Raw genomic sequence first — 461373 nt, forward strand, 5'->3', positions numbered from 1 at the left:
CGCCGCCAGCGCGAAAACCACCGCGAGCTCGACGACGGCGTAGCTGAGCAGCAGCCGCGACACCACGTGACGCCAACGTCTGCGGGCTAGGCCCGAGTTCCTCGGGGGCGGACATCGAGGCTGCAGTTAGATGACGCTATGACAACGATAGAGATCGACGCTCCCGCCGGACCCATTGATGCGCTGCTGGGCCTTCCCCCCGGCCAGGGCCCGTGGCCGGGTGTGGTGGTGGTGCACGACGCGGTCGGGTATGTCCCCGACAATAAGTTGATTTCCGAGCGTATCGCCCGGGCAGGCTATGTGGTGCTCACCCCGAACATGTACGCCCGAGGCGGCCGCGCCCGATGTATCACCCGAGTCTTTCGCGAGCTGTTAACGAAGCGGGGCCGCGCGCTCGATGACATCCTGGCCGCCCGCGATCACCTGCTGGCCATGCCAGAATGCTCCGGTCGGGTTGGCATTGTGGGCTTTTGCATGGGCGGTCAGTTTGCGCTTGTCTTGTCGCCCAGAGGTTTTGGCGCCACCGCGCCCTTTTACGGCACTCCACTGCCGCGCCACCTCAGCGAGACGCTAAACGAGGCATGCCCGATCGTCGCCAGCTTCGGCACCCGCGACCCGCTGGGTATCGGCGCAGCCAATCGACTACGTAAAGTGACCGCGGCCAAAAACATCCCCGCCGATATCAAGTCCTACCCGGGCGCCGGGCACAGCTTCGCGAACAAACTGCCCGGTCAGCCGCTGGTGCGCATCGCGGGATTCGGCTACAACGAGGCCGCGACCGAAGACGCGTGGCGTCGGGTCTTTGAGTTCTTCGGCCAGCACTTGCGCGCCGGCTCGCCTGGTGAGCCTTAGGTACGACTTCGACTCCCCGCGGATGCCGATGACCTTGTCCCGTCGGAGGGCGGCGGGGCTGTCATGTCCGCGTGCACCCCGAAGGCGAGATGAACATGATTGTCATCATGAAGTAGTGGGCCACAGCTGCGGGTGTCAGCTAGCGAAAAATGCGCGCGGCGCCCTCTTCGTTGCCTGACGTGTGCGGCGCGCCGACATGGGTTTGGCGAGCATGGCCTCGGTAAGTTCCCCGGCTTGCCGGATACGGGTCATGGGCACAGTGCGGCGCGTCGCTGCCTGTCCTGGCCCGGGTAGGGCAGTGTCGGCGGCATCTCGCGGGCGTTCTTGATCGCCTGGGCGACTTGGCGTTGCTGCTGGACTGTCAGGCCGGTCACTCCCCGGGAGCGAATCTTGCCTCGGTCAGAGATGAACACCCGCAATGTTGCGGTGTCTTTGTAATCGACGCTCTCGACGCCGAGGCTATCGAGCAGGTTTTTCTTCGCCTTCGTCGGGCCCTTTCGCGCGGATTTGGCGGCCATCTACCAGCTGGCCTTCCGGACACCGGGCAGGTGTCCGTCGTGGGCCAGTTGGCGGACCCGCACACGGGAGAGCCCGAATTTGCGGAGATGTCCGCGCGGCCGGCCGTCGATGGCATCGCGGTTGCGTAACCGCACGGGACTGGCGTCGCGGGGCTGGCGGGCAAGGGCTCGCTGGGCGGTACTGCGCTGTTCGGGGGCGCTCGATGGGGATCGGATGATGTCTTTGAGCGCGGTGCGACGCGATGCGTAACGGGCGACGGTGGCCGCCCGCCGCTGATTCTTGACGATCTTGGACTTCTTGGCCACGTCAGCGTTCCTCGCGAAAGTCCACGTGACGCCGCAGGATCGGGTCGTATTTGCGCAAGATGAGACGGTCGGGGTCATTACGGCGGTTCTTGCGGGTGGTGTAGGTGTAGCCGGTGCCCGCCGTGGAACGCAGCTTCACAATCGGCCGGATGTCGGTGCGCGCCATCAGATCCGCTGCCCCTGGCGACGCAGGCGGGCCACGACCGCTTCGATACCGTCGCGGTCGATGACCTTTATACCCTTTGTGGACACCCGCAGCCGAATGCGACGGCCCTCGGAGGGCAGGTAATACGTTCGTTGCTGAATGTTGGGCGACCATCGCCGACGGCTTCGGCGATGGGAGTGCGAGACGGTGTTTCCAAATCCCGGCTTGCGGCCGGTGACTTGGCAGTGGGCGGACAAGGGGCACCCTTCCTTCGAAGCTCCGCTTATTGAAAATCATTTTCGACAACAGCTAGGTGGCACTGTACCGTCGACGTCGCAATAATGAAAACTGTTGTCGATAAGGAGGACGGTGGCCACCCCGGTGATCCTTGTCACCGGACACGAGGGCACCGCCGCCGTGACCGCTGACCTGCTGGGCCTGCTCACCGATCACGGCACTGCGACACTTCGGTCAGTGGCACCAGGATCCGTGCGGCGAGACGATCCCCGCCCACGGTGTCACCGCCGAGAACAACGACGACGACACCGGGCATCCATGAAATCCGCCATCCATCCCGACCACCACCCCCGTCGTCTTCCACGGTGCCCGATCCTCCGCCGCGACCAAGTTGTACTGGAAATGATTGTCATTACGATGGTCGGGCGGCCGAGCGGGCCGGGCGAAAGGAAATGGGATGTGTGGGGCAGCGTGGCACGCGCGGTCACCGGCGGGCATGTACCCGTCAAATCCATCCTCACCGGCGCCCATGCCGACCCGCATTCGTACCAGGCCAGCCCCGCGGACGCCGCCGCGATCGTCGACGCGGAGCTGGTGATTTACAACGGCGGCGGGTACGACCCGTGGGTCGACCAGGTGTTGGCCGGCCATCCTGGTGTCCAGGCGGTCGATGCCTACTCGCTGCTCGGCGCCGTGGGCGACGACGACGCGCCCAACGAACACGTCTTCTACGACCCCAATGTCGCCAAGGCGGTCGCGGCAACGATCGCCGACCGGTTGGCGGACCTCGACCCGTCCAATTCCGGGAACTATCGAGCGAACGCCGCCGAGTTCAGCCGCGGCGCCGACGCGATCGCAATTTCCGAACACGCGATCGCCACCACCTATCCCGACGCCGCGGTCATCGCGACCGAACCCGTCGTGCACTACCTGCTGGCGGCAGCCGGCCTGAAAAATCGAACCCCGGCTACCTTCATCGCGGCCAACGAAAACGGCAACGACCCCACCCCGGCCGATATGGCGGCCGTGCTCGACATGATCGCCGGCCGTGAGGTCGCGGCGTTGCTGGTTAACCCGCAGACACCTACCGCGGCGACCGACGAACTGCAGGTGGCCGCCCGGCGGGCAGGAGTGCCAATCACCGAGGTGACCGAGACCTTGCCCAGCGGAACCGACCGGGACCAGTTTTGCGCTGCTGACCGGCCAGATCGTCGGGGTCGGTCAATCCGGGCTGACCATGCTGACCGTGGTTTGTCTGCTCGTGGTCACCGTGTTGGCGATCTGCTACCGACCGCTCTTGTTTGCCACCGTCGATCCGGAGGTCGCGGCCGCCCGCGGCGTGCCAGTGCGCGCCCTGGGAATTGTGTTCGCCGCACTGATGGGCGTGGTAGCCGCCCAGGCTGTCCAGATCGTCGGGGCACTCCTCGTGATGTCTTTGCTGATCACCCCCGCCGCGGCGGCCGCCCGGGTCGTGGTTGCCCCGGTCGCCGCGATCGCGACCTCGGTGGTCTTCGCCGAGGTTTCCGCCGTCGGCGGCATCCTGCTGTCGCTGGCGCCTGGAGTCCCGGTGTCGGTGTTCGTGGCCACCATCTCGTTTGTGATCTACCTGATTTGCTGGTTGCTCCGGCGGCGCCGCTAACTAGCCGGTCTCGCTTTCGGCCACTTTGAGCTCTAGGCCAATGTTGTTCCGCATGCCGCCGCGCAGCTTACTGACGAAGGTGAACAGCTTGCCCTGGATGCCGTAGCGCTTGACGATCGCGTCGTAGACGGCGCCCGTTTGGGATTCGTCGAGGATGGCCGCGGTGGCTTCGACGGCCTCGCTGGTCGGCCGGCCGCGCAAGGTGCAGGTCGCCAGCGTCACCCGCGGCGTGTTGCGGATCCGCTTGACCTTCCACGATTTCTTCTCGGTGATGACCAGCAGTCGATCCCCGCGGTCGGTGTCCAAGGCGGCCCAGATGGGAACCGGCTTGGGCCGGCCGTCCTTGGTGAAGGTGGTCAGCAGCAGGTACTGCGCCTCGGCAAGGTCAGAAAAGGTAGGGGTCACGGGTGCCAACCTACCGCGCGAGCAGACGCAGAATCGCACTGCGCGGGGTCCCGCGCATGCGATTCTGCGTCTGCTCGCCGTACTCAGGCTTCCAGGTCGCCCTCGGTTTCCAGCAGCACCTGGCGCAACCCGTCCAGGGTTTCCGGTGCCGGCTGTGCCCACAGGCCGCGACCGGCCGCTTCCAACAGCCGTTCGGCCATGCCGTGCAGCGCCCACGGGTTGGACTCGGTCATGAACGTGCGGTTCTGCGCGTCCAGGACGTAACGCTGCGTGAGCTGCTCGTACATCCAGTCCGCCATCACCCCGGCGGTGGCGTCATAACCGAACAGATAGTCGACGGTGGCCGCCATCTCGAATGCGCCCTTGTAGCCGTGCCGGCGCATCGCGGCCATCCACCTCGGATTGACCACGCGGGCGCGAAACACCCGCGTGGTCTCCTCCGACAGCGTGCGGGTGCGGATCGCGTCGGGTCGGGTGTTGTCGCCGATATAGGCGGCCGGTGCTTGGCCCGTGAGCGCCCGCACGGTGGCCACCATGCCGCCGTGATACTGGAAGTAGTCGTCGGAGTCGGCGATGTCGTGTTCACGGGTGTCGGTATTCTTGGCGGCCACCGCAATACGCCGGTACTGGCGGTTCATGTCGTCGATCGCCTCGCGGCCATCCAGGTCGCGCCCGTAGGCGAATCCGCCCCAGGCGGTGTACACCTGGGCGAGGTCGGCGTCGTCGCGCCAGCTGCGGCTGTCGATCAGCTGCAGCAGCCCGGCGCCGTAGGTTCCCGGTTTGGATCCGAAAATCCTTGTGGTGGCTCGCCGTTGATCTCCGTGGTGGGCCAGATCCGCTTGGGCGTGCGCGCGCACGTAGTTGTCCTCGGCGGCCTCGTCGAGGTCGGCGACCAACCGCACCGCGTCATCGAGCATGGTCACCACATGCGGGAAGGCATCACGGAAAAAGCCGGAGATCCGTACCGTCACGTCGATGCGCGGGCGGCCCAGCTCGGCCGGCTGCATGGGCGCCAGGTCGATGACCCGCCGCGAGGCGTCGTCCCATACCGGCCGAACCCCCAGCAGCGCAAGCACTTCGGCGATGTCGTCGCCGGCCGTGCGCATCGCCGAGGTGCCCCACACCGACAGCCCCACCGACCGCGGCCACCGCCCATGCTCATCGCGGTAGCGCGCCAGCAGCGAATCGGCCAGTGCCACACCGGCTTCCCACGCCAGCCGGGACGGCACCGCCTTGGGATCCACGGAGTAGAAGTTGCGCCCGGTGGGTAGCACGTTGACCAGGCCGCGCAGCGGCGACCCCGACGGCCCGGCCGGGATGAACCGGCCGTCCAAAGCTCTTAGCACCTGCTCGATTTCGGTTGCGGTGCCAGCCAACCGGGGTATCACTTCGGTGGCGGCGAACCGCAGCACCGCGGCGGCGTCGGCGTTGCCGGTGAGTCGGTCGGCGGCGGAGGGGTCCCAGCCGGTGGCCTGCAGGGCCGCGACCAGTTCGCGGGCTTTCGCCTCGGTCTGGTCGACTGTCGCGCGTTCGTCGGTGCCATCCTCGGCCAGGCCGAGTGCCTGCCGCAGGCCGGGGATCGCGTGCGCGCCGCCGAACAGCTGGCGGGCCCGCAAGATGGCCAGCACCAGGTCGAGTTCTTGCTCCCCCGTTGGGTTTTGCCCGAGGATGTGCAGCCCGTCGCGGATCTGGACGTCCTTGATCTCGCACAGCCAGCCGTCGACGTGTAGCAGCATGTCGTCGAACGAGTCCTCTTCCGGGCGTTCGGTCAGTCCCAGGTCGTGGTCCATCTTGGCGGCGCGGATCAGCGTCCAGATCTGCTGGCGGATGGCGGGCAGCTTGCCGGGATCCAGCGCGGCGACGCTGGCATGCTCGTCGAGCAACTGTTCCAAACGCGCGATGTCGCCGTAGGTTTCGGCGCGGGCCATCGGAGGAATCAAATGGTCGACTAGCACCGCGTGCGCGCGCCGCTTGGCCTGGGTGCCCTCGCCGGGGTCGTTAACCAGAAACGGGTAGATCAGCGGCAGATCGCCCAGCGCGGCGTCGGGTCCGCAGGACGCCGACATGCCCAGCGTCTTTCCCGGCAACCATTCCAGGTTGCCGTGCTTGCCCAAATGCACCACGGCGTGCGCCCCGAAACCGTTCGAGAATCCGGTATCGAGCCAGCGGTAGGCGGCCAGGTAGTGGTGGCTGGGCGGCAGGTCCGGGTCGTGGTAGATCGCCACCGGGTTCTCCCCGAAGCCGCGCGGCGGCTGAACCATGAGCACCAGGTTGCCCGCTCGCAGTGCGGCGATGACGATCTCGCCGTCCGGGTCGTGGCTACGGTCGACGAACAGCTCACCGGGTGGCGGGCCCCAGTACGCTGTTACCACGTCTGTCAGTTCGGCGGGCAGGGTGGCGAACCAGTCCCGATACTCCTTGGCCGACACCCGGATGGGGTTGCCGGCCAGCTGGCCTTCGGTGAGCCAGTCGGGGTCGTGTCCGCCGCATTCGATCAACGCGTGAATCAGCGCGTCGCCGTCGTTTGATTCGACACCCGGCAGATCACCCACCCGATATCCGCGCTGCCGCATCGCTTGCAGCAAGGCCACCGCGCTGGCCGGGGTGTCCAGGCCCACCGCGTTGCCGATGCGGGCGTGTTTGGTCGGGTAGGCCGAGAACACCAGGGCCACCCGCTTGTCGGCGGGGGCGACCTGGCGCAGCCGTGCGTGCCGGACCGCCAGGCCCGCGACCCGGGCGCAGCGCTCCGGGTCGGCCACATAGGAGATCAGCCCGTCGTCGTCAATCTCCTTGAACGAGAACGGAACCGTGATGATGCGGCCGTCGAACTCGGGCACCGCCACCTGGCTGGCCACGTCCAGCGGCGACAGGCCGTCGTCGTTGGCGCACCACTGATCCCGCGGGCTAGTCAAACACAGGCCTTGCAGGATCGGGATGTCCAGCGCCGCCAGGTGCTCAACGTTCCAGCTGTCATCGTCGCCGCCGGCCGAGGCGGCGGCCGGCTTGACTCCCCCGGCGGCCAGCACGGTGACCACCATGGCGTCGGCGCCGCCGAGCCTTTCCAGCAGCCGCGGCTCGGCGGTGCGCAGCGACGCGCAGTAGAGCGGCAGCGGGCGTCCGCCGGCGTCTTCGATCGCCCGGCACAGCGCCTCGACGTAGCCGGTGTTGCCGGCCAGGTGCTGGGCACGGTAGTAGAGCACCGCGATCGTCGGGCCGGTCTTGCCGGCGTCCCGGCGCTCTAGCACCCCCCAGGTCGGGGTGGCGACCGGCGGCGTGAACCCGAAGCCGGTCATCAGCACGGTGTCGCACAGGAAGGCGTGCAACTCGCGCAGGTTGTCGACGCCGCCGTGGGCCAGGTAGATGTGGGCCTGCAGCGCGGTGCCGGCCGCGACCGTGGAGCGGTCGGTCAACTCGGCATCGGCGGCCTGCTCTCCGCTGACCAGTACGGCCGGTACCCCGCCGGCGATCACCGTGTCGATTCCGCTCTGCCAGGCGCGGTAGCCGCCGAGAATCCGGATCACCACGATCGACGCTTCGGCCAGCAGGTCGGGCAGTTCCAGGTCAGACAGCCGCGAGGGATTCGCCCACCGATAGTTCTTGCCGCTGGACCGGGCGCTAATCAGGTCGGTGTCGGACGTCGACAACAGCAGAACGGTCGGTTCCGGCACCAATTCTTCTTACCCGAGCAGGACTCGAACGGTGGCGTCGGGCCCGCGACCCTTGTAGCCACGACTAGACTACAAACGTGTCTACATCCACGACGATTAGGGTGTCAATCCAGACTCGGGACCGTCTGGCCGCCCAAGCCCGCGAACGAGGAATCTCGATGTCGGCTCTGCTCACCGAACTGGCCGCCCAGGCCGAGCGCCAGGCAATCTTCCGCGCCGAACGCGAGGCCTCACACGCCGAGACGACCACCCAGGCAGTCCGCGACGAGGACCGCGAGTGGGAGGGCACGGTAGGCGACGGCCTTGGCTGAGCCACGGCGGGGAGACCTTTGGCTAGTCAGCCTCGGCGCCGCTCGCGCGGGTGAGCCCGGCAAGCATCGGCCCGCGGTGGTCGTTTCCGTGGACGAGCTACTCACCGGAATCGACGACGAACTCGTTGTCGTCGTGCCGGTGTCAAGCTCGCGCTCCCGCACCCCACTCCGGCCACCTGTCGCGCCCTCAGAAGGTGTAGCTGCCGATAGCGTCGCGGTGTGCCGCGGCGTCCGCGCGGTCGCTCGTGCCCGACTCGTGGAGCGACTCGGCGCCCTCAAACCCGCCACGATGCGCGCAATCGAAAACGCCCTGACCCTGATCGTCGGCCTCCCGACGGGACCTGAGCGCGGCGAGGCGGCAACCCATTCTCCCGTACGGTGGACGGGTGGCCGGGACCCGTGACGCGGACGCCTGCCCCGGTGCGTTGCGGCCGCACCAGGCCGCCGACGGGGCGCTGGCGCGGATCCGGCTGCCCGGCGGGATGATCACCGCCGAGCAGTTGGCGACCCTGGCCAGCGTGGCGAACCGCTTCGGTTCCGCAACATTGGAGCTGACCTCGCGCGGCAACGTGCAGCTGCGCGGAATTACCGACGTCACCGAGGTTGCGGACGCCCTCGCCAACGCCGGGCTGCTGCCGTCGGCGACGCACGAGCGGGTGCGCAATATCGTCGCCTCGCCGCTGTCCGGCCGGGCCGGCGGGCTAGCCGACGTGCGGGCATGGGTCGGTGAGCTCGACGCGGCGATCTGCGCCGAGCCCCGGCTGGCGAAGCTGGGCGGCCGGTTCTGGTTCGGTCTCGACGACGGCCGAGCCGACGTGTCCGGCCTGGGTGCCGACGTCGGGGCGCATGTGCTGGACGACGGTGTTGCGCTGCTGATCACTGGACGCGACACGGGCGTGCGGGTTACCGATGTCACCGAAACCCTGATCGAAATCGCGTTGCGTTTCGTCGAAATCCGTGGCAATGCCTGGCGGGCAACAGAATTGGCTGACCCGTGCGCGCTGCTGCCCGGTGCCGAACTGGGCGCGCGCTTTGCGCCCGTCAGCAGGCCGCCGGTCGGCTGGATACCCCAGGACGACGGCCGCGTCGCGCTGGGCGCCGCGGTGCCGCTGGGGGTCTTGCCCGCCCAGGTCGCGCAGTACGTCGCCGCGATCGAGGCCCCGTTGGTGATCACCCCGTGGCGATCGGTCCTGGTGTGCGATCTCGACGATGGCGTGGCCGACGCCGCGCTGCGGGTGCTGGCGCCGCTGGGCCTGGTGTTCGACGAGCACTCCCCCTGGCTGAACATCAGCGCCTGCACCGGCAGCCCCGGCTGCGCGCACTCGGCCGCCGACGTGCGGGCCGACGCCGCGCGGTCACTGGACGTGGAGTCAGCCGGGCATCGGCATTTCGTCGGCTGCGAGCGGGCGTGCGGCAGCCCACCGGCCGGCGAGGTGCTGGTCGCCACCGGCGGTGGATACCGGCGATTGCGGCCGTAGGGTGAGCGAGTGCTCGACTACCTCCGCGACGCCGCGGAAATCTACCGGCGGTCTTTCGCGGTCATCCGCGCCGAGGCCGATCTGGCGCGGTTCCCCGCCGACGTCGCGCGGGTGGTGGTTCGGTTGATTCACACCTGCGGGCAGGTCGACGTCGCCGAGCATGTGGCCTACACCGACGACGTCGTCGCGCGGGCGGGTGCCGCGCTGGCCGCCGGTGCCCCGGTGCTGTGCGATTCGTCGATGGTGGCCGCCGGGATCACCACCTCGCGGCTGCCCGCCGACAACGAGGTGGTCTCGCTGGTCGCCGATCCGCGCGCCGCCGAGCTGGCCGCCCGTCGGCAGACCACCCGCTCGGCGGCCGGGGTGGAGCTGTGGGCCGAGCGGCTGCCCGGCGCGGTGCTGGCCATAGGAAACGCGCCCACCGCGCTGTTTCGGCTGCTCGAACTGGTCGACGAGGGGGCGTCCCCACCGGCGGCGGTGCTGGGCGGACCGGTGGGTTTCGTCGGCTCGGCACAGGCCAAAGAGGAGCTCATCGAGCGGCCCCGCGGGATGTCCTACCTGGTGGTGCGCGGTCGCCGCGGCGGCAGCGCGATGGCCGCCGCCGCCGTCAATGCGATAGCCAGCGACCGCGAATGAGCGCTCGGGGCACGCTGTGGGGAGTCGGGCTGGGGCCCGGCGATCCGGAGTTGGTGACCGTCAAGGCCGCCCGGGTGATTGGCGAGGCCGATGTGGTGGCCTATCACAGCGCCCCACACGGTCACAGCATCGCCCGCGGCATCGCCGAACCGTATCTGCGTCCCGGTCAGCTCGAGGAACACCTGGTCTACCCGGTGACCACCGAGACCACGAATCATCCCGGCGGCTACGCCGGTGCGCTCGAAGACTTCTACACCGAGGCGACCGAGCGCATCGCCGCGCACCTGGACGCCGGGCGCAACGTGGCGCTGCTCGCCGAGGGCGACCCGCTGTTCTACAGCTCCTACATGCATCTGCACACCCGGCTGACGCGGCGGTTCAACGCCGTCATCGTGCCCGGTGTGACGTCGGTGAGCGCCGCGTCGGCGGCCGTCGCCACACCGCTGGTGGCCGGCGACCAGGTGTTGTCGGTGCTGCCGGGCACGCTGCCGGTCGGCGAGCTGACCCGCCGGCTGGCCGACGCCGACGCGGCCGTGGTGGTCAAGCTGGGCCGTTCGTATCACAATGTGCGGGAGGCGCTTTCGGCGTCCGGCCTACTCGGCGACGCGTTCTACGTGGAGCGGGCCAGCACCGCCGGCCAACGGGTATTGCCGGCCGCCGACGTCGACGAGACCGGCGTGCCGTACTTCTCGCTGGCCATGTTGCCGGGCGGGCGGCGTCGTGCGTCGCTGACCGGCACCGTCGCAGTGGTGGGCCTGGGGCCCGGCGACAGCGACTGGATGACACCGCAGAGCCGGCGTGAGCTGGCCGCCGCGACGGATCTGATCGGCTATCGCGGCTACCTGGACCGGGTCGAAGTCCGCGACGGCCAGCGGCGCCATCCCAGCGACAACACCGACGAACCCGCCCGGGCGCGGCTGGCCTGCTCGCTGGCCGATCAGGGCCGGGCGGTGGCGGTGGTGTCCTCCGGCGACCCAGGGGTATTCGCGATGGCCACCGCCGTTTTGGAGGAAGCCGAGCAGTGGCCGGGGGTGCGGGTCCGGGTGATTCCGGCGATGACCGCCGCCCAGGCCGTCGCCAGCCGGGTCGGCGCGCCGCTGGGACATGACTACGCGGTGATCTCGTTGTCCGACCGGCTCAAACCCTGGGACGTGATCGCCGCGCGCCTGACCGCCGCGGCCGCCGCCGACCTGGTGCTGGCCATCTACAACCCGGCTTCGGCGACCCGCACCTGGCAGGTCGGCGCGATGCGCGAGCTGCTGCTGGCCCATCGCGACCCTGGCATACCGGTGGTGATCGGCCGCAACGTCTCCGGACCGGTTTCCGGACCGAATGAGGACGTTCGGGTCGTGAAGTTGGCCGACCTGAACCCCGCCGAAATCGACATGCGCTGCCTATTGATCGTGGGGTCCTCGCAGACCCGGTGGTATTCGGTGGATTCGCAGGACCGGGTGTTCACCCCGCGCCGCTATCCCGAGGCGGGCAGAGCTACCGCGACAAAGTCGAGCCGCCACAGCGACTGAAAGAGCTTGCGGCCGAATTCCTCAAGGTCGGCCAGGCTGCCTCCGGAAGGCTCGCCAGTTCGCGCCACGCACCCGGCAATCTCCCGAATCGTGCGGCGACCGTCAACCTGCTGCAGAAAGGCCAACTGGGCGGGGCTGGGCGCCATGCGCCAACCCGGCCAAAACATATCGGTGCCGGAGACACCGCAACGCGTGCGCATCAGCGGTACGTAATCGAGCGCGGCAACCGTCGAAAAATCGATCGTGTACTGCTCCTTAGGTCGGTCACGACGGCACGCCATAAAGAGATGGGTAGCGTTCAAGGTCTCCAGACGTTCCATCACGGACCATGCCTTGACCTCGGGTAACGTGTTCACGGCCGCATAAAACTCGCTGTTCGGGACGAAAAAATCGTGCGGGTAATACGGCGCCTTGTGGAACCATCCCTGAAATACCAGTCCGGCGGACGTGACCAGATCGACGCATTCCTCGACGGTGTAACTGCGTTGGCGACCATGCAAGAACGTATCGACGAGGGCGCTATCGGAAAGTAAATCCCGAGCTTTCGTGAGATAGTTTCGGAGCGGATGATACGTCGGTAGTAGCGAGATTGCTTCCTTCGCCAATTTGATCGATGCATCGTCCTGCCCTAATCCAAGATCACGAAAGACCGAACCGAGCAGTTCGACTCCGATCCGACCGTACTTCCCGTAGAGCATCGCCGCCACGACGCCATCCCGGCGCAGGCAGTGGGCGAGTTCTTTCATGCCCGCCCGCGGATCTGCCAGGTGATGTAAAACGCCGGTCGATACCACGAGGTCGAAGTCGCGTCCCAGCGTCGCCAGCTCTTCGATCGGAAGCAGATGCAACTCCAGATTCGCCAGCCCGTGCTTGTCTTTCAGATATCGCTGATGGTCCAGTGCCGGTCGACTGATATCGATCGCCACTACTTTCGCCGCACGATTGGTGAATGCGAAAATCGCCGCCTGGTTGGTTCCGCAACCGGCGATCAGAATATCCAGATCGGGCCGGTATTCGCGGTCCGGCCATAATATCCGGTGGGAGTGCACCGGGTCGAACCATTCCCAATTCGCTGTGGTCCACGCCTCAAGATCGGCGATCGGGTGCGGGTACAACCACCGGTGGTACTGCCGGGACACAATGTCGGCGCGCGGATGATCGTCGGTCACTTCGGTCCCACGAGCCTATGCAAGCACACCGGCAACGCACGTCGCCGCCTCGGCGAGCAGCGCCTCACGGGGCTCGGCGTCATACCCGCCGCCGGCACGATCGGACATGACGGCCACCACGTAGGGCACGCCGGTCGGTGACCACACGACCGCGATGTCGTTTGCTCGTCCGTAGTCACCGGTCCCGGTCTTGTCGATCACCTTCCAATCGGCGGGAAAGCCCGCTCGGATCCGCTTGGCTCCGGTGGTGTTGCGCGCCATCCAATCGGTGAGCAGTGCCCGCTTGTCGGGCGGCAACGCGTTGCCGAGAACAAGCTGCTGCAACACCAGGGCGATGGCGTGCGGTGTTGTGGTATCCCGTTCGTCCCCGGGCGGATCGCGGTTCAACTCCGGTTCCTCGGCGTCCAACCGGCTCACGGTGTCACCCAAGCTGCGGAGGTAGCCGGTAAATGCCGCGGTGCCGCCCCCGGGACCGCCAAGATCGGCCAGCAACAGGTTGGCGGCGGTGCCGTCGCTATAGCGTATCGCCGCATCGCAAAGCTGCCCGATCGTCATCCCGGTCTGAACGTGTTGTTGGGCCACCGGGGAGATCGACCGAATGTCGTCACTGGTGTAGGTGATCAGTTTGTCCAGATGCGTGAGCGGGTTTTGGTGCAGCACCGCCGCCACGAGCGGCGCCTTGAACGTGGAGCAGAATGCGAACCGCTCATCGGCGCGGTATTCGATCGCGGCGGTGGTGCCGGTGGCGGGCACATACACCCCAAGCCGGGCATCGTATCTGCGCTCCAGCTCGGCGAAGCGATCCGCCAGATCCGCTCCGGCCGGCAAGGTTGTCGATGCCGGACGGGCCCCGCTCGCATGCCGTGCACACCCCGTCACGGAAACCAGCATTGCCATCGCTACCAGCAGTTCGCGACGACCGAATCCTCTGTTGCGCATGCCGTAGTATCACACGCGCGCAGATGGCAGGCGCCAAAGCGCATTCGACGCCGCGCTCCCCCGGCTGCTCGGCGGCGGGATCTACGACGACCGGTCGTAGACTGACCGGACCTGCCGGGCTATGGTTTATGCCCATGACCGCGACGGCAAGCGACGACGAGGCCGTTACCGCACTCGCCTTGTCGGCGGCCAAGGGGAACGGGCGGGCCCTTGAGGCGTTTATCAAAGCCACCCAGCAAGACGTGTGGCGGTTCGTCGCCTATCTGTCCGACGTGGGCAGTGCGGACGATCTCACCCAAGAGACATTCCTACGAGCGATCGGCGCCATCCCGCGGTTTTCCGCACGCTCCAGCGCCCGAACTTGGTTGCTGGCCATCGCGCGCCATGTCGTCGCCGATCACATCCGCCACGTCCGATCCCGGCCCCGCACCACCCGCGGCGCGCGTCCCGAACATCTCATAGACGGCGACCGCCATGCCCGCGGATTCGAAGACCTCGTCGAGGTAACCACGATGATCGCCGACCTAACCACCGAGCAACGGGAAGCGCTGCTGCTGACCCAGCTGCTCGGGCTGTCCTATGCGGACGCCGCGGCGGTGTGCGGCTGCCCGGTGGGCACCATCCGATCCCGTGTCGCTCGAGCGCGCGATGCGCTGCTTGCCGACGCGGAGCCCGACGACCTCACCGGCTAGGCAGACCGGCCACCCACATGGCGGCCCGGTGGACAGAATCGACCGCCGCTACCCCAGCCGGCAGCAGCGGGCGCGCTATCATGACCACCGAAATACCCAGCGCAGCAGCGGCATCCAGCTTCGCTCGGGTCATCTTGCCACCGCTGTTCTTGGTGACCAATGCGTCGATGCGCTGCTCACGCAGCAGTGCGAACTCATCGTGGTAACCATATGGCCCGCGAGATAGCACCAGTTTGTGCCGCCGCGGCAGGGCGGTGCCATCGGGCGCGGTAACCAGGCGGATCAAAAACCACGCGTCGCTGTTGGCGAAGGCCGCAATACCCGAGCGTCCGGTGGTCAGGAACACTCGCGAATAACCTTGTTCAGCAACAACGTCTGCAGCCTCGATGTCCGATACCGCGATGATGGCGGTACCGGGATCCCACGGCGGGCGAGCCAGTACCAGGTACGGGAGCCCGAGCTCACCGCACACCTGCGCGGCGTGCGCGGTGATGGTTACCGCGAAGGGGTGGGTGGCGTCGACGACGGCATCGATGCGCTCCTCTCGCAGCCAACCGCGCAGCCCCTCGACACCGCCGAACCCGCCGATGCGCACCGGACCGATCGGCAGGGCAGGGTTGGGTACCCGGCCGGCCAGCGAGCTGACGATCTCAACGTGTGGGTGCAACTCTTTCGCCAGCGCACGGCCCTCGGCGGTGCCGCCGAGCAACAACACCCGGGTCACTGTGCATACCGACCGTGCCGTGCCACCGAATATAGGTAGCTGTCGGTAAAGCCCTCAGCGGTCAGCACGTCGCCAACAACGATCACGGCGGTCCTGGTGATCTTGGCATCGTGCATCCGCGCGGCGATATCGGCCAACGTGCCGCGTAGCGTCCGCTGTTGCGGCCAACTCGCGAAAGCCACCACCGCAACCGGCGTTTCGGGTCGGTAACCACCGTCTAGCAGTCGCGGAACGATGGCGTCGATCTGGGCTGCGGCCAGGTGCAAGACCAGAGTGGCGCGGGATCGGGCGAGCGCGGCCAGGTCCTCACCGGGCGGCATGGGTGTGGACAGCGTCGCCACCCGGGTGAGCGTCACCGTCTGCGCCACGCCCGGCACGGTGAGTTCGCGCTTTAGCGCCGCCGCGGCTGCGGCAAAAGCCGGTACGCCCGGCACGATTTCGTAGCCGATGCCCAGCGCGTCGAGTTCGCGGCACTGTTCGGCCAGCGCGCTGTACAGCGACGGGTCGCCGGAATGCAGCCGGGCAACGTCGCGGCCGTCGGCGTCGGCGTCGGCAAGTTTGCGCACGATTTGTTCGAGGGTCAGCGGACCGGTGTCGACAATCGTCGCGCCGGGCGGACACTGCGCCAACAGGTCGTCGGGCATGATCGAACCCGCATACAGGCACACCGGGCATCGTTGCAGGAGCCGTTGGCCGCGGACGGTGATTAGGTCGGCGGCGCCGGGGCCCGCTCCGATGAAATAGACCGTCATCGCTTGGTCACCGACCACTGGGTGACCGGCAGCTGTGGGCGCCAACCGGTGAAGCCGCCCAGCGGTTCGCCGAGATAGTGCTGGAATCGTCGTAGCTCGCCACCGAGGCGCGAATATGCATGCGCCAGAGCGGCTTCCGATTCGACGGTGACAGCGTTGGCGACCAAGTTCCCGCCTGCGGGCAGGCTGTCCAGGCAGGCCTCAAGCAGGCCTGGCTGGGTTACACCACCGCCAAGAAAAATCACCGACGGCCGTGCGGCGTCGTCGAACGCATCGGGCGCGTCGCCGCGCACGTCGACGCTCACCCCGAAGGCCGCGGCATTGAACCCAATGTTGCGGCGGCGCCGTTCGTCGCGCTCGAACGCCACCGCGGTGCAGCCCGGCCAGCTCCGACACCACTGGACCGCGATGGCGCCTGAGCCCGCGCCGACGTCCCATAACCGCTGCCCGGGCCTTGGCGCCAGCGCAGCCAGGGTCAGCACGCGGATCGGGTGTTTGGTGATCTGCCCGTCGTGCGCGAATGCCTCGTCGGGTGCCCACGACGTGCGCTCGTCGGGCAGGTAGCGCACGGCGATCACGTTGAGCTCATCGACATCGAGGGGTGGGTCGCAGGCCCATGCCCGGGCCGTACCGTCGCGGCGGCGTTCGGCCGGGCCGCCAAGCTGTTCGAGCACGCTGAACTTGGAGTCACCGCGACCGTGCTCGGTCAGCAGCACCGCCAGCGCCTGCGGGGTGGACCGATCGCCGGACAGCACGATGGCCCGGCCGCCGCGGCGCACCGCGGTGTGTGGTTGCGCGGTGACCAGGCTGATCACCTCGGTGTCATACACGTTCCAGCCCATCCGGGCGCACGCCAACGTCACCGCGGACACGTGCGGCAACACGGTCACGTTGTCGTGGCCGAACAGCCGGATCAGGGTGGAGCCGATACCATGCAACAACGGGTCGCCGCTGGCAACCACGTGTAGGTCAGCCCCATCCGGTGACAGGCCTTGCACCGCGGGCAGCATCGGCGTCGGCCACTCCCAGCGCTCGGCGGTGACGGTATCGTCGAGCAGGGCAAGTTGCCGTTTCGAGCCGTAAATTACTGTGGCCCTGCGTAATTCGGAGCGAGAATGCTCGGAGAGACCGGTCATGCCGTCGGCGCCGATCCCGACAACGATGATCATCGGCGCCGCTCTCCCCCGCAAGCGGGCGGTACCCCCACCGCATCGCTGCGCTCTGCATCGTCGCGGATCATCGCGGCATCCTGCGCCAGACGAACCGGGGAAGCAACCGCAGCGCAACAAACATTGGCCGCAGCGCCCACGGAATCCACACCACGCGCTTACCGTTGACCAGCGCACGCGCGGTCGCGGCGGCCACCCGCTCCGGGGTGACCGACAGGGGTGCGGGCGTCATGCCCTCGGTCATGCGCCCGATGACGAATCCCGGCCGCGCGATCAGTAACCGCACCCCGGTGCCGTGCAACGCATCGGCCAGGCCGCTGGCGAAGCCGTCCAGGCCGGCTTTGGCCGATCCGTAGACATAGTTGGCGCGGCGCACCCGAATCCCGGCGACCGAGGAGAACACCACCAGCGATCCCCGTCCGGCTGTGCGCATCGCCGCTGCCAGATGAGTCAGCAGGCTGACCTGGGCGACGTAGTCGGTGTGCACGATGGCCACCGCGTGCGCCGCGTCTGTCTCGGCGCGGGCCTGGTCGCCGAGTATCCCGAAGGCCAGCACCGCGGTGCCGATGGGGCCGTGCTCGGCAACGAGCGAAGCGACCAACGGGCCGTGTGCGGCCAGGTCGTCGGCGTCGAACTCCCGGGTGTGCACCGCTATAGCGCCAGCTGCGCGGAGTGCGGCGGCCTGGTCGGCGAGTTGATCGGCGTTCCGCGCGGCCAGCACCATCGTCGCCCCGGCAGCCAGGCGTCGCGCGAGTTCGCCGCCGATCTGGCTGCGGCCGCCGAAAATTACTACCGGAGCAGCGCCCGTGTCGTCCACGGCTGCGATTATTGCCTGCGCTAGCGTGAGTGGCGATGGTCAACACCACTACGCGGCTTAGTGACGACGCGCTGGCGTTTCTTTCCGAACGCCATCTGGCCATGCTGACCACGCTGCGGGCGGACAACTCGCCGCACGTGGTGGCGGTAGGTTTCACCTTCGACCCCAAGACTCACATCGCGCGGGTCATCACCACCGGCGGCTCCCAAAAGGCCGTCAATGCCGACCGCAGTGGGCTTGCCGTGCTCAGCCAGGTCGACGGCGCGCGCTGGCTCTCACTGGAGGGTAGGGCGGCGGTGAACAGCGACATCGACGCCGTGCGCGACGCCGAGCTGCGCTACGCGCAGCGCTATCGCACCCCGCGTCCCAATCCACGCCGAGTGGTCATCGAGGTCCAGATTGAGCGCGTGCTGGGATCCGCGGATCTGCTCGACCGGGCCTGACAACCGAGGTCATGGCGGCAGTAGGTAATGCACCCAGGCGCCACCGGCGGGCCCGGCCACGGCGTGCAGACGGGCGTTCTGATTGCCCGTTCGGGGCAGGGTAAAGTCCGCGCCGATGGCTGTGCAGGCTAGGGCAGCCCCGGCGAAGACCACGGGTGCCGGCGTCACGGTCCACCTGCCTGCCGCGTCCCGACAGGCCGCAGGGTGTGGGTCCCCGCACGATGCGGCGACCCAGCGGCCATCCGCGCCCTGCAGGGCGCATGCTCCGGCACCGGCACGCGGTTCGTCCGGTGCCCAGCTCCACAACGACGCCTGAATGCGGCCGTCTTCGGGGAGCAGCTGATCGAAGCCGAACAGATTGACCCCGCAATCGGTCATCGCCTGCACCTTCGGCGGGGTAAGCGCCTGCGGATTGGCCGGTGGACGGGTCGGGTTGGCCAACGCCGTGGCCAGCGTGGAGTCCTCGTAATAGCGGACCAGTCGCCAAGCGTAGACACCGCGGCCATAGGTGGCATCGCAGGCCGGGTATGGCCGGTAGCCGGAGTTCGAGCCGCTTTCCAGCTCAACGCCGCTCCAGTCGAAGACGGCGGCCGACCAACCTGGCGCACAAGACCCGACGAGCACGGCTCGTGCGCCGGATGCGCGGATTTCCTCCCGCGACACGTCGAGTGGAAGCGGGACACAGCCGTTGGTGGCACGCCGGGCCGGGTTGGGACGGTAGATAAGGCTTGTTCCGTCCGCACGCCGCAACACTTGGTCGAGGGTAGCCACCACCGACGCATACGCCGACGCGTTCTTCAGCTGGTCCTCCAGGTAGAGCAGGATGACCTCCTCGGTATGCCCGGGTGCGTTCAACCAGTTGGCGATCTGCGGCAGCACTGTGGCCAGCAGAGGTTCGACGGTGCAGCCTAGGTTCGCGTTCTTCGGTCCCAGCCCGTGACACACGGTGACGCCGGGGGCGCCGTGGCCCTCGAGGCGGGGCAAGTAGTGCAGGTCTAGCTCGAGCGCGCGGACGTCGATGTCGAGCTGTTGGGCCAACGACAGCTGCTGGTTTGAGTCTGCGTGCGAGACCGTGAACGAATCGCTGAGGCTGTTGAACGAGTTGTGCGTGCCGAGCCACTGAGTTTCCCGCAGCGGCACCGGGTCTTGCAACGCATCCTGGAACCGCGCGGTGCGATGCACCCAAGACTGTAGGTAGGCATCACGCGCGGCCTGGGTCACCCGGTGCGCGAGCGGAAGCACGCACCGCGCATCGGGCACACCGACGCGGCGACACTCCGCAGCGACCGCGTCGGCGAACTTGCCGAGCGCCACGCAGGGGATCGCAACCGGGCTTATTACGTCACAGGATGCGGTGGGCGAGGGCGGAGCGGGCACCTGGTAGGCATCGGCGGCCACCGGTGCCGCGGTTATCAACACCACGGCCAAGGCGCCCATGAGGGCCGCGCTCTGCAGCCATCGGGCGCGGGGCATGCGCTACTTTGGCACGTCGATACACCGCTTACCAGGGGTGTTGTCGAAGTGTTGCGTGGTCTCGTCGAAGCCGTGCCCTCGCTCCGGCCGGTGGCAGCATCGTTGAAGTGATCGGATCGGGTCCGTCGGCTCCACCAGGCGGGTGTGGCGCTCCTGGCGGTGTGGGTGTTGGGGTGTCTTATTTGAAGAAGTCGTCTAGCTGAACCTCGCTGTGGGCAACAACCGGGGCGCCCGCGAAGCGGACATTACGGTGCTCGGTGATCGCGCCGACACGTCGTAGCGGATGTCACCGGCCGACGTCTGAGCCTGGGCTTGTCGTGCGGACTGCACGGCGACGCCACAACGAGTTTCAGCATCACGGACCAGTCGTGCGCATCATGAGGACTGCCGCGCCGCTGCGCTCACCGCGGTCGTCAAAGCATTGGATCCAATGACGCCATCGCGGTGGCGCCCGGTGAGGTGCGTGACCGTGGTCTCCGGTTATACCTTCGGGCCGACCGCAGGGTGACTTGATCGTCAAATCCACGACAGTAGCCTTACACCAAGTCCGAAGGGAGTAGCGGTGTTTGTCGATGTTGGACTTTTGCATTCGGGGGCAAATGAGTCTCACTACGCCGGTGAGCACGCCCACGGTGGTGCTGATCAGCTGTCGCGGGGACCCCTGCTGTCGGGGATGTTCGGTACATTTCCTGTCGCCCAGACGTTTCACGACGCGGTCGGCGCGGCCCACGCACAGCAGATGCGAAACCTGCACGCTCACCGGCAGGCGTTGATCACGGTGGGCGAGAAAGCGCGCCATGCCGCGACGGGGTTCACCGACATGGACGACGGCAACGCCGCTGAGTTGAAAGCTGTGGTATGCAGCTGCGCCACATAAACATCCGGGCGCTGATCGCCGAGGCCGGCGGCGATCCCTGGGCGATCGAGCACAGCCTGCACGCGGGTCGGCCGGCTCAGATTGCCGAGCTGGCGGAGGCGTTTCACGCGGCGGGTCGATGCACCGCCGAGGCCAACGCGGCCTTCGAGGAAGCCCGTCGCCGCTTCGAAGCGTCCTGGAATCGAGAGAACGGCGAGCACCCGATCAACGACTCCGCCGAAGTGCAGCGCGTGACCGCGGCGCTGGGTGCGCAGTCTTTGCAATTGCCCAAGATCGGTGTCGATTTGGAGAACGTTGCGGCCGACCTCGCCGAGGCGCAACGGGCTGCGGCCGGGCGGATTGCGACGCTCGAAAGTCAACTGCAGCGGATCGACGATCAGCTTGACCAAGCGCTGGAACTCGAGCACGACCCCCGACTGGCCGCGGCCGAAAGATCCGAACTCGATGCGCTGATCACCTGCCTTGAGCAAGACGCCATCGACGACACGGCGTCAGCACTGGGCCAGCTGCAATCGATACGCGCCGGATACTCGGATCACCTGCAGCAATCACTGGCCATGTTGCGTGCCGATGGCTACGACGGGGCGGGGCTGCAGGGATTGGACGCACCGCAATCGCCGGTGAAACCCGAAGAGCCGATTCAGATTCCGCCACCAGGAACCGGGGCACCAGAGGTGCATCGGTGGTGGACGTCGCTGACGTCTGAGGAACGGCAGCGTCTGATCGCCGAGCACCCGGAACAGATCGGCAATCTCAACGGCGTTCCGGTCAGCGCGCGCAGCGATGCCAACATCGCGGTGATGACGCGGGACCTGAATCGGGTACGTGACATCGCCACCCGGTACCGCACGTCGGTTGACGACGTCCTGGGTGATCCGGCGAAATACGGTCTGTCCGCCGGCGATATCATCCGCTACCGCAACGCCGATGAGACCAAGAAAGGCCTCGACCATAACGCCCGTAACGATCCCCGGAACCCCTCCCCGGTATACCTGTTCGCCTACGATCCAATGGCATTCGGCGGTAAGGGACGAGCCGCGATCGCTATCGGCAACCCCGACACCGCAAAACACACCGCCATGATTGTGCCCGGCACCAGCAGCAGCGTGAAAGGCGGCTGGTTGCATGACAATCACGACGACGCGCTGAACCTCTTTAACCAGGCCAAGGCCGCCGACCCGAATAATCCGACCGCGGTGATCGCGTGGATGGGATATGACGCCCCGAACGACTTCACCGACCCGCGTATCGCCACTCCGATGCTGGCCCGAATCGGTGGTGCGGCACTGGCCGAGGACGTCAACGGTTTGTGGGTAACGCATCTCGGAGTCGGCCAGAATGTCACCGTGTTGGGCCACTCGTACGGCTCGACCACCGTGGCCGACGCGTTCGCCTTGGGCGGCATGCATGCCAACGATGCGGTGCTACTGGGCTGCCCGGGAACCGACCTGGCCCACAGCGCCGCGAGCTTTCACCTGGACGGAGGCCGGGTGTATGTGGGTGCGGCCTCTACGGATCCGATCAGCATGCTCGGGCAGCTCGACAGCCTCAGCCAGTATGTGAACCGTGGCAACCTTGCGGGTCAGCTGCAAGGTTTAGCCGTCGGCCTGGGCACCGACCCCGCCGGCGACGGATTCGGTTCGGTGAGGTTTCGCGCTGAGGTGCCCAACTCTGATGGCATCAACCCCCACGACCACTCCTATTACTACCACCGGGGCAGCGAGGCGTTGCGCAGCATGGCAGACATCGCCTCCGGTCACGGCGACGCGCTAGCATCCGATGGCATGCTGGCCCAACCACGTCACCAACCCGGCGTCGAGATCGACATTCCAGGTCTTGGGGCGGTGGAAATTGACATACCGGGCACGCCGGCCAGCATTGACCCGGAGTGGAGCCGCCCTCCGGGATCTATCACCGACGACCATGTTTTCGATGCCCCACTCCACCGCTGATCGACGGCTTCGGCTGACGCGGCAGGCTTTGCTCGCCGCGGCCGTGGTGCTGTTGCTAGCAGGATGTGCGCTGGTGATGCACAAACCCCATTCCGCGGGTTCGTCTAATCCCTGGGATGATTCCGCGCACCCGCTCACCGACGATCAGGCCATGGCCCAAGTCGTCGAGCCAGCCAAACAGATCGTCGCCGCCGCCGACCTGCAGGCTGTCAGAGCGGGATTCTCGTTCACCTCGTGTAACGACCAAGGCGATCCGCCTTATCAGGGCACCGTCAGGATGGCCTTTCTCTTGCAGGGCGATCACGACGCGTACTTTCAGCACGTCCGTGCCGCCATGCTGTCGCACGGCTGGATCGACGGCCCCCCACCGGGACAGTACTTTCACGGCATAACCCTGCACAAGAACGGAGTGACCGCGAACATGAGCTTAGCGTTGGACCACAGTTACGGAGAGATGATCCTTGATGGTGAGTGCCGCAATACGACCGACCACCACCATGACGACGAGACCACCAACATCACCAACCAACTCGTTCAGCCATGAAGGCGTCGGGTGCCTTCACTGTTCCCACATCGATGTCAGTGATCACCAACCCGTGTGGCACGTGGCGACCGGAGACCGCACAGCCCGCATCGCACCCACAATCGACGAACTCGGACCCACCCTGGTCGAAACGGTACGCCGCCGCGACACACTGCCCCGCATCGCCCAAGCCGTAGCCGTGGCCGCCACCCGCAACTACGGCGTCCCCGACAACGAAACGGACCTACTGCGGTCGCCCAGGCCAAGGTGGCCACCAAACGCTGCTGACATGCAGTGGAGTGCACAGACACGACAGCTGCAATAGCCTTACGCGGGTGACCAGCACCCCCCACCCACCACAGGACAATGGACACCAACCCACCCCCCAGCGCCGCCGCGTTCACGCAATTGGCCGTTGGCGGCCGTGGCCAGCGTCGCGATTGCCGCGGTTGTGCTGGGTGCCGCAGCTTTAATCGTGGCACTGACGCGCCCGACGGCCAGCGGTGCAGCCACCGCCGCTGGCACGACCACCGAGCCGACATACACCGCAGCAGAAACCGCCGCCGCGCACCAAAAGTTGTGTGAGGTGTACAAACTGGCAGCGCGGGCGGTCCAAATACAAACCCATGGCGACAACCAGGCGCTCGGTGTCGCTGCCTTAGTCAACGGCGCGGTTATGCTCGAACAGGCAGTGAGCGCGGCCCCGGCTCTCACGCCAAACGATCGTATCGCTGCTCTCGCGCTCGCCGACGCGTTCACCAACGTTAACGCCGTAGGCAGCTATGCGCCTATGAGCGACCCGGCGTCGCAGGCAGCGCTAAATGATGCCAACGCCAAGGATGCGCGCATGAAGGCCATCTGCGGTGGCGGGTGATCTGCCACCCGGCAGGTGGTCGGCGCTCTTGGTGGGTGCGTGGTGGCCGGCGCAGCCCGATGCGCCGATGGCCGGGGTGACGTATTGGCGTGAGGCAGCACAGCTCAAACGCAACGAGGCCAACGACCTGCGCAACGAGCGATCCCGGTTAGCGGTAAACCAAGGGCGCACCGCCGACGATTTGTTGGAGCGCTATTGGCGTGGCGAACAACGGCTGGCCACCATCGCGCATCAGTGCGAGGTCAAAAGCGACCAAAGCGAGCAAGTCGCAAATGCAGTGCACCATGTGCGGGATCGGCTGACCGAGATCGCACAATCCGGCAATCAGCAAATCGACCAAATCCTCGCCAGCAAAAAACCGATCGAAGCGAAAGTTACCGCGGTAAACGCCGTCATTGAACGATCAAACATCGACGCCGCTAATGCCGGAAGAACCGCGATGTCGAACATTATCGACGCGACACAACGAGTGCTCGACGAAACCATCGGCGGCGACGCCCACACCTGGCTACGTGACCACGGTGTAACCCTCGACACTCCCGCGCGGCCGCGCCCAATCACTGCTGAGGACTTGAATCCCAGTTTTCAGTCGGCGCCCGCGTTCGGTATTGGTCAGGTGCCCGCCGCATCGGCACCGGACCACGTCGGCGTGCCGCCGGCGTCACCAGCAGGGTCAGCGTTGGGTGCTGGTCAGGTGCCCGCCACATCAGCACCATATGGCATTCATGTGCCGCCGGTGTCACCACCAGCGCCAGTTGTTGGCGCTGGTCAGGTGCCCGCCCCATCATCACCACCGGGTACCGTCGCACCACCCTTACCCCCCAGCGCGCCGGCCGTTGGTGTTGGTGGCCCGTCGGTGGCGGGCGCAGCTATGCCGCCAGCGGCGGCAACAGCGCCGTTATCCCCGCAGTCGTTGGGTCAGTCGTTCACCACCGGGATGACGACGGGCGCGCCGGCCGCGGCCGGTGCACAGGCGCTGTCGGCAGGGGCGCTGCACGCGGCAACCGAACCCCTGCCGCCACCGGCGCCACCCCCGACGACACCCACGGTCACCACACCGACAGTCGCGACCGCCACCACGGCCGGGATTCCCCACATCCCCGACAGCGCGCCGACCCCCAGCCCGGCACCGATCGCGCCACCAACCACCGACAACGCCAGCGCCATGACACCCATCGCGCCCATGGTCGCTAATGGCCCGCCAGCATCCCCGGCCCCCCCGGCCGCCGCCCCCGCGGGGCCACTACCCGCCTACGGCGCCGACCTGCGCCCACCGGTAACCACACCCCCTGCCACACCACCCACCCCAACCGGACCCATCTCCGGTGCCGCGGTCACACCCTCCTCACCCGCAGCGGGCGGCTCACTAATGTCACCCGTCGTCAACAAATCCACCACACCAGCCACCACCCAGGCCCAACCCAGCAACCCAACACCACCGCTAGCCAGCGCCACCGCGGCCGCCACCACCGGCGCCGCAGCCGGAGACACCTCCCGCCGAGCCGCCGAACAACAACGCCTACGCCGCATCCTCGACACCGTCGCCCGCCAAGAACCCGGATTATCGTGGGCTGCCGGGCTACGCGACAACGGCCAAACCACACTGCTGGTCACCGACCTCGCCGGCGGCTGGATCCCCCCACACATCCGCCTACCCGCCCACATCACCCTGCTCGAACCGGCCCCCCGACGCCGCCACGCCACCGTCACCGACCTACTGGGCGCCACCACCGTAGCCGCAGCACACCACCCCCACGGCTACCTCAGCCAACCCGACCCCGACACACCCGCGCTCACCGGCGACCGCACAGCCCGCATCGCAGCACGAATCGAGGAACTCGGACCCACCCTGGTCGAAACGGTACGCCGCCGCGACACACTGCCCCGCATCGCCCAAGCCGTAGTAGTGGCCGCCACCCGCAACTACGGCGTCCCCGACAACGAAACCGACCTCCTGCGGTAGCCCAGGCCAAGGTGGCCACCAAACGCTGCTGGCATGCAGGTGGAGTGCACAGACACGACAGCTGCAATAGCCTTACGCGGGTGACCAACACCCCCCCACCCACCACAGGACAATGGACACCGACCCACCCAGCGCCGGCAGGTTCACACAATTGGCCGTTGGCGGCCGTGGCCAGCGTCGCGATTGCCGCGGTTGTGCTGGGTGCCGCAGCTTTAATCGTGGCACTGACGCGCCCGACGAACAGCGGTCCAGCCACCGCCGCTGGAACGACCGCCGAGCCGACATACACCGCAACAGAAACCGCCGCCGCGCACCAAAAGTTGTGTGAGATATACACACTGGCGGCGCGTTCGGTCCAAATAGAAACCAATGGCAACAACCCGGCACTCGCGGCCGCTGCCTTGGCCAATGGGGCACTGATGCTGGAGCAAGTGGTGAATACCGCGCTTGCGCTCCCGCCGGGCGATCGCGCTGATGCACTTGCGCTGGCTGACGCGTACACCAGTACTAACGCCATGGGTAGCTTCCTTGGTCGCGACGATCCGGCGCTACAAGCAGCGCTCAACGATGTCAATACCAAGGATGGGCGGATGAAGGCTGTGTGTGGTGGCGGGTGATCTGCCACCCGGTCGGTGGTCGGCGCTCTTGGTGGGTGCGTGGTGGCCGGCACGGCCCGATGCGCCGATGGCCGGGGTGACATATTGGCGCGAAGCCGCACAACTGAAACGCGACGAGGCCAACGACCTGCGCAACGAGCGATCCCGGTTAGCGGTAAACCAAGGGCGCACCGCCGACGATTTGTTGGAGCGCTATTGGCGCGGCGAACAGCGACTAGCCACCATCGCGCACCAGTGCGAGGTCAAAAGCGACCAAAGCGAGCACGTCGCCGATACGGTGAACTATTTGCGGGATCGCCTGACCGAGATCGCACAATCCGGCAATCAGCAAATCGACCAGATTCTCGCCGGCAAGGACTCGATGGAAGCGAAAGTTACGGCAGTGAACGCGGTCATCGCGCAATCAAACGCCATGGCTGACCACGTGCGAGCAACCGCCATGTCCAACATTATCGACGCGACACAGTGTGTGCTGAGCGCGACCGTCGGCGGTCACGCCCGAGCCTGGTTACGTGACCACGGTGTAAACCTCGACAAACCCCCACGGCCGCGCCCGATCACAGCTGAAGACTTGAATTTATCTCTGGCCTCATCAACAGCGCCCGCTGTGGGCGCGCCTCGGGGCGGGTCCGACGCACCGTTGCCGGACACCGGAATAGCCGCGGGCTCACCAGCATCACCAGCGGTGAGCGGTCCACGAGGAGTCTCCACCGCATCACTGTCGGAAGCAGGCATACCTGCGGGCCCCCCAGCATCGCCAGCGGTGGGCAGTCCTCGCGGGGTACCCGCCCCGCCCCCGTGTCCCGTCGCACCACCCTTACCCCCCAGCGCGCCGGCCGTTGGTGTTGGTGGCCCGTCGGTGGCGGGCGCAGCTATGCCGCCAGCGGCGGCAACAGCGCCGTTATCCCCGCAGTCGTTGGGTCAGTCGTTCACCACCGGGATGACGACGGGCGCGCCGGCCGCGGCCGGTGCACAGGCGCTGTCGGCAGGGGCGCTGCACGCGGCAACCGAACCCCTGCCGCCACCGGCGCCACCCCCGACGACACCCACGGTCACCACACCGACAGTCGCGACCGCCACCACGGCCGGGATTCCCCACATCCCCGACAGCGCGCCGACCCCCAGCCCGGCACCGATCGCGCCACCAACCACCGACAACGCCAGCGCCATGACACCCATCGCGCCCATGGTCGCTAATGGCCCGCCAGCATCCCCGGCCCCCCCGGCCGCCGCCCCCGCGGGGCCACTACCCGCCTACGGCGCCGACCTGCGCCCACCGGTAACCACACCCCCTGCCACGCCACCCACCCCAACCGGACCCATCTCCGGTGCCGCGGTCACACCCTCCTCACCCGCAGCGGGCGGCTCACTAATGTCACCCGTCGTCAACAAATCCACCACACCAGCCACCACCCAGGCCCAACCCAGCAACCCAACACCACCGCTAGCCAGCGCCACCGCGGCCGCCACCACCGGCGCCGCAGCCGGAGACACCTCCCGCCGAGCCGCCGAACAACAACGCCTACGCCGCATCCTCGACACCGTCGCCCGCCAAGAACCCGGATTATCGTGGGCTGCCGGGCTACGCGACAACGGCCAAACCACACTGCTGGTCACCGACCTCGCCGGCGGCTGGATCCCCCCACACATCCGCCTACCCGCCCACATCACCCTGCTCGAACCGGCCCCCCGACGCCGCCACGCCACCGTCACCGACCTACTGGGCGCCACCACCGTAGCCGCAGCACACCACCCCCACGGCTACCTCAGCCAACCCGACAGGCAATCCCCTGTAACCGTAGAGACTTGTTTGTAGGGATTTGATCTTGATAGGAGCCGGGCGCCGTGGCGGGTCTGGTGGGCAGGGCTGCTGCTCCTGCCCGTGCCGCTGTGCGGGAAGGGGCCGTAGAGGCTCCGGGGTCAAGGGCGGGCCGTAGGCCCGTCGCGTAGCGATCGCGGTAGCGACCCTTGAGGCCGGAGGGGCGGCCCCGTAGCCTGCCGCGGCGCTCGGCGGGCAGGACAGCGGCGGCGAAGCCGTCTCCTTCTGGGTTCATGCCGCCCGTTTCTGGGCGTGCTGTTCACCGGCTGGTTGCTCACTCCGTTGTTGACCACAGGCGCGTTCGTAGTCGACGGGGCTGAGCATGCCGTTCGTGGAATGCCGACGTTCAACGTTATACTCGTCGATCCAGGCGGCGACCGCGTGACGTGCCTCTTCACGTGTGTGGAAGTGGTTGTTGCGCAACAATTCCCATTCCAGGGTCGAGTTGAACGATTCCGCGGCCGCGTTGTCGAGAGCCGACCCGGTACGCCCCATCGATTGGGTGACGCGAGCGGATCGGCAAGCGCTGGCGAACAGTTCGCCGGTGTATTCACCGCCCTGGTCGGTGTGGAAAATGACCCCGGCCACCGACCCGCCGCGCACCGCAATGGCCATGCACAGCGCCGCCCGCGCCAGCGCGGCGTCATGGTGCACCCCCATGGCGAACCCGGGCACCCGCCGCGAATGCAGGTCAATTACTGAGGCGAGGTGCAGTTTGCCCTCATCGGTGGGGATTTCGGTCAGATCGCCCACCCAGGCGAGGTTGGGGTGGTCGCGCGGGGAAAAGTCTCGGCCCAGCAGATCGGGGGCCTTACGCGCGGATTTGTCCGGTTTCGTGGTGCCGTGCCGGCGGCGTTTGCGCCGCGCTACCAGACCCTGCTCGCGCATCAGCGCCGCGACGGTGTTCACCGACACCCGCCACCCCATATCCCGTAGGTCAGCGGTAATCCGCGGTGATCCGTAGGTCCGCTTGTGCTTGGCGAACAGATACCCGATGGTGGCCGCCAACGCTTTTCGCCGTGCACGCCGTGGTGAACCATCGCTATGGCACCACTTGTAAAACCATGCCTGCGACACGCCCAGCGCGCGGCACGACACCGCGTGCGGGATACCGTGTTCTACCCTCTGAGTGGCGATTACAGCGGCCAGGCCTACCGATGCATCGCTTCCTTGACCCAGAGGGCGACCGAGCGTTTGAGAACATCGCGCTCCATCGCCAGCTCCGCATTCTCCGCACGCAACCGCTTGAGTTCCTCGCGTTCGCTCTCGCAAAGCCGCCCGTCACCACCGTCTCGGGCGCGCTCATCCTGCCTGACCCAGCTACCCAGGGTGCCGTCACTGATCCCGAGCTCACGAGCAACCTGCGCGATCGGTTTGCCGGTCTCCCGAACGATCCGGACGGCGCCTTCCTTGAACTGGGCATCGAACTTCCGCCGTGCCTCCATCGCCTAACCTCCTCATGGCGATGTCTCCACGATAAGAGGGGAAGCCCAGACCCCGACACACCCGCGCTCACCGGCGACCGCACAGCCCGCATCGCAGCACGAATCGAGGAACTCGGACCCACCCTGGTCGAAACGGTACGCCGCCGCGACACACTGCCCCGCATCGCCCAAGCCGTAGTAGTGGCCGCCACCCGCAACTACGGCGTCCCCGACAACGAAACCGACCTCCTGCGGTAGCCCAGGCCAAGGTGGCCACCAAACGCTGCTGGCATGCAGGTGGAGTGCACAGACACGACAGCTGCAATAGCCTTACGCGGGTGACCAACACCCCCCCACCCACCACAGGACAATGGACACCGACCCACCCAGCGCCGGCAGGTTCACACAATTGGCCGTTGGCGGCCGTGGCCAGCGTCGCGATTGCCGCGGTTGTGCTGGGTGCCGCAGCTTTAATCGTGGCACTGACGCGCCCGACGAACAGCGGTCCAGCCACCGCCGCTGGAACGACCGCCGAGCCGACATACACCGCAACAGAAACCGCCGCCGCGCACCAAAAGTTGTGTGAGGTGTACAAACTGGCAGCGCGGGCGGTCCAAATACAAACCCATGGCGACAACCAGGCGCTCGGTGTCGCTGCCTTAGTCAACGGCGCGGTTATGCTCGAACAGGCAGTGAGCGCGGCCCCGGCTCTCACGCCAAACGATCGTATCGCTGCTCTCGCGCTCGCCGACGCGTTCACCAACGTTAACGCCGTAGGCAGCTATGCGCCTATGAGCGACCCGGCGTCGCAGGCAGCGCTAAATGATGCCAACGCCAAGGATGCGCGCATGAAGGCCATCTGCGGTGGCGGGTGATCTGCCACCCGGCAGGTGGTCGGCGCTCTTGGTGGGTGCGTGGTGGCCGGCACGGCCCGATGCGCCGATGGCCGGGGTGACGTATTGGCGCGAAGCCGCACAACTGAAACGCGACGAGGCCAACGACCTGCGCAACGAGCGATCCCGGTTAGCGGTAAACCAAGGGCGCACCGCCGACGATTTGTTGGAGCGCTATTGGCGCGGCGAACAGCGACTGGCCACCATCGCGCATCAGTGTGAGGTCAAAAGCGACCAAAGCGAGCACGTCGCCGATACGGCGAACTATTTGCGGGATCGGCTGACCGAGATCGCACAATCCGGCAATCAGCAAATCGACCAAATCCTCGCCAGCAAAAAACCGATCGAAGCGAAAGTTACCGCGGTAAACGCCGTCATTGAACGATCAAACATCGACGCCGCTAATGCCGGAAGAACCGCGATGTCGAACATTATCGACGCGACACAACGAGTGCTCGACGAAACCATCGGCGGCGACGCCCACACCTGGCTACGTGACCACGGTGTAACCCTCGACACTCCTCCGCCATCGCGCCCCCTCACCGCCGACGACCTGGATTCGTTGATGTCACCAGCCGGGTCGACCGTCGGCGGTGCGTCGATGGCACCACCCGGTGCGTCAGCGCCATACGCACCTGTGCAGCCGCCTCAAGCTACGTCAACGGTCGGCGGTATTCCGATAACATCCGGTGCTTCGACGCCTGGCGGCGGCGCGCTGGGCGCGCCGCCGGCAACGTCAAGGATCGGTGGTGCGCCTATTGTGCCCGACCCGCCGCCCCCGCGTACCGTCGCACCAGCGTTACCGCCAAGCGCCCCCGCCGTTGGTGTTGGTGGCCCGTCGGTGGCGGGCGCAGCTATGCCGCCAGCGGCGGCAACAGCGCCGTTATCCCCGCAGTCGTTGGGTCAGTCGTTCACCACCGGGATGACGACGGGCGCGCCGGCCGCGGCCGGTGCACAGGCGCTGTCGGCAGGGGCGCTGCACGCGGCAACCGAACCCCTGCCGCCACCGGCGCCACCCCCGACGACACCCACGGTCACCACACCGACAGTCGCGACCGCCACCACGGCCGGGATTCCCCACATCCCCGACAGCGCGCCGACCCCCAGCCCGGCACCGATCGCGCCACCAACCACCGACAACGCCAGCGCCATGACACCCATCGCGCCCATGGTCGCTAATGGCCCGCCAGCATCCCCGGCCCCCCCGGCCGCCGCCCCCGCGGGGCCACTACCCGCCTACGGCGCCGACCTGCGCCCACCGATGACCACACCCCCTGCCACGCCACCCACCCCAACCGGACCCATCTCCGGTGCCGCGGTCACACCCTCCTCACCCGCAGCGGGCGGCTCACTAATGTCACCCGTCGTCAACAAATCCACCACACCAGCCACCACCCAGGCCCAACCCAGCAACCCAACACCACCCATCACCAGCGCCACCGCGGCCGCCACCACCGGCGCCGTAGCCGGAGACACCTCCCGCCGAGCCGCCGAACAACAACGCCTACGCCGCATCCTCGACACCGTCGCCCGCCAAGAACCCGGATTATCGTGGGCGGCCGGGCTACGCGACAACGGCCAAACCACCCTGCTGGTCACCGACCTCGCCGGCGGCTGGATCCCCCCACACATCCGCCTACCCGCCCACATCACCCTGCTCGAACCGGCCCCCCGACGCCGCCACGCCACCGTCACCGACCTACTGGGCGCCACCACCGTAGCCGCAGCACACCACCCCCACGGCTACCTCAGCCAACCCGACCCCGACACACCCGCGCTCACCGGCGACCGCACAGCACGCATCGCAGCACGAATCGAGGAACTCGGACCCACCCTGGTCGAAACGGTACGCCGCCGCGACACACTGCCCCGCATCGCCCAAGCCGTAGTAGTGGCCGCCACCCGCAACTACGGCGTCCCCGACAACGAAACCGACCTCCTACACCACAAAACCACCGAGATCCACCAAGCCGTACTGACCACCTACCCCAACCACGACATCGCCACGGTGGTCGATTGGATGCTGTTGGCGGCGATCAACGCACTGATCGCAGGCGACCAGTCGGGGGCGAACTATCACCTTGCCTGGGCGATCGCCGCGATATCAACGAGGAGATCCAGATGACGTCAATCGAATCGCATCCCGAACAATATTGGGCGGCGGCCGGCAGGCCAGGGCCGGTGCCGCTGGCGCTGGGACCCGTTCATCCCGGTGGACCGACGCTGATCGACCTGCTGATGGCGCTGTTTGGCTTGTCCACGAACGCCGATCTGGGAGGCATTAACGCCGACATCGCGGGCGATGACGCCGATCGGCGGGCACATGCGGCCGATGCCGCGCGCAAGTTCTCGGCGAACGAGGCCAATGCGGCGGAGCAGATGCAGGGGGTGGGCGCGCAGGGAATGGCGCAGATGGCGTCAGGCATCGGCGGAGCGCTCAGCGGCGCGCTCGGCGGCGTCATGGGGCCGCTGACCCAGCTCCCGCAACAGGCGATGCAAGCCGGGCAGGGCGCCATGCAGCCGCTGATGAGTGCAATGCAACAGGCCCAAGGCGCTGACGGACTGGCGGCCGTGGACGGGGCGCGGCTGCTGGACAGCATCGGGGGCGAGCCCGGTCTTGGCAGCGGTGCAGGTGGCGGTGACGTCGGGGGCGGGGGCGCTGGCGGCACTACCCCCACCGGCTATCTGGGTCCACCACCCGTACCGACGTCGTCACCGCCGACGACTCCCGCGGGGGCACCGACCAAGTCGGCGACGATGCCCCCGCCCGGCGGCGCTTCACCTGCCTCAGCGCACATGGGTGCGGCCGGGATGCCGATGGTGCCGCCGGGCGCGATGGGCGCCCGGGGCGAAGGGAGCGGCCAAGAAAAGCCGGTCGAAAAGCGCGTGACCGCGCCTGCGGTCCCCAATGGCCAGCCGGTCAAGGGCCGCCTGACGGTGCCCCCGAGCGCACCGACCACGAAACCCACCGACGGCAAGCCCGTAGTTCGCAGGCGCATCCTGCTGCCCGAGCACAAGGACTTCGGACGCATTGCTCCCGACGAGAAGACCGATGCCGGTGAGTGACGATTCGTCGTCGGCGTTCGATCTGATTTGCGCCGAGATCGAACGCCAGTTGCGCGGCGGCGAGCTGCTCATGGATGCCGCAGCAGCATCCGAATTACTACTCACCGTGCGGTATCAGCTCGATACCCAGCCGCGGCCACTTGTCATCGTGCATGGACCGCTGTTTCAGGCTGTCAAAGCGGCCCGCGCACAGGTGTACGGACGCCTGATACAGCTGCGACACGCGCGCTGTGAGGTGCTCGATGAGCGATGGCAGCTACCGCCGACGGGTCAGCGCGATGTGCGCGCACTGCTGATCGATGTGCTGAACGTGTTGTTGGCGGCCATTACCGCCGCAGGCGTGGAACGGGCATACGCGTGCGCGGAGCGGCGGGCGATGGCCGCCGCGGTTGTCGCCAAGAATTACCGGGACGCGTTGGGTGTCGAGCTGCAGTGCAATTCCGTATGCCGAGCCGCCGCCGAGGCGATCCACGCGCTGGCGCACCGCACAGGGGCTACCGAGGATGCCGACTGCCTCCCGCCGGTTGATGTGATACACGCCGACGTTACTCGCCGCATGCATGGCGAGGTGGCGACCGACGTTGTCGCGGCCGGCGAACTGGTGATAGCGGCGCGACACTTGCTGGACCCCATGCCCAGGGGCGAGCTCAGTTACGGCCCACTCCACGAGGGGGGAAATGCGGCCCGTAAATCGGTCTATCGACGCCTGGTTCAGCTATGGCAAGCGCGCCGGGCTGTTACCGACGGCGACGTCGACCTGCGCGACGCTCGCACGCTGCTGACCGATCTGGATAGCATTTTGCGTGAGATGCATACGGCCGCAACCATTCATCAGGCGTACACACGAGCGGAACGGCGGGCGATGGCGGCGGCGGTCGTCGCCAAGATTCGCGGCGACGCAATGGGCCTCGACGCCCAGCGCGACGCGGTACATCGCGCGGCCGCCGATGCGCTCCACGCGTTGCAATCGGTTGGCATACACCAATAGGCGACCCTTTGGCAGTTGAGGGTATAGCGGAGATCGGCGCGTCGTTGCCGGGGCGGGAGTCGACGCCTTCCGATGATGGAGGTTCCCTACACCCATCAGCAAGACCTCGACGCGTCCAGGGCCACCGGTGGTGCGGGCTTGGCCTGTGCAGAGCTGGACCCCATCGGTTGGACAGGCCGCGGCGGTTCGTAGGTGGAGGGCTGCTGCTGGTTATGCCGCTTGCGGTAGCGACAGGGTCTGATGGTAGACCTCGTCAGGGGTACGGTGGTTCACATCCTGGTGACGTCGTCGGCTGTTGTAGAACTCGAAGTAGTCGCCGAGCCCTTTCTTGGCCTGGGTGCCGTTCTCATATGCCTTGAGGTAGACCTCCTCGTATTTGACGCTGCGCCAAAGCCGTTCGATGAATACGTTGTCCATCCACCGGCCCCGACCATCCATGCTGATGGTGATGCCGTGGCGGTTCAGCACCCCGGTGAATGCCTCGCTGGTGAACTGGGCGCCTTGGTCGGTGTTGAACATTTCCGGAGCGCCGTAGGCTTCGATCGCCGCGGTGAGGGCATCAATGCAGAAACTGGTGTCCATCGTGTTGGACAGCCGCCAGCACAGCACCTTGCGCGAGTACCAGTCCATGACTGCAACGAGGTACATGAAGCCGTGGGCCATCGGCAGATACGTCACGTCCGCGCACCACACCTGATTGGGCCGGTCGATTTTCAGCCCGCGCAGCAGGTACGGGTAGATCCGCTGCCCGAGCGCCGGGATCGTGGTCCGTCGCTTCGGATACAAAGCCGCCAGCCCCATGATGCGCATCAGGCGCACCACCTTCTTGCGATTGACCACCAAGCCGTCGTCGGCAAGGGCGTCGACGATGCGTCGACTGCCTAAAAACGGGTGGGTCAGGTGGATTTCATCGATCCTGCGCATCAGATCGATGTCGCCGGCCGGCGTCGGCTTGGGCTGGTAGTACACCGTTGAACGCGCCACATCCAGCAGCTCGCACTGGCTGGTGACGGGCAACCTGTCGTCGCGGTCGATCATGGCACGCCTCACTTGGGGTCCAAGCGCGCGAGCCCGCGATCTAAAAAATCGCGCTCCATCGTCAGCTCACCGATCTTGGCGTGCAGCTCCTTGATCTTGGCCTCGCTATCGGCGACTGGCCCCGAGCCGGACCCGAACATGCCAGCAGCGCCTTCCAGCAGCTGCCGCTTCCACGCCGTGATCTGGTTCGGGTGCACATCGAAGCGCTGCGCCAATTGCGCCAACGTCTGCTCTTCGGTCAATGCCGCCAACGCCACCTTGGCCTTGAACTGCGGCGAATGATTCCTACGCTTGCGCCTTGCCATGAGATCCGCTCCTTCGACTGTTCAGCCATCATCGAAGCAGCCCCCACTTAACCCACTGTCCAAGAACACGGGTCCATCTCTTGCTGACACATGACCGCTTTCCGCCGCCTTGATTGTTGACCGGCACTGGGTTTGGGGGCGGCCGCGTCACTGTAGGTGAGTATGGGACGTGAGCGACATGTGCGACGTGGTGTCGTTCGTTGGCGCCGCCGAGCGTGTTCTGAGGGCGAGATTTCGGCCGAGCCCGGAATCTGGCCCCCCAGTTCACGCTCGGCGGTGCGGTTGGTCTCTGGGGATCAGCGCGGAGACGCTGCGCCGGTGGGCAGGTCAAGCCGAGGTCGATAGCGGTGTGGTGGCCGGCGTGTCCGCCAGCAGAAGCGGGAGCGTAAAGACCAGCGAGCTTGAGCAAACCATCGAAATACTCAAGGTCGCAACGAGTTTCTTCGCGCGGAAGTGCGACCCACGACACCGCTGATCTGCGCGTTCGGCGACAAGCACAAGCACACCTACGGGGTCACACCGATCTGTCGGGCACTGGCCGTGCACGGCGTGCAGATCGCCTCGCGCACCTATTTCGCGGATCGCGCGGCAGCGCCTTCGAAACGCGCACTGTGGGACACCACAATCACCGAAATCCTGGCCCGCTACTACGAACCCGACGCCGAGGGCAAACGCCCACCGGAATGCCTGTACGGCAGCCTGAAGATGTGGGCGCACCTGCAGCGCCAGGGCTTCCGGTGGCCCTCTGCCACGGTGAAGACGATCATGCGGGCCAACGGTTGGCGCGGAGTGCCCCTCGCAGCGCACGTCACACACCACCGAACCAGACCCGGCCGCGGCCCAGGCCCTAGACCTGGCGGGTCGGCAATGGCGGGCTTTAGCAACGAACCTGCTGGAAGCGGCCGACTTCACCTACGCGCCGATGACGTGGAGTTCCGGCTACACCGCGTTCGTGGTCGACGCCTACGCCGGTGTGATCGCGGGCTTGGAATGCTCGCTGACCAAAGACGCAGCGTTCGTCGAACGCGCATTACGCCACGGCCTTCCAGACTCACCGAGGTCGCCCGTTTGGCGGAGCTATTCATCATCGCGACGCCGGAAGTCAGAGATGGACCCGTGTTCTTGGACAGTGGGTTAAGTGGGGGCTGCTTCGATGATGGCTGAACAGTCGAAGGAGCGGATCTCATGGCAAGGCGCAAGCGTAGGAATCATTCGCCGCAGTTCAAGGCCAAGGTGGCGTTGGCGGCATTGACCGAAGAGCAGACGTTGGCGCAATTGGCGCAGCGCTTCGATGTGCACCCGAACCAGATCACGGCGTGGAAGCGGCAGCTGCTGGAAGGCGCTGCTGGCATGTTCGGGTCCGGCTCGGGGCTAGTCGCCGATAGCGAGGCCAAGATCAAGGAGCTGCACGCCAAGATCGGTGAGCTGACGATGGAGCGCGATTTTTTAGATCGCGGGCTCGCGCGCTTGGACCCCAAGTGAGGCGTGCCATGATCGACCGCGACGACAGGTTGCCCGTCACCAGCCAGTGCGAGCTGCTGGATGTGGCGCGTTCAACGGTGTACTACCAGCCCAAGCCGACGCCGGCCGGCGACATCGATCTGATGCGCAGGATCGATGAAATCCACCTGACCCACCCGTTTTTAGGCAGTCGACGCATCGTCGACGCCCTTGCCGAGGACGGCTTGGTGGTCAATCGCAAGAAGGTGGTGCGCCTGATGCGCATCATGGGGCTGGCGGCTTTGTATCCGAAGCGACGGACCACGATCCCGGCGCTCGGGCAGCGGATCTACCCGTACCTGCTGCGCGGGCTGAAAATCGACCGGCCCAATCAGGTGTGGTGCGCGGACGTGACGTATCTGCCGATGGCCCACGGCTTCATGTACCTCGTTGCAGTCATGGACTGGTACTCGCGCAAGGTGCTGTGCTGGCGGCTGTCCAACACGATGGACACCAGTTTCTGCATTGATGCCCTCACCGCGGCGATCGAAGCCTACGGCGCTCCGGAAATGTTCAACACCGACCAAGGCGCCCAGTTCACCAGCGAGGCATTCACCGGGGTGCTGAACCGCCACGGCATCACCATCAGCATGGATGGTCGGGGCCGGTGGATGGACAACGTATTCATCGAACGGCTTTGGCGCAGCGTCAAATACGAGGAGGTCTACCTCAAGGCATATGAGAACGGCACCCAGGCCAAGAAAGGGCTCGGCGACTACTTCGAGTTCTACAACAGCCGACGACGTCACCAGGATGTGAACCACCGTACCCCTGACGAGGTCTACCATCAGACCCTGTCGCTACCGCAAGCGGCATAACCAGCAGCAGCCCTCCACCTACGAACCGCCGCGGCCTGTCCAACCGATGGGGTCCAGCTCTGACATCATGACGCCCGACACCAGCCGCGGCCAGCAGGCGGTCATCGGCATCACCAACTACATCCTCGCCAAGATACCCGGCTGAGCGCGACACCATTGGCCTAGGACACCGGCACCACGATCAACTCGTGCGGGCAGTTGTTGACAGACACAGCACCGTCCTCGGTCACGATCACGATGTCCTCGATGCGGGCGCCCCACCGGCCCGGGAAATAGATTCCCGGCTCGATGGAAAACGCCATGCCGGGAACCAACACCAGGTCATTGCCGGCGACGATATAGGGCTCCTCGTGCACGCACAGCCCGATGCCGTGCCCGGTGCGGTGCACAAAATACTCCGCGAGCCCGGCCTCGGCGAGCACGTCACGCGCGGCGGCGTCCACCTGCTCCGCTGTCACCCCTGGGCGGATGGCCTCGAACGCCGCCCGCTGGGCTCGCTGCAACATCGAATATGACTGCGCTACATCAGAATCAGGCTCGCCGATGCTGTAGGTTCGGGTGGAGTCGGAGTGGTATCCAGGCCCATACGTGCCGCCGATGTCGACGACAACTATGTCACCCTCCCGCAATTCGCGGTCCGAATATCCGTGATGCGGGTCGGCGCCGTGCGGCCCGGAGCCCACGATGACGAACGCTACCTCCGAATGCCCTTCGGCGACAATTGCTTCGGCGATGTCGGCGGCTACGTCGGCTTCCGTTCGGCCCGGGACCAGAAACTCCGGCACTCGGGCATGCACTCGATCGATCGCCGCGCCGGCCTTACGCAGCGCGTCGATCTCGGTTTCCTCCTTGACCATCCGCAGCCTGCGCAGCACGTCGGTGGCCAATACCGGCAGCACACCCAGTGCGTCGGCCAGCGGCAACATGTGCAACGCCGGCATGGAATCGGTGACCGCGGTCGCTACCGGAGCTCCGCCCAACACCGCACTCACCAACCCGTAGGGGTCGTCACCGTCGACCCAATCGCACACGCGCAGACCCAATTCCGCTGCGGCGGATTGCTTGAGGGCGGCGAGCTCCAGCCGCGGCAGCACAACCGCCGGCGCACCGGCGGCCGGCAACACCAACGCGGTGAGCCGCTCGAACGTCTCCGCTCGCGACCCGATGAGGTAACACAGGTCGTAGCCGGGAGTTATCACCAGACCCGCCAGACCGGCGTCCGCCGTCGCGGCCGCCGCTAAAGCCAGCCGCCGTGCATAAACCTCGGCGTCGAATCGGCGAGAACCCATGTCAGCCAGGTTAACCGCGCGTTCGCGAGCGCTGGCAAGATAGCCCGCATGCCCGCACCCGATCCGATGCGTGACGACCCGCCGCACCCGGCTCCGCCGCGCTTGCGATCGCCACTGGACCCAACAAGTGGCGACCCGCCGCACCCGGCTCCGCCGCGCTTGCGATCGCCACTGGACCCAACAAGTGGCGACCCGCTGCACCCGGCTCCGCCACGCTTGCGATCGCCACTGGACCCAACAAGTGGCGACCCGCTGCACCCGGCTCCGCCACGCTTGCGATCGCCACTGGACCCAACAAGTGGCGACCCGCTGCACCCGGCTCCGCCGCGCTTGCGATCGCCACTGGTGCTACTGGACGGCGCCAGCATGTGGTTCCGCTCGTTCTTCGGTGTGCCATCATCGATCACCGCTCCGGATGGCCGGCCGGTCAACGCCGTACGCGGCTTCATCGACTCCATGGCGGTGGTGATCACACAGCAGCGGCCAAACCGGCTGGCGGTCTGCCTCGACTTGGATTGGCGCCCGCAGTTCCGGGTGGACCTGATCCCGTCATACAAGGCACACCGGGTGGCTGAGCCTGAGCCCAACGGCCAGCCCGACGTCGAGGAGGTGCCCGACGAGCTGACCCCGCAGGTCGACATGATCATGGAGTTACTGGACGCGTTCGGGATCGCGATGGCAGGCGCCCCGGGATTCGAAGCCGACGACGTGCTGGGCACGCTGGCAACCCGGGAGCGCCGCGACCCGGTAATCGTGGTCAGCGGAGACCGCGACCTGCTGCAAGTGGTCGCCGACGATCCGGTCCCGGTCCGGGTGCTCTACCTGGGCCGCGGCCTTGCCAAGGCCACCTTGTTCGGACCGGCCGAGGTCGCCGAGCGCTACGGGTTGCCGGCACATCGCGCCGGCGCGGCCTACGCCGAACTCGCGCTGCTGCGTGGCGATCCGTCCGACGGCCTACCCGGCGTGCCAGGCGTCGGCGAGAAGACCGCCGCTACCCTACTGGCCCGACACGGCTCGCTAGATCAGATCATGGCGGCCGCCGACGACCCCAAGACCACGATGGCCAAGGGCCTACGTACCAAACTGCTTGCCGCGTCGGCCTACATCAAGGCCGCCGACCGGGTAGTGCGGGTCGCCACCGACGCACCGGTCACGCTGTCGACACCCACCGACAGGTTGCCGCTGGTCGCAGCTGACCCGGAGCGCACCGCCGAGCTGGCGACCCGATTCGGGGTTGAATCCTCGATCGCGCGACTACAAAAAGCGCTCGACACGCTGCCCGGATGACGATTACTGTGGCCGGCCGACCTCGTAGGTGCCCTTGTTGTCCTGGAAGGTCACGGTCACGCGCTTTGAGGTGCCGTCGATGCTCACCGTGCATTCGAAGGTGGCGCCCTTTTTGACCGTGGGGTCTGAACCGTTGTTGCACTTGACGTCTTTGACGTTCTTGGCGCCGTACCCCGTGGTCTCATCGGTGAGAACCTGCTGCACACCGGCCTGCGCCTTAATGACGTCCAGCTTGGTGGTGACGAAGAATCCGGGTGCCCAGAAGCCGAGTATCAGAACCGCGCCGATGAACAGCACGGCCATCACGGCGATCACGCCGCCGATCACCGCAACCGAACGCTTCGACCCCTGACCCGACTGGCCATACGGGCCGTATTGCCCGGGGTACTGACCGGGCGGTGCGTACTGGCCGGTCTGGCCGTACTGTCCCGGCTGGCCATATTGGCCCGGCTGCTGGTATTGGCCGTACTGACCGGGCACGCCGAGCTGGGTGGGCTGTGCACCGAACTGTTCGGGCTGCGCATAGCCGGGTGTGGGCTGCGGGTACTGCTGCGGGTACGCCGGGTCAGCCGGCTGTTGGTACTGCGGTGTGTACGCCGGGGCCTGCCACGTCGCCTCCTGGGTCGGCTGCTGCTGCCAGGGATATCCCGCGGCCACGGTGGGGTCCGAGGAATGGTCGGCGCCCTGGCCGGGCGGCTGCCACGGCTGCCTTGGGTCCGATCCCTGCGGTCCGCTCATCGCTTCTCCTCAGTCTGTGTTAACCGTAACTCTGGCCCAGCCTACCCGGCGTCAACCGCGACGACGCCGCGCCGAATGTCACCGATAGCGCGCTTTGCGGTAGCCCGCAGTTCGGGGTTGGGCGCAGCGTTACGAACTTGGTCCAGCAGATCGAGCACCTGGCGGCACCAACGCACGAAATCCCCTGCCAATAACGGTGATCCGCTGCCGTTCACGTCGGCAGCGGCCAATGCCGCCGCTAGATCACCGGTTCGCGACCAGCGGTAGATGACTCTGACAAAGCCATCGTCGGGTTCGCGACTCGGGGTGATGCGGTGTGCCTGCTCGTCGGCGCGCAATGTCGTGGACAGCCTTGATGTCTGAGTCAGAGCCTGCCGTAACCGCGGTGTGGGCACATCGGCTCCGAACGGGGCGCCCGGGCCGTCACCACCGCGCGTCTCGTAGACCACCGCCGACACCACCCCCGCCAATTCGGCCGGCTTTAAACCCTCCCACGCACCTGTACGTAGGCACTCGGCCACCAACAGGTCGCTCTCGCTGTAAATCCGCGCCAGCAGCCGGCCGTCGTCGGTGACCACGGGATCAGTGGCCGGGCCATCGATGAACTCCCGTTCGGTGAGCAGCCCGACGAATCGGTCGAACGTGCGGGCCAACGAGTTGGTGGCGGCGGCGACCTTCCTCTCTAATTGCGCGTTGTCGCGTTCGATGCGTAAGTAACGCTCGGCCTGGCGGATCTGGTCCTCGAGCCCGGGCGAGGTATGCACCGGATGACGGCGCAATTGTTCGCGCGACGACTCCAGCTCCGGATCGTGAAACCCGCCGGCCTCGCTGACGCGCCGGGCGGCTGGAATAACCAGACCCGCGGCTGCCGATCGCAGCGCCGAGGCCAGGTCGCGCCGGACCCGCGGCTGGCGGTGCTCCACCCGCTTGGGCAGCGTCATCGACCCCACCGGCGTCGTGCCCGAGTAGTCGGCCGAGGAGATCCGTCCCGCCCATCGGTGTTCGGTTAGCACCAGCGGACGCGGGTCGTCGCGGTCGCGGGCTGATTCCAGGACGACGGCCAGACCACCGCGGCGGCCGTGGGTGATGGTGATGATGTCACCACGGCGCAGCGCGGCCAGCGCATCGGTGGCCGCCTGCCGTCGCTGTAACCGCGACGCGCGGGCCTGCGCACGTTCCAGCTCGGACACCCGCGCGCGCAATCGAGCGTATTCGAGGATGGGCGCATCAGATCCGCCCAGTTCGGCTGCGATTTCGCCGAGTATCCTGTTGCCCCGCTCAATTCCGCGGACCAGTCCGACCACGGATCGGTCGGCCTGATATTGGGCGAACGACTGCTCGAGCAGTCGGTGCGCCTGTTGCGGACCCATCCGGTGCACCAGGTTGATCGTCATGTTGTACGACGGGGCAAACGAGCTGCGCAGCGGAAAGGTGCGGGTGGAGGCCAGGCCCGCCACCTCGGACGGTTCAATTTCCGGGTGCCAGATCACCACCGCGTGACCCTCGACGTCGATACCGCGCCGGCCGGCGCGACCGGTCAGTTGGGTGTACTCCCCCGGCGTCAGCGGCATGTGCTGCTCACCGTTGAACTTCACCAGCCGCTCCAGCACCACCGTGCGGGCCGGCATGTTGATACCGAGCGCCAGAGTCTCGGTGGCGAATACAGCCTTGACCAAACCGGCGGTGAACAGCTCCTCCACCGTGTGCCGGAAGGCCGGCAACATGCCCGCGTGGTGGGCGGCCAGACCGCGCAGTAACCCTTCCCGCCATTCGTAGTAGCCGAGTACCGCCAGGTCGGAGTCGGCCAGGTCACCGCAGCGGTGGTCGATCACCTCGGCAATCCGTGCGCGCTCCTCTTCGCTGGTCAACCGCAGCGGTGACCGCAGGCATTGGGTGACCGCGGCGTCACAACCGGCCCGGGAGAACACGAAGGTGATCGCCGGCAACAGCCCTTCAGCGTCGAGTTTGGCGATCACCTCGGGTCGGCCGGGTGGCCGGTAGAAGCCGGGCCGGCCCGAGCCTCGGCGCCGAGGCTGCCAATCGGCCATCCGGTCGGCCTCACGGCGATGCGCGATGTGGCGCAGCAACTCGCGGTTGACTTGGGGCTGCCCTTCGGCTTCGCCGATCCGGTAATCGAACAGGTCGAACATACGCTTGCCCACCAAGACGTGTTGCCACAACGGCACCGGCCGATGCTCGTCGACCACCACCGTGGTGTCGCCCCGCACCGTCTGGATCCAACCGCCGAACTCCTCGGCGTTGCTCACCGTCGCCGACAGGCTGACCACCCGCACGTCGTCGGGCAGTTGCAGGATCACCTCCTCCCACACCGGACCCCGCATCCGGTCGGCGAGGAAATGCACCTCATCCATCACCACATAGGAAAGCCCCTGCAGCGCAGGCGAATCCGCGTAGAGCATGTTGCGCAGCACTTCGGTGGTCATCACCACCACCGGCGCGTTGCCGTTGACCGACAGGTCACCGGTCAGCAGCCCGATCTGGTCACGGCCGTAGCGTGCTGTGAGATCGGTGTGCTTTTGGTTGCTCAGGGCTTTCAGCGGCGTGGTGTAGAAACATTTACTGCCGGCCGCCAGCGCCAGGTGCACGGCGAACTCGCCGACCACCGTCTTGCCAGCGCCGGTCGGCGCGCACACCAGCACACCGTGGCCGCGTTCCAGCGCGCTGCAAGCCCGCTGTTGAAAGTCGTCGAGCGAGAACGGCAGGTCCGCGGTGAACCGGTCCAGCTCGACCAGCTCAGTCACGTCGCCGCCGCCTCGCCAGTTGACCGCGCCCGCTCGCGGCTAGCGGGCCTACGTGACGTCGTCATGAGATCCGATGACCGACGGCGCCGGCACCGGCGAGGGCGGGTCGATGACCGAAGCTTCGTCGTCGGGAATCGCGCCTTCGCGCTTGGCTTTTCGCTTGTCATGCACGCGGGCGATCTGAATGGCGAGCTCTAGCAGCACGGTCAACGCCGCACCGAGCGCGGTCATCGAGAACGGATCGGATCCGGGCGTGAAGATCGCCGCGAAGACGAACATCGCAAAGATCAACCCGCGCCGCCAAGACTTGAGCCGCTCATAGGTCAGCAGGCCCGCCAGGTTCAGCATCACGATCAGCAGGGGGAATTCGAAGCTGACCCCGAACACCACCAGCAGGTTGAGCAGAAAGCCAAAGTAGCGGTCGCCAGACAGCGCGGTCACCTGCACGTCGCTGCCGACGGTCAACAAAAAGCCCAACGCCTTGGACAACACCAGGTAGGCCAGTACGGCACCGGCGACGAACAGCACCGCTGCCGGGATCACGAACGCCACCGCGAAGCGGCGCTCCTTCTGGTAGAGACCAGGCGTGATGAACGCCCACAGCTGGTAGAACCACACCGGGCAAGCCAGCACAATCCCGGCGGCCATCCCGACCTTGAGCCGCAACATGAACTGGTCGAACGGCGCGGTGGCCAACAAACGGCACTCTCCGTCGGCGCTGATATCCGCCCGGGCCGACTGCGGCAGGGCACAGTAGGGATGCCGCAGCCACTCTCCGAGGCTGTCCAACCCGAAAATCGAATGCGAATACCAGACGAACCCGAAGATTGTGGTGACCAAGATCGCGGCCAGGGAGATCAGCAACCTGGTGCGTAACTCGGTCAGGTGGTCGACCAGCGACATCGTCGCGTCAGGATTGACGCGGCTGCGCCTGTTACGTGGGTTGAGCCGTTTGAGAAGACCGGCGGCGCGCACTGAAGCGACGCCCGGGCTAAGCCGGCCGAGCCTCGGTGCTGTCTTGACCAGACGCCGCTGAGGGGTCGACACGCTGCGATTGCACCGGCGTGGGGGTCTCGATAGACGCTTCCGCTTTGTTCTCGTTCTGCAGTTCACGGACCTCGGACTTAAAGATTCGCAACGACTTGCCCAACGAGCGCGCCGCATCGGGGAGCTTCTTGGCACCGAACAACACGATCACCACGACAGCGAGGATCGCCCAATGCCACGGACTCAGACTGCCCACTTTGATTACCTCCAGACGTTGACCCGATGCTACCGCAGCGGCCGCGGCACCCGGAGATTTCGCGCCGTCACGGCGGCGCAGCTGCCTGGTATGCATCCAGCGCGGCCGTCGCGGCGTCGCGAACCCGCTGAGCGAGCGACTCCGGCGCCAGAACGCGCACGTCCGAACCGAAGCCCAGCAATAGGCGCGTCATCCAATCCTCAGAGGCGTAGGTCATGGCCACCTCACAGGAGCCGTCCGGCAGCTGTCGTAGCTCCCGAATCGGGTAGTACTCCAACATCCACAACGCCGACGGTGCCACCCGCAACGTCGCCGACGGCAGCGATAGGTCACCGTCGAACAGCGACGTGTCCGGTGGCGCCTGCCGTGCCGGTTCCGGCGGAACCGCGGGCTCGCCCAACTCGGCGGCATCGACAATCCGGTCGAAACGGAACAGGCGGACCCCTTCGGCCTCACGTGACCAGGCCTCCAAATAGCTGTGCCCGCCGATCAACAGCACCCGGATGGGATCCACGATCCGAGTGGTGAGGGTGTCATGCGACGCGGCGTAATAGTCGATGGTCAGAGCCCGCCTGTCCCGCACCGCGGCCCGTACGGCCGCGGCGGCCGGGCTTTCTGTGGGTACCTGTTCGGCAACGGCGGCCACCGCGCCGGCCGCGGCGGCGATCTTGGCGATGGCGCTGCGCGCCGCCTGCGGGTCGACCACGCCGGGAATGTCCGCCAGCGCCCGCAACGCCACCAGCAGCCCGGTGGCCTCCGGCGATGTGAGCTTTAACGGCCGGTCGATGCCCGCCGAGAACGTCACCTCGATGGTGTCACCGCAGAATTCGAAGTCGATGAGGTCACCCGGGGAATAGCCCGGAAGGCCGCACATCCACAGCTGGTTGAGATCCTCCTCCAGCTGCTTGGCGGTGACACCCAGCTCGGCGGCGGCCTCGGCGCGGGTGATCCGGGGGTTGGCCTGGAAGTACGGCACCATGTTGAGCAGCCGCACCAGCCGGGTGGACAGGGCGCTCATGCCAGTGCTCCGGCTTGCGCGCGTAGTCGGGCCAGCACATCGTTGCGCAGAGACCCGGGCTGCAGCACGATTGCGTCGGCCCCATAGCCGGTGATCTCACGCGCCAGCCGGTCGCTGGATCGAATCTCAAGCTCGATCACCTCGCCATCGCGACCGCCAAGTTGTCGCGGCCCGGCGGACCGCCCGGCACGTCGCAACGCGGTGGCCCGACCCTCGGCTACCCATACCGTGGCTTGCTCACCGGTCGGCGCCTCCGTCACCTTCTGCGCCACGATGCTGCGTAGGTCCACACCGGCAGGCACGGTGGTTGCGCCGGCCGGCCCGATTGGCGTCACCTGCGCTCCGATCCGGGACAGCCGGAAGACGCGGGTTGCATCCCGGTCGCGGTCGTGGCCGACCAGATACCAGCGGCCCTTCTCGGTAACCACACCCCACGGCTCGACGGTCCGAACGGTGTACGGCTCTGCGCGCGACGATCGATGAGAGAACTGCACCACCTGCCCGGAATCGATGGCCGACAACAAGATTCCGAGAACGTCCTCAGAGCCGCGCAGTCCCGAAACGGCCGCCGCCGACGCGATGGCCACCGGTGCCCCGGTATCCAAGGGATCGACGTCCACCCCGGCGGCCCGCAGCTTCAACAACGCGCCCTGGGTCGCGGTGATCAACTCCGGTGACTCCCACAGCTGGGTGGCGACGGCTACCGCGGCCGCCTCATCCGGGGTCAGCTCGACAGGCGACAGGGCGTAGGCGTCGCGGTTGATGCGATAGCCCTCGGTGGGCTCCAACGCCGAGACCCTGCCGACCTCGAGCGGAATGCCGAGGTCACGCAGCTCGTTCTTGTCGCGCTCGAACATCCGGGAGAACGCCTCAGCGCTGGGGCTGTCCGAATAGCCTGCCACGCTGGACCTGATCTTCTCCGCAGTGATGTAGCCGCGAGTGGACAGCAAGGCTATGACGAGATTGACCAGCCGTTCGACTTTCGAGGTCGCCATTGGTGGTGCTACATGCTCGCGATCAGCCGCTTAACCCGCTCATCGACCGCCCGGAATGGGTCTTTGCACAGCACGGTGCGCTGCGCCTGGTCGTTGAGTTTGAGATGTACCCAGTCGACGGTGAAATCACGTCCCGCCTCCTGCGCGGCGCTGATGAACTCACCGCGCAGCCGGGCCCGGGTGGTCTGTGGGGGCTGATCGACGGCCTCCGCGATTTCTTCGTCGGTGGTGACGCGCGCGGCCAACCCTTTGCGCTGCAGGAGATCAAAGATCCCGCGTCCGCGCTTGATGTCGTGGTAGGCCAGATCCAGCTGAGCGATCTTCGGGTGGGACAACTCCATGTCATAGCGGTCCTGATAACGCTGAAACAGCTTGCGTTTGATCACCCAGTCGATTTCGGTGTCGACCTTGGCGAAATCCTGGCTTTCGACGGCATCGAGTTGGCGGCCCCACAGGTCGACGACCTGCTCGATCTGCGCGTTGGGCTCCCGAGTCTGCAAGTGCTCGACTGCTCGGGTGTAGTACTCCCGCTGGATGTCCAGCGCGCTGGCCTGACGGCCTCCGGCCAACCGCACCGGCCGGCGACCGGTGACATCATGGCTAACCTCACGGATGGCGCGGATCGGGTTATCCAGGGAAAAATCACGGAAGGCGACTCCACTTTCGATCATTTCCAGCACGAGCGCCGCGGTGCCCACCTTGAGCATGGTGGTGGTCTCGGACATGTTGGAGTCGCCGACGATGACGTGCAGCCGCCGGTACTTCTCGGCGTCGGCATGTGGCTCGTCGCGGGTGTTGATAATGGGGCGGGATCGGGTCGTGGCGCTAGAGACGCCCTCCCAAATGTGTTCGGCGCGTTGGCTTAAGCAGTAGGTGGCGGCCTTGGGGGTCTGCAGCACCTTGCCGGCCCCGCAGATCAGCTGGCGGGTGACCAGGAAGGGCAGCAGCACGTCGGAGATCCGGGAGAACTCACCGGCCCGCACGATCAGGTAGTTTTCGTGGCAGCCGTAGGAGTTGCCCGCCGAATCGGTGTTGTTCTTGAACAGGTAGATGTCGCCGCCGATGCCCTCGTCGGCCAGCCGCTGCTCGGCGTCAACGAGCAGGTCTTCCAGCACCCATTCACCGGCCCGGTCATGGGTGACCAGCTGCACCAGGCTGTCGCATTCGGCGGTGGCGTACTCGGGATGACTGCCCACGTCGAGATACAGGCGCGCACCGTTACGCAGGAAGACGTTGGAGCTGCGGCCCCAGGACACCACACGGCGAAACAGGTAGCGGGCCACCTCGTCCGGGGACAGCCGACGGTGACCGTGAAATGTGCAGGTGACACCGAACTCGGTTTCGATGCCCATGATTCGACGCTGCACGTATTTGAGGGTACTGGTTGTTGGTTGGCGGCGGCGCGATAGCCACGCCCGTTACCCGTCCGGGCCGGACGGGCCGGGGACTCCGAACAGCAGCCCGCCGGTGCCGCCGCTGCCGCCGGGCCCCGCGGCCCCGTCCGGAGTACCGGGTCCGCCGGCGGCGCCAGCCCCACCGGCGCCACCGTCGCCGAACAAGATGGCGGTGCCGCCGTGCCCGCCGACACCGCCCGGCCCGCCGGGCGAGGTGGTGTTCATGCCGGGCCCCCCTTGGCCGGCGGCCCCGCCGGCGCCACCGTTGCCGTACCACACGCCGCCGTTGCCACCGCTGCCGCCGGGGTTGCCCGCGCCCCCGACGCCACCGCTGCTGACCGAGCCAGGCGCGCCGCTCCCGCCGCTACCGCCGGCACCACCGTTGCCGATGAGCCGCGCGCTGCCGCCGTTGCCGGCGTTGGTGGAGCCAATAAATGGCAGCCCCCCATTACCGCCGTCGCCGCCGCCGCCATCGCCGTACAGCCACCCGCCGACCCCACCGTCGCCGCCGCGACTACCTACCTGGAACAGGCGCGCACCGAGCCCTGGGTCGCCGCCGTTGCCGCCGCCGCCGACACCAATCAGCCCCGCGTCGCCGCCCCGGCCACCGCTGCCGCCCAACCCGGCGAAACCGTCGCTGGAGACGCCGGTACCTGCATCGCCACCGTTGCCGCCGGAACCGGCCGCCCCTCCATTGCCGTACAGCAGCCCGCCGGCGCCACCGAACTGGCCGAAGCCGCCACTGCCGCCACTGCCGCCGGCCTTGCCGCTCCCGCCGTGCCCACCGTCCCCACCGTTTCCGCCGGCACCGCCGTGACCGATCAGCCCCGCCCGTCCACCCAAACCGCCATCGCCTCCCCCGCCGCCAGCACCGAGGTCTCCCACACCGTTGTCACCGGTACCGCCGACTCCCCCGGCACCCCCGTTGCCCAGCAGCAATCCGCCCAGGCCGCCATTGCCTCCTGCACCGCCGGGCGCACCGTTGCCGCCCCTGCCGCCGTTGCCGATCAGCCCCGCTGACCCGCCGGCTCCCCCGGCAACCCCGGGGCTCGTGCTGTCGCCACCGTTGCCGCCGTTGCCCCACAAGATGCCGCCGTCCCCGCCGGGCTGTCCCACCGGACCACTGGCCCCGTCGGCGCCGTCGCCGACCAGCGGACGCCCCAGCAGCGTCTGGGTGGGCGCGTTCACCGCGTTCAGCAGGTTCTGCTGCGCGTTGGCAATCTCGGCGCTCGCATATGAACCTCCACCGGCGTTAAGCAGTTGGACGAACCGGTCATGAAACGCCGCCGCTTGGGCGCTGACCGCTTGATAGCTCTGGGCCTGGGCGCCAAATAGCGCCGCTATGCCCGCCGACACCTCATCGGCGGCGGGCGCCAACGCCCCCGTCGTCGGGACCGCCGCCGCCGCGTTCGCTGCCCTGATGGTCGAACGGATGGCCGCTAAATCCGTGGCCGCAGCCAGCAATGCCTCCGGGCTCGCAATCACAAACGACATTGCGCACCTCCCACCAACCCGCGATAACCCGGCTGCGCCGGAACCGTCGATGCGTATGGCAGGAATATCGTATTGCGATCCCCCACCCTCAGTCGGGGTGTTCGCCACATTCGTCGCAGCTCAGCGCTGCGCCGGCGCCAGCATTGGCGATGGCTGGTGGTTAACGCGAGTGGTCGAAGGTGATGGCCGGGGCACTGTTCGAACCGTCGTTCGCCGCAGCGCACCCAGCGGGGCTTCTCAGACGACCCGTGACGCGAACCGTCGTGCTGTCGGTGGCCGCTACTAGTATCGCACACATGTTCGAGATATCGCTGCCGGACCCGACGGAGCTGTGCCGATCCGATGATGGCGCGCTGGTGGCCGCGATCGAGGACTGCGCTCGTGTGGAGGCGGCTGCGAGCGCCCGGCGGTTGTCGGCGATCGCCGAGCTGACCGGCCGGCGCACCGGCGCGGACCAGCGGGCCGACTGGGCGTGTGACTTCTGGGACTGCGCGGCCGCGGAGGTGGCTGCGGCGTTGACTATCAGCCACGGCAAAGCCTCCGGACAAATGCATCTGAGCCTTGCCCTGAACCGGCTGCCCCAGGTGGCGGCGTTGTTTTTGGCCGGGCATCTTGGTGCGCGGCTTTTCTCGATCATCGCCTGGCGGACCTACCTCGTTCGCGACCCGCACGCACTGAGTCTGCTCGATGCCGCCCTGGCCGAACACGCCGGCGCGTGGGGGCCGCTGTCGGCCCCCAAACTGGAAAAGGCCATCGACTCCTGGATCGATCGCTACGATCCCGGGGCGCTGCGGCGCAGCCGTATCTCGGCCCGCACCCGCGACCTATGCATCGGTGATCCCGATGAGGACGCCGGCACCGCCGCGCTGTGGGGCCGGCTGTATGCCACCGACGCCGCGATGCTGGATCGCCGGCTCACCGAGATGGCCCACGGCGTGTGCGAGGATGACCCGCGCACCCTGGCCCAGCGCCGCGCCGACGCGCTGGGCGCGCTGGCCGCCGGCGCCGACCACCTGGCGTGCGGCTGCGGCAAGCCCGACTGCCCCTCCGGTGCCGGCAACGACGAGCGGGCCGCCGGTGTGGTCATCCACGTCGTCGCCGACGCCTCAGCACTTGACGCACAACCCGACCCACACCTATCCGGCGACGAACCCCCTTCGCGGCCCCTCACCCCGGAGACGACCCTGTTCGAGGCGTTGACACCCGACCCCGAACCCGATCCCCCCGCCACCCACGCGCCGGCCGCGCTGATCACCACCGGCGGCGGTGTGGTGCCCGCGCCGCTGCTGGCCGAACTCATCCGGGGTGGGGCCACCATCAGCCAAGTGCGCCATCCCGGCGATCTCGCAGCAGAGCCGCACTACCGGCCGTCGGCCAAGCTGGCTGAATTCGTCCGGATGCGGGATTTGACGTGCCGGTTTCCCGGGTGTGACGTGCCCGCCGAGTTTTGTGATATCGACCATTCGGCGCCCTGGCCGTTGGGGCCGACGCATCCATCAAATCTGAAGTGCGCGTGTAGAAAACACCACCTTTTGAAAACTTTCTGGACGGGCTGGCGGGATGTGCAGTTACCCGATGGCACGGTCATCTGGACCGCGCCCAACGGCCACACCTACACTACCCATCCCGGCAGCCGCATCTTCTTTCCCACCTGGCACACCACCACCGCCGAACTACCCCAAACACCAACGGCAGCAGTCAACGTCGACGCACGCGGCCTGATGATGCCGCGACGGCGCCGGACCCGAGCCGCCGAGCTGGCCCACCGCATCAACGCCGAACGCGCCCTCAACGACGCGTACATGGCCGAACGCAACAAGCCACCACCGTTCTGATGGGCGGCTATTCCCACCTCATGTCAAACACCCCTTCTGGATGTCACGCCCCTTCTGGACACCACCGACGAGTTCTCGTGTCGCCGCACCTATCCAAGAAGACCAACCGCTACGATCGGTCGATGTCGCAGCGCCGCAGTCGACGCAGGAGAACCGCGAAACGTGCCGGCCGCTCCGTCGACAAGAGAGAAGGACTGCATGCTGGTTTTGCACGGCTTCTGGTCCAACTCCGGCGGGATGCGGCTGTGGGCGGAGGACTCCGATCTGCTGGTGAAGAGCCCGAGTCAGGCGCTGCGCTCCGCGCGGCCACACCCGTTCGCGGCGCCCGCTGACCTGATCGCCGGCATACATCCGGGCAAACCCGCAACCGCCGTTTTGCTGTTGCCGTCGTTGCGATCGGCGCCGCTGGACTCGCCGGAGCTGATCCGGCTCGCCCCGCGCCCGGCCGCGCGAGCCGATCCGATGCTGTTGGCGTGGACGGTACCGGTGGTGGACCTGGACCCCACCGCGGCGTTGGCCGCCTTCGACCAGCCCGCCCCCGACGTCCGCTACGGCGCGTCCGTCGACTACCTGGCCGAGCTGGCCGTTTTCGCGCGCGAGTTGGTCGAGCGTGGTCGCGTGCTGCCCCAGCTGCGCCGCGACACCCACGGCGCGGCCGCCTGCTGGCGTCCGGTGTTGCAGGGACGCGACGTGGTCGCGATGACCTCGCTGGTCTCGGCGATGCCGCCGGTCTGCCGCGCCGAAGTTGGTGGGCACGACCCGCACGAACTGGCAACCTCGGCTCTGGACGCGATGGTCGACGCCGCCGTGCGCGCGGCGCTGTCACCGATGGACCTGCTGCCCCCGCGACGGGGTCGCTCCAAACGGCATCGGGCCGTGGAGGCTTGGCTGACCGCGTTGACCTGCCCGGACGGCCGGTTCGACGCGGAGCCCGACGAACTCGACGCGCTGGCCGAGGCGTTGCGGCCATGGGACGACGTCGGTATCGGCACGGTCGGCCCGGCGCGGGCGACGTTTCGGCTGTCCGAAGTCGAGACCGAAAACGAGGAGACGCCCGCGGGCTCGTTGTGGAGGCTGGAGTTCTTATTGCAGTCGACGCAGGACCCCAGCCTGCTGGTCCCCGCCGAGCAGGCATGGAACGACGACGGCAGCCTGCGCCGCTGGCTGGACCGGCCGCAGGAGCTGCTGCTGACCGAACTGGGCCGGGCCTCTCGGATTTTCCCCGAGCTCGTCCCGGCGCTGCGCACCGCGTGCCCGTCCGGGCTTGAGCTCGACGCCGACGGCGCCTACCGATTCCTGTCGGGTACGGCCGCGGTGCTCGACGAGGCTGGGTTTGGCGTGCTGCTGCCGTCCTGGTGGGACCGCCGCCGCAAGCTGGGCTTGGTCCTGTCCGCATATACCCCGGTCGACGGCGTGGTGGGCAAGGCCAGCAAGTTCGGCCGCGAGCAGCTCGTCGAGTTCCGCTGGGAGCTGGCCGTGGGCGACGATCCGCTCAGCGAGGAGGAGATCGCGGCGCTGACCGAAACCAAGGCCCCGCTGATCCGGCTGCGTGGCCAGTGGGTGGCGCTCGATACCGAACAGCTGCGCCGCGGGCTGGAGTTTTTGGAGCGTAAGCCCACTGGCCGCAAGACCACCGCCGAGATCCTCGCGCTGGCCGCCAGCCACCCCGACGACGTGGACACCCCGCTCGAGGTCACCGCCGTACGCGCCGACGGCTGGCTCGGGGACTTGCTCGCCGGGGCCGCCGCGGCGTCGCTGCAGCCGTTGGACCCGCCCGACGGATTCACCGCGACGCTGCGTCCCTACCAGCAGCGCGGTCTGGCGTGGCTGGCGTTTTTGTCCTCGCTCGGTTTGGGCAGCTGCCTGGCCGACGACATGGGCCTGGGCAAAACGGTGCAGCTATTGGCGCTGGAAACCTTGGAATCCGTTCAGCGCCACCAGGATCGCGGCGTCGGACCCACACTGCTGCTGTGCCCGATGTCGTTGGTGGGCAACTGGCAGCGGGAAGCGGCCAGGTTTGCGCCCAACCTGCGGGTGTACGCCCACCACGGGGGCGCCCGGCTGCACGGCGAGGCGTTGCGCGACCACCTCGAGCACACCGACCTGGTCGTGAGCACCTATACCACCGCCGCCCGCGACATCGACGAGCTGGCGGAATACGAGTGGAACCGGGTGGTGCTGGACGAGGCGCAGGCGGTGAAGAACAGCCTGTCCCGGGCGGCCAAGGCGGTGCGACGGCTACGCGCGGCGCACCGGGTGGCGCTGACCGGGACACCGATGGAGAACCGGCTCGCCGAACTGTGGTCGATCATGGACTTCCTCAACCCGGGCCTGCTCGGATCCTCCGAACGTTTCCGCACCCGCTACGCGATCCCGATCGAGCGGCACGGGCACACCGAACCGGCCGAACGGCTGCGCGCATCGACGCGGCCCTACATCCTGCGCCGGCTCAAGACCGACCCGGCGATCATCGACGACCTGCCGGAGAAGATCGAGATCAAGCAGTACTGCCAGCTCACCACCGAGCAGGCGTCGCTGTATCAGGCCGTCGTCGCCGACATGATGGAAAAGATCGAAAACACCGAAGGGATCGAGCGGCGCGGCAACGTGCTGGCCGCGATGGCCAAGCTCAAACAGGTGTGCAACCACCCCGCCCAGCTGCTGCACGATCGCTCCCCGGTCGGTCGGCGGTCCGGGAAGGTGATCCGGCTCGAGGAGATCCTGGAAGAGATCCTGGCCGAGGGCGACCGGGTGCTGTGTTTTACCCAGTTCACCGAGTTCGCCGAGCTGCTGGTGCCGCACCTGGCCGCCCGCTTCGGCCGTGCCGCCCGAGACATTGCCTACCTGCACGGTGGCACCCCGAGGAAGCGGCGTGACGAGATGGTGGCCCGGTTCCAGTCCGGTGACGGCCCGCCCATTTTTCTGCTGTCGTTGAAAGCCGGCGGTACCGGGCTGAACCTCACCGCCGCCAATCATGTGGTGCACCTGGACCGCTGGTGGAACCCGGCGGTCGAGAACCAGGCGACAGACCGGGCGTTTCGGATCGGGCAGCGGCGCACGGTGCAGGTGCGCAAGTTCATCTGCACCGGCACCCTCGAGGAGAAAATCGACGAGATGATCGAAGAGAAAAAGGCGTTGGCCGACCTTGTGGTCACCGACGGCGAAGGCTGGCTGACCGAACTGTCCACCCGCGACCTGCGCGAGGTGTTCGCGCTGTCCGAAAGCGCCGTCGGTGAGTAGCACCTGGTACCCACCGCCGTCGCGACCGCGCCCGGTCGAGGGTGGGATCAAGGCGCGCAGCACCCGCGGCGCGATCGCGCAGACCTGGTGGTCGGAGCGGTTCGTTGCGGTGCTAGAGGACATCGGCCTGGGCAACCGCCTGCAACGCGGCCGCAGCTATGCGCGCAAAGGGCAGGTGATCTCGCTGCAGGTGGATGCCGGTTTGGTCACCGCGCTGGTGCAGGGCAGCCGGGCCCGGCCGTACCGGATCCGCATCGGCATTCCGGCGTTCGGCAAGTCGCAATGGGCGCACGTCGAGCGAACCCTGGCCGAAAACGCTTGGTATGCAGCAAAATTGCTGTCCGGCGAAATGCCCGACGACATCGAGGACGTCTTCGCCGGCCTGGGCCTGTCGCTATTCCCCGGCACCGCCCGAGAGCTGTCACTGGACTGCTCCTGCCCCGACTACGCGGTCCCATGCAAGCACCTGGCCGCCACCTTCTACCTGCTCGCCGAGTCCTTCGACGACGACCCGTTCGCCATCCTGGCATGGCGTGGCCGCGAGCGGGAGGACTTGCTGGCCAACCTGGCCGCCGCCCGCGCCGACGGAGCGGCACCGGCCGCCGACCACGCCGAACAAGTGGCCCAGCCGCTCACCGACTGCCTAGATCGCTATTACGCCCGGCAGGCCGACATCAATGTCCCCAGCCCGCCGGCAACGCCATCGATGTTGCTCGACCAGCTGCCCGACACCGGACTCAGCGCCCGCGGACGGCCGCTGACCGAGCTGCTGCGGCCCGCGTATCACGCCCTGACGCACCATCACAACAGCGCGGGCGGCTGATCCCAGCGCACCCCTGCGAATCGGCCGAAGTCACTGTCGTAGGACACGATGCTGGCGCGATGCTCGACGGCAAGCGCGGCCAGATGCGCGTCGTTGACCAGGTTGGCACCGGTTCCGACGTACGTCAGCATTCTCGCCAGGATATCGGCGTGCCGGACGGTCGGATTCACCAAGACGGCGCTGGGTGCGGCTAGCCAATCCGCGACCTGGGTGATGGCCGCCTCCCGCGGAAGCGGACGGGGGAACAACCCCACCTTGGTCGCCAATCGCACGAACGACAACAACGGCACCCAGGCGAACCCGACGCGGTCGGCGCCCGACAGCGCACCGTCAAGCCAGCGCAGCGACGGCTTGTGGTGCTCACTTGTGGTGTTCACGGCGTAGAGCAAGACGTTCGCGTCGACGATCTTCATCAACCGCTATGACCCGCGGCGTTGACGGCGCACAAGCTCTTCGTCCTCGAGGTCGGCCGCAAGCTGCAAGGCCCGGTCGAGGTTGACCGCAGGGACGCCCAAGTCTGCCGTGCGGGTGCTGAAGTGACTCGGCGCAGGTCGCCCGGAGGCGCCGTCGCGAATCGCGTCGTTGAGGGCCTTCTTGAAGGACACTTGCCGCTCGGCCATCCGGCGCCTTACCAACTGCTCGACGTCGTCATCCAATGTGACAGTCGTCCGCATTTTGATAGCATAGCATCAGGATTGTCGACAGCATCTCGTCAATCGGCGCGCAGGCCCGTCACTAATCCATCGATTCGCCGTCGGACTTGGAGTCTTTGGCGCCCGTGGAACCCCCTTGTGTCCCTTGGCATCTTTGCGATCCAGTTCCCGCAGCCGTTTTCCCAACGCGGCACCCGCGATGCGCCGAAACGCGCGCCGTAGCCGGTCGGCGTCGAGCACGGCCACCTCCAGGGTGGCCAGGGGTGGGTTGAGCACCACGGTCGTGTACGTCATTCGCGGTAGCCTGACTCGGCGACCTCGAGCAGTCGACACGCCTTCTGCACGGGAAGTCTTTCTGCGGCCATCGTTGCTATGGCCGCTTACTGCCGTCTAGTCCGTGCGGCTCTCGCAACAGCTCACGGGACCTTTTTGAGGATCGCCACTTCAGGTCTTCAACTCGCGGATGCCCTCATTGGCAACGTTTGCGCCTGCCTTGGGGCGGCCGGCAGCCACCAAGTCGAGCACTTTGCGGCGGAACTACTCGGGGTAACACTTGGGCACGGACACGGCTTGTTCGACGGACGTCGTGACCAGAAGTCGAGCAAACCGACTCCACTCTAGTGATACAAGCCCTTTTTGTAGCCGCGCGATTGGGCCGCCCGTAAGGAATGCGTCATGAGTGACTTCGCATCACGGGCGACCAATCATTAATTTGTCAAACCCTTTGACATGCACTGCTTGTCCACATTTTGTACACGAAATACCTAACACACTATGGTACACATCACGCGCTTCCACGTTCCGTATTCGGTGTACGATTTTGTCACGCAACTAAGCGTTCAAGAGGGAGTACTATGACTCATCCAAAAGTAAAAGATGACATAGAAATAGAAGAGTCGTGGTTCCGGTGCGGGTAGATCCCGATGGCTTGACTGGGGTAAGCACCAGTGGCGTGTTCCCCGTGGTTGAGACCAGGAGGTTTTAAAGTCCTACAGCCCGCGGCATTCCGCAGAGGACATTGTGTGCATTTCGCACCTTCGGGTGGGAGAAATCGGGATGATCTCACCACCGGCCACCGGTGGGCGCACTTTGTACCCTTCGATTCCGTTATTCGGCGGATTTAAGCAGTTCGCACCATTACCAAGCAGCCAATGAGATAGAGCGCAGGTGACTAGGTCGCTTGATCTTTCCCTGTGCAGTAGCTCGGGTTCTTTGAGTTTCGAGGAGGAGAAACCACATGTCCTTTGTGAATGTAGACCCATTTGGGATGTTGGCGGCAGCTGCGACACTGGAGTCCCTTGGTTCCCACATGGCGGTAAGCAATGCCGCGGTGGCCTCGGTGACCACCAGGGTTCCTCCCCCGGCCGCCGACTACGTATCAAAAAAGTTATCGCTGTTCTTTAGTAGCCACGGGCAGCAGTACCAGGTGCAAGCCGCTCGGGGCACGGCCTTTCATCGAAAATTGGTCCGGACCCTGGCGAATGGCGCGCTTGCGTATGAGGAAGTCGAGATCGCCAACAACAAAGGTTTCTAACGTGTCGCCAGTTACGCACGAGTGGCTACCAGCGAGTACAAGGGAGTAACGAATTATGCCCAATTTCTGGGCGTTGCCGCCCGAGATCAACTCCACCCGGATATATCTCGGCCCGGGTTCTGGCCCGATACTGGCCGCCGCCCAGGGATGGAACGCTCTGGCCAGTGAGCTGGAAAAGACGAAGGTGGGGTTGCAGTCAGCGCTTGACACGTTGCTGGAGTCGTATAGGGGTCAGTCGTCGCAGGCTTTGATACAGCAGACCTTGCCGTATGTGCAGTGGCTGACCACGACCGCCGAGCACGCCCATAGGACCGCGACCCAGCTCACGGCAGCGGCGAACGCCTACGAGCAGGCTAGAGCGGCGATGGTGCCGCCGGCGATGGTGCGCGCGAACCGCGTGCAGACCATAGCGTTGAAGGCATTCAACTGGTTCGGGCAATTCTCCACCAGGATCGCGGAAAAGGAGGCCGACTACGAACAGATGTGGTTCCAAGACGCGTTAGTGATGGAGACCTATTGGGAAGCCGTGCAAGAGGCAATACAGTCGACGTCGCAGTTTGAGGATCCACCGAAGATGGCCGACGACTACGACGAGGCCTGGATGCTCAACACCGTGTTCGATTATCACAACGAGAACGCAAAAGAGGAGACCATCCATCTCGTGCCCGACGTGAACAAGGAGAGGGGGCCCATCGAACTCGTAACCAAGCTAGACAAAGAGGGGACCATCAGACTCGTCTACGATGGGGAGCCCACGTTTTCATACAAGGAACATCCTAAGTTTTGATACGGGAACATCCTAAGAAACGGGGGGCGTCGCCGTTGGAGACGTCGCAACGTGTCCGCAGTCCCAAGGGCAACAGTGAAGGGCCCACGGTGCGATCCCCAACACCCGGCTAGAGTGCGCATATATTTTCCCGCCTCGGCTCAAGGCGTGCACCCCCATCACCGCTAACCATGCTGTGTATCAACAGATTTCATTGTCCCGGCCGTCGCGCGACCGACCAATAGGGTGAGTTCCATGTGCGACATCGCCTGATAGCCGGCTCCCGTACTCCCGTGGCCGATGTGATTATTGATTACGTGGATCACCATGTGGGTGATCGCGGTCGACAGCTTTGGTACCGAGCACATCGCCACAACGCGCGGTACGAATCTAGTGCACAAATCCGCACCAGCAGCCATGCGACTTTGCAGGTCATAGCCCCGCAGAGTCGCCGAACCTGCCGCAGTGACAAAAGTCAGGACGGTCGGCGACGCGTCGAGCCGGGGTTAGGCGCAGTTAACGCGTCGCAGCGGGGTCCCAGGCACGCGTCGGACTTTCGGACTCAGCCCGACGATTCGCCGTCAGACTGCGGGCTTTCCTGGTCTACCAGCAACGCTTGCAGGGCGGAGCCGGTGATGCGCCGGAACGCGCGCCGTGGCCGGTTGGCATCGAGAACGGCCACCTCTAAGCTGGCCACGCCAAGGGTGGGTTGATCACCACCCGAGGTGTCGGCACTGCCGGCCCGCAATGCAGCAACCGCGATACCCAGGGCGTCGGTCAGGCTGGCGTTCTCGGCATACGACTCTTTGAGCGCGTTGGCGATCGGCTCCGTGGTGCCGCCCATCACCACGAAATGCGGCTCGTCGGCGATCGACCCGTCGTAGGTAATCCGATACAGCTCAGGGGGTTTCGTCTCGCCGTAATGCGCGACCTCGGCCACACACAACTCAACCTCGTAGGGCTTGGCCTGTTCGGTAAAGATGGTGCCTAGAGTCTGCGCGTAGACATTGGCCAACTGCCGACCCGTGACGTCACGACGGTCATAGGCGTAACCGCGGGTGTCGGCAAACTGGATCCCGCCGCGGCGCAAATTGTCGAACTCGTTGAACTTGCCCGCGGCCGCAAAACCCACCCGATCGTAGAGCTCACTGATCTTCTGCAGCGACCGCGACGGATTCTCCGCGACGAACAGCACACCACCGGCATAGGCCAGCGCCACCACGCTTTTGGCCCGCGCAATGCCCTTACGCGCCAACTCGCTGCGCTCGCGCATCGCCTGCTCAGGCGAGATGAAATACGGAAAACTCACTTCTCACCGCCATCGGAGCCGAAAGTATCCGCACCCGAACGGCTTTCGATGATCGCGCGGGCCAACTCGGCAATCCGGCTCTCCGGCACGTCAACCGCCCCGTCGGCGTCGATGATCACCGCCGTCGGAAAGATGCCCCGCACCAGGTCCGGACCGCCGGTGGCGGAGTCGTCGTCGGCGGCGTCGTAGAGCGCCTCCACCGCCACCCGCAGCCCCGAATCACCGTCGGTAACCTGCGAATACAACTTCTTCATCGACGACTTCGCGAACAGCGAACCCGAGCCCACCGCCTGATAGCCCTCTTCCTCGATGTTCCAACCGCCGGCGGCGTCGAACGAAACGATACGACCCGCGCTCTGCGGGTCAGAAGCATGAATGTCGTAGCCCGCCAGCAACGGCAACGCCACCAGACCCTGCATCGCGGCCGCCAGATTGCCACGCACCATAATCGCCAGCCGGTTGATTTTGCCGGCAAACGTCAGCGGCACACCCTCGAGCTTCTCGTAGTGCTCAAGTTCCACGGCATACAGACGGGCAAACTCAACCGCGACCGCAGCCGTGCCAGCGATGCCGGTAGCGGTGTAGTCATCGGTGATATACACCTTGCGCACATCACGCCCAGAAATCATGTTGCCCTGCGTCGAACGCCGGTCACCCGCCATGACAACACCGCCGGGGTATTTCAGCGCGACAATGGTGGTGCCGTGCGGCAGTTGCGCATCGCCGCCTGCGAGTGGCGCACCGCCGCTGATGCTTGCCGGCAGCAACTCCGGCGCCTGGCGGCGCAGGAAGTCAGCGAAAGAAGATAGGTCTACAGCGGGTGTTCCAGATAGCGAATTAATGGACAGGCGATCGGGCAACGGCCAGGTCACTGTCCGCCCTTTTGGACGTATGCGCGTACAAAGTCCTCGGCGTTCTCCTCGAGGACGTCGTCGATTTCGTCGAGCAGATCGTCGGTCTCCTCGGTCAGCTTTTCGCGACGCTCCTGGCCCGCGGCGGTGCTGCCGGCGATGTCGTCATCATCGCCGCCGCCACCGCCACGCTTGGTCTGCTCTTGCGCCATCGCCGCCTCCTGCTTCCTCATGGCCTTTCAAAAGGCCGCGGGTGCGCGTCACACGCCCGCTGTCTTTCTCTACCCTACCGGTCAACACCAACGTTTCCCGGCCTAACCAGGCTTAGCGAGGCTCAGCTGGTCAGTTGCTCTACCAGCTCCACGGCACTGTCCACCGAGTCCAGCAACGCACCAACATGCGCCTTACTACCCCGCAACGGCTCCAGCGTCGGGATGCGAACCAGCGAGTCGCCGCCCAGGTCGAAGATCACCGAGTCCCAGCTAGCCGCGGCGATATCAGCCCCGAACCGGCGCAGGCATTCGCCGCGGAAATACGCGCGGGTGTCGGTCGGCGGGTTCTCCACCGCACTCAGCACCTGGTGTTCGGTGACCAAACGCTTCATCGAGCCGCGCGCGACCAGCCGGTTGTACAGGCCCTTGTCCAGCCGGACATCGGAGTACTGCAGGTCGACGAGGTGCAGCCGGGGCGCCGACCAGCTCAGGTTCTCCCGCTGCCGGAAACCGTCGAGCAGCCGCAGTTTGGCCGGCCAGTCCAGCAGCTCCGCGCAATCCATCGGGTCACGCTCGAGCTGATCCAGCACGTATGCCCAGGTTTCCACGATGTCGGCCGCCCGCGGGTCCGGGTCGCGGCTATCCACCAACTTAGCCACTCGGTCCAGGTAGATCCGTTGCAGCGCAAGACCGGTCAGTTCCCGGCCGTCGGCCAGCGCAACGGTCGCTCGCAGCGACGGATCGCGGGAGATTGCGTGCACCGCATGCACCGGGCGGGCCAGCGCCAGGTCGGTCAGATCTATTGCGTGGGCTGGTCCTTCTTCGATCAGGTCGAGCACCAGCGCCGTGGTACCCAGCTTCAGATAGGTCGACGTCTCGGCAAGGTTGGCGTCGCCGATGATGACGTGCAGCCGGCGGTACCTGTCGGCGTCGGCGTGCGGTTCGTCGCGGGTGTTGATGATGCCGCGCTTGAGCGTTGTTTCCAGCCCTACCTCGACCTCGATGTAGTCCGAGCGCTGGGATAGCTGGAAGCCGGGCTCATCACCCGAGGGCCCGATGCCGACCCGGCCCGAGCCGGTCACCACCTGCCGGGATACCAGAAAGGGGGTCAGCCCGGTGATGATCGCCGAGAACGGTGTCTGCCGCGACATCAGGTAGTTCTCGTGCGACCCGTAGGAGGCGCCCTTGCCGTCGACGTTGTTCTTGTACAGCTGCAGTTTCGCGGCCCCGGGCACGCTGGCGACATGGCGGGCAGCGGCCTCCATCACGCGTTCGCCCGCCTTGTCCCAGATCACTGCGTCCAGCGGGTCGGTGCATTCGGGCGCGGAGTATTCCGGGTGCGCGTGGTCGACGTACAGCCGCGCCCCGTTGGTCAGGATCATGTTGGCCGCGCCCACCTCGTCGGCGTCGACCACCGGCGGCGGCCCGGCCGAGCGACTCAAATCGAAGCCCCGGGCGTCGCGCAGCGGCGATTCCACCTCGTAGTCCCAACGGGTGCGTTTGGCACGCTGAATGCCGGCGGCGGCGGCGTATGCCAGCACCGCCTGCGTCGAGGTGAGGATCGGGTTGGCGGTCGGGTCCGACGGCGAGGAAATGCCGTACTCGACCTCCGTTCCGATAATCCGCTGCATGCCGTAGAGCCTAGGCCCGCCGACGATGCGGGCCGCGCAGCGGGCCGCTGAGGAGGCGGGCAATCAAGCAGGGCCCGCCGACCCAGGACATCGGAGCGGGCCGCGCAGGAGGCGGGCAATCAAGCAGGGCCCGGCGCTAGGGTAGGCCGGCATGAGCCTTTCCGTCCGTCGCCCCCCGGCGGCCCGAGCAGCGGCCATTGTGGAGGCTGAAAGCTGGTTCTTGAAGCGTGGTCTGCCCTCGGTGCTGACCATGCGGGGCCGGTGCCGTCGGCTGTGGCCGCGGTCGGCTCCGATGTTGGCCGCCTGGGCGGTGGTCGAGGGCTGCCTCATGGCGGTCTTCTTCGTCACCGACGGCGGCGAAGTCTTCATCAGCACGACGCCGACGACAGCGCAATGGGTGATCCTGGCGCTGCTCACGGTTGCTCTGCCGCTGGCCTCCCTCGTCGGCTGGTTGGTGTCGCAGATGTCAAGCGGGCGTGGCCAAGCGGCGGTGGCGACCATGGCGGTGGCCTTCGCGGCCGCATCCGACGTCATCGAATCCGGCCCGATCCAGCTGTTGCGGACCGCCGTCGTGGTGGGCCTGGTGCTGCTGCAGACCGGCTGCGGCGTCGGGTCGGTGCTTGGCTGGGCGGTGCGGATGACGCTGGAGCACCTTGCGACGGTCGGCACGCTGGCGGTCCGGGCCCTGCCGATCGTGCTACTGACGGCATTGGTGTTCTTCAACACCTATGTCTGGCTGATGGCCGCCAACATCAACGGCGAGCGGCTGACGCTGGCGATGGTTTTTCTGCTCGCCATCGCCGGGGCGTTCGTCGTGTCCAAGACGGTGGAACGGGTGCGTCCGCTGCTTCGCTCAACGACGGTGATGCCCCAAGGCAGCCAAAGCCTGGCCGGCACACCCTTCGCGACCATGGGCGACCCCTCTCCCGGCTTCCCCCTCACCCGGGCCGAACGCCTCAACGTGGTCTTCCTGCTGGCGGCCTCGCAACTCGTCGAGATCCTGGTAGTGGCGTTCGTCGGCGCCGCGATATACCTCGTTCTGGGCATGATCATTCTCACTCCGCCGCTGCTTCGGGAATGGACGCACTACGATTCGATGACCACGACGGTGCTCGGCATGACGTTCCCGGCGCCGGATTCGCTCATCCGTATGTGTCTTTTCCTGGGCGCGCTGACGTTCATGTACATCAGCGCCCGCGCGGTCGACGACGCCGAGTACCGCGCGATGTTCCTCGACCCTCTGATCGACGACCTGCACACCGCGCTGCTCGCGCGCAACCGCTACCGCAACAACGTGGTGACCGCGCCGTGCGCCGGTGTTGACGCCGGTCACGTCGATGACTAGGTTCACCCTGATGTCGGCTCCCGAACGGGTAACCGGCTTGTCCGGGCAACGTTACGGGGAAGTCCTTCTCGTAACACCCGGGGAGGCCGGTCCACAGGCCACCGTTTACAACAGCTTCCCGCTCAACGATTGTCCGGCCGAGCTGTGGTCCGCGCTCGATCCGCAAGCCCTAGCCACCGAACACAAAGCGGCCACCGCCCTGCTCAACGGTCCGCGCTATTGGTTGATGAACGCCATCGAGAAGGCGCCCCAGGGCCCGCCGGTGACGAAGACCTTCGGCGGGATCGAGATGCTCCAGCAGGCCACGGTGCTGCTGTCATCGATGAACCCTGCCCCATACACCGTCAGCCAGGTCAGCCGCAACACGGTCTTTGTGTTCAACGCCGGCGAAGAGGTCTACGAACTGCAGGACCCCAAGGGACAGCGCTGGGTGATGCAGACGTGGAGTCAAGTGGTGGACCCCAACCTGTCCCGAGCCGACCTGCCCAAGCTGGGTGAACGGCTCAACCTGCCAGCCGGGTGGTCCTATCATACCCGCGTGCTTACCAGCGAGTTGCGGGTCGACACTACCAACCGGGAGGCCCGCGTCCTGCAAGACGACCTCACCAACAGCTACTCGCTGGTGACCGCCTGAGCCCTACAGGTACTGGCCGAGGTTGGACTCGGTATCAATAGCCCTGCTGGCCGACGAGCTCTTTCCGGTGACCAGGGTGCGGATGTAGACGATCCGCTCCCCCTTCTTGCCCGAGATCCGCGCCCAGTCATCGGGGTTGGTGGTGTTGGGCAAATCCTCGTTCTCGGCGAACTCGTCGACGATCGAATCGAGCAGATGCTGTATACGCAGTCCCGGTTGGCCGGTCTCCAGCACCGATTTGATGGCGTTCTTCTTGGCTCGGTCGACGACGTTCTGGATCATCGCCCCGGAGTTGAAGTCCTTGAAGTACATGACTTCCTTATCGCCGTTGGCATAGGTGACCTCCAGGAACCGGTTGTCGTCGATCTCGGCATACATCCGGTCGACAACCTTCTCGATCATCGCCTTGATGCAGGCCGAACGGTCACCGTCGAACTCGGCGAGATCGTCGGCGTGCACCGGCAAGAACTCGGTCAGGTACTTCGAGTAGATGTCCTGCGCCGCTTCGGCATCAGGCCGCTCGATCTTGATCTTCACGTCGAGGCGCCCGGGCCGCAGGATGGCAGGGTCGATCATGTCCTCTCGGTTGGAGGCGCCGATCACGATGACATTCTCGAGTCCCTCCACCCCGTCGATCTCGCTGAGCAGCTGCGGGACCACCGTGGTCTCGACGTCCGAGGAAACGCCGGTGCCACGGGTGCGAAAGATCGAGTCCATCTCGTCGAAAAACACGATCACCGGAGTGCCTTCCGACGCCTTCTCGCGGGCCCGTTGGAAGATCAGCCGGATGTGGCGTTCCGTTTCCCCGACGAATTTGTTCAGCAGCTCGGGGCCCTTGATGTTGAGGAAGTACGACTTCGCCTCGTGGGCATCGTCGCCGCGGACCTCGGCCATTTTCTTGGCCAACGAGTTGGCCACAGCCTTGGCGATCAACGTCTTACCACAGCCGGGTGGGCCATAGAGCAACACACCCTTGGGCGGGCGCAGCGAGTACTCCCGGTACAACTCCTTGTGCAGGAACGGCAGCTCCACGGCGTCGCGGATCTGCTCGATCTGGCGGCTCAGACCGCCGATGTCGGCGTAGCTGACGTCCGGCACCTCTTCCAGCACCAGGTCTTCTACCTCGGCTTTGGGGATGCGTTCGAAGGCATAGCCGGCTTTGGTGTCGACCAGCAGCGAGTCGCCGGGGCGCAGCTTGCGCGGCCGGGTGTCATCGTTGAGGGCCTCAGGGAGGCCGTCTGGCAGGTCCTCGGCGATCAGGGGATCAGCCAGCCAAACAACGCGTTCCTCGTCGGCGTGGCCGACGACCAAAGCCCGATGACCGTCGGCCAGGATCTCGCGCAAGGTGGATATCTCGCCGACCGCCTCGAATGTGCCGACCTCCACGACGGTCAGGGCCTCGTTGAGCCGGACCGTCTGCCCCTTCTTCAGCGATGCAGCGTCAATATTCGGTGAGCACGTCAGGCGCATCTTGCGACCCGATGTGAACACATCGACCGTGTCGTCGTCGTGCGTGGCCAGCAGGACGCCGTAGCCACTGGGCGGCTGCCCCAGCCGGTCAACTTCCTCGCGCAGCGCCAGCAGTTGTTGACGGGCTTCTTTAAGAGTTTCCATTAATTTGGAATTGCGGGCAGCAAGTGAGTCGATACGGGCTTCGAGTTGATGTATGTCGCGGGCAGAGCGCGTCGGGGCATGTGATCCGACGGCGTTCTCAAGTTGCTCGCGCAGGACCGCAGCCTCGCGCCGCAGCTGTTCTAATTCGGCGGCATCACCGCTGGACAGCGGGCTATCCCGGGGGATGCCGAATGCCTCAGAACGCTCTGACTCACCCATGTTGCGCTCCTTTCCCACGCCAGGAATCGCGCGGCGGATACTCCAACGCTACCGGCGATCGGCCCTTCATGTTGGCAGTCGAATGCCCATGGAAAGTAACAACTTGTGTCGCTGGTAATCTCGGCCCCGAATCCGGCCGATCAAACGAACCTTGAGAGGAGCACTGTGACCGCGAAATCCCTAGCCACAGGCCTAGCGGGCGACGCGGCGATCAGTGCGGCGGCCGCCGCCGAGACTTCTGCTGCATTCACAAGCGGCCGGTAGCCGAGCGTGTCGCTGGATGCGCCGAAACATCCGTGTAACCCTGGGCGCCGCTACCATCGTGGCGGCGTTAGGGCTCTTTGGGTGTTCACACCCTGAGTTCAAGCGTTCGTCGCCGCCTGCCCCGTCACTGCCGCCCGTCACGTCGAGCCCGCTCGCGGCCGCGCCGATCACGCCCCTGCCCGCACCCGAAGCCCTGATCGATGTGCTGTCCCGGCTCGCCGACCCGGCCGTACCAGGCGCCAACAAGGTGCAGCTTATCGAGGGCGCGACCCCCGAAAGCGCCGCTGCCCTGGACAAGTTCACCACCGCACTGCGTGACGGCGGCTACATGCCCATGACCTTCGCGGCCAACGACATCGCATGGTCGGACAACAAGCCGTCCGCCGTGATGGCCACCGTCGTCGTCACCACTGCCCATCCGGACAACCGCGAGTTCACGTTTCCCATGGAATTCGTGTCCTTCAAGGGCGGCTGGCAGTTGTCTAGGCAGACCGCGGAAATGCTGCTGGCCATGGGTAACTCACCGGATTCGACTCCGTCGGCTACCAGCCCGGCGCCGGCCCCATCACCGACTCCCCCTGGCTGAGCTCCCGATGTGGATTGGCTGGCTGGAATTCGACGTGCTGCTGGGCGACGTGCGCTCACTCAAGCAGAAGCGGTCGGTGACCCGCCCCCTGGTCGCCGAGTTGCAGCGCAAATTCAGCGTGTCGGCCGCCGAGACCGGTTCGCATGATCTGTACCGGCGGGCGGGCATCGGTGTGGCCGTGGTGTCCGGTGACCGCAGCCACGCCGTCGATGTCCTCGACAACGCCGAACGTCTGGTAGCCGCACATCCGGAGTTCGAGTTGCTGTCCGTGCGCCGGGGCCTGCACCGCAGTGACGACTAAGTGGACTGGCTCCCAGCTGTGTCTCCCGCTACCCGTCGCGTCCCTCGCGCTTACGACCTAGCGGCGCCGGAGCCACAGCCCCCGGCGCCAACCGGCGCGTTGCTACCAGGAACGCGGTATGCCCGCGCATCGAATGCTGCGGCCGAACCGCCAACCCTACGACGTTCCAGCCCCGCTGCAGCGTCTCCCAGGCTCTCGGTTCGGTCCAGCACTGCTTGGCCCGCAGTGCCTCCACGATCCTCGACAGCTGAGTGACGGTGGCCACGTAGACCATCAGCACTCCGCCGGCGACCAGCAGCCGCGATACCGCGTCGAGCACCTCCCACGGCGCCAGCATGTCGAGCACGGCCCGATCAACGGATCCGTCGGGCAGTTCGGAGTCGGCGAGGTCGCTGACGACCAGTCGCCAGTTGTCCGGCGGCTGGCCGTAGCAGCCGCTCACATTGCGCCGGGCGTGTTCGGCATGATCGGCGCGCTGTTCGTAGGAGATCACTTGTCCGGCCGGCCCAACCGCCCGCAGCAAAGACAAGGTCAGAGCACCGGATCCGGCTCCTGCCTCCAGCACCCGCGCGCCGGGAAATATGTCGCCCTCATGCACGATCTGGGCCGCATCTTTGGGATAGATCACCTGCGGGCCGCGCGGCATCGACATGACGTAGTCGACCAGCAGCGGGCGCAGCACCAGGAACAGGGCGCCGTTGCTGGATTTGACCACGCTGCCTTGCTCCAACCCGATCACCGCGTCGTGGGCGATCGAGCCACGATGAGTGTGGAATTCGGCACCGGGAGTCAGCGACATGGTGTAGCGGCGCCCCTTAGCGTCGGTGAGCTGAACACGTTCGCCGATGCTGAATGGGCCGGTTGCTGACACGCCGTCTAGCGTGCCAGCCGACTCGCCGCGATCGGTGCTCGGGGTTGTCGGCGCCCAACCCTAAGCTGCGGACATGGCCGACCAGCCGGACCCGCCCACACCACGGCCGGCGTTATCACCGTCACGGGCGACGGACTTCAAGCAATGCCCGCTGCTATACCGGTTTCGCGCGATCGACCGGCTACCCGAGGCGACGTCGGCGGCGCAGTTACGGGGTTCGGTGGTGCACGCCGCGCTTGAGCAGCTCTATGGGCTACCCGCGGGGCTGCGCAGCCCGGATACTGCGAGGTCACTGGTGCAGCGCGCTTGGGACCAGATGGTCGCCGCGGAGCCCGAACTGGCCGGCGAACTGGACCCCGGACAACCAACCCAACTGCTGGAGGACGCCCGCGCGTTGGTGTCCGGCTACTACCGGCTGGAAGACCCGACTCGGTTCGACCCGCAATGCTGCGAACAGCGGGTGGAGGTCGAACTGGCCGACGGAACTCTGTTGCGCGGCTACATCGACCGCATTGACGTCGCCGCCACCGGCGAGCTGCGGGTGGTCGACTACAAGACTGGCAAGGCGCCGCCGGCGGCGCGGGCGTTGGCGGAGTTTAAGGCGATGTTTCAGATGAAGTTCTACGCGGTGGCGCTATTTCGGTCGCGCGGCGTGCCGCCCACCCGGCTGCGGCTCATCTATCTGGCCGACGGCCAGCTGCTCGACTATTCACCGGACCGCGACGAGCTATTGCGTTTCGAAAAGACGTTGATGGCGATTTGGCGTGCTATCCAATCCGCAGGCGAGACAGGCGATTTCCGCCCCAACCCATCGCGGCTCTGCGATTGGTGCCCGCATCAACAGCGCTGCCCGGCCTTCGGCGGAACACCACCGCCCTATCCAGGGTGGCCCACCGAGCCGGCGGCATAAACGATCGCGTCGAAGTGCGGTGTCATAGGGCCGCCGCGGCGGCGACGATGGCAAACCCGCCCAATACCGCGACCGAATCCTCGAGCAGCGCGATCGGCAGGTCGTGGCCGCCACGGGCAGCCACCAGCCTCGTACGTGCCTGATAGCCGCCCATGGTGCCGAGCACAGCGCCGATAACCCCAGCGCCAAGCCCGCCCCACCGGTAGCCCCACGCGGTGCCGATGACCGCGCCGGCGAACGCGCCCAAAATGATCCGGACAGCGAACACCGGCGTCACGGTACGCGGCGGTGTTTTGGGACGTTTGTCGTTAACGAGTTCGGCGACCGCAAGAACGCTGACGATCACCACGGTCACGAAATTGCCCATCCAGGATGCCCAGGTTCCATGCAGGTTGATCCAGCCGAGAAAGGCGGCCCAGGAGACCACGGCCGGGGCCGTCAGGGAACGCAACCCGGCAACGACACCGATAAGCAGCGCCAGCAGCAGAACAAGGACATGCGTCACAGCGATCCCTCCTGAGACAGACGTTATGGGCAATCAGGCCCCAGCGGACGCTAACACAGCGTGGGCCCCGCCACAGGATCAGAATCGGCAGAACCTGATGTCCGACGCCAGAATCGCTTTGGCCCCGATCGCGGCGAGCTCATCCATGATGCCGTTGACGTCCCGGCGCGGCACCAGGGCGCGGATTGCCACCCAGTCCGGGTCGGCCAGCGGGGCGATGGTCGGTGACTCCAGCCCCGGCGTGATCGCCGTGGCCTTCTTCAACGCCGAGCGCGGGCAATCGTAGTCGAGCATCAGATACTGCTGGCCGAAGACCACCCCCTGCACCCGAGCGACCAGTTGATCGCGCGCCTCGGTCTGGTCTTGGCCGTCCGTACCGGCCCGCTCGATGAGCACCGCCTCCGAATCGCACAGCGGCTCACCAAAGGCCACCAGGTCGTGCTGGCTCAGCGTGCGACCCGACCCCACCACATCGGCGATGGCATCGGCCACCCCGAGCTGCACCGAGATCTCCACGGCACCATCAAGTCTGATGACCGTTGCTTCGATTCCCTTGGTGGCCAGATCTTTCCGGACCAGATTCGGGTAGGCGGTGGCGATCCGCATCCCGGCTAGGTCGGCAGTCGTCCAGTTCCGCCCGGCGGGAGCGGCATAGCGGAAGCTGGACGACCCGAAGCCCAGCGCCAGGCGTTCCCGAACCTGTGCACCGGAATCGCACACCAGGTCGCGTCCGGTGATCCCGAAGTCGAGCTCTCCCGAACCGACATATATGGCAATGTCTTTGGGCCGCAAGAAGAAGAACTCGACGTTGTTGACCGGATCGATGACGGTCAAGTCTTTGGAATCGGTGCGGCGGCGGTAGCCGGCCTCCGCGAGGATCTCGGTGGCCGGCTCGCTCAGCGCACCCTTGTTGGGAACCGCGACCCGCAGCATGCTCACAGCTTTCGATAGACGTCGTCGAGGGACAGTCCACGGGAGATCATCAGCACCTGCGTCCAGTACAGCAACTGGCTGATCTCCTCCGCCAGTGCGTCGTTGGATTCGTGCTCGGCAGCCAGCCACACCTCGCCGGCCTCCTCGAGAAGCTTCTTACCCAGAGCATGAACCCCGCCGTCCAATGCCGCCACCGTGGTGCTGTCGGCCGGCCGAGTGCGGGCACGATCGCCGAGTTCGGCGAACAGATCCTCGAAGGTCTTCACGGCCAGCGATTGTTGCACGTGTCAGCCAGCCAAGTCACGGCGGTTTGACGCCACACGTTCGCCACCGCCGCGCCGCGCATTAGGGCATCCTAATATAGGTTAGGCTAACCTAGTTATTCCTGTGGTCGAAGGAGGCAGCCGAACGTGACCTTCCCGATGTGGTTCGCAGTTCCGCCGGAAGTGCCGTCAGCATGGCTGTCCACCGGCATGGGTCCCGGTCCGCTGCTGGCCGCGGCCAGGGCGTGGCACGCGCTGGCCGCGCAATACACCGAAATTGCAACGGAACTCGCAAGCGTGCTCGCTGCGGTGCAGGCAAGCTCGTGGCAGGGGCCCAGCGCCGACCGGTTCGTCGTCGCCCATCAACCGTTCCGGTATTGGCTAACCCACGCTGCCACGGTGGCCACCGCAGCAGCCGCCGCGCACGAAACGGCCGCCGCCGGGTATACGTCCGCATTGGGGGGCATGCCTACGCTAGCCGAGTTGGCGGCCAACCATGCCATGCACGGCGCTCTGGTGACCACCAACTTCTTCGGTGTCAACACCATCCCGATCGCCCTCAACGAGGCCGACTACCTGCGCATGTGGATCCAGGCCGCCACCGTCATGAGCCACTATCAAGCCGTCGCGCACGAAAGCGTGGCGGCGACCCCCAGCACGCCGCCGGCGCCGCAGATAGTGACCAGTGCGGCCAGCTCGGCGGCTAGCAGCAGCTTCCCCGACCCGACCAAACTGATCCTGCAGCTACTCAAGGATTTCCTGGAGCTGCTGCGCTATCTGGCTGTTGAGCTGCTGCCGGGGCCGCTCGGCGACCTCATCGCCCAGGTGTTGGACTGGTTCATCTCGTTCGTGTCCGGTCCAGTCTTCACGTTTCTCGCCTACCTGGTGCTGGACCCACTGATCTATTTCGGACCGTTCGCCCCGCTGACGAGTCCGGTCCTGTTGCCTGCCGGGCTGACCGGGCTTGCCGGGCTCGGTGCGGTATCGGGGCCGGCCGGACCAATGGTCGAAAGTGTGCACTCCGATGGTCCCAGCCGGCAAAGCTGGCCTGCGGCCACCGGAGTCACCCTGGTGGGTACCAACCCGGCTGCCCTGGTTACCACGCCCGCACCCGCTCCGACCACGTCCGCGGCACCGACGGCACCGTCGACTCCCGGATCCAGTGCCGCCCAAGGCCTTTACGCGGTCGGTGGTCCCGACGGGGAAGGGTTCAACCCGATCGCCAAGACGACAGCACTCGCCGGTGTTACCACCGATGCCGCCGCACCTGCCGCCAAACTGCCCGGCGACCAAGCTCAGAGCAGCGCCAGCAAAGCAACAAGACTGCGGCGACGTCTCCGGCAACACCGCTTCGAGTTTCTGGCCGACGACGGCCGCCTGACCATGCCAAACACACCGGAGATGGCAGACGTCGCCGCCGGCAACCGTGGATTGGATGCGCTGGGGTTCGCCGGCACGATCCCAAAATCGGCGCCCGGATCAGCGACCGGGCTCACTCACCTAGGCGGCGGATTCGCCGACGTCCTGTCGCAGCCGATGCTTCCGCACACGTGGGACGGGTCAGATTAAACGTTGAAGTACTTGGCTTCCGGATGGTGCAGGACAAAGGCGTCGGTCGACTGTTCGGGATGCAGCTGTAATTCCTCGGATAACGTCACACCGATGCGTTCGGGCTCCAGCAGCGCCATCATCTTGGCGCGGTCCTCCAGATCCGGGCATGCGCCGTAGCCGAAGGCAAAGCGAGCACCGCGGTAGCCGAGCTTGAAATAGTCTTCTTTCGCCTCCGGATCCTCGGCCGCCATCGCCCGATCCCCGGAGAACTTGAGCTCCTCACGGATCCGCCGGTGCCAGTACTCGGCCAGCGCCTCGGTGAGCTGCACGCCGATACCGTGCACCTCCAGGTAGTCGCGGTAGGCGTTGGACGCGAACAGCTCGTTGGCGAAATCCGCGATCGGCTGACCCATGGTCACCAGCTGGAACGGCAGCACGTCAACCTCGCCACGCTCGGCGGCCAGCTCCCGCGAGCGGATGAAATCGGCAATGCACAAAAACCGACCGCGCTGCTGGCGCGGGAAGTGAAACCGGTAGCGCACCGGGGCGTCGGGCTTGGGCTCGGTGAGCACCACGATGTCGTTGCCCTCGGACACCGCCGGGAAATAGCCGTACACCACGGCGGCGTGCGCCAAGATGCCGTCGGTGGACAGCCGGTCCAACCAGTACCGCAGCCGCGGCCGGCCCTCGGTCTCGACGAGATCTTCGTAGGACGGACCCTCACCGCCGCGCTGGCCGCGTAAACCCCACTGGCCCAAAAACAATGCGCGCTCATCGAGCAGACCGGTGTAGTCGGCCACCGCCAGGCCCTTGACGATCCGCGAACCCCAGAACGGCGGCGCCGGGACCTCGATGTCGGCCGCGACATCGGAGCGTTCGGGCACCTCGACTGGTTCTTCGGCGGCTTTGCGCTGTGCGGCAATGCGTTTGGATCGCTGGTGGCGGGCCTTACGTTCGGCTTCTTTCTCACGCGCCTTAATGGCTTCCGGGCTGTTTTCGTCGGGCGCCTCGCCGCGCTTGGCGCTCATGATGGTGTCCATCAACTTCAGGCCCTCGAAAGCGTCTCGCGCGTAATGCACTTCGCCCTGGTAGATCTCGGCCAGGTCGTTTTCGACATAGCTGCGCGTCAACGCCGCGCCGCCGAGCAGCACCGGGAACTTTTCGGCGACTCCCCGGGTGTTCATCTCCTCGAGGTTTTCCTTCATCACCACGGTCGACTTCACCAGCAGGCCCGACATGCCGACCACGTCGGCGCTCTTGTCCTCGGCGACTTCGAGGATGGTGGCGATTGGCTGCTTGATGCCGATGTTGACCACTTCGTAGCCGTTGTTGCTCAAGATGATGTCGACCAGGTTCTTGCCGATGTCGTGCACGTCGCCCTTGACGGTGGCCAGCACGATGCGTCCCTTGCCCGAATCGTCGTCCGAGCGCTCCATGTGCGGTTCCAGATACGCGACGGCGGCTTTCATTACCTCCGCCGACTGCAGCACGAACGGCAGCTGCATCTGGCCGGAGCCGAAGAGCTCGCCGACCGTCTTCATGCCGGCCAGCAGATGTTCGTTGATGATCTGAAGCGGCGGCTTTTGCGTCATCGCCTCGTCGAGATCGGCGTCCAGGCCGTTGCGCTCGCCGTCGACGATGCGTTGGGCCAGCCGTTCGAACAGCGGCAGCCCAGCTAGTTCAGCCAGTCGGTCCTCTTTCGAGGAGGCCGCCGACACGCCTTCGAACAGCCGCATCAGCTCCTGCAGCGGATCGTAGTCCTCGCGGCGGCGGTCGTAGACCAGATCCAGGGCGACGTTGCGTTGCTCCTCGGGAATCCGGTTCATCGGCAGGATCTTCGACGCGTGCACGATCGCCGAATCCAGCCCCGCTTCTTGGCATTCGTGCAGGAACACCGAGTTGAGCACCTGGCGCGCTGCGGGATTGAGACCAAACGAGATGTTGGACAGACCAAGTGTGGTCTGCACATCCGGGTGGCGCTTTTTCAGTTCGCGGATCGCCTCGATGGTCTCGATGCCGTCGCGGCGGGACTCCTCCTGACCGGTGGCGATGGTGAACGTCAAGGTGTCGATGAGGATGGATGATTCGTCGACGCCCCAGTTGCCGGTGATGTCGTTGATCAGCCGCTCGGCGATCTCGACCTTCTTCTGCGCGGTGCGGGCCTGGCCCTCTTCGTCGATGGTCAGCGCGACCACCGCCGCGCCGTGCTCGGCGACCAGCGCCATGGTCTTGGCAAAGCGCGATTCCGGGCCGTCGCCGTCCTCGTAGTTCACCGAGTTGATCGCGCAACGGCCACCCAGATGCTCCAAACCCGCCTGCAGCACCGCGGTTTCGGTGGAGTCCAGCATGATCGGCAGCGTCGAGGACGTGGCCAGCCGGCTGGCCAGCGCCTTCATGTCGGCCACGCCGTCGCGGCCCACGTAGTCCACACACAGGTCCAGCAGGTGGGCGCCGTCGCGGGTCTGGTCCTTGGCGATGTCCAGGCACTTCTGGTAGTCCTCGGCGATCATCGCCTCACGAAAACCCTTGGAGCCGTTGGCGTTCGTTCGCTCCCCGATCACCAGAACCGAGGCGTCCTGGGCGAACGGGATCGCGGTGTACAGCGACGACACCGACGGCTCGTAGCTGACCTGTCGCTCGGGACGCTTGATGTTCGCAACCGCGGCAGCCACTTCGCGGATATGGGCCGGGGTGGTGCCGCAGCAGCCACCGACCAGCGAGAGCCCGAACTCGGCGATGAAGCCGGCCAGCGCCTCGGCCAATTCGTCGGGCAGCAACGGATATTCGGCGCCCTTGGCGCCCAGCACCGGCAACCCGGCGTTGGGCATCACCGACACCGGGATGCGGGCGTGCCGGGACAGGTGGCGCAGGTGCTCGCTCATCTCGGCCGGACCCGTCGCGCAGTTCAAGCCGATCATGTCCACACCGAGCGGCTCGACAGCGGTCAACGCCGCCCCGATCTCGCTGCCCAGCAGCATGGTGCCGGTGGTCTCGACGGTGACGTGGGCAAACACCGGAATGTGCCGCCCGGCCCGCGTCATCGCCCGCCGCGACCCCAACACCGCCGCCTTCAGCTGCAGTAGGTCCTGGCAGGTTTCCACCAGGATGGCGTCGGCTCCGCCGTCCAGCATGCCCAGCGCGGCCTCGGTGTAGGCGTCGCGGATCACCGCGTATTCGGTGTGGCCCAGGGTCGGCAGCTTGGTGCCCGGCCCCATCGACCCCAGCACGTAGCGCTTGCGGTCGGGACTGCCCAGCTCGTCGGCCACCCGGCGTGCGATCGCGGTGCCCTTCTGTGATAGGTCGCGGATCCTGTCGGCGATGTCGTAGTCGCCGAGGTTGGACAGGTTGCAGCCAAACGTGTTCGTCTCGACGGCGTCGGCGCCCGCTTCGAAATAGTTGCGGTGAATGGTTTCCAGCACGTCAGGGCGGGTTTCGTTGAGGATCTCGTTGCAGCCCTCCAGGCCGCGGAAGTCGTCGAGCGTGAGGTCCGCGGCCTGTAGTTGGGTTCCCATTGCACCGTCGCCGACCATCACTCGCTGCGACAAGACGTCGAGCAGATCGGTGTCGTAGAGGTGCTTGTCGGCCGCAGTCACATGGCAAGGATAGTCGGCCTATGAAATTTCCTCAGTCGTTGACAGCGCTCTGCCAGGTACCGCGACGTCGCATCGGTCACAGCTGCCACAGGAGTCTCAGCTGAGGCAGGCACACAACGTGCCCACCTCAGCGCGACAAAGCGTGGCCATCGCTACTAGCCGGGCCGCCTCAGACGACGTGCACGGTTCGCATCGTCGCCCAAGGTGGACGCCGTAGGCTGACCAGGTGACCCCATCGGAGGGCAACGCACCGCTGCCCGAACTGCACAACACCGTCGTCGTGGCGGCGTTCGAGGGCTGGAACGACGCCGGCGACGCGGCCAGCGATGCCGTGGCACACCTGGCGGCCAGCTGGCAAGCACTGCCGATTGTCGAGATCGATGACGAGGCCTACTACGACTACCAGGTCAATCGGCCGGTCATACGCCAAGTCGATGGGGTCACCCGGGAGCTGCAGTGGCCGGCGATGCGGATCTCATACTGCCGCCCACCCGGCAGCGACCGCGACGTGGTGTTGATGTGCGGGGTGGAGCCGAATATGCGCTGGCGCACGTTTTGCGACGAGCTGCTGGCGGTCATCGACAAACTCAACGTGGACACCGTGGTGATCCTGGGGGCGCTGCTGGCCGACACCCCACACACCCGGCCGGTGCCGGTCTCGGGTGCGGCCTACTCCGCGGCGTCGGCGCGGCAGTTCGGCCTTCAAGAAACACACTACGAGGGCCCCACCGGCATCGCCGGCGTCTTCCAATCTGCCTGTGTGGGGGCCGGCATCCCGGCGGTGACGTTTTGGGCGGCGGTGCCGCATTACGTGTCGCACCCGCCGAACCCGAAGGCGACGATTGCGTTGCTGCGCCGGGTCGAGGACGTGCTCGACGTCGAGGTGCCGTTGGCGGACCTGCCCGCACAGGCCGAGGCGTGGGAGCGCGAGATCACCGAGACGATCACCGAAGATCACGAGCTGGCCGAGTACGTGCAGACGCTGGAACAGCACGGCGACGCCGCGGTGGACATGAACGACGCGCTGGGCAACATCGACGGCGACGCGCTGGCCGCCGAGTTCGAGCGCTATCTGCGCCGGCGCCGCCCGGGGTTCGGGCGCTAGAGGGAGGTTGCGCTGCGGCGGACGACGGTGTCAGCCGGGCGGCCCAGGATCGCCGGAATCACCCTGAGTGCCCGGAGCGCCGGCTTTGCCGGGATTCGTGCCTGTCGACGTACCACCGCCGGCACCAGCCTCGCCGCGCGCACCGCCGCCGCCGCCGGCCCCGCCCTCGCCACCTCCGCCCATGGCGCCGTGGGCGCCCGAGTGGCCACTGAGCCAGCCGCCCGCCCCGCCCGCGCCACCGGCACCGCCGGCAGCTCCGGCGCCGCCGGTGCCACCATCGCCACCATCGCCGCCGTCACCGCCGCGGCCACCGAAGGCGTTACCACCCCCAAAGGCGCTGGCAACGCCGCCGCCACCGGTCCCGCCGGCCCCTCCCCCACCGCCCACACCGCCGGCACCGCCAATCCCGCCGGCGCCGCCGGCCCCGCCGTCACCGATCAGCAGACCGCCGGCCCCGCCAGCCCCGCCCGCGCCGCCGGCACCACCCATGCCGCCAGAGGCTCCGGTATTCCCGTTGCCGCCGAAGCCACCGCGGCCACCTTGGGCAAAGCCCCCAGTGAACTCGTCGGCGAACCCACCTTTCCCGCCGTCGCCACCGAGGCCGCCGGGAGCGCCGGCGCCTCCGATGCCGCCATTGCCACCGGCGCCGCCGGCCCCGCCGTTACCGATCAATCCCGCACTGTTGCCGGCCCCACGGTCCTGACCGGCGGCACCCGCCCCACCGTGCCCGCCATTGCCATACAGCAATCCACCCGGCCCACCGGGCTGGCCCGGCCCGCCGTTAGCGCCGTCGCCGATCAACGGCCGGCCAACAATGCCTGGGTGGGCGCATTGACGGCATTGAGCACTTCGTGTGCCAACGTGGCGTTGGCGGTCTCGGCGGCCGCGTACCACCCGCCACCCGAGGTTAGGGCCGCGACAAACTGCGCGAGATACGCGGCCGCCTGCGCGCTGATCTGTTGGTATTCCTGCGCATTCGCGCCGAACAGCGCCGCGATAGCCATCGACACCTCGTCGGCGGCGGTCGGCCGCCAACGCCGTCGTCGGGCCTGCCACGAGCGCATTGGCCGCGCTGATCGCCGAACCGATCCCCGCCACATCCGCGGCGGCCGCGGTCAGAAAGAAGGTTGCGCGATTACGAACGACATGTAGTCTCCAACCGTTTACGGCCGCCCGGCAAGGACCTAACGAACCGTTAAGTAGGCGGCGACAGCGCGAACGCTACCGTGACCGCACTCGCGCGACCCCACACTAGGAAGCAGCACTAATGATTTTCTTATCTTCTCCGCAGCATCGACGGCGCCAGCCGACGTTGCGGTGTGTGCGGGTACGATTCCGGTGGAGTTGCCGCCACCCCTAGAGTGGGCGAGGATCGCAAGAGCAAATTCCGCGCCGGTAGGACAACGATAGGACCGCCATTACGAAGCCGCCCGAGACTCCTGAATTGAGCGCGGCCTCACAGCGTGTCGACGCCTTCGGCGAAGAGGCCGGCTATCACAAAGGCCTCAAGCCCCGACAACTGCAGATGATCGGGATCGGCGGCGCGATTGGGACCGGCCTGTTCCTCGGCGCTGGCGGCCGGCTTGCCAAGGCCGGACCTGGGTTGTTCTTGGTGTACGGCGTGTGCGGGGTTTTTGTCTTCCTGATCCTGCGGGCGCTGGGTGAGCTGGTGCTGCACCGTCCGTCGTCAGGCTCGTTTGTGTCGTATGCACGTGAATTTTTCGGCGAGAAGGCCGCTTACGCGGTGGGCTGGATGTACTTCCTGCACTGGGCGATGACGTCGATCGTGGACACCACCGCGATCGCCACCTACTTGCAGCGTTGGACGATCTTCACGGTGGTCCCACAATGGATTCTTGCCCTGATCGCCTTGACGGTGGTGTTGTCGATGAACCTGATTTCGGTCGAATGGTTCGGCGAGCTGGAGTTTTGGGCCGCGCTGATCAAGGTTCTCGCGCTGATGGCGTTCCTAGTGGTGGGAACCGTTTTTTTGGCCGGGCGATACCCCGTCGACGGCCACAGCACCGGATTGAGCTTGTGGAACAACCATGGCGGGCTGTTCCCGACAAGCTGGCTGCCGCTGCTGATCGTTACCTCGGGAGTGGTGTTCGCGTACTCAGCAGTCGAATTGGTAGGGACGGCAGCCGGGGAGACCGCCGAGCCGGAGAAGATCATGCCGCGGGCGATCAATTCGGTGGTCGCTCGCATCGCGATCTTTTATGTCGGGTCGGTGGCCCTGCTAGCGCTGTTGCTGCCGTATACCGCCTACAAGGCCGGCGAGAGCCCGTTCGTCACGTTCTTTTCCAAAATCGGTTTCCACGGTGCCGGTGACTTGATGAACATCGTTGTGCTTACCGCCGCGCTGTCGAGCCTGAACGCGGGGCTGTATTCGACCGGCCGCGTCATGCATTCGATCGCGATGAGCGGCAGCGCCCCAAGGTTCACCGCGCGAATGTCGAAAAGCGGTGTGCCCTATGGCGGGATCGTGTTGACCGCGGTCATCACCCTGTTCGGTGTCGCGCTGAACGCCTTCAAGCCCGGTGAAGCCTTCGAGATTGTGCTCAACATGTCCGCGCTGGGCATCATCGCGGGTTGGGCCACCATCGTGCTGTGTCAGCTTCGACTTCACAAGCTGGCCAACGCCGGGATCATGCAGCGGCCGCGGTTCCGCATGCCCTTCTCCCCCTACAGCGGCTACCTCACCTTGCTCTTCTTGCTTGTCGTGCTGGTTACGATGGCGTCCGACAAACCGATCGGCACCTGGACGGTGGCGACACTGATTATTGTCATTCCGGCCCTGACCGCAGGCTGGTACCTGGTACGCAAGCGTGTCATGGCCGTCGCCCGCGAAAGGCTGGGTCATACCGGGCCATTTCCGGCGGTCGCCAACCCGCCCGTGAGGTCAAGAGACTGATGCTTCGAAGAGGTGAATCGATCATCCGCAACCGTTACGCCAGTAAGCCACCACTGTACGGAATGGCAATGGTCTTCTTGGCCATGGCCGTCGTCGCCGTGACCGCGTACTTTCGCATGGGCTGGTGGTCGATCATCGGTTACGCCGCCGCTGCCATTATCGGAGTGATCGGGTTCGCACTCGCCTTCCGCGACCTGTCCTGAATCGAGCGCGGCAGAACCTCTAGGAATTCTCGAGTGATTCGGTGTAGGCGCTGGCAAAGCGGCCGAGCGCGGCGACCTCGGCATCCATCTGGGGCATCAGCTTGGCAACGGTGTTGCGGATGGGACGTTGGCCTACCCGGGTGGACAACAACGGCTTGAGCCAACGGAACAGGGCCACCCAGCCCGGGCAGTACACGCGATCTTTTCGGCCCTCAATGCCGTTGACGAATGCGGCCGCACACTTGTTGACCGACGTGGTCTTGTTCAACGGCCAAGGGAGGCGCGCCAGCAATTCGGCGAACGCAGGCAGGTCGGCCTTGGTATCGCGAACCAACGCGGTGTCGATCCACGACATGTGCGCCGAGCCGACGCTGACGCCCAGGTGTGCGACCTCGAGTCGCAACGCGTTGGCGAAGTGCTCGTTACCCGCCTTCGACATGTTGTAGGGCGCCATCCCGGGCGGCGCCGCGAACGCGGCAAGCGACGAGACGATCAATACGTAACCGCGGCGGTCGATCAGCGCGGGCAACGTCGCCCGCACCGTGTGGAAGTTACCCAGCAAATTGACGTCCAACACCCGCCGGAACGCCTGCGGGTCGACCTTCAGCACGGAGCCGTAGCTGGCGATGCCGGCGTTGGCCACGACGACGTCGATGCCGCCGAATCGTTCGACGGCCGTCTCGGCTGCGGCCTGCATGGCGGGCAGGTCGCGCACGTCGGCTACCACGGTGAGTAGGCGGTCGTCGCCGCCGAGTTCGGCGCCCATCACCGCCAGCTCTGATTTGCTCAGGTCGGTCAGCACCAGTTTGGCGCCCTTGTTGTGCAGCCGACGGGCGACCTCAGCCCCGATTCCCCGGGCAGCACCGGTAATGAAGACGACCTTGCCTTGCAGCGATGTCATGGCCGAAAACGTACCGCCGCGCCGGCTACAGGTCCACCCCGAGCAGGGCATCGATCGCCGTCGCCACCAACTTCGGCGCCCCGGCATCGTGGCCGCCGTACTCCACCGCATCGGTGACCCAACCATCCAGTGCGGCAATCGCTTTGGGCGTATCGAGATCGTCGGCCAGGTAGCGGCGCACCCGAGCGACAACGTCAGTTGCGGCCGGACCGGCGGGAAGTGCGGTTGCGCTGCGCCAACGGTGCAGCCGGGCGGTCGCCTCGTCAAGCACCTGCTGGCTCCAGAACCGATCGGCTCGGTAGTGTCCGGCGAGCAAACCCAGCCGAACCGCCGATGGCTCAACGTCCTGCGCACGCAGCGCCGACACCAGCACTAGGTTGCCGCGGCTCTTTGACATCTTGTGCCCGTCCCAGCCGATCATCCCGGCATGCACGTAGTGCCGCGCGAATCGCCGTTCGCCGCTGACACATTCGGCGTGCGCAGCGGTGAACTCGTGGTGCGGAAAGATCAGGTCGCTACCACCGCCCTGGATGTCGAGGCCGCTTCCGATACGACTGAGCGCGATGGCCGCGCACTCGACATGCCAGCCTGGCCGGCCAGGCCCGAACGGGGACGGCCAGCTGGGCTCACCGGGCCGCGCGGCCCGCCACAACAACGCGTCGAGTTCGTCGCTCTTGCCGGGGCGCCGCGGATCGCCGCCACGTTCCTCGCACAGCCGCAGCATGGTGTCACGGTCATAACCTGACTCGTAGCCGAACTGCAGGGTGGCGTCAGCGCGGAAGTAGATGTCCTGGTACTCTCCCATTTCCCGGTCTATGACATAGGCCGCCCCGCACGCCAGCATTTTTTCGATGAGCTCGACCATTTCAGCAATCGCTTCGGTGGCCCCCACGTAGTCTTGCGGTGGTAGCACCCGCAGCGCCGCCATGTCCTCACAGAACAGGGCGACCTCGGCTTGGGCAAGGTCACGCCAGTCGACACCGTCGCGATCCGCGCGCTCAAATAGTGGATCGTCGATGTCGGTGATGTTCTGGACATAGTGCAATTCATGACCGAGATCCAGCCACAGCCGATGGATCAGGTCGAACGTCACATAGGTGGCAGCATGGCCCAGATGCGTGGCGTCGTAGGGCGTGATCCCGCAGACGTACATGGTGGCCTTAGATCCGGGCGCCACCGGACGGACCTGCCGGTCGGCGCTGTCGTACAGCCGTAGCTGCGGGCCTCGTCCCGGCAACACCGGAACCGGTGGGCAATACCACGACTGCATGTCCTCGACTCTAAACGGCCCGGTGACCCCAGCCTTTCTGAGCAGCCCGCGCGCCGATCAGCGCCACGCGTCGGCGATGGCACCGAGCAGGATCGGTGCCACCTCGGCTCGACACATCAGCAGATCCGGCAGGTAGGGGTCCAGTTGGTTGTATCGCAGCGGCGAGCCATCGAGTCGTGACGCGTGCATGCCGGCGGCCAACATCACCCCAGCCGGCGCCGCGGAATCCCACTCCCATTGGCCTCCGGCGTGCAGGTAGGCGTCGACGTAGCCGTCAATGACGGCCATCGCTTTGGCGCCCGCCGAACCGATCGACACCGGTTGGATCGCCAGCGTCTGGCGGATGCGGTGCAGGACTGCCGGTGGCCGGGTGGCGCTGACGGCAATCCGCAAGGTGCCAGGAACGCCGGCCGGCGCGGCGCCGGAAGTCACCGTATCGGTGCGGTACACCACGTTGCCACGGGCCGGCAACGCCACCGCGGCGTCGGTGATCTCGGGCTGGCCATTGGAGGAACGCCGCCACAGCGCAATGTGTACCGCCCAGTCGTCGCGACCCGGTGTGGAGAACTCGCGGGTGCCATCCAACGGGTCAATAATCCACACCCGATCGGATTTCAGCCGGGCCAGATCGTCGTGGGCCTCCTCACTGAGCACTGCGTCACCCGGCCGTTCGGCCTGCAGCCGTCGCAACAGCAGCGAGTTAGCCTGGCGGTCACCGGCTTCCCCGAGCGTCCATGGCTGATCGAAACCGATCTCCGCACGCACCTGGAGCAACAGCTTTCCCGCGTCCGCCGCCAGGTCGGCGGCCAGCTCGGCGTCAGTCAGGTCGTCCGTCAGATCAGGTGCGGCAGGGCTCACCACTTCAGTATCGCCGAGCTGAACGCAGGCATTTGACAATGGGGCTTCACATCATGATGCTCTATAATTCGCATCTTGATGCACAATAGTGGGATGCGAACCACGGTCAGTCTCGCCGACGACGTTGCCGCTGCCGTGCAGCGCTTGCGGAAGGAACGCTCGATCGGGCTGAGCGAAGCCGTCAACGAGTTGATCCGTGCCGGGCTCACGAAACGACAGGTCGCAAATCGGTTCCAGCAGCAGACGTACGACATGGGCGAGGGAATCGACTACTCCAACATCGGCGACGCGATCGAAACACTGGACGGCCCGGCAAGCGGCTAATGCTCATTGACGCAAACCTCCTGCTCTATGCCGTCGACGAGCGTGCCGCGCGGCACCGCGCCGCGGTTGGCTGGCTTTCGGAACAACTCAACGGCTCCCGTCGGGTCGGCTTGCCGTGGCAGAGCCTGGCCGCCTTCCTGCGGATCGGGACTCATCCACGTGCGTTCCCGCGACCACTCACACCTGCCGCGGCATTCGACATCGTCGACCTAAAACGCCGGCCAGGGAATGGGACGATGCCCATTCGGCCCGGGCATCACCGGTTGGTCCAGCAGCGATTGCGCGCGTCGGCGCAGCGCGCCGATTTCGGCTGCGGCGATTCGCCCGGCCAACGCCTCGGCAAGCGGGCCGCCAAGAGCATCGGCGAGCCCGGCAACCGCCTGCAGAATTTGGTCGTCAATCGGCTTGCCGGCCCAACCCCACAGCACGGTGCGCAGCTTGTTCTCGACGTGCAGACACAATCCATGGTCGACCCCGTAGACCTGGCCGTCGATGCCGCACAGGATGTGACCGCCCTTGCGGTCGGCGTTGTTGATAAGCACGTCGAACACCGCCATCCGGCGCAACCGGATGTCGTCCGCGTGCATCAAAACGACCTCGTCACCGGCGTAGTCGTAGGCCCGCAGCACCGGCAGATAGCCCGGCCGCGGCCGGTGGGCGGGAAACAGGTCGACCAGGTCGGGCCCGGGCAGAGGGTCGGAGTCGACCGCGTCGCCGGGTTGCTGCACCCAGAGCTGTAGCATGCCTATGCCCGCCGGACCGTCTCGGATGATGGTGTGCGGCACCAGGTTCCAGCCCAACTGTGTCGACACCAGATAGGCGCTGAGTTCGCGGCCGGCCAGCGTTCCGTCGGGGAAATCCCACAACGGCCGCTCGCCCGAGACCGGCTTGTAGACGCAATGCAGGCTGCGCAGACCCAGCGTGGACTCACACAAAAAGGTGGCGTTGCTCGCCGAGCGGATCCGCCCGAGGACTGTCAGCTCGCCGTCGGCCAACACCGCATGCTCGTCATCCCGCAGGGTCATCGCCAGACCCGAGCAGCACATCGCGCCGGTAACCGTTGGTGCGCGCACAGATGTGTCCCTCGGGATCCAGCGGTTCATCGCAGAGCGGGCACGGCGGGCGTCCCGCAGAGATGACGCGGTAGGACCGAGTAGCGAACTGTCGGGCGGACTCCGGCGTCAGAAATACCCGCACCGCGTCGGGCCCTTCCTCGGTGTCGTCGAGCACCACGGAAGCGTCGAACTCCGCGTCGGTGACGGCCAGCAGTTCGACCACCACGCTCTGCGCCTCCGAATCCCAGCCCAGCCCCATCGTCCCGACCCGAAACTCGGCATCCACCGGCATGATCAGGGGGCTGAGGTCGTCGATCTCAGTGGGTTCCGGGGGCACCGGGGTGCCGAACCGGCGGTTAACCTCGAACAGCAGCGCTCCGATGCGCTCGGCGAGCACCGCAACCTGCTGCTTCTCCAGGACCACCGACACCACCCGGGAGTCGTGCACCGCCTGTAGGTAGAACGTGCGGTTTCCGGGCTGGCCAACAGTCCCGGCGACGAAACGGTCGGGTGTGCGGAATACGTGAATTGCGCGGGCCATGGCACCTCCAAAATACCGCGCAGACGCCGTTGCCGCGTTCTTCGTCGACGGTCACCCCACACGCTAGTCGGTGGAACCGCCGATCACCGCGTCGCCGGGTGGCACCGCCGCGTTCGGCTCCGGTGACGCACCCTGGGCGGAAGCCGCGGCCTGCAAAGCCGGGGCCAGCCGGGCGCCGGTGTGGTTGACGTGCAGCACGAACGGGCGCAGCTGGGTGTAGCGGACGACACTCACCGAACCCGGGTCGGCGGTGATTCGCTGAAAGCTGTCCAGATGCATACCGAACGCGTCTGCGATCACCGCCTTGATGACATCGCCATGGGTGCAGGCCAGCCACAGCACGTCGTGGCCGTGCTGATCGGCCAGCCGCCGGTCGTGGTCGCGGACGGCTGCCACAGCGCGAGTCTGCACCTGCGCCAAACCCTCACCGCCGGGAAACACCGCCGCGCTGGGGTGGGCCTGGACTACCCGCCACAACGGCTCGTCGACCAGGTCACCGATTTTTCTGCCAGTCCATTCGCCGTAGTCGACTTCGGAGAACCGGTCATCGATGAGCGGCTCCAGGCACAGCGCCTCGGCCAGCGGTTCGACGGTGCGTTGACACCGCAGCATCGGAGAAGACGCGACCGCCCGGATCGGCAGGTCACCAATTCGATCGATCAACCCGGTGGCCTGCTCGCGCCCCTTCTCGTCGAGGTCGACGCCGGACCGGCCGGCCAGCACGCCCGCGGTGTTCGAGGTGGAACGGGCATGGCGTAGCAAGATGACGGTCATGTCGCGGCTACCGTCCCGGTAGCCAGCAGCACGAGCATGCCCGTCCCGACGAGCACCCGGTAGCCGACGAACCAGTACATGTTGTGTCGCACCAGAAACCGCAGCAGCCAGGCCACCGCGGTCAGACCGAGGACGAACGCGATCAGGGTGGCCACCAGCAACTGCGGGCCAGTAGCGCTCATGCCCTCGGTTACCGGGTGGAATGCGTCGGGCAACGAGAACAACCCGGAAGCGAACACCGCTGGAATGGCCAGCAGGAATCCGAATCGGGCGGCCAGTTCACGGTCGAGTCCGAGAAACAGTCCAGCGCTGATGGTCGACCCGGACCTGGATACCCCGGGGACCAGCGCCAGGGTTTGGGCAATACCAACCACCACGGCATCCCGCCAGGTCAACCGCTCAATGTGACGACTCTGGCGCCCCACGTATTCGGCGAGTGCGATCACCCCGGAAAACACCACCAGCGCGGTCACCACGACCCACAGGTTGCGGACGCCCGACCGGATGTCGTCTTTGAAGAACAGGCCCAAAATGCAGATCGGGATTGTGCCGATGATGACATACCAGCCCAGCCGATAATCGGTGTTTCGATGTGCCTTCACGACCAGGCCGTGCAACCAAGCGCTCAGGATGCGCACAATATCGCGCGCAAAGTAGATCACTACGGCGGCCTCGGTGCCCAACTGGCTCACGGCGGTGAACGAGGCACCGGCGTCGCCGCTGAAGAAGATCCGCGACACGATCGCCAGATGTCCCGAGGACGACACCGGCAGGAACTCGGTCAAACCCTGGGCCGCGGCCAACACGATGACTTGCCACCAAGACATCGCCGGAGCCGCGGTCACGACGACGACGGTACCCGGTTACCGGCGGCCGGTAGACGGATGCGCCTAACGCGACACCGGCGCCGCGGATGCCACCGAGTCGCGCACGGCCGCAGCAAGGCTGCGTTCGTCGGTCAGGTCAATGTCGACCAGGCCACGGACCGCCATCGCGACCACGTCCTCAGCCTGCGGCACCGGACCGGCCACGCGCGGTCGATAGATTTCGACGACGAGCGAGCGATGCTCGATGTGGAAGGAGAAACTGCGTCCATCGCCGACTTGCCCATACCCGCTGGCGAAAATTCCCGTCGATATATCTTCAACAGCAAACTCTTCGCGCTTGTCTGCGAGATGCCGGTCAGCGGTGACGGTCATGCCCAGAGAATACCTCTGGAGTACCATTTCCCGTGGGCGACATGACGAGATTTAAAGCAACTTGCCAGATTCGGATTCGTGAGAGGTTGACTTCATGTTTCGCATCCGAAGGCTGACCGTTGCTAACAGGGAATAAACCAGCAGTTCAACGCCGCTTCATCGGCCTGTTGATGTTGTCAGTCCTGGTCGCAGGCTGTTCTTCGAACCCGCTGGCTAACTTCGCACCCGGGTATCCGCCCACCATCGAACCCGCCCAACCGGCGGTGTCACCGCCTACTTCGCAAGACCCGGCCGGTGCAGTGCGACCACTGAGCGGCCACCCCCGGGCGGCACTATTCGACAACGGCACCCGCCAATTGGTGGCTCTGCGCCCGGGCGCCGATTCGGCGGCACCCGCCAGCATCATGGTCTTCGATGACGTGCACGTTGCACCGCGCGTCATTTTTCTGCCGGGCCCGGCAGCCGCGTTGACCAGCGACGACCACGGCACGGCCTTCCTTGCCGCCCGCGGCGGCTACTTCGTGGCCGACCTGTCCTCCGGTCACACCGCACGAGTGAATGTCGCTGACGCAGCGCACACCGATTTCACCGCGATCGCCCGCCGCTCCGACGGCAAGCTGGTGCTGGGCAGCGCAGATGGCGCCGTCTACACGCTTGCCAAGAACCCCGCAGTTGACCCGGCGTCCGGCGCCGCCACCGTAGCCAGCCGGACCAAGATCTTCGCGCGCGTGGATGCCCTTGTAACACAAGGGAATACAACCGTTGTTCTGGATCGTGGCCAGACCTCGGTGACCACGATCGGCGCCGACGGTCATGCCCAGCAGGCACTGCGCGCCGGCCAAGGTGCGACGACCATGGCCGCCGATCCGCTGGGCCGGGTGCTGATCGCCGACACCCGTGGTGGCCAACTACTGGTGTACGGCGTCGACCCGCTGATCTTGCGCCAGGCCTACCCGGTGCGGCAGGCTCCGTACGGGCTGGCCGGATCCCGCGAATTGGCGTGGGTGTCCCAAACCGCGTCCAACACCGTCATTGGTTACGATCTGACCACCGGAATACCCGTAGAGAAGGTGCGTTACCCAACCGTGCAACAACCCAACTCGTTGGCCTTCGACGAAACGTCGGACACCTTGTACGTGGTGTCGGGATCCGGTGCCGGGGTCCAGGTCATCGAACACGCGGCGGGCACCCGATGAGCAGCCGACCCGCGGCGCGGCGGACCTGGTTGCCTACCGGCTGGGATTCCGAGATGTCCGACGAGTACGAGTGGGCGCCATTGCGCCTACCGCCAGAAGTGACCAGGGTCAGCGCGTCCACCCGGCTGTCCATCGAGGCCGAATACCGCGGCTGGGAGCTAGCACGGGTACGCCTCTATACCGACGGCAGCAGGCGGGTATTGTTGCGCCGCAAGAAATCTCGCTGGGCAGACGCAGAGGCGAACCGCCGGCCAGACCAGCCGCAGCTGTGGCTCTGAAGGCCGGGGCCAGCCCGCGCGCAGACCGCTATCGGATGTATCCCCTGGTGCGTCGGCTGTTGTTCCTGATCCCACCCGAGCACGCGCACAAGTTGGTTTTCGCCGTGCTGCGCGGCGTGGCCGCCGTGGCGCCAGTGCGCCGGCTCTTGCGCCGACTGCTGGGCCCGACGGATCCGGTGCTGGCCAGCACGGTGTTCGGGGTGCGCTTCCCGGCACCGCTCGGGCTGGCCGCGGGGTTCGACAAGGACGGCACCGCACTATCCAGTTGGGGTGCGATGGGGTTCGGCTACGCCGAGATCGGCACCGTCACCGCTCATCCGCAGCCCGGCAACCCGGCCCCCCGCCTGTTCCGGCTAGCCGACGACCGCGCCCTGCTGAACCGGATGGGATTCAACAATCACGGTGCCCGGGCACTGGCGATCCGACTCGCGCGGCACCGACCCGAGATTCCGATCGGGGTGAATATCGGCAAGACCAAGAAAACGCCGGCCGGCGACGCGGTCAACGACTACCGGGCCAGCGCCCGGATGGTCGGCCCGCTGGCGTCGTATCTGGTGGTCAACGTCAGCTCTCCGAACACACCGGGGTTACGCGATCTGCAGGCGGTCGAATCGCTGCGGCCCATCCTGTCTGCCGTCCGCGCCGAGACTTCGACGCCGGTGCTGGTGAAGATCGCGCCGGACTTGTCCGATTCCGACCTCGACGACATCGCGGACCTGGCCGTCGAGCTAGACCTGGCCGGCATCGTGGCAACCAACACCACGGTGTCACGCGACGGCCTGACCACACCGGGGGTCGACCGGTTGGGTCCCGGCGGCATCTCGGGGCCACCGCTGGCTCAGCGCGCGGTCCAGGTGCTGCGTCGGCTCTATGACCGGGTCGGTGATCGATTGGCGCTGATCAGCGTGGGCGGCATCGAGACGGCCGACGACGCGTGGGAGCGCATCACAGCGGGCGCATCGCTGCTACAGGGCTATACCGGCTTCATCTACGGCGGGGAACGGTGGGCCAAGGACATCCATGAAGGCATTGCCCGCAAGCTGCATGACGGCGGGTTCGGCTCGCTGCACGAAGCGGTCGGCTCGGCAAGACGTCGGCAACCCAGCTAAAGCGCTAACGCTGCTCGTAGGTGCCGAAGATGACCGCTCGTGCAATCGCGTGCTGGAACAGGTTGAATCCCAGATATGCAGGACTCGCGTCCTCGGGGAGGTCGAGCTTTTCGACCTTCACCGCGTGTACCGCGACGTAGTAGCGATGCACCCCATGACCGGGAGGCGGCGCTGCACCCACATACCGGCGCATACCGGCGTCGTTGACCAATGTCAGTGCCCCGCCCGGCAGTTCGCGGCCATCGCCGACACCCTCGGGCAACTCGGTGACGTTGGCAGGCAGGTTGGCCACCGCCCAGTGCCAGAACCCGGACAGGGTTGGGGCATCAGGGTCGTAGACGGTTACCGCGAAGCTGCGGGTCTCGCTGGGAAATCCCGACCACCTCAGCTGCGGACTGGCATCCGCCCCGCCCGCACCCATGATCCCGCTGACCTGGGGTGTAGCCAGCGGCTGCCCATCGGTGATCGAGGTTGACGTCAGGCTGAAGGACGGCAGCTTGGGCAGCGCGGCATACGGGTCGGGTGAAGTTGTCATGGTCAGTCCTCTCGTGTGATCGACGTTGCGACTAGCCTCGTTTTCGATTAGCAGTGTGTCAGCAAGTGCGTTAGCACCTCGGTGCCGAACCGCAACGCATCGATGGGTACCCGCTCGTCGACGCCGTGGAACAACGAGGTGAAATCCAAGTCCGGCGGCAAGCGCAGCGGGCTGAAGCCAAAGCACCGAATACCCAAGCGCGCGAACGCCTTCGCGTCCGTTCCACCGGACAGCATGTACGGCACCGTGCGACCGTCTGGGTCGACCGCCAACACCGCGGCGTTCATGGCGGCGACCAGATCACCGTCGAAGGTGGTCTCATATGATGGCAGATCGCTGACCCACTCCCGGGTCACGTCGGGTCCGATCAGCGCGTCGACTTCGGCCTCGAACGCCGCCCGGCGACCCGGAAGCACGCGGCAGTCCACAACTGCCTCCGCGGTCGCCGGGACGACGTTGGCCTTGTATCCGGCCTTGAGCATCGTAGGGTTCGCGGTGTCATGTAGCACTGCCTTCAACATGCGGGCCATCGGGCCAAGCTTGTCGATCGTCCCGGCCAGGTCCGGCGAGTCAAGGTCGAAGGCCAGTCCGGTCTCCTCTCCGACTACGGCCAAGAACTGGGCGACGGTGTCAGTGCAGACCAGCGGAAACTGGTGGCGCCCTAGGCGAGCGACCGCCTCACAAACGGCGGTGACCGCGTTCTGGTCGTGCACCATCGAGCCGTGCCCAGCCCGGCCGCGTGCCGTCAGCCGCATCCACTGGATGCCCTTCTCGGCGGTTTCAATCAGGTACAGGCGACGTTCGCCACCATCGTGCCGGGGCACGGTTAGCGAGAAACCGCCGACTTCACCGATTGCCTCGGTGATGCCGTCGAACAGATCGGGCCTATTGTCGACCAGCCAGTGCGACCCGTACTTGCCGCCGTGCTCCTCGTCGGCAACGAACGCGAACACCAGATCCCGTGGCGGCACGATAGCGGCCTGACGAAGGTGGCGGGCAACCACAATCATCATGCCCACCATGTCCTTCATGTCGACCGCGCCACGACCCCAGACGTAGCCGTCTTCGATGGCGCCGGAAAACGGGTACACACTCCATTCGGCCGGTTCAGCCGGCACCACATCGAGATGCCCGTGGATCAGCAGCGCGCCGCGAGAACTATCGGCGCCCGCCAGCCGGGCGAACACGTTGCCGCGGCCGGGCGCACCGGATTCAACGTATTCAGGTTGGTAGCCGACTTCGGCGAGCTGCTCGGCGACCCAGCGTGCGCACTCGGCCTCACCCTTGGTGGTCCCGGGTTCGCCACTGTTGGTGGTATCGAACCGGATTAGCCTGCTGACGACCTGGGCGACATCATCGCTGTGGTCGCTTGAAGCCCCGGTCTCATCTGTCACAGTCACCTTTCCTACCACTCGTAACCCTGGCGAGCCGATCGCCCCTGGCGCGCCGGGCCCGCGTCGTCGCCGAGCTGGATTTGCTTACGTGGGCTGATTGCCCGGCTCCTCCTCACCCCGTTACCCGGGGCGCATCGTCGCCGAGCTCGATTTGATTGCCCGGCTCCTCCTCACCCCGTTACCCGGGGCGCATCGTCGCCGAGCTCGATTTGATTGCCCGGCTCCTCCTCACCCCGTTACCCGGGGCGCATCGTCGCCGAGCTCGATTTGATTGCCCGGCTCCTCCTCACCCCGTTACCCGGGGCGCATCGTCGCCGAGCTCGATTTGATTGCCCGGCTCCTCCTCACCCCGTTACCCGGGGCGCATCGTCGCCGAGCTAGGTTGGGCCGGTGCGGGGCAATCCGATAGCCTTAGCTGCCAGCCCCGGTGGTTGGTTGGTCCGAGTGGCGGAATGGCAGACGCGCTAGCTTGAGGTGCTAGTGCCCTACTAATGGGCGTGGGGGTTCAAGTCCCCCCTCGGACACAACTTCTTAGCTCTATAGATCAAAACCAAGCCTTGACCTCGTCAAAAACTAACGTTATGAGTTTGCTCATACCGACGATGGGCATCTCGTTGATGTCCTAATACCTAAGAACTCACCGATCACTCGAAGGTGCGGCCAGAGATCTCAGCCTCGACCGCGTTCGGGTTCTCCATTCCGTGCCGAACAGCCAGTATGTCGATAGCCTCGTCGGTCGTCCGATAGGCAACGTAGTACCTGAAGGGCCGGAGGTAGATGTGTCGATAGTGCTTGAATAACGGCGCAAACGCGTTCGGAGCCTGCGGAATCCGCTTCGTCACGGCATCGACAAACAAGTTGTAAAGCCGATCGATCTGATCTGGCGCCGCGTCCGCGTAGTAGGAAAACGCCTCGAATAGGTCGTCTTCAACCCCGTTATGGACGCGCAGCCTGCGCGTCATCCGAGCCGGGCGCGGATCCGCTTGTCGAAGTCATCAATGGTGGACCAATGAGCATCGTCGGTGTCATTGGCCCGCGCTTCGATGAGCGCCTGGTTGGCCTCGCTGATATGCATGCCCTCGGCTAGGTTTCCGTTGATGTGCTCGACGAGCTCAATCTGCTCATCACGCGACAGTGCGTCGACGCTCGCCAGCAATGCCCGGTTGACCACCACTCAACGATACCCAAGGCAGCCAACGCCGGCAGCAGCGCAGCATTCGGAGGCCAGGCCGAACTTCAAGCTGGCAGGTGTCATCCGCTCAGTTGAAAGACCTCAACCCGGGTCGCAGGTGGCCAAGTCCCCCCTCGGACACCACATGTGACGGGTCGAAGACGAGGCACGCCGCGGACGACTTCGAGGGTAAGCAGCCGTATCCCGGGGAGGCCTGCCATGACCACTTCTGGGCCTATGGCAGCTAGCAAACGTCATGAATGGAAGCGCCACCATATGCCGGCGATCCGACGTTCGAGCGTTTGCGGCGCTCGTTTCAGCCAGCCGATCTACTGCCGGAACTGCAAGCGGCAGGAGTGCATTACACAATCGCTGTCGAGGCGGCGGACGATCCGGCCGAGAATGAGTCTCTGTTGGCCACTGCGCGCCACCATGATTGGATAGCGCGCGTGATCGGTTGGGTCCCACTCGCCGATCCGGATGAGGTTACCGAGAGCTCGACGCACGGGCGGCACCGCCCGGACGCCTCCTGGCGACGAGATCTGCGGTGCCCCGGCCTGCTGCCGCCCGGGTGCCACCAGCCAGTCTTGGTCGTAGGCTTGGTAGGTCAGCAGCCGGAAATGCGACCGATGAATCCACCAAGTGGTTTTCTCCGGCGGACGCCGACCCGCAGGTTTCGCGACCGCCGCGATGCTGGTCGCGTATTGGCCGACGAACTTGCGTCCTATCGCGGCAGGGACCGGTTGCTCGTCCTCGGCCTTGCCCGCGGTGGCGTCCCCGTCGGCTGGGAAGTCGCGTCGGCGCTAGGCGCCGAATTGGATGTATTTCTGGTTCGCAAGCTCGGCGTGCCGCAGTGGCGCGAGCTGGCGATGGGCGCGTTGGCCAGTGGGGGCGGGGTCGTGATGAACGACGACGTGGTTTCCAGCTTGCGCATCACCGACCAGCAGGTGCGTGCGGCGATCGACAGCGAGACGGCAGAGCTGCAGCGGCGCGAGCTGGCGTATCGCGGCGGACGCCCTGTCGTCGATCCGCGCGCCAGGATCGTGATCCTGGTTGACGACGGCATCGCCACCGGCGCGAGCATGCTGGCGGCGGTGCGCACCATCCGTGCCACCGGACCGGAGTCGATCGTCGTCGCGGTCCCGGTCGGTCCGGCCACAGCCTGCCGCGAGCTCGCGGCGGAAGCCGACGACGTGGTGTGCGCAACCATGCCGGCAGCGTTTGAGGCCGTCGGCCAGGTCTATAACGACTTTCATCAGGTCACCGACGACGAGGTCCGCGAGCTGCTCGCGACGCCAACCACAGGCGCAGCGACCTAACGAGAGGATTCTCGTGAGGTGACTGGGATGGTCAGGATGCGTGGTCGAGGGTCTAGATCCGGAGCTGGGCGACAAACCACCCGATAACCTCCCACGACGCCCCTACCGAGGTCGGTGTCGCTGACGACCCTACTTGGCGCTGTCGTCGCTTCGGTCCGCCGATACCGCCGACTCCTCGGTCGCTTCGCTGGCCTCCTCCGATGGCTCGTCACTGCCGATGACACCGGCGTCGACGGCTTGGCTCTCCTCGGGGGCTTCCTCCGGGTAGTCGACGTCGGCTTCCTCCGCGACACCCGTTTCCCCAGCCCCATCAGCTTCGTCCGCGCCACCTTGCTGGCGTTCTCGCAACGCATCGACGATCAGCAACGCCACACCCAGCACGCTGGCCCCGATGCATACCCAGGCCACTAGCTGGTTGCTGGTGACCACCGCGAACACCAAGGCCAGGAGCCCAATCAGGGCCAAGACCAGCGCAATGATCAGCATCGGTCATCCTCCAACCGGCTAGCAGCGACTGCCCAACCTACCAGGATCTGGCTGCCGACCTCGAAAACTGGCGCGTGTCCGGCACGCCTGGTGGCTAGTTTTTGCCCCGGTTGAATTGATCGAAGCCACCGGCATCCGCATTGGAATCGACCGGCGCCGCCGATCCACGCTGGCCGAGTTCCTCCAGCTGCGATTCCAGGTAGGTCTTGAGCCTGGTGCGGTACTCACGTTCGAAGGTACGCAGCTGCTCGAGGCGGCCTTCAAGCACCGTGCGCTGCTGGTTGATGGTTCCCATGATCTCGGAGTGCTTGCGTTCCGCATCGGCCTGTAAGGCATCGGCCTTCTCCTGCGCCTGGCGCAACTGGGCCTCGGATCGGGATTGGGCATCGGCCAGCATGGCATCGGCACGCTGGCGGGCCTCGGCGACCGTGGCGTCGGCGGTGTGTCGGGCCTCACCGAGGATCTGCTCCGCATTGGCACGGGCATCGGCCAGCATCTTGTCCGACTCGGCTTTGGCGGTGCTGGTAAGCCGGTCGGCGGTGTCTTGGGCCAGACTCAGCACTCGCGCCGCCTTCAGGGCCTGTTCCTCGTTCATCCCCGCCGAGACCGCCGCCGGCGCCGGCTTGCCCGGTTCGGGCTCATACGCCGGGATTGCCTGGGTGGCCTGCGGCGTAACGCCGGCACCGCCGCCCGCGGCGAGCTCTTGATCCAGCTCGTTGATCCTCTGACGCAGATCGGAGTTCTCTTCGATCAGGCGGGTCAGCTCGTTTTCCACCAGGTCGAGGAAGGCGTCGACCTCATCTTCGTTGTACCCACGTTTGCCGATAGGCGGCTTACTGAACGCCACATTGTGGACGTCGGCAGGTGTAAGCGGCATTGTTTGTCCCCTCGAGTTCCTGGACGGTCAAACGATCTGGAAGTGTAGAACGGAGTGGTAGCCGTGGTGCAACTACCGTCCATCCTGTCACACCAGACTCGGCGGTTGCCGATTGGACTAAGTAAATAAGGACCAATTTCAAACTCTAAGACCAAATAAATCACAATCCTTAGATTTGAAATCGTGCGCGCCAAACTTGTCCCCAAATCGTGGCCGAACCGTCTCTCAATCCTCGTCATGCACCCGGCCGTGTGACCGCGCCGCGGCTCAGGCCGCAGCACCAAACGCCAGTTGCATACCGATGAACGCAACCAGCAGCAGCACCATGATCGACAGGTCGAACCGGACCGCGCCGATCGTGAGTTGCGGGATCAGCCGGCGCAGCACCTTCACCGGCGGATCAGTGATCGACATGATGATCTCCAAGATCACCACGGTGACACCGGTGGGACGCCAGTCACGGCTGAACGAGCGGATGAACTCAACGACGACCCGAGCGATCAGCAGCAGCCAGAAGATGAACAGCGCGAACCCAAGGATCTGAAAAAACACCACCAACGAGAGCCCCGACCTTACTGAGGAGGATGAAGAAATGTTGCGTCGCCACCGATGCGGGCGGCAACGCCAGCCTACCGACTCGGGTGGCGTGCCCACATCTCATGGCGGGCCACGCCCCGCCCAGCGTGGATGCCCCAATGGGTCTACAGGCGACCGTCGCGTCTATTGGTAGGCGTAGAACCCGGTTTCGGCGATCCTGCGGCGCTCCTCGGGGGACACATCGACGTCTGCAGGCGAGAGCAGGAACACCTTGGTCGCGACCTTGTCGAACGAGCCGCGCAGCGCGAAGGCCAGGCCGGCCGCGAAATCGACCAGCCGCTTGGCATCGGCGTTGTCCATCGACACCAGATCCATGATGACCGGGCTGCCGTCGCGGAACCGCTCACCGATGGTGCGAGCCTCGCTGTAGTCCTTGGGCCGCAGCGTGGTGATCTTCGAGAGCGGATGGCCATCCTCGAACATCATCGCCATCCGGCGGGGGTCCATCGCTAGCGCGCCGCGGGTGGAGTTGCGCAGCCACGATCCGAAGCGCGGCCGTGTCATCTCCGCGCGGTCGAACTCCCGGGGCCGGAAACGTGGTTCGTCCGCGTACCCGCCGCGATATCCCGGTGGTGGATAGTCGGCCGGCTCACCGCGCAGGTCACCGCGTGAATCGCTGCGCGCGTCGTCGTAGTCGCGCCCATCGTAGCGGCCGTAGTCGTCGTCGAATCGGGGCCGCGCATACCCGCGCGAGGGAGCGCGGTCGTCGTAGTACTCGTCGTCGTAATCCTCCATGGGAGCCATACCGAAGTAGGCCTTGACCTTGTGCAGTGTGCTCATTGCGTGACCCCTTCTAGCCCTGGGAGATCTGTTGTCTGTGATGAAGGTGTGACTACAGTGACTATTCACGGTGACCGTAACCGCCGCGGACCCAATAGCGCGGTACCGACACGCACACAGGTCGAACCATGTTTGACGGCGACTTCAAGGTCGTTGGACATGCCCGCCGACAGACCGATCGCGTGCGGGAACATCGCACGCACCCGGTTGTGCTCCGATTGCAGCCGGTCAAAGGCCTCGTCCGGGTCCCAATCCAGCGGCGGAATGCCCATCAACCCGACCAGTTCGAGGCCCTCTGACTCCTGCACCTGCGCGCAAATCCGGTCTACGGCGCCGGGCGTCGTGCTGTCGACACCGCCCCGGGATCCGTCACCGTCGAGGCTGACCTGGACGTAAACCCGCAGCCGCTCGCCACGACGGTGTTCGGCCAGCGCCGCAACAACCGCCCGATCCAGCGCGGCCACCAACCGCGAGCTGTCCACCGAGTGAGCGGTGTGCGCCCAGCGAGCCAGCGACCCGGCTTTGTTGCGTTGAATCCGGCCCACCATGTGCCAGTGCACACCCCCCGAGTGACCCAACTCGGCAGCCGCCAACAACCGATTAAGTTCGGCCATCTTGGCTGAAGCTTCCTGTTCGCGCGATTCGCCAACGGACCGACAACCCAATCGAAACAAAATCGCAACATCGGTTGCTGGAAAGAATTTGGTAATCGGTAGAAGTTCAATTTCGCCGACATTGCGACCCGCCGCCTCCGCGGCCGCCGCAAGTCGCGATCGCATTGCCGCCAACGCATGCGTCAATTCCGATTCGCGGTCTGGATACGCCGAAAGATCCGCCGCCATCGCGGTCATTCCATCCACACCAACGACGCGAACCGTCCGGTGGGCGCATCGCGGCGGTGGCTGAACAACGTCGGATCGGCCACCGTGCAGCGGGGATCGACGTCGATAGACTCAACACCCAAATCGCGGAGCTGGCAAGCGATTCCGGCGCGCAGGTCGACTCCGGGAGTGCCGGCAGCGGTGGTGGTGCGGCTGCCCGGCAACGCCGCCTCGACCTCATCGGCCATCGCTGCGGGCACTTCGTAGTTGCGACCACTGACCGCGGGACCCAACAGTGCCGAGATGTCGCGGACCTGGGCACCCAGGCTCAACATCACCTCCAGCGCGCGAACCACCACACCGCGCTGCGCGCCTGCCCGACCGGCATGAACCGCGGCGGCGATACCGGCCCGTGCGTCGGCCATCAGCACCGGCACGCAGTCGGCGGTCACAACCGCCAGCGCCAATCGGGGTGTAGCGGTCACCAATCCGTCGGTGTCATCGAGTGCCGTATTGCGCGGCTGGTCGACCAGCTCGACCCGATCCCCGTGCACCTGGTTCATCCACACCACTCGGTTGCCGGGCAGTCCGATGGCTGCGGCCAGCCGAGCGCGGTTTGCCGCCACCGCGGCCGGGTCGTCACCAACGTGGTCGCCGAGGTTGAAGGTGTCGAACGGTGGGGCCGACACACCACCTGCCCGGGTGGTGGTGACCCGACGGATGCGAACACTCACGTTCCCAGTATCGCCGCGGGCGATGTGCCGCGTACTGGCGAGCAAGCCGATGCTCTCAGCGGCGCATGAAGGGCGGCACGTCGACATCGTCGTCATCACCGCCGATGCTCAGGGTTGCGCCGTTGGTGTGCAACGGCACGCTGACGGCGTCGACCGGCTCGAACAAGGTCGAGGTGAGCTTGCCTGCCTTGGCTGACTCGATCCGGTGGGCGCCGCCGGTCTCGCCCATCACCGGCTTGCGGCCGGGACCGCTGACGTCGAAGCCGGCCGCGATCACGGTCACCCGCACCTCGTCACCGAGCGAATCGTCGATGACGGTGCCGAAGATGATGTTGGCATCGGGGTGAGCGGCGTCTTGTACCAACGAGGCCGCCTCGTTGATCTCGAACAAGCCCAAGTCGCTGCCGCCGGCGATCGACATCAGCACGCCTTGCGCGCCCTCCATCGAGGCTTCCAGCAACGGCGAGTTGATGGCGATCTCGGCCGCTTTGAGCGACCGGCCTTCGCCCCGGGCCGAGCCGATGCCCATCAGTGCGGTGCCGGCACCGGACATGATGCCCTTGACGTCGGCGAAGTCGACGTTGATTAGACCCGGGGTGGTAATCAGGTCGGTGATGCCCTGCACGCCGTTGAGCAGCACCTCGTCGGCGCTACGGAAAGCATCCATCAGCGATACCGCGGCATCTCCCATCTGCAGCAACCGGTCGTTGGGAATCACGATGAGGGTGTCGCAACTCTCCCGCAGCGCCGCGATGCCATTTTCGGCCTGATTGCTGCGTCGCTTGCCCTCGAACGAGAACGGCCGGGTGACCACACCGACGGTCAACGCGCCCAGCTTGCGGGCGATGCTGGCGACGACGGGTGCCCCCCCGGTGCCGGTTCCGCCCCCCTCGCCGGCGGTGACAAACACCATGTCGGCACCGCGCAGCAGCTCTTCGATCTCGTCCTTGGCGTCCTCGGCGGCCTTACGGCCGACCTCCGGATCGGCGCCGGCGCCCAGCCCGCGGGTGGAGTCGCGGCCGACGTCGAGTTTGACGTCGGCATCGCTCATCAACAACGCCTGGGCGTCGGTGTTGATCGCGATGAATTCCACGCCTTTGAGGCCCTGCTCGATCATTCGGTTGACGGCGTTGACACCGCCACCACCGATACCCACGACCTTGATGACGGCCAGGTAGTTGTGCGGGGGGGTCATCGTTCGGCTTCCTCCCTGGTGGGGCTCGGTTCTTCGGTGTGTCTGCTAGCAAACTCTCAACCTCAACCATAGGCTTAGAGTTATGTCAAGTAGTTGCTCGTAGTCAGAACCGTATGGCTACGACGGTTGCTAACCGTGCAGGCGCGCCGATACGCGGCGGGCATTTTTTCGGCTATTTCACGGTCGGCAGGTCGGGGCTGGACACGTCGTACGTTCTGCCAGGCTGGGTCAACAGCGCCGCCAGCTTTTCGGCCTTCTCTTCGCAGCGGTCGGTGGTTCCCCAGATCACCACGCGGCCATCGGCCAACGTCAGGGTGATCGAGGCCACCGACGGGGCCGCGATCCGCCCCACCTGGCTTGCAACTTCAGGATGCAGCGCGGTCAACACCTGCAGCGCCGCCTTGGTCGTCGGATCGCTAGGACCGGGATTGTCCACATCGAAATAAGGCAACGCCGGCGGTGGCGGATCGGTCGCGAAGTCGACGCCGTCGCGGTCAAAAAGGTGCGGGCCGTCCGGAAAATCCTTGACCACCACCGGGACCCGCTCGACGATGGTGATCCGCAAGGCCGACGGGTACTGCCGCTGCACCCGCGCACTGGCCACCCGCCGGATCGTGGCCACTCGGTCAGCAACCTGTTGGGTGTCGATCTGCAGCAACGGCGTTGCCGGCCGCACTCTGGCGGCGTCGAGAACCTCCTCGCGGCTCACCGCCCCGATCCCGATGATCACGATCTCGCGGGCCGACATCGCCGGCGTGAAGTACAGCGCGAGCCCAAGCCCGATCCCGACGACGGCCAGCACGACCGTCGCGAGCAGCGCCTTCAGCCCTCGAACAACACCTCGGGCGGCCGGTTTGGCGGGGTTCTGCTCACTGACGATCTGCCCGCGGGCTCGCCGTTTGGCCGCGCGGCGAGCCTGCTCGATCGCGGTAGCTCGAGCCTGCGCGGCGCGACGTTCGGCACGTTCGCGGCGGGCGCGCCGACGCGGCCCTTCGAATTCTGGGTGCTCGGCCGGTTCGTCCTGCGATTCGGTGGCCAACGGCTCCGTAACCGCCTCCTCGTCGGCGGCGTCGTCGGCCACGCGCTCGATCTGTGGGTCCTCGTTGTGTTCCGTCATCCCAGCACCCCCGGACGGCCGGGGGCGCTTCGGTTGGCCCGGACCCGAAGGGCGGTCAGGATTTCCGGGCCCAGCAAGGTCACGTCTCCGGCACCCATCGTGACGATGACGTCGCCCGGACTAGCGGCGGCGGCCACTTGCTGTGCGACCGCCGAAAAATCCGGGACGTAGCGCATCGGCACAGTGACGTGCTCAGCGACGCTGGCTCCGCTGACACCGGCCAGCGGTTGTTCACGAGCTCCGTAGACGTCGAGTACGAACACCTCGTCAGCGGCATTCAGCGCACGCCCAAACTCAGCAGCGAATGCCTTTGTCCGCGAATACAAATGGGGTTGAAACACAACCATGCAGCGGCCACCGTCGTCCTGTTCGAGCACCATGCGCGCCGCCGCCAGTGTCGCGCTGATCTCCGTCGGGTGGTGGGCGTAGTCGTCGAACACGCGCACCGACGCCTTTCCGACGCCGCAGGTCCCAACCAGTTCGAATCGTCGCCGCACTCCTTCGAAGCCGGCCAGCCCGTCGAGCACCTCGTCGGCCGGGGCGCCGATCTGCACCGCGGCCAGCAGCGCTCCCAGCGCGTTGAGCGCCATGTGTCGCCCGGGCACCGACAGCCGCATCACGCGGGGACCCTGTGCTGTGGCTAGTTCTGAGGCCAACCGGATATGTGCGACCGCGCCGACCCCCTGTTGCTGCCACGAGACCAACGTGGCTGCCATGGTCTCACCCGGCACCGACCCGTATCGCAGCACTCGAATTCCCAGCTCAGTCGCGCGCTGAGCCAGCGCGGCCCCTCCGGGGTCGTCAGTGCACACCACCAGCGCACCCCCGGGGACAATGCGCTCCACGAAGGAGTCGAACACCGCAACATACGCCTCGACGCTGCCGTAGAAGTCCAGGTGATCGGACTCGATGTTGGTGATCACCGCGACGTGGGGTGTGTACTGCAACAGCGAGCCATCGCTTTCGTCGGCTTCGGCGACGAAACAGTCGCCACTGCCGTGATGGGCGTTGGTACCGGCCTCCCCCAGCTCACCGCCGACCGCAAAGGACGGGTCAAGCCCGCAGTGCTGCAGGGCGACGATCAGCATGGACGTCGTCGTTGTCTTCCCGTGCGTGCCGGTGACCATCAATGTGGTGCGCCCGGCCATCAACTTGGCCAGCACGGCCGGCCGCAGCACCACGGGAATGCCGCGGCGCCTCGCTTCGACGAGCTCGGGGTTGGTTTTGGGGATGGCGGCATGGGTAGTGACGACCGCCGTGGCGCCACCGGGCAACAGGTCCAGCGACGACGCGTCGTGTCCGATCCGGATCAACGCGCCCCGCGCCCGCAGCGCATGCACACCGCGCGACTCCTTGGCGTCTGACCCGGAGACCAGCCCGCCGCGGTCCAGCAGGATTCGGGCGATGCCCGACATGCCAGCTCCGCCGATGCCGACCATGTGCACCCGCCGCAGATCGGGCGGCAACTGCTCGGTGCTCACGTCGTTGTCCTGGCACCGGCCCCGGTGGCGATGGCCAGCGCGGCCCGGGCCACCTGGCCCGCGGCATCGCGATGTCCCACCCTGGCTGCGGCCGCGGTCATCGCGGCCAGCCGCGCGGGGTCGGTGAGCAGCCCGGCAACCTGGCGGGCCACCAACTCGGGGGTCAGGGCGGCGTCGGCGACCACCATGCCGCCGCCGGCATTGACTACCGGCAACGCATTCAGCCGCTGTTCACCGTTGCCGATCGGCAGCGGCACGTAGATGGCCGGCAGACCGACGGCGGATACTTCGGCGACCGTCATCGCCCCGGCCCGGCAGATCACCAGATCGGCGGCGGCGTAGGCCAGCTCCATCCGGTCCAAATAGGGCACCGCCACGTACGGTGGGTCACCTTGAGCCCGACGGCGCAACTCCAGCACGTTCTGGGGTCCATGGGCATGCAGCACGCAAACACCGGCGGCGGCCAGGTCGGCGGCGGCGCCGGACACCGCCCGGTTGAGCGAGACCGCGCCCTGCGAACCCCCGAACACCAGCAGCACCCGCGCGTCGTCGGGGAAGCCGAAGTGTGCCCGCGCCTCGGCTCGCAGCACCGCGCGGTCCAGCGCGGCGATCGACGCACGGACCGGGACCCCAACCACCTCGGCGCGCCGCAGCCCGGAATCCGGCACCGCGGAGAGCACCCGGTCCGCGGTATGGGCGCCGACCCGGTTGGCCAGTCCCGCCCTGGCGTTGGCTTCGTGGATCACCACCGGGATCCGGCGCCGGCGCCGGGGCGGCAAAGGCAGGCCGCGAGCGGCTAGGTAAGCCGGTAGCGCGACGTACCCACCGAAACCGACGACGACGTCGGCGTCGACATCGTCGAGCACGTCCCGGGCCTCCCGGACGGCGCGCCACACCCGCGACGGCAGCCGGGCCAGGTCGCCGCCGGGCTTGCGCGGCATCGGCACCGCCGTGATCAGCTCCAGGTGGTAGCCGCGCTGGGGCACCAGCCTGGTCTCTAGTCCACGGAGGGTGCCCAACGCGGTAATCCGGACGCGCGGATCCAACGCGACCAAGGCGTCGGCGACGGCCATGGCGGGCTCGACGTGCCCGGCGGTCCCGCCGCCGGCGAGAACGACCGACAAGGAATCAGCAGACGGCGAGGAACCACAAGACGGCGAGGCGGCATCGGCGGGCCGGGGCGCCGTTGCCCCGCGCCCGCCGGCCGGCTGGCTGACCGTGTCCTTCACCCGTAACGCTGACCTTCCAATGCCCGAACGCGCCGTGTGCGACGCTGGCCCGCGTACCGCTGGCCAGCTCCATGATGCACTGATCGACGAACCGGCGGATCGGCCGTGCGGGGCGAGCCGGGTCGCGGGGGCAGGCCCATCTGCCGGGCAGGCTGTCCGGGCGCCGTGCGGGGGGTCTTCCGCGCGGGCTGCGTTTGGGCCGGTTGCGGGTTGGCGCGCTTGCGGTCACGAAACGCCTCGAGACGAGGGGGCAGATACGGCTCGGGCAGCGGCAGCCGCAGCAACCGGTTCACCTTGTCGTCGCGCCCAGCCCGCAGCGCGGCCACCGCCTCCGGTTCGTGGCGAGCCGCGTTGGCGATGATGCCTATCAGCGAAAGTGTTGCGGCCGTGGAGGTTCCACCGGCGGAGATGAGCGGCAGCTGCAGGCCGGTGACGGGCAGCAGCCCGATCACATAGCCGATGTTGATGAACGCCTGTCCCAGCACCCACAGTGTCGTGGTGGCGGTCAGCAGCCGCAGGAACGGGTCGGCGGACCGGCTAGCGATGCGCATGCCGGTGTAGGCGAACAATCCGAATAGCCCCAGCAGTCCGAGCGCGCCGACGAGACCCAGCTCTTCGCCGATGATGGCGAAAATGAAGTCGTTGTGGGCGTTGGGCAAGTAGTTCCACTTGGCCACGCCTTGGCCCAGACCGTCGCCGAAAATGCCACCTTGAGCCAGCGCGAACTTTGCCTGTCGGGCCTGGTAGCCGGAGTCTTGCGGATCGTTTTCGGGGTTGAGCCACGACCGCACCCGGTCGGATCGGTAGCCCGCGGACACCGCCAGGATGGCGGCCGAGACGACGACCGCCGCCAGTGAGCTGAGGAAGACGCGCAGCGGCAGCCCCGCATACCACAGCAGGCCCAACAAGATGATGCCCATCGACACGGTCTGTCCGAGGTCGGGCTGGGCCACGATCAGCGCCAGCGCAACGACGGCGGCCGGCACCAGTGGAATCAGCATCTCGCGCAGTGAAGCCCGTTCCATGCGCCGGGCGGCCAGCAGATGCGCTCCCCAGATGGCGAACGCCATCTTAGCCAGCTCAGAGGGCTGCATCGAGAAGCCCGCGACCACGAACCAGCCGCGCGAGCCGTTGGCCTCCTTGCCGATCCCCGGCACCAGCACCAGCACCAGCATCACGATGGTGATCGCGAAACCGGAGAAGGCGATGCGCCGCATGAACCGCACCGACATCCGCAGACAGACATAGCCGCCGATAAGACCGACAAGCGTCCACAAGACCTGCTTGCCGAAGATCACCCACGCCGATCCGTCGTCGTCGTAGGACCGCACCGCCGATGCCGACAGCACCATGATCAGTCCAAGGGTGGTCAGCAATGCGGCAACGGCGATGATGAGGTGAAACGAGGTCATCGGACGGCCCAGCCAGGCACCGAAACGGGTGCGGGGCCTCGCCGAACCCGGGTTAGAGGCTTTTTCCGGGCCCGTCCGCTGCCCCTCGACCGGCTCGGCCCCTCGAGTCTGGGAGCCGTCGGTGTCGCTGGTGCCCCGACGCAGCAACCGGGTTAGCACGCTGCCCCCGCCTACCGGATCACCGCGCGGACCGCGGTCGCGAATGCCTCGCCCCGGTCGGCATAACCGGTGAACTGGTCGAATGAGGCGCCGGCCGGTGCCAGCAGCACGGTGTCACCGGGTTGGGCCATCCGCCGGGCCGCGGCCACCGCAGCGGTCATCACGGCAGCGCCAACGGTCTCACCGGCTTTGTCATCTTTTGCCACATCTAGAACACAAGCAACAGGAACCTCAACAGTCGCAGGCATACCAGTATCCTCGCCTGCCACAACCTGAACGACTGGGACATCGGGCGCGTGTCGTGATAACGCCTCGGCAACCGCTGCGCGATCCCGGCCGATCAGCACCGCACCGACCAGCCGCGACGCCATCGCCGCAACCTCGGCGTGAAGCGACGCGCCCTTGAGCAGGCCACCGGCGATCCATACAACCCTCGGGTATGCAAGCACCGAAGCCCGCGCGGCGTGCGGGTTGGTGGCCTTGGAGTCGTCCACGTAGGTGATGCCGTCGGCAACGGCCACCACCTCGGCGCGGTGTCGGCCCACTCGAAACGACGTGACCGCGTCGGCGATCGCACCGGCGGGCACCCCGACCGAGCGGGCCAGCGCCGCCGCGGCCAGGGCGTCAAGCACGCCGACCGGACCTGGCACCGGTATCGACGCGACCGGCAGCAGCGTCAAGTCGTCGGAGAAGGCGCGATCGACCAGGTGGGCGTCGCGCACGCCCAGTTCCCCCGCGGCCGGCTCGCCGAGCCGGAAGCCGACCCGCACCTGCGCCGGTGAGCCGTCCAGCAGTGCGGCCGCTCGGCTGTCATCCAGCCCGGCCACCGCTACCCCGCCGGTCAGCACCCGGGCCTTGGCCGCGGTGTATTCGGCCATCGTGGCATGCCAGTCCAGGTGGTCTTCGGCAATGTTGAGCACCGCGCCGGCCTCGGGCCGCAGCGACGGCGCCCAGTGCAGCTGGAAACTGGACAACTCCACGGCCAGCAGCTCGGCCGGCTCGTCCAGCACATCCAGCACCGCACTGCCGATATTGCCGCACAGCACGGCGCGGCGGCCACCGGCGATCAGCATGGCGTGCAGCATCGACGTCGTGGTGGTCTTGCCGTTGGTGCCGGTCACCACCAGCCAGCGGCGCGGCGGTCCGTAGCAGCCCGCTGCGTCTAGCCGCCAGGCTAACTCCACGTCACCCCAGATCGGCACCCCCGCCGCCGCGGCCGCGGCCAGTAGCGGGGTTGCGGGCGAGAAGCCGGGACTGGCGACCACCAGCGCATACCCGGTTATCTGCTGCACCGCGTCCGAGGAACTTACGGTCGGCAGCCCACGTTCGGCGTGCGGTCGCAGCATGACCGGATCGTCGTCGCACACCGTCGGCGTCGCACCAAACCGAGTCAGCACCGCGGCCACCGCCTGACCGGTCACCCGGCCACCGGCTACCAACACGGGCGCACCCGGCCCCAGAGGGTCAAGCACGTCAGGCACCGACCGCGGCAAGCCACTCACCGTAGAACAAGGCCACGCCCAGACCGCAGGTGATCGCGGTGAGCAGCCAGAACCGGATGATGACCGTGGTTTCAGCCCAACCGACCAACTCGAAATGGTGGTGGAAGGGCGCCATCCGAAACATCCGGCGCCCGGTGGTCCGGAAGGTCAGGATTTGCAACACCACCGAGGTGATCTCGGCGACGAACAGCGCACCCAGCACCACCGCAAGGATCTCGGTGCGGCTGGTCACCGACAACCCCGCGATGACGCCGCCCAACGCCAGCGACCCAGTGTCACCCATGAAGATCTTGGCGGGCGCGGCGTTCCACCACAAAAAACCGATGCAGGCGCCAGCGGTTGCGGCCGCGATGAGCGCCAGGTCCAGCGGGTCGCGCACGTTGTAGCAGCCCAGGCCCGGCGCCGTCACGCACGCGTTGCGGTACTGCCAGAAGGTGATCAGCACGTAGGCGGCGGTGACCATCGCCATGGCGCCGGCGGCCAGCCCGTCCAGGCCATCGGTGAAGTTGACCGCGTTCGACCAGGCACTGACGATGACCACGCAGAACAACACGAACAGCACCGGCGCCAATGTGACGGTGGCGATCTCACGCACGTAGGACAGATCCGCGCTGCCCGGTGTCAGGCCGGCAGCATTCCGGAACTGCAGCACCAGCACGCCAAACAGCACGGCGGAGGTGATCTGCCCGACGGTCTTGGCCGTCTTGTTCAACCCGAGATTGCGCGACCTGCGGATCTTGATCAGATCGTCGATGAACCCGACGCCGCCCAAAGCGGTGGCTAGGCCCAGCACCAACAGACCCGATGCGCCGATGCCTTCACCGTCAAACGCCAGGCCCGCTAGGTGGGCGCCCAGGTAGCCCGCCCAGATGCCGGCCAGAATCGCCACCCCGCCCATCGACGGCGTACCGCGCTTGGTGTGGTGGCTGGGCGGGCCATCCTCACGGATCTGGTGGCCGAAGCCCTGCTTAGTGAACAACCGGATCAGCACCGGGGTCAGCAGGATGGACACCGTCACCGCTACGGCAACGGCGATAAGGATCTGCCTCATGGGCGCACACTCCCGCATGTGTCGTCTGCGACCAATGCATCGGCCACCGCACCCAGCCCGGCCGCGTTCGAGGCCTTGACCAAAACCACATCCCCGGGTCGCAGCTCGGCGCGCAGTAGTGCCAGGGCGGCGTCACCGTCGGCCACATTGACGGCCGTGCGATCCGCACCGTGATCAGCAGTGGCTTCCCCCGAGCCCCACGCCCCCTCCAGGACCGCTCCGTGGTGCATGGCGCTGATCGACCTCCCGGTTCCCACGACAACGAGTCGAGACACATCTAAGCGCACCGCGAGCCGGCCGATGCGATCGTGCTCGGCTATCGCGTCCTCACCCAGCTCGGCCATCTCACCCAGCACCGCCCAGCTGCGGCGGGTGGCCTCGGGTTGGTGCGCGATCCAGGCCAGCGCCTGCAGCCCGGCCCGCATGGAGTCGGGGTTGGCGTTGTAGGCGTCGTCGATCACCGTCACCCCGTCGCCGCGGGTGGTCACCTGCATCCGATGCCGCGACACCGGCGGCGCCGCGGTCAGCGCGGCCGCGACCTGTTCAACGCTGGCCCCACACTCCAGCGCGACCGCCGCGGCGCACAGCGCGTTAGTGACCTGGTGGTCGCCGCAGACCCCGAGTCGGACCTCGGCTTGGGCATCGTGGGCATGCAGCGTAAAGCGCGGCCTGGCCACTTCGTCCAGCGACACCGGCCCCGCCCAAACGTCACCGGTGTTGTCCCGGCTGACCCGCACCACCCGGGCCGCGGTCAGCTTGGCCATCGCCGCCACCGCGGGGTCATCAACGTTGAGGACGACCGCTCCGGAATGCGGAACAGCCTGCGGCAGTTCGGCTTTGGTCTGTGCGATGACCTCGCGGGAGCCGAACTCACCCAAATGTGCGGTGCCGACGTTGAGCACGACTCCGATCGACGGGGGCGCGATCTCGGCGAGCGCGGCGATGTTGCCGTGATGGCGTGCCGCCATCTCCAAAATCAGGTAGTCGGTGCGCCGCGTCGCGCGCAGCACCGTCCACGGGTGACCCAGCTCGTTGTTGAACGATCCGGGCGGGGCCACCACCTCCCCCAGCGGGGCCAGCACGGCGGCCATCAGGTCCTTGGTCGACGTCTTGCCCGACGAGCCGGTGATCCCGATGATGGTGAGCCCGCCGGCCACCAACTGCGCGGCCACCGCGGTGGCCAGCTTGGCCAGCGCGGCCAGCACCGCCGCCCCCGACCCGTCGTTGTCGTGCTCGAGGACGCCGGCCAATACGTTCGGCGCGGCCACTGGCGGAACCACGATGGCCGGCACCCCCACCGGGCGGGCGGCCAGCACGACGGCGGCGCCCGCGGCTACCGCCGACGCGGCATGGTCGTGGCCGTCGGCGCGCGCCCCCGGCAGGGCGAGGAACAGCCCGCCCGGGCCGATGGCGCGCGAGTCGAACTCGACGGTCCCGGTGACGCGGCGGTGCGCGGCGTCTTGCGGGGAGATATCGGCCACTGCGCCCCCGACGATCTCGGCGATCTGCGCGACGGTCAGCTCGATCATGCGCGCCGCTCGAGGGCCTCTAGCGCGGCAGCCAGCTCCACCCGGTCGTCGAACGGGCGGACCCGCCCGCCGCCGCGTTGCCCGGTCTCGTGGCCTTTGCCGGCGATGAGCACCACGTCACCGGGGCGCGCCCAGGCGACCGCGTGCCGGATCGCGTCCCGCCGGTCGGCGATCTCGACGACCTGGGCATCACCGCCGACTTCGTGCGCCCCAGCCAGGATTTCGCGGCGGATCGCCGTGGGATCTTCGTCACGCGGGTTGTCGTCGGTGACGACCACCAAGTCGGCCAGCTGCGCGGCTATCCGGCCCATCGGGGCCCGCTTGCCCGGGTCACGATCGCCGCCGGCGCCGAACACCACCGCCAGCCGGCGGTCCGGGTGCGCCAAGGTGGTCAGCACCGACCGCAGCGCTTCCGGTTTGTGCGCGTAGTCGACCAGCGCGAGAAAGCCCTGGCCGCGGTCGATCTGCTCGAGCCGCCCCGGGACCCGGATCTCACGCAGGCCCGGCACCGCCTGTTCCGGGGAGACCCCGACGGTGTCCAGAATCGCCAGGGCGACCAGGCAATTGGCGACGTTGTAGCGGCCCGGTAGCCGGATTCCGATGTGATGCCCTACGCCGGCGGGGTCGATGGCGGTGAATTGTTGCCCGCCCGCGTCCGTGGGCGCCACATCCGTGGCGCGCCAGTGTGCGGGCCGGTCGGCGGCGCTGACGGTGATCGCGTCGGCGGCCCGCGCCGCCATCGCGCGCCCGGCGTCGTCGTCGATGCACACCACGGCGGTGCGGGCGCGCAGTGCCGAGTCCGGATCGAACAATGACGCCTTGGCCTCGAAGTAGTCGGCCATGCTGGGGTGGAAATCCAGGTGGTCACGGGAGAGATTGGTGAAGGCGCCGACGGCGAACCGAGTGCCGTCCACCCGGCCCAGCGCCAGCGCGTGGCTGGACACCTCCATGACCACGGTGTCCACCCCGCGTTCGACCATCGCCGCCAGCATCGCCTGCAGCGTGGGGGCCTCCGGGGTGGTCAGCGCGCTGGGAAGGTCGGCGCCGCCGACGCGGATGCCGATGGTGCCGATCAGCCCGGCGACGCGTCCGGCAGCCCGCAACCCGGCCTCGACCAGATAGGTGGTGGTGGTCTTGCCGGACGTTCCGGTGATCCCGATAACCGTCAACCGCTCGGACGGATGCCCGTACACGGTGGCGGCCAAGCCGCCGAGCACGCCGCGGGGTGCGGGGTGCACCAACACGGGCACGGCCGCTCGTCCGGCGATCTCGGCGACCCCGGCGGGGTCGGTGAGCACCGCGACGGCGCCGCGTGCGATCGCGTCGCCGACGTGGCGGGCCCCGTGGGTGGTCGAGCCGGTCAGGGCGGCGAACAGGTCACCGGGTGACACGTCCTGGGCGCGCAGCGTGACCCCGGTGACCGTCCGGTCCTCGGTGACGGCACGCTGAGCTGTACCCTCGGCCAGGGCCGCGCCGACCTGATCGGCCAGTGCGGCCAACCGAACGCCCACGACGGCGTTGGGGCGCAAGCCAGTGGGCGCCGCCTCCACCTGTGTCGCCACCTCCGTTCGCCGCCGCGAGATCCCTCGGGCCAGCGATGACACCCTACCGACAGGGCGCGCACACTCACCCAGTCGGGTTTTGCCGCGACACCTGGCCCTCGGCGCCGGCACCGATCCAGGTGCCGATGCGCCGCGCGGCGGTGAAGGCGGCCCAGGCCAGGGCGCCAACCAGCGCCGCATCGGTGTCGAGCAGGGGTCGGGCCGCGGCGACGTCGTCGTCGGTCACCTGATGCGGGGCCAGGCCGGTCAGCAGGGCAAGACGGGTGGGCGCGTGCAGGTCGGCGGGCAGCTCGGCGGTGTGCTCGTTCGTCCAGCGACTGCTCATCGGCATTGGCTCGCCGTGCCACGACCCCACGACCCGCCTGACCACCTGACGAGTCGGTGGCGGCAGGTGCGGCGCGGTGTCCAGGTGGTGGCTGAGCGCGGCGAACGCGGTTGCTATGGGCTCGGACGGTGTTGCCCATGCCAGATCGTCGGGCAGCGTTCGCGGCTCGAGCCGGCGGGTGGAGCGGCCCGGCCGATGCTCCGCGCGCACCTTGCGGGCGAACACCAGTCCACCGGCGCGGCGCATGAGCTGTTGGGCGCGCGGGCCCCCCGGCAGGAAGGTTTCGTCCAGCAGCACCAGGACCAGGCGTGCGATGAAGTGGAATTGCACCGCGGTGCCCAGGTATTCGGCGGCGACATCCGGGCCGAACGGTGCCGGCGGTCCCGCCGGTGTCCCGGTTCCTGCCGCCCACGCCACATACGGCGCGTTCGGGTCACCGGCGGCGGGTGCTGTGCCGGCCAAGATCGCCGCGGCGGTGTCGGTTTGGCCTGCCGCGTACAGCATGGTGGTGTGTGCGTCGACGCACCAGGGGCAGCGCAGGCTGGCCGCGACGGCGGCGGCGACGGCTTCCTTGCGGCCACGCGGCACCTGGCCCACCAGCAGTGTCTCGCGCAACGTCGCCCAGCCGGCGGTGAGCAGTCCCTCGTCCGGGGACAGCATGGCGAGCGGCTCGGGCAGCCGGCCGAACTCGCGGCGGGCCTCGGCATAGACCTCGGCGACCGCGCCGCCGGCTCGGCGGGCAGCGACGGGCTCAATATGGTTGACAAGTTTCATGATTCGACTCCCTCCTGGGTGGTGCCGACTCTGGCCAGGGCCGCGTCGATCGCCGTTCGCGCCCGGTCTCCGGCGCCGTCGTCGTCGAGCAGCAGCAGCGCCCAGTTGGCCTCCATCGCGTAGGCGTGCAGCTCGAACGCGAGTTGGCGCGCTTCGATATCCGCCCGGATCTGGCCCAGGCGTTGCGCCGTTTCGACGTCGGTCGTGATGGCGGCGATTCCGGCCCGCCCGGTCTCGGCGATGCGGTCGCGCACCGGGCCAGGCTGTGAGTCCACGTCGGCGGCCGCGGCCGCGAAAAAGCAGCCGCCGGGGAACACGTCGCGTTCCAGGTATCTGACCCACGCATGCATGAGGGCGCGCACCCGGTCCACCCCGGGCACCGCTGCCATCGCGGGAGCCACGACCTCGGCTTCGAACACGCTCACGGCGGCCTCGACGGTCGCCAGCTGCAGCTGCTCCTTGGCGCCGAAATGCCGGAACAGGCCCGACTTGCTCATTCCCAGCCGTCCGGCAAGCTCGCCGATGGACAGCCCCGACAGCCCCTTCACCGAGGCGGTGTCCATCGCGGCGCGCAGGATCTGCGCCCGGGTTTGGCGGCCGACGTCGGCGCTAGGCATGGCTTTTGACCTCCCGGTCGTCTCCGGCGAACGCATCCACCAGCGGGGCCGACCGGTCCAGGGCGGCCAGCACCTGGTCGCGGCCCGCCGAGGGCAGCGCGAGCGCCACCTCCGCGACACCGGCCCGGCGGTACTCGTGCAGGGTCGCCGGGTCGCCGGCCGACGAGTACACACAGACCTGGGCGGTCGCCGGATCTCGCCCGGCACGCTCGAAGGCGGCGTGCAGCATCGGCAACGCGCCCAGGAGCTCGCCGTACCCCTCGATCGGCTGCCAACCGTCGCCGTGGCGGGCGATCACCTCGAACGCCCGCGCACTGGGCCGGCACCCGAACAGCACCGGCGGCGCCACGGCCGGTTTCGGCCACGCCCACGACGGCGGCACCGACGCGTGCGTGCCCTCGTAGTGGACCGGCTCTGCGGCCCATAGCGCCCGCATGGCGGCGAGCTTGTCCACCGTCACCGCGATCCGGTCGGCGAACGGCACGCCGTGGTCGGCGAGCTCCTCCACGTTCCACCCGAAACCCACCCCCAGCACGAACCGCTCGCCGGACATGGCGCACAGCGAGGCGATCTGTTTGGCCAGCAGGATCGGATCGTGCACCGCCACCAGGCAGGCCCCGGTGCCCACGCGCAGCCGCGTCGTGACCGCCGCGGCGGCGGCCAGCGCCACCACCGGGTCATAGCAGCGGCGATACCAGTCCGGCAGCTCTCCACCGGGCCACGGCGTGCTCCTGCTGATCGGCACGTGCGTCTTCTCCGGCACATACAGGCCCGCGAAGCCGCGCTCCTCGGCCCACACCGCGACCAACTGCGGGGGTGGGGTCAGGTCGGTGACGAACTGCATGAGCGAGACGAGCATCGGCGGCGGCTTTCATTAAGCACGAACGTTCGTGTTTAACGATGGTCCGCCTGGGGCGTGCTGTCAATGCCGGATTGCGTGACCGCTCGCTCGGGGCCCGAGTCAGCCGTCGGCGCCGTTTGCTCCAGGGGTGCCGAACAGCACACCACGGCTGCCGCCGGTACCACCGCCCCCGACGGGTATGCCGAAGCCGCCGGCCCCGCCGTTGCCGCCGTTGCCGATCACCACGGCGTTGCCGCCGTTGCCCCCGTTACCACCGTCGCCTTTAACGCCTGGGGGACCGTCGCCGCCTTCCCCGCCGTTGCCGCCGCGCCCGCCGTCACCGATCAGCCTGGCGTTGCCGCCGGCGCCGCCGTCACCGGCGTTACCCGGCGTGGGAGCCTGTCCGCCGTTGCCGCCGTCCCCGCCGCCGCCGCCGCTGCCGATCAGCCCGCCGATCCCGCCGGCACCGCCGATGCCGCCATCCCCGCCGCTGGTGCCGGCCGACGAGAAGCCGCCGTTGCCGCCGCGCCCGCCGACGCCGCCGTTGCCGTAGAACAGCCCGCCGTTGCCGCCGGCCGCGCCGGCGCCGCCGGACCCCGCATCGGCAAGGGTGGAGCTGTTGTCGTTGCCCCCGTTGCCGCCGGCACCGCCGTTGCCGCCGTTGCCGATCAGCCCGACGTGCCCACCGGCCCCACCGGCGCCGCCGGCCCCACCACTGTTGCCGTGGCCACCGTTGCCGCCGTGCCCCCCGTCGCCGCCATTACCGATCAGGGCGGCCCCGCCGGCACCACCCGCCCCACCGCTGGCGCCGGTGTTGCTGAGCCCGCCGTTGCCGCCGTCACCGCCGGCGCCACCGTTGCCGATCAGCCCGGCGGCGCCGCCGGCACCGCCGTTTCCGCCGTGCACCCCGGTCACCCCGTTGCTTCCGTTCCCACCGGCCCCGCCGGCCCCGCCGTCGCCGTACAGCAGCCCGCCGCGCCCTCCGTCACCACCGGCACCGCCGGCCCCCGGTGCCCCGGATGCGCTGCCGGCGGCCCCGCCGGCCCCGCCATGGCCCCACAGCCCGGCGGCCCCGCCGGCCCCGCCGGCGGGGCTGACGCCCCCGGCGGTGCCGAGCCCGGCCGCACCCCCGGGCCCCCCGTTGCCGTACAGCCATCCGCCATTGCCGCCCGCACCTCCCGCTCCGGTGGCCGCACCCGCGCCTCCGGCCCCGCCGTTGCCGATCAGCCCCGCCGATCCGCCGTTGCCGCCGTTGGGATTGGCGGTGTCACCGGCCCCGCCGTTACCACCGTTGCCGTACAACAAGCCGCCGGGCCCACCGTTTTGCCCGGGACCCCCGTCGGCGCCGTTGCCGATCAACGGGCGCCCCAGCAACGTTTGGGTGGGCGCGTTGATCGCGTTGAGCAGGGTCTGCTGCACGTTGGCGGCCTCGGCGCTGGCATACGAGCCCGCGCCGGCGTTCAGGGCCCGCACGAACTGGTTGTGATACGCCGCCAGCTGAGCGCTCAACGTCTGATAGCCCTGGGCGTGCGACCCGAACAACGCCGAGATCGCCACCGACACCTCGTCGGCGCCGGCCGCCAGGATTCCCATCGTGGGGCCTGCCGCCGCCGCACTGGCGGCGCTGATCGACGACCCGATGTTCGCCAAATCCGTGGCGGCCGCTGCCATCACCTCCGGCGCCGCAATCACAAACGACATCCCGCACCTCCGACCAGCTCAGCACAACTTCACGAATCCCAGACCTGCGACACCGTCGGCAGGGCTTTCGATCCTATAACAATCTGGAAACAGGATGTCGCACTTTCCTTAAAAGAGCTTCCGCCAACCCGATCGTCAGCGCGCACATGTTGCGCAAAAGTTGTTGGAGCCGAAACGAACCGGCGCGCGCCGTTACCGGCGCCGCCGCCCTAGGTGGCCTGCAAGACCAAAGGAGGCCCGGGATCGGGTGACAGCGGGACGTTTTCGCGCTGCATCAGCCAGCCCGCGATGTTGTGGAACAGCGGGGCGGCCGAGTGCCCAGGCGCGCCGTCGGAGTTGCGCGCCGGGTTGTCCAACATGATGCCGATCACGTAGCGGGGATTGTCGGCAGTGGCGATTCCGGCGAAGGTGATCCAATACACGTCGTCGAAGTAGCAGCCGCAGCCAGGGTTGATCTGCTGCGCGGTACCGGTCTTGCCGGCCATCTGATAGCCGGGCACCCCGGCCGTCGGCCCGGTACCCTGCTGGTAGCCCATCGGATCGCGTTGCACCACGGCACGCAGCATCTGGCGCACGGTCTGGGCGGTCTGCGCCGACACCACGCGAATGCCGTCGGGGCGCGGTTCTTCGGTCCGGCTGCCGTCGGGTGCGACGGTGGCCTTGATAATGCGTGGGGGTACCCGCACTCCATCGTTGGCGATGGCCTGGTACATGCCGGTCATCTGCAGCAAAGTCATCGAAAGACCTTGGCCAATAGGAAGATTAGCGAACGTACTGCCCGACCACTGGTCGATTGGCGGCACCAGTCCGGCGCTCTCACCGGGCAGGCCCACGCCGGTGCGCTGTCCCAACCCGAACTTGCGGAGCATATCGTAATAGCGTTCCGGTCCGACACGTTGGGAAAGCATCAGCGTGCCGACGTTGGAGGACTTTCCGAACACCCCCGTGGTGGTATAGGGCATCACGCCGTGCTCCCAAGCGTCATGCACGGTAACACCGCCCATCTGGATCGAGCCAGGCACCTGTAGCACCTCGTCGGGGCTGCTCAACCCGTGCTCGATGACCGCGGACGCGGCGACGATCTTGTTCACCGAGCCCGGCTCGAAGGGCGACGACACCGCCGGGTTGCCCAACTGCTTGTCGCCCTGGCGCCCGATGTCTTGCGACGGGTCGAAGGTGTTGTCGTTGGCCATCGCGAGCACCTCGCCGGTCTTGGCGTCCAGGACGACGGCCGAGACGTTGTGAGCCCCCGATAGGTTCTTGGCCTGCTGCACCTGCTGCTGCACGTAGAACTGGATGTCGTTGTCGAGGGTGAGCACGACGGTGGAACCGTGGACCGCCTTGTGCCGATTCCGGTAGCTGCCGGGGATGACGACGCCGTCTGACCCACGGTCGTAGGTGACCGATCCGTCGGTTCCGGCCAGCACCGCATCCAGGGAGTCCTCCAGACCCAGCAGCCCATGACCATCCCAGTCGATGCCACCGACGACGTTTGCCGCCAGCGACCCACCCGGGTACTGACGCAGATCCTGTCTTTCCGCACCGACCTCGGGATACTTCGCGCAGATCGCGCTGGCGACAGCCGGGTCGACCGCACGCGCCAAGTAGACGAAGGTCTCGTCGCTTTGCAGCTTCTTCAGCACGGCCGCGGCATCTGGCTTGTTGTTCAGCTTGCCGGCGACCTCCTGGGCGATATCGCGCAGGCGCTGCTGCGGGTCGGGTGCAGCCGACGTCTTCTTCCTGGCCTCTTCCAATTGCCGCCGAATCCGCTTCGGCTGGAACGTCAGGGCACGCGCCTCGATGGTGAACGCGAGCCGGTCATTGTTGCGGTCGACGATGCTGCCGCGAGCCGCTGGCTGGACGTCGGTGACCTTGAGTTGGCCGGCCGCCTGCGCACGCAGGCCCGCGGCATGTGATACCTGCAGAAAGAACAATTGTGTTGCCGCGACCAACATCAACACCAAGATGACCGCGTTTCCGGTCCGATGCCGAAAGACGAACGACGCACCGCGCGTCCCGACGTCCACCACCTGCCGGGTGCGCCGCGCACGAGTCGAGCGACCCGCGGGTGCGACGTCTGACCGTGTCGCAGGGCGGGATTTCGTGGCTTCCTGGGCTTGCCGGGCTTTCTGCGTTTTGCCGGGCCGTTTGCGTTGCCCAACCTCCTGGGCTCCCGGTGGCCGGCGCAAACCGCGCGCCGGTCGCGTCGACTGCGACTGACTGGCCCGCCTGGGGGCGGCGCGGCTCACCTGGGAGCCCCCGGCGCCGTTGGCACCGGCGCCGTGACGGGACCGAACTGTTCGCCGTTGGCCGGCACTGGAGCGGGTGGTGCCACCATGGGTTGCGACCCACCCGACAGCCCGGGCGTCGCAGCCACCGGTGCTGGTCCAGGGAGCCCGGCCGGGGGCGCCGCACCCACCTGGAGCGGCACCGGATTTTCCGCTGGTGCCGGGGATGGCACTGCGCCGAGCGGAGGAGCCGGCATCGGACCCGGCGCCCCAGGTATCGGCACCGGACCGGGCAGCTGCGGGCCGGCCTGGGTGGGCAGGTGGGTTGCGCCGCCCAGCGTCGCTGTGCCGTCTGGGGTACGCACCAGCACCTCCGGGCCAGACCGGGCGGGCGGAGCGGGATCATCGGGGCCTGGTGTCACCCGGACCGGCACCTCGAGGGGCACCGCCGCGGGTTTCGGGGGCGGCGGCGGATCTTCGGGCAACTTCGTGTTCAGCGGCGGCGGTGGAACTCCGTCAGCCGGCTTGGGTGTACCGACCACCACCCAATTGCCGTCCGGATCCTGAACCAGGTGGGCGGTATCCCTCGTCGGGATCATGCCCTGGCGACGAGCCGCCTCGGCCAGCGCCGGCGCCGACGCAGCCTCGCGTACGTCGCGTTCCAGCGCTTCCTTGTGCTGCTGCAGCATCCGGGTCCGCTCCCGGGCGTTGCTCAGCTGGTAGGACCTCTCGGCGGCATCGGTGGACAACCACAGTGTGAGGCCCAGTCCGACGCCGAGCGAACCGATAACCAGCACCACAAACGGAACCTTGTTTGCCAACGTGCGCGGCCGCAGGTCGATCGACGTGAGCCGGGCGGCGAGACGCTCCATCGGCGTAGGACGGACCAGCTTGGGCGCCTTGGCTTTTCGGGCCTTGGCCCGCGCCTTGGCCTGGCTGGTGTTCTTTGCGGGGGCCGGCCGGTCGAACGGGCTGAGCATCGGGCTGGTTTGCGGTCCAGGGCGCGACACCCGGGCCTGCCGGCCGGGTGCCGAGGTCTTGCCGGCACGGCTCCGGATGCGGCGCGACGGCGCCGAGTTCGTAGTCGTTCGCCTCGTCGCCGCGGCAGGACTGTCGGCTCTCCTGCGACGATCGCTGCTGCGGCTTTTCGGTGCCTCACGCTTGGCCCTCATGAATCACCCTTCTCGGTTGCCCATTGCTGCGATTGCGCCCGGTGCTCGACTCGTTGCAGGGCCCGCAACCGCACTGGAGTACTGCGGGGATTGCGTTCGATCTCAGCCACACTCGCTCGTTCGGCGCCGTGCGTTAACGAACGGAATCGCGGCTCATGGCCGGGAAGTTCGACCGGAAGTCCCGCAGGGGTGGCCGACGCGACTGCCTCGGCGAACACCCGTTTGACGATCCTGTCCTCTAGCGACTGGTAGGCCAGCACCGCGATGCGCCCACCGATAGCGAGGGCATCCAGCGCGGCAGGAACGGCCTTGCGCAGCGATTCCAGCTCATCGTTGACCGCGATGCGCAACGCCTGGAATGTTCGCTTGGCTGGATGCCCGCCGACACGCCGGGCCGGAGCTGGAATCGCCTGGTACAGCAGGGCAACCAGTTCGGCGGTCGAGGTGAACGGGGTTTTTGCGCGTCGGCGGACGATACCGGCAGCGATGCGCCGAGCAAACCGCTCCTCTCCGTAGCGACGCAGGATGTCGGCTAGTGCCGCCTCGTCGTAAGTATTGACAATGTCAGCTGCGGTCAACGGCGTCGTCGGGTCCATCCGCATGTCCAACGGCGCGTCCGTGGCGTAGGCGAAGCCCCGCTCGGCGCGGTCGAGCTGCATGGATGAGACGCCGAGATCGAACAGGATTCCGTCGACTGATCCCACTGCGGCATAACCGGATTCAGCCAGCGCTGCGCCCAGACAGTCATAGCGGGTGTGCACCAGGGTAAGTCGGTCAGCGAATCGCACCAGCCGAGACCGCGCGACGTCCAGAGCGGTTGGGTCACGGTCGAGCCCGATCAGTCGCAGACCCGGCAATCCCTCCAAAAACCGCTCCGCATGCCCGCCCGCGCCGATGGTCGCGTCGAGAAGGACCGCCTGCGAGCCGTCTGGATAGTAGCGGGTCAGTGCGGGGGTAAGCAGTTCGAAGCAACGTTGCGCCAATACCGGCACATGACCGAAACCGGTTGGCCCCGAACCTGGATCAGCCACCGTGATACCTCCCCAGGTCTGGCAAGCCGTACTTCGGGACGCGGCTATTCCAGGCGCCGCCCCTGCACCGAGGTCCCTGTCCGAAGACACGAACCTGGCGTTGGGGAAGTACGCCAGGGTCGCTTCGGGCAGAGACCACGGTGCACGGGTTTGCACCTCAGAAGATGTCACCGAGTGCTTCATCGCTGGCCGCGGAGAAGTTCTCTTCATGGATTTGTTGGTAGTTCTGCCAGGCTTGCGCATCCCAGATCTCGAGATAGTCGACCGCGCCGATCACCACACAGTCCTTGGAAAGGCTTGCGTAGCGGCGGTGGTCGGCCGACAAGGTGATCCGGCCTTGACTGTCGGGATGCTGTTCGTCGGTACCGGCGGCGAGATTACGTAGGAACGCTCTCGCCTCGGGGTTGCTTCGTGGCGCCTTGCTGGCCCGGCGCGCCAGCTGCTCGAACTCCGCCCGCGGGTAAACGGCCAGGCTGTGATCTTGGCTCTTGGTGACCATCAACCCCCCTGCCAACGCGTCGCGAAACTTGGCCGGCAGCGTCAGCCGCCCCTTGTCGTCGAGTTTGGGCGTGTAGGTGCCGAGAAACATGGGGCACCTCCCTGCCAAATCCATCTCACCCAAACACATCAGCCACCATACCCCACAATCCCCCACTTTGCCCCATAACTGGGGTATCAAAGCGGCGTTTTGCCGTCTCTGTACCACTGAAGCGCGCGGCTAGCCCGGCTACGACCTCAGAAAACCGCATGTCGCCGGGCAAATGGGTGGCAAGTGGGGCCAAGTGGGGCACAACTGGAGCTCAAACCGGACTCAATATCGCCGACAGCCGGTGACGACCCGGCTGGGGCTTCCCGAGACTGCGATTCCCAAACGATGACGCCCAAACAAAAAGCGGGACCGCCGATGGCTGCCCCGCTGCCGCTGGTTGCGTTCGGCTTACTCGTCGAAGCGGCGCCGGAACCGATCTTCCATACGGCTGGTGAATGAGCCCCCGGCCCCCTTCGTACGACGCTGGCGCGAAGCCCCAGCAGCCGATCCGCCACGATCCATCCTGCCGGACAACCGAGGACCGGTGATGGCATACACCACACCACCGAACATCACGACAAAACCCAAAACGCTGAGTATCGGGAAACTTCCGATCATGGTCTCTTTGAACGCCACGCCGGAAACCAACATCCCCAGACCGATGATGAATAACGCCGCGCCCTGCAGGCGCCGCCGCGCGGTCGGTGCGCGGAAGCCCCCGCCACGGACACTCGATGCGAACTTGGGATCTTCGGCGTAGAGAGCGCTCTCGATCTGGTCAAGCATCCGCTGCTCATGATCGGAGAGTGGCATGCGTCCCTCCTTGCCGACAGACTGTCACGTAATACCGATAACACGCGGATGCCCATTGCGCGGGCAACTAACTCAGATGATACGAGGTCAATCTGCGCCGTACCACTGGTTCGCGGGCGATTCTATCCCGGCGGCGCCGCAGCGACGAGCTGAGCGGAAACGGCCATACGCTACAAGCCCCGTCCAGCGCGGGCGGCCTCATCGGCTTGTCCGATACTGGTGCGCAAGCACGCACCGGTTCATCACATGAGGAGGACACCGCGCGTTGGCGATATTCCTCATCGATCTGCCGCCCAGCGATATGGAGCGCCGCCTCGGTGATGCCCTGACGGTGTATGTCGACGCGATGCGCTACCCCAGGGGCACCGAGACTCTGCGCGCCCCAATGTGGCTGGAGCACATCCGGCGGCGCGGCTGGCAGGCGGTCGCGGCCGTCGAGGTAACGGCAGCCGAACAGGCCGAGGCCGCCGACACCACGGCGCTGCCGTCGGCCGCCGAACTGAGCAACGCGCCAATGCTCGGAGTGGCGTACGGCTATCCCGGGGCGCCCGGTCAGTGGTGGCAACAGCAGGTGGTACTGGGCTTGCAACGCAGCGGCTTTCCGCGCCTAGCGATCGCCCGACTGATGACCAGCTACTTCGAGTTGACTGAATTGCACATCCTTCCCCGCGCTCAAGGCCGTGGCCTCGGGGAGGCGTTGGCCCGCCGACTGCTAGCCGGTCGCGACGAGGACAACGTCCTGCTCTCCACACCGGAGACCAACGGTGAGGACAATCGGGCGTGGCGGTTGTACCGCCGGTTGGGCTTCACCGACATCATCCGCGGCTACCACTTCGCCGGTGACCCCCGAGCATTCGCCATCCTGGGTCGCACGCTACCGCTCTAACCCGCGCCCGACAGCTTGCCGACGCGGCATGCCCGGTCTGGCACGATGACCTGGTGCGCGCTAGCTATGCCCCACCGTCATCCCAAGGATCGCGAGTGGCAAGGACCCGACGGCGCGGCATGCTGGCCATCGCGATGTTGCTGATGCTGGTGCCTCTGGCTACCGGATGCCTGCGGGTCCGAGCCTCGATCACCATCTCGCCGGATGACCTGGTGTCCGGGGAGATCATCGCCGCGGCCAAGCCGAAAAACAGCAAAGACACCGGCCCTGCGCTCGATGGCGATGTGCCGTTCAGCCAGAAGGTTGCGGTCTCGAACTACGACAGCGACGGCTATGTGGGGTCGCAAGCAGTGTTTTCCGATTTGACCTTTGCCGAGCTGCCCCAGTTGGCCAATATGAACTCCGACGCCGCCGGAGTGAACCTGTCACTGCGCCGAAACGGCAACATCGTGATCCTGGAAGGCCGAGCGGATCTGACATCGGTATCCGATCCCGACGCCGACGTCGAGTTGACCGTCGCCTTCCCCGCAGCAGTGACTTCCACCAACGGCGACCGCATCGAGCCCGAGGTAGTGCAGTGGAAGCTCAAGCCGGGCGTGGTGAGCACGATGAGCGCACAGGCTCGTTATACCGATCCCAACACCCGGTCGTTCACCGGAGCCGGCATCTGGCTGGGCATCGCCGCGTTTGCGGCCGCCGGTGTGGTGGCCGTGCTGGCGTGGATCGACCGGGACCGCTCCCCACGGTTGACCGCTTCGGGCGACCCGCCAACCAGCTAGTCTGGCTTGCCCGGCTCGGCAGGTGACCAGTAGGCAAGCATTTCCGCGAAGGTCTCGAAAGCCGCGGCCGAAACGCCATACGTCGCCTCGAGATGGATGCTTAGCGGAAAACCCAGATCGGCGACGCCGTCTAGCACACGCTTGTACAAGTCGACCATGAGCCGGCGCCGCCGTGCGGGTTCACTGCCGGCCAACTTCTGCACGAACGCCTGCTCGTCGGCCACCGCGGCGTTTCCCGGGTCCTGGATCAGCCAGTTGATCAGGCCGATGCGGGTCTCGACCTTCGGGACAAAGCCGAACGACAGCAGAATCTCGGGTCGGTGTTCGGTGGTCCTGGCGAACTCGCGCAGGAAGCCCACGATCGCGTCGGAATACAACAGCTGGGTCATGCCGTAGGTTGCGCCCCGACTGCACTTGAAATTGAGCCGGCCCTGCTCGCCGTCTCGGGTGGGGATCACGATCACACCACGGTTGGCCACCAGCTGGCGATACAGCGACAGGGCATCCGTCGGCGCGACTCCGGAGCCCTCGCCGTCCTGCATCGTGCGCGGTACACCGACGAATACGATGCCCTCCATGCCGGCATCGGACAGATCGACCAGCCGCCGGTGCAACGATGGCTCGTCCATGAACGCGGTTACCTGCGTACACAGGCCATGGACTCCCGCCAACTCCGGTTTGATGATCGACCAGAAATCGAGTACATCCAGCTTCGGCTGCATCGGGATGGGCCTATCGTCATCCTCGGCGATCATCCCCGGCATCATTACGTGCCGTATCCGGCCGTCAAGCCCGGATGCAGCCGAGTACTGCACCACCTTGCGAGCATCTTCGATTGCCCGCTCCTTGCCACCCTCGAGGTTCGGTGGCACCAGCTCCAGCGCGATCGTGTTGAGGGTCACACGGCTCCTCTTCGTCAAACGAGTACTTCCCTGGCCGCCAATGGGGCCTCCGGTGGGCCGCGCCGCGTCGCGCAAATCGCCACCTGGGCCGGGCCGGACCAGCCAACCCAAGGGCGCTGAAGACAGCATAAACACGAAATAGTCAGTTAGTCGAAGCAACTTGTGTGGTTTCCGCGAGCCCACCCGCCGAATCATCGATAGCGGCCACTCGCGCCGGCGCGGAATACACTGTCGGGCCATAGGCACGCCAAATGAGAAAGGGGCGCCGCGCTGAGCCTGAATGCACCGGCAGCACCGGCAGCGGTCCAGTTGGCCGGCGCCATCACCGACCAGCTGCGGAGGTATTTGCACGGCCGCCGCCGTGCGGCCGCCCACATGGGCAGTGACTACGACGGCCTGATCGCCGACCTGGAGGATTTCGTTCTCGGCGGGGGCAAGCGCCTACGACCGCTCTTCGCCTATTGGGGCTGGCACGCCGTTGCCAGTCGGGAACCCGATCCTGATGTGCTGCTGCTGTTTTCCGCGCTGGAACTGCTGCACGCCTGGGCGCTGGTCCACGACGACCTGATCGACCGTTCCGCCACCCGCCGGGGCCGCCCGACCGCCCAGCTGCGCTACGCGGCGCTGCACCGCGATCGGGACTGGCGGGGGTCACCGGACCAGTTCGGCATATCGGCGGCCATCCTGCTCGGCGACCTCGCACAGGTCTGGGCTGACGACATCGTCTCCGAGGTCTGCCAGTCCGCCCTGGCACCCGATGCCCAGCGGCGAGTGCATCGGGTGTGGGCCGATATCCGCAACGAGGTGCTGGGCGGGCAATACCTCGACATCGTCGCAGAGGCCAGTGCCGCCGAGTCGATCGAGTCGGCGATGAACGTCGCGACGCTCAAGACCGCCTGCTACACGGTATCGCGACCGCTACAGCTTGGGACGGCCGCCGCGGCCGACAGATCCGACGTAGCGGCCATCTTCGAGCATTTCGGAGCGGACCTCGGCGTAGCGTTCCAGTTGCGCGACGACGTGCTTGGCGTGTTTGGCGACCCAGCCGTGACGGGCAAGCCGTCCGGTGACGACCTAAAGTCGGGCAAGCGTACCGTGCTGGTAGCCGAAGCGGTGGAATTGGCGGACAGGTCAGACCCCTTGGCGGCCAAACTATTACGGACCTCGATTGGCACCCGATTGACTGATGCGCAGGTACGTGAACTGCGCACGGTCATCGAGGCAGTGGGCGCGCGCGCCGCCGCGGAGAGCCGCATCGCCGCGCTCACCCAGCGAGCACTGGCCACCCTGGCGTCCGCACCCATCAACGCAACAGCCAAGGCCGGGCTGTCCGAACTGGCCATGATGGCTGCGAACCGGTCCGCCTAACCGATGACTACTCCGAGCCATGCTCCAGCGGTTGATTTGGCTACAGCGAAAGATGCTGTTGTCCAACACCTTTCGCGACTTTTCGAGTTCACTACCGGTCCGCAGGGCGGACCGGCGCGGCTGGGCTTCGCCGGCGCGGTGCTGATCACCGCAGGCGGGCTGGGAGCCGGCAGCGTCCGCCAACATGACCCGCTGCTGGAGTCGATTCACATGTCCTGGCTGCGCTTCGGCCACGGACTCGTGCTGTCGTCGATTCTGTTGTGGACAGGTGTGGGTGTGATGCTGCTTGCGTGGCTGGGTCTAGGCCGACGGGTCCTCGCCGGCGAAGCCACCGAGTTCACCATGCGGGCAACCACCGTTATCTGGCTGGCGCCGCTACTGCTGTCGGTGCCCGTCTTCAGCCGGGACACTTACTCGTATCTGGCCCAAGGGGCGCTTCTGCGCGACGGTCTGGATCCTTACGCTGTTGGCCCGGTCGGTAATCCCAATGCGCTGCTGGACGACGTAAGCCCGATCTGGACGATCACCACCGCGCCCTACGGTCCTGCGTTCATTCTGGTTGCGAAGTTCGTCACGATAATCGTCGGCAACAATGTCGTCGCCGGAACCATGCTGTTGCGTTTGTGCATGCTGCCCGGGCTGGCGTTGCTGGTCTGGGCCACTCCACGCTTGGCCGGCCATCTCGGCACCCACGGCCCGACCGCGCTGTGGATCTGCGTGCTGAACCCACTGGTCCTCATCCATCTGATGGGCGGGGTGCACAACGAGATGCTGATGGTGGGTCTGATGACCGCCGGTATCGCGTTGACCGTCCAGGGCCGTAATGTCGCGGGGATCATCCTGATCACCGTTGCGATCGCGGTGAAGGCCACCGCCGGAATCGCGTTGCCCTTCTTGGTCTGGGTTTGGCTGCGTCATCTGCGTGAGCGACGGGGGTACCGGCCGGTCCAGGCGTTCCTGGCAGCCGCCGCGATATCGCTGCTGATCTTCGTCGCGGTGTTCGCGGTGCTGTCTGCGGTAGCCGGCGTTGGCCTAGGGTGGCTGACCGCGCTGGCCGGCTCGGTGAAAATCATCAACTGGCTGACGGTGCCCACCGGGGCGGCCAACGTGATCCACGCGCTGGGCAGAGGGCTCTTCACGGTCGACTTCTACACCTTGCTGCGGATCACCCGGCTGATCGGAATCGTGATCATCGCGGTGTCGCTGCCGCTGTTGTGGTGGCGGTACCGGCGCGACGACCGGGCCGCGCTGACCGGGGTCGCATGGTCGATGCTGATCGTGGTGCTGTTCGTACCCGCCGCCCTGCCGTGGTACTACTCCTGGCCGCTGGCGGTCGCTGCCCCGTTGGCCCAGTCACGACGGGCGATCGCGGCCATCGCCGGGCTCTCGACTTGGGTGATGGTGATCTTCAAACCCGACGGATCGCACGGGATGTATTCGTGGCTGCACTTCTGGATCGCCACCGCCTGCGCACTGACTGCGTGGTATGTCCTGTATCGGTCACCGGACCGGCGCGGAGTGCAGGCTGCAACCCCGGTGGTCAATACGCCATAGCCTGGGCCCGGCGCACCACCTCGCGAGCCTGGTGGGCATGCAATGCATCGACGGGACGGGCGTTGCTGACGGCGTCACGCGAGCCGTCGCGGGTGATGGTCAGCGACGGATCGGGGGTAAACAGCCAGCGCATAATCTCGGTGTCGCGATAGCCCCCGTCGTGCAGGATGGTCAACAGCCCCGGCAGGCTCTTGACCACCTGACCGGAGTTGGTGAAGAAGACCTGAGGGATCACCACGCCACCAGCGCGCCGCACGGCCACCAGATGACCTTCCCGCAGCTGCTGGGCCACCTTGCTGACCGGAACGCCGAGCAGCTCGGCGACCCGGGGCAGGTCGTACGTCGGTTCGTCAGGGTCCAAAACGTCATCGCCAGCGGGAATGCTGCCCACCCGCGCAAGTGTAGAGCCTGGTGCGCGGCCAGGCATGCGCGTTAGGCTTCCGTTCTGCATCCAATCGCGGCGGCCACCTACGATGACCCCGTGGTCGAAGCTGGCACGAGGGACCCGTTGGAGAGCGCGCTGCTGGACAGCCGCTATCTGGTCCAGGCCAAGATCGCCAGCGGCGGCACCTCGACGGTCTACCGGGGCCTGGATGTCCGACTCGACCGGCCCGTCGCGCTGAAAGTGATGGATTCTCGCTACGCGGGCGATGAACAGTTTCTGACCCGCTTTCGACTGGAGGCCCGTGCGGTTGCCCGGCTAAATAACCGCGCGCTGGTCGCGGTCTACGACCAGGGCAAAGACGGCAGGCACCCGTTTCTGGTGATGGAGCTCATCGAGGGCGGTACCCTGCGCGAGCTGCTGATAGAACGTGGTCCCATGCCGCCACATGCCGTTGTGGCGGTGCTGCGCCCAGTGCTTGGCGGGCTGGCTGCCGCCCATCGAGCCGGTCTGGTGCATCGCGATGTCAAGCCCGAGAACATCTTGATCTCCGACGACGGCGACGTCAAACTCGCCGATTTCGGGTTGGTCCGCGCGGTCGCCGCCGCTTCAATCACGTCTACCGGCGTCATCCTGGGTACCGCGGCCTACCTGTCCCCTGAGCAGGTCCGTGATGGAAACGCCGATCCTCGAAGCGACGTCTACTCTGTCGGCGTTCTGGTCTACGAGCTGCTAACGGGGCACACACCGTTCACCGGCGACTCGGCCTTGTCGATTGCCTACCAACGGCTTGATGCTGACGTGCCGCGTGCCAGTGCTGTAATCGACGGTGTACCGCCACAATTCGATGAGTTGGTGGCATGTGCAACTGCCCGCAACCCTGCCGACCGATACGCCGATGCGATCGCGATGGGCGCCGATCTGGAGGCGATCGCCGAGGAGCTGGCCCTGCCTGAATTCCGGGTACCGGCGCCGCGCAACTCCGCTCAACACCGGTCGGCCGCGTTGTACCGCAGCCGGATTACCCAGCAAGGGCAGCTGGGTGCCAAACCGGTTCACCACCCTACTCGCCAGCTGACTCGCCAACCCGGCGACTGCTCCGAGCCGGCTTCAGGGTCGGAGCCCGAACACGAGCCGATCACCGGCCAATTCGCCGGCATCGCAATCGAGGAATTCATCTGGGCGCGACAGCACGCCCGTCGAATGGTGCTTGTCTGGGTGTCGGTGGTGCTGGCGATCACCGGGCTAGTGGCGTCCGCGGCATGGACGATCGGGAGCAACCTGAGCGGCCTGCTCTAAGGCAGGCGAGCAGTCGCAAAATCGCCCATTTCGGCACGAAAATGGGGGCTGGTACGTGAATTAAGGTGACCACGGCAAGCGTGACCCGCCGGCGACTGCAGCGAAGCCGGGTCTGTTGGTGACAGTGTGTATGTCGGGGTTTCAGGCGGCAGGTTCGAGGGTGACCCCCAATCCTTGGGCTTCGAGTTTGGCGACGAGGCGACGTCGTTCTTTGTCGGGATCCACGCGGGTGGTGAAGTAGTCGGCGCCGAGATCCTGGTAAGGCCGGCCGGTGGCCAGCACGTGCCAAATGATGACGATCAGCTTGTGGGCGACGGCGATGATCGCCTTCTTGTTGGCAGCGGGACTGCGGAAGCCACCGAACTTGCGGACCTGGCGGCGGTAGTACTCGCGCAGGTGCCATCGGTGCGCACGGCGGCCCACGCGCACTCGACCAGGACCGGCTGCAGGTGCTGGTTGCCTTTGCGGCGGGCACCGTGATGGCGTTTGCCGGCCGATTCGTGGTTGCCCGGGCACAGCCGCACCCACGAGGCCAGATGCTCAGCCGAGGGGAACCAGGCCGCCGGGTCGGCGCCGATTTCAGAGATGACCGTCGCCGAGGCACCCACCCCGATCCCCGGGATCGATGCAATCAGCTCGCGTCGGGCACAAAAGGGATGCATCAGCTGCTCGATCTGCTCGTCGAGAGCACCGATCATCGCATCGAGCTGATCCAGATGAGCCAGGTGCAACCTACACATCAGGGCATGGTGATCATCGAAGCGCCCTTCCAGCGCCCGCTGCAGATCGGGGATCTTCGAGCGCATAAGGTGCGCTTGATCGTCTTGCGCCCGTCAGGACCCTCGCCCGGCACCCACACCGCCACCGCGATGATGTCCTGGCCCACATCAACAAAGGCGCACCGCTCGTACAGAATATGCATCCCACCAGCCCCTTTCCGGCTCAGCGTCGCAACCAACAACGCGCGCTGCGAAGGGAGCCCCCAAACATGAACTAAAGAGACTGGTACTCGCGCTCGTAGCAGCAACCGGGACACACCCGAAAGTGGGGGGCTCCAACGTCAGTCTCTTGCACGGCCACACACAGCCAAGCCCCTACGACGTCGACACCGCAACGCACGCACCGATTCTCATTCACCATGAGCGGGCGCACCAGCGCCCATCATGTTCTTTTACGACTGCTCGCCGAGCTAGTCCCGCAGCATCTCCGCGACCAGGAACGCCAACTCCAGCGACTGCTGGGTGTTCAGCCGCGGATCACATGCCGTCTCATAGCGGCCGGCCAAGTCCGTCTCCGAAATGTCTTGCGCGCCACCAAGACATTCGGTGACGTTCTCGCCGGTAATCTCGACATGGATGCCGCCCGGATGGGTTCCGAGGGCACGATGCACCTCGAAAAAACCCTGCACTTCATCGACAATGCGATCGAAGTGACGGGTCTTGAACCCCGTGGACGACTCGTGGGTGTTGCCGTGCATCGGGTCGCATTGCCAGATCACCTGATGCCCGGTGGCCTGGACCTTCTCCACGATCGGTGGCAACAGATCGCGGACCTTGTGGTTGCCCATCCTGCTCACCAACGTCAGCCGGCCCGGCTTATTGTGCGGGTCGAGCCGCTCGACGTACTCCACGGCCAGTTCCGGGGTCATGTTGGGGCCCAACTTGACCCCGACCGGATTAGCAATCACCTGGGCAAACGCGATGTGCGCGCCATCGATTTGTCGGGTCCGCTCGCCGATCCACACGGTGTGTGCGGACAGGTCAAACAGTTGTGGTTCACCGTCTTCACCGTCGGACAACCTCAACATGGCGCGCTCGTAGTCGAGCACCAAAGCTTCATGGCTGGCATAGATTTCGGCGGTCTGTAGATTGCGGTCGGCCACCCCACAGGCACTCATGAACCGCAGCCCACGATCGATCTCGGTGGCCAGCGCCTCATAGCGCGCGCCGGCCGGCGAGGTCCGGACGAATTCCCGGTTCCAGTCGTGAACCAGATGCAGCGACGCCAGGCCCGACGAAGTCAGCGCACGCACCAAGTTCATCGCCGCACTGGCGTTAGCGTAAGCCCGGACCAGCCGCGACGGGTCGTGCTCGCGCGCCGCGGCGTCCGGGGCGAAGCCGTTGATCATGTCGCCGCGGTAAGACCGCAGACCCAGCGCGTCAATGTCGGCCGACCGAGGCTTCGCGTACTGACCGGCGATGCGGGCCACCTTCACCACTGGCATGCTGGCGCCGTAGGTCAGCACCACGGCCATCTGCAACAAGGCACGGACATTGCCCCGAATATGGGGTTCGGTGTTGTCCATGAATGTCTCAGCGCAGTCGCCGCCCTGCAGCAGGAAAGCCTCACCCTTTGCCACCTGGGCCAGCTGCTCTTGCAGCCGGACGATCTCGGACGGCACCGTCACGGGTGGCACGCTCTCCAACACCGTGCGCATCGCCAACGCCTGGTCGGCCGGCCAGGTGGGTTGCTGGGCCGCCGGCTTGGCCAGCGCGGCGTCCAGTCGGGTTCGCAGGTCAGTCGGCAGCGGCGGAAGCGACGGGAGCTGGTCGATCGGTATGTCGACGGTCCAGTTCATCGGTCCATGGTAACCGGGGATTTCCTGACGGCTGCTCAGGGCGAGGTTCGCTCGGAGGTCCTCGCCGGCGGGATCTGACTGTCCGTCTCCTCAGCGGGCCGCGCCGCGGCCCGCATCGTCTGTGGACGTGATGAGACGAAACCGGCGCAGCTGATCTCGGGCATCGACCAGCGCGTCGTGGACGTCGCGTGGCCGCGGCGGCATCCGGGGGCATCCCCGGTCCTCCCACAACTGCCGCAGCTCCCGGGTGAAACGGGGCACTGTGGGTGGCAAGGCAGTCATCGGGCCCCACAATTGACACAGCGCTACATGGTCGTAGGCCCCCACCCAGGCCCACAACTCGATCGAATCCGTGCCGTCGATGCGGAGGAATTCTTCCAGGTCAAGACGAATCTGCTGGCGCGAGCGCCACAGTTGCGAGGCGGGCGGCGGCAGCTTGGGCAGCACATGGGTGCGCACCCAGCTGCCGGCCCGCTCGGGATCGAATTCCGTGGATACTGCGTAGTATTCGCGGCCGTCTTCTGCGACCACCCCGATCGAGATCAACTCGATGGTGTGCCCATCCTCGATGAATTCGGTGTCGTAGAAGTACCGCACCGCCGCAGCCTAATCCGACCAGACCGAGCCGCTGATCAGAATGGGCGCGGTTCTCTCCGGCGGTGGTGCGGGGCGCACGTCCTGGTCGAGCTGGGCGTCGACCGCGCGCTCGTCGGGCATCCGTGGTGTCCCGGCGATCACGTATTGCAGCCACAGCTTGATCCGCACCACCGGGCGGCGCCATGTCCGTTCCCGCTGTAGCGCACGGCGCATCTTTTCCGGGTGGCGGGTGTAGCGCCACCGGGCCCACGGAGCGTGCGGACGCGACAGCCGGACTGCGCCGACGACCAACAGCACGACAACGAACATGCCAAGCAACCCGGTCCAAACCTTGCCCTTGAGCAGCACCACCACCGCCAACGGCAACGTCAAGACCAATCCTGCGATCAGGGTGGTTTGCAGCACCACCCAGTTGGCGCCTTGCCGAACCGGCAGGAAGAAGATCAGCGGGTGTAGGCCCATGATCAACAGCCCCGCGACGGCCACTGCGGCAAAGACGGCGTCTACCGACGTGCGTCCGTCTTCCTCCCAGTAGACATCGGACAGATGCAGGATCAGTGCGTACTCGTCGAGCACCAAGGCGGCCCCGACTCCGAAAATGCTCGCCGCTATGGTGAATTCGGGTTCTCGACCGTCGACTGACAAGGTGACCAGCGTCAGCCCGGAGATCATCACCAGCACCACCCCAAACGCGACGTGGTGGATGTGCACCGACCCGATGTGGACATTTCGCGGCTGCCACCACCTGGCCGGCCGACCGTCCGCGGCGCGACGGTGGATAAACCGTACAAAACTACGCGTGACGAGGAAGGTCAGGACAAAGGCGACCAAGCAGCACAACAACGGCAGCCGGCCACGGTCGACGATGTCGTGCTGCAGCCAGTGGAACACCTCCAAAAAGCTACGCCCACCTTGACTGCATATGCAGGCGCCGTACAGCGCCACCATGCGCGCCTACGCGAAACTACTAGGCTGTTCTGCGACATGAGTGCATGGCGGGCGCCCGAGGTGGGCAGTCGACTCGGGCGGAGGGTGTTGTGGTGCCTGCTGTGGCTGCTGGCCGGCGTGGCGTTGGGCTACGTGGCCTGGCGGTTGTTCGGCCACACGCCGTATCGCATCGATATCGACATCTATCAGATGGGCGCTCGAGCTTGGCTGGACGGGCGTCCGCTGTATGGCGGTGGTGTGTTGTTCCACACACCCATCGGGCTGAACCTCCCGTTCACCTATCCTCCACTGGCGGCCGTCCTGTTCAGCCCATTCGCCTGGTTGCAGATGCCGGCTGCCAGCGTCGCGATCACGGTGCTAACCCTGGTGCTGCTGATCGCGTCGACGGCGATCGTGCTGACTGGCCTCGACGCATGGCCAACCTCCCGACTGGTACCCGCGCCGGCTCGGTTACGCCGGTTGTGGTTGGCCGTGCTCATCGTGGCTCCGGCAACGATTTGGCTGGAGCCGATCAGCTCGAACTTCGCTTTCGGTCAGATCAATGTGGTGCTGATGACCCTGGTGATCGTCGACTGCTTCCCACGCCGAACGCCATGGCCACGCGGGCTGATGTTGGGGCTGGGGATAGCCCTCAAACTCACCCCCGCGGTGTTTCTCCTCTACTTCCTGCTACGTCGGGACGGTCGGGCCGCGCTGACGGCGCTGGCGTCGTTCGCGGTCGCCACGCTGCTCGGTTTCGTCCTGGCGTGGCGCGACTCCTGGGAGTACTGGACGCATACCCTTCACCACACGGACCGGATCGGCGCTGCCGCCTTGAACACAGACCAGAACATCGCGGGCGCACTCGCGCGGTTGACGATTGGCGATGACGAACGCTTCGCACTGTGGGTGGCCGGATCCCTGCTCGTGTTGGCAGCGACCATATGGGCGATGCGGCGAGTGTTGCGGGCCGGCGAGCCGACCCTGGCTGTGATCTGCGTCGCCCTGTTCGGGTTGGTAGTTTCGCCGGTCTCGTGGTCACACCATTGGGTGTGGATGCTGCCGGCCGTGCTGGTGATTGGGCTACTGGGTTGGCGTCGCCGCAACGTCGCGTTGGCCATGCTCAGCCTGGCCGGGGTGGTGCTGATGAGGTGGACACCGATCGACCTGCTTCCCCAACACCGGGAGACGACTGCGGTCTGGTGGCGTCAACTCGCGGGGATGTCCTACGTGTGGTGGGCGCTGGCGGTCATCGTCGTTGCCGGACTCACCGTTACCGCCAGGATGACGCCGCAGCGCTCGCTTACGCGCGGACTGACCCCGGCGCCGACGGCCAGCTGACTAGCCAGCGGCTGTCTCGGGGATTCGTGCGGCGTCCGTTGAATTGGGATTTGCACCGGCACCGCCCGCGTTGCGGCCGTCTTTGACACTGGCGGCATAGATGTCGACGTACTCCTGACCCGAGAGCCCCATCAGCTCATAGATCACTTCGTCGGTAACGGCCCGCTCGATGAAATGGTTACCGGCCAACCCCTCGAACCGGGAGAAGTCCATCGGCTTGCCAAACCGAACGGTGACCCTGCCGAACCTCAGCATCTTCCTGCCCGGCGGGTTGACGACGTTGGTACCGATCATCGCCACCGGAATCACCGGAACCCCGGTGTGCAATGCCAACCGGGCTAGGCCGGTCTTGCCTTTGTAGAGCCGACCGTCCGGCGAGCGAGTGCCTTCTGGATACATGCCCAGCAGCTTGCCCTGACCCAGCAACACCACTGCCGTCTGCAGTGCGCCCTGCGCGGAGTCGGCATTGGTGCGGTCGATGGGAACCTGGCCGGAGACGCTGTAGAACCAGCGGTTGATCCAGCCTTTCAGTCCGGTGCCGGTGAAGTATTCCGATTTCGCCAGGAACCAGATACGACGGCGAACTACCAACGGAAGGTAGAAGCTATCCGCCACCGCAAGATGGTTACTGGCGAGGATGGCCGGACCCGAACTCGGGATGTATTCCAGTCCTTCAACTTTCGGGCGACCAAGCAACGTAAAGAGCGGACCCATGAAAATGTACTTGAACAGGTAGTACCACATGGCCCTCCCTCTCGCCCACACCGGATGGTGTCTGCGCCAACTGTACCCATCCGCGATGGCTGCGACTACCTGCGCGGGCAGCGGCTCACTCCTCGATGGTAACCGGGATGGCCTGGTAGTGGGATTTCATGCTGCCCTCGCCGTTGGTATTCTCGCCGCCTGACGCACCGGTCTGGCCGCCGCCCGGCGGGCCTTCGGGTGGCGGTTTCGCCGACCGGTCAATGTCGTCGACTATGGCGCGGATCACCTCCAGCAGAGCCAGACTGTGATCCGCGATGACCGTCAGCAGCGGATGCTGCTCGCCGGTTACCAACGCTGCCAACGCGCACAACGGACACCACACTTGCTGGCACTTGCCGGTCCCGGGACCTCCACCCGAAGCCATCGCCGCCGCCACCCGCACCGCGGGGTCGATCCCATCGAGGATTGCCTGCGCCAGCTTGCGCAGCTCGGGACGAACGTCGGTATGGGCCCCGCTCACGTCGGCCACACCTCCGGATTTGGTCGGAAACGAACTGTTAACTCACCACCCCGCAGATGCGCGTCCAGCACCGTGCACCTCCGCAATACGGACGCCAACCGAACTCGGCGCCGCATCCCCCCAGCACTGACGATCAAGTCGTCGTCGGCCCGGCCCAACGTCAGCGTCCCGGGATCGAGCTGGGGCAACGCTAGCCGCAGTCGGTATATCGACGCCAATCCCGACCCGGATTCCAGGTCCACAATAGGCTGTAGCGGGCCTGGCGGCGCGCTTCCTTGGCGACGACGGGCAATATCGAGCAACCCGCCCAGGGCCTTGGGGCCGATCGGTTCGCCGGCCAAGTGCGGCACCAGCACCAGTGCCACGTCACCGATGGTGGCATCGAGGTCGTCGAGGACGGCACGCTGCTCACCGATGCGTTCGGCATACCAGTGGAAAGCCGGATGGTCGGGCAGACTGCGATACTCATAGTTCTCGTCTTGCACCAGAAGCTGATTGACGAGCAGCTCTTCGACCCGGACCCCCATGAGCGCCAACGACCCCAGCGTCCGGACCGCCTCAGCGGCGACCACCCGCTCCGGAGTCAGCACCAGGTGGGCACTGACCAGGGCACCGTCGGTCAGCAATGTGCTTAGCCGCTCGACGCTGGCGCGGATGCGCTCCAGCAGTTCCGCCAGCACGGCTGACCTGCCGTCGTCGGCGCCGATGGACAACCTGCGATGCCGCGGCCAGGCACGTTCGACGTACAGCCCGAAGGTGGCGGGTAGCGTCAACATCCGCAAGGCGTCCGCCGTCGAGGCGCAGTCGACCACAATCCGATCCCATCGTCGGGCTGCCGCAAGCTCGCCGACGGCGTGCAGCCCCAGCACCTCCTGGATCCCGGGCAGCGCGCAGAGTTCTTCGGGCGCAATGCTGCTCAACTCGGAGCCCGGAAATCTGCGGTCCAGGGTCTCGACCACGTGCAACCACCGGCCCTCGAGCAGGGCCAGGGTATCCAGCGCCAGCGCGTCGAGAAATCCGCCCCCGGCTTCGGGGTCGTAGGCGAGCACGCGAACAGGATCGCCCTGACCGGTAGGCGGGACCGCGATGCCCAGCACGTCGCCCAGCGAGTGCGCCTGGTCGGTGGATACCACCAACACTCGCTGGCCGGCCCCGGCATCACATACCGCGGTGGCGGACGCCAGAGTGGACTTTCCTACCCCGCCCTTGCCGACAAAGAGACTGATCCGGGCCTGAGCCGGCGTACCGGAATCACTCAGCCCTCGACTCGTTTCTTCAGATCCTTCAACGCGCCGTCTATCAACCTGCGTTCCGCCTTACGCTTGAGCATCCCGATCATGGGGACAGCAAGGTCGACGGCAAGCTCGTAGGTGACCTCAGTGCCAGAACCCTTGGGCGCCAAGCGATACGTGCCTTCGAGGGACTTTAGCAGCGAGCTGGATTCGAGAGTCCAGCTAAGCGATTGGCGGTCTTCCGGCCACTCGTAGGACATGATCAAGGTGTCTTTGAAGATGGCTGCGTCCATCAACATTCGCGCTCGTTTCGGGTAGCCCTCGTCGTCGGCCTCTAGGATTTCGACTTCCTTATACTCCGAAATCCATTGCGGGTAGGCTTCGATGTCGGCGATCGCCTTCATCACCTCGCCTGGATCCGCGTCGATGTAAATCGTCTGTGTCGTCTTGTCCGCCACCTGGCTACTTCCCTTTCCCCGCAAGCGGGTCGGCCCCGGTCATCTGCGGGAGCTCCCGATCTCCCGGGGAGAAACGGTACTCCCTCGTGCCAACCTTGACCCGGTTAAGTTACCGGAGAAACCCCGATGGGGCGTGACCGTTCTAGCACCGTCTTGACCTCGAAGGCCATTTTTTTGCCCGCGACCCGTCGGTGGTGCGTCATTCTGGCCAGGTTCATCCGGGCCAGCTGCCAGGCTGCTACCCCGGTCGGTTCGGCGTGCAGGAAATAGTGCAGTAGCACCCCATCCATCGACGGTTCCAGCCAGATCTCCATGGTGCCGGTCAGGGCGCCGGTAACCGTCCACCTGATTCCCTTGTCGGCACGATCCTCGGTGACCTGTAGCCGTAGGTCAGGCCACCACCGACGCCAGCTGCATCGATCCGCGACCGCGGCTGAAACCCGCGCGGCGTCGGCTGCGACATAGGTCTCGTCAGCGATCTGGATGCTGTTCATCGCCTCAGCTTCACATACCCGAGGCCGTGGGCAAGCCGGACCCCGAAGGGCACCAACCAACGGACACGCGATATCGGTCTATTCCGCACCGGCATCAACCCCTCTAGGCTTGACGACAGCAAACCGGACCCGGAAGACGGCAACAGGTCAAGTGAGGTGTTGATCGTGCGTGAGATTAGCGTCCCCGCCCCATTCACTGTCGGCGAGCACGACAACGTCGCGGCCATGGTGTTCGAGCATGAACGTGACGATCCCGACTACGTCATCTATCAACGCCTGATCGACGGCGTCTGGACCGATGTCACGTGTGCGGAGGCAGCCAACCAGATTCGTGCCGCGGCTCTCGGTTTGATTTCACTGGGGGTGCAGGCCGGCGATCGGGTAGTCATCTTCTCTGCCACCCGCTACGAGTGGGCGATCCTCGATTTCGCGATTCTGGCTGTGGGTGCGGTCACCGTACCGATCTACGAGACCTCGTCAGCGGAGCAGGTGCGCTGGGTTTTACAAGACTCCGAAGCGGTGGTGTTGTTCGCCGAAACCGACTCACACGCGACAATGGTCGCCGAACTCTCCGGCAGCGTGCCCGCCCTGCGGGAGGTACTGCAGATCGCCGGTTCGGGTCCCAACGCGCTCGATCGGCTCACGGAGGCGGGCGCCTCGGTCGACCCGGCCGAGCTAACCGCCCGCCTCGCCGCACTACGGTCGACGGACCCGGCGACACTTATCTACACCTCGGGCACCACCGGACGACCCAAGGGCTGCCAGTTGACCCAATCCAACCTGGTTCACGAGATTAAGGGCGCCAGGGCATATCACCCGACGCTGCTGCGCAAGGGTGAGCGGCTGCTGGTTTTCCTGCCGCTAGCTCATGTGCTGGCGCGCGCGATCAGTATGGCCGCCTTCCACTCCAAAGTCACCGTGGGATTCACCAGCGACATCAAGAATCTGCTGCCGATGTTGGCGGTGTTCAAGCCCACGGTGGTGGTGTCGGTGCCGAGGGTGTTCGAGAAGGTGTACAACACCGCCGAGCAGAACGCCGCCAACGCCGGCAAAGGGCGAATCTTCGCGATCGCCGCGCAGACCGCGGTCGACTGGAGCGAAGCTTGCGACCGCGGCGGACCGGGGCTGCTACTGCGCGCCAAGCACGCGGTGTTCGACCGGCTGGTCTACCGCAAGCTGCGTGCGGCACTGGGTGGCAACTGCCGCGCCGCCGTCTCCGGCGGCGCGCCGCTGGGTGCGCGGCTTGGTCACTTCTATCGCGGCGCCGGTCTCACCATCTACGAGGGATACGGCCTGAGCGAGACCAGTGGGGGCGTCGCCATCAGCCAGTTCAATGATCTAAAGATCGGAACTGTCGGAAAGCCGGTGCCCGGCAACAGTCTACGCATCGCCGACGATGGCGAGCTGCTGGTGCGCGGTGGCGTGGTATTCAGCGGCTACTGGCGCAACGAGCAGGCTACCACCGAGGCATTCACCGACGGCTGGTTCAAGACCGGTGATCTCGGTGCGGTGGACGAAGACGGGTTCTTGACGATCACCGGCCGCAAGAAAGAAATTATCGTCACCGCGGGCGGTAAAAATGTCGCCCCCGCTGTGCTGGAAGACCAGCTGCGGGCCCACCCACTGATCAGCCAGGCGGTGGTGGTTGGGGACGCCAAGCCCTTCATCGGCGCGTTAATCACCATCGACCCTGAGGCATTCGAGGGCTGGAAGCAACGCAACAGCAAGACAGCTGGCGCGTCGGTGGGCGATTTGGCCACCGACCCCGATCTGATTGCCGAGATCGACGCGGCCGTCAAACAGGCCAATCTTGCGGTGTCACATGCCGAGTCGATCCGCAAGTTCCGAATACTGCCCGTCGACTTCACCGAGGACACCGGCGAGCTGACCCCGACAATGAAGGTCAAACGCAAGGTGGTGGCCGAGAAGTTCGCTTCCGATATCGAGGCGATCTACAACAAGGAATAGCCGACTGTGCCCGGCTCCTCCCCGGCCCGCTCAACGGGCCGCATCGTCGCCGCGCAGAAAATCTGCTAGCTTGGCGGCCAGCGTGTCCCAACGCCACTGCGCCGTGACCCATTCTCGGCCGGCGGCGCCCATCGCGACGGCCCGATCCCGATCGATCAGCAACTCGGCCACGGCGTCGGCCACCCGGTCCACCGAGTTACCGTCGACCACTAGCCCAGTCTTGTTGTGCTGCACCGTTTCCGGCGCTCCGCCAGAATTGCCGGCGATTACCGGCACGCCGGCGGCGGAGGCTTCGAGGAACACGATGCCCAAGCCCTCGACGTCCATCCCGGCGCCGCGGGTGCGGCATGGCATGGCGAACACGTCGGCCAGTGCGTGGTGGGCGGGAAGTTCGTCGGTTGCCACGCCGCCGGTGAACGTCACGTGGTCGGCCACCCCACAGTCGTGAGCCAGCTTGCGCAACGTCTCTAGATATGGACCGCCGCCGACAATCACCAACGCGGCTCCATCAACGCGACGCCGGATCGACGGGAGCGCCGTGACCAGGGTGTCCTGGCCTTTGCGCGGCACCAACCGCGACAGACACACTACCGTGGGCCGCTCGCCTAGCCGATAGCGCTTCCGCAACTCGGCGCGAGCGGCCGGATCGGGGCGGAACCGGTCGGTGTCCACTCCCGGCGGTAGGTATTCCAACGAAGCCGCGGGCCCGAACGCAGAAGCAAACCGGGACCGCGTGTAGCTGCTGACGAAAGTCACCACGTCGGTGCCGTCGCCGATGCGGCGTAGCACCGATCGGGCTACCGGAAGCATCGACCAGCCCACTTCGTGGCCGTGCGTGCTGGCCAACACCCGGCTAGCTCCAGCCAGCCGGGCACGCGGGGCCAGCAGGGCCAGCGGTGCGGCCGCACCGAACCAGACGGTTTCGATGTCGTGCTCGGCGATCAGCCGGCGCATCCGGACATCGACCGTTGGACCCGGCAGCATCACCGTGCTGGGATGGCGCACCACCCGGTAACCGGCAGCACGGGCTGCGTCGTCGAAGGCGTCGGCGCCTTTCCACTGCGGTGCATACACTGTCATCGCATGCGCTCGGGAGCCGACCAGCCGACCGACGAACTCCCCCAGATAGGACTGGATGCCCCCGCGTCGGGGTGGAAAGTCGTTAGTTACCAACAGGACCCGGCTCACCTGGGTCAGGCTAGCGGGTCCACCTTGCGTGAGCAGACGCAAAGTCGCCCAAAATCGCCGGTTTCCGGGTGATTTTGCGTCTGCTCGCGGCGGAAGCTAGCCCATTAGCCACCGCTGCCAGCGCGCGAGCAGGCCAGCGGCGTCAATGCCGAGGACGTCGTGGGCGGCGGTAGCCAGGTCGAAGTGTCCGACACCACAAGTGGCCAGATAAAGCTCACGCAGCTTGGCGGTACCGTAGGCGGCCGCGACGAACCGAGCGAACCACCACGCGCGGTCATATGCCAGCGAGCGCTGTGGCTCCGGAGTGTCCAGGTCGGTGTCCGACGGTAACGACAGCGCCACAGACACCGCATCCGCGGGCGGCGGGGTCTTGGGCCTGGCAACGAAATCGGCCACCCCCTCGGCCAGCCATCGAGGTGCATCCAGGGCCGTGTCGGCCCGGGCCGCATAGTGAAAAAGCTCGTGGCCCAACACTATTCGTAGCGCCGCTGGGCTCATGTGTGCCGCGCCCGGCGCGAACACAATCCGTTGGCCGACCACCGTGCGACGAGCAGGATCGACACGGTCGACCACCGTGATCGCGGCGATGTCCGCCCATTGCGACGCCAAACCCCCGCCTGCGGCGGCATGAAACTGCTCGTCGCTACCGGCGGCAACCACAAAGATGTCGTGCGACCAATCGGTGCCCCAGAATGCCACCACCTCGTCGACCGCGGCGTCGATGCCCGCCGCGATGCGCGACAGCAAGCGGTCGGTGGCCGCGCCACCAAGGCTGAGCAGCCGCACCGTGCGGTCGTCGGCGACCCGCAGCGCGACAAACCCATCGGCTGGCGCGACCACCTGTGCCGGTGCTGCAGGTCCATCGCGCACCGGATTACCAGACAGGGCCGCCGCGCCAATCAGCTCCGCAACAAACAGACAGGCCAGCAAGATCCGAGGGCAAAGCCGCCGCGCGACGAGCCGGTCAGTAACGGCGGGCGTCGTAGATCGGCCCCGACGAGTCCATCGGCACCACCCGCACCGGAACACCGTAGGTGGAGGAATGAACCATAAGACCATCACCGATGTAGATGCCTGCGTGTGACGCGTCGGAATAGAAGGTCAACACGTCGCCGGGCTGCAGATCCGACAACGCGACCGGCTGACCACCGTGAGCCAGCGCCTGGCTGGAGTGCGGTAACGCGATACCAGCCTGCTGGAACGCCCACATCACCAAGCCTGAGCAGTCGAACCCGCCGGGCGCGGCACCACCCCACGCGTAGGGTGCGCCGACCTGCGTCAACGCCGCTTGGACAACGGCCGTACGGTCGCCGCCAGCGCCGTCGGGCTGCACGAAAGGCAATCCGGGCATCCCACCAGGCGGCGGCGCCACGCCAGGCGCCGGGCCGTCGCCAGGCGGCGCACCGGGCGGCAACGCCGCAGGTGGGGCCCCGGGGGCGATCGCAGCAACCGCCGGGACCGGTCCTGGATCAGCGAGGGCCGTGCGCTCCTCCGGCGTCAACGCGACGTATTGCGACTTGACGACGGCAATCTGCACCTGCAGCTGGCTCTGTTTGTGCTGCAGATTCGCTCGTACCGCGGCAGCTTGCTCGGCCGCGGACCTGGCATCGGCCGCCGATTTGGCTGCAGCCTGCTCGGCCTTGACGGCCTGCTCTCCAGCGGCCTTGAAACGGGCCATCTGCGTGGACATTTGATGCGCCATCAGCCGCTGTACCGATAGCCGATCGATCAACAGTTGCGGGGACTCCGCCGTCAGGATCGCATCCATGCCGTGGGTACGACCACCCATGTAGGTAGCGGCCGCGACCTTGTTCACCGCCGTCTGAAAAGTCGCCAAGCGTGCTCTCGCAGCATCCAAGGCCGTTCTGTTGTCCGCAAGCTTCTGGTCGGCGGCCCGCTGGGCAGCGAGCTTTTCGTTGAGATCCAGCTGCGCACTGTGCAGCGCCTCGGTGGTCTGCTCGGCCTGCCGGGATAACTCGTTGAGCTTGGCCAGCGCGTCGTCGGCCGGATCAGCCAGCACATTCGCGGCCAGGACGCCGGAGGAGACGGTGAAGCTCGCAAAGAAACCTATGGCGGACCGCATGATTACACGCGCGATCAACCACCTCTGGTCGAGCCTCAAAATTTGCTTCCTTAAACGGGCCATCGACGGATGACGTCGAGCTGGTTTAGGTCTCAAACAGGTTACGAAACGATCTCGGAATTGTCCAAAAGGGGAAGTTAAGAAAATGGATAGATTTCTACCATTTCGCTGTGGACGATCGTACTTCTGCTATAGGGCTCCAGGGGCATCGACACGCAACGACCTTACGCGACACCGGATCCGCGCTGGCGGCGGACCGGCACCAGGCGCAACCGAGGGGCCAATCCGACATCGGCGAGCACTTCCAACGCAGCACGCTCGTCATGCGACAGGCTTTCCGGTACCCCGATGAGCACGCTGACCACACAGTCGCGGCATCCAGATCCGCGCGCCGCGCAATCGTCACAGTCGATTACCACCGGCGCCCCCGGCCCGGGGGCTGTGCCGCCGCTAGTGTCTGGTCCGCTGCGTGCCATGGGGTCGTTCCTCTCGGCTTGGCTCATGAGGTCGTCCGAACGCTAATCGCGAGCACCGACATCCGTTGCCGCCGCGTGCGCGCTCGGCGTAGGGAGCGTTTGCGTGTCGGTGCAGGGGCCTAACGTCGCGGCCATGGGTGCAACCGGTGGGACTCAGCTGAGTTTCGCCGACCTGGCACACGCCCAGGGGGCAGCCTGGACCCCAGCCGACGAGATGTCCCTGCGCGAGACCACCTTCGTCGTGGTCGACCTGGAAACCACAGGTGGGCGCACGACGGGTAACGACGCAACACCGCCGGACGCGATCACCGAAATCGGGGCGGTCAAGGTATGCGGCGGCGCGGTGCTCGGTGAATTCGCCACCCTGGTAAACCCGCAACACAGCATTCCGCCCCAGATCGTGCGGCTCACCGGTATCACTACGGCGATGGTGGGTAATGCCCCGACGATCGACGCCGTCCTGCCGATGTTCTTCGAGTTCGCCGGCGACTCGGTGCTCGTGGCCCACAACGCTGGGTTCGATATCGGATTCCTGCGCGCCGCCGCGAGGCGGTGCGATATCACCTGGCCCCAACCACAGGTGTTGTGCACGATGCGGCTGGCCCGGCGGGTGCTGAGCCGAGACGAAGCCCCTAGCGTGCGCCTGGCCGCGCTAGCGCGGCTGTTCGCCGTCGCCAGCAACCCCACCCACCGCGCCCTCGACGACGCTCGCGCCACCGTCGACGTGCTGCACGCACTCATCGAGCGAGTGGGCAACCAGGGCGTGCACACCTATGCCGAGCTGCGCTCGTATCTGCCCAACGTGACCCAGGCGCAGCGCTGCAAACGGGTACTGGCGGAAACACTGCCGCACCGGCCGGGGGTGTACCTGTTCCGCGGACCGTCGGGCGAGGTGCTCTATGTCGGCACCGCGGCGGACTTGCGCCGCCGGGTAAGCCAGTACTTCAACGGCACCGACCGCCGCAAGCGGATGACGGAGATGGTCATGCTGGCCAGCTCGATCGATCATGTCGAATGCGCGCACCCCCTGGAGGCCGGTGTCCGTGAGCTGCGGATGCTGTCGACGCATGCCCCGCCGTATAACCGCAGGTCGAAGTTCCCATACCGGTGGTGGTGGGTGGCGCTCACCGATGAAGCATTTCCACGCCTGTCGGTCATCCGGGCCCCGCGACACGACCGCGTCGTCGGCCCGTTCCGATCCCGCTCCAAGGCCGCCGAGACGGCAGCGCTGCTGGCACGCTGCACGGGACTGCGAACCTGCACCACTCGGCTGACACGTTCCGCCCGGCACGGACCCGCCTGCCCCGAGCTGGAAGTGTCGGCCTGCCCGGCCGCCCGCGACGTCACGGCCGCGCAATACGCCGAGGCGGTACTGCGCGCGGCGGCCTTGATCGGCGGATTGGACAACGCCGCGCTGGCCGCGGCCGTTCAACAGGTCACTGAGCTCGCCGAGCGCCGTCGCTATGAGAGCGCTGCCCGACTGCGTGACCACCTCGCCACCGCCATCGAGGCGTTGTGGCATGGCCAACGATTGCGAGCACTGGCCGCGCTGCCCGAGTTGATCGCCGCCAAGCCGGACGGCCCCAGGGAGGGCGGCTACCAACTGGCCGTCATTCGCCACGGCCAACTCGCCGCTGCCGGCAGGGCACCGCGCGGGGTTCCTCCGATGCCTGTGGTCGACGCCATCCGCCACGGCGCTCAGGCGATCCTGCCTACGCCGGCACCGCTCGGCGGGGCACTGGTGGAGGAGATCGCGCTCATCGCCCGCTGGCTGGCCGAGCCGGGAGTGCGCATCGTCGGGGTCTCGAACGACGCCGCAGGGTTGGCCTCCCCAGTGCGCTCGGCCGGCCCGTGGGCAGCGTGGGCGGCAACGGCGCGCTCGGCCCAGTTGGCCGGCGAGCAGCTCAGCAGAGGTTGGCAGTCAGATCTGCCGACCGAACCGCACCCATCGCGCGAGCAACTGTTCGGCCGCACCGGTGTCGATTGCCGCACTGGCCCGCCGCAACCCCTCCTCCCAGGCCGGCAGCCATTCAGCACGGCTGGATAATCCGGCGTGGGCGACGATCGCACCGGCGGCGTTGAGCACCACAGCGTCCCGGACCGGGCCCCTGGCACCGCCCAACACCGCGCGCACCGCGGCCGCGTTGGCTTGCGCATCGCCTCCAGCCAGCTGGTCAAGCTGGGCGCGCGCAAACCCGAATCCGGCGGGATCAAACGTCAACTTATCCACGCTGCCCGCCGCAACGCGCCAGATCGTGCTCGTGGTGGTGGTGGTCAACTCGTCCAGCCCATCGTCGCCGTGTACCACCAGCACACTGGACCGGCGCGCAGCAAACACCCCGGCCATCACTTCGGCGAGGTCGGCGAACGCGCATCCGATCAGTCCAGCCCGGGGCCGGGCCGGATTGGTCAGCGGCCCGAGAAGATTGAACACGGTGGGCACACCGATCTCGCGGCGTACCGCGGCCGCGTGCCGGTAGGAGGGATGGAACCGCGGCGCGAAGCAGAACCCGATCCCAACCTCCGCGAGGCTGCGCGCGACCAGGTCGGGTCCCAGGTCGATGCGCACCCCCAGCGCCTCCAGCGTGTCGGCGCCACCGGACAACGAGGACGCCGCTCGGTTGCCGTGCTTGACCACCGGCACACCCGCAGCCGCCACCACAATCGCCGCCATGGTGGATAGGTTCACCGTGTTGACTCCGTCGCCACCGGTGCCGACGACGTCGACGGCGTCGTCGGGGACCGTATCGGCGGGCAACGGATGCGCGTGGCTGAGCATGACGCCAGCGAGCTCACCGACTTCGTCGGCGGTCGGAGCCTTCATCGTCATCGCCACCGCGAAGGCGGCGATCTGCGCCGGCCGCGCATTGCCGGTCATGATCTGGTCCATGGCCCAGGCAGCCTGGCCCCGCGCCAGATCGCGGTTGTCGGTCAACCGCCCCAAAATCTGCGGCCAGGACGGCACCGATGCGGCTTCTGCTTTCGGCGAGCCCCCGCGAGATCCCCCCGAAGAACCCTCAGCTGACAGCGCCACGCGCTGATGGTCCCATGAGGATCAACCAACCCCAACCGCGCCCTGAACACGTCGACGACTTGCGCTAACCAAACGGCCGGGCGACACGCGGAACTGACTTACCGAAATTTCCGACCCGGGTAGAGTTCGACAACTACAAAGCGTCATACTTGCGGATGTGACGAGTGCTGTTGGGACCTCGGGTACTGCCATCACATCGCGCGTGCATTCGCTGAATCGGCCCAACATGGTCAGTGTCGGCACCATAGTGTGGCTATCCAGTGAATTAATGTTCTTTGCTGGGCTGTTCGCGTTCTATTTCTCGGCACGAGCTCAGGCCGGCGGGAATTGGCCGCCGCCACCGACAGAACTGAATCTGTACCAGGCCGTCCCGGTCACGCTGGTCCTGATTGCCTCGTCGTTCACCTGCCAGATGGGCGTGTTCGCGGCCGAACGCGGCGACATCTTCGGGCTGCGCCGCTGGTATGTGATCACATTCCTGATGGGCCTGTTCTTCGTTCTGGGCCAGGCCTACGAGTATCGCAACCTGATGTCGCACGGGACGAGCATCCCCAGCAGCGCATACGGCAGCGTGTTCTATCTGGCCACCGGATTCCATGGACTGCACGTCACCGGCGGCCTCATCGCCTTCATCTTCCTGCTGGTACGCACTGGGATGAGCAAATTTACTCCGGCGCAGGCCACAGCCAGCATCGTCGTCTCTTACTACTGGCATTTCGTCGACATCGTGTGGATCGCGCTATTCACCGTGATCTATTTCATCCGATGAGCCGGCGTCCGACGAACATCCCACGAACAGGAGTGCTCGGTTGACGAAACTGGGGTTCACCCGATCCGGTGGCAGTAAGAGTGGTCGCACGCGACGGCGCCTGCGCCGCCGATTGTCCGGCGGAGTGTTGCTGCTGATAGCGCTGACCATCGCCGGTGGATTGGCAGCTGTGCTGACCCCTACCCCACAGGTGGCCGTCGCCGACGAATCTTCCTCGGCGTTGCTGCGCACCGGCAAACAACTTTTCGACACCTCGTGTGTGTCCTGCCATGGCGCCAACCTGCAGGGCGTGCCCGACCACGGGCCGAGTCTGATCGGGGTCGGCGAGGCCGCCGTCTACTTCCAGGTGTCGACCGGCCGGATGCCGGCCATGCGCGGCGAGGCACAGGCGCCGCGCAAAGATCCGATCTTCGACGAAGCACAGATCGACGCGATCGGCGCCTACGTGCAAGCCAATGGCGGTGGGCCGACGGTGGTACGTAACCCCGATGGCAGCATTGCAACGCAGTCGCTACGTGGCAACGACCTGGGCCGCGGCGGCGACTTGTTCCGGCTCAACTGCGCCTCGTGTCACAACTTCACCGGCAAGGGCGGAGCATTGTCGTCCGGCAAATACGCACCCGACCTTGCGCCCGCCAATGAACAGCAAATCCTCACCGCGATGCTGACGGGTCCACAGAACATGCCGAAGTTCTCCAACCGCCAGCTCTCCTTCGAAGCGAAAAAGGACATCATTGCCTACGTGAAGGTCGCCACCGAGGCGCGGCAGCCCGGTGGTTACCTACTCGGCGGATTCGGACCCGCACCCGAAGGCATGGCCATGTGGATCATCGGAATGGTCGCCGCGATCGGGCTGGCACTGTGGATTGGGGCGCGATCATGAGCCGCGCCGACGACGATGCAGTGGGGGTACCACCCGCTTGCGGGGGACGAAGCGATGAGGAGGAGCGGCGCATAGTGCCCGGACCTAACCCGCAAGACGGGGCCAAAGACGGGGCTAAGGCAACCGCCGTCCCCCGTGAACCGGACGAAGCCGCGCTGGCCGCGATGTCCAACCAGGAGCTGCTCGCATTGGGCGGCAAGCTGGATGGTGTCCGGATCGCCTACAAAGAGCCCCGCTGGCCGGTCGAGGGCACCAAAGCCGAGAAGCGCGCCGAGCGTTCAGTGGCGGTGTGGCTTTTGCTAGGTGGCGTGTTCGGACTGGCGCTGTTGCTGATCTTCCTGTTCTGGCCGTGGGAGTTCAAGGCGGCGGATGGCGAAAGCGACTTCATCTACTCGCTGACTACCCCGCTCTACGGCCTGACTTTCGGATTGTCCATCCTGTCGATCGCCATCGGCGCCGTGTTGTATCAGAAAAGGTTTATTCCCGAAGAGATTTCAATCCAGGAACGTCACGATGGCGCTTCGCGGGAGATCGACCGCAAGACGGTGGTGGCGAACCTGACCGACGCGTTCGAGGGCTCGACGATCCGACGGCGCAAGCTGATCGGGCTGTCCTTCGGCGTGGGCATGGGTGCGTTCGGGCTAGGCACCTTGGTCGCGTTTGCTGGTGGCCTCATCAAGAACCCCTGGAAGCCGGTTGTCCCCACCGCCGAGGGCAAAAAGGCGGTGCTCTGGACGTCGGGTTGGACCCCCCGCTACCAGGGCGAGACGATCTATCTGGCGCGCGCCACCGGCACGGAGGACGGACCACCGTTCATCAAAATGCGCCCGGAGGATATGGACGCCGGTGGAATGGAGACCGTTTTTCCCTGGCGGGAGTCCGACGGCGACGGCACCACCGTCGAATCACACCATAAGCTGCAGGAAATCGCGATGGGTATCCGTAACCCGGTGATGCTCATCCGGATCAAACCCAGTGACCTGGGCCGCGTGGTCAAGCGCAAGGGCCAGGAGAGTTTCAACTTCGGCGAATTCTTCGCGTTCACCAAGGTCTGCTCTCATTTGGGTTGCCCGTCATCGCTGTACGAGCAGCAGAGCTACCGAATCCTGTGCCCTTGTCACCAGTCGCAGTTCGACGCATTGCATTTCGCTAAGCCGATCTTCGGTCCAGCGGCCCGCGCCTTGGCGCAACTGCCGATCACGATCGACACGGACGGGTATCTGGTCGCCAACGGTGACTTTGTCGAGCCCGTCGGACCAGCATTCTGGGAGCGAACAACAACATGAGTCCGAAACTGAGTCCGCCGAACATTGGTGAGGTCCTGGCCCGCCAAGCCGAAGACATCGACACCCGGTATCACCCCTCGGCGGCGCTGCGTCGTCAGCTCAACAAGGTCTTCCCGACCCACTGGTCGTTCTTGCTCGGCGAGATCGCTCTGTACAGCTTCGTGGTCCTGCTGATCACCGGCGTGTATTTGACGCTGTTTTTCGATCCGTCCATGGTCGACGTCACCTACAACGGTGTCTATCAACCGCTGCGGGGCGTCGAGATGTCGCGTGCCTACCAGTCCGCGCTGGACATTTCCTTCGAGGTGCGCGGTGGCCTGTTCGTGCGCCAGATCCATCACTGGGCCGCTTTGATGTTCGCGGCGGCAATCATGGTGCACCTGGCACGCATCTTTTTCACCGGAGCGTTCCGGCGGCCCCGCGAGACCAACTGGGTGATCGGTTCGCTGTTGTTGATCCTGGCGATGTTCGAGGGCTATTTCGGCTACTCACTGCCTGACGACCTGCTGTCGGGACTCGGTCTGCGCGCGGCACTCTCGTCGATCACGCTGGGTATGCCGGTAATCGGGACCTGGCTGCACTGGGCGCTGTTTGGCGGTGACTTCCCCGGCACCATCTTGATCCCCAGGCTCTACGCCCTGCACATTTTACTGTTGCCGGGGATCATCTTGGCGCTGATCGGGCTGCATCTGGCGTTGGTGTGGTTCCAGAAGCACACCCAGTTCCCCGGCCCGGGCCGCACCGAGCACAACGTCGTCGGCGTGCGGGTGATGCCGGTGTTCGCGTTCAAGTCCGGCGCATTTTTCGCGGCTATCGTCGGTGTTCTGGGCCTGATGGGCGGCCTGCTGCAGATCAACCCGATCTGGAATCTGGGGCCCTACAAGCCATCACAGGTGTCGGCGGGCTCGCAGCCAGACTTCTACATGATGTGGACCGAGGGTCTGGCCCGGATCTGGCCGCCGTGGGAGTTCTACTTCTGGCATCACACCATTCCCGCCCCGGTCTGGGTCGCCGTGATCATGGGCCTGGTTTTCGTCCTGCTACCCGCCTACCCATTCCTGGAGAAGCGGTTTACCGGCGACTACGCGCATCACAACCTGTTGCAGCGGCCACGGGACGTTCCGGTGCGCACCGCGATCGGCGCCATGGCGATCGCCTTCTATATGGTGCTCACTCTCGCGGCGATGAACGACATCATCGCGTTGAAGTTCCATATTTCGCTGAATGCAACCACGTGGATTGGCCGCATCGGCATGGTGATACTGCCGCCGTTCGTCTACTTCATCACATATCGGTGGTGTATCGGATTGCAGCGCAGCGATCGGTCGGTGCTCGAGCACGGCGTCGAGACCGGCATCATCAAGCGGCTGCCCCATGGCGCCTACATCGAGCTGCATCAGCCCCTCGGCCCGGTCGACGAGCATGGCCACCCGATACCGCTTCAGTATCAGGGAGCGCCGCTGCCCAAGCGAATGAACAAGCTGGGCTCGGCCGGATCGCCGGGTAGTGGCAGTTTTCTGTTCGCCGACTCCGCGGCAGAGGATGCGGCGCTGCGCGAGGCAGGGCACGCCGCCGAACAACGTGCCCTTGCCGCACTGCGCGAACACCAGGACAGCATCATGGGTTCGCCAGACGGCGAGCACTAGCCCGGCGACGACCCGGGTCGGCACGACCCGGGAAGGAACCGGGCAAATCAAGCACAGCCCGGCGACGACCCGGGTCGGCACGACCCGGGAAGGAACCGGGCAAATCAAGCACAGCCCGGCGACGACCCGGGTCGGCACGACCCGGGAAGGAACCGGGCAAATCAAGCACAGCCCGGCGACGACCCGGGTCGGCACGACCCGGGAAGGAGCCGGGCAAATCAAGCACAGCCCGGCGACGACCCGGGTCGGCACGACCCGGGAAGGAGCCGGGCAAATCAAGCACAGCCCGGCGACGACCCGGGTCGGCACGACCCGGGAAGGAGCCGGGCAAATCAAGCACAGCCCGGCGACGTCGCCACCACCCGGCGCAGCTGCCGAGCGTATAGCCACTCGATCACCGGCATGCCCGCGGTGACCGCCCCGGCCAACCCGTAGCTGATCCAAGATGGCCCGTCGTGACCGACCGCCATGAGGTAGGTCGCCGCCGCCACGGCAATCAACGCAATGCCAATCGCACTGGTCAACACGACTGTCCCGCGCAACCAGATCCGGTCCACCGCCTCACTGGACCACTCGGCGGCCACCTCGAATGCATCCGCGTGCTGTACGGGTGCCGACTCGGCCACAGCGCGTTTCGCCGGATGCCCGGATCCGATCGATCGCCCGCCCCGCACGGATGCACCCGTCGGCCTCGTCGCGGGCTCGGCCTCAGCCATGCGGCGAGCTCGTAACAGCACCGGTATCGCGCCCACGATGACCAGTGCGGAGACCACAATTACGGCGTACAGCACCCACGTGGTGTGCGGGTTTCCGGCCATCTCGTGGAAGCCCCTACCCAGGTCCATCAGGGCGACAGCGGCGGCCACCGACACGCCGGTGAACACCAGCCACACCGCGGCACATGCCCCAACCAGGATGCGATCGATGACGTCCGGCGAGATTACATCCGGCCCACGCCGGTATGCGGAATATCTGCTCACCATCAGCAGCTCGTTTGCGGTCCATCGTTGGAGTTCGATGAGAGCACCGTTCCGTCGCTCGTGGTGATCGAGCAGTTGAGTTTGCTGACCCGGAAAAGGCTGGAGGCCTCCACCGAGCCAACGTCGGATTGCGAGATCGGGGTGACCGTCATGGACCACGGGATGTACACATTGTGCTGTGTCCGTCGGCGCCCGGCGGCATCGACGTAAGTCACCGAGATAATGTCACCCGGCGCCTTGGTACCGGTCACCGAATAGGTGACTTGCCGCGGACCGGTCGGCGTGGTGGTCGTGGGCGGCGGTGCCGCCGCCGTTGTGGTGGTCGCCGGCGGCGGCGCCGTGGTTGTCGCCGGCGGGGGCGGTGGTGGCGGCGTCACAGTGACCGTCTGTGTCTCCGTCGCTGTCGGGATCTCGGTGGTGGGCGGTGGGGCTGGTGGCGGCGGTGGCGGCGCCGGCTTGGTGGTCGTGATTTCGTCCTGCACGGGCGGTGCAGAGGACGTAGTGTCGCCGGTGGCGAGTTTGCTGGTATGTGGTCGCGTGACGAGCAACGACACCGAAACCACGAGCGCAACGGCGGCAATTATGGCGGCGACACCGACCACCCACGGCCAGCGCGGAGCGGCCAGTTCGTCGTCCAGGTCGGACGACTCCTCATAGTCGTCGTAGTCATAGAGCCTGAGATCGGCTGGCACATACGGGCCGCCGGTGACGTGCTCGGATTCCGGAGCAGAGTATGCCCGAGAATATGCGTCGGTCTCGCCCGTCTGGTCACTGGGCAGTTTGTCGCCGCCCCCGGCGACGGGCGGCAAGTGGTTGCCGGAAGCCCGTTCGTCGCCCGTGTCGCTGACGGGTTCCGATTCGGGTTCGTCAGGTTCCCGTCCCGGGGGATTCGGCCCGCTCATGTTTGCCTACCCTGTCCAACTGCCTCACCAACACGCGTGGCTTTCCGCCTGCATCCTTGCCCGCGCGCTCGGCGCATTCTTCATTGGTGCCACGGAAACCCTACCCAACCGGGCAGGACCGAGAAGTCTGGGCAACCGTGCTACTGGTCAACTGATGCCCTGATTGTGACCTTCCCGGCGCCGGATCAGTGCTTCTCAGGACCGACGTAATATTCGAAGACCAATCCGGCCGCCGAGGCGAGGATGAATGCCACACCGGCGGCGATCAGCCACGGGAGCCACAACGCGATGCCGACCGCTGCCACCGAGCCGGACAACGCGACCATGATCGGCCACCAGCTATGCGGACTGAAGAATCCAAGTTCTCCTGCGCCGTCGCTGATTTCAGCGCCTTCGTAGTCCTCGGGCCGGGAATCTAACCGGCGGGCCACAAACCGGAAGAAGGTGGCGACGATCAACGCCATGCCGCCGGTAAGCGCCAGCGCAGTGGTGCCAGCCCACTCGACACCACCGGTGGCGAACATCGAGGTCAACACGCCGTACAGCACCGCCGTCACCACGAAGAACGCGGCGACAAACTCAAACAGTCGGGCTTCGATATGCATGAGCGTCCTAACCTACGGGCTGCGGGGCCAATTCACCGCGGCGAGTATCAAACGGGTGGGTGGTCACCGCAAGGGGCGGCTGGTTGATCGCCCGCAGGGCCTCGGCGTTTGTCTTCCCGTCGATGCGTTGCTGCAGGTAGGCCTTGAAATCGTTGGGGGTCACGACGCGGACCTCGAAGTTCATCATCGAGTGATACGTGCCACACATCTCGGCGCAGTGGCCCACGAATGCTCCGGTCTTGGTGATTTCTTCGATCTGGAAGACGTTGACCGAGTTGTTTGCCACCGGGTTAGGCATCACGTCACGCTTGAACAAGAACTCCGGCACCCAGAATGCGTGTATCACATCGGCTGAGGCCATTTGGAATTCGATACGCTTGCCGGACGGCAGCACCAGCACCGGAATTTCGGTGCTGGTGCCCAACGTCTCGACCTTGTCGAAATTCAGGTAGGTCCGGTCCTCGGTGTTGAGCCCGCGCACCGGCCCGACCAGCTCTTCGCCGTACTTGTCCTTGCCCTCTGGCTTGGAAACCATGGCGCGCTTGCGCTCCGGATCGGCACCATCATAGGTCAGTGTGCCGTCTTTGAAGTTCACCCTTTGATAGCCAAACTTCCAATTCCACTGGAAAGACGTGATATCAATCACGACCTCGGGATCCTTGGCTATCTGCAGCATCTTCTCCTGCACCACGACGGTGAAATAAAACAGCACCGAGATGATGAGGAACGGTATGACGGTGAGAACCAGCTCTAGCGGCATGTTGTAGCCGAACTGGCGGGGCAACTCAGTGTCGGTGTTCTTCTTCCGGTGAAATACCGCGGACCAGAAGATGAGACCCCACACGATTACCCCAACCGCCAGGGAGGCGATCACCGCCCCGATCCACAGTTCTCGATTGAGGTGTGCCTCCGGGGTAATGCCCTCCGGCCAACCGATGCCCAGGGCTTCCGACCAGCTGCATCCACTGACGGTGACGGCCAATGCCCCCAGCATCGCTGCGAGCGCCAGCTGTCGAAGACCACGGGCAGGCCCTCCGGAGCCGCGCTGAGGCCTGCACTGCGACAAGCGTTGCAAACGACCTGGCCCGCGAGGTGTCACTGTTGGCGCCTCCTGTATCACAAGCTGGGCCGACTGGGATAGCACCGGCTGCGGCGAGAACCATCGGCTAACTCAGACATCGAATACTACGCAGCGTAGACCACGCCGCCCGCGCGGGCGACGATGCGGGCCGAAACGGCCCGCTGAGGAGCCGCGCCATCAGCCCCGCGGGCGACTGCCTGGTCGTCGCGACCCGCCGGACGAGGCATCCACAAGAGTCGCCAAGTGGGGCATACTGGGGCGCCGTGTGTGGACTGCTGGCCTTCGTCGCGGCCCCGGCCGGTGCTGCGGGGCCCGAAGGTGCCGACGCTGCCAGCGCCATCGCCCGCGCATCGCATTTGATGCGCCACCGCGGGCCCGATGAATCGGGCACCTGGCACGCCGTCGATGGCGCCTCCGGAGGCGTCGTGTTCGGGTTCAACCGACTGTCCATCATCGACATCGCGCACTCGCATCAGCCGCTGCGGTGGGGGCCGCCGGAGGCTCCGGACCGCTACGTGCTGGTGTTCAACGGCGAGATCTACAACTACTTGGAGCTGCGTGACGAGCTGCGCACCCAGCACGGCGCTGTGTTCGCCACCGACGGCGACGGTGAGGCGATCCTCGCCGGCTATCACCACTGGGGCACCGAGGTGCTGCAGCGGTTGCGCGGCATGTTCGCATTCGCGCTGTGGGACACCGTCACCCGCGAATTGTTCTGCGCGCGAGATCCGTTCGGCATCAAGCCGTTGTTTATCGCCACCGGAGCCGGCGGCACGGCGGTGGCCAGTGAGAAGAAATGCCTGCTGGACCTCGTCGAGTTGGTGGGGTTCGACACCGAGATCGACCATCGGGCGTTGCAGCACTACACCGTCCTGCAGTACGTGCCGGAACCCGAGACACTGCACCGTGGGGTACGTCGGCTGGAATCAGGCTGCTTCGCCCGGATCCGTGCCGACCAGCTCGCGCCGGTGATCACCCGTTATTTCGTGCCGCGATTTGCGGCCAGTCCGATCACCAACGACAACGACCAGGCCCGCTATGACGAGATCACGGCAGTGCTTGAGGACTCGGTGGCCAAGCATATGCGCGCCGATGTCACCGTCGGCGCGTTTCTGTCCGGGGGTATCGACTCCACGGCCATCGCGGCGCTGGCCATCCCGCACAATCCGCGGCTGATCACCTTCACCACCGGTTTCGAGCGCGAGGGCTTCTCCGAGATCGACGTCGCGGTGGCTTCGGCAGAGGCCATCGGTGCCCGTCACATCGCCAAGGTGGTCAGCGCCGACGAGTTCGTCGCCGCCCTGCCCGAGATCGTCTGGTACCTCGACGAGCCGGTCGCTGACCCAGCGCTGGTACCGTTGTTCTTCGTCGCCCGCGAGGCTCGAAAGCACGTCAAAGTGGTGTTGTCGGGCGAAGGCGCCGACGAACTGTTCGGCGGCTACACAATCTATCGAGAACCGCTGTCGTTGAGGCCGTTTGACTACCTGCCCAAGCCACTGCGCCGGTCGATGGGAAAAGTTTCCAAGCCACTGCCGGAGGGCATGCGCGGCAAGAGTCTGCTGCACCGCGGATCGCTGACACTCGAAGAGCGCTACTACGGCAATGCCCGCAGTTTCTCCGACGCGCAGCTGCGCGAAGTACTGCCCGGGTTCCGGCCGGACTGGACCCACACAGATGTGACGGCGCCGGTCTACGCCGAATCGGCCGGCTGGGATCCGGTGGCGCGAATGCAGCACATCGACCTGTTCACCTGGCTGCGCGGCGACATTCTGGTCAAGGCCGACAAGATAACGATGGCCAACTCCCTGGAGCTGCGGGTGCCGTTCCTGGACCCGGAGGTTTTCGCGGTGGCCTCCCGGTTGCCGGCGGGCGCCAAGATCACCCGTACCACCACCAAGTACGCGCTGCGGCGCGCGCTGGAGCCTATTGTGCCCGCACACGTGCTGCACCGGCCCAAGCTCGGGTTCCCGGTCCCGATCCGGCATTGGCTGCGTGCCGGCGAGCTGCTGGAGTGGGCGTATGCGACGGTGGGCTCGTCGCAGGCCGGTCACTTGGTTGACATCGCCGCCGTGTATCGCATGCTCGACGAGCACCGGTGCGGCAGCAGCGACCACAGCCGCCGGCTGTGGACCATGCTGATCTTTATGCTGTGGCACGCGATCTTCGTCGAGCACAGCGTGGTGCCCCAGATCAGCGAGCCGCAGTACCCCGTCCAGTTGTAACCGCCCCTTCGCGAGCAGACGCGGAATCGCATCGGCGGGGCCCACACGGTGCGATTCCGCGTCTGCTCGGCGGTGCCGCGGCTAGGCCAAGCCGCGGCTAGGCCAGCACGGCGACGATCTCGGCGGCCGCGTGCTCGCCGTAAGCACCAGCCAGCCTGCTGGCCGCGGCCTCGTAGTCCCACTGCCACTCCTGAGTTCCGGTCGACTCCAGCACCAGCACGGCAACCAGCGAGCCCAGCTGCGCCGAACGCTCCAGGCCTAGTCCGGCACTGCGGCCAGTCAGGAAACCGGCGCGGAACGCGTCGCCGACGCCGGTGGGGTCGGTCTGGCTGGTTTCGGGGACCACGCCGACGTGGATGGTGGTGCCGTCAGGTTCTACCAAATCGACACCCTTAGGACCCAATGTGGTCACCCGCAGGTCGATCTGCGCCATCACATCGGCCTCTGACCAGCCGGTCTTGGACAGCAGCAGATCCCATTCGTAGTCGTTGGTGAACAAGTAAGCAGCACCGTTGACGAGCCTGCGAATTTCCTCACCCGACAGCCTCGCCAGCTGCTGAGACGGATCGGCGGCGAAGGCCAGCCCCAGCTTGCGACACTCCTCGGTGTGCAAGAACATCGCCTCGGGGTCGTTGGCGCCGATGATCACCAACTCCGGCTTGCCGATGGCCGACACCACGTCGGCAAGCTTGATGTTGCGTGCCTCCGACATAGCCCCGGGGTAGAACGATGCGATCTGGGCCATGTCGACATCGGTGGTACAGGTAAACCGCGCCGTGTGCGCGGTCTCGGAGATCAGAACGTGGTCGCAGTTGACACCGCGGGCTTTCAGCCAGTCGCGATAATCGGCGAAGTCGGCGCCTGCCGCCCCAACTAGCGCGACCTCGCCACCTAGCACACCGATGGCGAAGGCCATGTTTCCGGCCACGCCGCCGCGGTGCATCACCAAGTCATCGACTAGGAAGCTAAGCGACACCTTGTGCAGGTGTTCGGGCAGTAGCTGCTCGGAAAATCGGCCTGGAAACCGCATCAAATGGTCGGTCGCAATCGAACCGGTTACCGCGATCGTCACAAAATCTCCGTCCTTCGTTCCTAAGGTTGCCTAGTCTTTCAACATTATCGGCGCCGCGGCCCGCCCCGTCGCGTTGAGAGCTGACGGCAGCTGTTGCGCTAGCCTGCCTAGGGAGCTCACCTGATTGCCGATGCTGCCGGCTGACGCGACGGGCGGTTGTCGCCCTAGCAGCTGGTCCCGTCCACCACCCTAGGAGAACCACAATGCCCGGTCCCCACTCGCCGAACCCCGGTGTCGGCACCAACGGACCGGCGCCGTACCCCGAGCCCTCATCCCACGAACCCCAAGCCCTGGACTACCCCCACGACCTCGGCGCCGCCGAACCGGCCTTCGCCCCGGGACCGGCAGACGACGCGGCGCTGCCGCCCGCCGCATATCCCGGCGTGCCGCCGCAGGTGTCCTACCCGAAGCGACGGCACAAGCGGCTGCTGATCGGCATTGTGGTAGCCCTCGCGCTGGTGTCGGCTATGACGGCGGCGATCATATACGGGGTCCGCACCAACGGAGCCAACACGGCAGGCACATTCTCGGAGGGACCGGCCAAAACCGCGATTCAGGGATACCTCAACGCGCTGGAGAACCGCGATGTGGACACCATCGTTCGCAATGCGCTGTGCGGTATCCACGACGGCGTGCGCGACAAGCGCTCCGATCAGGCCTTGGCCAAGCTGAGCAGCGACGCGTTCCGCAAGCAGTTCTCCCAGGTCGAAGTGACCTCGATCGACAAAATCGTGTACTGGTCGCAATATCAGGCCCAGGTGCTGTTCACCATGCAGGTGACACCTGCCGCCGGCGGCCCGCCACGCGGTCAGGTGCAAGGCATCGCTCAGTTGCTTTTCCAGCGCGGTCAGGTCTTGGTGTGCTCGTACGTGTTGCGCACCGCGGGGTCGTACTAGCGTTTTATCAGTTGAACGAATCCCCGCACGCGCAGGAGCCGGTGGCGTTGGGATTGTCGATGGTGAAGCCTTGCTTCTCAATAGTGTCGACGAAATCGATCGACGCGCCTTCCACATACGGCGCGCTCATCCGGTCCACGATCAACCTGACACCACCGAACTCCGCGGTTTGGTCACCATCCAGCGTCCGGTCGTCGAAGAAAAGGTTATAGCGCAATCCAGCGCACCCCCCCGGCTGAACCGCGATCCGCAGCGCCAGATCGTCCCGTCCCTCCTGGTCCAACAGCGACTTCGCCTTGGCGGCGGCCGCTTCGGTCAGGATCACGCCGTGGGTCTTGGCGCTCGGCTCGTTCTGCACCGTCATGACTTCTCCTAGATGTCTCATCGTTGGGTGGGCCCCGCCCACTAGCGTTTCAGCCTGCGGAATCCAGTCTGGGGTCTGCTTGGGGAAAATCCCACTTCCTCAACGGTACCCTGAAGGACCGCTATTCCCGAGTCGCGCCGCTACCTGAGACGCCAAGCCCATGAGCTGATTGGCCGCATCGGCCAGCGCCAACCGCACCGAACCGGCGTACTCAGCGATGGACAATGCGGCCATAATGCCCGCCGACCGCAACGCGGACTTGTCCAGCGACACCTGGCCGGCCAACACTATCACCGGAATTGCGAGCGGGCGGGCCGCAGCCGCGATCGCACCAACCACCTTCCCGTGCAGGGATTGCTCGTCGAATCGGCCCTCACCGGTGACGATCAGCTCCGCATCGGCAAGGTCGTCGGCAAAATGCGTGTGCTCTGCGATGATTGCCGCACCCGACTGGTACCGGCCGCCAACCGCGAGCAGCCCAGCCCCGATACCACCGGCGGCGCCCGCGCCCGGCTCGGCGCTCACCCCGCGCCCGGCGGCCGCGTCCAGTTCAATCGCCCATGCCGCCAGACGGCCTTCCAACACTGCGACGGTGGCCATGTCCGCGCCCTTCTGCGGCGCGAACACCCTGGCCGTGCCCCATGGTCCCAGCAATGGGTATTCGACATCCGAGGCGGCGATCACCTCGACGTCGGCCAACTGTCGGCGGGCCGCGTCCAGGCCGCCAAGCTCGGCAATCATCCCCTTCCCCCCGTCGGTACATGCGCTGCCCCCCAACCCCACCACGATCCGAGCCGCCCCGGCCCGCAGTGCCGCGGCGATGAGCTGGCCGACGCCCTTGCTGTGGGCCGCCAGCGCGGTCTCGGGCGTGGGCGGGCCGCCAAGCAACCCCAGACCACAAGCCTGCGCACACTCCAAATACGCGGTTGCCGAGCCCGGATCGAACACCCACGCCGCGTTCACGACGGTGTTCAGTGGCCCGCAAACACGCAGCCGGCGGGTCTCTCCTAGCCGGCTGCCCAGCACCTCAACAAAACCCGGACCGCCATCGGATTGGGGGGCGACGATGAACGAATCGCCTGGTCGCGACCGCGTCCAGCCGGTCGCAATGGCCGCGGCGGCCTCCACCGCAGACAGGCTGTCGCCGTAGCAGTCCGGTGCCACCAACACCCGCATGGCGGGCAGCTGGAGTCGGCCGGGCCCCAAGCTACCGGTCGCGTCATCCGAGGCCTGCGAGCCTTTCATCACTGGCCAGAGTAGGTCTGCGCACCCACGCGCGTACCTAAACGCACGCAAATTCCAACCGGGCCCCGCCGCGAAGTAGCCTGGCGACTGTGAAGCTGCTGGGCCACCGGAAGAGCCATGGACACCAAAGGGCCGACGCATCACCCGATGCCGGGTCGAAAGATGGTTGCCGGCCTGATTCCGGACGCACGTCCGGGTCGGACACATCGCGCGGGTCGCAAACCACCGGCCCCAAGGGCCGGCCCACGCCCAAGCGCAACCAATCCCGTCGCCACACCAAGAAGGGCCCGGTCGCACCGGCACCAATGACTGCGGCCCAGGCACGGGCCCGGCGCAAGTCGCTTGCCGGCCCCAAACTTAGCCGCGAGGAACGGAGAGCCGAAAAGGCCGCAAACCGGGCCCGGATGACGGAACGCCGGGAACGCATGATGGCCGGCGAAGAGGCCTACCTGCTCCCGCGCGACCGGGGCCCGGTACGCCGCTACGTGCGCGATGTGGTGGACTCCCGGCGCAACCTGCTCGGGCTGTTCATGCCCTCGGCGCTGACCCTGCTGTTCGTCATGTTTGCCGTGCCGCAGGTGCAGTTTTACTTGTCTCCGGCGATGTTGATACTGCTGGCCTTGATGACGATCGACGCGATCATCTTGGGTCGCAAAGTTGGCCGGCTGGTTGACACGAAGTTCCCGTCTAACACCGAAAGCCGGTGGAGGCTGGGTCTTTACGCCGCCGGCCGAGCTTCCCAGATACGCCGGTTGCGGGCGCCCCGACCCCAAGTCGAGCGCGGCGGCGATGTTGGCTAACGGACGCCGGAAGTCATCTCACCCGGTGTACACCCTAGTGCTCAGCGGGCGGACCGAACCGATCAAGCCGGCGAAAGGATGATCGGGTTCGCGCCGGTGTCGACGCCCGATGCGGCTGCCGAAGCAGCCGCCCGCGCCCGACAAGACAGCTTGACCAAGCCGCGGGGAGCGCTGGGCAGTCTCGAGGACCTGTCTGTCTGGGTCGCGTCGTGCCAGCAGCGCTGTCCGCCGCGGCAATTCGAGCGCGCCCGGGTGGTGGTGTTCGCCGGTGACCATGGTGTGGCCCGGTCCGGGGTGTCGGCGTACCCGCCGGAAGTCACCGCCCAGATGGTCGCCAACATCGACGCTGGCGGGGCGGCGATCAACGCGCTGGCCGATGTCGCGGGCGCGACCGTGCGGGTCGCGGACCTGGCCGTGGACGCGGACCCGCTGTCTGAGCGCATCGGCGCGCACAAGGTGCGCCGCGGCAGCGGCAATATCGCCACCGAGGACGCGTTGACCAACGACGAGACCGCCGCCGCGATCACAGCCGGCCAGCAGATCGCCGACGAAGAGGTTGATGCCGGCGCCGACTTGCTCATAGCCGGCGATATGGGAATCGGAAACACTACCGCGGCCGCGGTTCTTGTGGCAGCGCTGACCGATGCCGAGCCGGTCGCGGTGGTCGGGTTCGGGACCGGTATCGACGACGCCGGTTGGGCGCGTAAGACGGCCGCGGTGCGCGACGCCCTGTTTCGGGTGCGCCCAGTGTTGCCCGACCCGGTCGGGTTGCTGCGGTGCGCCGGCGGCGCTGACTTGGCCGCGATAGCTGGCTTCTGCGCGCAGGCCGCGGTCCGACGCACCCCGCTGCTGCTTGACGGGGTGGCGGTGACAGCCGCCGCCCTGGTCGCTGAGCGTCTTGCGCCCGGCGCTCACCGGTGGTGGCAGGCGGGTCATCGATCCAGCGAACCGGGCCACGGGCTGGCGCTGGCAGCCCTCGGGCTGGACCCGATCGTGGACCTTCACATGCGGCTGGGCGAGGGAACCGGCGCCGCGGTGGCGTTGATGGTGTTGCGCGCCGCGGTCGCGGCGCTGTCGTCGATGGCGACCTTCACCGAGGCCGGCGTGTCCACCCGGTCCGTCGACGGTGTCGACCGGACCGCACCCCCGGCAGTCTCACCGTGATGCGTTCGCTGGCAACAGCTTTCGCATTCGCAACGGTGATACCCACACCGGGCTCAGCGACCACCCCGATGGGCCGTGGCCCGATGACCGCGCTGCCGGTGGTGGGCGCGGCGCTGGGTGCACTGGCGGCGGCGATCGCATGGGCTGGCGCGCAAGTGTTCGGCCCGTCCAGCCCGCTGTCCGGCATGCTCACGGTGGCGGTACTGCTGGTCGTCACTCGAGGCCTGCACATCGATGGCGTTGCCGATACCGCTGACGGACTGGGCTGCTATGGGCCGCCGCAGCGTGCGCTTGCGGTGATGCGCGACGGGTCGACCGGACCGTTCGGGGTGGCGGCCGTGGTCTTGGTCATCGCCTTGCAGGGCCTGGCCTTCGCGACCCTCACCACGGTCGGGATCGCTGGGATCACGCTGGCGGTCTTATCCGGCCGGGTCACCGCCGTACTGGTCTGTCGCCGGTCGGTGCCGGCAGCCCACGGCAGCACCCTGGGCTCGCGGGTCGCCGGTACGCAACCCGCGCCGGTGGTGGCGGCCTGGCTCGCCGTCCTGCTCGCCGTTTCGGTGCCGGCCGGTCCCCGGCCTTGGCAAGGACCGATAGCGGTTCTGTTAGCGGTGACGGCCGGCGCGGCCCTGGCGGCGCATTGCGTGCACCGGTTCGGCGGTGTCACCGGTGACGTGCTGGGCAGCGCGATCGAGCTGAGCACGACGGTCAGCGCCGTGACGCTTGCGGGCTTGGCCCGGCTTTAGCAGGCGGCGAGCGGGACGCTGCAGTAGACTCATGTCCGCCGTCCCTTCCAACACAGGGCTCCCCTCCGTGTCCCCAGATTAGGGGACATGAAATTCAACCGACGGTGTCCGATTGGCGGATCGTTTTGGCCGCGCGGCATATATAGCGTCATTAATCATGCCCGCATCACGACTGGTCAGACAAGTGTCTGCGCCACGGAACCTGTTCGGGCGGCTGGTTGCCCAGGGGGGCTTCTACACGGCCGGGCTGCAGTTGGGCAGCGGTGCGGTGGTACTGCCGGTCATCTGCGCACATCAGGGCCTCACCTGGGCGGCTGGGCTGTTGTATCCAGCGTTCTGCATTGGCGCCATTCTGGGAAATTCGCTGTCGCCGCTGATTCTGCAGCGCGCCGGCCAGCTCCGGCACCTGCTGATGGCGGCGATATCGGCGACGGCGGCGGCGCTGGTTGTGTGCAACGCTGCGGTCCCCTGGACTGGCGTTGGCGTCGCCGCGGTTTTTTTGGCGACCACGGGGACCGGTGGTGTCGTCACCGGAGTCTCCAGCGTCGCCTACACCGACATGATCTCCAGCATGTTGCCCGCGGTACGGCGGGGCGAGCTACTGCTCACCCAAGGTGCCGCGGGGTCGGTGCTGGCCACCGGCGTCACATTGGTGATTGTGCCGATGCTGGCCCATGGCAACGAGATGGCGCGCTATCACGATCTGCTGTGGCTGGGCGCCGCAGGTCTGGTTTGCTCCGGCATCGCGGCGCTGTTCGTCGGCCCGATGCGGTCTGTGTCCGTCACAACCGCCACCCGAATGCCACTGCGGGAAATCTATTGGATGGGCTTCGCGATCGCCCGCTCCCAGCCGTGGTTTCGCCGGTATATGACGACTTACCTGCTGTTCGTTCCGATCAGCCTGGGCACCACGTTCTTCAGCCTGCGCGCCGCCCAGTCCAACGGCAGTCTGCACGTGCTGGTGATCCTTTCCAGCATTGGATTGGTCGTCGGTTCGATGCTGTGGCGACAGATAAACCGCCTGTTCGGGGTGCGTGGCCTGCTGCTGGGCAGCGCATTGCTCAACGCCGCTGCTGCGCTGCTGTGCATGGTGGCCGAGTCGTGTGGGCAGTGGGTTCACGCCTGGGCGTACGGCACGGCGTTCCTGCTGGCTACGGTGGCCGCTCAAACGGTGGTCGCCGCATCGATATCGTGGATCAGCGTCCTCGCGCCCGAGCGGTACCGCGCCACCCTGATCTGCGTTGGGTCGACCTTGGCCGCCGTCGAAGCCACCGTGCTGGGAGTTGCGCTCGGCGGAATTGCCCAAAAGCATGCCACCATCTGGCCGGTTGTCGTCGTGCTGACACTGGCCGTAATCGCCGCGGTGGCGAGTCTGCGCGCACCGACACGAATCGGGGTGACGGCGGACACGAGCCCGCAAGCAGCGACCTTGCAAGCCTACCGCCCGGCCACTCCTAACCCCATCCATAGCGATGAACGTTCGACGCCGCCCGACCATCTCTCAGTCCGCCGCGGGCAGTTACGACACGTATGGGACAGTCGCCGGCCCGCGCCACCCCTGAACCGGCCAAGCTGTCGCCGCACGGCCCGCCGTCCAGCGCCCGGCAAACCCGCTGCCGCACTACCCCAGCCGCGCCATCCAGCCGTGGGTGTCCGCGAAGGTGCCCCGCTGGATGCCGGTCAGCGTATCGCGTAGTGCCATGGTCACCTCACCCGGCTGACCGTCGGCGATTCTGAACTCGCTGGCACCGTGCCGCACCCGCGCGACCGGGGTGATGACAGCGGCGGTGCCGCACGCAAACACCTCGGTGATCTCGCCGGCGGCGGCTTTCTTCTGCCACTCGTCGATATCAATCCTGCGTTCCTCGACCGCGAATCCGGCATCAATAGCCAACTGCAACAACGAATCCCGTGTGATCCCGGGCAGCAGGGAACCGGACAGCTCCGGGGTGACCAGCCGCGCCGATCCGCCGCTGCCGAGCACGAAGAAGATGTTCATGCCACCCATCTCTTCGATATAGCGGCGTTCCACAGCGTCCAGCCACACCACCTGGTCGCATCCGTTCTCGGCGGCTTCGGCCTGCGCCAGCAACGATGCGGCGTAGTTGCCGCCGAACTTGGCCGCACCGGTGCCGCCCGGACAGGCCCGTACATACTCCGTCGAAACCCAGACGCTGACAGGGGCGATGCCGCCCTTGAAGTACGCACCGGCCGGCGAGGCGATCAACAGGTAACGGTATTGGGTGGCAGGCCGCACGCCCAGTCCCGGCTCGGTGGCGAAGATGAACGGCCGCAGATACAGCGCCTCCTCACCGCCGGCACCGGGCACCCAAGCTTTGTCGACAGCGATTAGCTGGCGCAGGGATTCGATGAACACCGCGTCGGGCAGTTCGGGAATCGCCAACCGCCGCGCCGACGAACGCAACCTGGCGGCGTTGGCGTCGGCGCGAAACGACACGATGGACCCGTCGGCCCAGCGGTAGGCTTTGAGCCCTTCGAACACCTCCTGCGCATAGTGCAGCACGATCGCCGAGGGATCCAGCTCGATCGGGCCATAAGGGATTACCCGCGCGTTGTGCCAACCACGGCCCTCGGCATAGTCGATCGACACCATATGGTCGGTGTGGTATTTGCCGAAACCCGGCTCCCGCAGCATCGATTCACGCTGCGCGTCGGTGGCCGGATTGACCGCACGTAACACCGTGAATTGAAGGGAGCCGCTGGTCATGGGCCGATTCTATCCGTGGGCGAACGGTTATTGACGGCCCGGAGGCCACTCCGCTGCCACCAAGTGGTGGCTCAGCGCGTTTTCACGGCAACGAACGGCGGACACACCACTTGACATTCGACAGCACGGCCGCGGACGTCGACATTGATTTGCTGGCCGTCTTCGATGCCGGCATCACTGTCGATCAGCGCCAGCCCGATGCCGACCTGCAACGTGGGAGAAAACGTTCCCGACGTGGTGACCCCAACCGTCTCATCCCCGACAAGCACAGCCAGCCCGGGGCGCAGCACACCGCGACCGACCATGCGCAGCCCCCGCAGCAGCCGCCGCGGCCCGGCCGCTTTCTCGGCCAACAACGCCGCACGACCAAAGAAGGCGTCCTTCCGCCAGCCGACCGCCCAGCCGCATCGGGCCTGCAGCGGCGAGATGTCCAGCGAAAGCTCGTGCCCGTGCAGCGGATAGCCCATTTCAGTGCGCAGTGTGTCGCGAGCACCGAGGCCGGCGGGCTCGCCGCCCGCGGCTGATACCGCCGCCAACAGTGCGTCGAACACCACACCCGCCGACTCCCATGGCGGCAGCAGTTCGTAACCGTGCTCACCGGTGTAGCCGGTGCGACAGACACGCACCGGCACCCCCGAGTACGAAGCGTCGGCGTAGCCCATGTAGTCCATCTCGGTTGGCAGCCCCAACGCGGTGAGCACGTCGGTCGAACACGGCCCCTGTACGGCCAGCACCGCGTAGGACCGATGCAGATTGGTGATGCTCAGACCGCCCGGTGCGGCAGCTTGTAGCGCGCCGACCACCGCGGCGGTATTGGCGGCGTTGGGCACCAGAAAGATCTCGTCGTCGCTGACGTAGTAGGCGATCAGGTCGTCGATCACACCGCCGGATTCGGTGCAGCACAAGGTGTATTGCGCCTTGCCGGGCCCGATACGACCCAGGTCGTTGGTGAGCGCGGAGTTGACGAACTGCGCCGCACCCGGTCCACGGACCAGTGCCTTGCCCAGGTGGCTGACGTCGAAAAGGCCGACGGCGGTGCGGGTGGCGTTGTGCTCGCTGACGGTTCCGGCATACGAGACCGGCATCAGCCAGCCGCCGAACTCGGCGAAACTCGCACCCAGCTCGCGATGGCGGTCTTCCAGCGGTCCGTGTATCAGCTCTGGCACATCGCTCACGGCGTCCCACCCTAATGGGCGTCCCTGCTGGCACACTTAGGCAGGTGTACGATTCCTTGGACTTCGACGCCCTCGAGGCCGCCGGAATTGCCAACCCACGCGAGCGGGCCGGCTTGCTCACCTACCTGGATGAGCTTGGCTTCACGGTCGAAGAGATGGTGCAAGCCGAACGCCGCGGCCGGTTGTTCGGGCTGGCCGGTGACGTCCTGCTATGGTCCGGGCCCCCGATCTACACCCTGGCGACCGCGGCTGACGAACTGGGGTTGTCAGCCGACGACGTCGCACGCGCGTGGAGTTTGCTCGGCCTCACCGTCGCGGGTCCCGACGTTCCCACGCTGAGCCAGGCCGACGTCGACGCCCTGGCGACCTGGGTCGCACTGAAGGCGCTGGTGGGTGAGGACGGCGCATTCGGCCTGCTGCGAGTGCTCGGCACTGCCATGGCCCGACTCGCCGAGGCCGAGTCGACCATGATCCGCGCCGGGTCACCGAACATCCAAATGACGCACACCCACGACGAACTTGCCACGGCACGGGCCTATCGCGCGGCTGCGGAGTTCGTCCCCCGGATCGGTGCGCTGATCGACACCGTCCACCGTCACCACCTGGCCAGCGCACGAACCTACTTTGAAGGCGTCATTGGCGACACGTCGGCAAGCGTGACGTGCGGTATCGGCTTTGCGGATCTGTCCAGCTTCACCGCGTTGACCCAGGCGCTCACCCCCGCGCAGTTGCAGGACCTGCTCACCGAATTCGACGCCGCCGTCACCGACGTGGTGCATGCCGACGGTGGCCGGTTGGTGAAGTTCATCGGCGACGCCGTGATGTGGGTGAGCTCGTCGCCCGAACGACTGGTGCGGGCGGCGGTGGATCTCGTCGATCATCCGGGTGCGCGCGCGGCCGAACTGCAGGTCCGTGCCGGTCTTGCCTATGGCACGGTGCTGGCCCTTAACGGTGACTACTTCGGCAACCCGGTCAACCTGGCTGCGCGCCTGGTGGCGGCCGCAGCGCCAGGGCAGATCCTGGCCGCAGCGCAACTCCGCGACATGTTGCCAGACTGGCCTGCCCTCGCCCATGGCCCATTGACGCTCAAGGGGTTTGACGCCCCGGTGATGGCCTTCGAACTGCACGACAACCCTCGTGCGAGGGATGCTGACACGCCAAGCCCCGCCGCCAGTGATTAGGGTGGTTGCCCGTGACCACCGAACCGGGTTACCTATCCCCCTCCGTCGCCGTCGCGACCTCGATGCCGAAACGTGGTGTCGGCGCTGCGGTGTTGATCGTGCCGGTCGTCTCGACCGGCGAAGAGGATCGGCCCGGCGCGGTCGTTGCCTCGGCCGAGCCCTTCCTGCGCGCCGACACGGTTGCCGAAATCGAGGCGGGCCTGCGAGCGCTGGACGCCACCGGCGCCAGTGACCAGGTGCACCGGCTGGCGGTGCCGTCGTTGCCGGTGGGCAGCGTCCTGACGGTCGGCCTGGGCAAACCGCGGCGCGAATGGCCGGCCGATACCATCCGCTGCGCCGCCGGCGTGGCCGCGCGTGCGCTCAACAGTTCGGAGGCAGTGATCACCACGCTAGCCGAATTACCTGGCGACGGCATCTGCTCGGCCACCGTCGAGGGGCTGATCCTGGGCAGCTACCGATTCAGCGCCTTCCGCAGCGACAAGACCGCGCCCAAAGACGCCGGACTCCGCAAAATCACCGTGCTCTGCTGTGCAAAGGACGCCAAGAAGCGCGCGTTGCACGGTGCGGCCGTCGCGACCGCGGTGGCCACCGCCCGGGACTTGGTCAACACTCCCCCAAGCCACCTGTTTCCCGCCGAGTTCGCTAAGCGCGCAAAGACTTTGAGCGAATCTGTCGGCCTCGACGTGGAAGTTATCGACGAAAAGGCGCTGAAGAAGGCCGGCTATGGCGGGGTGATTGGTGTCGGCCAGGGCTCGTCGCGGCCGCCGCGACTGGTGCGGTTGATTCATCGGGGATCGCGGCTGGCCAAGAACCCCCAAAAGGCCAAGAAGGTGGCCTTGGTTGGCAAGGGGATCACCTTCGATACCGGCGGCATCTCGATCAAGCCGGCAGCGTCGATGCACCACATGACCTCGGACATGGGCGGAGCGGCCGCGGTGATCGCCACTGTCACGCTGGCTGCCCGGCTGCGACTGCCGATTGACGTGATCGCCACGGTGCCGATGGCCGAGAACATGCCGTCGGCGACGGCGCAGCGCCCGGGCGACGTGCTGACCCAATACGGTGGGACCACCGTCGAGGTGCTCAACACCGACGCGGAGGGCCGGTTGATCCTGGCCGACGCCATCGTCCGGGCATGTGAGGACAAGCCGGACTATCTGATCGAGACATCCACGTTGACCGGTGCGCAAACGGTGGCGCTGGGGACGCGCATACCGGGTGTGATGGGCAGCGACGAGTTCCGCGACCGGGTCGCCGCGATCTCGCAGCGGGTGGGCGAGAACGGCTGGCCGATGCCGCTGCCCGATGACCTCAAGGATGACTTGAAATCCACGGTGGCCGACCTGGCCAATGTGAGTGGCCAGCGTTTCGCAGGCATGCTGGTGGCCGGGGTTTTCCTGCGTGAGTTCGTCGCCGAATCGGTGGATTGGGCGCACATCGACGTGGCCGGCCCGGCCTACAACACCGGCAGCGCCTGGGGTTACACGCCCAAGGGCGCCACCGGTGTGCCCACCCGCACCATGTTCGCGGTGCTCGAGGACATCGCGAAGAACGGGTAGGCGGCCGCCCGGACCCAAAGCACTTCACGAGTAGCGGTTAGATCACCCGCAGCCGCGCGGTACTGCGCAGCGCCTGCGGCAGCACCCGGGAGATGCCGTATAGCGCATAGGCTTCCGGCGCGACCGGTCTGATCGGCTTCTTCTTCTTGACCGCGGACACGATCGCGTCGGCTACCTTGTCCGGCCCGTAGCTGCGCAGCGCAAACATCTTGTCGATCTGCCCCCGCCGGCCGTCGATCTTCTCCTCGTCGGTTCCGGGCGCGTGGAAACCGGTGGTAGCGACGATGTTGGTGTCAATGACACCGGGGCAGATGGTGGTCAGTCCGACACCGGCGGCATCGAGTTCGGCCCGCAAACAGTCGGAGAACATGTAGGTCGCCGCTTTGGAGGTGCAGTACGCGCTGAGCGACTGCAGCGGCGCATAGGCGGCCATCGACGACACGTTGACGATGTGCCCGCCAGTCCCCCGCTCGACCAGACGCTGCCCAAAAGCGCGGCAACCGTTCACCACGCCGCCCAGGTTGACGGCCAGCACCCGGTCGAACTGCTCAGCCGGGGTGTCCAGGAACCGACCCGCCTGGCCGATGCCGGCGTTGTTGACGACGATGTCGGGGACCCCGTGTTCGGCGCTGACCCGCTCGGCGAATGCCTCGACCGCCTCGGCGTCGGACACGTCGAGCACATAGGGGTACGCGATGCCACCACGTGCGGCGATCTCGGCGGCGGTGTCCTTGACGGTGGCCTCGTCGATGTCGCTGATAACGATCTCTGCACCCTCACGAGCAAAGGCGAGCGCGGTCTCGCGGCCGATTCCGCTGCCCGCCCCGGTAACCGACACCAGCGTGTCACCGAAGTACCCGCGGGGCCGTCCGACCTGGGCGCGTAACAGCGCGCGGCTCGGCTGCTTGCCGTCGGCCAGGTCGGCGAAGTCGTGCACGGCGGCCGCCATCACCTGCGGGTGCGACATCGGCGAAAAGTGACCAGCTTTGATGTCACGCCGCCAGAGCCGCGGCACCCAGCGCGCCGTCTGGTCGTATCCGTAGGGCCGCACGTAGGGGTCCTGGGAATTGACGATCAGCTGCACCGGCACATCAACTATCGGAATGGCCCGGCCGCGGCGGCTGCTGGAAAACGACCGAAAGTAGTTTGCGGGGTAAGTCTTGACCGAGTGGGCGGCATCACGGGCCAGCGTCTCCGAGTGATGAATCTGGTCGACGGGAATGTCGCCGACCATGTTGCGGCGGACGGCCGCACTCGACAGCGCAACCCGAAGCAGCAGCGGTGCGACCACCGGTACCGAGAACAAGGCCATGTAGCTCAACCGCAGTGTCTGGCTGATCGCCCGTAGAAAGGTTCGCGGACGCCAAGGCCGCCGCAGACCGCCATAAACGTAGTTGACCAGGTGGTCTTGACTGGGGCCGGACACCGACGTGAACGAGGCGACCCGATCACTGGCTCCGGGCCGGCGCAGGTACTCCCACACCCCCACCGAACCCCAGTCATGGGCCAGCACGTGCACCGGCTCACCGGGGCTCAGCTCGCCGATGACGGCGTCGAAATCGTCGGCGAAATGGGCCATGGTGTAGGCCGAAATGGGTTTGGGCACCGATGAGCGACCGACACCACGGTTGTCGTAGCGAACGATCCGGAACCGTTCGGCCAGCAGCGGAACGACACCGTCCCACAGCACGTGCGAGTCCGGAAAGCCATGCACCAACACGACGGTCGGGCCGTCGGGATTGCCTTCGTGGTAGACCGCGATGCGAACGCCATCCGGGCTGTCGACCAGACGGGACATCTGTTGTGTTGCCGGCATCGCACCTCCGCCCACCGGGACTTGCTGTTGCAACCAGTCGCCCAAACCGTAGCAAGGACGGCCGACTGCACCGATGTCCCCGCCGAGGTGTCGGCAACGGCCGCCGGGGCCACCAACTCGCCGCGCCCTGGATGTGTGTCGCTCCGGGCGCAGTGACAGGATAGGTTTCGACATCCACCTGGGTTCCGCACCCGGTGCGCGACCGTGTGATAGGCCAGAGGTGGACCTGCGCCGACCGACGATCGATCGAGGAGTCAACAGAAATGGCCTTCTCCGTCCAGATGCCGGCACTCGGTGAGAGCGTCACCGAGGGGACGGTTACCCGCTGGCTCAAACAGGAAGGCGACACGGTCGAACTCGACGAGCCTCTCGTGGAGGTGTCGACCGACAAGGTCGACACCGAAATCCCCTCGCCGGCCGCGGGTGTGCTGACCAAGATCATCGCCCAGGAGGATGACACGGTCGAGGTCGGCGGCGAGCTCGCTGTCATTGGCGACGCCAAGGATGCCGGCGAGGCCGCGGCCCCGGCACCCGAGAAAGTCCCTGCGGCCCAACCCGAGTCCAAGCCGGCACCCGAACCACCACCGGTCCAACCGACGTCCGGAGCGCCTGCTGGTGGCGATGCCAAGCCGGTGCTGATGCCCGAGCTCGGCGAATCGGTGACCGAGGGGACCGTCACTCGTTGGCTGAAGAAGATCGGGGATTCGGTTCAGGTTGACGAGCCACTCGTGGAGGTGTCCACCGACAAGGTGGACACCGAGATCCCGTCCCCGGTGGCTGGGGTCTTGGTCAGTATCAGCGCCGACGAGGACGCCACGGTGCCCGTCGGCGGCGAGTTGGCCCGGATCGGTGTCGCTGCCGACATCGGCGCCGCGCCCGCCCCCAAGCCCGCCCCCAAGCCCGCACCCAAGCCCGTCCCCGAGCCAGCGCCGACGCCGAAGGCCGAACCCGCACCATCGCCGCCGGCGGCCCAGCCAGCCGGTGCGGCCGAGGGCGCACCGTACGTGACGCCGCTGGTGCGAAAGCTGGCGTCGGAAAACAACATCGACCTCGCCGAGGTGACCGGCACCGGAGTGGGTGGTCGCATCCGCAAACAGGATGTGCTGGCCGCGGCTGAGCAAAAGAAGCGGGCGAAAGCACCGGCGCCGGCCGCCCAGGCCGCCGCCGCGCCGGCCCCGAAAGCGCCGCCTGCCCCTGCGCCGGCGTTGGCACATCTACGGGGCACCACCCAGAAGGCCAGCCGGATTCGTCAGATCACCGCCAACAAGACCCGCGAATCTTTGCAGGCAACGGCACAGCTGACACAAACCCATGAGGTCGACATGACCAAGATCGTGGGGCTACGGGCCCGGGCCAAGGCGGCGTTCGCCGAGCGTGAGGGCGTGAACCTGACCTTCCTGCCGTTCTTCGCCAAGGCCGTGATCGATGCCCTCAAGATTCACCCGAACATCAACGCCAGCTACAACGAGGACACCAAGGAGATCACCTACTACGACGCCGAGCACCTAGGATTCGCTGTCGACACCGAGCAGGGCCTGCTCTCCCCGGTCATCCACGACGCCGGCGATCTGTCACTGGCCGGTCTGGCGCGGGCGATCGCCGATATCGCGGCCCGTGCCCGGTCGGGCAACCTGAAACCCGACGAGTTGTCCGGCGGCACCTTCACCATCACCAACATCGGTAGCCAGGGCGCGTTGTTCGACACCCCGATCCTGGTTCCGCCGCAGGCCGCCATGCTGGGCACCGGAGCGATCGTCAAGCGGCCGCGGGTGGTCGTCGATGCCAGCGGCAACGAGTCGATCGGGGTGCGCTCGGTCTGCTACCTCCCGTTGACCTATGACCATCGGCTCATCGACGGCGCCGACGCCGGACGTTTCCTCACCACGATCAAGCACCGCCTCGAAGAGGGAGCGTTCGAGGCCGATTTAGGACTGTGATGGCCAACGCCGTTGTCGCGATCGCGGGTTCGTCTGGCTTGATCGGCTCTGCCCTGACCGCGGCGCTGCGCGCGGCCGACCACACGGTGCTGCGGATCGTGCGCCGGGCACCTGCGAATTCCGAAGAACTGCACTGGAATCCCGAAAGCGGCGAATTCGATCCGCACGCGCTCACCGATGTCGACGCCGTGGTCAACCTCTGCGGCGTCAACATCGCCCAGCGTCGGTGGTCGGGGGCTTTCAAACAGAGCCTGCGCGACAGCCGGATCACACCCACCGAGGTGCTATCCGCCGCAGTCGCCGACGCCGGCGTCGCTACCTTGATCAACGCCAGCGCGGTGGGCTACTACGGAAACACCAAGGACCGGGTGGTCGACGAAAACGACTCGGCGGGAACAGGTTTTCTGGCCCAGCTGTGCGTTGACTGGGAAACCGCCACGCGGCCGGCGCAGCAGAGCGGTGCCCGCGTGGTGCTGGCCCGGACCGGAGTGGTGCTGTCTCCGGCGGGGGGCATGCTGCGACGCATGCGGCCACTGTTTTCGGTGGGCCTGGGCGCGCGGCTGGGCAGCGGCCGGCAATATATGTCATGGATCAGCCTGGAGGACGAGGTGCGGGCGCTGCAGTTCGCTATCGCGCAGCCCAACCTGTCCGGCCCGGTGAACTTGACCGGGCCGGCCCCCGTTACCAACGCCGAATTCACCACCGCGTTTGGCCGCGCCGTCAACCGCCCTACCCCGCTGATGTTGCCTAGCGTCGCGGTACGCGCGGCGTTTGGTGAGTTCGCCGACGAGGGGTTGCTCATTGGTCAGCGCGCCATCCCCTCCGCGCTGGAGCGAGCCGGATTTCAGTTCCACCACAACACCATTGGCGAGGCGCTCGGCTACGCCACCACCCGGCCCGGCTAGGCTTGACCCCGTCTGCCCAGCCGTGCGCTGGCGGCCGAGTAGCCTAGCTATCGTGACGGGTTCTATCCGGTCGAAGCTGTCCGCGATCGACGTCCGCCAGCTGGGGACCGTCGACTACCGGACCGCGTGGCAGCTACAGCGAGAGCTAGCCGACGCCCGGGTCGCCGGCGGCGCCGACACGCTGCTGCTGTTGGAACACCCCGCGGTCTACACCGCCGGACGGCGTACCGAGACACACGAGCGACCCATTGACGGCACTCCGGTCGTCGACACCGACCGCGGCGGCAAGATCACCTGGCACGGTCCGGGGCAATTGGTCGGCTACCCGATCATCGGGCTGGCCGAACCCCTCGACGTGGTCAATTACGTTCGGCGCCTTGAAGAATCGCTGATCCAAGTCTGCGCCGATCTGGGCCTGCACGCCGGCCGCGTCGACGGCCGGTCCGGGGTCTGGCTGCCCGGCAGGCCGGCGCGCAAGGTCGCGGCCATCGGTGTCCGGGTGTCGCGGGCGACGACACTGCACGGGTTTGCGCTCAACTGCGATTGTGATTTGGCTGCCTTCACCGCCATCGTGCCATGCGGAATCAGTGACGCCGCAGTGACATCGCTGTCCGCCGAACTCGGCCGTACGGTCACCGTCGACGAGGTCCGCGCGACGGTCGCCGCCGCTGTCTGCGCCGCTCTGGACGGCGTCCTACCGGTCGGTGACCGCGTGCCCTCACACGCCGTACCATCGCCGTTATGAGTGTCGCTGCCGAGGGCCGGCGCCTGTTACGCCTGGAGGTGCGCAACGCGCAGACCCCAATCGAGCGCAAACCGCCGTGGATCAAGACACGAGCCCGCATCGGGCCGGAGTACACCGAGCTGAAGAACCTGGTCCGCCGCGAGGGGCTGCACACGGTCTGCGAGGAGGCCGGCTGCCCCAACATCTTCGAATGCTGGGAGGACCGAGAAGCCACCTTCCTGATCGGCGGTGACCAGTGCACCCGCCGATGCGATTTCTGCCAGATCGACACCGGAAAGCCCGCCGAGCTGGACCGCGACGAGCCACGCCGAGTCGCCGACAGCGTGCGCACGATGGGCCTGCGCTATGCCACCGTCACCGGCGTGGCTCGCGACGACCTGCCTGACGGCGGGGCCTGGCTGTACGCCGCGACCGTGCGCGCCATCAAGGAACTCAATCCGTCGACCGGCGTCGAACTGCTGATTCCCGACTTCAACGGCGAACCAACCCGGCTGGCCGAGGTCTTCGAGTCCGGCCCGGAAGTCCTGGCACACAATGTCGAAACCGTGCCCCGTATCTTCAAGCGGATCCGGCCGGCGTTCACGTACCGGCGCAGCCTGGGTGTGCTTACCGCTGCGCGCGACGCCGGCCTGGTCACCAAGAGCAACCTCATCCTCGGCCTGGGCGAAACCTCCGACGAGGTGCGCACCGCCCTGGGCGATCTGCGCGACGCCGGCTGCGACATCGTTACCATCACCCAATACCTGCGGCCGTCGGCGCGCCACCATCCGGTCGAGCGCTGGGTGAAGCCCGAGGAGTTCGTCCAGTTCGCGCGATTCGCCGAAGGGCTGGGCTTCGCCGGGGTATTGGCGGGACCCCTGGTTAGGTCGTCATATCGGGCGGGCCGGCTCTACGAACAGGCACGTAACTCACGGGCCTTGGCATCCCGCTAGCCAGCGTTTACGTATTCTGGACGATTATGGCGAAACCCCGAAATGCCGCTGAAAGCAAGGCCGCCAAAGCTCAGGCAAACGCTGCTCGTAAGGCTGCCGCCCGCCAGCGCCGCGCTCAGCTGTGGCAAGCGTTCACCCTGCAGCGCAAGGAGGATAAGCGCCTGCTGCCGTACATGATTGGTGCTTTCTTGCTGATCGTGGGCGCATCGGTGGGGGTCGGGGTGTGGGCTGGCGGGTTCACCATGTTCACGATGATCCCGCTGGGGGTGCTGCTGGGTGCACTGGTGGCGTTCGTCATCTTCGGCCGGCGAGCCCAGCGAACGGTTTACCGCAAAGCCGAAGGCCAAACCGGCGCAGCCGCCTGGGCGCTGGACAACCTGCGGGGCAAGTGGCGGGTGACGCCCGGGGTGGCCGCCACCGGCAACCTCGACGCCGTGCACCGGGTGATCGGCCGGCCCGGTGTCATCTTCGTCGGCGAGGGATCAGCGGCCCGCGTCAAACCACTGCTGGCTCAGGAGAAAAAGCGCACCGCGCGACTGGTCGGGGACGTGCCGATCTACGACATTATCGTCGGCAACGGCGATGGCGAGGTTCCGCTGGCCAAGTTGGAGCGCCACCTCACCCGCCTTCCGGCCAACATCACGGTCAAGCAGATGGACACGGTGGAGTCGCGACTGGCGGCGCTGGGTTCGCGTGCCGGTGCGGGCGTCATGCCCAAGGGACCGCTACCCACCACGGCCAAGATGCGCAGCGTCCAGCGCACGGTCCGCCGTAAGTAACGCGGCTCAGCGTCGCACCACCGCCGTAGCAGTGAGCCGATCGTGCAGCCCACGCCCGTCCGAGTCGGTGAACAGCGGCGGAACCACCAGCCCGATCAGCAGGCCACGCACCACCAGACGGCCGATCCCCACCGGCCGCCGGCCACCCACTGCCACCACGACCAGACCCAGCATCAACTGCCCGGGTGTGAATCCGAACAAGCGGACCGCCGCCACCCCGAGCAGCAGCCAAATCACCAGGACAACCGTCGACAGCATCGGGGTCGACCAAACACCGAATTCCACGCCCAGCAACGCCAGACCGTAGGCGATCAGCCAGTCGATCAGCAGAGCCGCCAGCCGGCGCCCCATCGGAGCCAGCGAACCCGGTCCGGTGTCCGGCAAGCCCAGCGTCTTGCCGGGATAGTCGGGCGGCGATTTCGCCGTCATCGGGCAGACCCGATAACCAGGTTCCCGTTCGGCATGCCACCGGTTACGATCTTGCCGACCATGGCCCCACAATAGGGCCGGGGAGACCCGGCGTCAGTGGTGGGCGGCACGGTCAGTAACGTCTGCGCAACACGGGGTTGACTGACGGGCAATATCGGCTCCATAGCGTCGGCCGCGGATACAGTAAAGGAGCATTCTGTGACGGAAAAGACGCCCGACGACGTCTTCAAACTTGCCAAGGACGAGAAGGTCGAATATGTCGACGTCCGGTTCTGTGACCTGCCTGGCATCATGCAGCACTTCACGATTCCGGCTTCGGCCTTTGACAAGAGCGTGTTTGACGACGGCTTGGCCTTTGACGGCTCGTCGATTCGCGGGTTCCAGTCGATCCACGAATCCGACATGTTGCTTCTTCCCGATCCCGAGACGGCGCGCATCGACCCGTTCCGCGCGGCCAAGACGCTGAATATCAACTTCTTTGTGCACGACCCGTTCACCCTGGAGCCGTACTCCCGCGACCCGCGCAACATCGCCCGCAAGGCCGAGAACTACCTGATCAGCACTGGCATCGCCGACACCGCATACTTCGGCGCCGAGGCCGAGTTCTACATTTTCGATTCGGTGAGCTTCGACTCGCGCGCCAACGGCTCCTTCTACGAGGTGGACGCCATCTCGGGGTGGTGGAACACCGGCGCGGCGACCGAGGCCGACGGCAGTCCCAACCGGGGCTACAAGGTCCGCCACAAGGGCGGGTATTTCCCAGTGGCCCCCAACGACCAATACGTCGACCTGCGCGACAAGATGCTGACCAACCTGATCAACTCCGGCTTCATCCTGGAGAAGGGCCACCACGAGGTGGGCAGCGGCGGACAGGCCGAGATCAACTACCAGTTCAATTCGCTGCTGCACGCCGCCGACGACATGCAGTTGTACAAGTACATCATCAAGAACACCGCCTGGCAGAACGGCAAAACGGTCACGTTCATGCCCAAGCCGCTGTTCGGCGACAACGGGTCCGGCATGCACTGTCATCAGTCGCTGTGGAAGGACGGGGCCCCGCTGATGTACGACGAGACGGGTTATGCCGGTCTGTCGGACACGGCCCGTCATTACATCGGCGGCCTGTTACACCACGCGCCGTCGCTGCTGGCCTTCACCAACCCGACGGTGAACTCCTACAAGCGGCTGGTTCCCGGTTACGAGGCCCCGATCAACCTGGTCTATAGCCAGCGCAACCGGTCGGCATGCGTGCGCATCCCGATCACCGGCAGCAACCCGAAGGCCAAGCGGCTGGAGTTCCGAAGCCCCGACTCGTCGGGCAACCCGTATCTGGCGTTCTCGGCCATGCTGATGGCAGGCCTGGACGGTATCAAGAACAAGATCGAGCCGCAGGCGCCCGTCGACAAGGATCTCTACGAGCTGCCGCCGGAAGAGGCCGCGAGTATCCCGCAGACTCCGACCCAGCTGTCAGATGTGATCGACCGTCTCGAGGCCGACCACGAATACCTCACCGAAGGAGGGGTGTTCACAAACGACCTGATCGAGACGTGGATCAGTTTCAAGCGCGAAAACGAGATCGAGCCGGTCAACATCCGGCCGCATCCCTACGAATTCGCGCTGTACTACGACGTTTAAGGACTCTTCGCAGTCCGGGTGTAGAGGGAGCGGCGTGTCGTTGCCAGGGCGGGCGTCGAGGTTTTTCGATGGGTGACGGTGGCCGGCAACGGCGCGCCGACCACCGCTGCGAAGAGCCCGTTTAAGAACGTTCAAGGACGTTTCAGCCGGGTGCCACAACCCGCTTGGCAATCATCTCCCGACCGCCGAGCGGGTTGTCTTTCACATGCGCCGAAACTCAAGCCACGTCGTCGCCCAGGCGTGTCGTCGCGGCCGGTTCAGGTTAAGTGTCGGGGATTCGTCGTGCGGGCGGGCGTCCACGCTGACCAACGGGGCAGTCAACTCCCGAACACTTTGCGCACTACCGCCTTTGCCCGCCGCGTCACCCGTAGGTAGTTGTCCAGGAATTCCCCACCGTCGTCGTTTCGCCAGCCGGCCGCGACCGCGACCGCATTGAGCTGGCGCCCGGGTCCCGGCAGCTGGTCGGTGGGCTTGCCGCGCACCAACACCAGCGCGTTGCGGGCCCGGGTGGCGGTCAGCCAGGCCTGACGGAGCAGCTCCACGTCGGCTGCGGGAACCAGATCGGCGGCCGCGATGACATCCAGGGATTGCAGCGTCGAGGTGTTGTGCAGGGCGGGAACCTGGTGCGCATGCTGTAGCTGCAGCAACTGCACGGTCCATTCGATGTCGGCCAGTCCGCCGCGGCCCAGTTTGGTGTGTGTGTTGGGGTCGGCACCGCGCGGCAACCGCTCGGACTCGATACGGGCCTTGATGCGGCGAATCTCGCGCACCGAGTCAGCGGACACACCGTCGGGCGGATACCGCGTTTTGTCGACCATCCGTAGGAATCGCTGACCCAACTCGGCATCGCCGGCAACCGCGTGTGCGCGTAGCAGGGCCTGGATCTCCCATGGCTGTGCCCACTGCTCGTAGTATGCGGCGTAGGACCCCAGGGTGCGGACCAGCGGACCGTTGCGGCCCTCGGGTCGCAAATTGGCGTCGAGCTCCAGCGGCGGATCGACGCTGGGTGTCCCCAGCAGCGCCCGAACCCGCTCGGCGATCGATGTCGACCATTTCACCGCCCGTGCATCGTCGACGCCGGTGGCCGGCTCACAGACGAACATCACGTCGGCATCCGACCCGTAGCCCAACTCGGCACCACCCAGCCGACCCATGCCGATGACCGCGATGGCCGCCGGGGCGCGATCGTCGTCGGGAAGGCTGGCCCGGATCATGACGTCCAGCGCGGCCTGCAGCACCGCCACCCACACCGACGTCAACGCCCGGCACACCTCGGTGACCTCGAGCAGGCCGAGCAGGTCCGCCGAACCGATGCGGGCCAGCTCTCGACGACGCAGCGTGCGCGCGCCGGCGATGGCCCGCTCCGGGTCGGGGTAGCGGCTCGCCGAGGCGATCAGCGCCCGAGCCACGGCGGCGGGCTCGGTCTCGAGCAGCTTCGGGCCCGCAGGCCCGTCCTCGTACTGCTGGATGACCCGCGGCGCGCGCATCAACAGATCCGGCACATACGCCGAGGTACCCAAGACATGCATGAGCCGCTTGGCCACCGCGGGCTTGTCCCGCAGCGTGGCCAGGTACCAGCTTTCGGTGGCCAGCGCCTCACTGAGCCGCCGGTAGGCCAGCAGTCCGCCGTCGGGATCGGGGGCATACGACATCCAGTCCAGCAGCCTGGGCAGCAGCACCGACTGCACCCGTCCGCGCCGGCCGCTTTGATTGACCAACGCCGACATGTGTTTCAACGCGGTCTGCGGTCCCTCGTAGCCCAGCGCGGCCAGCCGGCGCCCCGCGGCCTCCAACGTCATGCCGTGGGCGATCTCCAACCCGGTCGGGCCGATCGATTCCAGCAGCGGTTGATAGAAGAGTTTGGTGTGTAACTTCGACACCCGCACGTTCTGCTTCTTGAGTTCCTCCCGCAGCACCCCGGCCGCATCGTTTCGGCCATCGGGCCGGATGTGGGCCGCGCGCGCCAGCCAGCGCACTGCCTCCTCGTCTTCGGGATCGGGAAGCAGGTGGGTGCGCTTGAGCCGCTGCAACTGCAGTCGGTGCTCGAGCAGCCTGAGGAACTCATACGACGCGGTCATGTTCGCCGCGTCCTCACGCCCGATGTAGCCGCCTTCGCCCAACGCCGCCAATGCGTCCACCGTGGACGCCACCCGTAACGACTCGTCGCTACGGGCATGAACCAGCTGCAGTAGCTGTACGGCGAACTCCACGTCGCGCAATCCGCCGCTGCCGAGTTTGAGCTCGCGGCCGCGGACATCGGCGGGCACCAGCTGCTCCACCCGCCGCCGCATGGCCTGCACCTCGACCACAAAGTCTTCGCGCTCGCAGGCTCGCCACACCATCGGCATCAAGGCGGTCAGGTAACGCTCGCCAAGTTCCGCGTCGCCAACGACTGGCCGTGCTTTCAGCAACGCCTGAAACTCCCAGGTCTTGGCCCAGCGCTGGTAGTAGGCGATGTGCGACTCGAGCGTACGGACCAGCTCCCCGTTGCGCCCCTCCGGACGCAGGGCGGCGTCCACCTCGAAAAAGGCCGCCGAGGCCACCCGCATCATCTCGCTGGCCACGCGCGCGTTGCGCGGGTCGGAGCGCTCGGCAACGAATATGACATCGACGTCGCTGACGTAGTTCAGTTCGCGCGCACCGCACTTGCCCATCGCGATGACCGCCAGGCGCGGTGGCGGGTGCTCGCCGCACACGCTCGCCTCGGCCACGCGCAGCGCCGCCGCCAGAGCGGCGTCCGCGGCGTCCGCCAGGCGTGCGGCCACCACGGTGAATGGCAGCACCGGTTCGTCCTCGACCGTCGCGGCCAGGTCGAGAGCGGCCAGCATTAGCACGTAGTCGCGGTACTGGGTTCGCAATCGGTGCACGAGCGAGCCCGGCATACCCTCCGATTCCTCGACGCACTCGACGAACGACCGCTGCAGCTGGTCATGGGACGGCAGTGTGACCTTGCCCCGCAGCAATTTCCAGGACTGCGGATGGGCGACCAGGTGATCGCCCAACGCCAGCGACGAGCCCAGCACCGAGAACAGCCGCCCGCGCAGACTGCGTTCGCGCAGCAGAGCCGCGTTGAGCTCGTCCCATCCGGTGTCTGGATTCTCCGACAGCCGGATCAAGGCGCGCAGCGCGGCATCGGCGTCCGGAGCGCGTGACAGCGACCACAGCAGGTCGACGTGCGCCTGATCCTCGTGCCGATCCCACCCCAGCTGAGCCAGACGCTCACCAGCAGGGGGGTCAACTAATCCGAGCCGGCCAACGCTGGGCAACTTCGGCCGCTGCGTGGCGAGTTTGGTCACGACCACGACGGTAGCGCAAAGCGCGTCGGCGTCGGATCAACCGGTAGATCTGGGCTACAGCGACAGGTAGGTGCGCAGCTCGTATGGCGTGACGTGGCTGCGGTAGTTCGCCCACTCCGTGCGCTTGTTGCGCAAGAAAAAGTCAAAAACGTGCTCCCCCAAGGCCTCCGCGACGAGTTCGGAGGCCTCCATGGCGCGCAGCGCACTATCCAAACTGGACGGCAATTCTCGGTACCCCATCGCTCGGCGTTCCTCGGGTGTGAGGTCCCATACGTTGTCCTCGGCCTGCGGGCCCAGCACGTAACCCTTCTCTACACCCCGCAATCCCGCGGCCAGCAGCACGGCGAATGTCAGATAGGGATTGCACGCCGAATCAGGGCTGCGTACTTCGACCCGCCGCGACGAGGTCTTGTGCGGCGTGTACATCGGCACACGCACTAGGGCGGATCGGTTGGCGGCCCCCCACGACGCGGCCGTGGGCGCTTCGCCGCCCTGCACCAGCCGCTTGTAAGAGTTGACCCACTGATTTGTGACCGCGCTGATCTCGCAAGCGTGCTCCAGGATCCCGGCGATGAACGATTTACCCACTTCCGACAGCTGCAGCGGATCATCAGCGCTGTGGAACGCGTTGACATCACCCTCGAACAGGCTCATGTGGGTGTGCATCGCCGAGCCCGGGTGCTGGCCGAATGGCTTGGGCATGAACGACGCCCGGGCGCCCTCTTCCAGCGCGACTTCTTTGATGACGTAGCGGAAGGTCATCACGTTGTCAGCCATCGACAGAGCGTCGGCAAACCGCAGGTCGATCTCCTGCTGGCCGGGTGCGCCTTCGTGATGGCTGAACTCCACCGAGATGCCCATGAATTCCAGGGCATCGATCGCGTGGCGGCGAAAGTTCAAGGCGGAGTCGTGCACCGCTTGGTCGAAATAGCCGGCGTTGTCGACCGGGACGGGCACCGACCCGTCCTCGGGTCCGGGCTTGAGCAGGAAGAACTCGATTTCGGGATGCACGTAGCAGGAGAAGCCGAGTTCGCCGGCCTTCGTCAGCTGCCGCCGCAACACGTGCCGCGGGTCCGCCCACGACGGCGAGCCGTCCGGCATGGTGATGTCGCAAAACATCCGCGCTGAGTGGTGGTGGCCGGAACTGGTGGCCCAGGGCAGCACCTGGAAGGTCGACGGGTCCGGGTGCGCCACCGTATCGGATTCCGAGACCCGCGCAAAGCCCTCGATCGAGGATCCGTCGAAGCCGATGCCTTCCTCGAAGGCGCCCTCGAGTTCGGCTGGGGCGATGGCGACCGACTTGAGGAAACCGAGCACGTCTGTGAACCACAGCCGGACGAAGCGGATGTCGCGTTCTTCCAGGGTACGAAGAACGAATTCCTTCTGTCGGTCCATACCTCGAACAGTATGCACTGTCTGTTAAAACCGTGTTACCGATGCCCGGCCAGAAGCGTTGCGGGGCGGCCCGCAAGGGGAGTGCGCGGTGAGTTCAGGGCGCGCACCGCAGACTCGTCGGCGGCAAGGTCCCGTCGAGAAAATAGTGCATCACCGCAGAGTCCACACACTGGTTGCCATCGAACACCGCAGTGTGTTGGGTGCCGTCGAAGGTGATCAGCGGTGCGCCCAGCTGGCGGGCCAGGTCTACCCCGGACTGATACGGAGTGGCCGGGTCGTGGGTGGTGGACACCACGACGACCTTGCCAGCCCCGGCCGGCGCCGCGGGGTGCGGCGTCGACGTTGCCGGCACCGGCCACAGCGCGCACAGATCGCGGGGGGGCGGATCCGGTGAACTGCCCGTAGCTAAGGAACGGGGCGACCTGACGGATCCGTTGGTCGGCGGCCACCCAGGCCGCTGGATCGGCCGGTGTGGGCGCATCGACGCACCGGACCGCGTTGAACGCGTCCTGGTCGTTGCTGTAGTGCCCGTCTGCATCCCGGCCGTCATAGTCGTCGGCAAGCACCAGCAAGTCGCCGGCGTCGGTGCCGCGCTGCAGCCCCAGCAGACCACTGGTCAGGTACTTCCAGCGCTGAGGGCTGTACAGCGCGTTGATGGTGCCCGTCGTCGCGTCGGCGTAGCTCAGGCCACGTGGATCCGACGTCTTACCCGGCTTCTGCACCAGCGGGTCAACCAGGGCGTGGTAGCGGTTGACCCACTGGGCCGAGTCGGTGCCCAGAGGGCAGGCCGGCGAGCGGGCGCAGTCGGCGGCGTAGTCATTGAAAGCGGTCTGAAATCCCGCCATTTGGCTGATGCTTTCCTCGATTGGGCTAACGGCTGGATCGATAGCGCCGTCGAGGACCATCGCCCGCACATGAGTACCGAACCGTTCCAGGTAAGCGGTGCCCAACTCGGTGCCGTAGCTGTATCCGAGGTAGTTGATCTGATCGTCACCTAACGCTTGGCGAACCATGTCCATGTCCCGTGCGACGGACGCGGTACCGATATTGGCCAAGAAGCTGAAGCCCATCCGGTCAACACAGTCCTGGGCCAACTGCCGGTAGACCTGTTCGACGTGGGTGACACCGGCCGGACTGTAGTCGGCCATCGGATCGCGCCGGTACGCGTCGAACTCGGCGTCGGTGCGACACCGCAACGCAGGGGTCGAGTGGCCGACCCCTCTCGGGTCGAAGCCCACCAGGTCGAAGTGGCGGAGAATGTCGGTGTCGGCGATCGCGGGTGCCATAGCGGCGACCATGTCGACCGCCGACGCCCCGGGTCCCCCAGGATTGACCAGCAGTGCTCCGAATCGCTGTCCCGTCGCGGGGACGCGGATCACCGCCAACTTCGCTTGTGTCCCACCGGGTTGGTCGTAGTCGACGGGGACGGACACCGTCGCGCAGCGTGCAGTGCGAATTTCGCTGGTGTCGGCGATGAACTCGCGGCAGCTGTTCCAACTCTGTTGCGGCGCCACGACCGGCGCACCCGGGGTTTGGCCGGCGCCGGGTTCTTCAGTCGCGCCGGCCAACGGGGGCGCTGCTAGGGGCAGTCCGCCGAGCAGCAACCCGAAGGACAGCAGCGCCAAGCTCAACGGTCTGCGGCGCCACATGGCCGCCATCGTCTCACCGGCGAATACCTGTGACGGCGCGAAATGATCACACCTTCGTTTCTTCGCCCCGCTAGCACTTGGCGCCGCTGGGCGGCGTGGTGCCGCCGATCAAATACGCCGTCACGTACTCGTCAATGCAGCTGTCGCCCTGGAATACCACCGTGTGCTGGGTTCCGTCGAAGGTCAGCAACGAACCGCGAAGCTGGTTCGCCAGGTCGACCCCGGCCTTGTACGGCGTCGCCGGGTCATGGGTGGTGGATACCACCACCGTCGGCACTAGGCCGGGCGCCGAGACGGCATGGGGCTGACTTGTGGGTGGCACCGGCCAGAACGCGCAGGTGCCCAGCGGCGCATCACCGGTGAACTTCCCGTAGCTCATGAACGGTGCGATCTCCCGGGCGCGGCGGTCTTCGTCGATGACCTTGTCGCGATCGGTAACCGGGGGCTGATCGACGCAATTGATCGCCACCCGCGCGTCACCGGAATTGTTGTAGCGGCCGTGCGAGTCCCGACGCATGTACATGTCGGCCAGAGCCAGCAGGGTGTCTCCGCGATTGTCGACCAGCTCCGACAGCCCGTCGGTCAAGTGTTGCCACAGATTCGGTGAGTACAGCGCCATAATGGTGCCCACGATGGCGTCGCTATAACTCAGCCCGCGCGGATCCTTCGTGCGCGCCGGCCTGCTGATCCTCGGGTTGTCCGGGTCGACCAACGGATCGACCAGGCTGTGGTAGACCTCGACGGCTTTGGCCGGGTCGGCGCCCAGCGGGCAGCCCGCGTTCTTGGCGCAGTCGGCGGCATAGTTGTTGAACGCGTCCTGGAAGCCCTTGGCCTGGCGCAGCTCCGCCTCGATGGGATCGGCATTGGGGTCGACGGCACCGTCGAGAATCATTGCCCGCACCCGCTGCGGAAATTCCTCGGCATACGCGGAGCCGATCCGGGTGCCGTACGAGTAGCCCAGGTAGGTCAGCTTGTCGTCGCCTAACGCCGCGCGAATGGCATCCAGGTCCTTGGCGACGTTGACCGTCCCGACATGGGCCAGAAAGTTCTTGCCCATCTTGTCCACACAGCGACCGACGAATTGCTTGGTCTCGTTCTCGATGTGCGCCACACCCTCCCGGCTGTAGTCAACCTGCGGCTCGGCCCGCAGCCGGTCGTTGTCGGCATCGGAGTTGCACCAGATCGCCGGCCGGGACGACGCCACCCCGCGGGGGTCGAACCCAACCAGGTCGAACCTTTCGTGCACCCGCTTCGGCAATGTCTGGAAGACGCCCAAGGCGGCCTCGATACCGGATTCGCCGGGTCCACCGGGATTTATGACCAGCGAACCGATCTTGTCTCCCGTCGCCGGAAAGCGAATCAGCGCCAGCGCCGCCACGTCACCATCGGGGCGGTCGTAGTCGACCGGTACAGCGAGCTTGCCGCATAACGCGCCGCCGGGGATCTTTACTTGCGGGTTTGACGACCGGCACGGTGTCCACTCCACCGGCTGGCCCAGCTTCGGCTCCGCCATACGAGCGCGTCCCCCGACCACGCGGATGCAGCCCACAAGAACCAACGCCACGGCGGCGAGCGCGGCCCAGATCAACAGCATGCGCGCGATCTTGTCGCGGCGAGACAGCCTCATGCCCACAATGCTGCCAGAGCAGACCCGAGATCCTGGCCAGCGGCCACCGTCGGCCGACTAACCGGCCGCTGCCAGCAGTCCTGCCATCGCCGATGGCGAACTCGTCGGCCATCCCCCATACGTCCGGTAACAGATCCGGGCAAGACACCGACCCGTCGACCGGATCCGGCACGGGCGCGTCGGCCTCGGCGGTGCACAACTGCGACATCAGGTTGGCGCTGGCACCCCGTCCACGCCGGCATGGTGCACCTTGGCCATCGCCCGAGGGCGATCCCCGATGCCGTCCACCCCTTCGACGAACCCATCTCCCACGGCGGTCGCCGGCAGCGACGCGATGTGGCCGCAGATCTCCGAGAGTTCGGCCCGCCCGCCCGGCGACGGCAACCCGATGCCGTGCAAGTGACGATCGATGTGAGGTTCAAGGTTCAGCGCACTGCTGGCAAGCGTTTTCCGAAACCGCGGCCTCGCCTTGATCTGGAGTCAGAACGCGTCACGCAGCCGGTCAAAGGCGTAACCCATGCTCGAGCAAACATGCATGGGCTGAGTGGACGTTTCCAGACACAGCAACTGGCGTCCAGGCCACTGAGCCGCTGCATGCGCGATGGTATGCCGATGGGGGCCCCGGGCGCGTCTGAGGGGAAGAAGTGGCAGACTGTCAGGGTCCGACGAACCCGGGGACCCTAACGGGCCACGAGGATCGACCCGACCACCATTAGGGACAGTGATGTCTGAGCAGACTATCTATGGGGCCAATACCCCCGGAGGCTCCGGGCCGCGGACCAAGATCCGCACCCACCACCTACAGAGATGGAAGGCCGACGGCCAAAAGTGGGCCATGCTGACGGCCTACGACTATTCGACGGCCCGGATCTTCGACGAGGCCGGCATCCCGGTGCTGCTGGTCGGTGATTCGGCGGCCAACGTCGTGTACGGCTACGACACCACCGTGCCGATCTCCATCGACGAGCTGATCCCGCTGGTCCGTGGCGTGGTGCGGGGTGCCCCGCACGCACTGGTCGTCGCCGACCTGCCGTTCGGCAGCTACGAGGCGGGGCCCACCGCCGCGTTGGCCGCCGCCACCCGGTTCCTCAAGGACGGCGGCGCACATGCGGTCAAGCTCGAGGGCGGTGAGCGGGTGGCCGAGCAAATCGCCTGTCTGACCGCGGCGGGCATCCCGGTGATGGCACACATCGGCTTCACCCCGCAAAGCGTCAACACCTTGGGCGGCTTCCGGGTGCAGGGCCGCGGCGACGCCGCCGAACAAACCATCGCCGACGCGATCGCCGTCGCCGAAGCCGGAGCGTTTGCCGTCGTGATGGAGATGGTGCCCGCCGAGTTGGCCACCCAGATCACCGGCAAGCTTACCATTCCGACGGTCGGGATCGGCGCCGGGCCCAACTGCGACGGCCAGGTCCTGGTATGGCAGGACATGGCCGGGTTCAGCGGCGCCAAGACCGCCCGCTTCGTCAAACGGTATGCCGATGTCGGTGGTGAACTACGCCGTGCTGCAATGCAATACGCCCAAGAGGTGGCCGGCGGGGTATTCCCCGCTGACGAACACAGTTTCTGACCAAGCCGAATCAGCCCGATGCGCGGGCATTGCGGTGGCGCCCTGGATGCCGTCGACGCCGGATTGCCGGCGCGGACGCGCCAGCGGGACCCATCGGCGTCGCGTTCGCCGGTTGAGCCCGGGGTGAGCCCAGACATTCGATGTGCCCAACACCATCCGCCACAGCCCAATTGATGTGGCACTCTATGCATGCCTATCCCCGACCAACCACCACCGCGGCGACGCATCATGACCGGAGGCGAAGATGCCAGTAGAGGCGCCCAGACCAGCGCGCCATCTGGAGGTCGAGCGCAAGTTCGACGTGATCGAGTCGACGGTGTCGCCGTCGTTCGAGGGCATCGCCGCGGTGGTTCGCGTCGAGCAGTCGCCGACCCAGCAGCTCGACGCGGTGTACTTCGACACACCGTCGCACGACCTGGCGCGCAACCAGATCACCTTGCGGCGCCGCACCGGCGGCGCCGACGCCGGCTGGCATCTGAAGCTGCCGGCCGGACCCGACAAGCGCACCGAGATGCGAGCACCGCTGTCCGCATCAGGCGACGCTGTGCCGGCCGAGTTGTTGGATGTGGTGCTGGCGATCGTCCGCGACCAGCCGGTTCAGCCGGTCGCGCGGATCAGCACTCACCGCGAAAGCCAGATCCTGTACGGCGCCGGGGGCGACGCGCTGGCGGAATTCTGCAACGACGACGTCACCGCATGGTCGGCCGGGGCATTCCACGCCGCTGGTGCAGCGGACAACGGCCCTGCCGAACAGCAGTGGCGCGAATGGGAACTGGAACTGGTCACCACGGATGGGACCGCCGATACCAAGCTACTGGACCGGCTAGCCAACCGGCTGCTCGATGCCGGTGCCGCACCTGCCGGCCACGGCTCCAAACTGGCGCGGGTGCTCGGTGCGACCTCTCCCGGTGAGCTGCCCAACGGCCCGCAGCCGCCGGCGGATCCAGTACACCGCGCGGTGTCCGAGCAAGTCGAGCAGCTGCTGCTGTGGGATCGGGCCGTGCGGGCCGACGCCTATGACGCCGTGCACCAGATGCGAGTGACTACCCGCAAGATCCGCAGCTTGCTGACGGATTCCCAGGAGTCGTTTGGCCTGAAGGAAAGTGCGTGGGTCATCGATGAACTGCGTGAGCTGGCCAATGTCCTGGGCGTAGCCCGGGACGCCGAGGTACTCGGTGACCGCTACCAGCGCGAACTGGACGCGCTGGCGCCGGAGCTGGTACGCGGCCGGGTGCGCGAGCGCCTGGTAGACGGGGCGCGGCGGCGATACCAGACCGGGCTGCGGCGATCACTGATCGCATTGCGGTCGCAGCGGTACTTCCGTCTGCTCGACGCTCTAGACGCGCTTGTGTCCGAACGCGCCCATGCCACTTCTGGGGAGGAATCGGCACCGGTAACCATCGATGCGGCCTACCGGCGAGTCCGCAAAGCCGCAAAAGCCGCAAAGACCGCCGGCGACCAGGCGGGCGACCACCACCGCGACGAGGCATTGCACCTGATCCGCAAGCGCGCGAAGCGATTACGCTACACCGCGGCGGCTACTGGGGCGGACAATGTGTCACAAGAAGCCAAGGTCATCCAGACGTTGCTAGGCGATCATCAAGACAGCGTGGTCAGCCGGGAACATCTGATCCAGCAGGCCATAGCCGCGAACACCGCCGGCGAGGACACCTTCACCTACGGTCTGCTCTACCAACAGGAAGCCGACTTGGCCGAGCGCTGCCGGGAGCAGCTTGAAGCCGCGCTGCGCAAACTCGACAAGGCGGTCCGCAAAGCACGGGATTGAGCCCGCCAGGGGCGGACGAGTTGGCCTGTAAGCCGGATTCTGTTCCGCGCCGCCACAGCCAAGCTAACGGCGGCACGGCGGCGACCATCCATCTGGACACACCGTTACCGGGTGCCTCGAGCGGCCTACCCGCAGGCTCGGGCGAGCAACCCTCAAGCGCCTGCGCGGCCGCACTTTCGGTGCGGCCTTCTTGGCCTTGCTTCGGGTGGGGTTTGCCTAGCCACCCCGGTCACCCGGAATGCTGGTGCGCTCTTACCGCACCGTTTCACCCTTGCCACCACGAGGATGGCGGTCTGTTTTCTGTGGCACTTTCCCGCGAGTCACCTCGGATTGCCGTTAGCAATCACCCTGCTCTGTGAAGTCCGGACTTTCCTCGACTCGACGCTGAACCTCGTGAATCCACACAAGCCCTACGCGAGCCGCGGCCGCCCAGCCAACTCATCCGCGACGACCACGCTACCCCGCTGGGCGGTGTCGCGGCCAGTGTGACCGCTGGACGACACGGCTAGTCGGACAGCCGATCCGGCGGGCAGTCCTTATCGTGGACTGGTGACACGGTGGGACAAACGCGTCGACTCCGGCGACTGGGACGCCATCGCTGCCGAGGTCAGCGAGTACGGTGGCGCACTGCTACCTCGGCTGATCACCCCCGGCGAGGCCGCCCGGCTGCGCAAGCTGTACGCCGACGACGGCCTGTTTCGCTCGACGGTCGATATGGCATCCAAGCGGTACGGCGCCGGGCAGTATCGATATTTCCATGCCCCCTATCCCGAGCCGATCGAGCGTCTCAAGCAGGCGCTGTATCCCAAACTGCTGCCGATAGCGCGCAACTGGTGGGCCAAACTGGGCCGGGAGGCGCCCTGGCCAGACAGCCTTGATGACTGGTTGGCGAGCTGTCATGCCGCCGGCCAAACCCGATCCACAGCGCTGATGTTGAAGTACGGCACCAACGACTGGAACGCCCTACACCAGGATCTCTACGGCGAGTTGGTGTTTCCGCTGCAGGTGGTGATCAACCTGAGCGATCCGGAAACCGACTACACCGGCGGCGAGTTCCTGCTTGTCGAACAGCGGCCTCGCGCCCAATCCCGGGGTACCGCAATGCAACTTCCGCAGGGACATGGTTATGTGTTCACGACCCGTGATCGGCCGGTGCGGACTAGCCGTGGCTGGTCGGCATCTCCAGTGCGCCATGGGCTTTCGACTATTCGTTCCGGCGAACGCTATGCCATGGGGCTGATCTTTCACGACGCAGCCTGATTGCACGCCATCTATAGATAGCCTGTCTGATTCACCAATCGCACCGACGATGCCCCATCGGCGTAGAACTCGGCGATGCTCAGCGATGCCAGATCAAGATGCAACCGATATAGGACGCCCGACCCGGCATCCAACGCCAGCCGCAACAACATTTTGATCGGCGTGACATGTGACACCACCAGCACCGTCGCGCCTTCGTAGCCAACGATGATCCGATCACGTCCCCGCCGAACCCGCCGCAGCACGTCGTCGAAGCTTTCCCCACCCGGGGGCGTGATGCTGGTGTCCTGCAGCCAGCGACGGTGCAGCTCGGGATCGCGTTCTGCGGCCTCCGCGAACGTCAGCCCCTCCCAGGCGCCGAAGTCGGTCTCGACCAGGTCGTCATCGACGACCACGTCCAGGGCCAGGGCTCTGGCGGCGGTCACCGCGGTGTCGTAAGCCCGCTGTAGCGGCGAGGAGACCACCGCAGCGATCCCGCCGCGCCGCGCCAGATACCCGGCCGCCGCACCAACCTGGCGCCACCCCACCTCGTTCAACCCCGGGTTGCCGCGCCCCGAATAGCGGCGTTGCTCCGACAGCTCTGTCTGCCCGTGGCGCAACAAAAGTAGTCGGGTGGGTGTACCGCGGGCGCCGGTCCAGCCGGGAGATGTCGGTGACTCGGTCGCAACGATTTTGGCAGGATCCGCATCCGCCGCAGCCGATTGCGCGGCGGCGTCCATCGCGTCATTGGCCAACCGGTCTGCATACGTGTTCCGGGCACGCGGAACCCACTCGTAGTTGATCCTGCGAAACTGGGACGCCAACGCCTGAGCCTGGACATAGAGCTTCAGCAGATCCGGGTGCTTGACCTTCCACCGCCCGGACATCTGCTCCACCACCAGCTTGGAGTCCATCAGCACCGCGGCCTCGGTGGCACCTAGTTTCACGGCGTCGTCCAAACCGGCTATCAGGCCGCGGTATTCGGCGACGTTGTTCGTCGCCCGGCCGATCGCCTGCTTGGACTCGGCCAGCACGGTGGAGTGATCGGCGGTCCACACCACCGCGCCGTATCCGGCCGGTCCGGGATTGCCCCGCGATCCGCCGTCGGCTTCGATGACAACTTTCACTCCTCAAATCCTTCGAGCCGCAACAAGATCGCTCCGCATTCCGGGCAGCGCACCACTTCATCCTCGGCGGCCGCCGAGATCTGGGCCAGCTCGCCGCGGCCGATCTCGATCCGGCAGGCACCACATCGATGACCTTGCAACCGCCCGGCCCCTGGCCCGCCTCCGGCCCGCTGTCTTTCGTAGAGCCCCGCAAGCTCGGGATCAAGTGTCGCCGTCAGCATGTCGCGTTGCGATGAATGTTGGTGCCGGGCTTGGTCGATTTCGGCAAGTGCCTCGTCCAAAGCCTGCTGGGCGGCGGCCAGGTCGGCCCGCAACGCTTCGAGCGCCCGCGACTCGGCGGTCTGTTGAGCCTGCAGCTCCTCGCGGCGTTCCAGCACCTCCAGCAGGGCATCTTCCAAACTGGCTTGACGGCGTTGCAAGCTGTCGAGCTCGTGCTGCAGATCAGCCAATTGCTTGGCGTCCGTTGCACCCGAAGTGAGCAACGACCGGTCCCGGTCGCCACGCTTACGCACCGCATCGATCTCCGACTCAAAACGCGACACCTGGCCGTCCAAGTCCTCCGCCGCGATTCGCAGGGCCGCCATCCTGTCGTTGGCGGCGTTGTGCTCGGCCTGCACCTGCTGGTAAGCCGCCCGCTGCGGCAGATGGGTGGCCCGATGCGCGATCCGGGTCAGCTCAGCATCCAGCTTCGCCAATTCCAGTAGCGACCGTTGCTGTGCCACTCCGGCTTTCATGCCTGATCTCTCCCAGTTTCGTGATCGAGGTTCCACGGGTCGGTGCAGATGGTGCACACACGCACCGGCAGCGACGCGCCGAAATGAGACCGCAACACTTCGGCGGCCTGGCCGCACCACGGGAATTCGCTTGCCCAATGCGCGACGTCGATCAGGGCCACTTGCGAAGCTCGGCAATGCTCGTCGGCTGGATGATGTCGCAGATCGGCCGTAACGTACGCTTGCACGTCCGCGGCGGCCACGGTGGCAAGCAACGAGTCCCCGGCGCCGCCGCAGACCGCGACCCGCGACACCAGCAGGTCGGGATCCCCGGCGGCGCGCACACCGGTCGCAGTCGGCGGCAACGCGGCCTCCAGACGGGCAACAAAGGTGCGCAGCGGTTCGGGTTTTGGCAGTCTGCCAATCCGGCCTAACCCGCTGCCGACCGGCGGTGGTACCAGCGCGAAGATGTCGAATGCCGGCTCCTCGTAAGGGTGCGCGGCGCGCATCGCCGCCAACACCTCGGCGCGCGCTCGTGCGGGTGCGACGACCTCGACCCGGTCCTCGGCCACCCGTTCGACGGTACCGACGCTGCCTATGGCGGGCGACGCCCCGTCGTGCGCCAGGAACTGCCCGGTACCCGCGACACTCCAGCTGCAGTGCGAGTAGTCGCCGATATGGCCGGCACCGGCCTCAAAGACCGCTGCCCGCACCGCCTCTGAGTTCTCGCGCGGCACATAGATGACCCACTTGTCGAGATCGGCCGCTCCGGGCACCGGGTCGAGAACGGCGTCGACGGTCAGACCAACAGCGTGTGCCAGCGCGTCGGACACACCCGGCGACGCCGAGTCGGCGTTGGTGTGCGCGGTAAACAACGAGCGACCGGTCCGGATCAGGCGGTGCACCAGCACACCCTTTGGCGTGTTGGCCGCGACCGTATCGACCCCACGCAGTAACAACGGGTGGTGCACCAATAGCAGTCCGGCCTGGGGAACCTGGTCCACCACCGCCGGCGTCGCGTCCACCGCAACGGTCACCGAATCCACCACGTCGTCGGGGTCGCCGCACACCAGACCCACCGAATCCCACGACTGGGCAAGCCGCGGCGGGTAGGCCTGGTCCAGCACGTCGATGACATCGGCCAGCCGCACACTCATCGGCGTCCTCCACGCTTTGCCCACTCGGCGATCGCCGCCACCAGCACGGGCCACTCCGGGCGCACCGCCGCCCGCAGGTACCGCGCGTCCAGGCCGACGAAGGTGTCACCGCGGCGCACCGCAATTCCTTTGCTCTGCAAATAGTTTCGTAATCCGTCAGCATCGGCGATGTTGAACAGTACGAAAGGGGCCGCACCATCGACCACCTCGGCACCCACCGATCTCAGTCCGGCCACCATCTCCGCGCGCAGCGCCGTCAACCGCACCGCATCGGCTGCGGCAGCGGCGACCGCCCGGGGGGCGCAGCAAGCAGCGATGGCCGTCAGTTGCAATGTTCCCAACGGCCAGTGCGCTCGCTGCACGGTCAACCGAGCCAGCACGTCTGGCGAGCCGAGCGCGTAGCCCACCCGCAATCCGGCCAGCGACCACGTTTTCGTCAAGCTACGGAGCACCAGCACATCGGGCAGCGAGTCATCGGCCAACGATTGCGGCTCGCCGGGAACCCAATCAGCGAACGCCTCGTCGACCACCAGGATGCGTCCCGGCCGGCGTAACTCGAGCAGCTGCTCGCGGAGGTGCAGCACCGAGGTGGGGTTGGTCGGATTACCCACGACGACAAGGTCGGCGTCGTCAGGCACGTGCGCGGTGTCCAGCACGAACGGCGGCTTTAGGACAACATGGTGCGCCGTGATTCCGGCAGCGCTCAAGGCTATGGCCGGCTCGGTGAACGCGGGCACGACGATTGCTGCCCGCACCGGACTTAGGTTGTGCAGCAATGCGAATCCCTCCGCCGCCCCGACGAGCGGGAGCACTTCGTCACGGGTTCTGCCATGACGTTCAGCGACCGCGTCTTGCGCCCGGTGCACATCGTCGGTGCTCGGATAGCGGGCCAGCTCCGGCAGCAGCGCGGCGAGCTGCCGGACCAACCATTCCGGGGGCCGGTCATGGCGGACGTTGACGGCGAAGTCCAGCATGCCGGGCGCGACATCCTGATCACCGTGGTAGCGCGCCGCGGCAAGCGGGCTAGTGTCTAGACTCGCCACAGCGTCAAACAGTAGTGGGCCGGTGTGCGGGCCAAGAATCCAGAGCACCGCCGACGCGTTGTCTACGCGGCGACAACCGCGACATCACAGGCAGCTAACAGGGCGTCGGCGGTGATGATCGTCAGGCCAAGCAGCTGTGCCTGGGCGATGAGCACACGGTCGAATGGATGTCGATGGTGATCCGGAAGCTCTGCGGTGCGCAGTGTGTGCGTGGTCAACTGACAGCGGCGACGTGCCGCAGCGGCGCATTCGATCGGGCACGTAAGAGGCCGATGGCTCGGGCGGCGGGAGCTTGCCGAGGCGGTAGTTGATCGCGATCTCCCAGGCACTGGCGGCCGACAAGAGAATGCTGTTGCGGACGTCCTGAACAATCGCCCGTGTTTCGTTGACGGCATCCGCAGCCAAACGTGAGTGTCGATGAGGTAGCGCTTCACCGGTGAAAGCGTTCGAGCACGTCGTCTGACAACGGAGCGTCCAAATCGTCGGGCACGCGGTACACGCCATGGTCAATGCCTAACCGCCGAGTCTCATGAGGATGCAGCGGCACAAGCTTTGCTACCGGCTCGCCGCGGCGGGCAATCTCAACCTCTGCCCGCCGTAGACGAGCCGCAGCAGCTCGGACAGGCGTGTCTTCGCCTCGTGCACGCCGACCCGCTTCGCAGGCGCCCAGACTTTCGCGTCGACCACCTGCTCACCAAACTTCGCGATCATCGCCTGATACCACAGCGCCAACGGGTAGCGGTTTGTCCAACCGCTTCGTCAACGACAATGGGATCGTGACCGACACGACCGCGAGCGGGACCAATTGCCCGCCTCCTCCACGCGCCGCCGCACGGCGCGCATCGTCGCCGGGTGAATCGCCGCAGCTGGTGATCTTCGATCTGGACGGCACGCTGACCGACTCGGCGCGCGGAATCGTATCCAGCTTCCGACACGCGCTCAACCACATCGGTGCCCCAGTACCCGAAGGCGACCTGGCCACTCACATCGTCGGCCCGCCCATGCATGAGACGCTGCGCGCCATGGGGCTTGGCGAATCCGCCGAGGAGGCGATCGTAGCCTACCGGGCCGACTACAGCGCCCGCGGTTGGGCGATGAACAGCTTGTTCGACGGGATCGGGCCGCTGCTGGCCGACCTGCGCACCGCCGGTGTCCGGCTGGCCGTCGCCACCTCCAAGGCAGAGCCGACCGCACGGCGAATCCTGCGCCACTTCGGAATTGAGCAGCACTTCGAGGTCATCGCGGGCGCGAGCACCGATGGCTCGCGCGGCAGCAAGGTCGACGTGCTGGCCCACGCGCTCGCGCAGCTGCGGCCGCTACCCGAGCGGTTGGTGATGGTCGGCGACCGCAGCCACGACGTCGACGGGGCGGCCGCGCACGGCATCGACACGGTGGTGGTCGGCTGGGGCTACGGGCGCGCCGACTTTATCGACAAGACCTCCACCACCGTCGTGACGCATGCCGCCACGATTGACGAGCTGAGGGAGGCGCTAGGTGTCTGATCCGCTGCACGTCACATTCGTTTGTACGGGCAACATCTGCCGGTCGCCAATGGCCGAGAAAATGTTCGCCCAACAGCTTCGCCACCGTGGCCTGGGTGACGCGGTGCGAGTGACCAGTGCGGGCACCGGGAACTGGCATGTAGGCAGTTGCGCCGACGAGCGGGCGGCCGGGGTGTTGCGAGCCCACGGCTACCCTACCGACCACCGGGCCGCACAAGTCGGCACCGAACACCTGGCGGCAGACCTGTTGGTGGCCTTGGACCGCAACCACGCTCGGCTGTTGCGGCAGCTCGGCGTCGAAGCCGCCCGGGTACGGATGCTGCGGTCATTCGACCCACGCTCGGGAACCCATGCGCTCGATGTCGAGGATCCCTACTATGGCGATCACTCCGACTTCGAGGAGGTCTTCGCCGTCATCGAATCCGCCCTGCCCGGCCTGCACGACTGGGTCGACGAACGTCTCGCGCGGAACGGACCGAGTTGATGCCCCGCCTAGCGTTCCTGCTGCGGCCCGGCTGGCTGGCGTTGGCCCTGGTCGTGGTCGCGTTCACCTACCTGTGCTTTACGGTGCTCGCGCCGTGGCAGCTGGGCAAGAATGCCAAAACGTCACGAGAGAACCAGCAGATCAGGTATTCCCTCGACACCCCGCCGGTTCCGCTGAAAACCCTGCTACCACAGCAGGATTCGTCAGCGCCGGACGCGCAGTGGCGCCGGGTGACGGCAACCGGACAGTACCTTCCGGACGTGCAGGTGCTGGCCCGACTGCGCGTGGTGGAGGGGGACCAGGCGTTTGAGGTGTTGGCCCCATTCGTGGTCGACGGCGGACCAACCGTCCTGGTCGACCGTGGATACGTGCGGCCCCAGGTGGGCTCGCACGTACCACCGATCCCCCGCCTGCCGGTGCAGACGGTGACCATCACCGCGCGGCTGCGTGACTCCGAACCGAGCGTGGCGGGCAAAGACCCATTCGTCAGAGACGGCTTCCAGCAGGTGTATTCGATCAATACCGGACAGGTCGCCGCGCTGACCGGAGTCCAGCTGGCTGGGTCCTATCTGCAGTTGATCGAAGACCAACCCGGCGGGCTCGGCGTGCTCGGCGTTCCGCATCTAGATCCCGGGCCGTTCCTGTCCTATGGCATCCAATGGATCTCGTTCGGCATTCTGGCACCGATCGGCTTGGGCTATTTCGCCTACGCCGAGATCCGGGCGCGCCGCCGGGAAAAAGCGGGGTCGCCACCACCGGACAAGCCAATGACGGTCGAGCAGAAACTCGCTGACCGCTACGGCCGCCGGCGGTAAACCAACATCACGGCCAATACCGCAGCCCCCGCCTGGACCACCCGCGACAGCACCACGGCGCGGCGCAGATCGGCCACCTTGGGCGACCGGCCGTCGCCCAAGGTGGGCCGGATCTGCAACTCATGGTGGTACCGGGTGGGCCCACCCAGCCGCACGTCAAGCGCCCCAGCAAACGCCGCCTCGACGACACCGGCGTTGGGGCTGGGATGGCGGGCGGCGTCGCGCCGCCAGGCCCGTACCGCACCGCGGGGCGACCCACCGACCACCGGCGCGCAGATCACCACCAGCACCGCCGTCGCCCGTGCGCCAACATAGTTGGCCCAGTCATCCAATCGTGCTGCGGCCCAACCGAATCGGAGATAACGCGGCGAGCGGTAGCCGATCATCGAGTCCAGGGTGTTGATGGCACGATATCCCAGCACCGCAGGCACGCCGCTCGAAGCCGCCCACAGCAGCGGCACCACCTGGGCGTCGGCGGTGTTTTCGGCCACCGACTCCAGCGCGGCACGCGTCAGGCCCGGGCCGCCCAGCTGGGCCGGGTCACGCCCGCACAGCGACGGCAGCAGCCGTCGCGCCGCCTCGACATCGTCGCGCTCCAACAGGTCCGATATCTGGCGGCCGGTGCGCGCCAGCGAAGTTCCGCCCAGCGCTGCCCAGGTGGCCGTCGCGGTGGCCGCCACGGGCCAGCACCTGCCGGGTAGCCGCTGCAGTGCCGCGCCGAGCAAGCCCACCGCGCCGACCAGCAGGCCGACGTGTACCGCACCGGCGACCCGGCCGTCACGGTAGGTGATCTGCTCCAGCTTGGCGGCCGCCCGACCGAACAGGGCCACCGGATGACCTCGTTTGGGGTCGCCGAACACGACGTCGAGCAGGCAGCCGATCAGCACGCCGACGGCCCTGGTCTGCCAGGTCGATGCAAACACTCCGGCAGCGTCGCACACGTGGTCTACGCTCAGCTACTTATGACCTCATACGGCAGCTATCCACGATGAAGCGGCCAGCTACCCGGGTTGCCGACCTGTTGAACCCGGCGGCAATGTTGTTGCCGGCAGCGAATGTCATCATGCAGCTGGCAGTGCCGGGTGTCGGGTATGGCGTGCTGGAAAGCCCGGTGGACAGCGGCAACGTCTACAAGCATCCGTTCAAGCGGGCCCGGACCACCGGCACCTACCTGGCGGTGGCGACCATCGGGACGGAATCCGACCGAGCGCTGATCCGGGGTGCCGTGGACGTCGCGCACCGGCAGGTTCGGTCGACGACCTCGAGCCCGGTGTCCTATAACGCCTTCGACCCGAAGTTGCAGCTGTGGGTGGCGGCGTGTCTGTACCGCTACTTCGTGGACCAGCACGAGTTTCTGTACGGCCCACTCGAAGATGCCACCGCCGACGCGGTCTACCAAGACGCCAAACGGTTAGGGACCACGCTGCAGGTGCCGGAGGGGATGTGGCCGCCGGACCGGGTCGCGTTCGACGAGTACTGGAAGCGCTCGCTTGATGGGCTGCAGATCGACGCGCCGGTGCGCGAGCATCTTCGCGGGGTGGCCTCGGTAGCGTTTCTCCCGTGGCCGTTGCGCGCGGTGGCCGGGCCGTTCAACCTGTTTGCGACGACGGGATTCTTGGCACCGGAGTTCCGCGCGATGATGCAGCTGGAGTGGTCACAGGCCCAGCAGCGTCGCTTCGAGTGGTTACTTTCCGTGCTACGGTTAGCCGACCGGCTGATTCCGCATCGGGCCTGGATCTTCGTTTACCAGCTTTACTTGTGGGACATGCGGTTTCGCGCCCGACACGGCCGCCGAATCGTCTGATAGAGCCCGGCCGAGTGTGAGCCTGACAGCCCGACACCGGCGGCGTGTGTCGCGTCGCCAGGTTCACGCTCGGCGATCTAGAGCCGCCGAAAACCTACTTCTGGGTTGCCTCCCGAATCAACGTGCTGATCTGCTCGAGCAGCTCACGCATATCGGCGCGCATCGCATCCACCGCGGCATACAGGTCGGCCTTGGTCGCCGGCAGCTGGCCCGACGTCATTGGCCGCACCGGCGGTGCTGTCTGTCGCGCCGCGCTGTCGCTTTGAAACCCAGGTCGCTCACCCACGACCACGACACTGCCATATCCGGCGCCCCGCCGACAACGAAGCACAGCTAGCCGGTGGGCGCGGACGGGATCGAACCGCCGACCGCTGGTGTGTAAAACCAGAGCTCTACCGCTGAGCTACGCGCCCATGACCGCCGCAGGCTACACGCCTTGCGGCCAAGCACCCAAAACCTTAGGCCGTAAGCGCCGCCAGAGCGTCGGTCCACAGCCGCTGATCGCGAACTTCACCCGGCTGCTTCATCTCGGCGAACCGAATGATCCCTGACCGATCGACCACAAAGGTGCCCCGGTTAGCGATGCCGGCCTGCTCGTTGAAGACGCCGTAGGCCTGACTGACCGCGCCGTGTGGCCAGAAGTCCGACAACAGCGGAAACGTGAATCCGCTCTGCGTCGCCCAGATCTTGTGAGTGGGTGGCGGGCCCACCGAAATCGCTAGCGCGGCGCTGTCGTCGTTCTCAAACTCGGGCAGGTGATCACGCAACTGGTCCAGCTCGCCCTGGCAGATGCCCGTGAACGCCAACGGAAAGAACACCAACAGCACGTTCTTTGCACCCCGGTAGCCGCGCAGGGTGACAAGCTGCTGATTCTGGTCGCGCAACGTGAAGTCAGGGGCGGTGGCTCCGACGTTCAGCATCAGCGCTTGCCAGCCCGCGATTTCGGCTGTACCAATCTGCTGGCGCTCCAGTTGCCCAGATTGACCGACGAGGTCGGCATCAGCCCAGCTGTGGGCGCCGCCTCGGCAATCTCGGCGGGCAATACATGGCCGGGCTGGCCGGTCTTGGGCGTCACCACCCAAATCACACCGTCCTCGGCGAGCGGGCCGATCGCATCCATCAGGGTGTCCACCAAATCGCCGTCGCCATCACGCCACCACAACAGGACGACATCGATGACCTCGTCGGTGTCTTCATCGAGCAACTCTCCCCCGCACGCTTCTTCGATGGCCGCGCGGATGTCGTCGTCGGTGTCTTCGTCCCAGCCCCATTCCTGGATAACTTGGTCTCGTTGGATGCCCAATTTGCGGGCGTAGTTCGAGGCGTGATCCGCCGCGACCACCGTGGAACCTCCTTCAGTCTCCGCGGGCCATGTGCACACCGTCGCGATGGGCATTATCGTCGCACAGCCAGAACCGGTCCACCCGCCCGCCTCAGAAGGCGGCCACGCACATTTTCAATGCCTTTGTCTTGGTGTCGTTGAGCCGATCAACCCGCCGGTTGAATTCCGCTGTCGACGCGTGCGCACCGATGGCATTTGCCACCGCGCGGGCCGCGTCGACATATGCGTTGAGCGCATCCCCCAGTTGCGCGGACAGCGCGGCGCTCAGACTGCCTGAGACCGTCGAGGCACTGTTGTTGAGCGCGTCGATGGCCGGACCTTCGGTCGGCCCGGTGTTGCGGCCCTGATTGAACGCGGCCACGTAGGCGTTCACCTTGTCGATGGCGTCCTTGCTGGTGGCCGCCAGCGCGTCACACGAGGTGCGAATCGCCTTGGTCGTCAGCGATTGTTGGCGCTGCGACTCCCGGATGCTCGACGTCGCCGCCGAAGCCGACACCGACGCGGACACCGACGAGCGGTAGGCCGGTGCGACGTTGGTGTCGGGCATGGCCGTACCGTCGGTGACAGTGGTACATCCGACGATCCCCATCAGCAGCAGCGCGATGCAGCCGAGCGCCAGGGCGCCTCGCCTGGGGAGCTCCCCCCCGTGCCTGCGAGGCACGGCGCGCCATCCGATGAGCACGGCATGTGAGGTTACCTGGTCGCAGCGCGACCGCGCTGGCCGTGGTGTGTCGCGCATCCGCAGAACCGAGCGGAGTGCGGCTATCCGCCGCCGACGCCGGTGCGGCACGATAGGGGGACGACCATCTAAACAGCACGCAAGCGGAAGCCCGCCACCTACAGGAGTAGTGCGTTGACCACCGATTTCGCCCGCCACGATCTGGCCCAAAACTCAAACAGCGCAAGCGAACCCGACCGCGTACGGGTGATCCGCGAGGGTGTGGCGTCGTATTTGCCCGACATTGATCCCGAGGAGACCTCGGAGTGGCTGGAGTCCTTTGACACGCTGCTGCAGCGCTGCGGCCCGTCGCGGGCCCGCTACCTGATGTTGCGGCTGCTAGAGCGGGCCGGCGAGCAGCGGGTGGCCATCCCGGCGTTGACGTCTACCGACTATGTCAACACCATCCCGACCGAGCTGGAGCCGTGGTTCCCCGGCGACGAAGACGTCGAACGTCGTTATCGAGCGTGGATCAGATGGAATGCGGCCATCATGGTGCACCGTGCGCAACGACCGGGTGTGGGCGTGGGTGGCCATATCTCGACCTACGCGTCGTCCGCGGCGCTCTATGAGGTCGGTTTCAACCACTTCTTCCGCGGCAAGTCGCACCCGGGCGGCGGCGATCAGGTGTTCATCCAGGGCCACGCTTCCCCGGGAATCTACGCGCGCGCCTTCCTCGAAGGGCGGTTGACCGCCGAGCAACTCGACGGATTCCGCCAGGAACACAGCCATGTCGGCGGCGGGTTGCCGTCCTATCCGCACCCGCGGCTCATGCCCGACTTCTGGGAATTCCCCACCGTGTCGATGGGTTTGGGCCCGCTCAACGCCATCTACCAGGCACGGTTCAACCACTATCTGCATGACCGCGGTATCAAAGACACCTCCGATCAACACGTGTGGTGTTTTTTGGGCGACGGCGAGATGGACGAACCCGAGAGCCGTGGGCTGGCCCACGTCGGCGCGCTGGAAGGCTTGGACAACTTGACCTTCGTGATCAACTGCAATCTGCAGCGACTCGACGGCCCGGTGCGCGGCAACGGCAAGATCATCCAGGAGCTGGAGTCGTTCTTCCGCGGTGCCGGCTGGAACGTCATCAAGGTGGTGTGGGGCCGCGAATGGGATGCCCTGCTGCACGCCGACCGCGACGGTGCGCTGGTGAATTTAATGAATACAACACCCGATGGCGATTACCAGACCTATAAGGCCAACGACGGCGGCTACGTGCGTGACCACTTCTTCGGCCGCGACCCACGCACCAAGGCGCTGGTGGAGAACATGAGCGACCAGGATATCTGGAACCTCAAACGGGGCGGCCACGATTACCGCAAGGTTTACGCCGCCTACCGCGCCGCCGTCGACCACAAGGGACAGCCGACGGTGATCCTGGCCAAGACCATCAAAGGCTACGCGCTGGGCAAGCATTTCGAAGGACGCAACGCCACCCACCAGATGAAAAAACTGACCCTGGAAGACCTTAAGGAGTTTCGTGACACGCAGCGGATTCCGGTCAGCGACGCCCAGCTTGAAGAGAATCCGTACCTGCCGCCCTACTACCACCCCGGCCTCAACGCCCCGGAGATTCGTTACATGCTCGACCGGCGCCGGGCCCTCGGGGGCTTTGTTCCCGAGCGCAGGACCAAGTCCAAAGCGCTGACCCTGCCGGGTCGCGACATCTACGCGCCGCTGAAAAAGGGCTCTGGGCACCAGGAGGTGGCCACCACCATGGCGACGGTGCGCACGTTCAAAGAAGTGTTGCGCGACAAGCAGATCGGGCCGCGGATAGTCCCGATCATTCCTGACGAGGCCCGCACCTTCGGGATGGACTCCTGGTTCCCGTCGCTAAAGATCTATAACCGCAATGGCCAGCTGTATACCGCGGTTGACGCCGACCTGATGCTGGCCTACAAGGAGAGCGAAGTCGGGCAGATCCTGCACGAGGGCATCAACGAAGCCGGGTCGGTGGGCTCGTTCATCGCGGCCGGCACCTCGTATGCGACGCACAACGAACCGATGATCCCCATTTACATCTTCTACTCGATGTTCGGCTTCCAGCGCACCGGCGATAGCTTCTGGGCCGCGGCCGACCAGATGGCTCGAGGGTTCGTGCTCGGGGCCACCGCCGGGCGCACCACCCTGACCGGTGAGGGCCTGCAACACGCCGACGGTCACTCGTTGCTGCTGGCCGCCACCAACCCGGCGGTGGTTGCCTACGACCCGGCCTTCGCCTACGAAATCGCCTACATCGTGGAAAGCGGACTGGCCAGGATGTGCGGGGAGAACCCGGAGAACATCTTCTTCTACATCACCGTCTACAACGAGCCGTACGTGCAGCCGCCGGAGCCGGAGAACTTCGATCCCGAGGGCGTGCTGCGGGGTATCTACCGCTATCACGCGGCCACCGAGCAACGCACCAACAAGGCGCAGATCCTGGCCTCCGGGGTAGCGATGCCCGCGGCGCTGCGGGCAGCACAGATGCTGGCCGCCGAGTGGGATGTCGCCGCCGACGTGTGGTCGGTGACCAGTTGGGGCGAGCTAAACCGCGACGGGGTGGCCATCGAGACCGAGAAGCTCCGCCACCCCGATCGGCCGGCGGGCGTGCCCTACGTGACGAGAGCGCTGGAGAATGCTCGGGGCCCGGTGATCGCGGTGTCGGACTGGATGCGCGCGGTCCCCGAGCAGATCCGACCGTGGGTGCCGGGCACATACCTCACGTTGGGCACCGACGGGTTCGGCTTTTCCGACACTCGGCCCGCCGCTCGCCGCTACTTCAACACCGACGCCGAATCCCAGGTGGTCGCGGTTTTGGAGGCGTTGGCGGGCGACGGCGAGATCGACCCATCGGTGCCGGTCGCGGCCGCCCGCCAGTACCGGATCGACGACGTAGCGGCTGCGCCCGAGCAGACCACGGATCCCGGTCCCGGGGCCTAACGCCGGCGAGCCGACCGCCTTTGGCCGAATCTTCCAGAAATCTGGCGTAGCTTTTAGGAGTGAACGACAATCAGTTGGCTCCAGTTGCCCGCCCGAGGTCGCCGCTCGAACTGCTGGACACTGTGCCCGATTCGCTGCTGCGGCGGTTGAAGCAGTACTCGGGCCGGCTGGCCACCGAGGCAGTTTCGGCCATGCAAGAACGGTTGCCGTTCTTCGCCGACCTGGAAGCGTCCCAGCGCGCCAGCGTGGCGCTGGTGGTGCAGACGGCCGTGGTCAACTTCGTCGAATGGATGCACGACCCGCACAGTGACGTCGGCTATACCGCGCAGGCATTCGAGCTGGTGCCCCAGGATCTGACGCGACGGATCGCGCTGCGCCAGACCGTGGACATGGTGCGGGTCACCATGGAGTTCTTCGAAGAAGTCGTGCCCCTGCTCGCCCGTTCCGAAGAGCAGTTGACCGCCCTCACGGTGGGCATTTTGAAATACAGCCGCGACCTGGCATTCACCGCCGCCACGGCCTACGCCGATGCGGCCGAGGCACGAGGCACCTGGGACAGCCGGATGGAGGCCAGCGTGGTGGACGCGGTGGTACGCGGCGACACCGGTCCCGAGCTGCTGTCCCGGGCGGCCGCGCTGAATTGGGACACCACCGCGCCGGCGACCGTACTGGTGGGAACTCCGGCGCCCGGTCCAAATGGCTCCAACAGCGACGGCGACAGCGAGCGGGCCAGCCAGGATGTCCGCGACACCGCGGCTCGCCACGGCCGCGCTGCGCTGACCGACGTGCACGGCACCTGGCTGGTGGCGATCGTCTCCGGCCAGCTGTCGCCAACCGAGAAGTTCCTCAAAGACCTGCTGGCAGCATTCGCCGACGCCCCGGTGGTCATCGGCCCCACGGCGCCCATGCTGACCGCGGCGCACCGCAGCGCTAGCGAGGCGATCTCCGGGATGAACGCCGTCGCCGGCTGGCGCGGAGCGCCGCGGCCCGTGCTGGCTAGGGAACTTTTGCCCGAACGCGCCCTGATGGGCGACGCCTCGGCGATCGTGGCCCTGCATACCGACGTGATGCGGCCCCTAGCCGATGCCGGACCGACGCTCATCGAGACGCTAGACGCATATCTGGATTGTGGCGGCGCGATTGAAGCTTGTGCCAGAAAGTTGTTCGTTCATCCAAACACAGTGCGGTACCGGCTCAAGCGGATCACCGACTTCACCGGGCGCGATCCCACCCAGCCACGCGATGCCTATGTCCTTCGGGTGGCGGCCACCGTGGGTCAACTCAACTATCCGACGCCGCACTGAAGCATCGACAGCAATGCCCTGTCATAGATTCCCTCGCCGGTCAGAGGGGGTCCAGCAGGGGCCCCGGAAAGATACCAGGGGCGCCGTCGGACGGAAAGTGATCCAGACAACAGGTCGCGGGACGATCTCAAATACATAGCTTACAGGCCCGTTTTGTTGGTTATATACAAAAACCTAAGACGAGGTTCATAATCTGTTACACCGCGCAAAACCGTCTTCACAGTGTTCTCTTAGACACGTGATTGCGTTGCTCGCACCCGGACAGGGTTCGCAAACCGAGGGAATGTTGTCGCCGTGGCTTCAGCTGCCCGGCGCAGCGGACCAGATCGCGGCGTGGTCGAAAGCCGCTGATCTAGATCTTGCCCGGCTGGGCACCACCGCCTCGACCGAGGAGATCACCGACACCGCGGTCGCCCAGCCATTGATCGTCGCCGCGACTCTGCTGGCCCACCAGGAACTGGCACGCCGATGCGTGCTCGCCGGCAAGGACGTCATCGTGGCCGGCCACTCCGTCGGCGAAATCGCGGCCTACGCAATCGCCGGTGTGATAGCCGCCGACGACGCCGTCGCGCTGGCCGCCACCCGCGGCGCCGAGATGGCCAAGGCCTGCGCCACCGAGCCGACCGGCATGTCTGCGGTGCTCGGCGGCGACGAGACCGAGGTGCTGAGTCGCCTCGAGCAGCTCGACTTGGTCCCGGCAAACCGCAACGCCGCCGGCCAGATCGTCGCTGCCGGCCGGCTGACCGCGTTGGAGAAGCTCGCCGAAGACCCGCCGGCCAAGGCGCGGGTGCGCGCACTGGGTGTCGCCGGAGCGTTCCACACCGAGTTCATGGCGCCCGCACTTGACGGCTTTGCGGCGGCCGCGGCCAACATCGCAACCGCCGAGCCCACCGCCACGCTGCTGTCCAACCGCGACGGGAAGCCGGTGACATCCGCGGCCGCGGCGATGGACACCCTGGTCTCCCAGCTCACCCAACCGGTGCGATGGGACCTGTGCACCGCGACGCTGCGCGAACACACAGTCACGGCGATCGTGGAGTTCCCCCCCGCGGGCACGCTTAGCGGTATCGCCAAACGCGAACTTCGGGGGGTTCCGGCACGCGCCGTCAAGTCACCCGCAGACCTGGACGAGCTGGCAAACCTATAACCGCGGACTCGGCCAGAACAACCACATACCCGTCAGTTCGATTTGTACACAACATATTACGAAGGGAAGCATGCTGTGCCTGTCACTCAGGAAGAAATCATTGCCGGTATCGCCGAGATCATCGAAGAGGTAACCGGTATCGAGCCGTCCGAGATCACCCCGGAGAAGTCGTTCGTCGACGACCTGGACATCGACTCGCTGTCGATGGTCGAGATCGCCGTGCAGACCGAGGACAAGTACGGCGTCAAGATCCCCGACGAGGACCTCGCCGGTCTGCGTACCGTCGGTGACGTTGTCGCCTACATCCAGAAGCTCGAGGAAGAAAACCCGGAGGCGGCTCAGGCGTTGCGCGCGAAGATTGAGTCGGAGAACCCCGATGCCGTTGCCAACGTTCAGGCGAGGCTTGAGGCCGAGTCCAAGTGAGTCAGCCTTCCACTGCTAATGGCGGTTTCCCCAGCGTTGTGGTGACCGCCGTCACAGCGACGACGTCGATCTCGCCGGACATCGAGAGCACGTGGAAGGGTCTGTTGGCCGGCGAGAGCGGCATCCACGCACTCGAAGACGAGTTCGTCACCAAGTGGGATCTAGCGGTCAAGATCGGCGGTCACCTCAAGGATCCGGTCGACAGCCACATGGGCCGACTCGACATGCGACGCATGTCGTACGTCCAGCGGATGGGCAAGTTGCTGGGCGGACAGCTATGGGAGTCCGCCGGCAGCCCGGAGGTCGATCCAGACCGGTTCGCCGTTGTTGTCGGCACCGGTCTAGGTGGAGCCGAGAGGATTGTCGAGAGCTACGACCTGATGAATGCGGGCGGCCCCCGGAAGGTGTCCCCGCTGGCCGTTCAGATGATCATGCCCAACGGTGCCGCGGCGGTGATCGGTCTGCAGCTTGGGGCCCGCGCCGGGGTGATGACCCCGGTGTCGGCCTGTTCGTCGGGCTCGGAAGCGATCGCCCACGCGTGGCGTCAGATCGTGATGGGCGACGCCGACGTCGCCGTCTGCGGCGGTGTCGAAGGACCCATCGAGGCGCTGCCCATCGCGGCGTTCTCCATGATGCGGGCCATGTCGACCCGCAACGACGAGCCTGAGCGGGCCTCCCGGCCGTTCGACAAGGACCGCGACGGCTTTGTGTTCGGCGAGGCCGGTGCGCTGATGCTCATCGAGACGGAGGAGCACGCCAAAGCCCGTGGCGCCAAGCCGTTGGCCCGATTGCTGGGTGCCGGTATCACCTCGGACGCCTTTCATATGGTGGCGCCCGCGGCCGATGGTGTTCGTGCCGGTAGGGCGATGACTCGCTCGCTGGAGCTGGCCGGGTTGTCGCCGGCGGACATCGACCACGTCAACGCGCACGGCACGGCGACGCCTATCGGCGACGCCGCGGAGGCCAACGCCATCCGCGTCGCCGGTTGTGATCAGGCCGCGGTGTACGCGCCGAAGTCTGCGCTGGGCCACTCGATCGGCGCGGTCGGTGCGCTCGAGTCGGTGCTCACGGTGCTGACGCTGCGCGACGGCGTCATCCCGCCGACCCTGAACTACGAGACACCCGATCCCGAGATCGACCTTGACGTCGTCGCCGGCGAACCGCGCTACGGCGATTACCGCTACGCAGTCAACAACTCGTTCGGGTTCGGCGGCCACAATGTGGCGCTTGCCTTCGGGCGTTACTGAAGCACGACATCGCGGGTCGCGAGGCCCAAGGTGGGGGTCCCCCCGCTTGCGGGGGCGAGTCGGACCGATATGGAAGGAACGTTCGCAAGACCAATGACGGAGCTGGTTACCGGGAAAGCCTTTCCCTACGTAGTCGTCACCGGCATCGCCATGACGACCGCGCTCGCGACCGACGCGGAGACTACGTGGAAGTTGTTGCTGGACCGCCAAAGCGGGATCCGTACGCTCGATGACCCATTCGTCGAGGAGTTCGACCTGCCAGTTCGCATCGGCGGACATCTGCTTGAGGAATTCGACCACCAGCTGACGCGGATCGAACTGCGCCGGATGGGATACCTGCAGCGGATGTCCACCGTGCTGAGCCGGCGCCTGTGGGAAAATGCCGGCTCACCCGAGGTGGACACCAATCGATTGATGGTGTCCATCGGCACCGGCCTGGGTTCGGCCGAGGAACTCGTCTTCAGTTACGACGATATGCGCGCTCGCGGAATGAAGGCGGTCTCGCCGCTGACCGTGCAGAAGTACATGCCCAACGGGGCCGCCGCGGCGGTCGGGTTGGAACGGCACGCCAAGGCCGGGGTGATGACGCCGGTATCGGCGTGCGCATCCGGCGCCGAGGCCATCGCCCGTGCGTGGCAGCAGATTGTGCTGGGAGAGGCCGATGCCGCCATCTGCGGCGGCGTGGAGACCAGGATCGAAGCGGTGCCCATCGCCGGGTTCGCTCAGATGCGCATCGTGATGTCCACCAACAACGACGACCCCGCCGGTGCATGCCGCCCATTCGACAGGGACCGCGACGGCTTCGTGTTCGGCGAGGGCGGCGCCCTTCTGTTGATCGAGACCGAGGAGCACGCCAAGGCACGTGGCGCCAACATCCTGGCCCGGATCATGGGCGCCAGCATCACCTCCGATGGCTTCCACATGGTGGCCCCGGACCCCAACGGGGAACGCGCCGGGCATGCGATTACGCGGGCGATTCAGCTGGCGGGCCTCGCCCCCGGCGACATCGACCACGTCAATGCGCACGCCACCGGCACCCAGGTCGGCGACCTGGCCGAAGGCAGGGCCATCAACAACGCCTTGGGCGGCAACCGACCGGCGGTGTACGCCCCCAAGTCTGCCCTCGGCCACTCGGTCGGCGCGGTCGGCGCGGTCGAATCGATCTTGACGGTGCTCGCGTTGCGCGATCAGGTGATCCCGCCGACACTGAATCTGGTAAACCTCGATCCCGAGATCGATTTGGACGTGGTGGCGGGTGAACCGCGACCGGGCAATTACCGGTATGCGATCAATAACTCGTTCGGATTCGGCGGCCACAACGTGGCAATCGCCTTCGGACGGTACTAAACCCCAGCGTTACGCGACAGGAGACCTGCGATGACAATCATGGCCCCCGAGGCGGTTGGCGAGTCGCTCGACCCCCGCGATCCGCTGTTGCGGCTGAGCAACTTCTTCGACGACGGCAGCGTGGAATTGCTGCACGAGCGTGACCGCTCCGGAGTGCTGGCCGCGGCGGGCACCGTCAACGGTGTGCGCACCATCGCGTTCTGCACCGACGGCACCGTGATGGGCGGCGCCATGGGCGTCGAGGGGTGCACGCACATCGTCAACGCCTACGACACTGCCATCGAAGACCAGAGTCCCATCGTGGGCATCTGGCATTCGGGTGGTGCCCGGCTGGCTGAAGGTGTGCGGGCGCTGCACGCGGTAGGCCAGGTGTTCGAAGCCATGATCCGCGCGTCCGGCTACATCCCGCAGATCTCGGTGGTCGTCGGTTTCGCCGCCGGCGGCGCCGCCTACGGACCGGCGTTGACCGACGTCGTCGTCATGGCGCCGGAAAGCCGGGTGTTCGTCACCGGGCCCGACGTGGTGCGCAGCGTCACCGGCGAGGACGTCGACATGGCCTCGCTCGGTGGGCCGGAGACCCACCACAAGAAGTCCGGGGTGTGCCACATCGTCGCCGACGACGAACTCGACGCCTACGACCGTGGGCGCCGGTTGGTCGGATTGTTCTGCCAGCAGGGGCATTTCGATCGCAGCAAGGCCGAGGCCGGTGACACCGACATCCACGCGCTGCTGCCGGAATCCTCGCGACGTGCCTACGACGTGCGTCCGATCGTGACGGCGATCCTCGATGCGGACACACCGTTCGACGAGTTCCAGGCCAATTGGGCGCCGTCGATGGTGGTCGGGCTGGGTCGGCTGTCGGGTCGCACGGTGGGTGTACTGGCCAACAACCCGCTACGCCTGGGCGGCTGCCTGAACTCCGAAAGCGCAGAGAAGGCAGCGCGTTTCGTGCGGCTGTGCGACGCGTTCGGGATTCCGCTGGTGGTGGTGGTCGATGTGCCGGGCTATCTGCCCGGTGTCGACCAGGAGTGGGGTGGCGTGGTGCGCCGTGGCGCCAAGTTGCTGCACGCGTTCGGCGAGTGCACCGTTCCGCGGGTCACGCTGGTCACCCGAAAGACCTACGGCGGGGCATACATTGCGATGAACTCCCGGTCGTTGAACGCGACCAAGGTGTTCGCCTGGCCGGACGCCGAGGTCGCGGTGATGGGCGCTAAGGCGGCCGTCGGCATCCTGCACAAGAAGAAGTTGGCCGCCGCTCCGGAGCACGAACGCGAAGCGCTGCACGACCAGTTGGCCGCCGAGCATGAGCGCATCGCCGGCGGGGTCGACAGTGCGCTGGACATCGGTGTGGTCGACGAGAAGATCGACCCGGCGCATACCCGCAGCAAGCTCACCGAGGCGCTGGCGCAGGCGCCTGCACGGCGCGGCCGCCACAAGAACATCCCGCTGTAGTTCTGACCGCGAGCAGACGCAGAATCGCACGCGCGAGGTGCGCGCCGTGCGATTCTGCGTCTGCTCGCCAGTTATCCCCAGCGGTGGCTGGTCAACGCGAGGCGCTCCTCGCATGCTCGGACGGTGCCTACCGACGCGCTAACAATTCTCGAGAAGGCCGGCGGGTTCGCCACCACCGCGCAATTGCTCACGGTCATGACCCGCCAACAGCTCGACGTCCAAGTGAAAAACGGCGGCCTCGTTCGCGTTTGGTACGGGGTCTACGCGGCACAAGAGCCGGACCTGTTGGGCCGCTTGGCGGCTCTCGATGTGTTCATGGGGGGGCACGCCGTCGCGTGTCTGGGCACCGCCGCCGCGTTGTATGGATTCGACACGGAAAACACCGTCGCTATCCATATGCTCGATCCCGGAGTAAGGATGCGGCCCACGGTCGGTCTGATGGTCCACCAACGCGTCGGTGCCCGGCTCCAACGGGTGTCAGGTCGTCTCGCGACCGCGCCCGCATGGACTGCCGTGGAGGTCGCACGACAGTTGCGCCGCCCGCGGGCGCTGGCCACCCTCGACGCCGCACTACGGTCAATGCGCTGCGCTCGCAGTGAAATTGAAAACGCCGTTGCTGAGCAGCGAGGCCGCCGAGGCATCGTCGCGGCGCGCGAACTCTTACCCTTCGCCGACGGACGCGCGGAATCGGCCATGGAAAGCGAGGCTCGGCTCGTCATGATCGACCACGGGCTGCCGTTGCCCGAACTTCAATACCCGATACACGGCCACGGTGGTGAAATGTGGCGAGTCGACTTCGCCTGGCCCGACATGCGTCTCGCGGCCGAATACGAAAGCATCGACTGGCACGCGGGACCGGCGGAGATGCTGCGCGACAAGACACGCTGGGCCAAGCTCCAAGAGCTCGGGTGGACGATTGTCCCGATTGTCGTCGACGATGTCAGACGCGAACCCGGCCGCCTGGCGGCCCGCATCGCCCGCCACCTCGACCGCGCACGTATGGCCGGCTGACCGCTGGTGAGCAGACGCAGAGTCGCACTGCGCCGGCCGGCGCAGTGCGACTCTGCGTCTGCTCGCGCTCAACGGCTGAGGAACTCCTTAGCCACGGCGACTACGCGCTCGCGATCCCGTGGCACCAGACCGATCCGGGTCCGGCGGTCGAGGATATCGTCCACATCCAGCGCCCCCTCATGGGTCACCGCGTATTCGAACTCCGCCCGGGTCACGTCGATGCCGTCGGCGACCGGCTCGGTGGGCCGCTCACATGTGGCGGCGGCAGCGACGTTGGCCGCCTCGGCCCCGTACCGCGCCACCAGCGACTCGGGCAATCGGGCGCCCGATCCGGGGGCCGGCCCAGGGTTCGCCGGTGCGCCGATCAGCGGCAGGTTGCGAGTGCGGCACTTCGCGGCTCGCAGGTGTCGCAGCGTGATGGCGCGATTCAGCACATCCTCTGCCATGTAGCGGTATTCCGTCAGCTTGCCGCCGACCACACTGATCACGCCCGACGGCGATTCAAAAACAGCGTGGTCACGCGAAACGTCGGCGGTGCGGCCCTGGACACCAGCACCGCCGGTGTCGATCAGCGGCCGCAATCCCGCATAGGCACCGATGACATCCTTGGTGCCGACCGCCGTCCCCAATGCGGTGTTCACCGTATCCAGCAGGAACGTGATCTCTTCCGAAGACGGTTGTGGCACATCGGGAATCGGGCCGGGTGCGTCTTCGTCGGTCAGCCCGAGATAGATCCGGCCCAGCTGCTCGGGCATGGCGAACACGAAGCGGTTCAGCTCACCGGGGATCGGAATGGTCAGCGCGGCAGTCGGATTGGCAAACGACTTCGCGTCGAAGACCAGATGTGTGCCGCGGCTGGGGCGTAGCGTCAGGGACGGGTCGATCTCACCCGCCCACACGCCCGCCGCGTTGATGACGGCACGCGCCGACAGCGCGAACGACTGCCGGGTGCGCCGGTCGGTCAACTCCACCGAAGTGCCGGTGACATTCGACGCGCCCACGTAAGTGAGGATGCGGGCGCCGTGCTGGGCCGCGGTGCGCGCGACGGCCATGACCAGCCGGGCGTCGTCGATCAATTGCCCGTCGTACGCGAGCAGACCACCGTCGAGGCCGTCCCGCCGAACGGTGGGAGCAATCTCCACCACCCGTGACGCCGGGATTCGGCGCGATCGGGGCAACGTCGCCGCCGGCGTACCCGCTAGCACCCGCAAAGCGTCGCCGGCCAGGAAACCGGCACGCACCAACGCCCGCTTGGTGTGACCCATCGACGGCAACAACGGGACCAGTTGCGGCATGGCATGCACGAGATGAGGAGCGTTGCGTGTCATCAGGATTCCGCGTTCGACGGCGCTGCGCCGGGCGATGCCCACGTTGCCGCTGGCCAGATAGCGCAGACCGCCGTGCACCAACTTCGAGCTCCAGCGGCTGGTGCCGAACGCCAGATCATGCTTTTCCACCAAGGCCACCGTCAGACCGCGGGTGGCAGCATCTAAGGCAATGCCAACACCGGTAATGCCGCCGCCTATCACGATGACGTCGAGTGCGCCACCGTCGGCCAGTGCGGTCAGGTCGGCGGAGCGACGCGCCGCGTTGAGTGCAGCCGAGTGGGGCATCAGCACAAATATCCGTTCAGTGCGTGGGTAAGTTCGGTGGCCAGCGCGGCGGAATCGAGGATCGAATCGACGATGTCCGCGGACTGGATGGTCGACTGGGCGATCAGCAACACCATGGTCGCCAGTCGACGAGCGTCGCCGGAGCGCACACTGCCCGACCGCTGCGCCACTGTCAGCCGGGCGGCCAACCCCTCGATCAGGACCTGCTGGCTGGTGCCGAGGCGCTCGGTGATGTACACCCTGGCCAGCTCCGAGTGCATGACCGACATGATCAGATCGTCACCCCGCAACCGGTCGGCCACCGCGACAATCTGCTTTACCAACGCTTCCCGGTCGTCCCCGTCGAGGGGCACCTCCCGCAGCACGTCGGCGATATGGCTGGTCAGCATGGACGCCATGATCGACCGGGTGTCCGGCCAGCGACGGTATACGGTCGGGCGGCTCACGCCCGCGCGCCGGGCGATCTCGGCAAGTGTCACCCGGTCCACGCCGTAATCGACGACGCAGCTCGCCGCTGCCCGCAGGATACGACCACCGGTATCCGCGCGGTCATTACTCATTGACAGCATGTGTAATACTGTAACGCGTGACTCACCGCGAGGAACTCCTTCCACCGATGAAATGGGACGCGTGGGGAGATCCCGCCGCGGCCAAGCCACTTTCTGATGGCGTCCGGTCGTTGCTGAAGCAGGTTGTGGGCCTAGCGGACTCGGAGCAGCCCGAACTCGACCCCGCGCAGGTGCAGCTGCGCCCGTCCGCCCTGTCGGGGGCAGACCACGATGCGCTGGCGCGCATCGTCGGCACCGAGTATTTCCGCACCGCCGATCGCGACCGGCTGCTGCACGCCGGCGGCAAGTCCACCCCAGACCTGCTGCGGCGCAAAGACACCGGTGTCCAGGATGCGCCCGACGCGGTGTTGCTGCCCGGCGGCCCCAACGGGGAGGACGCCGTCGCCGACATCTTGCACTACTGCTCCGACCACGGCATTGCCGTGGTCCCGTTTGGTGGCGGCACCAGCGTCGTTGGTGGGCTTGACCCCGTTCGCAACGACTTTCGCGCGGTGATCTCCCTGGATATGCGGCGCTTCGACCGGCTGCACCGGATCGATGAGGTGTCCGGCGAGGCCGAACTGGAGGCCGGTGTCACCGGGCCGGAAGCCGAACGTCTGCTCGGCGAACATGGCTTCTCGCTCGGGCACTTCCCGCAGAGCTTCGAGTTCGCCACCATCGGGGGGTTCGCGGCCACCCGCTCGTCAGGCCAGGACTCGGCTGGCTATGGCCGGTTCAACGACATGATTCTTGGGCTGCGCATGATCACTCCGGTGGGGGTGCTGGATCTGGGTCGAGTGCCGGCGTCGGCGGCCGGCCCGGACCTGCGCCAGCTGGCGATCGGCTCCGAAGGCGTCTTCGGCGTCATCACCCGGGTGCGGCTGCGGGTGCACCGGATTCCGGAATCGACGCGTTACGAGGCGTGGTCGTTTCCCGATTTCGCGACCGGGGTTGCGGCGCTGCGCACCATCACCCAAACCGGCACCGGCCCCACCGTCGTTCGGCTCTCTGACGAGGCCGAAACCGGCGTCAACCTCGCCACCACCGAGGCGATCGGGGAAACCCAAATCACCGGCGGCTGTTTGGGGATCACCGTGTTCGAGGGCACCCAGGAACACACCGAGAGCAGGCACGCCGAGACGCGCGCGTTGCTGGCGGCCCGAGGCGGCACCTCGTTGGGCGAAGGACCGGCGCGGGCCTGGGAACGCGGCAGGTTCGCCGCGCCGTATCTGCGTGACTCCCTGTTGGCCGCGGGAGCGCTCTGCGAGACCCTCGAGACCGCCACGGTGTGGTCCAACACCCCCGTGCTGAAGGCCGCCGTGACCGAAGCGCTCACCACCTCGCTGGCCGCATCGGGTACACCGGCGCTGGTGATGTGCCACGTGTCGCACGTGTATCCCACCGGCGCGTCGTTGTACTTCACCGTTGTCGCCGGGCAGCGAGGCGATCCGATCGAGCAGTGGCTGGCCGCCAAGAAGGCGGCGTCGGATGCGATCATGGCCACCGGAGGAACGATCACGCACCACCATGCGGTTGGTTCCGACCACCGCCCCTGGATGCGCGCGGAGGTGGGTGATCTGGGCGTGACATTGTTGCGCACGATCAAGGCGACGCTGGATCCGGCCGGAATTCTCAACCCCGGCAAGCTGATTCCATGAGCGCCGGGCAGCTGCGCCGGCATGAGATCGGCAAGGTCACCGCGCTGACCAATCCCCTGTCAGGCCATGGCGCCGCCGTAAAGGCTGCACACGGCGCGATCGCCCGGCTGAAGCATCGGGGGGTGGACGTCGTCGAGATCGTCGGCGGGGACGCCCACGACGCACGCCATCTGCTCGCCGCGGCAGTCGCAAAAGGCACTGACGCGGTGATGGTGACCGGCGGTGACGGAGTCGTCTCCAACGCGCTACAGGTCTTGGCGGGCACCGACATTCCGTTAGGAATCATTCCGGCCGGCACTGGTAACGACCACGCACGCGAATTCGGGCTTCCCACAAAGAATCCCAAGGCAGCCGCAGATATCGTTGTTGACGGCTGGACGGAAACCATTGACCTGGGCCGGATTCAAGACGACAACGGTATCGAAAAGTGGTTCGGTACCGTGGCGGCTACCGGATTCGACTCCCTGGTCAACGATCGCGCCAACCGAATGCGCTGGCCACACGGGCGGATGCGCTATTACATCGCGATGCTCGCCGAACTGTCGCGGCTGCGGCCGTTGCCGTTCCGGCTGGTGCTCGACGGCACCGAAGAGATCGTCGCCGACCTCACACTTGCCGACTTCGGCAATACCCGCAGCTACGGCGGCGGATTATTGATCTGCCCCAACGCCGACCACTCGGACGGCCTGCTCGACATCACCATGGCCCAGTCGGATTCCCGTACCAAGTTGCTCCGCCTGTTCCCCACCATTTTCAAAGGCGCCCATGTCGAGCTTGACGAGGTGAGCACCACACGAGCCAAGACAGTCCACGTCGAGTGCCCCGGTATCAACGTCTATGCCGACGGCGACTTCGCCTGCCCGTTACCAGCCGAGATCTCCGCGGTGCCGGCCGCCCTTCAGGTTCTTCGCCCCCGCCACGGATAAGCGGGTGGTAACGACTCGGTCGTAAAGCGCGACATCCTTCCAAACCCGCTGTACGGGAGGAACAGATGTCCGGACACCGCAAGAAGGCAATGCTCGCCTTGGCGGCTGCGTCGCTGGCAGCGACGCTGGCCCCGAACGCAGTCGCGGCCGCAGAACCGTCGTGGAACGGGCAGTACCTCGTGACGTTGTCTGCCAACGCGAAAACCGGCACCAGCATGGCGGCCAACCGGCCAGAGTATCCACACAAAGCGAACTACACGTTCAGCTCGCGCTGCGCGTCCGATGTCTGCATTGCCACCGTGGTCGACGCTCCGCCACCAAAAAACGAGTTCATCCCGCGGCCAATCGAATACACCTGGAATGGGACTCAATGGGTACGGGAGATCAGCTGGCAATGGGACTGCCTGCTACCCGACGGCACAATCGAATATGCCCCAGCCAAATCGATCACGGCCTACACGCCCGGTCAGTACGGAATCCTCACCGGCGTCTTTCATACCGATATCGCCAGCGGCACGTGTAAAGGCAATGTCGACATGCCAGTGTCGGCCAAACCGATCGTTGGCTGACGTTGCCAGCCCTGCCGAGCATGGGCGGCACATCACGCAAACGCATGGACGACCAGCACAGCCCCGAATGCGGCGATAACGGCGTTGCCGGCAAGGACTGTCATCCGACGGACGCGGGCGGTCGCCCGGGACCTGAGAAACGCTCCCGCCGAGACAAGCAGCAACTGCCAGAGCAACGACGCGAGCGCTACCCCGACCACAACAGCGATCGCGGTCGTTGCGCGCAACGCGCGCGCCAGCGTCACGGCTACTGCGGTGAAGTACACGAACGTGGCCGGGTTGATCGCCGTTAGGCCGAAGATCAACGCAAACCGAACACAGCCCAGCTGTTTTTGTGGGGCCGGAACCGGCTCCGGCGATGGACGCAACCCGTGCCCGATTCCCATCGCAGCGATGACCAGCAGCACGATCGCACCGACGATTTCGGGCCAAACCCTCAACACGTTGATCGTCGGTGCCGCAACTGTCTCCAAATCGCGGTAGCGCAATACGCTACGTCGACAAGGGCGACCGCCGCGGCGGCCGGTATTCCACGACGCCAGCCGCGCTCAACACCTGCTTGCCGAGGAAAGTGTCGGCGGCCACGTCAGACTGCCCAGTGATGGCCATATAAGTGCCCGCTGGCGGTCATGAAAACTGCCCGCTGGCGGTCACGAGATCTGCCCAGTTGATTTGTTCGTCCCGCGTGCCTGCGAGGTGCGGGGGCCCCTCCTCGGGTGCGCTGAACGGTGCCAACCGTTGTTCAGCTCCCGAGGAGGGGTGAAGTGAAGTCTGCCGAGGAGATCATGGAAATTCTGGAAGCCTACGATTTGACCGGTTCGTTGCGTGATGCGGCGGAACTGGCGGGGTGCTCGCATCACACGGTCGCCGAGTATGTGGCCGCGCGGGAGCGGGGCGAGTTGACGCCCGGGCGCGCGGCGCGGCGGGAGATGCTGGTGGATCCGTATCTGGACAAGCTCGAGGAGTGGGTCGACCGCTCGCGGGGCAAGGTCCGCGGCGATGTCGCCCACGAGAAGCTGGTCGCGTTGGGGTATGCGGGTTCGCAGCGTACGACACGGCGGGCGGTCGCCGAGGTCAAGGCAGCGTATCGGGCGGGGCGACGGCGGGTGCACCGTCCGTGGATCACCGAGCCGGGGATGTGGTTTCAGTACGACTTCGGGGATGGCCCGCGCGTGAGAGGTGTTGGCACGCAATTGTTTTGCGCGTGGCTGGCGTGGTGCCGGTTTAGGGTGGTGCTGGCGCTTTTGGATAAGACACTGCCATCGGTGATGGCCGCGATCGATACAACGCTACGCGTCTTCGGTGGGGTGCCCACCTACGCGTTGACCGATAACGAGAAGACCGTGACCAGCGAGCATGTCGCGGGGATACCGGTGCGCAACGCCAAGATGCTGGACTTCGCCCGCCATTACGGGCTCACGATCGCCACCTGCGTGCCGGCCGATCCGGCCAGCAAGGGCGGCTCGGAAAACGCGGTCAAGATCGCCAAGGCCGATCTGGTGCCCTGTGAGGCCAACCTGCTACCGGAATACCACAGTTTCGCCGAGCTGCAAGCGGCGTGCGCGACGTTTTGCCAGCAGGTCAACAATCGCCCGCATCGGGTCACGCGGCGCATCCCGGCGGAGATGCTGGCCGAGGAACGCGCCCGGTTACACCCGTTACCCGCCCATCCCTACACCGCGGCGTTCGGGGTGACCCGCACGGTGCCGCCCAACACCGCGATGATCACCTTTGAGCACGGGTCGTATTCGGTGCCGCACACCTTGTGCGGGCAGACGGTGTGGGTGCGGGCCCACGACCAGCAGGTAGTGGTCGTGCACCTCGGCCATGCCGGCCCAGTCGAAGTCGCCCGCCACCAGCGCACCACGCCGGGTAACCCGCGGGTGGATGACGCGCATTTCCCACCCCGGCCCAAGGGGCCGCTGGGCCGAACACCACGCGCGAAAACTGTTGCTGAGGCGCAGTTTTTGGCTCTCGGTGACGGGGCAGCATTGTGGTTGACCGAGGCCGCCGCCGCGGGATGCTCGCGGATTCGGGCCAAGATGGCCGGGGCGGTCGATTTGGCCGCACTGCACGATCGGGGCAGCGTGGACCGCGCCTTGGGCCAAGCCGCGACCGCGGGCCGGTTCGGCCACGGCGATCTGGCCGCCATCGTGGCCCATCAGGCCGGCGACCCCGACCACCACAGCGCCTCGCAGCCCGCCCACGCGGGCGAGTACAACAGCCTGGCCCAAGGCACCGGTGGCTGGGCGAAGCTCGGTGAGCAGGAGGCCAACTAACGATGGCCTACCTCGACATCTCCTTTAAGACCACATCGATCCTGCTCAACACCTGCGGCGCCGACGATCCCGACCAACTGGTCGGCGTGGCCGCCGCAGAACTGTTCCAGTGGGCGTGGCTGATCGGCGAGCTCGCCAGCTGGCTCGCCGACGCTGACGAGCACACCCACGCCGACTTCGACCGGTTCTTCAGCAGCTACCGCGGCGTCGACAAGACCGCAGGGTTGGCCACCCACATCGCGCAGCGCATCGCCGCGCTGCTCGACGGGGACCGGAGCCAGCCATGAGCACAACAACACCGCCACCACCACCGCTAGACGACGAGCTGATGCGGCTGCTCAAGCGGATGCGGCTGCCTTACATCCGCAACGCCGCACCCGAGCTGCTGGCCACCGCCAAGGCGCAACGCTGGGACCCTGCCGAGGTGCTCAAAGCGCTTCTGACCGAAGAGGTCAACGGGCGAGACCGCTCCGCGCTGGCCATCCGCCGCACGCGGGCCGGTTTTCCCACCGGTAAGACCTTCGCCGCGTGGGACCCCGCACTGTCGTCCATCCCCGCACCCACCCAGGCCGCGTTGCGCACCCTGGAATGGATCCACCGACGCGAAAACCTGGTGGTCTGCGGGCCGTCGGGCACCGGCAAGACGTTCCTGCTCGAAGCCCTCGGCCAACAAGCCGTCGAAACCGGGCTCCACGTCGCGTGGTTTAGCCTCGAACAACTCGGCGCCCTGGTGCGCCGGCACCGCGCCGACGACACCGTCACCAAAGCCATCAGCCGTATCCTGCGTGCCGATCTGGTCGCGGTTGATGACATCGGCCTGCTGCCGGTCGGCACCGACGCCGCCGAAGGGCTCTACCGGCTTGTCGACGCCGCTTACGAGAAACGCTCCATCGCACTATCAAGCAATCTTCACCCGGCAGGATTCGACGAGTTGATGCCCAAGACACTGGCCACCGCCACCGTCGACCGGCTCCTGCACCACGCCCACGTCTGCCAGACCAGTGGCGACAGCATCCGACTTACCCAAGCCATGGCCGGCAAGGGGGTGAACGCCTTGACCTAACCCCCAGCCACGTCTGGTGGCCGCCAGCAGGCAGATCTCGTGGCCGCCAGCGGGCAGTTCTCATGACCGCCACTGGGCAGTTCCCCATGTCCCTTGACAGAAAGCGTTCCCGGTGGCGGCATCGAGGCGTTTGTCGATGTGCGACTTCGACCGGCGGAGGACAGCGACGACTTTCTGGCATGGTCGAGCACGGACACCACGATCGACGATGCCGTCCATGTCACCGGACCCTACGACTACCTGCTACACATTCGGGTCTGCGACACAGCGGACCTGGACCGCCTGTTACGCAGGCTCAAGACCTCCGCGGAAGCTGCGCAAACCCAAACGCGCATTGCGCTCAGGTCCCGGCGTTGACACCGCGCCAGCAGGCGCCACCAAACCCTTAGCCAACTCCCCGACTCAGCCAAGTCACCTCGCCGGCGTCGCCGCCGTCACGATACACCTCGAGCGCCTGGTCCCAGGCCGTTCCCAGCACCGAATCCAGTTCGGCGGCCAGTGTGTCCGCACCTTGGGCCATCATCGCCCGCAGCCGCATCTCCCCCACCATGATGTCGCCGTTGGCGCTCATCGCCCCGCTCCACAGACCCAGTTGCGGGGTGTGACTGAATCGCTGGCCGTCGACTCCAGGGCTAGGGTCTTCGGTGACCTCGAACCGCAGCACCGACCAGGAACGCAAGGCGTTGGCTAGTCGCGCCCCGGTGCCCACCGGCCCGACCCAATTGGTGACCGCACGCAACTGCGGCGGCAGGGCCGGTTGCGGCGTCCAGACCAGGTTCGCCTTGGCCTGTAGGGTCGACGACAACGCCCACTCGACATGCGGGCACACCGCCGCGGGCGAGGCGTGGATGTACACCACACCGGACGTCACGTCGGCGAATTGGTTCGACGCTCGCATCTGCTGCTCCTTCGGTTCCACGAGGGACGTCTTCCCCAACGACCTGGTGAACCCGACAAGCAGGATGCCTGCTGTGAAATTTCGAATTTTTGTGTCGTGCGTTTCTATTGTGCCTTGTGATACCCGTGTTGCGCTAGTGTGCGGTTCTGCCTAGGTGTACTCGGCTAGAACCGCGTCGGAAATCGCGGGCCACAAGTCCAACGCCCAGTCGCCGAAATCGCGGGCCGTGAGGACCACCAGAGCCAGGTCCGCCTTGGGATCCACCCAGATGAAACCGCCTGATTGGCCGAAATGGCCGAATGTCCGCGTCGAGTTGCGCTCGCCGGTCCAGTGGGGCGATTTCGAATTCCTGATCTCAAAGCCCAGCCCCCAGTCATTGGGCCGCTGCACACCGTACCCGGGCAGTACACCGTCCAGGCCGGGAAACTGCACCGTGGTCGCGTCGGCATGCATCTGCGCCGAGACCGTCGATGGACGCAGCAGATCACCCGCGAACACCGCCAAGTCCGCGACCGTCGAGGTCGCCCCGAACCCGGCGGCAGCGGGGCCCCCGTCCAGCCGGGTGGTCACCATGCCCAGGGGTTCGCACACCGCCTCGGTCAGGTAGCGCCCGAACTCGATCCCCGACTCCCGCTGCACGCTCTCGGCCAGCACGGTGAAACCGTAGTTCGAATACATCCGGCGGGTGCCGGGGCGGGCCAGCGCCTGATCGGAATGCATCGCCAACCCCGATGTGTGCGCCAGCAGGTGACGGACCGTCGAGCCGGGCGGGCCTGCCGGGGTGTCGAGATTCACCACCCCCTCCTCAACGGCGACCTGTGCGGCTCGGGCCACCAGCGGCTTGGTGACCGACGCCAGCGCGAACACCCGCGCGGTATCGCCGTGGGTGGCTAGCACCCCTGCGGGTCCGATCACCGCGGCGGCCGCAGCCGGGACCGGCCAGCCACCAAGCACTTCGAGAGCGGTCATCGACTCCGGCGCGTCACTTCCGGGCGATGTAGTAGTTGTTCAACACGTCCGACTCGATCTCGGCCACCGTCACGTCGGTAAAACCGGCGTTGGCGAGCATCGAGGTGGCCAACTGCCTGCCCCACACCGTCCCCAACCCGGCCCCGTCAAGCGCCAGCGACACCGTCATGCAGTGCATTAGCGAGGTCGTGTACAGGTAGGTGCTCAGCGGAACGCCGACATTGTCTTCCAGTTGACTCGATGCCTTGATGTCGACCATCAGCAGCACACCACCGGGTCGCAGCGCACGATAGATGTTCTGCAGGACGCGCGCCGGCTGCGCCTGGTCGTGAATCGCGTCGAACACGGTGATCACGTCGTAGGCCCCCACCTTGTCCAGCTCTGCCAGGTCATGGCGCTCGAAGGTCGCGTTTGCCAGGCCCAACCGAGCCGCCTCCTCGGTCCCCGCCGCAACGGCCTCGTCGGAAAAGTCGATGCCGGTGAATCGGCTCGCGCCGAACGCCTGCGCCATCAGGTTGACCGCGCGACCACTGCCGCAACCGAAATCGGCCACGTCGGCTCCGGACCGCAAGCGGTCCGGAAGGCCGTCGACCAGCGGGAGCACCACGTCGATCAAGGCGGCATCGAACACCATGCCGCTCATCTCGGCCATCAGCTTGTGGAAGCGCGGGTATTCGCTGTAGGGCACACCGCCGCCTTCCCGGAAGCAGCGAATGACCTTTTGTTCGACCTCGCCGAGCAGCGAAACGAACTGTGCTATCACGGCGAGGTTGTCCGGCCCGGCCGCACGGGTCAGCATGCCGGCGCGGTGGGCAGGCAGCGAGTAGGTCGAGCTCCCCGCGTCGTATTCGACGATCTGCCCGGTGGTCATGCCGCCTAGCCACTCCCGAACGTAGCGCTCTTCCAACCCCGCAGCCTCGGCGATCTCCATGCTGGTGGCTGGCGGAAGTCCGGCCATGGTGTCCAGCAGCCCGGTCTGGTGTCCAACACTCACCAGGATCGCCAAACCGGCGCTGTCGATGGCCGCAACAAAACGGTTGCCGAATTCTTCGGTGGTCTCGAGTGCTCCGCTCATCTGCGCCGCTCCTCCTCATCGCTTCGCTCTGCATCGTCACCGGCGCGACTCATCTGCGCCGCTCCTCCTCATCGCTTCGCTCTGCATCGTCACCGGCGCGACTCATCTGCGCCGCTCCTCCTCATCGCTTCGCTCTGCATCGTCACCGGCGCGACTCATCTGCGCCGCTCCTCCTCATCGCTTCGCTCTGCATCGTCACCGGCGCGACTCATCTGCGCCGCTCCTCCTCATCGCTTCGCTCTGCATCGTCACCGGCGCGACTCATCTGCGCCGCTCCTGCTCATCGCTTCGCTCTGCATCGTCACCGGCGCGACTCATCTGCGCCGCTCCTCCTCATCGCTTCGCTCTGCATCGTCACCGGCGCGACTCATCTGCGCCGCTCCTGCTCATCGCTTCGCTCTGCATCGTCACCGGCGCGCATGGTCAGCGACGCTACACCGTAGGTTGGACACCATGAGTCAGACGGTGCGCGGTGTGATCGCACGACAAAAGGGCGAACCCGTTGAGCTGGTGAACATTGTCGTCCCGGATCCCGGACCCGGCGAGGCCGTGGTCGACGTCACCGCCTGCGGGGTATGCCATACCGACCTGACCTACCGCGAGGGCGGCATCAACGACGAATACCCTTTTCTGCTCGGACACGAGGCCGCGGGCATCATCGAGGCCGTCGGGCCGGGTGTAACCGCAGTCGAGCCCGGCGACTTCGTGATCCTGAACTGGCGTGCCGTGTGCGGCCAGTGCCGGGCCTGCAAACGCGGACGGCCCCGCTACTGCTTCGACACCTTTAACGCCGAACAGAAGATGACGCTGACCGACGGCACCGAGCTCACTGCGGCGTTGGGCATCGGGGCCTTTGCCGATAAGACGCTGGTGCACTCTGGCCAGTGCACGAAGGTCGATCCGGCTGCCGATCCCGCGGTGGCCGGCCTGCTGGGTTGCGGGGTCATGGCCGGCCTGGGCGCCGCGATCAACACCGGCGGGGTAACCCGCGACGACACCGTCGCGGTGATCGGCTGCGGCGGCGTTGGCGATGCCGCGATCGCCGGTGCCGCGCTGGTCGGCGCCAAACGGATCATCGCGGTCGACACCGATGACACGAAGCTTGACTGGGCCCGCACCTTCGGCGCCACCCACACCGTCAACGCCCGCGAAGTCGACGTCGTCCAGGCCATCGGCGGCCTCACGGATGGATTCGGCGCGGACGTGGTGATCGACGCCGTCGGCCGACCGGAAACCTACCAGCAGGCCTTCTACGCCCGCGATCTCGCCGGAACCGTTGTGCTGGTGGGTGTTCCGACGCCCGACATGCGCCTGGACATGCCGCTGGTCGACTTCTTCTCTCACGGCGGTGCGCTGAAGTCGTCGTGGTACGGCGATTGCCTGCCCGAAAGCGACTTCCCCACGCTGATCGACCTTTACCTGCAGGGCCGGCTGCCGCTGCAGCGGTTCGTTTCCGAACGCATCGGGCTCGAAGACGTCGAGGAGGCGTTCCACAAGATGCATGGCGGCAAGGTATTGCGTTCGGTGGTGATGTTGTGATGGCCGCCATCGAGCGCGTCATCACCCACGGCACCTTCGAACTCGATGGCGGCAGTTGGGAAGTCGACAACAACATCTGGCTGGTCGGCGACGACTCCGAGGTGGTGGTTTTCGACGCCGCCCACCACGCGGCTCCTATCATCGACGCCGTCGGCGGCCGCAAGGTGGTTGCGGTGATCTGCACGCACGGCCACAACGACCACGTGACGGTGGCCCCCGAACTGGGCACGGCGCTTGACGCACCGGTGCTGATGCATCCCGGCGACGCCGTGCTGTGGCGAATGACTCACCCGGACAAAAGCTTTCGCGCCGTTTCAGACGGTGATGCGGTGCGGGTTGGCGGGACGGAGTTGCGTGCGCTGCACACCCCGGGGCACTCCCCTGGATCGGTGTGCTGGTATGCGCCAGAGCTGGGTCCCGGAACAGGCACCGTGTTCAGCGGAGACACGCTGTTCGCTGGCGGGCCGGGTGCAACCGGCCGCTCGTATTCCGACTTCCCCACGATCCTGCGGTCGATATCCGGACGGCTCGGCGCATTACCGGGCGACACCGTCGTGCACACCGGCCACGGCGACAGCACCACCATCGGCGACGAGATCGTCCACTACGAGGAATGGGTGGCCCGTGGGCATTGATCCCGCGGGCGCGCGCAGAATGCCGGTCGTAGCGGCGTGTCGGTGTACAAGCACCGCGCGGTCCATGAGCCGAGCGCTACTTATCCGCGCAATCTGACACTCGAGCCAAGCTGCGGCGCAGAAACACCGCAAAGCCGGCACCCATGACCACAAATGCCGTCACTGGCACCCAGTCACCCAACCGAAGGTAGGGCGTGACATTCGATGCCAACGGAACGTTCACCACGATGGCACCGTTGAATTCCGCCGAGCACCAGGCCAGCCGACGGCCCCGGGTATCAAAGGCCGAGCTGTCGCCCGACAAGCTGGCGTGCACCGCTGGGATGCCGGCTTCGACGGCGCGCACCGCGGGCTGGGCGGCCAACTGCGGCTGCGCCCAACTCCCTTGGAACGTCGAGGTGGAACTCTGATACACCAGCAGCGCCGCCCCGAGCCGCGCGGCGTGCCGGGTCAGATCGGAGAAGGTCATCTCGTAGCTGATCAACGGGGCGATATGCAAGGAGTTCACCGCCAACACCACCGGCCCGGCGCCGCGCTGCCGATCCTTTGCGGCGGCCTTGCTGTAGCGGGTGATCCAGCCGAAAAGCGGGCGCAGCGGCACATATTCGCCAAACGGAACCAACCGGGTCTTCCGGTAGCTGCCCACAGCTTCGTGCGCGCCGACAAGCACCGCCGACTTGTAGATTCCCCCGTCCGGTGCCGGGGCGTCGACGTTGACCAACAAATCCGCGCCCACCCGCTGTGACAGCTCGGCCAGGCGAGCCAGGACGTCAGGATGGCGGGTGAGGTCTTGTCCGACGCTGCTTTCCCCCCAGACCACCAAGTCCGGCCGCTGGTCCGCAACGGCCGCGGTGAACTCTTCACCGGCCGCCAGTCGAGCCGCCGCATCGGCTATGTCGCCGGCCTGTACCAGCGCCACGCGCACCGTCGGACCGCCGACCGGCACCGAGCCCAGCAGGTAGGAAGCCGGGCCGAGTCCCGCACACCCAATCACGCATCCCAGCGCGACCAGCCGGCCGCCCGTTGCCCGGCACACGAGCACGCTCGCGATGGCGGTATTGGTCGCAACCAGAAGAAAACTTGTCAGCCACACCCCACCCAGCGACGCCGACGCTAGCGTCACGGGCTGGCTCCATTGCGATGCACCCAGCAACGCCCACGGACCGCCCAGCGATTGCCAGGACCGCACCGCTTCGGCTGCCACCCACGCGCTGGGCACCACGACCAGGGCGGCACCGACGCGGCATGTGGTCACCGGTACCGACAACAGCCGGTGCGCCAACCACCCGGCCGGCAGCCACAGCACACCCAGGCCGGCGGCCAACAGCACCAGCATCGGACCAGCACTGGTCACCAGCCAGTACTGGGTTGCCAGCACAAATCCGCCCATACCCGTCCACGCCCGCAGCGCGCCCTCCCACGACGTCGGCGCGGCCCGCACCACTAACAGCAGTGGGACCAAGCCGAACCAGGCCAGCCACCACCAAGACGGCGCGGGAAAGGCCAGCGCGGGTAACCCGCCGAACACCAACGCTGCCGCACAACCAATGACCGGTTGTCGCCGGGCTCCCGCGCGCAACGCCATGCCGATCAGCATGCCGGCCACATTCGCCTGCGTCGAGGAAAAGAGCAGACTAAGACCGGCAGTCCCCGCCAGAAAGGGAGTGATTTGCATGGCCAAGGATCTGGTCGCCACGGTGCCCGCTCTTTCCGGGAAGCTGGCAATCATCACCGGCGCCAACAGCGGTCTAGGCTTCGGGCTGGCCCGGCGGCTGTCGGCGGCTGGCGCCGACGTAATCATGGCGATCCGCAATCGCGCCAAGGGCGAGGCGGCGGTCGAGGAAATCCGGACCGCGGTTCCGGATGCGAAGCTGACCATCAAGGCCCTCGACCTGTCATCGTTGGCGTCCGTCGCCGCGTTGGGGGAACAGCTCATGGCTGACGGGCGGCCGATCGACCTGCTGATCAACAACGCCGGCGTCATGACCCCACCGGAACGCGTTACCACTGCCGACGGCTTCGAATTGCAGTTCGGCAGCAACCATCTCGGACACTTCGCGCTAACCGCACACCTGCTGCCGCTGTTGCGCGCGGCACAGCGCGCGAGGGTCGTCTCGTTGAGCAGCTTGGCGGCCCGCCGCGGCCGCATCCACTTCGACGACCTACAGTTCGAGAGGTCGTACGCCCCGATGACGGCCTATGGCCAGTCGAAGCTGGCGGTCTTGATGTTCGCCCGCGAGCTGGACCGCCGCAGCCGCGCGGCCGGCTGGGGCATCATCTCCAATGCCGCGCATCCTGGCTTGACCAAGACCAACCTGCAGATCGCGGGACCGTCCCATGGCCGCGACAAGCCGGCGCTGATGGAACGCTTGTACAAGACGTCCTGGCGTTTCGCACCGTTCCTCTGGCAGGAGATCGAAGAGGGGATCTTGCCCGCGCTGTATGCAGCCGCCACCCCGCAAGCCGACGGTGGCGCGTTCTATGGCCCCCGCGGCCGCTACGAGGTCGCCGGCGGTGGTGTGCGAGAGGCCAAGGTTCCCGCAGCCGCCCGCAACGACGCCGATAGCAAGCGACTTTGGGAGGTCTCCGAGCAGCTCACCGGTGTCAGCTACCCGAAATCGCGCTGAACTGCCCGATCCCGGGAACCTGAGGTATTCCGGGGGGGAGCTGCGGAATCTCCGGAATCGGTGGGATCGGCGGGATCGGTGGAGGGCTGGGGGACGTGGTCGCCGGCGGCTGCGTGGTCGCCGGCGGCTGCGTGGTCGCCGGCGGCGCGGAAGCGGGGGTCGTCGGTGCCGGAGTGATGACATCGGTGGTCACCGCCGGTTGCGTATTCGTCGTTGTCGGCGGAGGCGGCAACGGCTGCTGCAGCGGCGGCGCGGGCCCACCGGTGGCTGGCGCCTGTACGGGAGGTGCGGGCTCGGTAGTGGGGCCATCGGATGCCGGCGCTGGGGACGGGGGCGGTGCGGCGGTCGTGGTCACACCCGGCCTCTGCGGGGTCCCCGGCGCCGTCGGCTGGTCGCCGGTGGACAACCCGATCGCCACGGCGGCACCCACCAGCAACACCGCCACCGTCGTGCCGGTGATGATCACGGCCGGCAGGCGATACCACGGGATTGGCGGGGACTTGGGCTCGGGCTCCGCATGGGCATCGTGGTCGAAGCTCAGCGACGGGCGGGCCGCTGTGTAGCCAGGGGCCGGCCCGATGTGGGAGTCCTCGTCGGCCTCCGACCAGGCCAAAGCGGGCTGCAGGACCGACGCCGGCGCATCGGCCGGCGCCGTCGCCGTCGCCGAGGTGACCGCGGTCAGCACCGTTGCGCTGGTGTCGCCGGGTCTGCGTGCCGCCCACAACGCGCCGCCGAAAGCGGCCGTCAATTGCGGACGAGGCGTCCTGACCACCGGCACGCAGAAACGTCCGGACAGCGTCGTGGTGACTGCCGGGATATTTGCACCACCACCCACCGAAACGATCGCTACCAGCTCGGCCGTGCGAATTCCGCTGCGGGCCAGGGTTTGTTCCAAGGCCCTGCCCACGCTGTCCAGCGAGTCACGGATTGTGTCCTCGAGCTCGTTGCGGGTCAACCGGATATCCCCGCCCAACGCGTCGGTCAGCGTGGTCACCGTGCTTGACGAAAGCCGTTCCTTGGCTTTGCGACATTCGATCCGCAGCTTAGTCAGTGAGCCGATCGCCGAGGTGCCGGCTGGATCGAACGCGCCCGTGCCCGGTAGTTCGGACATGACGTAGCTCAACAGCGACTGATCGATCAGATCGCCGGAGAAAGCCTGATGGCGCACCGTCGCGGCCACCGGCCGATACTCGTCTGCGGCGTCGACGAGCGTGATGCCGGTCCCGCTGCCACCGAAGTCGCATACCGCGACGATCCCACGGGCCGGTATGCCCGGGTCGGCCCGTATCGCGTACAGCGCTGCCGCGGCGTCAGGGAGCAGTGACAGTGGCTGGGCCGTACTCGAAGTCCCGTGCGACCATTCCGAGGCCCGACGCAGCGCGCTATCCAACGCTGCTACCGCAGCCGGCCCCCAGTGGGCGGGATAGGTCACCGTGACACTTCCGGGAAGAGCACGACCGCCGGTAGCGGTGTAGGCCAGCGCCAGCAGTGCGTCAGCCACTAGCGCCTCGCTGCGGTACACCGAGCCGTCGGCAGCCACGATGCCGACCGAATCTCCCACCCGGTCTACGAAGTCGGTGATCACCAGGCCTGGCTCGTCCAGCCTCGGGTTCTCCGATGGCACACCGACCTCGGGCGGGCGCTGTCGATACAGCGTCAGCACGGGTTTACGTGTGATGGAGTGATCGGCAGCCACAGCCGCTAGGTTGGTGACACCGATCGACAAGCCTAATGCCGGTCTCGCCCCTGTTGCCATATGGCCCAATCCCCGTGTCCGGCGGCTCGTCGCAACCGCCTACCTCGAATTTTCCGTCATACCTATAGCCAATGTGGGCGCCGGTGATCTGGATAGCGACATTGCCGCAACGCCCGGTTGGTCAGCAAATGGTGCCCATGCTGGCGACCAACGGGACCTCCGGCGCGGTAAGGCAGCCGGGCTCCAGTAATCCCAGCGGCTAGGCCAAGGCCTCGATGTCGTCGGTGGCGACGATGCCTACCGGCTTGGAGCCGTGTTGAGAAATGAGTTCGGCCGTCGGCAGCAACCTCCCCACTCAGCAATCCCAGCTTCACCCTAAACCTGGCGTTCGTACGCCACCTAGCATCTGGTGGGTGCGAACGGTGATGTCGCGTTGAGCCGCATCGGCGCCACCCGTCCGGCATTGAGCGCGTGGCGATTCGTCACAGTGTTCGGGGTGGTCGGCCTGCTCGCCGACGTCGTGTATGAAGGGGCCCGTTCGATCACCGGCCCGCTGCTGGCTTCGTTGGGAGCGACCGGACTGGTGGTCGGAGTCGTCACCGGCGTCGGTGAGGCCGCCGCCTTGGGCTTGCGGCTGGTGTCGGGGCCATTGGCCGATCGAAGCCGACGGTTTTGGGCCTGGACCATCGCCGGCTACACCCTGACGGTGGTAACGGTTCCGCTGCTCGGCATCGCGGGCGCCCTGTGGGTGGCGTGCGCGTTGGTCATCGCCGAGCGAGTCGGGAAAGCTGTGCGCGGCCCCGCCAAAGACACCCTGCTGTCGCACGCGGCCAGTGTGACCGGCCGAGGCCGCGGTTTCGCCGTGCACGAGGCGCTGGACCAGGTCGGTGCGATGATCGGCCCTCTCACCGTTGCCGGGATGCTCGCGATCACCGGGAATGCCTATGCGCCCGCGCTCGGCGTGCTGACCCTGCCCGGCGGTGCCGCCCTTGCTCTGTTGCTGTGGCTGCAGCGTCGGGTGCCCCGCCCGGAGTCCTACGAGGACTGTCCGGTTGTCCTCGGTAATCCTTCGGCGCCGCGACCCTGGGCGCTGCCGGCGCAGTTCTGGCTGTACTGCGGGTTCACCGCGATCACCATGCTGGGGTTTGGCACGTTCGGGTTGCTGTCGTTTCACATGGTCAGCCACGGCGTGCTGGCCGCCGCCATGGTCCCGGTGGTCTATGCGGCCGCAATGGCCGCAGATGCGCTGACGGCCTTGGCCTCAGGCTTCAGCTATGACAGATATGGCGCGAAAACCCTTGCCGTTCTGCCGATTCTGTCGATTCTGGTGGTGCTATTCGCCTTCACGGACAACGTCACAATGGTGGTCATTGGCACGTTGGTGTGGGGCGCAGCGGTCGGAATACAAGAGTCCACGCTGCGCGGCGTGGTGGCCGACCTGGTCGCCAGCCCACGGCGGGCCAGCGCCTACGGCGTGTTCGCCGCAGGGCTGGGCGCTGCGACCGCCGGGGGCGGCGCCCTCATCGGCTGGCTGTACGACATCTCCATCGGCACGCTCGTTGTGGTGGTGATCGCACTTGAACTGATGGCCCTGGTGATGATGTTCGCGATCCGACTACCCCGCGTAGCACCGAGCTAAAGAAGCGATCAGGCGGCCCAACGGAACAGCAGGTTGGTATGCGACAACATGCTTGACCGGCACGCCAACAAGCACGACTGCCACCGATCCAGGTAAGTGGCGGCCAAGGACGGTCAACCGGTCTAGGCTCGCCAGTATTACCCCTTCAAGGGCGAAGGGGGCAGGAGGATCTCGATGGGCCTCAACACGGCGATCGCGACTCGGGTGAATGGCACGCCGCCGCCGGAGGTGCCGATCGCCGATATTGAACTGGGTTCCCTGGATTTCTGGGCACTCGATGACGACGTTCGCGATGGCGCCTTCGCCACCTTGCGCCGCGAGGCGCCGATCTCGTTCTGGCCCACGATCGAGCTGCCCGGGTTTGTCGCGGGCAATGGGCATTGGGCGCTCACCAAGTACGACGATGTCTTCTACGCCAGCCGTCATCCGGACATTTTCAGTTCGTACCCCAACATCACGATCAACGACCAGACACCAGAGTTAGCCGAATACTTCGGCTCGATGATCGTGCTCGACGATCCGCGCCATCAGCGGCTGCGCTCGATTGTCAGCCGAGCCTTCACCCCGAAGGTGGTAGCCCGCATCGAAGCAGCCGTGCGTGACCGGGCCCATCGGTTGGTCTCATCGATGATCGCCAATAATCCCGACCGGCAGGCCGATCTGGTCAGCGAACTCGCAGGTCCACTGCCGCTGCAGATTATCTGTGACATGATGGGGATTCCCAAGGCGGACCATCAGCGCATTTTTCACTGGACCAACGTCATTCTCGGCTTCGGCGATCCCGATCTGGCCACCGATTTCGACGAGTTCATGCAGGTTTCGGCGGACATCGGCGCCTACGCCACCGCGCTGGCCGAAGACCGCCGGGTCAACCACCACGACGATCTGACCAGCAGCCTGGTCGAAGCCGAGGTCGACGGCGAGCGGCTGTCGTCGAGGGAGATCGCGTCGTTCTTCATCCTGCTGGTGGTGGCCGGCAACGAGACGACGCGCAACGCGATCACTCACGGCGTGCTGGCACTGTCCCGCTATCCCGAGCAACGGGACAGGTGGTGGTCTGACTTCGACGGCCTGGCGCCCACCGCGGTCGAGGAGATCGTGCGGTGGGCCTCCCCGGTGGTCTACATGCGCCGCACCCTGACCCAAGACATTGAGTTGCGCGGCACCAAGATGGCCGCCGGTGACAAGGTCTCCCTGTGGTATTGCTCGGCCAACCGGGACGAGTCAAAGTTCGCCGATCCCTGGACATTCGACCTAGCACGCAACCCCAATCCGCATCTCGGTTTCGGTGGCGGTGGCGCCCATTTCTGCCTGGGCGCCAACCTAGCGCGTCGGGAGATCAGGGTCGCGTTCGACGAACTACGCAGGCAGATGCCCGACGTCGTCGCGACCGAGGAGCCCGCACGGCTGTTGTCGCAGTTCATTCACGGAATCAAGACGCTGCCAGTTACGTGGTCCTGAAAGGCCGAACGTGGCTCGGCGGGTATATGGTGCGCCATTCCCGGTGGCTGTGGGATTTGCACTACACAGGAAGCGTTGTCGCCCACCCACTGGCGGACCGGTAGGCACCGATCGGTGCCGGCCTGTTTTGGGTAGCGGATCAAGCGCACAAACGACTCGCGGTGGCCGAACAGGATGATGTTGGCGAGACGCCCCGTCTGGCATGACCGCTGCCGACGCGTTCGAGTGCGGTCGAGAGCCAAAGGCGGCTTGATCAGCCGCCAACCGCAGGCCGAAGACGTGCCGGCTCAGGTGTGTGACGATCGTAGCCGTAGCGGTCGATGATCTCGCCCCAGTGCTCATCGACAATCGCACGCTGCTCGACGGTCAGTTGATAGCTGTTGGTTTTGTAGTCCGCATGGTCAGCTAGGTATTGCCGCAGACGCGGCAGGTAACACTCGAAGTCGCCCAGTCCCAGGTGCTGGTATAGCCGGCGCAGCTGTCCCTCGGGATCACCGATCAAATCCTCATAACGCAATTCGTAAAAGCGTGTGGGGTCAACGAGTTCTCGGCCTTCGTCCAACTTTCGGTATAGGTCGACGTAGGTCGACACGACCTTGTCGTCCAACCCGTCGAACGTCGGTTGTTGCAAGCCATGTATGCGGTACAGCGCCTTATGAAGATGGATGGTTGATGGATAGACCACATAGGGATCTCGGACGATGTGGATGAACTTCGCTTGCGGGAATACCTCCAGCAGCACCTTGATTCGAAAACTATGCGTTGGATTCTTGAGGATCACCGTCTTGCGACGGCGGAAGTACACCTGCTGAACGAACCGGAACAGGGTCCGTTTCCAGATTTCTAGTTCTCGCGGTGCCACCTGCTCTAGATCCAGGTACTCCTCATACTGGGGCGGCCGGTTCGGGAATGCGATGGTCAGATACGGCGACGGCAGGCCCTGCATACACCACACGAACTCGTCTTCCTGCGGGTGATGCAAGCTCAAATCCATGTTGTCCATTGCCCGATGCTTCGATACCAGGAATTCCACATATGGCGCAAACCACTCGGTCAGTAGAAAATGGTGTGGCGCAAGGCATTCGTAGCCGGTGGGACCGGTGTGGCGATCATCGACGACCAACAGTTCATGCAGCAAGGTGGTGCCGGTACGCCAATGCCCAACAATGAAGATTGGCGGATCGGCGATCACCGTTTCGGCCACTCGCCTACCGAAAACGATCTTCTGCCACAACCCCAGACAGGAATTGACCATGCTGAGAAACGTATAGAGGACCGCGAAGTGCCAGCGGCTGTGATGCACGGCGAAGCGGTTACGGATCAAAAGCCGCATCCAGGCCGAGAAGTTGCAGCCGACCCACAGCGGTGCGGCCCACTCGCGCCACCGGGAAAGTCGAGACGACGAACGGAGAGCCTTCATGGTGCGACGCGGGGGGTAACGGCGACCCGTAACCGGGTCAAGCCGCGAAGGTTGGCGTTTGTCGTCCACGTCGGCGGCTCGACCACCTCTATTCGGTCGATATTGGCGACGATCTCGCGCAAGATCGCCTGACCCTCCATGCGCGCCAGCTGGGTCCCCGGACACAGGTGGATGCCGGAGCCGAACGCGAGATGCCCGACCGGGTTGCGGTCGGCGCGAAAGACATCCGGGTCTTCGTACTGGCGCGGGTCACGGTTGGCTGCACCCCATGCCAGCAGCACCAGTGAGCCTGCCGGGATGACCGCTTGACCGACCGAATAGTCGACGCGCGTTGTGCGGCAGATGTTTTGGATTGGCGATATAAAGCGGAGGTGCTCCTCGATCGCCGACGGGATCAGGTCTGGTTGCTGCGCAAGGAGTGTCAGCTGATCTGGATAGTCGGCCAGCGTCAGAAACAATGTGCTAATCATATGAGCAGTGCTCTCATAGCCCGCAACCAGCAGCAACACCGCGAAGAAGAACAATTCGTCATCGCTGAGTCGACCTTGCTCGGCATGGGTGGCAAGCTTCCCGAGAACAGTGCATTCCCTAAGCAGCCCGTTGTCACGCCGATGAGTGAAGAGTGCACGCAATCGCCGGAATCCGGCAAAGCCCTGCACAAGCGAAATCAACCCGGAGGCTGACAAGGCAACGTCGGTGATCCGTACCGCCTGGTTGGACAAACGGCAGAAGGCGGCCTCGTCCGGTCCATCTACGCCGAGCACACTGGTGATAGCGCGCATCGGCATCGGTGCGGCCACGGTGGAGACGACGTCCGCGGGCGTCTGGGTCAGTAACCCTCCGACCAGTTCTCGGGCAAGCTGGTCGACCATCGGGCGCCACGTCTCCAACGCGCCACGCGCCATACCTGGTGCCAGTTGCTTGCGCATCCGGGTGTGCGCCGGCGGATCGGACGTCGGCAGAAACGGCAGCCACCCCCGTGAGAAGGTGACCCCACGGGCGCTGGACAACGTGTCGTGGTTACGCGCAGCCTCGCGGACGTCGGCGTATCGGCTCAAAATGTAGACGTCGCGCTTGGGGTTGTACTGCACCCGCTCGCCGGCCAACAGCTCTCGATAATGCGGGTAAGGATCAGCGGCAATCGCGGGATCGAACGGGTCAAAGTCGGTGAGCTGCATAAATTTCCGGCAATGCCGGCCGGCCAACCTGGACCGAGCCTTCCCGGCGACCCTCAGCGCAAGTGCTTTCGCGACCGCGGGCCCGTAGGTTCGCACAGTTTGCGCGTCGCGCCACATGCTGGTGGCTACCGGGATGCCACCAGATGACGCGCGTCGGCGCGTGGGAACGCCCAGAGCCGTGGTCGCGTCCTGCGCGGTCAGACCAACGTCGGGCGTGCCCGCTAACGGGCACCCGGCCAGCTGCACTCGGTCCGGCGCGGGCTCGGGAGGGGACTGTGTCGCGGTCATGACCCTCCGAACTCAGAGAGGCGTAGAACAGTCACAGGGTAACGGCGGGCATCGCAATAATTGCGCAGTTTCGCAAAGCGTTTCGCAACGCAATAAGATGGTTACCCGGAGTTCGGACAGGCGAATCTGCCCAGCGCAAGGCTGGTGATAGCGCCGACCAACGGCGCCGTGATCGGCAACCGTTTCCGACCGGCCGATACCGGCCCGGCCACCATAGCGGAGGTCAACCCCACCTGTTGGCGGAACGCCCAAAACTGGGCCGACTGTGTCGGCATGCGTCGCACTTGATTGGTCGCCGACCCGGCAATTCGCTAGCCGCGCTAAGGGTCGCGCATCGTTGGCCACAACAGGCGCGACTTGCGCGAATGTGCTTTCTCGCCGGCATCGCGATGCCTAACTTTATGTTTTCGAGGAGACTGCGATGCGGCTTCCAGGCCGTCATGTGTTATACGCCCTGTCGGCGGTCACCATGCTGGCGGCCTGCTCCATCAACGGTGCTCGTGGCGGCATTGCGTCGACGAAAATGAATCCGACAAACCCACCCGCAACGGCGGAGACCGCTACCGTCTCACCGACACCGGCTCCGCAGAGCGCGCGAACCGAGACCTGGATTAACCTTCAAGTCGGCGACTGCCTGGCCGACCTGCCGCCGGCGCATCTGAGCCGGATAACCGTCACGATTGTCGATTGCGCGACAGCGCATTCGGCCGAGGTATACCTGCGTGCTCCGGTGGCCGTCGATGCCGCCGTCGTTTCCGTGGCCAATCGTGATTGTGCTGCCGGATTTGCGCCCTACACAGGCCAATCCGTCGACACCAGCCCATACTCGGTGGCGTATCTCATCGACTCGCATCAGGATAGAACCGGGGCCGATCCCACCCCGAGCACCGTCATCTGTTTGCTGCAGCCCGCCAACGGTCAGTTGCTCACCGGGTCGGCCCGTCGCTGACCGGACGACCCGTTGTTCGGGTGCGTGGCACACGACACCAACCGGTATCGTCTGTTGCCGTGACTTCTCCGATTGCTCCGAATACCAAAAGCGACGGTTCTCGCTGATGACTACCCCACCCGACAAGGCGCGGCGCCGGTTTCTTCGCGACGCCTACAAGAACGCTGAGCGCGTCGCACGAACCGCTTTGCTCACAATCGACCAGGACCAGCTTGAGCAGCTGCTCGACTACGTCGACGAGAGACTCGGCGAACAGCCTTGTGACCACACCGCCCGGCATGCGCAACGATGGGCCCAATCACACCGCATCGAATGGGAGACGCTGGCCGAGGGCCTACAAGAGTTTGGTGGCTACTGCGATTGTGAGATCGTAATGAATGTCGAACCTGAGGCGATCTTCGGCTAGTCCTCTGCCGGCGATGTTCTCATAACGACATGGCAAGCCACGCGCTTGACTAAACTCAGCCGACGTCAAACCGCCTGTCCCCGATATGCCCTGCAAGGTTGCCTCGTGGCTGATGACTCAAACGACACCGCGACCGATGTCGAACCCGACTACCGGTTCACCCTTGCCAACGAGCGGACCTTCCTGGCCTGGCAGCGCACCGCTCTAGGCCTGCTGGCCGCGGCGGTCGCCCTGGTGCAGCTCGTCCCGGAACTGACGATCCCCGGCGCACGCCAGGTGCTCGGTGTGGTGCTCGCGATTTTGGCAATCCTCACCAGCGGAATGGGTCTGCTGCGCTGGCAGCAGGCGGATCGCGCCATGCGCCGGCACCTGCCATTGCCCCGTCACCCCACACCGGGCTACCTCGCGGTGGGGCTCTGCGTGGTCGGGGTCGTCGCGCTCGCATTGGTGGTAGCCAAGGCGATCACCGGGTGAACCGTCACTCGACGGCAGCGAGCGATCGCGGGCTGCAGGCCGAACGGACGACGCTGGCCTGGACCCGGACGGCCTTTGCGTTGCTGGTCAACGGCGTGTTGCTGACGCTCAAGGACACGCAAGGCGCCGACGGGCCGGCTGGGCTGATCCCGGCCGGCCTAGCTGGTGCTGCGGCCTCGTGCTGCTATGTGATCGCTCTACAACGCCAACGAGCACTTTCGCACCGCCCGCTACCGGCACGAATCACTCCCCGCGGCCAGGTCCACATCCTCGCGACAGCGGTGCTGGTGCTTATGGTCGTCACCGCCTTTGCTCAACTGCTCTAGCGCGGCGAACAGACGCAAAAGCCCCCGCACGCACGGAGTGTCGGGGGCTTTTGCGTCTACTCGCCAAATGCGATCGTGGCCGATGGCGGCGCGGACCTTCCTGTAAATTGCCGGAATTCACGATTTTGTGCGGCTAGACCAACGCCGGGAGCCAGCGTGCCTGCGAGGATAGGAGCGCCTCGGCCGATCCGCCGGCGCAGCCGTTCGGTCACAACGGATCTGACCTGCTCAGCCTGCAAGTCAACCACAAGACCGGTCCAGGCTGATACGCAAAATATGTGAGTGTACCCGCCGCCACAGCGGCAGCAGCTGGATCCCCCTTTTGGTGGACACGAGATCCACCCAATAGGCTGGGCCGATCGGGCGATAGACATTGTCAGTTCGTGCCGGCACCCTGATCACTGACCTCAACACCGAGCGTCGACCCCGTCCCTATGGTCCAAGGAAAACAATGTCATACGTGGCTGCCGAACCAGGCGTGCTGATCTCGCCGACGGACGACTTGCAGAGCCCCCGGTCAGCCCCGGCAGCGCATGACGAAAATGCGGACGGCATAACAGGCGGGACCACAGACGACTCTGCTCCCAACTCACGGTTTCAGCTAGGCAGGCGCATTCCGGAAGCCACCGCCCAGGAAGGGTTTCTGGTTCGGCCATTCACCCAACAATGTCAGATCATCCACACCGAAGGAGATCATGCTGTTATCGGGGTATCCCCGGGGAACAGTTACTTCTCCCGCCAGCGCCTACGGGATCTCGGGCTTTGGGGTCTCACGAATTTTGATCGTGTGGACTTCGTCTACACCGATGTCCATGTCGCCGAGAGTTACGAAGCGCTAGGCGATTCCGCAATCGAAGCCCGGCGCAAGGCGGTCAAAAACATCCGCGGCGTCCGCGCCAAGATCACCACCACGGTGAACGAACTCGATCCGGCCGGGGCCCGGCTGTGCGTTCGTCCGATGTCGGAGTTCCAGTCCAACGAGGCATACCGGGAGCTGCATGCGGACCTGCTCACGCGCCTGAAAGACGACGAGGACTTGCGCGCCGTCTGCCAGGACCTAGTGCGGCGCTTCCTGTCCACGAAAGTGGGTCCGCGGCAGGGGGCGACGGCTACTCAAGAGCAGGTGTGCATGGACTACATTTGCGCCGAGGCCCCGCTATTCCTCGACACACCTGCGATTCTCGGAGTGCCGTCGTCGTTGAATTGCTACCACCAATCACTGCCCCTCGCCGAAATGCTCTACGCCCGAGGATCGGGACTACGGGCATCGCGCAATCAAGGCCACGCCATTGTTACCCCTGATGGGAGCCCCGCCGAATGACCGCGACCGTTCTGCTCGAGGTCCCGTTCTCTGCACGTGGGGATCGGATTCCTGACGCCGTCGCAGAATTACGAACCCGCGAGCCTATCCGCAAGGTACGGACCATTACCGGCGCCGAAGCCTGGCTCGTCTCCTCGTATGCACTGTGCACACAGGTGCTCGAGGATCGGCGTTTTTCCATGAAGGAAACCGCCGCTGCCGGCGCCCCCCGCCTGAACGCGCTGACTGTTCCACCCGAAGTGGTCAACAACATGGGAAACATCGCCGACGCGGGACTGCGCAAGGCGGTGATGAAAGCGATCACACCCAAGGCACCCGGGTTGGAGCAATTCCTACGAGACACCGCGAACTCGCTGCTGGACAACCTGATTACCGAGGGCGCACCAGCCGATCTGCGCAATGACTTCGCCGACCCGCTGGCCACTGCCCTGCACTGCAAGGTTCTGGGCATCCCGCAAGAAGACGGCCCGAAGCTGTTCCGTAGCTTGAGTATCGCTTTCATGAGTTCGGCCGACCCGATCCCCGCCGCGAAGATCAACTGGGATCGCGACATCGAATACATGGCCGGAATTCTGGAAAACCCAAACATCACGACCGGCCTCATGGGTGAGCTCGGCCGCCTCCGGAAAGATCCCGCCTACTCGCACGTCTCCGACGAACTATTCGCGACCATCGGCGTCACTTTCTTCGGTGCCGGCGTCATCTCAACCGGCAGCTTCCTCACCACCGCGCTGATATCGCTGATACAACGCCCGCAACTTCGGAACTTGTTGCACGAGAAGCCGGAACTGATCCCGGCCGGTGTAGAGGAACTGCTGCGGATCAATCTCTCCTTCGCCGACGGGTTACCGCGCCTGGCCACCGCCGACATCCAGGTCGGCGACGTGCTGGTCCGCAAGGGGGAGCTGGTGCTGGTGCTGCTCGAGGGCGCCAACTTCGATCCCGAGCACTTCCCTAACCCGGGCAGCATCGAACTCGACCGGCCCAACCCCACCTCGCACCTCGCGTTCGGCCGCGGCCAACACTTCTGTCCTGGATCAGCTCTCGGTCGCCGCCACGCACAGATCGGCATCGAAGCGCTGTTGAAAAAGATGCCCGACGTCGACCTGGCTGTGCCCATCGACCAATTGGTCTGGCGCACCCGATTCCAAAGACGCATCCCCGAACGCCTTCCGGTGCTCTGGTAGGTTTCCGGAAACTCACCCGAGCCATCACCGCAAGATTTTGGCAAGCGTTGGGACAGAACAATTTCGACCTTGCACCGGCCGAAGGCGCTGCCTTCTACCGAATAAAAGTACGGGCCTCCCCCAAACTCCGAAATCGTCAGTACCGCACGCAATTCAAATGAACCGCACCCTGACAGCGAGCGACGTTAATGACGCCATTGTTGGGCCGCCAGCGGCGAGTCCACAAGTACCGCATCGAGTCCGATTTTGTGAGCCAGGCGGTAGTCGTCGACAGTTTTCACCGCGAAACCCATGACCTTCATGCCGGACTGCGATCTGAAACAGTCGACCGAGGCCTCGTCCCACAACTCGGCATTCACCGCGGAGATACCGGACCCCAACGTGAATTCTTCGGTGACGGTGACATCGCGATGCAACTCGAATCCGGCCCACTTCCCAGGATCCGGCTGCGGATCACAGTGATGGTTCAATGCCATGTTGAAAAGGCGCTGGCGGGTCACGTCACGACTTTCGGCGACCTGCAGTCCCTCCTGCCGCGAGGCTGCAGCCGTGATGTCAGCGTTGGTGGAATATACGATCGACCGCCCGGCAGCACCAGTCCTGGTCAACACCTGCGCGACCGCTGAGACCAGCGGCTGTGGCGGAGTCTGCTTGAGGTCTAGAAACAGAGTCATATCGGGCGGAGTCGCGCCAATGGCTTGCTCCAGTGTCGGTATCGGGGTCGCCCGTTGCCGGTAGGGATGGCCCTCGACGCCCGGCGTGGTGAAATTCCATCCCGCGTTGAGCTGCTGGAGTTGCTGAACCGTCTTCGAATTCACCGGGCCGGCGCCGTCGGTCAACGTTGCCAGATCGGACGGACGATACAGCACCGGCACGCCATCGCTGCTGACCTGGACGGTCAGCCACATGCCATCCACACCAGCTGCGACTGCGTTGGTAATCGCCAGAACGGTGTTCTCGGGAAAATCGCGCGTACCCGCGCGATGCGCGACAATCATCGGGTCGTCAGTCTGGCCCAGCGGCAAAGCATCCGCCACACCGCAAGTCCCTCCCAAGGCGATCACCAGCGCCACCGCGCCCAACATAGCCGTCTTCACCATCGGTCCCCTTCAGGCTTTCCCCACCGTAGAAACGTGCGCAATGCGCGGCGCACAGTATCGAACCGTACCGCTGAGAGCCAACCACGATGATTTGCCCGCACCGGCAGCGATAAAGTAAGTCGCGGTCGGGCACGCAGCGCAGCGTTGGAAAGTGAGGCCTCCGATGAGTGAAATGACAGCTCGGTTTTCCGAAATCGTCGGGAACGCCAATTTGCTGACCGGCGACGCAATCCCCGAGGACTACGCACACGACGAAGAGTTGACGGGGCCGCCGCAGAAGCCAGCCTATGCCGCCAAGCCGGCCACCCCCGAAGAGGTTGCCCAACTGCTGAAGGCCGCCTCTGAAAACGGTGTGCCGGTGACGGCCCGCGGGTCCGGGTGCGGCTTGTCGGGGGCCGCACGACCAGTCGAGGGTGGGCTGCTGATCTCGTTCGACCGGATGAACAAGGTCCTCGAGGTCGACACCGCCAACCAAGTCGCCGTCGTGCAGCCCGGGGTGGCGTTGACCGACCTGGACGCCGCTACCGCCGATACCGGGCTGCGGTACACGGTTTACCCGGGCGAGCTGTCCTCCAGCGTCGGCGGGAATGTCGGAACCAACGCCGGCGGGATGCGCGCGGTCAAGTACGGAGTGGCCCGCCATAACGTGCTCGGGTTGCAAGCGGTATTGCCCACCGGCGAGATCATCCGAACCGGCGGCAGGATGGCCAAGGTGTCCACCGGCTACGACCTCACCCAGCTGATCATCGGCTCGGAGGGCACCCTGGCCTTGGTCACCGAGGTGATCGTCAAGCTGCATCCGCGGCTCGACCACAACGCCAGCGTGCTCGCCCCGTTCGCCGACTTCGACCAAGTCATGGCGGCGGTGCCCAAGATCCTCGCCAGCGGCCTGGCACCTGACATCCTGGAGTACATTGACAACACTTCGATGGCCGCACTCATCTCCACTCAGAACCTGGAGCTAGGTATTCCGGACCAGATCCGCGACAGCTGCGAAGCTTATCTCCTTGTGGCGCTTGAGAACCGCCTCGCCGACCGACTGTTCGAGGACATTCAGACGGTGGGTGAAATGCTCATGGAATTGGGAGCGGTGGACGCCTACGTGCTCGAAGGAGGCTCGGCGCGCAAGCTGATCGAGGCCCGCGAGAAGGCATTCTGGGCGGCAAAAGCACTCGGCGCCGACGACATCATCGACACCGTCGTCCCACGCGCGTCGATGCCAAAATTCCTGAGCACCGCGCGCGGTCTGGCGGCGGCAGCGGACGGTGCCGCGGTCGGTTGCGGGCACGCCGGCGACGGCAACGTACACATGGCCATCGCGTGCAAGGATCCGGAGAAAAAGAAGAAGCTCATGACCGACATCTTTGCTCTCGCAATGGAATTGGGTGGCGCGATCTCTGGCGAACACGGCGTCGGCCGGGCCAAAACCGGCTATTTCCTCGAGCTGGAAGACCCGGTCAAGATCAGCCTCATGCGCCGTATCAAGCAGAGCTTCGATCCGGCGGGCATCCTCAACCCAGGCGTTGTCTTCGGAGACACCTGAGCACGGACAAGAGCCGGCCGGACCAAGGCCGGTCATCGGCCGGCCAACAGGCCTGCAAGTCTCGAGCGCAACATCTTCGTGGACAGCTCGGTCCGCCGGTCGTCAAAGCCGATTTCCCCGCATCTGTCCGGTCAGTCCGATGCAGCGTCGGTCACCGTTATTCATCCGGCGTTTACCCGTTGCTAGCCGCCATGACGTAGCCTGCTGACGCTCGATCGCCAACACAAGCCGACATGAGCGACAATGCCAAACACCACAGGGATGGGCATTTGGTGGCTAGCGGACTTCAGGATCGCGCAGCGCGCACACCGCAACACGAGGGCTTCCTCGGGCCGGACCGACCATGGCACCTGTCGTTCAGTCTGCTGCTGGCGGGTTCTTTCGTGCTGTTCTCGTGGTGGGCATTCGACTACGCAGGGTCCGGCGCGAACAAAGTCATCCTGGTGCTCGCCACCGTCGTCGGCATGTTCATGGCCTTCAACGTCGGCGGCAATGATGTCGCCAACTCGTTTGGCACCAGCGTCGGCGCGGGCACGTTGACCATGAAACAGGCGCTTCTGGTCGCGGCGATCTTCGAGGTCAGCGGCGCGGTGATCGCCGGCGGCGACGTCACCGAGACCATCCGCAGCGGCATCGTTGATCTGTCCGGGGTGTCCGTCGACCCACGCGACTTCATGAACATCATGCTGTCGGCGCTATCGGCAGCCGCGCTCTGGCTGCTGTTTGCTAACCGTATGGGGTACCCGGTGTCGACCACACACTCGATCATCGGCGGCATCGTCGGCGCGGCGATCGCGCTGGGGATGGTGAGCGGCCAGGGCGGTGCCGCACTCAGGATGGTCCAGTGGGATCAAATCGGCCAGATCGTGGTGTCCTGGGTGCTGTCGCCGGTGTTGGGCGGCTTGGTGTCGTACCTGCTCTACGGCGTCATCAAACGGCACATCCTGCTGTACAACGAACAGGCCGAACGACGGCTAACAGAAATTAAGAAAGAGCGCATCGCACACCGCGAGCGCCACAAGGCGGCGTTCGACCGGCTCACCGAGATCCAGCAGATCGCCTATACCGGCGCCCTGGCGCGCGACGCCGTCGCGGCAAACCGCAAGGACTTTGATCCCGACGAACTGGAATCCGATTACTACCGCGAGCTACACGAAATCGACGCCAAGACATCGTCGGTCGACGCGTTCCGGGCCCTGCAGAACTGGGTTCCGCTGGTCGCCGCCGCCGGATCCATGATCATTGTCGCGATGCTGCTGTTCAAGGGGTTCAAGCACATGCACTTGGGCCTCACCACGATGAATAACTACTTCATCATCGCGATGGTCGGTGCAGCGGTGTGGATGGCCACCTTTATTTTCGCCAAGACACTTCGGGGCGAATCACTTTCACGGTCAACGTTTTTGATGTTCAGCTGGATGCAGGTCTTTACGGCCTCGGGCTTCGCCTTCAGCCACGGCAGCAATGACATTGCCAACGCCATCGGGCCGTTCGCGGCAATCCTGGATGTGCTGCGCACGGGCGCCATTGAAGGCAACGCAGCGGTGCCTGCCGCGGCCATGGTCACGTTCGGCGTCGCGTTGTGCGCGGGGTTGTGGTTCATTGGACGACGGGTGATCGCCACCGTTGGACACAACCTCACCACGATGCACCCGGCATCGGGGTTTGCTGCCGAATTGTCGGCCGCCGGGGTGGTCATGGGAGCCACGGTCCTGGGTCTTCCGGTTTCCAGCACGCACATTCTTATCGGCGCCGTCCTCGGCGTCGGCATCGTAAACCGGTCCACCAACTGGGGACTGATGAAACCGATCGTGCTAGCGTGGGTCATCACGCTGCCTTCGGCGGCGATCCTCGCCTCGGTCGGTCTTGTCGCGCTACGCGCGATTTTCTGACGACGCCGGGTCCATCAACCCCAGCGCAACCTCCGCGAGCAGTCGTAAAAGCCCCCGACACGCCGTGCGTGCGGGGGCTTTTGCGACTGCTCGCCGGACGGAGGTCCTACGTGCTGCGGGAAGTGATGTGGCTGAGCAGGTCTCGTATCGCACCCGCCGGCGGGGTGCGCCCACCGACCCAGATGGCTCGAAGCTGGCGCCGCAGGTTCAACGCGGGGATGTCGACCGCGAGTAATCGACCGAACGCCAGGTCATCGGCTATCGCTAGCCGGCTCATCGCAGCCGGTCCAGCGCCGGCCAAGACCGCGGCCCGCACGGCCGCAGCCGATGATAATTCCAGCACCGGTGGCGCTTGCTGCATGTCCTCCCCGAGCGTGTCACGTAACGCCGCGGTGAGTGAATCGCGGATGCCAGAGTTCGGTTCGCGAGTCACCAAAGGCGTCTGAGCGAGCTCCCGGGCGCTCACTACTCGTGACCGTCGGGCCCACTTGTGACCCGGCGGCACGACGACGACCAGTTCGTCGCGTGCAACCACAACGCTGCCTAATCCCGTGGGAGGACAGGGGTTTTCGATGAATCCAAGATCTGCGATGCCGTCACGAACGGCTGCGATCGCATGCTCGCTATTGGTGGCGGTCAGGATTACCTCAGGGACAGTACCACCGCGGCGCATGTCGGCGGCCCGCAAGGACAGCATCCAATGCGGCATCAGCTGTTCGGCTATCGTCTGGCTGGCCACCACTCTGATGCGCTGGCGGCCTTCGGTGCGCAGCGAGCCGAGGCCGGCATCGATCTCCTCGGCGACTTCGAGCAAGCGGGCCGCCCATTCGGCGACGACGATGCCGGCAGGCGTGAGTTGGGAGCCACGTGTCGTCCGGATGGCCAATCGCAGCCCGATCTGGGCCTCCATCGATGCGAGCCGCCTTGACACAGCTTGTTGAGTCAACCCGAGTTCGCGTGCGGCGCCGCCAAGACTGCCGGCCTCAGCGATGGCCAGAAAGATTTCGAAGCAGGTGAGTCCGGGCATACGAGAGCTGAGCGGCATGCCTGATCAAATCACAACCAATGGTTGTTCCCAACAACATCCAGACCCCTAGTGACGACGGCCCATGCTCGAAAAATGCCCCCACGCGAGCGTCGACTGCGGTGCCTCGAAAATCGGCATTACCGACAACGACCCCGCGACCGCCACCAACCGCAGGCTGGCGAGCACAATTCGCAAGCCGCCGATCGAGCACGCGGCCGGGCCCTTAGGGTCCACATCACGCGCTGGCCACCGTTCGTACGGCGGGGTGGCCTCGTAAGGTAACCACATGGGCGCTCCTCGACTCATCCACGTCATCCGGCAAATCGGGGCCTTGGTGGTAGCGGCAGTGACCGCCGCCGCCACGATCAACGCATATAGGCCGCTGGCGCGCAACGGATTCGCATCGCTGTGGTCGTGGTTTATTGGCCTGGTGGTTACCGAGTTTCCGTTACCGACGCTGGCGAGCCAGCTCGGCGGGCTGGTGTTGACAGCCCAACGCCTGACCCGGCCAGTGCGGGCGGTCTCCTGGCTGGTGGCGGCCTTCTCGGCGCTGGGGCTGCTGAACCTCAGTCGCGCAGGCCGTCAGGCCGATGCCCAGCTCACCGCCGCATTAGACAGCGGCCTGGGGCCCGATCGCCGCACCGCCTCGGCCGGTCTGTGGCGCCGCCCAGCCGGCGGTGGTACCGCCAAGACCCCCGGGCCGCTGCGCATGCTGCGGATCTACCGCGATTACGCACACGATGGCGACATCAGCTACGGCGAATACGGCAGGGCCAACCACCTCGATATCTGGCGACGTCCCGATCTAGATCTGACCGGAACAGCGCCCGTGCTGTTTCAGATCCCCGGCGGTGCATGGACCACCGGAAACAAACGCGGACAGGCGCATCCACTGATGAGCCACCTCGCCGAGCTAGGCTGGATCTGCGTGGCGATCAACTACCGACACAGCCCGCGCAACACCTGGCCGGATCACATCATCGACGTCAAGCGCGCCCTGGCGTGGGTCAAGGCGCACATCAGCGAATACGGCGGCGATCCGGACTTCATCGCCATCACCGGTGGTTCGGCCGGCGGCCACCTGTCGTCACTGGCCGCGCTAACGCCGAATGACCCACGATTCCAACCGGGATTCGAAGAGGCGGACACCCGGGTGCAGGCAGCCGTGCCGTTCTACGGCGTCTATGACTTCACTCGTCTGCAGGACGCGATGCACCCGATGATGCTGCCGCTGCTGGAGCGAATGGTGGTCAAACAACCGCGCACGGCGAACATGCAGTCCTACCTCGACGCCTCACCGGTCACCCACATTTCCGCCGACGCTCCCCCATTCTTTGTGCTACACGGCCGCAACGACTCGCTGGTTCCCGTACAGCAGGCGCGTGGCTTCGTCGATCAGCTGCGGCAAGTCAGCAAGCAGCCGGTGGTATACGCCGAATTGCCCTTTACCCAGCACGCTTTCGACCTGCTCGGCTCGGCACGTGCGGCACACACGGCGATCGCCGTGGAGCAATTCCTGGCCGAGGTCTACGCAACGCAACACGCGGGCAGTGAGCCGGGCCCCGCGGTTGCGATCCCATAGCTTTTGGGGTTGAGGTCGCTAGGGTTGGCCTTGTGAAGCTGCTCAGCCCGCTGGATCAGATGTTCGCGCGCATGGAGGCGCCGCGCACGCCAATGCACATCGGCGCGTTTGCGGTCTTCGACCTGCCTAAGGGAGCACCGCGCAGGTTCATCCGCGACCTGTACGAGGCGATCTCACAACTGGCGTTCCTGCCCTTCCCGTTCGACAGCGTGATCGCCGGCGGCGCGTCGATGGCGTACTGGAGGCAGGTGCAGCCCGATCCGAGCTACCACGTCCGCTTGTCCGCCCTACCTTATCCGGGGACCGGCCGCGATCTCGGCGCGTTGGTCGAGCGGCTGCATTCGACCCCACTTGACATGGCCAAGCCGCTATGGGAGTTGCACCTCATCGAGGGGCTAACCGGCCGTCAGTTCGCCATGTACTTCAAGGCCCACCACTGCGCGGTCGACGGATTGGGTGGGGTGAACCTGATCAAGAGCTGGCTCACCACCGATCCCGAGGCACCCCCAGGCTCGGGCAAGCCCGAGCCGTTCGGCGATGACTACGACTTGGCCAGCGTGTTGGCCGCCGCCACGACGAAGCGGGCGGTCGAGGGCGTTTCCGCGGTCAGCGAACTGGCCGGAAGGCTATCCAGCATGGTGCTGGGCGCCAACAGCTCGGTGCGGGCGGCCCTCACCACCCCGCGTACCCCGTTTAACACCCGCGTCAACCGGCATCGACGGCTAGCGGTGCAAGTGCTGAAACTGCCGCGCCTCAAGGCAGTGGCCCACGCCACCGACTGCACCGTCAACGACGTGATCCTGGCGTCTGTCGGCGGGGCTTGCCGACGCTACCTGCAGGAGCTGGGCGACCTGCCGACGAACACCCTGACCGCCTCGGTGCCGGTCGGCTTCGAGCGCGACGCAGACACGGTCAACGCCGCCTCGGGTTTCGTCGCGCCGCTGGGCACCTCGATCGAAGACCCGGTTGCGCGGCTGACCACAATCTCGGCGTCGACCACCCGCGGCAAGGCCGAACTGCTGGCGATGTCACCAAATGCCTTGCAGCACTACTCCGTATTCGGCTTGCTGCCGATCGCGGTGGGGCAGAAGACCGGCGCACTCGGGGTGATTCCACCGCTGTTCAACTTCACCGTCTCCAATGTGGTGCTCTCGAAGGACCCGTTGTATCTTTCGGGCGCCAAGCTGGATGTGATTGTTCCGATGTCGTTCCTGTGTGACGGCTATGGCCTCAACGTGACGCTGGTCGGCTACACGGACAAGGTCGTCCTCGGCTTTCTGGGCTGCCGTGACACCTTGCCGCATCTGCAGCGGCTAGCGCAGTACACCGGCGCGGCATTCGAGGAACTCGAGACCGCCGCCTTGCCATAGCGACCAAACGACGACAACGCTCCGCCCATCGCCGGCAGTACCCGCCAATCACCACGGTGTAGCCGCTCAGGAGCGGCCCGCCAGCCGGTCGATATCAACGATCTCCCCGCGATTGATGCTCACCCAATCGCGCCCATCGAGGTAGGGGCGTAGCTGCTGGGCAATGAGTTCAACATCGGCTGGTGACTTCGGTCGCTGAAGTTCGTAGACGTGCGGCAGCCCCGCCATGCCCGTGACGACGCTCCACAGGTTCAGGGCGGCCGGTCCAGCAGGCGGGTCCACCAGCACCGGCCCAAAAAGGCATTGTCCGTCCAAAAAGAGCGTCGGCACGCCGTATCCGCCCGCGGCGACAACCCGTTGGTGGTCGGCGCGGACGTCGTCGTGGGTCGTCGGATCATCCAGCGCCGCATCCAAAATCGACGCATTGACGCCGACGTCGCACAGTAGGCGTCGCGCCACCGCGGGATCATGCGGTTTGCCGCCCAGGGTGTGCAGCTCATGACCGATCGCTGCATACCACCGATCAAGCAACGACATGTTCGTTCGACGCAGCAGCGCACCGATCCGCATCAACGACCAGCCATAGGACCAGTCTCGCTCCCACGGGTGCTTCTTGCCCGCTACCAGGTTGATCTCCTCGAGGCTGAAAAACCGCCAGTTGATCGTGATTCCCAATTGCGCGCGCACATCACGGATCCACACCGAGGTCTGATAGGCGAACGGGCACAAAGGGTCAAAGTGGAAATCCACGGTGGTCATCAGACCTGAGTCCTCCAGCTGATCGAGTCGACACCTCGATGACATTGTGCCGTGCGCCACGTTGTCAGCGGACTGAGTCGACCCAACATCTCGCGGTGTTCGCCAGGGTGCCGAAACAGGTCAACGCGGCGGTATGAATGGTCGACGCACCATAGGCGAGGATGGGCTGGTGTTCGGGCTCGTCGTTATCGTTGCGCTGGTCGCCGCCGTGGTCGTGGGGACCGTCCTGGGCCACCGCTATCGCGTGGGCCCTCCAGTGTTGCTCATCCTGTCCGGTTCCCTGCTGGGTCTGATTCCCCGTTTCGGTGACGTTCAGATCGATGGCGAGGTGGTGCTGCTGCTGTTCCTGCCGGCGATCCTTTATTGGGAGAGCATGAACACCAGCTTTCGCGAGATCCGCTGGAACCTGCGCGTCATCGTCATGTTCAGTATCGGGCTGGTGATTGCCACCGCGGTCGCGGTGTCGTGGACGGCACGAGCGCTGGGCATGGAGTCCCACGCCGCGGCTGTCCTCGGTGCCGTGCTCTCCCCCACCGATGCCGCGGCGGTGGCCGGCCTGGCGAAACGGTTGCCGCGCCGGGCGCTGACAGTGCTACGCGGCGAGAGCCTCATCAACGACGGGACCGCGCTCGTGCTGTTCGCCGTCACCGTGGCGGTCGCGGAAGGTGCCGCTGGGATCGGCCCGGCCGCGCTGGTCGGCCGGTTCGTCGTCTCCTATCTCGGCGGAATCATGGCCGGGCTGCTGGTCGGCGGCCTGGTGACATTACTACGCCGCAGAATCGACGCACCATTGGAGGAGGGAGCCCTGAGCTTGCTGACGCCGTTCGCAGCGTTCTTGCTCGCTCAATCTCTGAAGTGCAGCGGTGTGGTTGCGGTGCTGGTTTCGGCCCTGGTCCTCACCTACGTTGGTCCGACGGTGATACGCGCTCGTTCCCGCCTGCAGGCGCATGCGTTTTGGGACATCGCCACGTTCCTGATCAACGGCTCGTTGTGGGTGTTTGTCGGCGTCCAGATCCCGGGCGCGATAGACCACATCGCCGGCGAGGACGGGGGACTACCACGGGCCACAGTCCTGGCCCTGGCGGTGACGGGTGTCGTTATCGCCACCCGGATCGCCTGGGTACAGGCGACCACGGTCCTGGGTCACACCGTGGACCGGGTCCTGAAGAAGCCCACCCGCCACGTCGGCTTCCGTCAGCGTTGCGTCACAAGCTGGGCCGGTTTCCGCGGCGCGGTATCGCTTGCCGCAGCGCTGGCGGTGCCGATGACCACCAATAGCGGCGCTCCATTCCCAGACCGCAACCTGATCATCTTCGTCGTCTCGGTCGTCATTCTGGTCACCGTGCTGGTCCAAGGGACTTCCTTGCCCACCGTCGTTCGGTGGGCGAGGATGCCCGAAGACGTCGCGCACGCCAACGAATTGCAGCTGGCCCGCACCCGTAGCGCCCAAGCCGCTCTCGACGCTTTGCCGACGGTCGCCGACGAACTCGGGGTCGCCCCCGATCTCGTCAAACACCTGGAAAAGGAATACGAAGAACGCGCGGTGCTCGTCATGGCCGATGGCGCCGACTCCGCGACCAGCGATCTGGCCGAGCGCAACGATCTGGTCCGGCGCGTGCGTCTAGGCGTGCTGCAACACCAGCGGCAGGCCGTCACCACGTTGCGCAACCAAAACCTCATCGACGACATCGTGCTGCGCGAGCTGCAGGCGGCGATGGATCTAGAGGAAGTGCAACTCTTGGACCCCGCCGACGCCGAGTGAGCCGGCGCCGCCCGCTGATCGAACCAGCAACGGTTCAGGTTTTGGCCATTGCTTTCACAGACTCATTCAGCGTTTCATTGCACTGGCCGCAGCGCGAGCAGGGCTGCCGCACAGCGATCTTGGCGCCTATGCGAAGGTGGTGCGATGGTGATGTGGACGGGCGAAAGTTACTGCCACCGGCACGCCGCACTGGCACCCAACAGAGGAGGATCAGGCCCGCCGCACCCAGGGTCTACACGACCGGCGACATCCTGCGTGATCGGAAGGGCATAGCGCCATGGCAGGAACAACGCGAACCGGGCTGGGCGCCGTTCGGTTGGCTGCACGAGCTCTCGGGCGCAAGGTGCCCAAAAGCCGACGGGCAGTCAGTCTAAGTGTCTTGATAGGTGCGGTGATAGCAGCTCTTGCCGGGGCGCTGATTGCGGTAACCGTACCGGCGCGGCCGAATCGCCCTGAGGCCGACCGTGAAGCACTGTGGAAAATCGTGCACGACCGTTGCGAATTCGGCTATCGGCGTACCGGTGCGTACGCTCCCTGCACATTCGTGGATGAACAGTCTGGAACGGCGTTGTACAAAGCGGATTTTGATCCGTACCAGTTCCTTTTGATCCCGCTTGCTCGTATCACCGGAATCGAGGATCCCGCCCTACGGGAGTCAGCGGGTCGCAATTACCTCTACGACGCTTGGGCCGCACGGTTCCTCGTTACCGCGCGCCTGAACAACTCACTTCCAGAGTCAGACGTAGTCCTCACCATCAACCCGAAGAACGCGCGCACTCAGGATCAGCTGCACATCCACATATCGTGTTCGTCACCAACAACATCGGCAGCCCTGAGGAACGTGGATACCTCAGAGTACGTTGGCTGGAAGCAGCTCCCCATCGACCTCGGTGGTCGCAGGTTTCAAGGATTGGCGGTTGACACGAAGGCGTTCGAATCCAGGAACCTGTTCCGGGACATCTACCTGAAGGTAACCGCTGACGGCAAGAAAATGGAAAATGCATCGATTGCGGTTGCCAACGTAGCGCAGGACCAATTCCTGCTGCTCTTGGCAGAGGGAACTGAGGACCAGCCCGTTGCAGCCGAGACTCTCCAAGACCACGACTGCTCCATCACCAAGTCCTGATAGCACGATGCCAGCGGGCCACACGACAGGGCGCAGTGTGCGAACCTGACCCCGCCACGGCGGGCCGTTGATGGCATTTTGCTAGTGTCGGAGCGGCAATCCGCCTATATTTCTCCTCGCCTACCAGTGAGGGAGCCGGGCTTGACTGATCCGCGCCACACCGTTCGAATCGCTGTCGGAGCTACCGCGCTCGGCGTGTCGGCACTCGGGGCAACTCTGCCGGCCTGCTCCGCACACAGCGGGCCGGGTTCTCCCCCCAGTGCGCCGTCAGCTCCCGCGGCCGCGACCGTCATGGTAGAGGGACATACGCACACAATTTCCGGAGCGGTCGAGTGCCGCACCTCGCCAGCGGTAAGGACGGCGACGCCGTCGGAGTCGGGGACTCAAACCACACGGGTTAACGCACACGACGATTCGGCCTCGGTGACACTGTCCCTGTCCGACTCCACGCCCCCAGACGTCAATGGTTTTGGTATCTCCCTTAAAATCGGAAGCGTCGACTACCAGATGCCCTACCAGCCGGTTCAGTCCCCAACTCAGGTCGAAGCGACCAGGCAGGGCAAGAGTTACACACTGACCGGGACGGGTCACGCGGTGATCCCGGGCCAAAGCGGCATGCGTGAGCTGCCGTTCGGGGTACATGTAACCTGTCCGTGACTACACTGATTGCGCGACAAGGGAATTAGCCGCGTTGGCAGGCAACACGGAGGTGACCGGTGCAAGCCCGTGGTCAGGTCCTGATCACCGCCGCGGAACTGGCTGGCATGATCCAGGCCGGCGATCCGGTGTCGATCCTGGATGTGCGCTGGCGGCTTGATGAACCTGACGGGCATGCGGCCTACCTACAGGGTCACCTGCCGGGAGCGGTATTTGTGTCACTCGAGGACGAACTGAGCGATCATACGATCGCCGGCCGGGGCCGGCACCCGCTGCCGTCGGGGGCTAGTCTGCAAGCCACCGTCCGCCGATGCGGAATCCGACACGATGTGCCGGTCGTGGTCTACGACGACTGGAATCGAGCCGGTTCCGCGCGAGCGTGGTGGGTGTTAACTGCGGCTGGGATCGCGAATGTACGCATTCTAGACGGCGGCTTGCCCGCGTGGCGGTCCGCAGGCGGCAGCATCGAGACCGGCCAGGTCAGCCCGCAGCTCGGGAATGTGACTGTGCTGCACGATGATTTGTATGCCGGACAGCGGCTAACCCTAACGGCGCAGCAAGCCGGTGCGGGTGGTGTGACGCTGCTCGATGCGCGCGTACCGGAACGTTTCCGCGGCGATGTCGAGCCCGTGGATGCGGTTGCCGGTCACATCCCCGGCGCCATCAACGTTCCCAGCGGTAGTGTCCTGGCCGACGACGGCACGTTCCTTGGCAATGGCGCCCTTAACGCACTGCTGTCCGACCACGGCATCGATCACGGTGGCCGCGTGGGTGTCTACTGCGGCTCGGGTGTCAGCGCAGCTGTCATCGTCGCGGCACTGGCAGTGATCGGCCAGGATGCGGCGCTGTTTCCAGGGTCATGGTCGGAGTGGAGTTCGGATCCGACCCGTCCCGTCGGCCGTGGCACTGCATAGTCAGACGCCGGCCCAGTTCTGCAGGAAGGCTTCGGTGACCCGGGCGGCGTTGTTGGCCGCAATCTGCTTGTAAACGAAGAACTGGACGGGGAAGCCCGGCAGATGCAGCGGGTCGCCGGGCCCGTCGGACATACCGCGAATTCCCAGGAACGGGACGCCGTGTGCATCGGCGACCGCCTGCGCGGCTGCCGTCTCCTGGTCAACCGCGTCGAAGCCGGGGTTCACCGTCGATACGATGTTCAGGTTGCTGATCAGAGCGTTCTTCAGCCAGGGTCCCGCCGCCTGGAAAAAGTTACCGGTATAGCCAAGTGAGCGATCGGGTGCACTACAGGGTTGGCAGCCAAAAACGCTGCCGCCGTTCGGGATGCAAGGAAAAGCCTGGCCGTTGTTCTTGTCGGAGCTAGACCCGTCACCGCCGACGAACAGTTGCGGCTGGCGCCCCAGGTGGTTCAACCGGACGACCGGAACGTTCCTGCACAGACAGACAGGATTGCCGAGCGTGTTGATGTTGTCCAGTACAACAGAAAGCGTCTGGGCAGTAGCCAGCATGCCGGGATCGACCCCACGGAATGTTGCCCCGTTGTCCAGGGTCCACCGTGCTGGTATTGCCACGTCCCCAATGCTGGTGCGGCCGGCACCACCGGCGACGCCCGAGAACATCACCGCGGCAATGGCAATGGAAGAAGCACAGGTAAAGCGTGCGAAGGCGGTCTCGGTGGTGTTGGTAGCGTTCACTAGGCCGATGCCGGTCATCGCCACAATCACCTTCTTGCCGCTGATCGAGCCCAGGTAATAGCGACGACGGTCGGCGACCACCACCGGGTTGGCGTCCAGCGCGGTGTGCGCCAGCACCGCGTCGGCCTCAGCCGGAAACGCCGACAAGACCAGCGTGCGCTGTTCGCACGGGATCACATTTGCCACGTATCCGGGATCGGCCGCCGCCACGCCACAGCCCAGCGACAACGCGGCCGCCACCAAAAGACAGTGCCGCAAAGGCGCGCCCACAATCCCTTATCCCCAAAAATCGTGATTTGACATGGATGCCGGAACTCTCTGTCATTTAGCCGTGGCCGATTTGGGGCTTGGCCCTGATTTTCGCGCACCATCGGCGACGGACGAATATTTGTTATCGTTTTTTTCGTCTAGCGATTCCTCGGCGTTATTTCATCGCGGCGGAACGAGCCGCTCTATGAACCGCCCCGGCATGTCCGGAGACTCCAGTTCTTGGAAAGGATGGGGTCATGTCAGGTGGTTCATCGAGGAGGTACCCGCCGGAGCTGCGTGAGCGGGCGGTGCGGATGGTCGCAGAGATCCGCGGTCAGCACGATTCGGAGTGGGCAGCGATCAGTGAGGTCGCCCGTCTACTTGGTGTTGGCTGCGCGGAGACGGTGCGTAAGTGGGTGCGCCAGGCGCAGGTCGATGCCGGCGCACGGCCCGGGACCACGACCGAAGAATCCGCTGAGCTGAAGCGCTTGCGGCGGGACAACGCCGAATTGCGAAGGGCGAACGCGATTTTAAAGACCGCGTCGGCTTTCTTCGCGGCCGAGCTCGACCGGCCAGCACGCTAATTACCCGGTTCATCGCCGATCATCAGGGCCACCGCGAGGGCCCCGATGGTTTGCGGTGGGGTGTCGAGTCGATCTGCACACAGCTGACCGAGCTGGGTGTGCCGATCGCCCCATCGACCTACTACGACCACATCAACCGGGAGCCCAGCCGCCGCGAGCTGCGCGATGGCGAACTCAAGGAGCACAGAGATGGACCCGTGTTCTTGGACAGTGGGTTAAGTGGGGGCTGCTTCGATGATGGCTGAACAGTCGAAGGAGCGGATCTCATGGCAAGGCGCAAGCGTAGGAATCATTCGCCGCAGTTCAAGGCCAAGGTGGCGTTGGCGGCATTGACCGAAGAGCAGACGTTGGCGCAATTGGCGCAGCACTTCGATGTGCACCCGAACCAGATCACGGCGTGGAAGCGGCAGCTGCTGGAAGGCGCTGCTGGCATGTTCGGGTCCGGCTCGGGGCTAGTCGCCGATAGCGAGGCCAAGATCAAGGAGCTGCACGCCAAGATCGGTGAGCTGACGATGGAGCGCGATTTTTTAGATCGCGGGCTCGCGCGCTTGGACCCCAAGTGAGGCGTGCCATGATCGACCGCGACGACAGGTTGCCCGTCACCAGCCAGTGTGAGCTGCTGGATGTGGCGCGTTCAACGGTGTACTACCAGCCCAAGCCGACGCCGGCCGGCGACATCGATCTGATGCGCAGGATCGATGAAATCCACCTGACCCACCCGTTTTTAGGCAGTCGACGCATCGTCGACGCCCTTGCCGAGGACGGCTTGGTGGTCAATCGCAAGAAGGTGGTGCGCCTGATGCGCATCATGGGGCTGGCGGCTTTGTATCCGAAGCGACGGACCACGATCCCGGCGCTCGGGCAGCGGATCTACCCGTACCTGCTGCGCGGGCTGAAAATCGACCGGCCCAATCAGGTGTGGTGCGCGGACGTGACGTATCTGCCGATGGCCCACGGCTTCATGTACCTCGTTGCAGTCATGGACTGGTACTCGCGCAAGGTGCTGTGCTGGCGGCTGTCCAACACGATGGACACCAGTTTCTGCATTGATGCCCTCACCGCGGCGATCGAAGCCTACGGCGCTCCGGAAATGTTCAACACCGACCAAGGCGCCCAGTTCACCAGCGAGGCATTCACCGGGGTGCTGAACCGCCACGGCATCACCATCAGCATGGATGGTCGGGGCCGGTGGATGGACAACGTATTCATCGAACGGCTTTGGCGCAGCGTCAAATACGAGGAGGTCTACCTCAAGGCATATGAGAACGGCACCCAGGCCAAGAAAGGGCTCGGCGACTACTTCGAGTTCTACAACAGCCGACGACGTCACCAGGGTGTGAACCACCGTACCCCTGACGAGGTCTACCATCAGACCCTGTCGCTACCGCAAGCGGCATAACCAGCAGCAGCCCTCCACCTACGAACCGCCGCGGCCTGTCCAACCGATGGGGTCCAGCTCTCACATCAGCCGCGTCCACGCCGCCAACTACGGTGTTTACGGTGCCCGCAAAGTGTGGCTAACCCTGAACCGTGAGGGCATCGAGGTGGCCAGATGCACCGTCGAACGGCTGATGACCAAACTCGGCCTGTCCGGGACCACCCGCGGCAAAGCCCGCAGGACCACGATCGCTGATCCGGCCACAGCCCGTCCCGCCGATCTCGTCCAGCGCCGCTTCGGACCACCAGCACCTAACCGGCTGTGGGTAGCAGACCTCACCTATGTGTCGACCTGGGCAGGGTTCGCCTACGTGGCCTTTGTCACCGACGCCTACGCTCGCAGGATCCTGGGCTGGCGGGTCGCTTCCACGATGGCCACCTCCATGGTCCTCGACGCGATCGAGCAAGCCATCTGGACCCGCCAACAAGAAGGCGTACTCGACCTGAAAGACGTTATCCACCATACGGATAGGGGATCTCAGTACACATCGATCCGGTTCAGCGAGCGGCTCGCCGAGGCAGGCATCCAACCGTCGGTCGGAGCGGTCGGAAGCTCCTATGACAATGCACTAGCCGAGACGATCAACGGCCTATACAAGACCGAGCTGATCAAACCCGGCAAGCCCTGGCGGTCCATCGAGGATGTCGAGTTGGCCACCGCGCGCTGGGTCGACTGGTTCAACCATCGCCGCCTCTACCAGTACTGCGGCGACGTCCCGCCGGTCGAACTCGAGGCTGCCTACTACGCTCAACGCCAGAGACCAGCCGCCGGCTGAGGTCTCAGATCAGAGAGTCTCCGGACTCACCGGGGCGGTTCACTATGACCAACTGTGCAAGCGTGATTGGTCGATAACCCCGGTCGGGCTATGTTCCCCGGTGTGGCTAGACCAGTTGACCGGTGCGGGACGCGGATACGGCTAGTCTGCCGGAGTGATACCTAACCCACTCGAGGAGCTAACGCTCGAGCAACTGCGAAGCCAACGCACGAGCATGAAGTGGCGTGCGCACCCAGCCGACGTCTTGCCGTTGTGGGTCGCGGAGATGGACGTGAAGCTTCCGCCGACGGTGGCCGATGCCCTCCGTAGAGCTATCGACGACGGCGACACCGGATATCCCTATGGAACGGAGTATGCCGAAGCCGTCCGCGAATTCGCTTGCCAACGTTGGCAATGGCACGACCTGGAAGTGAGCCGCACGGCCATCGTTCCCGACGTCATGCTCGGCATCGTCGAAGTGCTGCGTCTGATCACCGACCGCGGTGACCCTGTGATCGTCAACTCCCCGGTATATGCGCCGTTCTACGCTTTCGTGTCGCATGACGGCCGGCGAGTGATCCCAGCGCCGCTGCGGGGAGACGGCCGGATCGATTTGGACGCGCTGCAGGAAGCGTTCTCGAGCGCGCGTGCTTCAAGTGGCTCGAGCGGCAACGTCGCCTACCTCCTGTGCAATCCGCACAACCCGACGGGGTCGGTGCACACCGCCGACGAACTGCGCGGCATCGCGGAACGCGCCCAACGGTTCGGTGTCCGGGTGGTGTCCGACGAGATTCATGCCCCTCTTATCCCGTCCGGGGCGCGGTTTACGCCCTATCTGAGCGTCCCCGGTGCGGAAAACGCATTCGCACTAATGTCGGCTTCCAAGGCGTGGAATCTCGGCGGACTCAAGGCAGCCCTGGCCATTGCCGGTCGCGAGGCGGCGGCCGACCTCGCTCGGATGCCCGAGGAGGTCGGTCACGGCCCCAGCCACCTGGGTGTCATCGCGCACACCGCGGCGTTCAGGACCGGTGGCAACTGGCTCGACGCGCTGCTGCGCGGTCTGGACCACAATCGAACGTTGCTAGGCGCTCTGGTCGACGAGCATCTTCCCGGGGTGCAATACCGATGGCCGCAGGGTACTTACCTGGCGTGGCTGGATTGCCGAGAACTCGGCTTCGATGACGCGGCTAGCGACGAGATGACCGAAGGCCTGGCGGTGGTGTCAGATCTGTCCGGGCCAGCCCGCTGGTTCCTCGACCACGCGCGGGTTGCGCTCAGTTCTGGTCACGTCTTCGGGATTGGCGGTGCCGGGCATGTGCGCATCAACTTCGCGACCTCCCGAGCCATTCTCATCGAGGCGGTATCGCGGATGAGCCGGTCACTACTCGAGCGCCGGTAGCGCGTCCAGAGAACCGCTAGCGCCAACACGATCACCTCGGGTGACGGTCTTGTCCGCTCGGCGGCCCTTCAGTGCCCAGCCAATGCGGCCGACCCCGCGGCGGCCGCATTCGGTAGACAAAGGAAGTCTGACACCGTAGGCGCCTCGTTGATCGCGTTTTCGCCCAGAAACGTGAAGGCCGTTTGCCCGCCCGTGCGGATCAGCGACGATCAAGGCGGCCACATGGACCAGTCGGCCAACCATGCGTGTCTGCCCACCCCGCTGGCGAGCACAACAGGGCGCGGGCAAGATCATGAGATGCCTGTCGAAGAGACCTCCACCCCCCAGAAGCTGCCCCAATTTCGTTATCACCCCGATCCCGTCGGCACCGGCTCGATAGTCGCCGACGAGGTGAGCTGCGTGAGCTGCGAGCAACGTCGGCCCTACACCTACACCGGCCCGGTGTATGCGGAGGAGGAGCTTAACGAGGCCATCTGTCCTTGGTGTATCGCAGATGGCAGTGCGGCGAGTCGCTTCGATGCCACGTTCACCGACGCCATGTGGGCGGTGCCCGACGACGTTCCAGAGGACGTGACCGAGGAAGTGCTGTGCCGAACACCCGGGTTCACGGGCTGGCTGCAGGAGGAATGGTTGCATCACTGCGGGGACGCCGCCGCCTTCCTTGGCCCGGTGGGCGCCAGCGAGGTGGCCGACCTCCCTGACGCCCTGGATGCGCTGCGCAATGAGTACCGCGGCTACGACTGGCCCGCCGACAAAATCGAGGAATTCATCCTGACGCTCGATCGAAACGGGCTGGCGACCGCCTACCTCTTCAGGTGCCTGAGCTGCGGCGTCCACTTGGCCTACGCCGATTTCGCTTAACCTCGGCGGCGACTGAGTCGACGCGAGCGCGGATATCGGACGCTTTTGCACAACAATGGTTCCGACGTGGCACAGCTCAGAGAGGAGCAGATCATGGATGTCCTACGCACCCCAGACTCCCGGTTCGAACACCTGGTGGGCTACCCGTTTGCACCGCACTATGTCGATGTGACGGCCGGCGACACCCAGCCGTTGCGAATGCACTACGTCGACGAGGGCCCGGGCGACGGTCCGCCGATCGTCTTGCTGCACGGCGAGCCCACCTGGAGTTATCTGTACCGAACCATGATTCCGCCGCTCTCCGCCGCCGGGCACCGTGTGCTCGCGCCCGACCTGATCGGCTTCGGCCGCTCCGACAAGCCGACTCGCATCGAGGACTACACCTACCTGCGGCACGTCGAGTGGGTGACGTCCTGGTTCGAGAATCTCGACCTACACGACGTTACGCTCTTCGTGCAGGACTGGGGGTCATTGATCGGTCTGCGCATCGCTGCCGAGCACGGTGACCGGATCGCGCGGCTGGTGGTCGCCAACGGGTTTCTCCCCGCCGCGCAGGGGCGCACCCCACTCCCCTTCTACGTGTGGCGGGCGTTTGCGCGCTATTCTCCGGTGCTTCCCGCTGGCCGTCTGGTGAACTTCGGCACCGTCCACAGGGTTCCCGCCGGGGTCCGAGCCGGCTACGATGCACCTTTCCCCGACAAAACGTATCAAGCCGGCGCCCGGGCGTTCCCACGGTTGGTGCCGACCTCACCCGACGATCCGGCGGTACCGGCCAACCGCGCGGCATGGGAAGCCCTGGGCCGGTGGGACAAACCGTTCCTTGCCATCTTCGGTTATCGCGACCCGATACTCGGGCAAGCGGACGGTCCGCTGATCAAGCACATTCCCGGCGCGGCGGGTCAGCCGCACGCCCGCATCAAGGCCAGCCACTTCATCCAGGAGGACAGCGGAACCGAACTCGCCGAACGCATGCTCTCCTGGCAGCAGGCAACGTAACCGCGACGGCTGCGGACGAAGGATCGGCAGAATGGCGATGGAGATGGCGATGATGGGCCTGCTCGGCACCGTGGTGGGTGCCTCGGCCATGGGCATCGGGGGGATTGCGAAGTCGATCGCGGAAGCGTATGTCCCGGGGGTCGCGGCTGCCAAGGACCGTAGGCAGCAGATGAACGTCGATCTGCAAGCACGGCGCTACGAGGCGGTGCGAGTGTGGCGGTCTGGGTTGTGCAGTGCCAGCAACGCCTACCGGCAATGGGAGGCCGGGTCTCGGGACACCCATGCGCCCAACGTCGTCGGCGACGAGTGGTTCGAAGGTTTGCGGCCGCACCTGCCCACCACTGGGGAGGCAGCGAAGTTCCGTACCGCTTACGAAGTCCGTTGCGATAACCCAACTCTCATGGTGCTTTCGCTTGAGATTGGCCGTATCGAGAAGGAATGGATGGCGGAGGCGAGCGGCCGGACACCAAAGCACCGGGGATGACTGCGAAGACTCGCGGTTGGTAGCGCACCCGGCTGGTGCGGCGCCGACAAGCTGCCCACATTCGGTGACACTGAATTTCTGCAGCAAAAGCGCGAGTGACCAACGGTCTGCGAAATTACCGGCTCGGGGTCGGCTACACCGTCGAGCGACGCGGTCGCCGCCGCGCCGAGCCCCTCGGTACGGTGGCAGACATGAAATATCTGGACGTCGACGGAATCGGACAGGTCAGCCGGATCGGGTTGGGCACTTGGCAGTTCGGCTCGCGTGAATGGGGATATGGGGACCGGTACGCCACCGGCGCCGCCCGCGACATTGTCAAACGCGCACGCGCCTTGGGGGTCACGCTGTTCGATACCGCCGAGATCTACGGCCTGGGCAAAAGCGAGCGTATTCTCGGGGAGGCCCTCGGCGACGACCGCACCGAGGTGGTGGTGGCTAGCAAGGTCTTCCCGGTCGCGCCGTTTCCGGCGGTGATCAAGAACCGCGAGCGCGCCAGTGCGCGGCGGCTGCAGCTGAACCGTATCCCGCTGTATCAGATCCACCAGCCCAACCCGGTGGTCCCCGATTCGGTGATCATGCCGGGGATGCGTGACCTGCTGGACAGCGGCGACATTGGCGCGGCCGGTGTCTCCAACTACTCACTGGCGCGATGGCGGAAGGCCGACGCCGCGCTTGGGCGCCCAGTCGTCAGCAACCAGGTACATTTCTCGCTCGCCCACCCTGATGCGCTCGAAGATCTGGTGCCGTTCGCCGAGCTCGAGAACCGCATCGTGATCGCCTACAGCCCGCTGGCGCAAGGACTATTGGGTGGCAAGTACGGACTCGAGAATCGTCCCGGTGGCGTGCGCGCGTTGAACCCGCTGTTCGGCACCGAGAACCTGCGCCGGATAGAGCCGCTGCTGGCTACGTTGCGCGCCATCGCCGTCGACGTCGACGCCAAGCCCGCCCAGGTGGCACTGGCCTGGCTGATTAGCCTGCCGGGGGTGGTCGCCATTCCCGGAGCGTCCAGTGTCGAGCAACTCGAGTTCAACGTCGCGGCCGCTGACATCGAGCTCAGCGCGCAATCCCGCGACGCGCTCACCGACGCCGCCCGGGCGTTTCGCCCGGTTTCCACCGGCCGCTTCCTCACCGACATGGTGCGTGAGAAGGTCAGCCGTCGTTGAGCTCGCTACAAGGTACGCGCGAGACGTTCGGCCAGCAGCTCGGCGAACCTCGCCGGATCCTCGAGTGCGCCGCCTTCGGCGAGAAGCGCTGTGCCGTAAAGTAATTCCGCGGTTTCGGCCAATGATTTCTCGGCATCGTCTGCGCGGTCCTGGTGGGCTTGGCGCAGGCCGGTCACCAACGGATGGCTCGGGTTGAGCTCAAGTATCCGCTTGCCGACCGGAACCTCCTGGCCGGAAGCCCGGTAGATGCGCGCGAGCGCGGGTGTCATCCCGAAGGCATCGGTGATCAGACAGGCCGGTGACTCGGTCAGGCGGGTGGACAGCCGCACCTCCTTGACGTGATCGCTCAACGTCTCCTGCAACCAGGTCAGCAGGTCGGCAAATTCCTTCTGCCGCTCCTCGCGCTCGGCCTCGCTGGTGTCCTCTTCGGAACTCAAGTCCACCTCGCCCTTGGCAACCGACTGCAGCGGTTTGCCGTCGAACTCCGGCACCATTCCCACCCAGACCTCGTCGACCGGGTCGGTGAGCAGCAGCACTTCGTACCCCTTGGCCTTAAACGCCTCCAGGTGCGGTGACTTCAGCAGTTGTTGGCGCGTCTCGCCGGTGGCGTAGAAGATCTGTTGCTGACCGTCCTTCATGCGCTCGACGTATTCGGCCAGCGTGGTGGGTTCCTCCTCGCTGTACGTGGAGACAAACGAAGAAATACCGAGCAGGGTCTCCCGGTTATCGATGTCTGACAGCAGTCCCTCTTTGAGGACCCTGCCGAACTGTGTCCAGAACGTGCGGTAGTCCTCCGGCCGGCTGGACTGCACGTCCTTGATCGTGGACAGCACCTTCTTGGTCAGCCGCCGGCGGATGGCCTTGATCTGCCGGTCCTGCTGCAGGATTTCGCGAGAAACGTTGAGCGACATGTCCTGCGCGTCGACCACACCCTTGACAAAACGCAAGTACTCGGGCATGAGCTGGTCGCAGTCGCCCATGATGAACACCCGCTTGACGTAGAGCTGGATACCGACGTGGGCGTCCCGGTCGAACAGATCGAACGGGGCATGAGACGGGATGAACAGCAGGGCCTGGTACTCGAAGGTGCCCTCGGCCTTCATCGCGATGATCTCGAGCGGGTCGTCCCAGGCGTGCGCGACGTGTTTGTAGAACTCCTTGTACTCCTGCTCAGACACCTCTTCTTTGGGCCTCGCCCACAGCGCCTTCATCGAGTTGAGGGTTTCGGTTTCGATGGTGACGGTCTCCTCGCCGCCTTCCCCCCCTTCTTCCTGGGAGGCTGGGGTGCGGCGCTCGACGTCCATCCGGATGGGCCAGGCGATGAAGTCGGAGTATTTCTTGACCAGGTTACGGATCTTCCATTCCGAGGTGTAGTCGTGCAGGTCGTCCTCGGCGTCTTCCGGCTTGAGGTGCAGGGTGACCGACGTGCCCTGGGGGGCATCCTCGACGGACTCGATGGTGTAGGTGCCCTCACCGCTGGACTCCCATCTGGTGGCCGCGCTCTCGCCAGCCTTGCGGGTAAGCAGTTGGACCTTGTCGGCCACCATGAACGACGAGTAGAAGCCGATGCCGAACTGACCGATCAGTTCCTCGGAGGCGGCCGCGTTCTTGGCCTCACGCAGCTGTGCGCGCAGCTCGGCGGTGCCCGACTTGGCCAGCGTGCCAATCAGATCCACCACCTCCTCGCGCGCCATCCCGATGCCGTTGTCACGAACGGTAAGAGTCCTTGCAGCTTTGTCTGCGTCGATCTCGATGTGCAGATCGGAGGTGTCGACCTCCAGGTCCTTGTTCCGCAGCGCCTCAATCCGCAGCTTGTCTAGCGCATCGGAGGCATTCGAGATCAACTCCCGCAGAAACGCGTCCTTATTGGAGTAGACCGAGTGGACCATCAAATCCAGCAGTTGCCGGGCCTCCGCCTGAAACTCCAACTGCTCGACATGGGCGTTCATGAGATTCCTTCCGACGACATAGCGACTCGAATTTAGCGAGCTGCGATCCGGCGCCGAGCTGGGGGTGGCCTGGCTAGGCCGTATCGCGAGCAAGCTGATAGAGGTCGGGATCGTGTGCGCAGACGATGAGTAGATCCGGGTCGTGGCGTCGATGGAGTTCGACGATTCGGGCCTGGTTGTCGCGCAGTTGGTTGCGGTTATACGACAACAGCTTTTCCTCGGCCCGCATCACGAAGGGCACCCGGAACCGGCCATCGAGGGTGCCGCGATGATAGAAGGCGTCGCCGCAGTGCAAAACCCAGCGGTGACCGGCATCGACAGCTACCGCGGCGTGCCCGCGGGTGTGACCGGGCATCGGCACCAGAACGACACCGGTGCCGATGGAATCGAGGGGTTTGGCCGATGCGAATCCGCGCCAGGGTTCCCCGTCGGGACCGTGCTCCACCAGCTTCGGGCCGTGGGCCCACTGTCCGCGTCGATATCGCAGTCGCTCGCGGAGCGAAGGGGCGTGGATGGCACCGCGGGCTTCGGCGGCGGTGACGTGGAGGTGAGCCTCGGGGAAGTCGGCGATCCCGCCGATGTGGTCGAAGTCGAAGTGGGTGAGCACAATGTGTCGAACGTCGGACGTGCGGTAGCCGAGCTGTTCGATCTGGCGGGCCGCGGTTTCGGCCTGCAAGAATGCCGGCCGCAGGACATGACGGAATAGACCTACCCGGCCGGGGTCAAGGCAGTCCTGGATACCGAAGCCGGTGTCCACCAGCACCAATCCATCGTCGGTCTCGACGAGCAGAACGTGGCATAACAGAGCGATGCCAAATGCATTCATGGTGCCGCAGTTGAGGTGGTGGACCTTCACCGGCGGTCCCTTCGCTTCGGGGGCGACACCTAACATACTGGTCGTCAACCTACCGCGACACCGCTGGGACTTTGTGCCATTGCCGGCCACTCGGGGCCGCTGCGGCCTGGAAAAATTGGTCGGGCACGGGCGGCCGCGGGTCGCTACCATCCCACTGTGAATGATTTACTGACCCGCCGACTGCTCACCATGGGCACGGCCGCCGCAATGCTGGCCGCGGTGCTTCTGCTTACTCCCATCACCGTTCCCGCCGGCTACCCCGGTGCCGTTGCACCGGCCACTGCAGCCTGCCCCGACGCCGAAGTGGTGTTCGCCCGCGGCCGCTTCGAACCGCCCGGGATTGGCACGGTCGGCAACGCATTCGTCAGCGCGCTGCGCTCGAAGGTCAACAAGAATGTCGGGGTCTACGCGGTGAAATACCCCGCCGACAATCAGATCGATGTGGGCGCCAACGACATGAGCGCCCACATTCAGAGCATGGCCAACAGCTGTCCGAATACCCGCCTGGTGCCCGGCGGTTACTCGCTGGGCGCGGCCGTCACCGACGTGGTACTCGCGGTGCCCACCCAGATGTGGGGCTTCACCAATCCCCTGCCTCCCGGCAGTGATGAGCACATCGCCGCGGTCGCGCTGTTCGGCAATGGCAGTCAGTGGGTCGGCCCCATCACCAACTTCAGCCCCGCCTACAACGATCGGACCATCGAGTTGTGTCACGGCGACGACCCCGTCTGCCACCCTGCCGACCCCAACACCTGGGAGGCCAACTGGCCCCAGCACCTCGCCGGGGCCTATGTCTCGTCGGGCATGGTCAACCAGGCGGCTGACTTCGTTGCCGGAAAGCTGCAATAGCCACCTAGCCCGTGCGCGAGTCTTTGCTTCACGCTTTCGCTAACCGACAAACGCGCGCACGATGGAGGGGTCCGTGGTCATATCAAGACAAGAAGGGAGTAGGCGATGCACGCAAAAGTCGGCGACTACCTCGTGGTGAAGGGCACAACCACGGAACGGCATGATCAACATGCTGAGATCATCGAGGTGCGCTCCGCAGACGGCTCGCCGCCATACGTGGTGCGTTGGCTGGTCAACGGTCACCAGACCACGGTGTACCCCGGGTCGGACGCGGTCGTCGTCACCGCCACCGAACACGCGGAGGCCGAAAAGCGCGCTGCCGCGCGGGCCGGGCACGCGGCGACATAGCCGGTGAAAAAGCTCTGCTGGCGATGTGGGGCCTACAGGTCTCACGTGTCGAGCCGCAGCATACGTGTGGCGTTACGCCATAGCCAGTCCTCCAGGACTTCCCGGGGGACCGGCAGCGCGCGCATCTCGTCGCACAATTGCAGGTAAGGGCGGTTGATGAGAAATCCGCCGGTACCGTAAACGATCTTGTTGCGGATTGTTGTCTGCCCAAACCGCATCAGCGGCTCCCATCCAGCGCCCGGTGAAGCGAAGTACTTGGGACGGTGCGCGGCCAATTCCAGGTAGACGTTCGGGTGTTTCCAGGCGATCAGGCATGCCTGCAGCACCCACGGGTAGCCGCCGTGGCTCATCAGGATCGTTAACTCAGGGAAGCGGCAGGCAACGTCGTCGATGTGGCGGGGATGGCCGAGATCGCTGAGCCGTGTCCGAGTCCAATTGGCGGAGGTGTGGATGGAAACGGGCACACCAAGCTCGACGCATTTGGCGTAGCAAGGGAAGTAGGCGGGGTCGGATGCGGGCCGTCCAATCATGAACGGACGCAAGCTCAACCCGCGGAAACCGTGCTCGACCACCCAGCGCTCGAACTCGTCGACTGCCGAGTCGCCGGCCAGGATGTCGGCACCGGCGAAGGGTAGGAACCGATCTGGATAGCGGGCCGCGACGGCGGCCACCGAGGCATTGTGGACAAAGGTGACACCACACGTGGACCGTTCATCGAATCCCGTGATCAGACTGCGGGTAATCCCGGCGTCGTCCAGGGAGTCCAGTATTTGGTCGTCTGTCCTGCGTAGCGACTCCGCGTAGGCACCGAACTGCTCGGCGCTGATCGTCGTCTTGGTGAAGACCTCGAAATACGACAGCAGCTCGACGGGAAATCCTTCCCGAAGATCGTCAATGACCTCGGCGGACGGAACGAACGGTGCCCACATATCGATGACCGGCACCCGCGGTTCGGGCGCGGTCATGGGGTGCTCCGCGGGCCAACCGGACCGTGCAGGAAGTCATCGAATCCGGCATCGCGCTCCACGGCGAATGCCTGCTCGAACGTCGTGGCGGGGCGGCCGGTGCACGTCGCCTCCTTGACATCGACTCGCTTCCCGGTGAGGTCGCACAGGACACAACGGTCCAGCGCGCCGTCGTCGGCTTCCTCGGTAGCAATGTCGTGGCTCATCGCTCCTCCGTTGACTGTGTCGACCAGCTGAGCATGCGCTCTTATGCGATTACGCCAAGTCAACTGACCCCGCCGACGCTTCGCATACCTAGTGTCGGCCAGGGCCACCTGGCCCGCCCGGACCTCCCGGCCCGCCTGGTCCGCCCGGACCCCCGGGTCCGCCTGGTCGGTTTACGGCGGGGAGCCAGAACACGCATTGATTCAAGTCGGGGCTCCACACCCAGCCGGGCGCGCAATCATCGTCGGCCCGGCTGTTCGCCGGCTCGACAAGTCCGGTCACCGCCAACACCGTCAACACCGCAGTGAACGCGCAAAGCGCGCAGCGTCGTAGAAAATGCCTCATCGCAGACCTCACGGTTTGTCGTCCGGCGCTGGACCTAGGTTATCGCCACGACCGCCGCGGCGGCAGCACACGTGGCGACTCACCGCGGCCGTAGAACCGGTTGAGCAGCAAGCCACTGCGCGTTGGTAAGAGCGGATCCAAGCGCCGGCAACGGATGGTCGGCGAGGGCGCGGATCGGGCAACGATGCCCAGGCCAGGCGGCCCCAGCGAACGCCGCACCGGCTGGAGGAAGATAGCCCCATGACCCAAACGCTGCGCCTTACCGCGCTGGACGAGATGTTCATCACCGATGACATTGACATCGTTCCTTCGGTGCAGATCGAGGCGCGGGTGTCCGGTCGTTTCGACCTCGACCGGCTTGCCGCTGCCCTGCGCGCCGCCGTCGCCAAGCACGCCCTGGCTCGGGCGCGGCTTGGCCGCGCCAGCCTAACCGCACGGACGCTGTATTGGGAGGTACCCGACCGCGCGGATCACCTCGCCGTGGAGATCACCGATGAACCCGTCAGTGAAGTTCGCAGTCGCTTTTATGCGCGGGCTCCCGAACTGCACCGAAGCCCGGTCTTTGCCGTCGCGGTGGTACGCGAGACCGTGGGCGACCGCCTCCTGCTCAACTTCCACCACGCGGCCTTCGACGGCATGGGCGGGCTGCGTCTGTTGCTCTCACTGGCCCGGGCCTATGCGGGCGAGCCTGACGAGGTCGGTGGCCCTCCGATCGAGGAAGCCCGCAACCTTAAAGGCGTCGCCGGCTCCCGCGACCTGTTCGACGTCCTGATCCGCGCCCGCGGCCTGGCAAAACCGGCCATCGACCGGAAGCGGACCACCCGGGTCGCCCCGGATGGCGGCTCGCCCGACGGGCCGCGCTTCGTGTTCGCCCCACTCACCATCGAGAGCGACGAGATGGCAACCGCGGTTGCTCGTCGACCCGAGGGGGCGACGGTGAACGACCTGGCGATGGCCGCGCTGGCGTTGACGATCCTGCAGTGGAACCGCACACACGATGTCCCAGCCGCCGATTCCGTGTCGGTGAACATGCCGGTGAACTTCCGGCCGACCGCGTGGTCGACCGAGGTCATCTCGAACTTTGCCAGCTACCTGGCGATCGTGCTGCGGGTCGACGAGGTGACCGATCTCGAGAAGGCGACCGCCATCGTCGCCGGGATCACCGGACCATTGAAGCAATCCGGCGCCGCCGGGTGGGTCGTGGATCTGCTCGAAGGGGGAAAGGTGTTGCCGGCGATGCTCAAGCGCCAACTTCAGCTGCTTCTCCCCTTGGTCGAAGATCGGTTCGTCGAAAGCGTCTGTCTGTCCAACCTGGGCCGCGTCGACGTCCCCGCTTTCGGGGGCGAGGCCGGGGACACCACTGAGGTGTGGTTCAGTCCGACGGCGGCCATGAGCGTCATGCCGATCGGGGTTGGCCTCGTCGGCTTCGGAGGAACGCTGCGCGCCATGTTCCGCGGCGACGGGCGAACCATCGGCGGCGAGGCGCTGGGCCGCTTCGCCGCACTGTATCGCGACACACTGCTGACCTGAGGGCCCGGCATGACCGACAACGAGTGCCCGGCCGACAGCCGACGGCGCCATGTCCTGCGGCTCGCCCTGTTCGCCGGGATTTTGCTGGGGCTGTTCTACCTGGTTGCGGTGGCACGAGTCATCCACGTCGACGGGGTCCGTAGCGCGGTCGTGGTGGCGACGGGTCCGATCGCACCCCTGGCGTACGTTGTGGTGTCGGCCGCACTCGGCGCGTTGTTCGTCCCGGGCCCGATCCTCGCCGCCGGCAGCGGGGTGCTGTTCGGGCCGCTACTAGACACCTTTGTGACCCTGCCAGCTTTCTCGGCCGGCGCGCAGGCCGGAATGACGCCCAGGCGCTGCTGGGTGTCGATCGCGCCCATCGCCTCGATGCACAGATCGAACGGCGCGGATTGTGGGCGGTGGTCGGTCAGCGCTTCGTCCCCGGCATCTCGGATGCGCTGGCCTCGTACACCTTCGGGGCGTTCGGAGTTCCGTTGTGGCAGATGGTCGTTGGGTCGTTCATCGGGTCGGCGCCACGGGTGTTCGTCTACACCGCGCTGGGCGCGTCGATCACCAACCTGTCGTCGCCGCTGGTTTACTCGGCGATCGCGGTGTGGTGCGTGACCGCCATCATCGGGGCGTTCGCCGCGCGGCGTTGGTACCGGAAGTGGCGTGCGCGCCCGCGCCGGCGGGTGCGGCCTGGCTCAGCTCACGACCGATAGTCAGCAACGCCACACGAGTCACCGGACACCGGCGGGCGTCGTCATGCCCGGTTCACTGTCCGAGCACCGCCGTCTCCGTCAAGAAACGCCGGATCGCATCGAGCATCACCCGCCCATCGAGTAGTTCCGGGTCGTTGTGACCCACACCGGGAACCACCACGTATCGCTTAGGCTCGGCGGCCGCTGCGACCAGCCGCTCACTAAGCGCAGCGGGGACGATGTCGTCGCTGCCGCCCGCGATGACCAGCACCGGCGCGTGTACAGAGGCGATGCGCTCGATCGACGGGTAGTGGTCCAGCAGCAACCGGCGCAGCGGCAGCCACGGGTAGTGCACCGCGCCGACCTCGGCCAGCGACGTGAACGGAGATCTCAGCACGAGTGCCGCCGGCGGCCGTTGCACGGCCAGCCCGACCGCCACCGCCGCGCCGAGGGATTCGCCGAAATAGGCAATGCGCGCGGGGTCGACGTCGGACTGGCCGGACAGCCACTCCTGCGCGGCCCGAGCGTCGGCGGCCAGCCCCTGCTCAGACGGCCGACCCGGGTTACCGCCGTAGCCGCGATAGTCAAACAGCAACACCGACAGGCCCAGGCCATGCAGCGCGACAGCCAGCTCCGCACGCATCGACCGGTCGCCGGCGTTGCCATTGCACACCAGCACCGCGGGCCCACTACCGCCCGAAGTATGCGGGAAGTACCAGCCACCCAAGCGCATTCCATCTTGTGTTTCGACCACGACATCGCGGCCGGCGGGCAAAACGGAGGAAGCCGATGGCACCGGACCCGCAGACGGGAAGTAGATTAGCCGACGCTGCTGCGACCAGATGAACGTAATCACGCCCGATGCCACCAGCGCGACGATAGCGACCACCGGCAACGCGCGACACCTCTTTAGCGACATCTAGCCCCGCACCGGTGCGACGCATCGAAAGCGGGGTCCCCACGACCAGTGGATTACCGAAACCACCGTTCCAAACAGAAAATCGACACGAAATTCAACGACGCGGCGGGCCGGCGATGGCCACGAGACACCCGCAACCAGCAACCGCCCCAATCATCACGCCAACCAGCTCAGTACACCGCCGTGGCGCGAACACGTGCCTGACCGGTGTGTGCTGAACGAGTACGACCCGTCCCTACAAATTGCGGTGGCGCCGGGTGGCGCCCCCGAACCTGGCGGCACTTGCCGGGGAGCAGGTATGCACTGACCGTCCACGTTCTCGTAGTAGCCGCTAGGACAGGCAAACACCGAAGTCGGCGTCGACGGAGAAATGGCCGGGACGAAGCCGAAACCAACTGCCGCCGCAACAACGCCGACGGCAAACCGCCTCCGAGCAGACACTGCTAGCCTTCGATCATCACGCTTACGACTCCGCGTCCCAGCAAAGCGTACCGAGTACATCGCCAGCCGGGAAGGGATATGGTCCCGCGACTAGCGGATCAGCAGAGTGCGCAGTTCCAGTGCTCTGGCAAACCAACACGTATTGCTCGCCGATCCAACATATTCGTTGAACCTTGAGAAAGGCTTGCGGGGCATCGCCCAGCCCAGCGCCACTGCCACCACGGGAGGAGAAATCCAACCGTCACCACGACACCACGGATAGCGAAGATCAACAAATGCCACCCACGTTCGGGCGCACCAAGGAAGCCACCGTCGCGATTACTTATCTATCGTTGCATCCGTTCTGGCGATATTTTTCAACTCGCATTCATGCGCCCCCTCCGCAAGAGCCGGGAGCGGCTAATGGTGGCACCGGGCTACCATCGTCAATAACACACGACAAGGTAAGCGTCGTACCAACAAACGGCGCTGGTACCCGCACTTGATGCCAATAGCTGCCGTCTGGATATCTGATTCCGTCACAATATCCCCACCCGGTAATCCCACCAAAGCCACCGCCAGGGCAATATCCCATCGCACTATTCGGCATGTGCGGATCTTGTCCCGGCGGTGGCGCGGGTTCGGCGTTGGCAGAAACCATAGAAAATTCAACTGCCATAGTCAATGTACCGATTGCGATAGCAATACTATTTTTATACATTTTCTCAACACCTGAATTCATTCGTGTGGGGAATGCAGCCTTTTGGCCCCCACATGCCCGGTGTCCCATCGCTGGCGGGCCAGTAGGGACTTCTTCCACGGCCGGAAGATCATTGCGCGTTGGTTGTGCGAGCGGGCGGCTGACGGCTTCGCATAATGGCGTGGACGGGCTGTCATCGTTGTCCCTCAGCGCTACAACAAGTCAGGGAAACTCTTCACAGGCGGTGCCGTCGTCGCCGTGGTCGAGGCCAAGACGGTAACCCGGCTCACCCCATAGAGCGGGGCCACCCCCGCGTCCCGCCTTGCAGTTCTGGTAGTACCGGAACCACGCGGGTATCGGCGTTGGGGCTGCATGAGCCACAGGTGGCGCCACATCGCCGACCGCGATCACAGCTGCGAGGACCGGTGGACGCTGCATGATGAGCCCTACGTGTAGTACCAGACGGCTTTGGTTGTGACTGGCTGGTCAGTCGCGTAAACCGTGGACCTGGCTACTGCTGAAAGTACCATGACGCGGGGCAACGAAACAGCAGCAACGTCGACAGACAGCGGAACTGTCGGCTACCGCCGATAACGTTGTGTCATGCGTGCGGACATGTCCGTCACCTCGATGCTCGACCGAGAGGTCTACGTATACGCCGAGGTCGATAAGCTGATCGGCCTCCCCGCCGGCACCGCGAAGCGGTGGATCAACGGCTACGAGCGTGGCGGCAAAGATCACCCGCCGATCCTCCGCGTCACGCCGGGAGCTACGCCGTGGGTTACGTGGGGCGAGTTCGTCGAGACTCGCATGCTTGCTGAATACCGCGACCGCCGGAAAGTGCCAATAGTGCGGCAGCGCGCAGCGATTGAAGAACTGCGTGCGCGGTTCAATCTCCGATACCCGCTGGCACATCTGCGGCCGTTCTTGTCAACGCACGAGCGGGATCTGACGATGGGCGGCGAGGAGATTGGTCTGCCGGATGCGGAAGTGACGATCCGTACTGGGCAAGCGTTGCTTGGTGATGCCCGGTGGCTCGCCAGCATCGCGACACCCGGTCGGGATGAGGTTGGCGAAGCCGTGATCGTCGAACTGCCCGTCGACAAGGCCTTTCCCGAAATCGTCATCAACCCAAGCCGATATAGCGGGCAGCCCACGTTCGTTGGGCGTCGTGTGTCGCCGGTGACGATCGCCCAAATGGTAGACGGCGGTGAGGAACGCGAGGACCTGGCCGCCGACTACGGTCTCAGCCTGAAGCAGATTCAAGACGCAATCGACTACACCAAGAAGTACAGGCTGGCCCGACTGGTGGCGGCATAAGGCCCGGCGATGCTCGAAGTCGACAAAGTCACCCATGTTGTCGATGAAAACCTGCTTCGGCTTGGTGTGGCCTTGTCGCCGTCAGAAAAGACACGGCCCGGTTTGGCCGCCCGCCCGTCGACGACCTGCTACCGCAAGGCATCCTCGACACCGACTGGATCCCCATCGTCGGGGGTCGGGTGGGTGGTCATCAGCAACGACAGGCATCTCCGGACGCGGCCAGTGGAGGCCGAGCTGGCGGTCGCCCACAAGCTCAAAGTCGTGCACTTGCATGGCCGTGTGGGCGGACTAGTCCGCGTGGGCACAGCTGACGCGGCTGGCTGCGCGGTGGCCGGCCATTGAGCACCAATATGAGAAGGCACCGGAAGGGCCTTGGTGGTTGTCGGTGCGGAGGAGCGGGACCGCCGTAATGGAGTTCGCGCCCGGCGCCGTCGACACCATAGCGTCGGACAACATGGCTGCCCAAAATGTCCACGATACGGCTGTGAAGACCTCGAGGTGATGGCCGAAAGGTGACCACCTCGCAGTGGTAGGACGACAGCGACCCGATCGAAGGCAATGCCGCCGCATCGAGCGCGACTTTGGGCATGACAGGATTTCGAGTAAGCGCATCAACGTGTCCGAAATGTGGGGCGGGCGGGGCTCGAACCCGCGACCAACGGATTATGAGTCCGCGGCTCTAACCAACTGAGCTACCGCCCCTTGTGCTAACTAGCTGCAGATATGTTCTCCACCGCGACTGAATCAGCGTCGGAATACCGCAGTGATGCCGCAGCACTCTTGATGGCCTGCACAAGCAAACCTGCCACGCCCGCCAGGTCGTCGCTGAGCAGGTGGCCATGGCGGTCCAAGGTCATGGCCGCTGTGGCGTGTCCGAGAAGCCTCTGCACGACTTTGACATTAGCGCCCGCACTGATCGCCAGCGACGCCGTGGTGTGCCTCAGCCCGTGCGGGACCAGGTCGGCAATGCCAACCGCCTTGCATCCCTTGTCGAAGGCTCTGCGGTACTCCTCGATAGGTAGGTGCCCGCCGCGGTAGCTTGGGAACACGAGGGCATTGGGCTCGGTTGGCAGTTCATCACGCAGGCGCTCCGATACCGGCTCGGGGACAGGCACGTGACGCACCCGGTTGGTCGTCGTCTCGACAATCCCGGCGCCGGTCACACAGATGAGCGAATCGTCAAATCCCGGTCCCCACGTTCTTGCGACGCAGGGCCGCTGCCTCGCCGAAGCGCAGTCCGCAGTAGCCGAGAACCAGGGTCAGCGTCAGTACCGCAACAATCCGTGGTACGAATCCGTTACTCACCCACTCCCCCGCGCTCGGTCTTGGCAGCTTCCGCCTCTACCCACGCATCCAGGTCGGCGATATCGCAAAACGTGTGTCGGCCAAGGCGATAGCTGCGCGGACTGGTGCCCAGTAACGCCAGTACCTCAGCGTCGACTCAGGTAGGCCGCCGAGGTATTCGGCTGCGGCCTTGGTGCCCAGCCGAACCACAGATGTCGCCGTCATCGCTCTACTTCCTGTCGTCGCTCAACGCGCTTATGTCCCAATCGCTTTGGCAGTCCCAGGGCCGACCGCAAAATCCTTTCCATTGACCGCACAGTAACCATTAGCCCGATGGCATCTAACAACCGAAGAACGCCGAGAAGTCGACACCAAGATCCCGATGTTTGCCGTAGCAGGAACGGCGGTCACACTCGGGCTGATTCGAGCCAGTCGTACATGTCGCGCCGCGTCCAGCGCCGATCCCGCCCGCCGAGGCGCACATAATGGGGTCCCGGTGCGTCAATTCCGCGCTCTCGCTTTGCAGCCCAGCCGTGCAGGGTCGACACTGGCACACCGGTGATCTCCCGCACCTAGATGGTGGTAAGCATCTCCGCGTGGCTTTCGTTGTCTTCCATCATGTGCTTTGGCCACCAGTAGCGACGACATCACCATAAATCGACACCCTCCGTTGAATTGCGCCGTAAATCGCCACGACGAAAGCCGACGGTCTCCGCTGCGCCGGGGCCTACTCGCCAACGGCCTAAGAGAGAGGCAAGCTGGGGCATTATTCGAACGCTACGAAAGCCAGTTCGATTCATTCGGATATATCGAGAAGGTGCGGTATCGGGGCTCAGGGTATCGAGTCGAAGACGTTTATGCCCGAGCGGACAGTGGACCTAGCGCCGGTGCTGAGCTTCCTGTCGGCCCATGAGCGGCGGCGCGGCCGCACGCTGGCCCCCAGCTACGCGCTGGTGGGCGCCACGAGCGCGACCGCGTCGAGCTGCCGCGCGAGGTTCATCAGGCGCTAAGGCAGGTGGTGGCTGCGCTGCACGCCGGCAAGGCGGTGACCATCGCGCCGCAGAGCATGACGCTGACCACCCAGCAGGCCGCCGACCTTCTCGGGGTGAGTCGTCCGACCGTGGTGCGTCTGATCAAGAGCGGCGAGCTGGCCGCCGAGCGCATCGGGAATCGCCACCGGCTCGTGCTCGACGACGTGTTGGCCTACCGGGAGGCCCGCCGGCAGCGCCAGTACGACGCGCTTGCCGAGAGCGCAATGGACATCGACGCCGACGAGGATCCCGAGGTGATTTGCGAGCAGTTGCGTGAGGCGCGGCGTGTTGTCGCCGCGCGCCGTAGAACTGAGCGGCGGCGCGCCTGAGACCATCGCTGCATGCTCGACACGTCGCTGCTGTGGTCAAGCCGGCAGCGCGACTTTCTGTTGTCGTTGGCGACGTCGCCGCGAACTACGACGGGCGGGTGGTGGTGGCGCCGACAGGCCAGGCCGTCGACGTCGCGGTACGTGAAGGCGCCGGCGATGTCGGCTACAGCGTCGAGCGAGAGAATCTTCCGGCCGACGATCCGGTGCGCAACGGCAACCGCTGGCGGGTCATCGCGGTCGACACCGAACACCACCGGATCGCCGCCCGCCGCCTGGGCGACGGCGCACGCGCCGCCTTCAGCGGCGACTACCTGCACGAGCACATCACCCACGGATATGCCATCACCGTCCACGCCAGCCAGGGCACCACGGCTCACTCCACCCACGCTGTGCTGGGCGACAACACCAGCCAAGCAACGCTGTACGTGGCAATGACGCCGGCACGCGAGTCGAACACCGCTTACCTATGCGAGCGAACGGCGGGCGAAGGCGCGCGAGTGGATCTCGCCGGATGGGACCTTTGGTGAGTGGGAAAGCTGAGGCAATGAGTGACGAGAAATCCGCATCGCCAGTTTGGTGCCGTGTCGGAGCTCGGTGCGATCATCGGGGAAAGCGTTCCTGCTGGTGAGGGCAGAATTGTTGTGCACGTCGTGCGCTATACCGTGGTGACGACTCGCCGAAGCATGGACTAAGGAGGTAGCTGCGATGATGAAGGAGATCGAGCTCCATCTGGTTGACGCTGCCGCCCCCAGCGGCGAGATTGCGGTCAAGGACCTAGCCGCCCTCGCGACTGCTCTGCAGGAATTGACGACTCGAATCAGCCGCGACCCAATCAACACGCCCGGGCCTGGTCGCACAAAACAGTTTATGGAAGAGCTCTCGCAACTGGCCAGCGCCCCCGGGCCAGACATCGACGGCGGGATCGACCTAACTGACGATGAATTCCAGGCGTTTCTTCAGGCGGCGCGTTCGTGAATCAAGTAGCGGCGACGGTGGTCGACACCGACGTCTTCAGCCTGATCTAAGACACCGACTCGCGTGACCTCGGCTGCCGCGCCCAGACGCCGTGGCACTTCTGCCGTTCGGTCGCCGCCTGGCTGGCCGGAGTCATCACAGCACGCTCCAATAGCGCCTCATGGAATCAGCCGGCGCCCTCGAATCGAGCCTTACCCGCCCGAAACGACACGCCTCGACGGTACCTGGCGCGCTGACCTGGCCCTACATCAGTCAACGTATACGAACCACAGCGTCGCGGAGCTGCCAGACCGCCGTCAACCGAACACCGTCTGACCGTCAAGCCCAATGCGATACCGTTCGGTGCCCTGCTGCACCCTGGGCGCATCAGCACCCAACGACACTGCAACCTTGTTGCTGGCGTTGCGCATGATGTCAAAGGTCAGCTCGACGGCCTCGTCGTCCGAGAACCGGGAGCGCACCTCGACGGCAACGTCGACGGCGAGGTGCGCAGGGGTCCAAATTAACGCATCTGCATACCTCAGGGCGGCTTTTGCGCGAACGTCGAGCAAGACCGAGGTATCGAAACGCTCGATCTCGCCATACAACGTCTCCGAACCGCCCGCATCAAGCGCGGAGACCTCCCGCAACGACTTGCACACCCGGCAATTGTGATGCGCAGCTCCACGCAGCCGCACCAGCTCAGAGGTGACCGGGTCCAGTGCCCGCATCCGGGCCACCGCCGGCAGAAATCCGTTGAACACCGCAGCGGACAGATCGGTGTTGTGATCCCAGGAGATCGGCCCGGTTACCCAGCCCAGATACTCCTTGCCGACGCCCAATGCTTCCAACCCGGCGCGCACCCGCGGCACAAAGTCGGCGATGTACATCGCCACAACCGCACCGAAAGCGTCTTCCCCCAAATGCGTCCACAGCAGGGATCGCTGCTCGCCGGTGATCGCTGAGACATCGACGCTGAACTGCTCGGCGAACTCGGCAACGACGGCCTCGGCCGGCGACTCCGGCTCGTTCACCGCAACCTCACACGGCAACGACGGTAGCGACAGCGCCCGCGCGCACACCTGCCTCACCAGCCCCGCAATCCGGCCGTCGCCCGGCGATAGCGCCACCAACCGACACAGATCGTCACGAACCGAAACCGGGGCCGGCACCCTTCACACGCTACTGCGCCTGGCTCACCGAGGACATGTGGAAGTCGGGAATCCGCAGCGGCGGCATCGCGGTACGGGTAACCCAATCTGACCATTCGCGCGGCAGTGTCGGCTCGCTGACACCTGCTTCGGTGGCCCGTCGCAGCAGGTCCAGTGGGCTTTCGTTAAACCGGAAGTTGTTGACCGCCGCGCTGACCTCGCCGTCTTCGACCAGGTAGACGCCGTCGCGGGTCAGCCCGGTGAGCAGCAGCGTGGTCGGGTCGACCTCGCGGATGTACCACAGCGTGGTCAGCAACAGTCCGCGCTCGGTGCCCGCGATCATGTCGGCGAGATCGGCCGACCCGCCGGTCATGATCAAGTTGTCGGCGGCGACCGCAACTGGGGCGTCGAATTTGGCGGCAGTGGCCCGTGGATACGCCAGCGCATTGATCACACCGCTGCGGATCCAGTCCACCTGGCTGATTTCCATGCCGTTGTCGAACACCGATTGCGTCTCCGAGGAGTTGCTCACCGCCACAAACGGCGTACACGCCAGACCCGGCGCAGCCGGATCGGTGAACAACGTCAGCGGCAGCTCGGTCAACCGCTCTCCCACCCGGGTTCCACCGCCAGGAGCCGAGAAAGCGGTTCGGCCCTCCTGCGCGCCGCGCCCGGCCATCGACCAACCCAGGTAGATCATCATGTCGGCCACCGTCGACGGCGGCATGATGGTCTGGTAGCGCCCGGCCGGCAGCTCGACGGTGCGTTGCGCCCACCGCAGCCGCGTCGACAGCCGCTCGAGCATCAGATCGATGGGCACCTCGACGAAATCGGGTGTGCCGATCCCCACCCAAGCGCTGGCGTCGCCGCGTTTGGCGTTGATCTCGATCGCCCCGGTGGGCTGGGTGTAGCGGCGGCGCAGACCCGTCGACGATGCCAGAAACGTCGTGGACACACTGCGGTGCGCGTAGCCGTACAAGCGGTCGGCCCCGCGGAAGCCCCTGCTCAGTGAGCCGGCGATACCGGTGAAAACCCCTGCCCCGGTGCCCGGAACCGGGGCATCCCAGTCGTCGGGCTCTCCGGTATCGGCAAGCAGCGGCGCGGCATCACCGGCCTCCGGCGCGGAGCGGGCCGCGTCCTGGGAGGACACCACCAGACCGGGCAGCACCGACGGGTCCACTTCGGCGGAGACCACGGAGCCGACGAAGGCGCTATCTCCCCGTCGGACGATCGAAATCACGGTGACGTTGCGCCTGTGGGAAACGCCGTTGGTGGTCATCGAATTGCCCGCCCAACGCAGTGTCGCCTCGACCTTTTCGGTGACCAGCACCATGGTCTCGTCCGCCCGGCCAGACCTGGCCGCTTCCTTTAAAACGATGTTGACGGCGTGCTGCGGCTCGATCATCGACCACCTTCAGTACGAGTATTGAGCACATTGACGCCCCGGAACAACGCCGACGGACAGCCATGGCTGACCGCGGCAACCTGGCCGGGCTGGGCCTTGCCGCAGTTGATGGCTCCGCCCATTCGCCAGGTCGACGGCCCGCCCACGGCTTCCATGGCATTCCAGAAATCGGTGGTGCTCGATTGATAGGCGACATCACGCAGCTGCCCGTACAGCTGGCCACCTCGGATGCGGAAGAAACGCTGGCCGGTGAACTGAAAGTTGTAGCGCTGCATGTCGATCGACCATGACTTGTCGCCGACAATATAGATCCCGTCGTCGACCCGGCCGATCAGGTCCGCGGTGCTGAGGTCTTCGATGCCCGGCTGCAGCGATATGTTGGCCATCCGCTGGATCGGCACGTGATGTGGCGAGTCGGCATACGAGCAGCCGTTGGAACGTGGCTCCCCCAACCGTGGGGCGAACGCCCGGTCGAGCTGGTAACCAACGAACACCCCGTCACGCACTATATCCCAGCTCTGCGCGGCCACTCCCTCGTCGTCGTAACCGACGGTGGCCAAGCCGAATTCGGCGGTACGGTCGGCGGTCACGTTCATCACCGGCGAGCCGTAGCGCAGGGTGCCGAGTTTGTCTGGGGTGGCAAACGATGTCCCGGCGTAGGCAGCCTCGTAGCCGATGGCACGGTCGTATTCGGTTGCGTGGCCGATGGATTCGTGAATAGTCAGCCATAGGTTAGTGGGGTCGATCACCAGGTCGGTGGGCCCCGGCATCACGCTAGGCGCTCGGACCTTCTCGGCCAACAGCGATGGCAGCTGCGCGAGCTCGTCGGTCCAGTTCCAGATCTCGTCGCCGGCCACCACTTCCCAGCCCCGGGCGGTCGGCGGAGCCAACGTCCGCATCGATTCGAAGTTGCCCGCCGCGGAATCAACAGCAACCGCATCCAGGCACGGCAGCAGCCGCACCCGCTGTTGGGTAATCGATGACCCGAAGGTGTCGGCGTAGAAGGTCTGCTCCTTGACGGCGTTCAAGCTGGCCGATACGTGGTCGATGCCGTCGGCGTCCAGTAACCGCCCGGAGTAGTCGCGCAGCACGGCGATCTTCTCGGAGGTGGGAACGCCGAACGGATCGATCCGGTAGTTCGAGACCCACTCCGCGTCGGTGTATACGGGCTCGGGCGCCAATCTGACCCGCTCGGTGTTCAGCGCCGCCAGCACGGTAGCCACGTGTACCGCATGGCGAGCGGTCGCGGCCGCGACGTCGGGTGCCAACTCAGCATGGGAGGCGAATCCCCACGTGCCCGCGACGATCACCCGGACGGCCAGGCCGAGCTCACGGCTGATCACCGCGGTCTCCAGCTCACCGTCACGCAGTTGGATGATCTCGGTGCTAATGCGGTGAACCCGCAGGTCGGCGTGGCTGGCCCCGGCCGTGGCGGCCGCCGACAATGCGGCGTCGGCCAACTGCTGGCGCGGCAGGTCCAGGAAGTCTTCATCGATCCCCCGGTTCGGTGTCACGGCTCCACCGTAACGACCAGCTTTAATACACCCATGCGCGACGCGCCACGTCGGAGGACGGCACTGGCATATGCCCTGCTGGCGCCCAGCCTGGTGGGCGTGGTCGCCTTCTTGTTGCTGCCCATCCTGGTGGTGGTATGGCTGAGCCTGCACCGGTGGGACTTGCTGGGCCCACTGCGCTACGTCGGCCTGACCAACTGGCGGTCGGTGCTGACCGATTCCGGCTTCGCAGACTCATTGGTGGTCACCGCCGTCTTCGTGGCGATCGTGGTCCCGGCGCAGACAGTACTGGGACTGCTGGCCGCGTCCCTGCTGGCCCGGCGACTGCCGGGCACCGGCCTGTTCCGCACGCTGTACGTGCTGCCCTGGATCTGTGCACCGCTGGCGATCGCGGTGATGTGGCGCTGGATTCTGGCGCCCACCGACGGCGCGATCAGCACTGTGCTCGGACACCGCATCGAATGGCTCACCGATCCAGGCCTCGCGCTTCCTGTGGTTTCGGCCGTCGTGGTGTGGACCAACGTCGGATATGTCTCGTTGTTCTTCCTAGCCGGATTAATGGCGATTCCGCAGGACATTCACAACGCCGCACGCACCGACGGCGCCAGTGCCTGGCAGCGCTTCTGGCGCATCACCCTGCCCATGTTGCGGCCCACCATGTTCTTCGTCCTGGTTACCGGAATCATCAGCGCCGCACAGGTTTTCGACACCGTCTACGCGCTGACTGGCGGTGGGCCGCAGGGCAGCACCGACCTGGTGGCCCACCGCATCTACGCCGAGGCGTTTGGGGCCGCGGCAATCGGGCGGGCATCGGTGATGGCGGTGGTGCTGTTCGTCATCCTGGTCGGTGCCACCGTGGTGCAGCATCTGTATTTCCGGCGGCGGATCAGCTATGAGCTCACCTAGTCGCGTCTCCAACACTGCGGTCTACGCGGTGCTGACCATCGGCGCGGTAATCACGCTGTCCCCCTTCTTGCTTGGCCTGTTGACCTCGTTCACTTCCGCACACCAGTTCGCGACGGGTACTCCGCTGCAGTTGCCGCGACCGCCCACGCTGGCCAACTACGCCGATATCGCCGATGCCGGATTTCGCCGCGCGGCGGTGGTGACCGCGTTGATGACGGCGGTGATCCTGCTGGGCCAGCTGACATTTTCGGTGCTGGCCGCCTACGCGTTCGCGCGGTTGCAATTTCGGGGACGTGATGCGTTGTTCTGGGTCTACGTCGCAACCTTGATGGTGCCGGGGACGGTGACCGTAGTGCCGCTGTATCTGATGATGGCCCAGCTAGGCCTGCGCAACACGTTCTGGGCGTTGGTGCTCCCGTTTATGTTCGGTTCGCCGTACGCGATTTTCCTGCTACGCGAGCACTTTCGCCTCATCCCAGATGACTTGATCAACGCCGCGCGCCTCGACGGTGCCAACACTTTGGACGTGATCGTGCATGTGGTGATCCCAAGCAGCCGGCCGGTCCTGGCCGCCTTGGCGATGATCACCGTGGTCTCGCAGTGGAACAACTTCATGTGGCCGTTGGTGATCACCAGCGGCCACAAATGGCGTGTCCTAACGGTGGCGACGGCTGACCTGCAGTCGCGGTTCAACGCCCAGTGGACGCTGGTGATGGCGGCGACCACGGTGGCAATCGTGCCGCTGATTGCGCTCTTCGTGACCTTCCAGCGGCACATCGTCGCGTCGATTGTGGTCTCGGGGCTCAAGTGACCCGGCCCCGCCAGTCCACGCTGGTCGCCACCGCCCTTGTGCTGGTGGCGATCCTGCTGGGTGTGACGGCGGTGCTATTGGGGCTCTCCGCCGAACCGCGTGGCGGAAAGATCGTCGTAACGGTGCGACTCTGGGACGAGCCGATTGCTGCGGCGTATCGACAGTCGTTTGCGGCATTCACCCGCAGCCATCCCGATATCGAGGTGCGCACCAATCTGGTGGCCTATTCGACCTACTTCGAAACCCTGCGCACCGACGTGGCTGGCGGCAGCGCGGACGACATCTTCTGGCTATCCAACGCCTACTTCGCCGCCTACGCTGACAGTGGCCGGCTAATGAAGATTCAGACCGATGCCGCCGACTGGGAGCCGGCGGTGGTTGACCAGTTCACTCGGTCCGGCGTCTTGTGGGGTGTGCCGCAACTGACGGACGCCGGAATTGCCGTGTTCTACAACGCCGATCTGCTGGCTGCCGCCGGTGTCGACCCCACGCAGGTGGACAACTTGCGATGGAGTCGCGGCGATGACGACACCTTGCGCCCGATGCTGGCTAGGCTCACCGTCGACGCCGATGGACGCACCGCCAATACGCCAGGATTCGACGCTCGACGGGTCCGCCAGTGGGGATACAACGCCGCCAACGATCCTCAGGCCATCTACCTTAACTACATCGGCTCGGCCGGCGGTGTGTTCCAGCGCGACGGCAAGTTTGCGTTCGATAACCCCGGCGCCATCGAAGCCTTCCGCTATCTGGTCGGCCTGATCAACGACGACCACGTCGCACCGCCGGCCTCGGACACCAACGACAACGGCGATTTCTCCCGTAACCAGTTTCTGGCTGGCAAGATGGCGCTATTCCAGTCCGGCACCTACAGTTTGGCGCCGGTAGCCCGTGACGCCCTCTTCCACTGGGGTGTGGCGATGCTTCCCGCCGGCCCCGCAGGCCGGGTAAGCGTCACCAATGGTATTGCTGCAGCTGGTAATTCGGCGTCCAAACATCCGGATGCGGTGCGTCAGGTGCTGGCCTGGATGGGCAGCACGGAGGGCAACGCCTACCTGGGCCGCCACGGTGCGGCCATCCCCGCGGTGTTGTCTGCGCAACCGGTCTACTTCGACTACTGGTCTGCTAGGGGCGTCGATGTCACGCCGTTCTTCGCGGTGTTGAACGGTCCGCGCATTGCGGCCCCCGGCGGCGCCGGCTTCGCCGCCGGACAGCAGGCCCTCGAACCCTACTTCGACGAAATGTTCCTCGGCCGTGGCGATATCACGACAACCCTGAGGCAGGCACAGGCGGCGGCCAATGCTGCCACACAGCGCTAGTTGGGATCTAGCCCGGTAGTACCAGCACAGGGACCGGGCTGTAGCGAATGATCTTGCCACTCCAGGAGCCGAGGAATACTCTCGCGACATCACCGAACGGCGAGGTGCCCAAGGCCAGGATCTCCCCGTCCTGCCAGTCCGCAGCGTCCAGCGCCTGCGCCCAGCCGTTCCCGGTGACCACTTGCAGCACAACGTCTTCACTCACGACGCCGTTAATTCTTAGTTTTTCCAACAGTTCTCGCGCTTGCGCCGCCCATGCCTCCAGAACCGAAGCCTCGGCATGCAGCCCCACTTCGGGCGGATACATGGTCCGGCCGCGGACCGCGAATGTGATCACCCGCATCGGCACGCCATACCGGCTGGCCAGGTGGCCGCATCGCCTCACCACGTCGACCGAACCCGACGTCGCGGAGTAGCCGCAGCTGAGCCGTGTCAACCGGTCGGTGTAGCAACGGTAGCGGCGGGGGGTGATCGCCACCGGTACCGGCGACGAATGCAGCAGCCGGTCGGCGGTCGAGCCGATCAACACCCGCGCGCGCCGCCCGCTGGGAAACGACCCCAGCACCAGCACCTCGGCTTCGAGTTCCTCGACGACGTCGAGCAGACCAGCCGACACCGATCGGTGTGCGCGGTGGTGGTAGCTGACCTCGATCCCGTCGGCCAGTCTGCGCAGGTAGCGCTGGGCCTCTCGCGCGGAGGCGGCAGCCAGCTGCTCAGACCAGAGCTCGTACTCGGCGTCGACGCGGGCGAGCGACGGTGTCGGCCAGTGCCTGCGCACGATGGTGGCCACTGTGAGCGACGTCTTGTGCATCCGCGCGACGCGGACGGCTAGATGTAATGCGGACGGACCGACCTTGCCAGCCAAATACCCGACGACGATGGTCACGGCACTTCCTCGTTGAGCGCACTGTGGTGCCGACCCCACATCAGGTAAAAGATCACTGCCACCGCCACCCATCCGCTGAACGCCAGCCAGGTGTACCAGTGCAAGCTGGCCAGGATATACCCGCAGGCCAGCACCGAAAGAACAGGCGTCACAGGGTAACCGGGTACCTTGAACCCTCGGGGTAAGTCGGGCTCGCGCACCCGTAGAACGATCACACCCACAGCCACCACGCTGAACGCGGTGAGCGTGCCGATGGACACCATGTCCGCCAAGCTATCCAGCGGTATGAAGGCGGCCAGCGTCGATGCGAAGATCGCGACGATCACCGTGTTGTGCACCGGCGTCATGGTGCGCGGATTCACCTTCGCGAACCGCGCCGGCAGCAGCCCGTCGCGCCCCATCGCGAACAGGATCCGGGTCTGGCCGTACATGGTGACCAGCGTGACGGTGAAAATCGAGACCACCGCACCGGCGGCCAGAATCGTGCTGGCCCATTCGCCATGCGTGACGTTGTCCAAGATGATGGCCAGCCCGGCGGTTTCCTGCTCTGCGAAGTCCTGCCACGGTTGGGTGCCCAGCGCGGCCAGTGCGACCAGCACGTAGACACCGGTGACGACCACCAGCGCTGCGATCAGCGCACGCGGCATGGTCTTCTGCGGGTCCTTCACCTCGTCGCCGGCGGTCGACACCGCGTCAAGGCCGATGTATGAGAAGAAGATCGTGCCCGCCGCGGAGCCGATGCCGGCGACGCCGAATGGGACGAAATCCTTGAGGTGGTCGGCGCTGTACGCGCTGAACGCGATGATCATGAACATGCCCAGCACGCCGAGCTTGATCAGCACCATGATCGCGTTGACCCTCGCCGACTCGCTGGCCCCTCGAATCAACAGCAGCGCGCATAGCCCGATCAGGATGACGGCGGGCAGGTTCACCCAACCGGGATGGGTGTCCCACGGCGCCGCCGACAATACGTGCGGCATCTGAAATCCGAACAGATTACTCAGCAGCTTGTTCACGTAGCCACTCCAGCCGACCGCGACCGCTGCGGTGGCTACCCCGTATTCCAGCAGTAGGCAGGCCGCCACCACCATCGCGACCGCCTCGCCCAGCGTCGTGTACGCGTAGGAGTACGCCGACCCGGAAATCGGCACGGCGGAAGCCAGTTCCGCGTAGCAGATAGCCGCGAGCCCAGCGGCGATGCCGGCGATGATGAACGAAACAATCACGCCCGGGCCGGCCTCTGGAACTGCCTGGGCAAGCACGAAAAAGATGCCGGTACCTATCGTCGCGCCAACCCCGAACATGGTCAGCTGGAAGGTGCCGAAACTCCGCTTGAGGTTCCCCGATGCCCCGGATGCGACCGGGGCGCCGCTCACCGGGCGGCGCCGCAGCATCAGTTCTCGAAGGCTCATCGACGTTGTCGGCAATTATGAACCCGCCTCCCATAGCGCGTCGGCGAACCGGCGAACCGCGCAGTCGATCTCCTGCGCGGTGATCACTAACGGCGGCGCGAACCGCAGGGCGGCGCCGTAGGTGTCTTTTAACAGCACACCGCGATCGGCCAACCGCATGCTCATGTCTGTGCCAATGGCAAGCGCCCGTTCGATGTCGACGTCAGCCCACCATCCGAGGCCGCGCAGGGCCACCGCACCATCGCCGATCAGGTCCGCCAGGCGCTGATGCAGATGCGCACCCAATTTAGCGGAGCGAGCTTGACATTCTCCCCAGACGACCATGGAAACCACGGGGGTACCGATCGCGGCGGCCAACGGATTGCCGCCGAACGTCGACCCGTGTTCGCCGGGATGCACCACGCCGAAGATTTCGCGGTCCGCGACCATCGCCGACAACGGAACCGCACCGCCACCAAGTGTCTTGCCGAGCAGGTAAATGTCTGGCAGCACACCCCCGTGGTCGCAGGCGAACGGGTAACCCGTACAGGCCAGCCCCGATTGGATTTCGTCGGCGATCATCAGCACGTTGTGCTCGACGCAGCCGGCAGGTAGTCGTCGGCCGGGACGATGATGCCCGCCTGGCCGGGAATCGGCTCGAGCAGGTCAGCGACGGTGTTGTCGTCGATTGTCTGCGCCGGTGCCGCAGCATCGCCAAACGGTACCGAGCGGAGTCCCGGGGTAGAAGGTTCGACGCCGCTGCCCGCAGCCGGGTCCGACGAGAAGCTGACGACACTGCTGGTGTGGCCATGAAAGTTGTTGTTTGCCAAAATGATATCGTCCCGGCCCGCGGGGAGGCCGTTGACGTCGGCTCCCCACTTGCGGGCCCTAAGACCGCTCTCCACCGCTTCAGCATCAGAGTTCATTGGCAACACCACGTCTTTGCCGCACAGCGGGGCAAGCGCGGCGCCCAACGGCCCGAGTCGGTCGGCATGCAAGGCCCGATTCAGCGGGGTGACGGTGTCGATTTGGGCATGAGCCGTGGCGGTGCTCGCGGGGTTGCGATGGCCAAGGTTGACCGCCGAGTACGCAGCCAGCCAGTCCAGGTAGCGCAGGCCGTCGATATCGGCGATCCACGCACCCTCAGCGCTGGCCGCCACCACAGGCAGCGGCGAATAATTGTGCGCTGCATGCCTTTCGACCAGTGCCATAGTGGCCTGAGTGGCATCCGCGAGATTTGTCATGGGTGTATCTCCAGCGTGCAGCACTTGACGGAACCGCCGCCCTTGAGCAGCTCGGACAGATCGACACCGACCGGCTCGAAGCCGGCTGCGCGTAACTGCGCCGCAAAACCCATGGCCGCGACCGGAAGCACTACGTTCAGACCGTCAGAGACGGCGTTGAGTCCGAACACGAACGCGTCGGCACTGCCGACCACAATCGCGTCGGGGAACAGCGCCGACAACTGTTCCTGCGCTGCCGTACTGAACGCCGGCGGGTAGTAGGCGATCGTGTGGTCGTCGAGCACGGCCAGCGCGGTGTCCAGGTGATAGAACCGTGGGTCGACCAACTCGAGGGAGACCACCGGCAGACCAAGCACCGCGGCGATTTCGGCGTGTGCGCGCTGGTCTGTGCGAAAGCCGTAGCCCGCCAACACCCTTTCGCCAACCATCAGCAGGTCGCCCTGTCCCTCGTTGACGTGGCGGGTGGTCACCGGGCGATATCCGACCGAGGACATCCAGCTGGCATAGGCTCTAGACTCACCAGCTCGTTCGGGGAACCGGAACCGGGCGACCACGGCGATGTCGTGCGCGATGAACCCACCGTTGGCGGTGTACACCATGTCCGGTAACCCGGAAATGGGCTCGATCAGATCCACGCTGTGGCCTAGCCGAAGATAGGTCTGGTGGAGGTGCTCCCACTGTGCTTGCGCGACTTGGACGTCGACTGGCGCGGTGACGTCCATCCAGGGGTTGATCGCGTATGCGACGGCAAAGAAGGCCGGCGGGGTCATTGCATACCGCCGCGTCCGGGGGGTGCGGCGTGCAGGTGACCCTAGGCGGGCAGCAGCGACGTAGGAATCCGTCATAAACCAACGATATTTGGCTCTGATTTCACAATCAAACGATGGTCGTTGCGTATTTTCCATTGATACATTGCGTTAACCTCGAATCTGTGGTGATTCGTTGCGTGCTTAGAACGGAGGAGGGCCGATGGACCGCCTGGATGACACCGACGAACGCATCCTCGCCGAGCTGGCCGAGCATGCACGGGCCACCTTCGCCGAGATCGGTCACAAGGTGAGTTTGTCCGCTCCGGCGGTGAAGCGCCGCGTCGACCGGATGCTCGAGAGCGGCGTCATCAAGGGCTTCACCACGGTGGTCGACCGCAACGCGCTCGGCTGGAACACCGAGGCTTACGTGCAGATCTTCTGCCACGGCAGGATTGCGCCTGATCAGCTGCGTGCCGCCTGGGTGAATATCCCCGAGGTGGTCAGCGCGGCAACGGTGACTGGCACGTCCGACGCGATCCTGCACGTGCTCGCTCATGACATGCGGCATCTGGAGGCCGCCCTCGAGCGCATCCGGTCCAGCGCTGACGTCGAACGCAGCGAAAGCACCGTCGTGCTGTCAAACCTCATCGACCGCATGCCGCCCTAGTGTTCCGCGCCAATGCTAGAAAAGGCCTGCTGAGCTACGTAGACGCAGCATGAGCAGGTCCTCGCGCCGCCAACCCGCGAAACGGCGCGTCTGTACACCGACACGCCGTTAGGGCGCGCGCCCACGCCCAGCTATCGCCCAAGCTCACCATCGCGTTGGGCGGCGGCGGTGGCGGCCAACATCGGGGCTATAGCGGCTGGCCGGTCCGCGCGCCGCCCGCGCCGCCAGCTAGGAGTGCAATATCAGGCTCTCTATCGCCACCGCTGTCCCGCTGGCCATGGCAGTGATCGCAAGCGTCACCCAGTCGGCAAGTTTGGGTCGCCCAGGATGCGCTGACAGCTGGCCGGTGCCGCCACGGGCGGTGATCGCGTCGCCCATCTCGTCGGCACGGCGCAGGGTCACCGTGATGGCAGCGGCAAGCAGGTCGATCAGCTCGCGCGCATGCCGCTGGCGCCGAGCCTTGCGGCTTGGCGGCATCCGCTTGGGCCGCAGCCGGCGCGCGGCGTAGAGCACCTGGAATTCGTCGATCAACATCGGGAAGGCGCGCAGCGCGAGCGCCAACGCCACCGCCCATTCGTCGACCGGGATCCGCAACACCCGAAACGGCCGACCCAAAGTGGCTACCGCAGGGCTGATTTCGGCAACATTGGTGGTCCAGGACACCATCGCCCCCAGCGCCAGGAGCACAACCGACAGCGCGGTGATCCGCAGGAAGTGCAGTGCGCCGCCCAATCCGAGCTGCAGTCCGCCCACGGCGACCACTGGAGTGCCACCGGCTAGCGCAGCGGTCAGAAAGCCGATCGCGAGGACGATCCACAGCCAGCGAGGTACCGACGGCAGCGCGCCGCGCGGAATGTGCGCGATTCGGGCCGCGGCCAGCACCAAAGCCGCCATCATCCCGATCGTCACCCATCCCGGGTAGAACGTCAGCAACACCGAAATGCCGAAAACCACCAATAATTTGGTGCCGGCCCACAGGTCGTGGATGACCGAGCTACCCGGCACCGGAATCAACAGCACAATCGGACGTGACGGGCGACGAGTCCCGTTGCGTGCCGGGGTCGAAGTTGTGGTCATGACATTCCCCCCGCCTCCGACGCCGCCGCCGATTCCAGCACACCGTCGCGCAGATGCAGGGTACGCGGGCAAAGCTCCTCCATCCCCGCGAAGTCGTGCGAAACTACGACCACCGTCAGGCCGCGCGCCCGACGCAAGTCTTCCAGCAGCCGCAGCAGGCCGCGCTGGCTGGCCGCGTCCAACCCCGCCAACGGCTCATCGAGGATCAACGCCCGGGGTGCACGCGCAAGCAGCCCGGCCAGCACCACCCGACGCATCTGGCCCCCGCTGAGCTGGTCGATTCGTCGCGCGCCCAGCGCGGGGTCCAACCCAACGACAGTCAGCGCCGCAGCCACCCGGTCCTGCTCGCTAGCCGAAAAACCTGCTGCGGAAGCAACTTCCAGGTCTACACGGCTGCGCATCAGCTGCAGCCGGGCCGCCTGAAAAGACAACGCCACCGCGCCGACCTGCTCGTGGGTGGGCCGACCGTCAAGTAGGCAGGCTCCGGTCGTGGGGATCGTCAGCCCGGCCATGATCCACGCCAGCGTCGACTTCCCCGAGCCGTTGCCGCCGTGGATCAGCACCCCGTCTCCCTGCTCAACAACGAAGTTGATATCGCGCAACGCGGTCTTTGCCCACGGGGTGCCGCTAGCGTATTCGTGGCCGACGCCCACCAGTTCGAGCGCCGGCGCGTGCTGGGGCTGATCCACCCCGATGACCGGGGCCGGCATCGCGGCGGTGTGGACCATATCGGTGTTATCCGGCGAATCGCTCAGGCTGAGCGTGCGGTCGGCGGAATCGGCTTCGTTGTCGTAGTGCGTGATGTGCACCAAGGCGGTCCGGTGCCGCTGCGTCAGACCCGACAGCACGGCCAGCAAAGCGTCCCTGCCCTGCTGGTCAACCATGGTGGTGACCTCGTCGGCGATGAGCATCGCCGGCTCCCGGGCCAGCGCTGCCGCCAGCGCCAGGCGCTGCAGCTCACCACCGGACAGGCTTCCGGTGTCGCGTTCGGCAAGCGCTTCCAAGCCGACCTCGCTCAGCAACCGGCCAACGTCAGCGGTGGTACCCAGCGGCAGCCCCCACACCACGTCGTCGGCAACCCGGGTGCCCAGGACCTGGCTTTCCGGATGCTGCAAGACGACAGCGGTGCCGCCCAGCTTTCCCAAACCCACCGTGCCCGGACGATCCACGGTGCCCGACGTCGGTGCCCGGCCGGCCAGTATCAGCATCAAGGTGGTCTTCCCTGATCCGTTGGCCCCGATGATCGCTAGGTGCTCGCCGGCCCGGACGTCGAGGCTGACCTCCCGCAGCGCATCTTGGCCGGCGCGGGGGTAACGGAAGCGGACCTTGTCCAACCGCACCGGCACCGGCCCGATCAGAGCGTCCACGTCATCTCCTGGCGGTGGGTCAAGTTTGTGTACATCGGGGATTCCGCGCATCCGCTCCAGCAGGCGCGACAACGCCCACCACCCAATCAGCGACACGATCATGATCCCAATGTTGAAATAGCCCAGCAGCACCCACGGCCAGTACTGCAGTCCCTCGGCGAAATACCGCTTGACGTCGGCGGCTGCCCCCTGCATGTGCATCCGGGCCAAGGTGGCGGCGATACCGTCCACGTTTGCGGTCATGACCTTGAAAATCAGATGCCGCAGTCGGACCATGGCGGCCAACATCCCGACCATCGCCGCGCCGAACACGAATCCGGCGATCAGCGACGAGACGACCACCGTCGGGGTGCCCCGGCCCCTGCGTTTGACGATTCCGGTCAGCCCACCGATGTAGGCACTGTGGACCACCCCCATGAAACCGCCCAGCCCCGCGATCAGGAAGGCGATCATCCCGGCCGCAACCGTCGCGGCCGCCAGCACGCGGAGACGGTAGCGGTAGGCCAGCAGGCCGGTGGGCACGGTGCCCAACAGCGCCAGACCGGCCGCGAACGGAACGACGACGGAGATGATCGCGGTCACCGCGCACAGCGCCGCCATCACCGACGCCTGCGCCAATTCACTCGGCCGCAGCGGCCCGCCCCGATGTTGCGCGGGGCAAGGGCCGAGCGGGGTCACTTCACCGATTCTGCCAGGCTCAGGCCCGCACACGGCGCAGCACATCGATTAGCCTCGCATAGCAAAGCTATGCAACGATGGGGGGATGAGTCCCTCCCCCGCCGCCGCCAACCGCAGCGAGGTCGGCGGGCCACTACCGGGCCTGGGAGCGGATCTGTTGGCAGTGGTCGCGCGGCTCAACCGCCTAGCCACGCAGCGCATCCAGATGCCACTGCCCGCGGCTCAAGCCAGACTGCTGGCCACCATCGAAGCCCAGGGGGAAGCCCGGATCGGCGACTTGGCCGCCGTCGATCACTGCTCGCAACCAACGATGACCACGCAGGTACGACGACTCGAGGACGCTGGACTGGTTACCCGAACCGCCGACCCGGGAGACGCCCGGGCGGTCCGCATCCGCATCACGCCGGAAGGCATCCGCACGTTGACCGCGGTGCGGGCAGACCGCGCGGCTGCGATCGAGCCTCAGCTGGCCCTGCTCCCACCGGCGGACCGCCGGGTGTTGGCGGATGCGGTAGACGTGTTGCGCCGGCTGCTCGACCATGCCGCCACCACGCCGGGCCGGGCGACGCGGCAATAGGCATCGAGATGTCGAACGCCGCGCCGTTGGCGGTGTGGGTCGGATCGATGCGCCCGAAAACGCAAAGGGAATCGCTTGGCGGCTCCTGCTGCTGGAGTTGTCCGGACCATCCCGACTACTCCGAAAGGCCAATGCGAGCCGGCTGATTGACGGCGAACGCCAACTTGGCCCGAAAAGACCGGCATTTCACTACTATCAATGTGCCTCGATCGTCGTTGGATAACAACCGTAGTGAGTCGAGAGGAACCAGTATGCAGTTCCTGAGCGTGATTCCAGAGCAGGTCGAGTCCGCGGCTCAAGATTTGGCGGGCATTCGCTCAGCGCTGAGCGCGTCTTACGCGGCCGCAGCGGGACCCACAACAGCGGTGGTTTCCGCTGCCGAGGACGAGGTGTCGACCGCGATTGCGTCGATATTCGGCGCCTACGGTCGACAGTGCCAGGTTCTCAGCGCCCAGGCCTCCGCGTTTCATGACGAGTTCGTCAACCTGTTGAAAACTGGCGCGACTGCATACCGCAACACCGAATTCGCCAACGCCCAAAGCAACGTGCTGAATGCAGTGAACGCACCGGCCCGATCGCTGTTGGGGCACCCGAGCGCGGCTGAGAGCGTGCAGAACTCGGCCCCAACGCTAGGCGGTGGCCACAGCACCGTGACCGCTGGGCTTGCCGCACAGGCCGGTCGTGCCGTCGCGACGGTCGAACAACAGGCTGCGGCTGCGGTTGCCCCGTTGCCAAGCGCCGGCGCCGGACTGGCTCAGGTTGTCAACGGCGTCGTGACCGCCGGACAGGGTTCCGCCGCCAAACTTGCCACCGCGCTGCAGAGCGCCGCGCCCTGGCTGGCCAAGAGCGGCGGCGAGTTCATCGTGGCTGGGCAGAGCGCGCTGACCGGTGTTGCTTTGCTGCAACCTGCCGTGGTCGGCGTTGTTCAGGCGGGCGGTACGTTCTTGACCGCCGGAACGAGCGCTGCTACCGGACTGGGTCTGCTCACACTTGCTGGTGTTGAGTTCAGTCAAGGCGTTGGCAACCTTGCGCTGGCTTCAGGGACCGCCGCGACCGGACTTGGTCTGCTGGGCAGTGCCGGTGTGCAACTGTTCAGTCCTGCCTTTTTACTGGCTGTGCCCACCGCGTTGGGTGGAGTTGGCTCGCTCGCGATCGCAGTAGTTCAGCTTGTGCAAGGCGTCCAACACCTGTCGTTGGTTGTGCCGAACGTTGTTGCCGGGATCGCTGCACTGCAGACCGCCGGTGCCCAGTTTGCCCAGGGTGTTAACCACACGATGCTGGCCGCTCAGCTCGGTGCCCCTGGGATAGCTGTCTTACAGACCGCCGGTGGCCATTTTGCTCAAGGCATTGGCCACCTGACGACGGCTGGCAATGCCGCTGTCACGGTGCTGATCTCCTAGCCGGGCGGTCGAGCTTCATCCCGGAGCCGCTACGTTACGCCGAGATGCTGCACCCGGAGAATCGGTCCGATTGAGTTCTGGGACCGATAAGTTCGGCTGGCGTCGATGCCGGCTGCCGCACCAAGGCCGCCTGCAACATCCCCATGTCGGTGACCGTTCGGCGGTCGTACACTTTCCAAGTCAGAACGGCGGCAGCGGCGTAGCACATCATGAAGATCCAGAACGCATCGGTCCCACTGCCGGTGCTGAGGTAGGACTCACGCAGCGCCATATTGATTCCGACCCCGCCGAGCGCGCCGAAGGCGGCCACAAACCCGATGACTACTCCTGAGATGATGCGTGACCAGTCGCGGCGTTCGGCTTCACTGAGATCCAGGGAGCGGCTGCACGCCTCAAAAATCGTCGGAATCATCTTGTACACAGACCCGTTGCCCAACCCGGATAGGACGAACAACGCGACGAAGCAGACGAAGTAGCCGACCATGGTAGCGCCCCGATGCTGGCCGACATGTCGGCCTTCGAGGGTGCTGGCACTGATCAGCAGCCCAGCGGCGAGCGTCATCGCCACAAAGACTATAAGGGTCAAGCGGCTTCCACCGACTCGATCGGCCAGCCGGCCACCGTAAATCCGGGCCACCGCCGCCAGCAACGGCCCGACAAACGCCAACTCGACGGCATGCAGCGTCGCGCGCGCCGGGCTTTGTCCGCACGCCAGGAAGTTGGTCTGCAACACCTGGCCAAACACGAAGGAGAAGCCGATGAATGAGCCGAAAGTGCCGAGGTAGAGCAGCGAGAGCAACCACGTGTCGCGGGTCGACAGAACCGCGGAAACGATCGGCCGAAGCCGGTTCACCTGCACCCGGTGCTGTTCGACATTGTTCATGAACAGCGACACTCCGATTACCGCGATTGCCACCAGAACCACATACAGTGCGCAGACCAGGTAAGGCTTCCGCTCACCGACAGTGGCGATTGCCAACAACCCAACTAGCTGGATCGCCGGCACCCCGAGATTGCCTACCCCACCGGCAATTCCGAGCGCCGAACCCTTGAGCCGATGTGGATAGAAAGCATTGGCGTTGCTCATTGACGACGCGAAGTTGCCGCCGCCTAAGCCGGTCAGGGCCGCACACACCAGATACGGCCACAGCGGTAGCCCCGGATGGGTCAACAACACCGTTGTGCCAATGGCCGGAATTAGCAACACGATTGCCGAAAAAGTCGCCCAGTTGCGACCGCCAAAGATCGCGCTGGCCAACGCGTAGGGCATCCGCAGGAACGCGCCAAACAGCGTCGCGATGGTGCCGAGCAGAAACTTGTCACTGGTTGAAAAGCCGTAGACGTCCTGGGGCATCAGCAACTCCAGCACCGGCCAGAGCGTCCACACCGAGTAACCCAGGTGAACCGTCACGACCGACCAAAGCAGATTGCGTCGGGCAATGCCCTTGTTGCCTGCCTCCCACGCTCCTAGATCCTCGGGATCCCAATGCGTGATGTGACGTGAGCCACCCAGGCGCCTGAGCGAAGGGGCCGCGGGACTGCGCGGCGACTCCTCGCGTTGCAGCAGCGTGTGCTGTTCCATCACCCTCCTTGTTCCCACCCTGGTGCGAATGCGGGCCGGCCTACCAGGGTGCCAGCCTTGCGTGTACGAAGTTGTTTCCTGGCAGCCTGAAACTCCTGTAGAACTCCTGTAAAAGTGCTGAAGGCAATACACAATTGGGCTCGCCCTTGAGCCGAGAAGACCTAAACCCTACATGTAAAGCTGCGCTGTTGTCCTCGCAGCAAGAAAACAGCGAAAGCTATTGTGCTCGAGTACTACTGATGGGGGATCGAGCCGAGCGCCTCGAGCTTGCCATCTGATCCGATGTGGAATCGCACCGTGCCGATGCCGGTGGGACAGCACTCCTGGTCGCTGCCGATCTGCCATTGGTACTGAACCGTCACGGTGTCATCGCCTGCAGGCAATACGGTGATGTAGGGCTTCGGATTCCGAGTCGGCGAGCCCAGCGGGATGTTGCGGTCGAAGAACAACAGCTGTTGGGGAGTCGACTGGGAGGCAATTGTCGGGATGATTTGCACCCAATGCAAGCGGCAGTTGCGGGTATGTCCTCGGGTGATTTCGACCCATTTGGAGCCCGGTACCACGATCGGGACCGCAGCGATGGCCTGCCGTACCGTGTCAGCGGTCGGCCCGTCGGAATCCTTGCAGGTGTTCGGTGGTGACGGTCGTGTTGTCGGCGGCTTCCAGGCGCAACCGGAGGCGCCCAGCCCCACAATCAGTGCCAACAGTGCCAACAGTGCCAACAGTGCCAGAATCGGGACGGCGCTACGCTGACGACGCACGTCACGAGCTTAGCGAAAACTGGGAATTTCCCCTACGTTTCATCAACGCCTCAGGTGTCGATCCTAAAGCGCGGGTGCCGCCGGTATTCTTGCCCCAAATCGGTCGGTTGACACCCGCTGCGGTCGGCGAAGCCATCGGCATCGCGGCCGACGACATCCCTATGGCGGCACGCTGGATCGGCAGCCGACCAGGCTCGCTCATCGGCCAGCCCAACACGATGGGCGACGAAATGGGTTACCTGGGACCAGGTCTAGCGGGTCAGCGGTGCGTTGATCGATTGGTCATGGGCGCCAGTCGATCCACCTGCTCCCGATTGCCGGTCATCGCGTCCGTCGACGAACGGCTGTCGGTGCTCAAACCAGTTCGGCCGCGCCTGCATTCAATCTCATTCATCTTTAAGGGCCGCCCCGGGGAGGTGTACCTGACGGTCACCGGTTACAACTTTCGCGGTGTGCCGTAGTTCGGGGTGTGCTCGACCTGCCTCGCCGAGCGCCCCCGACAATCGGGTCGCCATCTATGAAAGGACATCTAGCAACATTCGGCCACCCAGCGCTTCCGACATGCCGAGGATCATGGTTGAGTCGGGAACCGGGATCCCCCTACCGGCTTCCTGCTGGAGCCGGACGAGATCGAGGCGATGCATGCCGAAGGATTCCTCGCCGCACTGGATCTGGCACTCTTCTGCGGCCAGGGCAGCGCTGTACGTTCGCGGCAAACGCCGACCCGATGGCCAAGGGCGTCGATCGTGCGCTCTGCGAAATCGTGGCCGAACGCCGGCAACTGGACCTGGACCTGGCCAAAGCCCAAGTCCGGTCGGCGCTCGCCAACCAGCGTTACCATCGCGACGTCCATTAAACCCAGCACGGTCACGAACGGAGGTTGTGATGAGCGACGCCCGCGTGCCACGGATCCCGGCCGCGTTGTCCGCACCAAGTCTCAACCGTGGAGTCGGCTTCACCCACGCGCAGCGGCGGCGGCTGGGGCTGACCGGCCGGCTTCCGTCGGCCGTGCTCACGCTCGACCAACAGGCCGAACGCGTATGGCATCAGTTGCAGAGCTTGGCCACCGATCTGGGCCGCAACCTGCTTCTCGAACAGCTGCACTACCGCCACGAGGTGCTGTACTTCAAGGTGCTGGCCGACCATTTGCCCGAACTGATGCCGGTGGTGTACACGCCCACCGTTGGCGAGGCAATCCAACGCTTCTCCGACGAATACCGCGGGCAACGCGGACTGTTTCTGAGCATCGACGAACCCGACGAAATCGAGGAAGCCTTCAACACGTTGGGGCTGGGGCCCGAGGACGTCGACCTGATCGTGTGCACCGATGCCGAGGCGATCCTGGGTATCGGTGACTGGGGTGTGGGTGGCATCCAGATCGCTGTGGGCAAATTGGCCCTCTACACCGCCGGCGGCGGCGTCGATCCGCGCCGCTGCCTCGCGGTGTCTCTGGATGTCGGCACCGACAATGAGCAGCTGCTGGCCGATCCGTTCTATCTGGGCAATCGCCACGCCCGGCGGCGCGGTCGGGAATACGACGAGTTCGTCAGTCGCTATATCGAAACGGCTCAACGGTTATTTCCGCGTGCCATTCTGCATTTCGAGGACTTCGGGCCGGCGAACGCGCGGAAGATCCTAGACACATACGGCACGGATTACTGCGTGTTCAACGATGACATGCAAGGAACCGGCGCGGTGGTCTTGGCCGCCGTATACAGCGGTCTGAAGGTTACCGGTATCCCGCTGCGCGATCAGACAATAGTCGTCTTCGGCGCAGGCACCGCAGGGATGGGGATCGCCGATCAGATCCGGGACGCGATGGTGGCAGACGGTGCCACGCTCGAGCAGGCGGTGTCCCAGATCTGGCCGATCGACAGGCCGGGCCTGTTGTTCGACGACATGGATGACCTGCGCGACTTCCAAGTGCCGTACGCGAAAAACCGCCACCAGCTCGGTGTGGCCGTCGGGGATCGGGTCGGGCTGAGCGACGCGATCAAGATCGCATCGCCCACTATCCTGCTCGGCTGCTCAACGGTCTACGGAGCGTTCACCAAAGAGGTGGTCGAGGCGATGACGGCGTCCTGCAAACACCCGATGATCTTTCCGCTGTCCAACCCGACGTCGCGCATGGAAGCCATCCCCGCCGACGTGCTGGCGTGGTCGAATGGCAGGGCGCTGCTTGCCACCGGCAGCCCAGTCGCCCCAGTGGAATTCGACGAAACCACCTACGTCATCGGTCAGGCCAACAACGTGTTGGCGTTTCCCGGCATCGGACTGGGCGTCATTGTCGCTGGTGCCCGGTTGATAACCAGGCGCATGCTGCATGCAGCAGCGAAGGCCATTGCTCACCAGGCCAATCCGACAAATCCCGGAGACTCGCTGTTGCCGGATGTCCAAAATCTGCGGGCCATCTCGACAACGGTCGCCGAAGCTGTCTATCGGGCCGCCGTCCAAGACGGGGTGGCTTCCAGGACGCACGACGACGTCAGGCAGGCCATAGTCGACACCATGTGGCTCCCGGCATATGACTAACCGCGCACTCGACGGTCATCGCTGTAGGCAGCCTCTCGCTTAGCGTCGCTGCCCGCGGTGTGCACGTCACGCGGAAACCATCGCCAGCCGGCGAGAAACACGACAGCCAGTGTTGCAGTGGCGACGAGCAACGCCACCCGAATGCCTTCGATGAAATCCTCCTCCGCAATCGCGACGGGGTCGCGATGCTCAATGTGCCGCCGGGGGACGATTCCGCCCACATGCGCTCGCGGATTGGCACTGTCGATAATGATCTCGGCAAGGACGTGGCGCTGGACCGGGTCGGGCACCGCGCGCTCCAGATGGGGCTCGAGTGTGGCCGAAAGCCAGGCGGCAAGGACGGAGCCCAAAACCGCGAACCCGATCGTCGAGCCGATCGCCCGCTGAGCACTCATGATGCCGGACGCCATGCCCGCACGCTCGGCGGGGACCGCGGTCATGGCGACGGTCGTGATCGGCGTCAGGCACAACGCGACGCCGCTCCCGCACAAGCCCAGCCCGACCAGGACCAGGGCCGAGCTCCGGTGCTCGCTGAAGATGAGCATGAGCAGACCCAGCATCAACATGCACAGCCCCGCCAGGATGGGAACGCGTGCTCCGATCCGGCCAACCAGGTGCCCAACAAGTGGCGACACGATGGCCACGGCCGCACTGAACGGAAGGATCATCAGGCCGGTCACGCTCGGGGTATAGCCGCGCACGTTCTGCAGGAACTGGGTGGTGAGCAGCAGCATCCCATAGACGGCGAAGAACACCGTGCAGATGGTCGCGATGGCCAGGGCGTATGAGGTGTCGCGGAACAGGGTCAGATCCATCATCGGATTCGATGATCTGCGCTCAAGCCAGACGAACAGGGCGCAGCCGACGGCGGCTGTCCAGAGCATCACGATGGTCTGGACAGACGTCCAGCCGATCTGGGGGCCTTCGATGACCGCATACACCAGGGCACCCACGGCAACGATGAACAGCAGCTGCCCGGACAGATCGAAGCGGCGTGCCCGCTCGTTACACGACTCCTCGACGTAGCACAAAGTCAGGAAGAGGACGAGTGCGCCCATGGGCAGGTTGACATAGAAGATGCTGCGCCACCCCCACTGGTCCACCAGCAGACCGCCCAGTGTCGGGCCCGTCGTCGTACCGATGCTCGCGATGGCGGTCCAGATCCCGATGGCGCGCGCCTTCTCCTTCGCCTCCGGAAAGGCCGCGCTGACCAGGGCGAGCGAGGTTACGCTGACGGCCGCCGCACCTAGGCCCTGCGCGCCCCGCGCGGTGGTGAGCACCGCGATTGAGGGCGCCAACCCGCAGGCGATAGATCCCAGCGTGAACAACGAAACACCTATCAAGTACCAGCGGCGCCGACCGTAGAGGTCGGCAAGCGTCGCCGCCGACATGATGAAGACCGCCATTCCGAGGCTGTAGGACGCCACCACCCACTGCAGGCCGTCCTCCCCCACCGCGAAACTGCGCTGGATGTCGGGCAGCGCCACGTTCACGATCAGTGCGTCGAGAAAGATCATGAACAGGCCCAGGCCAGTGGCGATGAGCGTGAGGAGCTGCGTGCGGTTCATGCGGGCCCCGATCTACATGGATTTCGGTGGCGATCTGTGACCAGACACTAGGCTGCGCCAGCGACGGCGTCAGCCGCTTCGGTCGATTCGAGCCGAATGGTCGACGGCTGCGGAACCGACCGCAAAACTGGGGCAAAAGGTTCACCGCGGGTGTAAGCCAGCTAGGCGAACCGATCCCGCTGGCCCATGGCCTATAGTGGGCCCATGCAACAGGCCATACAGCTGCGCTTTATCCTCCCGCGCCGCCTCGCCGTGGGCTGTTGTTGTTGTTGATTCCTGGCGTCCACAGCAATCCTCGCGCTCTTGCCCGCAAACGGGTGGAAATCGGTGTTCGCCCGCGGCGTACAGCCGCCGCGCACTCACGAGTCGTTCAGAAAGATCAACAGCCATGACCGTGCCCACGGATGCAGCCATCGACTTCGACGTCAGCTGGGAGGCCAACTGGGCCTGGACCGACACTGTTGGGCGTAGCAGATGAGCATCGCCGAGGACATCACCCAACTCATCGGGCGCACACCGCTGGTCCGACTGCGCCGAGTCACCGACGGCGCCGTTGCCGACATCGTCGCCAAGCTGGAATTCTTCAACCCGGCCAACAGCGTAAAAGACCGTATCGGGGTTGCCATGCTCCAAGCGGCCGAGCAGGCAGGTTTGATCAAGCCGGACACGATCATTCTCGAACCCACGAGCGGTAACACCGGCATCGCCCTGGCCATGGTTTGCGCGGCACGCGGCTACCGGTGCGTGCTGACCATGCCCGAGACGATGAGTCTGGAGCGCCGGATGTTGCTGCGCGCATACGGTGCTGAACTCATCCTCACTCCGGGTGCGGACGGCATGTCAGGTGCCATCGCCAAGGCTGAGGAGCTGGCCAAGACCGATCAACGCTACTTCGTGCCCCAGCAGTTCGAGAACCCGGCGAACCCGGCCATCCATCGCGTCACGACCGCCGAGGAGGTCTGGCGTGACACCGACGGCAAGGTCGACATCGTCGTCGCGGGAGTCGGCACCGGTGGCACCATCACCGGCGTCGCGCAGGTCATCAAGGAACGCAAGCCGTCGGCCCGGTTCGTGGCCGTAGAGCCGGCCGCGTCGCCGGTCCTTTCTGGTGGCCAGAAGGGACCGCACCCGATCCAGGGCATCGGCGCCGGGTTCGTCCCGCCGGTACTCGACCAGGACCTAGTCGACGAGATCATTACCGTCGGTAACGAAGACGCGCTCAACGTGGCGCGCCGGCTGGCCCGGGAAGAGGGCTTGCTGGTCGGCATCTCCTCGGGCGCCGCCACAGTGGCCGCTCTTCAGGTGGCCCGCCGGCCAGAGAACGCCGGGAAACTAATCGTCGTAGTGCTCCCCGACTTCGGCGAACGATATCTGAGCACACCGTTGTTCGCCGACGTGGCTGACTAAGCCATGCTGACGGCCATGCGGGGCGACATCCGAGCAGCCCGGGAGCGGGATCCGGCGGCCCCTACCGCGCTGGAAGTCATCTTCTGCTACCCGGGCGTGCACGCCGTGTGGGGCCACCGCCTCGCCCACTGGCTGTGGCAGCGTGGCGCCAGGCTGCTCGCGCGGGCAGCCGCCGAATTCACTCGCATCCTGACCGGTGTAGATATCCACCCCGGTGCCGTCATCGGTGCTCGCGTGTTCATCGACCACGCGACCGGCGTGGTGATCGGAGAAACCGCGGAGGTCGGCGACGACGTCACGATCTATCACGGCGTCACTCTCGGCGGCAGTGGCATGGTTGGCGGGAAACGCCATCCCACCGTCGGTGACCGCGTGATCATCGGCGCCGGGGCCAAGGTCCTCGGTCCGATCAAGATCGGCGAGGACAGCCGGATCGGCGCCAATGCCGTCGTGGTCAAGCCCGTCCCGCCGAGCGCGGTGGTGGTCGGGGTGCCCGGGCAGGTCATCGGCCAAAGCCAGCCCAGTCCCGGCGGCCCGTTTGATTGGAGGCTGCCCGATCTCGTGGGAGCCAGCCTCGATTCGCTGCTCACCAGGGTGGCCAGGCTGGAGGCCCTCGGCGGCGGCCCGCAAGCAGCAGGAGTCATCCGGCCACCCGAAGCCGGGATATGGCACGGCGAGGACTTCTCGATCTGAGGCAATACCCGGCCGCCGACAATGCCTTCTTCGGCGCCGCCCACCGACGCGCATCATCGGCTGCTAGCCCCCGCACCGGGTTCCGTCCTCGCCGAATTCACCTCGGGCCGGAGGTTGAGCTGCTTGGGCTTCGGCAGCCGAAACCGGGGCGATACAAACGTGGGTTGCGGATACGACCGCTTTGCGACGCGGTTTGTCCAACGCAGGCTTGGAAAACTTCTCCAAGCACGAGCGAGATTACTGATTCGAATTGGCTCTTGACAGCACCTGCGAAGAGGTGTAGATATGCGAATCACTATGTGGACAGCAATCTTTGGAAAGCTCTTGCTGTCAAATCTGTCACGAACCTATGCTTAGCGATACCTTGCGCCAAACATGCAGTCGCTTGACCGTTGAGATCGCTGAGGTATCGGCCATGGATGTCCCTCACGAGCAGCCAGCCCTCTCTTCGAGCAAATCGAATCGCTTTACTTCGCAAAGGCAAACAACTGGTGTGGGAACCACCACTGTTGAACGGCTCGAACCGCGGTTATCTCCCGCGTCCCGCCACATCACTGAGGCTAAAGCTTTCGGCACCGAGTGCCACGTAAGTTCCTTTACCCGTGAGCAGGATCCCGACAGGGCGGTCCGTGTGGAGCAGATCCACGGTGAAGCGTATGTCGCCGCCGGCCATGTGTACGAATCTGCGCTCGATGAATTGGGCCGGCTGGACAATTCCAACGCCGAGTTCATCCTCGACAAGGCACGCGGTAGCACCCGAGAAACCGAGGTCATATACCTGCATGCGGTTCCCGCGGAGCCCCTCTCCGGCAGCCAAGGCGAAGGAGGCCTGCGAATAGTCGGCATTTCCGCTGTGGGGTCAATTGACGACCTCAGTGCATTTAAGGCCGCCAAACCGTCGATGGGCCTGGCGCATCAACGCAAGCTTTATGACGCGATCGAAGACCTGGGTCACGGCGGGGTCAAGGAGATTGCGGCATTATCGGTTACGGCCGATGCCCCTCCCACGGTGTCGTATTCGCTCATCCGGGAGGTTTTGCGCTTGTACCACCGAACCGGCGAAAAATTGATAATCACATTTGCCATGCCAGCATACGCCAAGATGGTGATGAATTTTGGTCGATTTGCGATGCCTCAAGTGGGCGAACCGTTCTATGCGCACAGAAATAATGACCCTAGGACATCGAATGATCTCTTGCTGGTTCCCTCAATAGTCGAGCCATCGAATTTTCTCGAGAATATTTCCCGCGGGGTCGTGACAGCGGATGACGGCCCGACCGCGAGAAGGCGATTCGCCACCCTATGCTATATGACCGACGGCCTTGATGACTATTTCATGCCGTTGACTCGGCAGGTCCTTAGCGAAGGAATCCAAGACATCTGAGTTCTGGAAGCGGTAATGGGCGGTCGGGCGTGCGCAACTCCGGCAACAAACAGCTTGGAGCTTTTACGCGAAGCGGGATTCACTATCCGAACCAGACCGCTCGGCAGGGGCATAGCAATAAGCTTCAACCGATTGACGCATTGTGCGAACTGACGGCGCCCGCGCATGGCCAATCCGGAAGACCATCATTGGCCAGTGGCCGGGCGCTAACAGGTTCCAGCCCCCCACCAGTGCCGCTCGAACATGCGGTGCAACCCATTCGCAGGCCGGCAGGGAAAGCACCGCGGAAGCCGCAAAGGGCTGCAGTTCCGCGCCCAATAGTGTCGTCCGCAACCAGATGCGCTCGAAAACCGCGCCGGCAGTCAGCGCACCCGACGCGAGGTCGAGAGACGTCGTCAGCGCGCCCACATGGGGTGCCAATCGGCACGGCAGGTAGGCCGCGCGCAACCCGAGCGCGTGGTGCATGCCCACGGTCCGCAGGAGGCGCAGCACCCGCCAATGCCGAAGCCCACGAAACATCGGGCGCATCCACGCTTCAACCTCAAGAGACCCGGGCGGCAACCCATCGTCGCTGCTCGCGGTCCAGCCAATGTCGAAGCGGACGGCCGAAAAGAGTTCTTCGTGTAGTTCACGAGATCGAAAGCGCTCAGTTTCGGCCAATCTGACCAACCGAAGGATCTGTTTCCTGGTCTCTGGCGAGTCAAACCAATGCAGTTGGATCCCGTCAATGCCGGTGGCCTCCGCCGAGAGTGCACCCAATTCGCCCTGCGAAAGTGGCGGTCCACGAAAGCGAACACGCCGGTTGGTGCGCCTTCGCTCGATCGCGACCTCGATTGGATCCACCCTGGTTTGTGGCAGGCGATCCACGTCGATCTCCGCCACCAGCCCCGGATTCCCGCTATCCGGAAACCAGCACACCTTCGTTTCAAAACCAAGGCGTCCAGCGCGCAGCTTCACGTTTTCGACAGCCGCACCGATCGCGACCAAACTCATGATGCGGCGGTGCTCGGGGGCGGACCTCCAAGTCTGATCGCCCCACAACCGCACCCGCCTACCGGCATGTTCGAGCTGGACTTCGCGCCGGTTGTCCGCGGATGGCGCCAGCGCCGCCGCCTCGACGAGCGACAGGAATTCAGCAGGATCCAGACCCGTCATACCCGGGCCCCAGCGGCCGGCACGCATTGCCGTGGCAGAGTGGTCGCGCCGACGAACAGTGCGGAAGCGATATGTCTATCCCATGTTCGCTCAAACAGCGGTGCGCTGGCAGTATCTGAGTACACCATTCTAGGTGCAGCTCCCAACTAGTAGCTCGGTTCCGTCCTGTGATACCGCAGTCCCGGTATTACCCCCGCCGATCGTCGATTTATGTAGCGGGCCAGCAATCGCCGCTTGACTCTCTGTAGAGGGTGGCGATTTCCGCACCGTAAACGCTTCCGAACATAGATGCTGCGGTAAGCATCGAACTGATGAAAGTAGGGAGCAGCGTAAACGCGCCCATGTCCGAGCAGAATCTTCAACACCTCGGCCGCCACCACACCGGAAGCCAGATGACAGGCGAGGCCAACCGATGGACCCGTGCGATTTTCGATGTCGACGTAGGACAGATCTATGGAGCGCCGATGCGTCGCGGATGGTGCTATTCCAGCTATAAATGCGACGAACTTATCCACCGTGTTCATCGCATCAGACAGATCGAAATACCGATCGAACGTCATACCCTTAGGATCGAAAACGACCCAGGCCGTACTGAACCCGAGCGGGCCAGCGCCTAGCGCGTAGATTCCCCGCTGCTGTGCTTCACGATAGAGCAGGCGACGCAAATCGATTTCGAACGCGTCGATGCCGTCCACCAAAACATCTGCTCCCTCTAGAAAGGTAGCTGCATTCTCTTTCCCAATAGGTTCGCAGAAAGCACGGATTTCTGCTTCAGGGTTAATATCATGAACGATATTGCGCATGACCTCTGCCTTGGCCTGGCCGTTGGTCGAGCGCATAGCGCCGTACTGCCGATTCGAGTTGCGTATTTCGAAGACGTCCGGGTCTGCAATGGTGAACTTTCCTATTCCCATCCTTGCGAGGGCGACCATGTCAATTCCCCCAACCCCACCCATCCCAGCGATTGCAACGCGACTATTCCGAAGCCGTTGTTGTTCGGTTGGGCTAATCAATCCAAGGTTGCGACAGAAAGCTTCGTCATAAGACCATGGTGCGCTTTCTTTCACCCGTCCAGAGTCGGGGGCATCCGCACCGGCTCGCATCGCATCATCCTCCCACGACGGGCCGCTCATCAGCTTGGGCCATTTCAATGTACTTGATACCCCGCGCTGCGGGTAGGCCACTGCGACGATTCAAACACGGTGTCACACGGTGAATAGTGTCGAGATGGGCTCTGATCAACCGTCGCAAACCCGGTTTCGCATCGATAGCGGAATCGCACCGGGTTGCATGGAGGCTGCTGACCTTGGAAAACAAGATGTATTCATTACGACAAAACAAGCGCCGCGGAAACTTTGCACGCTCGAGCATTCCGCCGCGGCTCACGCACATCCTGGCCGCCTTCCCGCAACCGTCCCCCGGAATTACTGATCAAACCCTGGGTTTACCAACTTCCGGGCATGGGGCGAAGGTCGACAGCCAGAACATGGCCGTGCGTGATATGGGCATTCACGGGACGGAGCCGCTAAGGAGACCGGTACGATTCAATCTCCATATGAGCGGTGCGGCGGCTGTTGTCAGGTACGTTGAACACCGGTGGCGATCGGGTGCCGGCAGGTTGGTCTTCTCCTGTGATGCGAGCGCGCCTCCGCGCCAACCACCGCGTGCGAAGCAGGTGCTGATGCCACAGTGCTGATGTCACAAGGAACCGCGAGGGGGTCCCGGACCCTACATGGTGCCGGGCGAAGTCCACATGAGTGATACGCCGTCAGGCCCGCACCCAATCATCCCGCGGACGATTCGCCTGGCCGCGATTCCCATCTTGCTGTGTTGGCTGGGATTTACCGTTTTCGTCAGCGTCGCCGTTCCTCCGTTGGAGGCGATCGGTGAAACCCGGGCCGTGGCAGTTGCCCCCGACGATGCGCAATCGATGCGTGCGATGCGACGTGCCGGAAAGGTGTTCAACGAATTCGATTCCAATAGCATCGCGATGGTCGTCCTGGAAAGCGATCAACCACTAGGCGAGAAGGCCCATAGGTATTACGACCACCTGGTCGATACGCTCGTACTGGACCAGAGCCATATCCAGCACATTCAAGACTTTTGGCGTGATCCCCTGACGGCGGCGGGTGCGGTCAGCGCAGATGGTAAGGCGGCGTACGTTCAACTTTACCTCGCCGGCAACATGGGTGAAGCACTCGCAAACGAATCCGTTGAAGCCGTCCGGAAAATTGTGGCGAATAGTACACCGCCGGAAGGCATCAGAACCTATGTCACCGGACCGGCGGCCTTGTTTGCCGACCAAATCGCCGCCGGTGACCGAAGCATGAAGCTGATCACCGGATTAACGTTCGCGGTAATCACCGTGTTGCTGCTGCTCGTCTATCGCTCGATCGCCACCACGCTGCTGATTCTTCCCATGGTGTTTATTGGACTCGGCGCGACGCGTGGCACCATTGCCTTTCTTGGATACCACGGAATGGTCGGCCTTTCGACTTTTGTGGTCAATATCCTCACGGCACTTGCCATTGCTACCGGTACAGACTACGCGATCTTCCTGGTCGGCCGCTATCAAGAAGCCCGCCATATCGGCCAGAATCGCGAAGCCTCTTTCTACACGATGTACAGGGGCACCGCTAACGTCATTCTCGGATCGGGACTGACCATCGCCGGCGCAACATATTGTCTGAGTTTCGCCCGGCTGACGCTGTTTCACACCATGGGGCCTCCGTTGGCAATAGGCATGCTGGTTTCGGTCGCGGCCGCGCTGACCCTGGCGCCCGCCATCATTGCCATCGCCGGCCGCTTCGGCTTGCTCGACCCCAAGCGAAGACTGAAGACCAGGGGCTGGCGTCGTGTGGGTACCGCAGTCGTGCGCTGGCCCGGGCCAATTCTGGCCACGTCGGTCGCGCTTGCCCTGGTGGGATTGCTCGCACTACCGGGCTACCGGCCCGGCTATAACGATCGCTACTACCTGCGCGCTGGCACGCCTGTCAACCGCGGGTATGCGGCCGCCGACCGGCACTTTGGCCCAGCCCGGATGAACCCCGAGATGCTGCTGGTCGAGAGCGATCAAGACATGCGAAATCCGGCCGGGATGCTCGTCATCGACAAGATCGCCAAGGAGGTCCTGCACGTGTCCGGGGTCGAGCGGGTGCAAGCGATCACCCGGCCGCAGGGGGTGCCCCTTGAGCATGCGTCGATTCCCTTTCAGATCAGCATGATGGGTGCCACCCAGACGATGAGCCTGCCCTACATGCGCGAACGCATGGCCGATATGTTGACCATGAGCGACGAAATGCTGGTTGCGATCAATTCCATGGAACAGATGCTCGACTTGGTGCAGCAGCTCAACGACGTTACCCATGAGATGGCAGCCACGACGCGCGAGATCAAAGCTACTACCAGCGAACTGCGAGATCACCTTGCGGACATCGACGATTTCGTCAGGCCGTTGCGTAGCTATTTCTACTGGGAGCACCATTGCTTCGACATTCCGTTGTGCTCGGCGACGCGATCACTGTTTGACACCCTAGACGGCGTCGACACGCTGACTGACCAATTGCGGGCCCTTACCGACGACATGAATAAGATGGAGGCGCTCACACCGCAATTTCTCGCACTGCTGCCGCCAATGATCACGACCATGAAGACCATGCGGACCATGATGTTGACCATGCGATCAACAATAAGTGGCGTACAAGATCAAATGGCCGATATGCAAGACCATGCGACTGCGATGGGGCAGGCCTTCGACACCGCAAAAAGCGGCGATTCATTCTATCTTCCTCCGGAAGCCTTCGATAATGCAGAATTCCAGCAAGGCATGAAGTTGTTTTTGTCGCCGAATGGTAAGGCGGTGCGCTTCGTAATTTCCCACGAGAGCGATCCAGCAAGTACTGAAGGTATCGATCGCATCGAAGCGATAAGGGCCGCGACCAAAGATGCCATCAAGGCGACACCATTGCAAGGCGCTAAAATCTATATCGGTGGCACGGCTGCGACCTACCAAGACATTCGAGACGGTACCAAGTACGATATCCTCATCGTTGGTATAGCCGCGGTATGCCTGGTATTCATTGTCATGCTCATGATTACCCAGAGCCTGATTGCGTCACTCGTCATTGTTGGCACGGTACTTCTGTCATTGGGTACTGCGTTCGGACTGTCCGTGCTCATCTGGCAGCACTTTGTCGGTCTCCAGGTGCATTGGACCATCGTCGCGATGTCTGTCATCGTCTTGCTGGCCGTCGGTTCTGACTACAACCTCCTTTTGGTGTCCCGGTTCAAGGAGGAGGTCGGCGCTGGATTAAAGACCGGGATCATCCGGGCGATGGCCGGCACCGGCGCAGTTGTCACGTCGGCCGGTCTGGTATTCGCGTTCACCATGGCGTCCATGGCCGTCAGCGAACTCCGCGTTATCGGACAGGTCGGCACCACCATCGGGCTCGGTCTACTTTTCGATACCCTGGTGGTCCGATCGTTCATGACGCCATCCATCGCAGCGCTGCTAGGTCGCTGGTTCTGGTGGCCGAACATGATCCACTCGAGACCCACCGTCCCGGAGGCGCACACACGCCAGGGCGCTCGCCGAATTCAGCCGCATCTGCACCGGGGTTGATATGCACTTCGGTGCCGTGATCGGCGCCGGGGTGTTCGTCGACCATGCGACCGGCAACGCGGCCTTGCGCACAGGCGCTATCGCTCATTCGTGCCCGGGCGGTCGAAGACCAAGAGCGCGCAGCAGTTGGTCGCGGTCCCACGGCCGGCCGCTGGCACTAGCATTGTCGCCGGATGCTGTCAGCAGCCCATTTCGAGCTCGAAGCCCGGACAACTTCTTTAGCGTGTGGCGCAACCCCCGAAGACTCGTCAACGGAAGAAGCAGTAGCTGCTCATCGCGCCCGCCATCAGCCCGGCGCGCCGAGTTGCCCGGGTCGGCCGGGTTGCCCTGGTGTGCCGCGTTGCCGGGGTTGGTCGTCGCGTGCATCGCCTGCGCCTTGGTCGCCGGCGTCGAGCCGGATTCGGCTGCCACCGCAGACGTGGTAGCCGGCGACACCGCAGGTGCCGTGGCTACCGCAGGTGCCACCTGTTCACCCACTCCGCCGATAGCACCGGAATGGCCTTCACCGCCGAGCCCCCAGTGCCCACCAACCCACGGAGTCCCACCGAAGCCGGGCATCAACCCGCCCTCAGCAGAGGCGCCCGCAGCGCCGGTGCTCAGACCGCCGTCACCGCTGGCCATGCTGACTCCGCCGTCCCCGCGAACAGACCCGACGATGTCCCTGCCAGTCCCGGCACCACCGACTGCGTCTGCGCTGCCGGCCCCAGTCCCATTGCCGGCTGCGCTACCGGCCCCAGCACCACTGCCACCCGGGTCCGCGACACCGGCGGCACCTGTTGCGCCGCTGCCGTGCGAAGCAGAAACGCCGCTGCCGTGCGCGGCGCCAGCCACTCCGGGGTTACCGTCGGTGCTGCCGAGCTGGCCGGCCCCATGCTGCTCGCCGACCTGACCGTTGCCGATCGGTCCGCCGTCCCAGCCCTTTCCGCCAGCCTGGCCGACACCGCCAAACCCGCCGGCACCGCGAGATTGCCCGGTGCCCGTCCCCCCAGTGCGATCTTGGGCAAGTTCGCTGACCACGCCCTGCGCTTTCTGCAACGGCAAGGCGTTGGCGGCCTCAGCCATGGCATACGCCGCCGCGCCCTCTTGCAGGATCTGTACAAACCGGTCGTGAAACAGCGCCGCTTGAGCGCTAATGGCCTGATAGGCCTGCGCCCGCGCGCCAAACAACGCCGCGATGCCAGCCGACACGTCATCGCCGCCGGCAGCCAGCACTCCTGCCGTCGGGGCGGCCGCAGCGGCGTTGGCCGCGCGCATAGTGGAGCCGATCGCGGCTAGCTCCCCAGCCGACGCCGCCAGAACGTTCGGGGCCGCGGTAACGTGCGACATAAGCGAGCACCTGCCCGTGTTGCCAACTCGCTGTGACCGGATCGCTGGTCGACCCGCGTTGTCACCGCGAATCCTATCGCGATCGACCAGGAACATCCCAGCATTCAGGCATGCCTACTGCGCCTCACACTGAAGTGTCGAGGTCGGCGGAGTCCCGGCATCATCAGGCGAGTGGCATGCACTCACCAACCGCGGCCAGCTCGGCACCAGCTTGGTGTCGGCGCACAGAGCTGTTCGGGCCCATACGTCGACGTAGCCGAACCCGCCCCGACTCTCGTCGGACACGTTCTGCTGTTTGGCGTGGCCGAACGATCAGATCTCGTCGCGCCGAACGTGTATTGCCGGGCCGGTGGAAGAGTCTGCCGGGAGAAAAAGGAAAAGCCCTGCAGAGACTGGTGTGACACGCCTTGCGCAGCCACGCGGTCGGAAAACCGAACCTTAGCTCATCAGAACCCAACACAAGAGGCGGGACAAGCCGAGTTCAAGCCGAACGCCCTGCTCCCCCGGGAGGACTCGAACCTCCAACCCTTCGGTTAACAGCCGAACGCTCTGCCAATTGAGCTACAGGGGACCGCCTGGTCCGTGCGAACGCTGGCGCAGTCGCGGGACGACTCTAGCGTACTGGTATGACGGCGCCCAACTAGGGAGATTCCTTACCGATGGGAGCAGGCTGATGGCAGCAGGCACGATGCCAGTAGGTGGTCGGCAGCACGTTTTCGAGAAGCTGGCCAGCATCCTGGGCTTGGTCGCCGCGCCGCTCATGCTCCTTGGATTGAGTGCCTGCGGCCGCAGCGCCGACAAGACCAGCGAACCGACCTGCCCCACGGAGCCGATCGATGCGGCCGACAGCTCGACAACACCGGACCCCTCGTGTGTGGTGCGGGCCACTGAGATCAACGGCAACGGGTCGCGCATCCAGACCTGGACCGGCAGCTATGATGCGGCCGCAACCCAGTCCGGTGGTGTGTGTGGTGGCACCTGCAACTTCCACGCCACAGTGCGGTTCACGGTCGACGAAGGCCAGATCTCGGGCAGCGTCGATCAGGTCTATCAAGCGGCGATGGTTGCTATCGCAACACGCCCCACTTCGCCATCTCTGGCACCATGACGATGACACGGTGACCATCGTGATCCAAGACGTACCTGACGGGCAATAAGCCGATACCAAAGCCGAGCCCGCATCACGCCGAAACAACCGCGGAGTATCTGCTCGGCGTCGTGAATTGGGTGACCAAGTGGAACCTCGATTGCGTCGAAAGGCTGCAAATAGGACATCGGGTACCGCATAGCCGGATCGGGCGCGCGTAGCCAGGCGTGTAAGGCAGGATGGATGCAACCGCACCGTTAGTCGGAGGGACCGCATTGATCGGGTATGTCGCCGTGTTGGGACTGGGTTACGTGCTGGGCGCAAAAGCCGGGCGCCGCCGCTACGAGCAGATCGCGAGCACCTATCGCGCACTCACCGGCAGCCCCGTGGCCAGGTCGATGATCGAAGGCGGGCGTCGCAAGATCGCCAATCGGATCTCGCCCGATGCTGGGTTTGTGACCCTGGCCGAGATCGACAACCAGGCCGCCGTTGTCCAGCGCGGGGTCGAACGGCAGCCGAAAACCGCGCGCTGACCCTCACGCGGTGAGATCGTCGCCGCTGGCCTGCTCTAACAGGCTGCGCCGATAGGCCTCCATGGCGACCAGGTCGCCGAACAGCGCGTGGTATTCGTCGCCTTGCTCGATCGGCGACATGCGCTGCAGTTTGGACTTCACCTCGGCGATCTGCCGCCCCAACCAAACCTCCTGCAGACGGGCCAGCACGCCGGCGATATAGCGCGGCAGCTTGTCGTCGTCGACCTGAATCGCCTCCACCCCCAGCTCGCTGATCAAAGCCGAGGTCACGGTTGATGTCGTCTGCTGGCGCACCATATCCAGCCACTGCGCACCGCTAAGGCCAGCCGAGGTACCGCCCGCCGTGTCGATGGCCGCGCGCACAGCCGCGTACTCGGGGTGCGTGAAGCCTTCGACGGTCAGCGCGTCGAACACCGGGCCGGCCAACGCCGGGTACTGCAACGCCGATTTGAGTGCCTCACGCTGTGGCCACAGGGTCGGGTCACGCGGATCAGGTCGGACTGCGAGTTCGGCCGGGGGGCCGGCGGTGGGCCGCTGCGCTGCCCGGGCGATGGTCGTCGATCCCAGTCTGCCCAGCCTGGGGTGCTTGGTTCGTTTGGCCTCACCCCGCACCCGACCGATGACCTGTGCGACGTCGGCCCACCCGACCCAGCCGGCGAGCTGACGGGCGTATTCGTCACGCAGCGTGGGGTCTTTGATCTGGCCCACCATCGGTACGCAACGGCGCAGCGCGGCCACCCTGCCCTCGGCGCTATCCAGGTCCATCTCGGCAATCGCGGCGCGAATCGCGAACTCGAACAATGGGGTTCGTCGTGCCACGAGGTCGCGCAGGGCAGCGTCGCCGCACTTCAGTCGTAGGTCGCAGGGGTCCATGCCGTCGGGAGCCACCGCGACGAAAGACTGACCAGCCAGCTTCTGCTCACCGTCGAAGGCCTTGAGCGCGGCGGCGCGGCCGGCCTCGTCGCCGTCGAAAACGTAGATCAGCTCGCCGCGGAAGAAGCTGTCGTCCATCATCAGTCTGCGCAGCATCGCCAGGTGCTCGCCGCCGAATGCGGTCCCGCACGACGCCACCGCGGTGGTGACCCCGGCCAGATGCATGGCCATGACATCGGTGTAGCCCTCGACGACGACGGCCTGATGTCCCTTGGCGATGTCGCGTTTGGCCAAGTCGATGCCGAACATCACCGATGACTTCTTGTACAGCAATGTCTCGGGCGTGTTGACGTACTTGGCCTCCATCGCGTCGTCGTCGAACAGTCGCCGGGCACCGAACCCGACCACCTCGCCGGCCGAGGTGCGGATGGGCCACAGCAGCCGACGGTGAAACCGGTCCATCGGGCCGTGCCGGCCCTGCCGGGACAGTCCCGCGGCCTCCAGTTCCTTGAACTCAAAACCCTTGCGCTGCAGATGTTTTGTCAATGAGTCCCAGCCCGACGGGGCGAACCCACAGCCGAATTTACGAGCGGCCGCCGCGTCGAAGCTGCGTTCGGTCAGGTACTGGCGAGCCGGTGCCGCCTCGTCGGACTGCAGCGCCTGCGCATAGAACGCTGCCGCGGCCGCGTTGGCGGCCAGCAGCCTGCTGCGACTGCCGCGGTCGCGCTGCACGCTGGTGGCCGCACCGGTGTAGCTGATCGTGTGGCCGATCCGGTCGGCAAGCAACTCAACCGCCTCGACGAAGCTGACGTGCTCGATCTTCTGGATGAACGCATACACGTCGCCGCCCTCGCCGCAGCCGAAGCAGTGGAAGTGGCCGTGGTTGGGCCGCACGTGAAAGGACGGGGACTTCTCGTTGTGAAACGGGCACAGCCCCTTCAGCGAATCGGCACCGGCACGCCTGAGCTGGACATAGTCGCCGACGACATCCTCGATACGGGCCCCCTCGCGGATTGCCGCGATATCGCGATCGGAGATCCGGCCGGACATCGGCTCAGTCTAAAGCGTTCCTGCTGACGCCAAGCTGATCGGCGTCGATGCGTTCCAACCGACCCTCGGTATAGGAGGCGATCTGATCAACGACGACCCGCAACCGGGCAGCGTCGTCGGCGGCGGTATTGAACGCAGCGGCATAAACCGGGTCGAGCGTCTGCGGCGCCCCCGAGTACAGCCTGTGCGCCACCCGGTGAATACGTTCGCGCTGCCGTGCCTGGGTTTCCAGATGCCGAGGGTCGGACATGATGAACTGCAGCGCGAGGATTTTCAGTACCGCGACCTCGGCACGTACCAGATCGGGCACCTGCAGGTCGGCCCGGAAGCGCACCAACGGTCCCGGACCGGCCGCGGCCCGGGTGGTCGCGATCGCGGCCGATGCAAAGCGGCCCACCAGCTCGCTGGTCAACCGCTTGAGCGCGACCGATGCCGACAAGGTGGCGTCATACTTGCCGACGGCGGCCACCACGGGCAGCCGCGACAGCCGCCGCGCGGCCGCCATCAACTCGTCGGCGCTCACCCGGGAGAACTCGCGCTCCCCTAACCTGGCCAGCGCGGCAGCGTCCTCTTCGGCGGCCAGCACACGCAGGTCGATGCGTTCGGAGACAACGCCGTCCTCGACGTCGTGAACCGAGTAGGCGACGTCGTCGGCCCAGTCCATCACCTGCGCTTCCAGGCACGCCCGCTCCGGGGGCGCGCCTTGCCGAACCCATACCGCCGATTCGCGGTCGTCGTCGTAGAAGCCGAACTTCCTCCGCTGGCTGCCAAGCCCGTCACCACGCATCCACGGATACTTGGTGACCGCGTCCAGGGACGCGCGAGTTAGGTTCAGCCCCGCACTAAGTCCTTGTGCGTCAACTACTTTGGGCTCAAGGCTGGTCAAGATACGGAAGTTCTGCGCGTTGCCCTCGAAACCGCCGTGGCTGGCTGCGACTTCATCAAGCGCCCGCTCACCGTTGTGTCCATACGGCGGGTGCCCGATGTCATGGGCTAGACCGGCCAATTCGACCAGATCAAGGTCGCAGCCCAGCCCGATCGCCATTCCCCGTCCGATCTGAGCCACTTCCAGCGAGTGGGTCAGCCGGGTACGCGGCGTATCCCCTTCCCGGGGTCCGACCACCTGGGTCTTGTCGGCTAGCCGGCGCAGTGCGGCGCTGTGCAGCACCCGGGCCCGGTCCCGGGCGAAGTCGGAGCGGTACTGACCCTCAGTGCCCGGCAGACCGGCAGTCTTTGGCGCTTCGGCTACCCGCCGCTGGCGGTCGAAGTCGTCGTAGGGGTCGTGCTCACTCGCGCTCACCGACCCACAGTCTGCCAGGGTGGTCGCCGCACGCCCGGATCCGCCGGCACAGCGTCTAAATTGACGGTATGCGTCTCGTTCGCCTGCTCGGCATGGTCCTGACAATCCTCGCCGCCGGGCTGCTGCTGGGGCCGCCCGCTGGCGCGCAACCACCTTTCCGGCTGTCGAACTACGTGACCGACAACGCGGGCGTGCTGACTAGCTCCGGTCGCACCGCGGTGACGGCGGCCGTCGACCGGCTCTATGCCGATCGCCGCATCCGACTGTGGGTGGTCTACGTCGAGAACTTCTCCGGTCAGAGTGCGCTCAACTGGGCGCAGCGCACGACGCGGACTAGCGAGCTGGGTAACTATGACGCGCTTCTGGCCGTGGCCACCACCGGTCGCGAATATGCCTTTCTAGTGCCATCCGCGATGCCGGGTGTCAGCGAGGGGCAGGTCGACAACGTGCGGCGCTATCAGATCGAACCGGCGCTGCACGACGGCGACTACAGCGGCGCGGCCGTTGCGGCGGCGAACGGACTCAACCGGTCACCCAGTTCGTCGAGTCGAGTGGTGTTGTTGGTCACGGTCGGCATCATCGTCATCGTCGTCGCGGTCCTGCTGGTGGTGATGCGCCACCGCAACCGGCGGCGCCGCGCCGACGAGCTGGCCGCGGCACGCCGCGTCGACCCTACCAACGTAATGGCACTGGCCGCCGTGCCGCTTCAGGCCCTCGATGACCTCTCCCGGTCGATGGTGGTAGACGTCGACAACGCCGTGCGCACCAGCACCAACGAGCTCGCGCTGGCCATCGAGGAGTTCGGCGAACGGCGAACCGCACCGTTTACCCAAGCGGTGAACAACGCCAAAGCGGCTCTGTCCCAGGCGTTCACCGTACGCCAACAACTTGATGACAGCACGCCCGAGACGCCGGCGCAGCGACGTGAGCTACTCACCCGAGTGATCGTGTCGGCGGCGCACGCCGACCGTGAACTCGCGTCGCAAACCGAGGCCTTCGAGAAGCTACGCGATTTGGTGATCAACGCCCCGGCCCGGCTTGATCTGCTCACCCAGCAGTACGTCGAACTGACCACCCGGATCGGCCCGACTCAGCAACGCCTGGCCGAGCTGCATACCGAATTCGACGCTGCGGCGATGACGTCGATCGCCGGCAATGTCACCACCGCCACCGAGCGGCTGGCGTTCGCCGACCGTAACATCAGCGCGGCTCGGGATCTGGCCGACCAGGCAGTGAGCGGACGGCAAGCCGGACTGGTGGATGCGGTGCGTGCCGCCGAGTCGGCACTCGGGCAAGCCCGGGCGCTGCTCGACGCGGTGGACAGCGCCGCCACCGACATCCGGCACGCCGTCGCGTCGCTGCCGGCGGTCGTGGCCGACATCCAGACGGGCATCAAGCGAGCCAACCAACACCTACAGCAGGCGCAACAACCCCAAACTGGGCGCACCGGTGACCTGATCGCAGCCCGCGATGCGGCGGCCAGGGCCCTCGATCGCGCGCGCGGAGCCGCCGATCCGTTGACCGCATTTGACCAGTTGACCAAGGCCGACGCTGACCTCGACCGGCTGCTCGCCACCCTGGCCGAAGAACAGGCAACCGCCGATCGGCTCAACCGCTCACTTGAGCAGGCGCTGTTTACCGCGGAGTCGCGGGTGCGCGCCGTCTCGGAGTACATCGACACCCGCCGCGGCAGCATCGGGCCGGAGGCCCGGACCCGGCTGGCCGAGGCGAAACGGCAGCTGGAAGCCGCACATGATCGGAAATCGAGCAACCCGACCGAAGCGATCGCCTACGCTAACGCGGCATCGACGCTGGCCGCACATGCGCAGTCGCTGGCCAATGCCGACGTGCAATCCGCCCAGCGCGCATACACCCGTCGTGGGGGCAACAACGCCGGCGCGATCCTCGGTGGCATCATCATCGGCGACCTGCTTAGCGGAGGCACCAGAGGCGGGTTGGGTGGATGGATCCCCACGTCGTTCGGCGGTTCGTCGAACGCGCCGGGAAGTTCACCCGACGGCGGGTTCTTGGGCGGCGGCGGGCGGTTCTAAGCCACGCGCCAGCGCACGGGGATACCCGCACGCTGGCGCGTGTGGCCGTCGACCTAGGCTTCTTCCTAGGGTTCGTCGACCCTGTCAGGCCCAGCTGGAGCCGACGGCGCTGTCGGTTTGCGCCATGTTGTTGCCGGCAGCCTGCACCTTCTGCCCGTGGGCGTTGGCCTGCTCGTAGATCACCTGGAAGTTACGGCCCAACTGGGTAATGAACTCCTGGCAAGCCACCGAACCGGCACCGCCCCAAAAGTCACCCGCGGCCAACACATCACGAACGATGGCCTGATGCTCCGCCTCCAGCGACGCGGCCTGAGCGCGGATCATGGCGCCATGAGCGTCGACATCACCGAACTGATAGTTGATGGTCATCGAACCTGTTCTCCTTAGTTTGTGAAAGTATCGTGCTGCAGCGGCTGACGTTAGCTGCTGAGGATCTGCTGGGAGGCCTGCTCTTGCTGCTCGTAGTTGTTGGCGTCGCGAACCAGCCCGTCACGCACCCCGTGCAGCATGTTCACGATGTTGCGAAACGCCTGATTCATCTGGGTCATGGTGTCTAGCGAGGTCGCCTCGGCCATGCCACTCCAGCCCGCGCCCGAGATGTTTTGCGCGGACGCCCACATCCGGCGAGCCTCGTCCTCCACCGTCTGGGCGTGCACCTCAAAACGGCCCGCCATGTCCCGCATCGCGTGCGGATCCGTCATAAAACGTGTTGCCATGTTGCCTGTCTCCTTGTTGAACCTGGACCTAATACCTGTAACTTGTCATGCACATTGACTGTTGTCATAGCCGGCCGCGGGAACACCGAGACCGCCGATCACTGGTCAAATAACGACAGTCTGCGCCCCCTCTCCTAGCCGGCCGCCGGAGAATGCGGAATCACGCTGCTGCTACTCCGTGGCACCTCAAAGCGGGGTTCAGCGTTCTCCGCCACCCACTCGTTCCACGCCTGCCACTCATCCCACTCGTCCATGGCCGCGGCCTCTGCGTCCGCCCCTTCGGCCGCCTGGACATCGACATCGGCGCCGTCCTCCGGCGCAGGCGCCCAGTGGTCATAATCATCGGGTGGCACAGCCACTCCCCAGCTGAGCGGAACCGACAACCCGCCGAGCATTCCCGACTCAGCCCGTTTCGCCACCACCGCGTCGGGCGGCAAAGGCGGACCAAGAGGCAAAAGCACGTTGTCCCCTTCCAGGCCAGGGTCTCAACACATCCACACTCAATGGCTAAACACGAACCACCAAGCACTCAGCATCGTATGACAATCCGCGGACAATATCCCGGGTTTTCTAATTTCGCTGCCATGAGCCCGTCCAGCGGCCCTGGCGCGGGTTTCGACCTAGCCAACCGTTACGTCTGAACCATCCCCGGCTAGCAGATGCCGCTGGGAATCGGCCGCGCGGGACCGGATTCCTGGACTGGCGTTGTTTGGGGGTAGGGCACCCGATACGGCAGGCCTTCGTTCAAGAAACCCAGCACCACATTGGGCACGCACTTGGCGACCTTCGGCAATTGACGGACCGGGTGGTCCAGATTGGGTGGCGACGGGTCCGGCGGGGCCGCGAAATTGAATGCCGACGTCATATCGCCGGTGACACTGGCACGCCAGGGTGTCAAGTTGGGAACCGGCACCCCGAAACGCTTGCCGATCAATTGCAGCTGCGATGTGTGGTCGAACCGATCATGGACCATCAGCCCGCCGCGACTGTAAGGCGAAATGACGAAGCAGGGCACGCGAAAGCCCAAGCCGATGGGTCCACGTATTCCGCCGGAGCCGTCGACCTTGTCGATGTCAACACTGTTGGGAATCCATTCGCCGGGTGTGCCCTCCGGCGCGGTGAGCGGTGTGACGTGGTCGAAGAAGCCGCCATGTTCGTCATAGGCGATGATCAACGCGGTTTTCTCCCACACCGCCGGATTGCGCAGCAACACCCTTATCAAGTTCACGATCGTCACCGCACCGACTGCCACCGGGAATGACGGATGTTCGGACTCGACGGTCAACGGAACGACCCAGGACACCTGGGGCAGCGTGTTGTTGATGACGTCGCGGATGAAATCCCACGGGTAGGCCGGGGCGATGCCATAACGGGCCAGGTCCGACCTCGGATCTGCGGCCTGTTTGAAACTGCCCACATACCCGTTACGGCTCAAGGAAGTGTCGTTGAGCCCGCCGAGCAGCTTGCTGTTGTACACCTTCCAACTGATGCCGGCGTCACTGAGGTTCTGCGGCATGATGCGCCAGGTGAAGGTCAACTTCGGCTGGATGGCGGGTTCGACGATCTGCGGCCCACCTTGATCCCCGTCGGGATTGACGGTGGCGCTGATCCAATAGAGCCGGTTAGGCATCGTCCCGCCAAGAAGCGACGAGAAGTACTGGTCGCAGATCGTGAAGGTATCGGCCAACAAGTAGTGGATCGGTATGTCAGGACGTGCGTAATAGCCCATCACCACGGGCGTGTTGGCCACCGACCGGGTCCGCGCCTGCGCCGGCAGCCAGCCGTCATTGGCGCCGCCGTTCCATGACAAGTGCGCGGCAATCCACTGGTGGTCTGGGTCGTTGACGCACTCGCCAACCCCGTTGGGACCCCCGGTGGTATTGATGCGGTAGGGCAGCGTAATGCCGGTGGGGTCCAGCGCCTGCGTCTCCGGGTTCCAGCCCTTTTGTTGAAACAGCGGCGTCGGAGTGTCGAACCCGTCGACGGCAGAAAGCGTGCCGAAATAGTGATCGAACGACCTGTTCTCCTGTAGGCACAGCACGATGTGCTCGATATCGGTCAAATGACCCGAGCAGGGACCGGCACCATAGGCCTTTTCGATCACCGGTGCGGCCCAGTCCGTCAAAACCGCCGCTGCCCCGGCTCCAGCCGCCTTAGCCAGGAATGCTCGGCGTGACATTCCGGCGAATGCACCTTGGCTCACCACATCGGCTCTCCCTCGTGTATTTCGGCTCACCGTCGCGGCCATCGCCGACTGTGGGTCAACAGAGACCGCTGGGAATCCCCCGAGTGGGTGCGGTTTCTTGGGTGGGCATCGACTGTGGGAATGGCACCCGATAGGGAATTGCCGTCTTGGTCACCGTTCCCAGTACTGCGTTGGGCACGCACTGCGGCAACTTCGGAAGCGCATTGAGCCGCGGGTGGTCCAGATTGGGTTTCGACGGGTTCGGCGGAGCGGCGAAGTTGAACGTCGAAGTCATATCGCCGACCGTCGCGTCCCGCCAAGCGGTGAGATTGGGAACCGGGACGCCGAACCGCGCGCGGATGAGCTTCAGCGTTGACGTGTGATCGAAGGTGTCGTGGACCATCAGTGGGCCGCGGCTATAGGGAGAGATGACGAGGCAAGGGACGCGAAACCCCAGACCGATCGGCCCACGAATGCCACCCGAGCCGGGCACCGAGTCGATGTCGGGGACCGTGACGAATTCGCCGGGCGTCCCCGGCGGCGGTGTCGGCGGCACGACGTGGTCGAAGAACCCGCCGTTCTCGTCGTAGTTGACGATCAGCGCGGTCTTTTCCCACACCGCAGGGTTGGACAGCAAGATCCGCAGTGCATCGACAATTGCAACGGCGCCGACGTTCACCGGGAATGCGGGATGTTCGGACAGCAGAAACCCGGGCAGCACCCAGGAGACCTTGGGTAATCGGTTGTTTCTGACGTCGGCGGCGAAGTCCAGCGGGTAGGTCGGTGAGATGCCGAAACGGGCCAGATTCGACCTCGGATCCGCGGCCTGCTTGAAGTCATTGACCAGCCCGTTGTAGCCGACGACGGTGTTGTTGAGAGCCCCCAGCAATTTGTTTTGGTACACCTTCCAGCTGACCCCGGCATCTTCGAGGTTCTCCGGCATGATGCGCCAGCTGTAGTGCTGCAGAGGTTGGATATTGGGCTCGATCAGCACCGGCCCGCCGTCAGTGCCGTCGGGGTCGATCCAGGCGCTCATCCAGTAGAGCCGGTTGGGCGTGGTCCCGCCCAGCAGCGAGCAAAAATAGCCGTCGCAGACCGTGAACGTGTCGGCTAGCAGGTAGTGAATGGGCAGGTCACGACGCGTGTAGAAACCCATCGTGACCGGCACGTTGCCCTGCAACGGACTGAACGGGACCTGCGCCGGCAGCCAGTTGTCGTTGGCGCCGCCGTTCCACGAGTTGTGCATGCCGATCCAGCTGTGGTCCGGGTCGTTGACGCATTCGCCGGCGACCAGCGGGCCCCGGGTGGTGTCGAAGCGATATGGAAGGGTGACGCCGGCGGGGTCAACCGCCTGTGTCATCGGGTTCCAGCCCGACTGCGCGAATACCACCGGCGGGGTGGTGTCATCGAACCCGCGGGTGTCAGAAAGAGTGCCGAAGTAGTGATCGAATGACCGATTCTCCTGCATCAACAACACGATGTGCTCGATGTCGGTCAAATGTCCGGGGCAAGGCCCCGCTCCGTAGGCTTTTTCGATAATCGGACCAGCCAAGGACATGAAGGCCCCGGCGGTGGTAGCGGCGGCGGCTTTGGCAAAAAATTGTCGGCGGGTCATTCCGTCGACGGGGTGTTCGCTCCCCACGCGCCCTCCTTGACGGCCCACACGGCCATTGCTGATCACGGTATAGTTGCGGCCGCGATCGGCTATGCCTTGCCGACCGGCGTGTCGTGTTCTGATTCCGCCTGCCTGCCGGGGCGGGCGCGGGATTGGTGCGGGCGATTTGCTCGCGCACATGCAAGCAAATCGAACGCCGGGAGATTACCGGGAAATTTCAGCTGCACAGCCCGCTGGGAGTCCCGCGGACGGGTGTGGTTTCCTGAGTTGGCATCACCTGCGGATAGGGCACCCGATAGGGAATGCTCGGCAACGCGCCGTCGGTGGTTCCCAACACCACGTTAGGGATGCACTGCGGCAGCTTCGGCAGCGCTCCCAGCAACGGGTGGCTCAAGTTGGGTCTGGTCGAATTCGGTGGAGTCGCAAAGTTGAACGCTGAGGTCATGTCGCCAACCACGCCGTCGCGCCAGGCGGTCATGTTGGGAACCGGCACGCCGAACCGGGCGCGAATCAACTTCAATTGCGAGGTGTGGTCGAACGTGTCGGAGACCATCAGCGGGCCGCGGCTGTACGGCGAAATGACAATGCAGGGAACGCGAAAACCCAGACCGAGCGGACCACGAATGCCACCGGACCCGGGTACTGCGTCGATGTTGGGCACCGTGACGAATTCGCCGGGTGTCCCGGGCGGTGCCGTGGGGGGCGTGACGTGGTCGAAGAAGCCGCCGTTCTCGTCATAGCTGACGATAAGTGCGGTCTTTTCCCACACCGCGGGATTGGACAGCAAGATCCGCAGCGCGGTCACCATGGACACCGCGCCAAGCGCTACCGGCAGGGCGGGGTGTTCGGACTGCAGGATGTTGGGAACTAACCAGGAGACCTTGGGTAGCCGGTTGGCCCTGACGTCGGCAGCGAAGTCCCCAGGGTAGGTCGGGGCGATACCGTAGCGGGCCAAGTTCGACCTCGGATCAGCTGCCTGGCGGAAGGCCTGCACCAGCCCGTTATTGCTGATGGGCGTGTTGATGAATCGCCCGAGGCCCTTGTTCTGGTACACCTTCCAGCTGACCCCGGCATCTTCGAGGTTTTCCGGCATGATGCGCCAACTGAATTGCTGCAGCGGCAGGAAGCCCGGCTCTACCAATTGGGGTCCCCCGTCGGTGCCGGCGGGGTCGATGTTGGCGCTCAACCAGTAGAGCCGGTTGGGCAGGGTGCCCGTCAGCAGCGAGCAATGGTAGCCGTCGCAGATGGTGAACGTGTCGGCCAGCAGATAGTGGATCGGGATGTCTTGGCGCGTGTAGTAACCCATGGTCAAAGGGACATAGGGTCCTGCGCGGGTGGTCGCCTGCGCCGGCAGCCAGTTGTCGTTGGCACCACCGTTCCAGGCCAGGTGCATCCCCACCCACTGGTGCTCGGGGTCGTTGACGCACTCGCCGTCCAGGAAGGGGCCTCGGGTGGTGTCCAAGCGGAACGGAATGGTGACCCCGGCGGGGTCCAACGCCTGCGTCATGGGGTTCCAACCCATTTGTTGGAATGCCGGCGACGCGGCGTTGAACCCATTGGTGCTGGAAAGCGTTCCGAAATAGTGGTCGAATGACCGGTTCTCCTGCATCAGCAACACGATATGCTCGATGTCGGTCAAATGTCCGGGACAAGGCCCGGCGCCGTAGGCCTTTTCAATCACCGGTGCAGCCCAGTCCATCAGGAATGCCGCTGCGCCTGCGCCAGTGAGCTTTGTCAAAAACTCTCGACGTGACATTCCGAGGAGTGGGCTTGCGCTCACTTGCCCTGCCTTCCTGCACTCAGCTCAGATCACGTTATAGTGACGACAGCGGTCCATCGCGATACGCCAACCGGCGTGTCGCACGCGGATTTTCGCGTTCCAGCAACCGCAACCGCACCGTTTGGCGCGGCCGACGGCCGTCTAGGGGATATCGCAGCGGGAAGGGTGCCGTAACCATGATTGTCGCTGGGTATCGGGCACTCGCCGACAGTAAAAAATTATTCGAATCCCGCATTCCTGACAAAAACTTGATATGACCGATCTCACCGGCCGGCTTCGGCGCTTAAGTCACTAGACAGTTCGAGGTCAGCGACGGGATATCGCGCTATCGGTAAACCAATTTCGTATCTGCCCAACCGCGCCGCCAATGCAGCGTCCGTACCATGTGGACCACGGTGCTGGTGTTGACTCTGGTGGCGACGGCTGACACCGTCCGGATCCGAACTGGCGTTCTTTTGTCCGCCCATTGCTTGCATTCTGGCTCCGGGGCATAGCGACAAGTGTTGCCCTGGCTGTTGACGTGCTCTTCGGGCAAGCGGACTTCACGCTTTCAAGCGTGCACTCGGCCGAACTTGCCAGCGCGAACTCCACCAGCGGACACCTTCAGATCGCGATGGTTGTGCTGGCGCTGCTGATCGCCGGGCTCACGGCCGGAGGGGCTTTCCGCATGGCCAGCGGACTGGGCCACGCCTAAAGACTTAGCTCTCTTTCGCGAGCGCGACCGCTTCGGTGCACTTCATTTCGCCGACAATCACGGCACCAAGGCCAGGGATTTCCAACGACGTCGCCGCCGCGATGACTCCCGCGTCGACGCGCCCTGCGCGCTATCCGATCCCGACCCGCGGCACCACACTGGGCCGAGCCTGCACCACATGCGGATTTGCGCCACCGCGGCCCATCATCCCGGCCGGCATACCCGCCCCAGCACCCCCCATACCCATCGGCAGCGGCATCATCCCCATGGGCCCGCCTGCCGCCGGCACCTCAGCAGGCATAGCCCCCAAACCCGCCATCGCCGAACTGGCCATCCGCGCAGGAACCGACCCCTCCCAGGTCGGAGGCACCGACATCGCCCCCACCAACCGCGCCTTACCCAACTCCGCCGACATCCCCGCACCCAGACCACCGGCACCACCTAGGCCCGTCCCCGAAGCGATATCACCGGCAAACGTCGGCACATCCGCCGCAGCCAACCCCGCAGCCTCCGCACCGGCCAACCCAGCCGTGTTGGCCGTAGTCCCCATCTGCGCCAACTGCATCATCGGCCCAATCAACATACTGGCCGGATACGCCGCGGCCTGCCCCACCTGCAGCGCCGCATCCACCGGCAACCCCGCCGCCACCGACTGCGCCGCAGCCACCACAGCCGGCACCCCCTCCACCGCACCCTCCGCGATCGGAGACAACGCAGCCGAAACCGACGTCGCCATCCCGGTCAACTGCGCACCGGCCTGGGAAGCCAACCCCGCCAAATCCAGCGGCGGCACACTAAACGGCGTCAACGTCTCAGCCACCGCCGCCGCCCCCGCGTGATACCCCACCATCGCACCCACGTCCTGAGCCCACATCTCCACATAATCGAACTCAGTGGCCGCAATCGCCGGCGTGTTCTGACCCAAAATGTTCGTCGCCACCAACGCCCCCAACAACACCCGATTCGCCGTCACCGCCGCCGGATGCACCGTGGCCGCCAACGCCGCCTCAAACGCCGTCGCCGCCGCGGTAGCCTGACCAGCCGACAACTCCGCCTGCCCGGCCGCCGCACTCAACCACCCCACATACGGCGCCGCCGCCCCCGCCATCGCCACCGACGCCGGACCCGACCACGGCCCAGCCGCCAACCCGGCGATCACCGCATCAAACGAGGACGCCGAGGCCCGCAAATCCGCAGCCAACCCCTCCCACGCCGCCGCCGCCATAAACAACGGCCCCGACCCCGCACCGGCATAGATCCGCGCCGAGTTGATCTCCGGCGGCAACCACGAAAAATCCAAAATCATCGCAACCCCAAACCAGCCAGCCGCCTCAACGGCTCAGACACAAACCAATCACGGATGCTAAAGCAACCCACACCAAAAATCCGGGTTTTGAAGAAAGTGCTGACTCCGCGCGGAATGATCGGGGTGTTGACATGCCGAAGGGCGCGGGCAACACGACCCCCCGTGTTACCCGCGCCCGTTACGGCTGGTCCACGCAGTTAGCTAAGCCCAGCTGGAACCCACTGCGGAGTCGGTTTGGGCCATGTTGCTACCAGCGGCCTGGATCTTTTGCCCGTGGGCGTTCGCCTGCTGGTATATCACCGCGAAATTGCGGCCCAACGCAGTGATGAACTCCTGGCAGGCCACCGACCCGGCACCACCCCAAAAGTCGCCCGCAGCCAATACATCACGCACGATCGCCTGATGCTCAGCCTCCAACGCCGCCGCCTGAGCCCGAATCATGGCCCCATGGGCATCCACATCACCGAACTGATAATTGATCGTCATCGCCAATGCCCTTTCTAGCTGCTCAAAATCTGCTGCGACGCCTGCTCTTGCTGCTCGTAGTTATTCGCGTCACGGACCAACCCGTCCCGCACCCCATGCAGCATGTTCACAATATTGCGGAACGCCTGATTCATCTGAGTCATCGTGTCCAACGATGTCGCCTCAGCCAACCCGCTCCAGCCAGCCCCAGAAATGTTCTGCGACGACGCCCACATTCGACGCGCCTCATCCTCAACGGTCTGCGCATGCACCTCAAACCGACCGGCCATATCCCGCATTGCATGCGGATCGGTCATAAACCGAGTAGCCACCACACCGCTCCCTTCCATAATCAACAGGTCACATCAAACCCAACGTGCCGCAATGTCATCAACGCAAAGACCCCGACCAATCACCTCCGCCCTACCCGATCCCGACCCGCGGCACCACACTGGGCCGAGCCTGCACCACATGCGGATTTGCGCCACCGCGGCCCATCATCCCGGCCGGCATACCCGCCCCAGCACCCCCCATACCCATCGGCAGCGGCATCATCCCCATGGGCCCGCCTGCCGCCGGCACCTCAGCAGGCATAGCCCCCAAACCCGCCATCGCCGAACTGGCCATCCGCGCAGGAACCGACCCCTCCCAGGTCGGAGGCACCGACATCGCCCCCACCAACCGCGCCTTACCCAACTCCGCCGACATCCCCGCACCCAGACCACCGGCACCACCTAGGCCCGTCCCCGAAGCGATATCACCGGCAAACGTCGGCACATCCGCCGCAGCCAACCCCGCAGCCTCCGCACCGGCCAACCCAGCCGTGTTGGCCGTAGTCCCCATCTGCGCCAACTGCATCATCGGCCCAATCAACATACTGGCCGGATACGCCGCGGCCTGCCCCACCTGCAGCGCCGCATCCACCGGCAACCCCGCCGCCACCGACTGCGCCGCAGCCACCACAGCCGGCACCCCCTCCACCGCACCCTCCGCGATCGGAGACAACGCAGCCGAAACCGACGTCGCCATCCCGGTCAACTGCGCACCGGCCTGGGAAGCCAACCCCGCCAAATCCAGCGGCGGCACACTAAACGGCGTCAACGTCTCAGCCACCGCCGCCGCCCCCGCGTGATACCCCACCATCGCACCCACGTCCTGAGCCCACATCTCCACATAATCGAACTCAGTGGCCGCAATCGCCGGCGTGTTCTGACCCAAAATGTTCGTCGCCACCAACGCCCCCAACAACACCCGATTCGCCGTCACCGCCGCCGGATGCACCGTGGCCGCCAACGCCGCCTCAAACGCCGTCGCCGCCGCGGTAGCCTGACCAGCCGACAACTCCGCCTGCCCGGCCGCCGCACTCAACCACCCCACATACGGCGCCGCCGCCCCCGCCATCGCCACCGACGCCGGACCCGACCACGGCCCAGCCGCCAACCCGGCGATCACCGCATCAAACGAGGACGCCGAGGCCCGCAAATCCGCAGCCAACCCCTCCCACGCCGCCGCCGCCATAAACAACGGCCCCGACCCCGCACCGGCATAGATCCGCGCCGAGTTGATCTCCGGCGGCAACCACGAAAAATCCAAAATCATCGCAACCCCAAACCAGCCAGCCGCCTCAACGGCTCCGCCTACCACTCTCCAGACACAAACCAGCCCACGGGCGGATGGTAAGACAATCCACACCGAAAATCCGCACTTTTACCAAAACTTTATTCATGAATTCGGCATGAGCCGTTCACGCCGGCACGTCACCGCCGCCAGCCACCGGGCAAGTGTCTAGTAACTGGACACCGGAAGGCAGCCACCGGGCAGGCCTCGCCGCAATCCGCAGCTACACGGCTCGCGATATTTCCGGGCCAGAGTTTTAGCCACGGCGAGCCATCAGCAACTCGCGTAAAGACTGCGCGAAGCCAACGAAAAAATAAGGCGGCAAAAATATCCCGTCAGACGGTCACGTCATACCGAGTGAGGTAACCGTGATTAGACCAACTACATCGCACTACCGAACGGAAACCACCACTATCCGAACAAGTTCTTGAAGAAACCCGAAAGCCCATTGCCGCTGACCAGCAGGCCCGAGTTGCCCGTCCCAAAATTGAAAAATCCCGAACTCATCACGCCGGTCACAAAAATCCCGGTGTTGTTGACGGCCGCGTTATAGAAACCTGAGTTGCCGTAGCCCGTGTTGAGCACCCCTGAGTTACCGCCGAACATGCTTGTGGTGCTGGTATTGACATAGCCCGAGTTGCCGAAGCCCGAGTTCTGAATGCCCGAGTTGCCACTGCCAGCCGGGTCGTTGTGCCCGAAACCAGAGTTACCGGTACCGGCGTTGAAGAAGCCCGAATTCGGACCAGCTTGGGTCATCGCGCTGAAGAAGCCCGTGTTGAGCGTGCCCGCATTAAACCCACCAGTATTGATGTTGCCCGAGTTCCCTAAGCCAGTGTTGACATCACCCGCATTGCCCACGCCGGAGTTGACGTCGCCAGCATTGAGGAAACCACTGTTGCCGTCACCCGAATTCCCAAAACTCGAGTTTATGTTTCCGGCGTTAAGACTGCCGAAGTTGTAGTTGCCAGCGTCGAAAAAGCCTGTGTTGCCGGCGCCGGCGTTAGCGAGGCCAGTGTTTGTGCTGCCGCCGTTCCAAAATCCGGTGTTGACGTTGCCCGCGTTCCCGAATCCAGTGTTCGCAGTACCGGAGTTCCCGAAGCCTACGTTGCCGGTGCCGGAGTTGAACAAACCGACGTTTCCGGTGCCGGAGTTCCCGAAACCGATGTTTCCGCTGCCCGAGTTCAGTCCGCCGATGCCGATCTGACCATCGCCGGTGAGCCCGATACCGATGTTGTTGTTGCCCGTGTTTCCGAAACCGAAATTCCCGCTGCCGGTGTTTCCGAAGCCGATGTTGTTACTGCCGGTATTGCCGCTACCAAAGTTGAAGTTGCCGTTGTTTCCGTTACCGAAGTTCGTGTCGCCGATGTTGCCGCTGCCCACGTTGGTGCTGCCGATGTTGCCGCTGCCCACGTTGGTGCTGCCGATGTTGCCGCTACCCAGGTTTTGGCTACCGAAGTTTCCGCTGCCCAGGTTGAGGTTGCCAACGTTACCGATGCCCAGGTTGATGTCACCTTGGTTACCGCTGCCCAGGTTGAAGCTGCCGATATTGCCGCCGCCTAGGTTGGTGTTGCCGATATTGCCGCTGCCGACGTTCGTGTCACCGGTATTTCCGCTGCCCAAATTGAGGGACCCGATGTTGCCAAAGCCGAAGTTGATGCCCTGCAGAGGCCCAGGCACGGTGGAGCCGACTGCTTGGGCGGTCACCGCTTGCGCGCTGGACTGTGCACTATCTAGCAAGCCCGACAAGCCCGGCACCGCCTGCTGCCATGGCGCCAACGCCGCCGCCGCCGCCGATGCCCCACCGTGATAACCCACCATCGCCGCCACATCGGCAGCCCACATCTGCTCATAGGTGGCCTCAGCAGCGGCAATCGCCGGCGCATTCTGCCCAAACACATTCGACAGCACCAACTGCACAAACGCACTGCGATTAGCCGCCACCACCACCGGATCCACCATGGCCGCCCGCGCCGCCTCAAACGCGCCGGCCACCGCCTTAGCCTGAACCGCAGCCCCCCCAGCCCGCGCCGCCGCAGCAGCCAACCACCCCGCATACGGCGCCGCCGCCACCACCATCGCCGCCGCCGCCGCACCCTGCCACGCCTGACCCGACCCACCCGCCAGACCCGAGGTCACCAACCCAAACGACTCCGCCGCCAACCCCAACTCAGCCGCCAACCCATCCCAGGCCGCCGCCGCCGCCAACATCGGCCCCGACCCCGCACCAAAAAACATCCGCCCCGAATTAATCTCCGGCGGCAACACCGAAAAATTCACCACTACCGCCCCTCCTCTAACAAATCATTCTCAACCGCACCCCCGCGCGTTACCCCAAACGACACGCGGACACCCGTCACCGAGACGTCCTACGTTGTCTGGGCGCCAAACCGGCTCGATCCCCGACTTGGCTCACGATTCGCGGCTCAGCATTAATAGAGCCCGTTGACCTGTGAGTTTGCTTGGTGACGGGTCGAAAATTGTGCACTTGATGCACTCAGGAGTACCTGGACGCCCGGACGGCCAACCGGGGCGCCGCCGAACCACGGTGGCGCGCCAGATGACTCAATTGACCCGAGTGCTGCTCCCGCTGTCCGTACCGCTCTTTCGTCACGTCCGCAACACTGGCCCTCGCCGTCGGCGATGGTCGCTGTGCCCACCTTAGCGCGACAACTCGGTTTCTGCCGGTCAACGCCGCCTACAATCCCGCACAGCCGCAACCAACTCGGGAACAAAACCGCAGGTCAGGCAGCTGTCGCTGAGAGCCGGGCACATCGGGTGTCGCCCGGTGCAGTGACACATGTGACCGTTGCGACCGTGCGATGTGCCCGACGCTCGATGCGCACCAATTCGAACCAACTCAGGTCTTACGTTGCCTGGACGCCGAACTAGCTCGATCCAGCGCCGACCCGCACCCCACTACCGGCATCTGAAGGTGAGCCAGAGACGCGTCGACCAGGAAGAACCGTGGCCGCACGGGTCACCCGGGCACACCCAACCGGGCCGTGGCAAGTGCCGACTACCTGAAGAATCCCGAAAGTCCTACACCCGCATTGAAAGCACCGGAGTTCTGGCTACCCGAATTTACCGCACCCGAACTGTCGTCACCCGAGTTGGAGATACCGGCGAGGTTGTTACCCGAGTTTGCAATTCCTGCATTGAAAGAGCCAATGTTTGCAAACCCGGAGTTGAAGCCAGGAAGCATGGCTGGGCCGGCGTTGGAGAAGCCCGAATTACCGTTGCCTGTGTTGAAGAACCCGGAGTTGCCGGTGCCCGAGGGGTCACTGTTCCCCCAACCCGAGTTGCCGGTACCGAGGTTCCCGAAGCCCGAGTTGGCACCTGCTTGGGTGAGCGCGCTGCCAAAACCGGTGTTGACGTTGCCGCCATTGAAACCACCGGTGTTGATATCTCCACCGTTAAAGAAACCGGTGTTGACGTTACCTGCGTTCGCGAAACCGGTGTTCGAGTCACCCGCATTGAAGAAGCCGGTGTTTCCAGCACCCGAATTTCCGAAGCCGGTGTTCTGAAAGCCCACGTTGAAGCTGCCCGAGTTTGAGTTCCCGCCGTCGAAGATACCGACGTTTCCGTTGCCGGCACTCCCGAAGCCCGTGTTTAAATTGCCTGCGTTCCAGAAACCGGTGTTGATATTTCCGGCGTTCCCGAAACCCGTGTTGCCGTCACCCGAGTTGAAGAAGCCGATGTTTCCATCACCCGAGTTGAAGAAGCCGATGTTGTTGTTGCCGGAGTTTCCGAAGCCGATGTTTCCAGTGCCTGAGTTCAGTCCGCCGATGCCGATCTGACCATCACCGGTGAGCCCGATACCGATATTGTTGTTGCCCGTGTTTCCGAAACCGAAATTCCCGCTGCCGGTGTTTCCGAACCCAAAGTTGAGGGTGCCATTATTCCCGCCGCCAAAGTTGAAGTCGCCGGTGTTCCCGCCGCCGAAATTGACATCACCGTTATTTCCGTTGGCGAGGTTGAGCGTGCCGAAGTTTCCGCTGCCCACATTGAGGCTGCCGATATTTCCGCTGCCGAAGTTTCCGCTGCCGAAGTTTCCGCTGCCAGGGTTGTAGTCACCCGTGTTTCCGCTGCCGGCATTGCCGGTACCGGTGTTTCCGCTGCCCCAGTTCAGGCTGCCGTAGTTCCCGCTGCCCAGGTTGGTGCCGCCGACATTGCCACTGCCCACGTTGGTACCGCCGATGTTGCCACTGCCCAGGTTGAGGCTGCCGATGTTGCCGACACCCAAATTCAAGGTCAGCTCGGCGAGGCCTTGTGCAGCGCCTTGTGCAGCGGCCGCCGGTGCGTTAGCCGCACCGCCTAGCAAGCCCGACAAGCCCGGCACCGCCTGCTGCCATGGCGCCAACGCCGCCGCCGCCGCCGATGCCCCACCGTGATAACCCACCATCGCCGCCACATCGGCAGCCCACATCTGCTCATAGGTGGCCTCAGCAGCGGCAATCGCCGGCGCATTCTGCCCAAACACATTCGACAGCACCAACTGCACAAACGCACTGCGATTAGCCGCCACCACCACCGGATCCACCATGGCCGCCCGCGCCGCCTCAAACGCGCCGGCCACCGCCTTAGCCTGAACCGCAGCCCCCCCAGCCCGCGCCGCCGCAGCAGCCAACCACCCCGCATACGGCGCCGCCGCCACCACCATCGCCGCCGCCGCCGCACCCTGCCACGCCTGACCCGACCCACCCGCCAGACCCGAGGTCACCAACCCAAACGACTCCGCCGCCAACCCCAACTCAGCCGCCAACCCATCCCAGGCCGCCGCCGCCGCCAACATCGGCCCCGACCCCGCACCAAAAAACATCCGCCCCGAATTAATCTCCGGCGGCAACACCGAAAAATTCACCACTACCGCCCCTCCTCTAACAAATCATTCTCAACCGCACCCCCGCGCGTTACCCCAAACGACACGCGGACACCCGTCACCACGGCGCCGCCCACCCAGCGGCCACCACAGCTCACCGGGTCGTGCCCGGACCGGGGCTGCTAGCTGCCCTTGAGCCGCACCGCGAGATAGTCGGCCACGCTGCTCATCGCAACCCGGTCCTGCGTCATGGCGTCACGCTCCCGCACGGTGACGGCATTGTCCTGCAGCGAGTCGAAGTCAACCGTCACACAGAACGGGGTACCGACCTCGTCCTGGCGCCGGTAACGCCGCCCGATAGCGCCGGCATCATCGAAATCGATGTTCCAGCATTTCCGTAATTCGGCGCCCAGGTCCCGGGCCTTCGGGCTCAGGTCCGCGTGCCGGGACAGCGGCAACACCGCCGCCTTGACCGGCGCCAGCCGCGGGTCCAATCGCAGCACCGTGCGCTTATCCATCCCACCCTTGGTATTCGGGGCCTCGTCCTCGGTGTACGCGTCGATCAAAAACGCCATGAATGACCGGGTCAAGCCAGCTGCCGGCTCGATGACGTACGGCGTGTACCGAACATCGTTGATCTGGTCGTAGAAAGACAGGTCGACGCCGGAATGCCGCGCATGCGTCGATAGGTCAAAATCGGTTCGGTTGGCCACACCTTCCAGTTCACCCCATGGATTGCCCATGAAGCCGAACTTGTACTCGATGTCGACGGTGCGGTCGGAGTAATGTGACAACTTGTCTTTGGGGTGCTCCCACAACCGCAGGTTTTCCCGACGAATACCCAGGTCGATATACCACTGCAGCCGGTTGTCGATCCAGTACTGATGCCATTCCTTGGCAGTCGCCGGCTCGACGAAGAACTCCATCTCCATCTGCTCGAACTCGCGGGTCCGGAAGATGAAGTTGCCCGGAGTGATCTCGTTGCGAAAGCTCTTGCCGATCTGTCCGATACCGAATGGCGGCTTCTTACGAGCAGTTGTCACCACGTTGGCAAAGTTCACGAAGATGCCCTGCGCGGTTTCCGGGCGCAGATAGTGCAGCCCCTCCTCGGTCTCGATGGGTCCGAGGTAGGTCTTGAGCATCATGTTGAACTCGCGTGGCTGCGTCCACTGGCCGGGTTCGCCGGTTTCCGGGTCGCGAATGTCGGCCAACCCGTTAGGCGGCGGATGCCCGTGTTTGGCTTCGTAGGCCTCGATGAGATGGTCGGCCCGGTAGCGCTTGTGTGTGATCAGCGACTCGACCAGCGGGTCATGAAAGACATCGACGTGACCGGAAGCCACCCACACCTCACGCGGCAGGATGATCGACGAATCGATTCCGACAACGTCGTCGCGGCCAGTCACCACCGATCGCCACCACTGGCGCTTGATGTTCTCTTTGAGCTCAACCCCTAGCGGACCATAGTCCCACGCCGACTTTGTGCCGCCGTAGATCTCGCCCGACGGATAGACGAAGCCTCGCCGTTTGGCTAGGTTGACCACGGTGTCGATGACGGGCGCCACGGGGTGGTGCACTCCCTTCGAGGGATCGGGCAGACGCGCGCAGCCCGACACGACTACGCGCAAAACATCAGTCATGGTAGCGATCGGGACCTGGGTCTCCTATTGCCTTTGACATGCATCATCATGCATGTGACAGTGGAGGTCAGTGGCAGGTCCTTCCTAATACGGCACTTCTCGAGGTGAAGACTCCAATATGGTGACGTCCCCCTCAACGCCGACCGCCGCCCACGAAGATGTGGGTGCCGACGAAGTAGGCGGTCACCAGCATCCCGCGGATAGGTTCGCCGAATGCCCCACGTTCCCCGCACCACCGCCGCGGGAGATCCTAGACGCTGCCGGCGAGCTGCTGCGTGCGCTGGCCGCACCGGTGCGGATCGCCATCGTGCTGCAATTGCGTGAATCTCAACGCTGCGTGCACGAACTGGTCGACGCACTGCACGTGCCCCAGCCGTTGGTCAGCCAACATCTGAAGATCCTCAAGGCGGCGGGCGTGGTCACCGGGGAGCGATCGGGCCGAGAAGTGCTGTACCGACTTGCTGACCACCACCTCGCGCACATTGTGCTCGACGCCGTCGCGCACGCCGGTGAGGACGCAATATGAGTGCAGCCGGTGTCCGCTCTACCCGCCAGCGGGCAGCCATCTCGACACTGTTAGAGACGCTCGACGACTTTCGTTCGGCCCAGGAACTGCACGACGAACTGCGCCGGCGCGGCGAGAACATCGGTCTGACCACCGTCTACCGCACACTGCAGTCGATGGCATCCTCCGGACTGGTGGACACACTGCGCACCGACACCGGTGAATCGGTCTACCGCAGATGCTCGGAGCACCATCACCACCATCTGGTGTGCCGCAGCTGCGGTTCCACCATCGAAGTAGGTGACCACGAGGTGGAGGCGTGGGCGGCGGAGGTGGCCACCAAACATGGATTCTCTGACGTCAGCCACACCATCGAGATCTTCGGCACCTGCTCAGACTGCCGGAGCTAGGACACCACCGAGGTCGAGCGACCCCACACGCCGAACGTGCAACCATGGCGGCTCCGCCCGGCGTGTCGCCGCCACCAGGGCACGTTCGGCGCACAGCGAGCACACTCCTAGCCAACGAGCGCGCTGCGGATCGTGGCGCCCGTCTCCAGCACCAAAAGGATCAACGTGCGCAACGCGTCGTCGGTCAAACCGGTGCCGGGAAAGTTGTATCGCAGCATCACGTCCGCGGTGTTGGACGCGGGCCGACCAGAGCTTCGCCGCGCAGCCTTCTCGCTGACCTTTTCCCGCAGGCTCACCGAGCCGAAGTTGATGTCGCGTGCCTGCTTGGCCACTTGCTCGGTGAGCCTCTTGGTCAACGGCAGATCCCACGCCAGGATCTGGGTAAGGGACACCAGCTCGAGGTCCTCAGCGATGCTCACTACCCGCAACGAGGCAAACGTACCGTCATGGCGAACCGTCAGCGCGCCGTCGGGTTCCTCCTCGGCAGGAAGGACATCGCGCAGTATCGATGCCAGCCGGTCCGGTAGGGATGGCACTAGGCGCTCCCGAACCGCCGAGTGCGCGACGCGTATTCCTCGCAGGCCGCCCACAAGTCGCGGCGGTCATAGTCGGGCCAGAGCTTGTCCTGGAATATGTATTCAGCGTAGGCCGCCTGCCACAGCATGAAGTTGCTGGAGCGCTGCTCACCCGAGGTCCGCAGGAAGAGGTCAACGTCGGGAATGTCGGGTCGCTGCAGGTGGCGGGCGATCGTGGATTCGGTGATCCGCTCCGGGTTGAGCCTGCCCGCGGCGACCTCACGAGCGATTTCGCGGGTGGCTTCGGTGATTTCGGTGCGCCCGCCGTAGTTGACGCAATAGTTGATGGTGATGACGTCGTTGCTTTTGGTCATCTCCTCCGCGACCGCCAACTCATTGATGACGCTACGCCACAGCCGTGGTCGTGAACCCACCCACCGGATCCGGACCCCTAGCTTCTTTAGGGTGTCTCGGCGCCGTCGCACCACGTCGCGGTTGAAGCCCATCAGGAAGCGGACTTCCTCGGGCGAACGCTTCCAGTTCTCCGTGGAGAAGGCGTAGAGGCTGAGCCACTTGATCCCGAGTTCGATAGCACCGCAAGCGATGTCGATCACCACCGCCTCGCCCATCTTGTGACCTTCGGTGCGGGCCAGCCCACGTTGGGTGGCCCAGCGGCCATTGCCGTCCATGACAATGGCGACATGGTTGGGCAGCCGGTCGGCCGGTATTCGTGGCGCGGCCGCTTTCGAAGTGTGCTGCGGTGGCCGGCAGGGGCCTCCGTAGGGCGCTGCCGGCAACTCCGGGAAGACGACGGGCCACGTCGACGTATCAGGAAAGGTCGGGTAGTCGTCGGGGGCCGGAGGCAGCTGCGGGAATTTGCTGGACGTCCGCTTCCGTGCATCCCTAGCCACCGGCTATATCCTGCCCGATCAGCGCGGCGCGACGTTCGGCAACCGATCGATCGGCCTGGTAGAACCGCTCCACCAGCGGCAACGTTTTCAGCTGCCGTTCCAGATGCCATTGCAGGTGTGCGGCCACCAACCCGCTGACATGGCTGCGGGCCGATTGCGGCGCCGCCTCGGCGGCCTCCCAATCGCCGTCGTACAGCGCGGACATCAGGTCTACGACGCCCAGCGGCGGTGTGGTCGAGCCGGCCGGACGGCAGTGTGCGCAGACACTGCCCCCGGTCGCGATGTGAAACGCCCGATGCGGACCAGGCGTGGCGCAGCGGGCGCACTCGGTCAACGCTGGTGCCCAGCCGGCGATGCCCATGGCGCGCAGCAGATAGGCGTCCAACAACAGGTCCCGAGGCCGCTGTCCATCGGCCACCGCCCGCAGCGCGCCCACCGTGAGCCGGTGCAGAGCCGGAGCGGGCGCCCGCTCCTCACCGGCCAGGCGTTCGGCGGTTTCCAGTATCGCGCATCCGCAGGTGTAGCGGCCGTAATCGGCGACGATGTCGGTGGCGAACGCGTCGACAGAGACAACCTGGGTGACGATGTCGAGGTTGCGGCCAGGGTGCAGTTGCACCTCGATATGCGCGAACGGCTCCAGGCGCGCGCCGAATTTGCTGCGGGTGCGTCGAACACCTTTGGCCACCGCGCGGACCAACCCGTGATCGCGGGTCAGCAGGGTGACGATCCGGTCGGCTTCGCCGAGCTTGTGCTGGCGCAGCACAACAGCCCGGTCCCGATACAGCCGCATCACAATAGTTTTGCACCCCGCCACGACATCGCGGGTATCCGCGCCGATAGTCTCGTACCCCGTGGTTGGCGCTTCTGGGTCGGATGCTGGAGCCATTTCCGGCTCTGGCAACCAGCGCCTGCCCACCCTGACCGACCTGCTCTACCAGCTGGCCACCCGCGCAGTGACGTCCGAAGAGTTGGTGCGACGTTCCCTGCGCGCGATCGATGTGAGCCAGCCCACATTGAACGCCTTCCGGGTAGTGCTCACCGAATCCGCGCTGGCCGACGCGGCGGCCGCCGATAAGCGGCGGGCGGCCGGCGACACGGCGCCGCTGCTGGGCATTCCGATCGCGGTCAAGGACGACGTCGACGTTGCTGGAGTGCCAACCGCCTTCGGCACCCAGGGCTATGTCGCGCCTGCTACCGACGACTGTGAGGTCGTCCGGCGCCTCAAGGCGGCCGGAGCGGTGATCGTCGGCAAGACGAATACTTGTGAATTGGGCCAGTGGCCGTTCACCAGCGGACCCGGGTTCGGACACACCCGCAACCCCTGGTCGCGCCGGCACACGCCGGGTGGATCCTCGGGCGGTAGCGCGGCGGCGGTGGCCGCCGGCCTGGTTACCGCCGCTATCGGCTCCGACGGCGCCGGCAGCATCCGCATCCCCGCAGCATGGACACACCTAGTGGGCATCAAGCCACAACGCGGGCGGATCTCCACCTGGCCGCTGCCGGAGGCGTTCAACGGCGTCACGGTCAACGGCGTACTGGCCCGCACTGTGGAGGATGCGGCGCTGGTGCTGGACGCCGCGTCCGGCAACGTCGAGGGCGACCGCCACCAGCCACCCCCGGTGACGGTGTCCGATTTCGTCGGCATCGCCCCTGGACCGCTGAAGATTGCCTTGTCAACCCACTTCCCGTACACCGGCTTTCGGGCCAAGTTGCATCCTGAGATCTTGGCCGCGACCCAGAGGGTGGGCGACCAGCTCGAGCTGCTCGGCCATACGGTGGTGAAAGGCAATCCGGACTACGGCCTACGGTTGTCGTGGAACTTTCTTGCCCGGTCCACCGCGGGCCTCTGGGAATGGGCGGAGCGGCTAGGCGACGAGGTGACCCTGGATCGTCGCACCGTATCCAACCTGCGCATGGGGCACGTGCTGTCGCAGGCGATTCTGCGCAGCGCGCGCCGCCACGAAGCCGCCGACCAGCGTCGGGTCGGCTCGATCTTCGACATCGTCGACGTGGTGCTGGCACCGACCACAGCACAACCACCGCCAATGGCGCGCGCGTTTGACCGGTTGGGCAGCTTCGGCACCGATCGCGCCATCATCGCCGCGTGCCCGTCGACCTGGCCGTGGAACCTGCTGGGCTGGCCGTCGATCAATGTGCCGGCGGGGTTCACCTCCGACGGTTTGCCGATCGGTGTGCAACTGATGGGACCGGCCAACAGCGAGGGCATGCTGATCTCGCTGGCCGCCGAGTTGGAAGCCGTCAGTGGCTGGGCGACCAAGCAGCCGCAGGTGTGGTGGACGAGCTAAAACCCCAGTCGGCCAAGCTGTTTGGGGTCGCGCTGCCAGTTCTTGGCGACCTTGACCCGCAAGTCGAGATAGACCTTGGTGCCCAGCAGGTTTTCGATCTGGCTACGGGCCGCGGTACCCACCTCCCGCAGCCGGGCACCACCCTTGCCGATGACGATGCCCTTCTGACTATCTCGCTCGACGTACAGCGCGGCGTGTACGTCGATCAGGTCGTCACGCCCCTCACGTGGACTGACCTCGTCAATCACCACCGCCAGCGAATGGGGCAGCTCATCGCGCACGCCCTGAAGGGCCGCCTCGCGGATGAGCTCGGCCATCAGAACCTCCTCGGGTTCGTCAGTCAACTCACCGTCGGGGTAATACGCGGGGCCGGCCGGCAATGCCGCGGCCAGTACGTCGATCAACAGGTCTACCCGGTCGCCGGTCATCGCCGACACCGGGACAATCTCGGCCGCATTCGTGACGAGTTCGCTGACCGCTACCAGCTGGGCGACCACTTTTTCTTTCGGCACCTTGTCAATCTTGGTGACGATGACCACCAGTGTCGTATTGGCAGGGCCGGTCGAACGAAGCTGCTCGACAATCCACCGGTCTCCCGGACCGATCGCCTCGTCGGCGGGGATGCATAGCCCGATGACGTCGACCGCCGCGTAGGTTTCGCGGACCAAGTCGTTGAGCCGCTTGCCCAGCAGAGTGCGCGGCCGGTGCAGACCGGGAGTGTCGACGAGGATGATCTGGAAGTCGTCGCTATGCACGATCCCACGAATGGCGTGCCGGGTGGTCTGCGGGCGCGTCGACGTGATTGCCACTTTCGCCCCGACCAGCGCATTGGTCAGCGTGGACTTGCCGGTGTTCGGCCGGCCGACCAAACACACAAAGCCAGAATGGAATTCGGTCATGCCGGTTTCCTCGCCGAACGTGAACACAGGGCGACTTTTCCCGCTTTTTTCCGCCGTGAATGCACGTTCGGCGTCATAGCGGGTTACCTGCCCGATCGGTGACGATGATCGCAGCGGTCGGGGCGAGTTCGCGGACGGCGGCAATGCCCGGATCGTCAACGGACCCGGCCACCAAGACGGCGGCCTGAAGACCGGTCGCCCCACTGGACACGGCCGCGGCCACCGCCGCCTGCAGACCGGTCAGCTCGAGCGCCGACAGGGCCACCGGCGCCGCCGCGTACGTGCGGCCGTCGACATCGCGGACCGCCGCGCCGGCACCGGCCTCGGCACGTGCCATCGCCGCGCGTGCCAACACAACCAGCTTTGCGTCCTCGGCATCTAGCTGCTCAGCCAGGGTGATCGGCCTCCTCATCATCGGCGCCGTTGGGTTCGGCCGGACTCAGCAACACGGTGCCGATTCGTACCCGTCCCCGATGATCGGTGCCACCCTCGGCATGCAGCCGCAGGCCATGCGATATCACCTCAGCGCCGGGCAGCGGCACCCGGCCCAGTTCTAGGGCCAGCAGCCCGCCCACCGTGTCGACGTCAAGGTCGTCGTCGAACTCCACGCCGTACAGCTCGCCGACGTCTTCGATGGGCAGGCGCGCCGATACCCGGAAACGCTTGTCGCCCAAGTCTTCCACCGGCGCCGTCTCGGCCTGGTCGTACTCGTCGGCAATCTCGCCGACGATCTCCTCCAGCACGTCTTCGATGCTGACGAGGCCGGCTATCGCGCCGTACTCGTCGACCAGCAGGGCCATGTGGTTACGGTCGCGCTGCATTTCCCGCAGCAATGCGTCCAGCGGCTTGGAGTCCGGCACGAACACAGCTGGCCGCATCACCCGCGCGACGGTCGTTTCGCGGCCGCCGTTCGTCGAGCAGAACGTCTGCTCGACAAGGTCTTTCAGGTACACCACGCCGACGATGTCGTCGACGTTCTCGCCGATCACCGGGATTCGGGAATGTCCGCTGCGTACCGCCAGGGTCATTGCTTGACCGGCTGTCTTGTCGCTTTCGATCCAGATCATCTCGGTGCGCGGCACCATCACCTCGCGGGCTGGGGTGTCACCCAGCTCGAAGACCGACTCGATCATCCGGCGCTCGTCGGCAGCAACCACGCCCCGCTGCTGGGCTAGGTCGACAACTTCGCGCAGCTCGATCTCGGATGCAAACGGCCCGTTGCGAAAGCCGCGCCCGGGGGTCAGTGCGTTGCCCAGCAACACCAGCAGGCGGCTGATCGGCATCAACAACCACGAGATCAGCCGCAGCGGAAGGGCCGTGGCCAACGAGATGGAATATGCGTTCTGGCGCCCAAGGGTGCGTGGCCCCACTCCCACGACGACAAAGCTGGCCAAAACCATGATGCCCGCGGCAAGATACAACCCCCACACCATGCTGAAGTGGTATCGGATGAAAACCACCAGCAGCGCGGTCGCGGTGATCTCACAGCTGGTCCGCAGCAACACGACCAGGTTGAGGTACCGCGGCCGGTCGGCCATCACCTTACGCAGCGACCCCGCGCCCGGCCGCTGGTCGCGTACTAGCTCATCCACCCGGGCCGGAGACACGGTGCTGATGGCGGCGTCAATCGCGGCGAACAACCCACCCAAACCGATCAATACGATCGAGCCGAGCAGCTGGTAGTACCCGGTCAAAGGTCAAAATACCTTGACTTGTCGAGCAACCGGCGGTCCTTCTCGTCCTGCCGGTCGTGCTGGTAGGCCTCAACCTGGTCGGCTACCCACTCTTCAAGCAACCGGTCCTGCAGGACGAACATCTCTTTTTCCTCGTCTGGCTCGGCGTGGTCATAGCCGAGCAGGTGAAGCACACCGTGGATGGTCAGCAGGGCCAATTCGTGGCCCAGGCTGTGGCCGGCCGCAGCCGCCTGCTCAGCGGCGAATTCCGGGCACAGCACGATATCGCCCAGCATGGACGGTCCCGGTTCGGGGGCGTCGGGGCGACCACCCGGCTCGAGCTCGTCCATCGGGAAGCTCATCACGTCGGTCGGCCCGGGAAGATCCATCCAGCGCATGTGTAGGTCGGCCATCGCCGCGGTGTCCAGCAGCAGCATCGACAATTCGGCGCACGGATTGACGTCCATCTTGGCGATGACAAACCGTGCGACACTGACTAGTTCCGCTTCCGAGACGTCGATGCCCGACTCGTTGGCTACCTCGATGCTCATAAGATGCTCACGCACCCATCATCGGCGACCGCGGGCGCCGGACGCCCGCCGAGCCGCCCGATTCAGCCCCGACCCGGGCTCCTCGTACCGCGCATAAGCGTCCACGATCTCCGAGACCAGACGGTGGCGTACCACATCCACGCTGGTCAGCTCCGCGATATGGATGTCGTCGATGTCTTCGAGGATGTCGACCGCCGCCCGCAGACCCGACCGGGCGCCGCCCGGCAGGTCGATCTGGGTGACATCTCCGGTGACCACGACCTTGGATCCGAAGCCCAGGCGGGTGAGGAACATCTTCATCTGCTCGGCCGTGGTGTTCTGCGCCTCGTCCAGGACGATGAACGCGTCATTCAGGGTTCTACCCCGCATGTACGCCAGCGGTGCCACCTCGATGACTCCAGCGGACATCAGCTTCGGGATCAGCTCGGGGTCCATCATGTCGTACAGCGCGTCATAGAGCGGTCGTAGGTACGGATCGATCTTTTCGCTCAGCGTGCCCGGCAGAAATCCAAGGCGTTCACCGGCTTCCACCGCGGGTCGGGTCAAGATTATGCGGGTCACCTGCTTGGTCTGCAGCGCGTGGACCGCTTTGGCCATCGCAAGATAGGTCTTTCCGGTGCCGGCCGGGCCGATTCCGAAGACGATGGTGTTGGCGTCGATCGCGTCCACGTAGCGTTTCTGGTTGAGCGTCTTGGGCCGGATCGTCTTCCCCCGACGCGACAAAATGTCTAGAGTGAGCACTTCGGCCGGTGACTCGTTGCCTGTGCCGACCAGCATGGCAACGCTGTGGCGCACTACCTCTGGGGTCAGCGACTGGCCGCTGGCCACGATCGCAATCAGTTCGGAGATCACCCGTTCGGCTAGCGCGACATCCGCCGGCTCACCGCAGAGGGTCACCGCGTTGCCGCGCACGTGCAGGTCGGCACTCAGCGTGCGTTCGAGGGCACGCAGATTTTCGTCGGCCGAACCGAGTAAGCCCACGACGAGGTCAGGCGGAACGTCGATGCTGCTGCGAACTTGAGCGTCGGCTTGCCGGGCTCCAGCCGCGTCAGCAGCGCGGGTCTCGCGGGACGTCACCTGGCTTCTGATGCCTGCTTTCTGGCCTATCGACTGGAACCTGTCGAACTGACGAGTGTTGAAGTTTCATTCTAACGCCGGTCAGGGACGGCGTCGGAGCACAACGCACAACGCCGAGCCCGTGCGCGCTCACCTTTATCCGCGATGAGGCCTGTCTGTGTCCGCCCGTTCGATGCCGACGAACGGCAGCCACTCTCGGGCCTGCCAGCTGTGCCTGCCGGTGCGCGGCAACATCCCGACCGTGCCCATGCCGGTCCGCCAAGCCGACGATCACCGCTCAAGCTGGGCCAGCCGTGAGCGTCGGCGCCCCAATGATTCGGGTGGCGGGCTAGTAATCCCTTCGACGGGGGTTTCCACGGGGTCGCTGGTCTGACTGCCGCGCCATTGGAGGGCGCTGATGGCCACGGCGACCTGGATGATCGTGTGGTCGAGGGGTCGGGGTAGGAGTCGTTGGGCGGTTTCGAGTCGGCGTAGCAGGGTGTTGCGGTGGGTGTGTAGTACGTGCGCGGCGCGGGAGGCGTTGCATTGTTCGTTGATGTAGGTCAATACGGTGGTGAGCAGTTGAGGGCTGGCCGATTCGAGGTCCCCGAGGGTGCTGGTGATGAAATCGGCTGCGCTGTCCGGGTTTTCGGTGAGTACCGCGATCATGTGGATGTCGGCGAAGAAAGCCAGGCGCTGTTGGGATCGAAGCCGGGCCAGCATGCGTTGGGTGGCCAGGGCGTCGCGGTGGCTGCGCCGAAACCCGTCGATTCCTCGTGCGGTGGTCCCGACCGCGATGCGGGCATGTGGTGCGTGGTCGAGCACCTGGTGGATTCGGTCGGTGTCGAGGGTTGCCGCGTCGCTGACCCATACCCAGCGGGTGGCCGCGCTGGCGACCGCGATCAGGGGCTGTGGGCATCCCAGTGCGCGGCCGAACGCGCGTGCGGTGTGGTCGAGGTGGTTTTGGTTGTCGTCGGGATCGTCATACCAGATGATGGCGGCGGTGTGGGATCGGTCTAGGGGGTAGCCCAGTTTGGCTTCGGCGCTTTGGCGGCTGATGGGGGCGCCGTCGAGGATCAGTTCGACGATGCGGCGGTGTTCGGCGTGGACGTCGCGGGTCAGTTCGTCGTATTCGAGCTGCATTTGTGCGGCCAGGCCGGCCAGGGTGGCGTCGATGAATTCGGAGGCCGAGCGAAACGGCAGGGTGAGCAGTTCGTGCAGTTCTTGGGGGTCGGTGGTGAGTCCGAACGCGATTTCGGTCCATCGTTGCCAGGCGACGTTTTGTCCGACGCGGTAGACGTCGAGCGCTGAGGCGTCTAGTCCGCGGCGCACCAGGTCGCGGGCCATGCGTAGCGGGTCGGGGCCGAGGTTTGCCGGTACGGGTTGGCCGGGTTTGCGCAGGTTGGCGGTGGCGAAGTGGATCAGGTGGGAGCGGTTGGCGCGGCTGACCACTGTTGCTAGGGCGGGGTCGGCGGCGATGGATGGGTGGGCGGCGAGGGTGGCGCGGTCGAGTTCGTCGAGCCATTCCGGGGTGGGGTGCAGGGCGACTTTTGCTGCTTGGCGGATGAGTTCACGTCCGCGCGGTGTGGGTTTGGGCAATACCACGAGATGAGACTAGTTGCCTAGGTGCGTTGTGCACCACGTTCTGGGGAATGTTGGTGAGGTTTACTCCTTCAGCCGTGGTGGACGTTTAGCCGGTGTGGCGCGTTCGGGATTATTGGGATGAACGGTTACCCACCGCGGCGGCAGCGGGCCGTGCGCCTGCCGAGTCGTCGACATTTAGCATTCAGGAGGTCTCGATGTCGTTGGTCAGCGTGGCCCCGGAGTTGGTGGTGACGGCGGTACCGGATGTGGCGCGCATCGGGTCGTCGATCGGTGCGCCCGACACCGCGGCGGCGGCGAGACAGACCACCAGCGTGCTGGGCGCCGGCGCCGATGAGGTGTCGGCGGACGTCGTGGCGCTCTTTGGCTGGGTCGCCCGTTGATGGTGATGGGGCCGCTGGGGCGCCCGGGACCGGGCAACGGCGGGGCCGGCGGCTCGGGTGCGCCCGGCCAAGCCGGCGAGTGGGATTCTGACGACCGGCTACCGGCGTGTCACGTCGCAGTATTCACAGTCGCTCGCTGATGCATCCCAACGAGATGTGAGCACACCGACAGCACCCAATGCCACCGCGGCCGCGGTCGATGTCCGCAGCACCGTCGGGCCCAGCCGGACCGCGACGGCGCCGGCATCGGTCAGCGCGGCAAGCTCGTCCGGTGCGATCCCACCCTCAGGTCCAACCACGAGCATCAACGAACCAGCTTGCGCCGCAGCGATATCCACAATCCGCTCGGTCGCCTCCTCGTGCAGGACCAGCACCGCCGCGCCGGCGGCCACCTCTTCTCGGACACGCTGTACAAGCATTGGCGTCGACAACACGCCGTCGACCGGCGGGATGCGCGCCCGACGAGATTGCCGGGCCGCCGAGCGGACCACCGCTCGCCACCGACGCAAACCCTTGTCGACACGCGCCCCGTCCCAGTTCGCCACGCAGCGCGCCGCCTGCCATGCCAGGAACGCGTCGGCTCCGGCTTCGGTGGCCAGCTCGATTGCCAATTCGGAGCGTTCGGATTTGGGCAGCGCCTGCACCACGGTCACCGGTGGCCGCACGGGCGGGACGCTCCAGCGCCTAAGCACCCGGGCCCGCAGCCCGCCACGTCCGGCCTGCTCCACCACACAGCGGGCCAGGCCACCGACACCGTCACCAAGCACCAACTGCTCGCCGGGACGGATCCGCCGCACGGTGGCGGCGTGAAAACCTTCGTCGCCGTCTACGACCGCCACCGCACCGGTGTCGGGCAGTGTGTCGACGTAAAACAACATCGCCACCATGTGCGGGCCGTGATTAGCGCCCGGTGAAGGTCTCGCGCAACCGGCTGAACAGTCCGCCGGCGGCGGCGTGGGTCGAACGGACCTCGGCCACCTCGCGGTCGCGGCGACCCTTCAGCTCGCGCAGCAGTTCGATGTCCTGGTGATCCAGCCGGGTCGGGACCACCACCTCCACGTGAACGTGCAGGTCGCCACGCGTGTTGGAACGCAGGTGCGGCATTCCTCGACCGCGCAGCGTGATCACCGAACCTGGCTGCGTGCCGGGTGGAATGGTGATCTCGCTCAGGCCGTCCAGGATGGCGTCCACCGTGACCGTAACACCCAGCGCCGCGTCGACCATGGGCACCGAAACCGTGCAATGCAGATGGTCACCTTCGCGGACAAAGACGTCGTGCGCCTGCTCATGGACCTCGACGTAGAGGTCACCCGCCGGCCCTCCCCCGGGCCCGACCTCGCCCTGAGCGGCGAGCCGAACTCGCATCCCGTCGCCGACACCGGCCGGGATCTTGACGCTGATCTCCCGACGGGCCCGGATCCGGCCATCGCCCATGCATTGCTGGCACGGGTCGGGGATAACCACCCCGACGCCGCGGCAGGTGGGACACGGCCGCGACGTCAACATCTGACCCAACAGCGATCGCTGCACGGTCTGCACCTCCCCGCGGCCACCGCAGGTGTCGCAGGGTATCGGAACCGAATCGCCGTTGGTGCCCTTGCCCTGGCACCGGTCGCACAACACCGCGGTATCGACGGTGACCTGCTTGGTGACACCTGTTGCGCACTCTTCGAGATCCAGCCGCATTCGTAGCAGCGAGTCCGAACCCGGCCGGACCCGGCCGATCGGCCCTCGGGACGCCGCGCCCCCACCGAAACCCCCGCCAAAGAACGCCTCGAACACGTCGCCGAGGCCGCCGAAGCCACCGAACCCATTGCCGCCCGCAGCGGCGCTCTCCAGCGGATCCCCGCCCAGGTCGACGATGCGACGTTTGTCCGGGTCACTGAGCACCTCGTAGGCGACGCTGATTTCTTTGAATTTCGCCTGCGCAGCCTCGTCCGGGTTGACGTCGGGATGCAGCTCGCGCGCCAGCTTGCGGTAGGCGCGTTTGATGTCCGCGTCGCTGGCGTTCTTGCTCACGCCGAGCAGCCCGTAATAATCGCGTGCCACGCTTGATTCTCCTATGCCGCGTCTTTATGCCGCTTCTCAAGCGGCTATCCACAAACCCTGCAGCAGGTGCGCGTTCATCGAGCACCCAGGACGTCGCCGATATAAAGAGCAACCGCAGCGACGCTGGCGATAGTTCCCGGATAGTCCATCCGGGTGGGGCCCACCACACCCATACCGCCGTAGACGGTATGGGCGGTACCGTAGGCCGTCGACACCATCGAGGTGCCCACCATCTGCTCAGACGCCGTCTCATGACCTATGCGAACCGTCACTTTGCCGGCTTCCTGCTGAGCCGCCAGCAGCCGCAACACCACCACCTGCTCCTCAAGTGCTTCCAATATTGACCGCAGTGAACCACCGAAGTCCGCAGCGTTGCGGGTTAGGTTGGCGGTACCGCCCAGCAAAAGGCGTTCCTCGGTGTGCTCCACTAGCGACTCCAGCAATACGGTCGCCGCGCGGCCCACGGCGTCGCCCAATCCGCCGGCGCCGCCCAGCTGGCTGGCGAGGTCGGCGACCGCCACCGAAGCCGCTGAAAGCTTCTTGCCTTCCAGCGCCTGGCCGAGTATTTCACGCAGCTGGGCTAGCTGGTGATCGTCGATGACATCGCCGAGTTCGACGATGCGCTGATCCACCCGGCCGGAGTCGGTGATGACCACCATCAGCAGCCGGGCCGGTGTCAGCGCGATCACCTCCAAGTGGCGAACGGTCGACGTTGACAACGTCGGGTACTGCACGACGGCCACCTGGCGGGTCAGCTGCGCCAGCAATCGCACGGCACGGCGCAGCACGTCGTCGAGATCGACACCGGATTCAAGGAAGCTCTGGATCGCCCGGCGCTCGGCCGACGATAGGGGTTTGACGTCCTCGAGCCGGTCGACGAACTCGCGGTAGCCCTTCTCCGTGGGCACCCGTCCGGAACTGGTGTGTGGCTGAGTGATATAGCCTTCGGCTTCCAGCACCGCCATGTCATTGCGGACTGTGGCCGACGAGACTCCCAGATTATGGCGTTCCACCAGGGATTTGGAGCCGATCGGTTCCTGGGTTGCAACGAAGTCGGCGACGATGGCACGCAGCACCTCAAAGCGACGCTCGTCGGCGCTTCCCATCGACTGCTCACCTCACTTCTTACGCTGCCTGACCGGCTTCATTTTACGTTCTCGGCGGCCACTGACCGTCATCTAGCAGGCGTCTGCCGATGGTCAGGGGGCGTGTGCCCCGACTAACGTGTCCAGCATGATCTCGTCGGGCTTCAGCCACTCGGTAGGGAAGATCCGCCAATGATCTTCAAAGGGGTGCGGGAAGGCAAGCCGTATCCCGAGCATGGACTGTCCTATAGGGACTGGTCTCAGATACCGCCGCAACAGATCCGGCTCGACGAGTTGGTCACCACGACTACGGTGCTCGCGCTGGACCGCCTGCTGTCAGAGGACTCCACGTTTTACGGTGACCTTTTCCCCCACGCGGTGAAGTGGCGAGGCACCACCTATCTCGAGGACGGCTTGCACCGGGCGGTGCGTGCGGCCCTGCGCAACCGCACCGTGCTACACGCGCGAGTGTTCGACATGGACGCGTCACCAGGCGGGCGGCGTAGCTGAACAGCGGGCTGAAGCCGGCCCGCCAATCAGTTCCCTGCGGCCTGCAGCAACTCCATCGCCGATGCGCGTGACAGCATCCAGCCGCCTTGATTCACGAACGTGACGTTCTGCGTGACCGGCGACGAGAGCTTCGGACCCGAGACGGAAACGTCGGCGGTGGCCGAACCGGCGGCCGCCGGCTGGATGTTCGTCACGCTGAACGACAGCGGCAGATCCCCGTGCTCGGCGGCCTTCTTCAGCTTGTGGTCGGCGATGCGCGCCTCGGTGCCCCCGATGCCGCCCTCGACCAGACTGCCCTTGTTCGCAAACGACACGTTGGGATCGGCGAGGCTGTTGAGCAGGCTGGTCAACTGGGCGGCGGTCGGGACGTCAGGGGCGGATGCCGGGTCCAACGGCAGTGGCGCGCCGAAGACGACCGGCTGCATCTGGTATACGACCGGGCCGCCAGCCATGATCGCAGTCACACCGGCCGCAGCGGCGCCGATTGCAGCCGCGGCGGTCAGACCTGCGGCGATCGATTTCACCATCTTCATGGTTGTGTTCTTCCGTTCGTTTGCCCGTCGATTGTGCGTTTGGTTCAAACTACCGGTGCACGCGCCGGGCAAGTCTGTGTCGTAGCTGTGAGCGAGCGGTCAGTCCTCGGCCATGGCGTCACGCAGGCTCTTCGGCCGCAGATCGGTCCAGTTCTTTTCCACGTAGTCCAGGCAGGCGGCACGGCTGGCTTCGCCGTGCACCACGCGCCAGCCGGCCGGGATATCGGCGAACACCGGCCACAGGCTGTGCTGGTCTTCGTCGTTGACCAGCACGAAGAATGCGCCGTTGTCGTCATCGAAAGGATTGGTGCTCACCGCTTCTCCTTGTGTCGTTGTGTTTGGTCGGCGTAAAGATGCCGGCGCCGAGCACCCGGTCCGACAACAAGCCGAGGCAGCTCAGGTTGGGGAACCCGGGCCCCTGGGTGAGTCCGGACAGGGTGGGCAGGAACAGCTTGGGCGTGACGTCGGTGACTGCCAAGTCGTAGCCGATCGCTTCCTGCAGGCGGTCGGCGGTCAGCGGTCCACCCAGTCCCAGCTCGAGCAGGTCGAGGGTGTGCTGACTGAACAGTGAGGTGAACCACAGCGGATCGGCGCCCGAGCCGTCGATGACGAGATCGAATCCGTGCACGGTCTCGAAGTTCTCGCTGCCCCGGTTGGTGCTCAGCGTCAACCGGATCTGCCCCTGACGGCCCACCGCGTGGGCGACCCGGCCACGCAGATGATGGATGCGGTCATCGGCCAGCAGCGCTTCCTGCACGGTCGACGAGAACACTCCTCGGTCGGTGCGGGCCAGCGCGTCGCGCCGTTCGTCGAACGTCAAGGCCGCCCAGTCGGTCGGATCGGAAAACAGTGAGTTCTCGAAGAATCCCTCGCCGCGGGTGAACAGGGTTACCTGCGGGGAGATGACGGTGATGGTTGAGACCCGATGCCGGAACAGCTCGTTGAGCATCGATGCGGCCGTCTCTCCGCCACCGATCACCGCGACCCGCTCGGCGTTGATCCGGTCGTGGCCGGCGGCACGGTCCCAGAACTGTGCGATTGAGAGCACGCGCGGGTTTCCGGGCAGTAGCGACTTTTCAGCCTGGCCGGGCCCGGTGATCATCAACGCGTCGGCCTGCACGGTGGTCTCGTGGGTGCACAACGCCCAGCGGTCACCGGTGACGGCGAGCCGTTCGACCTCGCCGTGGATCACCTTGAGGCCAATGTGATCGGCCACCCAGGCTAGGTACTGACTCCACCTGCGATGGGTGGGCGCCGGGCGGCCCCGGTCGATCCATTCCGCGAACGACGCGGTGGCGATCAGATACGACTGCCAGCTGTAGCGGGTCATCCGCTCGTCCAATTCTGCGTTGCGCCGTGGCACCAGCGCCGACCGGTAGGGAAAACCGACATCCTTTTCTGGGCTGGTGCCCAGCCGGTGGGCTCCGTCGGTCCAGCCACCGCTGGCCTGCCAGTTGGCCCCGACCCCGATGCGTTCGACGGCGATCACGTCGGGCACGTCGACCCCCATGTCACGCAGCACGGATGCCTTGGCCGCGACCGCCACCGCCTTGGCTCCAGCGCCCAGGACCGCGAGCGTCGGATTCATGCTGTTATCTCCGCCAGCGCGCCCTGCCACAGTGATTGCAGCGTGGCGACGTCGTCGGCGGACAGGATGTCGGGCAGCGTGCGCCACCGCGTGGCTAGCACGGGAGCGTCGGCGGGCCCGAGGAGCGCCGCCAGCACCGTCAGTTCGTGGCGCACCGGCTGTTCGGGTTCAGGCAGTTGCCCCACCTCAGCCAGTAGTGCGCGGTCGACCGCCAGATCTCCCACCCCGACGTGCAGGCTACCCAGATAGTTCAGCAGCAGCTGGGGTTCGCGGTGGGCGCGTAGTCGCTCCGCGGTATCGGCGCGCAGGTACCGCAGCAGGCCGTAATCGATGCCGCTGCCGGGTATCCGCGCGAAGTCGGTCGCGCCGTCGCAGTGGATGCGCAGCGGATAGATCGCGCTGAGCAGCCCGACCGTGTCGCTGGTGTCGGCAGTCTTATCGACGTGGACGTCCGCGCGGCCATGCGTCTCCAACGCCAACAGCGGTGCTGGTGTTTGTTGACCGCGTTGCCGGCGCCAGGCGGTCACCATCCGCGCAGCGGCGGTAGCCAGCAGATCGGTCATCGGCCGTCCCGTCGAAAGCAGCCGCGCGGTCAGATCGGCGTCGGAGATCGACATGGTGATCGCTAGCTCACCAACCCGGTCGGTCTGCGGCGCCACCCTGCGGGCACCCAACGGCGGATCGGCGCCCTCGAGTTCGGCGACCCAGAAATCAACGCTATCCAGCGCCTTAGCCCGCTGCGCCAGCAGCCGCGACCACTGCCGGTAGCTGGTGTTCTCGCGCGCTGGGCTGGGCGCGCGCCCGGCCGCCAGCGCGTGCAGGCCGGCGTCGAGTTCACCCAGCACAATCCGCCAGGAGGCCGGGTCCATCGCCAGCACATGGGCGGTCAGCACCAGAACACCGGGCCCGTCGGGTTCGCGCAGCCACACCGCCGAGACCAGTCGGCCGGCCTGGGGGTCGAGACTCGCCAGCGCGCCAAGAGTCTGCTCGGCCACCGCGGTGACCAGTTCACCGCTGACCCAAACCTCGCTGAGAATGTCCGTTTTCGGTTGTGCGACAAGGGCCATCGCATCCCGGTCGAACCGGCACCGCAACACCTCGTGTCCGTCGACGACCGCGGCCAACACGGCATCCAGGCGTTCGCGGGTGATCCGGTCGGGCAACCTGATGACCTCGGTTTGTGCCAGCCGGCGCGGGTCGCCGTACTCGTAGAGCCAATGAGTGTTGGGTAGCACCGGGATCGGCTCGCCGGCATCGTTGGCCGGTGCCTGCCATGCGGCATCGGAGTCAATGGCCGCCGCGAGTTCACGGATGGTGTCGCACTCCACCATCAGCCTGGCCCGCAACGCAATCCCACGACGGCGCGCGGCCTGCACCACCGACAGCGCCACGATGCTGTCTAGACCCATCTGCAAAAAGCCCGCGGTGACATCGACGTTCGAGGTTTCCATGACATCGGCGAACGCCTCGGCCAGCACCAGCTCGGTCGGTGTCTGCGGCGGAGTTGCCGGTCCTTCGGTGACATTGATTGCCGCCAAAGCGTTTTCGTCGATCTTGCCGTGTGGAGTCAGCGGTAACTCGTCGAGGACGACGATATGGTGCGGGACTAGATAACGCGGCAACCGCTCTAGCAGCATCGCCCGCAATTCGGCCACCGGTGGCGGTTGTGGTCCGCCTGCCACATATGCCGTCAGCCGGGGGCCACTGGCATGGCCGCGGGCCGTCACATGGCAACCGTGCACCGCATGGTGGCCGTTGAGCACCGCGGCAATCTCACCCGGCTCGACGCGGAAACCGCGGATCTTCACCTGGTCATCGCTGCGCCCGAGGAACTCCAGTCCACCGTCGGGCAGGCGGCGCACCACATCTCCGGTGCGGTACATTCGGCTACCGCGCCCGTTTGGCTCAGCGACAAAGCGCGCCGCGGTCTCGGCCGGGCGGCCGAGGTAACCGCGGGTCAACTGGGCGCCCGCCAGATACAGCTCGCCGGCGACGCCATCGGGCACCGGCCGCAGCCAGGAGTCCATGACGTAGGCGCGGGTGGTGCAGGTTGGACGTCCGATGACCGGTCGCGCATGCTCAGGAACGGCGGCGACCACGGCTTCGACCGTGGTCTCGGTAGGCCCGTAGCAGTTGAAGGCCGTCATGGCCGTGCGCGCGCAGTTCTGCTGGATCATCCGCCACGTCGCGGCGCCCAAGGCTTCGCCGCCGAGCGCAAGCACCGCCAACGGCGCCCGGTCGAGCAGTCCAGCGTTGTGCAGCTGGGCGAACATCGACGGCGTGGTGTCAATCATGTCCAGACCGAATCGGTCGATCGCTTCGACCAGCGCCCCTGCGTCCCGCTGACGATGGTCGTCGACAATGTGCACCGCGTGGCCGTCAAGCAGTGCGACCAACGGCTGCCACGCCGCGTCGAAGGTGAACGACCAGGCATGCGCGATTCGCAGCGGGCGCCCGAGCCGCTGGGCCGCCGGCCGCAACACGCGCTCGATGTGGTCGTCGGCGTAGGCCGACAGCGCCCGATGGGTGCCGATGACCCCTTTCGGGGTACCGGTGGTGCCGGAGGTGAAAATCACGTAGGCCGCCTGGTCCACCGGCACCGTGATGGCACGGTCGTCCTCGAGTATGTCGGCGCCAACCGAAGCGGCGAACACGCCCTCATCGATGACCACCGGAGCCGATGTCTGGCGCAAGATCTCGGCGACACGCTCACCGGGCATTGCCGGGTCCAGCGGCACGATCATGCCACCCGCCTTGAGGACCGCCAGCATGGCGGCCACGTAGCGCGGACCACGGGACAGCGCGACGGCCACCGGGGTCTCGCGACTCACGTCCGCGCGGCGCAGCCCAGTGGCCAGCCGGTCGGCCAATGCATCCAGCTCCCGGTACGTCAGCTGACCATCCGCCCAACTGACCGCCACCGAGTCAGGCTGTGCCGCAGCGATTTCGGCGAACCGGGTATGCACCGCGGGTGCCGACGTCGTCACATCCGGCAGGCCGGGTGCGGTCGGATCGTGCTCGCCGTCCAGCAGAATGTCGACGTCGCGCAGCGGCCGATCCCACCGGCTGACCAAGCGCTGTAACACAGCCAGCACCCGCCTGCCGAGGCTTTCGGGCGCCATCGTGCCCAGCGCACCGTCGAGCACCTCCACTAGCAGCGTGAGCTCACCGGTACTGCGGTGCGCGGCGACGGTCACCGGAAAGTGCGACAAACTCTCTAGCGCCACCGGACGGAACGTCACCCCGTTTGCGACGAACTCCGCGGTGCCCACCACCTCGCCGGGCGGGAAGTTCTCATACACCAGTAGGGTGTCGAACATCTCACCGATACCGGCGATGGCACGAAACTCGTTGAAACCGAGATAGCTGTGGTCGCGCAACATGGCGAATTGACGTTGTAGGACAGCGCATTGCCCGCCGACGGTAGCGCGGGCGTCCAGGCGGACCCGCAGTGGCACCGTATTGATGAACAGGCCGATCATCGTTTCCACGCCGGACAGTTCGCTGGGCCTGCCGGACACCGTCACACCGAACGTCACATCGCCACGACCGGTGAATGCTGAAAGCGTGGTAGCCCAAGCCATTTGAACAAGTGTGCTGATCGTGACGCCACGGGTGCGGGCGGCATCGGCCAGCTCCGCGGTGGCTTCACGGTCAAGGCGCACTTCGGTGCGTCCCGGAATACCCGGCTGCACAGGAGTGTCGGCGAGTGCCGGCGATAACAGAGTCGGGCCGTCCAGGCCATTGAGGTGGTCCGCCCACATTGCGCGGCTAGCCGTCTGATCGCGGCCGGCCAGCCAGCCGATGTAGTCGCGATACGGCCGCGGCGCTGCCGGCAACGCGGCGACGTGACCACCAGCCCGATACAAGGCGAGCAGCTCGGAGACGAACAGCGGCAACGACCATCCGTCGATGACGATGTGGTGCGCGACGATGACCAGATGCCAACATTCGTCCGGTAGTTCGATGAGCAGGAACCGGATGAGTGGTCCGCGGCCGACGTCGAAGCGGCGCCGGCGCTCTTCGGCTGCCAGCGCCCCGACCTCACTGGGGTGGGCGCGCACGTGACGCCAAAGCACCTCGGCACTGGATGGTATTACCTGCACGGGCCGGCTCAGGTTCCCGTGTAGGAAGCTCGCCCGCAGGTTGGGGTGCCGGGTCAGCATCGCGGCAGCGCAGTCGCGAAGCAAGGCGATGTCGAGCGGGCCGGCCGCGTCGGCCGCCATCGCGATCACATACGGGTCGGCCTCTGCGGCCTCAGAGCCGGACTCCGCGGCGACCAGTGTCGCCCTAGAAAACAGTCCCTGTTGCAATGGGCTGAGCGCCATCACATCGTCGATGGCGCCCCGCGCGTCGGCTCGCGTCACGGCCACTGGTCCCATGACGCGGTCAGGGCCGACAGTTCGTCTGGGGAAAGCCCTGATGTGCTCATCGGCGCGTGATGCTTGTCGTCCGGCTCGGCCTCGACGTGAGGCTTGGCGTCGACCGCGGCGGCGAGCTCACACAAAACGGGATGCTCGAAAACCATCCGCGCGGTCAGCGGTATCCCGCCATCTCGAGCCCGGGCAGCCACCTGAGTCGCGAGGATGCTGTCGCCGCCGAGGTTGAAGAAGTCGTCGTAGCGTCCGACCTCCCTCACCTCGAGCACGTCGGCGAGGATGGCAGCCAGCGCGCGCTCGGTTTCGGTGTCGGCGGGCTCGGCCGGCACCGGTGCCGCCTGCGCCGTTGGCAGCCGTTCGATTTCGGCCAGCAGCTCCAGTTGGCCGTCGGCCTTCCACACTCCGCGCTCGCCGTTGCGGTAGAGCCGAGAACCCGGTTGCGCGGCGAACGGATCGGCAACGAATCGGGTCGCGGTCTCCGATGGCCGGGCCAACCGGGCACCGACGGCGGGACCGCCACCGTAATAAACGTCACCCACCACGCCTACCGGAACGGGCTTAAGTGCGTCGTCAAGCAGGTACACCCGGGCCGTTCCGGCGCCCGCATTGGACCGGTCCAAAATGCGCCGTCTGGCTTGCGCGCTGACCATCTCGACCTCGCGCAGCGGTTGGTCCGGACGGTCGGCGAACGCCTCGACGACACGGACTAGCCAGTCGGCGAAGCGTTGCGCGGTGGCGCGCTCATACAACTCGGTGCGGTAGATGACGTGGCCGCGGTACTCGTCGCCGCAGGCGAAGAAGTTGACCGATAGATCGGCTTGCGCGGCATCGAATGTCGGCTCCAGCACGCGCAACGTGGTGTCACCGTCGGGCCCGGTGTCGATGACGTGGTCTTGCGGCATTTGTTCGCGAACGTGCACAACAATGTCGAACAACGGATTGCGGGACAGCGACCGCTGGGGGTTGACCGCCTCCACCACCTGGTCGAACGGCAGGTCCTGATGTGCATACGCTGCCAGCGCCATCTGCCTGGTGCGCTGCAGCACCTCGCGCAGCGTGGGGTTCCCGCGCAGGTCGTTGCGCAACACCACGATGTTGATGAAGAACCCGATGAGCTGGTCCAGGTTGGCCTCGCTGCGACCGGCCACCGGGGCGCCGATGGGGACGTCTACCCCGCCGCCGGCCTTGTGTAACACCACCGCGACGGCGGCCTGTAGCAGCATGAACTCGGTGACACCGAGGTCTCGGCTCACGGCAGCCAATTTGTCGCGGATCGCGGCGCCGAGACGAAATTCGACCGAGTCACCGGCACCGCTGAGCAGGGCCGGGCGCGGGAAGTCCGGGCGCAGACCGGTTTCGCCTGCCAGGCCCCCCAGCTGGCGGATCCAGTAGTCGCGTTGCGGACCGACGATGCCCGCACCGTCGTCGAGTAGCGCCGACTGCCACACGCTGTAGTCGGCGTACTGCACCGGCAGCGGTGCCCACGACGGCCGTTGTCCGGTGCTGCGGGCCCGGTATGCGGTCAGCAGATCGGTGAACAACACCCCAGCCGACCAGTGGTCGCCGGCGATGTGATGCACCACCAGCGACAACACGGTCTGCTCCGGCGTGCTCAGCAGCGCCGCCCGGATCGGCCAGTCGGTTTCCAGGTCGAAAACGTAACCTCGCTCGTTGTTCAGTTCGGCTCGCAGCCAGGCGGCGTCGGACCCGGCGGCGCACCGCACCGGCACCTCGGCGGGCGGCTGGATGATCTGGTGTGGCACGCCGCCGATCTCGCGGTAGACGGTGCGCAGGATCTCGTGGCGTGCCACCACATCGGTGATGGCCGCCGCGAACGCGTTGGTGTCGCAGGGCCCATGCAATGCCGCGGCGAAGGGAATGTTGTTGACGGCGTTGGGCCCGTCGAAGCGATAGTTGAACCAGCTACGCATTTGAGACGACGACAATCGCACTGGCCCGTCATGATCCACCCGGGTCAGCCGCGGCCTCGCCGAATCCGAATCCAACGTATCGATGTGTCCGGCCAACGCGGTCACCGTGGCGAATTCGAAGATCTCCCGCACACCGACATCGACGCCGAACGCGTTGCGCACGGCCGCAACGAGTTTGGTTGCCAGCAGCGAGTGACCGCCGAGGTCGAAGAACGAGTCGTCAGCACCCACTCGGTCGCGGCCGAGCAGCTCACCGAACAGTTGGGCAAGGCGCCGCTCGGTGGCGGTCTGCGGCGCGCGGAACTCGGTGTCCGACGCGATCTGCGGTTCCGGCAGCGCGGCGCGGTCGATTTTGCCATGCGCGGTGATCGGAATCTCATCCAGCACAACATAGGCCGCGGGCAGCATATATTCAGGCAGTGCCGCGGCCACCCGGGCGCGGATGCGGTCGAGATCGACGCCGACATCGGCGGGTCCGTCGCCGCCCGCGGCGGGTGTCACGTAGCCCACCAGACTCTTGCCCAGCCGCGGCAGGTCGCTAACCACCACAACGGCCTGCCCGACCGTAGGGTCGACCGCGATGGCCGCTGCTACGTCACCGAGTTCGATTCGGAATCCGCGAATCTTGACCTGCTCGTCGGCACGGCCCACGAACTCGATGTCACCGTCAGCATTGCGGCGCGCCAGATCCCCGGACCGGTACATGCGGGAACCGGGATTAAACGGGTCGGCAACGAATCGCTCCGCGGTCAGCCCGGCGCGGCGATGGTATCCGTATGCGACATGCGTCCCTCCAATATAGATCTCGCCGATCACACCGGTCGGCACCGGCTGCAACGAATCGTCGAGCAGGTGCATGGTGGTGTTGATCTTGGGCCGGCCGATGGGCACGATGCGGGTGCCCTGTGGGCCCACCACTTTAAACCGGCTGGCGTTGATCACGGTTTCGGTTGGACCGTAGAAGTTGTGCAGCAGCGCATCGAACGTCGCGTGGAACTTGTCGGCCACCTCACCGGGTAGCGGCTCCCCGCCGATGGGTACCCGCTGCAACGTCCGCCACTGGCTCACACCCGGCAGCGACAGGAACAGCCCGAGTAGGGACGGCACGAAATGCATTGCCGTGATGCCCTCGTCGCGCAACAGGGCGGTGAGATATCCAATGTCGGTGAGTCCCCCGGGGCGTGGTATCACCATCCGCGCGCCACAGGCCAGCGTGCCGAAGATCTCGGCGATCGAGACGTCGAAGCTGGGTGAGGCGACCTGCAGTAGCCGGTCGGTGTCGTCGACGTCGTATTCGCCCTTGAACCAGACGAAGTACTCGGCGACGGGGCGGTGTGGCACCGCGACACCTTTGGGCAATCCGGTGGTACCGGACGTGTAGATGAGATAGGCCGTGTTGTCTGGCCGTAGCGGCCGGATTCGATCGGCGTCGGTGGGGTCGTCGCTGCGGTATCCGGCCAGCTCACGTACTGGCGTGCGCAGCACCAGTTTCGCGTCGCAGTCGGCGAGGATGAAATCCAGCCGGTCTTGCGGGTAGCTGGGATCCACGGGCACATACACCGCCCCGGACTTGACCACCCCCAAGGCCGTGACGATCAGGTCCGGCGATTTGTCAAGAAGTACCGCGACCCGGTCTTCGCTGCCTATCCCCTGCTCGATCAGCCAGTGCGCCAACCGGTTCGACGCCTCATTGAGGTCGTGGTAGGTGAAGTGTTGGCCCTCATACACCACGGCGGTGGCGTCGGGAGTCCGCGTGGTCTGCTCGTTCACCAGGTCCACGAGGGTTTTGACAGGGGTATCGAACCGCTCGCCGCGCGACACCTCGCGCAGCCTGGCGGCGTCGCGCTCATCCATCAGCGCCAGCCCCGACAACGTGTTGTCGGGGGCGGCCAGCGCATTGTCGAGCAGCACACCGAAGTGTCGAAGCATCTGCTTGGCCAGGGCGGGTTCCAGGATCTCCACCAGGTGTTCGGCCTCGACCAGCACACCCGCGCGGTCGAATTCGACCATGAAGCCCAACGGCAGCTGCGTGATGTTGCTGCGCAGGTCGTAGCGCTCGCACTCGATGCCTGGCGGGTTGAATCCGCCGCCGTCGGGCTCCCGGAAACCGAAGCTGACCCGGGTCATGCGCTCGGCACCGTGCCGGCGATCGGGGTTCAGTTCCCTTACCACGCGGTCGAGGTTGATCCGTTGGTGTGCGAACGCCCCGCTGGCGATGTCGCGGGTGGCGGTCAGCAACTCCCGGAAACTCATCGCCGATTGCGGTCGCAGCCGCATCGCTACCGTGTTGCCGAAATAGCCGATGGCATCTTCGGTTCCGGCGCCACGGTTGAGCACCGGAGCCGCCACGAGGAAGTCGTCACTGTGGGTGTAGCGATGCACCAGGGCACCGAACGCGGCCAGCAGCACCATGTAGGGAGTGCAACCGGTGTTCTTCGCCATCGTGGCCACCCGCGCAGCGGTGTCGGCGGGCAGCCGCAACGTGGCGCGCGCGGCACGCCAACTGGTCGGCACACACGTTCCGGCTGGGCCGGGAAGTTCCAGCGGCTCTGGCGGATCGGCCATGATCGCGCGCCAATAGTTGAGGTCGGCCTCGGTAGTGTCGGGTCCGGATGCGGCCGACGGACGGTGTTCTGGCCCCAGATCGGCCCCTAGGTCAGCTCGCGAGTACGCCTGGGTGAGATCGGTGAAGAACACCCGCCACGAACCATCATCCCAGGCGATGTGGTGGGCCACCAACAGCAGCACGTGTTCGTCGGCAGCCGTGCGCACCACCGTGATTCGCAATGGCGCGTCGCGGGAAAGCTCGAAGGGAGCGCAGAATTCGCGCTGAGCCAACACCTCCAGGCGCAGCCGCTGGGCGCGTTGGGACAGGTCCGTCAGGTCGTATTGTGTCCAGCCGGGGCGAAGATCCGCGTGCACGGTCGGCTGGGCGACTCCGTCGTCGCCGACAGGGTAGGTGGTACGCAGTATCCGATGGCGACGGGCGACGGCGTTGACTGCGTCGCGCAACCTGGCCGGATCGATGTCACCGGTGATGCGGTAGGACACACAGATGTTGAGTAACGCACCGCTGGGGTCGGCCATCTGCACGAACCACATCCGGGCCTGGCCGTCGGAGAGCCGATCGTCAGTGTGCGGGCCAATGTCCTGCGCAGCCGAGGACAGGCCGCGGTCGGCGAGCCTGCGACGCAGCAGCTCCAATCGGGCCTCGTCGAGGCGGGCGCCGATGTCGGCGGTATTAGTCACGCGAAATGTCCACTTTCTGTGCGGTGTGTGAGCGCTCGTCGGCATCTTCGAGTTTCGCGACAAGTCCATCACCGGTGATGTCGCCCATGAGCGTGGCCAGCGACACCGTCGCGCCGATTGATCGTTTGAGTCGGTTACGCAAGTCCAGTGCCAGCATGGAATCGACACCGAGATCGAACAGCGATTCCTGCAGGTTCACCTCGCCGGCCTGCGGGATCCCGAGCACGGCCGCCAATTGGGTGCGCACCGCGTCCACGATCGTCAGGTTGGGGTCGGTTGGACCCTCGTACCGTTCGAATTGCCTGCTGTCCAACAACATCTGCAACCGGGCCGCGTCGGCGGCGAACACTAGCGGGTCGACAGTGAATTCGTGCAGGCTCGCCTCGATCGCCTGCTGGGGCGCCATCTGGCGGAGTCCAGACCGCTCGACGCGGGCGATCGTAACCGCATCCGCGATTCCCCGAGCTGGTTCGCCGGCCTTGGGGGCCTGCCATAGGCCCCATTTCACCGCCACGCAGTGCCTGCCCTGGGCGCGCAGCTGGGCGGCCATCACGTCGAGCAGCCGGTTGGCCGCCGAGTACGCGACCACCCCGTGTCCACCCCACACCCCCATCACCGAGGAACACAGCAGGGTTCGCACATCCGGGCGCAGCGGCCACAGCTCGATCATCTGGGCCAGGCCGAGCACCTTGGCCGCGAAGTTGTCAACGACGGCGGCCGACGTCACCCCCGGTGCGGTACCAGAGATCACGCTGCCTGCCGCGTGCACGATCAACGAGGCGCCGACGCCACCGTATTCGGCTGCAATCGCTGACAACTGGGTGGGATCGGTGATATCGCACGGCGGCGACACGATCACGGTGCCATGTTGCTTTCTGAGCATGGCCACCGTCGCCTGATCCGCGGCGCGCCGGCTGAGCAGCACGATGCGCCGTGCGCCATGCTCGGCGAGATACCGCGCGTAGTGCATCCCGATGGCACCCGCGCCACCGGTGACGACGACATCGTCGAGCACGCCGGAGTCCAACGACCAGTTCGGGACGGCCGGGGCATCGGCGAGGGTTCGCTCGAACAGCGTGTACCCGTTTACCGAGCCGCGTAGCGCGGTCTCACCGAAGCCCCGCAGTACCGCCGTTATGACCGAGACGCCGAGGACCGGGTCCAAGTCCCACGACGGCAAGTCCAGGTGGCTGAAAGTCTGTTCGGGATGCTCGAATCCGATGCTTCGATGCATCGCGGCCAGCGCGGCCTGGCCGGCCGACGGCACCGCGTCCGCTGCGTCGACCTGCTCGGCGCCGACGGTGACCAGACATACCGATTGGCAACGGGCACCGATATGCATCGGATAGTCCAGCAAACCGGCCCCGACGAGGTCGGCGAGTGCACCGGCGGCCCGGACGGCGTCGGTGTGTTCGAAGTCGGGCGCGATCAACAGGATCAACTCGGCGTCCCGCGCAGCACTCAGCTCGGTATCGGGGTGCGAATCAATTGCTGCGCACAGTGTTTGAGCCAGCGCGCGGTGAGCACCGAGATCGAGCACTGCGAGGTGACGGTGCCGCCCAGCGACCGGTGTCGACGGCACCATCCGTTCCCAGCGCTCAACCGCAATGGTCAGTCCGGACACCGGCGGCAGCGGTTCGGGGTGCGCCCACATCGGCACCGCACGCATCGGCGCGTTCGGGAACCCGGACAGATCGACGTCGCCGTCGAGTGGGTCACCGCCCAGGTCACCCCACGGGTAGCCAGGGTCAGCGACCGCCGCGCTAACAATATTCGCCGACAACGCATCAACAAACCGCTCGCCACGACGTGCCGACCCGACCAGCACAGCGGGACCGTCCGGCAGGTTGGCGGCGCCCTCACAGTTCTGACCGATCGCAAACAACAGCGCGGGATGGGCCGATATCTCGATGAACGCCCGTGCTCCACAGCGGATTGCCGATTCGACAGCGCGGTCGAAACGCACCGTATGGCGCAGGTTTGCGTACCAGTAGTCGCCGAAAGTGGTGCCTGGCGCCACCACGTCGCCGGTGGTTCCGCCGATGAATTGCACTGGCGCTTCCATAAATTCGGAGTCAGGCAGCTGCTCGCATAATTCATCGCGGAGCGATTCGAGCACGCTGGTATGCACCGGGAAGCCCACGGTGATCCCGCGGGCGAAGTGACCGCTGGACCGGACTGTGTCAACGATGGCCGCTACCGCTTGGCGCTCACCGGACACGGCGACGGTCGAGGAGGCATTGACCACAGACAGTTCCAGCCAGCCGCCGGTGGTCGCGATCAGCGCGCTCGCGTCCTGTTCACCGATGCCCAGCGCCGCCACCGCATAGCGACCAGGCAAGCGGCCCACCACGTTGGCGCGGGCCGCCACCACGGCCACAGCATCCGACAAGGTGATACTTCCTGCGAGATAGGCCGCCGCTACTTCGCCGAGGCTATGACCGACTGTTAGATCGGGCAGCACACCGCAGGAACGCCATACCTCCGCCAGCGCAACGGCATGGACGAACTGCGCGCCTTCGATCTCGATCTCGCAGAACGCTTGCCGCTCATCGGTTCCGGGCGGGGCGATCAGGTATGGCAGCGGCGAGTCGACACCAGCGGCCGCAAATGCGGCGGCGCACGTGTCGGTCGCGGTCCGATAGGTCGGCAGCTCGCGGTAGGCGACGGCGCCCATGCCCGGCCAATGACCACCCTGGCCGGGAAAGACGAACGCCTGGCGCGGGGCCGAGCCCAACGACGACCGCGCGATGAGCGGATGCTCGCGTCCGGCGGCCAGCGCGCGCAAGCCCTCGGCGAGTTCCAGCCGGTCGGCGGCCCGAAGCACCGCCCGATGCCGACGGACCCGTCGGGTCTTGCGCAGCTGCCGAGCCACTTCGGTCACGGTCGTAGCCGGAAAGCGCTCGAGGTAGTCGGCGATGGCCCGAGCGTCCGGCCCGATCAGTTCCTCGGCATGGGCGCTGAGCAAAACCGCAACCCGCCCATCGGGCAGCTGTTTGGGGGCCATCACACCTCCCCACACTCGGGGCCACGCTCGGGCGCGGAAACGGTGTCCGGCATCGAAACGATCACGTGGCTATTGGTACCGCTCATCCCGAACGCGGACACCGCCGCGGTGCGCCATCCGTCAACGGCCCGCCACGGCGTGAGTTTGTCGGCCAGCCGCAGACCCTGTTTCTCCCAATCGATTTCGCGGCTGGGCTCGTCGACGTGCAGTGTCGGCGGGATCGCGGCGTGCTGGGCGGCCAGAATGACCTTCACAAGGCCCAGCCCGCCCGCCGCCGCCTGAGCATGCCCGATGTTTGACTTGACCGATCCCAACAGCGGCCCGCGTCCGGCCGGGGCGGTGCCGTAGCTGGCTGCCAGTGACCGCAATTCGGTGCGATCGCCGAGCCGGGTCGCGGTGCCGTGCCCTTCGACCATCCCGACATCGGCGGGCACAACTGCTGCCTGCGCGATGGCGCGCCGGAGCAGTCGCGTTTGCGCGTCGCCGCTGGGCGCGGTCAGCCCGTCGCTAAGTCCATCGGAGTTCAGGCAACTGGCACGCACCTCGGCGAGGACACGACGCCGGTCAGCGGTTGCCCGCGACCGGCGCTGCAGGAGGAACATGGCGGCGCCCTCTGCCCAGGCGGTTCCGCTGGCGTGCGCGCTGTAGGGCCGGCAGTGGCCGTCGTCGGATAGCGCGTGCTGCTTGGAGAACTCGACGAAATAGCCGGGCGTACCCATCACGCACACGCCGCCGGCGAGTGCCAGGTCGCAGTCGCCGGCCCGGATAGCTTGAACCGCGGTGTGAAAGGCCGCCAGCGCCGACGAACACGAGGTATCGACGGTCAGCGCCGGCCCGGCCAGGTCAAGGGTGTAGGCGATGCGCCCGGAGATGACACCCAGCGACGTCCCGGTGATCAGATGGCCACTGTGGTGGGAGAATTCGGTCAAAGCGGGACCGTATTCGAGCGCCGAGGCACCGACATAACAGCCCACATCGTGACCGGCCAGGTCATCGGGATTGATCCCGCTGTTCTCCAGGGTGCGCCATGCTACTCGCAGCCCCACCCGCTGCTGCGGGTCCATCGCCGTCGCCTCGCGCGGTGAGATGCGGAAGAACTCAGGATCGAATGTAGTTGCGCTGGAAAGGAATCCGCCAAGGTTGTGGATCGGTTTGAATCCGTTTCGACGCGACCCGTCGAACAGCTCGCGAAGTGCCCAACCTCGATCGGTGGGGAACGGTCCGAGTCCCTCGCGCTGTTCGGAGAGCAGTGTCCAGTAGTCGTCGGCGGTTTCGACACCACCGGGTGCCTCGATGGCCAGCCCGACGATGACGACCGGGTCGTTATCGGACATCGGCACTCACCATCCGGGCCACGGCGTCGAGGTGATCGTTGAGATAGAAGTGACCACCATCAAAGTGCGACAGCGTGAAGCGACCGGAGGTGTGAGTCTCCCAACTGGTCAACATCTCCCGGCTGATGCGGTGGTCGCGGTTGCCGCCGACCGCGTGGATGTTGGCGCGGATGCGCACGTCGGGTGGACATGAATAGCCGCTGAGGGCCCGATAGTCGGCCTTGACCGCCGGCACCAGCAGTTCAACGAATTCCTCGTCCTCGAGCAGCACGGGATCGGTGCCGCCAAGATCCACCATGTCGGCCAGGACGTCACGGTCGGCGGTCGGCAACGGTCCGGACGCGGCCACCGTCGACGGAGCCTGACCGGAGGAAGCCCACAGTGCACGTACCGGCACGCCATTGCGCTCGGCGAGGCGAGCGAACTCGAAGGCCACTATCGCTCCCATGCAATGGCCGAACAGCGTCAGCGGAGCCGTCAGGTGCCAGTCGCCCGCCTCGAACAGCTCGAGCGCCAGCGCCTCGATGCTGTCTGCCGCCGGGTGGCTGCGCCGGTCAGCCCGCTGCGGGTACTGCACCACGAACGTGTCAACGTCGTTGGCCACTAACGATTTTGCCAACCACCGGTAAGCCGCGGCAGCGCCGCCGGCGTGTGGAAACACCAGCACCGCGCCGGGCTTGTCAGTACCGGTGAACCGCTTCACCCACGGTTTGAAGGCTGGCTGTGCGGGCTGCTCGATCGGATCGAGCGCCGCCATCACGTCGGCACTTGTCATATTCGCGATTTCTAAGTACACCTCGGCGACCAGTTCGAGTCGGTCGGCGTTGGCTTCCCGACCGGTGAGCAACTGGGCCAACGCGGCAATGGTCCTGGCGGCAAACATGTCGGCGACCATCAGGCTCGGCGAATCCAGCCACCGCCGGATACCGGCGACGACCTGGGTCGCAAGCACGGAATCGCCGCCCAGGGCAAAGAAGTCGTCGTGCACGCCCACGGCATCGTTGGCACGGCCCAGGATGTCCGCGACGATGCGGCACAGTGCCCGCTGAAGCACCGTTCGCGGCGCCGCATAGGGTGCCGATCTGTCGCCAGACCGCTCGACCTCGGCGGCAAGCAGGGCGCCAACCTCCGCGCGGTCGATCTTGCCGCTGTCGGTAAAGGGGATGCGGTCTAGCAGCGTGACGTGGCGCGGAATCATGTGCGCGGGCACCAGATCGGCGAGCTGCTGTCGAATCGACTCCGCGGTCACGCCGGCATCGTCGACGCAGACCGCCGCGGCCAGCACATCGGACCCGCCAGGAAGCACGGTGGCCGCCGCCGCGTGCACACCGGGCAAGCGCTGCAGCGCGGCTTCGATCTCGCCGAGTTCGACGCGGTACCCGCTGATCTTGACGCGGTGATCGGCACGGCCGACGAACTCCAGGGTGCCGTCGTGCCAGTAGCGGGCCAGATCACCGGTGCGATACCAGGTGCGGCCGTCATGCTCGACGAAGCGCTCCGCGGTCAGCTCGGGACGGCCACGGTAACCCCGGGCGATTCCGCGACCGGACACCCACAACTCACCGGCCACCCAATCGGGGCAGTCGTCGCCGCTGTCGGCCACTACCCGGCAGGCGTTGTTGGGAAACGGGACGCCGTATGGCACCGAGGCCCAGTCCGGTGGCAGATTGGCCGCGTCCTGGACCTCGAAAATGGTTGCGTGGACCGCGGTTTCGGTGGCTCCACCCAACCCCGCGAACCGTGCGCTCGGCGCTTGCACCTGCAGGCGGCGGGCCAGGTCGGGACGCACCCAGTCGCCGCCGACGGCCACCGCTCGCAGCGACGACAGCCGGCCCCCGCCGACTTCGACCAGCATGTCCAACCAGCCCGGCATGAAATTCAACGCCGTGACCTCGTAAGTGTCGATAAGCCGGGCCCAGGCGTCGGGATCGCGGCGCTGCGCTTCGTCGACCGCCACGATCGCTCCGCCGGAGCGCAGGGCGGCGAAGATGTCCAGCACCGACATGTCGCACTCCAGCGTCGCCAGGGCAAGCCAGCGATCTGCGGCGCCTAGCTCGAAGTGCCGGATGAAGGTCTCCACGGTGTTCATCGCGGCGTCGTGCGCCACCTCGACACCCTTGGGTTCCCCGGTTGAGCCCGAGGTGAACAACACATAGGCGAGCGCGGTGGGATCGCTAGGCCCGGGCACGAATTCTGCCGGCGCGGCGGCAAGCACGTCAGCCAGCAACAGCGTCGGGACCGGCACCCGCACTTGGCATGGCGGGCCGCAAACGAGCGCTAAGTTGACCGAACCGGTCGCCAGGATGCGCTCCGCGCGGTCGCGGGGCTGGTCGACGCCGATCGGCAGATAGACCCCGCCGGCGGCCAAAATCCCCAGCACAGCCGCCACTTGTTCGCCCGTTTTCGGACCCAGCACCGCGACGGTGTCGCCGACTCGTAGGCCCGCAGCACGCAGCGCCGCGGCCACCGCCGATGCCTGGTCGCGCAGTTGGGCGTAGCTCAAGTCGCCGGAACTGGCGAACACCGCCGGCGCGTCGGGCTGCTGTTGGGCCTGGCGGAAAAACCCGTCGTGCAGCGCCTCGGTGCTGGGGGCGGCGGTGCGACCGTTCAGCGCCGCGCGCACCGCGCGTTGCGCGGCGGGTAGCGCGGACGGGCTCGGCGCATCCCAGGCGTCGTCCCCGGCGGCCAACCGGAGCAATTCGTCGACCTGGTGGGTGAACATGGCGTCGATGACGCCGGGTGCAAAGACCCCCTCGCGGACATCCCAGTTCACCAGCACACCGCCGTCGAACTCGGTGACCTGGGCGTCGAGCAGCACCTGGGGCCCCTGCGAAATGATCCATCCGGGTGTGCCGAATTGCTCGGTGACGTCCGGGCAGAAAAGGTCGCCGAGCCCCAGCGCGCTGGTGAATACCACCGGTGCCAGCACCTGGGTGCCACGGTGGCGGCTGAGGTCACGCAGCACAGACAGCCCGGGGTATGCACTGTGGCCTGCGGCGCTGCGCAGGGCTTCCTGCACCGCCTGCGCCCGCACCGCCGCCGTGCGCGCACCGGTCAGATCGACGTCGAGCAACAGCGAGGAGGTGAAGTCACCGACCAGCAGGTCGACGTCTGGATGCAGGGCCTGGCGACTGAACAACGGCAGGTTCAGCAGGAACCGCGACGACGCTGACCAACGCGCCAGCACGTTGGCAAAGGCCGCGGCCAGCGTCATCGCCGGGGTGATGCCGCGGGCCCGGGCTCGGGCGAACAACGCGTCGCGGGTCTGCGGGTCTAGCCAGTGCCAGCGCCGGGTGCTGCGGCGCCGGTCGCGTTCGCCGCCGGCCCGGGTAGGCAGCGCGGGCGGATCCGGCAGCTGCGGGATGCGCTGCGCCCACCAGTCCCGGTCGGCGTCGCGAACCGGTTGGGGCAGCGTCTCCTCCGCCTCGATAGCCTGCCGGTATTCCCGGTAGGTGTAGCCCAGTGCCGGCGGTTCACGGCCGTCATAGAGGGCCGCCAGGTCGGCCAGCAAGATGCGGTAGCTCATCGCGTCAGCGGCCTGCATGTCCAGGTCGACATGTAGGCGGGTGCGCTCCCCCGGTAATAACGTCAACGCAAGTTCGAATACCGCACCGTCGAGCTGCTGGTGCGATTTGGCGTCGCGGATCCCCGCCAACCGCTGATCGACGACATCCGGGGCCACGTGACGCAGGTCGGCAACACTGAGGGGAAAGTCGCGAGATCCCGCCGCCGGCGGGATGCGCTGGGTGCCGTCGGGCAAGAACTGCACCCGCAGCATCGGGTGCCGCAGCGCCAACCGGGTGGCCGCCGCGCGGAGCCTGTCCGGATCGACCCGGGCACCATCGAACTCGACGTAGAGGTGCCCAGCTACCCCGCCGAGCTGTTGGTGGTCGTGGCGGCCGACCCACATCGCGTGCTGCATCGGCGCCAGCGGGAAAGGCTCGCCTTCCTGGGATAACCCGGCATCCCCTGGTGCGGCAACTGCCGTGGGCGCGACGCCGGTGCCGGCGGACACCAGTTGGGACCAGGCCTCGATTGTGGGTGTGGCGGCCAGTGTGGCGAAGTCGACGGCGATGCCCTTCCGGCGCCAGCGCCCCACCAGCGACATCATCCGGATCGAGTCCAGGCCCTGACCAACGAGGTTGGCGCCGGGGTGCAGAGCATCGGCGCGGACACCGAGCAACTCTGCGACCTCGGCGCGAATGATCTCCGAGCACGCCGTAGCATGCACCACAAACCCTCCCCTGTTAGCACAGGCTGCCCTAATTTTAGTGGTTACCCTATCTTCGAACCACGCACCTGCGCTACCAGCCCCCCTGTTAAGGAGCCCACATGCCACCGAAGGCGGCAGATGGCCGCCGACCCAGTCCCGACGGCGGACTGGGTGGCTTTGTACCGTTCCCCGCGGATCGGGCCGCGTCGTACCGGGCGGCCGGCTATTGGTCGGGGCGAACCCTGGACACCGTGCTCTCCGATGCCGCGCGGCGCTGGCCTGACCGCCTCGCGGTGGCCGACGCCGGTGATCGTCCCGGCCACGGCGGCCTCAGTTACGCCGAACTCGACCAGCGGGCCGACCGGGCCGCCGCGGCGCTGCACGGCCTGGGCATCACGCCAGGCGACCGGGTACTGCTCCAGCTGCCAAACGGCTGCCAGTTCGCGGTTGCCCTGTTCGCGTTATTGCGGGCGGGGGCGATCCCAGTGATGTGCCTGCCCGGTCACCGCGCCGCCGAATTGGGCCACTTCGCCGCCGTCAGCGCGGCCACCGGGCTGGTGGTCGCCGATGTGGCCAGCGGGTTCGACTATCGGCCGATGGCGCGCGAACTTGTTGCCGATCACCCCACCCTGCGCCATGTCATCGTCGATGGCGATCCGGGACCGTTCGTGTCGTGGGCGCAGCTGTGCGCCCAGGCCGGCACCGGTTCGCCGGCACCGCCGGCCGATCCCGGATCGCCAGCGCTGCTGCTGGTCTCCGGCGGCACCACCGGCATGCCCAAACTCATTCCACGCACCCACGACGACTACGTGTTCAACGCGACGGCCAGCGCCGCACTCTGTCGGCTTAGCGCCGACGACGTCTATCTGGTGGTGCTGGCCGCCGGCCACAATTTCCCGCTGGCCTGCCCGGGCCTGCTCGGCGCGATGACCGTCGGGGCCACCGCCGTGTTCGCTCCCGATCCCAGCCCGGAGGCCGCCTTCGCCGCCATCGAGCGCCACGGCGTCACCGTAACCGCGTTAGTTCCGGCACTGGCCAAACTGTGGGCCCAATCCTGTGAGTGGGAGCCGGTGACACCGAAGTCACTGCGGTTGTTGCAGGTTGGCGGGTCCAAGCTAGAACCCGAGGACGCTCGCCGGGTGCGCACAGCGCTCACCCCGGGCCTGCAGCAGGTGTTCGGCATGGCGGAGGGGCTGCTGAACTTCACCCGCATCGGCGACCCACCCGAAGTGGTGGAGCACACCCAGGGGCGGCCACTATGCCCGGCCGACGAACTGCGCATCGTCAACGCCGATGGTGAGCCGGTGGGGCCCGGGGAGGAAGGCGAACTCTTGGTGCGCGGGCCCTACACGCTGAACGGCTATTTTGCTGCCGAACGCGACAACGAGCGCTGCTTCGATCCGGACGGCTTCTACCGCAGCGGCGACCTGGTCCGCCGCCGCGACGACGGCAATCTGGTGGTCACCGGGCGCGTCAAGGATGTCATCTGCCGTGCAGGAGAAACCATCGCCGCCAGCGACCTCGAAGAACAGCTGCTGAGCCATCCGGCGATCTTCTCGGCCGCGGCGGTGGGACTACCTGACCAGTATCTGGGGGAAAAAATCTGCGCTGCAGTCGTTTTCGCTGGAGCTCCGATTACGCTTGCGGAGTTGAACGGCTACCTTGACCAGCGTGGTGTGGCCGCGCATACGCGACCCGACCAGCTGGTCGCGATGCCGGCGCTGCCCACAACGCCGATCGGGAAGATCGACAAACGAGCGATCGTCCGCCAGCTCGGCATCGCGACGGGTCCCGTGACGACCCAGCGCTGCCATTGACTGACGTCAACAAGTTGAATTGACTGCGTTGCATGACCGACGGTGTTCCGGCCCGCGGGTCACTTCGATCACGCGGCGCGGTAGCGGTGAGCTCGATGGTGTTGCGGCCCATCACCGGGGCGATTCCGCCAGACGGGCCGTGGGGGATATGGGCCTCGCGCCGGATCATCGCCGGACTCATGGGCACGTTCGGGCCCTCGCTCGCAGGCACCCGAGTGGAACAAGTCAACTCCGTTCTGCCGGACGGACGCCGGGTCGTCGGCGAATGGGTGTATGGACCGCACAACAACGCGATCAATGCCGGACCCGGTGGCGGCGCCATCTATTACGTACACGGCAGCGGTTACACGATGTGTTCGCCCCGAACCCACCGGCGGCTGACATCCTGGCTGTCGTCATTGACCGGGCTACCGGTGTTCAGTGTCGATTACCGACTGGCGCCGCGCTACCGTTTCCCGACCGCGGCCACCGACGTGCGGGCGGCCTGGGATTGGTTAGCGCACGTATGCGGCTTAGCCGCGGAGCACATGGTGATCGCCGCGGATTCCGCGGGTGGCCATCTGACCGTCGACATGCTGCTGCAACCCGAGGTCGCCGCCCGACCTCCGGCGGCGGTGGTGTTGTTTTCGCCGCTGATCGACCTCACCTTCCGGCTGGGCGCCAGTCGTGAGCTGCAGCGCCCCGATCCTGTCGTGCGCGCTGACCGTGCGGCCCGGTCGGTTGCGCTGTACTACACCGGAGTCGATCCCGCCCACCACCGGCTGGCGCTCGATGTTGCCGGCGGGCCACCGCTGCCACCGACGCTGATCCAGGTGGGTGGAGCCGAGATACTCGAGGCCGATGCGAGACAACTCGATGCCGACATCCGCGCTGCCGGCGGCATATGCGAGTTGCAAGTGTGGCCTGATCAGATGCATGTGTTCCAGGCCCTGCCGCGGATGACGCCCGAAGCGGCCAAAGCCATGGCCTATGTTGCCCAGTTCATCCGCAGTACAACAGCACGTGGAGACCTCTGAACGTTACTGGCGTGCAACCAGATACGGCGTCAATGTGGATAGCTTTTCGCAAGTCTCCTCGAATTCGCGCTCTGGCTCCGATTCTTCGATGATGCCGGCGCCGGCCCGCAGCCAAGTCCGCCCGCCGACCTGGTATGCCGCTCGCAGCGTCAGCGCGGCGTCTAGCCCGCCATCCGCCGAAAGCATCACCACCGCACCGGAATACAGCCCACGTGGGCACTCATCGAGGCGAAAGATGGCCTCAACGCCAGCTGCTTTCGGGATTCCGGATGCAGTGACAGCAGGAAAAAGAGCTTCCAGGGCGGCCATCCGGTCGCTCGATGGATCCAACCGTGCTCTGATGGTGGAGCCGAGGTGCTGCACACTGCCGCGCTCGCGCACCGTCATGAAATCGATGACCGCAGCACTCCCTGGTTCGGCGATGTTGGTAATCTCCTCAAGCGAAGAGCGCACTGAAATAGCGTGCTCGACAATTTCTTTGGAGTTTGATTCCAGGTCATCACGAGCCAGTCGGTCAATGGCGGGACCACGGCCCAAGGCGCGGGTACCGGCCAACGGCTCGGTGATCACCACTCCGTCGGCGCGCACCGCCGTGACGAGTTCGGGGCTGTAACCCAGAGCACGGATTCCGCCCAACTGCAACAAAAACGACCTCACCGGGGTGTTGTGCCGACGCCCCAGCCGGTAGGTCAACGGAAAGTCGATCGCGAAAGGCACTTCGACACAACGGGACAGAATCACCTTGTGGTAGCGGCCGGCAGCGATTTCATCGACGGCTACCGCCACCCGACGGCGGAAGCCGGATGGATCGTCGGAGACGTCGACGGAGCGGGACTGCGGCACCTCTCGCACCCCGGTGGCGAGTAATCGGTCGATGGCCTCGCGGTGGCGAATCCCAGCATCGAACAGGCGAATCTCCTTTTCGCTCACCATGATCCGGGTTCGGGGCGAAAACACCCGGGCCAGTGGGGTGTGCGGCGCCAGCCGCTGCTGCAACCCATAGCGGTGCACGCCGAATTCGAAGGCGACCCAGCCAAAAGCTTGATCGGTTTCCAGCAACAGCCGATCGACGGCTTCGCCCAGGGCCGCTCCCGGGCGACCCGACCATTGCTGTCGCCGCGTAACGCCATCACGGATGACGCGCAGTTCGTCGCTGTCTAGCTCCACCATCGCCTGCACACCGGCGGCCAGGACCCATTGGCCGTCGCACTCGTAGAGCAGGTAATCCTCGTCGACGGACTCGGTAACCACCGCCGCCAGCTCCGCTGCCAGGTCGGCGGGGTTGACACCGGCGGGCATCGGGATGGACGACGACGCGGTGCTGACGGCGCCTGTCGCGACGCTGAGCTCGGACACAGCTAGTAAATGTAGCCTAACCTACTTAATGGGTCGCAGCCCCCCGGGGTCGTCGCATGTCCAACGTGCTCGACTGGAAGAAAATGCTCGTCGGGAGCAAATGGCACCAGCCGGGGCGGCGACAGGACCCACCCACGGCCGGACGGTCCGCGGACTGCGTTTCGCAGCGTAATCATTTCCGCAGGCAGAGGCGGTCGCGGCCGGTGCTCGCCGGTTACCATGCCCGCCAACTCACGCACACGAAATCGTGAAACCTTTGCCAACCGTTTACTGGCTAGCTACAAAGCAAGGTTTTGCCTTCGCCGGAATTCTCCTAACATCACTCACTAACCACGTGGACCATCCGGTCGACGACGTAGTCGCGGTACGCGTGGCTCGCCAAGCTCGGTATGTCCGCTGGGTCTGCCCAGGCATCGCCCGATCGTTAGCCAGTCAACAGAGAGGACCCGACGATGTTCGTAATCCGGCTCGCCGACGGCGAAGAAGTCCACGGCGAGTGCGACGAGCTGACGATTAACCCAGCAACCGGCGTCCTCACGGTCTGCCGGGTCGACGGGTTCGAGGAAACCACCACGCACTACTCGCCGTCGGCGTGGCGGTCGGTGACACACCGCAAGCGGGGGGTCGGCGTTAGACCATCCCTGGTCTCAACGGCTCAATAAGCCCGAGCCACACTTTCTAGATTCGACTTGATATTCCTGGTCGCTCCCCTGACGCTGGGTGCTTCCTGGATCGCCGCACCAGGTATGGGAGGCGCCAATGCTGCATGAGTTCTGGGTGAACTTCACTCACAACCTGTTCAAGCCGCTGCTGCTGTTCTTCTATTTCGGGTTCTTGATCCCGATCTTCAAGGTGCGATTCGAGTTCCCCTATGTGCTCTACCAGGGCCTAACCCTGTATCTGCTGCTGGCCATCGGTTGGCACGGCGGCGAAGAACTCGCCAAGATCAAGCCGTCCAACGTCGGCGCCATCGTTGGGTTCATGGTGGTTGGCTTCGCCTTGAACTTCGTGATCGGCACCTTGGCATACTTCCTGCTGAGCAAGCTGACCGCCATGCGCCGGGTCGACAGGGCGACGGTCGCCGGCTATTACGGGTCGGACTCGGCAGGGACATTTGCCACCTGTGTAGCAGTCCTGACCAGCGTCGGCATGGCCTTCGACGCCTACATGCCGGTCATGTTGGCCGTCATGGAGATCCCCGGCTGCCTGGTGGCGCTGTATCTGGTGGCGCGGCTGCGGCACCGAGGGATGAACGAGGCGGGGTACATGGCCGACGAGCCCGGCTACACCACAGCGGCGATGATCGGAGCGGGGCCCGGCACGCCCGCCCGGCCCGCTCACAGCGACAGCCTCACGGCCCAAGCCGAGCGCGGCATCGAAGAAGAGTTGGAGCTCTCGCTGGAAAAGCGCGAGCATCCAAATTGGGATGAAGACGGCGTCAAAGACAGCGGCACGAATGCGTCGATCTTCTCACGCGAGTTGCTGCAGGAAGTTTTCCTCAACCCGGGGCTCGTTCTCCTCTTCGGCGGCATCGTCATCGGCCTGATCAGTGGACTGCAGGGACAGAAGGTCCTACACGACGACGACAACTTCTTTGTGGCGGCATTCCAGGGCGTACTTTGCCTGTTCCTGTTGGAGATGGGCATGACGGCGTCGCGTAAGTTGAAGGATCTGGCGTCAGCGGGCAGTGGGTTCGTTTTCTTCGGCCTGCTGGCACCGAATCTGTTTGCGACGCTTGGGATCATCGTGGCCCACGGCTACGCATACGTCACTAACAACGACTTCGCGCCGGGCACCTATGTGCTGTTCGCGGTGCTCTGCGGCGCGGCGTCCTATATCGCCGTCCCGGCCGTGCAACGGCTTGCGATCCCCGAGGCCAGTCCGACCTTGCCGCTGGCCGCGTCGCTGGGTTTGACGTTCTCCTACAACGTCACGATCGGGATCCCGCTGTACATCGAGATCGCCCGCATCGTCGGGCAATGGTTCCCTGCCACCGGGGCTTCGATCGGTTAGCCCAGCAGAGTGCGCACCACCGCGTCGGCCAGCAATCGCCCCCGGCCGGTGAGGACCAGTCGGTCGCCGTGGTAGTCCAGCAATCCGTCGGCCAACACCGCCTCGGCACGTTCCCGTTCGGCAGCCCCTAGCCGGGCGAGCGGTAGCCCCTGGCGCAGCCGGACCTTCAGCAACACGTCTTCGGTGTGCAAAGCGTCGGCGCCCAGCTGCTCGAAGCCCGCTACCGGCAACGTCGCCCCGGCCAGTATCTCGGCGTAAGTGTTGGGGTGCTTGACATTCCACCAGCGTGTCACGCCAATGTAGCCGTGCGCGCCTGGACCTGCGCCCCACCACTGGCCACCGTCCCAATAACCCAGGTTGTGCCGGCACTCGCCGCCCGGTCGACACCAATTGGACACCTCGTACCAGGCAAACCCGGCCGCCGACAGCCGAGCATCGACCAACTCGTAGCGATGCGCCAGCACGTCGTCATCGGGCGCGGCCAGCTCACCACGCCGAACCCGGCGAGCCAGTGCCGTGCCGTGCTCGACGACCAAGGCATACGCGGACACATGATCCACACCGGCCTGCACCGCGGCGTCCACTGAGCGCACTAGGTCGTCGTCGGACTCCCCCGGGGTTCCATAGATCAGGTCGAGGTTGACGTGTGTGAAGCCCTCCGCTATCGCCTCGGTGGCCGCGGCCGCCGCCCGGCCCGGCGAGTGCACCCGGTCCAAGGTTGCCAGCACCCTCGGGGCCACCGACTGCATGCCGAGCGACACCCGCGTGTAACCGGCCGCGCGGATCGTGGCGAAGAACTCCGGCCACGTCGACTCGGGGTTGGCCTCGGTGGTGACTTCGGCGTCGGGCGCCAGCACAAAGTGGTCCCGCACCATGTCCAGCAACATGGCCAGGCGCTCCCCCCCGAGCAGCGATGGCGTCCCGCCGCCCACATACACGGTATGCACCGTCGGTGCGTCCAGCTTGGCGGCCGCCAGTTCGAGCTCCGCCCGCAGCGCCAGCAGCCAACGGTCCGGGCTGACGCCACCCAGCTCGGCCGGGGTGTAGGTATTGAAGTCGCAGTACCCGCAACGGGTCAGGCAGAACGGGACGTGCAGGTAGACCCCGAACGGTTGTCCGGGCATGGGCGCCAGGCCGGGCAGCTCAACCGGTGCCTGCCGAAATACCATGCCAAATCATCGCATAGCGCGTACCAGCTAGGGTGGCCAGCAATGTAACGCAGGCACACCTCAATCGTCCCTGCTCCCCGAACAACCTCCAGTCTCGGCCGCGAGGAACGTCAGGATGTGGGTGAGCGAGCCCAGCGGTGCGTCTCCCTGACTACAAGAACTACATTTCGGCCACGCACCCGGGCCTTGGGTTTTCATAATGTTGTCTGCGACCTCGATCTGTTGCTGGGGACTCGCGGCCGCCGGCGACCCGACACCACCGTTGGAATCCCACGTCGCCTGGCTGATCTGCAGACCACCGTATAACCCGTTACCGGTGTTGGCCGCCCAATTGCCGCCGGATTCGCATTGCGCGATGGCGTCCCAATCGATGTCGTCGGCACCTTGTTCGTGGTGGCTGATTTGACCGACGCCGCCACGACGGTCCCGTGGGTGGCCACCCGATTGTTGGCCAGCAGTTGGCGAAGGTGCGCACTGGATTTGCCGTACTTGTCTTTGAACTCGCCGGTCGAACCCTCGAGAATGTCCCTCATGTTGTGGTCGATCCGCTCACAGTCCATGGTGGCCAGCTTGACAACATAGCTGCGTGCGGCCTGCAGTGCCTGGCCGGCGGCGACGTCTGTCTGATGCTTCTCAAAGAGCACCCATCCGCACCATCCAGACCCGGCCAACGACACAACCACCGCGACGGCGCCAACCCAGCCAATCACCGATCTGGTTAACCGACCGCGGCCGGGAGTTTCGGCCGGTTCGCCGGTGCCGCCTGGCTCACTTGCACCGTGGCCCCGGCCGAAGATGGTCATTCTGCGCACGATTGACATCGATCACTATCCGCTAAGACAACTATCTCAGTAGTCATATTTGGTCACATCTGTCACTCCTGTCAACGTCAGGTGCGCGTCTCCCAGCGGATTCCCGGGTCGGCCTATCCATCCATCCAGGCTTGTTGCGTAGTTTTGATCATCGTGAAAAGAAATTTGACCAGGTCGCGCAGCTGCACGCCATCCATGGCAGAATGTCACCGTGACCGCCGCCAAGAACCCGCGCCCCGATCTGCGAATCGCGCTGGTGGCTCGGCGGCACATCGACCTCAAGCGGGTCTGCAGCTGTGGCTGTCGGCCTTGACGCCGTAAACCCAGCCCACCTGTATCTGCAGCCGGCGACCGGATCTGCCCCTCCCGGAACAAGCGGCGTTTAGCGCGTCCTAGGTCGGCGATGTCCGCGAAGGAGAACCCCCAAATGACCACTGCACGTCCCGCCAAGGCTCGAAATGAGGGCCAGTGGGCGCTGGGACATCGCGAGCCACTCAACGCCAACGAAGAGCTGAAGAAGGCCGGCAACCCGCTCGACGTGCGGGAGCGCATCGAAAACATCTACGCCAAACAGGGTTTCGACAGCATCGACAAGACCGACCTGCGAGGGCGCTTTCGCTGGTGGGGCCTGTACACCCAGCGTGAGCAGGGCTACGACGGCACCTGGACCGGTGACGACAACATCGACAAGCTCGAGGCCAAATACTTCATGATGCGGGTGCGTTGCGACGGCGGCGCGCTCTCGGCTGCCGCGCTGCGCACGCTGGGCCAGATCTCGACGGAGTTCGCGCGCGATACCGCCGATATCTCCGACCGGCAGAACGTGCAATACCACTGGATCGAAGTGGAAAACGTCCCTGAAATCTGGCGACGGTTAGACGATGTCGGACTGCAGACCACCGAGGCGTGCGGTGACTGCCCGCGGGTAGTGCTGGGCTCGCCGTTGGCCGGCGAGTCGCTCGACGAAGTGCTCGACCCGACCTGGGCGATCGAGGAGATCGTGCGTCGCTACATCGGCAAGCCCGACTTCGCCGACTTGCCGCGCAAGTACAAGACCGCCATCTCTGGCCTGCAGGACGTCGCGCACGAGATCAACGACGTCGCCTTCATCGGCGTCAACCATCCCGAGCACGGACCAGGCCTGGATCTGTGGGTGGGCGGTGGACTGTCGACCAACCCGATGCTGGCCCAGCGGGTCGGCGCCTGGGTTCCACTGGGCGAAGTGCCCGAGGTGTGGGCGGCGGTCACCTCGGTGTTTCGCGACTACGGCTACCGGCGGCTGCGCGCCAAGGCCCGGCTGAAATTTCTGATCAAAGACTGGGGCATAGCGAAGTTCCGCGAAGTGCTCGAAACCGAGTACCTCAAGCGTCCGCTGATCGACGGTCCGGCCCCCGAACCGGTCAAGCATCCGATCGACCACGTCGGGGTGCAACGACTCAAGAACGGGCTCAACGCCGTCGGAGTCGCCCCCATCGCCGGGCGGGTATCGGGCACCATCCTCACGGCGGTCGCCGACCTGATGGCGCGGGCCGGTTCCGACCGGATCCGGTTCACCCCCTACCAGAAGCTGGTCATCCTCGACATTCCGGACGCCTTGCTCGACGACTTGATCGCCGGTCTGGACGCGCTGGGGCTGCAGTCGCGCCCGTCGCATTGGCGCCGGAACTTGATGGCGTGCAGCGGAATTGAGTTCTGCAAGTTGTCATTCGCCGAAACCCGGGTTCGAGCACAGCATTTGGTGCCCGAGCTGGAACGCCGGCTTGAGGACATCAACTCGCAGCTCGACGTACCGATCACCGTCAACATCAACGGCTGCCCGAACTCATGTGCGCGAATTCAAATCGCCGACATCGGATTCAAGGGACAGATGATCGACGACGGACACGGCGGCTCCGTCGAAGGCTTCCAGGTGCATCTGGGCGGACACCTCGGCCTGGATGCCGGATTCGGCCGCAAACTGCGCCAGCACAAGGTCACCAGTGACGAACTCGGCGACTACATCGACCGGGTGGTGCGCAACTTCGTCAAACACCGCAGCGAAGGTGAACGCTTCGCGCAGTGGGTCATCCGGGCCGAGGAGGACGACCTGCGATGAGCGGCGAGACAACCAGGCTGACCGAACCGCAACTACGTGAGCTGGCCGCGCGCGGAGCTGCCGAACTCGACGGCGCCACCGCCACCGACATGTTGCGCTGGACCGACGAAACCTTCGGCGACATCGGCGGCGCCGGCGGCGGCGTGAGCGGACATCGCGGGTGGACAACGTGCAACTACGTAGTTGCTTCCAACATGGCTGATGCGGTGCTGGTGGATCTGGCCGCCAAGGTGCGACCGGGCGTACCGGTCATCTTTCTTGATACCGGCTACCACTTCGTCGAAACAATCGGCACCAGAGATGCGATCGAGTCCGTCTATGACGTCCGGGTGCTCAATGTCACTCCGGAGCACACAGTGGCCGAGCAGGACGAACTGCTGGGCAAGGACTTGTTCGCCCGCAACCCCCATGAATGCTGCCGGTTGCGCAAGGTCGTTCCCCTGGGCAAGACGCTGCGTGGCTACTCCGCGTGGGTGACCGGGCTACGGCGGGTCGATGCACCGACCCGGGCCAATGCCCCGCTGGTCAGCTTCGATGAGACGTTCAAACTAGTGAAGGTCAACCCGCTGGCGGCCTGGACCGACCAAGATGTGCAGGAATACATTGCCGACAACGACGTGCTGGTTAATCCGCTTGTGCGGGAAGGCTATCCGTCGATCGGTTGCGCTCCGTGCACAGCCAAACCCGCCGAAGGCGCCGACCCGCGCAGCGGACGCTGGCAGGGGCTGGCCAAGACCGAATGCGGGTTGCACGCCTCGTGACCGCGCCGGCGACGATGCAGAGCGCAGCGATGCTGAGGAGCGGCGCCATCGAAGCACCGCCGGCGACGATGCAGAGCGCAGCGATGCTGAGGAGCGGCGCCATCGAAGCACCGCCGGCGACGATGCAGAGCGCAGCGATGCTGAGGAGCGGCGCCATCGAAGCACCGCCGGCGACGATGCAGAGCGCAGCGATGCTGAGGAGCGGCGCCATCGAAGCACCGCCGGCGACGATGCAGAGCGCAGCGATGCTGAGGAGCGGCGCCATCGAAGCACCGCCGGCGACGATGCAGAGCGCAGCGATGCTGAGGAGCGGCGCCATCGAAGCACCGCCGGCGACGATGCAGAGCGCAGCGATGCGGTGGGGGCACCTCCCGCTTGCGGAGGAGAGCGGCACCATCGCGCCTCAGCTCGTCCTCACCGCACACGGCAGCAAAGATCCGCGATCGGCCGCCAACGCACGGGCTATCGCGAGCCGGCTGGCGCGCATGCGGCCCGGGCTCGACGTGCGGGTCGCGTTCTGTGAGCTCAACTCGCCCAACCTGGTCGACGTGCTCAACCGCTGTCGAGGAGCAGCTGTGGTCACCCCGCTGCTGCTGGCCGATGCCTACCACGCTCGCGTCGACATCCCTGCCCAGATCGCCAGCTGCCGCGTTGGTCACCGGGTACGCCAGGCCAGTGTGCTGGGTGAGGACATTCGGCTGGTGTCAGCGCTGCATGAGCGCCTCACCGAGCTGGGGGTTTCGCCGTTCGACCACACACTGGGGGTGGTCGTGCTCGCGATCGGCTCATCGCATCCCGCGGCCAATGCGCGCACCTCGACGGTGGCGTCAAGGCTGGCGGAGGGGACCCAGTGGGCCGCGGTGACGACCGCTTTCATCACCCGACCGGAGGCTTCGCTGGCCGATGCCACCGATCGGTTGCGACGCCACGGTGCCCGTCGGATGGTCATCGCGCCATGGCTGCTCGCCCCTGGGATACTGTCTGACCGGGTACGCGGATACGCACGGGAAGCCGGCATCGCGATGGCACAACCGCTGGGTGCACACCCGATGGTGGCCGCGACCATGTGGGATCGCTACCGACAAGCCGTGGCCGGTCGGATCGCGGCCTAGGTCTTCTCGAAGGTCTGCTGGAACGGATGTCCTCTGGTGAGTGTTTGGTTGCGAGCGGGCGCCTTGGTGGCTGCAGTGATGCTGTCGCTGAGCGGATGTGGCGGCTTCCACGCGGGTGCGCCAAGCACGGCAGGTCCGTGCGAGATCGTCCCCAATGGCACGCCGGCGCCCAAGACACCCCCGGCTACCGTGCCTTCGTCGCGCAACCTCGCGACCAACCCCGAGATCGCCACCGGCTACCGCCGGGACATGACCGTGGTGCGGACCGCCCACTATGCGGCCGCCACCGCCAATCCGCTGGCCACTCAGGTGGCCTGCCGAGTATTGCGCGACGGTGGTACCGCCGCCGATGCCGTCGTGGCCGCCCAGGCGGTGCTGGGGTTGGTCGAACCGCAATCCTCCGGGATCGGCGGCGGCGGATATCTAGTGTACTTCGACGCCCGCACGGGCTCAGTGCAGGCCTACGACGGCCGTGAGGTGGCCCCAGCGGCCGCCACCGAGAACTACCTTCGCTGGGTCAGCGACGTCGACCGCAGCGCGCCCAGGCCCAACGCCCGAGCCTCGGGACGGTCAATCGGAGTACCGGGCATCCTGCGAATGCTGGAGATGGTGCACAACGAGCACGGGCGCACACCCTGGCGCGACCTCTTCGGCCCCGCGGTAACGCTGGCCGATGGCGGTTTTGACATCAGCGCCAGGATGGGCGCGGCCATCTCCGACGCTGCGCCGCAACTGCGAGACGACCCGGAGGCTCGCAAGTATTTCCTCAATCCCGACGGCAGCCCGAAACCCGCGGGAACCCGGCTGACGAACCCCGCGTACTCAAAAACCCTGTCCGCCATCGCCTCCGCCGGCGCCAACGCCTTCTATTCCGGCGACATTGCCCACGACATCGTGGCGGCGGCGAGCGACACATCGAATGGCCGCACGCCGGGCCTGTTGACCATTGAGGACCTGGCGGGTTACCTCGCCAAGAGACGCCAACCGTTGTGCACGACCTATCGCGGCCGGGAGATCTGCGGCATGCCATCGTCGGGTGGCGTCGCCGTGGCCGCAACCTTGGGCATCCTCGAGCACTTCCCGATGAGCGACTACGCGCCCAGCAAGGTCGACCTCAACGGCGGTCGCCCGACCGTGATGGGGGTTCACCTGATAGCGGAGGCCGAACGGCTGGCCTATGCCGACCGCGACCAATATATCGCTGACGTCGATTTTGTCCGGCTGCCCGGCGGCTCGCTCACCACGCTGGTTGACCCGGGCTACTTGGCAACACGCGCCGCGCTAATCTCGCCGCAACACAGCATGGGCAGCGCCAGACCGGGGGACTTCGGCGCACCGACGGCCGTCGCCCCGCCAGTGCCTGAGCATGGCACCAGCCACCTCAGCGTCGTCGATTCGTACGGCAATGCGGCCACGTTGACGACGACGGTGGAATCTTCGTTCGGCTCCTACCACCTGGTGGACGGATTCATCCTCAACAACCAGCTGAGCGATTTCAGCGCCGAGCCACACGCTACTGACGGATCACCGGTGGCTAACCGGGTCGAGCCTGGGAAGCGACCGCGCAGTTCGATGGCACCGACGTTGGTGTTCGATCACTCGTCGGCGGGGCGCGGTGCGCTGTACGCGGTGCTCGGTTCTCCGGGCGGCTCCATGATCATCCAGTTCGTCGTGAAAACACTTGTGGCGATGCTGGATTGGGGTCTGAATCCGCAGCAGGCGGTTTCCCTGGTCGATTTCGGCGCCGCGAACTCGCCGCACACTAACCTCGGCGGTGAGAATCCCGAGATCAACACTTCCGACGATGGTGATCATGACCCGCTGGTGCAAGGCCTGCGCGCGCTGGGGCATCGAGTTAATCTTGCCGAGCAATCCAGTGGGCTCTCGGCGATCACCCGCAGCGAGGCGGGTTGGGCCGGCGGCGCCGACCCACGCCGCGAAGGCGCGGTCATGGGCGACGATGCCTGAGCCGTTCGCCGGCGGGCGGCCAAACGAACGCGGACCACTTCGAGCCGATAATTTTGCCGGCCCTCTCGGGCTTTGTCTGCGGTTTTACCGGCTCGGTGCATTCGCGCGCTAGCCGATAGGGTCTATCGCCATGTCCGGTGCCACGGTGGGTGCGCGCGAAATCACCATCCGCGGAGTCGTCCTGGGCGCATTGATTACCTTGGTGTTCACCGCGGCCAACGTGTACCTGGGGCTAAGGGTTGGATTGACATTCGCCACTTCCATACCGGCCGCGGTGATCTCGATGGGCGTGCTGCGGTTGTTCGCCAACCACTCAGTGGTGGAGAACAATATTGTTCAGACGATCGCGTCGGCGGCCGGCACGCTGTCGTCGATCATCTTCGTGTTACCGGCACTGCTCATGATCGGCTGGTGGAGCGGGTTTCCGTACTGGACAACGGCGGCGGTGTGTGCACTGGGCGGGATCCTTGGCGTCATGTACTCAATTCCGTTGCGCCGCGCACTCGTCACCGGATCAGACCTGCCGTACCCAGAAGGCGTTGCCGGAGCCGAGGTTCTCAAGATCGGTGACTCCGCACGGGAGATGGAGCACAACCGTAGGGGAATTGGGGTAATCGCCCTGGGCGCGGCAGCGGCGGCGGGATATGCACTGCTGGCATCCCTGCGGGTGATCAACAACTCACTGTCGGCCACCTTCCGAGTAGGTTCCGGTGCGACGATGATCGGTGCCAGCTTGTCGCTGGCGTTGATCGGCGTCGGTCATCTTGTTGGCGTCACCGTCGGTGTCGCAATGATCGTCGGATTGGCTATCGCCTTTGGGGTAATGCTGCCAATACGGACAGCCGGCCAACTGCCGCCGGACGGGGACTACGCCGTCTCCGTCGCCAGAATTTTCTCGACGGACGTGCGGTTCATCGGGGCGGGCGCCATTGCGGTGGCGGCCGCCTGGACGTTCTTGAAGATCCTGGGGCCGATTCTGCGTGGCATCGCCGACGCCGCGGTCTCAGCTCGAACCCGACGCCGAGGGCAAGCGGTTGGCCAGACCGAGCGCGACATCCCGATCCACATCGTGGCCATGGTGGTTCTTCTCTCGCTGATCCCAATCGGATGGCTGCTCGCGGACTTTACCGACGGGACACCGCTCGATGACCGCAGGCCCGGCGCCATCGCCGCCGGGGTACTGCTCGTCTTGGTCATCGGGTTGATGGTCGCTGCGGTCTGCGGTTACATGGCCGGGTTGATCGGCTCGTCGAACAGCCCGATCTCGGGCGTGGGCATTCTGGTGGTGGTGCTGGCCGGTCTGCTGATCAAGACTGCGTATGGTCCGGCCACCGGCTCGCAGATTCCGGCCCTGGTGGCCTACACCGTGTTTACCGCTGCATTGGTCTTCGGCGTGGCGACTATTTCCAACGACAATCTGCAGGACCTCAAAACCGGCCAACTCGTCGGCGCTACCCCATGGAAGCAGCAGGTTGCACTGATCATCGGCGTGCTCGTCGGGTCGGTGGTGATGGCGCCGATCCTGCAGCTGATGCAGGCTGGATTCGGGTTCCAGGGGGCGCCGGGCGCAACGGCCAACGCATTGGCCGCCCCGCAAGCCGCGCTCATGTCCGCGCTGGCCAAGGGAGTATTTGGTGGCTCGCTGAACTGGTCGCTGGTCGGTGTAGGGGCCTTGACCGGCGTGATAGCGGTCGCGCTCGACGAGACACTGGCCAAGACGACAACCAACCTTCGGCTGCCGCCACTAGCGGTGGGTATGGGTATGTACCTGCCGGCCGCACTGACGCTGATGATCCCGATCGGCGCATTCCTCGGGCGGATCTATGACTCCTGGGCGCGGTGGTCTGGGGATGACGACGAGCGCAAGAAACGGTTGGGCGTCATGCTCGCGACGGGCCTGATTGTGGGCGAAAGCCTATACGGGGTGCTCTTTGCCGTCATCGTCGCGACAACTGGCAAAGAGGAGCCGCTGGCCATGGTCGGCGACGGATTCAGGTTTGCCTCCCAGCCGCTGGGAGCCATCGTCTTTGCCGGCCTCCTCGCTTGGCTCTACCAGCGCACCCGGGTCACAGCGTCGTACCGGCTGGCAGCGCCGGCCGGCAGCTCCAAGCCACTGCCCGATTTGCCTGGGTAACCGCATTGCGCCCGAGGGGTCCGGCTTTTCACAGCAACTTCACGGTTGACATCCACCTTGGCTCGCAGCTCTGCGAGGCAGCCTGAGGTGACAAAGCCGGCGGCCCGACACATGCAGCCGAGTTGGCTGGCTCGGAAGGGGGACAGAGTTGACCATGACAGCGAGTGTGGCCAAGGTGACAGCTGCACGCCCGGAGCCAAGCGCGGCGTGGGCTGAAGCCCGGCGGCGGGTACGCCAACGCCGCGAGGACATGCTGCGCCATCCTGCATTTCTGTCCAAGCAGCTCCCTCCCGAACCAGCGCACGACGACGGCGTCGCGGCCGTCTACGACATCGCGGTTGCGCGTCGGCGCCGACCCGCTTGAGCGGTCCCCGACGCGTCAACGTCGCGCCGGCTGCCCGGTAAACCGGCAATCGACGACCGAGCCTTGGCGGGCGCGTCGCGCTCTGCCAGCTGAACTCGCCGAGCCTGGTCGATGTGCCTGGGCTGGTGCCCGCGATGCCCTTGGACGCGCTCCCGCCGGCGAGACAGCCGACGAGTGCCTTGGGCGAATGCACCACGATGCGTCGGCCGGAGGCGGGTAACGAGAAGGTGGCGGTGATCTGGGAAAGCCTGAATGTCGTTCCCCCCGAGTCGCTATAGTCAACTCTGCCGATGGGTCAATGCTGACCAGGCGATGCTCTGGTCGACATGGCTTAGCAATCCTGACATTGTGGAGGTGCCGGATGTCGTTCCTGATTGCTTCGCCGGAGGCGCTAGCGGCGACAGCCACAGATTTGACAGGTATCGGTTCGGCAATCAGCGCGGCGAACGCGGTCGCGGCCGCCCCGACAACAGAGATCCTGGCGGCGGGGACCGACGAGGTGTCAACAGCCATCTCAGCGCTGTTCGGCGCTCATGCCCAGGCATATCAGGCGCTCAGCGCCCACGTGGCGGCATTTCACGACCAGTTCGTGCATACCTTGACCGCCGGTGCCGGCTCATACATGGCCGCCGAGGCCGCCGCCGCCTCGCCTCTGCAGGCTTTGCAGCTGGAGCTGCTCAACGCCATCAATGCACCCACCCTGGCGCTGTTGGGACGCCCGTTGATCGGCGACGGCACCGATGCGGCGCCGGGGAGCGGGGGGGCCGGCGGGGCCGGCGGCATCTTGATCGGCAACGGCGGGGACGGCGGGTCGGGCGCGGCTGACATGCCGGGCGGTGCCGGCGGAGCCGCCGGGCTGTTCGGCAACGGCGGCGCCGGCGGGACCGGCGGGTTCGGCGCCACCGGCACCGGCGGTACCGGCGGTGCCGGCGGGGCCGGCGGACTGTTCGGCGCCGGCGGCAACGGCGGAAACGGCGGGCTCAGTACCCTGCATAATGGCGGGGCCGGCGGGGCCGGCGGGGCCGGCGGACTGTTCGGCGCCGGCGGCGCCGGCGGGACCGGCGGCGCCAGCGACTTAGCCGGGACCGGCCGCGGCGGGGTCGGCGGGGCGGGCGGCGCCGGCGGGCTCTTCGGCATCGGCGGCGCCGGCGGGGGCGGCGGGTCCGCGGTGGCGATCGGGGGTGACGGCGGGGCCGGTGGCGCCGGCGGCGTGTTCAGCGGCGGCGGCGCCGGCGGGGCCGGCGGGGCCGGCGCTATCGCGGGAGATGGTGGGGCCGGGGGCAACGCCGGCACGCTCCCCACCGTCGGCGGGCTGTTCGGCGCCGGCGGGGCCGGCGGGGCCGGCGGGGCCGGCGACGCCATCGGGGGTAGCGGCGGCGCGGGCGGCACCGGTGGGCTGTTGGGTGGTGGCGGCGGCGCGGGCGGCGCCGGCGGGTTCGGCGAGGCCATCGGGGGCGATGGAGGCACCGGCGGCAACGCGGGCTTGCTCTTCGGCGCCGGCGGCGCCGGCGGCAACGGCGGGGGCGCCAGCAACGGCGCGAGTATCGGGGGTGGCGGTGGGTCCGGCGGCGCGGGCGGCATGCTCTACGGTGCCGGCGGCGTCGGCGGCAACGGCGGGGCCGCGGTCGCTATCGGGGGTGACGGCGGGGCCGGCGGCAGGGCCGGAGCGATCGGCAACGGCGGTGACGGCGGCAACGGCGGGACTTCCAACACCCCCGGCGGTAGCGGCGGCGACGGCGGCAATGGCGGGAACGCCGGACTGATCGGCAACGGCGGTAACGGCGGCAACGCCGAGATTGTCATCTCCGGCGGTAGCGTCGCCGGCACCGGTGGCAACGGCGGGTTGCTGTTGGGCTTCAACGGCACGAACGGGCTGCCGTAGCGGGCGAGCCCGCCGGCCTCTGGATCACGTCGATGTGACTTTGACCCGTTCCACGCCGGCATCGTCGACGCCCGATACGCCACCGGCAATCGGCGGCACCCGGGTGGCACGCACGTAGACGGTGTCACCCTCGCGTAGGGCCAGCGCCTCGGCATCGCCGCGGGTGATCTGGGCGGTGAAGGCCCCGCCGGTGGCCGCGCTGGTCAACTCCACGCGGACCTCGAAGCCCAGCACCACCACCCGATCCACAACAGCCCGTAGCACACCGGTGGACCCGGCGGTGCCGTCAGCGGCGGCCACGGCCATATTGGGAGTCCGGCCGACCCGGATGTCGTGCGGGCGCACCAGGGAGCCGTTCAACGTGGAAACCGCTCCCAAGAAGGACATCACGAAGGCGTTCGCCGGGGCGTCGTAGACGTCGGTCGGGGATCCGACCTGCTCGATACGGCCCTTGTGGAGTACGGCGATGCGGTCGGCCACATCCAGCGCTTCGGCCTGATCGTGGGTGACCAGCACCGTGGTGACATGCACCTCGTCGTGCAGGCGGCGCAGCCAGGCACGCAGCTCTTCGCGCACCTTGGCATCGAGTGCGCCGAACGGCTCGTCGAGCAGCAGCACCTCCGGATCGACCGCCAGCGCCCTGGCCAGCGCCATCCGCTGTCGTTGCCCACCGGAGAGCTGATTGGGGTAGCGGCTCTGAAATCCGCTCAGGCCCACCACCTGCAGCAGATTGTCGACCTTGGCCTTGATCTCGGCCTTGGGGCGCTTACGGATCTTCAACCCGAACGCCACGTTGTCACGGACAGTCAGGTGTTTGAACGCCGCGTAGTGCTGGAAGACGAATCCGATGCCACGCCGCTGTGGCGGCACCCGGGTGACGTCGCGGCCGTTGATCGTGATGGTTCCGGTGTCCGGTTGGTCGAGGCCGGCTATGGTGCGCAACAGCGTCGACTTGCCCGAACCGCTGGGGCCCAACAATGCGGTCAGCGAACCGGTCGGTACGACGAAATCCACGTGGTCCAGTGCGACGAAGTCGCCGTAGCGTTTGGTGGCGTCGGCCACGACGATGGCGTAGGTCATTTTCACCGTCTCCTTCTCAGCCCTCGCTGACCGCTCGTGCCCGGCGGGCGTCTAGCACCATCTGGACGATCAGCACCACCACGGAAACCGCCATCAGCAGCGTCGACAGCGCGTAGGCACCGTACTCGGCCCCACGGTGGTAGCGGTCGGAGACCAAGAGGGTCAGTGTTTGCGATGTCCCTGGAAGGTTCGACGAGACGATGATGACCGCCCCATATTCGCCGAGGGTTCGAGCGACGGTCAATACGATGCCGTACGTCAGGCCCCACCGGATGGAGGGCAGCGTGATTCGCCAGAATGTCTGCCACCAACCGGAACCCAGCGTCGCCGCCGCCTGCTCCTGGTCGGTGCCCAATTCGTGCAATACGGGTTCCACTTCGCGCACCACGAATGGACAGGTGACGAACATACTGGCAAGCACGATGCCCGGCAGCCCGAAGATGATCTTGAAGCCGAGGTCCTGCTCGACGAAGCCCAGGGCGCCGGCCGATCCCCACAGCAAGATCAACGACACGCCCACGATGACGGGTGAAACCGCAAAAGGCAGATCGATAATCGCCTGCAAGACGCCCTTGCCGCGGAACCGGTTGCGGGCCAGCACCAATGCCGTCGTGACTCCGAAGATCACGTTCAGCGGTACCACGATAGCCACCACCAGTAGCGACAGGTTCAGCGCTGATATCGCCGCCGGGGTACTGATCCAGGCGTAGAACTGGCCAAAGCCAGGTTCGAAGGTCCGCCACAGGATCAGCGCCACCGGAACGATCAACAGCACAAAGACGTACCCCAGCGCGACCGATCGGACGAGGTAGCGAGCCGCCGGCACGGAGGTCATGCGGCCATCTCCTCACGTTTGGCCGCACGCGCGCCGACGACACGTAGGATGAGCAGCACAATGAACGAAATCGAGAGCAACACAACCGATATCGCGGCCGCTCCGGTGCGGTCGTCGTTCTCGATCAGGGTGCGAATCCATTGCGAAGACACCTCGGTCTTGCCCGGCACGGCCCCGCCGATCAGCACCACCGAACCGAACTCGCCGATAGCGCGCGAAAACGCCAGGCCCGCACCGGATAACAATGCCGGCGTCAGCGACGGCAACACCACCGACGTGAAGATTTTGGCGCCATTGGCGCCCAGCGACGCCGCCGCCTCCTCGGTCTCGCGATCGATTTCCAGCAGCACCGGCTGCACGGCGCGCACCACGAACGGCAGCGTGACGAACGCCAACGCCACCCCAACACCGGTCGCGGTGTGTTGAAAATGAAGCCCCACCGGGCTGTTGTTCCCGTACAGTGCCAACATCACCAGGCTGGCGACGATGGTGGGCAACGCAAACGGCAGATCGATAATCGCATCAACGATCCGCTTGCCAGCGAAGTCGTCACGCACCAGCACCCAGGCGATCAGCAAGCCGAACACCAGGTTGATGACCGTGACTGCGGTCGAAATCGTCAGCGTTACCCGGAACGACTCCATCGCGGCATGCGACGAGACCGCCAGCCAGAAGGCCCGCCAACCACCGCCCGCGGCCTGCCAGACGATGGCGGCCAGCGGCAACAGCACGATCACCGAAAGCCACACCACTGCCATACCGACCCGAACGGAAGGGGGGCCCGCGGGGCCGGAAAGGCGCGCGCGGAACTGCGGCGCGCGGCGTTCGCCGACCAACGATTCCGTCATCCGGTGGCCCGCAGATAAATCTTGGTGATGCTGCCGGTCGCCTTGTCGAACAGCTGAGGATCCACGCTGCCCCAGCCACCGAGGTCGGCGATCGTCCACAGTTTCGCCGGCACCGGAAACAGGTCGGCAAAATCGGCGGCGACCGCCGGATCGACCGGCCGGAAACCGGCCTGCGCCCATAACTTCTGCGCCTGCACGGTGTACTGGAAGTTTCTGAATGCGGTCGCCGCTCCAAGGTGTGTGCTGGTCGCCACTACGGCCAACGGATTTTCGATCTTGAACGTCTGCGGCGGGGTGACGTGCTGCACCGGTTTGCCCGCCCGCTCGGTGGCGATGGCTTCGTTCTCGTAGCTGATCAACACGTCACCGCTGCCCTGGACAAAAACATCGGTGGCTTCCCGCCCCGACCCGGGGCGCAATTTGACGTGTTCATTCACCAATGTATTGACAAAGTCGATCCCCGCTTGGTTATTCCGGCCACCGTCACTTTTCGCGGCGTAGGGGGCTAGCAGATTCCACTTGGCAGAACCCGAACTCAGCGGACTGGGCGTGATGACCTCAATACCCGGGCGCAACAGGTCATCCCAATCTCTGATGTTCTTCGGGTTACCCGCGCGGACCACAAACGTCACCACCGACCCGAACGGGATGCCCTTGGTGGCATCGGCGTCCCAGTCCTTGTCAACCTTGCCGGCCTTGACCAGGCGAGCGATGTCCGGTTCGACCGAGAAGTTCACCAGGTCGGCCGGTTTACCGTCGGCAACACCGCGCGACTGGTCGGCCGACGCGCCATATGAGGTAATCACCTGGACTCCCCTGCCCTGTTCGGAAGCGTTGAACGCGGGAATCACCGCACTCCAGCCGGGTTCCGGGACGGCGTAGGCGACCAGGGTGATGCTCGTATGCGCACGGTCCGGTCCCGCACGGCCGACCACGTCGCTGGGACCGCCATGACACCCCACGCCGATACCGGCGATCAATGCGCACACCACCCCGGCAGGGATAATGTGCCGCCAGCGGGATGCGCTAGCGATGCAGCTCGCTTCAGAAAGCGTCAAGGAGAGCATTGGCGACCTTCCGGTGCGGGACTTTGGACAACGTTCCCGTAGCGGCGGAAAGGCGATCGCTGAACATTGCAGGACTCACGAACTCCACATCAGACCGCGCACGGGTGGGGAGTCAGCGACAACAGTGCAGGTTGGCCGCAGCGCCGCAGACGAGCGCGCCGACATAGCGCCCCGAAAAACCCGATGCTGCGTGCACGTGGCGAAGCCTAACAGAATTCGGCTGGCCGACCAGTTGGCGCGCAGCTCAATGGGTGAGAAGCCAGGTCACGATCACCAGCGCCACCAGCGTGACCAGAACCAACGTGACGTGCGACCTCGGCATCGGGCTACCTGGGCGCCTGATCGGGGCGGCGGGCGCGGCGAATCAACTGAATGACCCGGCCGAGCAGGGCATCCAGCAATGCCGCGGTGAAATAGGCCAAAGCCAGCACGACCGGCATGACTGCCAGCGCCTGCAGCGCGAACGGGAGTCCGGACAGCCACAGCTCGACGCCGTCCCACCAACTCAGGAACCCGTTCATCGGGCCCACACTATAGCGCCGGCAGGCAAAACCCCAGGTGTGTCGCGATTACGGTGACCGCCGACGCCAAACCGCGACACGGCACACGGCTGCTAGGCCCACCTGAGCACGCACCCAACTACGCCGGGCGCCGGGCGTGAAGTGGACGCCGAGCAAGTCGACAGATGATGATGTCGGCATGGTCCTGCACGCTCAACCCCCCGACCAATCGACCGAAACAGCCCGCGAGGCTAAAGCGTTGGCCGGGGCAACGGACGGGGCAACGGCCACATCCGCGGATCTGCACGCACCCATGGCTCTATCGTCCAGTTCGCCACTGCGCAACCCGTTTCCGCCGATCGCCGACTACGCGTTCTTGTCCGATTGGGAAACGACGTGCCTGATTTCGCCGGCGGGTTCGGTGGAGTGGCTGTGTGTGCCACGGCCGGACTCCCCCAGTGTGTTCGGCGCGATCCTGGACCGCAGCGCCGGCCATTTTCGTCTGGGCCCCTACGGTGTTTCGGTGCCTTCGGCGCGACGCTACCTTCCGGGCAGCCTGATCATGGAGACCACCTGGCAGACCCATACCGGCTGGCTGATCGTGCGAGACGCGCTGGTGATGGGTAAATGGCACGATATCGAACGGCGATCGCGGACCCACCGCCGCACCCCGATGGACTGGGACGCCGAGCACATCCTGTTGCGCACGGTGCGCTGCGTCAGCGGCACCGTTGAACTGATGATGAGCTGCGAGCCGGCGTTCGACTATCACCGCTTGGGCGCCACCTGGGAATACTCGGCCGAGGCTTACGGCGAGGCCATAGCCCGCGCCAACACGGAGCCCGACGCGCACCCGACGCTGCGGCTGACCACCAACCTGCGGATCGGGCTGGAGGGCCGGGAAGCACGCGCACGCACCCGGATGAAGGAGGGTGACGACGTGTTCGTCGCGCTGAGCTGGACCAAACACCCGCCGCCGCAGACCTACGACGAGGCCGCCGACAAGATGTGGCACACCACCGAGTGCTGGCGGCAGTGGATCAACATTGGCAACTTCCCCGACCACCCATGGCGGGCGTACCTGCAGCGCAGCGCGCTGACCCTGAAGGGGTTGACCTACTCCCCCACCGGGGCGCTGCTCGCGGCGAGCACCACGTCGCTGCCGGAAACCCCGCGAGGCGAACGCAACTGGGACTACCGCTACGCCTGGATTCGCGACTCGACCTTCGCGCTGTGGGGGCTCTACACCCTGGGATTGGACCGGGAAGCCGACGACTTCTTTGCGTTTATCGCCGACGTGTCCGGCGCCAACAACAACGAGCGCCATCCGCTGCAGGTGATGTACGGGGTGGGCGGTGAACGCAGCCTGGTCGAAGCGGAGCTGCACCATCTGTCCGGCTACGATCATGCCCGCCCGGTGCGCATCGGCAACGGCGCCTACGACCAGCGCCAACACGACATCTGGGGTTCGATCCTGGACTCGTTTTACCTGCACGCAAAGTCCCGCGAGCAAGTCCCGGAGAACCTATGGCCGGTGCTGAAGCGGCAGGTGGAAGAGGCCATCAAGCATTGGCGTGAGCCCGACCGGGGAATCTGGGAGGTGCGCGGCGAGCCGCAACACTTCACGTCGTCGAAGGTGATGTGCTGGGTCGCCTTGGACCGGGGGGCCAAACTGGCCGAGCGTCAGGGCGAGAAAAGCTACGCCCAGCAGTGGCGGGCCATCGCCGACGAGATCAAGGCCGACATTCTGGAACACGGGGTGGACTCGCGCGGCGTGTTCACCCAGCGCTACGGCGATGAGGCGTTGGACGCCTCACTGCTGCTGGTGGTGCTGACCCGATTCCTGCCGCCGGACGACCCGCGGGTGCGCAACACCGTGCTGGCCATCGCCGACGAGCTGACCGAGGACGGCCTGGTGTTGAGGTACCGGGTGCATGAGACCGACGACGGGCTTTCCGGCGAGGAAGGCACGTTCACCATCTGCTCGTTTTGGCTGGTATCGGCGCTGGTCGAGATCGGTGAGGTGGGCCGCGCCAAGCGGCTGTGCGAGCGGCTGTTGTCCTTCGCCAGCCCGCTGCTGCTCTACGCGGAGGAGATTGAGCCGCGGAGCGGGCGTCACCTGGGCAACTTCCCGCAGGCGTTCACCCACCTGGCACTGATCAACGCCGTGGTCCACGTGATTCGCGCCGAGGAGGAAGCCGACAGCTCGGGGATGTTTCAGCCCGCCAACGCCCCCATGTAGGACTTCCGATGCCGAGCAGACGCAAAATCACCCAAATTCGGGCTCTTCTGACACTTCCGTGGGTGAGTTTGTGTCCTGAGTAGGCGCACGTCGTTGTGGCTTAAGGTTTCTGGCTTGTCAAGGATCAGAAACACAAGGAGCCGACAACGACGTGCGCAATGTGAGGCTATTTCGTGCGCTGCTGGGTGTCGACAAGCGCACCGTGATTGAGGACATCGAATTCGAGGAGGATGACGCCGGAGACGGTGCGCGGGTGATCGCCCGGGTGCGGCCACGAAGTGCAGTGTTGCGCCGCTGTGGTCGCTGCGGTCGCAAGGCGTCCTGGTATGACCGCGGTGCGGGCCTGCGCCAATGGCGCAGTCTGGATTGGGGCACCGTCGAGGTGTTCTTGGAGGCCGAGGCGCCGCGGGTGAACTGCCCCACCCATGGGCCGACGGTGGTGGCGGTGCCGTGGGCGCGTCATCATGCCGGGCACACGTATGCTTTCGATGACACGGTGGCCTGGCTGGCGGTGGCGTGTTCGAAGACCGCGGTGTGCGAGTTGATGCGGATCGCCTGGCGCACCGTCGGGGCGATCGTGGCCCGGGTCTGGGCCGACACCGAAAAGCGCATTGACCGGTTCGCGAACTTGCGCCGCATCGGTATCGATGAGATCTCCTACAAGCGCCACCACCGGTACCTGACGGTGGTCGTCGATCACGACAGCGGCCGGTTGGTGTGGGCCGCCCCGGGCCACGACAAGGCCACCCTGGGCTTGTTCTTCGATGCCCTGGGCGCTGAGCGGGCCGCCCAGATTACTCACGTTTCGGCCGATGCCGCGGACTGGATCGCTGACGTGGTCACCGAGCGCTGCCCGGATGCGATTCAATGCGCCGATCCGTTTCATGTGGTGGCCTGGGCCACCGAGGCGCTCGACGTCGAGCGGCGCCGAGCCTGGAACGACGCACGGGCGATCGCGCGCACCGAACCCAAGTGGGGCCGGGGCCGGCCCGGTAAGAACGCCGCACCACGTCCGGGCCGCGAGCGGGCACGGCGGCTCAAGGGCGCCCGCTACGCGCTGTGGAAGAACCCCGAGGACCTCACCGAACGCCAAAGCGCCAAACTGGCCTGGATCGCCAAGACCGATCCCCGTCTGTATCGCGCCTACCTGCTCAAAGAGGGCCTGCGGCATGTGTTTTCGGTCAAGGGCGAGGAAGGTAAACAGGCCCTGGACCGGTGGATCTCCTGGGCCCAGCGTTGTCGCATCCCGGTATTCGTCGAGCTTGCCGCCCGCATCAAACGCCACCGGGTGGCCATCGACGCCGCCCTCGACCACGGCCTATCCCAAGGCCTGATCGAATCCACCAACACCAAGATCCGCCTACTGACCCGGATCGCGTTCGGATTCCGCTCACCACAAGCCCTCATCGCCCTAGCCATGCTCGCCCTCGCCGGCCACCGCCCCACCCTGCCAGGCCGACACAACCACCCACAGATCAGTCAGTAGAGCCCAAATTCGGGCCGAAATGGGCGATTTTGCGTCTGCTCGGCAAACGTCAACTCAATTCGCTGATCCTGTCCATCATCGCGTGTGCGATATCGACGGCGCTGATGCTGATGTCGGCCGACCCCTGATCCGACGGGTGGGTGATGCCAAAGAAGGTGACCGCGACCTCGACCACGCAATTGCCCCGTACGCCGACGGCACGGGCCTGAGGGACGGACGCCAGTATGGAGTGCGTGCCGCGTCGCAGCGAGACCGTTGCCGCGACAACTGAATCCGCAACCCGGACGTCGGTGATGGAGCGTTGACCGAACGCGCTGGCGGGCACCGTCAGCGTTGTGCCATCACATTCCTTCCACTGCGCAGAAAACCTCGCGAACAGATCATCGGCGGCTGCCGCGGAAGGCAGGGCGACGACACCCTCATCGACGTCATCCACCTTCACCGAGGAACCGTCGTGTCGCCACGACACCCGGGCGACGCGTTTGACCTCGACGGACCGGTAAACGTTCCGCTGCGTCAGGTAACCGACGCCCACGCAGTCAGCGGGCCGAGCCGATACATCACTGTCTCCCAAACTGTCGCTGCCCCCGAACACCGGCGGGAAAGGTGGAAGGGCCTGAAACGGCTGGTTGAGGAGCGTTGACAGCGCAGCGCCGTCGAGCGGTACCCGCTGGATCAGTGAACCCGTCAGCGGACGCGGCACTGCGTTCGGCGCCAGACCTGCTTTCCCGGCCGTCGTTGTGGTGCACCCGGCAGCGAGGAACACGGCAAACAGCGGAACCACCCAGCGCCAGCGGTTTGTCACTTCTTGCCTTTGTCCCCGGCGGCATCGGTGGACAATGCCGCGACGAAAGCCTCCTGTGGCACCTCGACGCGCCCGATGGTCTTCATCCGCTTCTTGCCTTCCTTCTGCTTCTCCAGCAGCTTGCGTTTGCGCGTGATGTCGCCGCCGTAGCACTTGGACAACACGTCCTTGCGGATCGCGCGGATGTTTTCGCGGGCAATGATTTTCGATCCGATGGCGGCCTGCACCGGCACCTCGAACTGCTGGCGCGGGATCAGCTCCTTGAGTTTGGTGGTCATCTTGTTGCCGTAGGCATACGCCGTATCCTTGTGCACGATCGCGCTGAACGCATCCACCGCCTCGCCCTGCAGCAGGATGTCGACCTTGACCAGCGCGGCCTCCTGTTCGCCGGCCTCCTCGTAGTCGAGGCTGGCATAGCCGCGGGTGCGCGATTTCAGTGCGTCGAAGAAGTCGAAGATGATCTCGCCGAGCGGCATGGTGTAGCGCAGTTCCACCCGCTCGGGGGAGAGATAGTCCATGCCGCCCAACTCGCCGCGGCGCGACTGGCACAGCTCCATGATGGTGCCGATGAACTCGCTGGGCGCGATGATGGTGGTCTTGACGACGGGCTCGTAGACCGTGCGGATCTTGCCCTCCGGCCAGTCCGACGGATTGGTCACCCGGATTTCGGTGCCGTCGTCTTTGTGCACCCGGTACACCACATTGGGTGAAGTCGAGATCAGGTCCAGGCCGAACTCGCGCTCAAGGCGCTCACGGGTGATCTCCATGTGCAGCAGGCCCAAGAAACCGCACCGGAACCCAAAACCCAGCGCCACCGAGGTTTCCGGCTCATAGGTCAAGGCCGCGTCGTTGAGCTGCAGCTTGTCCAGGGCGTCGCGCAGGTTCGGGTAGTCCGAACCGTCGACCGGATACAACCCCGAGTAGACCATCGGTTTGGGCTCACGGTAGCCGGTCAACGCTTCGGCTGCAGCCCCGCGGGCCCGGGAGAGGCTGGTCACGGTGTCGCCCACCTTGGACTGGCGGACGTCCTTGACGCCGGTGATCAGGTAACCCACCTCGCCGACACCGAGGCCCTCACACGGTTTCGGCTCGGGTGAGACGATGCCGACCTCAAGCAGCTCGTGGGTGGCGCCGGTGGACATCATCATGATGCGCTCACGGGGGCTGATCTTGCCGTCGACGACGCGGACGTAGGTCACCACTCCGCGGTAGATGTCGTAAACGGAGTCGAAAATCATTGCGCGGGTAGGTGCCTCGGCGTCGCCCTGCGGGGGCGGCACCTGTCGGACCACCTCGTCGAGCAGGTCGGACACGCCTTCGCCGGTTTTGCCGGACACCCGCAACACCTCGGCCGGCTCGCAGCCGATGATGTGTGCCATCTCGGCGGCGTAACGGTCCGGGTCGGCCGCAGGCAGGTCGATCTTGTTGAGCACCGGGATGATGTGCAGGTCGCGGTCCAACGCCAGGTAGAGGTTCGCCAGCGTCTGCGCCTCGATGCCTTGCGCGGCATCGACCAACAGCACCGCACCCTCGCAAGCCTCCAGCGCACGCGAGACTTCGTAGGTGAAGTCGACATGGCCCGGGGTGTCGATCAGATGCAGCACGTAGTCGGTCTTGTCGACCCGCCAGGGTAGCCGCACATTCTGGGCCTTGATGGTGATGCCGCGTTCCCGCTCGATGTCCATCCGATCCAAGTACTGGGCCCGCATAGAGCGTTCGTCGACCACGCCGGTGAGCTGCAGCATCCGGTCGGCCAACGTTGACTTGCCGTGGTCGATGTGGGCGATGATGCAAAAGTTCCTAATCTGCGCCGGCGCAGTGAAGGTTTTGTCGGCGAAACTGCTGATGGGAATCTCCTGGAGCGGGGGTTGACGGGTATCCAGGGTATCCGCGTCGGGCAGCTGCGACCCAATCGCGCTCGGTCGATCGCGTCTATGCTGCGAGCATGGCGTCCGCACGGAAGTCACAGTGGAAAACGTTGCAGCGCTTCGCGGAGAACCTGGTGTTCACTGAGGCTCCTAAGCTGGTGCGTCAGCTGCAAAACACGCAGGAAACGCTTCGCACAATCCGGCAAGCCGTCAAGATCACCGCGAACATCATGACCACCGCCGTGCCGTCGCCACCGGCCGAAATTGCCGCGGGCCGGCCGGTGACCAGCACCAGCTGTCCCACCGCAGCGCGGGCCCGCAGACTTGTCTACGCCCCGGACCTCGATGGCCGGGCCGATCCCGGCGAGATCGTGTGGACTTGGGTGGCCTACGAGCAGGACCCCACCCGCGGCAAAGACCGACCCGTGCTCGTCGTGGGCCGAGACCGCAGCGTTCTGTTGGGGTTGCTGGTGTCCAGCCAGGAGCGCCATGCTGCCGACCGGGACTGGGTGGGAATCGGTTCTGGCGCTTGGGACTACGAGGGCCGAGAAAGCTGGGTACGGCTGGACCGGGTGCTCGACGTGCCCGAGGAGAGTATCCGCCGCGAAGGCGCGATTCTGGAACGCGAGGTCTTCGACGTGGTAGCCGCCCGGCTGCGTGCCGACTACGCCTGGCGCTAAACCGGGCCGGGCGGCCAGCGCAATCGGCTGGGCAACGAGCCCCGATCAGGCCCCAATCAGCCCCGCCTGGCGACGACGCGGGCCGCTGGGCGGCCCGCTGAGGAGCCGGGCAATCAGCCCCGCCCGGCGACGATGCGGGCCGCCCAGCGGCCCGCTGAGGAGCCGGGCAATCAGCCCTGAGTGATGTAGGACTGAAGCTGCTGCTGCTCGGCCTCGAGTTCTCCCATGCGCGATTTCACCACGTCACCGATGCTGACGATGCCGATCAGTTTCTTCCCGTCGAGCACCGGCACGTGGCGGACCCGGTTTTCGGTCATCAGCACACTGATCTTGTCGACCGTGTCGGATTTTGTACAGGTGGCGACGGTGGTCGACATAATCTTGGCGACCGGGCGAGACAGCACGCTGGCACCATACGTGTGTAGCTGGCGCACCACGTCGCGTTCCGACACGATACCGACCACGCCTTCGGCGCCGACCACTACCATGGCGCCGATGTTCTGCTCAGCGAGGCCAGCGAGCAGCTCCCCGACCGTGGCGTCAGGGTTGATCGTCACCACCGCCGCCCCCTTGTTCCGCAAGACGTCCGCGATGCGCATCAAAGCCTCCCGCCGGTGGTGAGCTGGTTCACACCAGGCTACGGCGAACTCGGGCGGCGGGAAAGCCGATACCGGAATATGCGGCATCTAGCACCCGAACCCGCAGGTGCCCGGCGGTCGGTAGCTGCGTAGCCCGGGCAGGAATTCGGCCGCCGACAACCCCCATGTCGGCCGCATCCTCGAGGCTAAAACTCGTTGGCCATCAGCCGAATCGGTCGATCGGGGCCGCTGGATCCATCGAGCTTGTCAGGATAGGGCCATGCTTGAGATCACGTTGCTCGGAACTGGGAGCCCCATTCCCGACCCGGACCGTGCCGGACCATCCACTCTGGTGCGGGCCGGCGCGCAGGCGTTCCTGGTGGACTGCGGTCGCGGCGTGCTGCAACGCGCGGCGGCCGTCGGTGTGGGCGCCGCAGGATTGTCGGCGGTGCTGCTCACCCATTTGCACAGCGACCATATCGCCGAGCTCGGCGACGTGCTTATCACCAGTTGGGTCACCAACTTCGCTACTGATCCCGCGCCCTTGCCGATCATCGGACCGCCGGGCACCGCCGAAGTGGTGGAGGCGACGTTGAAGGCATTCGGTCACGACATCGGCTATCGGATCGCCCACCACGCCGATCTGACGACACCACCACCGATCGAGGTGCACGAATACACCGCAGGCCCAGCTTGGGATCGCGACGGCGTGACAATCCGGGTGGCCCCTACCGATCATCGGCCGGTCACGCCGACGATCGGGTTCCGGATCGAATCCGACGGTGCTTCGGTGGTGCTCGCCGGTGACACCGTTCCTTGTGACAGCCTCGACCAGCTGGCCGCCGGAGCGGATGCGTTGGTACACACGGTGATCCGCAAAGACATCGTCACGCAGATCCCGCAGCAACGGGTCAAGGACATCTGCGATTACCACTCGTCGGTGCAGGAAGCCGCCGCAACCGCGAACCGCGTAGGGGTGGGAACCCTGGTCATGACGCACTATGTGCCGGCTATCGGGCCCGGACAAGAAGAACAGTGGCGGGCGCTGGCCGCGACCGAGTTCAGCGGGCGGATCGAGGTCGGCAACGACCTACACCGAGTCGAGGTGCACCCGCGGCGCTAGCACGCCAGCTATGACCAACCAGCCCCGACACCAGGGCGATCGATAAGGCAAGAAGTAGATCGCCCGAACCAGCGCCGGGTCCGTGCTGACCCTCGGGCGCCACACGGTCTTGCCCAGCAAACCGGTCAGCCCGGACGCTCCCGCCCGCCACGGTGCCGCCGGCCAACGCCGATCGTCGAACCCCACCCGGTCACTGAAAGCTGCCGCAGGCGGTTGGCTGATGCAACACCGCGGTGGCAATACGTGCAGCGCGACCGGCTCATCGCGGATCTACGGCGCAACCGCGGTGATCGGCGTCACGCCGCGGGTGCGACCCCCACGGGACCTCGGTTCCCACTGCTGTTTGGCGGTGAATCGCTGACACCGTGGACGGCGCCCAGCCGCGGCTGTTCGCGGTGGTGCAGCCGACCCGATTTCACGGAAACACAGGCTGTCATCAGCGAGGGAAACTATTCGCCGTGCAAAGCATTTCCATGGCGCCACACCGATAGCCGGCTTGTGCTGATCGCACGTCCCGATATCTTATGCAGTCGCGGTCCGGAGGCAATGCGGGCCAAAGCCGCCGATTTGGACTTGGCTGCGGCGGCAAAGACGGTCGGAGTGCAGCCCGCCGCCGATCAGGTGGCGGCGGCAATTGCCGCAATATTGCTGTCACACGCCCAGATCTACCAGGACATCAGCACACAGATGGCGGCATTCCACGACCAGCTCGTAGAGAACCGCACGGCAGATAGCACGTCGTACGCCAGCGCCGAGGCCAACGCCCAGCAGAGCCTGCTCAATGCGATGGATGCACCGAGCTGGAAACAGCGCCGAGAAACCGTCGGCGAGGTGGGGCTCCCAGCGGACCCAGCGGGATCCGGCACGGCGACGGCGGCAGTGGCGGCGGCGACGACGGCGCGGGCAGGAAGCCGTTCGGCCGCCCAGGCAACCGTGGCGCCTATCGGCGGGCTGAAACTCCGCCGCGAATCTGCGCTAAGCCAGCCGGGTGATCTCCACCACCACGTCGAGGTCGGTGACGCCCTCCCCAGAGTAGATCCCTTTCAGCGGGGAAACGTCGGTGTAGTCGCGGCCTACACCCACACTGATGTATTGCTCGGTGATCTCATTGTCATTGGTGGGGTCGTAGTGCCACCAACCACCGGTCCAGGCCTGAACCCAGGCATGGCTGCGCCCGTCTACCGTCTTTCCCACCACGGCATCACGCTTAGGGTGTAGATACCCAGACACGTACCGACAGGGAATTCCCATGCTGCGCAACACCATCAGCGACAAGTGCACGAAGTCCTGGCAGACGCCCTTGCCTTGTTCCAGCGCATCGAGCCCGGACGAGTGCACACTGGTGGTGCCCGGAATGTAGTCCAGCTCGCTGCGCGCCCACCGGGCGGCGGCGACTACGGCCTCGCTGGGCTCATGGCATTTCCTGATCCGCCTGCCGACGGCATCAACGCGGGCGCTTGCCGGGGTGTGCGGGGTTGGGCGGAGCACTTCGTCGAACCGGTCGATCACGGCCGTCGATTGCAGGTCGGCCCAGGTTGCCTTGGCGGCCAACGGCTCCGGGCGCTCGGTCTCCACCACCGACGAGGACGTCACCGTCAGTTCGGTGTGCGGCGCATGCAAGTCAAACGCCGTCACGGCAGTACCCCAATAATCGATATAGCGGTAGGAGCGGGTGGCCGGGATGGTTTCGACTCGGTTGAGGACGAGGTTCTGCCGCGAACTCGACCGAGGGGTCAGCCGGGCTTCGTTGTATGAGGCCGTCACCGGCGACTGGTAGACATATCCGGTGGTGTGCACCACCCGAGTTCGCCACATCAGGATTCCTCTTGGCTTCCGACGAGTTGGCCACGCTGGCCTGCATCCGACCACGCAACCCAGGGAGCTGCGTGAAAGTACTGCAGCGCCAATGCATCTCCGACATCACGACAGGTCGTCTGCAAGCCCGCCAGGCGGCTCTCCAAGGTCTCGAGCAGGACGCCGGGTTGCACGAATTCCAGCTCGCTGCGTGCTTGCCCTAACAACCGCTGTGCTTCGGTGGTCGCCCCGATCCGGCTGTGCGGATTGTGCATCAACTCGGCGAGATTGTGTTCGGCCAGCTTCAACGAGTGAAAGACCGAGCGCGGGAAAAGCCGGTCGAGCATCATGAACTCCACCACCCGGCCCGCGTCCAGCACACCGCGGTAGGTGCGCAGGTACGTGTCGTGCGCACCCGCCGAGCGCAGCAGCGTCACCCAGGCCGGCGACGATGCGCTATCCCCCACCCGTGACAGCAACAGCCGCACCGTCATGTCGACCCGCTCAATCGCGCGCCCAAGCAACATGAAGCGATATCCGTCGTCACGCAAAAGCGTCGAATCGGCCAGGCCGGCAAACATCGCCGCACGGCCCTCGATGAACGACAGAAACTCGTGCGGCCCAAGGCGTTTGGCAGCGCGTTCGCGTTCAGGCAGGGCGTTATAGGTGGTGTTGAGACACTCCCACGTCTCGCTGGAGGTGACTTCCCGCGCCGATTTTGCGTTTTCCCGTGCCGCCGAGATCGCGTCGACAATGGAAGAACCACCCTGGCTATTGGTGCTGAAAGCCACCAGGTCCGTCAAGGACCAGACATCCAGCTCGTGGTCGGGCGGCTCGATGCCCAGCACCCGCAGCAGCAGCCGGGAGGCCTGGTCGGGATCGACACTGGAATCCTCGAGCAATTGATGCACCGCGACGTCGAGAATGCGCGCGGTGTCGTCGGCGCGCTCGACGTAGCGACCGATCCAATACAGTGCTTCGGCGTTGCGGGCGAGCATCAGTGGAACGCCTGCTGTTGTTGTTGCTGCTGTTGCGGTTGTTGGTCGTGCGGTTCATACCCGGACGCGTCCACCGTCGGGTCGCACAGCGGCTGCGGCAGCGAACGCACAATCTGTGCAGCGCCCAACTCGCGGGCGGCCGCCGAAGCGCGCGGGGCCAGCACCCAGGTGTCCTTGGAGCCGCCGCCTTGGCTGGAGTTGACCACCCGGGAACCCTCAACCAACGCCACTCGGGTCAGCCCGCCCGGCAGCACCCATACCTCGTTACCGTCGTTGACCGCGAACGGCCGCAAGTCCACGTAGCGGGGCGCCAGCGTGCCTTCGATCCGGGTCGGCACGGTCGACAGTTCCATCATCGGCTGCGCGATCCAGCTGCGGGGATCGTCGCGGATCTTTTGGCTAACGGCCGCCAATTCGGCCTGAGAGGCTTCCGGGCCGAACACGATGCCGTAACCACCGGATCCCTCGACCGGCTTGAGGACCAATTCGCGGATCCGGTCCAACACCTCTTCGCGTTCGTCATCCAGCCAGCATCGGAGGGTTTCCACGTTCGCCAGCAGCGGCTTTTCGTGCAGGTAGTACTCGATCATGGTCGGCACGTACGTGTAGACGAGTTTGTCGTCACCGACTCCGTTGCCGATCGCACTGGACAGCACGACGTTGCCGGCCCGGGCAGCGTTGACCAATCCGGCCACCCCGAGCACCGAATCGGCACGGAACTGCAGCGGATCCAGGAAGGCGTCATCAATGCGCCGATAGATGACGTCGACCTGGCGCTCCCCCTCGGTGGTGCGCATGTATACCTGGTTGTCTCGACAGAACAGGTCACGGCCCTCGACCAGTTCGACACCCATCTGCCGGGCCAGCAATGAATGCTCGAAATACGCCGAGTTGTAGACCCCAGGGGTCAGAACCACGACCGTGGGGTCGGCCTCGTTGGTGGCCGCCGAGTTGCGCAGCGCGCGCAGCAGGTGCGAAGCGTAGTCATCGACCGCCCGCACCCGATGGGTGGCGAACAGGTTCGGAAAGACCCGCGCCATGGTGCGCCGGTTCTCCATCACATACGACACCCCCGACGGCGAGCGCAGGTTGTCCTCGAGAACCCGAAAGTCGCCGCGGTCGTCGCGGATCAGGTCGATGCCGGCGACGTGGATTCGCACACCGTTGGGTGGCACGATCCCGACTGCCTGACGGTGAAAGTGCTCACAGGAGGTCACCAACCGGCGCGGGATGACACCGTCGCGCAGAATCTCCTGATCACCATAGATGTCGTCGAGGTAGCACTCGAGGGCCTTGACCCGCTGGGTGATGCCACGTTCCAGTCGGGTCCACTCGGGGGCCGAAATGACCCGTGGCACCAGGTCGAGCGGGAACGGCCGCTCCTGGCCCGACAGCGAAAACGTGATGCCCTGGTCGATGAACGCACGCCCCAGCGCATCAGCGCGGGCCTTGAGTTCGGACGCGTCCGACGGCGCCAGCTCGGCGTAGATACCTTTGTAGGGGCCGCGGACAATGCCCTGGGCATCGAACATTTCGTCGAAGGCCATCGCATAGACGTCCGACGTGTTGTAGCCGCCGAAGATGCGTTCGCCGCGTGTGGGCGACCGCCGCCGGGTCTCGTTGAGTTGGTTTGGCAGACTCACGCGTCTCATGCTGCCTCAAATTCGACATTCCGGCAGACCACAGATTCCGCTTTTGGGCGAAAACGTAACCGACTGATAACCTGGGCAGCCGAATCACACCGACAAAGGGAACTTGCACGTGGCCAACATCAAGTCGCAGCAGAAGCGCAACCGCACCAACGAGCGCGCCCGGCTGCGCAACAAGGCGGTGAAGTCCTCGCTTCGTACCGCCGTCCGTGCCTTCCGCGAAGCTGCCCATGCCGGCGACAAGGAAAAGGCCGCGGAACTGCTGGCGTCGACCAACCGCAAGCTGGACAAGGCGGCCAGCAAGGGCGTGATCCACAAAAACCAGGCCGCCAACAAGAAGTCGGCACTGGCCCAGGCCCTCAACAAGCTCTGACAGCCACCTGCCGACTCATCGGCCGCGGTCGGCCACCAACTCGGCGACCTGCCGGACCGCGGATTCCAGCGCGTAGTCCGCATCCGCGACGGCACCCTTGACGTTGGCATTGAGTTCGGCCACCAACCTCATCGCGGTCGCCACCGTGTCACGCGACCACCGCCGAGCCTGCTTCTGGGCTTTCTGCACCCGCCAGGGCGGCATCCCCAGTTGTGCGGCCAGGCGGTACGGGTCGCCGGACTGCGGCCCGACCCGGCCGATGGTGTGCACGGCTTCGGCGAGCGCATCGGCCAACACCACTAGCGGCTCACCGCGCATCATCGCCCACCGCAACGCTTCGGCAGCTCCCGCCACGTCGCCGGCTACCGCCTTGTCGGCGATGTCGAAGCCCCTCACCTCGGCTTTGCCGCTGTGATAGCGCCGTACAGCGGCGGCGTCGACGGCTCCTCCGGTATCGGCGACCAGCTGTGAACAGGCCGAGGCGAGTTCGCGCACGTCGGAGCCGACGGCGTCCAGCAGGGCGGTCACGGTCTCGTCGTCGACCTTGACCCGCAGCGACGCGAACTCGCTACGGATGAAGTCGGCGCGCTCACTGACCTTGGTGATCCGCGCGCACGGATGAACCTGCGCACCCATCGACCGCAGCTGGTTGGCCAGCGATTTGGCGCGCCCGCCACCCGAGTGGACCACTACCAGCACGGTGCCGGCCGGAAGATCGGCGGCGGCCGACTCGATTACCGCGGCAGCGTCCTTGCCCGCCTCCGCAGCGGCCCCCAGCACAACGATCCGCTCCTCGGCGAACAGTGACGGGCTCAGCAGTTCGGCGAGCTCATAGGCACCGACGTCACCCGCGCGCATTCGGCTCACCGGGACGTCGGCTGTACCTGCCCGCTGCCGAGCCGAGCGCAACACGTCGGCCACCGCCCTTTCGACCAGCAGTTCTTCGTCTCCCAGGACCAGGTGCAACGGCTTAGCCTCGCTCACCCCACGATGGTGTCACGAAGGGCCGACCAGCCCGGACAGCGACCAGGCAAGCAGACATATGACGGCCACCGCCATCGTTTTGCACATGGCCGCGCGAAACCAGCGCCAGCGCCACTGCGCAACCGTGAACACCGTGGCGCCACCGACCAGCAGTACGCCGGGCAGACCTGCGGCCACCGGAACGGTCGCCGCGGGCACACCCGACGCCCAATGCGCCACGCGCAACAACCACCACACTTCGGGCCCGGTGAACCGGATCAGCACCTGCGCGCCGGCCGGCCACGGCACGACCAGCACGGCCGCAACGCTGCCCAGCACGGTGATCGGCGCGATCACGGCCGCCACCGCCAGATTGGCCACCACGGCCACCAGACTGACCCGGCCGGAGATGGCGGCCACCAGTGGCGCCGTCACCAGCTGCGCGGCCGCCGCGACTGCGAGGGCATCGGCCAGCACCTTCGGACATCCGCGGTCGACCAAGCGGCGTGACCAAACCGGCGCGATGACGACCAGTGCACCCGTGGCCGCCACGGACAGCGCGAAGCCGATGTCCACAGCAAGATGGGGAGCGGCAGCCAGCAAAACCAGCACGCTACCCGACAAAGCTGGAATCGCCTGCCGCCGGCGCGCAGACAGCATCCCCACGAGGGCAATGGCGCCCATCACAGCTGCCCGCAACACGCTGGCCGTCGGCTGCACCAGGATGACGAATGCCACCAACGCGACGGCCGCGCACACCACGGCCGCACGCGGTCCGATCAACCGTGCCGAAACCAGCGCCGCCGCACACACGATCGTGACATTGGCCCCCGAGACCGCCGTCAAGTGCGTCAGGCCCGCCGCACGGAACTCGCGGCTGGTTAAGGCGGTGACCGTCGAGGTATCGCCGAGAACCAGGGCCGGCAACATCGTGGCCTGGTCAGCGGGCAGCACCTCACGAACCGCGGCCGCGAATCGATGGCGGACGATGTGAGCGGCGCGGTGTACCGGGCCGGCACGGCCCACGGTCGGCCGACCGGTCGCATTGAACACCGCGACCGTCAGGTCGTGACGCGCCGGGCGACTGATACGCGCGCGGAACTGGACGGGCTGTCCGACCATCAGCTCGCCGAAGTCCAGCGCTCGCGCGAAAACCACTACCCGGCCGGATGTCTCGTCATCCCGCAGCCGTTGAACCGTCGCCCGGAACATCAACCGGCCCCGCCCCAGCGACACTGGGCTCTCGCTGGGGGTGACCGTGACCAGCGCGGAGGTGCCAAATGCCACGGTGATTGGGTGGCGATCGACCGCCTCGGAGCGCAACGCGACCGCAAGCCCGTACCCCGCGCCCACCATACCGACCGCGACCAGGCCGGCGCTGATTGAACCCAGTCGCGGTGCGTGCCACGACCGGCGCGCCACACACCACCACAGTGCGCCGCCGCCGAGGGCCACCACGACGCAGCACAAGGCACACACGTTGCCGATCGGCCACACGATCCCGGCAGCCGTCACAATCCAGCTGATCAGCGCCGCCGGGACCAGGCGTACGTCCAAACGGGAGGCGCCGAATCCCATATGGCGCACCGGTGTCAGACACGGACCAGATTGCGCAGTTTGTCCAGCCGCGCCGGCCCGATGCCGTCGACGTCGGCAAGCTGGTCGACGCTGGTGAACCTACCATTGCGCTGCCGCCACGCCACAATCGCTGCGGCGGTGACCGGCCCGATGCCGGGCAGGGCGTCCAGCTGCTCCACGGTCGCGGTGTTGAGGTCGAGCACCTCAGCTGTCTTAGGAGCTGTCTTGGGGCCTGTCGTGGCTGTGCCTGAGGTACCCGCCGGCCCCGGCGTCCCCGCACCGACCGAGCTGCCCAGCACCCTCGGCTGTCCCGAGGGCGGAGCTAGCCCGACCACGATCTGCTCACCGTCACCAAGCTGCCGAGCCATGTTCAGTCCGACGGTGTCCGCGCCGTCTACCGCTCCGCCGGCGGCCTGTAGCGCATCGGCGATCCGCGCGCCCGGCGCCAGGGTGACGAGTCCTGGGGTGTGCACCAGGCCAACCACGCTGACCACCACCGGCAGGCCGGAACGGTCCGGCGAGCCCGGGCTTGCCGACGACCTAGGGTTCGTCGGCGAAACCGGTTCTACCGGAGGAAGTTTGGCCGACATTACCGGCTCAGTCCGGTCGCGGATCAAGGTGAATACCGTCACCAGCACCGCGAGGGCGGCGATCACCGCCAATGCGACGGCGCCGGCACGGCCCGGATCCGCGCGTATCCTGTCCGCCCAACCTTGCCCACGGGAAGTGTCGGGAAGCCAGCGCGGCAGCAGCGAGTTCGGATCGTCGCGTGGCTCGTCGTGGTCTGGACCGTCGTCCGTTGGATCGTGTGGCTCCGGGTCTAAGTGTGCAGATGCGGCGTGCGAGTCGATATCCGGGACGGCACCGAGCCGCCTTTGCAGTCGCTCGGCGGGCAGTTCTGTTCGCATGGGCCGACCGTAGCTGCGGGGACCGCCAGAACCGGCGCGCACGACGGCGTCGCGCTGCCCTGCTGTGGATCAATCCGAGGCTGTGGACAAGCCGCTTTGGCGATGGATCAAGATGGGACAAACCGCGCCAACATCCCCGAACAACCAGCACCGGGCTGCGACGTCCATCCGGACTCGGCTCACCGCGATCGAGAGTGTACTCGGCAACGCGATCCGCGAGTGCTGAGCCGCGCGGCCGATCCCCATCCATGGCGTGTGGCGACCGAAGCCGGCGCGCAGCACGCGGGTCGCTGACCACGCCGAAAAGCCCGTCAGCCTAGCGCCGGCCTAGCACGGCCTTCAGAACTCGAACGCGGTCTGGACGGGAACATCACTGGCAAACGCCGCGTCGAGTCGACGAAGCAGCTGGGAATCTTTGGTGCGCAACCGGTTAGCGGCGGCTAACGTCGAAGCGCGGTGCGCTCCAAGGTAAAGGCTGCCCAGTACGTCTCGATCCATTTCGATCTCGGCTGCCGCATCGGTCGGGGTACACCGCGCACGGCCGTCACCGATCTTGAGCGCGAACCGGCCGCCATCGGATACCTCGAGGACCGTGGAAAACTCGCCAACTTCGTGAGCGTAACCACGCGCCTCGAGTGCGGCCGGTACGTTCATGATGCGCAACCACAGGCCGTCCTGGCGCCAGGTAGTGCGGGCCAGTCGGGTATCGGTGAGCAGGTGGGGTAACGGGTCCTGTGGATGGGTGATGATGCTGATTCGCTCCATGGAGTCGAGGCCAATCAGGGCCCGCCACAACGCACAATGCGCATCTGCGGTTACCGCCCTGAGTTCGCTGACGCGCGCTAGCTTGAGATCGGTGCGATCCACCCGGTACAGCGCGTACCCGTCGGGATGCAGTAACGCGAACGATTCACGGTCTCCACCGGGCGTGGCTTTGCATTCTGCCAGCAGCTCGTCCCAGAGCACCTGCGGGCGTAGCAGCCCGCCCGGCACCTGCTGGCGCCATCGCTCGTAGATCGCCTCAAACTCGCCGCGATGCTCGGTGGGTCTGACCAACCGGACGCTGCTGCCACCTAGGCCGCCGCCCGGTGCGTCGGCGTGAAAGCGCGCGAAGCGTCGGTCGACCGTCAGCTCATGCAAGGTGGTAGCGGGCCCGTAGCCGAACCGGCCGTAGATGCCGCCCTCGCTAGCATGCAGTGCCGCGACCGGGTAGCCGGAATCGGCTATGCGGCGGTGCAGTTCGGCGCACATCGCGCGCAGCAAGCCGCGCCGGCGATGCGTCGGCGCCACCGCGACGAAACTGAGACCGGCGGTCGGGAGCACCACTTCACCAGGCACCGTCAACCGCAGATCCATGTACAGCGCCATCCCGACCACCTCAGAACCCGGGCCGGCACCATCGCGGACCACCACCGCTCCGTCGGTGGGCACCAGGGTCCGCCAGGCGGTCGCTGATTCAGGGCCGATGAAATCGGTGAAACTGGCCGCGGCCAGTAGGAACATCCCCGGCCAGTCGTCCTCGGTCGGGCTACACAGGGTCACAGTCACAGAATCCGACTGTGGCATATGCCGCGGCCACGTGCACGTGAATATTACGACGACAGTGTCTGGCAAAGGATCACGCGATGCGGGTAGCCCCGCCAGCGTGACGCCACTGCGAGAATCAGCGACGAATTTCGCCGTGACGTTACGCTGGCGGCGACGCTCCCACGTCGACGCATACCCCGACGGCTCCGGCACCGACGTGCAGAGCAAGTACCGGTCCCATGGCGGTCACCATGGCCGGCTCACACGCCGGCAGCCGCTCCGCCAGCGCCGCCGCCACGTCGTTCGCAGCTGCCGGGTCGGCGACGTGATGCACCGCGAGAGCGGCGGGGCGGTCGCCGACAAGCTGGCAAACCCGGTCGATCATCACCGCCGTCGCGTTGCTCACAGTGCGAACCCGTTGGACCAGAACAAGTTTTCCGTCGTCGACTGACAGCAGCGGCTTGAGCGCCAGCGCGGTGCCCAACCATGCCTTGGCCCCACTGATGCGCCCGCTGCGGCGCAGATTGTCCAACCGCGCTACAGCGACGAACGCGTGAATCCGGCTTACCGCCGCAGCCGCTGCGCGCGCGACCGTATCCAGCTCATCGCCTGCGGCGGCTGCCCGCCCGGCCGCCAGTGCCGCGAAACCGACGCCCATCGCGGCCGACCTCGAGTCGATCACCCTAACGGCGGGACCTAGTTCCGCCGCGGTCAGCTCGGCGGCTCGAAAGGTACCCGACAGCGCCGACGAAATGTGCACCGCCACTACCCCGTCGCCGCCACTGTCCGCCAACGCCCGTTGGTAGGCGGCGGACAGCTCAACCGGGGTCGCCCCAGCGGTGGTGGCGTGGCGCTTGTGGATGTCATCGGGGATTTCGTCCACACCGTCGCGCAGGTCGAGGCCGTCAAGCAAGATATGCAGCGGGACCTGGCGGATCGACCACTGTTCGCGCAGGTCGGCCGGCAGTCGACACGACGTATCGGTCACCACCACAACGGTCACCGGCGCCGCTCTCCCCCGCAAGCGGGAGGTGCCCCCACCTCATCGCTTCGCTCTGCATCGTCGCCGGCGCGGGGCATGTCTCAGCCGCGCGATTTCTCGTTCGGCACCCCGGCTTCGGCCAGTGCCTTGAGCATCAGTTCGGCGACCGCCTGGTGGGCTTCAAAATTCCAGTGAATGCCATCACGATTACCATATCCACTCAATATCTGTTCTGCGACAGCGGCTTTGAGATCAACTAGAGGAATGTCATGGTGCTGTGCCCATTCCGTGATCGCCGCCACCGTGCCTGCGCGGCCGTGATGGGCCTTGCCGTAGGTCTCGGCGATATGCACCGAGGGCAGCGATGCGATGATCGGTATGCCCGGACGATTGAAATCAATTGCACCACGGGTCTTTTCAAGGTACTCAGCGGTCAGGTGCGGCGGCAACGCCGCACGGGCCACTGGCGACAGTCGCGGTTGAACCCAGGCGTAGCCGTCGCGGACCCACCGTCGCAGCCAAGACGGACGTACATAGCGGATGAGCTCACGCAGCGCCGTCGGTAATACCGACGGCAGCGAATCCATTCCGCCGGTCGCGAAGATCACCGCTCCGGCCCTGGGTAACGCCGCCCAAGCGCGCGGATCCTGGGTTGCCGCCCACCAGACATCCCGACAGGTCCAGCCGATGCGGCCAATCAGCTCTAAATCCCAATCTAGTTGGGAAGCAACAATATTGGGCCAGATACGGGGGTCATCGGCAGGCAGGCCGCCGGTGGGCCCGTAGTAGGCCAGCGAGTCAGCGAAGACCAACAATGCGGGCCTGCGCCCGCGCCTAGAGGACATCGCTGGAGACCTGCGCCGAAGCATTCCACACATCAAGGCGCCACCGGATGCTCTCGAAGTCGGAGCCCGGGGCCCAATGGCCACTCAGCTGAGTCCAACTGGCATTGCCCATGCCGCCCAAAGCCGGCCAGTTGGCCACCGGCAACTTCAGCAGCGCCGCCGACAACGCGGCGATCAGACCCCCATGGGCTACCAGCACCACCGGGCGATCCGGCTCGTCAGCGCCACCCCATTCCGGTTCGCTGGCAACCAACTCGGCAACCAACGGCCGACTTCGGGCAGCCACGTCAACCCTGCTTTCCCCGCCGTGCGGCGCCCAGGTCGCATCCTCGCGCCAGGCCAACCGGGCGCCCGGGGCATCAGCGTCGATCTGAGCGTGGGTTAAGCCCTGCCAATCGCCAAGGTGAGTTTCCCGCAATCGGGTGTCGACCCGGACCACAAGGCCGGTGCGCTCGCCCAGCTTGACCGCCGTGTCATATGCGCGGCGCAGGTCCGACGATACGATCAGTAGCGGCTGCCGCTTGCCCAGCACCTCGGCGGCCGCGACCGCTTGGGTGCGGCCAAGTTCGCTCAACTCAGTGTCCAGCTGGCCCTGCATCCGGCTACCGACGTTGTAGTCCGTTTGTCCATGCCGCAGCATCACCAGTCGCCGCGCTCTCATTGCGCACCCGCTGAGTTCGCCGATAAATCAACCGGCACCACCGGGCAGTCACCCCACAACCGGTCCAGGGCGTAGAAATTGCGGTCGTCCTGATGCTGGATGTGCACCACGATGTCCCGGTAATCCAACAGCGTCCAGCGACCCTCGCGGGCACCCTCACGGCGGGCCGGCCGGTAACCCGCCTGTCGCATTTTCTCCTCGACCTCATCGACGATGGCGTTGACCTGCCGCTCGTTGGAGCCCGAAGCAATGACGAAGCAGTCGGTGATGACCAGCTGCCCGGAGACATCGATGACCACGACGTCATCGGCGAGCTTGGCGGCGGCCGCGCCGGCGGCCACCCTCGCCATGTCGATGGCTTCCCGGTTGGCGGTCATAGGCCATTCCCAGCGGCCAGGCTGGTCGTTGAACGCGCGCCCGCGTCGCAGGCGCCACAGTAGAGCCGGCACTTGGAGACGTACTGCACGACGCCGTCGGGCATCAGGTACCACAGCGGCCGGGACTGCTCGGCGCGCTGACGGCAGTCGGTCGACGAAATGGCCAGCGCCGGGATCTCGACCAGAGTCAACGCATCCTTGGCCAGCTGACCCAGCAGGCTAGTGATGTGTTCGTTGCGCAACTCGTAGCCGGGCCGGCTGACCCCCACGAACCGCGCCAATTCGAACAGCTCCTCCCAGCCCTGCCAGGACATTATGGAAGCTAGCGCATCGGCGCCGGTGATGAAGTACAGCTCAGAGTCCGGGTGCAAAGCATGCAGATCGGCCAGCGTGTCCTTGGTGTAGGTGGGTCCGCCGCGGTCGATGTCGACCCGGCTCACAGAGAATCGGGGATTGGAGGCGGTGGCGATCACCGTCATTAGGTAGCGGTGCTCGGCGGCGGAGACCTGTCGACCCTTTTGCCAGGGTTGCCCGCTGGGCACGAATACCACTTCGTCGAGATCGAACAGGTCGGCCACCTCGCTGGCGGCAACCAGGTGGCCGTAGTGGATGGGGTCGAACGTCCCACCCATGACTCCCAATCGACGCCCATGCACGATTGGCCAGCTTACTGGAGTATCTTGCCGCAGTTCCGTTCGCGGCAACTGCCAGCCAGCACAAGCGAGCAGCCATTGATAAGGCAGCACGATTGGTTATTCCTAAGCCTTTGCGCGATCATCTTGGTCTCGTTCCGGGTGAGGTCGAGGTCGTCGCCGACGGGGCGGGACTGGGTGTCACGACCCTCGCCGGTGACTCCCTCGGCGAGCGGCATGGCCTACCGGTGATACCCGCGGGCGGTGCGCAAATCGACGACGCGGCCGTGCGGACGCTGCGCGATGCCGGCCAGCGTTAGCACCGTGCTCGTGGACACGAGCGTCGCGGTCGCACCGGTGGTCGCCGATCACGACCACCACGAAGATACCTTTCAAGCGCTTCGTGGCCGCACCCTCGGTCTGGCCGGGCACGCGGCTTTTGAACGCAGGACGCTGGCGACCGTGGCGAAGCTGCTTGCACACACATTCCCGGCGACCAGGTTCCTCGGCGCTGGGGCGGCGATGTCGCTGCTACCCGAACTCGCACCGGCCGAAATCGCCGGCGGAGCCGTCTAGGATGCGCTGATCGGTGCGGCTGCCAACGAGCATCGGCTCCCCCTGGCAACCCGCGACCGGCAGGCGCTGAAGGTCTACCGCGCGCTCGCAGTGGAAGCCGAGCTGCTGGCCTGAGCGTCGCGGTTGCGCGGCCAATCACACCCGCGCCGCTGCCAGGCCAACGGCTGCCCAGATGCCGGGTCCCTCACGTTTTTCACCCGATGTACCCGCAACGATCTACTCGGTCGTGTAGAAGGGGTCTGTGGATAATTTGCCGATCGAATCAGCCGAGTCGACGCGGTTGGCGAAGGCGGCGATGACCCGACGGTTTTACACCCGCTCGGTGGTGAAAGGCGAGATCACGCTGCCGGCCGTGCCGAGCATGATCGACGAGTACGTGACAATGTGCGCCGGCCTTTTTGCGGGTGTGGGCAGAAAGTTTTCCGACGAAGAACTTGCTCATCTTCGCGCGGTGCTCCAGGGTCAGCTGGCAGAGGCGTACGCGGCCTCCCAGCGTTCGACCATCGTCATCTCATACAACGCCCCCATGGGCCCGACCTTGCACTACCAAGTCCGAGCCCAATGGCGGACGGTGGCGCAGGAATACGAGAACTGGATCGCCACCCGTGAGCCGCCGCTCTTCGGTACCGAACCAGACGCACGTGTGTGGGCGCTGGCCAACGAAGCAGCCGATCCTACGACGCATCGGGTGCTCGAAATTGGCGCCGGAACCGGGCGTAACGCCCTGGCGTTGGCACGGCGCGGACACCCGGTCGACGTGGTGGAGATGACCCCCAAGTTCGCCGACATCATTCGCTCCGACGCCGAACGAGAATCCCTCGACGTGCGCGTCATCATGCGTGACGTCTTCTCGACCATGGACGACTTGAGGCAGGACTATCAGCTGATGGTGCTCTCCGAGGTGGTGCCGGACTTCCGGACGACGCAGCAGCTGCGCAATCTGTTCGAACTCGCTGCCCAGTGCCTTGCTCCCGGTGCCCGCTTGGTGTTCAACGCCTTCCTGGCGAACGGAGATTACGCACCCGACCAAGCCGCGCGTGAGTTCGGGCAGCAGATGTATACCGGGATGTGCACGCGGGCCGAGATGTCTGCTGCAGCGGCCGGCCTTCCTCTCGAACTCGTCGCCGACGACTCGGTATACGACTACGAGAAAACGCACCTGCCACCGGGCGCCTGGCCGCCCACCAGTTGGTACGCCGACTGGATCCGTGGCCTCGACGTGTTCACCACCAACGTTGAGAGCTGCCCGATCGAGATGCGCTGGTTGGTGTTCCAGAGGAGGCGGTGAGCAGTCGCAAAAGCCCCCGAAACCGGGCTCTTCTGACACTTCCGTGGGTGAGTTTGTGTCCTGAGTAGGCGCACGTCGTTGTGGCTTAAGGTTTCTGGCTTGTCAAGGATCAGAAACACAAGGAGCCGACAACGACGTGCGCAATGTGAGGCTATTTCGTGCGCTGCTGGGTGTCGACAAGCGCACCGTGATTGAGGACATCGAATTCGAGGAGGATGACGCCGGAGACGGTGCGCGGGTGATCGCCCGGGTGCGGCCACGAAGTGCAGTGTTGCGCCGCTGTGGTCGCTGCGGTCGCAAGGCGTCCTGGTATGACCGCGGTGCGGGCCTGCGCCAATGGCGCAGTCTGGATTGGGGCACCGTCGAGGTGTTCTTGGAGGCCGAGGCGCCGCGGGTGAACTGCCCCACCCATGGGCCGACGGTGGTGGCGGTGCCGTGGGCGCGTCATCATGCCGGGCACACGTATGCTTTCGATGACACGGTGGCCTGGCTGGCGGTGGCGTGTTCGAAGACCGCGGTGTGCGAGTTGATGCGGATCGCCTGGCGCACCGTCGGGGCGATCGTGGCCCGGGTCTGGGCCGACACCGAAAAGCGCATTGACCGGTTCGCGAACTTGCGCCGCATCGGTATCGATGAGATCTCCTACAAGCGCCACCACCGGTACCTGACGGTGGTCGTCGATCACGACAGCGGCCGGTTGGTGTGGGCCGCCCCGGGCCACGACAAGGCCACCCTGGGCTTGTTCTTCGATGCCCTGGGCGCTGAGCGGGCCGCCCAGATTACTCACGTTTCGGCCGATGCCGCGGACTGGATCGCTGACGTGGTCACCGAGCGCTGCCCGGATGCGATTCAATGCGCCGATCCGTTTCATGTGGTGGCCTGGGCCACCGAGGCGCTCGACGTCGAGCGGCGCCGAGCCTGGAACGACGCACGGGCGATCGCGCGCACCGAACCCAAGTGGGGCCGGGGCCGGCCCGGTAAGAACGCCGCACCACGTCCGGGCCGCGAGCGGGCACGGCGGCTCAAGGGCGCCCGCTACGCGCTGTGGAAGAACCCCGAGGACCTCACCGAACGCCAAAGCGCCAAACTGGCCTGGATCGCCAAGACCGATCCCCGTCTGTATCGCGCCTACCTGCTCAAAGAGGGCCTGCGGCATGTGTTTTCGGTCAAGGGCGAGGAAGGTAAACAGGCCCTGGACCGGTGGATCTCCTGGGCCCAGCGTTGTCGCATCCCGGTATTCAGAGCTGGACCCCATCGGTTGGACAGGCCGCGGCGGTTCGTAGGTGGAGGGCTGCTGCTGGTTATGCCGCTTGCGGTAGCGACAGGGTCTGATGGTAGACCTCGTCAGGGGTACGGTGGTTCACACCCTGGTGACGTCGTCGGCTGTTGTAGAACTCGAAGTAGTCGCCGAGCCCTTTCTTGGCCTGGGTGCCGTTCTCATATGCCTTGAGGTAGACCTCCTCGTATTTGACGCTGCGCCAAAGCCGTTCGATGAATACGTTGTCCATCCACCGGCCCCGACCATCCATGCTGATGGTGATGCCGTGGCGGTTCAGCACCCCGGTGAATGCCTCGCTGGTGAACTGGGCGCCTTGGTCGGTGTTGAACATTTCCGGAGCGCCGTAGGCTTCGATCGCCGCGGTGAGGGCATCAATGCAGAAACTGGTGTCCATCGTGTTGGACAGCCGCCAGCACAGCACCTTGCGCGAGTACCAGTCCATGACTGCAACGAGGTACATGAAGCCGTGGGCCATCGGCAGATACGTCACGTCCGCGCACCACACCTGATTGGGCCGGTCGATTTTCAGCCCGCGCAGCAGGTACGGGTAGATCCGCTGCCCGAGCGCCGGGATCGTGGTCCGTCGCTTCGGATACAAAGCCGCCAGCCCCATGATGCGCATCAGGCGCACCACCTTCTTGCGATTGACCACCAAGCCGTCCTCGGCAAGGGCGTCGACGATGCGTCGACTGCCTAAAAACGGGTGGGTCAGGTGGATTTCATCGATCCTGCGCATCAGATCGATGTCGCCGGCCGGCGTCGGCTTGGGCTGGTAGTACACCGTTGAACGCGCCACATCCAGCAGCTCGCACTGGCTGGTGACGGGCAACCTGTCGTCGCGGTCGATCATGGCACGCCTCACTTGGGGTCCAAGCGCGCGAGCCCGCGATCTAAAAAATCGCGCTCCATCGTCAGCTCACCGATCTTGGCGTGCAGCTCCTTGATCTTGGCCTCGCTATCGGCGACTGGCCCCGAGCCGGACCCGAACATGCCAGCAGCGCCTTCCAGCAGCTGCCGCTTCCACGCCGTGATCTGGTTCGGGTGCACATCGAAGCGCTGCGCCAATTGCGCCAACGTCTGCTCTTCGGTCAATGCCGCCAACGCCACCTTGGCCTTGAACTGCGGCGAATGATTCCTACGCTTGCGCCTTGCCATGAGATCCGCTCCTTCGACTGTTCAGCCATCATCGAAGCAGCCCCCACTTAACCCACTGTCCAAGAACACGGGTCCATCTCTTTCGTCGAGCTTGCCGCCCGCATCAAACGCCACCGGGTGGCCATCGACGCCGCCCTCGACCACGGCCTATCCCAAGGCCTGATCGAATCCACCAACACCAAGATCCGCCTACTGACCCGGATCGCGTTCGGATTCCGCTCACCACAAGCCCTCATCGCCCTAGCCATGCTCGCCCTCGCCGGCCACCGCCCCACCCTGCCAGGCCGACACAACCACCCACAGATCAGTCAGTAGAGCCCGAAACCGGTCGGATTTGGGGGCTGGTACGTGAATTAAGGTGACCACGGCAAGCGTGACCCGCCGGCGACTGCAGCGAAGCCGGGTCTGTTGGTGACAGTGTGTATGTCGGGGTTTCAGGCGGCAGGTTCGAGGGTGACCCCCAATCCTTGGGCTTCGAGTTTGGCGACGAGGCGACGTCGTTCTTTGTCGGGATCCATGCGGGTGGTGAAGTAGTCGGCGCCGAGATCCTGGTAAGGCCGGCCGGTGGCCAGCACGTGCCAAATGATGACGATCAGCTTGTGGGCGACGGTGATGATCGCCTTCTTGTTGGCAGCGGGACTGCGGAAGCCACCGAACTTGCGGACCTGGCGGCGGTAGTACTCGCGCAGGTAGCCATCGGTGCGCACGGCGGCCCACGCGCACTCGACCAGGACCGGCTGCAGGTGCTGGTTGCCTGTGCGGCGGGCACCGTGATGGCGTTTGCCGGCCGATTCGTGGTTGCCCGGGCACAGCCGCACCCACGAGGCCAGATGCTCAGCCGAGGGGAACCAGGCCGCCGGGTCGGCGCCGATTTCAGAGATGACCGTCGCCGAGGCACCCACCCCGATCCCCGGGATCGATGCAATCAGCTCGCGTCGGGCACAAAAGGGATGCATCAGCTGCTCGATCTGCTCGTCGAGAGCACCGATCATCGCATCGAGCTGATCCAGATGAGCCAGGTGCAACCTACACATCAGGACATGGTGATCATCGAAGCGCCCTTCCAGCGCCCGCTGCAGATCGGGGATCTTCGAGCGCATACTGCCGCACACCAGATCAGCCAGCACCGCCGGCGGCGTTCACCGTCGATGAGCGCCCCCACCATCGCCCGCACCGACTTGGTGGTGACCGAGGACGCCACGCTGTCGGCCTTGATCCCGGCGTCTTGAAGCACATTGCCCAGGCGCTGCAGCTTCGAGCTGCGATGCTCGACCAGCTTGCGGCGGTAGCGGATCACGTCGCGGGCGGCTTTGATGTCGGCGGGCGGAATGAACCAACCCCGCAGCAGACCGCATTCCAGCAGGTGCACCAACCACTCGGCATCCAAGAGGTCGGTTTTGCGGCCCGGCCGTTCTTCACGTGCCCGGCATTGCACACCAGCAGCTCACTCGCCGTGGGCCAACAACGCGTGATAAGCGGGCGCACCAGCGCCCATCATGTTCTTTTACGACTGCTCGCCCGGCCTACACCGGCAGTAGCTGGTCGATCACCGTGGCCAGCTGCTTGGCGGATCGGCATTCGTGCATCGTGATCACCTCTTGGTAGCGCGGCACCGCCGAGTCACCGCTGCCCCACAGATGCTTGGGCTCCGGGTTGAGCCAGTGCGCGTGCCGGCTGGCGGTCACCATGTCGGCCAGCACGTCGGTGGCCGGGTTGCGGTAGTTGGTGCGCCCGTCACCAAGCACCAGCAGCGAGCTGCGCGGCGACAGCACATTTGGGAAGCCCTGCATGAACGAGACGAACGCGTTGCCGTAGTCGGAATGGCCGTCGCGGGCATACACACCAGCCTCCCGGGTGATCCGCTGGATCGCTATGGCCAGGTCCGATTCCGGCCCGAACATATGGGTCACCTCGTCGGTGGAGTCGATGAAGGCGAAGACGCGAACCCGGGAGAACTGTTGGCGCAGCGCGTGTACCAGCAGCAGCGTGAAGTGGCTGAAGCCCGCGACCGAGCCCGACACGTCGCACAACACGACGAGTTCCGGGCGCGCCGGGCGGGGTTTGTGCAACACCAGGTCGATCGGCACGCCGCCGGTGGACATCGACTTGCGCAGCGTCTTGCGCAGATCGATCGATCCCGCGCGGGCGCGGCGCCGCCGGGCGGCCAACCGGGTCGCCAGGGTGCGGGCCAACGGGGCCACCACCCGGCGCATCTGGCGCAGCTGCTCACCCGAGGCACGCAGAAACTCGACGTTCTCGGAAAGCTGTGGAATTCCGTACATCTGGACGTGCTCGCGGCCGAGTTGCTCGGCTGTGCGCCGCTTGGTCTCGGCGTCGACCATTCTGCGCAGCTGCGCGATCTTTTGTGCGGCAAGCGCTTTGGCAATCTGTTCCTGGGTGGCTGTGGGCTCATCGCCGTAGGGAGCAAGCAGGCCCGCCAGTAGCTTGCCCTCCAGTTCGTCCAGCGCCATGGCCTTGAGTGCCTGATACGACGAGAACGACGGACCGCGGCTGGAACTGTACTTGCCATAGGCCTCAACGATCCGCGCGATCATCTCCACCAACCGCTCGTCCTTGTCGGCCAGGTCTTGGTTGTTGGCCAGCAGATCCAGCAGCAGCTGCCGCATAGCCTCGACATCATCGGGCGGCAAACCCCCGGAGCCTGCCGACTCGTCTTCCGTGGTGATGACCGCCCGAGCCCCCAGTGCCGCGGGAAACCACAGGTCGAACATGGCGTCATAGGTATCGCGGTGGTCAGGCCGGCGCAGCACCGCACAAGCAATGCCCTCCCGCAACACCTCACGATCACCCAGCCCGAGGGTGGCCATCACCCGGCCGGCATCCACCGTCTCCGACGGGCCCACCGAAATCCCGCTGCCACGCAGCGCTTCCACAAAGCCCACCAAGTGTCCGGGCAGCCCATGCGGGGCGAGTGGCCGGGCAGCACGAATACGACGGGCGGCCACTAGTTCAACCTGAGCTCTCCGGTGGCCCGTTGCTGGTCGGATTGGTGCTTGAGAACCACGCCGAGCGTGGCGGCAACGACCGCATCGTCGATGGTGTCCAGTCCCAGTGCCAAGACGGTGCGACCCCAGTCGATGGTCTCGGCGATCGATGGCACCTTCTTAAGCTGCATGCCGCGCAGCACGCCGATGATGCGCACCAACTCCTCGGCGAAGTGCTCGGGCAGCTCGGGAACTCGGGATAACAGGATGCGACGCTCCAGCTCGGGGGTCGGGAAGTCGATGTGCAAGTACAGGCAGCGACGCTTGAGCGCCTCGGACAGCTCACGGGTGGCGTTGGAGGTCAGCAGCACGAACGGCGCCCGGGTGGCGGTCAGGGTGCCCAGTTCGGGGACGGTCACCGCGAAGTCGGACAGCACCTCCAGCAGCAGGCCCTCGATCTCGATGTCGGCCTTGTCGGTTTCATCGATCAGCAGCACGGTGGGCTCGGTGCGCCGGATAGCGGTCAGCAGCGGACGCTGCAGCAGGAACTCTTCGCTGAACACATCGGTTTTGGTGGCCTCCCAATCTCCCGAGCCGGCCTGGATACGCAGGATCTGCTTAGCGTGGTTCCACTCATACAGGGCGCGAGCCTCGTCGACGCCCTCGTAGCACTGCAGCCGGACCAGACCGGATCCAGTGGCCTGCGCCACGGCGCGCGCCAGCTCGGTCTTGCCGACCCCGGCGGGGCCTTCCACCAGCAGCGGCTTGCCGAGCCGGTCGGCGAGAAAGACCGCCGTCGCGGTGGCAGTGTCGGGCAGGTAGCCGGTCTCGGCCAGCCGCCGCGAGACGTCGGCGATGTCGGCGAACAGCGGCGTGGGCCGGGCGGGCACGGTCACGATCGGGTCTCCTCTAGCCAACGGCGTCAGGCCGGACGGGTGTGGCCGGCTCCCCATGCGATCCACTTGGTCGACGTCAATTCCGGTAGTCCCATCGGTCCGCGGGCATGCAGTTTCTGGGTGGAGATGCCGATCTCGGCGCCGAAGCCGAATTGCTCGCCGTCGGTGAACGCCGTTGATGCGTTCACCATCACCGCGGCCGCATCGATCTGTTCGGTAAAGCGTTGGGCCGCATCAAGATTGGTGGTCACAATCGCTTCTGTGTGCCCGGTGCCGTATTCGTTGATATGGGCGATGGCAGCGTCGACACCGTCGACCACCGCCACCGCGATGTCCAGCGACAGGTATTCGCGGCGCAGGTCGGCCTCGTCCGGGTCGAGATGTACGGTGACACCGGCGTGCTGCAGGGCGGCCAGCAATCGAGGCAACGCCGTTTCGGCGATCGCTGCGTCGACCAGCAGCGTCTCGGCGGCGTTGCAGACGCTGGGCCGCCGCGTCTTGGAGTTCAGCAAGATACGCTCGGCCACGTCCAGGTCGGCCGCTTGGTGCACGTAGACATGGCAGTTCCCGACGCCGGTCTCGATGGTGGGCACCTGGGCATCGCGTACGACCGCCTCGATCAGGCCCGCTCCCCCGCGTGGAATCACCACATCGACCAGGCCGCGGGCCTGAATCAGGTGAGTGACGGTGGCGCGGTCGGCAGCCGACAGCAGCTGGACCGCGTCGGCCGGCAGCTCCAGGCCGACCAGCGCGGTGCGTAACACCGCCACCAGGGCCTCGTTGGACTTTGCGGCCGACGAGCTGCCGCGCAGCAATGCAGCGTTACCCGACTTGAGTGTCAGCCCGAAGGCATCCACGGTGACATTGGGGCGGCCCTCGTAGATCATGCCGACCACGCCCAGGGGGACGCGCTGCTGGCGCAGCTGCAGCCCGTTGGGCAGGGTATAGCCACGCAGCACTTCACCGACCGGATCGCGCAGTCCCGCGACTTGCCGCAACCCGGCGGCGATACCGTCGACTCGTTGCGGGTTCAAGGACAACCGGTCCAGCATGGCGGCCGGGGTGTCCGCCTCGCGCGCCGCGTTCAGGTCTTCGGCGTTGGCCGCCAGGATCTGGTCGCGGTGAGCCAGTAGCTCGTCGGCAGCCGCGTGCAGCGCGCGGTCTTTGACAGTCGTCGGCAGCGATGCCAGCCGGCGGGCGGCCACCCGGGCGCGGCGTGCGGCGTCGTGCACCTCTTGACGCAAGTCGAGCTGCGACGGTGCTGGCACGGTCATTGCCCCAGGGTAACGGGCTTGCGCTGGCCAGGTAAGACGACCCGCTCCGGACGGGCCGCGCAGCGATCCGGCTGGGTGGTTGCTATGCGATCAGGCGTACTTGACGGTCGCCCCTGATCAGCTTGCCGATAATCCCGGCAAGACGCTGGTAGGACTTCTCGCGGCCGCCGAAAGAGCTAAACACCAAACCGATTCGTCGCGCCGGGCAGGGGCGACGAATCGGGCGAGTTCCAGCCGGCTTCGCGTGGTCTCGACGGCGGCCGCGGTCTGCGGAATCAGTGTCACCCCCAGCCCGCCGGTCACGCACTGCACGACGGTGGCCAGCCACACCGCCCGGGTGTTGGGCAGCATCGAGCGTCTGGTCGCGTAGGCAGTGCCCCTCATGCAGTCACAACAAAGTCAGCTCTGACAGCGCGGTCAGCGGCACACGCTGCTTGCCGGAAAGACATGCCCTGGGGGTGCACCGAGACCGGCTTCCGACCACCGCTCGCCGCAACGTCGACTGGCTCATATCGAGAATGCTTGCGGCACTGCTGAACCACTGCTTTGCCGCCACCGCGGCGAACGCGCGAAGCCCGGCCACGGCCGGCTAGCACCTCTTGGCGGCGATGCCGATAAATATGGTGTGATATATCACCTTTGCCTGACAGCGACTTCACGGCACGATGGAATGTCGCAACCAAATGCATTGTCCGCTTTGATGATGAGGAGAGTCATGCCACTGCTAACCATTGGCGATCAATTCCCCGCCTACCAGCTCACCGCTCTCATCGGCGGTGACCTGTCCAAGGTCGACGCCAAGCAGCCCGGCGACTACTTCACCACTATCACCAGTGACGAACACCCAGGCAAGTGGCGGGTGGTGTTCTTTTGGCCGAAAGACTTCACGTTCGTGTGCCCTACCGAGATCGCGGCGTTCAGCAAGCTCAATGACGAGTTCGAGGACCGCGACGCCCAGATCCTGGGGGTTTCGATTGACAGCGAATTCGCGCATTTCCAGTGGCGTGCACAGCACAACGACCTCAAAACGTTACCCTTCCCGATGCTCTCCGACATCAAGCGCGAACTCAGCCAAGCCGCAGGTGTCCTCAACGCCGACGGTGTGGCCGACCGCGTGACCTTTATCGTCGACCCCAACAACGAGATCCAGTTCGTCTCGGCCACCGCCGGTTCGGTGGGACGCAACGTCGATGAGGTACTGCGAGTGCTCGACGCCCTCCAGTCCGACGAGCTGTGCGCATGCAACTGGCGCAAGGGCGACCCGACGCTAGACGCTGGCGAACTCCTCAAGGCTTCGGCCTAACCGGGATCTGGTTGGCCGGGAATCAATGAGTATAGAAAAGCTCAAGGCCGCGCTCCCCGAGTACGCCAAAGACATCAAGCTGAACCTGAGCTCAATCACCCGCAGCAGCGTGCTCGACCAGGAACAACTATGGGGAACCCTGCTGGCCAGCGCCGCAGCGACACGAAATCCGCAGGTATTAGCTGACATTGGCGCTGAAGCGACCGACCATCTGTCGGCTGCAGCCCGCCACGCAGCCCTCGGAGCCGCGGCCATCATGGGCATGAATAACGTGTTCTACCGTGGCCGCGGCTTCCTTGAAGGCCGGTACGACGACCTGCGCCCCGGACTGCGGATGAACATCATCGCCAATCCGGGCATACCGAAAGCCAACTTCGAGCTCTGGTCCTTCGCAGTGTCCGCGATCAACGGGTGCTCGCATTGCCTCGTCGCCCACGAGCACACGCTGCGTACGGTAGGTGTGGACCGAGAGGCGATCTTTGAAGCGCTGAAAGCCGCAGCAATCGTTTCAGGCGTTGCACAAGCGCTGGCCACAATCGAGGCACTAAGCCCAAGCTAAGTGTCTGTACGCGATGACGCCGTGCTGGGTGACACCGGTGCGACCAACACGGTACTGTGGGCGATCGGCGGCGGCGCCTTCCACGGAGTCAACTTCGACAACGCATCCGACACCCGAAGCCTGTAGTCCCTCATCACCTCTCCGTCCTCGTCCCAGAAGTCGTCATATTCTTGGTCGAGGTCGGCGATCTGCGCAGTGAATTGCCCAAGCGCGTTGTTGTCGATCAGAATCTGCCTCTCAGCACGGTTGTTGTAGATCTGCGCCAGGGGCACCATATCGTGATGTGCCCATTCATAGGCCCGCACGATCTCGTGGATCTGCCTCTCGACCTCAGACAGCTGCACACAGAGGTCGGTCAGCCACCTGACAAACGGCTTGGCTGCCTCCATCAACTGCATCACCACTGGACCCGCCCAGGCGTCCATCAGAGACAGCAGCGTTCGGTTGAACGACCTCTGCACGGCCGTCATTTCCACATCCAACGACCTCCACGCCCTGGCGGCAGCCAACATCGAGTCAGGACCGGGGCCGGCATATATGTTGGCGGAGTTGACCTCCGGTGGGTACGCTTCGAAATGCATCTGTTTGTTCGTTGTTCCGTCGGCTCGTGACGACTGTAGTGACTCGTTAACTAAAGGTCTTGATGTTGTCGGCCTCGGCGGTCGCATACTTATCGGCGCCAGTGGTCAAGGCGTGCGCAAACTCCTCAAGAACCACCGCCGCCGCAGCGATGGTCTGCCGATACTTCCTTGCGTACTCGACCAGGAACGTCGCCGCCTTCTCCGACACCAGATCCGCAGCCGGAGGCCGCACAGCGGTTGTCATCGGGGCCACCTGAGCATCGCTTTGGATCGCACGATCGCGAATCCGTCGTACCTCCGTGGCCGCCACGGTCAACGCCTCGGGATTTGTGATCACAAAAGACATGCCGACTCCACTCCGCGATTAACGAACCCCCGGCACTGCACCGGGCTGATCAACCACCGGTTGTTTGCGCTGCGACTGCCCACGTTGAGAAAACGCAACGACTTCACTGGCATAATTATCCAACAGACGAAGGGATCAATTCCGGGTAAGCCGCTGCAAATCAAGCCGACTCAAGGCACACAACGCCACCCGACGATACCCCCCATGCTGACGTTCAAAGCAGTAGGGATGTAGCTTACCATGCCCCAATGGCCGTCGGAGGCCGGCCACCAGCGCACATGCCTGCACGGTGCACCTAATCGGTGCCGGCTTCCAGCGGCCGGCAGTTGACCCGCGATGACAGACACGCCCAGGCTCGTTGAGGCCGATCGCGTTCTCACACAGCGCATTACGGCTCGTGACAGATGAGGGAGTAGAGCGGGTCGGCAAGGGAAACCCATCATGGCGCCGGGCTCCGCCCCGGGTTGGGCCAGTGCGATGGCTGCGACGTCGTGGAAAAGCGCGGTGGGGTGCTCGGGCATGACGGATGGGCACTCATCACATCCTCCTGCTCCACGGCAGTGTTCGGCTCGCACCGTCATTGTGCTGATGGATCAGAACGTCCGCTCGCACGCCGGACACCGCGCCGCGCACCGAGGTAGCCGACGCTAGCCACCAGGAACGGGACCAAATAATTGATCACCATCCGTACCCACGTGCCGATCGTCGCGGCGCCCTCGGCAAGGGTGGCACCCTGATTCACCGCACATAGCACGGTACCCACGATCAGCGCCGTCGGAGCTGCGGTGCGCAGGGTGTGGCCGCGCAGAAACAGACCGATCGCTTGGCCAACCGTGTCCCACCGCTCGTCAGCGTCGCGCAGGCCCACGATGCTCGCCGGCCGCCGCTGGGGATTGGTGCAAGTCGCGGCGAATTGCCTGTTGCGCCTTCCTTTGCCGCTCGTCGATAACCCGACCCAGCTCCTGCAGCAGCATCGGCTTGTTCATCACGACCTGCTCAAGGTGCTCCCGGCCGATCTGCAGCGCGGTCACCTCTTCCAGCGCTACCGCACCGGCGGGGTCGGGTTGCCGAGTCAGCGCAGTCAAGCCCAGAAACGTGCCCTTTTTGAGGGTGGCAATCGCAACCACGGATCCGTCATCGGTCGTAACCGTCAGCCGCACGCTGCCGGCGATCACGAAGGTGATACCCATGGGAACCACACCCGCGTGCTGCACGATCTCATCAGTGCCGTAGCGCACCAGCCTCGCGTACCGAGCCAGCGACTGCTGATCGCTAGAGCTCAGTCGCAGCTCGGGCCCCACCACCGTGCGCAGGGCGGACTCCACACGTTCGGCCGTCGAGAACTCGTCGTCGGCCTCGTCGAGGTGTAGCCCTTCCCGACGCGCGGCGTACCAGACCCAGCGCAGAAACGTTGCCTGCGTTGGGCCTTCGTCGGCCGGTGATGTCAGCCTGACCGTCGTTCGATACTCGGCGGCTCCGCGGGCAATTGTGGCGGGCACGACCCCGGGCTTAACATGCGGTAGCGCGCTGGCAGCCCTGTTCAGCATGGCGCATACCTTGTCCGGGGGATCGGACGTGGAAAATGTGGTCGTGATCGAGCATTCGTGCGCCCCGGCCGGCCGGCTGAGATTGGTAAACGCGGTGGTGGCCAACATCGAGTTGGGCATGATCTGCAGTCCGCTGCCGGTGTCGATATGGACAGCCCGCCAGTTCACCTCGACGACTCGTCCGCGGGCTGTGGGTGTTTCCAACCAATCATCGATCCGAAAGGGCTGTTCGAACAGCATGAACAAGCCCGACACGATCTGGCCGACGGAGTTCTGCAGCATCAGGCCGATGACGACTGACGTCACACCTAACGCGGCGAACAGTCCACCGACCCGCACCCCCCAGATGTAGGACAGGATCACCGCCAAACCTATGCCGATCAGCGCGAAGCGCGCGACATCGACGAAGATGGCGGGTAGCCGCTTGCGCCAGCTCTGTTGGGGCGCACCCTGAAACAGGGTGGCATTCAGTAACGACAGCAGCAGCACCAGCACCAGAAATCCGAACGCTGTCGTGAGCACCCGCACGGTGGGGTCCTCGGCCGGGACTTCAGATGCCTTGACAAGCAGCAGCAAAACCGCGCCCAGGGGTAGCAGGTAGTTTCGCAGCAGACTTGCCTGCCTGGCCAGATGGCTGTTCCGTCGGACGAGTATGTTGTGCAGTTCGGTGAGAACGATTAGCCCGGCCGGCAATCCGATCGCAATGCCAACGGCCCAGTAGAACCATGTCGAGTCGAGCAGGTTCATGATCGCTCCGACAATCGGTAGATCGGCTCTTCTAACCCTCCGACAGAAATCGTGCCCGCAGCCGTGAACTGCCACACGTCTCGCATCGCCTCGTACACCTGCGAGGTGACATAGATGCCGGGCTGTGGTGAACCGCTGTGCATTTGGTAGGCCAGACTCACTGCCGCGCCCCACATGTCGTAGACGACACTTGATCTGCCGACCAGCCCGCTAATGACGTCCCCGGTGTTGATACCGACTCGCAGGTGCAGATCGTTACCGGTTTGGCAATTGAACCGATCGACGATGCGCCGCATCTCTAGGGCGAAGTCGACGGTTCGGGGAATATTGTCCAGCCGTGGCGTGGTTACCCCGCAACCGGCGAGATAGCCATTGTGCAGCGTGCGAATGCGTTCGACACCAAGGTGTTCGGCGGCCGAATCGAACTGGCGGACCAGCTCGTCGACAATTTTGACCAGTTCGTTACCCGACAGGCCGCTGGAAATCTCGTCGACACCCAGGATGTCGGCAAACAGGACGGTGACATCTTGGTGCTCCTGCGCAATGGTCTGCTCCCCAAGGCGGTACCGCTCGACAACTGGCTCGGGCATCATCGATAGCAATAACCGGTCGTTTTCCTTGCGTTGCTCGTTGAGCAGCTCCTCTTTGGTTTGCAGATTCCGACTCATCTCGTTGAAAGCGGCTGTAAGATCACCGATTTCGTCGCGTGACTTTACCGGAATGTTGACTTCGTAGTCGCCTGCGCTGATCTTCTGGGTGCCAACCTCGAGCCGCCGGATTGGCCGCACCATCGCATGGGCGATCAGCATCGACGCCACACAGATGACGACAATGATGCCAACTGTAACCAGCACAAGCGCCCTGCTGAACGACGCGACGGCCGCGAACGCCTCAGAATCGTTCCGCGTTGCCAGGATCGACCAGTGCAGATCGGAGTCCGGCACATTCAGCGGCGCGTAGGCCTCCAGTTCCCTGCTACCCGTGTAGTCGGTGGAGGTGACGGTTCCGGTCTGTCCGCGTTGGGCGGCGCGCAGTCCTTCGGTCGCAACAGGCTGCAGCAGCGTCGTCCCACCGAACTGGATCGCTCTGTTGACCACATCAAGTGACGTGCCTGCTGCCACAACCTGTTTCCGGTATTCCTCCGGGTCTTGCAGGAAGAGCCGAGAATCGGACCGCATCAGACTGTCCGGACCGGCGAGATAGGTTTCCGTCCCACTACCCATGCCAGCCGCTTGCCATTGCCTGTCGGCGGTCATGATCTTATTGATCTTGTCGATCGGCAACGGCAGCGCCAAAACGCCCTGAGTTTTGCCGCCCGCTTCGACCGGTGCCACCAACCACGCGGTCGGCACGCCGAGTTGAGGCTGATACGGCTTGAAGTCGGTAATCCAGGTAAAGTCGACGGCGTTGGCGCCCAACGCTTTAAGGTAGGCGTCACGCAGATTGGATTCGCGATACGGCCCGGTCAGAATGTTGGTACCGAGGTCGGGGTCCTTGCTCAGGGTATAGACGATATTGCCCCGGGTGTCCAGCAATACCGCGTCGTCGTAATCGAACCGGGTGACGATTTCCCGGAAATAGCTGTTGAATTGCGCGTTGGCGGCCGACCATGCACTGCCGTCGCCGGCATCGTCCAGCCGCATCGCATCTTGGTCCGACGTGAATGGTGCGGTGTAGTACGCCTGAAGATACCTTTGGGCCGGAGAAGTCGGCAGCAGCGCGGTGATGTCGAGTTTATCGCCGGTCGTGCGTTCGACGGGTGTGATGAATTCGTTGTTGTAGTAGTTGACGATCGCCTGTTGTTGGGCGGGGCTGATCGTGGCGTCAGCCAGCTGGTCAAAGCCGGCCGTGAACCGCACGACGGCATCGACAACCGTCAGTCCACGTTCGTAAATGACCAGCGAATTCGTCAGGTCAGAAAATAGTGTCTCAACTGCCCGCTTCTGCGACTCGCGCAACTGGGTCAACCGCTCGTAGGCGGCTGCTCTTAGCGAAGTGCGACCAGATTGATAGACGATGGCCGCAATCGCCGCGACGGACACGATACTCGTCAACAGCAGCAGCACCATGAGCTTGGACTGGATGCTGGCCCGGAAACGCGGCCGACGCCGGAGCACATTCTTATGGCGCTTCTTAGCCGGGGTGGATTCACTCTCGGCTACCGAGTCCAGTGCCTCACCCGACGTCAACCGGCTTCCCCTCTGCTGTCGGTCGCAGGCTGCTCTACGACGCGCCGATTACGCAGCAGACTAACGTGCCCAGCCCACGATCATCGCGTTTGCCGAAAAGCCACCAGCGACCAATCGAGGAATGCGCCGCGTACGGGTCCTCGTCATCGTCCTCGTCGCGCACGCGCTTCTTGAGGGGTGGTAGCGATTGGTTCTGGGTGGTCCGTAATCGAGGTGAGCCAGGATAGCTCGGCCGTATCGCAATGTTCAGCGAGTCGATGGATCAACACATGCCCCGGCACCGGCAACCGCTGCGGAGTGGTCAACGCATCAAACGACGACGCACTCAGACCATCGACCGACAGCATCGAGCCGGTCCAGCATCCCGACCACCCGTCCCGATCCGCAAGCATGTTCGAATACTGGGACGCGCCACCGACAGGACACCCACTGATACCCTTGGGACAAAAGTGACACAAGTGATTTCAGCCAACAGCAAGCATGGCAAACGCCAGTGAGACTAACGTCGGCCCCATGGCGCCCCGGGTGTGCGTGGTAGGCAGCGTGAACATGGACCTGACGTTCGTGGTGGACGCGCTTCCGCGCCCCGGCGAGACGGTGCTTGCGGCGTCGTTGACCCGAACGCCAGGCGGGAAGGGCGCCAACCAGGCGGTGGCCGCAGCGCGCGCAGGCGCGCAGGTACAGTTCTCCGGTGCATTCGGCGACGATCCAGCCGCCGCCCAGCTGCGGGCCCACCTGCGCGCCAACGCCGTTGGACTGGACAGGACCGTCACGGTGCCCGGACCGAGCGGGACGGCGATTATCGTGGTCGATGCCAGCGCCGAGAACACCGTGCTGGTGGCGCCGGGTGCCAATGCACATCTGACTCCGGTACCCTCGGCCGTCGCCAACTGCGATGTACTGTTGACCCAGTTGGAGATTCCTGTTGCAACCGCGCTGGCAGCCGCGCGGGCAGCCCAGTCGGCCGATGCGGTTGTCATGGTCAACGCCTCCCCAGCCGGCCAGGATCGAAGCTCCTTGCAGGACTTGGCCGCTATCGCCGACGTGGTGATCGCCAACGAGCATGAGGCAAACGACTGGCCGTCGCCACCAACACATTTCGTGATCACCCTGGGTGTGCGCGGTGCCCGGTACGTCGGCGCGGACGGGGTGTTCGAGGTACCCGCCCCAACGGTAACGCCAGTGGATACCGCCGGCGCCGGCGACGTATTTGCCGGGGTCCTTGCTGCGAATTGGCCGCGCAACCCAGGTTCGCCGGCCGAGCGACTGCGCGCATTGCGGCGGGCCTGCGCTGCGGGTGCGCTGGCAACTTTGGTGTCCGGTGCCGGCGACTGCGCACCGGCCGCCGCCGCGATCGATGCGGCCCTGCGAGCCAACCGCCACAACGGTTCATGACCACTGCTACGCACCGAAGGAGACCCGCTGATGCGAACGACCACCGCGGCCGACTTAGCGCTGGCACTCTTCGCGGTTTTCAGTGTGGTCGGATTCGGCTGACGCAGTTGGCTGCAGCACCGACGCACCGGATCCACCGGCTTTCGCGGCGTCAGCGGCCGGGTCGGTTCGCTGGAGTGGATTACCGGGACGTGCTTTGTCATCGCCCTGATCGTGACGGTGGTCGCTGCGGTGCTGCAGCGGACCAACGTTGTCCAACCGCTGAATACTCTGCGCATGGTCTGGATTCAGGTTGCCGGCATAATCCCGGCGACGGCCGGGATCGCGGCCACGGTTTACGCCCAGCTTGCGATGGGCGATTCGTGGCGGATCGGGGTGGACGAGCAGGAGAACACCACTCTGGTGCGCACCGGCCCGTTTAAATGGGTGCGTCACCCCATCTACACGGCCATGATGGCGTTTGGCCTCGGGCTGTTGCTGGTGACTCCGAATCTCGTTGCCCTCGCCGGGTTTATCCTGCTCGTTGCCACGCTCGAGGTGCATGTCCGCCGCGTCGAAGAACCCTACCTGTTGCGGACGCACAGTGCCGTCTACCGCGGCTACACCGCCAGCGTCGGCCGGTTCGTCCCGGGTGTGGGGTTGATCCGCTAGCCCTTGGGCACCTCACGGTCGATCTGATCGAGCCAGATTCGCGCTGACATATCCGACGGGGCCCGCCAATCCCCACGCGGCGACAACGCGCCCCCGTGGGACACCTTGGGGCCGTTGGGCAATGCCGAACGCTTGAACTGGCTAAACGAATAAAACCGCTGGACGAAAATCTGCAGCCAATGCCGGATTTCGGCCAATGAATAGGACGGGCGTTCGCTCTTTGGGAAGCCGGGCGGCCAGTTGCCCCGCTCCGCATCGTTCCACGCATGCCAGGCCAAAAACGCAATCTTCGACGGGCGAAATCCGTAGCGCAGTACCTGAAAAAGCGAAAAGTCCTGTAGGGCGAAAGGTCCGACCTTGGCCTCGCTGCTCTGCAGCTCCTCCTCGCCGGTCGGAATGAGTTCGGGGGTGATCTCGGTGTCGAGCACCGACTGCAATACCTCACCCACCTTCTCACCGAACTCACCCGCCGAAATGACCCACCGGATCAGGTGCTGGATCAGCGTCTTGGGCACACCGGCGTTGACGTTGTAGTGCGACATCTGGTCGCCGACACCGTATGTCGACCAACCCAGTGCCAGCTCCGACAGGTCCCCGGTGCCCAGCACGATTCCCCCGCGCTGGTTGGCGATACGGAAAAGATAGTCGGTGCGCAACCCGGCCTGGACGTTCTCGAAGGTGACGTCGTACACTTTTTCGCCAACCGAATACGGATGGCCGATTGTGTGCAGCATCAACCGAGCGGTGTCGCCGATATCGATTTCGGAGAAGGTAACCCCCAGCGCACGTGCCAGCTTGATCGCGTTGTTCTTAGTGTGCTCCCCGGTGGCGAATCCGGGCAACGCAAACGCCAGAATGTCGCTGCGCGGCCGGCCCTCGCGGTCCATGGCATGGGTCGCGACGATCAGCGCGTGCGTCGAGTCCAATCCCCCGGACACACCGATAACGACCTTCGGATAGTCCAGCGCCCGCAACCGTTGCTCGAGTCCAGACACCTGGATGTTGTAGGCCTCGTAGCAATCCTGTTGCAATCGTTGCGGATCGGCCGGAACGAACGGGAACCGCTCGACCTCGCGCAGCAGTCCGATGTCGCCTGCCGGTGGGTCGAGTGCGAAGTCGATGCGCCGGAACGATTCCGTTAACTCCCGGTGGTGACGCCGGTTGTCGTCGAACGTGCCCATCCGCAGCCGCTCCGACCGAAGCAACTCGGTGTCAACGTCGGCGACACTGCGGCGCACTCCTTTGGGGAAACGTTCGGACTCCGCGAGCAGTGCGCCATTCTCCCAGATCATCGTCTGACCGTCCCAGGCCAGGTCCGTCGTTGACTCCCCCTCCCCCGCGGCGGCATAGACATAGGCAGCCAGACACCGCGCCGACGCCGAGCGCGCAAGCAGCCGGCGGTCCTCGGCACGGCCGATGGTGATCGGGCTGCCGGACAGATTCGCCAGCACCGTCGCGCCCGCCAGGGCCGCCTCGGCGCTGGGCGGCATCGGCACAAACATGTCCTCGCAGATCTCCACATGCAACACAAAGCCGGGTAGATCTGACGCGGCGAACAACAGGTCCGTGCCGAAGGCCACGTCGGCGCCACCGATGCGGATCGTGCCCCGCTCCCCGTCTCCGGGCGCCATCTGGCGCCGCTCGTAGAACTCGCGATAGGTGGGTAGATACGACTTGGGCACCACGCCGAGCACGGCGCCGCGGTGAATGACGACCGCGGTGTTGTAGATGCGGTGTCGATGCCGCAGCGGAGCCCCGACCACCAGTACAGGTAACAGGTCGGCGGATTCGGTCACCAGGTCGAGCAGCGCGTCCTCGACGGCATCGAGCAGAGAGTCCTGCAGTAGTACGTCCTCGATGGAGTAGCCCGACAGCGTCAGCTCAGGAAAGACCGCCAACGCTGCGCCATCGTCGTGGCACGCACGGGCCATGTCCAATACCGACGCGGCGTTGGCCGCCGGGTCACCGATGGTGGTGTGGTGCGTGCAGGCGGCAACGCGCACGAACCCGTGCTGGTAGGCGGAGTAAAAGTTCATCGTCCTTTCATTGTCGCCCAGCGACGTCAGAACGCCCGAATCACCCGCCGAGTATCCACGCTCGACACCGTGGAATCCCCCGCGCTGCTGGCAGATGGCGGCATTGACCGGCGTGGGGATGCTACCGACTGGGCCGCTGCCGACCCTGGGCCCTGATTGGCCGCCGAGCAGTCCCATGACGATCCGCTAGTTCACCTCGGATACCCGCTCGGCCGCAATGCGCAGCTAGCGGCCATGTTGATCGAAATCATTTGGGGTACACCGCATCTCGGAGCAATATGGTAGCTAAACTTGCTTAGCTTGCTTCGCCGACACCGCGACCAGATCGTCGGCGTGCACCACCGGGCGGCGCAGCTCGCCGGGTAGCTCAGAGGTGGACCGGCCCACCATGGTGGCCAGCTCGGACGCGTCGTAGGCAACCACCCCGCGGGCTACCATGGCCGCGTCGGGTGCACGCAGTTCGACCACATCGCCGCCGCAAAACCGGCCGGACACCGCGGTGATACCCGCCGCCAGCAGTGACCGGCGTTGTCGCACCACAGCGCGCACCGCACCGGCGTCGAGAGTCAGTGCGCCGGTTGCTTCGGCGGCATAACGCACCCAGAACCGCCGGGCCGACATACGCGCGGGCCGGGCCGCAAACACCGTGCCCACCGACGCGTCGGCGAGCGCGGTCGCGGCGTCGGCCGCGGGGGCCAGCAGTACCGGCACCCCGGCGTCGGCGGCCAACAGCGCCGCCGACACCTTGGACGCCATGCCGCCAGTACCCAGGTGGCTACTGCGGCCGGCGACCACACCGTCCAGATCCGCCGGCCCGGACACCTCCGGAATGAACGTCGCGTCCGCGGTTTTGCGCGGGTCGCAGTCGTAGAGGCCGTCGATGTCCGACAGCAGCACCAAAGCGTCGGCGCCGACCAGGTGCGCCACCAGTGCAGACAGTCGATCGTTGTCACCGAACCGGATCTCGTTGGTGGCCACGGTGTCGTTCTCGTTGACAATCGCCACCGCGTGCAACGCCCGCAGCCGATCCAGCGTGCGTTGGGCGTTGGTGTGCTGCACCCGCATCGAAATGTCGTGCGCGGTCAGCAGCACCTGGCCCACCGTGCGGCCGTAGCGGGCGAACGCCGCGCTCCACGAGTTCACCAGCGCGACCTGCCCGACGCTGGCCGCCGCCTGCTTGGTCGCCAGATCTTTGGGACGACGGGACAGCCCGAGCGGCTCGATGCCGGCGGCGATGGCGCCCGAAGACACGATGACGACGTCGGAACCCGCCTTCATCCGCCGCTCGATCGCCTCGGCCAGTCCGGCCAGCCGGCCGGCATCGAACATCCCGGACGGTGTGGTAAGCGCCGTGGTCCCGACCTTCACGACAAGGCCGCGCGCGGTCCGGATTGCGTCCCGATGCGGACTTCTCATCAGCCATCCCCGTGTTCGCGACGCCGACTCCGAGCGGCCTTTCGCTCGGCCGCGCCCACCCGCTTGTTGCTGTCCAGCCGCGGATCGGTGCCCCGGCCGGACATCGCGACCGGCTCACCCGCAGGCGTTTGCGGCTCCCAATCGAACGTCATCTCGCCGATGGTCACCGCGCATCCTGACCGCGCACCCAGCCTCAGCAATTCCTCCTCGACACCCAGGCGCGCCAGCCGGTCGGCGAGATAGCCGACGGCCTCGTCGTTGTCGAAGTTGGTCTGGTCAATCCAACGCTCGGGCCGGGCACCGCTGACGACAAAGCCACCATGCCCGTCGGGTTCGACGGTAAAACCGCTGTCGTCCACCGGAATCGGACGAATCACCGGCCGCCGTGGCACCGCCACCGGCCGCGCAGCGTTGTAGTCCGAGATCATCTGCGACAGCCCAAAGATCAACGGCTGCAGGTTTTCCCGGGTTGCGGTCGACACGCAGAACACCGGCCAGCCGCGCTGGGCGATGTCGTCACGGACGAACTCCGCGAGCTCGCGGGCCTCCGGCACATCGATTTTGTTGAGGACCACCGCACGCGGCCGTGCGGCGAGATCGCCCAGAGCCGCGTCCCCTTGCAGCGTGGGCGTGTAGCACGCGAGTTCCGTTTCCAGCGCGTCGATGTCCGAGATGGGGTCGCGGCCCGGCTCGGCGGTAGCGCAATCCACCACATGCACCAGTACAGCGCAGCGCTCGATGTGCCGCAGAAAGTCCAGCCCCAGACCACGGCCCCGGGATGCGCCCGGGATCAACCCCGGCACGTCGGCGACGGTGAACGCGTGCTCGCCAGCCGAGACCACACCGAGGTTGGGCACCAGGGTGGTGAACGGGTAGTCGGCGATCTTCGGCTTGGCCGCCGAAATCGCCGACACCAGCGAGGATTTTCCGGCCGACGGAAACCCGACCAGGCCGACGTCGGCGACGGTCTTGAGTTCCAAGGTGAGGTCTCGGGACTGTCCCTTTTCGCCGAGGAGTGCGAAACCGGGGGCCTTACGCACGCGGGAAGCCAGCGCGGCGTTGCCCAAACCGCCACGGCCTCCGGCGGCGGCTTCAAAGCGGGTGCCCGCGCCGACCAGGTCGGCCAGTAGCCGGCCGTTCTCGTCCAATACCACGGTGCCTTCGGGAACTTTCACTTCCAAATCCGCGCCGGCGGCCCCGTCGCGGTTATTGCCCATCCCGTGCTTGCCCGAAGCCGCGGTGAGATGCGGGCGGAAATGGAAGTCGAGCAGGGTGTGCACTTGCGGATCGACGACGAAGACGATGCTGCCGCCCCGGCCGCCATTTCCGCCATCGGGGCCGCCCAGCGGCTTGAATTTCTCGCGATGGACCGAAGCGCAGCCGTTACCGCCCGAACCCGCTCTGGTGTGGATGACGACCCGATCGACAAACCGAGGCACCGAGCTCCCCTTCATCTGCGGAGTGTGCAGCTACTGCGGGTTTTGCCCCTCGTGAATCTTCGCAGTGGGCGCACACGCGCGACGCTCAGGCAGTGGTCGAACCGACGATGCTCACCGTCTTACGTCCGCGTTTGATGCCGAACTCGACCGCCCCGGCCGTCTTGGCGAACAAGGTGTCATCGCCGCCACGCCCGACGTTGACGCCGGGATGGAATTTGGTACCGCGCTGGCGGACCAGGATCTCGCCGGCCTTGACGACCTGGCCGCCGTACCGCTTAACCCCCAGCCGCTGGGCGGCGGAATCGCGACCGTTGCGCGAGCTGGAAGCCCCCTTCTTGTGTGCCATGTCTGTCGCCTCCGTTATGCGATGCCGGTGACCTTCAGGACCGTCAGCTGCTGACGGTGTCCCTGCCGTTTGTGGTAGCCAGTCTTGTTCTTGAACTTGTGGATACGGATCTTGGGGCCCTTGGTGTGCCCGAGCACCTCACCGGTCACCGCGACCTTGGCCAGTGCCTTCGCATCGGTGGTGACGGTGGCGCCGTCGACAACCAGAGCCACCGGCAGGGACACCTTCTCCCCCTGCTCGGATTCCAGCTTTTCGACCTTGACCACATCTCCGACGGCGACTTTGTACTGCTTGCCGCCGGTCTTGACGATTGCGTAGGTCGCCATCATTGCTCCTGCCTCTTCATACTTCCGCTGCATGCGTTGCGCTTCGCGCGCGGGCCAGCGGCGGGACGCGTGCTGGGTCTTGGGCGGGCACCTACAACGGACCCCGCATCGTCTCCAGCCGTCAGCCTGGCGACAACTGGTCAAGGGTACGTGACCTGCAACTACGGGGTCAAACCAGCGGGGCCTCAGCGAGATCGACGCCAGCACACGAAAGTGCGCCGGTAGCGTCGATCTCGACGCGTCACCGGGGGCCCGGGTGGTGACGCTGCGGCTAACATCGTGCCGAATCGCGTCCGATGTCGACCTGGAGGAACCGCCGATGACCGCCCCCTTGGATCGTCCGCCGGTCACGGATTTGCCGGCTAACAACAAAGGCCGAGACCGCACCCACTGGCTGTATCTCGCGGTCATTTTCGCAGTGATAGCCGGTGTGATCGTGGGGCTGACGGCGCCGTCGACCGGAAAAAGCCTCACGGTGCTCGGGACGGTGTTCGTCAACCTGATCAAGATGATGATCGCACCGGTCATCTTCTGCACGATCGTGCTCGGGATCGGCTCGGTGCGCAAAGCCGCGGCCGTGGGCAAGGTCGGCGGGCTGGCTTTGGCCTACTTTCTAACGATGTCATCGGTGGCGCTCGGGATCGGGTTGATCGTCGGCAACCTACTCAGTCCGGGTAGGGATCTGCACCTTAGGCCTGGTGCGGTCGGAAGCGGCGCAGCATTGGCCGGCCAGGCTGCGGAGTCACAGGGAATCGCTGGGTTCATCCAGCAGATCATTCCGAGGTCGCTCCCCTCAGCCCTTACTGAAGGCAACGTGCTGCAGGTGTTACTCGTCGCGCTGCTGGTCGGTTTCGCGGTCCAAGGCCTGGGCCCCGCAGGCGAGTCCATCCTGCGTGCCGTCGAGAACCTGCAAAAGCTGGTGTTCAAGGTGCTCGTGATGGTACTGTGGCTGGCTCCGATCGGCGCGTTCGGTGCGATCGCCAATATCGTCGCCACGACTGGCTTCAACGCCGTCACCAACCTGCTGCTGCTGATGGCCGGCTTCTACCTGACGTGCGTGGTGTTCGTTTTCGGCGTCCTGGGAGTGCTACTGCGCATCGTGTCGGGTTTGTCGATCTTTCGGCTGCTGCGCTATCTAGCCCGCGAGTACTTGCTGATCTTCGCAACATCGTCGTCGGAGGTGGTGCTGCCCAGACTGATCACCAAGATGAAACACTTGGGCGTGCAATCCAGCACGGTCGGCGTGGTGGTGCCGACCGGCTACTCGTTCAATCTTGACGGCACCGCTATCTATCTGACCATGGCGTCGCTGTTCATCGCCGACGCGATGGGACATCGCTTGACATGGGGCGAGCAGATCGCGCTGCTGGCGTTCATGATCATCGCGTCCAAGGGCGCTGCCGGGGTCAGCGGTGCGGGCCTTGCGACGCTGGCCGGCGGCCTGCAGGCTCATCGCCCCGAGCTCCTGGACGGTGTCGGGCTGATTGTGGGGATCGACCGGTTCATGTCGGAAGCCCGTTCGCTCACGAACTTCTCCGGCAACGCCGTCGCAACCATCCTGGTTGCCTCGTGGACAAAGACCATTGACCTGTCCAAAGCCGACGAGGTGTTGCGCGGTCGTGATCCCTTCGACGAATCGACCATGGTCGATCCCCACGATGAGGAGCCACCCGCCGCCACACCCCACGGGGGCTGCGTCCCGACGAACCCTGCGCTGTGCGATTTCGAGCAGGTCAGTCTAGGCGGATTGGTGGGCCGGCCGGCCGGCCCGCAACGCGCCGACGTGGACGGGTAGGGGCCAGCTCCGTGACACCGGGGACGTCGACTTCGCCCGGGGAACCGTCCAAGCCGGCTGCATCCTCCTCGTCGACGTCGGCATCGGCGGCGTCTTCGTCGGAGTCTTCGTCGTCGGAATCGGAGTCTTCAACGTCGAGATCCTCGTCGAGGTCCTCGTCGTCGAGGTCCTCGAGGTCCTCGTCGGCGTCGAGCTCGTCCTCGTCTTCGTCGGTGTCCTCGGTGTCCTCGAAGTCCGCTTGGGCGGTGTCGTCGAGGTCAGTGGGCGGTTGATCGCCGGCCTGCTCGGCGAGTTCGGCAGCGGGCTCCCCGGATTCCTCGTCACCGCGACCAGCCAGCGAGGACAAGCCCGCTGCCATCGCCTTGAACATGGGATGCTCACCGGGAGCGTGCACGGGGACCTTGGCGACCATGCTCCTATCACTGGACTCTTCGGACCGGCTCTTTTTCGATCGCTTGCCCCGCCGAGCACCGGGCTCAGACTTTCGCCCAGTCGCCGCGGCCGAATCGACCGGGTCGGCGTGCAGCAGGATCCCGCGGCCACTGCAGTTCGGACACGATGTGGAGAACGCTTCGATCAGTCCGGTTCCCAACCGCTTGCGAGTCAACTGCACCAGCCCCAGCGACGTCACCTCGGACACCTGGTGGCGGGTGCGATCGCGGGCCAGCGACTCGGTCAACCGGCGCAACACCAAGTCGCGGTTGGACTCCAGCACCATGTCGATGAAGTCGATGACCACGATGCCGCCGATATCGCGCAGCCGCAGCTGGCGCACGATCTCCTCGGCCGCTTCCAGATTGTTCTTGGTGACCGTCTGCTCGAGGTTGCCCCCGGCTCCGGTGAATTTACCGGTGTTGACGTCAATGACCGTCATGGCTTCGGTCCGGTCGATCACCAGCGTCCCGCCCGACGGCAACCACACCTTGCGGTCCATCGCTTTGGCCAGCTGCTCGTCAATGCGGTGCACCGTGAAGACGTCCGGCGCGGACTGGCCATCCGGCCCGTCAGCGGACTCGTACTTGGTCAACTTCGAAACCAATTCGGGAGCAACAGAATTCACGTATTCATTGATCGTGTTCCAAGCCTCGTCGCCGGAAACGATGAGGCCGACGAAGTCCTCGTTGAACAGGTCACGGATAACCTTGACCAGCACGTCCGGTTCTTCGTACAGCGCCACCGCAGCGCCCGCGGCCTTCTCCTTGGTCTCTTGTGCCTTGGCCTCGATCTGCTCCCAGCGTTCCCGTAGCCGAGCGACGTCTGCGCGAATGTCGTCCTCTTTGACGCCCTCAGACGCGGTACGGATGATGACCCCAGCGTCAGACGGCACCACCTCGCGCAGGATCTCCTTGAGCCGCTGACGTTCGGTGTCGGGCAGCTTGCGGCTGATCCCGGTCGACGACGCGCCCGGCACATAAACCAGAAATCGACCGGCCAGCGACACCTGCGTGGTCAGCCGCGCGCCCTTATGCCCTACCGGGTCCTTGCTGACCTGCACCACGACATAGTCGCCGGGTTTGAGGGCCTGCTCGATCTTGCGATCGGCCCCGCCCAACCCCGCTGCATCCCAATTGACTTCACCGGCGTAGAGCACTCCATTGCGACCGCGCCCGATGTCGACGAACGCCGCCTCCATCGACGGCAGCACGTTCTGCACAATTCCCAGGTAGATGTTGCCCACCAGGGAAGCCGAGGCCGCAGACGTCACGAAATGCTCCACGACGATACCGTCTTCGAGCACCGCAATCTGGGTGTACCGCGTGCCCGGCAGCGGTGGCTCGGTGCGGACCCGGTCGCGCACCACCATCACCCGCTCGACCGCCTCACGGCGAGCCAGAAACTCGGCCTCACTCAACACCGGTGGGCGGCGCCGGCCGGCGTCGCGCCCGTCGCGGCGGCGTTGCCGCTTGGCTTCCAGGCGGGTCGAGCCGTCGATGCCCTTGATCTCAGTGGAGCCAGAGCCGCCATCCTGCGAGTTGCCGGCCTTGTCACCCGCGCGGGGCACGCGTTCGTGTACGACAGTGTTGGGCGGATCGTCAGGCAACGGGCCCTCTAACGCAGCGTCGTTGTCGTCACCAGAAGCCGACTTACGCCGTCGCCGGCGGCGCCGGCGACGATTGCCGGCCTCCAGCGAACCGTTTTCGTCCTCGCCGTTGTCACCGGCTTCGGTATCTTCGGAATCTCGATCGTCGCCGTCGTCGGTTTCGGCGGCGTCCGCGCTGGTAAATTGTTGGGCCCGGGGCTCGGATTGCTGGTCAACCGGATCACCGTCGGATCCACCCTGCTCCCCGCGTCCGCGACCGCGACCCCGACGGCCGCGACGTCGCCGCCGGTTCGCCGGCCGGTCTAGCTGCCCTTCGTCGTCAGCGTCGGAATCGTCGGCGACGTAGTCGGGGCCATCGTCGACGTCCTCGTCGTCCGCTAACGGCTCGGGAATCGGCTGGGGCGCGACGAACAGCGGCATATAGTGCGGCCGCTCCACGTCGGCATTCCGAGTCTCCTGGGTCTCTAGCATCAGCCGGGACTCGGGTTCCTCGGACGCTTCGGGCGCATGGACCGAGGCCGCCAGCACGCCGGCAGTCTCGAGATGAGTGGCCAGCAGATCGCGCACCCGGACCGCATCGACGCGATCCACCGTGGAATGTGCGCTGCGGACCCGTCCGTCGAGCGCGGTGAGCGCATCCAGCACCCGCCTGCTGGTGGTTCCCAGCGTTCGTGCCAGCGAATGGACTCTTAGGCGGTCCGGCAGTTCCTCATGCTGGCTCGGTTCTGGTGGATCTGAAGGTGGGGCACCGTCTATCACGTATTCTCCTCAAGCCCCCGGGCGCGTCTTGATCGACGCGGCCACGCGAGGGCTTCGCTATCTGCCCGGGTCACTTGTCTCCCGAGCTTGTGATGGTCTTGTCCCGAGCAGCTCATGACGAACCCACTCGGCACCGTGCTGAATGACGGCCCGACATGCCGCGCCGCATCGAAGGATGGCGATGGTCGCGGTTGCCTAAGTCTTCATTCGGGCGTCCGACACCGCTTCGGCGACGTTCACCCGTCATCAGTATCCCACATCACTGGGCCGAGTCACCTTCCCTTGAGCTGGGGTGCTGCCCAAGCCGCCCGGGATCGGCGCACCCGGAGCTAGGCGCCGGGAAACCAGAGCGCGATTTCGCGCTGCGCGGATTCGGCCGAATCAGACCCGTGCACCAGGTTGAACTGCGTCTCTAGAGCGAAGTCGCCCCGGATTGTGCCGGGCGCCGCCGCCTGCACCGGGTCGGTGCCGCCGGCGAGTTGGCGAACCGCCGCGATGGCTCGGGTTCCCTCCACGATCGCCGCTACCACCGGACCCGACGTGATGAACTCCAGCAACGATCCAAAGAATGGTTTGCCTTCATGTTCGGCGTAGTGCTGGCTGGCCAACTCCGCGCTGACGGTCCTGAGCTGCAGCGCAGCGATGGTGAGGCCTTTGCGCTCGATGCGGCTGATGATCTCGCCGATCAGCTGCCTTTCGATGCCATCCGGCTTGATCAGTACCAGAGTCCGTTCGGTCACGGTGCCCAACACTAGATGCCGCAAGATGTATGCCCAAACCGGTCATTGCGACACCCGGTAATCCCGACGCCGCCGCACCTCGGCACGCAAATACGCGATCAGGACCCACAACGCGGCGAACAGCACGCCAATGAAACCCACACCCGGGTACACGGCGAAGCCGGCAACCAGCACCGGTTGTGCGCCCAGGTTCACCCAGATTGCCCAGGGTCTGCGCTGCAGCCCGGTCAGCAGTATCAACAGCACGGCCAGACCGACCAAATAGCCCAGCGAGGCCGGACGCAGCCCACCGCCGACCGCGTCCACTACCGGTATTGCCAGCAGCACCACGATCGCCTCGAGGATCAGCGTCGCCGCCATCACCGCGCTGAATCCCTTCCACGGGTCAGCCGGCTCACGCGACCGGTCGGTCATTGCGGATCACGACCGAACAAGGTCCGAGCCGCCCCTGCGGTGACAACCGAGCCGGTGATGACGATCCCGGTTCTCGAGAATGCGTCCCCGGCCACATCCGGGTCGGCGGCGGCGTCGTCGACCAGTGAGGTGGCAACGTCGATAGCATCGCGCAGGTTCTCGGCGGTGCGCACCCGGTCGGGTCCGAACCGCTCGCCGGCCGCCAGCGCCAGGGCCTCGACATCCAGCGCCCGCGGCGACCCGTTGTGGGTCACGACGACGGAATCGAACACCGGCTCCAGTGCGGCCAGGATGCCGTCCACGTCCTTGTCGCCCAGCACGCTGAGCACCCCGACCAGAAATCGGAAGTCGAACTCATGCGCCAGCGTTTGTGCCAGAGCACTCGCCCCGGCCGGATTGTGCGCGGCGTCGATGAACACCGTGGGTGCGCTGCGCATGCGCTCCAACCGGCCGGGACTGGTGACGGCGGCAAAGCCGGCCCGGACGGCGTCGCCGTCGAGCTGACGCTGCGCACCGGCACCGAAAAAGGCCTCGACGGAAGCGAGGGCGAGCACCGCGTTGTGCGCCTGGTGTTCACCGTGCAGCGGCAAGTAGATGTCGGAGTAAACCCCGCCGAGGCCCTGCAGTTGCAGTACCTGACCGCCGACCGCGATCTGTCGCCGTAGCACCGCGAATTCGGAATCCTCCCGGGCCACCGACGCGTCGGCGCGCACCGATTCGGCCAGCAGCACCTCCATGACCTTCGGGACCTGACGCCCGATGACCGCGACGGTGTCCGGCGAACCGTCGGGGGCCCGAGTGATGATGCCCGCCTTCTCCCCGGCGATCCCGGCGATATCGGCACCGAGATAGTCGACGTGATCAATGCTGATCGGGGTGATGACGGCGACCGGTGCGTTGATCACGTTGGTGGCGTCCCAACGTCCGCCCATGCCCACCTCGACCACTGCCACGTCGACGGGCGCGTCCGCAAAGGCCGCGAACGCCATCGCGGTGAGCACCTCGAACTTGCTCATCGCCGGGCCACCCTTACCCGCAGAAGCCTGCGACTGCTGGTCGATCAGCTGCACCAACGGCTCGATCTCCCGGTAGGTCGCCACATACTGCGCCGGGCTGATCGGCTTGCCGTCGATCGAAATGCGTTCCACCGGTGACTGCAGGTGTGGGCTGGTGGTTCGGCCGGTGCGCCGGTGCAGCGCGGTGACCAGCGCGTCGACCATGCGCGCCACCGAGGTCTTGCCGTTGGTGCCCGCGATATGGATCGACGGATAGCTGCGTTGGGGCGAGCCCAGCAGGTCCATCAACGCGCTGATCCGGGTCAGGCTCGGATCGATGCGGGTCTCCGGCCAGCGTTGGTCGAGTAGATGCTCAACCTGCAGCAGGGACGCGATCTCGTCCGGAGTGGGCACGACGCCGGTGGCCGATCCCGAGTCGGGGGGGCCGGAATTCGTCGAATTCATTGCAGCGCAGCCAACCGGGTGGTGATGCGGTCCGTTTCCTGCTGCGCCACGCGCTGGCGGTCCCGGATCTTGGCAATGACGGCGTCGGGCGCCTTGGCCAGAAAGTCCGCGTTGGCCAACTTGGCGGCGGTCGACGCCAGCTCCTTTTGGGCGCCGGCCAACTCCTTTTCCAGGCGGCGACGCTCGGCGGCCACGTCGATGGTGCCGGAGGTGTCGAGCTCGACGACGACGGTGCGGTTCATCTCGGGGCCGAGCCGAACCTCCAACGAGACCGACGGCTCAAAATCCGGGCCCGGCTCGGTGAGCCACGCCAGCGAGGTCACGGCGGCCACCTGGTTGCTCAGATCCGAGTCCCGCACACCGTGCATTCGGGCCGGAACCTTCTGCCGGTCGGCCAGACCTTGATCGCTGCGGAACCGCCGCACTTCGGTCACCAACTTCTGCATATCGTTAATCCGTTGCGCGGCAACAAGGTCCACGCTAATCCCGGAAGGCTCCGGCCAGTCGGCGCTGACCAGCGATTCCCTGCCGGTCAGCGCCAGCCATAGCGCCTCGGTGAGGAAGGGAATCACCGGGTGCAGCAGGCGCAGCAGCGTGTCCAGCCCGGCGGCCAGCACAGCGGTGGTGTGTGTGAGTCCCTGGGCAAGCTGCGTTTTGGCCAGTTCGAGGTACCAGTCGCAGAATTCGTCCCAGGCGAAGTGATACAGGGACTCACAAGCGCGGCTGAACTCGTATCTGTCGAAGGCCGAATCAACTTCGGCCCGAACCTCTTCCAACCTTCCGAGAATCCAGCGGTCGGCGTCGGTCAGCTCGTTCGGCGACGGCAGGGGCGCTGGCGCGGCGCCATTGAGCAGTGCGTACCGAGTGGCGTTGAACAGCTTGGTCCCGAAATTGCGCGACGCCCGCACGGCATCCTCGCTCACCGCCAAGTCACCACCGGGACTGGCCCCGCGGGCCAGCGTGAACCGCAGCGCATCGGCCCCGAACATTTCCACCCAATCCAGCGGGTCGATGACGTTGCCCTTGGACTTGCTCATCTTGCGGCCAGACTCGTCGCGGATCAGCCCATGCAGAAACACGTCGGTGAACGGCACCTGCGGGCCCCGGCGGCCGTCGAGGGTGATGGCGGCGTCGTCGCCGACGAAGGTGCCGAACATCATCATTCTGGCCACCCAAAAGAACAAGATGTCATAGCCAGTAACCAGAACGCTTGTCGGATAGAACTTTTCCAGCTCCGCCGTCTTGTCCGGCCAACCCAGCGTGGAAAACGGCCACAGCGCCGACGAAAACCAGGTATCCAGCACGTCAGGATCCTGTTCCCAGCCCTGCGGGGGTGTTTCGTCCGGGCCGACGCACACCTGTTCGCCGTCGGGTCCGTACCAGATCGGGATCCGATGCCCCCACCAGAGCTGTCGCGAGATGCACCAGTCGTGCATGTCGTCGACCCAGGAGAACCAGCGGGGTTCCATGCTGGCCGGGTGAATCACGGTGTCCCCGTTGCGCACCGCATCCCCGGCCGCCTTGGCCAGCGATTCCACCCTGACCCACCACTGCAGGGATAGCCGCGGCTCGATCGGCTCGCCGCTGCGTTCGGAGTGTCCGACGCTGTGCAGGTAGGGTCGCTTTTCTTCGACCACGCGGCCCTGGGCCGCGAGCGCTTGGCGCACCGCGACCCGTGCCTCGAAGCGGTCCATGCCGTCGAATCGCGTTCCGGTGTCGACGATCCGGCCCTTGGTGTCCAGGATCGAGGGCATCGGCAGCTGGTGGCGCACCCCGATTTCGAAGTCGTTGGGGTCGTGGGCGGGTGTGACTTTGACCGCGCCGGTGCCGAATTCGGGGTCCACGTGCTCGTCGGCGACAATGGCCAGCTCCCGGTCGACGAATGGGTGCGCCAGGCTGGTGCCGACCAGGTGACGGTAGCGCTCGTCATCGGGATGGACGGCGATCGCGGTATCGCCCAGCATCGTCTCGACCCGGGTGGTGGCGACCACGATGTGGGGTTGCGAGTCGTCAAGCGAGCCGTACCTAAACGACACCAGCTCGCCTTCGACGTCGCGGTAGTTGACCTCGAGGTCGGAGATCGCGGTCTGCAGCACCGGCGACCAGTTGACCAGCCGCTCGGCCCGATAGATCAGCCCGGCGTCATAAAGCCGCTTGAAGATCGTGCGCACCGCCCGCGACAGACCTTCGTCCATGGTGAACCGGTCGCGGCTCCAGTCCACCCCGTCACCGAGTCGGCGCATCTGGCCGCCGATGGCACCGCCAGACTCTCGCTTCCAATCCCACACCTTGTCCACGAACAGCTCGCGGCCGAGGTCTTCTTTAGTCTTGCCGTCGACCGCCAGCTGCTGCTCGACCACGCTCTGGGTGGCGATCCCGGCATGGTCGGTGCCCGGCTGCCAGAGCACCTCATAGCCCTGCATCCGCTTGCGCCGCGTCAAGGCGTCCATCATGGTGTGTTCCAGCGCGTGGCCCATGTGCAGGCTGCCGGTCACGTTCGGCGGCGGCAGCACGATCGAATAGGCCGGCTTGGTGCTGGTCGGGTCCGCGGTGAAGTAGCCAGCGTCCAGCCACTTCTGATAGATGGCGCTCTCCATCGCGGCCGGATCCCACGACTTGGGCAGCATATCGGCGGCAGGGTGAGGGCTGGCGGTCACCGATCAATTCTAGGAACCGCTTCACACCGGCATGAAAGCGCCCGAAACCGCCCGGATTCAGCTAGCCAGTCGCGTGGTCTGCAGCGACACACCGGCGGCCGGCAAACGCTCCAGCAGGGCGTCACCCATTGCGGCCGCGGGGGTTAACACACCACGCATGTCGGACAGCTTGTCGCGATCCAGTGCCAGCGCCAGACCACACTCCCCCAACAACACCGACGTCGCCTTGTAGCCGGGGTCACCATCTTGGGCCATGCGCGCCAGGTACCGGGCTCCGGTGGTTGTGGTGGTGTAGGTCTCGATGCGGTAGTAGCCGCGCTCGCGAGCCGCCGCACTGGGGCCGGTGCCGGGTTTGGGGACGACACGCTTTACCAGTCCCCGCGGCAGCAGGCGGATGTAGCGGCTGGCCAAGCCGAACATCGCTTTGCCGACACCGCCGCCGACAACCGATACCACTGGCGCCAGCACCGTGGACCCTACGCTCATGGTTTCGCTGTAGCGGAACCGCCGGCCGTAGGCCCAGTCCAGGAGCGCGTTGCTGCGGCGCACGATCCGGGTGTTGGTGGGCGCCATGATGAATCCCGCGGTCCACACACCGGCCAGTTCCGGCGCGAGCCGACGGCCACGACGCGACGGCAGGTCAGGCTGTGGGCCCAGTTCGGGTTCGGCGCCGCGGTCTGGGCTCAGCATGTAGGGGTCGGATAGCTGGCGGCGCGCATCGGGATCGTTAGAAGCGGTGCTCAACACCTCCAGCATCGATGCGATGGTGCCGCCGGAGAACCCGCCTTTGAAGGAACGCACCACGCAGTTGGTGTCGGTCAGCTCGCCGGCGCCGTCTTCTCGTGCCGCGTGGTATAGGGCGTACACGCTCAGATCAGATGGGACGGAGTCGAATCCGCAGGCGTGCACGATGCGTGCACCGGTGTCGGCGGCCTGCTTGTGGTACAAGTCGATGCTGTTGCGCATGAACATCGGCTCGCCGGTCAGGTCGGCGTAGTCGGTGCCGGCGGCAGCGCATGCGGCCACCAGCGGCAGCCCGTAGCGGGTGTAGGGCCCAACGGTGGTGACCACGACCTGGGCGCGGGCGGCCATGGCTTGCAGCGTCGACGGCAACGACGCGTCGGCGGTCAGGATCGGCCAGGTCTGCGCGGATTCGCCCAGGGCTTCGCGAACGGCGAGCACCCGTTGCGTCGACCTGCCGGCCAGCGCGATCCGGGCATCTCCCCCGGCCCGGGCCAGGTATTCGGCGGTCAGCTTGCCGACGAAGCCGGTCGCCCCGTACAACACGATGTCGAATTCACGCGGCGTAGCGGTCACGGGTTTGACGCTACTCCGGGGTGCGCGAGCAGACGCAAAAGCTCCCAAATCCGACCGGATTTGGGAGCTTTTGCGTCTTTTCGCGGTGGTCAGCCGCGGCGGCCGCAGACCGGCCAGGCGCGGATACCCTGCGAACGCAGCACGTTCTCAGCCACCCGGATCTGCTCCTCCCGGCTCGCGTTGGCCGCGGATCCCGAGCCACCGTTGGCACGCCAGGTGCCGGCGGTGAACTGCAGGCCGCCGTAGTAACCGTTACCGGTGTTGATCGACCAGTTTCCACCGGACTCGCACTGTGCGATCGCGTCCCAGTTCACGCTGTAGGCCACGGGCACGGGAGGCGCTTCCTCCGCAGGCGGGGACAGGAAGTCCGGGGCCAGCGGCGGGGGGAGGTTGGGATCAAAGCCCGCGTCCTCCGGAGCCGGCGGAGTATCGACGGGTGCAGCGTCCGGGGCCGGCGGCAGGTTCGGGTCAAAGCCCACGGCATCCGGGCCGGCTGCGGCGTTTGGGTCCAAGCCCGCGTCGTCGGCATTGGCGATACCGGCTGGTGACGTGGTCACCAACGTCCCGGCAATCGCGGCGGCGATGAGCGTCGTACGGGCGTTCTTCAACGTTGTTCCTTTCGCGGTGCGCGCGCGCCAAAGCCAACCCACGGGCATGGGTTAGCTGCCAGGTGCATTCGAGGGTGCTGCGTGGGACGTGCCGTCTCGGTCCGGCACGGCAGCGGAGCGCTTGATCTGCCCGGCGCGGCTGCTAGCCGCCGCCTGCGGGTCGGCCAACCGATTCAGCCGTCCCCGGCTCCGCTCGCACGCGGGTCCGTAGATTCAATTGTTGAGATTTCTTGCTGCCCGTCTGCCGGGCCAAGGGGACCGTACGATAACGATTTGGATTCGTCATCTCCGGCAAACCGATATATCAGTTCAATCACAAGCCGATCACGGCGCGGTGGCACAATTGTTGTTGCAGGTCAGAAGTGCGGTTTTGGCTCAGCTGTATCTTTGCGACCGCGGCGCTATCGTGAGCCGAATCACGCAAATATTGTGACCCCGGACACGGATTTGTCACCATCGTGGCCCTGGTCCGGGATCTGATCCACACGCCGTGGTGACCTGCGCCACAACGACTTGCACACCCCGACGTCCACCACACCTCGAATCAGCTAGACTGCTCCCAATAATCCGCCCTAATACTAAGTGCCGCACTGTGATTCATAGGTAACCTGGGGCACCACCAAATAGCAGTCTGCCGTAACAGCCGGATCCTCTACCGTCAGCAGACTCAAATGTCCTCCACCCCAACGCAATACGTGATCAACCGCGCACCAGAGACGCCAACTGTAGTCAAGGCAGTACTAGAAGCGGCGGCCATGGCCAATGTTAATAACGTCTTCATTGAAAACAAGACGAGAATATCTCGAAAGGCCACCAGAAAATTAATACGGAATAGTATTAGCGTCCGGGCTGCATCGGTGCGTGCAAGCCTGCGGCCGAATTGACGTTGGTCAGCGGTCGGGAATCCGCCATCACGATCCGCAGTGCATCCGAAGCGTCGACCAGGGCGCTCATCTTTCGCTCGCCGGCACCGACCAACGTGTCGACGCGGTCGGCCAGATCCGTCCGATACACCGCGGCCAGGTAGTGGTTACGGCCATCCCAGGGCAACACCACTTCGGCATCGGTCTGCACCGCGCGGCGCGCGAGATCCTCGATCAATTCCACTGTCAGATAAGGCATGTCGACCGCACAGACAAACGCGAGCCGGACACCGGCCTCCGCAGCCGCACGCAACCCGCGACCGGTCGCCGGCAGCGGCCCCAGCCCCGGCAGCTCATCACGCAGAACGGGGACCGGCAGCGTGGGCAACGGTTGTCCCGGAGCGGCCATCACGAAAACCGGCGCGCAGCGCTGGCCGAGAATGCCGACCATATGCTCCACCAGCGTGGTGGTTCCCCCGGGGAGGGGCAGGGTGGCTTTGTCGCGACCCATTCGGCGGGATTCACCTCCCGCGAGAACAACCCCGGCCAGCGGCACTGTGTCGGGCGCGAGCTCAGCCACGTCAGTCGACGGTCCAAGTGTCGCGCCCGTGCAACAGTGACTGCAGTGCAGCGGTGCCGGACGGGGCGGCGTTTCGGGCCGCGACTACCTGCGAGCGGGCCGCATCATCGTAGGTTGGCCGGCTGATGTGCCGAAAGATTCCCAGCACGGTGTGGTCCAGGTTCTGATCGGACAGCCGGGACAGCGCGAAGGCGTAGGCCGGGTCGTCGACCTGCGCATCGTGCACAATGATCTCGTCGATGGCCACATCGGCCGTCTTGGCCACTTCGAGGCCGAATCCGGACTTGACCACGCAGTATTCGCCGTTGGCCCCGAAGACGATCGGCTCGCCGTGGCGGACCTTGATGACCCGCTCCTCGGCGCCCTCCTTGCGCAGCGCATCGAACGAGCCGTCGTTGAAGATCGGGCAGTCCTGCAGGATTTCGACCAGGGCAGCACCGCGATGCTGGGCCGCGGCACGCAGCACTTCGGTCAGCCCGTTACGGTCTGAGTCCAGCGCGCGGCCAACGAACGTCGCCTCTGCCCCCAGCGCCAACGACACCGGATTGAACGGGTGATCCAGCGAGCCCATCGGTGTCGACTTGGTGACCTTGCCGACCTCCGATGTCGGCGAATACTGTCCTTTGGTCAGCCCATAGATCCGGTTGTTGAACAGCAGAATCGTCACGTTGATGTTGCGGCGCAGCGCGTGGATCAGGTGGTTACCGCCGATCGACAAGGCGTCACCGTCGCCGGTGACCACCCATACCGACAGATCCTCGCGAGCCAGCGCCAGACCGGTCGCTATCGCGGGCGCGCGGCCGTGAATCGAATGAAAGCCGTAGGTTTCCAGGTAATAGGGGAACCGGCTGGAGCATCCGATACCGCTGATGAACACGATGTTCTCACGCCGCAGCCCCAGTTCGGGCAGGAAGTTTCGGATGGTGTTGAGGATGACGTAGTCGCCGCAGCCCGGGCACCAGCGCACCTCCTGGTCACTGGTGAAATCCTTGCCCTTCTGCGGCTGATCCGTGGTGGGCACCCCAGCGTTCTTGGTCAAGCTCGGAGTCAGGCCGAGCTCGGTGCCCGCCAAATCACCGGTCACGCCGGTCATGAGCTGTGCTTCATCGCCGGAGCGGGTCATCCGTTTGCTCCCGCTCCCGCCGTGGCCGCCGACAATCTGGCGACCAACGTCTTGTCTTGCTCAAGCTCGGCCAATCTCCCGGCAAGTGCGGCCCGGATAAAGCGCCCAATCTCGTCGGCCAGGAACGAGACACCCTTAACCTTGGTGACCGATTGCACGTCGACCAGGTACTTACCGCGCAGCACCTGGGCCAGCTGGCCCAAGTTCAACTCCGGAGCCACCACCTTGGGGTAACGCCGCAGCACCTCACCCAAATTGGCCGGGAACGGGTTGAGATAGCGCAGATGGGCGTGCGCTACCTTGGTGCCTCGGCGACGCGCGCGCCGGCACGCTTCACCGATTGGGCCGTAGGAGCTGCCCCACCCGATCAACAACAGCTCGGCGTCCCCGGTCGGATCGTCGACTTCCAGATCGGGAACATGGATACCGTCGATCTTGGCTTGGCGCAACCGGACCATGAGGTCATGATTAGTCGGCTCGTAGGAGATGTCGCCCGAGCCATTGGCAGCTTCCAGCCCGCCGATGCGGTGTTCCAGACCAGGGGTGCCCGGAATGGCGAACTGGCGGGCAAGGGTTTCCCGGTCACGGGCATAAGGCTGGAAGGGCTCGCCGGGTTTGGCGAAGGTGTGCTTAATGGGCGGTAGCGCATTGACATCCGGGATTCGCCATGGCTCCGAGCCGTTGGCGATGGCGCCGTCGGACAACAAGATCACCGGGGTGTGGTAGGACACCGCGATGCGCACCGCCTCAAGGGCGGTTTCAAAGCAGTCGGCAGGAGAGCGCGGCGCCAGCACCGCCACCGGTGACTCGCCATTGCGGCCGTAGAGCGCCTGCAGCAAGTCGGCCTGCTCGGTCTTGGTGGGTAGACCGGTCGACGGCCCGCCCCGCTGCACGTCTATGACCAGCAACGGCAGTTCGGTCATCACACCCAGTCCCAGCGCTTCGGACTTCAGCGAAATTCCCGGTCCCGATGTGCTGGTGACTCCCAACGCACCACCGTAGGCGGCACCCAGCGCAGCGCAGATGCCGCCGATCTCGTCTTCGGCCTGGAAGGTGACGACATTGAAGTTCTTGTGCTTGGACAGTTCGTGCAGGATGTCCGACGCCGGAGTAATCGGATAACTGCCGAGCACGACCGGAAGGCCGGCGAGCTGACCGGCCACCACGATCCCGTAGGCCAGCGCGGTATTGCCCGAGATCTGCCGGTACTCGCCGGGCGGCAAAGTCGCGGGCGGTATCTCATAGGTCGTGCCGAAGGCCTCGGTGGTTTCGCCGTAGTTCCAGCCGGCCTTGAGGGCCAACACGTTGGCCTCGGCGATTTCGGGCTTGCGGGCGAACTTCTCCCTGATGAAGGCCTCGCTGTGCTCGAGCTCGCGCCCGTACATCCACGACAGCAGACCCAGCGCAAACATATTTTTGGCACGCTGGCCATCCTTCTTGGACGCGCCGATCGCCTCGACGGCACCCAGGGTCAGTGTGGTCATGGCGACGGTGTGCACCACATAGTCGGACAGCTCGCCGGACTCCAGCGGGTTTGTCACGTAGCCCACTTTCGTCAGGTTGCGCTTGGTGAACTCGTCAGAGTTCACGATCACCATTCCGCCAAGCGGTAGGTCGCCGATATTGGCCTTCAACGCTGCCGGGTTCATGGCGACGAGCACGTCGGGACGGTCACCGGCGGTCAGGATGTCGTAATCGGCTATCTGAATCTGAAAAGACGACACTCCGGGCAACGTGCCCGCCGGTGCCCGGATCTCTGCGGGGTAGTTCGGCTGGGTCGCCAGATCGTTGCCGAAAAGCGCTGCCTCCGAGGTGAATCGGTCGCCGGTTAGCTGCATGCCGTCGCCGGAGTCTCCAGCGAACCGGATCACCACATTTTCCAAGCGTTGCCGATCAGGCGCGGCATGAAATGCCGCGTCATGAGACTCTGGCCCGGCCCCGCTGCCGTTCGGATCCACGTCTCCGCCTTCCATGTGTTATCGGACAGGCACTCCGCGCTGCAGCTTCAGGTTACGCGTCGTCGGAGCGACACCCCCGCGCCGCACGGCTTGTGTCACTGGCGGTAGCGATTATGACATTTCATTTCGGGTGTAAGGCGGTCTCCGATGCCATATATGCGGCCGGTAACCGACCAAAAGGCGAAGTCAGCGAGGGCTGGCGGTAGCGACGACACAGAACTGTGGTATTGGTCACTTCCCCCCGAGGGTTGGCCGCGACCGCACCCGGACATCCGAATCCACGGTTTCCGGCATCGCGACCAGGTACAGGAGGAAGCCGGCCCCGGCGAGCGCACCCAGCGACATGAATGCCGCGTCATAGCCCGCGACGACCACGATCCAGCCGGCAACAAGATTAGACAGCGCGGCACCAATGCCCGTTGCCGTGGTTACCGCCCCGAGGCTGATATTGAAATGTCCCGTTCCGTGTGTGACGTCCTGTACGACAAGGGGAAACAACGCCCCGAAAATGCCGGCTCCGATACCGTCGAGCAACTGCACGCCCACCAGCCAGTAGGAGTTATCCGACAACGTGTAGAGGAACCCGCGAGCGGTCAAGACAGCGAACCCCACCAAAAAGATCGGCTTTCGCCCCCACGCGTCGGCCTTGGTCCCGACCACATACGCCACCGGCACCATCACGACCTGCGCCGCGACGATGCACGACGACATCAGCGCCGTTCCTTCGTCTCGATTGTGCAACGCCAACAGCTCGCCGACCAGCGGCAGCATCGCCGCGTTGGCGAAGTGGAACGCGACAACCGCCGCCCCGAAGATCACCAGTTCGCGGTTGTGCGCCAACACGGTGAACCGCGACGGCTGCGGATGCGGCTCGCCGGGCGCATGGTCCATACCACGCGCTAAATCGTGGTCGACCGCGTCCGGCGGGATCCGCAGTGTCGCCAGCACGCTGATCAACGCCATGCCGGCCAGCACCCAGAACACCACCACCGGCCCGAAGAAGTACGCCAGCGCGCCGGTCGCCCCAGCCGCCGACGCGTTACCGGCGTGGTTGAACGCTTCGTTACGCCCAATCCGTCTGGCGAAAAACTGAGGACCGACAGCACCCAACGTGATCGCCGCCAACGCCGGAGCGAAAACCGAGCTGGCGATCCCGGTGACGGCCTGCAGCACCGAGATGGAATACAAGCCCGCAAACAGCGGCATCGCCACTGCGGCGGCGGTGACCAGCACCGCGCCGGCGACGACCAGCGCCCGCTTGGCCGTGGTCCGGTCCACCAGGGCGCCAATCGGCGTCTGGGCCACGATGGCCGCAATGCCGCCGACCGCCATGACGAACCCGATCGAGGCTTGATCCCAATCGTGGATCAACAGGAGGTATATCGACAGATAGGGGCCCAGACCGTCGCGAACATCAGCCAACGAGAAATTCAGCAGGTCCAGCGCACGCGCCACCCGTGGCGGCACTGCCACAACGGTGCCCGACATGCAGTCGTCGCGGGGCTACGCGCTCTTGTCGCGGCGCTCCGAACGGGACGGCTTGCGTGGCACGATTGTCGGCAACACGTTGTCCTGCACGGTCTCCTTGGTGACCACCACTTTGGCGACATCGTCGCGGCTCGGGATGTCGTACATCACCGGCAGCAGGACTTCTTCCATGATCGCCCGCAGGCCGCGGGCACCGGTGCCGCGATGGATCGCCTGGTCGGCGATCGCTTCCAGCGCATCGTCGGTGAACTCCAACTCCACGCCATCCATCTCGAACAGCCGGATGTACTGCTTGACCAAAGCGTTCTTCGGCTCGGACAGGATCTTGACCAACGACTCTTTGTCCAGGTTGGTGACCGAGGCGACCACCGGCAGGCGGCCGATGAATTCCGGGATCAGGCCGAACTTGATCAGATCCTCCGGCATCACGTCGGCAAAGTGGTCGGTGGTGTCGATCTCGGCCTTGGAACGAACCTCGGCGCCAAAGCCGAGGCCCCGCTTGCCGACGCGCTCGTAAATGATCTTCTCCAGCCCGGCGAACGCTCCCGCGACGATGAACAGCACGTTGGTGGTGTCGATCTGGATGAACTCTTGATGCGGGTGCTTACGGCCCCCCTGCGGCGGAACCGACGCCTGAGTGCCCTCCAGGATTTTCAGCAAGGCCTGCTGAACGCCCTCACCGGAGACGTCGCGAGTAATCGACGGGTTCTCACTCTTGCGGGCGATCTTGTCGACCTCGTCGATGTAGATGATGCCGGTCTCGGCGCGTTTGACGTCGTAGTCGGCGGCCTGAATAAGTTTGAGCAAGATGTTCTCGACGTCCTCGCCGACGTAACCGGCCTCGGTCAGCGCGGTGGCGTCGGCGATGGCAAACGGCACGTTAAGCATCTTGGCCAGCGTCTGGGCCAGGTAGGTCTTGCCACAACCGGTGGGTCCGAGCATCAAGATGTTCGACTTGGTCAACTCAACGGGCTCACATCGGGAGTCACGGCCCTTCTCCCCGGCCTGGATCCGCTTGTAGTGGTTGTACACCGCCACGGCCAGCGTGCGTTTGGCAGTATCTTGCCCGATGACGTAGCCCTCGAGGAACTCCCGGATCTCGGCCGGCTTGGGCAGCTCGTCGAGTTTCACATCGTCGGCGTCGGCGAGTTCCTCTTCGATGATCTCGTTACACAGGTCGATGCACTCATCGCAGATGTACACGCCGGGGCCGGCAATGAGCTTCTTGACCTGTTTTTGGCTCTTCCCGCAGAACGAGCACTTCAGCAGGTCACCACCGTCTCCTATGCGCGCCATAATGCTGATGGCCTACTTCCTGATCGCCGTTCGTGTTGCCGTGCCCCGTGTATGCCCCGACGCTACCCGCTTGCTCCGGCCCCCCGCGACCGTTAGCACCGAATAGCGTCCTAGAGATTTCAGGGTGTTCACGCCTCTCGTCTGAATGAAACATATAGCCCGACTGCGCCCCACTCGCCGAGACGCGCGATCCGTGTCTCTGGCGTGTCGCGGTCGTAACCCCACCGAGGCCCGCGCGTCGCGGACCCGGCAGCGGCCCGACCGCCAGCTGACCACCCTACAGTGGCGTTGTGGAATTGGTCAGCGATTCCGTGCTGATCAGCGATGGCGGCCTGGCCACCGAGCTTGAGGCGCGCGGTCACGACCTGTCCGACCCGTTGTGGTCGGCGCGGCTGCTGGTGGACGCTCCGCACGCGATCACCGCGGTGCATACCGCGTACTTTCGCGCTGGGGCCCAGATTGCCACGACTGCCAGCTACCAGGCCTCGTTCGAGGGCTTCGCGGCGCGCGGCATAGGTCATGACGACGCCACCGTGCTGCTGCGCCGCAGCGTCGAACTCGCCCAGGCTGCGCGCGACGAGGTCGGCGTTGGCGGTCTATCGGTCGCAGCCTCGGTCGGGCCATACGGCGCCGCGCTGGCTGACGGATCCGAATACCGCGGATGCTACGGCCTGTCCGTCGCAGCCTTGATGAAGTGGCATCTGCCACGGCTCGAGGTGCTAGTCGATGCCGGCGCTGACATGCTCGCCCTGGAAACCATCCCCGATATCGACGAAGCCGAAGCGCTGGTCAACCTGGTGCGGCGGTTGGCTACGCCGGCCTGGCTCAGCTACACGATCAACGGGACGCGGACTCGCGCCGGGCAACCGCTCACCGACGCGTTTGCGGTGGCCGCAGGAGTTCCCGAGATCGTCGCCGTCGGCGTCAACTGCTGCGCACCCGACGACGTGTTGCCGGCCATCGCTTTCGCCGTCGCCCACACAGGCAAACCGGTGATCGTGTACCCGAACAGCGGTGAGGGTTGGGATGGTCGGCGCCGCGCCTGGGTAGGTCCGCGGCGGTTTTCCGGATCTTCCGGGCAGCTTGCGCGGGAATGGGTTGCGGCGGGCGCGCGCATCGTGGGCGGATGCTGCCGAGTACGGCCGATCGATATTGCCGAAATCGGGCGAGCGCTGACCACCGCGCCGCCCCGAGGCTGAAAGCGAAAATTGCCTCTACTGCCTCATCGAGGCGTTACCTAGGGTTAGTTCTTGTGACCGCGAAGCCCGGCTACGCATGAGTAAGAACCGCATTATGGGCAACCAACCGGAGAAGTCAGATGTGACTGCGGCACCCGACACCGTGGAGGGCGATTCCCACACTGCAATG

424 protein-coding genes, 4 tRNA genes, 1 other RNA gene and 35 pseudogenes (2 of these 464 running past the window's edge) are annotated in these 461373 nt (G+C 65.7%); 195 read left to right on the forward strand and 269 right to left on the reverse strand.

Annotation, left to right across the window (positions count from 1 at the left end; all coding sequences use genetic code 11):
* Nucleotides 1–63, reverse strand: partial view of an FxsA family protein gene (locus MCAN_RS10845; protein WP_003410608.1) — the 5' portion only. It extends 465 nt beyond the left edge of the window; 63 of the gene's 528 nt are visible here — the first part of the coding sequence; its start codon is at nucleotides 61–63; its stop codon lies beyond the left edge, outside the window.
* 75 nt (nucleotides 64–138) lie between these two features.
* On the opposite strand from MCAN_RS10845, the gene MCAN_RS10850 reads away from it, so the two are divergent.
* Nucleotides 139–852 (forward strand): dienelactone hydrolase family protein, encoded by a 714-nt coding sequence (locus MCAN_RS10850; protein WP_014001100.1) that lies wholly within the window; start codon nucleotides 139–141, stop codon nucleotides 850–852.
* A gap of 248 nt (nucleotides 853–1100) precedes the next feature.
* On the opposite strand, the gene rpsR is transcribed toward MCAN_RS10850, so the two are convergent.
* Genes rpsR through rpmB form a run of 4 tightly spaced genes read right to left on the reverse strand, consistent with a single transcriptional unit; the run spans nucleotide 1101 to nucleotide 2078 of the window.
* The gene (rpsR, locus tag MCAN_RS10855; RefSeq protein ID WP_014001101.1) at nucleotides 1101–1370 is read right to left on the reverse strand and encodes a 30S ribosomal protein S18; all 270 of its coding nucleotides are present in this window, start codon (nucleotides 1368–1370) and stop codon (nucleotides 1101–1103) included.
* Nucleotides 1371–1676 carry a 30S ribosomal protein S14 gene (gene rpsN / locus MCAN_RS10860; RefSeq protein WP_003410624.1) on the reverse strand — a complete coding sequence of 102 codons (306 nt, stop codon included), beginning with the start codon at nucleotides 1674–1676 and terminating at the stop codon, nucleotides 1371–1373.
* Nucleotide 1677: 1 nt separating this feature from the next.
* Nucleotides 1678–1842 carry a 50S ribosomal protein L33 gene (rpmG, locus tag MCAN_RS10865; protein ID WP_003410628.1) on the reverse strand — a complete coding sequence of 55 codons (165 nt, stop codon included), beginning with the start codon at nucleotides 1840–1842 and terminating at the stop codon, nucleotides 1678–1680.
* Nucleotides 1842–2078, reverse strand: a complete 237-nt coding sequence (gene rpmB, locus MCAN_RS10870; RefSeq protein ID WP_003410631.1) for a 50S ribosomal protein L28 — start codon at nucleotides 2076–2078, stop codon at nucleotides 1842–1844. Before rpmB ends, rpmG begins: the two co-directional genes overlap by 1 nt.
* A 397-nt stretch (nucleotides 2079–2475) precedes the next feature.
* Between rpmB and MCAN_RS23560 the strand changes: the two are divergent.
* Together MCAN_RS23560 and MCAN_RS23565 are read left to right on the forward strand one after the other, a co-directional pair.
* A pseudogene (locus MCAN_RS23560) lies at nucleotides 2476–3168 on the forward strand (metal ABC transporter solute-binding protein, Zn/Mn family); the annotation flags it as partial.
* Nucleotides 3169–3304: 136 nt separating this feature from the next.
* Nucleotides 3305–3697, forward strand: coding sequence for a metal ABC transporter permease (locus tag MCAN_RS23565; protein WP_229303073.1), 393 nt, complete (start codon nucleotides 3305–3307; stop codon nucleotides 3695–3697).
* Here the strand turns inward: MCAN_RS23565 and MCAN_RS10885 are convergent, their stop codons facing one another.
* Nucleotides 3698–4102, reverse strand: coding sequence for a PPOX class F420-dependent oxidoreductase (locus MCAN_RS10885; protein ID WP_003410645.1), 405 nt, complete (start codon nucleotides 4100–4102; stop codon nucleotides 3698–3700).
* A gap of 83 nt (nucleotides 4103–4185) precedes the next feature.
* Nucleotides 4186–7770, reverse strand: a complete 3585-nt coding sequence (gene cobN / locus MCAN_RS10890) for a cobaltochelatase subunit CobN (RefSeq protein WP_014001103.1) — start codon at nucleotides 7768–7770, stop codon at nucleotides 4186–4188.
* 77 nt (nucleotides 7771–7847) lie between these two features.
* Here cobN and mazE7 point away from each other — a divergent pair, with 77 nt between their 5' ends.
* From mazE7 to MCAN_RS10915, 5 genes are read left to right on the forward strand one after another with little or no spacing between them, the layout of a single operon-like run.
* The gene (gene mazE7 / locus MCAN_RS10895) at nucleotides 7848–8081 is read left to right on the forward strand and encodes a type II toxin-antitoxin system antitoxin MazE7 (RefSeq protein WP_014001104.1); all 234 of its coding nucleotides are present in this window, start codon (nucleotides 7848–7850) and stop codon (nucleotides 8079–8081) included.
* Nucleotides 8074–8484 (forward strand): type II toxin-antitoxin system toxin endoribonuclease MazF7, encoded by a 411-nt coding sequence (gene mazF7 / locus MCAN_RS10900; RefSeq protein ID WP_015288230.1) that lies wholly within the window; start codon nucleotides 8074–8076, stop codon nucleotides 8482–8484. The genes mazE7 and mazF7 overlap by 8 nt, the downstream gene beginning before the upstream one ends.
* Entirely contained in the window at nucleotides 8468–9559 is a 1092-nt protein-coding gene (gene cobG / locus MCAN_RS10905; protein WP_014001105.1) for a precorrin-3B synthase, read from the forward strand. The genes mazF7 and cobG overlap by 17 nt, the downstream gene beginning before the upstream one ends.
* Before the next feature lie 9 nt (nucleotides 9560–9568).
* A complete protein-coding gene (locus MCAN_RS10910) occupies nucleotides 9569–10195 on the forward strand; it encodes a precorrin-8X methylmutase (protein WP_014001106.1) in 627 nt (208 codons plus the stop codon).
* Nucleotides 10192–11718 (forward strand): precorrin-2 C(20)-methyltransferase, encoded by a 1527-nt coding sequence (locus MCAN_RS10915; protein WP_014001107.1) that lies wholly within the window; start codon nucleotides 10192–10194, stop codon nucleotides 11716–11718. The genes MCAN_RS10910 and MCAN_RS10915 overlap by 4 nt, the downstream gene beginning before the upstream one ends.
* Here MCAN_RS10915 and MCAN_RS10920 read toward each other — a convergent pair.
* Nucleotides 11664–12887, reverse strand: a complete 1224-nt coding sequence (locus MCAN_RS10920) for a class I SAM-dependent methyltransferase (RefSeq protein ID WP_014001108.1) — start codon at nucleotides 12885–12887, stop codon at nucleotides 11664–11666. The two genes, MCAN_RS10915 and MCAN_RS10920, sit on opposite strands and share 55 nt — an antisense overlap.
* A gap of 15 nt (nucleotides 12888–12902) precedes the next feature.
* Complete coding sequence (gene blaC / locus MCAN_RS10925) at nucleotides 12903–13826, reverse strand: class A beta-lactamase BlaC (protein ID WP_003410677.1); 924 nt, start codon at nucleotides 13824–13826, stop codon at nucleotides 12903–12905.
* Between the two features lie 134 nt (nucleotides 13827–13960).
* Here blaC and sigC point away from each other — a divergent pair, with 134 nt between their 5' ends.
* Nucleotides 13961–14518, forward strand: coding sequence for an RNA polymerase sigma factor SigC (gene sigC / locus MCAN_RS10930; RefSeq protein ID WP_014001109.1), 558 nt, complete (start codon nucleotides 13961–13963; stop codon nucleotides 14516–14518).
* On the opposite strand, the gene MCAN_RS10935 is transcribed toward sigC, so the two are convergent.
* The 4 genes from MCAN_RS10935 to MCAN_RS10950 all read right to left on the reverse strand — a co-directional run bounded on the left by MCAN_RS10935 (nucleotide 14508) and on the right by MCAN_RS10950 (nucleotide 17980).
* The gene (locus tag MCAN_RS10935) at nucleotides 14508–15242 is read right to left on the reverse strand and encodes a cobalt-precorrin-6A reductase (protein WP_014001110.1); all 735 of its coding nucleotides are present in this window, start codon (nucleotides 15240–15242) and stop codon (nucleotides 14508–14510) included. The genes sigC and MCAN_RS10935 overlap by 11 nt on opposite strands.
* Nucleotides 15239–15994: a precorrin-4 C(11)-methyltransferase gene (cobM, locus tag MCAN_RS10940; RefSeq protein WP_003410682.1), complete on the reverse strand. Its 756-nt coding sequence runs from the start codon at nucleotides 15992–15994 to the stop codon at nucleotides 15239–15241. The genes MCAN_RS10935 and cobM overlap by 4 nt, the downstream gene beginning before the upstream one ends.
* Nucleotides 15991–17163, reverse strand: a complete 1173-nt coding sequence (locus MCAN_RS10945) for a bifunctional cobalt-precorrin-7 (C(5))-methyltransferase/cobalt-precorrin-6B (C(15))-methyltransferase (protein WP_003899155.1) — start codon at nucleotides 17161–17163, stop codon at nucleotides 15991–15993. The genes cobM and MCAN_RS10945 overlap by 4 nt, the downstream gene beginning before the upstream one ends.
* A gap of 67 nt (nucleotides 17164–17230) precedes the next feature.
* Nucleotides 17231–17980 carry an SDR family NAD(P)-dependent oxidoreductase gene (locus tag MCAN_RS10950; RefSeq protein WP_003900457.1) on the reverse strand — a complete coding sequence of 250 codons (750 nt, stop codon included), beginning with the start codon at nucleotides 17978–17980 and terminating at the stop codon, nucleotides 17231–17233.
* A gap of 29 nt (nucleotides 17981–18009) precedes the next feature.
* Here MCAN_RS10950 and MCAN_RS10955 point away from each other — a divergent pair, with 29 nt between their 5' ends.
* Nucleotides 18010–18423: a F420-dependent biliverdin reductase gene (locus MCAN_RS10955; protein ID WP_003899157.1), complete on the forward strand. Its 414-nt coding sequence runs from the start codon at nucleotides 18010–18012 to the stop codon at nucleotides 18421–18423.
* Between the two features lie 9 nt (nucleotides 18424–18432).
* Here MCAN_RS10955 and MCAN_RS10960 read toward each other — a convergent pair whose 3' ends face one another.
* Together MCAN_RS10960 and MCAN_RS21490 are read right to left on the reverse strand one after the other, a co-directional pair.
* A complete protein-coding gene (locus MCAN_RS10960) occupies nucleotides 18433–19896 on the reverse strand; it encodes a hypothetical protein (protein WP_014001111.1) in 1464 nt (487 codons plus the stop codon).
* A 73-nt stretch (nucleotides 19897–19969) separates the two neighbouring features.
* Nucleotides 19970–20259: pseudogene (locus MCAN_RS21490) on the reverse strand (hypothetical protein); the annotation flags it as partial.
* Nucleotides 20260–20458: 199 nt separating this feature from the next.
* Between MCAN_RS21490 and MCAN_RS10965 the strand changes: the two are divergent.
* From MCAN_RS10965 to MCAN_RS23570, 4 genes and pseudogenes are all read left to right on the forward strand, one after another.
* A complete protein-coding gene (locus MCAN_RS10965) occupies nucleotides 20459–20773 on the forward strand; it encodes a DUF2563 family protein (protein ID WP_003410700.1) in 315 nt (104 codons plus the stop codon).
* Nucleotides 20755–22725 carry a putative alpha/beta hydrolase gene (locus MCAN_RS10970; RefSeq protein WP_014001112.1) on the forward strand — a complete coding sequence of 657 codons (1971 nt, stop codon included), beginning with the start codon at nucleotides 20755–20757 and terminating at the stop codon, nucleotides 22723–22725. Before MCAN_RS10965 ends, MCAN_RS10970 begins: the two co-directional genes overlap by 19 nt.
* The gene (locus MCAN_RS10975; RefSeq protein ID WP_014001113.1) at nucleotides 22706–23269 is read left to right on the forward strand and encodes a hypothetical protein; all 564 of its coding nucleotides are present in this window, start codon (nucleotides 22706–22708) and stop codon (nucleotides 23267–23269) included. Before MCAN_RS10970 ends, MCAN_RS10975 begins: the two co-directional genes overlap by 20 nt.
* A 64-nt stretch (nucleotides 23270–23333) precedes the next feature.
* A pseudogene (locus MCAN_RS23570) lies at nucleotides 23334–23498 on the forward strand (DUF5631 domain-containing protein); the annotation flags it as partial.
* Here MCAN_RS23570 and MCAN_RS23575 read toward each other — a convergent pair.
* Nucleotides 23465–23842 (reverse strand): annotated as a pseudogene (locus MCAN_RS23575) (hypothetical protein). The pseudogenes MCAN_RS23570 and MCAN_RS23575 overlap by 34 nt on opposite strands.
* Between MCAN_RS23575 and MCAN_RS22710 the strand changes: the two are divergent.
* Both MCAN_RS22710 and MCAN_RS10995 read left to right on the forward strand, forming a co-directional pair.
* Complete coding sequence (locus MCAN_RS22710) at nucleotides 23724–24122, forward strand: hypothetical protein (protein WP_230864527.1); 399 nt, start codon at nucleotides 23724–23726, stop codon at nucleotides 24120–24122. The pseudogene MCAN_RS23575 and the gene MCAN_RS22710 overlap by 119 nt on opposite strands.
* Nucleotides 24112–26079 (forward strand): annotated as a pseudogene (locus tag MCAN_RS10995) (DUF5632 domain-containing protein); the annotation flags it as partial. The gene MCAN_RS22710 and the pseudogene MCAN_RS10995, both read left to right, overlap by 11 nt.
* Here the strand turns inward: MCAN_RS10995 and MCAN_RS23580 are convergent.
* A pseudogene (locus MCAN_RS23580) lies at nucleotides 26046–26422 on the reverse strand (hypothetical protein). The pseudogenes MCAN_RS10995 and MCAN_RS23580 sit on opposite strands and share 34 nt — an antisense overlap.
* Between MCAN_RS23580 and MCAN_RS11000 the strand changes: the two are divergent.
* Together MCAN_RS11000 and MCAN_RS11005 are read left to right on the forward strand one after the other, a co-directional pair.
* Nucleotides 26304–26702, forward strand: a complete 399-nt coding sequence (locus MCAN_RS11000; RefSeq protein ID WP_230865010.1) for a hypothetical protein — start codon at nucleotides 26304–26306, stop codon at nucleotides 26700–26702. The pseudogene MCAN_RS23580 and the gene MCAN_RS11000 sit on opposite strands and share 119 nt — an antisense overlap.
* Nucleotides 26692–28494 (forward strand): annotated as a pseudogene (locus tag MCAN_RS11005) (DUF5632 domain-containing protein); the annotation flags it as partial. The gene MCAN_RS11000 and the pseudogene MCAN_RS11005, both read left to right, overlap by 11 nt.
* Before the next feature lie 258 nt (nucleotides 28495–28752).
* On the opposite strand, the gene MCAN_RS11010 reads toward MCAN_RS11005, so the two are convergent.
* Together MCAN_RS11010 and MCAN_RS11015 are read right to left on the reverse strand one after the other, a co-directional pair.
* Nucleotides 28753–29700: an IS3 family transposase gene (locus MCAN_RS11010; RefSeq protein ID WP_230872274.1), complete on the reverse strand. Its 948-nt coding sequence runs from the start codon at nucleotides 29698–29700 to the stop codon at nucleotides 28753–28755.
* Nucleotides 29673–29966 (reverse strand): transposase, encoded by a 294-nt coding sequence (locus tag MCAN_RS11015; RefSeq protein ID WP_015287736.1) that lies wholly within the window; start codon nucleotides 29964–29966, stop codon nucleotides 29673–29675. The genes MCAN_RS11010 and MCAN_RS11015 overlap by 28 nt, the downstream gene beginning before the upstream one ends.
* A 42-nt stretch (nucleotides 29967–30008) precedes the next feature.
* Here MCAN_RS11015 and MCAN_RS24140 point away from each other — a divergent pair.
* Nucleotides 30009–30197 (forward strand): annotated as a pseudogene (locus MCAN_RS24140) (DUF5631 domain-containing protein); the annotation flags it as partial.
* On the opposite strand, the pseudogene MCAN_RS22970 reads toward MCAN_RS24140, so the two are convergent.
* Nucleotides 30164–30540: pseudogene (locus MCAN_RS22970) on the reverse strand (hypothetical protein). The pseudogenes MCAN_RS24140 and MCAN_RS22970 overlap by 34 nt on opposite strands.
* Here MCAN_RS22970 and MCAN_RS23590 point away from each other — a divergent pair.
* The 4 genes and pseudogenes from MCAN_RS23590 to MCAN_RS11035 all read left to right on the forward strand — a co-directional run.
* Nucleotides 30422–30820: a hypothetical protein gene (locus tag MCAN_RS23590; protein WP_232505281.1), complete on the forward strand. Its 399-nt coding sequence runs from the start codon at nucleotides 30422–30424 to the stop codon at nucleotides 30818–30820. The pseudogene MCAN_RS22970 and the gene MCAN_RS23590 sit on opposite strands and share 119 nt — an antisense overlap.
* Complete coding sequence (locus tag MCAN_RS11025) at nucleotides 30810–32963, forward strand: DUF5631 domain-containing protein (protein WP_014001118.1); 2154 nt, start codon at nucleotides 30810–30812, stop codon at nucleotides 32961–32963. The genes MCAN_RS23590 and MCAN_RS11025 overlap by 11 nt, the downstream gene beginning before the upstream one ends.
* Complete coding sequence (locus MCAN_RS11030) at nucleotides 32960–33904, forward strand: hypothetical protein (protein ID WP_014001119.1); 945 nt, start codon at nucleotides 32960–32962, stop codon at nucleotides 33902–33904. The genes MCAN_RS11025 and MCAN_RS11030 overlap by 4 nt, the downstream gene beginning before the upstream one ends.
* A pseudogene (locus tag MCAN_RS11035) lies at nucleotides 33897–35041 on the forward strand (hypothetical protein); the annotation flags it as partial. The gene MCAN_RS11030 and the pseudogene MCAN_RS11035, both read left to right, overlap by 8 nt.
* A gap of 61 nt (nucleotides 35042–35102) precedes the next feature.
* Here the strand turns inward: MCAN_RS11035 and MCAN_RS11040 are convergent.
* A protein-coding gene (locus MCAN_RS11040) for an IS3 family transposase (RefSeq protein ID WP_407635585.1) occupies nucleotides 35103–36235 on the reverse strand; the annotation gives its coding sequence in 2 pieces (ribosomal slippage) (nucleotides 35103–35965 and nucleotides 35965–36235; 1134 coding nt in all).
* A 289-nt stretch (nucleotides 36236–36524) separates the two neighbouring features.
* On the opposite strand from MCAN_RS11040, the pseudogene MCAN_RS22430 reads away from it, so the two are divergent.
* The 3 genes and pseudogenes from MCAN_RS22430 to MCAN_RS24145 form a co-directional block, all read left to right on the forward strand.
* Nucleotides 36525–37338: pseudogene (locus MCAN_RS22430) on the forward strand (IS3-like element ISMyma10 family transposase); the annotation flags it as partial.
* Nucleotides 37339–37420: 82 nt separating this feature from the next.
* A protein-coding gene (locus tag MCAN_RS11065; RefSeq protein ID WP_407635586.1) for an IS3 family transposase occupies nucleotides 37421–38553 on the forward strand; the annotation gives its coding sequence in 2 pieces (ribosomal slippage) (nucleotides 37421–37676 and nucleotides 37676–38553; 1134 coding nt in all).
* Nucleotides 38554–38614: 61 nt separating this feature from the next.
* Nucleotides 38615–38698, forward strand: a pseudogene (locus MCAN_RS24145) (hypothetical protein); the annotation flags it as partial.
* Between the two features lie 16 nt (nucleotides 38699–38714).
* Here the strand turns inward: MCAN_RS24145 and MCAN_RS11070 are convergent.
* On the reverse strand, nucleotides 38715–39842 hold the full coding sequence (locus MCAN_RS11070; protein WP_003410743.1) for a M24 family metallopeptidase: 1128 nt from the start codon (nucleotides 39840–39842) through the stop codon (nucleotides 38715–38717).
* Nucleotides 39843–40172: 330 nt separating this feature from the next.
* Between MCAN_RS11070 and MCAN_RS11075 the strand changes: the two genes are divergently transcribed.
* Complete coding sequence (locus tag MCAN_RS11075; RefSeq protein WP_041180270.1) at nucleotides 40173–41129, forward strand: 5'-3' exonuclease; 957 nt, start codon at nucleotides 40173–40175, stop codon at nucleotides 41127–41129.
* Between the two features lie 3 nt (nucleotides 41130–41132).
* Here MCAN_RS11075 and MCAN_RS11080 read toward each other — a convergent pair whose 3' ends face one another.
* The 8 genes from MCAN_RS11080 to MCAN_RS11115 all read right to left on the reverse strand — a co-directional run bounded on the left by MCAN_RS11080 (nucleotide 41133) and on the right by MCAN_RS11115 (nucleotide 50773).
* Nucleotides 41133–41867 (reverse strand): DUF4333 domain-containing protein, encoded by a 735-nt coding sequence (locus tag MCAN_RS11080; RefSeq protein WP_014001126.1) that lies wholly within the window; start codon nucleotides 41865–41867, stop codon nucleotides 41133–41135.
* Nucleotides 41868–41908: 41 nt separating this feature from the next.
* Nucleotides 41909–44629, reverse strand: coding sequence for a DEAD/DEAH box helicase (locus MCAN_RS11085; RefSeq protein ID WP_014001127.1), 2721 nt, complete (start codon nucleotides 44627–44629; stop codon nucleotides 41909–41911).
* 48 nt (nucleotides 44630–44677) lie between these two features.
* Nucleotides 44678–45604 carry a twin-arginine translocase subunit TatC gene (gene tatC / locus MCAN_RS11090; protein WP_014001128.1) on the reverse strand — a complete coding sequence of 309 codons (927 nt, stop codon included), beginning with the start codon at nucleotides 45602–45604 and terminating at the stop codon, nucleotides 44678–44680.
* Nucleotides 45605–45620: 16 nt separating this feature from the next.
* Nucleotides 45621–45872, reverse strand: coding sequence for a Sec-independent protein translocase subunit TatA (gene tatA / locus MCAN_RS11095; RefSeq protein ID WP_003410768.1), 252 nt, complete (start codon nucleotides 45870–45872; stop codon nucleotides 45621–45623).
* A gap of 67 nt (nucleotides 45873–45939) precedes the next feature.
* Nucleotides 45940–46890, reverse strand: a complete 951-nt coding sequence (locus MCAN_RS11100) for a helix-turn-helix transcriptional regulator (protein ID WP_014001129.1) — start codon at nucleotides 46888–46890, stop codon at nucleotides 45940–45942.
* Nucleotides 46887–47885: a helix-turn-helix transcriptional regulator gene (locus tag MCAN_RS11105; protein WP_014001130.1), complete on the reverse strand. Its 999-nt coding sequence runs from the start codon at nucleotides 47883–47885 to the stop codon at nucleotides 46887–46889. Before MCAN_RS11105 ends, MCAN_RS11100 begins: the two co-directional genes overlap by 4 nt.
* Before the next feature lie 8 nt (nucleotides 47886–47893).
* On the reverse strand, nucleotides 47894–49252 hold the full coding sequence (gene pafA / locus MCAN_RS11110) for a Pup--protein ligase (RefSeq protein ID WP_003410781.1): 1359 nt from the start codon (nucleotides 49250–49252) through the stop codon (nucleotides 47894–47896).
* 51 nt (nucleotides 49253–49303) lie between these two features.
* Nucleotides 49304–50773: a PE family protein gene (locus MCAN_RS11115; RefSeq protein ID WP_014001131.1), complete on the reverse strand. Its 1470-nt coding sequence runs from the start codon at nucleotides 50771–50773 to the stop codon at nucleotides 49304–49306.
* 296 nt (nucleotides 50774–51069) lie between these two features.
* Here MCAN_RS11115 and MCAN_RS11120 point away from each other — a divergent pair, with 296 nt between their 5' ends.
* From MCAN_RS11120 to MCAN_RS11130, 3 genes are all read left to right on the forward strand, one after another.
* Nucleotides 51070–52608, forward strand: a complete 1539-nt coding sequence (locus tag MCAN_RS11120) for an HNH endonuclease signature motif containing protein (protein ID WP_181518765.1) — start codon at nucleotides 51070–51072, stop codon at nucleotides 52606–52608.
* Nucleotides 52609–52806: 198 nt separating this feature from the next.
* Nucleotides 52807–55848, forward strand: coding sequence for a DEAD/DEAH box helicase (locus tag MCAN_RS11125; RefSeq protein WP_014001133.1), 3042 nt, complete (start codon nucleotides 52807–52809; stop codon nucleotides 55846–55848).
* Nucleotides 55841–56671, forward strand: a complete 831-nt coding sequence (locus MCAN_RS11130; protein WP_041180101.1) for an SWIM zinc finger family protein — start codon at nucleotides 55841–55843, stop codon at nucleotides 56669–56671. Before MCAN_RS11125 ends, MCAN_RS11130 begins: the two co-directional genes overlap by 8 nt.
* On the opposite strand, the gene MCAN_RS11135 is transcribed toward MCAN_RS11130, so the two are convergent.
* From MCAN_RS11135 to MCAN_RS11145, 3 genes are read right to left on the reverse strand one after another with little or no spacing between them, the layout of a single operon-like run.
* The gene (locus tag MCAN_RS11135) at nucleotides 56650–57084 is read right to left on the reverse strand and encodes a type II toxin-antitoxin system VapC family toxin (RefSeq protein ID WP_014001135.1); all 435 of its coding nucleotides are present in this window, start codon (nucleotides 57082–57084) and stop codon (nucleotides 56650–56652) included. The genes MCAN_RS11130 and MCAN_RS11135 overlap by 22 nt on opposite strands.
* A 6-nt stretch (nucleotides 57085–57090) precedes the next feature.
* Nucleotides 57091–57345 (reverse strand): antitoxin, encoded by a 255-nt coding sequence (locus MCAN_RS11140; RefSeq protein ID WP_003410814.1) that lies wholly within the window; start codon nucleotides 57343–57345, stop codon nucleotides 57091–57093.
* Between the two features lie 15 nt (nucleotides 57346–57360).
* Nucleotides 57361–57618 (reverse strand): hypothetical protein, encoded by a 258-nt coding sequence (locus MCAN_RS11145; RefSeq protein ID WP_041180102.1) that lies wholly within the window; start codon nucleotides 57616–57618, stop codon nucleotides 57361–57363.
* A gap of 943 nt (nucleotides 57619–58561) precedes the next feature.
* Here MCAN_RS11145 and MCAN_RS11150 point away from each other — a divergent pair.
* Nucleotides 58562–58858, forward strand: coding sequence for a PE family protein (locus MCAN_RS11150; RefSeq protein WP_014001136.1), 297 nt, complete (start codon nucleotides 58562–58564; stop codon nucleotides 58856–58858).
* Between the two features lie 55 nt (nucleotides 58859–58913).
* Nucleotides 58914–59645, forward strand: coding sequence for a PPE family protein (locus MCAN_RS11155; RefSeq protein WP_014001137.1), 732 nt, complete (start codon nucleotides 58914–58916; stop codon nucleotides 59643–59645).
* A 541-nt stretch (nucleotides 59646–60186) separates the two neighbouring features.
* On the opposite strand, the gene prcA is transcribed toward MCAN_RS11155, so the two are convergent.
* The 4 genes from prcA to dop all read right to left on the reverse strand — a co-directional run bounded on the left by prcA (nucleotide 60187) and on the right by dop (nucleotide 63627).
* Complete coding sequence (gene prcA, locus MCAN_RS11165; RefSeq protein WP_003901330.1) at nucleotides 60187–60933, reverse strand: proteasome subunit alpha; 747 nt, start codon at nucleotides 60931–60933, stop codon at nucleotides 60187–60189.
* Nucleotides 60930–61805, reverse strand: coding sequence for a proteasome subunit beta (gene prcB / locus MCAN_RS11170; protein WP_014001138.1), 876 nt, complete (start codon nucleotides 61803–61805; stop codon nucleotides 60930–60932). The genes prcA and prcB overlap by 4 nt, the downstream gene beginning before the upstream one ends.
* Complete coding sequence (locus MCAN_RS11175; protein WP_003411026.1) at nucleotides 61802–61996, reverse strand: ubiquitin-like protein Pup; 195 nt, start codon at nucleotides 61994–61996, stop codon at nucleotides 61802–61804. The genes prcB and MCAN_RS11175 overlap by 4 nt, the downstream gene beginning before the upstream one ends.
* Nucleotides 61997–62118: 122 nt before the next feature.
* Nucleotides 62119–63627 (reverse strand): pup deamidase/depupylase, encoded by a 1509-nt coding sequence (gene dop / locus MCAN_RS11180; protein WP_015288252.1) that lies wholly within the window; start codon nucleotides 63625–63627, stop codon nucleotides 62119–62121.
* Nucleotides 63628–63778: 151 nt separating this feature from the next.
* Between dop and MCAN_RS11185 the strand changes: the two genes are divergently transcribed.
* Nucleotides 63779–64972: a hypothetical protein gene (locus MCAN_RS11185; protein WP_014001139.1), complete on the forward strand. Its 1194-nt coding sequence runs from the start codon at nucleotides 63779–63781 to the stop codon at nucleotides 64970–64972.
* A 10-nt stretch (nucleotides 64973–64982) separates the two neighbouring features.
* A complete protein-coding gene (locus MCAN_RS11190) occupies nucleotides 64983–65606 on the forward strand; it encodes a hypothetical protein (RefSeq protein ID WP_003411033.1) in 624 nt (207 codons plus the stop codon).
* A 3-nt stretch (nucleotides 65607–65609) separates the two neighbouring features.
* Here the strand turns inward: MCAN_RS11190 and arc are convergent, their stop codons facing one another.
* Nucleotides 65610–67439: a proteasome ATPase gene (gene arc, locus MCAN_RS11195; RefSeq protein WP_014001140.1), complete on the reverse strand. Its 1830-nt coding sequence runs from the start codon at nucleotides 67437–67439 to the stop codon at nucleotides 65610–65612.
* A 280-nt stretch (nucleotides 67440–67719) separates the two neighbouring features.
* Here arc and MCAN_RS11200 point away from each other — a divergent pair, with 280 nt between their 5' ends.
* Both MCAN_RS11200 and MCAN_RS11205 read left to right on the forward strand, forming a co-directional pair.
* Nucleotides 67720–68289, forward strand: a complete 570-nt coding sequence (locus MCAN_RS11200; RefSeq protein WP_014001141.1) for a hypothetical protein — start codon at nucleotides 67720–67722, stop codon at nucleotides 68287–68289.
* Between the two features lie 7 nt (nucleotides 68290–68296).
* Entirely contained in the window at nucleotides 68297–68590 is a 294-nt protein-coding gene (locus tag MCAN_RS11205; RefSeq protein WP_014001142.1) for a DUF503 domain-containing protein, read from the forward strand.
* Nucleotides 68591–68618: 28 nt separating this feature from the next.
* Here MCAN_RS11205 and trmI read toward each other — a convergent pair whose 3' ends face one another.
* A complete protein-coding gene (trmI, locus tag MCAN_RS11210; RefSeq protein WP_003411041.1) occupies nucleotides 68619–69461 on the reverse strand; it encodes a tRNA (adenine(58)-N(1))-methyltransferase TrmI in 843 nt (280 codons plus the stop codon).
* Between the two features lie 73 nt (nucleotides 69462–69534).
* Here trmI and MCAN_RS11215 point away from each other — a divergent pair, with 73 nt between their 5' ends.
* On the forward strand, nucleotides 69535–70371 hold the full coding sequence (locus MCAN_RS11215) for a RecB family exonuclease (RefSeq protein WP_003899178.1): 837 nt from the start codon (nucleotides 69535–69537) through the stop codon (nucleotides 70369–70371).
* Nucleotides 70372–70393: 22 nt separating this feature from the next.
* Here MCAN_RS11215 and MCAN_RS11220 read toward each other — a convergent pair whose 3' ends face one another.
* The 3 genes from MCAN_RS11220 to MCAN_RS11230 all read right to left on the reverse strand — a co-directional run bounded on the left by MCAN_RS11220 (nucleotide 70394) and on the right by MCAN_RS11230 (nucleotide 72093).
* Nucleotides 70394–70876, reverse strand: a complete 483-nt coding sequence (locus MCAN_RS11220) for a glycine zipper 2TM domain-containing protein (protein WP_003900471.1) — start codon at nucleotides 70874–70876, stop codon at nucleotides 70394–70396.
* Nucleotides 70877–70954: 78 nt separating this feature from the next.
* On the reverse strand, nucleotides 70955–71809 hold the full coding sequence (hisG, locus tag MCAN_RS11225; protein ID WP_003411047.1) for an ATP phosphoribosyltransferase: 855 nt from the start codon (nucleotides 71807–71809) through the stop codon (nucleotides 70955–70957).
* 2 nt (nucleotides 71810–71811) lie between these two features.
* Nucleotides 71812–72093, reverse strand: a complete 282-nt coding sequence (locus MCAN_RS11230) for a phosphoribosyl-ATP diphosphatase (RefSeq protein WP_003899180.1) — start codon at nucleotides 72091–72093, stop codon at nucleotides 71812–71814.
* Between the two features lie 126 nt (nucleotides 72094–72219).
* Here MCAN_RS11230 and MCAN_RS11235 point away from each other — a divergent pair, with 126 nt between their 5' ends.
* Nucleotides 72220–73641 (forward strand): PPE family protein, encoded by a 1422-nt coding sequence (locus MCAN_RS11235; protein WP_014001143.1) that lies wholly within the window; start codon nucleotides 72220–72222, stop codon nucleotides 73639–73641.
* Here the strand turns inward: MCAN_RS11235 and metH are convergent.
* A complete protein-coding gene (gene metH / locus MCAN_RS11240; RefSeq protein ID WP_003900472.1) occupies nucleotides 73638–77216 on the reverse strand; it encodes a methionine synthase in 3579 nt (1192 codons plus the stop codon). The two genes, MCAN_RS11235 and metH, sit on opposite strands and share 4 nt — an antisense overlap.
* Before the next feature lie 226 nt (nucleotides 77217–77442).
* Between metH and MCAN_RS11245 the strand changes: the two genes are divergently transcribed.
* Complete coding sequence (locus MCAN_RS11245; protein ID WP_014001144.1) at nucleotides 77443–78321, forward strand: PAC2 family protein; 879 nt, start codon at nucleotides 77443–77445, stop codon at nucleotides 78319–78321.
* Between the two features lie 30 nt (nucleotides 78322–78351).
* On the opposite strand, the gene MCAN_RS11250 is transcribed toward MCAN_RS11245, so the two are convergent.
* A complete protein-coding gene (locus MCAN_RS11250) occupies nucleotides 78352–79122 on the reverse strand; it encodes a hypothetical protein (RefSeq protein WP_014001145.1) in 771 nt (256 codons plus the stop codon).
* Nucleotides 79119–79385 (reverse strand): PE family protein, encoded by a 267-nt coding sequence (locus MCAN_RS23595; protein ID WP_003411067.1) that lies wholly within the window; start codon nucleotides 79383–79385, stop codon nucleotides 79119–79121. Before MCAN_RS23595 ends, MCAN_RS11250 begins: the two co-directional genes overlap by 4 nt.
* A gap of 380 nt (nucleotides 79386–79765) precedes the next feature.
* Between MCAN_RS23595 and MCAN_RS11260 the strand changes: the two genes are divergently transcribed.
* Both MCAN_RS11260 and MCAN_RS11265 read left to right on the forward strand, forming a co-directional pair.
* Nucleotides 79766–81235 carry an amino acid permease gene (locus tag MCAN_RS11260; protein ID WP_003411072.1) on the forward strand — a complete coding sequence of 490 codons (1470 nt, stop codon included), beginning with the start codon at nucleotides 79766–79768 and terminating at the stop codon, nucleotides 81233–81235.
* A complete protein-coding gene (locus tag MCAN_RS11265; RefSeq protein ID WP_003411082.1) occupies nucleotides 81235–81438 on the forward strand; it encodes a hypothetical protein in 204 nt (67 codons plus the stop codon). The genes MCAN_RS11260 and MCAN_RS11265 overlap by 1 nt, the downstream gene beginning before the upstream one ends.
* A gap of 19 nt (nucleotides 81439–81457) precedes the next feature.
* Here the strand turns inward: MCAN_RS11265 and MCAN_RS11270 are convergent, their stop codons facing one another.
* From MCAN_RS11270 to cysQ, 3 genes are read right to left on the reverse strand one after another with little or no spacing between them, the layout of a single operon-like run.
* Nucleotides 81458–82339, reverse strand: coding sequence for an SDR family oxidoreductase (locus MCAN_RS11270; protein ID WP_003411086.1), 882 nt, complete (start codon nucleotides 82337–82339; stop codon nucleotides 81458–81460).
* A 25-nt stretch (nucleotides 82340–82364) separates the two neighbouring features.
* Nucleotides 82365–83609, reverse strand: a complete 1245-nt coding sequence (mshC, locus tag MCAN_RS11275) for a cysteine--1-D-myo-inosityl 2-amino-2-deoxy-alpha-D-glucopyranoside ligase (protein ID WP_014001146.1) — start codon at nucleotides 83607–83609, stop codon at nucleotides 82365–82367.
* A 57-nt stretch (nucleotides 83610–83666) separates the two neighbouring features.
* Complete coding sequence (gene cysQ / locus MCAN_RS11280) at nucleotides 83667–84470, reverse strand: 3'(2'),5'-bisphosphate nucleotidase CysQ (protein ID WP_003411096.1); 804 nt, start codon at nucleotides 84468–84470, stop codon at nucleotides 83667–83669.
* 90 nt (nucleotides 84471–84560) lie between these two features.
* On the opposite strand from cysQ, the gene MCAN_RS11285 reads away from it, so the two are divergent.
* On the forward strand, nucleotides 84561–84791 hold the full coding sequence (locus tag MCAN_RS11285) for a ribbon-helix-helix protein, CopG family (RefSeq protein WP_003411099.1): 231 nt from the start codon (nucleotides 84561–84563) through the stop codon (nucleotides 84789–84791).
* On the opposite strand, the gene MCAN_RS22985 is transcribed toward MCAN_RS11285, so the two are convergent.
* The 6 genes from MCAN_RS22985 to MCAN_RS11310 form a co-directional block, all read right to left on the reverse strand.
* Complete coding sequence (locus MCAN_RS22985) at nucleotides 84788–84946, reverse strand: hypothetical protein (protein WP_003411100.1); 159 nt, start codon at nucleotides 84944–84946, stop codon at nucleotides 84788–84790. The genes MCAN_RS11285 and MCAN_RS22985 overlap by 4 nt on opposite strands.
* 54 nt (nucleotides 84947–85000) lie before the next feature.
* Nucleotides 85001–85816 carry an SCO1664 family protein gene (locus MCAN_RS11290; RefSeq protein ID WP_003900473.1) on the reverse strand — a complete coding sequence of 272 codons (816 nt, stop codon included), beginning with the start codon at nucleotides 85814–85816 and terminating at the stop codon, nucleotides 85001–85003.
* Nucleotides 85800–86387, reverse strand: coding sequence for a DUF3090 domain-containing protein (locus MCAN_RS11295; protein WP_003411102.1), 588 nt, complete (start codon nucleotides 86385–86387; stop codon nucleotides 85800–85802). The genes MCAN_RS11290 and MCAN_RS11295 overlap by 17 nt, the downstream gene beginning before the upstream one ends.
* A 63-nt stretch (nucleotides 86388–86450) precedes the next feature.
* Nucleotides 86451–87161, reverse strand: a complete 711-nt coding sequence (locus tag MCAN_RS11300; protein WP_014001147.1) for a histidine phosphatase family protein — start codon at nucleotides 87159–87161, stop codon at nucleotides 86451–86453.
* Nucleotides 87158–87988 carry an undecaprenyl-diphosphate phosphatase gene (locus MCAN_RS11305; protein WP_003411105.1) on the reverse strand — a complete coding sequence of 277 codons (831 nt, stop codon included), beginning with the start codon at nucleotides 87986–87988 and terminating at the stop codon, nucleotides 87158–87160. Before MCAN_RS11305 ends, MCAN_RS11300 begins: the two co-directional genes overlap by 4 nt.
* Before the next feature lie 63 nt (nucleotides 87989–88051).
* Nucleotides 88052–88360 carry a hypothetical protein gene (locus tag MCAN_RS11310; protein WP_003899184.1) on the reverse strand — a complete coding sequence of 103 codons (309 nt, stop codon included), beginning with the start codon at nucleotides 88358–88360 and terminating at the stop codon, nucleotides 88052–88054.
* Nucleotides 88361–88479: 119 nt separating this feature from the next.
* On the opposite strand from MCAN_RS11310, the gene MCAN_RS11315 reads away from it, so the two are divergent.
* The 3 genes from MCAN_RS11315 to MCAN_RS11325 are packed head-to-tail and all read left to right on the forward strand — an operon-like array spanning nucleotide 88480 to nucleotide 90943.
* Complete coding sequence (locus MCAN_RS11315; RefSeq protein ID WP_003411110.1) at nucleotides 88480–89556, forward strand: YncE family protein; 1077 nt, start codon at nucleotides 88480–88482, stop codon at nucleotides 89554–89556.
* Nucleotides 89553–89834, forward strand: a complete 282-nt coding sequence (locus tag MCAN_RS11320) for a DUF5703 family protein (protein ID WP_003411112.1) — start codon at nucleotides 89553–89555, stop codon at nucleotides 89832–89834. Before MCAN_RS11315 ends, MCAN_RS11320 begins: the two co-directional genes overlap by 4 nt.
* Nucleotides 89835–89869: 35 nt before the next feature.
* On the forward strand, nucleotides 89870–90943 hold the full coding sequence (locus tag MCAN_RS11325; RefSeq protein WP_014001148.1) for a quinone-dependent dihydroorotate dehydrogenase: 1074 nt from the start codon (nucleotides 89870–89872) through the stop codon (nucleotides 90941–90943).
* Between the two features lie 4 nt (nucleotides 90944–90947).
* Here MCAN_RS11325 and MCAN_RS11330 read toward each other — a convergent pair whose 3' ends face one another.
* Both MCAN_RS11330 and MCAN_RS11335 read right to left on the reverse strand, forming a co-directional pair.
* Nucleotides 90948–91478 (reverse strand): YbhB/YbcL family Raf kinase inhibitor-like protein, encoded by a 531-nt coding sequence (locus MCAN_RS11330; RefSeq protein WP_003411119.1) that lies wholly within the window; start codon nucleotides 91476–91478, stop codon nucleotides 90948–90950.
* A gap of 47 nt (nucleotides 91479–91525) precedes the next feature.
* Nucleotides 91526–92872 carry a M20/M25/M40 family metallo-hydrolase gene (locus MCAN_RS11335; RefSeq protein WP_014001149.1) on the reverse strand — a complete coding sequence of 449 codons (1347 nt, stop codon included), beginning with the start codon at nucleotides 92870–92872 and terminating at the stop codon, nucleotides 91526–91528.
* A 438-nt stretch (nucleotides 92873–93310) separates the two neighbouring features.
* Here MCAN_RS11335 and MCAN_RS11340 point away from each other — a divergent pair.
* A tRNA-Leu gene (locus MCAN_RS11340) sits at nucleotides 93311–93396 on the forward strand.
* Between the two features lie 120 nt (nucleotides 93397–93516).
* On the opposite strand, the gene MCAN_RS11345 is transcribed toward MCAN_RS11340, so the two are convergent.
* Together MCAN_RS11345 and MCAN_RS11350 are read right to left on the reverse strand one after the other, a co-directional pair.
* On the reverse strand, nucleotides 93517–93834 hold the full coding sequence (locus MCAN_RS11345) for a type II toxin-antitoxin system RelE/ParE family toxin (protein WP_003411124.1): 318 nt from the start codon (nucleotides 93832–93834) through the stop codon (nucleotides 93517–93519).
* Complete coding sequence (locus MCAN_RS11350) at nucleotides 93831–94046, reverse strand: antitoxin ParD2 (protein ID WP_003411127.1); 216 nt, start codon at nucleotides 94044–94046, stop codon at nucleotides 93831–93833. The genes MCAN_RS11345 and MCAN_RS11350 overlap by 4 nt, the downstream gene beginning before the upstream one ends.
* Before the next feature lie 257 nt (nucleotides 94047–94303).
* Here MCAN_RS11350 and MCAN_RS11355 point away from each other — a divergent pair, with 257 nt between their 5' ends.
* Entirely contained in the window at nucleotides 94304–95362 is a 1059-nt protein-coding gene (locus MCAN_RS11355) for a phosphoribosyltransferase (protein ID WP_003411129.1), read from the forward strand.
* Between the two features lie 129 nt (nucleotides 95363–95491).
* On the opposite strand, the gene MCAN_RS11360 is transcribed toward MCAN_RS11355, so the two are convergent.
* The 24 genes from MCAN_RS11360 to MCAN_RS11475 all read right to left on the reverse strand — a co-directional run bounded on the left by MCAN_RS11360 (nucleotide 95492) and on the right by MCAN_RS11475 (nucleotide 121925).
* Nucleotides 95492–95848: a hypothetical protein gene (locus tag MCAN_RS11360; protein WP_014001150.1), complete on the reverse strand. Its 357-nt coding sequence runs from the start codon at nucleotides 95846–95848 to the stop codon at nucleotides 95492–95494.
* 94 nt (nucleotides 95849–95942) lie between these two features.
* Nucleotides 95943–96725 carry a DivIVA-like cell division protein Wag31 gene (gene wag31, locus MCAN_RS11365; RefSeq protein ID WP_014001151.1) on the reverse strand — a complete coding sequence of 261 codons (783 nt, stop codon included), beginning with the start codon at nucleotides 96723–96725 and terminating at the stop codon, nucleotides 95943–95945.
* A 267-nt stretch (nucleotides 96726–96992) separates the two neighbouring features.
* Entirely contained in the window at nucleotides 96993–97283 is a 291-nt protein-coding gene (locus tag MCAN_RS11370) for a YggT family protein (RefSeq protein WP_003900476.1), read from the reverse strand.
* 162 nt (nucleotides 97284–97445) lie between these two features.
* Nucleotides 97446–98102, reverse strand: a complete 657-nt coding sequence (gene sepF / locus MCAN_RS11375) for a cell division protein SepF (protein ID WP_003411133.1) — start codon at nucleotides 98100–98102, stop codon at nucleotides 97446–97448.
* A 65-nt stretch (nucleotides 98103–98167) separates the two neighbouring features.
* Nucleotides 98168–98944: a YggS family pyridoxal phosphate-dependent enzyme gene (locus MCAN_RS11380; protein WP_014001152.1), complete on the reverse strand. Its 777-nt coding sequence runs from the start codon at nucleotides 98942–98944 to the stop codon at nucleotides 98168–98170.
* Nucleotides 98945–98949: 5 nt separating this feature from the next.
* Nucleotides 98950–99657 carry a peptidoglycan editing factor PgeF gene (pgeF, locus tag MCAN_RS11385; protein WP_003911777.1) on the reverse strand — a complete coding sequence of 236 codons (708 nt, stop codon included), beginning with the start codon at nucleotides 99655–99657 and terminating at the stop codon, nucleotides 98950–98952.
* Nucleotides 99658–99712: 55 nt separating this feature from the next.
* A complete protein-coding gene (gene ftsZ / locus MCAN_RS11390) occupies nucleotides 99713–100852 on the reverse strand; it encodes a cell division protein FtsZ (RefSeq protein ID WP_003411144.1) in 1140 nt (379 codons plus the stop codon).
* A gap of 172 nt (nucleotides 100853–101024) precedes the next feature.
* On the reverse strand, nucleotides 101025–101969 hold the full coding sequence (gene ftsQ / locus MCAN_RS11395) for a cell division protein FtsQ (protein ID WP_014001153.1): 945 nt from the start codon (nucleotides 101967–101969) through the stop codon (nucleotides 101025–101027).
* Nucleotides 101966–103450, reverse strand: a complete 1485-nt coding sequence (gene murC / locus MCAN_RS11400) for a UDP-N-acetylmuramate--L-alanine ligase (RefSeq protein WP_014001154.1) — start codon at nucleotides 103448–103450, stop codon at nucleotides 101966–101968. The genes ftsQ and murC overlap by 4 nt, the downstream gene beginning before the upstream one ends.
* Nucleotides 103447–104679 carry an undecaprenyldiphospho-muramoylpentapeptide beta-N-acetylglucosaminyltransferase gene (gene murG, locus MCAN_RS11405; RefSeq protein ID WP_014001155.1) on the reverse strand — a complete coding sequence of 411 codons (1233 nt, stop codon included), beginning with the start codon at nucleotides 104677–104679 and terminating at the stop codon, nucleotides 103447–103449. Before murG ends, murC begins: the two co-directional genes overlap by 4 nt.
* Entirely contained in the window at nucleotides 104676–106250 is a 1575-nt protein-coding gene (gene ftsW / locus MCAN_RS11410; protein ID WP_014001156.1) for a putative lipid II flippase FtsW, read from the reverse strand. The genes murG and ftsW overlap by 4 nt, the downstream gene beginning before the upstream one ends.
* 11 nt (nucleotides 106251–106261) lie before the next feature.
* Complete coding sequence (murD, locus tag MCAN_RS11415; protein ID WP_014001157.1) at nucleotides 106262–107722, reverse strand: UDP-N-acetylmuramoyl-L-alanine--D-glutamate ligase; 1461 nt, start codon at nucleotides 107720–107722, stop codon at nucleotides 106262–106264.
* A 1-nt stretch (nucleotide 107723) separates the two neighbouring features.
* A complete protein-coding gene (mraY, locus tag MCAN_RS11420; protein WP_014001158.1) occupies nucleotides 107724–108803 on the reverse strand; it encodes a phospho-N-acetylmuramoyl-pentapeptide-transferase in 1080 nt (359 codons plus the stop codon).
* Nucleotides 108800–110332 carry a UDP-N-acetylmuramoyl-tripeptide--D-alanyl-D-alanine ligase gene (locus MCAN_RS11425; RefSeq protein ID WP_014001159.1) on the reverse strand — a complete coding sequence of 511 codons (1533 nt, stop codon included), beginning with the start codon at nucleotides 110330–110332 and terminating at the stop codon, nucleotides 108800–108802. Before MCAN_RS11425 ends, mraY begins: the two co-directional genes overlap by 4 nt.
* Nucleotides 110329–111936, reverse strand: a complete 1608-nt coding sequence (locus MCAN_RS11430; protein WP_014001160.1) for a UDP-N-acetylmuramoyl-L-alanyl-D-glutamate--2,6-diaminopimelate ligase — start codon at nucleotides 111934–111936, stop codon at nucleotides 110329–110331. Before MCAN_RS11430 ends, MCAN_RS11425 begins: the two co-directional genes overlap by 4 nt.
* A gap of 22 nt (nucleotides 111937–111958) precedes the next feature.
* Nucleotides 111959–112993, reverse strand: a complete 1035-nt coding sequence (locus MCAN_RS11435) for an alkyl hydroperoxide reductase (RefSeq protein WP_014001161.1) — start codon at nucleotides 112991–112993, stop codon at nucleotides 111959–111961.
* Nucleotides 112990–113610 carry a TetR/AcrR family transcriptional regulator gene (locus MCAN_RS11440; RefSeq protein WP_014001162.1) on the reverse strand — a complete coding sequence of 207 codons (621 nt, stop codon included), beginning with the start codon at nucleotides 113608–113610 and terminating at the stop codon, nucleotides 112990–112992. The genes MCAN_RS11435 and MCAN_RS11440 overlap by 4 nt, the downstream gene beginning before the upstream one ends.
* On the reverse strand, nucleotides 113603–114469 hold the full coding sequence (locus MCAN_RS11445) for a TIGR03619 family F420-dependent LLM class oxidoreductase (protein ID WP_003411201.1): 867 nt from the start codon (nucleotides 114467–114469) through the stop codon (nucleotides 113603–113605). The genes MCAN_RS11440 and MCAN_RS11445 overlap by 8 nt, the downstream gene beginning before the upstream one ends.
* 102 nt (nucleotides 114470–114571) lie before the next feature.
* Entirely contained in the window at nucleotides 114572–116152 is a 1581-nt protein-coding gene (locus tag MCAN_RS11450) for a PE family protein (RefSeq protein WP_014001163.1), read from the reverse strand.
* Nucleotides 116153–116361: 209 nt separating this feature from the next.
* Entirely contained in the window at nucleotides 116362–118401 is a 2040-nt protein-coding gene (gene pbpB, locus MCAN_RS11455; protein ID WP_014001164.1) for a D,D-transpeptidase PbpB, read from the reverse strand.
* Nucleotides 118398–119552 carry a hypothetical protein gene (locus tag MCAN_RS11460; protein WP_003899197.1) on the reverse strand — a complete coding sequence of 385 codons (1155 nt, stop codon included), beginning with the start codon at nucleotides 119550–119552 and terminating at the stop codon, nucleotides 118398–118400. Before MCAN_RS11460 ends, pbpB begins: the two co-directional genes overlap by 4 nt.
* Nucleotides 119549–120739, reverse strand: a complete 1191-nt coding sequence (gene rsmH, locus MCAN_RS11465; protein WP_014001165.1) for a 16S rRNA (cytosine(1402)-N(4))-methyltransferase RsmH — start codon at nucleotides 120737–120739, stop codon at nucleotides 119549–119551. The genes MCAN_RS11460 and rsmH overlap by 4 nt, the downstream gene beginning before the upstream one ends.
* 1 nt (nucleotide 120740) lies before the next feature.
* Nucleotides 120741–121172, reverse strand: a complete 432-nt coding sequence (gene mraZ, locus MCAN_RS11470) for a division/cell wall cluster transcriptional repressor MraZ (RefSeq protein WP_014001166.1) — start codon at nucleotides 121170–121172, stop codon at nucleotides 120741–120743.
* 348 nt (nucleotides 121173–121520) lie between these two features.
* Nucleotides 121521–121925: a DUF3040 domain-containing protein gene (locus MCAN_RS11475; protein WP_014001167.1), complete on the reverse strand. Its 405-nt coding sequence runs from the start codon at nucleotides 121923–121925 to the stop codon at nucleotides 121521–121523.
* Between the two features lie 265 nt (nucleotides 121926–122190).
* Here MCAN_RS11475 and MCAN_RS11480 point away from each other — a divergent pair, with 265 nt between their 5' ends.
* Nucleotides 122191–122811, forward strand: coding sequence for a GNAT family N-acetyltransferase (locus MCAN_RS11480; RefSeq protein ID WP_003411235.1), 621 nt, complete (start codon nucleotides 122191–122193; stop codon nucleotides 122809–122811).
* Nucleotides 122812–122906: 95 nt separating this feature from the next.
* Nucleotides 122907–123590: a lipoprotein LppM gene (gene lppM / locus MCAN_RS11485; RefSeq protein ID WP_003411238.1), complete on the forward strand. Its 684-nt coding sequence runs from the start codon at nucleotides 122907–122909 to the stop codon at nucleotides 123588–123590.
* On the opposite strand, the gene MCAN_RS11490 is transcribed toward lppM, so the two are convergent.
* Nucleotides 123587–124492 carry a mycobacterial-type methylenetetrahydrofolate reductase gene (locus MCAN_RS11490; RefSeq protein WP_003411241.1) on the reverse strand — a complete coding sequence of 302 codons (906 nt, stop codon included), beginning with the start codon at nucleotides 124490–124492 and terminating at the stop codon, nucleotides 123587–123589. The two genes, lppM and MCAN_RS11490, sit on opposite strands and share 4 nt — an antisense overlap.
* Nucleotides 124493–124801: 309 nt before the next feature.
* On the opposite strand from MCAN_RS11490, the gene idsA2 reads away from it, so the two are divergent.
* On the forward strand, nucleotides 124802–125860 hold the full coding sequence (gene idsA2, locus MCAN_RS11495) for a bifunctional (2E,6E)-farnesyl/geranyl diphosphate synthase (protein WP_014001168.1): 1059 nt from the start codon (nucleotides 124802–124804) through the stop codon (nucleotides 125858–125860).
* A gap of 3 nt (nucleotides 125861–125863) precedes the next feature.
* On the forward strand, nucleotides 125864–127414 hold the full coding sequence (locus MCAN_RS11500; RefSeq protein ID WP_014001169.1) for an alpha-(1->6)-mannopyranosyltransferase A: 1551 nt from the start codon (nucleotides 125864–125866) through the stop codon (nucleotides 127412–127414).
* Here the strand turns inward: MCAN_RS11500 and MCAN_RS11505 are convergent.
* Nucleotides 127401–127805 carry an Rv2175c family DNA-binding protein gene (locus MCAN_RS11505; protein WP_003911781.1) on the reverse strand — a complete coding sequence of 135 codons (405 nt, stop codon included), beginning with the start codon at nucleotides 127803–127805 and terminating at the stop codon, nucleotides 127401–127403. The two genes, MCAN_RS11500 and MCAN_RS11505, sit on opposite strands and share 14 nt — an antisense overlap.
* Nucleotides 127806–127895: 90 nt before the next feature.
* Between MCAN_RS11505 and MCAN_RS11510 the strand changes: the two genes are divergently transcribed.
* Nucleotides 127896–129095 carry a protein kinase domain-containing protein gene (locus MCAN_RS11510; protein ID WP_003899202.1) on the forward strand — a complete coding sequence of 400 codons (1200 nt, stop codon included), beginning with the start codon at nucleotides 127896–127898 and terminating at the stop codon, nucleotides 129093–129095.
* A gap of 141 nt (nucleotides 129096–129236) precedes the next feature.
* Here MCAN_RS11510 and MCAN_RS23600 read toward each other — a convergent pair whose 3' ends face one another.
* From MCAN_RS23600 to MCAN_RS11530, 5 genes and pseudogenes are all read right to left on the reverse strand, one after another.
* Nucleotides 129237–129518: a hypothetical protein gene (locus MCAN_RS23600; RefSeq protein ID WP_230870641.1), complete on the reverse strand. Its 282-nt coding sequence runs from the start codon at nucleotides 129516–129518 to the stop codon at nucleotides 129237–129239.
* Nucleotides 129519–129550: 32 nt separating this feature from the next.
* Nucleotides 129551–129901: pseudogene (locus MCAN_RS24150) on the reverse strand (transposase); the annotation flags it as partial.
* Nucleotides 129902–130284: 383 nt separating this feature from the next.
* Nucleotides 130285–131673, reverse strand: coding sequence for a class II 3-deoxy-7-phosphoheptulonate synthase (locus MCAN_RS11520; RefSeq protein WP_003411323.1), 1389 nt, complete (start codon nucleotides 131671–131673; stop codon nucleotides 130285–130287).
* Between the two features lie 90 nt (nucleotides 131674–131763).
* Nucleotides 131764–132270, reverse strand: coding sequence for a polyadenylate-specific 3'-exoribonuclease AS (locus MCAN_RS11525; protein WP_003411331.1), 507 nt, complete (start codon nucleotides 132268–132270; stop codon nucleotides 131764–131766).
* A gap of 9 nt (nucleotides 132271–132279) precedes the next feature.
* The gene (locus tag MCAN_RS11530; protein WP_003411335.1) at nucleotides 132280–133167 is read right to left on the reverse strand and encodes an integral membrane protein; all 888 of its coding nucleotides are present in this window, start codon (nucleotides 133165–133167) and stop codon (nucleotides 132280–132282) included.
* A gap of 87 nt (nucleotides 133168–133254) precedes the next feature.
* Between MCAN_RS11530 and MCAN_RS11535 the strand changes: the two genes are divergently transcribed.
* Nucleotides 133255–134538 carry an alpha-(1-2)-phosphatidylinositol mannoside mannosyltransferase gene (locus tag MCAN_RS11535; protein ID WP_003411339.1) on the forward strand — a complete coding sequence of 428 codons (1284 nt, stop codon included), beginning with the start codon at nucleotides 133255–133257 and terminating at the stop codon, nucleotides 134536–134538.
* Here MCAN_RS11535 and MCAN_RS11540 read toward each other — a convergent pair whose 3' ends face one another.
* The 5 genes from MCAN_RS11540 to MCAN_RS11560 all read right to left on the reverse strand — a co-directional run bounded on the left by MCAN_RS11540 (nucleotide 134539) and on the right by MCAN_RS11560 (nucleotide 137947).
* Nucleotides 134539–135282, reverse strand: a complete 744-nt coding sequence (locus MCAN_RS11540; protein ID WP_003411341.1) for a lysophospholipid acyltransferase family protein — start codon at nucleotides 135280–135282, stop codon at nucleotides 134539–134541.
* A gap of 85 nt (nucleotides 135283–135367) precedes the next feature.
* Complete coding sequence (locus MCAN_RS11545) at nucleotides 135368–135763, reverse strand: DEAD/DEAH box helicase family protein (protein WP_003411344.1); 396 nt, start codon at nucleotides 135761–135763, stop codon at nucleotides 135368–135370.
* A complete protein-coding gene (locus MCAN_RS11550) occupies nucleotides 135760–137022 on the reverse strand; it encodes an ArsA family ATPase (RefSeq protein ID WP_181518767.1) in 1263 nt (420 codons plus the stop codon). The genes MCAN_RS11545 and MCAN_RS11550 overlap by 4 nt, the downstream gene beginning before the upstream one ends.
* Complete coding sequence (locus tag MCAN_RS11555; RefSeq protein ID WP_003411354.1) at nucleotides 137019–137453, reverse strand: SRPBCC family protein; 435 nt, start codon at nucleotides 137451–137453, stop codon at nucleotides 137019–137021. The genes MCAN_RS11550 and MCAN_RS11555 overlap by 4 nt, the downstream gene beginning before the upstream one ends.
* A 104-nt stretch (nucleotides 137454–137557) precedes the next feature.
* Nucleotides 137558–137947, reverse strand: coding sequence for a hypothetical protein (locus tag MCAN_RS11560; protein ID WP_003411357.1), 390 nt, complete (start codon nucleotides 137945–137947; stop codon nucleotides 137558–137560).
* A gap of 165 nt (nucleotides 137948–138112) precedes the next feature.
* On the opposite strand from MCAN_RS11560, the gene MCAN_RS11565 reads away from it, so the two are divergent.
* Nucleotides 138113–139915 (forward strand): AMP-dependent synthetase/ligase, encoded by a 1803-nt coding sequence (locus MCAN_RS11565; RefSeq protein WP_014001171.1) that lies wholly within the window; start codon nucleotides 138113–138115, stop codon nucleotides 139913–139915.
* Nucleotides 139916–139945: 30 nt separating this feature from the next.
* Here the strand turns inward: MCAN_RS11565 and pimB are convergent, their stop codons facing one another.
* From pimB to MCAN_RS11585, 4 genes are all read right to left on the reverse strand, one after another.
* A complete protein-coding gene (gene pimB, locus MCAN_RS11570) occupies nucleotides 139946–141103 on the reverse strand; it encodes a GDP-mannose-dependent alpha-(1-6)-phosphatidylinositol monomannoside mannosyltransferase (RefSeq protein WP_014001172.1) in 1158 nt (385 codons plus the stop codon).
* A 96-nt stretch (nucleotides 141104–141199) separates the two neighbouring features.
* The gene (locus MCAN_RS11575) at nucleotides 141200–141973 is read right to left on the reverse strand and encodes a hypothetical protein (protein WP_014001173.1); all 774 of its coding nucleotides are present in this window, start codon (nucleotides 141971–141973) and stop codon (nucleotides 141200–141202) included.
* A gap of 94 nt (nucleotides 141974–142067) precedes the next feature.
* A complete protein-coding gene (ripC, locus tag MCAN_RS11580; protein WP_014001174.1) occupies nucleotides 142068–143225 on the reverse strand; it encodes a peptidoglycan hydrolase RipC in 1158 nt (385 codons plus the stop codon).
* 185 nt (nucleotides 143226–143410) lie between these two features.
* Nucleotides 143411–143689, reverse strand: coding sequence for a hypothetical protein (locus MCAN_RS11585; RefSeq protein WP_003908818.1), 279 nt, complete (start codon nucleotides 143687–143689; stop codon nucleotides 143411–143413).
* Nucleotides 143690–143795: 106 nt separating this feature from the next.
* On the opposite strand from MCAN_RS11585, the pseudogene MCAN_RS11590 reads away from it, so the two are divergent.
* Nucleotides 143796–145646: pseudogene (locus MCAN_RS11590) on the forward strand (DEDD exonuclease domain-containing protein); the annotation flags it as partial.
* On the opposite strand, the gene trpD reads toward MCAN_RS11590, so the two are convergent.
* Nucleotides 145584–146696 carry an anthranilate phosphoribosyltransferase gene (gene trpD, locus MCAN_RS21535; protein ID WP_003411387.1) on the reverse strand — a complete coding sequence of 371 codons (1113 nt, stop codon included), beginning with the start codon at nucleotides 146694–146696 and terminating at the stop codon, nucleotides 145584–145586. The pseudogene MCAN_RS11590 and the gene trpD overlap by 63 nt on opposite strands.
* Nucleotides 146697–146853: 157 nt before the next feature.
* On the opposite strand from trpD, the gene ctaE reads away from it, so the two are divergent.
* From ctaE to qcrB, 5 genes and pseudogenes are all read left to right on the forward strand, one after another.
* On the forward strand, nucleotides 146854–147465 hold the full coding sequence (gene ctaE, locus MCAN_RS11605; protein ID WP_003411389.1) for an aa3-type cytochrome oxidase subunit III: 612 nt from the start codon (nucleotides 146854–146856) through the stop codon (nucleotides 147463–147465).
* 40 nt (nucleotides 147466–147505) lie between these two features.
* Nucleotides 147506–148348, forward strand: coding sequence for a cytochrome bc1 complex diheme cytochrome c subunit (qcrC, locus tag MCAN_RS11610; RefSeq protein ID WP_003411392.1), 843 nt, complete (start codon nucleotides 147506–147508; stop codon nucleotides 148346–148348).
* A 2-nt stretch (nucleotides 148349–148350) separates the two neighbouring features.
* A pseudogene (locus tag MCAN_RS24155) lies at nucleotides 148351–148422 on the forward strand (16S rRNA (guanine(966)-N(2))-methyltransferase RsmD); the annotation flags it as partial.
* Nucleotides 148423–149634 carry a cytochrome bc1 complex Rieske iron-sulfur subunit gene (gene qcrA / locus MCAN_RS11615; RefSeq protein WP_003911816.1) on the forward strand — a complete coding sequence of 404 codons (1212 nt, stop codon included), beginning with the start codon at nucleotides 148423–148425 and terminating at the stop codon, nucleotides 149632–149634.
* The gene (gene qcrB, locus MCAN_RS11620; RefSeq protein WP_003899212.1) at nucleotides 149631–151280 is read left to right on the forward strand and encodes a cytochrome bc1 complex cytochrome b subunit; all 1650 of its coding nucleotides are present in this window, start codon (nucleotides 149631–149633) and stop codon (nucleotides 151278–151280) included. The genes qcrA and qcrB overlap by 4 nt, the downstream gene beginning before the upstream one ends.
* A 332-nt stretch (nucleotides 151281–151612) precedes the next feature.
* On the opposite strand, the gene MCAN_RS11625 is transcribed toward qcrB, so the two are convergent.
* The 4 genes from MCAN_RS11625 to ctaC form a co-directional block, all read right to left on the reverse strand.
* Nucleotides 151613–152263 carry a DUF2561 family protein gene (locus MCAN_RS11625; RefSeq protein ID WP_014001177.1) on the reverse strand — a complete coding sequence of 217 codons (651 nt, stop codon included), beginning with the start codon at nucleotides 152261–152263 and terminating at the stop codon, nucleotides 151613–151615.
* Nucleotides 152263–153162: an MmpS family transport accessory protein gene (locus tag MCAN_RS11630; RefSeq protein WP_003411405.1), complete on the reverse strand. Its 900-nt coding sequence runs from the start codon at nucleotides 153160–153162 to the stop codon at nucleotides 152263–152265. The genes MCAN_RS11625 and MCAN_RS11630 overlap by 1 nt, the downstream gene beginning before the upstream one ends.
* A gap of 185 nt (nucleotides 153163–153347) precedes the next feature.
* Nucleotides 153348–153767, reverse strand: coding sequence for a cytochrome c oxidase subunit 4 (locus MCAN_RS11635; protein WP_003411408.1), 420 nt, complete (start codon nucleotides 153765–153767; stop codon nucleotides 153348–153350).
* 7 nt (nucleotides 153768–153774) lie between these two features.
* On the reverse strand, nucleotides 153775–154866 hold the full coding sequence (ctaC, locus tag MCAN_RS11640; protein WP_003899214.1) for an aa3-type cytochrome oxidase subunit II: 1092 nt from the start codon (nucleotides 154864–154866) through the stop codon (nucleotides 153775–153777).
* Between the two features lie 245 nt (nucleotides 154867–155111).
* Between ctaC and asnB the strand changes: the two genes are divergently transcribed.
* The gene (asnB, locus tag MCAN_RS11645) at nucleotides 155112–157070 is read left to right on the forward strand and encodes an asparagine synthase (glutamine-hydrolyzing) (RefSeq protein WP_014001178.1); all 1959 of its coding nucleotides are present in this window, start codon (nucleotides 155112–155114) and stop codon (nucleotides 157068–157070) included.
* 97 nt (nucleotides 157071–157167) lie between these two features.
* On the opposite strand, the gene MCAN_RS11650 is transcribed toward asnB, so the two are convergent.
* Nucleotides 157168–158142 carry a carbohydrate kinase family protein gene (locus MCAN_RS11650; RefSeq protein WP_003411414.1) on the reverse strand — a complete coding sequence of 325 codons (975 nt, stop codon included), beginning with the start codon at nucleotides 158140–158142 and terminating at the stop codon, nucleotides 157168–157170.
* A gap of 203 nt (nucleotides 158143–158345) precedes the next feature.
* Here MCAN_RS11650 and MCAN_RS11655 point away from each other — a divergent pair, with 203 nt between their 5' ends.
* Nucleotides 158346–159038 (forward strand): Rv0361 family membrane protein, encoded by a 693-nt coding sequence (locus MCAN_RS11655; protein WP_003411415.1) that lies wholly within the window; start codon nucleotides 158346–158348, stop codon nucleotides 159036–159038.
* A 7-nt stretch (nucleotides 159039–159045) separates the two neighbouring features.
* On the opposite strand, the gene MCAN_RS11660 is transcribed toward MCAN_RS11655, so the two are convergent.
* Nucleotides 159046–159402 carry a HesB/IscA family protein gene (locus tag MCAN_RS11660; protein ID WP_003411418.1) on the reverse strand — a complete coding sequence of 119 codons (357 nt, stop codon included), beginning with the start codon at nucleotides 159400–159402 and terminating at the stop codon, nucleotides 159046–159048.
* A 99-nt stretch (nucleotides 159403–159501) separates the two neighbouring features.
* The gene (locus MCAN_RS11665) at nucleotides 159502–160578 is read right to left on the reverse strand and encodes a glycerate kinase family protein (protein ID WP_003411420.1); all 1077 of its coding nucleotides are present in this window, start codon (nucleotides 160576–160578) and stop codon (nucleotides 159502–159504) included.
* A gap of 158 nt (nucleotides 160579–160736) precedes the next feature.
* Here MCAN_RS11665 and MCAN_RS11670 point away from each other — a divergent pair, with 158 nt between their 5' ends.
* The 4 genes from MCAN_RS11670 (at nucleotide 160737) to MCAN_RS11685 (ending at nucleotide 165053) form a co-directional block, all read left to right on the forward strand.
* A complete protein-coding gene (locus tag MCAN_RS11670; protein WP_003411425.1) occupies nucleotides 160737–161447 on the forward strand; it encodes a DUF3043 domain-containing protein in 711 nt (236 codons plus the stop codon).
* A 78-nt stretch (nucleotides 161448–161525) separates the two neighbouring features.
* Complete coding sequence (gene cobT, locus MCAN_RS11675; RefSeq protein WP_003411429.1) at nucleotides 161526–162611, forward strand: nicotinate-nucleotide--dimethylbenzimidazole phosphoribosyltransferase; 1086 nt, start codon at nucleotides 161526–161528, stop codon at nucleotides 162609–162611.
* Nucleotides 162608–163357 (forward strand): adenosylcobinamide-GDP ribazoletransferase, encoded by a 750-nt coding sequence (locus MCAN_RS11680; protein ID WP_014001179.1) that lies wholly within the window; start codon nucleotides 162608–162610, stop codon nucleotides 163355–163357. The genes cobT and MCAN_RS11680 overlap by 4 nt, the downstream gene beginning before the upstream one ends.
* 157 nt (nucleotides 163358–163514) lie before the next feature.
* Complete coding sequence (locus MCAN_RS11685; protein WP_014001180.1) at nucleotides 163515–165053, forward strand: hypothetical protein; 1539 nt, start codon at nucleotides 163515–163517, stop codon at nucleotides 165051–165053.
* On the opposite strand, the gene MCAN_RS11690 is transcribed toward MCAN_RS11685, so the two are convergent.
* The gene (locus MCAN_RS11690; protein WP_003411438.1) at nucleotides 164979–166085 is read right to left on the reverse strand and encodes a branched-chain amino acid aminotransferase; all 1107 of its coding nucleotides are present in this window, start codon (nucleotides 166083–166085) and stop codon (nucleotides 164979–164981) included. The genes MCAN_RS11685 and MCAN_RS11690 overlap by 75 nt on opposite strands.
* A 71-nt stretch (nucleotides 166086–166156) precedes the next feature.
* Nucleotides 166157–167260: a glycine cleavage system aminomethyltransferase GcvT gene (gene gcvT, locus MCAN_RS11695; protein WP_003899219.1), complete on the reverse strand. Its 1104-nt coding sequence runs from the start codon at nucleotides 167258–167260 to the stop codon at nucleotides 166157–166159.
* Nucleotides 167261–167304: 44 nt separating this feature from the next.
* Here gcvT and MCAN_RS11700 point away from each other — a divergent pair, with 44 nt between their 5' ends.
* Nucleotides 167305–168441, forward strand: a complete 1137-nt coding sequence (locus tag MCAN_RS11700) for an adenylyl cyclase (protein ID WP_003411442.1) — start codon at nucleotides 167305–167307, stop codon at nucleotides 168439–168441.
* An 11-nt stretch (nucleotides 168442–168452) separates the two neighbouring features.
* Nucleotides 168453–170000, forward strand: a complete 1548-nt coding sequence (locus MCAN_RS11705; RefSeq protein WP_003899220.1) for a leucyl aminopeptidase — start codon at nucleotides 168453–168455, stop codon at nucleotides 169998–170000.
* Between the two features lie 37 nt (nucleotides 170001–170037).
* Here MCAN_RS11705 and MCAN_RS11710 read toward each other — a convergent pair whose 3' ends face one another.
* Nucleotides 170038–171816 carry an SDR family oxidoreductase gene (locus tag MCAN_RS11710; protein WP_003411445.1) on the reverse strand — a complete coding sequence of 593 codons (1779 nt, stop codon included), beginning with the start codon at nucleotides 171814–171816 and terminating at the stop codon, nucleotides 170038–170040.
* Between the two features lie 263 nt (nucleotides 171817–172079).
* Here MCAN_RS11710 and sucB point away from each other — a divergent pair, with 263 nt between their 5' ends.
* The 5 genes from sucB to MCAN_RS11735 are packed head-to-tail and all read left to right on the forward strand — an operon-like array spanning nucleotide 172080 to nucleotide 177114.
* Nucleotides 172080–173753 carry a 2-oxoglutarate dehydrogenase, E2 component, dihydrolipoamide succinyltransferase gene (gene sucB, locus MCAN_RS11715; RefSeq protein WP_014001181.1) on the forward strand — a complete coding sequence of 558 codons (1674 nt, stop codon included), beginning with the start codon at nucleotides 172080–172082 and terminating at the stop codon, nucleotides 173751–173753.
* Nucleotides 173753–174658 carry a TIGR01777 family oxidoreductase gene (locus MCAN_RS11720; RefSeq protein ID WP_003411454.1) on the forward strand — a complete coding sequence of 302 codons (906 nt, stop codon included), beginning with the start codon at nucleotides 173753–173755 and terminating at the stop codon, nucleotides 174656–174658. The genes sucB and MCAN_RS11720 overlap by 1 nt, the downstream gene beginning before the upstream one ends.
* A gap of 52 nt (nucleotides 174659–174710) precedes the next feature.
* Nucleotides 174711–175403 carry a lipoyl(octanoyl) transferase LipB gene (gene lipB, locus MCAN_RS11725; protein WP_003411458.1) on the forward strand — a complete coding sequence of 231 codons (693 nt, stop codon included), beginning with the start codon at nucleotides 174711–174713 and terminating at the stop codon, nucleotides 175401–175403.
* Complete coding sequence (gene lipA / locus MCAN_RS11730) at nucleotides 175400–176335, forward strand: lipoyl synthase (RefSeq protein WP_003411460.1); 936 nt, start codon at nucleotides 175400–175402, stop codon at nucleotides 176333–176335. The genes lipB and lipA overlap by 4 nt, the downstream gene beginning before the upstream one ends.
* Nucleotides 176336–176361: 26 nt before the next feature.
* Nucleotides 176362–177114: a DUF4191 domain-containing protein gene (locus MCAN_RS11735; RefSeq protein ID WP_003411463.1), complete on the forward strand. Its 753-nt coding sequence runs from the start codon at nucleotides 176362–176364 to the stop codon at nucleotides 177112–177114.
* Between the two features lie 6 nt (nucleotides 177115–177120).
* Here MCAN_RS11735 and MCAN_RS11740 read toward each other — a convergent pair whose 3' ends face one another.
* Nucleotides 177121–177543 carry an RDD family protein gene (locus MCAN_RS11740; RefSeq protein ID WP_003411466.1) on the reverse strand — a complete coding sequence of 141 codons (423 nt, stop codon included), beginning with the start codon at nucleotides 177541–177543 and terminating at the stop codon, nucleotides 177121–177123.
* 198 nt (nucleotides 177544–177741) lie between these two features.
* Between MCAN_RS11740 and glnA the strand changes: the two genes are divergently transcribed.
* Nucleotides 177742–179178 (forward strand): type I glutamate--ammonia ligase, encoded by a 1437-nt coding sequence (glnA, locus tag MCAN_RS11745; protein ID WP_003411475.1) that lies wholly within the window; start codon nucleotides 177742–177744, stop codon nucleotides 179176–179178.
* Nucleotides 179179–179495: 317 nt separating this feature from the next.
* Here glnA and MCAN_RS11750 read toward each other — a convergent pair whose 3' ends face one another.
* The 5 genes and pseudogenes from MCAN_RS11750 to MCAN_RS11770 form a co-directional block, all read right to left on the reverse strand.
* Nucleotides 179496–182480 carry a bifunctional [glutamine synthetase] adenylyltransferase/[glutamine synthetase]-adenylyl-L-tyrosine phosphorylase gene (locus tag MCAN_RS11750; RefSeq protein WP_003411478.1) on the reverse strand — a complete coding sequence of 995 codons (2985 nt, stop codon included), beginning with the start codon at nucleotides 182478–182480 and terminating at the stop codon, nucleotides 179496–179498.
* 48 nt (nucleotides 182481–182528) lie between these two features.
* Complete coding sequence (locus tag MCAN_RS11755; protein ID WP_003411482.1) at nucleotides 182529–183869, reverse strand: glutamine synthetase family protein; 1341 nt, start codon at nucleotides 183867–183869, stop codon at nucleotides 182529–182531.
* A gap of 94 nt (nucleotides 183870–183963) precedes the next feature.
* Nucleotides 183964–185527, reverse strand: a pseudogene (gene caeB, locus MCAN_RS11760) (carboxylesterase CaeB).
* A gap of 61 nt (nucleotides 185528–185588) precedes the next feature.
* Nucleotides 185589–187151 carry a carboxylesterase CaeA gene (gene caeA, locus MCAN_RS11765; protein WP_003411486.1) on the reverse strand — a complete coding sequence of 521 codons (1563 nt, stop codon included), beginning with the start codon at nucleotides 187149–187151 and terminating at the stop codon, nucleotides 185589–185591.
* Nucleotides 187152–187352: 201 nt separating this feature from the next.
* Complete coding sequence (locus MCAN_RS11770) at nucleotides 187353–187574, reverse strand: hypothetical protein (RefSeq protein ID WP_012054189.1); 222 nt, start codon at nucleotides 187572–187574, stop codon at nucleotides 187353–187355.
* Between the two features lie 295 nt (nucleotides 187575–187869).
* Between MCAN_RS11770 and panB the strand changes: the two genes are divergently transcribed.
* Both panB and MCAN_RS11780 read left to right on the forward strand, forming a co-directional pair.
* A complete protein-coding gene (panB, locus tag MCAN_RS11775) occupies nucleotides 187870–188715 on the forward strand; it encodes a 3-methyl-2-oxobutanoate hydroxymethyltransferase (protein ID WP_014001182.1) in 846 nt (281 codons plus the stop codon).
* Between the two features lie 244 nt (nucleotides 188716–188959).
* Nucleotides 188960–190501 carry a CYTH and CHAD domain-containing protein gene (locus MCAN_RS11780; protein WP_003899224.1) on the forward strand — a complete coding sequence of 514 codons (1542 nt, stop codon included), beginning with the start codon at nucleotides 188960–188962 and terminating at the stop codon, nucleotides 190499–190501.
* 12 nt (nucleotides 190502–190513) lie between these two features.
* Here MCAN_RS11780 and rnpB read toward each other — a convergent pair.
* Nucleotides 190514–190942, reverse strand: an RNA gene (gene rnpB / locus MCAN_RS20835) — RNase P RNA component class A.
* 108 nt (nucleotides 190943–191050) lie between these two features.
* Here rnpB and MCAN_RS11785 point away from each other — a divergent pair.
* A complete protein-coding gene (locus MCAN_RS11785) occupies nucleotides 191051–191761 on the forward strand; it encodes a 2OG-Fe(II) oxygenase (protein ID WP_003411499.1) in 711 nt (236 codons plus the stop codon).
* A gap of 11 nt (nucleotides 191762–191772) precedes the next feature.
* Here MCAN_RS11785 and MCAN_RS11790 read toward each other — a convergent pair whose 3' ends face one another.
* From MCAN_RS11790 to MCAN_RS23145, 6 genes are read right to left on the reverse strand one after another with little or no spacing between them, the layout of a single operon-like run.
* Nucleotides 191773–192867 carry a bifunctional RNase H/acid phosphatase gene (locus MCAN_RS11790; RefSeq protein ID WP_003899226.1) on the reverse strand — a complete coding sequence of 365 codons (1095 nt, stop codon included), beginning with the start codon at nucleotides 192865–192867 and terminating at the stop codon, nucleotides 191773–191775.
* A complete protein-coding gene (locus MCAN_RS11795) occupies nucleotides 192864–193601 on the reverse strand; it encodes a zinc ribbon domain-containing protein (RefSeq protein WP_014001184.1) in 738 nt (245 codons plus the stop codon). Before MCAN_RS11795 ends, MCAN_RS11790 begins: the two co-directional genes overlap by 4 nt.
* Entirely contained in the window at nucleotides 193598–194737 is a 1140-nt protein-coding gene (locus tag MCAN_RS11800; protein ID WP_003411502.1) for a Nif3-like dinuclear metal center hexameric protein, read from the reverse strand. The genes MCAN_RS11795 and MCAN_RS11800 overlap by 4 nt, the downstream gene beginning before the upstream one ends.
* Nucleotides 194734–195819 (reverse strand): Rv2231c family pyridoxal phosphate-dependent protein CobC, encoded by a 1086-nt coding sequence (gene cobC / locus MCAN_RS11805; protein WP_178125318.1) that lies wholly within the window; start codon nucleotides 195817–195819, stop codon nucleotides 194734–194736. Before cobC ends, MCAN_RS11800 begins: the two co-directional genes overlap by 4 nt.
* A 45-nt stretch (nucleotides 195820–195864) precedes the next feature.
* Entirely contained in the window at nucleotides 195865–196290 is a 426-nt protein-coding gene (locus MCAN_RS11810; protein ID WP_082226960.1) for a PIN domain-containing protein, read from the reverse strand.
* Between the two features lie 45 nt (nucleotides 196291–196335).
* A complete protein-coding gene (locus MCAN_RS23145; RefSeq protein WP_003903810.1) occupies nucleotides 196336–196512 on the reverse strand; it encodes an antitoxin VapB16 in 177 nt (58 codons plus the stop codon).
* Between the two features lie 44 nt (nucleotides 196513–196556).
* Here MCAN_RS23145 and ptkA point away from each other — a divergent pair, with 44 nt between their 5' ends.
* From ptkA to MCAN_RS11830, 3 genes are read left to right on the forward strand one after another with little or no spacing between them, the layout of a single operon-like run.
* Nucleotides 196557–197282, forward strand: coding sequence for an Rv2232 family HAD-type protein-tyrosine kinase (ptkA, locus tag MCAN_RS11820; RefSeq protein ID WP_015288273.1), 726 nt, complete (start codon nucleotides 196557–196559; stop codon nucleotides 197280–197282).
* Nucleotides 197275–197766 carry a protein-tyrosine-phosphatase gene (ptpA, locus tag MCAN_RS11825; RefSeq protein WP_003411510.1) on the forward strand — a complete coding sequence of 164 codons (492 nt, stop codon included), beginning with the start codon at nucleotides 197275–197277 and terminating at the stop codon, nucleotides 197764–197766. The genes ptkA and ptpA overlap by 8 nt, the downstream gene beginning before the upstream one ends.
* A complete protein-coding gene (locus MCAN_RS11830) occupies nucleotides 197766–198581 on the forward strand; it encodes an SURF1 family cytochrome oxidase biogenesis protein (RefSeq protein WP_003411514.1) in 816 nt (271 codons plus the stop codon). The genes ptpA and MCAN_RS11830 overlap by 1 nt, the downstream gene beginning before the upstream one ends.
* Here the strand turns inward: MCAN_RS11830 and MCAN_RS11835 are convergent.
* Complete coding sequence (locus MCAN_RS11835; protein WP_003901355.1) at nucleotides 198563–199504, reverse strand: cobalamin biosynthesis protein; 942 nt, start codon at nucleotides 199502–199504, stop codon at nucleotides 198563–198565. The genes MCAN_RS11830 and MCAN_RS11835 overlap by 19 nt on opposite strands.
* Before the next feature lie 65 nt (nucleotides 199505–199569).
* Between MCAN_RS11835 and MCAN_RS11840 the strand changes: the two genes are divergently transcribed.
* A complete protein-coding gene (locus MCAN_RS11840; protein ID WP_041180108.1) occupies nucleotides 199570–200385 on the forward strand; it encodes an oxygenase MpaB family protein in 816 nt (271 codons plus the stop codon).
* 94 nt (nucleotides 200386–200479) lie between these two features.
* Here MCAN_RS11840 and MCAN_RS23855 read toward each other — a convergent pair whose 3' ends face one another.
* The 5 genes from MCAN_RS23855 to MCAN_RS11865 form a co-directional block, all read right to left on the reverse strand.
* Nucleotides 200480–200605: a hypothetical protein gene (locus MCAN_RS23855; RefSeq protein WP_269764217.1), complete on the reverse strand. Its 126-nt coding sequence runs from the start codon at nucleotides 200603–200605 to the stop codon at nucleotides 200480–200482.
* A 121-nt stretch (nucleotides 200606–200726) separates the two neighbouring features.
* Nucleotides 200727–200798: transfer RNA gene (locus MCAN_RS11850), tRNA-Val, on the reverse strand.
* A gap of 45 nt (nucleotides 200799–200843) precedes the next feature.
* Nucleotides 200844–201305: a peroxiredoxin AhpE gene (gene ahpE / locus MCAN_RS11855; protein ID WP_003411527.1), complete on the reverse strand. Its 462-nt coding sequence runs from the start codon at nucleotides 201303–201305 to the stop codon at nucleotides 200844–200846.
* Complete coding sequence (locus MCAN_RS11860; RefSeq protein WP_041180272.1) at nucleotides 201305–201727, reverse strand: DUF3052 domain-containing protein; 423 nt, start codon at nucleotides 201725–201727, stop codon at nucleotides 201305–201307. Before MCAN_RS11860 ends, ahpE begins: the two co-directional genes overlap by 1 nt.
* Before the next feature lie 91 nt (nucleotides 201728–201818).
* Nucleotides 201819–202409 (reverse strand): hypothetical protein, encoded by a 591-nt coding sequence (locus MCAN_RS11865; protein ID WP_031652337.1) that lies wholly within the window; start codon nucleotides 202407–202409, stop codon nucleotides 201819–201821.
* 171 nt (nucleotides 202410–202580) lie between these two features.
* Here MCAN_RS11865 and aceE point away from each other — a divergent pair, with 171 nt between their 5' ends.
* From aceE to MCAN_RS11905, 8 genes are all read left to right on the forward strand, one after another.
* Nucleotides 202581–205373 (forward strand): pyruvate dehydrogenase (acetyl-transferring), homodimeric type, encoded by a 2793-nt coding sequence (gene aceE / locus MCAN_RS11870; protein WP_003911788.1) that lies wholly within the window; start codon nucleotides 202581–202583, stop codon nucleotides 205371–205373.
* Between the two features lie 59 nt (nucleotides 205374–205432).
* On the forward strand, nucleotides 205433–206677 hold the full coding sequence (locus MCAN_RS11875; RefSeq protein WP_003411543.1) for a PucR family transcriptional regulator: 1245 nt from the start codon (nucleotides 205433–205435) through the stop codon (nucleotides 206675–206677).
* Nucleotides 206678–206915: 238 nt separating this feature from the next.
* On the forward strand, nucleotides 206916–207824 hold the full coding sequence (gene fabD / locus MCAN_RS11880; RefSeq protein ID WP_014001189.1) for a malonyl CoA-acyl carrier protein transacylase: 909 nt from the start codon (nucleotides 206916–206918) through the stop codon (nucleotides 207822–207824).
* 75 nt (nucleotides 207825–207899) lie between these two features.
* A complete protein-coding gene (gene acpM, locus MCAN_RS11885; RefSeq protein WP_003411565.1) occupies nucleotides 207900–208247 on the forward strand; it encodes a meromycolate extension acyl carrier protein AcpM in 348 nt (115 codons plus the stop codon).
* Nucleotides 208244–209494 carry a 3-oxoacyl-ACP synthase KasA gene (kasA, locus tag MCAN_RS11890; protein WP_003411571.1) on the forward strand — a complete coding sequence of 417 codons (1251 nt, stop codon included), beginning with the start codon at nucleotides 208244–208246 and terminating at the stop codon, nucleotides 209492–209494. The genes acpM and kasA overlap by 4 nt, the downstream gene beginning before the upstream one ends.
* A gap of 93 nt (nucleotides 209495–209587) precedes the next feature.
* On the forward strand, nucleotides 209588–210841 hold the full coding sequence (kasB, locus tag MCAN_RS11895) for a 3-oxoacyl-ACP synthase KasB (protein WP_003411576.1): 1254 nt from the start codon (nucleotides 209588–209590) through the stop codon (nucleotides 210839–210841).
* Between the two features lie 30 nt (nucleotides 210842–210871).
* Nucleotides 210872–212293, forward strand: a complete 1422-nt coding sequence (locus MCAN_RS11900; protein WP_003900487.1) for an acyl-CoA carboxylase subunit beta — start codon at nucleotides 210872–210874, stop codon at nucleotides 212291–212293.
* Nucleotides 212294–212416: 123 nt separating this feature from the next.
* Nucleotides 212417–213304 carry a PDDEXK family nuclease gene (locus MCAN_RS11905; RefSeq protein ID WP_041179691.1) on the forward strand — a complete coding sequence of 296 codons (888 nt, stop codon included), beginning with the start codon at nucleotides 212417–212419 and terminating at the stop codon, nucleotides 213302–213304.
* Nucleotides 213305–213372: 68 nt separating this feature from the next.
* Here the strand turns inward: MCAN_RS11905 and MCAN_RS11910 are convergent, their stop codons facing one another.
* Nucleotides 213373–214923, reverse strand: a complete 1551-nt coding sequence (locus tag MCAN_RS11910; protein ID WP_014001191.1) for a glycerol-3-phosphate dehydrogenase/oxidase — start codon at nucleotides 214921–214923, stop codon at nucleotides 213373–213375.
* On the reverse strand, nucleotides 214917–215486 hold the full coding sequence (locus MCAN_RS11915; protein ID WP_003411595.1) for a TetR/AcrR family transcriptional regulator: 570 nt from the start codon (nucleotides 215484–215486) through the stop codon (nucleotides 214917–214919). The genes MCAN_RS11910 and MCAN_RS11915 overlap by 7 nt, the downstream gene beginning before the upstream one ends.
* A gap of 47 nt (nucleotides 215487–215533) precedes the next feature.
* Here MCAN_RS11915 and MCAN_RS11920 point away from each other — a divergent pair, with 47 nt between their 5' ends.
* The 3 genes from MCAN_RS11920 to MCAN_RS11930 all read left to right on the forward strand — a co-directional run bounded on the left by MCAN_RS11920 (nucleotide 215534) and on the right by MCAN_RS11930 (nucleotide 218618).
* Complete coding sequence (locus tag MCAN_RS11920; protein ID WP_003411596.1) at nucleotides 215534–217123, forward strand: FAD-binding oxidoreductase; 1590 nt, start codon at nucleotides 215534–215536, stop codon at nucleotides 217121–217123.
* Entirely contained in the window at nucleotides 217120–218049 is a 930-nt protein-coding gene (locus MCAN_RS11925) for a diacylglycerol kinase (RefSeq protein ID WP_003411603.1), read from the forward strand. The genes MCAN_RS11920 and MCAN_RS11925 overlap by 4 nt, the downstream gene beginning before the upstream one ends.
* Before the next feature lie 65 nt (nucleotides 218050–218114).
* Nucleotides 218115–218618, forward strand: coding sequence for an Rv2253 family sensor-like surface protein (locus tag MCAN_RS11930; protein WP_003411608.1), 504 nt, complete (start codon nucleotides 218115–218117; stop codon nucleotides 218616–218618).
* 32 nt (nucleotides 218619–218650) lie between these two features.
* Here MCAN_RS11930 and MCAN_RS11935 read toward each other — a convergent pair whose 3' ends face one another.
* Complete coding sequence (locus MCAN_RS11935) at nucleotides 218651–219106, reverse strand: LysE family transporter (RefSeq protein WP_003411611.1); 456 nt, start codon at nucleotides 219104–219106, stop codon at nucleotides 218651–218653.
* A gap of 4 nt (nucleotides 219107–219110) precedes the next feature.
* Nucleotides 219111–219194: pseudogene (locus tag MCAN_RS23610) on the reverse strand (hypothetical protein); the annotation flags it as partial.
* Nucleotides 219195–219382: 188 nt separating this feature from the next.
* On the opposite strand from MCAN_RS23610, the gene istA reads away from it, so the two are divergent.
* Genes istA through istB form a run of 3 tightly spaced genes read left to right on the forward strand, consistent with a single transcriptional unit; the run spans nucleotide 219383 to nucleotide 221960 of the window.
* On the forward strand, nucleotides 219383–220897 hold the full coding sequence (gene istA / locus MCAN_RS11940) for an IS21 family transposase (protein WP_014000067.1): 1515 nt from the start codon (nucleotides 219383–219385) through the stop codon (nucleotides 220895–220897).
* A gap of 2 nt (nucleotides 220898–220899) precedes the next feature.
* Nucleotides 220900–221184 carry a hypothetical protein gene (locus tag MCAN_RS11945; RefSeq protein WP_014001192.1) on the forward strand — a complete coding sequence of 95 codons (285 nt, stop codon included), beginning with the start codon at nucleotides 220900–220902 and terminating at the stop codon, nucleotides 221182–221184.
* The gene (istB, locus tag MCAN_RS11950) at nucleotides 221181–221960 is read left to right on the forward strand and encodes an IS21-like element helper ATPase IstB (RefSeq protein ID WP_014000068.1); all 780 of its coding nucleotides are present in this window, start codon (nucleotides 221181–221183) and stop codon (nucleotides 221958–221960) included. The genes MCAN_RS11945 and istB overlap by 4 nt, the downstream gene beginning before the upstream one ends.
* A 99-nt stretch (nucleotides 221961–222059) precedes the next feature.
* On the opposite strand, the pseudogene MCAN_RS23615 reads toward istB, so the two are convergent.
* Nucleotides 222060–222179 (reverse strand): annotated as a pseudogene (locus MCAN_RS23615) (hypothetical protein); the annotation flags it as partial.
* On the opposite strand from MCAN_RS23615, the gene MCAN_RS11955 reads away from it, so the two are divergent.
* Nucleotides 222135–222317 carry an Lrp/AsnC ligand binding domain-containing protein gene (locus tag MCAN_RS11955; RefSeq protein WP_230864528.1) on the forward strand — a complete coding sequence of 61 codons (183 nt, stop codon included), beginning with the start codon at nucleotides 222135–222137 and terminating at the stop codon, nucleotides 222315–222317. The pseudogene MCAN_RS23615 and the gene MCAN_RS11955 sit on opposite strands and share 45 nt — an antisense overlap.
* A gap of 28 nt (nucleotides 222318–222345) precedes the next feature.
* On the opposite strand, the gene MCAN_RS11960 is transcribed toward MCAN_RS11955, so the two are convergent.
* The 3 genes from MCAN_RS11960 to MCAN_RS11970 form a co-directional block, all read right to left on the reverse strand.
* Nucleotides 222346–222858 (reverse strand): DUF3145 domain-containing protein, encoded by a 513-nt coding sequence (locus MCAN_RS11960; RefSeq protein ID WP_003411615.1) that lies wholly within the window; start codon nucleotides 222856–222858, stop codon nucleotides 222346–222348.
* A 150-nt stretch (nucleotides 222859–223008) separates the two neighbouring features.
* Entirely contained in the window at nucleotides 223009–223827 is an 819-nt protein-coding gene (locus tag MCAN_RS11965; RefSeq protein WP_014001193.1) for a serine hydrolase domain-containing protein, read from the reverse strand.
* Between the two features lie 13 nt (nucleotides 223828–223840).
* On the reverse strand, nucleotides 223841–224902 hold the full coding sequence (locus MCAN_RS11970) for a class I SAM-dependent methyltransferase (RefSeq protein WP_014001194.1): 1062 nt from the start codon (nucleotides 224900–224902) through the stop codon (nucleotides 223841–223843).
* Between the two features lie 453 nt (nucleotides 224903–225355).
* Between MCAN_RS11970 and MCAN_RS11975 the strand changes: the two genes are divergently transcribed.
* Nucleotides 225356–226441, forward strand: coding sequence for an S-(hydroxymethyl)mycothiol dehydrogenase (locus MCAN_RS11975; RefSeq protein WP_003899236.1), 1086 nt, complete (start codon nucleotides 225356–225358; stop codon nucleotides 226439–226441).
* Nucleotides 226441–227076, forward strand: a complete 636-nt coding sequence (locus tag MCAN_RS11980; protein WP_003411632.1) for an MBL fold metallo-hydrolase — start codon at nucleotides 226441–226443, stop codon at nucleotides 227074–227076. The genes MCAN_RS11975 and MCAN_RS11980 overlap by 1 nt, the downstream gene beginning before the upstream one ends.
* A gap of 76 nt (nucleotides 227077–227152) precedes the next feature.
* On the opposite strand, the gene lnt is transcribed toward MCAN_RS11980, so the two are convergent.
* A complete protein-coding gene (gene lnt, locus MCAN_RS11985; RefSeq protein ID WP_014001195.1) occupies nucleotides 227153–228661 on the reverse strand; it encodes an apolipoprotein N-acyltransferase in 1509 nt (502 codons plus the stop codon).
* A gap of 88 nt (nucleotides 228662–228749) precedes the next feature.
* On the opposite strand from lnt, the gene MCAN_RS11990 reads away from it, so the two are divergent.
* A complete protein-coding gene (locus tag MCAN_RS11990; protein WP_014001196.1) occupies nucleotides 228750–229703 on the forward strand; it encodes an SDR family oxidoreductase in 954 nt (317 codons plus the stop codon).
* Here the strand turns inward: MCAN_RS11990 and MCAN_RS11995 are convergent.
* Complete coding sequence (locus tag MCAN_RS11995) at nucleotides 229681–231459, reverse strand: Hsp70 family protein (RefSeq protein ID WP_003899240.1); 1779 nt, start codon at nucleotides 231457–231459, stop codon at nucleotides 229681–229683. The genes MCAN_RS11990 and MCAN_RS11995 overlap by 23 nt on opposite strands.
* 349 nt (nucleotides 231460–231808) lie before the next feature.
* On the opposite strand from MCAN_RS11995, the gene MCAN_RS12000 reads away from it, so the two are divergent.
* Nucleotides 231809–233038, forward strand: a complete 1230-nt coding sequence (locus MCAN_RS12000) for an MFS transporter (protein ID WP_003899241.1) — start codon at nucleotides 231809–231811, stop codon at nucleotides 233036–233038.
* A 174-nt stretch (nucleotides 233039–233212) separates the two neighbouring features.
* A complete protein-coding gene (gene cyp124 / locus MCAN_RS12005; RefSeq protein ID WP_003411654.1) occupies nucleotides 233213–234499 on the forward strand; it encodes a methyl-branched lipid omega-hydroxylase Cyp124 in 1287 nt (428 codons plus the stop codon).
* 253 nt (nucleotides 234500–234752) lie between these two features.
* On the opposite strand, the gene MCAN_RS12010 is transcribed toward cyp124, so the two are convergent.
* From MCAN_RS12010 to MCAN_RS12020, 3 genes are read right to left on the reverse strand one after another with little or no spacing between them, the layout of a single operon-like run.
* Nucleotides 234753–235919 carry a sulfotransferase family protein gene (locus MCAN_RS12010; RefSeq protein ID WP_003411661.1) on the reverse strand — a complete coding sequence of 389 codons (1167 nt, stop codon included), beginning with the start codon at nucleotides 235917–235919 and terminating at the stop codon, nucleotides 234753–234755.
* Nucleotides 235916–237385 (reverse strand): cytochrome P450, encoded by a 1470-nt coding sequence (locus tag MCAN_RS12015; protein ID WP_014001197.1) that lies wholly within the window; start codon nucleotides 237383–237385, stop codon nucleotides 235916–235918. The genes MCAN_RS12010 and MCAN_RS12015 overlap by 4 nt, the downstream gene beginning before the upstream one ends.
* 12 nt (nucleotides 237386–237397) lie before the next feature.
* The gene (locus MCAN_RS12020) at nucleotides 237398–237730 is read right to left on the reverse strand and encodes a hypothetical protein (protein ID WP_014001198.1); all 333 of its coding nucleotides are present in this window, start codon (nucleotides 237728–237730) and stop codon (nucleotides 237398–237400) included.
* A 76-nt stretch (nucleotides 237731–237806) separates the two neighbouring features.
* On the opposite strand from MCAN_RS12020, the gene MCAN_RS12025 reads away from it, so the two are divergent.
* The 4 genes from MCAN_RS12025 (at nucleotide 237807) to MCAN_RS12040 (ending at nucleotide 239540) form a co-directional block, all read left to right on the forward strand.
* Nucleotides 237807–238334 (forward strand): hypothetical protein, encoded by a 528-nt coding sequence (locus MCAN_RS12025; protein ID WP_014001199.1) that lies wholly within the window; start codon nucleotides 237807–237809, stop codon nucleotides 238332–238334.
* A gap of 106 nt (nucleotides 238335–238440) precedes the next feature.
* Nucleotides 238441–238740 carry a DUF2695 domain-containing protein gene (locus tag MCAN_RS12030; protein WP_003899242.1) on the forward strand — a complete coding sequence of 100 codons (300 nt, stop codon included), beginning with the start codon at nucleotides 238441–238443 and terminating at the stop codon, nucleotides 238738–238740.
* Nucleotides 238741–238845: 105 nt separating this feature from the next.
* Nucleotides 238846–239214, forward strand: coding sequence for a YidH family protein (locus MCAN_RS12035; protein WP_003411674.1), 369 nt, complete (start codon nucleotides 238846–238848; stop codon nucleotides 239212–239214).
* Nucleotides 239211–239540 carry a DUF202 domain-containing protein gene (locus tag MCAN_RS12040; protein WP_003411678.1) on the forward strand — a complete coding sequence of 110 codons (330 nt, stop codon included), beginning with the start codon at nucleotides 239211–239213 and terminating at the stop codon, nucleotides 239538–239540. The genes MCAN_RS12035 and MCAN_RS12040 overlap by 4 nt, the downstream gene beginning before the upstream one ends.
* A gap of 56 nt (nucleotides 239541–239596) precedes the next feature.
* On the opposite strand, the gene MCAN_RS12045 is transcribed toward MCAN_RS12040, so the two are convergent.
* Together MCAN_RS12045 and mazE8 are read right to left on the reverse strand one after the other, a co-directional pair.
* Nucleotides 239597–239914, reverse strand: coding sequence for a toxin MazF8 (locus tag MCAN_RS12045; RefSeq protein WP_003903830.1), 318 nt, complete (start codon nucleotides 239912–239914; stop codon nucleotides 239597–239599).
* A 33-nt stretch (nucleotides 239915–239947) separates the two neighbouring features.
* A complete protein-coding gene (gene mazE8, locus MCAN_RS23620; RefSeq protein WP_003903832.1) occupies nucleotides 239948–240196 on the reverse strand; it encodes a type II toxin-antitoxin system antitoxin MazE8 in 249 nt (82 codons plus the stop codon).
* 20 nt (nucleotides 240197–240216) lie between these two features.
* On the opposite strand from mazE8, the gene MCAN_RS12050 reads away from it, so the two are divergent.
* Together MCAN_RS12050 and cyp121 are read left to right on the forward strand one after the other, a co-directional pair.
* The gene (locus MCAN_RS12050) at nucleotides 240217–240861 is read left to right on the forward strand and encodes a cyclodityrosine synthase (RefSeq protein ID WP_229303148.1); all 645 of its coding nucleotides are present in this window, start codon (nucleotides 240217–240219) and stop codon (nucleotides 240859–240861) included.
* The gene (gene cyp121 / locus MCAN_RS12055) at nucleotides 240858–242048 is read left to right on the forward strand and encodes a mycocyclosin synthase Cyp121 (protein ID WP_014001201.1); all 1191 of its coding nucleotides are present in this window, start codon (nucleotides 240858–240860) and stop codon (nucleotides 242046–242048) included. Before MCAN_RS12050 ends, cyp121 begins: the two co-directional genes overlap by 4 nt.
* 185 nt (nucleotides 242049–242233) lie before the next feature.
* Here cyp121 and MCAN_RS12060 read toward each other — a convergent pair whose 3' ends face one another.
* Nucleotides 242234–243133, reverse strand: coding sequence for a glycerophosphodiester phosphodiesterase family protein (locus MCAN_RS12060; RefSeq protein WP_003411688.1), 900 nt, complete (start codon nucleotides 243131–243133; stop codon nucleotides 242234–242236).
* 178 nt (nucleotides 243134–243311) lie between these two features.
* Between MCAN_RS12060 and MCAN_RS12065 the strand changes: the two genes are divergently transcribed.
* The gene (locus MCAN_RS12065) at nucleotides 243312–244691 is read left to right on the forward strand and encodes an FAD-binding oxidoreductase (protein WP_014001202.1); all 1380 of its coding nucleotides are present in this window, start codon (nucleotides 243312–243314) and stop codon (nucleotides 244689–244691) included.
* A 233-nt stretch (nucleotides 244692–244924) separates the two neighbouring features.
* Entirely contained in the window at nucleotides 244925–246583 is a 1659-nt protein-coding gene (locus MCAN_RS12070; protein ID WP_003411694.1) for an inorganic phosphate transporter, read from the forward strand.
* Between the two features lie 106 nt (nucleotides 246584–246689).
* Here MCAN_RS12070 and MCAN_RS12075 read toward each other — a convergent pair whose 3' ends face one another.
* Both MCAN_RS12075 and MCAN_RS24280 read right to left on the reverse strand, forming a co-directional pair.
* A complete protein-coding gene (locus MCAN_RS12075) occupies nucleotides 246690–247628 on the reverse strand; it encodes a LysR family transcriptional regulator (RefSeq protein WP_014001203.1) in 939 nt (312 codons plus the stop codon).
* Between the two features lie 48 nt (nucleotides 247629–247676).
* Entirely contained in the window at nucleotides 247677–247898 is a 222-nt protein-coding gene (locus MCAN_RS24280) for a hypothetical protein (protein WP_015385286.1), read from the reverse strand.
* Here MCAN_RS24280 and MCAN_RS12085 point away from each other — a divergent pair.
* Nucleotides 247897–249192: an alpha/beta hydrolase gene (locus MCAN_RS12085; RefSeq protein ID WP_003899248.1), complete on the forward strand. Its 1296-nt coding sequence runs from the start codon at nucleotides 247897–247899 to the stop codon at nucleotides 249190–249192. The two genes, MCAN_RS24280 and MCAN_RS12085, sit on opposite strands and share 2 nt — an antisense overlap.
* Before the next feature lie 32 nt (nucleotides 249193–249224).
* Complete coding sequence (locus tag MCAN_RS12090) at nucleotides 249225–250562, forward strand: WS/DGAT/MGAT family O-acyltransferase (RefSeq protein WP_003411704.1); 1338 nt, start codon at nucleotides 249225–249227, stop codon at nucleotides 250560–250562.
* Nucleotides 250563–250628: 66 nt separating this feature from the next.
* Here the strand turns inward: MCAN_RS12090 and MCAN_RS12095 are convergent, their stop codons facing one another.
* Nucleotides 250629–251321, reverse strand: a complete 693-nt coding sequence (locus MCAN_RS12095; RefSeq protein WP_014001204.1) for a mycothiol-dependent nitroreductase Rv2466c family protein — start codon at nucleotides 251319–251321, stop codon at nucleotides 250629–250631.
* Nucleotides 251322–251490: 169 nt separating this feature from the next.
* On the opposite strand from MCAN_RS12095, the gene MCAN_RS12100 reads away from it, so the two are divergent.
* The 5 genes from MCAN_RS12100 (at nucleotide 251491) to MCAN_RS12120 (ending at nucleotide 255780) form a co-directional block, all read left to right on the forward strand.
* Nucleotides 251491–253083, forward strand: coding sequence for a Na+/H+ antiporter (locus MCAN_RS12100; RefSeq protein WP_003916985.1), 1593 nt, complete (start codon nucleotides 251491–251493; stop codon nucleotides 253081–253083).
* Nucleotides 253080–253457 carry a hypothetical protein gene (locus MCAN_RS12105; protein WP_014001205.1) on the forward strand — a complete coding sequence of 126 codons (378 nt, stop codon included), beginning with the start codon at nucleotides 253080–253082 and terminating at the stop codon, nucleotides 253455–253457. The genes MCAN_RS12100 and MCAN_RS12105 overlap by 4 nt, the downstream gene beginning before the upstream one ends.
* Nucleotides 253427–254209, forward strand: coding sequence for a CDP-diacylglycerol diphosphatase (locus MCAN_RS12110; protein WP_003411717.1), 783 nt, complete (start codon nucleotides 253427–253429; stop codon nucleotides 254207–254209). The genes MCAN_RS12105 and MCAN_RS12110 overlap by 31 nt, the downstream gene beginning before the upstream one ends.
* 141 nt (nucleotides 254210–254350) lie before the next feature.
* The gene (locus MCAN_RS12115) at nucleotides 254351–254866 is read left to right on the forward strand and encodes a lipoprotein LpqH (protein ID WP_014001206.1); all 516 of its coding nucleotides are present in this window, start codon (nucleotides 254351–254353) and stop codon (nucleotides 254864–254866) included.
* A gap of 59 nt (nucleotides 254867–254925) precedes the next feature.
* Nucleotides 254926–255780 (forward strand): sulfurtransferase, encoded by an 855-nt coding sequence (locus MCAN_RS12120; protein ID WP_003411722.1) that lies wholly within the window; start codon nucleotides 254926–254928, stop codon nucleotides 255778–255780.
* On the opposite strand, the gene MCAN_RS12130 is transcribed toward MCAN_RS12120, so the two are convergent.
* Nucleotides 255781–256755 (reverse strand): 5'-methylthioadenosine/S-adenosylhomocysteine nucleosidase family protein, encoded by a 975-nt coding sequence (locus tag MCAN_RS12130; RefSeq protein ID WP_003901369.1) that lies wholly within the window; start codon nucleotides 256753–256755, stop codon nucleotides 255781–255783. It lies immediately after the preceding gene.
* A gap of 266 nt (nucleotides 256756–257021) precedes the next feature.
* Between MCAN_RS12130 and MCAN_RS24285 the strand changes: the two are divergent.
* The 9 genes and pseudogenes from MCAN_RS24285 to MCAN_RS12180 all read left to right on the forward strand — a co-directional run.
* Nucleotides 257022–257336 (forward strand): annotated as a pseudogene (locus tag MCAN_RS24285) (transposase); the annotation flags it as partial.
* A gap of 62 nt (nucleotides 257337–257398) precedes the next feature.
* Nucleotides 257399–257593: a hypothetical protein gene (locus MCAN_RS24290; protein ID WP_085979544.1), complete on the forward strand. Its 195-nt coding sequence runs from the start codon at nucleotides 257399–257401 to the stop codon at nucleotides 257591–257593.
* Nucleotides 257594–257614: 21 nt separating this feature from the next.
* Nucleotides 257615–258747 (forward strand): IS3 family transposase gene (locus MCAN_RS12150; protein WP_407635587.1). Its coding sequence is split into 2 segments (ribosomal slippage): nucleotides 257615–257870 and nucleotides 257870–258747, totalling 1134 coding nucleotides; the frame shifts between segments, so codons are not numbered across the junction.
* A 10-nt stretch (nucleotides 258748–258757) separates the two neighbouring features.
* A pseudogene (locus MCAN_RS12155) lies at nucleotides 258758–259561 on the forward strand (IS3 family transposase); the annotation flags it as partial.
* Between the two features lie 154 nt (nucleotides 259562–259715).
* A complete protein-coding gene (locus MCAN_RS12160; RefSeq protein WP_003899255.1) occupies nucleotides 259716–260939 on the forward strand; it encodes a MalY/PatB family protein in 1224 nt (407 codons plus the stop codon).
* Nucleotides 260940–261161: 222 nt separating this feature from the next.
* Nucleotides 261162–261800 carry a CbrC family protein gene (locus tag MCAN_RS12165; protein ID WP_003899256.1) on the forward strand — a complete coding sequence of 213 codons (639 nt, stop codon included), beginning with the start codon at nucleotides 261162–261164 and terminating at the stop codon, nucleotides 261798–261800.
* A 93-nt stretch (nucleotides 261801–261893) separates the two neighbouring features.
* The gene (locus MCAN_RS12170; RefSeq protein ID WP_003411849.1) at nucleotides 261894–262796 is read left to right on the forward strand and encodes a haloalkane dehalogenase; all 903 of its coding nucleotides are present in this window, start codon (nucleotides 261894–261896) and stop codon (nucleotides 262794–262796) included.
* A 31-nt stretch (nucleotides 262797–262827) separates the two neighbouring features.
* Entirely contained in the window at nucleotides 262828–263280 is a 453-nt protein-coding gene (locus MCAN_RS12175; RefSeq protein ID WP_014001210.1) for a hypothetical protein, read from the forward strand.
* 191 nt (nucleotides 263281–263471) lie between these two features.
* Nucleotides 263472–264443: an aldo/keto reductase gene (locus MCAN_RS12180; RefSeq protein WP_003902161.1), complete on the forward strand. Its 972-nt coding sequence runs from the start codon at nucleotides 263472–263474 to the stop codon at nucleotides 264441–264443.
* Nucleotides 264444–264448: 5 nt separating this feature from the next.
* On the opposite strand, the gene htpG is transcribed toward MCAN_RS12180, so the two are convergent.
* Both htpG and MCAN_RS12190 read right to left on the reverse strand, forming a co-directional pair.
* The gene (gene htpG / locus MCAN_RS12185) at nucleotides 264449–266392 is read right to left on the reverse strand and encodes a molecular chaperone HtpG (RefSeq protein WP_003411855.1); all 1944 of its coding nucleotides are present in this window, start codon (nucleotides 266390–266392) and stop codon (nucleotides 264449–264451) included.
* Nucleotides 266393–266465: 73 nt separating this feature from the next.
* The gene (locus tag MCAN_RS12190; protein WP_003911838.1) at nucleotides 266466–267248 is read right to left on the reverse strand and encodes an MBL fold metallo-hydrolase; all 783 of its coding nucleotides are present in this window, start codon (nucleotides 267246–267248) and stop codon (nucleotides 266466–266468) included.
* 156 nt (nucleotides 267249–267404) lie between these two features.
* On the opposite strand from MCAN_RS12190, the gene MCAN_RS12195 reads away from it, so the two are divergent.
* Both MCAN_RS12195 and MCAN_RS12200 read left to right on the forward strand, forming a co-directional pair.
* Nucleotides 267405–268097, forward strand: coding sequence for a cutinase family protein (locus MCAN_RS12195; protein WP_014001211.1), 693 nt, complete (start codon nucleotides 267405–267407; stop codon nucleotides 268095–268097).
* Nucleotides 268098–268202: 105 nt separating this feature from the next.
* Nucleotides 268203–268445 carry a DUF1918 domain-containing protein gene (locus MCAN_RS12200; RefSeq protein WP_014001212.1) on the forward strand — a complete coding sequence of 81 codons (243 nt, stop codon included), beginning with the start codon at nucleotides 268203–268205 and terminating at the stop codon, nucleotides 268443–268445.
* A gap of 41 nt (nucleotides 268446–268486) precedes the next feature.
* Here the strand turns inward: MCAN_RS12200 and MCAN_RS12205 are convergent, their stop codons facing one another.
* Together MCAN_RS12205 and MCAN_RS12210 are read right to left on the reverse strand one after the other, a co-directional pair.
* On the reverse strand, nucleotides 268487–269410 hold the full coding sequence (locus MCAN_RS12205) for an amidohydrolase family protein (RefSeq protein ID WP_014001213.1): 924 nt from the start codon (nucleotides 269408–269410) through the stop codon (nucleotides 268487–268489).
* Nucleotides 269407–269616, reverse strand: a complete 210-nt coding sequence (locus tag MCAN_RS12210; RefSeq protein WP_003411870.1) for a hypothetical protein — start codon at nucleotides 269614–269616, stop codon at nucleotides 269407–269409. Before MCAN_RS12210 ends, MCAN_RS12205 begins: the two co-directional genes overlap by 4 nt.
* Before the next feature lie 583 nt (nucleotides 269617–270199).
* Between MCAN_RS12210 and MCAN_RS12215 the strand changes: the two genes are divergently transcribed.
* Complete coding sequence (locus MCAN_RS12215) at nucleotides 270200–271489, forward strand: hypothetical protein (RefSeq protein WP_014001214.1); 1290 nt, start codon at nucleotides 270200–270202, stop codon at nucleotides 271487–271489.
* Between the two features lie 9 nt (nucleotides 271490–271498).
* Nucleotides 271499–272190, forward strand: a pseudogene (locus MCAN_RS22445) (TVP38/TMEM64 family protein).
* Between the two features lie 52 nt (nucleotides 272191–272242).
* Here the strand turns inward: MCAN_RS22445 and MCAN_RS12225 are convergent.
* From MCAN_RS12225 to MCAN_RS12240, 5 genes are all read right to left on the reverse strand, one after another.
* Complete coding sequence (locus MCAN_RS12225) at nucleotides 272243–273088, reverse strand: alpha/beta hydrolase (protein WP_014001215.1); 846 nt, start codon at nucleotides 273086–273088, stop codon at nucleotides 272243–272245.
* Between the two features lie 156 nt (nucleotides 273089–273244).
* Nucleotides 273245–273589, reverse strand: a complete 345-nt coding sequence (locus MCAN_RS21580; protein WP_071854221.1) for a DUF3761 domain-containing protein — start codon at nucleotides 273587–273589, stop codon at nucleotides 273245–273247.
* A gap of 30 nt (nucleotides 273590–273619) precedes the next feature.
* Nucleotides 273620–273811, reverse strand: a complete 192-nt coding sequence (locus MCAN_RS12230) for a hypothetical protein (protein WP_014001216.1) — start codon at nucleotides 273809–273811, stop codon at nucleotides 273620–273622.
* A gap of 85 nt (nucleotides 273812–273896) precedes the next feature.
* A complete protein-coding gene (locus MCAN_RS12235; protein WP_003899265.1) occupies nucleotides 273897–274328 on the reverse strand; it encodes a hypothetical protein in 432 nt (143 codons plus the stop codon).
* Nucleotides 274329–274420: 92 nt separating this feature from the next.
* Entirely contained in the window at nucleotides 274421–274603 is a 183-nt protein-coding gene (locus MCAN_RS12240) for a hypothetical protein (protein WP_003902166.1), read from the reverse strand.
* Between the two features lie 208 nt (nucleotides 274604–274811).
* Here MCAN_RS12240 and MCAN_RS12245 point away from each other — a divergent pair, with 208 nt between their 5' ends.
* Together MCAN_RS12245 and MCAN_RS12250 are read left to right on the forward strand one after the other, a co-directional pair.
* Nucleotides 274812–275528, forward strand: a complete 717-nt coding sequence (locus MCAN_RS12245) for a DUF433 domain-containing protein (RefSeq protein WP_003411885.1) — start codon at nucleotides 274812–274814, stop codon at nucleotides 275526–275528.
* Nucleotides 275529–275537: 9 nt separating this feature from the next.
* Nucleotides 275538–275870 carry a hypothetical protein gene (locus MCAN_RS12250; RefSeq protein WP_003411888.1) on the forward strand — a complete coding sequence of 111 codons (333 nt, stop codon included), beginning with the start codon at nucleotides 275538–275540 and terminating at the stop codon, nucleotides 275868–275870.
* A gap of 286 nt (nucleotides 275871–276156) precedes the next feature.
* Here the strand turns inward: MCAN_RS12250 and MCAN_RS12255 are convergent.
* The 4 genes from MCAN_RS12255 to MCAN_RS22990 form a co-directional block, all read right to left on the reverse strand.
* Nucleotides 276157–276230: transfer RNA gene (locus MCAN_RS12255), tRNA-Ile, on the reverse strand.
* 5 nt (nucleotides 276231–276235) lie between these two features.
* Nucleotides 276236–276691 carry a site-specific integrase gene (locus MCAN_RS12260; RefSeq protein WP_014001217.1) on the reverse strand — a complete coding sequence of 152 codons (456 nt, stop codon included), beginning with the start codon at nucleotides 276689–276691 and terminating at the stop codon, nucleotides 276236–276238.
* Between the two features lie 16 nt (nucleotides 276692–276707).
* Complete coding sequence (locus MCAN_RS21585) at nucleotides 276708–276833, reverse strand: integrase (protein ID WP_080602899.1); 126 nt, start codon at nucleotides 276831–276833, stop codon at nucleotides 276708–276710.
* A gap of 36 nt (nucleotides 276834–276869) precedes the next feature.
* Nucleotides 276870–277037, reverse strand: coding sequence for a hypothetical protein (locus MCAN_RS22990; RefSeq protein ID WP_003907913.1), 168 nt, complete (start codon nucleotides 277035–277037; stop codon nucleotides 276870–276872).
* Between the two features lie 400 nt (nucleotides 277038–277437).
* On the opposite strand from MCAN_RS22990, the gene MCAN_RS12265 reads away from it, so the two are divergent.
* The 4 genes and pseudogenes from MCAN_RS12265 to MCAN_RS12280 all read left to right on the forward strand — a co-directional run bounded on the left by MCAN_RS12265 (nucleotide 277438) and on the right by MCAN_RS12280 (nucleotide 279147).
* Nucleotides 277438–277725 (forward strand): hypothetical protein, encoded by a 288-nt coding sequence (locus tag MCAN_RS12265; protein ID WP_003902168.1) that lies wholly within the window; start codon nucleotides 277438–277440, stop codon nucleotides 277723–277725.
* Between the two features lie 105 nt (nucleotides 277726–277830).
* Nucleotides 277831–278172, forward strand: coding sequence for a helix-turn-helix domain-containing protein (locus MCAN_RS12270; protein WP_003901374.1), 342 nt, complete (start codon nucleotides 277831–277833; stop codon nucleotides 278170–278172).
* Nucleotides 278173–278204: 32 nt separating this feature from the next.
* Nucleotides 278205–278800, forward strand: a pseudogene (locus MCAN_RS12275) (hypothetical protein).
* Nucleotides 278801–278877: 77 nt separating this feature from the next.
* The gene (locus tag MCAN_RS12280; protein ID WP_014001218.1) at nucleotides 278878–279147 is read left to right on the forward strand and encodes a hypothetical protein; all 270 of its coding nucleotides are present in this window, start codon (nucleotides 278878–278880) and stop codon (nucleotides 279145–279147) included.
* Nucleotides 279148–279443: 296 nt separating this feature from the next.
* On the opposite strand, the gene MCAN_RS12285 is transcribed toward MCAN_RS12280, so the two are convergent.
* Genes MCAN_RS12285 through MCAN_RS12295 form a run of 3 tightly spaced genes read right to left on the reverse strand, consistent with a single transcriptional unit; the run spans nucleotide 279444 to nucleotide 283196 of the window.
* Nucleotides 279444–280298 carry a carboxymuconolactone decarboxylase family protein gene (locus MCAN_RS12285; RefSeq protein WP_014001219.1) on the reverse strand — a complete coding sequence of 285 codons (855 nt, stop codon included), beginning with the start codon at nucleotides 280296–280298 and terminating at the stop codon, nucleotides 279444–279446.
* A gap of 10 nt (nucleotides 280299–280308) precedes the next feature.
* Nucleotides 280309–281682 (reverse strand): TldD/PmbA family protein, encoded by a 1374-nt coding sequence (locus MCAN_RS12290; RefSeq protein WP_014001220.1) that lies wholly within the window; start codon nucleotides 281680–281682, stop codon nucleotides 280309–280311.
* Complete coding sequence (locus tag MCAN_RS12295; RefSeq protein ID WP_014001221.1) at nucleotides 281679–283196, reverse strand: TldD/PmbA family protein; 1518 nt, start codon at nucleotides 283194–283196, stop codon at nucleotides 281679–281681. The genes MCAN_RS12290 and MCAN_RS12295 overlap by 4 nt, the downstream gene beginning before the upstream one ends.
* Nucleotides 283197–283229: 33 nt before the next feature.
* Here MCAN_RS12295 and MCAN_RS12300 point away from each other — a divergent pair, with 33 nt between their 5' ends.
* The 3 genes from MCAN_RS12300 to MCAN_RS12310 are packed head-to-tail and all read left to right on the forward strand — an operon-like array spanning nucleotide 283230 to nucleotide 286232.
* Nucleotides 283230–284102: a carbohydrate ABC transporter permease gene (locus tag MCAN_RS12300; protein ID WP_003411940.1), complete on the forward strand. Its 873-nt coding sequence runs from the start codon at nucleotides 283230–283232 to the stop codon at nucleotides 284100–284102.
* On the forward strand, nucleotides 284089–284913 hold the full coding sequence (locus tag MCAN_RS12305; RefSeq protein ID WP_014001222.1) for a carbohydrate ABC transporter permease: 825 nt from the start codon (nucleotides 284089–284091) through the stop codon (nucleotides 284911–284913). Before MCAN_RS12300 ends, MCAN_RS12305 begins: the two co-directional genes overlap by 14 nt.
* Complete coding sequence (locus tag MCAN_RS12310) at nucleotides 284910–286232, forward strand: ABC transporter substrate-binding protein (protein WP_014001223.1); 1323 nt, start codon at nucleotides 284910–284912, stop codon at nucleotides 286230–286232. Before MCAN_RS12305 ends, MCAN_RS12310 begins: the two co-directional genes overlap by 4 nt.
* Before the next feature lie 7 nt (nucleotides 286233–286239).
* Here MCAN_RS12310 and MCAN_RS12315 read toward each other — a convergent pair whose 3' ends face one another.
* The 4 genes and pseudogenes from MCAN_RS12315 to ddaH form a co-directional block, all read right to left on the reverse strand.
* On the reverse strand, nucleotides 286240–287118 hold the full coding sequence (locus tag MCAN_RS12315) for a universal stress protein (protein WP_003411952.1): 879 nt from the start codon (nucleotides 287116–287118) through the stop codon (nucleotides 286240–286242).
* Nucleotides 287115–288545: an amino acid permease gene (locus tag MCAN_RS12320; RefSeq protein WP_003411955.1), complete on the reverse strand. Its 1431-nt coding sequence runs from the start codon at nucleotides 288543–288545 to the stop codon at nucleotides 287115–287117. The genes MCAN_RS12315 and MCAN_RS12320 overlap by 4 nt, the downstream gene beginning before the upstream one ends.
* A pseudogene (locus MCAN_RS24160) lies at nucleotides 288546–289753 on the reverse strand (aminotransferase class III-fold pyridoxal phosphate-dependent enzyme). It lies immediately after the preceding gene.
* Nucleotides 289750–290598: a dimethylargininase gene (gene ddaH, locus MCAN_RS12335; protein ID WP_003914884.1), complete on the reverse strand. Its 849-nt coding sequence runs from the start codon at nucleotides 290596–290598 to the stop codon at nucleotides 289750–289752. The pseudogene MCAN_RS24160 and the gene ddaH overlap by 4 nt, the downstream one beginning before the upstream one ends.
* Before the next feature lie 124 nt (nucleotides 290599–290722).
* On the opposite strand from ddaH, the gene MCAN_RS12340 reads away from it, so the two are divergent.
* On the forward strand, nucleotides 290723–291169 hold the full coding sequence (locus MCAN_RS12340; protein ID WP_003411963.1) for an Lrp/AsnC family transcriptional regulator: 447 nt from the start codon (nucleotides 290723–290725) through the stop codon (nucleotides 291167–291169).
* A gap of 228 nt (nucleotides 291170–291397) precedes the next feature.
* Here the strand turns inward: MCAN_RS12340 and MCAN_RS12345 are convergent, their stop codons facing one another.
* Nucleotides 291398–292246 carry an energy-coupling factor transporter transmembrane component T family protein gene (locus MCAN_RS12345; protein ID WP_014001225.1) on the reverse strand — a complete coding sequence of 283 codons (849 nt, stop codon included), beginning with the start codon at nucleotides 292244–292246 and terminating at the stop codon, nucleotides 291398–291400.
* On the reverse strand, nucleotides 292243–294291 hold the full coding sequence (locus MCAN_RS12350; protein WP_407635588.1) for an ABC transporter ATP-binding protein: 2049 nt from the start codon (nucleotides 294289–294291) through the stop codon (nucleotides 292243–292245). The genes MCAN_RS12345 and MCAN_RS12350 overlap by 4 nt, the downstream gene beginning before the upstream one ends.
* An 85-nt stretch (nucleotides 294292–294376) precedes the next feature.
* Here MCAN_RS12350 and MCAN_RS12355 point away from each other — a divergent pair, with 85 nt between their 5' ends.
* From MCAN_RS12355 to MCAN_RS12365, 3 genes are read left to right on the forward strand one after another with little or no spacing between them, the layout of a single operon-like run.
* Nucleotides 294377–294868 (forward strand): MarR family winged helix-turn-helix transcriptional regulator, encoded by a 492-nt coding sequence (locus tag MCAN_RS12355; RefSeq protein ID WP_003411970.1) that lies wholly within the window; start codon nucleotides 294377–294379, stop codon nucleotides 294866–294868.
* Between the two features lie 34 nt (nucleotides 294869–294902).
* Entirely contained in the window at nucleotides 294903–295091 is a 189-nt protein-coding gene (locus tag MCAN_RS23975) for a hypothetical protein (protein WP_003411971.1), read from the forward strand.
* 28 nt (nucleotides 295092–295119) lie between these two features.
* A complete protein-coding gene (locus tag MCAN_RS12365) occupies nucleotides 295120–296268 on the forward strand; it encodes a PE family protein (RefSeq protein WP_003411972.1) in 1149 nt (382 codons plus the stop codon).
* 34 nt (nucleotides 296269–296302) lie between these two features.
* Here MCAN_RS12365 and MCAN_RS12370 read toward each other — a convergent pair whose 3' ends face one another.
* Complete coding sequence (locus MCAN_RS12370; RefSeq protein ID WP_003411973.1) at nucleotides 296303–297850, reverse strand: nitrate/nitrite transporter; 1548 nt, start codon at nucleotides 297848–297850, stop codon at nucleotides 296303–296305.
* 233 nt (nucleotides 297851–298083) lie between these two features.
* Nucleotides 298084–298611 carry an LppP/LprE family lipoprotein gene (locus MCAN_RS12375; RefSeq protein WP_003411974.1) on the reverse strand — a complete coding sequence of 176 codons (528 nt, stop codon included), beginning with the start codon at nucleotides 298609–298611 and terminating at the stop codon, nucleotides 298084–298086.
* 74 nt (nucleotides 298612–298685) lie between these two features.
* Between MCAN_RS12375 and MCAN_RS12380 the strand changes: the two genes are divergently transcribed.
* The 3 genes from MCAN_RS12380 (at nucleotide 298686) to MCAN_RS12390 (ending at nucleotide 301143) form a co-directional block, all read left to right on the forward strand.
* Nucleotides 298686–299072: a hypothetical protein gene (locus tag MCAN_RS12380; RefSeq protein WP_014001227.1), complete on the forward strand. Its 387-nt coding sequence runs from the start codon at nucleotides 298686–298688 to the stop codon at nucleotides 299070–299072.
* A 266-nt stretch (nucleotides 299073–299338) separates the two neighbouring features.
* Complete coding sequence (locus MCAN_RS23860) at nucleotides 299339–299467, forward strand: hypothetical protein (protein WP_003916988.1); 129 nt, start codon at nucleotides 299339–299341, stop codon at nucleotides 299465–299467.
* A gap of 29 nt (nucleotides 299468–299496) precedes the next feature.
* Nucleotides 299497–301143 (forward strand): NAD-dependent malic enzyme, encoded by a 1647-nt coding sequence (locus MCAN_RS12390; RefSeq protein ID WP_003411979.1) that lies wholly within the window; start codon nucleotides 299497–299499, stop codon nucleotides 301141–301143.
* Here the strand turns inward: MCAN_RS12390 and stp are convergent.
* Nucleotides 301097–302711: pseudogene (stp, locus tag MCAN_RS12395) on the reverse strand (multidrug resistance protein Stp). The gene MCAN_RS12390 and the pseudogene stp overlap by 47 nt on opposite strands.
* Nucleotides 302712–302915: 204 nt before the next feature.
* Here stp and MCAN_RS24165 point away from each other — a divergent pair.
* The 4 genes from MCAN_RS24165 to MCAN_RS12410 all read left to right on the forward strand — a co-directional run bounded on the left by MCAN_RS24165 (nucleotide 302916) and on the right by MCAN_RS12410 (nucleotide 306195).
* Nucleotides 302916–302984, forward strand: a complete 69-nt coding sequence (locus MCAN_RS24165; RefSeq protein ID WP_306921051.1) for an Rv2334A family Cys-rich leader peptide — start codon at nucleotides 302916–302918, stop codon at nucleotides 302982–302984.
* Nucleotides 302985–303185: 201 nt separating this feature from the next.
* Nucleotides 303186–304118 carry an O-acetylserine sulfhydrylase gene (gene cysK / locus MCAN_RS12400; protein WP_003899275.1) on the forward strand — a complete coding sequence of 311 codons (933 nt, stop codon included), beginning with the start codon at nucleotides 303186–303188 and terminating at the stop codon, nucleotides 304116–304118.
* Nucleotides 304119–304121: 3 nt separating this feature from the next.
* Nucleotides 304122–304811, forward strand: a complete 690-nt coding sequence (cysE, locus tag MCAN_RS12405) for a serine O-acetyltransferase (RefSeq protein WP_003411985.1) — start codon at nucleotides 304122–304124, stop codon at nucleotides 304809–304811.
* Between the two features lie 415 nt (nucleotides 304812–305226).
* Nucleotides 305227–306195 (forward strand): hypothetical protein, encoded by a 969-nt coding sequence (locus MCAN_RS12410; RefSeq protein ID WP_003411992.1) that lies wholly within the window; start codon nucleotides 305227–305229, stop codon nucleotides 306193–306195.
* Nucleotides 306196–306258: 63 nt separating this feature from the next.
* Here MCAN_RS12410 and MCAN_RS12415 read toward each other — a convergent pair whose 3' ends face one another.
* Both MCAN_RS12415 and MCAN_RS12420 read right to left on the reverse strand, forming a co-directional pair.
* The gene (locus MCAN_RS12415; protein WP_003412001.1) at nucleotides 306259–307377 is read right to left on the reverse strand and encodes a nitroreductase family protein; all 1119 of its coding nucleotides are present in this window, start codon (nucleotides 307375–307377) and stop codon (nucleotides 306259–306261) included.
* 119 nt (nucleotides 307378–307496) lie between these two features.
* Nucleotides 307497–308453, reverse strand: coding sequence for a ThiF family adenylyltransferase (locus MCAN_RS12420; protein WP_003412005.1), 957 nt, complete (start codon nucleotides 308451–308453; stop codon nucleotides 307497–307499).
* A gap of 629 nt (nucleotides 308454–309082) precedes the next feature.
* Here MCAN_RS12420 and mmpL9 point away from each other — a divergent pair.
* Entirely contained in the window at nucleotides 309083–311971 is a 2889-nt protein-coding gene (gene mmpL9, locus MCAN_RS12425; RefSeq protein ID WP_014001229.1) for an RND transporter MmpL9, read from the forward strand.
* A pseudogene (locus tag MCAN_RS22450) lies at nucleotides 311919–312026 on the forward strand (serine O-acetyltransferase); the annotation flags it as partial. The gene mmpL9 and the pseudogene MCAN_RS22450, both read left to right, overlap by 53 nt.
* Before the next feature lie 29 nt (nucleotides 312027–312055).
* On the opposite strand, the gene MCAN_RS12430 reads toward MCAN_RS22450, so the two are convergent.
* Both MCAN_RS12430 and MCAN_RS12435 read right to left on the reverse strand, forming a co-directional pair.
* A complete protein-coding gene (locus MCAN_RS12430; protein ID WP_014001230.1) occupies nucleotides 312056–313297 on the reverse strand; it encodes a PE family protein in 1242 nt (413 codons plus the stop codon).
* Between the two features lie 498 nt (nucleotides 313298–313795).
* Nucleotides 313796–313868: transfer RNA gene (locus MCAN_RS12435), tRNA-Asn, on the reverse strand.
* Between the two features lie 117 nt (nucleotides 313869–313985).
* Here MCAN_RS12435 and MCAN_RS12440 point away from each other — a divergent pair.
* Together MCAN_RS12440 and MCAN_RS12445 are read left to right on the forward strand one after the other, a co-directional pair.
* Entirely contained in the window at nucleotides 313986–314405 is a 420-nt protein-coding gene (locus MCAN_RS12440) for a hypothetical protein (RefSeq protein ID WP_014001231.1), read from the forward strand.
* 254 nt (nucleotides 314406–314659) lie between these two features.
* A complete protein-coding gene (locus MCAN_RS12445; RefSeq protein WP_014001232.1) occupies nucleotides 314660–314917 on the forward strand; it encodes a hypothetical protein in 258 nt (85 codons plus the stop codon).
* 3 nt (nucleotides 314918–314920) lie between these two features.
* On the opposite strand, the gene dnaG is transcribed toward MCAN_RS12445, so the two are convergent.
* Both dnaG and MCAN_RS12455 read right to left on the reverse strand, forming a co-directional pair.
* Nucleotides 314921–316840, reverse strand: a complete 1920-nt coding sequence (gene dnaG / locus MCAN_RS12450; protein ID WP_014001233.1) for a DNA primase — start codon at nucleotides 316838–316840, stop codon at nucleotides 314921–314923.
* Between the two features lie 4 nt (nucleotides 316841–316844).
* Entirely contained in the window at nucleotides 316845–318140 is a 1296-nt protein-coding gene (locus tag MCAN_RS12455; protein ID WP_003899281.1) for a deoxyguanosinetriphosphate triphosphohydrolase, read from the reverse strand.
* 68 nt (nucleotides 318141–318208) lie between these two features.
* On the opposite strand from MCAN_RS12455, the gene MCAN_RS12460 reads away from it, so the two are divergent.
* Nucleotides 318209–320191, forward strand: a complete 1983-nt coding sequence (locus tag MCAN_RS12460; protein WP_014001234.1) for a TPM domain-containing protein — start codon at nucleotides 318209–318211, stop codon at nucleotides 320189–320191.
* A gap of 84 nt (nucleotides 320192–320275) precedes the next feature.
* Here MCAN_RS12460 and esxN read toward each other — a convergent pair whose 3' ends face one another.
* From esxN to MCAN_RS12490, 6 genes are all read right to left on the reverse strand, one after another.
* Nucleotides 320276–320560, reverse strand: coding sequence for an effector (gene esxN / locus MCAN_RS12465; protein WP_003408840.1), 285 nt, complete (start codon nucleotides 320558–320560; stop codon nucleotides 320276–320278).
* A gap of 50 nt (nucleotides 320561–320610) precedes the next feature.
* Nucleotides 320611–320907: a type VII secretion system ESX-5 protein EsxJ gene (gene esxJ, locus MCAN_RS12470; protein ID WP_003904824.1), complete on the reverse strand. Its 297-nt coding sequence runs from the start codon at nucleotides 320905–320907 to the stop codon at nucleotides 320611–320613.
* A gap of 134 nt (nucleotides 320908–321041) precedes the next feature.
* Nucleotides 321042–321368, reverse strand: a complete 327-nt coding sequence (locus MCAN_RS12475; RefSeq protein WP_003412119.1) for a hypothetical protein — start codon at nucleotides 321366–321368, stop codon at nucleotides 321042–321044.
* Between the two features lie 191 nt (nucleotides 321369–321559).
* Entirely contained in the window at nucleotides 321560–323086 is a 1527-nt protein-coding gene (locus MCAN_RS12480; protein WP_003899284.1) for an alkaline phosphatase family protein, read from the reverse strand.
* An 82-nt stretch (nucleotides 323087–323168) separates the two neighbouring features.
* Complete coding sequence (locus MCAN_RS12485; protein WP_003899285.1) at nucleotides 323169–324707, reverse strand: phospholipase C; 1539 nt, start codon at nucleotides 324705–324707, stop codon at nucleotides 323169–323171.
* Nucleotides 324708–324924: 217 nt separating this feature from the next.
* Nucleotides 324925–326463, reverse strand: a complete 1539-nt coding sequence (locus MCAN_RS12490; protein ID WP_003904825.1) for an alkaline phosphatase family protein — start codon at nucleotides 326461–326463, stop codon at nucleotides 324925–324927.
* 580 nt (nucleotides 326464–327043) lie between these two features.
* Between MCAN_RS12490 and MCAN_RS22830 the strand changes: the two genes are divergently transcribed.
* The gene (locus tag MCAN_RS22830; protein WP_021083104.1) at nucleotides 327044–327181 is read left to right on the forward strand and encodes a hypothetical protein; all 138 of its coding nucleotides are present in this window, start codon (nucleotides 327044–327046) and stop codon (nucleotides 327179–327181) included.
* 130 nt (nucleotides 327182–327311) lie between these two features.
* Here the strand turns inward: MCAN_RS22830 and MCAN_RS12495 are convergent, their stop codons facing one another.
* The 7 genes from MCAN_RS12495 to MCAN_RS12535 all read right to left on the reverse strand — a co-directional run bounded on the left by MCAN_RS12495 (nucleotide 327312) and on the right by MCAN_RS12535 (nucleotide 336962).
* Nucleotides 327312–328487 (reverse strand): PPE family protein, encoded by a 1176-nt coding sequence (locus MCAN_RS12495; RefSeq protein ID WP_014001235.1) that lies wholly within the window; start codon nucleotides 328485–328487, stop codon nucleotides 327312–327314.
* 201 nt (nucleotides 328488–328688) lie between these two features.
* The gene (locus tag MCAN_RS12500) at nucleotides 328689–328973 is read right to left on the reverse strand and encodes a WXG100 family type VII secretion target (protein WP_003902172.1); all 285 of its coding nucleotides are present in this window, start codon (nucleotides 328971–328973) and stop codon (nucleotides 328689–328691) included.
* Nucleotides 328974–328987: 14 nt separating this feature from the next.
* Complete coding sequence (gene esxJ, locus MCAN_RS12505; RefSeq protein WP_003911659.1) at nucleotides 328988–329284, reverse strand: type VII secretion system ESX-5 protein EsxJ; 297 nt, start codon at nucleotides 329282–329284, stop codon at nucleotides 328988–328990.
* Between the two features lie 91 nt (nucleotides 329285–329375).
* Complete coding sequence (locus tag MCAN_RS12510; protein ID WP_014001235.1) at nucleotides 329376–330551, reverse strand: PPE family protein; 1176 nt, start codon at nucleotides 330549–330551, stop codon at nucleotides 329376–329378.
* 429 nt (nucleotides 330552–330980) lie between these two features.
* On the reverse strand, nucleotides 330981–332849 hold the full coding sequence (locus MCAN_RS12515; RefSeq protein WP_015288299.1) for a PPE family protein: 1869 nt from the start codon (nucleotides 332847–332849) through the stop codon (nucleotides 330981–330983).
* 736 nt (nucleotides 332850–333585) lie between these two features.
* Nucleotides 333586–335433 (reverse strand): PPE family protein, encoded by a 1848-nt coding sequence (locus MCAN_RS12530; protein ID WP_003904827.1) that lies wholly within the window; start codon nucleotides 335431–335433, stop codon nucleotides 333586–333588.
* Between the two features lie 137 nt (nucleotides 335434–335570).
* Nucleotides 335571–336962, reverse strand: coding sequence for a glycine--tRNA ligase (locus MCAN_RS12535; RefSeq protein WP_003412200.1), 1392 nt, complete (start codon nucleotides 336960–336962; stop codon nucleotides 335571–335573).
* Between the two features lie 181 nt (nucleotides 336963–337143).
* Between MCAN_RS12535 and MCAN_RS12540 the strand changes: the two genes are divergently transcribed.
* Nucleotides 337144–337551: an ArsR/SmtB family transcription factor gene (locus MCAN_RS12540; RefSeq protein ID WP_003412205.1), complete on the forward strand. Its 408-nt coding sequence runs from the start codon at nucleotides 337144–337146 to the stop codon at nucleotides 337549–337551.
* Complete coding sequence (gene zur, locus MCAN_RS12545) at nucleotides 337548–337940, forward strand: zinc uptake transcriptional repressor Zur (RefSeq protein ID WP_003903860.1); 393 nt, start codon at nucleotides 337548–337550, stop codon at nucleotides 337938–337940. Before MCAN_RS12540 ends, zur begins: the two co-directional genes overlap by 4 nt.
* Nucleotides 337941–338047: 107 nt before the next feature.
* Here the strand turns inward: zur and MCAN_RS12550 are convergent, their stop codons facing one another.
* The 3 genes from MCAN_RS12550 to recO are packed head-to-tail and all read right to left on the reverse strand — an operon-like array spanning nucleotide 338048 to nucleotide 340156.
* Nucleotides 338048–338476 (reverse strand): hypothetical protein, encoded by a 429-nt coding sequence (locus tag MCAN_RS12550; protein WP_003412208.1) that lies wholly within the window; start codon nucleotides 338474–338476, stop codon nucleotides 338048–338050.
* A complete protein-coding gene (locus MCAN_RS12555) occupies nucleotides 338476–339366 on the reverse strand; it encodes a decaprenyl diphosphate synthase (RefSeq protein ID WP_014001237.1) in 891 nt (296 codons plus the stop codon). The genes MCAN_RS12550 and MCAN_RS12555 overlap by 1 nt, the downstream gene beginning before the upstream one ends.
* Complete coding sequence (gene recO / locus MCAN_RS12560; RefSeq protein ID WP_003412222.1) at nucleotides 339359–340156, reverse strand: DNA repair protein RecO; 798 nt, start codon at nucleotides 340154–340156, stop codon at nucleotides 339359–339361. Before recO ends, MCAN_RS12555 begins: the two co-directional genes overlap by 8 nt.
* A gap of 61 nt (nucleotides 340157–340217) precedes the next feature.
* Here recO and MCAN_RS12565 point away from each other — a divergent pair, with 61 nt between their 5' ends.
* Nucleotides 340218–341672 carry an amidase gene (locus tag MCAN_RS12565; RefSeq protein ID WP_003412223.1) on the forward strand — a complete coding sequence of 485 codons (1455 nt, stop codon included), beginning with the start codon at nucleotides 340218–340220 and terminating at the stop codon, nucleotides 341670–341672.
* Here MCAN_RS12565 and era read toward each other — a convergent pair.
* The 7 genes from era to MCAN_RS12595 all read right to left on the reverse strand — a co-directional run bounded on the left by era (nucleotide 341669) and on the right by MCAN_RS12595 (nucleotide 347456).
* Entirely contained in the window at nucleotides 341669–342571 is a 903-nt protein-coding gene (era, locus tag MCAN_RS12570) for a GTPase Era (protein ID WP_003412224.1), read from the reverse strand. The genes MCAN_RS12565 and era overlap by 4 nt on opposite strands.
* 73 nt (nucleotides 342572–342644) lie before the next feature.
* A complete protein-coding gene (locus MCAN_RS12575; RefSeq protein WP_003412226.1) occupies nucleotides 342645–342986 on the reverse strand; it encodes a hypothetical protein in 342 nt (113 codons plus the stop codon).
* Nucleotides 342958–344265, reverse strand: coding sequence for a hemolysin family protein (locus MCAN_RS12580; protein ID WP_014001238.1), 1308 nt, complete (start codon nucleotides 344263–344265; stop codon nucleotides 342958–342960). Before MCAN_RS12580 ends, MCAN_RS12575 begins: the two co-directional genes overlap by 29 nt.
* A complete protein-coding gene (gene ybeY, locus MCAN_RS12585) occupies nucleotides 344262–344795 on the reverse strand; it encodes an rRNA maturation RNase YbeY (RefSeq protein WP_041180110.1) in 534 nt (177 codons plus the stop codon). The genes MCAN_RS12580 and ybeY overlap by 4 nt, the downstream gene beginning before the upstream one ends.
* Before the next feature lie 18 nt (nucleotides 344796–344813).
* Entirely contained in the window at nucleotides 344814–345872 is a 1059-nt protein-coding gene (locus tag MCAN_RS12590; protein ID WP_003412235.1) for a PhoH family protein, read from the reverse strand.
* Complete coding sequence (locus MCAN_RS21600) at nucleotides 345844–346146, reverse strand: hypothetical protein (protein WP_003902257.1); 303 nt, start codon at nucleotides 346144–346146, stop codon at nucleotides 345844–345846. The genes MCAN_RS12590 and MCAN_RS21600 overlap by 29 nt, the downstream gene beginning before the upstream one ends.
* Nucleotides 346143–347456, reverse strand: a complete 1314-nt coding sequence (locus MCAN_RS12595) for an Rv1453 family transcriptional regulator (RefSeq protein WP_003899293.1) — start codon at nucleotides 347454–347456, stop codon at nucleotides 346143–346145. The genes MCAN_RS21600 and MCAN_RS12595 overlap by 4 nt, the downstream gene beginning before the upstream one ends.
* Nucleotides 347457–347650: 194 nt before the next feature.
* Here MCAN_RS12595 and MCAN_RS23625 point away from each other — a divergent pair.
* Nucleotides 347651–347833: pseudogene (locus MCAN_RS23625) on the forward strand (PE family protein); the annotation flags it as partial.
* Nucleotides 347834–347934: 101 nt separating this feature from the next.
* Here MCAN_RS23625 and MCAN_RS12605 read toward each other — a convergent pair.
* From MCAN_RS12605 to hrcA, 3 genes are all read right to left on the reverse strand, one after another.
* Nucleotides 347935–348723: a 16S rRNA (uracil(1498)-N(3))-methyltransferase gene (locus MCAN_RS12605; protein ID WP_014001241.1), complete on the reverse strand. Its 789-nt coding sequence runs from the start codon at nucleotides 348721–348723 to the stop codon at nucleotides 347935–347937.
* 13 nt (nucleotides 348724–348736) lie between these two features.
* Complete coding sequence (gene dnaJ, locus MCAN_RS12610; RefSeq protein ID WP_003899294.1) at nucleotides 348737–349885, reverse strand: molecular chaperone DnaJ; 1149 nt, start codon at nucleotides 349883–349885, stop codon at nucleotides 348737–348739.
* Between the two features lie 74 nt (nucleotides 349886–349959).
* Entirely contained in the window at nucleotides 349960–350991 is a 1032-nt protein-coding gene (hrcA, locus tag MCAN_RS12615; RefSeq protein ID WP_003412252.1) for a heat-inducible transcriptional repressor HrcA, read from the reverse strand.
* A 171-nt stretch (nucleotides 350992–351162) separates the two neighbouring features.
* Between hrcA and MCAN_RS12620 the strand changes: the two genes are divergently transcribed.
* On the forward strand, nucleotides 351163–351480 hold the full coding sequence (locus tag MCAN_RS12620) for a type II toxin-antitoxin system VapB family antitoxin (RefSeq protein ID WP_003412258.1): 318 nt from the start codon (nucleotides 351163–351165) through the stop codon (nucleotides 351478–351480).
* Nucleotides 351481–351506: 26 nt separating this feature from the next.
* Here the strand turns inward: MCAN_RS12620 and MCAN_RS12625 are convergent, their stop codons facing one another.
* The 8 genes from MCAN_RS12625 to mbtB form a co-directional block, all read right to left on the reverse strand.
* On the reverse strand, nucleotides 351507–352013 hold the full coding sequence (locus MCAN_RS12625; RefSeq protein ID WP_014001242.1) for a Low molecular weight antigen MTB12: 507 nt from the start codon (nucleotides 352011–352013) through the stop codon (nucleotides 351507–351509).
* 99 nt (nucleotides 352014–352112) lie between these two features.
* Nucleotides 352113–352328 carry a mycobactin NRPS accessory protein MbtH gene (mbtH, locus tag MCAN_RS12630; protein WP_003412265.1) on the reverse strand — a complete coding sequence of 72 codons (216 nt, stop codon included), beginning with the start codon at nucleotides 352326–352328 and terminating at the stop codon, nucleotides 352113–352115.
* Nucleotides 352306–353601, reverse strand: a complete 1296-nt coding sequence (gene mbtG, locus MCAN_RS12635) for an NADPH-dependent L-lysine N(6)-monooxygenase MbtG (protein WP_014001243.1) — start codon at nucleotides 353599–353601, stop codon at nucleotides 352306–352308. Before mbtG ends, mbtH begins: the two co-directional genes overlap by 23 nt.
* Entirely contained in the window at nucleotides 353598–357968 is a 4371-nt protein-coding gene (gene mbtF / locus MCAN_RS12640; RefSeq protein WP_041180276.1) for a mycobactin non-ribosomal peptide synthetase MbtF, read from the reverse strand. The genes mbtG and mbtF overlap by 4 nt, the downstream gene beginning before the upstream one ends.
* A complete protein-coding gene (gene mbtE / locus MCAN_RS12645; RefSeq protein ID WP_041180111.1) occupies nucleotides 357965–363160 on the reverse strand; it encodes a mycobactin non-ribosomal peptide synthetase MbtE in 5196 nt (1731 codons plus the stop codon). The genes mbtF and mbtE overlap by 4 nt, the downstream gene beginning before the upstream one ends.
* Complete coding sequence (gene mbtD, locus MCAN_RS12650) at nucleotides 363153–366167, reverse strand: mycobactin polyketide synthase MbtD (protein ID WP_014001246.1); 3015 nt, start codon at nucleotides 366165–366167, stop codon at nucleotides 363153–363155. The genes mbtE and mbtD overlap by 8 nt, the downstream gene beginning before the upstream one ends.
* Nucleotides 366167–367501, reverse strand: a complete 1335-nt coding sequence (gene mbtC, locus MCAN_RS12655) for a polyketide synthetase MbtC (RefSeq protein WP_003412278.1) — start codon at nucleotides 367499–367501, stop codon at nucleotides 366167–366169. Before mbtC ends, mbtD begins: the two co-directional genes overlap by 1 nt.
* Nucleotides 367491–371735 carry a phenyloxazoline synthase MbtB gene (gene mbtB / locus MCAN_RS12660; protein ID WP_014001247.1) on the reverse strand — a complete coding sequence of 1415 codons (4245 nt, stop codon included), beginning with the start codon at nucleotides 371733–371735 and terminating at the stop codon, nucleotides 367491–367493. Before mbtB ends, mbtC begins: the two co-directional genes overlap by 11 nt.
* A gap of 98 nt (nucleotides 371736–371833) precedes the next feature.
* Between mbtB and mbtA the strand changes: the two genes are divergently transcribed.
* Both mbtA and mbtJ read left to right on the forward strand, forming a co-directional pair.
* Nucleotides 371834–373531 carry a bifunctional salicyl-AMP ligase/salicyl-S-ArCP synthetase MbtA gene (mbtA, locus tag MCAN_RS12665; protein ID WP_014001248.1) on the forward strand — a complete coding sequence of 566 codons (1698 nt, stop codon included), beginning with the start codon at nucleotides 371834–371836 and terminating at the stop codon, nucleotides 373529–373531.
* A 32-nt stretch (nucleotides 373532–373563) separates the two neighbouring features.
* Nucleotides 373564–374547 carry an acetyl hydrolase/esterase MbtJ gene (gene mbtJ, locus MCAN_RS12670; protein WP_041180112.1) on the forward strand — a complete coding sequence of 328 codons (984 nt, stop codon included), beginning with the start codon at nucleotides 373564–373566 and terminating at the stop codon, nucleotides 374545–374547.
* 3 nt (nucleotides 374548–374550) lie between these two features.
* Here mbtJ and mbtI read toward each other — a convergent pair whose 3' ends face one another.
* Nucleotides 374551–375903, reverse strand: coding sequence for a mycobactin biosynthesis salicylate synthase MbtI (mbtI, locus tag MCAN_RS12675; RefSeq protein WP_014001250.1), 1353 nt, complete (start codon nucleotides 375901–375903; stop codon nucleotides 374551–374553).
* A gap of 452 nt (nucleotides 375904–376355) precedes the next feature.
* Here mbtI and MCAN_RS12680 point away from each other — a divergent pair, with 452 nt between their 5' ends.
* On the forward strand, nucleotides 376356–376565 hold the full coding sequence (locus MCAN_RS12680; RefSeq protein WP_003899302.1) for a hypothetical protein: 210 nt from the start codon (nucleotides 376356–376358) through the stop codon (nucleotides 376563–376565).
* 97 nt (nucleotides 376566–376662) lie between these two features.
* On the forward strand, nucleotides 376663–377916 hold the full coding sequence (locus MCAN_RS12685; RefSeq protein ID WP_003412289.1) for a sodium-dependent bicarbonate transport family permease: 1254 nt from the start codon (nucleotides 376663–376665) through the stop codon (nucleotides 377914–377916).
* On the opposite strand, the gene hemW is transcribed toward MCAN_RS12685, so the two are convergent.
* The 3 genes and pseudogenes from hemW to MCAN_RS12700 form a co-directional block, all read right to left on the reverse strand.
* On the reverse strand, nucleotides 377913–379085 hold the full coding sequence (hemW, locus tag MCAN_RS12690) for a radical SAM family heme chaperone HemW (protein WP_041180113.1): 1173 nt from the start codon (nucleotides 379083–379085) through the stop codon (nucleotides 377913–377915). The two genes, MCAN_RS12685 and hemW, sit on opposite strands and share 4 nt — an antisense overlap.
* Nucleotides 379086–379145: 60 nt before the next feature.
* Nucleotides 379146–379466: pseudogene (gene rpfD, locus MCAN_RS12695) on the reverse strand (resuscitation-promoting factor protein RpfD); the annotation flags it as partial.
* Nucleotides 379466–379888, reverse strand: a pseudogene (locus tag MCAN_RS12700) (hypothetical protein); the annotation flags it as partial. The pseudogenes MCAN_RS12700 and rpfD, both read right to left, overlap by 1 nt.
* Before the next feature lie 265 nt (nucleotides 379889–380153).
* Between MCAN_RS12700 and MCAN_RS24170 the strand changes: the two are divergent.
* The 10 genes and pseudogenes from MCAN_RS24170 to MCAN_RS12740 form a co-directional block, all read left to right on the forward strand.
* A complete protein-coding gene (locus tag MCAN_RS24170; protein WP_349814673.1) occupies nucleotides 380154–380210 on the forward strand; it encodes an Ms4527A family Cys-rich leader peptide in 57 nt (18 codons plus the stop codon).
* A 114-nt stretch (nucleotides 380211–380324) separates the two neighbouring features.
* Nucleotides 380325–381992 carry a sulfite reductase SirA gene (sirA, locus tag MCAN_RS12705; RefSeq protein WP_003899303.1) on the forward strand — a complete coding sequence of 556 codons (1668 nt, stop codon included), beginning with the start codon at nucleotides 380325–380327 and terminating at the stop codon, nucleotides 381990–381992.
* On the forward strand, nucleotides 381989–382753 hold the full coding sequence (locus tag MCAN_RS12710; RefSeq protein WP_003412303.1) for a phosphoadenylyl-sulfate reductase: 765 nt from the start codon (nucleotides 381989–381991) through the stop codon (nucleotides 382751–382753). Before sirA ends, MCAN_RS12710 begins: the two co-directional genes overlap by 4 nt.
* A pseudogene (locus MCAN_RS24175) lies at nucleotides 382750–382839 on the forward strand (sirohydrochlorin chelatase); the annotation flags it as partial. The gene MCAN_RS12710 and the pseudogene MCAN_RS24175, both read left to right, overlap by 4 nt.
* Before the next feature lie 159 nt (nucleotides 382840–382998).
* Nucleotides 382999–383865, forward strand: coding sequence for a sirohydrochlorin chelatase (locus MCAN_RS12715; RefSeq protein ID WP_041179919.1), 867 nt, complete (start codon nucleotides 382999–383001; stop codon nucleotides 383863–383865).
* A gap of 36 nt (nucleotides 383866–383901) precedes the next feature.
* Nucleotides 383902–385833 carry a gamma-glutamyltransferase family protein gene (locus tag MCAN_RS12720; protein WP_014001253.1) on the forward strand — a complete coding sequence of 644 codons (1932 nt, stop codon included), beginning with the start codon at nucleotides 383902–383904 and terminating at the stop codon, nucleotides 385831–385833.
* Nucleotides 385834–385963: 130 nt separating this feature from the next.
* Entirely contained in the window at nucleotides 385964–387967 is a 2004-nt protein-coding gene (locus MCAN_RS12725) for an OPT family oligopeptide transporter (RefSeq protein WP_014001254.1), read from the forward strand.
* 148 nt (nucleotides 387968–388115) lie between these two features.
* A complete protein-coding gene (locus MCAN_RS12730) occupies nucleotides 388116–388331 on the forward strand; it encodes a hypothetical protein (RefSeq protein ID WP_080603721.1) in 216 nt (71 codons plus the stop codon).
* Nucleotides 388332–388444: 113 nt separating this feature from the next.
* On the forward strand, nucleotides 388445–388609 hold the full coding sequence (locus tag MCAN_RS12735; RefSeq protein WP_080603722.1) for a hypothetical protein: 165 nt from the start codon (nucleotides 388445–388447) through the stop codon (nucleotides 388607–388609).
* Nucleotides 388610–388692: 83 nt separating this feature from the next.
* Nucleotides 388693–389718, forward strand: a pseudogene (locus MCAN_RS12740) (PE family protein); the annotation flags it as partial.
* Between the two features lie 519 nt (nucleotides 389719–390237).
* On the opposite strand, the gene MCAN_RS12745 reads toward MCAN_RS12740, so the two are convergent.
* Genes MCAN_RS12745 through MCAN_RS12760 form a run of 4 tightly spaced genes read right to left on the reverse strand, consistent with a single transcriptional unit; the run spans nucleotide 390238 to nucleotide 394043 of the window.
* The gene (locus tag MCAN_RS12745; RefSeq protein ID WP_003412325.1) at nucleotides 390238–391293 is read right to left on the reverse strand and encodes a sulfate/molybdate ABC transporter ATP-binding protein; all 1056 of its coding nucleotides are present in this window, start codon (nucleotides 391291–391293) and stop codon (nucleotides 390238–390240) included.
* Between the two features lie 16 nt (nucleotides 391294–391309).
* Nucleotides 391310–392128 (reverse strand): sulfate ABC transporter permease subunit CysW, encoded by an 819-nt coding sequence (gene cysW, locus MCAN_RS12750; protein WP_014001256.1) that lies wholly within the window; start codon nucleotides 392126–392128, stop codon nucleotides 391310–391312.
* Nucleotides 392125–392976, reverse strand: coding sequence for a sulfate ABC transporter permease subunit CysT (cysT, locus tag MCAN_RS12755; RefSeq protein WP_003412332.1), 852 nt, complete (start codon nucleotides 392974–392976; stop codon nucleotides 392125–392127). Before cysT ends, cysW begins: the two co-directional genes overlap by 4 nt.
* On the reverse strand, nucleotides 392973–394043 hold the full coding sequence (locus MCAN_RS12760) for a sulfate ABC transporter substrate-binding protein (protein ID WP_003412335.1): 1071 nt from the start codon (nucleotides 394041–394043) through the stop codon (nucleotides 392973–392975). Before MCAN_RS12760 ends, cysT begins: the two co-directional genes overlap by 4 nt.
* Nucleotides 394044–394056: 13 nt before the next feature.
* On the opposite strand from MCAN_RS12760, the pseudogene MCAN_RS12765 reads away from it, so the two are divergent.
* Nucleotides 394057–394385, forward strand: a pseudogene (locus MCAN_RS12765) (hypothetical protein).
* Here the strand turns inward: MCAN_RS12765 and MCAN_RS12770 are convergent.
* Nucleotides 394370–394573 (reverse strand): hypothetical protein, encoded by a 204-nt coding sequence (locus MCAN_RS12770; RefSeq protein WP_003412337.1) that lies wholly within the window; start codon nucleotides 394571–394573, stop codon nucleotides 394370–394372. The pseudogene MCAN_RS12765 and the gene MCAN_RS12770 overlap by 16 nt on opposite strands.
* Before the next feature lie 169 nt (nucleotides 394574–394742).
* On the opposite strand from MCAN_RS12770, the gene MCAN_RS12775 reads away from it, so the two are divergent.
* Together MCAN_RS12775 and MCAN_RS12780 are read left to right on the forward strand one after the other, a co-directional pair.
* The gene (locus tag MCAN_RS12775) at nucleotides 394743–396785 is read left to right on the forward strand and encodes a glycoside hydrolase family 15 protein (protein WP_041180116.1); all 2043 of its coding nucleotides are present in this window, start codon (nucleotides 394743–394745) and stop codon (nucleotides 396783–396785) included.
* Nucleotides 396786–396936: 151 nt separating this feature from the next.
* The gene (locus tag MCAN_RS12780; protein ID WP_014000151.1) at nucleotides 396937–398271 is read left to right on the forward strand and encodes an ISL3-like element IS1557 family transposase; all 1335 of its coding nucleotides are present in this window, start codon (nucleotides 396937–396939) and stop codon (nucleotides 398269–398271) included.
* Between the two features lie 49 nt (nucleotides 398272–398320).
* Here MCAN_RS12780 and MCAN_RS12785 read toward each other — a convergent pair whose 3' ends face one another.
* Both MCAN_RS12785 and lepA read right to left on the reverse strand, forming a co-directional pair.
* Nucleotides 398321–399076, reverse strand: coding sequence for a sensor domain-containing protein (locus tag MCAN_RS12785; RefSeq protein ID WP_014001259.1), 756 nt, complete (start codon nucleotides 399074–399076; stop codon nucleotides 398321–398323).
* On the reverse strand, nucleotides 399073–401034 hold the full coding sequence (lepA, locus tag MCAN_RS12790) for a translation elongation factor 4 (RefSeq protein WP_003900516.1): 1962 nt from the start codon (nucleotides 401032–401034) through the stop codon (nucleotides 399073–399075). Before lepA ends, MCAN_RS12785 begins: the two co-directional genes overlap by 4 nt.
* On the opposite strand from lepA, the gene MCAN_RS12800 reads away from it, so the two are divergent.
* Complete coding sequence (locus MCAN_RS12800; protein WP_041180117.1) at nucleotides 401022–401624, forward strand: type II toxin-antitoxin system PemK/MazF family toxin; 603 nt, start codon at nucleotides 401022–401024, stop codon at nucleotides 401622–401624. The two genes, lepA and MCAN_RS12800, sit on opposite strands and share 13 nt — an antisense overlap.
* 170 nt (nucleotides 401625–401794) lie before the next feature.
* On the opposite strand, the gene MCAN_RS12805 is transcribed toward MCAN_RS12800, so the two are convergent.
* The gene (locus MCAN_RS12805) at nucleotides 401795–402223 is read right to left on the reverse strand and encodes a CBS domain-containing protein (protein WP_003412347.1); all 429 of its coding nucleotides are present in this window, start codon (nucleotides 402221–402223) and stop codon (nucleotides 401795–401797) included.
* Nucleotides 402224–402482: 259 nt separating this feature from the next.
* Here MCAN_RS12805 and MCAN_RS12810 point away from each other — a divergent pair, with 259 nt between their 5' ends.
* Nucleotides 402483–403325: an Rv2407 family type 3 sulfatase gene (locus tag MCAN_RS12810; RefSeq protein ID WP_014001261.1), complete on the forward strand. Its 843-nt coding sequence runs from the start codon at nucleotides 402483–402485 to the stop codon at nucleotides 403323–403325.
* A 546-nt stretch (nucleotides 403326–403871) separates the two neighbouring features.
* A pseudogene (locus MCAN_RS23635) lies at nucleotides 403872–404075 on the forward strand (PE family protein); the annotation flags it as partial.
* Between the two features lie 225 nt (nucleotides 404076–404300).
* Here MCAN_RS23635 and MCAN_RS12820 read toward each other — a convergent pair.
* The 3 genes from MCAN_RS12820 to MCAN_RS12830 are packed head-to-tail and all read right to left on the reverse strand — an operon-like array spanning nucleotide 404301 to nucleotide 407769.
* Nucleotides 404301–405140 (reverse strand): transglutaminase-like domain-containing protein, encoded by an 840-nt coding sequence (locus MCAN_RS12820; RefSeq protein ID WP_003412357.1) that lies wholly within the window; start codon nucleotides 405138–405140, stop codon nucleotides 404301–404303.
* Entirely contained in the window at nucleotides 405140–406117 is a 978-nt protein-coding gene (locus MCAN_RS12825; RefSeq protein WP_003412359.1) for an alpha-E domain-containing protein, read from the reverse strand. Before MCAN_RS12825 ends, MCAN_RS12820 begins: the two co-directional genes overlap by 1 nt.
* Nucleotides 406117–407769, reverse strand: a complete 1653-nt coding sequence (locus tag MCAN_RS12830) for a circularly permuted type 2 ATP-grasp protein (RefSeq protein ID WP_014001263.1) — start codon at nucleotides 407767–407769, stop codon at nucleotides 406117–406119. Before MCAN_RS12830 ends, MCAN_RS12825 begins: the two co-directional genes overlap by 1 nt.
* Before the next feature lie 109 nt (nucleotides 407770–407878).
* On the opposite strand from MCAN_RS12830, the gene rpsT reads away from it, so the two are divergent.
* On the forward strand, nucleotides 407879–408139 hold the full coding sequence (gene rpsT / locus MCAN_RS12835) for a 30S ribosomal protein S20 (protein ID WP_014001264.1): 261 nt from the start codon (nucleotides 407879–407881) through the stop codon (nucleotides 408137–408139).
* A 15-nt stretch (nucleotides 408140–408154) separates the two neighbouring features.
* Here the strand turns inward: rpsT and holA are convergent, their stop codons facing one another.
* The 9 genes from holA to nadD form a co-directional block, all read right to left on the reverse strand.
* Nucleotides 408155–409105 carry a DNA polymerase III subunit delta gene (gene holA, locus MCAN_RS22175; protein ID WP_003903885.1) on the reverse strand — a complete coding sequence of 317 codons (951 nt, stop codon included), beginning with the start codon at nucleotides 409103–409105 and terminating at the stop codon, nucleotides 408155–408157.
* A 30-nt stretch (nucleotides 409106–409135) separates the two neighbouring features.
* Nucleotides 409136–410680, reverse strand: a complete 1545-nt coding sequence (locus tag MCAN_RS22180; RefSeq protein WP_014001265.1) for a ComEC/Rec2 family competence protein — start codon at nucleotides 410678–410680, stop codon at nucleotides 409136–409138.
* Between the two features lie 14 nt (nucleotides 410681–410694).
* Nucleotides 410695–411588, reverse strand: a complete 894-nt coding sequence (locus MCAN_RS12850; RefSeq protein ID WP_003412373.1) for a ComEA family DNA-binding protein — start codon at nucleotides 411586–411588, stop codon at nucleotides 410695–410697.
* Nucleotides 411589–411927: 339 nt separating this feature from the next.
* The gene (locus MCAN_RS12855; protein ID WP_041180119.1) at nucleotides 411928–413154 is read right to left on the reverse strand and encodes an enhanced intracellular survival protein Eis; all 1227 of its coding nucleotides are present in this window, start codon (nucleotides 413152–413154) and stop codon (nucleotides 411928–411930) included.
* A gap of 121 nt (nucleotides 413155–413275) precedes the next feature.
* Nucleotides 413276–414118 (reverse strand): DegV family protein, encoded by an 843-nt coding sequence (locus tag MCAN_RS12860; protein ID WP_003412381.1) that lies wholly within the window; start codon nucleotides 414116–414118, stop codon nucleotides 413276–413278.
* Between the two features lie 80 nt (nucleotides 414119–414198).
* Entirely contained in the window at nucleotides 414199–414942 is a 744-nt protein-coding gene (octT, locus tag MCAN_RS12865; RefSeq protein ID WP_003412384.1) for a diglucosylglycerate octanoyltransferase, read from the reverse strand.
* Nucleotides 414932–415603: a glucosyl-3-phosphoglycerate phosphatase gene (gene gpgP / locus MCAN_RS12870; protein ID WP_003412388.1), complete on the reverse strand. Its 672-nt coding sequence runs from the start codon at nucleotides 415601–415603 to the stop codon at nucleotides 414932–414934. Before gpgP ends, octT begins: the two co-directional genes overlap by 11 nt.
* Nucleotides 415600–415980 (reverse strand): ribosome silencing factor, encoded by a 381-nt coding sequence (gene rsfS, locus MCAN_RS12875; protein WP_003412394.1) that lies wholly within the window; start codon nucleotides 415978–415980, stop codon nucleotides 415600–415602. Before rsfS ends, gpgP begins: the two co-directional genes overlap by 4 nt.
* Nucleotides 415977–416621, reverse strand: a complete 645-nt coding sequence (nadD, locus tag MCAN_RS12880; protein WP_258561160.1) for a nicotinate-nucleotide adenylyltransferase — start codon at nucleotides 416619–416621, stop codon at nucleotides 415977–415979. The genes rsfS and nadD overlap by 4 nt, the downstream gene beginning before the upstream one ends.
* A 125-nt stretch (nucleotides 416622–416746) precedes the next feature.
* Between nadD and MCAN_RS22730 the strand changes: the two genes are divergently transcribed.
* The 4 genes from MCAN_RS22730 to MCAN_RS21630 all read left to right on the forward strand — a co-directional run bounded on the left by MCAN_RS22730 (nucleotide 416747) and on the right by MCAN_RS21630 (nucleotide 419926).
* Nucleotides 416747–416932 carry an AbrB/MazE/SpoVT family DNA-binding domain-containing protein gene (locus MCAN_RS22730; RefSeq protein WP_157185282.1) on the forward strand — a complete coding sequence of 62 codons (186 nt, stop codon included), beginning with the start codon at nucleotides 416747–416749 and terminating at the stop codon, nucleotides 416930–416932.
* Nucleotides 416916–417188, forward strand: coding sequence for a PIN domain-containing protein (locus MCAN_RS12890; protein WP_003412405.1), 273 nt, complete (start codon nucleotides 416916–416918; stop codon nucleotides 417186–417188). Before MCAN_RS22730 ends, MCAN_RS12890 begins: the two co-directional genes overlap by 17 nt.
* 241 nt (nucleotides 417189–417429) lie before the next feature.
* A complete protein-coding gene (locus tag MCAN_RS12895; protein ID WP_014001268.1) occupies nucleotides 417430–418476 on the forward strand; it encodes a class I SAM-dependent methyltransferase in 1047 nt (348 codons plus the stop codon).
* A 136-nt stretch (nucleotides 418477–418612) separates the two neighbouring features.
* Complete coding sequence (locus MCAN_RS21630) at nucleotides 418613–419926, forward strand: ISL3 family transposase (RefSeq protein WP_014001269.1); 1314 nt, start codon at nucleotides 418613–418615, stop codon at nucleotides 419924–419926.
* Here MCAN_RS21630 and MCAN_RS24180 read toward each other — a convergent pair.
* Nucleotides 419874–420605, reverse strand: a pseudogene (locus tag MCAN_RS24180) (IS3 family transposase); the annotation flags it as partial. The gene MCAN_RS21630 and the pseudogene MCAN_RS24180 overlap by 53 nt on opposite strands.
* An 8-nt stretch (nucleotides 420606–420613) precedes the next feature.
* The gene (locus MCAN_RS24185) at nucleotides 420614–420910 is read right to left on the reverse strand and encodes an IS3 family transposase (protein ID WP_015288246.1); all 297 of its coding nucleotides are present in this window, start codon (nucleotides 420908–420910) and stop codon (nucleotides 420614–420616) included.
* 69 nt (nucleotides 420911–420979) lie between these two features.
* Between MCAN_RS24185 and MCAN_RS12910 the strand changes: the two are divergent.
* Nucleotides 420980–421225 (forward strand): annotated as a pseudogene (locus MCAN_RS12910) (transposase); the annotation flags it as partial.
* Nucleotides 421226–421344: 119 nt separating this feature from the next.
* Here MCAN_RS12910 and MCAN_RS12915 read toward each other — a convergent pair.
* The 6 genes and pseudogenes from MCAN_RS12915 to MCAN_RS23245 all read right to left on the reverse strand — a co-directional run.
* Nucleotides 421345–421944, reverse strand: coding sequence for a transposase (locus MCAN_RS12915; RefSeq protein ID WP_158309801.1), 600 nt, complete (start codon nucleotides 421942–421944; stop codon nucleotides 421345–421347).
* Complete coding sequence (locus MCAN_RS22470; RefSeq protein WP_145974181.1) at nucleotides 421944–422345, reverse strand: IS110 family transposase; 402 nt, start codon at nucleotides 422343–422345, stop codon at nucleotides 421944–421946. The genes MCAN_RS12915 and MCAN_RS22470 overlap by 1 nt, the downstream gene beginning before the upstream one ends.
* A gap of 88 nt (nucleotides 422346–422433) precedes the next feature.
* A complete protein-coding gene (locus MCAN_RS12925; RefSeq protein WP_014001271.1) occupies nucleotides 422434–423876 on the reverse strand; it encodes a vWA domain-containing protein in 1443 nt (480 codons plus the stop codon).
* Complete coding sequence (locus MCAN_RS12930; protein WP_003412514.1) at nucleotides 423876–424751, reverse strand: AAA family ATPase; 876 nt, start codon at nucleotides 424749–424751, stop codon at nucleotides 423876–423878. Before MCAN_RS12930 ends, MCAN_RS12925 begins: the two co-directional genes overlap by 1 nt.
* A 26-nt stretch (nucleotides 424752–424777) precedes the next feature.
* The gene (locus tag MCAN_RS12935) at nucleotides 424778–426025 is read right to left on the reverse strand and encodes a glutamate-5-semialdehyde dehydrogenase (RefSeq protein WP_003412516.1); all 1248 of its coding nucleotides are present in this window, start codon (nucleotides 426023–426025) and stop codon (nucleotides 424778–424780) included.
* 82 nt (nucleotides 426026–426107) lie between these two features.
* Nucleotides 426108–426493: pseudogene (locus MCAN_RS23245) on the reverse strand (LysR substrate-binding domain-containing protein); the annotation flags it as partial.
* Between the two features lie 247 nt (nucleotides 426494–426740).
* Here MCAN_RS23245 and ahpC point away from each other — a divergent pair.
* Both ahpC and MCAN_RS12950 read left to right on the forward strand, forming a co-directional pair.
* The gene (gene ahpC / locus MCAN_RS12945; protein WP_003412529.1) at nucleotides 426741–427328 is read left to right on the forward strand and encodes a peroxiredoxin AhpC; all 588 of its coding nucleotides are present in this window, start codon (nucleotides 426741–426743) and stop codon (nucleotides 427326–427328) included.
* 25 nt (nucleotides 427329–427353) lie between these two features.
* On the forward strand, nucleotides 427354–427887 hold the full coding sequence (locus MCAN_RS12950) for an alkyl hydroperoxide reductase (RefSeq protein WP_003412536.1): 534 nt from the start codon (nucleotides 427354–427356) through the stop codon (nucleotides 427885–427887).
* On the opposite strand, the gene MCAN_RS12955 is transcribed toward MCAN_RS12950, so the two are convergent.
* From MCAN_RS12955 to MCAN_RS12980, 6 genes are all read right to left on the reverse strand, one after another.
* Nucleotides 427884–428468 (reverse strand): PPE family protein, encoded by a 585-nt coding sequence (locus MCAN_RS12955; protein ID WP_003412549.1) that lies wholly within the window; start codon nucleotides 428466–428468, stop codon nucleotides 427884–427886. The genes MCAN_RS12950 and MCAN_RS12955 overlap by 4 nt on opposite strands.
* 46 nt (nucleotides 428469–428514) lie before the next feature.
* Nucleotides 428515–428814, reverse strand: a complete 300-nt coding sequence (locus MCAN_RS12960; protein ID WP_003412551.1) for a PE family protein — start codon at nucleotides 428812–428814, stop codon at nucleotides 428515–428517.
* Nucleotides 428815–428984: 170 nt separating this feature from the next.
* Nucleotides 428985–429395, reverse strand: a complete 411-nt coding sequence (locus MCAN_RS12965; RefSeq protein ID WP_014001272.1) for a hypothetical protein — start codon at nucleotides 429393–429395, stop codon at nucleotides 428985–428987.
* Nucleotides 429392–429682: a nitrate/nitrite transporter NrtS gene (gene nrtS / locus MCAN_RS12970; RefSeq protein WP_003412553.1), complete on the reverse strand. Its 291-nt coding sequence runs from the start codon at nucleotides 429680–429682 to the stop codon at nucleotides 429392–429394. The genes MCAN_RS12965 and nrtS overlap by 4 nt, the downstream gene beginning before the upstream one ends.
* Nucleotides 429663–431108, reverse strand: coding sequence for a mechanosensitive ion channel domain-containing protein (locus MCAN_RS12975; protein ID WP_003900521.1), 1446 nt, complete (start codon nucleotides 431106–431108; stop codon nucleotides 429663–429665). The genes nrtS and MCAN_RS12975 overlap by 20 nt, the downstream gene beginning before the upstream one ends.
* Nucleotides 431105–433297 (reverse strand): adenylate/guanylate cyclase domain-containing protein, encoded by a 2193-nt coding sequence (locus tag MCAN_RS12980; RefSeq protein WP_003412557.1) that lies wholly within the window; start codon nucleotides 433295–433297, stop codon nucleotides 431105–431107. The genes MCAN_RS12975 and MCAN_RS12980 overlap by 4 nt, the downstream gene beginning before the upstream one ends.
* A 480-nt stretch (nucleotides 433298–433777) precedes the next feature.
* Here MCAN_RS12980 and rbsK point away from each other — a divergent pair, with 480 nt between their 5' ends.
* Entirely contained in the window at nucleotides 433778–434692 is a 915-nt protein-coding gene (gene rbsK, locus MCAN_RS12985) for a ribokinase RbsK (protein WP_003412561.1), read from the forward strand.
* 231 nt (nucleotides 434693–434923) lie between these two features.
* The gene (locus MCAN_RS12990) at nucleotides 434924–435343 is read left to right on the forward strand and encodes a methyltransferase family protein (protein ID WP_003412563.1); all 420 of its coding nucleotides are present in this window, start codon (nucleotides 434924–434926) and stop codon (nucleotides 435341–435343) included.
* On the opposite strand, the gene MCAN_RS12995 is transcribed toward MCAN_RS12990, so the two are convergent.
* On the reverse strand, nucleotides 435340–437346 hold the full coding sequence (locus MCAN_RS12995) for an NAD(+) synthase (protein ID WP_055381138.1): 2007 nt from the start codon (nucleotides 437344–437346) through the stop codon (nucleotides 435340–435342). The two genes, MCAN_RS12990 and MCAN_RS12995, sit on opposite strands and share 4 nt — an antisense overlap.
* Between MCAN_RS12995 and MCAN_RS23645 the strand changes: the two genes are divergently transcribed.
* Entirely contained in the window at nucleotides 437257–437535 is a 279-nt protein-coding gene (locus MCAN_RS23645; RefSeq protein ID WP_014001273.1) for a hypothetical protein, read from the forward strand. The genes MCAN_RS12995 and MCAN_RS23645 overlap by 90 nt on opposite strands.
* A 129-nt stretch (nucleotides 437536–437664) precedes the next feature.
* On the opposite strand, the gene proB is transcribed toward MCAN_RS23645, so the two are convergent.
* The 4 genes from proB to rplU form a co-directional block, all read right to left on the reverse strand.
* Entirely contained in the window at nucleotides 437665–438795 is a 1131-nt protein-coding gene (gene proB, locus MCAN_RS13000) for a glutamate 5-kinase (protein ID WP_014001274.1), read from the reverse strand.
* Entirely contained in the window at nucleotides 438795–440234 is a 1440-nt protein-coding gene (gene obgE / locus MCAN_RS13005; RefSeq protein ID WP_003901405.1) for a GTPase ObgE, read from the reverse strand. The genes proB and obgE overlap by 1 nt, the downstream gene beginning before the upstream one ends.
* 85 nt (nucleotides 440235–440319) lie before the next feature.
* A complete protein-coding gene (gene rpmA / locus MCAN_RS13010; RefSeq protein WP_003412574.1) occupies nucleotides 440320–440580 on the reverse strand; it encodes a 50S ribosomal protein L27 in 261 nt (86 codons plus the stop codon).
* Between the two features lie 14 nt (nucleotides 440581–440594).
* Nucleotides 440595–440909, reverse strand: a complete 315-nt coding sequence (gene rplU / locus MCAN_RS13015) for a 50S ribosomal protein L21 (protein ID WP_003412578.1) — start codon at nucleotides 440907–440909, stop codon at nucleotides 440595–440597.
* Between the two features lie 316 nt (nucleotides 440910–441225).
* Here rplU and MCAN_RS13020 point away from each other — a divergent pair, with 316 nt between their 5' ends.
* The gene (locus tag MCAN_RS13020) at nucleotides 441226–442701 is read left to right on the forward strand and encodes a C4-dicarboxylate transporter DctA (protein WP_014001275.1); all 1476 of its coding nucleotides are present in this window, start codon (nucleotides 441226–441228) and stop codon (nucleotides 442699–442701) included.
* On the opposite strand, the gene MCAN_RS13025 is transcribed toward MCAN_RS13020, so the two are convergent.
* The 7 genes from MCAN_RS13025 to rpfE form a co-directional block, all read right to left on the reverse strand.
* Nucleotides 442640–445501 (reverse strand): Rne/Rng family ribonuclease, encoded by a 2862-nt coding sequence (locus MCAN_RS13025; RefSeq protein WP_003899322.1) that lies wholly within the window; start codon nucleotides 445499–445501, stop codon nucleotides 442640–442642. The genes MCAN_RS13020 and MCAN_RS13025 overlap by 62 nt on opposite strands.
* Nucleotides 445502–445830: 329 nt before the next feature.
* The gene (gene ndk / locus MCAN_RS13030; protein ID WP_003412592.1) at nucleotides 445831–446241 is read right to left on the reverse strand and encodes a nucleoside-diphosphate kinase; all 411 of its coding nucleotides are present in this window, start codon (nucleotides 446239–446241) and stop codon (nucleotides 445831–445833) included.
* 42 nt (nucleotides 446242–446283) lie between these two features.
* A complete protein-coding gene (locus tag MCAN_RS13035) occupies nucleotides 446284–446655 on the reverse strand; it encodes a DUF4233 domain-containing protein (protein ID WP_003412596.1) in 372 nt (123 codons plus the stop codon).
* Entirely contained in the window at nucleotides 446652–448115 is a 1464-nt protein-coding gene (folC, locus tag MCAN_RS13040) for a bifunctional tetrahydrofolate synthase/dihydrofolate synthase (protein WP_014001276.1), read from the reverse strand. Before folC ends, MCAN_RS13035 begins: the two co-directional genes overlap by 4 nt.
* A complete protein-coding gene (locus tag MCAN_RS13045; protein WP_041180120.1) occupies nucleotides 448112–450772 on the reverse strand; it encodes a valine--tRNA ligase in 2661 nt (886 codons plus the stop codon). The genes folC and MCAN_RS13045 overlap by 4 nt, the downstream gene beginning before the upstream one ends.
* A 57-nt stretch (nucleotides 450773–450829) precedes the next feature.
* Entirely contained in the window at nucleotides 450830–452089 is a 1260-nt protein-coding gene (locus tag MCAN_RS13050; RefSeq protein ID WP_014001278.1) for a saccharopine dehydrogenase family protein, read from the reverse strand.
* 89 nt (nucleotides 452090–452178) lie between these two features.
* Nucleotides 452179–452697 (reverse strand): resuscitation-promoting factor protein RpfE, encoded by a 519-nt coding sequence (rpfE, locus tag MCAN_RS13055; protein ID WP_003412613.1) that lies wholly within the window; start codon nucleotides 452695–452697, stop codon nucleotides 452179–452181.
* An 81-nt stretch (nucleotides 452698–452778) separates the two neighbouring features.
* On the opposite strand from rpfE, the gene MCAN_RS13060 reads away from it, so the two are divergent.
* A complete protein-coding gene (locus MCAN_RS13060; RefSeq protein WP_014001279.1) occupies nucleotides 452779–453177 on the forward strand; it encodes a hypothetical protein in 399 nt (132 codons plus the stop codon).
* 187 nt (nucleotides 453178–453364) lie between these two features.
* On the opposite strand, the gene MCAN_RS13065 is transcribed toward MCAN_RS13060, so the two are convergent.
* The 6 genes from MCAN_RS13065 to clpX form a co-directional block, all read right to left on the reverse strand.
* The gene (locus MCAN_RS13065) at nucleotides 453365–453511 is read right to left on the reverse strand and encodes a hypothetical protein (protein ID WP_003908854.1); all 147 of its coding nucleotides are present in this window, start codon (nucleotides 453509–453511) and stop codon (nucleotides 453365–453367) included.
* Between the two features lie 23 nt (nucleotides 453512–453534).
* Complete coding sequence (gene mobA, locus MCAN_RS13070) at nucleotides 453535–454140, reverse strand: molybdenum cofactor guanylyltransferase (RefSeq protein WP_003412618.1); 606 nt, start codon at nucleotides 454138–454140, stop codon at nucleotides 453535–453537.
* Between the two features lies 1 nt (nucleotide 454141).
* Nucleotides 454142–455263 (reverse strand): 2-oxoacid:ferredoxin oxidoreductase subunit beta, encoded by a 1122-nt coding sequence (locus MCAN_RS13075; protein ID WP_003412624.1) that lies wholly within the window; start codon nucleotides 455261–455263, stop codon nucleotides 454142–454144.
* Nucleotides 455260–457221 carry a 2-oxoacid:acceptor oxidoreductase subunit alpha gene (locus MCAN_RS13080; protein ID WP_003412627.1) on the reverse strand — a complete coding sequence of 654 codons (1962 nt, stop codon included), beginning with the start codon at nucleotides 457219–457221 and terminating at the stop codon, nucleotides 455260–455262. The genes MCAN_RS13075 and MCAN_RS13080 overlap by 4 nt, the downstream gene beginning before the upstream one ends.
* 231 nt (nucleotides 457222–457452) lie before the next feature.
* The gene (locus MCAN_RS13085; RefSeq protein ID WP_014001280.1) at nucleotides 457453–458709 is read right to left on the reverse strand and encodes an MFS transporter; all 1257 of its coding nucleotides are present in this window, start codon (nucleotides 458707–458709) and stop codon (nucleotides 457453–457455) included.
* Between the two features lie 15 nt (nucleotides 458710–458724).
* Nucleotides 458725–460005 (reverse strand): ATP-dependent Clp protease ATP-binding subunit ClpX, encoded by a 1281-nt coding sequence (gene clpX, locus MCAN_RS13090; protein ID WP_003412634.1) that lies wholly within the window; start codon nucleotides 460003–460005, stop codon nucleotides 458725–458727.
* Nucleotides 460006–460295: 290 nt separating this feature from the next.
* On the opposite strand from clpX, the gene mmuM reads away from it, so the two are divergent.
* Together mmuM and jefA are read left to right on the forward strand one after the other, a co-directional pair.
* Complete coding sequence (mmuM, locus tag MCAN_RS13095) at nucleotides 460296–461204, forward strand: homocysteine S-methyltransferase (protein ID WP_003412639.1); 909 nt, start codon at nucleotides 460296–460298, stop codon at nucleotides 461202–461204.
* 166 nt (nucleotides 461205–461370) lie between these two features.
* Nucleotides 461371–461373, forward strand: the start of a protein-coding gene (gene jefA / locus MCAN_RS13100; RefSeq protein ID WP_003412642.1) for a multidrug efflux pump JefA. 1524 nt of this gene lie beyond the right edge of the window; only the first 3 of its 1527 coding nucleotides appear in the window; it begins with the start codon at nucleotides 461371–461373; its stop codon lies beyond the right edge, outside the window.

The sequence above is a fragment of the Mycobacterium canetti CIPT 140010059 genome, from assembly GCF_000253375.1.
In the GTDB taxonomy this organism is placed as follows: Bacteria; Actinomycetota; Actinomycetes; order Mycobacteriales; family Mycobacteriaceae; genus Mycobacterium; species Mycobacterium tuberculosis.

Excerpts from the sequence above, each read along its gene's own strand:
- MCAN_RS12015 (WP_014001197.1), bottom strand. The coding sequence starts at position 237,385 with ATGACCGCGACACAGTCCCCTCCCGAGCCCGCGCCGGACCGAGTGCAG.
- hemW (WP_041180113.1), bottom strand. The coding sequence starts at position 379,085 with ATGGTATTTCGGCAGGCACCGGTTGAGCTGCCCGGCCTGGCGCCCATG.
- MCAN_RS12415 (WP_003412001.1), bottom strand. The coding sequence starts at position 307,377 with ATGCGTGCCGGCCGCTGGGGCCCGGGTATGACGGGTCTGGATCCTGCT.
- MCAN_RS12915 (WP_158309801.1), bottom strand. The coding sequence starts at position 421,944 with ATGTGTAGGTTGCACCTGGCTCATCTGGATCAGCTCGATGCGATGATC.
- cysE (WP_003411985.1), top strand. The coding sequence starts at position 304,122 with ATGCTGACGGCCATGCGGGGCGACATCCGAGCAGCCCGGGAGCGGGAT.
- esxN (WP_003408840.1), bottom strand. The coding sequence starts at position 320,560 with ATGACCATCAACTATCAGTTCGGTGATGTCGACGCTCATGGCGCCATG.
- MCAN_RS11970 (WP_014001194.1), bottom strand. The coding sequence starts at position 224,902 with ATGAGCGGAGCACTCGAGACCACCGAAGAATTCGGCAACCGTTTTGTT.
- MCAN_RS11290 (WP_003900473.1), bottom strand. The coding sequence starts at position 85,816 with ATGACCCTGCGGGATGACGAGCATGCGGTGTTGGCCGACGGCGAGCTG.
- MCAN_RS12830 (WP_014001263.1), bottom strand. The coding sequence starts at position 407,769 with ATGAGACGCGTGAGTCTGCCAAACCAACTCAACGAGACCCGGCGGCGG.
- MCAN_RS12215 (WP_014001214.1), top strand. The coding sequence starts at position 270,200 with ATGACCCAAACGCTGCGCCTTACCGCGCTGGACGAGATGTTCATCACC.
- hisG (WP_003411047.1), bottom strand. The coding sequence starts at position 71,809 with ATGCTGCGGGTCGCGGTTCCCAACAAGGGTGCGCTGAGCGAGCCGGCC.
- MCAN_RS12935 (WP_003412516.1), bottom strand. The coding sequence starts at position 426,025 with ATGACCGTGCCAGCACCGTCGCAGCTCGACTTGCGTCAAGAGGTGCAC.
- rpsR (WP_014001101.1), bottom strand. The coding sequence starts at position 1,370 with ATGGCCGCCAAATCCGCGCGAAAGGGCCCGACGAAGGCGAAGAAAAAC.
- mbtD (WP_014001246.1), bottom strand. The coding sequence starts at position 366,167 with ATGGCCCCCAAACAGCTGCCCGATGGGCGGGTTGCGGTTTTGCTCAGC.
- MCAN_RS11325 (WP_014001148.1), top strand. The coding sequence starts at position 89,870 with ATGTATCCCCTGGTGCGTCGGCTGTTGTTCCTGATCCCACCCGAGCAC.
- MCAN_RS12280 (WP_014001218.1), top strand. The coding sequence starts at position 278,878 with ATGATGAAGGAGATCGAGCTCCATCTGGTTGACGCTGCCGCCCCCAGC.
- MCAN_RS12620 (WP_003412258.1), top strand. The coding sequence starts at position 351,163 with ATGATCTTCAAAGGGGTGCGGGAAGGCAAGCCGTATCCCGAGCATGGA.
- gpgP (WP_003412388.1), bottom strand. The coding sequence starts at position 415,603 with ATGAGAGCGCGGCGACTGGTGATGCTGCGGCATGGACAAACGGACTAC.
- MCAN_RS11190 (WP_003411033.1), top strand. The coding sequence starts at position 64,983 with ATGTCGGCTCCCGAACGGGTAACCGGCTTGTCCGGGCAACGTTACGGG.
- MCAN_RS11305 (WP_003411105.1), bottom strand. The coding sequence starts at position 87,988 with ATGTCTTGGTGGCAAGTCATCGTGTTGGCCGCGGCCCAGGGTTTGACC.
- MCAN_RS12365 (WP_003411972.1), top strand. The coding sequence starts at position 295,120 with ATGCAGTTCCTGAGCGTGATTCCAGAGCAGGTCGAGTCCGCGGCTCAA.
- ftsZ (WP_003411144.1), bottom strand. The coding sequence starts at position 100,852 with ATGACCCCCCCGCACAACTACCTGGCCGTCATCAAGGTCGTGGGTATC.
- MCAN_RS11320 (WP_003411112.1), top strand. The coding sequence starts at position 89,553 with ATGAGCAGCCGACCCGCGGCGCGGCGGACCTGGTTGCCTACCGGCTGG.
- MCAN_RS12575 (WP_003412226.1), bottom strand. The coding sequence starts at position 342,986 with ATGATGAGGAGGCCGATCACCCTGGCTGAGCAGCTAGATGCCGAGGAC.
- MCAN_RS10915 (WP_014001107.1), top strand. The coding sequence starts at position 10,192 with ATGAGCGCTCGGGGCACGCTGTGGGGAGTCGGGCTGGGGCCCGGCGAT.
- MCAN_RS12180 (WP_003902161.1), top strand. The coding sequence starts at position 263,472 with ATGAAATATCTGGACGTCGACGGAATCGGACAGGTCAGCCGGATCGGG.
- MCAN_RS12500 (WP_003902172.1), bottom strand. The coding sequence starts at position 328,973 with ATGACGATCAATTATCAGTTCGGTGATGTGGATGCCCATGGGGCCATG.
- MCAN_RS11285 (WP_003411099.1), top strand. The coding sequence starts at position 84,561 with ATGCGAACCACGGTCAGTCTCGCCGACGACGTTGCCGCTGCCGTGCAG.
- MCAN_RS11795 (WP_014001184.1), bottom strand. The coding sequence starts at position 193,601 with ATGAAAGCCGGAGTGGCACAGCAACGGTCGCTACTGGAATTGGCGAAG.
- MCAN_RS12625 (WP_014001242.1), bottom strand. The coding sequence starts at position 352,013 with ATGAAGATGGTGAAATCGATCGCCGCAGGTCTGACCGCCGCGGCTGCA.
- mshC (WP_014001146.1), bottom strand. The coding sequence starts at position 83,609 with ATGCAGTCGTGGTATTGCCCACCGGTTCCGGTGTTGCCGGGACGAGGC.
- MCAN_RS11355 (WP_003411129.1), top strand. The coding sequence starts at position 94,304 with ATGGAAGCGCCACCATATGCCGGCGATCCGACGTTCGAGCGTTTGCGG.
- MCAN_RS11665 (WP_003411420.1), bottom strand. The coding sequence starts at position 160,578 with ATGCGGGTGTTGGTGGCACCGGACTGCTACGGCGACAGCCTGTCTGCG.
- MCAN_RS13035 (WP_003412596.1), bottom strand. The coding sequence starts at position 446,655 with ATGACCGACCGGTCGCGTGAGCCGGCTGACCCGTGGAAGGGATTCAGC.
- MCAN_RS11960 (WP_003411615.1), bottom strand. The coding sequence starts at position 222,858 with ATGCGAGCGTCGAACCAATTCGCCGACGTGACGTCCGGTGTGGTGTAC.
- MCAN_RS11175 (WP_003411026.1), bottom strand. The coding sequence starts at position 61,996 with ATGGCGCAAGAGCAGACCAAGCGTGGCGGTGGCGGCGGCGATGATGAC.
- MCAN_RS12305 (WP_014001222.1), top strand. The coding sequence starts at position 284,089 with ATGAGCTCACCTAGTCGCGTCTCCAACACTGCGGTCTACGCGGTGCTG.
- MCAN_RS12855 (WP_041180119.1), bottom strand. The coding sequence starts at position 413,154 with ATGCCACAGTCGGATTCTGTGACTGTGACCCTGTGTAGCCCGACCGAG.
- MCAN_RS11780 (WP_003899224.1), top strand. The coding sequence starts at position 188,960 with ATGCCAGTAGAGGCGCCCAGACCAGCGCGCCATCTGGAGGTCGAGCGC.
- MCAN_RS12420 (WP_003412005.1), bottom strand. The coding sequence starts at position 308,453 with ATGCGAGCCGGTGCGGATGCCCCCGACTCTGGACGGGTGAAAGAAAGC.
- MCAN_RS12955 (WP_003412549.1), bottom strand. The coding sequence starts at position 428,468 with ATGCATTTCGAAGCGTACCCACCGGAGGTCAACTCCGCCAACATATAT.
- MCAN_RS12850 (WP_003412373.1), bottom strand. The coding sequence starts at position 411,588 with ATGCGAACAGAACTGCCCGCCGAGCGACTGCAAAGGCGGCTCGGTGCC.
- MCAN_RS11740 (WP_003411466.1), bottom strand. The coding sequence starts at position 177,543 with ATGACGGCGAAATCGCCGCCCGACTATCCCGGCAAGACGCTGGGCTTG.
- MCAN_RS12200 (WP_014001212.1), top strand. The coding sequence starts at position 268,203 with ATGCACGCAAAAGTCGGCGACTACCTCGTGGTGAAGGGCACAACCACG.
- blaC (WP_003410677.1), bottom strand. The coding sequence starts at position 13,826 with ATGCGCAACAGAGGATTCGGTCGTCGCGAACTGCTGGTAGCGATGGCA.
- kasB (WP_003411576.1), top strand. The coding sequence starts at position 209,588 with ATGACGGAGCTGGTTACCGGGAAAGCCTTTCCCTACGTAGTCGTCACC.
- MCAN_RS12240 (WP_003902166.1), bottom strand. The coding sequence starts at position 274,603 with ATGTGGCGCCACCTGTGGCTCATGCAGCCCCAACGCCGATACCCGCGT.
- MCAN_RS11155 (WP_014001137.1), top strand. The coding sequence starts at position 58,914 with ATGCCCAATTTCTGGGCGTTGCCGCCCGAGATCAACTCCACCCGGATA.
- MCAN_RS11900 (WP_003900487.1), top strand. The coding sequence starts at position 210,872 with ATGACAATCATGGCCCCCGAGGCGGTTGGCGAGTCGCTCGACCCCCGC.
- MCAN_RS12430 (WP_014001230.1), bottom strand. The coding sequence starts at position 313,297 with ATGTCGCACGTTACCGCGGCCCCGAACGTTCTGGCGGCGTCGGCTGGG.
- MCAN_RS11445 (WP_003411201.1), bottom strand. The coding sequence starts at position 114,469 with ATGCTCGTCTCGCTCATGCAGTTCGTCACCGACCTGACCCCACCCCCG.
- MCAN_RS11735 (WP_003411463.1), top strand. The coding sequence starts at position 176,362 with ATGGCGAAACCCCGAAATGCCGCTGAAAGCAAGGCCGCCAAAGCTCAG.
- MCAN_RS11660 (WP_003411418.1), bottom strand. The coding sequence starts at position 159,402 with ATGACGGTGCAGAACGAGCCGAGCGCCAAGACCCACGGCGTGATCCTG.
- MCAN_RS11460 (WP_003899197.1), bottom strand. The coding sequence starts at position 119,552 with ATGAGGGCCAAGCGTGAGGCACCGAAAAGCCGCAGCAGCGATCGTCGC.
- MCAN_RS11585 (WP_003908818.1), bottom strand. The coding sequence starts at position 143,689 with ATGAGCCAAGCCGAGAGGAACGACCCCATGGCACGCAGCGGACCAGAC.
- MCAN_RS12480 (WP_003899284.1), bottom strand. The coding sequence starts at position 323,086 with ATGTCACGCCGAGCATTCCTGGCTAAGGCGGCTGGAGCCGGGGCAGCG.
- dop (WP_015288252.1), bottom strand. The coding sequence starts at position 63,627 with ATGCAGCGGATTATCGGAACGGAGGTCGAGTACGGCATTTCCTCGCCG.
- MCAN_RS12820 (WP_003412357.1), bottom strand. The coding sequence starts at position 405,140 with ATGTGGCGAACTCGGGTGGTGCACACCACCGGATATGTCTACCAGTCG.
- MCAN_RS12250 (WP_003411888.1), top strand. The coding sequence starts at position 275,538 with ATGCTCGAAGTCGACAAAGTCACCCATGTTGTCGATGAAAACCTGCTT.
- MCAN_RS12540 (WP_003412205.1), top strand. The coding sequence starts at position 337,144 with ATGGTGACGTCCCCCTCAACGCCGACCGCCGCCCACGAAGATGTGGGT.
- MCAN_RS12775 (WP_041180116.1), top strand. The coding sequence starts at position 394,743 with ATGGTCCTGCACGCTCAACCCCCCGACCAATCGACCGAAACAGCCCGC.
- MCAN_RS12065 (WP_014001202.1), top strand. The coding sequence starts at position 243,312 with ATGAGTGAAATGACAGCTCGGTTTTCCGAAATCGTCGGGAACGCCAAT.
- MCAN_RS11185 (WP_014001139.1), top strand. The coding sequence starts at position 63,779 with ATGAGCCTTTCCGTCCGTCGCCCCCCGGCGGCCCGAGCAGCGGCCATT.
- MCAN_RS11105 (WP_014001130.1), bottom strand. The coding sequence starts at position 47,885 with ATGGCGACCTCGAAAGTCGAACGGCTGGTCAATCTCGTCATAGCCTTG.
- MCAN_RS11930 (WP_003411608.1), top strand. The coding sequence starts at position 218,115 with ATGTCCGGACACCGCAAGAAGGCAATGCTCGCCTTGGCGGCTGCGTCG.
- MCAN_RS11425 (WP_014001159.1), bottom strand. The coding sequence starts at position 110,332 with ATGATCGAGCTGACCGTCGCGCAGATCGCCGAGATCGTCGGGGGCGCA.
- MCAN_RS11980 (WP_003411632.1), top strand. The coding sequence starts at position 226,441 with ATGGCCGCCATCGAGCGCGTCATCACCCACGGCACCTTCGAACTCGAT.
- esxJ (WP_003904824.1), bottom strand. The coding sequence starts at position 320,907 with ATGGCAACACGTTTTATGACGGATCCGCACGCGATGCGGGACATGGCG.
- dnaG (WP_014001233.1), bottom strand. The coding sequence starts at position 316,840 with ATGTCCGGCCGGATCTCCGATCGCGATATCGCGGCAATCCGCGAGGGG.
- MCAN_RS12605 (WP_014001241.1), bottom strand. The coding sequence starts at position 348,723 with ATGGTGGCGATGTTGTTTTACGTCGACACACTGCCCGACACCGGTGCG.
- mraZ (WP_014001166.1), bottom strand. The coding sequence starts at position 121,172 with ATGTTTCTCGGCACCTACACGCCCAAACTCGACGACAAGGGGCGGCTG.
- MCAN_RS11150 (WP_014001136.1), top strand. The coding sequence starts at position 58,562 with ATGTCCTTTGTGAATGTAGACCCATTTGGGATGTTGGCGGCAGCTGCG.
- MCAN_RS11015 (WP_015287736.1), bottom strand. The coding sequence starts at position 29,966 with ATGGAGGCACGGCGGAAGTTCGATGCCCAGTTCAAGGAAGGCGCCGTC.
- MCAN_RS12460 (WP_014001234.1), top strand. The coding sequence starts at position 318,209 with ATGCGTCTCGTTCGCCTGCTCGGCATGGTCCTGACAATCCTCGCCGCC.
- MCAN_RS10945 (WP_003899155.1), bottom strand. The coding sequence starts at position 17,163 with ATGATCATCGTTGTCGGGATCGGCGCCGACGGCATGACCGGTCTCTCC.
- sucB (WP_014001181.1), top strand. The coding sequence starts at position 172,080 with ATGGCCTTCTCCGTCCAGATGCCGGCACTCGGTGAGAGCGTCACCGAG.
- MCAN_RS12205 (WP_014001213.1), bottom strand. The coding sequence starts at position 269,410 with ATGACCGCGCCCGAACCGCGGGTGCCGGTCATCGATATGTGGGCACCG.
- htpG (WP_003411855.1), bottom strand. The coding sequence starts at position 266,392 with ATGAACGCCCATGTCGAGCAGTTGGAGTTTCAGGCGGAGGCCCGGCAA.
- MCAN_RS12075 (WP_014001203.1), bottom strand. The coding sequence starts at position 247,628 with ATGCCGCTCAGCTCTCGTATGCCCGGACTCACCTGCTTCGAAATCTTT.
- MCAN_RS11630 (WP_003411405.1), bottom strand. The coding sequence starts at position 153,162 with ATGAGCGGGCCGAATCCCCCGGGACGGGAACCTGACGAACCCGAATCG.
- MCAN_RS11120 (WP_181518765.1), top strand. The coding sequence starts at position 51,070 with ATGTTCGAGATATCGCTGCCGGACCCGACGGAGCTGTGCCGATCCGAT.
- MCAN_RS12290 (WP_014001220.1), bottom strand. The coding sequence starts at position 281,682 with ATGATCGAGCCGCAGCACGCCGTCAACATCGTTTTAAAGGAAGCGGCC.
- MCAN_RS11215 (WP_003899178.1), top strand. The coding sequence starts at position 69,535 with ATGGCCGACCAGCCGGACCCGCCCACACCACGGCCGGCGTTATCACCG.
- cysK (WP_003899275.1), top strand. The coding sequence starts at position 303,186 with ATGAGCATCGCCGAGGACATCACCCAACTCATCGGGCGCACACCGCTG.
- MCAN_RS13085 (WP_014001280.1), bottom strand. The coding sequence starts at position 458,709 with ATGTCGGGCACCGTTGTGGCAGTGCCGCCACGGGTGGCGCGTGCGCTG.
- rplU (WP_003412578.1), bottom strand. The coding sequence starts at position 440,909 with ATGATGGCGACCTACGCAATCGTCAAGACCGGCGGCAAGCAGTACAAA.
- MCAN_RS11500 (WP_014001169.1), top strand. The coding sequence starts at position 125,864 with ATGACTACTCCGAGCCATGCTCCAGCGGTTGATTTGGCTACAGCGAAA.
- MCAN_RS12390 (WP_003411979.1), top strand. The coding sequence starts at position 299,497 with ATGAGCGACGCCCGCGTGCCACGGATCCCGGCCGCGTTGTCCGCACCA.
- MCAN_RS12760 (WP_003412335.1), bottom strand. The coding sequence starts at position 394,043 with ATGCTCTCCTTGACGCTTTCTGAAGCGAGCTGCATCGCTAGCGCATCC.
- MCAN_RS23860 (WP_003916988.1), top strand. The coding sequence starts at position 299,339 with ATGGCCAAGGGCGTCGATCGTGCGCTCTGCGAAATCGTGGCCGAACGC.
- MCAN_RS22985 (WP_003411100.1), bottom strand. The coding sequence starts at position 84,946 with ATGAGTCCCGATCCGCAGGAAGGCGGCCAGGCTCTGCCACGGCAAGCC.
- MCAN_RS12490 (WP_003904825.1), bottom strand. The coding sequence starts at position 326,463 with ATGTCACGTCGAGAGTTTTTGACAAAGCTCACTGGCGCAGGCGCAGCG.
- MCAN_RS13075 (WP_003412624.1), bottom strand. The coding sequence starts at position 455,263 with ATGACCCGCTCCGGCGATGAAGCACAGCTCATGACCGGCGTGACCGGT.
- MCAN_RS11945 (WP_014001192.1), top strand. The coding sequence starts at position 220,900 with ATGGCCTACCTCGACATCTCCTTTAAGACCACATCGATCCTGCTCAAC.
- MCAN_RS11535 (WP_003411339.1), top strand. The coding sequence starts at position 133,255 with ATGAGTGCATGGCGGGCGCCCGAGGTGGGCAGTCGACTCGGGCGGAGG.
- MCAN_RS11560 (WP_003411357.1), bottom strand. The coding sequence starts at position 137,947 with ATGAACAGCATCCAGATCGCTGACGAGACCTATGTCGCAGCCGACGCC.
- zur (WP_003903860.1), top strand. The coding sequence starts at position 337,548 with ATGAGTGCAGCCGGTGTCCGCTCTACCCGCCAGCGGGCAGCCATCTCG.
- MCAN_RS11655 (WP_003411415.1), top strand. The coding sequence starts at position 158,346 with ATGCCCGGTCCCCACTCGCCGAACCCCGGTGTCGGCACCAACGGACCG.
- MCAN_RS12495 (WP_014001235.1), bottom strand. The coding sequence starts at position 328,487 with ATGATTTTGGATTTTTCGTGGTTGCCGCCGGAGATCAACTCGGCGCGG.
- wag31 (WP_014001151.1), bottom strand. The coding sequence starts at position 96,725 with ATGCCGCTTACACCTGCCGACGTCCACAATGTGGCGTTCAGTAAGCCG.
- MCAN_RS11720 (WP_003411454.1), top strand. The coding sequence starts at position 173,753 with ATGGCCAACGCCGTTGTCGCGATCGCGGGTTCGTCTGGCTTGATCGGC.
- ybeY (WP_041180110.1), bottom strand. The coding sequence starts at position 344,795 with ATGAGCATCGAGGTAGCCAACGAGTCGGGCATCGACGTCTCGGAAGCG.
- MCAN_RS12095 (WP_014001204.1), bottom strand. The coding sequence starts at position 251,321 with ATGACCACCGTGGATTTCCACTTTGACCCTTTGTGCCCGTTCGCCTAT.
- MCAN_RS11115 (WP_014001131.1), bottom strand. The coding sequence starts at position 50,773 with ATGTCGTTTGTGATTGCGAGCCCGGAGGCATTGCTGGCTGCGGCCACG.
- MCAN_RS11330 (WP_003411119.1), bottom strand. The coding sequence starts at position 91,478 with ATGACAACTTCACCCGACCCGTATGCCGCGCTGCCCAAGCTGCCGTCC.
- MCAN_RS11140 (WP_003410814.1), bottom strand. The coding sequence starts at position 57,345 with ATGCGGACGACTGTCACATTGGATGACGACGTCGAGCAGTTGGTAAGG.
- sepF (WP_003411133.1), bottom strand. The coding sequence starts at position 98,102 with ATGAGCACACTGCACAAGGTCAAGGCCTACTTCGGTATGGCTCCCATG.
- MCAN_RS11080 (WP_014001126.1), bottom strand. The coding sequence starts at position 41,867 with ATGAGCGGACCGCAGGGATCGGACCCAAGGCAGCCGTGGCAGCCGCCC.
- MCAN_RS11030 (WP_014001119.1), top strand. The coding sequence starts at position 32,960 with ATGACGTCAATCGAATCGCATCCCGAACAATATTGGGCGGCGGCCGGC.
- MCAN_RS12245 (WP_003411885.1), top strand. The coding sequence starts at position 274,812 with ATGCGTGCGGACATGTCCGTCACCTCGATGCTCGACCGAGAGGTCTAC.
- mraY (WP_014001158.1), bottom strand. The coding sequence starts at position 108,803 with ATGAGGCAGATCCTTATCGCCGTTGCCGTAGCGGTGACGGTGTCCATC.
- MCAN_RS12355 (WP_003411970.1), top strand. The coding sequence starts at position 294,377 with ATGAGTCCCTCCCCCGCCGCCGCCAACCGCAGCGAGGTCGGCGGGCCA.
- MCAN_RS12300 (WP_003411940.1), top strand. The coding sequence starts at position 283,230 with ATGCGCGACGCGCCACGTCGGAGGACGGCACTGGCATATGCCCTGCTG.
- ahpC (WP_003412529.1), top strand. The coding sequence starts at position 426,741 with ATGCCACTGCTAACCATTGGCGATCAATTCCCCGCCTACCAGCTCACC.
- MCAN_RS11840 (WP_041180108.1), top strand. The coding sequence starts at position 199,570 with ATGAAGCGGCCAGCTACCCGGGTTGCCGACCTGTTGAACCCGGCGGCA.
- MCAN_RS11145 (WP_041180102.1), bottom strand. The coding sequence starts at position 57,618 with ATGACGTACACGACCGTGGTGCTCAACCCACCCCTGGCCACCCTGGAG.
- MCAN_RS11975 (WP_003899236.1), top strand. The coding sequence starts at position 225,356 with ATGAGTCAGACGGTGCGCGGTGTGATCGCACGACAAAAGGGCGAACCC.
- MCAN_RS12680 (WP_003899302.1), top strand. The coding sequence starts at position 376,356 with ATGTTCGTAATCCGGCTCGCCGACGGCGAAGAAGTCCACGGCGAGTGC.
- MCAN_RS12715 (WP_041179919.1), top strand. The coding sequence starts at position 382,999 with ATGCTGAGGAGCGGCGCCATCGAAGCACCGCCGGCGACGATGCAGAGC.
- MCAN_RS24185 (WP_015288246.1), bottom strand. The coding sequence starts at position 420,910 with ATGGCAAGGCGCAAGCGTAGGAATCATTCGCCGCAGTTCAAGGCCAAG.
- arc (WP_014001140.1), bottom strand. The coding sequence starts at position 67,439 with ATGGGTGAGTCAGAGCGTTCTGAGGCATTCGGCATCCCCCGGGATAGC.
- MCAN_RS11830 (WP_003411514.1), top strand. The coding sequence starts at position 197,766 with ATGCCCCGCCTAGCGTTCCTGCTGCGGCCCGGCTGGCTGGCGTTGGCC.
- istB (WP_014000068.1), top strand. The coding sequence starts at position 221,181 with ATGAGCACAACAACACCGCCACCACCACCGCTAGACGACGAGCTGATG.
- lipA (WP_003411460.1), top strand. The coding sequence starts at position 175,400 with ATGAGTGTCGCTGCCGAGGGCCGGCGCCTGTTACGCCTGGAGGTGCGC.
- MCAN_RS12085 (WP_003899248.1), top strand. The coding sequence starts at position 247,897 with ATGGGCGCTCCTCGACTCATCCACGTCATCCGGCAAATCGGGGCCTTG.
- hrcA (WP_003412252.1), bottom strand. The coding sequence starts at position 350,991 with ATGGGAAGCGCCGACGAGCGTCGCTTTGAGGTGCTGCGTGCCATCGTC.
- MCAN_RS12710 (WP_003412303.1), top strand. The coding sequence starts at position 381,989 with ATGAGCGGCGAGACAACCAGGCTGACCGAACCGCAACTACGTGAGCTG.
- cyp121 (WP_014001201.1), top strand. The coding sequence starts at position 240,858 with ATGACCGCGACCGTTCTGCTCGAGGTCCCGTTCTCTGCACGTGGGGAT.
- MCAN_RS11540 (WP_003411341.1), bottom strand. The coding sequence starts at position 135,282 with ATGTGGTACTACCTGTTCAAGTACATTTTCATGGGTCCGCTCTTTACG.
- recO (WP_003412222.1), bottom strand. The coding sequence starts at position 340,156 with ATGCGGCTGTATCGGGACCGGGCTGTTGTGCTGCGCCAGCACAAGCTC.
- MCAN_RS11450 (WP_014001163.1), bottom strand. The coding sequence starts at position 116,152 with ATGTCGTTTGTGATTGCGGCGCCGGAGGTGATGGCAGCGGCCGCCACG.
- MCAN_RS11755 (WP_003411482.1), bottom strand. The coding sequence starts at position 183,869 with ATGGACCGACAGAAGGAATTCGTTCTTCGTACCCTGGAAGAACGCGAC.
- MCAN_RS12070 (WP_003411694.1), top strand. The coding sequence starts at position 244,925 with ATGAGCGACAATGCCAAACACCACAGGGATGGGCATTTGGTGGCTAGC.
- MCAN_RS23855 (WP_269764217.1), bottom strand. The coding sequence starts at position 200,605 with ATGACGTCGGGCCAGCTGCCGGCGACCAAGGCCGACCTGTATGCCGCG.
- MCAN_RS11915 (WP_003411595.1), bottom strand. The coding sequence starts at position 215,486 with ATGCTGTCAATGAGTAATGACCGCGCGGATACCGGTGGTCGTATCCTG.
- MCAN_RS11360 (WP_014001150.1), bottom strand. The coding sequence starts at position 95,848 with ATGCTGATCATTGCGCTGGTCTTGGCCCTGATTGGGCTCCTGGCCTTG.
- MCAN_RS12030 (WP_003899242.1), top strand. The coding sequence starts at position 238,441 with ATGACTACCCCACCCGACAAGGCGCGGCGCCGGTTTCTTCGCGACGCC.
- MCAN_RS11965 (WP_014001193.1), bottom strand. The coding sequence starts at position 223,827 with ATGACCGCTCTCGAAGTGCTTGGTGGCTGGCCGGTCCCGGCTGCGGCC.
- cobM (WP_003410682.1), bottom strand. The coding sequence starts at position 15,994 with ATGACGGTCTATTTCATCGGAGCGGGCCCCGGCGCCGCCGACCTAATC.
- MCAN_RS11440 (WP_014001162.1), bottom strand. The coding sequence starts at position 113,610 with ATGCCTAGCGCCGACGTCGGCCGCCAAACCCGGGCGCAGATCCTGCGC.
- MCAN_RS12410 (WP_003411992.1), top strand. The coding sequence starts at position 305,227 with ATGGATGTCCCTCACGAGCAGCCAGCCCTCTCTTCGAGCAAATCGAAT.
- MCAN_RS10960 (WP_014001111.1), bottom strand. The coding sequence starts at position 19,896 with ATGCCCCGCGCCCGATGGCTGCAGAGCGCGGCCCTCATGGGCGCCTTG.
- MCAN_RS11435 (WP_014001161.1), bottom strand. The coding sequence starts at position 112,993 with ATGAAACTTGTCAACCATATTGAGCCCGTCGCTGCCCGCCGAGCCGGC.
- MCAN_RS11995 (WP_003899240.1), bottom strand. The coding sequence starts at position 231,459 with ATGGCAACAGGGGCGAGACCGGCATTAGGCTTGTCGATCGGTGTCACC.
- MCAN_RS24280 (WP_015385286.1), bottom strand. The coding sequence starts at position 247,898 with ATGTGGTTACCTTACGAGGCCACCCCGCCGTACGAACGGTGGCCAGCG.
- MCAN_RS23595 (WP_003411067.1), bottom strand. The coding sequence starts at position 79,385 with ATGCGCTCGTGGCAGGCCCGACGACGGCGTTGGCGGCCGACCGCCGCC.
- ftsQ (WP_014001153.1), bottom strand. The coding sequence starts at position 101,969 with ATGACGGAACACAACGAGGACCCACAGATCGAGCGCGTGGCCGACGAC.
- MCAN_RS11205 (WP_014001142.1), top strand. The coding sequence starts at position 68,297 with ATGTGGATTGGCTGGCTGGAATTCGACGTGCTGCTGGGCGACGTGCGC.
- cyp124 (WP_003411654.1), top strand. The coding sequence starts at position 233,213 with ATGGGCCTCAACACGGCGATCGCGACTCGGGTGAATGGCACGCCGCCG.
- MCAN_RS10850 (WP_014001100.1), top strand. The coding sequence starts at position 139 with ATGACAACGATAGAGATCGACGCTCCCGCCGGACCCATTGATGCGCTG.
- MCAN_RS12370 (WP_003411973.1), bottom strand. The coding sequence starts at position 297,850 with ATGGAACAGCACACGCTGCTGCAACGCGAGGAGTCGCCGCGCAGTCCC.
- MCAN_RS12725 (WP_014001254.1), top strand. The coding sequence starts at position 385,964 with ATGTCCGGTGCCACGGTGGGTGCGCGCGAAATCACCATCCGCGGAGTC.
- rsfS (WP_003412394.1), bottom strand. The coding sequence starts at position 415,980 with ATGACCGCCAACCGGGAAGCCATCGACATGGCGAGGGTGGCCGCCGGC.
- MCAN_RS11925 (WP_003411603.1), top strand. The coding sequence starts at position 217,120 with ATGAGCGCCGGGCAGCTGCGCCGGCATGAGATCGGCAAGGTCACCGCG.
- MCAN_RS22180 (WP_014001265.1), bottom strand. The coding sequence starts at position 410,680 with ATGGGATTCGGCGCCTCCCGTTTGGACGTACGCCTGGTCCCGGCGGCG.
- sigC (WP_014001109.1), top strand. The coding sequence starts at position 13,961 with ATGACCGCGACGGCAAGCGACGACGAGGCCGTTACCGCACTCGCCTTG.
- MCAN_RS11710 (WP_003411445.1), bottom strand. The coding sequence starts at position 171,816 with ATGCCGGCAACACAACAGATGTCCCGTCTGGTCGACAGCCCGGATGGC.
- MCAN_RS12805 (WP_003412347.1), bottom strand. The coding sequence starts at position 402,223 with ATGCGCATCGCGGACGTCTTGCGGAACAAGGGGGCGGCGGTGGTGACG.
- MCAN_RS21580 (WP_071854221.1), bottom strand. The coding sequence starts at position 273,589 with ATGTACTCGGTACGCTTTGCTGGGACGCGGAGTCGTAAGCGTGATGAT.
- octT (WP_003412384.1), bottom strand. The coding sequence starts at position 414,942 with ATGTCCTCTAGGCGCGGGCGCAGGCCCGCATTGTTGGTCTTCGCTGAC.
- rpmG (WP_003410628.1), bottom strand. The coding sequence starts at position 1,842 with ATGGCGCGCACCGACATCCGGCCGATTGTGAAGCTGCGTTCCACGGCG.
- era (WP_003412224.1), bottom strand. The coding sequence starts at position 342,571 with ATGACCGAATTCCATTCTGGCTTTGTGTGTTTGGTCGGCCGGCCGAAC.
- MCAN_RS11625 (WP_014001177.1), bottom strand. The coding sequence starts at position 152,263 with ATGGTGAGCAGATATTCCGCATACCGGCGTGGGCCGGATGTAATCTCG.
- MCAN_RS11310 (WP_003899184.1), bottom strand. The coding sequence starts at position 88,360 with ATGACCGTCACCGCTGACCGGCATCTCGCAGACAAGCGCGAAGAGTTT.
- MCAN_RS11125 (WP_014001133.1), top strand. The coding sequence starts at position 52,807 with ATGCTGGTTTTGCACGGCTTCTGGTCCAACTCCGGCGGGATGCGGCTG.
- MCAN_RS12685 (WP_003412289.1), top strand. The coding sequence starts at position 376,663 with ATGCTGCATGAGTTCTGGGTGAACTTCACTCACAACCTGTTCAAGCCG.
- lnt (WP_014001195.1), bottom strand. The coding sequence starts at position 228,661 with ATGGCGTTGCGCGCGGGAGCCCGGCGACAACCGGTCATTGGTTGTGCG.
- MCAN_RS12810 (WP_014001261.1), top strand. The coding sequence starts at position 402,483 with ATGCTTGAGATCACGTTGCTCGGAACTGGGAGCCCCATTCCCGACCCG.
- MCAN_RS11920 (WP_003411596.1), top strand. The coding sequence starts at position 215,534 with ATGAAATGGGACGCGTGGGGAGATCCCGCCGCGGCCAAGCCACTTTCT.
- ahpE (WP_003411527.1), bottom strand. The coding sequence starts at position 201,305 with ATGCTGAACGTCGGAGCCACCGCCCCTGACTTCACGTTGCGCGACCAG.
- ddaH (WP_003914884.1), bottom strand. The coding sequence starts at position 290,598 with ATGACGGATTCCTACGTCGCTGCTGCCCGCCTAGGGTCACCTGCACGC.
- folC (WP_014001276.1), bottom strand. The coding sequence starts at position 448,115 with ATGAATTCGACGAATTCCGGCCCCCCCGACTCGGGATCGGCCACCGGC.
- MCAN_RS12965 (WP_014001272.1), bottom strand. The coding sequence starts at position 429,395 with ATGACGGTGCGAGCCGAACACTGCCGTGGAGCAGGAGGATGTGATGAG.
- MCAN_RS12950 (WP_003412536.1), top strand. The coding sequence starts at position 427,354 with ATGAGTATAGAAAAGCTCAAGGCCGCGCTCCCCGAGTACGCCAAAGAC.
- mbtG (WP_014001243.1), bottom strand. The coding sequence starts at position 353,601 with ATGAATCCGACGCTCGCGGTCCTGGGCGCTGGAGCCAAGGCGGTGGCG.
- MCAN_RS12225 (WP_014001215.1), bottom strand. The coding sequence starts at position 273,088 with ATGTCGCTAAAGAGGTGTCGCGCGTTGCCGGTGGTCGCTATCGTCGCG.
- cysT (WP_003412332.1), bottom strand. The coding sequence starts at position 392,976 with ATGACGGAATCGTTGGTCGGCGAACGCCGCGCGCCGCAGTTCCGCGCG.
- MCAN_RS11685 (WP_014001180.1), top strand. The coding sequence starts at position 163,515 with ATGCCCGCATCACGACTGGTCAGACAAGTGTCTGCGCCACGGAACCTG.
- MCAN_RS11265 (WP_003411082.1), top strand. The coding sequence starts at position 81,235 with ATGCTTCGAAGAGGTGAATCGATCATCCGCAACCGTTACGCCAGTAAG.
- MCAN_RS10975 (WP_014001113.1), top strand. The coding sequence starts at position 22,706 with ATGCCCCACTCCACCGCTGATCGACGGCTTCGGCTGACGCGGCAGGCT.
- MCAN_RS12510 (WP_014001235.1), bottom strand. The coding sequence starts at position 330,551 with ATGATTTTGGATTTTTCGTGGTTGCCGCCGGAGATCAACTCGGCGCGG.
- MCAN_RS11990 (WP_014001196.1), top strand. The coding sequence starts at position 228,750 with ATGGCCAAGGATCTGGTCGCCACGGTGCCCGCTCTTTCCGGGAAGCTG.
- rpmA (WP_003412574.1), bottom strand. The coding sequence starts at position 440,580 with ATGGCACACAAGAAGGGGGCTTCCAGCTCGCGCAACGGTCGCGATTCC.
- qcrB (WP_003899212.1), top strand. The coding sequence starts at position 149,631 with ATGAGTCCGAAACTGAGTCCGCCGAACATTGGTGAGGTCCTGGCCCGC.
- MCAN_RS12440 (WP_014001231.1), top strand. The coding sequence starts at position 313,986 with ATGCCAGTAGGTGGTCGGCAGCACGTTTTCGAGAAGCTGGCCAGCATC.
- MCAN_RS13020 (WP_014001275.1), top strand. The coding sequence starts at position 441,226 with ATGACCGCCCCCTTGGATCGTCCGCCGGTCACGGATTTGCCGGCTAAC.
- MCAN_RS22990 (WP_003907913.1), bottom strand. The coding sequence starts at position 277,037 with ATGACGGCGACATCTGTGGTTCGGCTGGGCACCAAGGCCGCAGCCGAA.
- sirA (WP_003899303.1), top strand. The coding sequence starts at position 380,325 with ATGACCACTGCACGTCCCGCCAAGGCTCGAAATGAGGGCCAGTGGGCG.
- MCAN_RS11135 (WP_014001135.1), bottom strand. The coding sequence starts at position 57,084 with ATGAAGATCGTCGACGCGAACGTCTTGCTCTACGCCGTGAACACCACA.
- rbsK (WP_003412561.1), top strand. The coding sequence starts at position 433,778 with ATGGCAAACGCCAGTGAGACTAACGTCGGCCCCATGGCGCCCCGGGTG.
- MCAN_RS11635 (WP_003411408.1), bottom strand. The coding sequence starts at position 153,767 with ATGCATATCGAAGCCCGACTGTTTGAGTTTGTCGCCGCGTTCTTCGTG.
- MCAN_RS11520 (WP_003411323.1), bottom strand. The coding sequence starts at position 131,673 with ATGAACTGGACCGTCGACATACCGATCGACCAGCTCCCGTCGCTTCCG.
- panB (WP_014001182.1), top strand. The coding sequence starts at position 187,870 with ATGTCTGAGCAGACTATCTATGGGGCCAATACCCCCGGAGGCTCCGGG.
- MCAN_RS12025 (WP_014001199.1), top strand. The coding sequence starts at position 237,807 with ATGCGGCTTCCAGGCCGTCATGTGTTATACGCCCTGTCGGCGGTCACC.
- MCAN_RS11270 (WP_003411086.1), bottom strand. The coding sequence starts at position 82,339 with ATGACATCGCTGCAAGGCAAGGTCGTCTTCATTACCGGTGCTGCCCGG.
- MCAN_RS12165 (WP_003899256.1), top strand. The coding sequence starts at position 261,162 with ATGGACCAGTCGGCCAACCATGCGTGTCTGCCCACCCCGCTGGCGAGC.
- MCAN_RS11475 (WP_014001167.1), bottom strand. The coding sequence starts at position 121,925 with ATGCCACTCTCCGATCATGAGCAGCGGATGCTTGACCAGATCGAGAGC.
- MCAN_RS12745 (WP_003412325.1), bottom strand. The coding sequence starts at position 391,293 with ATGACCTACGCCATCGTCGTGGCCGACGCCACCAAACGCTACGGCGAC.
- MCAN_RS11345 (WP_003411124.1), bottom strand. The coding sequence starts at position 93,834 with ATGACGCGCAGGCTGCGCGTCCATAACGGGGTTGAAGACGACCTATTC.
- MCAN_RS12340 (WP_003411963.1), top strand. The coding sequence starts at position 290,723 with ATGGACCGCCTGGATGACACCGACGAACGCATCCTCGCCGAGCTGGCC.
- MCAN_RS12010 (WP_003411661.1), bottom strand. The coding sequence starts at position 235,919 with ATGAAGGCTCTCCGTTCGTCGTCTCGACTTTCCCGGTGGCGCGAGTGG.
- MCAN_RS11690 (WP_003411438.1), bottom strand. The coding sequence starts at position 166,085 with ATGACCAGCGGCTCCCTTCAATTCACGGTGTTACGTGCGGTCAATCCG.
- MCAN_RS12485 (WP_003899285.1), bottom strand. The coding sequence starts at position 324,707 with ATGACCCGCCGACAATTTTTTGCCAAAGCCGCCGCCGCTACCACCGCC.
- MCAN_RS11380 (WP_014001152.1), bottom strand. The coding sequence starts at position 98,944 with ATGGCGGCGGATCTTTCGGCGTATCCAGACCGCGAATCGGAATTGACG.
- MCAN_RS12345 (WP_014001225.1), bottom strand. The coding sequence starts at position 292,246 with ATGACCACAACTTCGACCCCGGCACGCAACGGGACTCGTCGCCCGTCA.
- mmpL9 (WP_014001229.1), top strand. The coding sequence starts at position 309,083 with ATGGTGCCGGGCGAAGTCCACATGAGTGATACGCCGTCAGGCCCGCAC.
- MCAN_RS11300 (WP_014001147.1), bottom strand. The coding sequence starts at position 87,161 with ATGACCGTCATCTTGCTACGCCATGCCCGTTCCACCTCGAACACCGCG.
- MCAN_RS12175 (WP_014001210.1), top strand. The coding sequence starts at position 262,828 with ATGGCGATGGAGATGGCGATGATGGGCCTGCTCGGCACCGTGGTGGGT.
- cysW (WP_014001256.1), bottom strand. The coding sequence starts at position 392,128 with ATGACCTCCGTGCCGGCGGCTCGCTACCTCGTCCGATCGGTCGCGCTG.
- MCAN_RS10970 (WP_014001112.1), top strand. The coding sequence starts at position 20,755 with ATGCAGCTGCGCCACATAAACATCCGGGCGCTGATCGCCGAGGCCGGC.
- MCAN_RS12210 (WP_003411870.1), bottom strand. The coding sequence starts at position 269,616 with ATGAGCCACGACATTGCTACCGAGGAAGCCGACGACGGCGCGCTGGAC.
- MCAN_RS12890 (WP_003412405.1), top strand. The coding sequence starts at position 416,916 with ATGCCGGCCAGCGTTAGCACCGTGCTCGTGGACACGAGCGTCGCGGTC.
- proB (WP_014001274.1), bottom strand. The coding sequence starts at position 438,795 with ATGAGAAGTCCGCATCGGGACGCAATCCGGACCGCGCGCGGCCTTGTC.
- mazE8 (WP_003903832.1), bottom strand. The coding sequence starts at position 240,196 with ATGGCCGAACCAGAAACCCTTCCTGGGCGGTGGCTTCCGGAATGCGCC.
- MCAN_RS12975 (WP_003900521.1), bottom strand. The coding sequence starts at position 431,108 with ATGAACCTGCTCGACTCGACATGGTTCTACTGGGCCGTTGGCATTGCG.
- MCAN_RS12960 (WP_003412551.1), bottom strand. The coding sequence starts at position 428,814 with ATGTCTTTTGTGATCACAAATCCCGAGGCGTTGACCGTGGCGGCCACG.
- MCAN_RS12170 (WP_003411849.1), top strand. The coding sequence starts at position 261,894 with ATGGATGTCCTACGCACCCCAGACTCCCGGTTCGAACACCTGGTGGGC.
- clpX (WP_003412634.1), bottom strand. The coding sequence starts at position 460,005 with ATGGCGCGCATAGGAGACGGTGGTGACCTGCTGAAGTGCTCGTTCTGC.
- mbtC (WP_003412278.1), bottom strand. The coding sequence starts at position 367,501 with ATGTCCGATAACGACCCGGTCGTCATCGTCGGGCTGGCCATCGAGGCA.
- MCAN_RS12060 (WP_003411688.1), bottom strand. The coding sequence starts at position 243,133 with ATGTTGGGCGCGGTGGCGCTGGTGATCGCCTTGGGAGGGACTTGCGGT.
- MCAN_RS12825 (WP_003412359.1), bottom strand. The coding sequence starts at position 406,117 with ATGCTCGCCCGCAACGCCGAAGCACTGTATTGGATCGGTCGCTACGTC.
- MCAN_RS12045 (WP_003903830.1), bottom strand. The coding sequence starts at position 239,914 with ATGTCTATCGCCCGATCGGCCCAGCCTATTGGGTGGATCTCGTGTCCA.
- cobT (WP_003411429.1), top strand. The coding sequence starts at position 161,526 with ATGATCGGGTTCGCGCCGGTGTCGACGCCCGATGCGGCTGCCGAAGCA.
- MCAN_RS11800 (WP_003411502.1), bottom strand. The coding sequence starts at position 194,737 with ATGAGTGTGCGGCTGGCCGATGTCATCGACGTGCTGGACCAGGCCTAC.
- MCAN_RS12800 (WP_041180117.1), top strand. The coding sequence starts at position 401,022 with ATGGCGTCCGCACGGAAGTCACAGTGGAAAACGTTGCAGCGCTTCGCG.
- MCAN_RS11070 (WP_003410743.1), bottom strand. The coding sequence starts at position 39,842 with ATGGGTTCTCGCCGATTCGACGCCGAGGTTTATGCACGGCGGCTGGCT.
- MCAN_RS11100 (WP_014001129.1), bottom strand. The coding sequence starts at position 46,890 with ATGAGCGCCCTGTCCACCCGGCTGGTGCGGCTGCTCAACATGGTGCCG.
- mbtA (WP_014001248.1), top strand. The coding sequence starts at position 371,834 with ATGCCACCGAAGGCGGCAGATGGCCGCCGACCCAGTCCCGACGGCGGA.
- MCAN_RS11295 (WP_003411102.1), bottom strand. The coding sequence starts at position 86,387 with ATGGCCCGCGCAATTCACGTATTCCGCACACCCGACCGTTTCGTCGCC.
- mbtJ (WP_041180112.1), top strand. The coding sequence starts at position 373,564 with ATGACCGACGGTGTTCCGGCCCGCGGGTCACTTCGATCACGCGGCGCG.
- MCAN_RS11200 (WP_014001141.1), top strand. The coding sequence starts at position 67,720 with ATGCGCCGAAACATCCGTGTAACCCTGGGCGCCGCTACCATCGTGGCG.